Origin of the sequence: Amycolatopsis lurida, assembly GCF_900105055.1 — a bacterium.
Lineage (GTDB): Bacteria > Actinomycetota > Actinomycetes > Mycobacteriales > Pseudonocardiaceae > Amycolatopsis > Amycolatopsis lurida.
Genome location: NZ_FNTA01000004.1, coordinates 6028117 through 6489489 on the forward strand (window position 1 = coordinate 6028117; position 461373 = coordinate 6489489).

336 protein-coding genes and 29 pseudogenes (2 of these 365 cut by a window edge) are annotated in these 461373 nt (G+C 66.3%); 216 read left to right on the top strand and 149 right to left on the bottom strand.

The genetic code is table 11. From position 1 onward, the window contains the following. The 11 genes from BLW75_RS34085 to BLW75_RS34135 form a co-directional block, all read left to right on the top strand. Positions 1-559 carry the 3' portion of a hypothetical protein gene (locus BLW75_RS34085; protein WP_241783764.1) on the top strand. Its footprint begins 104 nt before the window's first position, so only the last 559 of its 663 coding nucleotides appear in the window; its start codon lies off the left edge, out of view; it ends in the stop codon at positions 557-559. An 83-nt stretch (positions 560-642) separates the two neighbouring features. Continuing rightward, on the top strand, positions 643-1197 hold the full coding sequence (locus BLW75_RS34090) for a flagellar biosynthesis protein FlgA (protein ID WP_241783762.1): 555 nt from the start codon (positions 643-645) through the stop codon (positions 1195-1197). Positions 1198-1204: 7 nt separating this feature from the next. Next, positions 1205-2110, top strand: a complete 906-nt coding sequence (locus BLW75_RS34095) for a CpaE/TadZ family protein (RefSeq protein ID WP_198935776.1) — start codon at positions 1205-1207, stop codon at positions 2108-2110. Continuing rightward, a complete protein-coding gene (locus BLW75_RS34100) occupies positions 2100-3440 on the top strand; it encodes a TadA family conjugal transfer-associated ATPase (protein ID WP_034315625.1) in 1341 nt (446 codons plus the stop codon). The genes BLW75_RS34095 and BLW75_RS34100 overlap by 11 nt, the downstream gene beginning before the upstream one ends. Further along, entirely contained in the window at positions 3433-4287 is an 855-nt protein-coding gene (locus tag BLW75_RS34105) for a type II secretion system F family protein (RefSeq protein ID WP_034315623.1), read from the top strand. Before BLW75_RS34100 ends, BLW75_RS34105 begins: the two co-directional genes overlap by 8 nt. Further along, a complete protein-coding gene (locus BLW75_RS34110) occupies positions 4284-5150 on the top strand; it encodes a hypothetical protein (RefSeq protein WP_034315621.1) in 867 nt (288 codons plus the stop codon). The genes BLW75_RS34105 and BLW75_RS34110 overlap by 4 nt, the downstream gene beginning before the upstream one ends. 17 nt (positions 5151-5167) lie before the next feature. Beyond that, positions 5168-5386 carry a hypothetical protein gene (locus BLW75_RS34115; protein ID WP_091598868.1) on the top strand — a complete coding sequence of 73 codons (219 nt, stop codon included), beginning with the start codon at positions 5168-5170 and terminating at the stop codon, positions 5384-5386. Then, positions 5383-5778 carry a hypothetical protein gene (locus BLW75_RS34120; RefSeq protein ID WP_034315620.1) on the top strand — a complete coding sequence of 132 codons (396 nt, stop codon included), beginning with the start codon at positions 5383-5385 and terminating at the stop codon, positions 5776-5778. The genes BLW75_RS34115 and BLW75_RS34120 overlap by 4 nt, the downstream gene beginning before the upstream one ends. Further along, positions 5775-6188 (top strand): hypothetical protein, encoded by a 414-nt coding sequence (locus tag BLW75_RS34125; protein WP_034315618.1) that lies wholly within the window; start codon positions 5775-5777, stop codon positions 6186-6188. The genes BLW75_RS34120 and BLW75_RS34125 overlap by 4 nt, the downstream gene beginning before the upstream one ends. Then, complete coding sequence (locus BLW75_RS34130) at positions 6185-6589, top strand: pilus assembly protein TadG-related protein (RefSeq protein WP_034315617.1); 405 nt, start codon at positions 6185-6187, stop codon at positions 6587-6589. Before BLW75_RS34125 ends, BLW75_RS34130 begins: the two co-directional genes overlap by 4 nt. 10 nt (positions 6590-6599) lie before the next feature. Beyond that, entirely contained in the window at positions 6600-9305 is a 2706-nt protein-coding gene (locus BLW75_RS34135) for an AfsR/SARP family transcriptional regulator (protein WP_091598871.1), read from the top strand. Positions 9306-9350: 45 nt separating this feature from the next. Here the strand turns inward: BLW75_RS34135 and BLW75_RS34140 are convergent. The 5 genes and pseudogenes from BLW75_RS34140 to BLW75_RS34160 all read right to left on the bottom strand — a co-directional run. After that, positions 9351-9794: pseudogene (locus BLW75_RS34140) on the bottom strand (transposase); the annotation flags it as partial. A 110-nt stretch (positions 9795-9904) separates the two neighbouring features. Next, positions 9905-11359 (bottom strand): group II intron reverse transcriptase/maturase, encoded by a 1455-nt coding sequence (gene ltrA / locus BLW75_RS34145; RefSeq protein ID WP_091600057.1) that lies wholly within the window; start codon positions 11357-11359, stop codon positions 9905-9907. A gap of 572 nt (positions 11360-11931) precedes the next feature. Beyond that, a pseudogene (locus BLW75_RS34150) lies at positions 11932-12798 on the bottom strand (IS256 family transposase); the annotation flags it as partial. Positions 12799-13206: 408 nt separating this feature from the next. Next, positions 13207-14751, bottom strand: coding sequence for a flavin-containing monooxygenase (locus BLW75_RS34155; RefSeq protein ID WP_241784223.1), 1545 nt, complete (start codon positions 14749-14751; stop codon positions 13207-13209). Continuing rightward, complete coding sequence (locus BLW75_RS34160; protein WP_091598874.1) at positions 14748-21695, bottom strand: type I polyketide synthase; 6948 nt, start codon at positions 21693-21695, stop codon at positions 14748-14750. The genes BLW75_RS34155 and BLW75_RS34160 overlap by 4 nt, the downstream gene beginning before the upstream one ends. 223 nt (positions 21696-21918) lie before the next feature. On the opposite strand from BLW75_RS34160, the gene BLW75_RS34165 reads away from it, so the two are divergent. Then, positions 21919-22143, top strand: a complete 225-nt coding sequence (locus BLW75_RS34165; protein ID WP_143055388.1) for a VOC family protein — start codon at positions 21919-21921, stop codon at positions 22141-22143. Positions 22144-22245: 102 nt separating this feature from the next. On the opposite strand, the pseudogene BLW75_RS34170 reads toward BLW75_RS34165, so the two are convergent. Then, a pseudogene (locus BLW75_RS34170) lies at positions 22246-23780 on the bottom strand (ISL3 family transposase). Between the two features lie 222 nt (positions 23781-24002). Here BLW75_RS34170 and BLW75_RS34175 point away from each other — a divergent pair. From BLW75_RS34175 to BLW75_RS34200, 6 genes are all read left to right on the top strand, one after another. Continuing rightward, positions 24003-24275 (top strand): pentapeptide repeat-containing protein, encoded by a 273-nt coding sequence (locus BLW75_RS34175; RefSeq protein ID WP_091598877.1) that lies wholly within the window; start codon positions 24003-24005, stop codon positions 24273-24275. Positions 24276-25061: 786 nt separating this feature from the next. Further along, a complete protein-coding gene (locus BLW75_RS43665; RefSeq protein ID WP_241784098.1) occupies positions 25062-25409 on the top strand; it encodes a helix-turn-helix domain-containing protein in 348 nt (115 codons plus the stop codon). Positions 25410-25540: 131 nt separating this feature from the next. Next, positions 25541-25732, top strand: a complete 192-nt coding sequence (locus BLW75_RS43670) for a hypothetical protein (protein ID WP_241784100.1) — start codon at positions 25541-25543, stop codon at positions 25730-25732. Then, positions 25729-26400 carry a Mu transposase domain-containing protein gene (locus BLW75_RS43675; protein ID WP_241784102.1) on the top strand — a complete coding sequence of 224 codons (672 nt, stop codon included), beginning with the start codon at positions 25729-25731 and terminating at the stop codon, positions 26398-26400. Before BLW75_RS43670 ends, BLW75_RS43675 begins: the two co-directional genes overlap by 4 nt. A 2341-nt stretch (positions 26401-28741) precedes the next feature. Next, positions 28742-29194: a histone-like nucleoid-structuring protein Lsr2 gene (locus BLW75_RS34195; protein ID WP_034323324.1), complete on the top strand. Its 453-nt coding sequence runs from the start codon at positions 28742-28744 to the stop codon at positions 29192-29194. 161 nt (positions 29195-29355) lie between these two features. Beyond that, positions 29356-29601 (top strand): hypothetical protein, encoded by a 246-nt coding sequence (locus tag BLW75_RS34200; protein WP_143055390.1) that lies wholly within the window; start codon positions 29356-29358, stop codon positions 29599-29601. 1018 nt (positions 29602-30619) lie between these two features. Here the strand turns inward: BLW75_RS34200 and BLW75_RS44000 are convergent. After that, positions 30620-31012 carry a sigma factor gene (locus BLW75_RS44000; RefSeq protein ID WP_091598880.1) on the bottom strand — a complete coding sequence of 131 codons (393 nt, stop codon included), beginning with the start codon at positions 31010-31012 and terminating at the stop codon, positions 30620-30622. A 526-nt stretch (positions 31013-31538) separates the two neighbouring features. On the opposite strand from BLW75_RS44000, the gene BLW75_RS34215 reads away from it, so the two are divergent. From BLW75_RS34215 to BLW75_RS34230, 5 genes are all read left to right on the top strand, one after another. Next, positions 31539-32324 (top strand): response regulator transcription factor, encoded by a 786-nt coding sequence (locus tag BLW75_RS34215; protein ID WP_091598883.1) that lies wholly within the window; start codon positions 31539-31541, stop codon positions 32322-32324. Positions 32325-34565: 2241 nt separating this feature from the next. Further along, a complete protein-coding gene (locus tag BLW75_RS43685) occupies positions 34566-34850 on the top strand; it encodes a reverse transcriptase domain-containing protein (RefSeq protein ID WP_241784106.1) in 285 nt (94 codons plus the stop codon). A 123-nt stretch (positions 34851-34973) separates the two neighbouring features. Then, positions 34974-35225, top strand: coding sequence for a hypothetical protein (locus BLW75_RS34225; protein WP_091598886.1), 252 nt, complete (start codon positions 34974-34976; stop codon positions 35223-35225). Between the two features lie 132 nt (positions 35226-35357). Continuing rightward, positions 35358-35510 (top strand): hypothetical protein, encoded by a 153-nt coding sequence (locus BLW75_RS42990; RefSeq protein WP_158005436.1) that lies wholly within the window; start codon positions 35358-35360, stop codon positions 35508-35510. Between the two features lie 247 nt (positions 35511-35757). Continuing rightward, complete coding sequence (locus tag BLW75_RS34230; protein WP_143055391.1) at positions 35758-36204, top strand: hypothetical protein; 447 nt, start codon at positions 35758-35760, stop codon at positions 36202-36204. A gap of 6 nt (positions 36205-36210) precedes the next feature. On the opposite strand, the gene BLW75_RS34235 is transcribed toward BLW75_RS34230, so the two are convergent. From BLW75_RS34235 to BLW75_RS44245, 5 genes are all read right to left on the bottom strand, one after another. Next, positions 36211-37398 (bottom strand): 5-methylcytosine restriction system specificity protein McrC, encoded by a 1188-nt coding sequence (locus BLW75_RS34235; RefSeq protein WP_034323328.1) that lies wholly within the window; start codon positions 37396-37398, stop codon positions 36211-36213. Then, the gene (locus BLW75_RS34240; RefSeq protein ID WP_034323331.1) at positions 37395-39578 is read right to left on the bottom strand and encodes an McrB family protein; all 2184 of its coding nucleotides are present in this window, start codon (positions 39576-39578) and stop codon (positions 37395-37397) included. The genes BLW75_RS34235 and BLW75_RS34240 overlap by 4 nt, the downstream gene beginning before the upstream one ends. 179 nt (positions 39579-39757) lie before the next feature. Beyond that, positions 39758-40591, bottom strand: a complete 834-nt coding sequence (locus tag BLW75_RS34245) for a Gfo/Idh/MocA family protein (protein WP_241784108.1) — start codon at positions 40589-40591, stop codon at positions 39758-39760. 53 nt (positions 40592-40644) lie between these two features. After that, positions 40645-41355 carry a sugar phosphate isomerase/epimerase family protein gene (locus BLW75_RS34250; protein WP_241784110.1) on the bottom strand — a complete coding sequence of 237 codons (711 nt, stop codon included), beginning with the start codon at positions 41353-41355 and terminating at the stop codon, positions 40645-40647. A gap of 21 nt (positions 41356-41376) precedes the next feature. Next, entirely contained in the window at positions 41377-41895 is a 519-nt protein-coding gene (locus BLW75_RS44245) for an SRPBCC family protein (protein ID WP_198935853.1), read from the bottom strand. A gap of 207 nt (positions 41896-42102) precedes the next feature. Between BLW75_RS44245 and BLW75_RS42995 the strand changes: the two genes are divergently transcribed. Beyond that, complete coding sequence (locus BLW75_RS42995; RefSeq protein ID WP_158005437.1) at positions 42103-42276, top strand: hypothetical protein; 174 nt, start codon at positions 42103-42105, stop codon at positions 42274-42276. A gap of 933 nt (positions 42277-43209) precedes the next feature. Here the strand turns inward: BLW75_RS42995 and BLW75_RS43000 are convergent. Next, the gene (locus BLW75_RS43000; RefSeq protein WP_158005438.1) at positions 43210-43494 is read right to left on the bottom strand and encodes a hypothetical protein; all 285 of its coding nucleotides are present in this window, start codon (positions 43492-43494) and stop codon (positions 43210-43212) included. A gap of 104 nt (positions 43495-43598) precedes the next feature. Here BLW75_RS43000 and BLW75_RS34265 point away from each other — a divergent pair. Both BLW75_RS34265 and BLW75_RS44005 read left to right on the top strand, forming a co-directional pair. Continuing rightward, positions 43599-44391 (top strand): annotated as a pseudogene (locus tag BLW75_RS34265) (hypothetical protein). 793 nt (positions 44392-45184) lie between these two features. After that, complete coding sequence (locus BLW75_RS44005) at positions 45185-45316, top strand: hypothetical protein (protein WP_277815022.1); 132 nt, start codon at positions 45185-45187, stop codon at positions 45314-45316. 330 nt (positions 45317-45646) lie between these two features. Here the strand turns inward: BLW75_RS44005 and BLW75_RS44010 are convergent, their stop codons facing one another. The 13 genes from BLW75_RS44010 to BLW75_RS43695 form a co-directional block, all read right to left on the bottom strand. Next, the gene (locus BLW75_RS44010; protein ID WP_277815023.1) at positions 45647-45769 is read right to left on the bottom strand and encodes a hypothetical protein; all 123 of its coding nucleotides are present in this window, start codon (positions 45767-45769) and stop codon (positions 45647-45649) included. A gap of 270 nt (positions 45770-46039) precedes the next feature. Then, positions 46040-46432 carry a response regulator gene (locus BLW75_RS44085; protein WP_091598901.1) on the bottom strand — a complete coding sequence of 131 codons (393 nt, stop codon included), beginning with the start codon at positions 46430-46432 and terminating at the stop codon, positions 46040-46042. Positions 46433-46445: 13 nt separating this feature from the next. Beyond that, entirely contained in the window at positions 46446-47237 is a 792-nt protein-coding gene (locus tag BLW75_RS34275; RefSeq protein WP_241784112.1) for a sensor histidine kinase, read from the bottom strand. Between the two features lie 1012 nt (positions 47238-48249). Next, positions 48250-48474 carry a hypothetical protein gene (locus BLW75_RS34280; protein ID WP_034323338.1) on the bottom strand — a complete coding sequence of 75 codons (225 nt, stop codon included), beginning with the start codon at positions 48472-48474 and terminating at the stop codon, positions 48250-48252. 180 nt (positions 48475-48654) lie between these two features. Then, complete coding sequence (locus BLW75_RS34285) at positions 48655-49386, bottom strand: class I SAM-dependent DNA methyltransferase (RefSeq protein ID WP_034323339.1); 732 nt, start codon at positions 49384-49386, stop codon at positions 48655-48657. 33 nt (positions 49387-49419) lie between these two features. Beyond that, positions 49420-50664 (bottom strand): cytochrome P450, encoded by a 1245-nt coding sequence (locus BLW75_RS34290; RefSeq protein WP_034323341.1) that lies wholly within the window; start codon positions 50662-50664, stop codon positions 49420-49422. Beyond that, positions 50661-51059 (bottom strand): YybH family protein, encoded by a 399-nt coding sequence (locus BLW75_RS34295; RefSeq protein WP_091598904.1) that lies wholly within the window; start codon positions 51057-51059, stop codon positions 50661-50663. Before BLW75_RS34295 ends, BLW75_RS34290 begins: the two co-directional genes overlap by 4 nt. Next, on the bottom strand, positions 51046-52326 hold the full coding sequence (locus BLW75_RS34300; RefSeq protein ID WP_034323344.1) for a flavin-dependent oxidoreductase: 1281 nt from the start codon (positions 52324-52326) through the stop codon (positions 51046-51048). The genes BLW75_RS34295 and BLW75_RS34300 overlap by 14 nt, the downstream gene beginning before the upstream one ends. After that, entirely contained in the window at positions 52323-53447 is a 1125-nt protein-coding gene (locus BLW75_RS34305) for a monodechloroaminopyrrolnitrin synthase PrnB family protein (RefSeq protein WP_198935854.1), read from the bottom strand. The genes BLW75_RS34300 and BLW75_RS34305 overlap by 4 nt, the downstream gene beginning before the upstream one ends. Next, a complete protein-coding gene (locus tag BLW75_RS34310; RefSeq protein WP_241784114.1) occupies positions 53440-55206 on the bottom strand; it encodes a type I polyketide synthase in 1767 nt (588 codons plus the stop codon). The genes BLW75_RS34305 and BLW75_RS34310 overlap by 8 nt, the downstream gene beginning before the upstream one ends. 1507 nt (positions 55207-56713) lie before the next feature. Continuing rightward, positions 56714-56890 carry a hypothetical protein gene (locus BLW75_RS43005; RefSeq protein WP_167373551.1) on the bottom strand — a complete coding sequence of 59 codons (177 nt, stop codon included), beginning with the start codon at positions 56888-56890 and terminating at the stop codon, positions 56714-56716. 1212 nt (positions 56891-58102) lie between these two features. After that, a complete protein-coding gene (locus BLW75_RS34315; RefSeq protein ID WP_241784116.1) occupies positions 58103-59167 on the bottom strand; it encodes a hypothetical protein in 1065 nt (354 codons plus the stop codon). Positions 59168-59173: 6 nt separating this feature from the next. Continuing rightward, positions 59174-59446, bottom strand: coding sequence for a transposase (locus tag BLW75_RS43695; RefSeq protein ID WP_422108509.1), 273 nt, complete (start codon positions 59444-59446; stop codon positions 59174-59176). Between BLW75_RS43695 and BLW75_RS34320 the strand changes: the two genes are divergently transcribed. Together BLW75_RS34320 and BLW75_RS43700 are read left to right on the top strand one after the other, a co-directional pair. Next, on the top strand, positions 59426-60418 hold the full coding sequence (locus BLW75_RS34320) for an ATP-binding protein (RefSeq protein ID WP_241784120.1): 993 nt from the start codon (positions 59426-59428) through the stop codon (positions 60416-60418). The genes BLW75_RS43695 and BLW75_RS34320 overlap by 21 nt on opposite strands. A gap of 15 nt (positions 60419-60433) precedes the next feature. Continuing rightward, the gene (locus BLW75_RS43700; RefSeq protein WP_241784122.1) at positions 60434-60580 is read left to right on the top strand and encodes a hypothetical protein; all 147 of its coding nucleotides are present in this window, start codon (positions 60434-60436) and stop codon (positions 60578-60580) included. 335 nt (positions 60581-60915) lie between these two features. On the opposite strand, the gene BLW75_RS34325 is transcribed toward BLW75_RS43700, so the two are convergent. Continuing rightward, positions 60916-61587 carry a GntR family transcriptional regulator gene (locus tag BLW75_RS34325; RefSeq protein ID WP_158005439.1) on the bottom strand — a complete coding sequence of 224 codons (672 nt, stop codon included), beginning with the start codon at positions 61585-61587 and terminating at the stop codon, positions 60916-60918. Positions 61588-62035: 448 nt separating this feature from the next. Here BLW75_RS34325 and BLW75_RS34330 point away from each other — a divergent pair, with 448 nt between their 5' ends. Further along, positions 62036-62923: a GntR family transcriptional regulator gene (locus tag BLW75_RS34330; protein WP_241784126.1), complete on the top strand. Its 888-nt coding sequence runs from the start codon at positions 62036-62038 to the stop codon at positions 62921-62923. Between the two features lie 413 nt (positions 62924-63336). Here the strand turns inward: BLW75_RS34330 and BLW75_RS44250 are convergent. Further along, positions 63337-63993 (bottom strand): annotated as a pseudogene (locus BLW75_RS44250) (transposase); the annotation flags it as partial. A gap of 332 nt (positions 63994-64325) precedes the next feature. Next, complete coding sequence (locus BLW75_RS34340; protein WP_091598910.1) at positions 64326-64748, bottom strand: transposase; 423 nt, start codon at positions 64746-64748, stop codon at positions 64326-64328. 369 nt (positions 64749-65117) lie between these two features. Here BLW75_RS34340 and BLW75_RS44255 point away from each other — a divergent pair. The 4 genes and pseudogenes from BLW75_RS44255 to BLW75_RS34350 all read left to right on the top strand — a co-directional run. Beyond that, positions 65118-65696 (top strand): annotated as a pseudogene (locus BLW75_RS44255) (SDR family NAD(P)-dependent oxidoreductase); the annotation flags it as partial. A 793-nt stretch (positions 65697-66489) separates the two neighbouring features. Then, positions 66490-66852 carry an alpha/beta hydrolase family protein gene (locus BLW75_RS44260; RefSeq protein ID WP_395766759.1) on the top strand — a complete coding sequence of 121 codons (363 nt, stop codon included), beginning with the start codon at positions 66490-66492 and terminating at the stop codon, positions 66850-66852. Positions 66853-67077: 225 nt separating this feature from the next. Next, positions 67078-67236, top strand: a complete 159-nt coding sequence (locus BLW75_RS43010) for a hypothetical protein (RefSeq protein ID WP_158005440.1) — start codon at positions 67078-67080, stop codon at positions 67234-67236. Continuing rightward, positions 67197-67610 (top strand): class I SAM-dependent methyltransferase, encoded by a 414-nt coding sequence (locus tag BLW75_RS34350; RefSeq protein ID WP_091598916.1) that lies wholly within the window; start codon positions 67197-67199, stop codon positions 67608-67610. Before BLW75_RS43010 ends, BLW75_RS34350 begins: the two co-directional genes overlap by 40 nt. Positions 67611-67714: 104 nt before the next feature. Here the strand turns inward: BLW75_RS34350 and BLW75_RS42490 are convergent, their stop codons facing one another. Continuing rightward, positions 67715-68092, bottom strand: a complete 378-nt coding sequence (locus BLW75_RS42490) for a hypothetical protein (protein WP_143055393.1) — start codon at positions 68090-68092, stop codon at positions 67715-67717. Positions 68093-68303: 211 nt separating this feature from the next. Between BLW75_RS42490 and BLW75_RS34355 the strand changes: the two genes are divergently transcribed. Then, entirely contained in the window at positions 68304-68885 is a 582-nt protein-coding gene (locus BLW75_RS34355; protein WP_198935856.1) for a helix-turn-helix transcriptional regulator, read from the top strand. A 5-nt stretch (positions 68886-68890) separates the two neighbouring features. Here the strand turns inward: BLW75_RS34355 and BLW75_RS34360 are convergent. After that, positions 68891-69700, bottom strand: a pseudogene (locus tag BLW75_RS34360) (IS5 family transposase). A 182-nt stretch (positions 69701-69882) separates the two neighbouring features. Between BLW75_RS34360 and BLW75_RS34365 the strand changes: the two are divergent. Together BLW75_RS34365 and BLW75_RS34370 are read left to right on the top strand one after the other, a co-directional pair. Further along, entirely contained in the window at positions 69883-70788 is a 906-nt protein-coding gene (locus BLW75_RS34365) for a hypothetical protein (RefSeq protein WP_091598919.1), read from the top strand. Between the two features lie 557 nt (positions 70789-71345). Then, a complete protein-coding gene (locus BLW75_RS34370) occupies positions 71346-71579 on the top strand; it encodes a hypothetical protein (RefSeq protein WP_034323353.1) in 234 nt (77 codons plus the stop codon). A gap of 36 nt (positions 71580-71615) precedes the next feature. Here the strand turns inward: BLW75_RS34370 and BLW75_RS34375 are convergent, their stop codons facing one another. Continuing rightward, a complete protein-coding gene (locus BLW75_RS34375; protein WP_241784124.1) occupies positions 71616-72686 on the bottom strand; it encodes a zinc-binding dehydrogenase in 1071 nt (356 codons plus the stop codon). 347 nt (positions 72687-73033) lie between these two features. Between BLW75_RS34375 and BLW75_RS34380 the strand changes: the two genes are divergently transcribed. Continuing rightward, entirely contained in the window at positions 73034-73486 is a 453-nt protein-coding gene (locus BLW75_RS34380) for an SsgA family sporulation/cell division regulator (RefSeq protein ID WP_091598922.1), read from the top strand. Between the two features lie 82 nt (positions 73487-73568). Further along, complete coding sequence (locus BLW75_RS34385) at positions 73569-74159, top strand: superoxide dismutase family protein (protein ID WP_158005441.1); 591 nt, start codon at positions 73569-73571, stop codon at positions 74157-74159. Between the two features lie 229 nt (positions 74160-74388). On the opposite strand, the gene BLW75_RS34390 is transcribed toward BLW75_RS34385, so the two are convergent. Beyond that, positions 74389-74946: a DUF6879 family protein gene (locus BLW75_RS34390; protein ID WP_091598925.1), complete on the bottom strand. Its 558-nt coding sequence runs from the start codon at positions 74944-74946 to the stop codon at positions 74389-74391. Positions 74947-75723: 777 nt separating this feature from the next. On the opposite strand from BLW75_RS34390, the gene BLW75_RS43235 reads away from it, so the two are divergent. The 19 genes from BLW75_RS43235 (at position 75724) to BLW75_RS34485 (ending at position 108877) form a co-directional block, all read left to right on the top strand. Continuing rightward, entirely contained in the window at positions 75724-76431 is a 708-nt protein-coding gene (locus BLW75_RS43235) for a helix-turn-helix domain-containing protein (RefSeq protein ID WP_244175790.1), read from the top strand. Positions 76432-76458: 27 nt separating this feature from the next. Next, positions 76459-76647, top strand: a complete 189-nt coding sequence (locus BLW75_RS43705) for a hypothetical protein (protein ID WP_034323952.1) — start codon at positions 76459-76461, stop codon at positions 76645-76647. 635 nt (positions 76648-77282) lie between these two features. Beyond that, positions 77283-78038 (top strand): thioesterase II family protein, encoded by a 756-nt coding sequence (locus BLW75_RS34405; RefSeq protein ID WP_241784153.1) that lies wholly within the window; start codon positions 77283-77285, stop codon positions 78036-78038. Then, the gene (locus BLW75_RS34410; RefSeq protein WP_034323917.1) at positions 78035-79372 is read left to right on the top strand and encodes a salicylate synthase; all 1338 of its coding nucleotides are present in this window, start codon (positions 78035-78037) and stop codon (positions 79370-79372) included. The genes BLW75_RS34405 and BLW75_RS34410 overlap by 4 nt, the downstream gene beginning before the upstream one ends. A gap of 11 nt (positions 79373-79383) precedes the next feature. Then, positions 79384-80439 carry a Gfo/Idh/MocA family oxidoreductase gene (locus BLW75_RS34415; RefSeq protein WP_241784155.1) on the top strand — a complete coding sequence of 352 codons (1056 nt, stop codon included), beginning with the start codon at positions 79384-79386 and terminating at the stop codon, positions 80437-80439. After that, positions 80436-81083: a VOC family protein gene (locus BLW75_RS34420; protein WP_034323923.1), complete on the top strand. Its 648-nt coding sequence runs from the start codon at positions 80436-80438 to the stop codon at positions 81081-81083. Before BLW75_RS34415 ends, BLW75_RS34420 begins: the two co-directional genes overlap by 4 nt. 18 nt (positions 81084-81101) lie before the next feature. Then, positions 81102-82655, top strand: coding sequence for an ABC transporter substrate-binding protein (locus BLW75_RS34425; RefSeq protein ID WP_034323926.1), 1554 nt, complete (start codon positions 81102-81104; stop codon positions 82653-82655). Further along, a complete protein-coding gene (locus BLW75_RS34430; protein WP_034323929.1) occupies positions 82652-83599 on the top strand; it encodes an ABC transporter permease in 948 nt (315 codons plus the stop codon). Before BLW75_RS34425 ends, BLW75_RS34430 begins: the two co-directional genes overlap by 4 nt. Then, positions 83596-84384 carry an ABC transporter permease gene (locus BLW75_RS34435; RefSeq protein WP_034323930.1) on the top strand — a complete coding sequence of 263 codons (789 nt, stop codon included), beginning with the start codon at positions 83596-83598 and terminating at the stop codon, positions 84382-84384. Before BLW75_RS34430 ends, BLW75_RS34435 begins: the two co-directional genes overlap by 4 nt. Continuing rightward, a complete protein-coding gene (locus BLW75_RS34440; RefSeq protein WP_034323932.1) occupies positions 84381-85904 on the top strand; it encodes an ABC transporter ATP-binding protein in 1524 nt (507 codons plus the stop codon). The genes BLW75_RS34435 and BLW75_RS34440 overlap by 4 nt, the downstream gene beginning before the upstream one ends. Further along, positions 85901-91099, top strand: a complete 5199-nt coding sequence (locus BLW75_RS34445) for a non-ribosomal peptide synthetase (RefSeq protein ID WP_034323933.1) — start codon at positions 85901-85903, stop codon at positions 91097-91099. The genes BLW75_RS34440 and BLW75_RS34445 overlap by 4 nt, the downstream gene beginning before the upstream one ends. Further along, a complete protein-coding gene (locus BLW75_RS34450; protein WP_241784157.1) occupies positions 91096-92895 on the top strand; it encodes an ABC transporter ATP-binding protein in 1800 nt (599 codons plus the stop codon). Before BLW75_RS34445 ends, BLW75_RS34450 begins: the two co-directional genes overlap by 4 nt. Next, a complete protein-coding gene (locus BLW75_RS34455; RefSeq protein WP_034323936.1) occupies positions 92892-94637 on the top strand; it encodes an ABC transporter ATP-binding protein in 1746 nt (581 codons plus the stop codon). The genes BLW75_RS34450 and BLW75_RS34455 overlap by 4 nt, the downstream gene beginning before the upstream one ends. Continuing rightward, positions 94634-95632 carry a saccharopine dehydrogenase family protein gene (locus tag BLW75_RS34460; protein ID WP_034323938.1) on the top strand — a complete coding sequence of 333 codons (999 nt, stop codon included), beginning with the start codon at positions 94634-94636 and terminating at the stop codon, positions 95630-95632. Before BLW75_RS34455 ends, BLW75_RS34460 begins: the two co-directional genes overlap by 4 nt. After that, positions 95629-97923 carry a class I SAM-dependent methyltransferase gene (locus tag BLW75_RS34465; RefSeq protein ID WP_091598931.1) on the top strand — a complete coding sequence of 765 codons (2295 nt, stop codon included), beginning with the start codon at positions 95629-95631 and terminating at the stop codon, positions 97921-97923. The genes BLW75_RS34460 and BLW75_RS34465 overlap by 4 nt, the downstream gene beginning before the upstream one ends. A gap of 11 nt (positions 97924-97934) precedes the next feature. Then, positions 97935-99776, top strand: coding sequence for an asparagine synthase (glutamine-hydrolyzing) (asnB, locus tag BLW75_RS34470; RefSeq protein WP_034323941.1), 1842 nt, complete (start codon positions 97935-97937; stop codon positions 99774-99776). A 25-nt stretch (positions 99777-99801) separates the two neighbouring features. Next, a complete protein-coding gene (locus BLW75_RS34475; protein WP_034323944.1) occupies positions 99802-101004 on the top strand; it encodes a cytochrome P450 family protein in 1203 nt (400 codons plus the stop codon). After that, positions 101001-102581 carry a (2,3-dihydroxybenzoyl)adenylate synthase gene (locus BLW75_RS34480; RefSeq protein WP_034323947.1) on the top strand — a complete coding sequence of 527 codons (1581 nt, stop codon included), beginning with the start codon at positions 101001-101003 and terminating at the stop codon, positions 102579-102581. Before BLW75_RS34475 ends, BLW75_RS34480 begins: the two co-directional genes overlap by 4 nt. After that, positions 102578-108877 carry a non-ribosomal peptide synthetase gene (locus tag BLW75_RS34485; RefSeq protein ID WP_241784159.1) on the top strand — a complete coding sequence of 2100 codons (6300 nt, stop codon included), beginning with the start codon at positions 102578-102580 and terminating at the stop codon, positions 108875-108877. Before BLW75_RS34480 ends, BLW75_RS34485 begins: the two co-directional genes overlap by 4 nt. A gap of 499 nt (positions 108878-109376) precedes the next feature. Here the strand turns inward: BLW75_RS34485 and BLW75_RS34490 are convergent, their stop codons facing one another. Together BLW75_RS34490 and BLW75_RS34495 are read right to left on the bottom strand one after the other, a co-directional pair. Continuing rightward, positions 109377-110573: an IS701 family transposase gene (locus BLW75_RS34490; protein ID WP_091598934.1), complete on the bottom strand. Its 1197-nt coding sequence runs from the start codon at positions 110571-110573 to the stop codon at positions 109377-109379. Between the two features lie 59 nt (positions 110574-110632). Continuing rightward, on the bottom strand, positions 110633-111589 hold the full coding sequence (locus BLW75_RS34495) for a restriction endonuclease (protein WP_158005453.1): 957 nt from the start codon (positions 111587-111589) through the stop codon (positions 110633-110635). A 393-nt stretch (positions 111590-111982) separates the two neighbouring features. On the opposite strand from BLW75_RS34495, the gene BLW75_RS34500 reads away from it, so the two are divergent. Continuing rightward, on the top strand, positions 111983-113413 hold the full coding sequence (locus tag BLW75_RS34500; RefSeq protein WP_198935869.1) for an ATP-binding protein: 1431 nt from the start codon (positions 111983-111985) through the stop codon (positions 113411-113413). A gap of 48 nt (positions 113414-113461) precedes the next feature. On the opposite strand, the gene BLW75_RS42495 is transcribed toward BLW75_RS34500, so the two are convergent. From BLW75_RS42495 to BLW75_RS42500, 3 genes are all read right to left on the bottom strand, one after another. After that, positions 113462-114109 (bottom strand): hypothetical protein, encoded by a 648-nt coding sequence (locus BLW75_RS42495; protein WP_143055394.1) that lies wholly within the window; start codon positions 114107-114109, stop codon positions 113462-113464. A 76-nt stretch (positions 114110-114185) separates the two neighbouring features. Continuing rightward, positions 114186-114773: a hypothetical protein gene (locus BLW75_RS34505; protein ID WP_034324656.1), complete on the bottom strand. Its 588-nt coding sequence runs from the start codon at positions 114771-114773 to the stop codon at positions 114186-114188. A gap of 54 nt (positions 114774-114827) precedes the next feature. Then, positions 114828-115187, bottom strand: coding sequence for a hypothetical protein (locus tag BLW75_RS42500; RefSeq protein WP_143055395.1), 360 nt, complete (start codon positions 115185-115187; stop codon positions 114828-114830). 155 nt (positions 115188-115342) lie between these two features. Between BLW75_RS42500 and BLW75_RS34515 the strand changes: the two genes are divergently transcribed. Together BLW75_RS34515 and BLW75_RS34520 are read left to right on the top strand one after the other, a co-directional pair. Further along, positions 115343-115930 carry a hypothetical protein gene (locus BLW75_RS34515; RefSeq protein ID WP_091598946.1) on the top strand — a complete coding sequence of 196 codons (588 nt, stop codon included), beginning with the start codon at positions 115343-115345 and terminating at the stop codon, positions 115928-115930. A 2-nt stretch (positions 115931-115932) separates the two neighbouring features. After that, the gene (locus tag BLW75_RS34520) at positions 115933-117465 is read left to right on the top strand and encodes a hypothetical protein (protein ID WP_034324665.1); all 1533 of its coding nucleotides are present in this window, start codon (positions 115933-115935) and stop codon (positions 117463-117465) included. A 109-nt stretch (positions 117466-117574) separates the two neighbouring features. On the opposite strand, the gene BLW75_RS34525 is transcribed toward BLW75_RS34520, so the two are convergent. The 4 genes from BLW75_RS34525 to BLW75_RS34540 all read right to left on the bottom strand — a co-directional run bounded on the left by BLW75_RS34525 (position 117575) and on the right by BLW75_RS34540 (position 125518). Beyond that, the gene (locus BLW75_RS34525; RefSeq protein WP_091598949.1) at positions 117575-118456 is read right to left on the bottom strand and encodes a DUF4145 domain-containing protein; all 882 of its coding nucleotides are present in this window, start codon (positions 118454-118456) and stop codon (positions 117575-117577) included. Further along, on the bottom strand, positions 118453-122994 hold the full coding sequence (locus tag BLW75_RS34530) for an AAA domain-containing protein (RefSeq protein ID WP_034324667.1): 4542 nt from the start codon (positions 122992-122994) through the stop codon (positions 118453-118455). The genes BLW75_RS34525 and BLW75_RS34530 overlap by 4 nt, the downstream gene beginning before the upstream one ends. A 420-nt stretch (positions 122995-123414) precedes the next feature. Then, the gene (locus BLW75_RS42505) at positions 123415-124353 is read right to left on the bottom strand and encodes a hypothetical protein (RefSeq protein ID WP_143055396.1); all 939 of its coding nucleotides are present in this window, start codon (positions 124351-124353) and stop codon (positions 123415-123417) included. A gap of 175 nt (positions 124354-124528) precedes the next feature. Further along, entirely contained in the window at positions 124529-125518 is a 990-nt protein-coding gene (locus tag BLW75_RS34540) for an IS481 family transposase (protein ID WP_091600074.1), read from the bottom strand. Positions 125519-125972: 454 nt separating this feature from the next. On the opposite strand from BLW75_RS34540, the gene BLW75_RS34545 reads away from it, so the two are divergent. Then, complete coding sequence (locus tag BLW75_RS34545; protein ID WP_158005451.1) at positions 125973-126710, top strand: peptidase inhibitor family I36 protein; 738 nt, start codon at positions 125973-125975, stop codon at positions 126708-126710. Positions 126711-126891: 181 nt separating this feature from the next. Here BLW75_RS34545 and BLW75_RS34550 read toward each other — a convergent pair whose 3' ends face one another. Further along, the gene (locus BLW75_RS34550; RefSeq protein ID WP_091598952.1) at positions 126892-127293 is read right to left on the bottom strand and encodes a hypothetical protein; all 402 of its coding nucleotides are present in this window, start codon (positions 127291-127293) and stop codon (positions 126892-126894) included. A gap of 407 nt (positions 127294-127700) precedes the next feature. Between BLW75_RS34550 and BLW75_RS34555 the strand changes: the two genes are divergently transcribed. Together BLW75_RS34555 and BLW75_RS34560 are read left to right on the top strand one after the other, a co-directional pair. Continuing rightward, the gene (locus BLW75_RS34555) at positions 127701-128066 is read left to right on the top strand and encodes a hypothetical protein (RefSeq protein WP_241784183.1); all 366 of its coding nucleotides are present in this window, start codon (positions 127701-127703) and stop codon (positions 128064-128066) included. A 190-nt stretch (positions 128067-128256) separates the two neighbouring features. Next, positions 128257-129072 carry a hypothetical protein gene (locus BLW75_RS34560; RefSeq protein ID WP_143055398.1) on the top strand — a complete coding sequence of 272 codons (816 nt, stop codon included), beginning with the start codon at positions 128257-128259 and terminating at the stop codon, positions 129070-129072. Positions 129073-129094: 22 nt separating this feature from the next. Here the strand turns inward: BLW75_RS34560 and BLW75_RS34565 are convergent, their stop codons facing one another. The 7 genes from BLW75_RS34565 to BLW75_RS34595 all read right to left on the bottom strand — a co-directional run bounded on the left by BLW75_RS34565 (position 129095) and on the right by BLW75_RS34595 (position 133817). Beyond that, on the bottom strand, positions 129095-129859 hold the full coding sequence (locus BLW75_RS34565) for a hypothetical protein (RefSeq protein WP_034324382.1): 765 nt from the start codon (positions 129857-129859) through the stop codon (positions 129095-129097). Positions 129860-130175: 316 nt separating this feature from the next. Beyond that, a complete protein-coding gene (locus tag BLW75_RS34570; RefSeq protein ID WP_143055399.1) occupies positions 130176-130463 on the bottom strand; it encodes a nucleotidyltransferase domain-containing protein in 288 nt (95 codons plus the stop codon). After that, positions 130454-131116, bottom strand: coding sequence for a hypothetical protein (locus tag BLW75_RS34575; protein ID WP_034324376.1), 663 nt, complete (start codon positions 131114-131116; stop codon positions 130454-130456). Before BLW75_RS34575 ends, BLW75_RS34570 begins: the two co-directional genes overlap by 10 nt. Beyond that, positions 131113-131817, bottom strand: a complete 705-nt coding sequence (locus tag BLW75_RS34580; protein ID WP_091598954.1) for an HNH endonuclease signature motif containing protein — start codon at positions 131815-131817, stop codon at positions 131113-131115. The genes BLW75_RS34575 and BLW75_RS34580 overlap by 4 nt, the downstream gene beginning before the upstream one ends. Before the next feature lie 317 nt (positions 131818-132134). Further along, positions 132135-132707 carry an LPD29 domain-containing protein gene (locus BLW75_RS34585; protein WP_091598957.1) on the bottom strand — a complete coding sequence of 191 codons (573 nt, stop codon included), beginning with the start codon at positions 132705-132707 and terminating at the stop codon, positions 132135-132137. A 346-nt stretch (positions 132708-133053) separates the two neighbouring features. Beyond that, a complete protein-coding gene (locus BLW75_RS43015) occupies positions 133054-133227 on the bottom strand; it encodes a hypothetical protein (RefSeq protein WP_158005450.1) in 174 nt (57 codons plus the stop codon). A 143-nt stretch (positions 133228-133370) separates the two neighbouring features. Beyond that, positions 133371-133817, bottom strand: coding sequence for a DUF6573 family protein (locus BLW75_RS34595; RefSeq protein WP_091598960.1), 447 nt, complete (start codon positions 133815-133817; stop codon positions 133371-133373). Between the two features lie 506 nt (positions 133818-134323). Between BLW75_RS34595 and BLW75_RS34600 the strand changes: the two genes are divergently transcribed. Further along, the gene (locus BLW75_RS34600) at positions 134324-135436 is read left to right on the top strand and encodes an AAA family ATPase (RefSeq protein ID WP_241784181.1); all 1113 of its coding nucleotides are present in this window, start codon (positions 134324-134326) and stop codon (positions 135434-135436) included. Between the two features lie 126 nt (positions 135437-135562). Here the strand turns inward: BLW75_RS34600 and BLW75_RS34605 are convergent, their stop codons facing one another. The 3 genes from BLW75_RS34605 to BLW75_RS34615 form a co-directional block, all read right to left on the bottom strand. After that, positions 135563-137098 carry a zinc-ribbon domain-containing protein gene (locus BLW75_RS34605; protein WP_198935865.1) on the bottom strand — a complete coding sequence of 512 codons (1536 nt, stop codon included), beginning with the start codon at positions 137096-137098 and terminating at the stop codon, positions 135563-135565. 540 nt (positions 137099-137638) lie between these two features. Beyond that, the gene (locus BLW75_RS34610) at positions 137639-138700 is read right to left on the bottom strand and encodes a hypothetical protein (RefSeq protein WP_034324369.1); all 1062 of its coding nucleotides are present in this window, start codon (positions 138698-138700) and stop codon (positions 137639-137641) included. A gap of 360 nt (positions 138701-139060) precedes the next feature. Further along, a complete protein-coding gene (locus tag BLW75_RS34615) occupies positions 139061-139495 on the bottom strand; it encodes a hypothetical protein (RefSeq protein WP_034324366.1) in 435 nt (144 codons plus the stop codon). Between the two features lie 877 nt (positions 139496-140372). Here BLW75_RS34615 and BLW75_RS34620 point away from each other — a divergent pair. The 8 genes and pseudogenes from BLW75_RS34620 to BLW75_RS34660 form a co-directional block, all read left to right on the top strand. Then, positions 140373-142127: an acetate and sugar kinases/Hsc70/actin family protein gene (locus BLW75_RS34620; protein ID WP_143055400.1), complete on the top strand. Its 1755-nt coding sequence runs from the start codon at positions 140373-140375 to the stop codon at positions 142125-142127. A gap of 245 nt (positions 142128-142372) precedes the next feature. Beyond that, on the top strand, positions 142373-142846 hold the full coding sequence (locus BLW75_RS34625) for a hypothetical protein (protein ID WP_143055401.1): 474 nt from the start codon (positions 142373-142375) through the stop codon (positions 142844-142846). A 415-nt stretch (positions 142847-143261) separates the two neighbouring features. Then, on the top strand, positions 143262-144356 hold the full coding sequence (locus tag BLW75_RS34630; RefSeq protein ID WP_395766772.1) for an IS701 family transposase: 1095 nt from the start codon (positions 143262-143264) through the stop codon (positions 144354-144356). Positions 144357-144580: 224 nt separating this feature from the next. Next, complete coding sequence (locus tag BLW75_RS34635) at positions 144581-145579, top strand: hypothetical protein (RefSeq protein ID WP_034324900.1); 999 nt, start codon at positions 144581-144583, stop codon at positions 145577-145579. A gap of 26 nt (positions 145580-145605) precedes the next feature. Beyond that, positions 145606-147354 carry an IS481 family transposase gene (locus tag BLW75_RS34640; RefSeq protein ID WP_395766768.1) on the top strand — a complete coding sequence of 583 codons (1749 nt, stop codon included), beginning with the start codon at positions 145606-145608 and terminating at the stop codon, positions 147352-147354. Positions 147355-148554: 1200 nt separating this feature from the next. Beyond that, the gene (locus BLW75_RS34645) at positions 148555-149463 is read left to right on the top strand and encodes a glycoside hydrolase family 26 protein (protein WP_241784242.1); all 909 of its coding nucleotides are present in this window, start codon (positions 148555-148557) and stop codon (positions 149461-149463) included. A gap of 701 nt (positions 149464-150164) precedes the next feature. Further along, positions 150165-151373: an IS256 family transposase gene (locus BLW75_RS34655; protein WP_091598972.1), complete on the top strand. Its 1209-nt coding sequence runs from the start codon at positions 150165-150167 to the stop codon at positions 151371-151373. Positions 151374-151430: 57 nt separating this feature from the next. Then, positions 151431-151819: pseudogene (locus BLW75_RS34660) on the top strand (transposase); the annotation flags it as partial. Between the two features lie 444 nt (positions 151820-152263). Here BLW75_RS34660 and BLW75_RS34665 read toward each other — a convergent pair. The 6 genes and pseudogenes from BLW75_RS34665 to BLW75_RS34695 form a co-directional block, all read right to left on the bottom strand. Continuing rightward, positions 152264-154606 (bottom strand): ATP-binding protein, encoded by a 2343-nt coding sequence (locus BLW75_RS34665; RefSeq protein ID WP_091598978.1) that lies wholly within the window; start codon positions 154604-154606, stop codon positions 152264-152266. Positions 154607-154883: 277 nt separating this feature from the next. Then, the gene (locus BLW75_RS43020; protein ID WP_158005456.1) at positions 154884-155450 is read right to left on the bottom strand and encodes an IS3 family transposase; all 567 of its coding nucleotides are present in this window, start codon (positions 155448-155450) and stop codon (positions 154884-154886) included. Positions 155451-155466: 16 nt separating this feature from the next. Then, positions 155467-155583 (bottom strand): annotated as a pseudogene (locus BLW75_RS42510) (IS481 family transposase); the annotation flags it as partial. A 171-nt stretch (positions 155584-155754) separates the two neighbouring features. After that, complete coding sequence (locus BLW75_RS34680; RefSeq protein WP_395766772.1) at positions 155755-156849, bottom strand: IS701 family transposase; 1095 nt, start codon at positions 156847-156849, stop codon at positions 155755-155757. Between the two features lie 293 nt (positions 156850-157142). Continuing rightward, positions 157143-158339, bottom strand: a complete 1197-nt coding sequence (locus BLW75_RS34685; RefSeq protein ID WP_091598934.1) for an IS701 family transposase — start codon at positions 158337-158339, stop codon at positions 157143-157145. A gap of 226 nt (positions 158340-158565) precedes the next feature. Continuing rightward, positions 158566-158853 (bottom strand): annotated as a pseudogene (locus BLW75_RS34695) (IS701 family transposase); the annotation flags it as partial. Positions 158854-158901: 48 nt separating this feature from the next. Here BLW75_RS34695 and BLW75_RS34700 point away from each other — a divergent pair. The 6 genes and pseudogenes from BLW75_RS34700 to BLW75_RS43710 all read left to right on the top strand — a co-directional run. Further along, positions 158902-161568 carry a DEAD/DEAH box helicase gene (locus tag BLW75_RS34700; RefSeq protein WP_091598990.1) on the top strand — a complete coding sequence of 889 codons (2667 nt, stop codon included), beginning with the start codon at positions 158902-158904 and terminating at the stop codon, positions 161566-161568. A 346-nt stretch (positions 161569-161914) separates the two neighbouring features. After that, positions 161915-162040, top strand: a complete 126-nt coding sequence (locus tag BLW75_RS34705) for a transposase (protein WP_091598993.1) — start codon at positions 161915-161917, stop codon at positions 162038-162040. Then, a complete protein-coding gene (locus BLW75_RS34710; protein WP_091598996.1) occupies positions 162034-162237 on the top strand; it encodes a hypothetical protein in 204 nt (67 codons plus the stop codon). The genes BLW75_RS34705 and BLW75_RS34710 overlap by 7 nt, the downstream gene beginning before the upstream one ends. Next, positions 162237-162710 (top strand): IS3 family transposase, encoded by a 474-nt coding sequence (locus tag BLW75_RS34715; protein WP_091598999.1) that lies wholly within the window; start codon positions 162237-162239, stop codon positions 162708-162710. Before BLW75_RS34710 ends, BLW75_RS34715 begins: the two co-directional genes overlap by 1 nt. Further along, positions 162601-163155 (top strand): IS3 family transposase, encoded by a 555-nt coding sequence (locus BLW75_RS34720; protein ID WP_167373475.1) that lies wholly within the window; start codon positions 162601-162603, stop codon positions 163153-163155. Before BLW75_RS34715 ends, BLW75_RS34720 begins: the two co-directional genes overlap by 110 nt. Positions 163156-163212: 57 nt before the next feature. Then, positions 163213-163608 (top strand): annotated as a pseudogene (locus BLW75_RS43710) (integrase core domain-containing protein); the annotation flags it as partial. A gap of 138 nt (positions 163609-163746) precedes the next feature. Here BLW75_RS43710 and BLW75_RS34725 read toward each other — a convergent pair. Beyond that, positions 163747-164211, bottom strand: a pseudogene (locus BLW75_RS34725) (TIGR03086 family metal-binding protein); the annotation flags it as partial. A 1344-nt stretch (positions 164212-165555) separates the two neighbouring features. Between BLW75_RS34725 and BLW75_RS34735 the strand changes: the two are divergent. Together BLW75_RS34735 and BLW75_RS42515 are read left to right on the top strand one after the other, a co-directional pair. Next, the gene (locus tag BLW75_RS34735) at positions 165556-166833 is read left to right on the top strand and encodes an SLC13 family permease (protein ID WP_091599005.1); all 1278 of its coding nucleotides are present in this window, start codon (positions 165556-165558) and stop codon (positions 166831-166833) included. Positions 166834-168107: 1274 nt separating this feature from the next. After that, positions 168108-168482, top strand: a complete 375-nt coding sequence (locus tag BLW75_RS42515; RefSeq protein ID WP_158005452.1) for a hypothetical protein — start codon at positions 168108-168110, stop codon at positions 168480-168482. On the opposite strand, the gene BLW75_RS43715 is transcribed toward BLW75_RS42515, so the two are convergent. From BLW75_RS43715 to BLW75_RS34755, 7 genes and pseudogenes are all read right to left on the bottom strand, one after another. Continuing rightward, on the bottom strand, positions 168477-169877 hold the full coding sequence (locus BLW75_RS43715; protein ID WP_241784212.1) for a polyketide synthase dehydratase domain-containing protein: 1401 nt from the start codon (positions 169875-169877) through the stop codon (positions 168477-168479). The two genes, BLW75_RS42515 and BLW75_RS43715, sit on opposite strands and share 6 nt — an antisense overlap. 99 nt (positions 169878-169976) lie before the next feature. Further along, on the bottom strand, positions 169977-170873 hold the full coding sequence (locus BLW75_RS43720; protein WP_241784211.1) for an acyltransferase domain-containing protein: 897 nt from the start codon (positions 170871-170873) through the stop codon (positions 169977-169979). After that, complete coding sequence (locus BLW75_RS43725; protein WP_241784210.1) at positions 170786-171664, bottom strand: ketoacyl-synthetase C-terminal extension domain-containing protein; 879 nt, start codon at positions 171662-171664, stop codon at positions 170786-170788. Before BLW75_RS43725 ends, BLW75_RS43720 begins: the two co-directional genes overlap by 88 nt. Further along, a pseudogene (locus BLW75_RS43730) lies at positions 171643-172340 on the bottom strand (beta-ketoacyl [acyl carrier protein] synthase domain-containing protein). The gene BLW75_RS43725 and the pseudogene BLW75_RS43730 overlap by 22 nt, the downstream one beginning before the upstream one ends. Positions 172341-172425: 85 nt before the next feature. Next, positions 172426-172539 (bottom strand): annotated as a pseudogene (locus BLW75_RS44015) (beta-ketoacyl synthase N-terminal-like domain-containing protein); the annotation flags it as partial. A 738-nt stretch (positions 172540-173277) separates the two neighbouring features. Then, positions 173278-176907 (bottom strand): ATP-binding protein, encoded by a 3630-nt coding sequence (locus tag BLW75_RS34750; RefSeq protein WP_034324567.1) that lies wholly within the window; start codon positions 176905-176907, stop codon positions 173278-173280. Next, positions 176904-180050 (bottom strand): ATP-binding protein, encoded by a 3147-nt coding sequence (locus tag BLW75_RS34755; RefSeq protein ID WP_241784208.1) that lies wholly within the window; start codon positions 180048-180050, stop codon positions 176904-176906. Before BLW75_RS34755 ends, BLW75_RS34750 begins: the two co-directional genes overlap by 4 nt. A 588-nt stretch (positions 180051-180638) precedes the next feature. On the opposite strand from BLW75_RS34755, the gene BLW75_RS34760 reads away from it, so the two are divergent. Continuing rightward, the gene (locus tag BLW75_RS34760; RefSeq protein ID WP_143055404.1) at positions 180639-181883 is read left to right on the top strand and encodes a helix-turn-helix transcriptional regulator; all 1245 of its coding nucleotides are present in this window, start codon (positions 180639-180641) and stop codon (positions 181881-181883) included. 556 nt (positions 181884-182439) lie between these two features. On the opposite strand, the gene BLW75_RS44020 is transcribed toward BLW75_RS34760, so the two are convergent. Both BLW75_RS44020 and BLW75_RS34770 read right to left on the bottom strand, forming a co-directional pair. Further along, positions 182440-182787 (bottom strand): transposase family protein, encoded by a 348-nt coding sequence (locus BLW75_RS44020; protein WP_143055405.1) that lies wholly within the window; start codon positions 182785-182787, stop codon positions 182440-182442. Between the two features lie 31 nt (positions 182788-182818). After that, positions 182819-184108 carry an IS256 family transposase gene (locus BLW75_RS34770; protein WP_143055441.1) on the bottom strand — a complete coding sequence of 430 codons (1290 nt, stop codon included), beginning with the start codon at positions 184106-184108 and terminating at the stop codon, positions 182819-182821. 53 nt (positions 184109-184161) lie between these two features. On the opposite strand from BLW75_RS34770, the gene BLW75_RS34775 reads away from it, so the two are divergent. The 21 genes and pseudogenes from BLW75_RS34775 to BLW75_RS34870 all read left to right on the top strand — a co-directional run bounded on the left by BLW75_RS34775 (position 184162) and on the right by BLW75_RS34870 (position 202600). Then, entirely contained in the window at positions 184162-184572 is a 411-nt protein-coding gene (locus tag BLW75_RS34775) for a transposase (RefSeq protein WP_279627456.1), read from the top strand. 401 nt (positions 184573-184973) lie between these two features. Beyond that, a complete protein-coding gene (locus tag BLW75_RS34780; protein ID WP_091599012.1) occupies positions 184974-185522 on the top strand; it encodes a hypothetical protein in 549 nt (182 codons plus the stop codon). 462 nt (positions 185523-185984) lie between these two features. Further along, positions 185985-186353 carry a hypothetical protein gene (locus BLW75_RS34785; protein ID WP_241784134.1) on the top strand — a complete coding sequence of 123 codons (369 nt, stop codon included), beginning with the start codon at positions 185985-185987 and terminating at the stop codon, positions 186351-186353. Beyond that, positions 186353-187453 carry a C40 family peptidase gene (locus tag BLW75_RS34790; protein ID WP_034323687.1) on the top strand — a complete coding sequence of 367 codons (1101 nt, stop codon included), beginning with the start codon at positions 186353-186355 and terminating at the stop codon, positions 187451-187453. Before BLW75_RS34785 ends, BLW75_RS34790 begins: the two co-directional genes overlap by 1 nt. Further along, entirely contained in the window at positions 187446-188198 is a 753-nt protein-coding gene (locus tag BLW75_RS34795; RefSeq protein ID WP_143055406.1) for a hypothetical protein, read from the top strand. Before BLW75_RS34790 ends, BLW75_RS34795 begins: the two co-directional genes overlap by 8 nt. Before the next feature lie 4 nt (positions 188199-188202). After that, on the top strand, positions 188203-188505 hold the full coding sequence (locus BLW75_RS34800; protein WP_034323725.1) for a hypothetical protein: 303 nt from the start codon (positions 188203-188205) through the stop codon (positions 188503-188505). A 7-nt stretch (positions 188506-188512) separates the two neighbouring features. Further along, complete coding sequence (locus BLW75_RS34805; protein ID WP_034323691.1) at positions 188513-189643, top strand: TrbL/VirB6 family protein; 1131 nt, start codon at positions 188513-188515, stop codon at positions 189641-189643. Then, positions 189643-191115, top strand: coding sequence for an SCO6880 family protein (locus BLW75_RS34810; protein WP_034323693.1), 1473 nt, complete (start codon positions 189643-189645; stop codon positions 191113-191115). The genes BLW75_RS34805 and BLW75_RS34810 overlap by 1 nt, the downstream gene beginning before the upstream one ends. Positions 191116-191330: 215 nt before the next feature. Then, positions 191331-192533: an ATP/GTP-binding protein gene (locus BLW75_RS34815; protein ID WP_241784136.1), complete on the top strand. Its 1203-nt coding sequence runs from the start codon at positions 191331-191333 to the stop codon at positions 192531-192533. Positions 192534-193043: 510 nt separating this feature from the next. Further along, entirely contained in the window at positions 193044-193772 is a 729-nt protein-coding gene (locus BLW75_RS34820) for a DUF4142 domain-containing protein (protein WP_241784142.1), read from the top strand. Beyond that, a complete protein-coding gene (locus BLW75_RS34825) occupies positions 193769-194620 on the top strand; it encodes a 4Fe-4S domain-containing protein (RefSeq protein ID WP_091599018.1) in 852 nt (283 codons plus the stop codon). Before BLW75_RS34820 ends, BLW75_RS34825 begins: the two co-directional genes overlap by 4 nt. Then, entirely contained in the window at positions 194613-195893 is a 1281-nt protein-coding gene (locus tag BLW75_RS34830; RefSeq protein ID WP_034323698.1) for an NAD(P)/FAD-dependent oxidoreductase, read from the top strand. Before BLW75_RS34825 ends, BLW75_RS34830 begins: the two co-directional genes overlap by 8 nt. A gap of 33 nt (positions 195894-195926) precedes the next feature. After that, a complete protein-coding gene (locus BLW75_RS42520) occupies positions 195927-196337 on the top strand; it encodes a hypothetical protein (RefSeq protein WP_143055408.1) in 411 nt (136 codons plus the stop codon). Positions 196338-196396: 59 nt separating this feature from the next. Then, a complete protein-coding gene (locus BLW75_RS34835; protein ID WP_158005448.1) occupies positions 196397-197011 on the top strand; it encodes a DUF742 domain-containing protein in 615 nt (204 codons plus the stop codon). 24 nt (positions 197012-197035) lie between these two features. Further along, positions 197036-198865 carry a sensor histidine kinase gene (locus BLW75_RS34840; protein ID WP_034323700.1) on the top strand — a complete coding sequence of 610 codons (1830 nt, stop codon included), beginning with the start codon at positions 197036-197038 and terminating at the stop codon, positions 198863-198865. A 27-nt stretch (positions 198866-198892) separates the two neighbouring features. Continuing rightward, complete coding sequence (locus tag BLW75_RS34845; protein WP_034323702.1) at positions 198893-199336, top strand: roadblock/LC7 domain-containing protein; 444 nt, start codon at positions 198893-198895, stop codon at positions 199334-199336. Positions 199337-199362: 26 nt separating this feature from the next. After that, entirely contained in the window at positions 199363-199974 is a 612-nt protein-coding gene (locus tag BLW75_RS34850; protein WP_034323704.1) for a GTP-binding protein, read from the top strand. Positions 199975-200025: 51 nt separating this feature from the next. Further along, positions 200026-200430 (top strand): thioredoxin family protein, encoded by a 405-nt coding sequence (locus BLW75_RS34855; RefSeq protein ID WP_091599024.1) that lies wholly within the window; start codon positions 200026-200028, stop codon positions 200428-200430. Positions 200431-200436: 6 nt separating this feature from the next. Beyond that, a pseudogene (locus tag BLW75_RS34860) lies at positions 200437-200892 on the top strand (peroxiredoxin); the annotation flags it as partial. Positions 200893-201264: 372 nt separating this feature from the next. After that, positions 201265-201900: a helix-turn-helix transcriptional regulator gene (locus BLW75_RS34865; RefSeq protein ID WP_034323705.1), complete on the top strand. Its 636-nt coding sequence runs from the start codon at positions 201265-201267 to the stop codon at positions 201898-201900. 79 nt (positions 201901-201979) lie between these two features. After that, a complete protein-coding gene (locus BLW75_RS34870) occupies positions 201980-202600 on the top strand; it encodes a helix-turn-helix transcriptional regulator (RefSeq protein WP_034323708.1) in 621 nt (206 codons plus the stop codon). On the opposite strand, the gene BLW75_RS42525 is transcribed toward BLW75_RS34870, so the two are convergent. Further along, complete coding sequence (locus BLW75_RS42525; RefSeq protein WP_143055409.1) at positions 202593-202853, bottom strand: hypothetical protein; 261 nt, start codon at positions 202851-202853, stop codon at positions 202593-202595. The two genes, BLW75_RS34870 and BLW75_RS42525, sit on opposite strands and share 8 nt — an antisense overlap. A gap of 132 nt (positions 202854-202985) precedes the next feature. Here BLW75_RS42525 and BLW75_RS34875 point away from each other — a divergent pair, with 132 nt between their 5' ends. The 3 genes from BLW75_RS34875 to BLW75_RS34885 all read left to right on the top strand — a co-directional run bounded on the left by BLW75_RS34875 (position 202986) and on the right by BLW75_RS34885 (position 208740). Then, positions 202986-205622 carry a helix-turn-helix transcriptional regulator gene (locus BLW75_RS34875; protein WP_091600084.1) on the top strand — a complete coding sequence of 879 codons (2637 nt, stop codon included), beginning with the start codon at positions 202986-202988 and terminating at the stop codon, positions 205620-205622. Between the two features lie 230 nt (positions 205623-205852). Beyond that, complete coding sequence (locus tag BLW75_RS34880; protein WP_241784138.1) at positions 205853-208186, top strand: hypothetical protein; 2334 nt, start codon at positions 205853-205855, stop codon at positions 208184-208186. A gap of 47 nt (positions 208187-208233) precedes the next feature. Further along, the gene (locus BLW75_RS34885; RefSeq protein ID WP_241784140.1) at positions 208234-208740 is read left to right on the top strand and encodes a type VII secretion system-associated protein; all 507 of its coding nucleotides are present in this window, start codon (positions 208234-208236) and stop codon (positions 208738-208740) included. Between the two features lie 8 nt (positions 208741-208748). On the opposite strand, the gene BLW75_RS34890 is transcribed toward BLW75_RS34885, so the two are convergent. Beyond that, positions 208749-211478 (bottom strand): ATP-binding protein, encoded by a 2730-nt coding sequence (locus tag BLW75_RS34890; RefSeq protein WP_034323713.1) that lies wholly within the window; start codon positions 211476-211478, stop codon positions 208749-208751. Between the two features lie 213 nt (positions 211479-211691). On the opposite strand from BLW75_RS34890, the gene BLW75_RS34895 reads away from it, so the two are divergent. From BLW75_RS34895 to BLW75_RS34950, 12 genes are all read left to right on the top strand, one after another. Continuing rightward, complete coding sequence (locus tag BLW75_RS34895) at positions 211692-214088, top strand: right-handed parallel beta-helix repeat-containing protein (protein ID WP_034323715.1); 2397 nt, start codon at positions 211692-211694, stop codon at positions 214086-214088. A 70-nt stretch (positions 214089-214158) separates the two neighbouring features. Beyond that, positions 214159-216648, top strand: a complete 2490-nt coding sequence (locus tag BLW75_RS34900; protein WP_034323718.1) for a hypothetical protein — start codon at positions 214159-214161, stop codon at positions 216646-216648. 25 nt (positions 216649-216673) lie between these two features. Next, positions 216674-217942 (top strand): type VII secretion-associated serine protease mycosin, encoded by a 1269-nt coding sequence (gene mycP, locus BLW75_RS34905; RefSeq protein ID WP_091599030.1) that lies wholly within the window; start codon positions 216674-216676, stop codon positions 217940-217942. A 119-nt stretch (positions 217943-218061) separates the two neighbouring features. Beyond that, entirely contained in the window at positions 218062-218493 is a 432-nt protein-coding gene (locus tag BLW75_RS34910; protein ID WP_034323746.1) for a YbaB/EbfC family nucleoid-associated protein, read from the top strand. After that, on the top strand, positions 218490-218846 hold the full coding sequence (locus tag BLW75_RS34915) for a WXG100 family type VII secretion target (RefSeq protein WP_034323720.1): 357 nt from the start codon (positions 218490-218492) through the stop codon (positions 218844-218846). Before BLW75_RS34910 ends, BLW75_RS34915 begins: the two co-directional genes overlap by 4 nt. Before the next feature lie 55 nt (positions 218847-218901). Next, positions 218902-269184, top strand: coding sequence for a protein-glutamine glutaminase family protein (locus BLW75_RS34920; protein ID WP_091599036.1), 50283 nt, complete (start codon positions 218902-218904; stop codon positions 269182-269184). Further along, positions 269181-270734, top strand: coding sequence for a hypothetical protein (locus BLW75_RS34925; protein ID WP_034324344.1), 1554 nt, complete (start codon positions 269181-269183; stop codon positions 270732-270734). The genes BLW75_RS34920 and BLW75_RS34925 overlap by 4 nt, the downstream gene beginning before the upstream one ends. Beyond that, entirely contained in the window at positions 270731-271966 is a 1236-nt protein-coding gene (locus tag BLW75_RS34930; protein ID WP_034324347.1) for a hypothetical protein, read from the top strand. The genes BLW75_RS34925 and BLW75_RS34930 overlap by 4 nt, the downstream gene beginning before the upstream one ends. Positions 271967-272285: 319 nt before the next feature. After that, positions 272286-272930, top strand: a complete 645-nt coding sequence (locus BLW75_RS34935) for a type VII secretion system-associated protein (RefSeq protein WP_395766763.1) — start codon at positions 272286-272288, stop codon at positions 272928-272930. A gap of 159 nt (positions 272931-273089) precedes the next feature. After that, entirely contained in the window at positions 273090-273512 is a 423-nt protein-coding gene (locus tag BLW75_RS34940) for a cold-shock protein (RefSeq protein WP_167373553.1), read from the top strand. 49 nt (positions 273513-273561) lie between these two features. Then, positions 273562-274191, top strand: a complete 630-nt coding sequence (locus tag BLW75_RS34945; protein WP_091599046.1) for a hypothetical protein — start codon at positions 273562-273564, stop codon at positions 274189-274191. Between the two features lie 251 nt (positions 274192-274442). Beyond that, positions 274443-275027 (top strand): helix-turn-helix transcriptional regulator, encoded by a 585-nt coding sequence (locus tag BLW75_RS34950; protein ID WP_167373555.1) that lies wholly within the window; start codon positions 274443-274445, stop codon positions 275025-275027. 117 nt (positions 275028-275144) lie between these two features. On the opposite strand, the pseudogene BLW75_RS34955 reads toward BLW75_RS34950, so the two are convergent. From BLW75_RS34955 to BLW75_RS34980, 8 genes and pseudogenes are all read right to left on the bottom strand, one after another. Beyond that, positions 275145-275591, bottom strand: a pseudogene (locus BLW75_RS34955) (transposase); the annotation flags it as partial. 110 nt (positions 275592-275701) lie between these two features. After that, the gene (gene ltrA / locus BLW75_RS34960; RefSeq protein ID WP_091600057.1) at positions 275702-277156 is read right to left on the bottom strand and encodes a group II intron reverse transcriptase/maturase; all 1455 of its coding nucleotides are present in this window, start codon (positions 277154-277156) and stop codon (positions 275702-275704) included. Positions 277157-277728: 572 nt separating this feature from the next. After that, positions 277729-278595, bottom strand: a pseudogene (locus BLW75_RS34965) (IS256 family transposase); the annotation flags it as partial. A 186-nt stretch (positions 278596-278781) separates the two neighbouring features. Further along, positions 278782-279216, bottom strand: a complete 435-nt coding sequence (locus BLW75_RS43740; RefSeq protein WP_244175792.1) for a transposase — start codon at positions 279214-279216, stop codon at positions 278782-278784. Beyond that, on the bottom strand, positions 279194-279349 hold the full coding sequence (locus tag BLW75_RS43745; RefSeq protein WP_341865846.1) for a transposase: 156 nt from the start codon (positions 279347-279349) through the stop codon (positions 279194-279196). The genes BLW75_RS43740 and BLW75_RS43745 overlap by 23 nt, the downstream gene beginning before the upstream one ends. An 18-nt stretch (positions 279350-279367) precedes the next feature. Further along, the gene (locus BLW75_RS43750; protein ID WP_244175793.1) at positions 279368-279796 is read right to left on the bottom strand and encodes a transposase; all 429 of its coding nucleotides are present in this window, start codon (positions 279794-279796) and stop codon (positions 279368-279370) included. 1311 nt (positions 279797-281107) lie between these two features. After that, positions 281108-281683: a DUF6069 family protein gene (locus BLW75_RS43755; protein ID WP_241784221.1), complete on the bottom strand. Its 576-nt coding sequence runs from the start codon at positions 281681-281683 to the stop codon at positions 281108-281110. A 69-nt stretch (positions 281684-281752) separates the two neighbouring features. Then, positions 281753-282436, bottom strand: a complete 684-nt coding sequence (locus BLW75_RS34980; protein ID WP_338400021.1) for a response regulator transcription factor — start codon at positions 282434-282436, stop codon at positions 281753-281755. Positions 282437-283426: 990 nt separating this feature from the next. On the opposite strand from BLW75_RS34980, the gene BLW75_RS43760 reads away from it, so the two are divergent. Further along, a complete protein-coding gene (locus tag BLW75_RS43760; protein ID WP_241784219.1) occupies positions 283427-284305 on the top strand; it encodes a helix-turn-helix transcriptional regulator in 879 nt (292 codons plus the stop codon). Between the two features lie 162 nt (positions 284306-284467). On the opposite strand, the gene BLW75_RS34990 is transcribed toward BLW75_RS43760, so the two are convergent. From BLW75_RS34990 to BLW75_RS35000, 3 genes are all read right to left on the bottom strand, one after another. Next, positions 284468-286393 (bottom strand): discoidin domain-containing protein, encoded by a 1926-nt coding sequence (locus BLW75_RS34990; protein ID WP_034324689.1) that lies wholly within the window; start codon positions 286391-286393, stop codon positions 284468-284470. Next, positions 286390-287610, bottom strand: a complete 1221-nt coding sequence (locus tag BLW75_RS34995; RefSeq protein ID WP_241784217.1) for a GDSL-type esterase/lipase family protein — start codon at positions 287608-287610, stop codon at positions 286390-286392. The genes BLW75_RS34990 and BLW75_RS34995 overlap by 4 nt, the downstream gene beginning before the upstream one ends. A gap of 469 nt (positions 287611-288079) precedes the next feature. Beyond that, a complete protein-coding gene (locus tag BLW75_RS35000) occupies positions 288080-288682 on the bottom strand; it encodes a TetR/AcrR family transcriptional regulator (protein WP_034324684.1) in 603 nt (200 codons plus the stop codon). A gap of 1108 nt (positions 288683-289790) precedes the next feature. Between BLW75_RS35000 and BLW75_RS35005 the strand changes: the two genes are divergently transcribed. Next, complete coding sequence (locus BLW75_RS35005) at positions 289791-292592, top strand: AfsR/SARP family transcriptional regulator (protein ID WP_091599055.1); 2802 nt, start codon at positions 289791-289793, stop codon at positions 292590-292592. A 326-nt stretch (positions 292593-292918) separates the two neighbouring features. Here the strand turns inward: BLW75_RS35005 and BLW75_RS35010 are convergent, their stop codons facing one another. After that, positions 292919-294208 (bottom strand): IS256 family transposase, encoded by a 1290-nt coding sequence (locus tag BLW75_RS35010; RefSeq protein WP_143055442.1) that lies wholly within the window; start codon positions 294206-294208, stop codon positions 292919-292921. A 111-nt stretch (positions 294209-294319) separates the two neighbouring features. On the opposite strand from BLW75_RS35010, the pseudogene BLW75_RS35015 reads away from it, so the two are divergent. After that, positions 294320-295210, top strand: a pseudogene (locus BLW75_RS35015) (transposase); the annotation flags it as partial. A gap of 52 nt (positions 295211-295262) precedes the next feature. Here the strand turns inward: BLW75_RS35015 and BLW75_RS35020 are convergent. Beyond that, a pseudogene (locus tag BLW75_RS35020) lies at positions 295263-296045 on the bottom strand (IS256 family transposase); the annotation flags it as partial. Positions 296046-296128: 83 nt separating this feature from the next. Here BLW75_RS35020 and BLW75_RS35025 point away from each other — a divergent pair. Beyond that, positions 296129-296671: a transposase gene (locus tag BLW75_RS35025; protein ID WP_091599057.1), complete on the top strand. Its 543-nt coding sequence runs from the start codon at positions 296129-296131 to the stop codon at positions 296669-296671. Between the two features lie 363 nt (positions 296672-297034). Here BLW75_RS35025 and eccCa (BLW75_RS35030) read toward each other — a convergent pair whose 3' ends face one another. Further along, a complete protein-coding gene (eccCa, locus tag BLW75_RS35030) occupies positions 297035-301072 on the bottom strand; it encodes a type VII secretion protein EccCa (protein WP_341865839.1) in 4038 nt (1345 codons plus the stop codon). An 83-nt stretch (positions 301073-301155) separates the two neighbouring features. Between eccCa (BLW75_RS35030) and eccD (BLW75_RS35035) the strand changes: the two genes are divergently transcribed. The 7 genes from eccD (BLW75_RS35035) (at position 301156) to BLW75_RS35065 (ending at position 309741) form a co-directional block, all read left to right on the top strand. Then, on the top strand, positions 301156-302556 hold the full coding sequence (gene eccD, locus BLW75_RS35035; RefSeq protein WP_034324520.1) for a type VII secretion integral membrane protein EccD: 1401 nt from the start codon (positions 301156-301158) through the stop codon (positions 302554-302556). Further along, positions 302556-303986, top strand: a complete 1431-nt coding sequence (gene eccB / locus BLW75_RS35040; protein WP_034324517.1) for a type VII secretion protein EccB — start codon at positions 302556-302558, stop codon at positions 303984-303986. Before eccD (BLW75_RS35035) ends, eccB (BLW75_RS35040) begins: the two co-directional genes overlap by 1 nt. A 160-nt stretch (positions 303987-304146) precedes the next feature. Beyond that, positions 304147-304476 (top strand): hypothetical protein, encoded by a 330-nt coding sequence (locus BLW75_RS35045; protein WP_034324515.1) that lies wholly within the window; start codon positions 304147-304149, stop codon positions 304474-304476. A 47-nt stretch (positions 304477-304523) separates the two neighbouring features. Then, on the top strand, positions 304524-304817 hold the full coding sequence (locus tag BLW75_RS35050) for a WXG100 family type VII secretion target (protein WP_034324512.1): 294 nt from the start codon (positions 304524-304526) through the stop codon (positions 304815-304817). An 88-nt stretch (positions 304818-304905) separates the two neighbouring features. Continuing rightward, entirely contained in the window at positions 304906-305364 is a 459-nt protein-coding gene (locus tag BLW75_RS35055; RefSeq protein WP_034324510.1) for a hypothetical protein, read from the top strand. An 87-nt stretch (positions 305365-305451) separates the two neighbouring features. Beyond that, positions 305452-308121 (top strand): cell envelope integrity TolA family protein, encoded by a 2670-nt coding sequence (locus BLW75_RS35060; protein WP_241784197.1) that lies wholly within the window; start codon positions 305452-305454, stop codon positions 308119-308121. Positions 308122-308124: 3 nt separating this feature from the next. Beyond that, complete coding sequence (locus BLW75_RS35065) at positions 308125-309741, top strand: hypothetical protein (RefSeq protein ID WP_034324508.1); 1617 nt, start codon at positions 308125-308127, stop codon at positions 309739-309741. 157 nt (positions 309742-309898) lie between these two features. Here BLW75_RS35065 and BLW75_RS35070 read toward each other — a convergent pair whose 3' ends face one another. Beyond that, complete coding sequence (locus BLW75_RS35070; protein ID WP_034324505.1) at positions 309899-312724, bottom strand: AfsR/SARP family transcriptional regulator; 2826 nt, start codon at positions 312722-312724, stop codon at positions 309899-309901. 169 nt (positions 312725-312893) lie between these two features. Between BLW75_RS35070 and BLW75_RS44025 the strand changes: the two genes are divergently transcribed. From BLW75_RS44025 to BLW75_RS35090, 6 genes and pseudogenes are all read left to right on the top strand, one after another. Then, positions 312894-313019: a hypothetical protein gene (locus BLW75_RS44025; protein WP_277815027.1), complete on the top strand. Its 126-nt coding sequence runs from the start codon at positions 312894-312896 to the stop codon at positions 313017-313019. A gap of 502 nt (positions 313020-313521) precedes the next feature. Beyond that, positions 313522-314013 (top strand): annotated as a pseudogene (locus BLW75_RS43765) (helix-turn-helix domain-containing protein); the annotation flags it as partial. A gap of 107 nt (positions 314014-314120) precedes the next feature. After that, positions 314121-314234, top strand: a pseudogene (locus tag BLW75_RS43770) (IS630 family transposase); the annotation flags it as partial. Between the two features lie 21 nt (positions 314235-314255). After that, entirely contained in the window at positions 314256-314444 is a 189-nt protein-coding gene (locus tag BLW75_RS43775) for a hypothetical protein (protein WP_034324922.1), read from the top strand. A 746-nt stretch (positions 314445-315190) separates the two neighbouring features. After that, positions 315191-316126, top strand: coding sequence for a lipoprotein (locus BLW75_RS35080; protein ID WP_034324924.1), 936 nt, complete (start codon positions 315191-315193; stop codon positions 316124-316126). A gap of 859 nt (positions 316127-316985) precedes the next feature. Next, positions 316986-318059 carry a hypothetical protein gene (locus BLW75_RS35090; protein WP_034324920.1) on the top strand — a complete coding sequence of 358 codons (1074 nt, stop codon included), beginning with the start codon at positions 316986-316988 and terminating at the stop codon, positions 318057-318059. 8 nt (positions 318060-318067) lie between these two features. Here BLW75_RS35090 and BLW75_RS35095 read toward each other — a convergent pair. Then, positions 318068-318389, bottom strand: a pseudogene (locus BLW75_RS35095) (transposase); the annotation flags it as partial. Positions 318390-318460: 71 nt separating this feature from the next. On the opposite strand from BLW75_RS35095, the pseudogene BLW75_RS35100 reads away from it, so the two are divergent. After that, positions 318461-319654, top strand: a pseudogene (locus BLW75_RS35100) (IS256 family transposase). Positions 319655-319705: 51 nt separating this feature from the next. Here BLW75_RS35100 and BLW75_RS44265 read toward each other — a convergent pair. The 6 genes and pseudogenes from BLW75_RS44265 to BLW75_RS43245 form a co-directional block, all read right to left on the bottom strand. Continuing rightward, a pseudogene (locus BLW75_RS44265) lies at positions 319706-319816 on the bottom strand (IS5/IS1182 family transposase); the annotation flags it as partial. Positions 319817-320284: 468 nt separating this feature from the next. Next, a pseudogene (locus tag BLW75_RS35105) lies at positions 320285-321483 on the bottom strand (cytochrome P450). Positions 321484-321769: 286 nt separating this feature from the next. Next, positions 321770-321895: pseudogene (locus BLW75_RS44270) on the bottom strand (IS30 family transposase); the annotation flags it as partial. A 490-nt stretch (positions 321896-322385) separates the two neighbouring features. Further along, complete coding sequence (locus BLW75_RS43780) at positions 322386-322727, bottom strand: alpha/beta fold hydrolase (protein WP_338400014.1); 342 nt, start codon at positions 322725-322727, stop codon at positions 322386-322388. A 196-nt stretch (positions 322728-322923) separates the two neighbouring features. Then, positions 322924-323388, bottom strand: a complete 465-nt coding sequence (locus BLW75_RS35115; RefSeq protein ID WP_241784088.1) for a hypothetical protein — start codon at positions 323386-323388, stop codon at positions 322924-322926. A 310-nt stretch (positions 323389-323698) separates the two neighbouring features. After that, positions 323699-324025: a TetR/AcrR family transcriptional regulator gene (locus BLW75_RS43245; RefSeq protein ID WP_198935847.1), complete on the bottom strand. Its 327-nt coding sequence runs from the start codon at positions 324023-324025 to the stop codon at positions 323699-323701. A 242-nt stretch (positions 324026-324267) separates the two neighbouring features. Here BLW75_RS43245 and BLW75_RS35125 point away from each other — a divergent pair, with 242 nt between their 5' ends. From BLW75_RS35125 to BLW75_RS35145, 7 genes and pseudogenes are all read left to right on the top strand, one after another. Continuing rightward, positions 324268-325377, top strand: a complete 1110-nt coding sequence (locus BLW75_RS35125) for an FAD-dependent monooxygenase (protein ID WP_241784090.1) — start codon at positions 324268-324270, stop codon at positions 325375-325377. 333 nt (positions 325378-325710) lie between these two features. Then, positions 325711-326947 (top strand): annotated as a pseudogene (locus BLW75_RS35130) (cytochrome P450). Then, positions 326944-327135 carry a ferredoxin gene (locus BLW75_RS35135; protein WP_034323196.1) on the top strand — a complete coding sequence of 64 codons (192 nt, stop codon included), beginning with the start codon at positions 326944-326946 and terminating at the stop codon, positions 327133-327135. The pseudogene BLW75_RS35130 and the gene BLW75_RS35135 overlap by 4 nt, the downstream one beginning before the upstream one ends. Positions 327136-327153: 18 nt before the next feature. After that, positions 327154-327507, top strand: a pseudogene (locus BLW75_RS44090) (FAD-dependent oxidoreductase); the annotation flags it as partial. A gap of 52 nt (positions 327508-327559) precedes the next feature. After that, entirely contained in the window at positions 327560-328102 is a 543-nt protein-coding gene (locus BLW75_RS44095) for an FAD-dependent oxidoreductase (RefSeq protein ID WP_338400010.1), read from the top strand. Continuing rightward, positions 328089-328268: a hypothetical protein gene (locus BLW75_RS44100; protein WP_338400011.1), complete on the top strand. Its 180-nt coding sequence runs from the start codon at positions 328089-328091 to the stop codon at positions 328266-328268. The genes BLW75_RS44095 and BLW75_RS44100 overlap by 14 nt, the downstream gene beginning before the upstream one ends. Positions 328269-328472: 204 nt before the next feature. Beyond that, on the top strand, positions 328473-330068 hold the full coding sequence (locus BLW75_RS35145; protein WP_241784092.1) for an MFS transporter: 1596 nt from the start codon (positions 328473-328475) through the stop codon (positions 330066-330068). On the opposite strand, the gene BLW75_RS35150 is transcribed toward BLW75_RS35145, so the two are convergent. Continuing rightward, positions 330056-330694 (bottom strand): TetR/AcrR family transcriptional regulator, encoded by a 639-nt coding sequence (locus BLW75_RS35150; RefSeq protein ID WP_034323199.1) that lies wholly within the window; start codon positions 330692-330694, stop codon positions 330056-330058. The two genes, BLW75_RS35145 and BLW75_RS35150, sit on opposite strands and share 13 nt — an antisense overlap. A gap of 69 nt (positions 330695-330763) precedes the next feature. Between BLW75_RS35150 and BLW75_RS35155 the strand changes: the two genes are divergently transcribed. Beyond that, the gene (locus BLW75_RS35155; protein ID WP_091599060.1) at positions 330764-331708 is read left to right on the top strand and encodes an ABC transporter ATP-binding protein; all 945 of its coding nucleotides are present in this window, start codon (positions 330764-330766) and stop codon (positions 331706-331708) included. Between the two features lie 50 nt (positions 331709-331758). Continuing rightward, a complete protein-coding gene (locus tag BLW75_RS35160; protein WP_158005435.1) occupies positions 331759-332511 on the top strand; it encodes an ABC transporter permease in 753 nt (250 codons plus the stop codon). Between the two features lie 406 nt (positions 332512-332917). On the opposite strand, the pseudogene BLW75_RS44275 reads toward BLW75_RS35160, so the two are convergent. Further along, a pseudogene (locus tag BLW75_RS44275) lies at positions 332918-333574 on the bottom strand (DUF2637 domain-containing protein); the annotation flags it as partial. A gap of 1114 nt (positions 333575-334688) precedes the next feature. After that, entirely contained in the window at positions 334689-336026 is a 1338-nt protein-coding gene (locus tag BLW75_RS35170; RefSeq protein WP_034323302.1) for an FAD-dependent oxidoreductase, read from the bottom strand. Between the two features lie 105 nt (positions 336027-336131). On the opposite strand from BLW75_RS35170, the gene BLW75_RS35175 reads away from it, so the two are divergent. Continuing rightward, positions 336132-336977 (top strand): helix-turn-helix domain-containing GNAT family N-acetyltransferase, encoded by an 846-nt coding sequence (locus BLW75_RS35175; RefSeq protein ID WP_034323207.1) that lies wholly within the window; start codon positions 336132-336134, stop codon positions 336975-336977. 29 nt (positions 336978-337006) lie between these two features. Here the strand turns inward: BLW75_RS35175 and BLW75_RS35180 are convergent, their stop codons facing one another. The 3 genes from BLW75_RS35180 to BLW75_RS35190 all read right to left on the bottom strand — a co-directional run bounded on the left by BLW75_RS35180 (position 337007) and on the right by BLW75_RS35190 (position 340182). After that, on the bottom strand, positions 337007-338395 hold the full coding sequence (locus tag BLW75_RS35180) for a DEAD/DEAH box helicase family protein (protein WP_034323209.1): 1389 nt from the start codon (positions 338393-338395) through the stop codon (positions 337007-337009). Between the two features lie 766 nt (positions 338396-339161). After that, positions 339162-339521 (bottom strand): STAS domain-containing protein, encoded by a 360-nt coding sequence (locus tag BLW75_RS35185; protein WP_241784093.1) that lies wholly within the window; start codon positions 339519-339521, stop codon positions 339162-339164. Positions 339522-339999: 478 nt separating this feature from the next. Beyond that, positions 340000-340182, bottom strand: a complete 183-nt coding sequence (locus tag BLW75_RS35190) for a hypothetical protein (protein WP_034323212.1) — start codon at positions 340180-340182, stop codon at positions 340000-340002. Between the two features lie 42 nt (positions 340183-340224). Here BLW75_RS35190 and BLW75_RS35195 point away from each other — a divergent pair, with 42 nt between their 5' ends. The 5 genes from BLW75_RS35195 to BLW75_RS35215 all read left to right on the top strand — a co-directional run bounded on the left by BLW75_RS35195 (position 340225) and on the right by BLW75_RS35215 (position 344290). Beyond that, positions 340225-340416 (top strand): hypothetical protein, encoded by a 192-nt coding sequence (locus BLW75_RS35195; protein WP_091599069.1) that lies wholly within the window; start codon positions 340225-340227, stop codon positions 340414-340416. 182 nt (positions 340417-340598) lie between these two features. Further along, positions 340599-341762: an AI-2E family transporter gene (locus BLW75_RS35200; protein ID WP_034323214.1), complete on the top strand. Its 1164-nt coding sequence runs from the start codon at positions 340599-340601 to the stop codon at positions 341760-341762. Continuing rightward, on the top strand, positions 341759-342811 hold the full coding sequence (locus BLW75_RS35205) for a fatty acid desaturase family protein (RefSeq protein WP_034323216.1): 1053 nt from the start codon (positions 341759-341761) through the stop codon (positions 342809-342811). Before BLW75_RS35200 ends, BLW75_RS35205 begins: the two co-directional genes overlap by 4 nt. Beyond that, positions 342808-343494, top strand: a complete 687-nt coding sequence (locus BLW75_RS35210) for a GAF and ANTAR domain-containing protein (RefSeq protein ID WP_034323220.1) — start codon at positions 342808-342810, stop codon at positions 343492-343494. Before BLW75_RS35205 ends, BLW75_RS35210 begins: the two co-directional genes overlap by 4 nt. Positions 343495-343498: 4 nt before the next feature. Further along, entirely contained in the window at positions 343499-344290 is a 792-nt protein-coding gene (locus tag BLW75_RS35215; RefSeq protein WP_091599071.1) for a GAF and ANTAR domain-containing protein, read from the top strand. On the opposite strand, the gene BLW75_RS35220 is transcribed toward BLW75_RS35215, so the two are convergent. Further along, positions 344266-344643: an HPF/RaiA family ribosome-associated protein gene (locus BLW75_RS35220; protein ID WP_034323225.1), complete on the bottom strand. Its 378-nt coding sequence runs from the start codon at positions 344641-344643 to the stop codon at positions 344266-344268. The genes BLW75_RS35215 and BLW75_RS35220 overlap by 25 nt on opposite strands. Before the next feature lie 186 nt (positions 344644-344829). On the opposite strand from BLW75_RS35220, the gene BLW75_RS35225 reads away from it, so the two are divergent. The 4 genes from BLW75_RS35225 (at position 344830) to BLW75_RS42535 (ending at position 346818) form a co-directional block, all read left to right on the top strand. Then, positions 344830-345330 carry a DUF5994 family protein gene (locus tag BLW75_RS35225; RefSeq protein WP_091599073.1) on the top strand — a complete coding sequence of 167 codons (501 nt, stop codon included), beginning with the start codon at positions 344830-344832 and terminating at the stop codon, positions 345328-345330. Between the two features lie 63 nt (positions 345331-345393). Next, positions 345394-345618 carry a universal stress protein gene (locus tag BLW75_RS44110; RefSeq protein ID WP_341865842.1) on the top strand — a complete coding sequence of 75 codons (225 nt, stop codon included), beginning with the start codon at positions 345394-345396 and terminating at the stop codon, positions 345616-345618. After that, positions 345615-346304 (top strand): universal stress protein, encoded by a 690-nt coding sequence (locus tag BLW75_RS44030; protein WP_341865843.1) that lies wholly within the window; start codon positions 345615-345617, stop codon positions 346302-346304. The genes BLW75_RS44110 and BLW75_RS44030 overlap by 4 nt, the downstream gene beginning before the upstream one ends. A 214-nt stretch (positions 346305-346518) precedes the next feature. Continuing rightward, complete coding sequence (locus tag BLW75_RS42535) at positions 346519-346818, top strand: hypothetical protein (RefSeq protein WP_143055410.1); 300 nt, start codon at positions 346519-346521, stop codon at positions 346816-346818. On the opposite strand, the gene BLW75_RS44115 is transcribed toward BLW75_RS42535, so the two are convergent. Next, entirely contained in the window at positions 346793-347071 is a 279-nt protein-coding gene (locus tag BLW75_RS44115) for a hypothetical protein (RefSeq protein WP_338400013.1), read from the bottom strand. The two genes, BLW75_RS42535 and BLW75_RS44115, sit on opposite strands and share 26 nt — an antisense overlap. Before the next feature lie 459 nt (positions 347072-347530). Between BLW75_RS44115 and BLW75_RS35235 the strand changes: the two genes are divergently transcribed. The 6 genes from BLW75_RS35235 (at position 347531) to BLW75_RS35260 (ending at position 352090) form a co-directional block, all read left to right on the top strand. After that, positions 347531-347881 carry a lactococcin 972 family bacteriocin gene (locus tag BLW75_RS35235; RefSeq protein WP_198935848.1) on the top strand — a complete coding sequence of 117 codons (351 nt, stop codon included), beginning with the start codon at positions 347531-347533 and terminating at the stop codon, positions 347879-347881. Positions 347882-348031: 150 nt separating this feature from the next. Next, positions 348032-349018 (top strand): hypothetical protein, encoded by a 987-nt coding sequence (locus BLW75_RS35240; protein WP_143055411.1) that lies wholly within the window; start codon positions 348032-348034, stop codon positions 349016-349018. After that, entirely contained in the window at positions 349015-350343 is a 1329-nt protein-coding gene (locus BLW75_RS35245; protein WP_143055412.1) for a hypothetical protein, read from the top strand. Before BLW75_RS35240 ends, BLW75_RS35245 begins: the two co-directional genes overlap by 4 nt. Before the next feature lie 2 nt (positions 350344-350345). Further along, a complete protein-coding gene (locus BLW75_RS35250; RefSeq protein WP_034323314.1) occupies positions 350346-351008 on the top strand; it encodes an ABC transporter ATP-binding protein in 663 nt (220 codons plus the stop codon). A gap of 85 nt (positions 351009-351093) precedes the next feature. Continuing rightward, positions 351094-351540, top strand: coding sequence for an anthrone oxygenase family protein (locus BLW75_RS35255; RefSeq protein ID WP_034323236.1), 447 nt, complete (start codon positions 351094-351096; stop codon positions 351538-351540). Between the two features lie 127 nt (positions 351541-351667). Further along, positions 351668-352090 (top strand): hypothetical protein, encoded by a 423-nt coding sequence (locus BLW75_RS35260; protein WP_034323238.1) that lies wholly within the window; start codon positions 351668-351670, stop codon positions 352088-352090. A 172-nt stretch (positions 352091-352262) separates the two neighbouring features. Here the strand turns inward: BLW75_RS35260 and BLW75_RS35265 are convergent, their stop codons facing one another. After that, the gene (locus BLW75_RS35265) at positions 352263-352613 is read right to left on the bottom strand and encodes an ArsR/SmtB family transcription factor (RefSeq protein ID WP_198935849.1); all 351 of its coding nucleotides are present in this window, start codon (positions 352611-352613) and stop codon (positions 352263-352265) included. A gap of 52 nt (positions 352614-352665) precedes the next feature. Between BLW75_RS35265 and BLW75_RS35270 the strand changes: the two genes are divergently transcribed. After that, complete coding sequence (locus BLW75_RS35270) at positions 352666-353433, top strand: SDR family NAD(P)-dependent oxidoreductase (protein WP_034323245.1); 768 nt, start codon at positions 352666-352668, stop codon at positions 353431-353433. A 3-nt stretch (positions 353434-353436) separates the two neighbouring features. Here BLW75_RS35270 and BLW75_RS43805 read toward each other — a convergent pair whose 3' ends face one another. Beyond that, a complete protein-coding gene (locus BLW75_RS43805) occupies positions 353437-353631 on the bottom strand; it encodes a DUF418 domain-containing protein (RefSeq protein WP_034323247.1) in 195 nt (64 codons plus the stop codon). Positions 353632-353722: 91 nt separating this feature from the next. On the opposite strand from BLW75_RS43805, the gene BLW75_RS35280 reads away from it, so the two are divergent. Beyond that, the gene (locus tag BLW75_RS35280; RefSeq protein WP_034323250.1) at positions 353723-354148 is read left to right on the top strand and encodes a GNAT family N-acetyltransferase; all 426 of its coding nucleotides are present in this window, start codon (positions 353723-353725) and stop codon (positions 354146-354148) included. 83 nt (positions 354149-354231) lie between these two features. Here the strand turns inward: BLW75_RS35280 and BLW75_RS35285 are convergent, their stop codons facing one another. After that, complete coding sequence (locus tag BLW75_RS35285; RefSeq protein WP_034323253.1) at positions 354232-354765, bottom strand: cysteine dioxygenase family protein; 534 nt, start codon at positions 354763-354765, stop codon at positions 354232-354234. 92 nt (positions 354766-354857) lie between these two features. Between BLW75_RS35285 and BLW75_RS35290 the strand changes: the two genes are divergently transcribed. After that, positions 354858-355724, top strand: a complete 867-nt coding sequence (locus BLW75_RS35290; protein ID WP_034323255.1) for a LysR family transcriptional regulator — start codon at positions 354858-354860, stop codon at positions 355722-355724. A 112-nt stretch (positions 355725-355836) separates the two neighbouring features. Here BLW75_RS35290 and BLW75_RS35295 read toward each other — a convergent pair whose 3' ends face one another. Further along, entirely contained in the window at positions 355837-357129 is a 1293-nt protein-coding gene (locus BLW75_RS35295) for an amidase family protein (protein WP_034323257.1), read from the bottom strand. Between the two features lie 101 nt (positions 357130-357230). Here BLW75_RS35295 and BLW75_RS35300 point away from each other — a divergent pair, with 101 nt between their 5' ends. Genes BLW75_RS35300 through BLW75_RS35315 form a run of 4 tightly spaced genes read left to right on the top strand, consistent with a single transcriptional unit; the run spans position 357231 to position 361985 of the window. Next, a complete protein-coding gene (locus BLW75_RS35300) occupies positions 357231-358214 on the top strand; it encodes an ornithine cyclodeaminase (RefSeq protein WP_034323260.1) in 984 nt (327 codons plus the stop codon). Then, the gene (locus tag BLW75_RS35305) at positions 358205-359551 is read left to right on the top strand and encodes a type III PLP-dependent enzyme domain-containing protein (protein ID WP_034323262.1); all 1347 of its coding nucleotides are present in this window, start codon (positions 358205-358207) and stop codon (positions 359549-359551) included. The genes BLW75_RS35300 and BLW75_RS35305 overlap by 10 nt, the downstream gene beginning before the upstream one ends. After that, entirely contained in the window at positions 359548-360606 is a 1059-nt protein-coding gene (locus BLW75_RS35310) for a PLP-dependent cysteine synthase family protein (RefSeq protein WP_034323265.1), read from the top strand. Before BLW75_RS35305 ends, BLW75_RS35310 begins: the two co-directional genes overlap by 4 nt. Continuing rightward, positions 360603-361985 carry an MATE family efflux transporter gene (locus BLW75_RS35315; RefSeq protein WP_034323267.1) on the top strand — a complete coding sequence of 461 codons (1383 nt, stop codon included), beginning with the start codon at positions 360603-360605 and terminating at the stop codon, positions 361983-361985. The genes BLW75_RS35310 and BLW75_RS35315 overlap by 4 nt, the downstream gene beginning before the upstream one ends. Here the strand turns inward: BLW75_RS35315 and BLW75_RS35320 are convergent. Beyond that, complete coding sequence (locus tag BLW75_RS35320) at positions 361961-362923, bottom strand: NsdA family TPR-like regulatory protein (protein ID WP_034323270.1); 963 nt, start codon at positions 362921-362923, stop codon at positions 361961-361963. The genes BLW75_RS35315 and BLW75_RS35320 overlap by 25 nt on opposite strands. Positions 362924-363049: 126 nt before the next feature. On the opposite strand from BLW75_RS35320, the gene BLW75_RS35325 reads away from it, so the two are divergent. Then, on the top strand, positions 363050-363475 hold the full coding sequence (locus tag BLW75_RS35325; protein WP_034323273.1) for a Fur family transcriptional regulator: 426 nt from the start codon (positions 363050-363052) through the stop codon (positions 363473-363475). A gap of 24 nt (positions 363476-363499) precedes the next feature. Then, positions 363500-365734 carry a catalase/peroxidase HPI gene (gene katG, locus BLW75_RS35330; RefSeq protein WP_034323277.1) on the top strand — a complete coding sequence of 745 codons (2235 nt, stop codon included), beginning with the start codon at positions 363500-363502 and terminating at the stop codon, positions 365732-365734. A gap of 142 nt (positions 365735-365876) precedes the next feature. Here the strand turns inward: katG and BLW75_RS35335 are convergent, their stop codons facing one another. Both BLW75_RS35335 and BLW75_RS35340 read right to left on the bottom strand, forming a co-directional pair. Beyond that, entirely contained in the window at positions 365877-366659 is a 783-nt protein-coding gene (locus tag BLW75_RS35335; RefSeq protein WP_034323279.1) for a GAF and ANTAR domain-containing protein, read from the bottom strand. An 84-nt stretch (positions 366660-366743) separates the two neighbouring features. After that, positions 366744-367121, bottom strand: a complete 378-nt coding sequence (locus tag BLW75_RS35340) for a VOC family protein (protein ID WP_034323282.1) — start codon at positions 367119-367121, stop codon at positions 366744-366746. 89 nt (positions 367122-367210) lie between these two features. On the opposite strand from BLW75_RS35340, the gene BLW75_RS35345 reads away from it, so the two are divergent. Both BLW75_RS35345 and BLW75_RS35350 read left to right on the top strand, forming a co-directional pair. Continuing rightward, entirely contained in the window at positions 367211-367762 is a 552-nt protein-coding gene (locus tag BLW75_RS35345) for a hemerythrin domain-containing protein (protein WP_034323284.1), read from the top strand. Positions 367763-367819: 57 nt separating this feature from the next. Next, a complete protein-coding gene (locus BLW75_RS35350) occupies positions 367820-368164 on the top strand; it encodes an STAS domain-containing protein (protein WP_091599077.1) in 345 nt (114 codons plus the stop codon). Here BLW75_RS35350 and BLW75_RS35355 read toward each other — a convergent pair. Beyond that, positions 368161-369603: an aminotransferase class I/II-fold pyridoxal phosphate-dependent enzyme gene (locus tag BLW75_RS35355; RefSeq protein WP_034323286.1), complete on the bottom strand. Its 1443-nt coding sequence runs from the start codon at positions 369601-369603 to the stop codon at positions 368161-368163. The two genes, BLW75_RS35350 and BLW75_RS35355, sit on opposite strands and share 4 nt — an antisense overlap. A gap of 10 nt (positions 369604-369613) precedes the next feature. Further along, a complete protein-coding gene (locus tag BLW75_RS35360; protein WP_034323288.1) occupies positions 369614-369946 on the bottom strand; it encodes a hypothetical protein in 333 nt (110 codons plus the stop codon). Positions 369947-370137: 191 nt separating this feature from the next. On the opposite strand from BLW75_RS35360, the gene BLW75_RS35365 reads away from it, so the two are divergent. Next, positions 370138-370962 carry an RNA polymerase sigma factor SigF gene (locus BLW75_RS35365; protein ID WP_395766758.1) on the top strand — a complete coding sequence of 275 codons (825 nt, stop codon included), beginning with the start codon at positions 370138-370140 and terminating at the stop codon, positions 370960-370962. Here BLW75_RS35365 and BLW75_RS35370 read toward each other — a convergent pair. The 3 genes from BLW75_RS35370 to BLW75_RS35380 all read right to left on the bottom strand — a co-directional run bounded on the left by BLW75_RS35370 (position 370952) and on the right by BLW75_RS35380 (position 372640). Further along, the gene (locus BLW75_RS35370) at positions 370952-371689 is read right to left on the bottom strand and encodes a maleate cis-trans isomerase family protein (RefSeq protein WP_034323290.1); all 738 of its coding nucleotides are present in this window, start codon (positions 371687-371689) and stop codon (positions 370952-370954) included. The two genes, BLW75_RS35365 and BLW75_RS35370, sit on opposite strands and share 11 nt — an antisense overlap. Positions 371690-371742: 53 nt before the next feature. After that, on the bottom strand, positions 371743-372123 hold the full coding sequence (locus tag BLW75_RS35375; RefSeq protein ID WP_034323291.1) for a DUF6292 family protein: 381 nt from the start codon (positions 372121-372123) through the stop codon (positions 371743-371745). A gap of 76 nt (positions 372124-372199) precedes the next feature. Continuing rightward, positions 372200-372640 carry an Hsp20/alpha crystallin family protein gene (locus BLW75_RS35380; RefSeq protein WP_034323292.1) on the bottom strand — a complete coding sequence of 147 codons (441 nt, stop codon included), beginning with the start codon at positions 372638-372640 and terminating at the stop codon, positions 372200-372202. Between the two features lie 105 nt (positions 372641-372745). On the opposite strand from BLW75_RS35380, the gene BLW75_RS35385 reads away from it, so the two are divergent. Continuing rightward, positions 372746-373360 carry an HSP18 transcriptional regulator gene (locus BLW75_RS35385; protein ID WP_091599080.1) on the top strand — a complete coding sequence of 205 codons (615 nt, stop codon included), beginning with the start codon at positions 372746-372748 and terminating at the stop codon, positions 373358-373360. A 66-nt stretch (positions 373361-373426) separates the two neighbouring features. After that, positions 373427-373615: a hypothetical protein gene (locus BLW75_RS35390; protein ID WP_034324794.1), complete on the top strand. Its 189-nt coding sequence runs from the start codon at positions 373427-373429 to the stop codon at positions 373613-373615. 180 nt (positions 373616-373795) lie between these two features. Here BLW75_RS35390 and BLW75_RS44035 read toward each other — a convergent pair whose 3' ends face one another. From BLW75_RS44035 to BLW75_RS35400, 3 genes are all read right to left on the bottom strand, one after another. Then, entirely contained in the window at positions 373796-373921 is a 126-nt protein-coding gene (locus BLW75_RS44035; protein ID WP_005159680.1) for a hypothetical protein, read from the bottom strand. 81 nt (positions 373922-374002) lie between these two features. Further along, positions 374003-374752 (bottom strand): nucleotidyltransferase domain-containing protein, encoded by a 750-nt coding sequence (locus tag BLW75_RS35395; protein WP_034324792.1) that lies wholly within the window; start codon positions 374750-374752, stop codon positions 374003-374005. 69 nt (positions 374753-374821) lie between these two features. Further along, positions 374822-376138 carry a type VII secretion protein EccE gene (locus BLW75_RS35400; protein WP_034324789.1) on the bottom strand — a complete coding sequence of 439 codons (1317 nt, stop codon included), beginning with the start codon at positions 376136-376138 and terminating at the stop codon, positions 374822-374824. Positions 376139-376266: 128 nt separating this feature from the next. Between BLW75_RS35400 and BLW75_RS35405 the strand changes: the two genes are divergently transcribed. From BLW75_RS35405 to BLW75_RS35425, 5 genes are all read left to right on the top strand, one after another. Then, positions 376267-378390, top strand: coding sequence for a fibronectin type III domain-containing protein (locus tag BLW75_RS35405; protein WP_034324787.1), 2124 nt, complete (start codon positions 376267-376269; stop codon positions 378388-378390). Next, on the top strand, positions 378387-379340 hold the full coding sequence (locus tag BLW75_RS35410; protein WP_034324784.1) for an AAA family ATPase: 954 nt from the start codon (positions 378387-378389) through the stop codon (positions 379338-379340). Before BLW75_RS35405 ends, BLW75_RS35410 begins: the two co-directional genes overlap by 4 nt. Positions 379341-379342: 2 nt before the next feature. Next, the gene (locus BLW75_RS35415) at positions 379343-380470 is read left to right on the top strand and encodes a DUF58 domain-containing protein (RefSeq protein ID WP_034324782.1); all 1128 of its coding nucleotides are present in this window, start codon (positions 379343-379345) and stop codon (positions 380468-380470) included. Continuing rightward, positions 380467-382638 carry a transglutaminase TgpA family protein gene (locus BLW75_RS35420; protein ID WP_034324779.1) on the top strand — a complete coding sequence of 724 codons (2172 nt, stop codon included), beginning with the start codon at positions 380467-380469 and terminating at the stop codon, positions 382636-382638. The genes BLW75_RS35415 and BLW75_RS35420 overlap by 4 nt, the downstream gene beginning before the upstream one ends. Before the next feature lie 87 nt (positions 382639-382725). Continuing rightward, a complete protein-coding gene (locus BLW75_RS35425) occupies positions 382726-383754 on the top strand; it encodes an IS30 family transposase (RefSeq protein ID WP_091597302.1) in 1029 nt (342 codons plus the stop codon). Between the two features lie 48 nt (positions 383755-383802). Here BLW75_RS35425 and BLW75_RS35430 read toward each other — a convergent pair whose 3' ends face one another. Beyond that, entirely contained in the window at positions 383803-385206 is a 1404-nt protein-coding gene (locus tag BLW75_RS35430; protein WP_091599083.1) for a serine/threonine protein kinase, read from the bottom strand. A 102-nt stretch (positions 385207-385308) separates the two neighbouring features. Between BLW75_RS35430 and eccD (BLW75_RS35435) the strand changes: the two genes are divergently transcribed. Both eccD (BLW75_RS35435) and eccB (BLW75_RS35440) read left to right on the top strand, forming a co-directional pair. After that, positions 385309-386691, top strand: coding sequence for a type VII secretion integral membrane protein EccD (eccD, locus tag BLW75_RS35435; protein ID WP_034320272.1), 1383 nt, complete (start codon positions 385309-385311; stop codon positions 386689-386691). A 4-nt stretch (positions 386692-386695) separates the two neighbouring features. Next, complete coding sequence (gene eccB, locus BLW75_RS35440) at positions 386696-388129, top strand: type VII secretion protein EccB (RefSeq protein WP_034320275.1); 1434 nt, start codon at positions 386696-386698, stop codon at positions 388127-388129. A 175-nt stretch (positions 388130-388304) separates the two neighbouring features. Here the strand turns inward: eccB (BLW75_RS35440) and BLW75_RS35445 are convergent, their stop codons facing one another. From BLW75_RS35445 to eccCa (BLW75_RS35465), 5 genes are all read right to left on the bottom strand, one after another. After that, positions 388305-389510 carry a hypothetical protein gene (locus BLW75_RS35445; RefSeq protein ID WP_034320277.1) on the bottom strand — a complete coding sequence of 402 codons (1206 nt, stop codon included), beginning with the start codon at positions 389508-389510 and terminating at the stop codon, positions 388305-388307. 11 nt (positions 389511-389521) lie between these two features. Then, complete coding sequence (locus BLW75_RS35450) at positions 389522-389932, bottom strand: hypothetical protein (protein WP_034320280.1); 411 nt, start codon at positions 389930-389932, stop codon at positions 389522-389524. 11 nt (positions 389933-389943) lie between these two features. Then, positions 389944-391320, bottom strand: coding sequence for a hypothetical protein (locus tag BLW75_RS35455; protein ID WP_034320284.1), 1377 nt, complete (start codon positions 391318-391320; stop codon positions 389944-389946). Positions 391321-391351: 31 nt separating this feature from the next. Beyond that, a complete protein-coding gene (locus BLW75_RS35460) occupies positions 391352-391762 on the bottom strand; it encodes a hypothetical protein (RefSeq protein WP_034320286.1) in 411 nt (136 codons plus the stop codon). Positions 391763-391859: 97 nt separating this feature from the next. Then, on the bottom strand, positions 391860-395837 hold the full coding sequence (gene eccCa, locus BLW75_RS35465; protein ID WP_034320290.1) for a type VII secretion protein EccCa: 3978 nt from the start codon (positions 395835-395837) through the stop codon (positions 391860-391862). A 131-nt stretch (positions 395838-395968) separates the two neighbouring features. Here eccCa (BLW75_RS35465) and BLW75_RS35470 point away from each other — a divergent pair, with 131 nt between their 5' ends. Together BLW75_RS35470 and BLW75_RS35475 are read left to right on the top strand one after the other, a co-directional pair. After that, positions 395969-396316, top strand: coding sequence for a hypothetical protein (locus BLW75_RS35470; RefSeq protein ID WP_034320293.1), 348 nt, complete (start codon positions 395969-395971; stop codon positions 396314-396316). Between the two features lie 16 nt (positions 396317-396332). Further along, positions 396333-396635 (top strand): hypothetical protein, encoded by a 303-nt coding sequence (locus BLW75_RS35475; RefSeq protein WP_034320296.1) that lies wholly within the window; start codon positions 396333-396335, stop codon positions 396633-396635. Positions 396636-396695: 60 nt separating this feature from the next. Here the strand turns inward: BLW75_RS35475 and mycP (BLW75_RS35480) are convergent, their stop codons facing one another. Next, complete coding sequence (gene mycP, locus BLW75_RS35480) at positions 396696-397982, bottom strand: type VII secretion-associated serine protease mycosin (protein WP_034320463.1); 1287 nt, start codon at positions 397980-397982, stop codon at positions 396696-396698. 115 nt (positions 397983-398097) lie between these two features. Here mycP (BLW75_RS35480) and BLW75_RS35485 point away from each other — a divergent pair, with 115 nt between their 5' ends. Genes BLW75_RS35485 through BLW75_RS35500 form a run of 4 tightly spaced genes read left to right on the top strand, consistent with a single transcriptional unit; the run spans position 398098 to position 405628 of the window. After that, on the top strand, positions 398098-398472 hold the full coding sequence (locus tag BLW75_RS35485) for a YbaB/EbfC family nucleoid-associated protein (protein ID WP_338400008.1): 375 nt from the start codon (positions 398098-398100) through the stop codon (positions 398470-398472). A 5-nt stretch (positions 398473-398477) separates the two neighbouring features. Continuing rightward, on the top strand, positions 398478-398801 hold the full coding sequence (locus tag BLW75_RS35490; protein WP_143055413.1) for a hypothetical protein: 324 nt from the start codon (positions 398478-398480) through the stop codon (positions 398799-398801). Between the two features lie 13 nt (positions 398802-398814). Then, entirely contained in the window at positions 398815-405165 is a 6351-nt protein-coding gene (locus BLW75_RS35495; protein ID WP_034320302.1) for a RelA/SpoT domain-containing protein, read from the top strand. Further along, positions 405158-405628: a hypothetical protein gene (locus BLW75_RS35500; protein WP_091599085.1), complete on the top strand. Its 471-nt coding sequence runs from the start codon at positions 405158-405160 to the stop codon at positions 405626-405628. The genes BLW75_RS35495 and BLW75_RS35500 overlap by 8 nt, the downstream gene beginning before the upstream one ends. Before the next feature lie 5 nt (positions 405629-405633). Here the strand turns inward: BLW75_RS35500 and BLW75_RS35505 are convergent, their stop codons facing one another. Together BLW75_RS35505 and BLW75_RS35510 are read right to left on the bottom strand one after the other, a co-directional pair. Next, positions 405634-406890 (bottom strand): sensor histidine kinase, encoded by a 1257-nt coding sequence (locus BLW75_RS35505; protein WP_034320305.1) that lies wholly within the window; start codon positions 406888-406890, stop codon positions 405634-405636. Further along, positions 406887-407552: a response regulator transcription factor gene (locus tag BLW75_RS35510; protein ID WP_198935814.1), complete on the bottom strand. Its 666-nt coding sequence runs from the start codon at positions 407550-407552 to the stop codon at positions 406887-406889. The genes BLW75_RS35505 and BLW75_RS35510 overlap by 4 nt, the downstream gene beginning before the upstream one ends. Positions 407553-407711: 159 nt before the next feature. Between BLW75_RS35510 and BLW75_RS35515 the strand changes: the two genes are divergently transcribed. From BLW75_RS35515 to BLW75_RS35530, 4 genes are all read left to right on the top strand, one after another. Next, complete coding sequence (locus BLW75_RS35515; RefSeq protein WP_034320308.1) at positions 407712-408365, top strand: helix-turn-helix transcriptional regulator; 654 nt, start codon at positions 407712-407714, stop codon at positions 408363-408365. Next, complete coding sequence (locus BLW75_RS35520) at positions 408365-410014, top strand: right-handed parallel beta-helix repeat-containing protein (RefSeq protein ID WP_034320311.1); 1650 nt, start codon at positions 408365-408367, stop codon at positions 410012-410014. Before BLW75_RS35515 ends, BLW75_RS35520 begins: the two co-directional genes overlap by 1 nt. A 9-nt stretch (positions 410015-410023) precedes the next feature. Beyond that, the gene (locus BLW75_RS35525; RefSeq protein ID WP_034320314.1) at positions 410024-410686 is read left to right on the top strand and encodes a winged helix-turn-helix domain-containing protein; all 663 of its coding nucleotides are present in this window, start codon (positions 410024-410026) and stop codon (positions 410684-410686) included. A gap of 103 nt (positions 410687-410789) precedes the next feature. After that, entirely contained in the window at positions 410790-411182 is a 393-nt protein-coding gene (locus BLW75_RS35530; RefSeq protein WP_034320317.1) for a hypothetical protein, read from the top strand. A 79-nt stretch (positions 411183-411261) separates the two neighbouring features. Here the strand turns inward: BLW75_RS35530 and BLW75_RS35535 are convergent, their stop codons facing one another. Then, positions 411262-411963, bottom strand: coding sequence for an IclR family transcriptional regulator (locus BLW75_RS35535; RefSeq protein ID WP_007031477.1), 702 nt, complete (start codon positions 411961-411963; stop codon positions 411262-411264). Between the two features lie 79 nt (positions 411964-412042). Between BLW75_RS35535 and leuC the strand changes: the two genes are divergently transcribed. The 3 genes from leuC to BLW75_RS35550 all read left to right on the top strand — a co-directional run bounded on the left by leuC (position 412043) and on the right by BLW75_RS35550 (position 415014). After that, positions 412043-413461: a 3-isopropylmalate dehydratase large subunit gene (gene leuC, locus BLW75_RS35540; protein WP_034320324.1), complete on the top strand. Its 1419-nt coding sequence runs from the start codon at positions 412043-412045 to the stop codon at positions 413459-413461. A gap of 31 nt (positions 413462-413492) precedes the next feature. Further along, entirely contained in the window at positions 413493-414095 is a 603-nt protein-coding gene (gene leuD / locus BLW75_RS35545) for a 3-isopropylmalate dehydratase small subunit (RefSeq protein ID WP_034320327.1), read from the top strand. Positions 414096-414348: 253 nt separating this feature from the next. Beyond that, positions 414349-415014, top strand: coding sequence for an HU family DNA-binding protein (locus BLW75_RS35550; RefSeq protein ID WP_034320330.1), 666 nt, complete (start codon positions 414349-414351; stop codon positions 415012-415014). Between the two features lie 548 nt (positions 415015-415562). Here the strand turns inward: BLW75_RS35550 and BLW75_RS35555 are convergent. Genes BLW75_RS35555 through cofC form a run of 3 tightly spaced genes read right to left on the bottom strand, consistent with a single transcriptional unit; the run spans position 415563 to position 419486 of the window. Then, positions 415563-416498: an NUDIX hydrolase gene (locus BLW75_RS35555; protein WP_034320333.1), complete on the bottom strand. Its 936-nt coding sequence runs from the start codon at positions 416496-416498 to the stop codon at positions 415563-415565. After that, complete coding sequence (locus BLW75_RS35560) at positions 416495-418798, bottom strand: RNA degradosome polyphosphate kinase (RefSeq protein ID WP_198935815.1); 2304 nt, start codon at positions 418796-418798, stop codon at positions 416495-416497. Before BLW75_RS35560 ends, BLW75_RS35555 begins: the two co-directional genes overlap by 4 nt. A gap of 58 nt (positions 418799-418856) precedes the next feature. Then, entirely contained in the window at positions 418857-419486 is a 630-nt protein-coding gene (cofC, locus tag BLW75_RS35565) for a 2-phospho-L-lactate guanylyltransferase (protein WP_034320336.1), read from the bottom strand. 63 nt (positions 419487-419549) lie between these two features. Between cofC and BLW75_RS35570 the strand changes: the two genes are divergently transcribed. The 3 genes from BLW75_RS35570 to BLW75_RS35580 all read left to right on the top strand — a co-directional run bounded on the left by BLW75_RS35570 (position 419550) and on the right by BLW75_RS35580 (position 421978). Then, the gene (locus tag BLW75_RS35570; RefSeq protein WP_034320339.1) at positions 419550-420293 is read left to right on the top strand and encodes a lysophospholipid acyltransferase family protein; all 744 of its coding nucleotides are present in this window, start codon (positions 419550-419552) and stop codon (positions 420291-420293) included. Beyond that, complete coding sequence (locus BLW75_RS35575) at positions 420293-421306, top strand: NAD(P)H-dependent glycerol-3-phosphate dehydrogenase (RefSeq protein WP_198935816.1); 1014 nt, start codon at positions 420293-420295, stop codon at positions 421304-421306. Before BLW75_RS35570 ends, BLW75_RS35575 begins: the two co-directional genes overlap by 1 nt. Before the next feature lie 192 nt (positions 421307-421498). Continuing rightward, positions 421499-421978 (top strand): cysteine dioxygenase, encoded by a 480-nt coding sequence (locus BLW75_RS35580; protein WP_034320344.1) that lies wholly within the window; start codon positions 421499-421501, stop codon positions 421976-421978. A gap of 31 nt (positions 421979-422009) precedes the next feature. On the opposite strand, the gene BLW75_RS35585 is transcribed toward BLW75_RS35580, so the two are convergent. The 6 genes from BLW75_RS35585 to BLW75_RS35610 form a co-directional block, all read right to left on the bottom strand. Next, a complete protein-coding gene (locus BLW75_RS35585) occupies positions 422010-423023 on the bottom strand; it encodes an asparaginase (RefSeq protein WP_034320347.1) in 1014 nt (337 codons plus the stop codon). A gap of 74 nt (positions 423024-423097) precedes the next feature. After that, positions 423098-423922 carry a class I SAM-dependent methyltransferase gene (locus tag BLW75_RS35590; protein WP_034320350.1) on the bottom strand — a complete coding sequence of 275 codons (825 nt, stop codon included), beginning with the start codon at positions 423920-423922 and terminating at the stop codon, positions 423098-423100. Further along, complete coding sequence (locus BLW75_RS35595; RefSeq protein ID WP_034320353.1) at positions 423919-424299, bottom strand: VOC family protein; 381 nt, start codon at positions 424297-424299, stop codon at positions 423919-423921. Before BLW75_RS35595 ends, BLW75_RS35590 begins: the two co-directional genes overlap by 4 nt. Before the next feature lie 42 nt (positions 424300-424341). Beyond that, positions 424342-425079, bottom strand: a complete 738-nt coding sequence (locus tag BLW75_RS35600) for an FAD:protein FMN transferase (RefSeq protein WP_091599091.1) — start codon at positions 425077-425079, stop codon at positions 424342-424344. Next, positions 425076-425486: an FMN-binding protein gene (locus tag BLW75_RS35605; protein WP_034320356.1), complete on the bottom strand. Its 411-nt coding sequence runs from the start codon at positions 425484-425486 to the stop codon at positions 425076-425078. The genes BLW75_RS35600 and BLW75_RS35605 overlap by 4 nt, the downstream gene beginning before the upstream one ends. Positions 425487-425503: 17 nt before the next feature. Then, positions 425504-426850: a ferredoxin reductase family protein gene (locus BLW75_RS35610; protein ID WP_198935817.1), complete on the bottom strand. Its 1347-nt coding sequence runs from the start codon at positions 426848-426850 to the stop codon at positions 425504-425506. 136 nt (positions 426851-426986) lie between these two features. Between BLW75_RS35610 and BLW75_RS35615 the strand changes: the two genes are divergently transcribed. Both BLW75_RS35615 and BLW75_RS35620 read left to right on the top strand, forming a co-directional pair. After that, positions 426987-427682, top strand: coding sequence for a response regulator transcription factor (locus tag BLW75_RS35615; RefSeq protein WP_034320359.1), 696 nt, complete (start codon positions 426987-426989; stop codon positions 427680-427682). After that, positions 427679-429115: a sensor histidine kinase gene (locus BLW75_RS35620; protein WP_034320362.1), complete on the top strand. Its 1437-nt coding sequence runs from the start codon at positions 427679-427681 to the stop codon at positions 429113-429115. The genes BLW75_RS35615 and BLW75_RS35620 overlap by 4 nt, the downstream gene beginning before the upstream one ends. A 44-nt stretch (positions 429116-429159) precedes the next feature. Here the strand turns inward: BLW75_RS35620 and BLW75_RS35625 are convergent, their stop codons facing one another. Then, positions 429160-429813, bottom strand: a complete 654-nt coding sequence (locus tag BLW75_RS35625) for a pyridoxamine 5'-phosphate oxidase family protein (protein WP_034320365.1) — start codon at positions 429811-429813, stop codon at positions 429160-429162. A gap of 89 nt (positions 429814-429902) precedes the next feature. On the opposite strand from BLW75_RS35625, the gene pdxR reads away from it, so the two are divergent. Further along, positions 429903-431261, top strand: a complete 1359-nt coding sequence (pdxR, locus tag BLW75_RS35630) for a MocR-like pyridoxine biosynthesis transcription factor PdxR (protein ID WP_034320367.1) — start codon at positions 429903-429905, stop codon at positions 431259-431261. 98 nt (positions 431262-431359) lie between these two features. Here the strand turns inward: pdxR and BLW75_RS35635 are convergent, their stop codons facing one another. Continuing rightward, entirely contained in the window at positions 431360-431902 is a 543-nt protein-coding gene (locus BLW75_RS35635) for a DUF3515 domain-containing protein (RefSeq protein ID WP_034320370.1), read from the bottom strand. A gap of 194 nt (positions 431903-432096) precedes the next feature. Continuing rightward, positions 432097-432330, bottom strand: a complete 234-nt coding sequence (locus BLW75_RS35640) for an Lrp/AsnC ligand binding domain-containing protein (RefSeq protein WP_005160289.1) — start codon at positions 432328-432330, stop codon at positions 432097-432099. Positions 432331-432463: 133 nt separating this feature from the next. Here BLW75_RS35640 and BLW75_RS35645 point away from each other — a divergent pair, with 133 nt between their 5' ends. Then, the gene (locus BLW75_RS35645; protein WP_034320373.1) at positions 432464-433420 is read left to right on the top strand and encodes a thiamine-phosphate kinase; all 957 of its coding nucleotides are present in this window, start codon (positions 432464-432466) and stop codon (positions 433418-433420) included. Here BLW75_RS35645 and BLW75_RS35650 read toward each other — a convergent pair. Beyond that, positions 433417-434139 carry a GNAT family N-acetyltransferase gene (locus BLW75_RS35650; RefSeq protein ID WP_034320376.1) on the bottom strand — a complete coding sequence of 241 codons (723 nt, stop codon included), beginning with the start codon at positions 434137-434139 and terminating at the stop codon, positions 433417-433419. The two genes, BLW75_RS35645 and BLW75_RS35650, sit on opposite strands and share 4 nt — an antisense overlap. A gap of 51 nt (positions 434140-434190) precedes the next feature. Between BLW75_RS35650 and BLW75_RS35655 the strand changes: the two genes are divergently transcribed. Genes BLW75_RS35655 through BLW75_RS35665 form a run of 3 tightly spaced genes read left to right on the top strand, consistent with a single transcriptional unit; the run spans position 434191 to position 435889 of the window. Next, positions 434191-434661 carry a GNAT family N-acetyltransferase gene (locus BLW75_RS35655; RefSeq protein WP_034320380.1) on the top strand — a complete coding sequence of 157 codons (471 nt, stop codon included), beginning with the start codon at positions 434191-434193 and terminating at the stop codon, positions 434659-434661. 8 nt (positions 434662-434669) lie between these two features. Then, positions 434670-435200 (top strand): gamma carbonic anhydrase family protein, encoded by a 531-nt coding sequence (locus tag BLW75_RS35660; protein ID WP_034320383.1) that lies wholly within the window; start codon positions 434670-434672, stop codon positions 435198-435200. An 11-nt stretch (positions 435201-435211) separates the two neighbouring features. After that, positions 435212-435889, top strand: coding sequence for a uracil-DNA glycosylase (locus BLW75_RS35665; protein WP_034320386.1), 678 nt, complete (start codon positions 435212-435214; stop codon positions 435887-435889). Between the two features lie 240 nt (positions 435890-436129). Here the strand turns inward: BLW75_RS35665 and rpmB are convergent, their stop codons facing one another. After that, the gene (gene rpmB / locus BLW75_RS35670) at positions 436130-436321 is read right to left on the bottom strand and encodes a 50S ribosomal protein L28 (RefSeq protein WP_007031450.1); all 192 of its coding nucleotides are present in this window, start codon (positions 436319-436321) and stop codon (positions 436130-436132) included. A 133-nt stretch (positions 436322-436454) separates the two neighbouring features. On the opposite strand from rpmB, the gene BLW75_RS35675 reads away from it, so the two are divergent. The 5 genes from BLW75_RS35675 (at position 436455) to BLW75_RS35695 (ending at position 443226) form a co-directional block, all read left to right on the top strand. Next, positions 436455-438041, top strand: coding sequence for a DAK2 domain-containing protein (locus BLW75_RS35675; protein ID WP_034320389.1), 1587 nt, complete (start codon positions 436455-436457; stop codon positions 438039-438041). Between the two features lie 4 nt (positions 438042-438045). Continuing rightward, positions 438046-440199, top strand: coding sequence for an ATP-dependent DNA helicase RecG (recG, locus tag BLW75_RS35680; protein ID WP_034320393.1), 2154 nt, complete (start codon positions 438046-438048; stop codon positions 440197-440199). 83 nt (positions 440200-440282) lie between these two features. After that, positions 440283-440663 (top strand): hypothetical protein, encoded by a 381-nt coding sequence (locus tag BLW75_RS35685; protein WP_034320395.1) that lies wholly within the window; start codon positions 440283-440285, stop codon positions 440661-440663. Next, the gene (locus BLW75_RS35690) at positions 440660-442720 is read left to right on the top strand and encodes a caspase, EACC1-associated type (RefSeq protein WP_034320397.1); all 2061 of its coding nucleotides are present in this window, start codon (positions 440660-440662) and stop codon (positions 442718-442720) included. The genes BLW75_RS35685 and BLW75_RS35690 overlap by 4 nt, the downstream gene beginning before the upstream one ends. Positions 442721-442722: 2 nt before the next feature. Beyond that, the gene (locus BLW75_RS35695) at positions 442723-443226 is read left to right on the top strand and encodes a GNAT family N-acetyltransferase (protein WP_034320401.1); all 504 of its coding nucleotides are present in this window, start codon (positions 442723-442725) and stop codon (positions 443224-443226) included. On the opposite strand, the gene BLW75_RS35700 is transcribed toward BLW75_RS35695, so the two are convergent. Next, entirely contained in the window at positions 443216-443623 is a 408-nt protein-coding gene (locus tag BLW75_RS35700) for a hypothetical protein (protein ID WP_034320403.1), read from the bottom strand. The two genes, BLW75_RS35695 and BLW75_RS35700, sit on opposite strands and share 11 nt — an antisense overlap. A 409-nt stretch (positions 443624-444032) precedes the next feature. On the opposite strand from BLW75_RS35700, the gene BLW75_RS35705 reads away from it, so the two are divergent. Continuing rightward, entirely contained in the window at positions 444033-445286 is a 1254-nt protein-coding gene (locus BLW75_RS35705) for an HNH endonuclease signature motif containing protein (RefSeq protein WP_034320405.1), read from the top strand. 497 nt (positions 445287-445783) lie between these two features. Here BLW75_RS35705 and BLW75_RS35710 read toward each other — a convergent pair whose 3' ends face one another. Next, a complete protein-coding gene (locus BLW75_RS35710; RefSeq protein WP_034320408.1) occupies positions 445784-446392 on the bottom strand; it encodes a TetR/AcrR family transcriptional regulator in 609 nt (202 codons plus the stop codon). Positions 446393-446423: 31 nt separating this feature from the next. Between BLW75_RS35710 and BLW75_RS35715 the strand changes: the two genes are divergently transcribed. The 5 genes from BLW75_RS35715 to BLW75_RS35735 all read left to right on the top strand — a co-directional run bounded on the left by BLW75_RS35715 (position 446424) and on the right by BLW75_RS35735 (position 454395). Next, positions 446424-447584: an erythromycin esterase family protein gene (locus BLW75_RS35715; protein ID WP_034320411.1), complete on the top strand. Its 1161-nt coding sequence runs from the start codon at positions 446424-446426 to the stop codon at positions 447582-447584. Between the two features lie 45 nt (positions 447585-447629). Then, positions 447630-448553, top strand: coding sequence for a S8 family peptidase (locus BLW75_RS35720; protein ID WP_198935818.1), 924 nt, complete (start codon positions 447630-447632; stop codon positions 448551-448553). 88 nt (positions 448554-448641) lie between these two features. Then, positions 448642-452019, top strand: a complete 3378-nt coding sequence (locus BLW75_RS35725; protein WP_034320414.1) for a pyruvate carboxylase — start codon at positions 448642-448644, stop codon at positions 452017-452019. Positions 452020-452108: 89 nt separating this feature from the next. Further along, positions 452109-452903 (top strand): arginase family protein, encoded by a 795-nt coding sequence (locus BLW75_RS35730; protein ID WP_034320416.1) that lies wholly within the window; start codon positions 452109-452111, stop codon positions 452901-452903. A gap of 220 nt (positions 452904-453123) precedes the next feature. Further along, positions 453124-454395 (top strand): PucR family transcriptional regulator, encoded by a 1272-nt coding sequence (locus BLW75_RS35735; RefSeq protein ID WP_034320418.1) that lies wholly within the window; start codon positions 453124-453126, stop codon positions 454393-454395. Positions 454396-454419: 24 nt separating this feature from the next. On the opposite strand, the gene BLW75_RS35740 is transcribed toward BLW75_RS35735, so the two are convergent. From BLW75_RS35740 to BLW75_RS44040, 3 genes are all read right to left on the bottom strand, one after another. Then, entirely contained in the window at positions 454420-455061 is a 642-nt protein-coding gene (locus BLW75_RS35740; protein WP_034320421.1) for a hypothetical protein, read from the bottom strand. Further along, positions 455025-456401 (bottom strand): DUF6801 domain-containing protein, encoded by a 1377-nt coding sequence (locus tag BLW75_RS35745; protein WP_034320424.1) that lies wholly within the window; start codon positions 456399-456401, stop codon positions 455025-455027. The genes BLW75_RS35740 and BLW75_RS35745 overlap by 37 nt, the downstream gene beginning before the upstream one ends. Positions 456402-456474: 73 nt before the next feature. After that, positions 456475-457080, bottom strand: a complete 606-nt coding sequence (locus BLW75_RS44040; RefSeq protein ID WP_277815019.1) for a DUF6801 domain-containing protein — start codon at positions 457078-457080, stop codon at positions 456475-456477. 365 nt (positions 457081-457445) lie between these two features. Here BLW75_RS44040 and BLW75_RS35755 point away from each other — a divergent pair, with 365 nt between their 5' ends. After that, complete coding sequence (locus BLW75_RS35755; RefSeq protein ID WP_034320430.1) at positions 457446-458360, top strand: RCC1 domain-containing protein; 915 nt, start codon at positions 457446-457448, stop codon at positions 458358-458360. Between the two features lie 64 nt (positions 458361-458424). Here the strand turns inward: BLW75_RS35755 and BLW75_RS35760 are convergent, their stop codons facing one another. The 4 genes in view from BLW75_RS35760 to BLW75_RS35775 are tightly spaced (at most 50 nt apart) and all read right to left on the bottom strand, a layout consistent with a single transcriptional unit that may run on beyond the window. Then, positions 458425-459084, bottom strand: coding sequence for a hypothetical protein (locus tag BLW75_RS35760; RefSeq protein ID WP_034320432.1), 660 nt, complete (start codon positions 459082-459084; stop codon positions 458425-458427). Between the two features lie 50 nt (positions 459085-459134). Then, entirely contained in the window at positions 459135-459713 is a 579-nt protein-coding gene (locus tag BLW75_RS35765) for a hypothetical protein (protein ID WP_034320435.1), read from the bottom strand. After that, complete coding sequence (locus BLW75_RS35770) at positions 459710-460213, bottom strand: hypothetical protein (RefSeq protein WP_034320437.1); 504 nt, start codon at positions 460211-460213, stop codon at positions 459710-459712. Before BLW75_RS35770 ends, BLW75_RS35765 begins: the two co-directional genes overlap by 4 nt. After that, positions 460198-461373, bottom strand: the 3' portion of a protein-coding gene (locus BLW75_RS35775) for an MCE family protein (protein WP_034320439.1). It continues 18 nt past the right edge of the window; only the last 1176 of its 1194 coding nucleotides appear in the window; the start codon falls outside the window, past its right edge; its stop codon occupies positions 460198-460200. Before BLW75_RS35775 ends, BLW75_RS35770 begins: the two co-directional genes overlap by 16 nt.

Genomic DNA, 461373 nt, shown 5'->3' on the forward strand with positions numbered 1-461373 from the left:
TGGATATCCCGGCGACGCGCGTGTGGCTTACGTGCCCAATGGAGTCGCGGCGCCGGCCGTCCCGCAGGTTTCGCCGGCCGAACTCGCGCGGCAGGCCATCGACCAGATGGAGCTTTCCGCGCCCGACATCAGGCTGGCGCCGTCCGCCGACTCCCCGCACGGAGCCACGATCGGCTTTCCCGTGTGGATGTGGAGCGCGCGAAGTGAGGCCACCACCGGCCCGGTCACTCGGACGGCCACCGCTGGGACCGTGAGCGTGACGGCTACCGCCAAGCTCGCTCGGGTCACGTGGTCGATGGGTGACGGAGCAACGAAAGCTTGCGCTGGACTGGGCACGCCGTTCACCGAAGACAGGGCTGGCCTCGCGTCTCCTGATTGCGGGCACGTCTACTTGACAAAGGCCCCGTCCGGTGCCTTCCCCATCGCGGCGACCGGGCACTGGGAGATCAGCTGGTCCGGCGGCGGGATGTCCGATTCCGAGGTGATGGATCTCACTTCGAATGCTCGGCTGCCCGTCCGCGAAATTCGCACGCTGAACTCCGGGGGAGGACGGCCATGAACGACTCGACTCAACCTGAAAGGCCGCCACTCGCACCGGAGGTTCGGCCACTTCGGCGGCGACCGTCAAAGCTTCTGATCCTCATGGGCCTTGTGCTGGCGGCGCCGTGCGCGACTGGGACGGTGTTCATCTACCGGAACGTCGACACGACGATCGCCGCGGTCGGTGTCGCCGCTCCGGTCCGGTACGGGCAGGTCGTGCTCGACAGCTCCGTGCGCGAGGTCCAGGTACGACCCGATCCCGGCGTCACGCCGGTGCTGTGGAAGGACCGTTCGCAGCTCATCGGCCGGAAGGCCACCACGAATCTCTGGCCTGGGAGCGTCTTGACCGCGCAGGTGGTCGGAGAAGAGCTCCCTCCCAGACCTGGAGAGCAGCTGCTGGGTATCGCGGTCAAGCCGGCTCAGCTGCCGGCGACGCCGCTGGAACCGCTGAAGCCGGTCCTACTCGTTCCTTCGGGCTTGGGCGGCACAGCCGTCGAAACCTGGGAACCGGTGCACGGGACGGTGATCCGCGTAGGGGAGCGAGATCAGACCGGGCTCCGCGTTGTCGATGTCGTCGTGGCTGAGCACCAGGGCCCGAAGCTCGCGACCAAGGGATCCGTGGGCACGGTCGCGATCGTTCTGTTGCCGGGGAGTTGAGCGAACCATGCTGATCACTTTTACTTCTCTACGTGGAAGTCCGGGAACGTCGGCCGCGACGCTGGCCTTGACGTGGTCCTGGCCGCGCCACGCCGTCGCTGCCGAGTGTGATCCGTCCGGCGGCCAGGCGCTCGCGGTGTTCGACCCGGGCAGTTCCATGGGGCACCGAGGGATGTTCGAGGCGATGCTGGCCGCGCGGACGATGCCGTTGCCGCAGGCGTTGTGGCAACAGGCGATCACGCTGCCGGACGGCACCGGACGACACTTTCTCCTGCCTGGGCCGCAGACGACCCGGATCGCGGAAAGCCTGCAATGGCAACGGCTGGCGCTGGCTTTCCGGACCTGGGAATCGGTCGACGTCCTGGCGGACTGCGGTCGACTTCGTTCCCGCGGCATGCCGCACGCTATCCTGGGGAACGCTGACTTGACGGTGCTGGTCGTACGCAACGACCGGCATTCGCTCCGGGCTCTGTCGTCCTCTGTGGACTTGATTCGCGAGGAGATCGGCCTACTCGGTAGCGCGGACGACGGCTTGGTGGTCGTTGTGGCGTCTACTCCCGCTGGGGCCCAACGTTTTCCGGTCAAGGAGGTCGAGAGGCAGTTCGCGAAGCTCGGTCTGCCGGTTATCGGTGAGATGCCGTGGGATCCCTCCGCTGCCACGCAGTTCACGGACACCTTCAAGCCGGGCAAACGCTTCGAGACCTCACCAATGCTTGAAGCCTCCCGGAAGCTCGGGTTCGAAATCGGGAAGCGAGCCTTCACCCGGTCGCGAAGGCTTCGAGGGCGGGCGATCCCAGAGCAGGCCCCTGCCAGACAAGAGAGGCCACGACGTGAACTTGTGAGGAGGCCGCCACCACCCTCGATTCCGCGGCCTGCCGCGTCTGCTGGGGGAGGGGACCGCCATGGTGGTTGAGCAGGATTTTGCAGGGGCTGACGAGCTCGTCGATCGTGTCCAACAGGCACTCGCGAAGCAGGTCGAGGAAGAGATGGCACGCTACAGCGAGCCGGAATGGCAAGGTGTCGAGCGCGCGCTGGCCGGAAAGCTGATTGACGAGGTCCTCTCGGCCGCGATCAAGGAGTGGGCTGGCCGGGGCAGGCCGTTCCTTGACCCTGGCAAGGAGTGGTTCGTCAAACAGGCCGTGATGGCCGAGATGTTCGGCTTGGGACGGTTGGAACCGCTGCTGGCGGACGAAGGCGTCGAAAACATCGACATCATCGGCAACGAGCCCGCCTGGCTGTCCTATGCGGACGGCACCGTCATGCGCGCACCCCGGATCGCACCAACCGATGAAGCCTTACTTCGTTGGCTGCAACGCCTGGCCGCCCGCCACGGCCGGACCGAGCGCTCCATCAACAGCACGTCACCGCTGCTCAACATGGAACTACCGGGAGGGGAGCGCCTGGCCGCGACCATCGAAGTCAGCGACCGCCCGCACGTTTCCATCCGACGGCACCGCTTGTCCAAGACAGGGCTGGCAGACCTCCGCGAACGGGGGATGATCTCGACCGCGCAGCTCGCGCTCTTCCGCGCGGCGGTGCGCGCGGAGAAGAACATAGTCGTCTGTGGCAGGCAACGGGCGGGAAAGACGACGCTCCTGCGTGCCCTCTGCTGGGAGATTCCCCCGGACGAACGATTCGCGACGTTGGAGACCGAGTTCGAACTCGGCCTGCATCGGCATCGCGATCGCTTTCCTGCCGTGGTCGCGTTCGAGGAACGGGTCGGCAATTCGGAGCGGTCTGGCAGCACCGTCACGGACCTGTCGCACTTGGTTTGGCAGTCGCTTCGCATGCACACCACGCGTACGATCGTCGGAGAGGTCCGCGGACGCGAGATCATTCCGATGCTGGACGCGCTTTCGACGGGCGGGTCGGGCTCGCTCTCCACCCTGCATGCCCGCAACGCGGGGGATGCCATCAATCGGATGGCCCGCCTCTGCCTTGAGGGGAACTCGGCGTGGACCCCTGAGCTGGCGCACGAAACCGTTGCGCACGCGATCGATCTCATCGTGCACGTCGAGCTCGTCACCGACGGAAGCAGTCTCGATCGCTACGTGGCCGAGATCGTCTCCGTCGAGGCCGGTGAGTACGGGCGACCCGCGCGGACCTACCTCTTCCAACGTGTTGCCGGTCGTCGCTCGGTGCCTACCGGCAACCTGCCGACCGACATCGAGGACTACGAGCGCGCCGGATTCGACCGGAACTGGCTGACCTGCGGCAACGATGGGGAGTGGGTCCATGCCTGAACTCGTCCTTGTTCTGCTCGGCGTCGGTCTCGTCGGCGGGCTGGCCCTCATCGTCGCCGGAGCGTTCGGTGTCGGTCGACGGCGAAAGCTCGTCTTCCAGCCGAAGGCACTTCGGCGGCATCGTGGCCTGCGCTGGCGAGGACCACTCGCGCTGTCAGCCGGCGCTCTGGTCTGGCTTGTCTCCGGCTGGCCGATCGCCGGAGTAGCCATCACGATCTTCATCGTCTTCCTACCGTGGCTCTTCTCAGCGGGAGCGATAGCCAAACAGCGGATCGAGCGACTGGAAGGCATGGAAACCTGGCTGCGACGACTCAGCGACGCCATGGTGGCGGGCAACACAGGGCTCGTCAGCGCCATACAGAGTTCCACCCGCGAAGCGCCTGCCTGTCTCGCCCGCGAGCTGACCACACTGGCGCACCGCCTGCGGACTTGGGATGTGCAGGAAGCCCTGCTCGAGTTCGCCGACGACATGGACGACCAGATCGGGGATGCCGCGGTGGCCGGCCTCTGCGTCGCGCACCGCCAAGGCTCAGGGGTCGCCGGCCTGCTGCGTACGCTCGCTCGCCAGGTTGCCGAGGACATCGTCGCTCGCCGGACCGCGGAATCCGAACGGGCCCGAAGGCGGTCTACCGCGCGGGTCTTGCTCGGCATCTGGGCGGCGATGTTCTTGGGGATCGCTCTCTTCGGTAGCTCGATGTACACCTCGGCCTACGCCACTCCAGTTGGGCAGGTTGTCCTGGCTGTGGTGCTCGGGTTGGTAGGTGCTTCCGCGGTATGGCTGCGCCAGTTGGGCCTCGAGCCGCCTGCCGCCCGATTCCTTTCCGCGCGGGTCCGGCGGCGGACATGAGCACGCTCGGTCAACTCATCCTGCTGGCGCTGGGAATCGCCGGAGGAACGACACTGGTCATCGCGGCCTACGTGCCGGGGCGCCTCAGGCTCAGCGATGTCCTGAACGGTCCGCGTGTCGTCTCGGGCAGCTCGTCGCTGAATCCAGCCTTGCGATCGGTGATCCGGTTCGCCGACCGGTGTGGGGCGAGGGCACCGACCACAGATCTCGAGCTTGTCGACAGGACACGCGAATCTTTCACGCTGAACCGCATCGGCTGTGCGTCTGCCGGCACCCTGGCGGTTCCGCTGACGGGCGCCGCACTCGCCGTCCTCGGTGCTGGGGCACCGGTCTTCCTGACGGGAGCGATGTCGCTGTGCGCGGCAGCATTCGGCTGGACGCTTCCGCGACTCCTGCTGCGCGCGAAGGCGCAGAAAGCACGGGCTGCGTTCCGAGAGGCACTGGTCGCCTACGCACACCTCGTCACTCTCGGGCGTCTCGGTGACCGCGGTCCGGTCGAGGCGATGCGGTATCCGGCGTCGTTGGGTGAAGGCTGGGCGTTTCATCGGATCCGGCTGGCGATGAACGAAGCGTCCTTGCGCGGCCGGATGCCGTGGGAAGGGCTTGAGCGCCTCGCTGATGAGCTGGGTGTTCGTGAACTCAGGGATCTCGGCCGCATCATCACCAGCGCGAGCGAGGGTGGAGCGAGCATCGCGGACACCCTGCGCTCGAAAGCGGCATCGATTTCCCAACAAGGCCTGGCGGATCAGAAGACCGGCTCGTCGATCCGTTCGGATCGGATGGACATGCCGATCGCGGTGATGGGCCTGGCGTTCATCGTCTTCCTAGCTTTCCCTGGCATCTTCACGATGCTCAGCACCTGAAATAGAGGAGAAAGCCCATGATCAAAACAGCGGTCGCCCGCCTGCAGTTCGCCGTACTCACGCTCGGATGTCTCTTGCAGAAGCGCGGATCACAGTTCGTGCGTGAGGGCGAGCGAGGCGACGAGAACATCACCAAAGCCATCTACGCCGTACTCGGTCTCGTGCTGGCCACCGCGATCGCCGGGGCGGTCACGGCCTTCGTGAACGGCAAGCTGCCGCTGATCGGAGGGCAATGAACCTCCGATGTCGCGCCACCCAGCTGACCGGCGAGCGCGGCGACGAAAACGTGTCGGCAATCCTCGGCCTGACCGTACTTCTCCTGGTCACCTGGGTCGTCTTGCAAGCCGTTGTGCTCTTCCTGGGGCGAAACGTGGCCTTGGAGGCGGCGCGAGATGGTCTCAACGCCGCACGCCTGCCTCCCGTCGACGTTGCGGCCGCTGAGCAGCACGCCCAGAACTACGTCAGCCGGGTGACTGGCAGCTGGCTGTCCAATGTGAACGCCGAAGCCACCAGCGACGGCCGGAACGTCACCGTCATTGTCACCGCTGAGGCCGCCTCGCTCGTACCGTTTGCGCGGTTCACGGTGAGCCAACTGGCTTCCGGGCCGATCGAGCAGCTGACGCCATGAAGCGCGGGGATCGCGGCGACGTGAACGTCGAAGTCGTGATCGGTGTGTCGGCGTTGATCGTCCTCTTCGGACTCGCGCTGGTCGGAATGCGGGTCATCACCGCGGAATCCGCGGTGAACGAGGCAGCCCGCTCCGCCGCACGCGCCGCTTCCATCGCCCGTGACGGCCATGCCGCGGCGTCGGCCGCCGAGGCACGGGCGCGAGCTGTCATCGCTCAACAGGGCTTGAACTGCGCCGAGCTCAACATCGCCGTCGATGCTCGTGACTTCGCCAAGCCGCTCGGCGAGACCGGCTACGTGATCGCCATCGTCAGCTGTGAGATCACGTTCGGCGATCTCATGATCCCGGGTTCGCGACTCGCCGCTTCCGAGTTCCGATCGCCGATCGATCGCTACGGAGCCCGTCGATGATCCGCTTGGGTGGTGAACGTGGCTCCGTCTCGGTGTGGCTGGTCGGGCTGAGCCTGGCCCTGATCATCGCCATCGGGTGGGCGGTCGACGGCAGTCGCAAAGCCCAAGCCCATTCGGAGGCGACGTCGGTCGCCGAAGAAGCCGCGCGCGCCGCCGGGCAGGCACTCCGCGTGCAGGCTGTTGCCTCGGGCCAGGTCGCAGAAGTCAACCCGCAGCAAGCCGTCGCTGAAGCGGAGCGTTACCTCGCGGCGACGGGCGTTGCCGGAAGCGCTGCCGTGCAGGGTAACCGGATCGTCGTCGACACCACGATCACCAGAACCACGATCTTCCTTAGCATCATCGGAGTTTCGGAATTCTCCGTGCACGGCCGTGGCGCCGCCGATCTGGTTTCCGACAGATAGGAGCGCCGCTATGAGAAGTCTTCCGCGAATCCTCCTCGGTATCTTGGGTCTGGTTCTGCTCGTCGTCGGGCCGCCGCTTCTCCTGTGGACGTTCAGGTCGGTGTTCCTGCCAGACCACGTGCCAGCCATCCACGAGGTCGTCGGCTGGATCACCGAGCGAGACAGCGGCCAGGTGTTCCTTCTAGTGGTGGCGGTCGCCGGAGTGATCGCCTGGTTGGAACTCGTCGTCGCCGTCGTACTCGAATGCGTCGCACTCGCGCGTGGCATGGCCGCGCCGCGACTGCCCGGATTCCGCTGGGCTCAACGACTCGTGGCCGGTGTCCTCTTCGGGCTGCTTGTCGGTACGACTGCTGCGGAGGCCTCGCAGCCTGCCGCCCCGCCTTCCATCATCGCCCCGCAGGTCTCCGATCAGAGAAGCCACCAGACCACGGATAAGGCTGAGCCTTCGCCCGTCGGCGGGTACACAGTCGTTCCCGGCGACTCGCTGATGAGGATCGCGGCGGAACAGCTCGGTGACGAGAGTCGCTACCAGGAGATCTTCGATCTGAATCAGGGCCGTCGTCAGGCTGACGGAGAGGTTCTCCGCAGCATCGACTTGATCAAGCCCGGGTGGCGCCTAGCGCTGCCTGCCGAACCACCACAGTGCGTCGAAGTCGTGGTCGATGCAGGTGACACGTTGACTCAGATTGCTCGGAAGCATCTGGGCTCGGCCGCTCGGTACGTCGAGATCTTCGAACTCAACCGAGGTCGGCCGCTGCCCGGAGGTCATATTCTGGCCAGCCCGGATCTGATCTATCCAGGCGATGTCCTCCAACTTCCCGCGGCGGCAACGCCTGGGCACGGCGGGGGAGCAGGGGCTGGAGGCCCGGTTTCCGCTGAGGTCGCGCCACCTGGCTGTGGCCCCGAGGCGGCGCCGCCAGCTGCCCGAGCACCGGAACCGAATACACCCCTGCCGGAGCAAGCGCCACCACCAACCCCTGCTCCTGCGCCCATCGAGGTCGCTTCCGACAGCAACGACAGCGTCGTACCCCTCGCCGCCATCGGGCTTGGAGGGCTTCTTGCCGCCGGTATTCTGACGGTCCTCGCCCGGCGCAGGATGCTCGCTCAACGACGTCGTCGTCCTAGACAGCGAATCCGCCGTCCACCACCCACGGATCTGGAGACCGCGCTCCGAAAGGCCGAGGAACCTGCCACCGCCGAAGCTCTTGACCTCGCGCTGCGCAGGCTCGCTTATCGCGTCCGAGAGAAGGGCACCTCGCTGCCGATAGTCCGGTCTGCGGTGGTAGGCGGCCGCGGCATGGTCCTGTATCCACAGGGACACAGAGAATCCTTCACCGATTCGCTCGAAGCCGATGAACTGGCCAGGATTCCAGCACCCTATCCGGCGCTTGTCACAGTCGGCCACGATTCTCGCCGTGACCTTGTCATGGTCAACCTCGCGGAGATCGGCACGATCACGCTCGACGGCACTGTGGACGAAGTCGAGCCAGTCCTGTTGGCCATCGCCTGGGAACTGATGACGTCGGCCTGGTCCATGCCGGTCCCTGTGACGCTGGTCGGCTTCGGGCGCTCAACCGCTGCGCACAACCCTGATCGCTTCCGTCACTTCACGTCTGTTGACGAGTTCTCCGAGGCAGAGACGTCACCAACGGGTGTAGTCCTGTCCACTGAAGCTTTCGACGTGGAACAGCATGCGTGCCTTGCCGCCGTGGTCGCTGCCGACGTGTCGGTCTCGGATGGTTGGCGGCTGGATGTTTCCGCGAAGTCCACGTTGGTCGACGACCTCGGGATCGAAGTCGAGCTCCAGCGCTTGACCGTCGAGCAAGCGGAGGAACTCATCGCGACGCTCATTGCCGAGGTCGACGCCGAGCAGGTACCTGCGGGTGAGTACCTGGATGTTCCGTTCGTGCCGCCGTCGACAACGGGGCCCGAGCTGAGACTGCTCGGCCCGGTTGGGCTACACAACGTCGACCCGGCAAATGTCGAAGGCAAGAAGATCAACCGGCTCACCGAACTCGCCGCGTTCCTGCTTCTCCATCCCGGCGCGACCGCTGACGAAATCTCCCGACAGCTCGGAACGGACACCCGTCCCTGGTCCCCGGCGACCCGACAGGGCTACATATCCCGCTTGCGGACCTGGCTTGGTCACGACGAGAACGGCGATCTCTACCTGCCGAACATCGAGGCGAATGGAGGCGGCTACAGCCTGTCGACGTCGATGAACAGCGATTGGCATCGGTTCCGGCAACTCGCCAGCCCCGGGCTGAACCATGATGACTCAGACCGGCGGGCTCGGCTCGAAGCCGCATTGGAGCTCGTCACCGGCATGCCCTTCAGCAACATCGGGTCTGGCCGATACGCCTGGAACTCCTGGCATCAGCGAGAAATGATCGACGCCATCGTCGATGTCGCTCACACCCTGGCCGAATCCTGCCAACAGTCCGGTGACCTACCAGCGGCACGTCGCGCTATCGTGCGAGGTCTCCTCGCCGAACCCGTCAGCGAACTTCTCTATCGAGACCTTCTCCGCGTGGAGCACCGGGCGGGAAACCCCGCCGCGGTGAAAGCCACCGCCGACAAGCTGGCCGACATCGCGGTCGCACTCGACGTCGACCTCGACGAAGAAACCGCCGTGCTGGTGGACACCCTGCTCGGTCCTGGTGAAGGCAGACTCACCAGGGATTTACCTTGCACTCAACCGAATACGCCGCGATAGGCATGGGGTCTGTCAAACGAGCGGTGTAACTCGGGTTGAAGGAAATTACTTGCGTCCGGCGGCGAGTCGGCCGTCGAAGGCGATGTCGAACGCGTTCAGGGCGGGTTTCCAGCGCATGGTCCAGCGTTTGCGGCCGGTGCCGGTCGGGTCCAGGCTCATGATCGCCATGTAGACGCACTTGAGCGCGGCCTGCTCGTTGGGGAAGTGGCCACGGGCCTTCACGGCGCGGCGGATGCGGGCGTTGACGCTCTCGATCGCGTTGGTCGAGCAGATCACCCGGCGGATCTCCGGATCGAACGCGAGGAACGGCACGAACTCAGCCCAGGCGTTGTCCCACAACCGCACGATCGCCGGATACCGGCCGCCCCAGGCCTCGGTGAACTCGGCGAACCGCTCGCGCGCGGCGGACTCGGTCGGCGCGGTGTAGACCGGTGTGAGGGCCTTGGCGATCGCGTCCCAGTGCTGGCGGCCGGCGTAGCGGAAACTGTGGGGTCGACCCGCAGCGCGGTGCCGGTGTTGCCACCGGTCCGTTTCTGCGGGCCGCCCGCCGAACCCGGCGTGCCCGTCTCCGTGCACCGGGCTCTCCACGAGTGCCGTTGTTATGCCTTCCGGGCCATCCACGGGTTCGGGATCCTCGTGCCCCGGAATCGGTAACGCTGGATGCTCACCGTTGCGGGCTGGAAGAGTCGAACTCCGTTGCTGGTGGGCCACCACTGGCCGGGGCCGTAGTAGTGGCGGATGATCCACTTCGCGTTCCGGTTTGGGTGCTTGTTGCGTAGCCAGCGCCAAACTCTCCACCACAGATGGTGGTTCAGAGCGCCGAACGCCCGGCTGGAAGCACCATGTCGAAAGTAGATGGCCCAGCCGCGAGTTATCTGTCCTAAACGGACGAACAACTTGTTCGCGGCAAGGCTGGTTGTCTGCCGACCGGTGGCTGTGGTGACCTTCCGCCGAATCGCCGCCAGGGACTTCTTCGATGGATAGGTGTAGATCAGTCGCCGGTCGCTCCCTTTCTGCCGGTGTCGCTGGATGCGAAACCCGAGAAAATCGAAGCCCTCGTCGATGCCGGTGACCCGGGTTTTGTCAGGCGCCAGCCGCAACCCGACTTGCCCGAGTACCGTTTCGATCTCGTCGTAGAGGCTCTCGGCGTGCTGCCGGGTGCCAAAGACCATCACCACGAAGTCGTCCGCGTAACGGACCAGGCGATAGGTCGCGGCTCCACGCCGGGTGGCTCGCCAGCGTTGGGTCTGGGTGCCCATCGCCTCCCACCGGGCGCGGAAATGCTCGTCGAGAACACTCAGCGCGAGATTGGCCAGCAGCGGCGAAAGAATGCCGCCCTGGGGAGTGCCAGTGGTGGTGTCCCGGAAGTCGCGCAACTCATCCAGCAGGCCCGCCTTCAGGAATGCCTTGATCAGCGCCAAGACACGCCGGTCTCCGACCCGGCCCCGCAGCCGGTCCATCAGGGCCGGATGCGAGATTTCGTCGAAGCAGGCGGCGATGTCACCCTCTAAGACCTGCTCATAGCCGCGTGCGGCATAGAAACGGATCTCCTCGATGGCGTCTTGGCATCGGCGTTGCGGGCGGAACCCGTAACTAGACGTGTCGAAGTCGGCTTCCAAGATAGGTTCCAGCACCAGTTTCAGGGACGCCTGGACGACGCGATCGCGCACTGTCGGGATCCCCAGGCGGCGGGTTTTACCGATTGCCTTGGGAATCTGTGCGGTGCGCACCGGGGTTGGCCGAAACGTTCGATCCTTCAACGAGGACCGCAGTTCGGTCAGGAACCCCGTCACGCCGCGACCGCTGTTCTCGATCGACCACGCGGTGGCCCCGTCGATCCCAGCTGTCCTGGCGCCCTTGTTCTCCCGGACCCTGGTCCACGCCATGACGAGGAACGCCGGGTCCGCCACGAGATTGAACAGATCATCAAAGCGACGGCCCCGGTCGGCCGTCGCCCAACGGTGCAGTTTGGTCTGAATCTCCAGTACCCGCTCTCGCACCAGCAAAGGGCGGTCGAGCAGAGCGCCGATATTCACTGGCGCGTCTTCCGGCATGACAGCATCCTTCCCGCTCACATCGCTGCCGCCCTTCGCCATGTGACCGGCTTTCCCGGCCTCGGACTACTACGGCGGCTCCGCCCCGTCCCGGCCCGATCGGCCGGCAGCGGACCCAGCCCCGCGCCACCACATAGGACACGCGGTCGCGCGAGGCGGAACCGGGACGGTTCCCGTGTTCACCTGTTACCGATCAACGAGTTAGGCGCCCAGCTATACCCCGGCGGCCCTCGGGATTACGCCGCAGACTTTCATCCCGAGCTGTCACAACCGACGGTTTCGATCATGACGGACGCTCCCATCGAAACAGTGAGAACGCGCACCGCGTCCCGGCCCTGATCCACCAGGTTCGAGCCGGTTCTTGCTAACGAGGCTTCACCGCTGGTTCCTCACGTACACCTTCTCGTCTCGCTCGCCGAACCCGCACCATCCGGTGGTACTGGCACGTCCCGGCTTTGTCAGGGCCGCTTCCACCCTCCCCGTCGCTCCACGAGTCAGGCTGCCCTCAGCTTCACCGAACCGCTGCGACGGCCCAGCGTCGAAGGTCTCCCACCCCCGATCGAAATAACAGGCGCCTCACGGCGCACGTTGCGCAGCAGGTGCACCACGCAGGTCTGCGTGATCGTCTGTGGCCAGACGGTGGTGATCGCATCGGACAGCCCGGTCAGGCCGTCGCAGACGACCATGAGCACGTCGGCCACGCCGCGGTTCTTCAACTCGGTAAGCACGTGCAGCCAGTACTTGGCACCCTCGCCACCGTCGCCGACCCACAAGCCAAGGATGTCGCGGCGGCCCTCACAGGTCACCGCCAAAGCGACATAGATCGGCCGGTTGGCGACCTTGCCGTCACGGATCTTCACGTGGATCGCATCGATGAAGATCACCGGATACACCGCGTCCAGCGGCCGATTCTGCCATTCGACCATGCCCTCGATCACCTTATCGGTGATGGTGGAAATGGTCTGCCGCGACACCTCGGCACCATAAACCTCGGCTAGATGCGCGGAGATCTCCCCGGTCGTCAATCCCTTGGCAGCCAAGGAAATCACCATCTCGTCGACACCAGTCAGGCGCTTCTGCCGCTTCGCGACGATCTTCGGCTCGAAGCTCGCGTCCCGGTCCCGCGGCACGTCGACCTGCACAGGCCCGACGTCAGTCAGGACAGTCTTGGAGCGGGTGCCGTTACGTGAGTTGCCGGTCCCGCGACCAGCTGGGTCGTGCTTGTCATAGCCCAGGTGATCAGCGATCTCGCCATCCAGCGCGGACTCCAGCAACCGCTTGGTCAGCTGCTGCAATACCCCGCCCTCGCCGGTCAGCTTCAGCCCACGGGCCTTGGCACGGTTCAGCAGCTGCTCGACGAGCTGCTCATCCAGGCCATCCAAACCCATCTCGGGCTTCGAGTCCTCAGCGTTCTCCACGCCAGACATCATCTCGGTCATCAGGTGCACTTCCATGATCGGGAGTTACACCGAACGTTTGTTTTACAGTCCCGCTAGCCACGCCGGTCGCGGAACTCGGACTCGGTCGAGCACTTTGTGTCCCGCAGGAACGGGTAAAGTGGATCTCCCGCCGCTGGTGGTTATTTCTTGACGCCGACGTTGCCGCCGCAGGCCCGCAATGCTTTGGAGAGGATGTTCGCGCAGTCGTTGTGGTACGGATTGTCGTTGTGGGCATAGTCGAGGTCCACCTACCGGTTGAGCGGAACCGAACGTAGTGGCCCGACGAAGTCCACCGCGCCGCACCAGGGCGGTTCGGGTTGAGGTCACTGGATCATGTCCCGGCATGATCGAGGTCGCCTGCCGGACGCAGACATACTTGATGGCGTAGAAGGTGAGCTGAGTCAGGTGTCAGGGAACGTGTCGCTCGCGATCGGGTACGTCAACCGGCGGTGAGCACGGTGAGTACGGTTCGTCTCCCCGCTGGAACGCATTCCGTGCGGGCAGGAATTCGTAGTCATCCCTGCGCAGGGTGCGCAGGCGCAGGCGATAGTGCAGGGTCGAGCCCGGCCAGAGGACCGTTCCGCTCGGCGAGTCGTTCTGGTACCAGTTGCGGCACTTGCCGGGGGCCCAGATCGTCCGGGCGAAGCGTGTCCGCATCTCGGCCAGGAAGCGGTCGGTCGCGTCGTGGCGCACGGTCAGGGCTCGGGCACCGGTCGACCGCGTCGTGCGGATGGCTTGGACCACGTAGCGCGCCTGTGCCTCGATGTTCGGCACGACGCTCGTGTACGGCGCGAATCCGTTCGGTCCCAGGAGCATGAACATGTTCGGGAAGTCCGGCACCGCGAGCCCGTGGTAGCCGTGCATGCCGTCCTGCCGCTTCTCCTTCAGCAGTCGGCCGCCGATGCCGGCGATTTCGATCCGGTCGAACGAGCCGGTTAGGTCGAATCCGGTGGCGTAGACGAGTACATCGGTCTGGTGTTCCCCTCCGACCGTGTCGACGATCGTGTCCGGACGGATCTCGGCCGGGCTGCCGGGCACGACGTGCACGTCCGGCCGGTTCAGCGTCGCGTAGTAGTCGGTGGAGAACAGGACTCGCTTGCAGCCCAGCGGGTAGTCCGGTGTCACGAGTGCGCGCAGCGACGGGTCCGCGATCTGCTCGGCGATCCGCCGCCGCACGATCGGCTCGGCGACGCGCAGCAGGTCCGGGCGGGTGTGGAAGCCGAAGCCGCGTTTCTCCCGTTGCAGGTAGATTCCCAGCCGGTGCAACAACTGCGCGGCGGGGAGCCAGGCGAAAAGCCGTTGCCGCCAGGCCGGGATTGCCGCGTCCGCCTTCGGCAGCACCCACGGCGGGGTGCGCTGGAAGATCGTCAGCGATGCGGCACGTTCGGCCAGGTGCGGCGCGACCTGGACCCCGGAGGCGCCGACGCCGACGAGCGTCACGTGCTTGCCCGCCAGGTCGATGTCGTGGTTCCAGCACGAGGTATGCCAGGCGCTGCCCCGGAACGTCGCCGCGCCAGGCACCTCGGGAATCCGGGGCACATGCAGGCCACCGACTCCGAGTACGAGGAACCGGCTGACGTAGGTGGTGCCGTCCGCGGTCTCGACGGTCCACTCCGCCGTGCCCTCGTCCCAGCGCGCGCTCACCACCCGGATGCCGAAGCGGATCCGCGGCAGCAGCCCGTGCCGCACCGTGACGCCGCGAAGGTACCCGAGGATTTCCTCCTGACCGGCGTAAGTCGAGCGCCAGTAGGGATTCTTGGTGTGCGAGTACGAATACAGGTGCGCTTCGACGTCGCAGGCCGCACCTGGATACGTGTTGGACTGCCAGGTGCCGCCGAGGTCCGGAGCCTTCTCCAGCACCACGAAATCGATCCCGGACCTCGCGAGTGCCACAGCCTGCCCGATCCCGGACAGCCCGGCGCCGATGATCAGTGCTTCCGTCCGGGTCGTCATCGCGTGCCTTTCCGGAGGAACTGGCCGATCTCGGGCCACAAACCGGTCCACACCTGATCTTCGTGTTCGCTGTCGTGTGCCAAGCCGGGCACGGTGATCATTTCCGCGCGCAGGCCCGCCTTCCGGACCTGGGCGGCGAGTTCTTCCGACTGTGCGAGGGGCACGATGGAGTCCGCGTCGCCGTGCACGATCAGCAGCGGTGCGTTGAGCGTGCTGACGCCGGCGAGCGGCTGCCGTTCCGGTGCGGTGAAGTAGCTTTCGACGTCGGCCGAGCTGAACCCGGAGTCCGCCGGGAGCAGCGTGCCGGGCTGGGCATGCTCGGCCGCGACCAGCACTGCCGGGTCGTACAGGCCCATCAGCAGTGCCGCGTGCAGCCACAAATCGGGACGGCGTTCCAGCGCCAGCACCGCGGTATAGGCACCGCGGCTGGTGCCTACGATGCTGATCCGTGTGCCATCGATCTCGGGCAGGTCGGCGAGATACCGGGTAGCCGCGATGACGTCGTCGACATCTCCGCCGCCCATTTCGGCCCTGGCGGTAAATTCGTGTCCGTGCCCTGGCGCGCCGCGCTGGTCCACGGTGAAAACGGCGAACCCTGCGGCGAGCAGGGGCGCGTGCTCGCTGAGGTGCGCGTAGTCACCGTCGGCATTCAACGCTCCGCCTTCGCCCGCCGTGCATACCACGACAGCCGGATGTGGTCCGGGATCCGGGGGAACGCTCAGGTGGCCGTAGATCACCAGCCCATCGGCCGAGGTGATCTCGTGTAGTGCAGCGGCCGTTTCGGGCTGTGTACGGTCCAGCTCGTCGACGAGAAGCTCGGCGAGCACGCCCACGCTGAGGCTGCGCTGCAGCCGCACCGCAGGTACCGCGACCCCGAGATGCCTCTGCAGCAGCACCCGTAGCTCGACCGCGGTGAGCGAGTCGACGTCGACCGCCTGCTCTTCGCCGAGTTGCTGCTCGGTGAGGCCCGTGGTCCGCTGCAACAACGGCGTGACGAGCGCGGGCAGCATCGACACACGATCGGCAGGGCTGGCCTCCCGCAGCCGCCTCCCGACGGACTCGTCCCCGCTATCCGTGGCGCCCACCGGGACTACGGTCGCGAACATCGGCAACGGTGCGAGCTGCGGATTCGCACGCGCCCACCGCGGCCAATCGATGTCGGCGACCGACACCTCCGCAGGCTGCGTGTGCAGCAACGCTCTCAGCTCGGCGACCAGCCGGGCGGGGGAAATACCAACATGACCGGTGCGGCGAAGGACATCGCCGACGTAGCCGTCACGGCTCACCGTGACCCCGACGTCGTCGATCATTCCCCAGCCGACGCTGGTCGCGGGAAGCCCCTGTGCGCGCCGGTAGCGGGCAAGGCCGTTGAGGAACTCATTAGCTGTGGCGTACGCGCCCGCGCCGACCGCACCCAGTTGCGCCGCGACTGACGAAAACAGCACGAAGAAGTCGAGGCTGTCGCCGAGAGTTTCCCGGTGCAGATGCCAAGCACCGTCCGCCTTCGGCCGGGTTGCCGTGAGCAGCCGGTCAGCGTCGGCGTCGGCAAGCACGACGTCGTCGAAATCGGCCGCGGCATGCAGGACACCGGCGAGCGGAGGCATTTGGGCGCGGACGTCCGCGACGAGTGCCCGCACCTGCGCGTGGTCGCCGACATCGGCCTTCTCGACCCGCACCTCAACGCCTTCGGCGGTCAAGTCCGTCACCAGCCGGTCGGCGACGTCCGTGGTGACCCCGCCGCGGCCGACGAGCACGAGGTGCCGCGCGCCTTGCTCGGCAAGCCAGCGCGCCACCGTCCGGCCGAGGCCACCGAGACCACCGGTGATGACGTAGGTCCGATCCGGCCGGACCGGCGTCTCGGGCATCGACGACGCCGGCACCAGCACCTCCTCATCGGCCATGCGCAGCACGATCTTCCCACGGTGCTCGGGACTCGCCATGGCCCGGAATGCCTCGGCGGCGTCCTTCGCCGGCCACTCGGCGACTGGCAACGGCGCGATCGCTTTCTGTTCGCAGAGTCCCGCGACCGCCTGCATGCATGCCCGGACGTCGCCGGGGCGCAGGGCCATCATCTGGTCGTAGTCGAAGGAGTGGAACGACAGTGCCCGCCGGGTCGAGGCGAGCCGCACCGCGTGGTCCGCGACGTCCCCCGGTTTGCCCAGCTCGACGAACCGCCCGAAGGTGCTCAGCGCACGGAGGCTGTGGTCGATCATGCTGCCGGGCAATGAGTTCACCACCACGTCGACGCCGGCGCCACCGGTCCAGCCCAGGACGTCGTCCGCGAACGACGACGACCGTGAATCGGCGACGTGAGCAAAGCCCTCCTGCCGCAGGAAATCGCGCCGCTGCGCACTGCCCGCGGTGACGAATACCTCCGCGCCGAGCCACTTCGCGATCCGCGCCGCCGCCAGCCCGACGGCCCCGGCGGCGGAATGGATGAGCACCCGCTCCCCGTCGCGGAGACCCGCGAGCCGGACTAGCGACAGGTGCGCGGTGACCACGGGCAGCAGTGACGCGGCCTCGGCGGCGGACAACGCGGCCGGTTTCTTGACCACGCGTACCGCGTCGAGCGTCACGTGCGAGACGTACAGGTCCCGGCTGTGCGCGAACACCTCATCCCCGATTTCGAGATCGGCCACGCCATCGCCCACCGCCACGACCTTGCCCGCGCATTCGAGCCCGAGCGACTCTCCGGAATGGCTGCCCTCGATCGCGTGCGGCGAGATCAGGCCGGTGTGCTTGAGGATGTCCTTGAAGTTGAGCCCCACGTGGGACACCCGGAGCTCGACCTCACCGGGGCCGGGCGGTCGGCGGGTGGTGGCGAGGAAACCGAGTTCACCACCGGACGACGCCAGCCGCATTGGGGTGAGGTCGGTGCGCGTGCGGACGTGGTCAAGTTCCGAGCCGTCCTCGGCCTGCTTCAACCGCCGCACATACCGGCCGTCGGGGCGGAGGGAGACTTCGTCGCCCTTGTCGTGAAGGACTTCGGCGAGCAGCGCCTCCCCGGACACGCCCAGGGCGAGATCCACTAGCCGGCATCGCAACTCTGGCCGTTCCGCGGCGACGACGCGGCCGAATCCCCACAACGAAGCCGCCGACGGGTTCACCGTGGAGATGCCCTGCGCACCTGTGGTCACGAGGAACAACGGCACGGCAGGCAGTTCCTGCACGAGCCGCAACGGTGCGGCGATCGGTGCGCACGCGGCCTCGGCGTCGATGCTGTCCACGTAAACCACGCCGCGGCAGGCCGAAGCCGCGGCGAGCACCCGATCGAGCCAGTCGTCACCGGCCGGATCCACAGCGAGGGCGCCTGCCCCGGCTGCGGCAAGGTCCCGGGTGAGCCCGGCTGCCGTGGCCGACGATCCGATGATGATCCACCGGCCGTCCGGCTGCCGCTCCGACGCCTGCGGTAGCGGTTCCGGCTGCCACACGTGCCCGTAGGCCAGCGTCGACGGCTCGTCCGCTGCTTCCGCGAGCCGCCTGGCCTGCAGCCCCCTGACCTCGGCGACGACTTCACCGTCGTCGGTCACCAGGGACAGATCGCACTCGATCCGGCCAGGCCCCGCAGCGGGGTGGCCCCGGCCATGCACCCACAGCCGGGTGGCCGGGCTGCAGAAGAACTGCAGCGCATCGATCCGGGCCGGGACATAGGTGCCGGATTCCACGCCATCGCCGAGCATCAGCGCACCGGCGATCACCGCCTGCAGTGCCGCGTCGAGCACCACGGGGTGCAGCCGGTGGCCCTTCTGCTCCAGGGTGTCCAGCCGCAGTTCGGCGAACACCTCGCGGCTCTCTTGCCGCCACCACAACCGCTCCACGGCACGGAACGCCGGACCGTAGTTCAGGCCGGTACCGCCGAGCCGCGAGTACACGTCCTCGTGCCCGAGTTCCGGCAGTCCTTCAGCGAGGACTGCGAGTTTTTCGGTACGACGTTCCGGCAGCCGGGCCTTGGCGAAGTGGCCGCGGCGCAGCTCGGCGTGCAACGTCCATACAGGATCGTCGGGCTGGGTGCGGCTGTGCAGCGTGAGCAGCTGCCGTGCCGGGTCGAAGCCTGCCCGCAGCGTCGGGATCGGCGAGGGCGCCAGCACGAGCGGCCGGTGGAACACGACGTCTTCGAGCAGGCACGGCTCGTCGTCCGGGAAGGCGGCCAGCGCGGCTTCCAGATAGCCGGAGCCGGGGAACACCACCGACTCGCCGATCCGGTGATCATCGAGGTAGGGCAGCGCCGAGGTCGACAGCTCGATGTCGTGGACCGGAGTGACCCCGGCGACCGGCCGTCCGCCGAGCAGAAGGTCAGTGGTGCCCAGCCGCTTTTCCCGCGACGCCACCGATTCCACCCAATGCCGCTCCCTCTGCCACGGATACCGCGGCAGATCGAGGTGCTCACGCGACCCCGGATGCACCCGGTCCCACGCCGGATCGGCACCGGCGGCATACCGGTGACCGAGCACGGTGAGCAGGTACTCGCGCTGGGGTTCCCCGCGGCGCAACGACGCCAGGCGGACGATGTCGTCGGCCCGGTCGGCCAGCGCCTCGTCGATCGCGGACGCGAGCACCGGGTGCGGCCCGATCTCCAGCACGGCACCGGGAGTCCAGGTGAGCACGCGCCGGAACGCGTCGGCGAACCGGACCGTCTCGCGGACGTTGCGCCACCAGTATCCCGCATCGAGTTCCGGCCCCTCGACCTGGTCACCGGTGACCGTCGAGAAAAGCGGGACTTCCGCACTGCGCGGGCGAATCTCCCGTAACGCGGCGAGCAGGGGTTCGCGGATCTCCTCCATCTGGTGGCTGTGGTACGCCACCTCGACGCGGAGTGGTTTCACCGACGCTCCCGCGTCTGTCAGCTCCCGGCTCATCGCTGCCAAGGCGTCGTGGTCGCCGGCGAGCGTTGTCGCGTACGTGCTGTTGACCGCCGCAACCGCGACGCCGGACCGCAAATACGCGGCGACCTCGTCCGCGGGCAGGTCCACGGCCGCCATCGCGCCGCGTCCGGCAAGGCGTGACTGAAGGTTCGCGCGGTGGAAGCTGATGGTGAGAGCGTCTTCGAGCGTGTACACGCCCGCTGCATAAGCGGCAGCAACCTCGCCAACACTGTGGCCCACGATGAAGGCCGGCTCGATTCCCCATGCCCGCCACAAAACGGTGAGCCCGGCCTGCACCACGAAATTCGCGACCTGCGCGTACAACGTCTCTGTGAGCCGCGACTCGGTTTCGTCGCGGCGGAACTCGTCCGCCATGCACACACCGAATTTCGCCAGCACCTCGTCGCAAGCCACGACAACCTCGGCGAAACTCGGCTCCGTCGCCAGGAGTTCACGGCCCATACCCCACCACTGCGGGCCCATTCCGGTGTACACAAAGGCATTTCCCGGCCGCGTCGCCCGCCTCGGCTCGACGGTCAGCTCCCGCAGCTTGGCCGCCGCCTCCACCGAGTCCCCAGCCACCACGAACGTCCGCAGCGGATGGTGCTCACGCTGCCGCGATGCCGCCCTGGCGACCCGCCGCAGGGACGGGCTTCCCGGACTTTCCAGCGCCGTCGCGTAGGAATCCACCAGCGCACGCAAGGCTTCCGGGCTTCGCGCCGACAGCGGCAGGAGAACCGGCCCGACCTCCGCCTCGGTCGCCGCGACCGGCTCGGATCCCGTCCACTGCTCCAGGATGGCGTGTGCGTTCGTCCCGCCGAAGCCGAACGAGTTCACCCCGGCCCGGCGCGGGCCCGCCGACTCCGGGAACGACACCATCTCCGTCGGCACGCGCAGCGGAAGCCGGTCGAATGGGATCTTCGGATTGGGCCGTTCGAAATGCAGGTTGGGCGGGATCAGCCCCTTGCCGAGGCACAGCACCGCCTTGATCACCCCGGCGATACCCGCCGCCGCCTCGGTGTGCCCGAAGTTCGATTTGACCGATCCGATCCAGTGCGTACTCGACGAAACACCCAGGACCTCACCGATCGCGGTGGCCTCGATCGGATCACCCACTGCAGTACCGGTGCCGTGGGCTTCGAAGTACCCGACGGACGCGGGCTCGACGTCCCCGACCTGGCAGGCTTGCTCGATCAGCGCGCGCTGGGCGTCCACGCTGGGCACGGTGATCCCCGGAGTGCGGCCGTCCTGGTTCACCGCCGTGCCACGCACGACTGCGTGGACGCGGTCACCGTCACGCACTGCCGCGGGCAACGGCTTCAGCAGCAGGACACCCGCGCCCTCGCCACGGGCGTAACCGTTGGCCCGGTGGTCGAACGACTTGCATCGGGCATCCGGCGAAAGGAATTGCCCCTTGGACATCAGAACCGTGGTGACCGGATTGACCATCACGTTCACCCCTGCGGCCACCGCGAGGTCGCAGTCCCCGCGGGCGAGCGCGCCCACCGCGTGGTGCAGCGCGACCAGCGACGACGAGCATGCGGTGTCGAGAGTCAACGCCGGACCGCGCCAGTCGAACGCATACGACAAGCGCGCGGCCAGCATCGTCATGCTCACACCGGTTGGCGTGGCCGAGCTGACCAGATGCCGGTTCGAGTCGGTCAGCTGCAGCGTCGCCGCGTCGAAGGTGAACCCGCCGACGTAGACACCGACATTGCCGGCTGCGGTCGACTTCGGCGGGATCCCGGCGTTCTCCAGCGATTCCCAGGTGACCTCCAGCAGCAGCCGCTGCTGCGGATCCAGCGCGGCCGCCTCGCGTGGCGATATCCCGAAGAAGCCCGCGTCGAACTCGTCGACCGGATTTCGCAGGAAACCACCCTGCCGCACGAACATCCGGCCCGGCGCAGTCGGATCCGCGTCGTAGTGGTCATCAATCCGCCACCGGCCGGCCGGGATATCACCGATCGCGTCGGTCCCGGACGCGACCAACTCCCAGAAACTCGGCATGTCCTCGATCCCGCCCGGAAAACGGCAGCCGATCCCGACGATCGCGATCGCTTCTTCCTCAACCCTTGACGCCATCAATCCGCCTCCCGACCGGCAATCCCATGCGGCGAGGATGCGCGCGCTTGGCCGCCTAAGCCGGTCTCAAGAACAGAATGCGTCCGGTCTACAGGCAATTGTGCGCGAAGAGGCAGACCATTGACGCGGTCAGATGATCTCTTACGATGCGGTGGGCGGGCGGCGGCAGCTTACCTACGACGCGCACAGGTAGCCGTACGCGCTCGTCTGCTGCGAGTGGCCAGTGGGACACCGAAGGCGCTACGGCTACCAAACCGGGGTGGTGCCGCTGAGCTGTGCTCCGTCGTGGGTGATCCGAAGATTGCTCCTGTTCGACAAGTTCACCGAGCAGCGAGTGGACATCGAAGCGGGCCCGGTCCGCCGTACCGGTGTACGCAGCACGATCTACAGTCTCCATCTGCGCGACCCTGACGGAAACCTGATCAAGCTGAGCAACTACTTCGACTGAACGGGGTTTATTCGTCATCGAGCGGACTGCTCCAGAGCATCCCCACATCTGTTGTCGCGGGACTGTCAAACGTTTGGCTCTGGCGCACTTTCGGTGGTGGTGTTAGCCGAGGAGGATGCGATGGCGCAGGAGGTTGATGCCTGCTCGTCCGTACATCTGCCGCTTGAGCAGCTTGGTCTTGGTGTTCACGCCTTCGGTGCGTCCGTTGTGGTGTTCGAGGGTGACCGCGGCGATGACGGCGTCGGTGTCCTGGTCGATTCCTCGGGTGAAGGAGCGCACGTGAGGTAGGTCTGCTTCGCGTGCGGCGGTAATCCATTCCTTCAACCGGGCGGGATTGTCCTTGTGGGGAGAGAGCAGAGCTGCGAAGGAGCGCACAACGCCTGCCAGCGCCGTCATTTCGGGGCAGGCCGCGGTCAGAGCTTGGAGTCGTTCGTGTTGCCGTTCGGTGAGATTCTCCGGCCGGGTCAGTAGCAGCCGACCGGCTCGTCGTGGTGAGAGCTGTGGGTGATCGTCGAGATGCCGTCCTTGGTTCAGGTAGCGCACGAGGAGGTTGTGGCTGCCGGTATAGCCCAGAGCGCGGATCTCGGCCAGCAGTGCGGTGGCCCCGACGGCTGGGTCTTGTTCACGGCGGGCGCGGAGGTGGTCCCGGTACGGGTCGACCATGCAGGCCCGGTACTTAGGAACCCGCTGAATACGGTCCGGGGTGGCGGCGCGGGCGTATCGCTTGACCGTGTTCAGCGCCAGACCCAGGCGGCGTGAGCAGTCCAGCAGCCCGACTCCAGCCTCGAGCAGGGTATGGATCTGCTGCCACCGCTGCAAAGTAGTCTCGGCCAGCTTTCCCTCACGTAATCCTGTGGCCGACGCCCAGCACGCGCTATGGGCGGCGACCTCCTTGCCCACGGCGTCACACAGGCCGTGCCAGAGATGCCATCGGTCGGCGACCTGGATCGCGTTGGGCAGCGCGTCCTTCACAGCCTGTGCATAGGCTGTCGAGCCGTCCCGGCACACGACCTCGACTCCTGGATGCGCCCGCAACCAACCGGCCACCACCTCGGCGCCTCGCCCGGGCAGCACGTCGATCCGGGCGCCGGTGTCGGCATTGATCACCACGGTGGCGTACTTGTGACGCCTGCGCAGGGCGAAGTCGTCGATTCCCAGCACCCGCGGCACCGCGTGATCCGGTAACGGGATGCCCATCAAGACCCGCACGGCGGTATCCCGCCCGACCGTGATCCCGAGCGCGCTGGCAGCAACCGGGCGGAGGCCCTGCCAGCCAGTTCGCGCACGACACTGCGGACCTGTTCACCGAGCCGGACGGTGCGTCGCTGGTATCGCTCGATCACGCCCGGTACCTGCTCCCGGAGGGTCTGACGCACGCATTCGGTGACAGGGCAACGCATCCGACGTATCCGCAACCTCACCAGTACCCGCCGTCCATCGACCGGCACATCCGCGGGGACCCGCTCATGGAACGCATGGACCCGGCCGGTCAGCGTCCCGCAGACAGGGCACGCCACCGCATCGCCCTTGGTCGATGCCCGCACCACGACTACATCGCCCACTTCCTCGACGCCCTCGACCGACAGCGCCGAAAGCCCCGAGAACACCACATCGACCAGCATCGTCATCTCAGACACAGATGATCATGACAGCCCAACAACCCGGCCCGGCCAGGGAACCACTGCACCACCACCGAAAGTGCGCCAGAGCCGAACGTTTGACAGACCTTCTCCAACGCGCTGATCGATAGCGGCGTCGACTTCACCGGTTCCAGTTTCGAAGAAGGCGAGATCTCGTTCGCCGGAGCGCGATTCGCCGGAAAAGCTTCCTTCGCCGAGAGTATGAGCTCAGGTGCTCGAGTGGACTTTTCCTCCGCCTCCCTCGATGGGGATGTGGATTTCTCGGGCAGCATTTTCGACGCTGACCTCGTGTCCTTCGCGGGCGCACAGTTCAGTGGTACCACGGACTTTACCGGGTCCGCGTTCATCGGCGCGACAGTCGATTTCAGTGACGCTTGCTTCCTGGGTGGAGGTGTAGATTTCACCGATTGCAGCTTCAGGGGCGGCGAGGTCACCTTTGCCGGTGCGCATTTCAAGGGTGGCACCGTGGACTTGCGCGCCCCCGGGTGGTGACGTCCATGTCGGTGTTCGACGACTGGCTGGATGGGCCACCGCCCGGCCTGCTGCTGCCCGGCGCTGCGTGACATCAGAAGACGCTTGACATCTTCTGCTCGGCCAACACACCCATGACGAACGGTGACAGGATGTCGCAGGCCGGAATGAACAGACGGCGGCCAGGGAGGGCGTGTGCCACAGTGACGTCATGGAGCACCCCTGGCGGCGGGTGATGCAACAACGCTAGTAGGTGAGTATCTTGACCCCGCTATCTCGACGGTGCCAAACGGTAAAGTCGACCACTTTGGCGACACTCTGGTTCATGTCGCGGCCAACAACCTGCACGGCTCGGTGCCTGTGCGGGGAGTGTCGACGGACAATGTTCGTATAGGCCACAATTGGGTCGATCCAGGTGAGCGCTACCGCAGCTTATTCTTGGAAGCGGCGCGAGACATGAACGAAATATTTCTCGACCTTGTACTTCGCGAGGCGGAACGCAGGAAGATTATTACACCAGAGCAATGTGAGGCTATCGGAGAAATTGAGTTCTAGAGTCGGGCTAGTGGCTCGCGTGATGAACAGTGCATGCCGCGACGGCTGGAACTGAGCCGGAGCGCTCCCCAACGGCGGTTGGTCCCGATTGGATATCGTCAGCGGACGATGATGGCGCTCTCTGAATAGGGCCAGTCCTGCTCTCTGAAATTCCCCAGTTGGGGTGTCCTATTGGCGCGTCGTTTGCGCTGGTCAGCGGCCTCGGGGTGACGGTTTCGGTGTTGATCACCGTGACCGTTGCCGGAGGCGTGGATGCTCACTCTGGAGGAAGACGTGGAGGCGCAGGCCCTGCGTGCTCAAGGCTGGTCAGTCTCGGCGATCGCCCGACATCTCGGACGCGACCGCAAGACCATCCGCCGCTACCTGGCCGGCGACGTCGTTCCAGGCAAACGCCGGTCGGCGGGGCAGGATCCGTTCGAACCATTCGTCGGCTACTGCCGCGCTCGGCTGGCCGACGACCTACATTTGTGGGCAGCGACGCTGCTGGACGAGATCGCCGAGCTCGGCTACCCAGGGCGGCTACTCGACGTTCACTCGCGCGCTGCGCCGCTATCAGCTGCGCCCGCATTGCGAGCCGTGTCAGATTTCCTGCGGCCGTGACGTCGCGATCATTGCCCACCCGCCGGGCGAGAAACCCAGTTTGACTGGCTCGAGCTGCCGGACCCACCGGCGAGTTGGGGCGCCAGGAAGCAGGCGCATCTGCTGGTCGGTGCGCTGGCGCACTCGAGCAAATGGCGCGGGTCCTGGCCGATGCCGAGGACTTCCCGCACCTGGTCGAGGCCCTCGACGCGGTGGTCCGCCTGCTCGGCGGGGTGACCCAGGTCTGGCGCTTCGACCGGATGGCCACGGTCTGCCATCCCTCGTCCGGCCGGATCACACCAGCGTTCGCGCAGGTCGCGAAGCATTATGGGTCCGGTCGATGACGTGTCCGTCGCGGCGCGGGAACCGCAAGGGCGTGGTCGAGAAGGCCAACCACTCGGCCGCGCAGCGCTGGTGGCGCACCCTCGGCGACGACGTCACGATCGCCGAGGCCCAAGCCGGGCTCGATCGACTCGCGGTCAAGCTCGACAGCCGTCGCCGGGTCCATGACGGCGAACGGACCATCGTCGCCGGGGTGGCCGCAGCCGAGCGGCTGCACGCCCCGGCGCTGATCGCGTTCCCGGCCGAGTTCGATCTCAGCCAGATCGTCACACGACAGGCACTGGTCGCTTTCCGCGGCAACTCCTACTCCGTCCCGCCCGGGTTGGGCGGTGCGCAGGTTCAAGTCCGCCACAGGGTCGGCGCGGACGTGCTGCGGATCGTCACCGACCGCGGCGCAACGGTCGCGGTCCACCACCGCGCCCCGGACGGCGCCGGGCGGGGCGTCCGCGACGACGGGCACGTGATCGGCGCTCGAACACGCCGCGATGGGCGCCTTCAGCACCGATCGGCCCTGCACTCACAAGACGCGCTGGCCGCCGTCGGCGGCGGCGTTGGCCGAAGCAGCACGACTGCGCGACCTGCCCGCGACGGGGCCCGCGGCCCACGTCGTGATCGACCTGGCCACCTACGCCGCCACCGCGGCGACGCTGGGCAGTGCACCCACCTATGAGCCCAAGGAGGACTGATCACTTGTCCGGAAACCGTTTAGGGCCACAGATGAGCGAGGCCCGCCGCTATCAGCAACTCCGCTCGCACTTCTCCTACCTGAAGCTGGACAACGCCGCCGAAGCCCTGCCCAGGATTCTGGACCAGGCCCGCGCCGAGAACCTGTCGATGACCGCGGCGCCCGACGGGAGGTCGAACGCACCGCGCCTGCATCCAGCACCGCCAGGCCCTGCGGGGCATCGCCTCCGGCAGCGGCCCCACCGGCGCCTGCGGCGCCGCTGCCGCACATCGCGGCCCCCGGGGACTGCCCGCACTGCGGCGGCCCGGTCACCATCGTCGCGCTGCTCACCACACCCGAAGCGGCACGGCCGCAGATGCCCCTCGCAGCACCCGACGGAGTGATCCCGCTCCGTCGCTGACACCGGTTACGCTGCACTCCTCAGCTAGCCCATTTCAGAGAGCGTGTCTGGCCCATCTCGGAGAGCGCCATCAACGATCGTTGGCCTGACGTGCGATGCCGCGTGGGGCGTGGTGTTCGAGACGATGGGTGGGTTGGTCGCGTTTACCGTCGGTCCGGGTGGGCCATGAGCATCGATATGCCGAAGCGGCCGTCTCGTTGATCATCGCCGGGTGGGTCGCACGGCGGTGCGTCCAGGGCAGGCGGCAGGGGGCTTTTGTCATGATTTTCTGCCCATATTGACGCCGGTAGTTGGGTTAGGTTGGTTGCTGCGTGGCGGTCATGGCCCCTGCACACCCACACTCGGGGTTGCCACGTGAGGAGATAAGGGAGGGCAGCGGTCCGTTCTCGCCGGAAGGCCCCGGCTGGTAGAGCGGGCCGCTGCCGCCCCCCGGCCCCGTGGCGGATATTTGTGGCTGTTGTGGACGGTGTTGCTTCGTCGGCGATGCGGCGCGAACTGAGTCCTCCGAGTTGACAGCCCTCTCGTTCCGATTGTTGTCCCGCTAGTCCCGGCCGGATCGCCGTGAGAGACGAGGGACTCTCGATGTGTCGCGTTCCGCCCTGTCGGGTGGAGTAACGGTCAGCTGCGGGCTGGGGCGACCACAGTCTGACAGGGGGTGCCAGTGCAAAGCGTTGATCACAATGGGCAGCCGGGCCGGTCTCCTCTTGACTTCGTCGTCCGTGGCGCCGGAGAGTGGCGGGTGAGGAAGCCCCCGCGTCGATCGGATAGGGAGTCGCTGCCCTAGTCGGGGGCTTCCTCATCCCACGCGGCACCGTCCTGCACACCTGTGGGTCCTTTATGGATAGATCCCCGGCGGGGACGTGGGCCAGGAGTGCGTATTCGTGGTGCGCCGGTGCTCCGGTGTGTTTCGGAACTGTCTCGAATGGATGCCCGAGGGGCCCCTGGTCTGGCGATGTGACGGCCCTGATTCTACCGTTGCGAGGGGCGTGGTAACCGGCGGAGCCGGGATGGGACGAACGGGCGCAGGGGCAGGTACTGGTGACGAGTTCACACGGCCGCCCTCCCCCTCGCTGACCGTGTGAGCGGGGATCGGGACCTGTGCCTGCCTCACCGTCGGGTGCCACGCCCACAAACATGCGCGTTACCGGATGTACTAGCGGGCGTCCAGGGATTTTCGTCCACATTGTCTGCCCGCGCGCCCCCGCCTCGGTGGCATAGGGTGGCTGTTGCGTGGCCCTCGGTTGCTCCAGTCGAGGCAGCGCCCATCCTGAGGCGCCGCGCGACAGTGAAGGAAAAGCGGTGGCCCGCTCCTAGCTTCGGACCCCGGCTGGCGGGAGCGGGCCACTGTTACACCCGATAGTTGAGGCCCATGGTGTGGAACTGCATCAGGCGTGTTCCGCTGTTAGCTTCTTGATGCGTGGCGTCCGGCGAGATGAAGAACTGGGTCACGGTCGGACTCAGAAGGTCCGGCACTCGACGGACGCCACGCGTCGGGTCTGGCCGGGACCTGTTCACACTGCTGCGTGAAATTCGGCGCCGTCGGCGGTGACACTTCGGCGGGCTCGCTCGGCGGCACCTGCTCGCAAGCGACCTCGGAGACCGTGCGACCGGAAACGATCACGCGGTGAGCAGCCTCGACCTCGTACTCGGCCGTGTACGAACGGCGCTTGCGAGGAGGCATGAGGACATCCTCGCAACAGGACAACTGGTCCTATCGACACAGCGGTTACGCGCGCTTGCTGTATCTGAAGGTCAGGGCCTGCCGTGCGACCGGATGGCTTCGTGGGGAGGTAGTCCTGACTAGGTGACCGTTCGTCGCCTGCTGGGTGTCGCAACTGTCGATCGGGATACAGGGTGGTTACGATCCGCGAGTTGCCCACCTCATGGTGGGCCCGTACCTATTGACCTGGTGAAAGGGCTTGTTGCATGGCGCAGAAGGTCAGTGTCGAGATCTTGGATGATCTCGACGGTAGCGAGGCAACTCAGACTGTGCCGTTCGCGTTGGATGGCGTGTCGTATGAGATCGACTTGTCGGATGAGAACGCTCAGGCGCTGCGGGAGGAGTTCGACCGCTTTGTGGCCGCGGGGCGCCGGATCGGTGGACGGCGTATCAGGGTCGCGGTTGGACAGTCGACAGGTGTCGGCGCTTCCTCGCGTAGTGCGGCGTCGGGGACTGACCGGGAATATAACCAGCAGGTGCGCGCGTGGGCTGCCGAGAATGGCTACGCGATCTCTGACCGGGGCAGGATCCCGAGCGAGATCACCGAGGCGTTCGAAGCTGGCGCTGCTGCCCCAGCGCCGGTTGTGGAGCCCGAACCCGAACCGGAGTCGGAGAAGCCGAAGCGTAAGCGGGCGCCGAGGAAGAAGGCCGACGCCTAGTTTCTGGCGTTGTCGCGGTTTCCGGCTTCATCAATTAGCTGGCGCCTCTCGTGCTGTGATTAGTGATTAGGTCCCGTTGATATGGGTAGGTGGGATCTCATTTTGTCATATCCGTTTTAGTGTTGCTCTATCGGATCTGACGAAAAGGGAGAGAAATAGCAATGACGGGCGCGGTGTCTGACGACGAAGCTGGTGATCAACGACGGGTGAGAGTGGCCGAAGCGCGTGACGGTGCGGCTCGGGACTTGCGTGAGGCGGCCGCGACCTTGCGGAAGGCGGTGGCGGACGGGAGCGCACCAGCGAACCTGCAGGAGTTGATCGACCGGCTCGAGAAGGCGGCCGGGCGCACCGCCGCCAGCGAGCAACCTCCGGATTCCGGTGATCGAGCGGCTAACGCTCAGGATTGAGTAGTCCTACCTACCTGGGTGTGGGTAGATCGACTCGAAACATTGTTTTCGCTGTTCACCGGTGGTGTGACAGGTTGAGTGGGTACGCGTCGCTGTCGTAGGGTGACCACTGGTTACCGACGACGGGGAGGCGTTTGTGACGGGTTATCAGGTGGTGGTCGACAAGCTCCGCGGCACCGGCCAGGCCGCCGGACGGGTCGTCGACGGGCTACGCAGTGCTGGCTGTCCGGCCGCGGTGCCAGCGGGTTGATCTTGGTATGCTGGAGTCGCGGGCGGCGTTGGCGATGGCGCGGGTCAAGCACGTGTTGGTGTCTCGGCAGGCGAGCTTCGAAGCCCGCCTCGATACCCATGCCGGGAACATGGCGAAGGCCGCGGACTTGTATTCGGGCTGGGACGCGGCTGCGGCGGCGGATATCACGGTGCCCGTGCCTGGGCCGGTGAATTACCTGATCTCGGAACCCGCTTCAGTGGGGAATTTCATGATCGCCGACACTGCCAGCGCTGCCTCGTGGCCCTGTGGTCTGCGGGCAGGAGGCCTCGACCCGGCTTGCTGGTGCGGCGGTTCTTCCGCGACTATCCTGACCGCGCGAAGCGGACCTTCGCCGAGCAAAGTCCCGGGCCTCACCCCGGCACGCCCGCCTGTAACGGACAGTTGACGGCACTCCGCTCGCGAGCAGCAGCCAGGTCCGCGCGTCCTGGCCAGCAAACCACACCCGAGGCACCCTATCAGGACCCCCGAACAAGCCGGGGATCGCCAAGGGCTATACAGCGTGCTGAGGCGCGGGTCTCCTACTGTCTCCGACGACGTCGAAAACGTGGAACACGACGCCGTCGAGGTGCTTCCGCTCATGTCACTCGCGTAGGCTGCGGCTGACGGAGGACGTCTTGTCCCGGCACACTGTCGTTGGCGTACCTTGGCCGCTCACGTTGCTCGGCGAGCCGGCTCCGCAGCGTGGACAGACCGCGATGTTGCATGACTCGGACCGAACTCGGGGTAGAACCGACTCGCTTGGCGGTCTCAGCGGCCGACAAGTCCTCGGGCGACGCGCAGCCACAGGACATGACGTTGCTTGTGGGGAAGGATCTCGAGCAGCTTGCCCAGGTAGGAACCCAGCTCGCCGGACACCAGGTGTTCCTCTGGCAGCACGGAACCGCTGGGGCCATCAGGCATCGACGCCACCGGGCTGCTCTGGTCACGCAAATTTTTTCGCCAGACGTCGATCAGCTTCCGTTCGGCGAGGACGTAGACGAAAGCCATGAAAGAGAAACCTCTGTCATCGTACGTCGGTATGGCTCGAAGCACGGCGATGGCGACGTCCTGGGCGAGATCCTCCGCGGATGGGGCTTGTGGCCAGACCTCAGAATTGCCTTGGCGGAGCAGGCCTGCCCTGCGGACGGTCGACCACGACAACTGCCCACCGCGTGCCTACGGCGGGGGGGACGAACGTGATGCCACCCACAGTGCAAGCGATGATCTTTTCAGCATGAGCCTCTTGCCTCTCATGAGTCGGAAGAATCATCGGTAGGGTCGTGAGCGAACAGGCTTGGTAACAACCGTCGCAAGCATTTGCTGTCCACCAGTTTCGCGATGACGCCGTCGTTTCCCGCAAGCATTCTGTCCTTTCCTCGACGTTTGATACCTGGATGGGCAAGATCGAAGGCCGCGAGTTCGCGGTTGTCATGCCATGCTGTCGATGGCCCACTGAGCGGAATCACTCTGTCGGAGGACTCCTCCGCGAGGATCCTCAGCGCCCAGGTGCTCGACGGCGGCCAAGGCGGGAACCGTCGGCCAGGATTTGGCCCATGTCGTTATTCGTTATCCGAAGTGCCCGAAAATGCGCTCCGTGGCGAAATATCGGGCAGATGTCAAGGGGGGTGTCGAACTGAGGCTTCCGATCACTTTCGTCGCGGGCTAAATTCGGCTCATAATCAGTCCCATGGATATGATTCTGGTCTTGAGCGATGGTGTTGAAGCGGGAAGCCGCGCGGCGACGATTCTTCAGAGAATCTACTTGATCGATCGTGTCATGTTGCTGAAGGACGCGAAGCTCGCGATCAGTGGCAGCAAGCACGTCGGTGTGATCTTGAATATGGAGTCTGCCGGCCGGGAACGGGTTGCGGCGACGGTCAAGGAGCTGGGCGCGGCTCGGTCGATACCGATTCTCGTTCTGACGGTTCACCAAGACGAGACTGACATCGTGCGAATATTTAATGCGGGCGCCGATGAATGTCTGCCGCCGACTGTGCCCGGACCCGAACTGCTGGCTAGGACCAGGGCGATGGTTCGCAGGCAAGCGGAACGTCCGCCGGCGGAGGCGGATATAGTTGTGGGTGCATTGAGGATCAAGCCTGCCGCCAGAGTGGCGACCTTGGACGGCTGCCTGCTGAAACTCGCCGGGCGTGAGTTCGACCTCCTGCTCGCGCTGGCCAGACGTCCTGGGCACACCTTCGATCGGGATGACCTCCAAAAGGTGTTGTGGGGGGCGCATAACTCCGGGAGGGCCAATGTCAACGCCTACGTCTCCAGGCTTCGTCGAAAATTGGGTGAGATAGCGGAAAGACCGCGTTTCCTGCACACCGTCTACGGCAGAGGCCTGAAGCTTCAGGTTTCCGGCGTCGGCCAAGGGGGGAAACTCGGTCGCAGTGGCGGGCAGAAGGGTCCCTTCGTCACATCTGAGTTCAGCGATGTGAACCTCCAGCCCAGGCCACCTGTGGGATCGTGAGTGGCAAGTCGGATTGCCGGGTGGCTGCGGGGCCGGTCGGAAGCCTGTGAAACGAACCCTGGGGCACCCGTTGAGGTCCATTCTGGACCCTCGGTGAACGTTGTCGAGGTACACCGAGCCACTTCCGCCGCCGACGACCTCAACGCGGTCGCCGGCGGCGGGATCGTGAGTTGTCGGCGTCCGGTCCAGGCGTCCCGGTACGGTGCGAGGAACTCGCTGACCAGGCGCGGCGGCCCACCGGGCGACCTGGAATCGTTACGAGGCGGGCCGTCATGATCGAGCAATGGTGCGTCCATTGGATGGGTTCAAGTTCGCCTGCGATGGCAGCGAGTTCGTCCTATGAATACCTGATAGGTCGGTTTCTTCGGGAAGGAACTGGCATCTCGCCCCCCTCCCAGGTGACGCTCCTTTTGAAAACGCCAGCAAGGTGTTCATCTTGGTTGCCAGCCGAGGGGCACATTCTCGGTCGTGCGATCATGAGGAATACACGCCGGCATGACAAATCGAGTGCGCCGAGCGACCAAGGCCGCGATCTGTGGCTGATTATTCGCGCCGACGGTCGGATCGCCTTCCCGGAAGCTCGGCACGGCACGATCCTCGGTCTCGGTCGGGCCGCTTGCTGCTCAGGGCCATGCGCCGCGGTCAGGAAGTCCGCGGTGGGCACGGTCGAGCGGAGTGACGGATCCGGCAGGTCACGAACGCAGGCTTGTCGGTGCACCGGGCTCGCGAACGAGCCGAAGCCGGGTGACACGAAAGGGTAGGGCGTCGGCTGTAGCTGGTTCGCAGTAACATCGAATGGCCAAAGGTGGCGGGCCGAGACGGCTCGTCCGGTGAGACCGCGACGCCGTCGGACCATCGCCGCTACCAGTGCCGTTCTGTTCGATGGCAAGAAGTTCAGTGACGACGAGTCTTCGCGGAAGTGGCCAGTACTGGCTGCGAGAACGTCGCACGCAAGGGTGTGCCCTCACCGATCACTGGCTACCGCTTCCTCCGGTGGGCGTGAATGCCGTTCGCGCGATGACGGAGTGTCTGCTGGACGGAACATCCGGCGGGCACGCCGTCGATACTTGTGGCCGATTCGGAAATACTCCGGCCGGGCGTCCGCCCTGTCCGACGGCATCGCTTCGATCACCGGCCGCGCCAAAAAGCGAGGGAAGAGCCGCCGGGATGAGCGAGCAAGCGAGATTTCTCTGCCGCGAGCAGGGCAGGACTGGGGTTCACGGTGGTTTCGGCCGCGGCCGCGTTCTCGTTTCGCGGCAGTGGCGCGCACTGGGGTTTCCCGGTCGGCGCGCGTGCCGCGCCAAGCGGATCCATTGACGGCGCAACGGTGTAGGTGATCATTCGGTGCCCTGGTTTCCGATGGTCGGCCATGGCTCACGGTGCGACGAGTGCACGGATAATGGTGTGCCACGAATGTCGAAGGGGATGGTTGCGGTGTAGAACGTCAACTAATGTCTTGAGGCAATGCTGTGCCGGTAATGGAGGTTGGTCCTCCGTGGCCGCCTTGCAGGAGGAGGTCAAAAACCATCGTGAGCTGCTGCGGTGAAGGAGTCGTGGTGGTGAGCGTCACGGAAAAGGTGCACATGATGCGTCAGGTGTGGATCGAGAAGGCGAACGAAAGTAAACCACCGATGAGGCGTCAAAATAGCATAGACGACATCGAAGCCGGGGTCCCGTTATTGCTCCGGGATGAGCCAGGCGGGTGCCTGTCTATTGGCCTGGCGGTGTCCAGCGTAGAGGTGGCGCGAGCCCGATCCAGGTGCCACTGTGGAACGTGGGAACGCCTCGCTCCCATGCGGCCGAGGGCATGCTGAGGCCGTCGGCGAAAGAGAGAGCCACGCAGCACACACTGCGAGGAGTTAAGTATCGCTGCGGAGCAGGCGGCCGGACCGCCCCGTAGTAGCGATGATACGCCTATAACCGGCGGGGAGCGAAGGGGGCGGGTTGTCCAGGTGTCGTTTGGTGGTCAACCAGGATCACTGGGAGGAGCCAGGCGAACGAACCAAGAACGCAGGCCGAGCCGAAGGCGAAGCCGTTTGAGATTTCCAAGTGGGTCGTGTGGGAGGCGTATCAACGGGTCAAGGTCAACAAGGGTGCGGCCGGGGTCGACGAGGTATCGATCGAGGAGTTCGAGGCCGGACGCGATAGGAACCTCTATCGCGTCCGGAACCGGATTTCCTCGGGAAGCTATTTCCCGCCTCCGGTCAAGGCCGTGGAGATCCCCAAATCGGGTGGCAAGGCGTGCGGGTCCTCGGGGTGCCGACGGTCGCGGACAGGGTCGCGCAAACCGTGGTCAAGATGTATCTGGAGCCGAAGGTCGAGCCGATCTTCCACCCGGACTCATATGGCTACCGGCCGAAGCGGTCGACCCTGGGCGCGGTAGAGGCGTGCCGGAAGCGTTGCTGGAGAATGGACTGGGTCGTTGACCTGGACATCAAGGCGTTCTTCGACAGCGTGCCGCACGACCTTGTTCTCAAGGCGGTGGCTCACCACACCGACCAGAAGTGGATCCTGCTGTATGTCTAGCGGTGGCTGCAAGCGCCGTTGCAGTGAGATGGGGGGTCTGGTCGATCGGGATCGCGGAACCCCACAGGGTTCGGCGACTTCCCCGTTGTTGGCGAATCTTTTTATGCACTAGCTGTCCAGCAGATGTTCGGCTGGGCCGGCCGGGTGGGGCACGGAGAGCGCGATGGCTGGGCTTTCTTGATCGTCACCGAACAAGAGCGGGAGCGCTGGCAGGCCAAACTCGTCGCCGGGAACACCGTGCGCTCGCGGATCGAAGCCAGCCTGCCGGATCATGTTCTCGCTGAGGTGGTCCAGCGCCGGATCCGGTCACTACGGGAGGCCGAAGACTGGTGGGTGGGCGCTTTGGCGTGCCATCAGGGCAGCCGTAGCCTGTAACCGCTGCGCGAGGCTGTCCGGTTCCTCGTCGAAGGTCAGTTCATCAACGGAGCCGGGGCGGCCGATGGGGAGTTCCTACTCGCGCCGACGGACCTGGGAAAGGTCACGGCGCGGCTGATGGTGCCCGCGGCGGTGGGACACGAGATCCGGGTGGCTCTCGCCGAGAGCGCGTTGCCGGATTCTCCGGACGAAGCGGAACACACGGTCATCGACCTGATCGCGGGTCTGGTGGCCAATCTCGCTCAAAGCGCGATCAATGAAGAACTGAAGGCCGTGGTCAACTGATTGCTGCGTCCGGATGGTTCCGGCACCTATCAACGAGGCGATCTGGCCAGGGCAGCGCTCGGTCTCGTCGCGAGTAGTCCGGAAGCGTTCCGCCGTAGCGCCAAGATGATCGCCGGGATCCCGTATCTGGCCCTGTATCCGGTACTGGAGGACGCTCCCCTGTATCTCCATTGGATCGGTTGCCAGGGGGCAGCTCGGGACCGTCCATCCGGGGAGCGCGGTCGTCGCGGCGGACCTGAGCCGCCGCGTGAAATGGCGACGGGGCCAGCCGGCCCGCAGCGCCGGGCGGCTGCTGTGGATGTGCGAGCAGATGGCGACTCCCGCGCACGCCGAAGACCTCGTTCCCGCGCTCTGGAAGGCCGCGCGAGCGCGAGGCATCACTGGTCCGGACTGGTCGGCCAGAGGCATGCCGAGTCAATGCCGTCTCGACGACGAGGCCTATCGAGCCTTGTTGAAGGAACGCGCGACCGGCGTCGTCCTTGAGAGAAGCGACGATCTGATCGCGGTCTCGGCACCGGACGCGAGTGTGGTCGTGACGTGGTCGGGCAGGCGGTTTTCTCGGGTTCTCCTGGCGCAAGGAAAGGCGTCGGTTCCGGTGTTCGACGACGACACGCAGGCGACCGTCTTCACCTGGCGAGGCGACCATCGTGCGACAGGCTGGCTCAGCCGGTACACGCGGACGGAACCGACCTGACCGAGACTACGGCGCTTCCCAAGCGGCCGCCGCGAGCTTGTCGATCTGGTCGAGAACCGCTGACGGTGCCGCGCTCAGGTCGATGGGGTACTCGACGATCTCGACATCAGTGTGCCTGACTCGGCGTGTTCGGACTCCGTGCAGCCCGTGCGCGTAGACAAGCCATGCGGTGGGCAAGTCCAAGGCCGTGCAATAGGCCAGCATCTGATAGTGGTCCGCGTTGGGGTACTGGCCGGTCGTGGACTCCAGCTTGTATTTGGCGTCGGCCACGATCCGCGGGACGCCGTCCACGGTGTGGACCACGTCGGCCTTCATGCGGATGGTTCCGTCATGATCAAGGCTGACCGGGTACTGAGTACGCGTACGGCCAGGACGGTACGCCCATGCCTCCCGTAACGCCGATCCGATGAAGTTCTCGAAGACCGTCGCCATGTTCGCCACGAAGGCGGCGACGGCGAGGTCGCCCGTACCGACTTCGAACGATTGATACCGCAGGACGAGTTCCGCTATCCGCATTGCGGGTACATAGCGATGGTTGAGCCGGGTCGCCTGCCAGGCCGGAATCGGCGCACCGGCCGTGAGTGGAGTAGCCGCTGCGAGTACGACATCGAAATGACGCAGACGAGCGCGAAGTGCGAGTGGGAGCCGCGGTGTGGCGAGCATTCGTTTGAGCGCCGTTCGAAGCAGGCGATTCTCTGGAATGTCCACGGTGAACGTGTCATAGCGGACTTCGACGGGAACGAGCATGCCGGGATGCCTGGCGATCTGCTTGCCGAGCAAGATCCGGCCTCGGACATGACGAAGGTCGTCTTCGACGGCGTTGTAACCCTGCAGCACGCCACGGGCCAAGGCTCGTTCGGTATGCCTGCACAACGTTTCGGCTACCGCCGACCACAGATCGTTCTCGTCCGTGCCTTGCACATCCTCGGGCCGGAACCCCGGGTCGTGGGCGTAGCCCAGTAGGAAAAGAAGCCGCGAAATGCCCACTTTGGGCGTCACGACGACATCCATCCCGCTCATTCTGACGGCTCCCACACGTCCACAGGGGGTCAGTCGCCAAGCACCATCGGCCGTCGGTGTGAGCCGGACCAGACCGCTCGCGGTGAGCGCTGTCGCAACCGGCGGCGGGCAAGAAACCTCGACACCGACGGTGTCGTTCTCGGTCAACCGGATCGTAGAGGATGCCTTAGTCACGACGACTCGCCTGCTCGGAGGCGGATGGCGTCAAGGCCGAACCGGGATCGTACCTCCTGCCTGTCGAGGCGGCCGTAATAGTGCTCTTCTAGTAACGGGAGAATCGAGAATTCCCAGATGCGGCGCAGCCCGTCGGCGCGTTCGGCGTCCGGTGTCATGAGATAGGCTGGCCCGATCTTGAAGTCTCGGTCTTCATCGCCGATTTCCGCGTTCAGGGCGGCGAGAAGCCCAGGACGGTCATCGCCGGTTTTGCCACGAACCGCGAGCCACCGTCGTAGCAGGTCACGCACCGGTATGTCGTCGGGATGGAGTTCTACGAAGGCGAACCGACGGCGAAGCGCGGTATCGACGAGCGCGATCGACCGATCTGCGGTGTTCATGGTGCCGATGAAGTACAGGTTGTGCGGCAGGCAAAAGGATTCCTGGGGCGAGTACTGAAGGCGTACGGTTTCGCCGCGATATTCGAGCAGATAGTAGAGCTCGCCGAATACCTTCGCCAGGTTCGCCCGGTTGATCTCGTCGACGATCAGGACGTAGGGCCGGTGCGGCTCAGTGAGCGCCTCGGCGACGATCTGCCGTAATGGCCCTGGCTGCAACTCGAATCCGACGAAGCCGTCTTGTGCTTTCGCCGGCCGATATCCCTCGAAAAAGTCTTCGTAGGCGTATGAGGGATGAAACTGGACGACCCGTACGGCATCGGCTCCGGTGAGGTGGTGAGCCAACTCGCGTGCGATGTAGGTCTTTCCCGTGCCTGGTGGACCGTAGAGCACGATCTGCCGTCGGTCTTCCAATAGCTCGATGACGTCTTGCAGCCAGCCGCGGTCGCCATGGACACGGCTGATGAGCCCGTCGGATGGCGGTGGCAGAGTACGAGACCTCGGAGACGTGGAGTGCTGATCACGTTCGGGTTCCTCCGAACCGACCAGCGAGCGGGTGTACTCCTTGATCGAATCAAGCGCCGCCGTGATGTCCACGACCACGCCTTGATGAGTCGCGTGCTTGCTGAACGGCTCTCCGCCTTCGAAGGTGATCCCGTCCTCCGACGGCCACGCGACCGGGCAGGTCAGCCGAGGGGTGGGCTCGTCGGAGTATCGAGCGCCGCCGGTGACGACTCCGAAATACACCCGGTCCCCATCGACGGCGATCACGTGGTCATCCGCTTTCAGCACGCGGAGGAACGAGTGGTAATCCGTGGTCAGCGAAAGTCGTTGAACATAATCCAGATGCTGGTAGTTCTCTTCGACGGCGGCGTGCACATCTGCTCGGGACGGCTCCCCGGCGAGTTCGCCGAATCGAGGTCCGGCGATGGAGACGAAGCCCGAATCAAGCCACTGCTCCAGCAGTTCGCGGCCACCGTCCCGGGGCCTGATCAACCATGCCCGCGCCCCGTTGCCCGCAAGCTTTCTCCACTGTGAAACATACGGCTCTCGGTAGTAGTTGGCGTTTTCGTCCTGCTTCGTGTGGATTTGGTGGATGGCGAAGAGATCACGGTCCACGGACAACGGGTCCTGCCCCGACGGAAGTCCGAGGAAGTGTGAAAACGCGTCTCGGATCGACCGTTTGTTGTCTTGGCTGACGATCGGGAGGAACGTGTCCGGAAAGGCAAGGTAGAGCAGAGAGTTCCGTATCCCGGGTTGGTCTGTGACCATCGAAGCGACCGCTGTCCGAAATTTCCACGGGTCACTGAACGCTTCAGTGCGCACGTCGTCTCGCAGGGCCCACCAGTGCTGCACGAACTCCAGCAGCCAGCCGATCTGGCGCCAGATCTGCACGTTGAATCCCGTGCCTCCGCTGAAGGCGCCGGGTGTGTCGAGGGCGAGGCGGAGCGGTTCGGGCAGTGGTGGCGGAGGCGTCAGCCAGGAGAGGACTTCGGTGATCCGATCCAGCTTGACCGCCGGCCGGACATTGGTGAGCGGCAGGACGTGCAGGTACATCAGCTCCGCGGCCAGGAGATGGGTGGCTCGCGACGTGCCGCGCAACTGCACCTTCAACTTTTCCCGGAAGGATCCGGCACCCGCGTCCGGCGGTCGGACGATGCGGACGTGGAGGTCACGGGCGACCTCCGGCAGCCACGCCTTGACCTCCGGATCGATCGCCGACGACCCGTCCGAGAGGGCCGGTTCGAGAATCGCTCGAGCCGCTTCCTTGATGAGCTCCAGTGACCGTTGCTCCGTGCCCATGCTGTAGCCAACACCACCTACAAGACCATCGAGGACCGACCACGACAGCCTCTCACGACGTGCTGGAACCGTGGTGGATACCCCGCTGGCAAGGCAGCTGTCGAAGGCGATGTCACGTTTCGGCGGTACTCACGCACCGTTCTCTCGCTGGTAGCACTCGTCCACCAAAGCCAAGGTCGTCAGACCGGTGTCGCGCCAGGACCCGCCCTGATGTACAGCTCTCGCGAAGTCGCGGAGCAGTTCGGAGTATTCGTGTCAGAGCGACCCCTTGAGCTTCGGCTAGCCGGCCAGCATGTCGGTGCGGAGGATGGTGCCGTCCGCCAGCCGTACCTCGATTCCTTGACCTCGCCGGGAAACGACCAGTCGAGGTCGATAGTCGCACGGTCGAGTTCGAGCGTCGCCCGCCGGTCGACACCGTTCGCGTCACGGGTGATCCGGACGTCGCGTAGCGCCACAGGGCCGAGGAACAGGTGGACGAGGTCGAGTGCGTTCGCCCCGTTGTTCGCCACACAGCCGCCACCGCGGCTTGCCGCGTCGAGGTACCAGGTGTCGTCGCCGGTTTGCTCTTCGATGTCCTCCCAGCACCGCACGATCATCGAGGTGATCGGTGCGGCATTCACGAGCTTGTCGTGCAGTGTGCGTACGTTGCGGTTGTACCTGCGGTGGAACGCGGTGAACATGGCGACATCCTGCGTCGCGGCCAGGTCGGCGAGCGCCTCACCGTCGACGAGCTTGATGGCGAGTGGCTTCTCGACACAGACCGGTAATCCGGCATCGAGGACATCTTTGCTCACCCTGGTATTGATGTCGTTGGGCGTGGTCACGATCACCGCGTCCAGGCCGCCGGCGGTGAGCATCGCACGATGATCGCGGTACCTCGGAGCAGCCACGTCGGCCAGCGAGGCAGGGTGGAGGTCGCAGACGGCGGCGAGCGCGAATTCCCGTGAGTGTTCGATCGCGTCGAGATAGAACCGCGAGATGACGCTCAGCCCTACGCCACCTACCAGGATCATCGGAGCAGTCCGGTCATCGCCTTGCCCGCAGTGAGTAACCGGGCGACAGTGTCCTAGTGTGGGACGATCGCGAGCCGCGGTTCCAGTGACCAAGTGCCGTCATACCCGTTGGCTTTCAGCAGTTCTACGCACTCCACGAGTCGTGCCGAGCCGTCACCTGGTATGGTGTAACCGTTCGGGTCGGCGTCTTTGACATGTACGTGCTCGACGTGGCCGATGATGTCGCTGAGCAGGTCGTAGCCGTGGACGACTTTGTTTCCGGTGTCGAAAAGTAGTTTCAACGCGGGGCTTCCGACCTCTTCGAGCAGGTCCAGCATTCGCTCAGCATTCGTGCCCGCCCAGCCAGAGCTGTTCTCATGCAGCAGGGTCACGCCTTGCCGCTCGGCTCGGTCGGCGAGCGCTCCGACCCTGGCGATCGCGTGGGCGCGCCAACTGGACTCGGCCAGCCCGTCGTTGGGATAGGACCTGATCCGTACATAACGCGTGCCGAGGAGGCGGGCCCGCTTGGCGAGCACTTCGAGGTCGTCGCGGAACGCCGAGGTGATCGGCCGGGCCTGGCCGACGATGCGGGAGGCAAGGCAGATCACGTGCAAACCGCTGTCGGACAGCGCGGTCGACACCGAAGGGAACTGTTCGTCCGTGATATCGGCGATGGCGGCCTTGTCAATGGTGCGCAACTCGATCGTCGGCCAACCCAGCTCCGTGAGCACCGAGATCTGCCCGTCGATGTCGTGCGCCGCGTCGTCGGGCAGCCCGCCGAGCACCGGTTCACTCGGCATACGTCGTCACCGGTTCCGCACTGACGAAAAACCTGCACACCACGATCCGGTGCCCTGAGTGTGGACGCCGGTCTGTGCTATGAGTCCGGAGTCATGACGTGACGGGCGAGCCCTGCGAGGGCGCGTTCGATGATGATTCATTCGGCCTGGCGGCGCAGAACGCCGAGTACCTTGACCTTCAGTACCAAGGTCAGCCGGTACGTCACCAACGTCCGGCGTAGTAGCCGTGAGGGTGTAGGAGCCGTCGAGGCTGTGCAGTATCCGGGAGGATTCCAGCGTCCACTGCACCGACCGGTCGCCATACCATCGGTAGCGCAGGGTCTGTTCGTCGCGGATCGTGGCGGTGTCGATGTGCATCCGTACCCGGTGTGCCCGGCCGTCGGTGCCGGGTTCGAGGATCTCGCTGTGGGTGCTCTCAGCCGCCCATCGTGGGTAAGACTCGAAGTCGGCGATCGCCGCCATCACCAGCGCCGGTACCGCGGCGATTGTGATACTCGACCGGGTCTGCTCCGCCGTCGTCACCATGTTGGCCCCTCTTCGTCGTTGCTCATCGTGTCCAGGTACGGCAGACGATCGTGGCGTACACAGGCGCCACGACGAGGTGGCCGACACGACGACCCGCCGTAAGATCACCCCAGCGTGTCGAAGCCAGGTTGAGCGCGCGGGGCGGGTAGAGGACGCAATCTGGCCCACGCTGGCTATTTGGCGCCGCAGGCCCCGTAGAGTCCGGGGATGGACGTATTCGCGACGGCGTTACGGAGCCGGATTGCCGACGCGGTGAACGCCGAAGCGACCGCGCGGCAAGCCGGTCGCCCCGACGAAGCAGAGCTGCATGCCGCCCGCCTGGCCGATCTCGCCGCCGAGCACGACATCACAGTGGAGCCCCGCGCCGACGCCGTTGGCTGAACTTTTCTTGGATGGTCAGGCCCCAGATCTTGTGTTCTGGTCCGGCTCATGTCCGCGATCCCAGCAGCAGGTTGGCATGTTTTCACAGGCGTGACGTTCACGGTCAACGCCCGTCCGGGCAGCGCCTGTCGGCGCCGCTCTGTTCCGTGCCGGGTGACCTTGTCGGGCAACGGATCCGGGCCCGCGCCGACGGCGCGACGGTCAAACCTGGCTGGCGGCTGCATCTGGGCTGCTCAGCGCGACCGTTGCAGGTTCCGGATACGCCGTGTGCCGACGGCGAGACTTTGACGCTGGCGGAGTTAGTTCTGTGGGACGCCATCGAGCGGGATTACCAACCCGAGCCGAGAGAATCGGAAACTGGAAATCATTCTGCGCGACCGCTCACGTCACCAACCTGTGCAGGATGTCGATCGCGGCCTCGAGCTGCATGTACGGGAGGTCGGAGGTGTCAGAGCCGCAATAGGTCAAGTCTCTTCGATCTCTACTGCGATCGGTGTGGTCAGCTCGGTGGCGATCGGAGTGTAGAGGTCTACGTCCTGCTTGGGCGTGCTACTGCGGGTTTGTCACCCATAACGGCGAAGAATACCCCGGCCGCCATACAGCCCTTGTCGACGAGCCATTGTTCGATCGTGTCCAGCGCGTTCTCGCGCTCCATGGTGGAGGCGATACCAGGGAACGTCGGCACTCACACTGGCTCAAGGGTTTGCTGTGGTGCTACCGCTGCAATCACCGCATGGTCATCATGCGAGGCAAGGGTAACGGCGGCACCTACTTCTCGTTTGACCTGTCTACCGAAGCAGGCCTACTTGAAACCGTTCTTTTGGGTCAGGGTTCAAGTAGGGCCGCTGTGGTGGAGCTTGGGGGCCTTACTCGAACATAAAAGCCCAGGTCAAAGCCCTGGAAGAGCTCCGAGAGAAGCTTCCCAGTCCCGCATCACCCGAGCTGACGTCGATCAAGCGCGGCAGACCTCGCCGTGTCCGGCAGCTCCGCACCAAGCAAGTCGAGCAGCTGATCGCCGGCTACATGGCAGGCGCGACGGTGTACGAACTCGGTGTCCAGTTCGGCATCGAGCGGCGAACCGTCAGCAACATCCTCCGCCGGAACGACGTACAGATGCGCCGCCGCGGCCTCTCGCCTGAGCAGGTCGACGAGGCCATTCACCTTTACAACCTCGGCTGGTCCCTGGCGCGCGTCGGCCGACACCTGGGAGTCGACCACGTCACTGTGCTGAACAAACTGCGCGAACGCGGTATCCCCACCAGGGACTCCCATGGTCGTCCGCGCGTCGAAGCAGGTGATGCTCGATGACTCGTCGTGCAGCTATGTCGACTCGGTCAGGTTCGGACGGGGCCGCTGTGGTCCAGGCGGTCACCGTGATCATGGGCGTCGTCGTTGGACTCACATTCTTTCGGCTTCGGCAATGTCCTCAACCTCGCCCTCCGGCTCGGAGTCCCGGTCTGGGTCGCGCCACTTGTCGCACCCGCGGTCGATCTGTCGATTCTTGGCCTGCTGCTGGGTACCCGGCATCTGGCGCTTGCTGGCGCGTCAGCGGACATACTGCGGCCTGCTCGTCGACTCCTGATCTTCGCAAGCGTGGTCACGTTGGCGTTGAACGTGGGCGACCCCGTAGTGGCAGGTGAGTATGGAAAGGCAGCCTTCGACGCCGTCGGGCCGCTCCTCTTGATCGGTTGGGCTGAAGTGGGCCCGAGCTTCTTGCAGGCGATCGGTGAATGCAAGTCTTCCAGGGTCACGCACGGTGCGGTTGCTGAAGAGCAGCCGGAGGTGCCAGTCCGGGAGAAGCCGGAGACCGGCCCGGCGGGCAGTGAGACCAAGTTGAACGAGGCAGCCGGCCAGGGCAAGCCCCACTTGACGCGGCAAAAGCGTTCGCCGGAGAAGCTCTTGGAGTTGGCGCGGGAAGCGGACGCTGCGCATCGTGCCGCGCACCAAAAGCCGATTCCGGCAGACACGCTTCGTGTTCAGTTGAGCGTAGGTGCGACTCAGGCGCGGTGGCTGGTCAAGGCCGTGCGCTCCGAGTTTCAAGCGCGGATCGAGAGCGATCAGCGGCTGAGCAGCGTGCCGCAAGACGCAGAACGGGACGATCCTGTTGTTGCCTGATGTACCGCACCGCCGGGATCCGTGAACGCGTCGCCCCAAACAACGGGCCCCGACTTTGGCCATGGTTGGCTGGTTCTCGGGTTGGGAGGGGCTGTGAGCTGGGGCGTTGCGTCGGGTGACACGCACTAAGCAGGCTCGTTCGATCGTGTCCGGTCGTAGCGTACGTGCGGACGGTGAAGCCACGACGGCTCCGCCATCCTCCGCCGACATGACCTGCCCACCGATCAGGTTAGCCGTCGTCCTCGCCGAACCCGGACCGAATGTTTTCGTGCCCGCATGACGGGCACACGATGTAGGCGTGCGGGTTGCTCCCATTTTCATAGGGCAGGTATGACGTGCCCCCAGATAGCGATGACTGACAGATCTCGCAACTGCCAGCGCCGCCGCCGCTCCTGAGACTCTTGGCGTCGAAGAGTTCCCCATCCACCGTCTTGAATAGACTCCCGCAACTCTCGCACCAGTATGACCCCGCTGTAAGGTCCTCGCCGTCCAGCGTCGCACCGCATGAGGGGCAGGGCGGCGCAGACCCACCACCCAGCCTGCCCAGCAACTTGCCGACTAGTCCCATCGCCCCGTTCCCTGCCTGCCAATGCTGCCAGTCGGACGCATTCTCTCAGCACCGCGCCCCCACCCGCTAGCGGCGCGCTGAGGCGGTCGGCGCCGGAACACGCGAATTTTCGGCGCCAGCTGCCAACCGGCAAGCTTCCAAGTTGATTGATGACAAGCTGCTTGAGCGAGGGAGGGAGGAAGATCTACGCAACGGGGATGCGCATCTCCGACCGATTCCGCAGACATGCATCGGAAGAAGCTGCGCATCGGTGCGCTCGCTCCCTGCTGTTCGCGGCGGCGTGAGTTACGCGGAAGCGGCGTGCGGCGGATACTGCTGAAGATGGGCAAGGACGTCGTGCACGCCGAGCTGGACTGAGCCTGAGCCGTGTTCCAGCAGCTCCGCGACTGCCCGAGCGCGGAGGACCTGCGCCAGCCGTCGAACGGTACTCACTGTAATACGGATGAGCCAGCCGGCACCGGGGTCTACTCTGGACGTTGGCAGCTCCGCCTGCCCGCTTCCGAGTCCCGGCGCCCACGCCGGCGGGACGACGAGGACAAGGGTCTCTGACTCGCGGAATTCAACGGACATCGGGCTTGATGGCGCCGGTGCGTGGGGACCGACCGCCGAAATGAGAACACGATGACCGAGAACAAGGCACGCAAGGCCGCCATCCGGGTGCGCATGGCCGAAACCGGTGAACCGTATTCAGAGGCCGCCCGCCGACCGGACGACCAGACCGCCACGGCTGACACCGCCGCGAGCCCTTTCGGCACAGCTCTCCAGCAGTTCGGCATTCCGCCGGACGTACTCGTTTTGGTCCTTCGCCACTGTGCGGAGACCGACCGCTACCCGTTGCTCGGTGCCGACGCGGCGGATCGGCTCAAGATCTCCCTCGACCTCAAGGACTGGGTCGCGTGGGCCAAGGCGAGGCTGGGCCGGCCGCAGTTCCCCCAGGACGCCCGCGCCTACGAAGCTCTGCGTTCGGCCACAGTGGCCGGCGAGGTGATCGTGCCTCTGACCGCGGCGACCTACATGGAGGTGGCCCGGATCTCCTCACTGCGGCAGCGCACCGATCTGGCCAACGTGATCGCTGAGATCTCAGGCTTTGTGGCTATCGCCAGTCGGTCGGTCGTCATGGAGCACCAGCTCCTGACCGCCCTCGCAGCGCAATTCGGTGGCCGGCCGCCCGCGCCGATCCCCGTGTTCGGCCTCGGCAACCCGTTCGGCGTTGGCGAGCAGAAGGCGTTCGTGCTGCGGCGGAAGGGCGGTGGGTCGCCCGACCTGCCAACTGAGTTGGTGCGCGAGATCGAGACCGCTGGCAGGGTGATGGCGCACGTCGACCACCACCGTGTCCGGCTTGTGCTCGTCCACGGCCGCGAGGAAACTTCCAGCCGCCTCGGTCACCGCTACCACGTCGAGCCCTTCGGCCCGCAGGAGGAGCGCCAGCCCCTCACGCAGCAAGGCGTCGTCCTCGACGATCACAATCCGCATGGCACCCTCACGATCAGCGTGGTCGGTCCGCCAGCGGGCTCGCCAGCGCGAAAGTTCCGTCGTGCGCCTCGACCCGAGCACGGATACCACCGATGCCCGAGCCGGTTCCTTCGGCCGCTCCCCCACGACCGTTGTCCGTGATCCGCAAGCACAGCAGGTCTTCCTCCCTGCGCAGCTCCACCTCCGCACGGGTCGCCCGGCTGTGCTTGGCGATATTGGTCAGCGTCTCGGCCACGATAAAGTACACCGTCGCCTCGACCGACGCCGCGTACCGGCCCGGCAGGTCCGCGTCGACCCGGCATGGCACGGGGCTCGTCGCGGCGAGCGCGTCGAGCGCGTCGGTCAGGCTGCGATCGGCGAGCACTGGCGGCAGGATGCTCCGCACCACGAGCCGCAGTTCCGCGAGCGCCTCCTCAGCCGCGTCCTGGACCCGCCCGAGGAACTCGTCGGCGTCGGCGGATCCCCGCCCGACGGCCCGGCGGGCGGCACCGGCCAGGACGTTCACCGCGACCAGGCGATTCTGCGCACCGTCATGGAGGGCGCGCTCGATCCTTCGCAGTTCGGTGGAATGCGCGTCCAGCGCGGCCGCGCGTGCGGCGGACAGGTACGCGATCCGCAGCGCGAGATCGGTGTCGGGTCCGGGTTCCAGCAGATGGCGGCCCGGCGCGCCCTGCAGCCTGCCGACTCCGAGCAGGCCAACGGAAAGCGCTCGGGGGAAGTCCCGGACCACCCAGAGGTCGAGGGTGGGCGCGGCCTCGCCTTCGGGCAGGAGGTGCCACCACAGCGGGGAAGTGCAGTCGCGCACGGAATGCCACCTCGGTGGCACCAAACTTGAGGAATGGGTCAGCACAGTCGAAAATGGGCAAGTCCGTAAACTACTTTCGTTCACCAGCGGCCTGCGCAAGGACTGGCACGCCGTCACGCCGGACTCACCCCGCCATCCAGCTCGGGCGCTGTCGAAGGCAACGTCAATGCACGTCGTTTCCCGGAATCTCCGTCACCCGGGCCAGGTTCTTGGAAACGACCGCCAAGGCATCGCCTCCTCGGGTACTGGCACGGGTGCCTGGATTCGGCGAGCGCCTGTGACGGGCTCGTGATGATCGGCCAAGCATGACCCGAGGACCGAGGGGCAGGTGTCCCTCGGTCGTCCGGCGTTCACCGGAGGCATCGAGACATGGCTGCCGTGGCCATCGCCGTCGGTGGCGGCATCGACCTGAATCGAGAGATCGTGCCGGGGCCGGATCGACAGCGGAGCCCGGCCGGCCCGTCGATGCGCGCGAGCTGGACGTGTCGGTCCTGTTCCTGACTGCGCTATTGGCAGGGCCCGCCGAGGATCGCACGAGTTGAGAGAGTGACCCGCAGATGTCGTCGAGGATGGAAAAGCGAGAGATCGAGGAGAAGTGGACCGGTGAAACCCGGAAGTGGATTCGACGGGGGCCGGGCTTTGATCACGGCCTGCCGGAATGCGAAGGGGTACCGACAGTTGGCGGCCCGAGTGGCTGCGGTCCTCCCCAGGAGGCGACCGTCTCAGACACCCCCATACTGTGGGCACTCCACCAGCCTGGGTGCAGGGGGGCGCCCCTCACGTCGCCAGACACTGCTCGCCGCAACCGGCATCACTGACGAGAGCGCAGCGTCTACAGAGGGTCGTACGCAGCGGTACAAACTCGCCGAACCGGTCGCAGCCGGTGATCATGGCCTCGGCGAAGGTGACGCAATATGAGAAAGGACCAGGTGCAGGTCGATGTCCAGGGCAAGGGCAGTCCGGGACGGGTGCCGGGACATTTGCTGATTCCCAGCACCCATCTCCTGAAGGATCAGCGGTTGGTCAAGAGTTCCACGGTGCCGGTCTGCGGGTTGGCAAGGCAATAGCGACAGCCGTCCCACCAGCCGTTCCGAATTCCCTCGTTGCACTTCGCAACCGCGGCGGAGTCGTTGTGATAGGTTCCCCGGGACACCCAGGCCGCAGCAGAGCTGTCGGGAGCGATGGCAAGCAAAGTCGCGGCGGCGAGAAAAAGGCCGGCAATGGACTTCACGATCATGCCTTCAATCACATCGTATGTTTGAAACCGTGGGCGCCAAGCTCACGGACTGTACATAGTTTGGCAGAAAACAACTGCCCTCTTGCCGAAAACTTCCCTCGGTGCGCACTTGCGGGAAGATCCCTCACGTGTAGTGGTCTGTAACGAGCGCCTCTTCGTCATCGGCCAGACCAGGAGGCGTTAAGGCTTTCGAGCGCTGACACTGTGAGCGAGCGGGTTGGCGTCCCATTCCTCCCAGAAATCACCGTTGTCCTCTTCATCGGCGGGCCGCCACGGGTGGAACTCGATCTCGGCCAGGCCGGCATTCCGCAACTGGGTCTCGTAGGTCTCGTCGAGCCAGCGCCGGGATTTGATCGTCAGTGGCGGGTCGAGGTGGGCGGTGAAGGAGAATTCGTCACCTTCCGCGATGGTGGGCGGCATACTGTAGGTCATGCCGTATTTGTCACTGAGCGGCCGGGTGGGGTCATACGAGCCGCGAGGGATGTCTCCGATGAACCTCCCGCCTGACCGGAGGTTGCCCGCGATCATCCTGCACATCGAGGACAACGCGTCGAGTGTGGGCGCGTAGTTGAGCAGAAAGGCTGCCACGACCACGTCGAATTTGCCGATAACGGACATGTTCGATACGTCATGGACTTCGTATTCGATTTCGAGTCCACCGAGTGTCGTTCGCTTCGCGAATTCGATCATGACGGGTGAGGAGTCGATGCCGACCACCCTCCGGGCTCCGAGAGCTTTGACCAGTCGCGAATACAGTCCTGTGCCGCATGCCAGGTCGAGCACCTCGAGATCGCGGACGTCGCCGAGTAGGTCGAGGATCGACGGGATCTCCATCTGTGCGCGAACGGGCAATTCCGCGGACCCCGCGAAGGATTCGGCTATGGCATCGTATTGCTGATCGGAAGTGGTCATCTCGTACTCCAGATTGAACAGAAAGTTTGGGCGTCAGTCGGCGACGACTCGCAGAGTTTCCTGCCCTCGATGTTGGCTGATCTTCCGGTACCGAGGCGGCGCGCTTGCGTCAGCCAAGCGCAGGCGGGGGTAACGATCCTTGAGAAGTTCGAGAACGAGCGAAAGCTCGAGCTTGGCCAGCGCCGCGCCGATGCAGTTGTGGATTCCGTGACCGAAGCCGAGGTGCTTCTTCGCGTTGGGCCTGTCGAGTTGGAACTCTTCCGGTAATGTGAAGTGACTTTCGTCGTGGTTGGCGGAAGCGTAGAACAGGAAGATCCTGTCGCCGCGATGGAACGTGAATGATCCGACTGTCGCCTCCTCCGCGACTGTGCGAAAGAGGCCTGGTACGGAAGTGTCGAAACGTAAACCTTCCGCGATGATCTGATCGATGTCCACCTCGCCTCGCACGAAGCTTTCCCATTGAGAGAGGTCTTCGAGGAGCGCACGGACGATATTGGTTATCGCGTTGCTGGTGTTCTCCCACCCCGCGGCGATCAGGCCGATGGTCTGCGCTGCGACTTCGTCGTCGGTGAGCATATCGCCGTGCTGATCACGACGAGTCATGATGGAGATGAGATCGTCACGTGGCTCTGCCCTGCGGAGCCGAACGAGTTTGCGAAGGTAGGTGATCGCATCGGCGTAGTTCCGGCCGTGATCGATGAGTTGTTGCTCGCTCAGCCAGGCGGTTCCGGCGAAAAACGCCACCTGATCCGCCATCCATCCCCTGAGGTTGTCGTTCTCGCTGAGGGGGAAACCCGTCACGTACATGCCCACCTCGAGTGGGATCGTGTGAGCGAATTCGCCTGCGAGGTCGAAGGTGCCTCGCAAGGGGAGAAGGTCGATGTGCTTGGCGATGATCTGCCGGATGTCGGGCTCGAATCTCGCTATGGTGCTGGGTTTGAACCCCTCGTGCAGGACGCGGCGGACCAGAGTGTGTCGCGGCGGGTCGCTGATCGTGACGATCGTGTTCGAGAAGATGAAGTCCGCGGCGAGTTGGGCCTCTGCGGGCAATCCGGTCGGCCTGGGAAATGAATTGCTCGACGAGAACGTGCTCGGGTCCGAAGCGATCCGCTTGATATCGTCGTAGCGGCTGACACACCACGCCTGCAACGGTTCCGAGAAGAAGATCGGCTCGGTCTCCCTGGCATGTTCCAGATATCGATAGATCGAGGCGACATGCGCGCCGAATGGGTCGAAGGAGCGCAGGTCGACGACTTCGACCGACTGGTGAGATGTCACGATTTGGCCTCCGATACGGATTCGTGCAGGAACTGGGGATCATCGATGAGGAAACGCCAGGTCCCGTCGGCCTGTCGACGCGCGACTTCGGCGGTCGTGCCTTCGGAGGTGACCGAGCTTCCCGCGGGTGTCGCGATGACGGCGCGCCAATTGCTCGATATCAAGGCGAGGTCCCCGGCGAGGATGACCTTGCGGGTCTGGCCTTCGAGACGTCGTGTCACGGACAGGAAGCCGCCGAGGAATTCGCGCATCGCGGCGCCGCCGTGCAGAGTGTTGCCGTCAAGGTCGACCCCGACCGGGTCGGGCTCGAAGAGAGCCATGACGGCATCGAGATCGTGTGCGTTGACGGCGTCGATGAAGAGACGGTGAAGATCGCCGGGATCATTGGCGGACATGTGTGCTCCAGTTCATGGCGTTGTAGGGTGATCGACGTGCGCAAGCGTCCGGGTCGAAGCCGGCGGTCCGTGCGTAGTCGGCTGAGATTTGTGCGAGTTCGTTCGCCGAGATCACGTCATTGATGTCGCCGAAGCCGCCTGGTGCCCTTTGGTGGGCGAGCGTGATGGCTCGCTCCGGTCCCATCGCGCGATTGCTGAGCTGTATGCGCCCCATCAGGTTCCGGCGTTGACGATCGTAGGCGTCCAGAGCTTGATCGACATCATCACAGGTTGCCAGCAGATAGGCGAGTGCGCGCGCGTCGATAATCGCCTGGGTCGCCCCGTTCGATCCGGCGGGGTACATCGGATGCGCGGCGTCACCGAGCAGGGTCACTCGCTGGAACGTCCACCTGGGCAGCGGGTCCCGATCGATCATTGGATACTCGAAGACCGCGGGGGCGCTGCGGATGATGGCGGGAATGTCGAGCCAGTCGAATCGCCACCGAAGAGCGTGCTCGATGACCCTGTCGACGCTCGTTCGGCGGTTCCAATCGCCGTGCTGTGGTTCGTCGCCACAGCGGCGTGCGATCACCCAGTTGACCAGGACGGTGTGTTCGCCGTTACTCCTCTCTCGAATCGGATACAGGACAATACGCTCGACGTCGTCTCCGGCCACGATCATGGATGCGCCGGTGAGATAGGGCATGGACCAAGCAACCCCGCGCCACAGGGTCAGGCCGTTCCACAGCGGCGGGCCCTCGCGCGGGTAGAGGGAACTTCGGACGGCCGAGTTGATGCCATCGGCCCCGATCAACAAGTCGGTGTCCAGGGTCGAAGAATTCGCGGTGGAGGGATGGTTCAGGCTAGTGCGAACGCGGCCGCCGGATAGCGGTGTGACGGCGGTGACGCGGGTGTCGGTGGCGATGGTGTGAGCGCCGAGCCGGTTTCTCACCGCGTCGGCGAGCACGGCTTGCAGGTGGCCTCGGTGGATCGACAGCTGCGGCCATTCGTTGCCTGCGTCAAGGCCTCGCGGCTCTCTCCAGACGAGTTGTCCGAAGCTATTGCAGAGAATCAGTTCACGAGTGGCCACCGCTTGGGACGCCACCGCACTGAGCAGTCCCAGCTCGGCAAGTTCGCGTACGGCGTTCGGCAGGAGGTTCAGCCCGACACCGAGTGGACGCAGTTCCTGTGCCGATTCGACGACTTGCACGTCGGTGAATCCCGCGGCGTGCAGGCTCAGTGCGGCGGTCAACCCGCCGATGCCGGCGCCGGAGATGAGAATCTTCATCCCGACCTCCGCACGACCGCGGTGAGCCCCTGAGAGTGACGCACGCCGACTTCGGCCGCGATGTCTCGCGTGAGGCGAAGGATCCGCGCCAGCAACTCCACAGTGCCTCCTCCGCTTCCTTCTTGATATAGGCCGACCTCCTCCTCGTATGCTCGGCGGGCGATCGTCACATGCTTTCCGCGGAACATGATCAGTACCCGGAGTGCGCGGCACAACGCCTCGGCCGCTGCCTGAGGTTGGCCGTCATCGTTGCCGTCGCGTGCGATGGCTGCGCTAATCACCTGAGCGAGCGACGGTCCGTATTGCCAGGCGGCGTAGAGCCTGCGCCAGGGTGGAAGGCTGTAGGCGATGCTTTCGCGATGGAAACAGTCGTAGGACTCGTCTCCACGATCCGACGCCCAAAGGGCGACGTCGATCAGTGCCAAGGGCATATTCGCCGCGGCGGGGCCAAGGTAGTCCGCGCCCGCGACCGTGATGGCGTCGAAGTAGGGACGGAGTCCGCGAGCGAAGTACACCGGCGACACATGCGCCATGACATCGCTGATCGAAGTCACCATCCCGTGAAGGTGATCGGCGAGTATGTCCAAGCTTTCCGCGAAGACAGGGGCTGCGGGATCGAGCCGCACAAGCCGGGCGCAGATCGTGACGGCCGCACCGAGCCGAGGCATCGCGTTACGAACCGAATCGATCAAATGAGTTTCTTGTGGGTCCCCGGTATACATTCGCTGCCGGACTCCGCGCGGGTTCCAGCAGGTGTAGTGGTGGACGGTATCCCGCGGGACCAAGTCGGTCCGCGACGCCAGCTCGAGCAGCACAGGCTCGATCTCGGGCACGGCGAAGACAGGCTGCGCGCCGTGGCGCCTCACGCTGCCGAGCAGGATGCCGATGTCTCGCATCGCGGCCAGACACTCGAGAGGGTTGAAGGCCGCGATCTGGTCGAGAGTGGGAATGATGGTGCGCAGAGCTGAGCACACAGCAGGCAGATCCGCCCGTTCGTTCATCGCGGGCAACCGGGCGCACACGGCATCGGCGTGGAGCGGATCGAGCTCGGCCACGGCGTCGTCCGGAATTCCGCTGTTATAGTCAGGAAAGTTCAGAATGCTCATGATCGGCTCACCCATGTGTCCCTTCCGGCTCGTCCTCGAGCCGGAACCGAGCGAGCTGCCACGGGTACCCAGGGATCGGCACGCAACGAGCGAAGGGTTCACAGAGCTGTTCCCACGCAGCGGCCCCGGTGGCTTCGTACCCCTGTGAGGCTCGCTCCATCAGCCGCCGAAGCCCTGTCCCGTCATCGGGACCATCTGTCGACGAGACTCGCGGTCCTAACGGATCACGTCGACCGCGCAGGGCAGCGAGGATTTCATCGTGAGTCGCGCCGACGACCGCCAGCCGGACCTCGTGATGTGCACGGCGAGGGCCTGCGGTGAAGCAGATGTCGCGCAACGAATGCGTTCGCCCCGGTCCTTCAGGGGCCAGGTAGACCAGGTAGGAGGTTATGAGGTCGTTCAGGGCGTTTTCGGTGCGCGCGGACAGCGCGAGCAGATGTGGCCTGCCGACGTCGGGATCTCGAAGCTCGTCGCGCTGAGCTTGGGCGAGAACCAGATGGACATTGGTCGAGGAGACGCCCTGACTGTTGACCCCCGCTATCCACGGCCGCTCTTGGCTCGGCAGTTCGTACATCCGCGTCGGGACGACCAGTGGCGCATTTTCCCAATCGAACTTCGGATGTGGTGTCTCGTAATGCAGATTCGGTGGGACCTGACCATGTTCGAGGCAGAGAACCGTCTTGATCAGGCCTGCCATTCCGGCGGCCGCCTCCGCATGGCCGATATTCGTCTTGACCGAGCCGACAAGGAGTGGCCGGTCCGCAGGCCTGCCCTTGCCGAGGACTTCCGCGAAGGCCGTCAACTCGATCAGGTCGATCCGGGTCCCGGTTCCGTGGGCCTCGAGATAGTCAACGTCCGCAGGCCGGATACCGGAGGCTTGATAGGCGGAAGCCAGCGTGTGCATGTGACCATTGAGCGACGGCGCAGCGATATGGGGCCGATCGCCGCCGTCATTCCCCGCCGCGCCACCACGGATGATTGCGCGAATCGGATCGCCGTCCTCCAGGGCCTGATCTAGTGTCTTCAGGATGACAACGGCGACTCCGTCGCTACGGACCAGACCGTCCGCCCGCGCGTCGGCGAACTTGCAATGGCCGTCGGGAGCCAGCATCCGCGCCTGCGAATACATGATGTTCGCGTTGGCGGTCAAGACAAGGTTCACACCGCCGGCGACAGCCATCGCCGATTCTCCGGAACGCACGCTCTGACACGCCTGGTGGACAGCCATCAAAGACGACGAACACGCCGTGTCCACCACCACGCTGGGACCACGGAGATCGAAGGTGAACGACAAGCGTCCGGCTGTCATACTCCGCTGATGGCTGCCCGTGAACGAATACAGGGTCAGGTCGGCCGGATCCCTGCGCAATTGCAGATCCCAATAATCCGAATTCATCTGCCCGATGAAGACGCCGGTCTGGCTCCCTCGGTAATGCTCCGGCGGCTGTCCGGCATCCTCGAAGGCCTCCCAGGCCGCCATCAAGAGGAGCCGCTGCTGCGGATCCAGCCGCCTGGCCTCAATCAAGCTGATTCCGAAGAACTCGGCATCGAACTTGTCCGCATCCGCCACCAGGCCACAACGGCGGCTGGCGACCTTTCCCGGCGATGCCGGCGATCGCTCGTACAACTCGTCAGCGTCGAAACGGCTCGGGGGCACCGATCGCGTCGCGTCGACACCGCCGCACAGCAATTCCCACAGCTCATCGGTGTTCCGCGCCCCCGGGAACCGGCAGGCAAGACCGATGATGGCGATCGGTCGATCCGCCCTGGGCATACTGGCACGATCCGATGAATGCGAATTCATGTCAGGCACCATCCCTTGGGCTGATCGATCAGATTTGTCGAGCGCGAATCCGTGGCACGATGACGAGATCTGCTCGGAGTATGTGGCTCTCTCGGGTCGCGAGACAGCCGGACGCCGCATCGGCTGTCTCGATTGGACAGCATGAGTGCCCAAAGAGGAACGTGTGCACTACCCGGGTGAGAAATGGCTGGTAGCGGGCCTGTGTCGGTGATGAAGAGTTGTAAGGTCTTCCTACCGAGTTGAGCCGCTGCCCGGAAGCACACGGGGGAGCCCGTTGCCGAGGCAGATGAAGGTGGTGCAGCGGGTCCCTGCTGACGGCCTCGGCCAACGCCTTGGCGATGGAGCGGGACTGCCTGAGCAAGTCGACGGACACCGCAGCAGCGGCGTGTTCACCGACTCGGTTGACGACCGTCGCCGAGCCTCCAGAGAGCAGCGCGCCGGCGAAACCGAGTTCGTGCTGCTCCAGCGCGGCCATGTTCGCGAGTTCGGCGCCGTCGAGGGCGTTCAGAACCTGGGCGCGGTCGCCTCCTGGCCGGTCAGCGTCCACGCCTCAGGATGGATACCGCAAAGGATGTCGAATGCGGCGACAGCCGAAGGAAGATGCGGACCGAAACCAGCACGATCGGCCCCGAGGCCGGGCGCAGGGCGACCTCTTCCGCGGCCAGCCAGGCCGTCGCCGAGGGCGCGACGGTGACGGCAGTCCCGCACAGGAGAGGAGCGATACCCAGTACACTGCGCGGAGGCCGCCGGTCGGCACGACGATCAGCGGCCGCTCGCCGGTCAACCGGATGATCGGCGACAGCAGCTCCCGGTCGAGTTGCTTCGCGGCCCGCGAAGCTGATTTCCTGACGACGTCGACGAGGGGTTGCGGGAGATCGTCCGGAGCCAGCGCGTCGAGATCGGCGTGCAGTCTTCGGGTCAGTTCATCCACTTCGGACGCGATGCCGAGCTGGACGAGGTGGGCGTCGCCGACGACCACGACGGCGGACCAGGTCTCACGGAGCGGGTGAAACTGACCAGGGCGCGACTTCCCAGCTGTGCGGAAATACCCGGCAGGCCGGCTATCGGACGTCGCCGGCCCCACTGGCCCGTATACCATCCGCGGCGCGTGAGGTCCTGCTGCAATCGGGAAAGCTTGGCCGTCAGCCGGGCGGGTCGGCCGCCCTTCCCACAGCGCGTCGTGCTGTGACCACGCCACCGAGCCCATCTTGTCGACCAGATCGCGCACGATCGGGTCACAGGACTCGGTGAGTGGGCGATAACGAGACGCCTGTATCTTGGTATGCTCCAGAGCACTGACCAGTGCGTACGGATCTCGCTGCCACAGGGACAGTTCGCCCAGCTCCTCTGCCGGACGCCACGTCGATCTCGCGGTGGCGGTCCTTGGTGGAGTTGAGTTTCGTCAGTCCGCGTTGTTCTTCGGCCTGGGCACGGCCGTGGCCAGTGGCGGCCGCCAGCTCGGCACGCGCCTGAGCACCTACTGCTCGACCGGAGCGTTCTTTCCAGGGAGGTGTACTCGTCGCAGTTGCGCCGACGCGGAATCCAGTTGTCCTTTGCGGACAGCCAAGCGCACGCAGAGCAGTCTCGCGGCGGTGGCTTCGGCGGCGAGGTCGAACGCGGTCAGGTGGTTGAGTTCGCCATGGCCGCATTGCAAGCCAGTTCGCGCTCCCTGTACCGTGTATCGTCGTGGCCGTCAGAATCAAGTCCACTCAAGGCTTTCAGGAACAGTTTCTCGAATGTCCGATTCAAGGTTTTCCATCGTCGCATACGTGGTTCTGTCCGTCAGAGACGGACACGCTCAGCTTTCCTTGATCCTCGCGCGTCCGTCGACAGCGGGCCACCGAGAGAACATGTTCCAGATCCACCGTGCGGACCGATCATGGCGGCGACAAGCGAAAGTCCGAACGGCGAGGCCGACGATGGACGGGCTGCGGGTGGCCGACAAGAGCGTCGAACTCCTCTGCGACTCGTGTCCTCCAGAAACCGACAGCACGATATGCGCGTGCTCTCAGCCAGGCGGTGTGGGCCTGCCCCGTTTTGAGCGACCAGCCTTGCGGAAGTCCGCCTGGTCCCTCGGCGCGGTACTCGGTGCTCGTGTTGCCTCCGAACAGCCGCAGCTCCCGCAATTGCCCTGCGCGCTCACGGTCAAGCACGGGGTCGGCTGCTCGCCGTGACCGGTGCTTCCACGAGGTGCGACAGACGCCGCGAGCCCTAAAGCCTTAGGGATCCTAGCAGAATGAATGAGTTTTAAGCCTGCTCCAGGAGATAATGGTGGAGCCAAGGGTGAGGGCCGAAGCTGTTCATGACGGCCACCTTTCAGATCTTTCCTGGCACACCCGCAGACTATTGCATGGCGATCACGTCGGCGCATGCGATCGGCCAGCATTGCCCGTATTTCGCACGAGAAAGGTATTACAGGGCAAGTCTTGCCACATGCAGAGGGCTTCGAGTTGGCTAGTCACGGATCAGGTCTGCATAAGTCTGCTTGGACAGTGAGGGCGATGGCTCATGATGGGACTCGAAGGTAGGGTTGCACGTTCATGGCTCGGTGGACGGCTTTCTTACCTAGTCCACGTTATTAGCACACAGATAACAGCATGATTGGCATGCATGAAGGAGATCCGTGACAACGGATCGCATCCTTTCGTTCACAGCTGAACAACCATGGGTCGGCGCGGTCCGTCGAACCCCATGGGGTGCGCTCCTGGTCCGGCCTTCGGCGGACGCGATGAACTTCGGTTCTCGGAGTTGGTCACTAGTCGGCGACTATCTGCAAAACTGGGCCAACCTGTACGACTGGGCGTTCACGTCCGCCGATCTCGACGATCGCGTCGGCGCGGATATCATCGGACTCACCGGCGGCGGCTCACTGTCTGAGGACGAAATTCGCGACTGGATCGAGCAGACAGGGGCCCTGGTACTGGAATCCTGGCCGCAGCGCCTGCTCGATCTCGGCTGCGGGACCGGGCTTCTGCTGAGGCATCTCCAAGGACACATCGGATGCTACGTCGGTGCCGACCTTTCCAGGTACGCCGTCAGCGATGAGCCGGTCCGGGCCTGCGGCCTCAATGTTGCCGGTCGAGTCGTAGCCCGCGTCGCCGATCATCACACCGACGGTGAGGTCGTCGCGGCCGGTACGGGCGGCGAGGCGGTCGGTGGTGGCGAGGATGTCATCTTTCGTGGGCACGAATTGCGCGAGGTCGTTGGCGTCCTGGGTGGCGCGGGCGCAGAGAAGGAATTCGTCGTCGCTGACCGCTGTCTGGCAGTTGTAACCCTGGACCCAGCCGTTCCGGGTCTTGCGCAGCCGTGATTGCGGGTCGGTCAGATTCGCCACGAACTTCTCCGCCTGCGCCTGGGATTTCGCGGTGGCAGCGACCTGTCCGGCGCGGACGAGCGCGGCCTCATAAGCGGCCCGGGCCCGCCGGACCTTGCTGTGATCTTCCGGCGGCACCGCCGCTTTCCCCGACGGGCGGCGCCCACCACCGGATCGCATCTGCTCGTACCACCGACCCCAACGGGCCTGCGCCGTGGCTCGCTCCCGGTCCAGGCGTGCCCTGGCCACCGCGACCCGGTCCGCGCCCCGGGGTGGAGCTCCGCTCCGGGTGACACCGGCGGAGACCGCGGCGTCATAGGCCCGGGCGATCTCCGCCTGCCCCTCGCCGGCCTGCGCGGCCGCGTCACGGCGCGCCTGTATCTGGGCCAGCGCGTCGGTGATCCGTCCGCCTCGGTTGGTGCGATCCGTTCCCGGCGGTGGTTCGTCCCCGCGCCGGTCGGCTCCGAAACGGGCGTCGTCGGCCGTGTCGGTCTCCGCGATCGTGGCGACGAACTGCTCGGCCAGTTTCCGCAGGTGAGCCTCGGTGTGGTTGGCGTCCTTGCCGGCGTTGGCGGCGATCTTGGTGCCGTCGAGCGCGACCACTCCCAGCAACACCATGCCCAGCTACGCGGCCAGCACCAGCGACTCGGTCAGCAGATCCGTCAGCGCAGCCTCGTGACGCTGACGGAACCGGGCCAGCACCGTGTGATCCGGGATGTCCTGCGCGCAGATGATCCGGAACGCCACATCGGTCAGGCACAGCCGTTCGATCCGCCGCGACGAGGACACCCCATGCGCCATCGCATACACGAACAACGTCAACAGCATGTCCGGGTAATACCCGCGCCGCCCGACCCCGCCACGCTTGGCCTTGACGTGAAACGCCGACGTGTCCAGCCGCCCGACCGCCGATCACGAACCACACCAGATAATCATCCGGCAGCCAGTCCGTCATCGACGGCGGCAGCAGAAACTCCTGCTCACGATCCACCGACCGATAATCCCTTGTCACACAAAAATCATCCCCAAGCAACACCCAACAACAAGATCATCAAGCGAGGTCGAGGCAGTTCAAAAAGCAACAGGCTCTTAAACGCCGAAAAGTCCCCTACACAAGGCCCTCTAGCACCAACCGACGTTCCACCGGTCGATCTGGTAGGCGGTCGTGCCGCCCCAGAGCGTTCCCCAGATCTGGAAGCCACCGAAGTCCCATACGTCATACAGGCCCTGCCCATCGACGCGCTCATCGACCAGGCCTGCCGCGGCCTGTCGCTGCCGACCATCCGCGACCGGTTCGACGAGATCGCCGACTCGTCGCTGCGGCAGCAGACCTCCTACAAGACGTTCCTGCTCGAACCGCTGGAAGCCGAGCTGGAGCACCGCGACGAACGCCGCCGCACCAGGCTGGTCCGCGAGGCGACGTTCCGGCGGCCGAAACGCATCGAAGACTTCAACTTCGCGGTCAACCCGAACATCCCGCACGAAGTGGTCAACACCCTCACCGAACCCTCCTGGGTCGCCGCCGGGCACCCGCTCTGCCTGGTCGGCGACTCCGGCACCGGCAAAACCCACCTGCTGATCGGGATCGGCACCGCGATCGCCGAAGCCGGGCTGAAAGTCCGCTACCCGACCACGGCGAACCTGGTCAACGAGCTCTCCGAAGCCGCCGGCGAGAAACAGCTGACCAGGGTCTATGCCCGCTACGACAAGGTCGACCTGCTCTGTTTGGACGAGTTCGGATACATGGAACTGGACAAGGTCGGCGCGAAACTGCTCTTCCAGCTGTTTACCGACCGCGAGGAACGCCGCGCGATCGCCATCGCGACCAACGCACCCTTCTCTGAATGGCCGAAAACCTTCACCGACTAGCGTCTCTGCCGCGCCGTGATCGACCGCATGACCTTCAACGGCACCATCATCGAGACCGGCAGCGAGTCCTACCGCGCCCAGAGCACCCAAGCCCGGCTGCAGGAACAGCAACTCGCCGCCGGCGAGAACGACGGCCTGATCGGCGCCCTCAACCGCCCCTGAAACGAATGGGGTCGGCTGCCCACGGCGGCTGTCTTGTCGGAGACAGGTCCGTGAGCACCCGGCCCCGCACAACCTAAACCGCGCCCGACCGACACACCCAGGTCGACGCCCGAAAACCCTGAACTTCACCCAACCGGGGGTGGGGCCAAAACACCCCGGATAACCGCCCGAGCGCGCACCCGCAACTCACCCCGCACACCCCGCCCTGGGGCCAAAAACCGGCGGACAAGTGGGGCCAAAACTAGGCGGCAAAGACAGACCGTCGTGTTAACGAGATACGCACCGTGAACACGCTGTGGTGTTCGGACCACATACGAGGTCGAGAGGTGCGATGGTCAGTGGCTTTCGGTGATCAGTCTGAAGCGATCGGCTCGGTATCGAGTCCGGATGTGAGCAGTTTTATTAACCGGTTCCAACATGTGAATGCGATCGACGATGAGTACTGGCTGGCCCACCGCGATTTTTAAGTACCGTGAATATCCTCCCGTGGCCAGTTCGCACGAGATGGTTGAACTACTGCATTCGGGGTCGCTGTCAAGGACATCGAAAAGAGCAATACTGTTCAGTTGCTGGCTTGCCGACTGGGCGATCATTAGGCTCTCTATAGCCATCGGATCGCCATCATGAGTGAACAGTCGTCGAAACTCTGTGATCCGCTCGCTGGCTTTAATCTGCATTAACCGGGCGGAGTCGTGGCTGGCGCGAATATTCCTGGTTGGCAATGTCAAGAACTCGAAGGGGTGACTTTTGTTTTCGGAGAAGAATCGATTCTTTCGGTCTCTCGCGTACACGGTTATCTTCGGTTCGGCGACGAACAGTCCTGCACCAAGTCTGCGCGTCAGGCGGCCGGCGGAAATCAGGTGCTGAATGTGGATTCGGACCGTGTTACGGGCAACGCCCAGTTGCTCCGCAAGGATTCGCTCGGAAGGGAACCGGGTACCCGGAGTTTGGCCTGACAACAGGCCGTCCAGATAACTTTCGACCTCGTCGCTGACGCTAACGGTCACAGTCGAACCTTCCTGTTCGTGAAGCATTATGAGCCGACGCGGCTGTGGCCCTGGATCGATGGGGATCAAGGCTGGCGTCTTCGGGGCTGGCCCATGCGGCATCGGTGGCGCTGGTGTCCTGAGCTCCTGGATCGTCGACCGTATTTTGGGCCTGGCTTACCCGCTAGGCGAGGGGGTGCAACAACGGCCGGCACCTATATGGCGTCACTGGAGATTGATGTTGTCTGTTGCGGCGAGGGCAGTACTTACGCGAAGGACTCAGTTTAAACCGCTTTTCTCATCAGGCGTCACTTGGGTGAGCGAACGTCACTCGATAGGATGGCAATCCTGCCCTAACTACTTCTGGTGTTGCCCTTTTGTGCCCCGGCTCCCTGCTTTTGATTTGCCTACGGGCGAGTAGGTCGCATTATTGGGTGAACGTTTTGCAGTATGGCTGATTGGGGTCTATGTGGCGCAGGGAAAGTACTGGGCGGGCTTGTCCCTGCCTAAGTCGATCGTCGCTGATATTCGCCTGCGCATTGAGACTGGCGAGTTGCGTCCGGGAGATCGGATTCCATCAACTCGGGAGATTTCGAGGCAGTGGGGCGTTGCTCATGCCACAGCGGCAAAAGTGTTGACGATGCTCCGGGAAGAGGGACTGGTCGAAGCGATTCCGAGCTCGCGAACCGTAGTCGCCGCAGAAGCAAGTGGTCATCCCGTGCAAGGGAACGCACGAGACCGAATCGTGAAGGCGGCCATTGAGATCGCAGATGCGGATGGATTGACCGGTATGTCCATGCGGGCCGTCGCCGCCCGGCTGGATGGTGCGACCATGTCTATCTATCACCATGTGCGGAGCAGGGAGGTACTTATTCGCTTGATGGCAGACGCTGCATTCGGTGAGGCTCTGCCGATTGAGCAATCGCACGGTTGGCGCGGCAAGCTCGAATCTGTGGCCACAACACTGTGGACAGTGTACAAGGGGCATCCGTGGCTAGCTCGGCTCGGACTGAGCAGTCCGAGCCAGGCTGCGTTGCCGAACCTGGTCGTATACGTGGAGTGCGCGCACCGTATCCTCGTTGACCAGGGTCTCGATTCCATGGCTGCGCTCCGCCAGTGTGTCTTGTTGCACAGCTTCGTGCATGGAGTAGCCGCGAACCTTTTGGGTGAGGTTTCCGCAGCGGGCGGCGGCGTGCGGTGTTCCGACGCGCCGGTGCCCGAGAGCGCCACTTGCGGTGACCTAGGCGAGCGAGGCTTGCGAAACCATGGTTTCCGAATCGATCTCGAAGAACTTTTTAAGCTGGGCCTCCGGCAGCTTCTTGATGGCGTCGAGAGATCAATCGGCAACCCATCTTGACGGTTGACAATCTGGATTGGTAGCGGGTCAAACGGGGAGGCTGTTCGCGGTTGCAACGGCTTGCGATGACCTCGAACTCTGTCGATGTTCGGTACGACTTCTGATCCGGCGGCCAGTCCTGCTCCTGGGCTGATGTGGGCACTGGCATGTTTTCCGTGTAAGCTATGGCTGATTTGTTCTCTGATTCTAGTGGAGTGGTGGTCGGTTGGGGAAGAGTGCGGCGAGGGTGTTGAGTTCTTGTTTCCATCCTCGGGTTCCGGTTCCTGATGGTCCGCCTCGGTTGCTGGTGATGTTGCGGAGTCCGAGGTAAAGTAGTTTTGTCGCGGCGGTGTCGCTGTCGAAATGGCCGCGTTTCTTGGTGATTTCCGGAGTTGGAAGTTGATGTTCTCGATCAGGTTTTTGGTGTAGACGATTCTGCGAAGTTCGGGTGGATAGTCGAGGAGTGGGGTGAAGTCGTTCCAGGCGTGTCGCCATACTTGGATCGCGGCCGGGTATTGCGCGCCGAAGTCTTTGTCGAAATGTGTGAGTGTGATCTCGGCCGCCTCGAGTGTCGGCACGGTATAGATTTCCCGCATGGCTGCGGCGACCTTCTGGTCACCGTAGGAAATGAACCGATTGTGCAGGCCGGCGATGACTTTGGTACAGAACTTGGCCGCTTCGGTGTCGGCGATCCAGAGGCCGAGGGCGTGTTTGCGGCCTTCCATGTCCACGTCGATGGCCAGGTAGGCGACCTTGGAGGTGGCCACGCCCTTGTCCTTGATTCGCAGCCGCAGGCCGTCGACATAGAGGATCGGGTACATTTCGTCCAGGGGCTGGGATTGCCGCAACGCGATTTCGTCGGTCACCACTTCGGTGACGTTGGAGATCAATTCCCGTGACACGTTCACGCCATATACTTCACGTAAATGGGATTCGATGTCCCGGGTGGTCATGCCAGGCGAATACAGTGAGAGGATCGCCTTGTCGATGTTGCCGAGCCTGCGTGCGCGTTTCGGCACGATCGCCGGTTCGAACGAGCCATTCCGGTCACGCGGCACCGCCACCTCGACCGGGCCATTCGAGGTGGACACGGTTTGGGGACCTATCGTTCCGGGAGTTCCCGGAACCGTTCCCGGCAGGGTCTCCTTTCTCGTATCCGAGATGATGGGTCATCTTGGCGTCCAGTGCTCGCTCGAGTGCCGCCTTGGTCATCTCGTTCAGCAATTCTTGCGCACCCAGTGCCCCGCCATTCGCGTACGCGTCTTCATCAACGCATCAAGCGTTTCCGGCGGCAACACACGAGCGAGTGCCTCGCCGGCCGCGGGACCCGCAGCCCGATCAGGCGATGTGTTCTCGGTCATGGATAGAGCCTTTCTGGGTCGCGTTCGACGACCCGATCCTGGTCCATTCACGGCTTACACGGTTATCCTGACACGGCCGCCGCCGGCGAGATCGGTCTCGAGCGCCACTCGTAGAAGCCGGAATGACTCACCTCCAGCAGCCGGCAGGCCATCTTGACCGGTAGCCCCCGGTCCGCGAGCCGGGCGACTACCGGGAACGCCCCTTTGGGGTCGCCCTTCAGCTCCTCGTAGACCTTCGAAGCCTCGCGCAGGACCTCCAGCTCGGTCTCCAGCTGGCGGATCCGTCGCTTCGCCGCCACGACATCGGCGTGCTCGGTGCTGCTCAGCCCTGGACGTTCACCGTGGTCGATGCGGTCCTGCTTGACCCAGTCGTGCAGGCATGACTCGCTGATCTCGAGCTCACGTGCGGTCTCTCTGACCGGCTTACCAGCCCGGACCAGGGCGACCGCCCGAGCCCGGAATTCAGCGGGATAAGCCTTCGGCATGATCGACAGCCTTCCAGACGACAAGCCATCTACTCCACAAACCCGAGTCCGTCATCTGGGGGCAACGCCAGTCGTCCTCGACTCGTTGCCGACGGACATGGTCCACCCCAGTCTGAGGTTGCTGCGCACTTTCGGGCGGTTCATCGAGCGGGCAAGCTCGCCGCCGGTGCCGACTCCGCCGTGCGGCTGGCCTCCACCAGGAAGGCGATGGCCTTCCATACCTTCGACTACGACCAGATGATGTCGTTGAACACTGCACAGGTTCGGGAATGTCTGCACGAGACGGTGGAACTCTTCGAGAAGGGAGTCATCGACCCGCTGCCGGTCACCGAGGTGCCAGCCGAGAAGGTCGACAAAGGGTTCATGACCATGGGCGGACCTGATCATTTCGGCAAGGTCGCCGTCCACATCGCCGGTGAACCGATCACCGTGCCCGCATCGTCGCTACCGGAGACGCCGATCCGGCGTGATGCGACCTACCTCGTCACTGGCGGCCTCGGCGGGCTGGGGCGGACGGTGGCCCGGTTGCTGGCGGACCGGGGTACCCGTCACCTCGCGCTCGTCAGCCGGAACGGTGTGCGGACGCAGGAGGCGGAGCGCACGGTCGTTGAATTGACCAGCCGAGGTGTGGAGGTCCGGGTCGAGAAGGCCGATGTGGCCGACCGGGATCAGGTCGCCGCACTGCTGTCTCGCGTTCGCGGGCGGCAGCCGGCGATCGCGGGCATCATCCATGCCGCGGCCGATTTCGACGACGTCGTGCTCGCGGACGCCGACGCGACGCGCCTGGTCAAAGCGACCAGGCCGAAGGCGGACGGTGCCTGGAGCCTCCATCTGGAGACCGAGCCGGACTCCCTCGACTTCTTCGTGCTCTTCTCCTCGGTGGGCGCGCAACTCGGTTCAGCCGCGCTTGGCGCTTACTCGACCGCCAACGAGTTCCTCGACGGCCTCGCCCGCTGCCGGGCCGCTCGTGGGCTGCCCGCAACCAGCATCGGCTGGGGATTGATCGAGGAAGTGGGCGTGGCGGTCAGCGGCAAGGGCGAAATCGGCACGTTCCTCCGACGCAACAGGCATGTCGGCTTGTCGCCCGCGCGGTTCGCGGCCGAACTGGACACCTTGCTGCGGACCAGGCCGGTGGAAACCAACGTGGCCGACATGGACTGGCCACGCTGGGGGAGGTCCAATCCCCAGCTCGCCTCGTTGCCTCAAGTCCGTTCGATCGTGCCTTCCGGCGCGTCGGATGGAGGCGGAGCCGGTTCGGGTGGGCCGCGGCTGCATACCATGAGCCCCGAAGAACGGGCCGCTCTGCTGCCTACGCTCGTGGCCCCCCTCTTGCAGCAGTCGACCGGGCTGACCGAAGGACAGCTGGACGACGACCAACCGGTCGATGTCGACTCGCTGACCGCAGTCGGACTGAGGGTCCTGGTGCAGAAGGAACTCAGGGTATCGATCCCGGCGGTCAAGCTGCAACGGGACCTGACCATGAGCGGGCTGATCGGTCTGCTCATCGACGAAGCTCGACCGGCCCGCCGCAGAGACATTCGAGCCGGCCGAAGAGCTCACCGTCCACGAATTCGCGTCGAGTGGTGGGCTGACCGTCTACGGCCACCTCAGCCTGCCTCCCGGTCCGGGGCCGCATCCAGCCGTCGTGGTGTGCACCGCAGGAAAAGGCGGAGCCTTGAACCGCGAGGGCGATTACGTCCAGACAGGCGAACATCGACCGCTGCAAGCGGCAGGGTTCGCGGTGTTCACCGTCGACCATCGAGGCACGCCGGGGCACGGCGTCGACTTCGACGTTCTGGCGGAAATGGACGGCCTGGAGATCGACGACATCGTCGCGGCGGCGACCTACCTGGCTGGGCTACCCGAAATCGACGACGCACGGATAAGTGTGTTGGGCACCAGCAGGGGCGGGTACACCGCCCTGTCGGCGCTCGTGCGAGAGCCATCATGTTGGCACTGCGCCGTCCTGATCACGGGCTTGTACGATCCGACGCTGCTGGTGGCGGCAGAGCGGACCGCGCCGGGTCCTTCCTGCCCGCCGATCCCGAATTCGAGCCGGAGGACCTCGCGACCTGGTTTTTCGCCCCGGAACGGCGACCGATGAATTCGCTCGGAAAGGCCACCACCCCCATGCTCGCTTTGCACGGCGATGCCGACGAGATCATTCCCGTCGAGCAGCCCGCGATCTCGTCGCCAAGGCGCAGGCGTCCGACGTCTCCGCGCGCTTGATCACCGTGCCGGGGCTCACGCAGGGCAACGGGTACGACGGTGATGATTAGGACGAGCTTTGGCCCGAAGTGGCCGAGTTCCTTGGGAAGGACCGGTGACCATGTCTGACGAATATGTGATGCCGCGCACCATGGCCGAGGCCGAACGGCTCCAGTTGCAGGCGAAGATCATGGACCCGTACAGCGCTCACCTGTCCGATTGGCCGGGTTGGGTTCGGGAATGCGGGTACTCGACGCCGGTTGTGGCATCGGCGACGTGAGCATGATGCTCGCCGAACGAGTCGGCCCCGCCGGCTCGGTGATCGGCGTGGACGTCAATCCGGCCGTCCTCGAAGTGGCCAGGGCCCGCGCGCACGAAGCCGGACTGACCAACCTGGTATTCTTTCAGGCGGACCTGAGCGAGCTGCGGCTGGAGGATCCGGTCGACGCGCTGGTCGGCCGCCTGATTCTGATGCGCCTGCCGGAGCCGGTCACGACCGTGCGGGAGCTGAGCCGCCAAGTCCGGCCAGGGGGGATCGTGTCCTTCCAGGACTACAACCTGTCCCGTTGCCGATCGGAGCCGCCGACTCCGCTGCTCACCAGGAGCACGCGATGGGTCATCGATGCCATGCGAGCAGGGGGCGCCAACCCCTGATTTGGGCGAGCAGCTCGCGCGCACCCTATTCGAAGCCGACCTCGACGTGCGAGGCGTCACCGCCGTCGAGCCGGCAGGGCTGGCCGATTCGCTCGTGACCGAGTTCATGGCGGCGACCGGCCCGAAGTGTTCTGCCGCTGGCGCTCGCACACGGCATTGTCGGCGAAGCCGAGGTGGACATCGACGGGATGGCCGATCGGCTGGCCGAGGAACTGAGGGCTGCGAGAGCGACCGTCTGGACCGTTGAGCTGGTCGGGGCCTGGGCCCGGGGCCCCGGTGAACCCTGAGCTGCGGAGCACGTCGAAAATTGAGGTTACCCGGCGATGCTGCCAGTGGCTGACGACCTCCGACCCGCAACGTGGTGACGGCTTCGGCGTAGGACGCCTGTCCACTGCCTGCTCGACGGCGACGTGATCGATCGCCCGCATCAGTGGTCCGGCGATCTTGGACGCATGGATTCCTTCTTCTTCCTTCTTCGCCATGCACCGCGTTAGCCGCTTGGCTTGACGCGCTGAGACCACAGAAGATGAAGTCGTGGTAACCCGCTGGGCGGTGTCCGTTCTGAAAACCGACCATTTGGAGCATTTAGAGATCGTGAAGTCGGCTGCCTCATGCTTGCTGTCAGAGCTACTCAAGCGGGAGGAACCCACGGTGGAACCAGTACGTGTTGCGGTGTGGACGACAGATCCGATCATGCACGCGGGCCTTACGAGTTTCTTGCGAACCCGTACTGAGCTGATGGTCGTCGAACCGGGAGAGCTGACCGGGGACGACGTATTGGTCGCCCACACCGACCGCTTGACGCCGCGAGTGGTCGCGGAGCTACGAGGCGACGGCGGTTCAACACTCGTTCCCAAGGTGCTGTTGGCAGGCGAATTGGGGGAGAACGACATACTGACCGCAGTCGAATGCCGGGTGGTCGCCGTGCTGTCGCGCGCGAGGACCTCAGGTGATCTCCTCGTTGAAGCAGTACTGTCCGTGGCGCCACGACGTGGCCTGCTTCCGACTGATCTGCTCGGACAGCTGCTCGACAGCATGCGGCGGCTGCAGGACGAACCGCTGGTTCGGGACGGCGCGGACTCCGCCAGCCTGACCGCGCGCGAAATCGACGTGCTCCGGTTGATGGCTCAGGGATGCGATACCGCCGAAATCGCGGCTAAGTTGTGCTACTCCGAACGTACGGTGAAGAACACGGTTTACGGGCTGACCAACCGCCTCCACCTCCGGAACCGGCCCCACGCGGTTGCCTATGCCATGCGCGCAGGCGTGATTTAGGGGTCCTAACAGAATGAGTGGGCTTTGAGGCGGCGCCAGGAGATGATCGCGCAGCCGAGGGTGAGGAAGGCTTGGTGGATGTCGTCGCGGACTTCCCAGCGGATGCGCAGGCGGCGGAACCAGTGCAGCAGGGCGAAGGCACCTTCGACGACCCGGCGGTGAACACCGAGGCTGGAGCCGTGGTGTTCACCGCAGCGGGCGATGGCCGGGGTGATTCCCATGTCGCCGACAAGGCGGCGGTATTTGTCGTGGTCGTAGGCCCGGTCGGCGTAGATCCGGCGCGGCCGGCCCGGGGCGGCCCCGGACCGGCGGGATCGCGTGGGTCAACGGCATCAGCTGAGTGACGTCGTGCCGGTTCCCGCCGGTCAGAGTAGCCGCCAGCGGGATCCCGATACCGTCGGTGATCACATGGTGTTTCGACCCGACACGGGCTCGATCGACCGGGCTCGGGCCGGTTTCCGGCCCCCTTTTAACGCCCGCACATGCGATCCCTCGACCGCCGCACGCGACCAGTCCAGCAGGTTCGCCCCATTCAGCTCCGCCAGCAGCAGCTCATGTAACTGCTGCCACACCCCGGCCTCGGTCCAATCCCGCAACCGCCGCCAGCACGTCATACCCGACCCATAACCCAGCTCCTGCGGCAGGAACTCCCACGGAATCGCCGTATAGAGCACGAACATGATCCCGCACAACGCCTTACGGTCATCCAACCGCTTACGCCCCGGATGCCGAAACCGACGCTCCACCCGCGGCAACAACGGCTCAATCCGTTCCCACAGACCGTCATCGACCTCCCACGGACGCCGCTGCCCCACCCAGTTCACCCCTCACACAACGATCACTGAGACACGGCATCAAGCCACACCCAAGACCATTCTGTTAGGACCCATAAGTCAAAGGACTGCGATTTGCACTGAACCGGTCCACCCCGGCATCCGTGTTGAGGGAGCAGGGGAATTCCAGAGGGCCTGGCGCCCAAGGCTGCAGGGAGCAGAACATGTCAAGTAAACGAGTTGTCTCAATCGCCGTACTCATCGCGGCAGGTGCGTTGTCACTTGCAGCTTGCGGCACAGAAGGCACCACGCCTACACCGGCACAACCAGCGATTGAGCAACCGGGCGCAGCCGCGAAAGTGTCTTTTGTTCCCGGGACGGCGAAGGCGGGCAATGCACAGCCAAATACGGGTGACTGGGCGACCGGGCCCGACGGAACGCCGAACAGCGCGAAGCAGGATGTCTACCGGAGGTGGGTCCAGCTCAAGGCATCCAAGGCTGGTGGGCTCGATACGGTCGTCGTCAACGGTGCCGGCCTGACGCTCTACCGCTTCGACAAGGACACCGCAAAGCCGTCGAAGTCCACGTGCAACGGCGACTGCGCCAAGACCTGGCCCCCCGTGACCATAGCGCCCGGAGGTAAGATCTTTCTCGCCGGCATCAAAAAGTCCGCTGTAGGCACCGTAAAACGGGAAGACGGATCGCTGCAGGTCACGGTTGGTGGTTGGCCCATCTACCGGTTCGCGAAGGACACTAAACCCGGCGAGACAGAAGGCCAGGGCATCGCAGGAACATGGTTCGGAGTCGCTCCGAATGGACAGAAGAGTGGTTCCTCCGAAGCAACCCCGCCACTGGAGGAGGCCGCTCCGCAGGACCAGCAGCCTTCGACCAGCGCGATTCTCTTCGATGGTAGCAACTTCAGGGACAACGAGCCATCCCAAGGAGTGTCGGGCAATGGTTGCAAAAACCTTGCGCGCCCGAACGTAACTTCGTCAATCTCGACGGCCGGTTCCCTGAAACTCTGGAGTGAGAAGAACTGCGAGGGTAAGTCGGTCGTCATCACTGGAGACGTCGCAGATCTTGGAAAGCTCGGTCTCGACAACTCGATTGCCTCAGTCTTCTTCGGCTGAGCGGTGGCAACCGGATGTCCCTGAGGTCCCGGTGATGTCCCGAACGTGACGTTCGGGTCATCACCGGTTCGACTGTCCGTTAACCTGGCCAGCAACTTCGCGCCTCTACATCGTCGGCGAGCACCGTTCGCATTCCCTCCACAAGGAGGTCGAGGCACTTTCCGGCGGCAATGCCCGGGTGGGCACCTCTTGGCCGCGGAACCCGGGACCCGATCGTCGGTCCATTCGTTGATTACACGGTTGTCATGACACGGCCACGCTTCGCCACCAGTCGGCGTGACTGGATTAGGGGCCACCGTCGACGGCCAATCGCACGTGTTCCGTGGAAGGGTGGTGTCTTCCACGTCGCCCAACCGGATCCAGCATTCTACCGGCCGCGCCCAGCCCGGCTGCCGAAACGCGGACCGTTGACTGGCATGCCTGCCAAGGCTGCCCCTTGATGCTCAGAATTTGTCTCGAAGGACCCCGTTCAGCGCTGACGGTCACGTGGTGACGAACCATGAGTATGTGACTCTTCCCTGCCAAAGCGGCCGCACGAGTTCAAGAAGGAGTACGTCATGGACGCCAGCACGCTGAATCACCGGGAATACGCTATCCTGATGGCTGTCGCCGCCGGCCGCGGCGAACTCCTCATCGGCTGCGCGCCGGGCCTGGTCATTGACGGGGGTTGGTGCGATCACGCAGCTGTCACCCGCCTCGTCTCGGGCGGCTGGATCCGGCCGTCACGCCCGGCGCCCGTCGGCGAGCACGTGCCCGCGCAGCTCACCGAGGCCGCAGCCGTATCACTCTGAATCGCCCCCCAACAGTCGGCTTGAAGCCGCCGCGGTTCACGGCCGCAACAACAGGCGGAGCAGATTGCCGTCGTATTCACGCATTCGTTGCAGTCCTTCGGCGACTCGAGCCAGTGGCAGGATTGAGCTGACTGACGCAGATAGGTCGAGGCGGCCGCGCTCCACCAACTCGACCACGTCTTCAAGATGCTTGACATGGTAACCTGTGTGGGCAAGGATAGTTTGTTTGTTGCGGATAAGGGTGAACTCTGGGCCGGTCTCGGCGACGTCCAGAGAGGTGCCCACCATGACGAGCCGTCCCCGATCGCCGAGCACCGCGCGCGCCTGGTCGAAAGACCGCGCGTTGCTGACGAAATCAAAGGCCACGTCCAGGTTTCGACCTTTGGTGATCGCCTTGATGTACGACACCAGTCGGGTGTTGGCGGGATCCAGGGCAACGTCAGCGCCACGCTTCAACGCCAATTCACGAGCAGCCGGCCTGACGTCGAGAGCTATGATCGGTGATGCGCCGCAAAGACGGGCCAGCTGGACGAGATGTGTGCCGAGCCCACCGAGCCCCCACACACCGACAGCTTCCGCAGGACGCAGTGCTGCGGTGTCGATCGCTCCAAAAGGAGTCGAAACTGCACCCGACATAACCGTGGCCTGCTCCAGTGGAATGGAATCCGGCACCGCGACCAGCGAGGTCGCAGACGTGACCGCGTATTCAGCCCACGCACCGTCATAGTGGATCGCCATCATCCGAAGATCGGTGCAGCCATCCGAACCGGCGCCTATTCGGCAAGCGGCGCACTCGCCGCACTGACGGCCGGCAGCCATGACGACGCGGTCGCCAACAGCCCAGCATTCCACGCGCGCTCCGACAGCCGCGACCACTCCGGCCGCCTCGTGCCCTGGCGTGTAGACCTGCATCCGGGGCTGGACGACTCCGTCGATCCGATACAGGTCAGACTTGCAAATGCCAGTGGCTGCGACCTTGACCACGACCTCATCGACATCCGGTGTCGGTGTCGGCACCTCGTCGAGAGTCAGGGTGCCGGCCGCCGAGTCGAACCGGACCGCCTGCATGGCGGCCGGCAGAACCACGTTGCCATCTGTCACCGCCATATCGAGCTCGTTTGCGGACAGCCAGCCGAACCATAGCGCCGATGCACCGGCTCTCCGAGGGACTGGCGGCGGCCATGAAGCTTTTTCTCCACTGGTTCCTCCAGTTCCGACGGTTCGAGAGAGCGCTTCTGTTCGCGGGAGAGCAGCACGAGCGCGGCAAACCCCCACAGCAGCCTACGAGCGGGATCAAACTCGGCAGCAAGGATCTGCCCAGATGGCCATATCTTCTACCCGAAGTACTTCTTCTGTCGAGTTACCCGCCACATGCCCTCGCGTGGTTGTGGCCTGACGCTGCGAGTGAGGCGCCAGTAGAGTAAAAACAAAGTTCGGCCGTCGATAGTCAATTCATGAGCGACGATGCGGACTTCCGTACCAGAAACGACATATCGGCGGGAGCCAACACCTACCGCTGCACCACTGTCTTGCAGTACTGGTTGGCGGATGGTCGATACTTTCCGACCGAGGTCGATCTCCAATACAATTCCGACGACCCTTTCGCGGTGAAATGTCACTTTGACGCCGGGACACCGGCCGAGGTCGTGTGGATGTTCAGCCGCGAGCTTCTGGCTGACGGACTTTTTGCCCCGACCGGAGAGGGCGACGTAAAAGTCCGCCCGTGCCCAGGCGACCCGTTATCCGTCGAGATCATACTGTGGGCACCGACCGGCCATACGAGGTACACCGCGGATGCGGCAGACCTCACCACCTTCCTGTTTCGCACGTACGAAATCGTTCAACCGGAAGATGAGGTCTCCTATGTCGACTTCGACCTCGAACTGTCCCGGCTCGAGCCCCGCTAGTGCGCCACCCGACGCGGCTGAGCAACACGTTGGTAAGCCGCGAGCTTCTGTCGGGATTGCGTCAGTCATCGCCGGGATTGTGATGTTGTCCGCGCTCAGCGCCTGTTCGAGCGGCACCGCGCAGACAACCGCCCCTGCCACCGTCGAAGGTGGTATCACCACCTGGACGACACACGGCAGTTTCACGACTCCGAGCCCCGGCCGCCCGCTTTCAAGCTTGCTTACCTACCAGCCGGACCTCGTTCCCGTCGGCGCGGAAGTCACCATGGTTCTGAGACGTCGTGGTAACAGCGCCAGTTTGACAGTCACACTGGGCGGGGCCGACCCCAACCGACGGTACACCGCTCACGTCCACACCCGGACCTGCGGGGTCGATCCGAACGGGTCCGGGCCGCATTACCAAGACAGGAAGGACGAACACCAGCCGTCCGTCGATCCCGCGTTCGCCAACCCCGCCAACGAAGTATGGCTCGACCTGACGACGGACTTAACCGGTCGCGGTACCACGACGGTCGAGACGGCCTGGTTCTTCCGTGAAGGCGAGGCGAATTCACTGGTTCTGCACGCGGGCAAGACACACACCGAGCATGGAATAGCCGGCACCGCGGGCGCCCGGATCGCCTGCGTAACTGAGCATTTCGGCAGCCAGCTGCAGCAGGGAAATGCGCCGTAAAATTCGGCTTCGCGACAACCGCCATCTCGGGACGTACATCTAAGCCTGACCGTGGGCGATTTGGCTTTACGCATTACAGATGAACCCCACACATCGCTTTTCGCGCACAGACGCAGGTGCTCCGGGGCCCGGCCAATATCGGCCGGGCCCGCTCGTTTAGCGAACCACACATCCGCATCTGTTTCGCCATGTCCTGAACACGATTGCGAGGACCGATGCGGTCTGTCGATTAGTTTGAAAGCCGAGCCACATATTCATCGAAGGGAATCGCCGCCTCCAGCGCACGGTCCCGGTATCCACGGAACTTCGCGACGTCGACGTTGACCAAAGGCTCGCGACTAGTGGGCTGCCCGTCCTCGCTTGAGTGACGGAGCTTGATTACTACCTCGTCATCGAGGAGCACGAAGTCGTGGTCGGGCAGCCCAATAGCCGAGTACCTCGAAGCTTCAAGGATTCGGATATCTTCGCCCGCCTCGGCGAAGTGGCGGAAGTAACCAAACGAGAACCGAAGATAATCGGATACCGGCGGAACCACCACCTGGACTCGTTGAAGCACCCGGCCGCCACAAAGGTGCTCCCGCTGCCGAGCCAGTCGAGGGTCGTCCAGCGGAACGTCATAGGTTCCCTCCCTTATGAACTGCTCGAACGCGGCCCGTTCGCTGCGGACACGGTATGTCTGAAGCAGTTGGAGGCGAAAGCTTGTGCGCTTGAACGACATCAGGTCCAGATACTCCGTGGGTGACGACAACTCGCTCCCGGCCTCTTCGCTCTCTTCAACCTGCTGCATGTTCTCCTCCGGGGCTTCGGACGGGCCCGTTGAGACTACCCGTCATCTATCCGATACTGCCAACGGGCAGTCGCAACGACCAGGTCCAAGCGGGCCATACCAGCCTATCATCGGGCACTTCTACTACCGGTTCGGGAAAATCGCACTGCTGCCGTGCATCAGCAGACATGTTGTCCATCCGAGTTGCCCGAAAGGCCATGACAAAGTCTCGCTTTCCGGCTGCTGCGCTGCCGGGTGCGCACGGTCGCGATGAGCGGCCAGCGAGGTGCCACTTTGGTGATAGCTGTCCCAGCGGTAGCCAGCGCGTCCCAGCGGCTGCTGACGCTAGATCCGGTGCTGCCCCCTGCCCGACGCGAGATGATGCTCCGGCGCGCAAAGGCGAATCTGCTTCTCAGTGCTGGCAACCCCATCAGCGCTGGCCGATGTGATCCGGAGCCGGGTTGTGGACGATCAGCGGCCCATCCGGCGCCGTTCTGCCGTGCGCTCCACGGGCCTCCCTCCTCAGTAGCGCCGCTACCAGAACATCTTCCTAGTGCCTCGGCAAGGAAGGTTGGCGTTGTAATCGTGTCGCGTGGACATCCGGGCTGGTGACCGCGAGGCTTGCCAGTGGAGGTGAGTCATGGCACGTACGCCTGAGGTGTTCGCGCGGTCGTTGGAGTCTGAAGAAGCGCAGCGGCTGGTCAAGATCACCAGGTCGACCCGGGATCGGGTGCGGCTGCGACGGTCCGGGATTGTGCTGCCTCGACCCAAGGCCGGTCCGCAGGTGAGATCGCCGCGATGTTCGCGGCGACGGAGGGGTATGTGCGCGAGGTGATCCACGCGTTCAACGACTCCGGGTTCGCGGCGTTGTCCCCAAAATGGAGGGGCAGCCGACCAGCTAAGTTTGGGCCGGCCGCCCGGGATCAGATCTGTCGCATCGCTGCCTGCAAACCGACCGAGCTGGGGTTGCCGTTCACGACCTGGAGCCTGGCCATGCTGGTTGACTACCTCGCCGAGCACGCCTGGATCAGGGCGAGCACCGAGACCGTCCGGAAGATCCTGCGCGAGGAGGGTGTGGCCTGGCAGTCGACGAAGACCTGGAAAGCGAGCAAGGACCCGGACTCCATACCGAAGAAGACCCGCATCCTCGACCTCTATGATCACCCGCCCGTCGACGGACGGGTGATCTATGTCGACGAGTTCGGGCCGCTGAACCTGCAGCCACGCCTCGGTAGCGGCTGGTCCCCTCGCGGCCGACCGGCCCGCCTGCGCGCGACCTACACCCGCACTGGCGGGGTCCGGCACATGTTCGCCGCGCTCGACCTCGCGTCCGGGCAGATATTCTACCGGTCCGTGACCGCAAGCGCCGGCCACGGTTTCTCGACTTCTGCAAGCAGCTGCGCCGCCGCCTCCCGGCTGGGAAGCTTTACCTGGTCTGTGACAACTACGGACCCCACGGCAAAGGCGAGGTCGTCACGTGGTGCGCGGCCAACGACATCGAGCTAGTTTACACGCCCACCAATACCTCTGTGGTTGAACTGGATCGAGTCCGAGTTCACCGCGGTCCGCTACTTCACTCTCGACGGCAGCGACTACCCCAGCCACGCTGCCCAGGAGACAGCGATCGCCGGCTACCTGCGCTGGCGCAACCGCCACCCCAAACGCCACTTCGCCGTCAACTCCAAGGTCCGCCGCCCGAATTACCTACCCAACGTTGCTTGATACGGCACTAGCAGGGGGCAAGTGGCTCCGGGGTGCGACCCACTTGAGTCAGACTGGTTTGGGTAAGCGGGTGGGGTATACCCGGAACTACGTTTCATGGCCGAGCGGTCCGGCAAATTTCGTCGCAGAACCTCGTCGAGGCACTCGATCAGGCCCTTGGCTCCTCAGGACGGCAGTGTGGGCTTTGGCGTGAGGTCAACGAGGAGCAATGGGCTCGCCGTCATCTGGGTCGAGCTACGAAGTTGAAGGCGCAGGGCTCAGTCGGCAGGCGGTTGTCGAGGACGTGTGCGATGTCGCGCGGACTGGCGGGTCGGCGGGGTGGACCTGATTAAGAGGCTTGCGGCGCTGCCCTAAAGTCATCCTATTTTTGCCCGAAAGTCTCTATTTCAGAGTGAACACTTTCGGGGATTTTTAGGTAAGGCCAGGCTAAGTTTGCACGCCTGGACGGTGTGCTCGAGCTGCCGTGTTGTCTGTGACTTGTTGATGTGCGGAGAAATTCTGTGCAAGGTCAGAGGCGAGCCGGCTCAAGGTGTTCATCGCCACATGACATGAAAATGAATGTCATTACATCTAAGGTGGCTTTGTCGGTGCTCGAAAGTCGACCACTGTGCGTGAGCCGCGAGGAGGGCTTTGTCGTGAGCGCCTGGGCCACTTGGTTGCGCTGTCGCGTGCCTCGGCCGGCAGCTGAGGCACGCGTGGTGTTGTTGCCGCATGCAGGGGGTGCGGCCAGTTTCTATGCGGACTGGGCGGCCGCCATGTCGCCTACCTTGGAAGCAGTGACGGTGCAATATCCAGGCAGGGAGGATCGATTGGCCGACCCGTTCGCGATGGGAATGGCGGCCCTTGCCGAAGACATCGCCTCTGCGCTGTCCGAACAGGACAGTCGACCGATCGTCCTGTTCGGACATAGCCTCGGCGCGCTTGTCGCCTATGAGGTGGCCAGAACCCTGGAATCTCGGTACTGCACGACACCGGTGCGGTTAGTGGTTTCCGGACGCCGAGCGCCATCGGATCCGCCGGGCGGGGCGGTGCACTTGATGTCGGATGACGCCATCGTCAAAGAACTGATCGAACTCGGAGGAACAAGCGGGGATCTCCTGGCTGACCCGGACACCCGGTCGGTCTTCTTGCCCGCGATTCGTGAGGATTTCCGGCTGGCCGAAACCTACCGGCACGTGGCCGGCGTGGAGCCCAACTGTCCCATCAGTTCAGTGATCGGAAGTGAGGATACCGAAGTGAACGCCGCGCAGGCGAAGCGCTGGGTCGAGCATTCCAGAGGGCCGTTCGACCTGAACATCCTGCCCGGTGGGCATTTCTATCTTTTGGAGCAGGCTGAGGCTGTGCTGGACATCCTCGCCCGCCCCGTTCCCATGAAGAAGGGCGAGCAGTGACAGTCGAGCGTCGGATTCCGTTCGAGTCGGACAGGGTGGAGGTCGCAGCCGTGCTGGCCGCCGGTTCGGTTGAGGCCCACGTGGTCTACGAGGGCAACGGCTCGTTGTGCTGGGCCGAAGGTGAGTCCGCTGTCGTCAGTGTGCGCGGATCAGGAACGACGCTGATCGAGGCAGGGAAGCGGACGGAGTTCCAGGCGCGGTCGTCACAGGCTGCCGCGGCCGAGGCGTTCGGGTGCATTGCGATGCCGGAGTGGCGGGCTTACGGTTGGGCCAGCTTCGAATGGAGCCACGTGCTCCACGGCGGTACTCCTTCGGATCCAAGCGAACCGCTGGTTTATCTGGCCGTTCCGTGTCGAGAGATCCGGTTCTCAGGGGACGTGGCGACGTTGCGCGCGGAAGATGAGTCCGAAGTGGACGAACTGCAAGGCCGGCTTACCCGAGCGATCGCGGCGGCTGGAACGACGACGCCGTCGGAACCGCTGGTGATCGACGATCGTGAGGATCTGTTCGGGTATCGGGATGCGGTTGCAAAAGCCGTGACCGAGATTCGGGCGGGTTCGCTGGACAAGGTGATCCTGTCTCGCGTCGTACCGGTCGAGAAGGACCTTGACTTTCCCGCGACTTATGTAGCCGGTCGCAGGGGGAACACTCCCGCACGTTCTTTCCTGTTGCGTCTTGGCGGTTGGGAGGCGGCCGGATTCAGTCCGGAGATTGTCGCGTCTGTGGGCTCGGATGGCGCGGTCAGCACCCAGCCGTTGGCGGGGACGCGGGCTTTCGACGGTGACTCGGTGTTTGATATATCGCGTCGTGAGGAGTTGTACCGCGACGCGAAGGAGGTTTTCGAACACGCCATCTCCGTGCGGCTCGCAACGATCGAGATGGCCAGGGTGTGCTTGGCGGGAACGGTGCACGTCGCGGATTTCATGTCGGTCAAGGAGAGGGGAAGCGTGCAGCATCTCGCTTCGGACGTTGCGGGCACGCTGAGGGAAGACCGGACGGCATGGGACGCGCTAGCCGCGATGTTCCCGGCGGTCACCGCGTCGGGGATCCCGAAAGCGTCGGCCTGTGAGGTCATCGGCCGTATCGAGCCCGGCAGCCGCGGCCTCTACAGCGGTGCCATCCTCACCCTCGACTCCGACGGCGGGCTGGATGCCGCTCTGGTGCTGCGTAGTGTCTTCCGCCGCGACGGCCACACGTGGCTGCGCGCGGGCGCAGGGATCGTGGCCCAATCCACTCCGGACCGGGAATTCGAAGAGACGGTGGAAAAGCTGCGCAGCGTGTCGCGGTTCCTCGTGCCGTCAGTGTCCTCGCGCGCCGCGACGGCCGTGCAGTGACCCGTGTGGTGGTGGCCGGTACTGCGTTCGGTCGAATCTACCTCGAAGCGGTGGCGGCGGCCCCGGACCTCACCCTCGCCGGAATCCTGGCGAACGGGAGCGCCTATTCGCGGGACTGTGCGGCGCGCTACGGGGTTCCCTTGTTCGGATCGGTGGACGACGTGCCCGGCGACGTGAGCACAGCTTGCGTGGTCGTCCGGTCCGGTGCGCTCGGCGGTCAGGGAACCGAACTGGCGCAAGCGTTCCTGCGCAGGGGCGTACACGTCCTGCAGGAGCATCCGGTGCATGCCGACGAAATCGCCGCGAACCTGCGGATCGCGCGGGCGAACGAGGTCGCGTACGCGGTCAACACCCTGTATCCGCGTCTCCGGCCGGTGCGCAGGTTCCTGGCCGCCGCGGATGTGCTGCGGAGAAGGCAAAGGCTCGACTTCATCGACGCAGCCTGCAACAGCCAGGTCGCCTATCCCCTGCTGGACGTGCTCGGCCGGATGACGGGCGGCCTGCGGCCGTGGGCGTTCGGTGAGGCGCACAGCGCGGAGCGGCAACCGTTCTCGAGCATGCACGCCGAAGTCGGCGGTGTGCCGGTCACCTTGAGAATCCAGAATCAGGTGCATCCTGGTGATCCGGACAACCATTCGTACCTCCTGCACCGGATCTCGGCCGGCTGTGAGGGTGGCGTGCTGTCCCTCGCCGACACGCACGGTCCGGTGCTGTGGAATCCGCGCCTGCACTCGGCCCGGGACGAAACCGGCCGGCTGATGATGGCCGGACCCGGCACCGAACGCCTGGACGTGCCCAGCACTGTCGTACTCGGCGAGGAGGCACCTGGCACCTACCACCAGGTGTTCGCGGAACTGTGGCCCGATGCGGTCGCGGAGAGCCTGCGCGCACTGCACAGGGCCGCCGCCGAGCCGAACCGGCGGATGACCGACGGCCAGTGGGCGCTGGGCGTGTCCCGGATGTGGAGCGCCCTCACCGCCCGGATCGGAATGCCGGCACTGGTGGAACCACCGGAGCCCGAACCGATCCCGCTCGCCGACCTCCTCGCTTTAAAGGGCACCGCATGAACTGCAGCCACGTTCTGCTGAAGGTCGACGACCTACACCAAGCCGTCCGGGATTTCCGGAAGCTCGGGTTCACCGTCGACTACGCCTCGGCCGGACGCAAGGCCCGGCAGGCCCACATCTGGTTCAGCTCGGGGCCGATCGTGGAACTGCTCTCCACTCCGCCTGGCGCGTCATTGATGACGGTGCCACTGAATCTGGCGTTCGGCCGGGGCGCGGGGGCGAGAATGACTCGCTGGGCTCGTGCCGGCGAAGGATTCTGCGACGCGGCGGTGCTCGCCGGCCGGGAGGAACTCCGGCGCGCGGGACGGGTGGTGAACTGGAAACGCACCAAACCCGACGGTTCCACGACGGCGTTCGCTTTCACCTACCCGCGGAACGACCGGACCCCGTTCCTGGTCACCCCGTACGACCCTCCGCAACATCCGGCGAACGTGGCGCACGCCAACGGTGCCGAGAGGGTGAGCCGTGTCCTCGTGGACGTCGCACCCACTGAACGCGCGGAGTTCGACCGGATCACCGCGGGCGGGGGAGATTTCGAGCTTCGCGACGCGGACGTGACCGAGATCCGCGCTGTCGTGTTGCCCGGCTTGAACCGCCCGCTCGACCCCGCTCTGCTGCACGGCGCGGTCTTTCTGCCTTGCTGAACCCCCCCGGAGGAGATCATGTCCATCAATCGTCGTGTCCTGTTCCGGACGGCCGGACTCGCGGCCGGCGTCGCCGGTGCGGGCGCGTTCCTCAATGCGTGTGGCACGTCGATCCCTGCCTCGGGGCCGGTGCGGCACACCGGTCCCTCCGTGGCGAGGTCAGGAGGCGTCCTGCGCGCGGTGTTCACCGGTGGCGGAGCGGTCGAAAGTCTCGACCCGTTCGGCAGTGGTTCGCCGGTCGACTTCGTGCGCGGTGATGTCGTGTTCGACTCGCTGTTCACGCTGAGCGGTGGTGAGGTCGTGCCCGCACTCGCGACCGGGATCGAGGTAGGACCAGGAGCTACGTCGTTCGTGCTGACGTTACGCGAAGGTGTGAAATGGCACGACGGATCGCCGTTCACCGCGGACGACGTCGCCTACAGTTTCCGGTTCATGAGTTCCCCGGAGCGGGCCTATCCGAGCCAGCTCTCCGCGTACTTCGATTTCGACAAGCTCCAGATCCACGACCCGTTCACGCTCGTGGTTCCCGCCCGTCGGCCGGTGGGCGACCCCGCATTGTTCCTGGCCGCCTTCCCCAGCAAGATGGTGAAGAACGGTGCGACGTTCACCGGGGCCAACGCGATCGGTACCGGCGCCTATCAGGTGACGGCGTTCGAGGCCGGCCGTGAGTCGCGGCTCAAGCGGTTCGACGGACATTGGTCGGGGAAGGCCCGGGCGGACGAACTGGTGCTGCTCAGCCTGTCCGATCCGCAGGCCAAGGTGAACGCGGTCGTCACAGGCCAGGCCGACTACGCGGGCGATATCCCTTTCACCACAGGCAAAGCCGGTGTTGCCGGCAACGACTTTGAAGTCCGCACCGCCGGCGAGGAGAACCGGACGGCCTACGGCTGGGTGCTCAATACGACCATCAAGCCGTTCGACGACCCGCGTGCCCGCAAGGCAGTGCGGCTGGCGATCTCCCGGCAGGCCTTGGTGGACACCGTCCTGCTGGGCTACGGCGTGCCCGGCAACGACCTGCTGTGCGCCGGGGCCAAGTACTTTACGCCGCGTGACGTTCCCGCGCGTGATCTCGACCAGGCGAGGAGACTGGTCAAGGACTCCGGTGCCGACGCGGCGGAGATCGCGATCCGCACCGCGGAGTGGGAGATCGGCTACAACGCCTCCACCCAGCTGCTGGTCGAGCAGCTCAAGGAAGCCGGGCTGAAGGTCCGCGCGGATATCGTGACCCCGCCGGAGTTCTTCGAGCCGAACGCTGTCGGTGCCGCGAACGCGGTCGCCTTCTCCAGCGGAGCAGTACCCCTGGCCGTGATCTACGGCAGGCTCGCCGCCTACCCGCCGCTCGCGCTCAAGGACGACGGGTTCACCGCGGCGGTCGGCCGGGCCATCGGCAGTGCCGACGAGGCCGAACGGGCCAAGGCCTGGAAAGACGCCCAGGAGATCATGTACGACCGGGGTAACACCGTGGTGTGGGGGCAGGCCGACGTGCTGAGCCTCGCCCGCAAGGCGGTGGCGGGCATCACGGTCCGTGACCAGGCCAAGTACCCCTACCTCGGCAAGGCCGGGCTCGCGTGATCCATTCTCTCCCGAGACGGCTCGCGGCAGGCGCTGTTCTGCTGGCACTCCTGACTTTCGTCGTCTACGTCGGGGTCGATCTACTGCCAGGGGATCCGGTCACCAGCAGGCTCGGCCCGAGCACTCCGCCCGAGCGGATCGCCGAACTCCGGCACCACCTCGGTCTCGATCGTCCGGTGCTCGCCCGGTACGGCGAATGGGTCGCCGGTCTGTTCCTCGGTGACCTGGGCATCTCGGCGTCCGGTCGGCCGGTCACCGAGATGCTGTCCGACCGGGTCGGCAACTCCGCGCTCCTGGCGGCCATGGCGGTGCTGCTGCTCGCGCCGCTGTCGCTCGTGCTCGGTCTGTGGGCGGCGTGGCGCCGAGGCAGGCCGGCAGATCGGGTCGTGTCGACGGGCGCGCTGCTCCTGGTGTCGGTGCCGGAGTTCGTCGTGGCGGGAGCGCTGGTGCTGCTGTTCGCGGTGAGCCTGCGGATTTTCCCCGCCGTGTCGCTGCTGCCGGTGGGCGCGAGTCCGCTGGCGTATCCGGAAGTACTCGTGCTGCCGGTGCTGAGCCTGCTGCTGGTCGGACTGGCTTACGCCGTGCGGGTCATCCGCGCGTCGGCGTGTGCCGTACTCGCGAGCCCGCACGTGGAGTTCCTGCGGCTCGGCGGCGCGTCCGGGAGGACGGTGCTGCGCCGGGCCGTCGTCCCGGCGGTGTTGCCGGTCGCGGCGCAGGTGTGGCTGGTGACCGGGGTCGCTTTCGTCGGCGGGGCGGTACTGGTGGAAAAGGTGTTCGGCTACCCGGGCATCGGGGAACTTCTGGTCGCGTCCGTACAGTCCGGCGATCTGCCGGTGGTGCAGGCACTAGTGCTGATCCTTGGCGCGGCGATGCTGGCCGCGCTCGTGCTCGCCGATCTCGCCGTGGTGCTGCTGACCCCGAGGCTGCGGACGGGAACACAGTGACCAGGCTCAAGTGGACCTTGTTCGGTCTTGCGGTACTGGCCGTCCTCTTCGGACCGCTTGTCGCGCCGCATCCGGCCACGGCCCCCATCGGTCCGCCGTTCGCCCCGCCGGGAACGGCCGGTCTGCTGGGCACCGACCAGCTCGGCCGCGACGTCTTTTCCCGGCTGTTGCACGGCGGCGCGCCGATGCTGCTCACCAGCGCGCTCGCCGCGCTGATCGGTTCTGGAGCCGGGGTGACGGCAGGGCTGTTCACGGCACTGGCCTCTTCCGGTAGGCGTTGGGTGGAAGCGATCTTCCTGCGCCCCTTGGACTTGCTCGCCGCCGTCCCGCCGATTCTGGTGCTGCTGCTGGTGCTCACGGCTTTGCCGAACCGGGCGGGGATCGTGCTGGCGGTGGCGCTTTCGAGTGCTCCGCTTTCGGCCCGGATCACCCGCGCGGCGGCGGAACAGGGGATCGGCCGAGCCCACGTCGAGGTGGCTCTCGCCCGCGGCGAGAGCTGGGCGTGGCTGCTGGGCCGCGAGGTTTTTCCCTTGGTGGCGAGCACCGTTTTGGCCGATCTCGGCGTCCGTTTCGCCACGGCCGTCTATCTGGTCGCGGCGGCGGGCTTCCTGGGACTCGGCACATCGGCTTCGGATTGGGGACTGCTGATCGTGGAAGCGTTGCCCGGAGCGGCTTTGCAGCCGTGGGCGCTGCTGGCCCCGGTGGCCGGGATCGCGCTGGTCGCGGTGACGGCCAACCTTGCTTCTGACGCGCTGGCCCGGCGGTCGAGGGGAGTGCTCGGATGACCGCGCTCGTGGAAGTGCGGGACCTGCGCCTGCTGGCCGGCGGCCGGCCGGTCCTGGACGGTGTCGATCTCGTGCTGGCCGAAGGGGAATCGGTCGGTTTGGTCGGCGCGTCGGGCTCCGGCAAGACGACTCTCGCGCTGGCGGTGCTCGGCCATCTGCGGTCCGGTGTCCGGCACGGCGGTGGAGGAGTTTCGGTGCGGGGAAAGGACATGCTGCCCACCCCGGCGCCGGGTGTCCGCGGTGACACGATCGGCTACGTCGGCCAAGACCCCGGCGCCTCCCTCAATCCCTACGCGCGGATCTCTTCGATACTGCTCGCCGCGACCGGCCCCACTCCGCGCGCCATCCGGGCCGGACGCGTGCGCGGCCTGCTGGAACGCGTCGGTCTGCCGGGGGAGGACGCTTTCGCGCGCCGCTACCCGCATCAGCTCTCCGGCGGTCAGCAACAGCGGGTGGTCCTCGCCGCCGCGCTGGCGCGTGAACCGCGGCTGCTCGTGCTCGACGAGCCGACGACCGCACTCGACCTCGTCGCCAAAGCCGAGGTCCTGCGTGAGATCCGGCGGCAGACCGAAACCGGCGTCGCTCTGCTCTGGGTCAGTCACGACCTGAGCACCGTGCGCGAACTGGTCGATCGGGTCGTGGTGCTGAACGCGGGCAAGGTCACCGAAGACCGCTCCGCCGTCGAGGTGACCGCCACCCCGGCGGTCCCGGTCACGCACGCGGCAGCCAGGGCGGAAGATCGCGCGATTGTCCTCAGTGGACGTTCGCTGGCCGCCTCCTTCGGCGAGCGGGAAATTCTGTCCGATGTGGACTTCGACCTCTACCGCGGCGGCTGTCTCGCTGTTCTCGGGGTGTCCGGAGTCGGGAAGAGCACCCTTGCCCGGTGCCTGGCCGGGCTGCATCGACCGAAGAGCGGGTCCGTCCTGCTGCACGGCACCGCGTTGGCGCCCGGAGTCCGCGGGCGTTCCACCGCCGAACGCGCCGCGATCGCCCTGGTGGCACAGAATCCGGCCGAGGCGCTACACCCGCGCCAGGACGTCCGCACCGCGCTCTCCAGGCCGCTGCGGAGGCTGCGGGGAATCACGTCGCGGACGGCCCAGGACATCGAAGTCACCCGGTTGCTCGAGGCCGTGCGGCTGCCGTCCGCAATGGCGCCACGGCTGCCCGGTGAACTCTCCGGTGGTCAGCGTCAGCGGGTCGCGCTGGCCCGTGCTCTCGCCGCCGACCCCGAGGTGCTGATCTGCGACGAAGCCACCTCCGCGCTGGACACGGCGACCCAGACCGGGGTGCTGGACCTGCTGGCCGGACTGCGCGCTCAGCTCGGCGTCGCGGTCCTGCTGATCACTCACGATCCGTGGGTCGCCGCATCGGCTTCGGACAGCGTCCTGGTGCTGGCTGATGGCCGCGCCGTTGCGTCTGGTCCGACCGCAGGCCTGCTCCCCCCGGTCGGTGAGGCCCCGGAGAAGGCCCTGACCCGTTTGCTCGTTTCCCCCATCACTGAAGGAGTTCTACCGGCATGAGCGCACCCGAGATCGTTGCCGAATTGCGGACTCTGGGGGTGGACCTCTGGCAGGACAGCGGTCAGATCCGCTTCCGTGCCCCTCGCGGGGTGCTCACCGACGAGTGGCGGACCGCGCTGCATGCGCACAAAGCCGAGATCGTGGAACTCCTCGCTCGCGACGGCGAACTCGCCGCCGTCACCCACGACGAGGAGGCACGCCACGAACCGTTTCCCTTGACCGACGTGCAGACGGCGTATCTGCTCGGCCGCCGCGAGTCGTTCGGCTTCGGGGGCGTGGCCTGCCACGGCTATCTCGAAGTGCGCTATCCGGAACTGGACCCGGCCCGGGTCGAGGACGCCTGGAACACGTTGGTGAAACGGCACGACATGCTGCGCGCGGTCGTGGAACGCGACGGCTACCAGCACGTCCTGCCCGAGGTGCCGCGATGCCCGGTCCCGGTGGCCGAATCGGTGGAGGCCGTCCGCGGCGAACTCGGGCACCGCCACTACGAGACCGATGTGTGGCCGCTGTTCGACCTGCGCGTCACCCACTGCCCGGATGGCGACGTCCTGCACATCTCGATGGATTCGCTGATCGCGGACTGGGCCAGCGCGGGCGTGCTGCTGGACGAACTGGACCAGCTGCTGGCGAACCCGGACGCGGCGCTGCCGCCGCTGGAGATCACCTTCCGCGACTACCTGCTTGCCGAACGCGGGCTGCGCGACACCACCCGGTACCGCGCGGACCGTGAGTACTGGCAGGCCCGCGTCCACGACCTGCCCCGCGCACCCGACCTGCCCTCGCTCAACAGCGTGGAATCCGGGCCGGTCAGCTTCCGCCGTCTCCACACCAGGCTCGCCGCGCCGCAGTGGGAGGGGCTGCGGGAGCGGGCCCGCCGGCACGGGATCACCCCGTCGACGGCGGTTCTCGCCGCCTACGCCGCCGTGCTGGGCCGCTGGTCCCGTCGCCCGCGGTTCAGCCTCAACCTCACCCTGCTCAACCGGCAGCCCCTGCATCCGCGGGTGAACGCGCTGGTCGGTGACTTCACGTCGGTCAGCTTGCTGGCCGTGGAGGACTCGGCCGGGCTTCCCTTCCACGAGTGGGCCGCCCGGACGGGCGCGCGGATGTTCGACGACCTCGACCACCGGCTGTTCTCCGGCGTCGAGGTCATGCGTGAGATCGCCCGCCGTCGCGACCGTGACGCCGCGCTGATGCCGATCGTGTTCACCAGCGCGATCGGCCTCGGTGGCCGGACCGGATCCGGCATCACCCAGACCCCGCAGGTCTTCCTCGACTGCCAGGTCACCGACGACGCCGACGGGCTCCAGGTCAACTGGGACGTCCGGCAGGGCATCTTCCCCGACGGTCTGGTCGAGGACATGTTCGCGGCGCTGGAAGCCGCTCTTCTCCGGTTGGCGGAGTCACCGGAAGCGTGGCTCACCACCGATCTGGTGCCGCTGCCGGCGTGGCAGGCCGTAGAACGTGCCCGGGTCAACGACACCGCCGCGCCGCTCACGTCCGCGTTGCTGCACGCCGGGGTGTTCGACCAGGCCGCCCGGACACCCGAAGCCATCGCCGTCACGGGCCCGGCGGGCACACTGACCTACGGCGAACTGGCTCGCCGCGCAGGAGGTGTCGCGGAAGCGTTGCGTGAGAAGGGGATCGTTCCGGGCGAACTGGTCGCGGTCAACCTGGACAAGGGGCCCGATCAGATCACCGCGGTGCTCGGGATCCTGCTCGCGGGCGGCGCCTATCTACCGGTGGACACCACACAGCCGCCGTTACGACGGGACAAGCTCGTCGCCGCCGCCGGTCACGTCGTGACCCAGGCGTGGTTCGAAGACCTATCACCGGTCGAGGACATTCCTGTGGCCGCCGGAGGAGACCCGGATTCGCTCGCCTACGTCATCTACACGTCGGGCTCGACCGGTGAGCCCAAGGGCGTCATGATCACCCACCGGGCCGCAGCCAACACCGTCGAGGACGTCAATCGCCGCTTCGGCGTCACCGCGGCCGACCGCGTGCTTGGCCTGGCGCAGCTGGGATTCGACCTCTCGGTCTACGACATCTTCGGTCTGCTTTCAGTGGGCGGGGCGCTCGTCCTGCCCGACCCTGCCCGGCCCGCCGACCCGTCGCACTGGGCCCGGCTCGCGGCCGACCACGGTGTCACGATGTGGAACTCGGTACCCGCGCAGCTGCACATGCTGGCGCATTATCTCCCCTCGGAGTCCCTGCCGATCCCGGCACTGCGGCTCGCGCTGCTCTCCGGCGACTGGATCCCGGTCACGCTGCCCGGCGAAATCCGCGCGTTCGCCCCGGGGTTGGAGATGATCGGCCTCGGTGGCGCCACCGAGGCCGCGATCTGGTCCATTCACCATCCCATCGACCACGTGCCCGGACACTGGACCTCCATCCCCTACGGCGTCCCGCTGACCAACCAGACATTCCGCGTGCTGGACCAGGCCCACCGCGACTGTCCGGTGTGGACGGCCGGCGAGCTGTACATCGGCGGCGCAGGGCTGGCGACGGGCTACCTCGGTGACGACGCGTTGACCGCGGCCCGGTTCGTCACGGTCGCGGGGGAGCGGCTCTACCGCACTGGTGACCTCGGCCGATACCTGCCCGGCGGGGAGATCGAGTTCCTCGGCCGCGAGGACGCCCAGGTCAAGATCCGGGGCCACCGGGTTGAACTGGGCGAGGTGGAAGCCGCGCTGCTGGCCCATGACGCCGTGGGCGGGGCGGCCGCGGTAGTGGCGGGTGAGCGCCACGGCGAGCGGGCGCTTCTCGGTTTCGTCGAACCGGCCCGCCTCCCCGCGCCGCCCCCGCCGCCGGAACTGGCGATGGCCGGCCGGTTCGCGGACCGGCAGGTCGCGGACTTCGACGCCGCACAGGTCGCCAGGCACGTCCGGCTGCTGCACCAAGCCGCACTCGCCTCGATGCGTGAGGCGCTCGCGTCTCACCCCCAAGTGCACGAACGGCACCGCTGGCTGGCCCGTCACTGGCGCGACCTGGTCGCCGACGCCCCGGAGATTAATGCCATGGGGATCAGCGCTGAAGAGGCGTGGGGGATGCTCGATGAAGACCCCCTGTGCACGCCGGAGTTCCTGGCGTTTCATCGTGCTCACGTCGAGCGGGTGCACGAACTGCTCGACGGCGAGCAGAACCCGTTCGAGCTGCTGTTCCCTCAGGGCGACATGGCCCCGGCGCGGGCGGTCTATCGGGACAATCCGATCTTCCGCTACCTCAATGCCGCCGCCGCAGCGGTGCTCAACCGGATCGCCGCCGCGCATACCGGCCGGCCGCTGCGGATCCTGGAGGTCGGCGCGGGAACCGGGTCGACCACCGACGCCGTGCTGCCGATGCTCGCGGGCCACGAGGTCGACTACCTGTTCACCGACGTCTCGCCGTTCTTCCTTTCGGAGGCACGGGAACGCTTCGGCGAGCACCCCGGAGTCCGCTTCGGGCTGTTCGACCTCGACCAGGACCACCGGTCACAGGGCTTGGCACCGAACTCATTCGACGTTGTGCTCTGCGCCGGCGTGCTGAACAGCGTGCGACGGCCGGAAACGGTACTGGATCTGGTGGCTCCCGGCGGGTGGCTCGTGTTCACCGAACCCGTCGTCGAGCATCCGCACATCATGCTGACGCAGGGCTTCATGATGGACGGCCCGGCGCTGCGGTCACGCCAGGACTGGCTCGACCTGATCGGCGGCGCCGAGCTGTGCCTGCCGGGCGACGACCATCCCCAAGCGGCTCAGGGGATCCAGCTGTTCGCGAAGCGGGTGAAGGCCGATCGCGCGTCCGTCACCCCCGAAGAGCTGACCTCGTTCCTCGCCCGGCGGCTGCCCGCGCACATGGTGCCGTCGCACCTTCAGGTGGTGGACGCACTCCCGTTCACCGGCAACGGCAAGATCGACCGTAAGACGCTGGTCGGCTGGCGCCCCGCCGCCACCGACGACGCGGGCGATCACGACGGCGACGCCGATGACGAGCTCGAGGGCAGGCTGTGCGCGCTGTGGGCGCGTGCGCTCGGGCTGGCCAGGATCGGACGGCACGACAGCTTCTACGACCGCGGCGCCGACTCCCTGATCCTCGCGAGGGTCGCCGGACAGCTGCGCGAACAGGTGCCTGAAGCGGCGGACGTCGCCTACGACATGCTGCTGCGGCAGATGCTCAACGAGCCGACGGTGGCGGCCTTGGCCGCGTCACTGCGTGCCCGAGACCGGCCCGCACCCATCGCGCGACGCGATGAGCGGGGCAACGCGCTGCTGGTGCCGTTCGGCGGCGGAGGCGACGGCCCGGCCCGGGTGCTGTTCCACGCGGCGCTCGGTACGATGGACTACTTCCACTCATTGGCAAACGCGTTGGTGGCACAGGACCTCGGGCCCGTGGTGGGTATCGCGGTCGCCGACATCGACGTGTACTTGGCCATCGATCCGAAGGACCTCATCGGTCGGGTCGCCGACGACTACACCGACCGGCTGCTGGCCGAGGGACACACCAGGTTCCAGCTCATCGGGTACTGCCTCGGCGGGCTGCTGGCGACCGAGGTGGCCCGGCGACTGCTCGAACGCGGTGCCGAGGTCGCGGACCTGACGCTCGTCGACAGCATCCCGATGTTCCTCGAAACCGACGAGGAGCTGGCGTTCGAGGCCATTTTCGTGCCCAATCTCAACCTCGACCCGGTCGCCACGGTGTTCGGTCCCGAGGTGGACGGCGCGGACGTCTACCGGGCGATCGACGGGCTGATGGCCGAGCATGACCGCAAGGTGCCCGCCGGGGCCATGGCTTCGCTGATCGGCGATCCCGGGCTGGAGGCGGTCGCCGCCGCCGTGCGCGCACAGCATGAGCGCACGCAGGCCGAGCGGCTCGCTTCCTACTCGGAGGCCGCCGCGAGCCAGGCCGGCATCCCGGTCGGCCCGGAACTGGTGCCCGCGTTGTTCGAGGTCTGCCGGCACAGCATGCGGGCCGCCCGGTTCGACCCCGAGCCTTACGCCGGTGACATGACCTTCCTGCGTGCCTCCGAACAGCAGTCGTTCGGTGTCACCGCAGGCGTCGGTCACCTCGTCGCACCGTTCTGGGCGGACCTCTGTCTCGGCGAGTTCACGGTGACTGACGTGCCCGGAAACCACTTCAGCGTTATCGAGCAACCACACGTCGAGGTGGTGGCCCGTCATCTGGGCGCGTCGATCAACCGGGGAGCACACTCGTGAGCACGGTGACCGAAGAATCCGCGCCGGCGGAGGCGGAGTCCCAGCAGAAGTCCACAATGGACCACAAGACCGCCGGTACCGCGTTGCGCGCCTTGCGCAAGCCGGTGGCTTCGCAGACCAGGCTGGGTGTCGCGCTCTCCGCGCTGGGCACCCTCGCGACCTTGGTGCCGTTCGTCGGCATCGCCGAACTGGGTCGCGTCCTGCTCGAACCCGGGCCGGTCGACGGTGCCGAAGTCTGGCCGATCGCCGGGGTCGTCGCCCTCGCGCTGGTGATCGGCTGGGCGGCCAACGGTGCCGCGCTGTCGGTGACGCATGCCGCCGACCATCGGCTTCAGGCGAGCCTGCGCCGCCGGATCGTGCATCGGCTCGGCCGGGTACCGCTCGGCTGGTACTCCGACACGAACTCCGGCCTGGTGCGCAAGGCCGCCCAGGACGACATCGACGATCTGCACCACCTGATCGCGCACCACGACGTCGAGATTACCGGGGCGATCGTCCTGCCGCTCGGCGGCGTCGCCTACCTGTGCTGGCTGGACTGGCGGCTCGCGTTGCTGGCCATCGCGACGCTACCGGTCTACCTGATGGCCTACGGATCGATGATGCGCGGATTCGTGCAGAAGATGGTCGAGATGGACGCCGGGGTGGCCAGGGTCAGTGCGGCGATCGTCGAGTTCGTGCACGGCATCACCGTGGTCAAGGTGTTCGGACAGGCCAAGCGCGCGCACCGCGCCTACGACGAGGCCGTCGGCGAGTTCGGTGACAAGTACGCGGGCTGGGTGCGGCCGATGCTCAAACTCGAAGCCCTCACCTCGATGGCGCTGTCCGCTCCCGTGGTCGCGCTGGTCAGCCTCGTGGGCGGGATCTGGTTCGTGGCCGAGGGCTGGGTGACGCCGATCGAGGCGCTCGCCGAGGTGCTCGTCGCGATGATCATCCCGACCACCCTGCTTGTGCTGAACCAGGGGATCACCGCGCAGCGCAAGGCGACCGCCGCAGCGGGCCGCATCGCGGCGCTCCTGGAGACCCCGCCTCTGCCGGTTCCCGAGCGGCCTCGGGAACCGGCGGGACACGACGTCGAGTTCGACGACGTGTCGTTCGCCTACGACGGAACCGACACCGTCGTGTCCGGGATCAGTCTGCACTGCCTGCCCGGCACGGTCACCGCGCTGGTGGGTGGTTCCGGCGCGGGCAAGTCGACCTTGGCCAAGCTGGTGCCCAGGTTCTACGACGTCACGTCCGGCGCCGTCCGCATCGGCGGCGTCGACGTGCGCCACATCGCGCCCGAAGTGCTCTACCGCAAGGTCGGTTTCGTCCTGCAGGACGTCCGGTTGCTGCACGGCACGGTGGTGGAGAATCTCCGCCTCGGCCGGCCGGACGCCACCGAAGACGAGGTGATCGCCGCCGCCATCGCCGCCCGTATCCACGACCGTGTTCTGGCCCTGCCCAGAGGTTACGACTCCGTCATCGGCGAGGACGCGATCTTCTCCGGTGGTGAGGCACAGCGGATCTCGATCGCGCGGGCCCTGCTCGCCGATACCCCGATCCTGGTGCTGGACGAGGCGACGGCTTATGCCGACCCGGAATCCGAGGCACAGATCCAGGACGCGCTGTCCGTGCTCGCCCGCGGCCGGACGGTCCTCGTCATCGCGCACCGGCTCGCCACGATCGCCGGCGTCGACAAGATCGTCGTCCTCGATGGCGGGGTCGTGGTGGAACAAGGGACGCAGGAAGAACTGATCGCCGCGGACGGCCGCTACGCCCGGATGTGGGACGCCTACACCGAGGGGAGCACTCGATGATTCGGGATCTGATGAAGATCCTCGGCCCGAAACATGATCGGGACGTGAAGATCTACCTGGCCTGGCTGGTGGCCTACTCCCTGTTGCAGGGCTTGGCGATGGTCTCCCTCGTGCCGGTGCTGCGAGCCGTGCTGACCGGGGAGGCCGGCGCGGCCTGGCGCTGGCTGGCCGTGGTACTCGCCGCCGTCGTCGCCACCTGCGTCGCCCGCTACCAGCAGGCGATGCACGGCTTCGCGCTCTCTCTGATCACCCTGACCAGCCTGCACCGCCGGCTCGGAGATCACGTGACCTCGCTGCCGCTGGGCTGGTTTTCCTCCGAGAAGGTGGGCAGGCTTTCCCGCAGTGCCACCAATGGCACGCTGATGGTGACCAACGTGACTGCGCACATGCTCACCCCGCTGGTCAGCGGCATCGTCACCCCGGCGACCGTCGCGACGGCCATGCTCGTGCTCGACTGGCGGCTAGGGGTGGCGACGTGGGTGTGCGCGCCGTTGCTGTGGCTCACACACCGGTGGGCGGTGAACTCCGTCGGCCGAGGCGAGGAACTCACCGACGCGGCGACCACGGCCGCGGGTAACCGGGTTGTGGAGTTCGCCCGTGATCAGCAGGTGTTGCGCGCGTTCGGACGCACCACCGAGGGCTACCGTCCCCTCGAGGACGCGATCGAGAACCAGAAGACGGCGGGCCGGACGCTGCTGTTGATGGCCGCGCCACGCCTGCTGGCCAATGGACTCGGCGTGCAACTCGCGTTCGCGGCGGTGATCGCGTTCGGACTGGCGCTGGTGGTGAACAGCGCCATCGACCCGGTGACGTTGATCGCGTTGATCGCGTTGACGGCACGCTTCACCGGCCCGCTGGCCGAGGTCGCGGCGCACAGCAGCATGACGCGGATGGCCGCGAACGCCCTGCGCCGCCTCGCTTCGATCGTCGACGAGAAGCCGTCGGCCGAACCCGTCGTCTCCCGGCCGGTGACCGAACCCGGCGAGATCGAGCTGACCGACGTACGGTTCGGCTACGAGCCGGGCCATCCGGTGCTAAACGGCATCTCGTTCCGGGTGCCCGCGCGCGGCATGACCGCGATCGTCGGGCCGTCCGGTTCCGGCAAGAGCACCATCACCCGGTTGATCATGCGGTTCTTCGACGTCGATTCGGGCACCGTCTCCGTCGGTGGCGTGGACGTGCGCGAACAGTCCACAAAGGACTTGATGGCGCAGCTCTCCGTCGTGATGCAGGACGTGTACCTGTTCGACGACACGCTGGAGGCGAACATCCGCGTGGGCAGGCCGGAGGCCACCGCCGAAGAGGTCCGTGAGGCCGCCCGGATCGCCGGCGTCGACGAAATCGTCGACCGGCTGCCCGGTGGCTGGGCCACCAGGGTGGGCGAAGGCGGGGCTTCGCTGTCCGGTGGGGAGCGACAGCGGGTCTCCGTGGCCAGGGCCGTGCTCAAGGACGCGCCGATCGTGCTCCTGGACGAGGCGACGGCCGCGCTCGATCCGGAAAACGAGCGGTACGTGCAGAGAGCACTCCGCACGCTGATGGACCACGCCACCCTGCTGGTCATCGCCCACAAGCTGCCGACCGTGGTGGCCGCGGACCAGATCCTGGTGCTCGACGGTGGCGGGATCGCCGAGTGCGGCACGCACGAGGAGCTACTGGCCTTGAACGGGCGCTACACCGCGTTCTGGAACGAACGCCGCCGCACCCAAGGCTGGCGGCTGGTGTCCAGTGAGGAGACGAAATGATCGGGGTCGTCGGAGCTACCGGCGAGGTCGGCTCGCACACCGTCCGGGTACTGCGCGCGCTCGACGTGGGACCGCTGCGGACCGGCGGAAGCCAGGACGTGGACGTCCTCGACGAGGCGTCACTGGACCGGTTCGCCCAGGGGTGCCAGATCCTGGTGAGCTGCGCCGGACCGGCCCACCTGGTCGGCGACCGGGTCGCGCGGGCGGCGGCCCGCGCCGGGGCCGGCCACGTGGACGCGTCGGATCCGGAAGGCGCCGCGGTGGGCGGCACGGCCGTGATCGGAGCGGGATTGCAGCCGGGGCTGACCGGACTGTTGCCACGCTGGCTCGCGCGGCGGGAGTTCGACACCGTGCACGGATTGGTCGCCCACCTCGGGGTGCTCGACAGGTTCACCCGCACCGCTGCCGACGACTATCTGGCGGGCGCCGAACACGGTGAGGCGCTGGCCGCTTGGCGGCGCGGACGCAGTTCGGGCGTGCTGACCCGGCGCACTGACGTCACCCTGCCGTTCTTCCCCGGCGAAGTGTCGCTGCTGCCGTACCTCACCGAGGAAAGCGCGAAGGTGGCCGAGCACTTGGGGCTCGACCGAGGTGATTGGTTCACCGCGGTGTCCGGTGAGCATGTCCGTGCCGCCTTCGACCGGGTCCGCTCATTGGACCGAGCCGACGCCGTGACGGCGTTGTGCCGCGCCAGCGAGCTGGACCTCGCCGGACGCGAGCCACACGTCGTCCTCCTGATGCGCATGGAGGGCGTGCGCGCCGGTCACCCGGTCACCAGGACCGCCGTCCTGCGTGGCCGAGGCAACGGCGCGCTGACCGGTGCGCTGACCGCGCTGGCCGTACTCGCGGTGCTCCGCCGGGAAGTGCCGCCCGGCAGGCATTTCGCGGCCGAGGTGCTCGATCCCGAGGTCACGATCGCCCGTCTCGGCGAGTGCGGCGTGGCGGCAACGTTCGTGGCCAAGGGCGAAGCGGCGCTCGAGGCGGGTGTGCTGTGAGCCTCCACGAGGCCGGGCTAGCGGCGCTCGGTGACCTGGACCCCGGCACCTTCCCCGCTGCGATGGAGGTACTGGAGCGCGTCAGCCTGAAGGCGATGGCGGCCGCGTCCGGCGACGTCACCCCTCGGCACCGCTGGCTGGCGGACCGATGGAAACAGGCGCTACGGGCGCGCACACCCGGTGCGTACAGCGAGCCGGGGGACGAATTCGAGGCCGCCTACGCCGCTCTCGGATTCCCGCCGGTGATGGCCCGCTTCCACCGAGAGACGCTGGCGTGGCTTCCGCACCTTCTCGACGACACAGTCTCGCTGCGGGATCTGCTGGTGCGTGCGGGTGACGTACAATCCGCCTACCAGGACAACGTGTTCACCGGATACCTCAACGCCGCGTGCGCCGAGGCCGTCCGGCAGGCGGGTCCGCGCGTGCTCGAACTCGGTGGCGGAGCGGGACTGAGCACCGCCGCCGTGCTGGCGGCGTTGCGCGGCAAGGATTACAGCTACACGTTCACCGACCTGGCACCGTTGGCAGTTCGCACGGCCGAGGCACGGTTCGGCGATGACCACAGGGTTTCCTGCCGGGTGCTCGACCTCGATGCCGATTTCGCCGGGCAGGGCTTCGCCGACGGCAGCGTGGATGTCGTACTGGCGGGCAACGTCCTCCACAACGCCACCGACATCGGCGCGGCGCTGCGCCGGATCCGCCGCGTGCTGGCTCCGGGCGGCCGGGTGGTGTTCACCGAGTCGGTCCGTGACACCGCGACGACCCTGACCTCCGTGCAGTTCCTGTTGTCCCGCGACGAACCCAGGGACCGCACTCCGTTCCTGGGTCTCGACGAGTGGCACGCGGCTCTGATGGTCGCGGGATTCGAACCAGCGACGACGCTGCCCGAGCCATCGTCACCGCTGGCGGCTGCGGGACAGCAGCTCTTCACGGCGACGGCGGCAGGCGTCCCCGGTGAGTGGCCGGCCGCCAAGGTGCTGGCCCACCTGGAAGGTTCCCGTGCCACCGAAGTGGTGCTGTCGGCAGCCATGGTGCGTGCGCTGGCCGACGAGCCTTCGCTCCTGCTCGCCGACCTGTCGGCGCTGAAGGTCATCCGCTATCACGGTGATGAGGTCGGTGACGCGGTGCGCGCCACGCTCGGCGTCGAACTCGCGCGGATCGAGCCGGTCGATGTCGGCGACGACTTCCTCGCCGGCATCGCCGACGAGGCCGACCTCGAACTGGACGGCGTCGACCTGCGGGCGGCGGTGGCTGCGGTGCACGAATTCGGCCGGACCGCGCTGATGTCGATGCTCAACGCGCTGCACCGGCGCGGCCTCTTCCGGGGAGGGGGCAACACCGAGCAGGAGGTACTGAAGGGGGTCGCTTATCCGCGGTTGCTCCGCCGGTGGCTCGAAGTCCTCACCGCCGAAGGGTTGCTGCTGGAGGAGGACGGACTCTTGATCCCGGTGCCCGACGCCGAGGACTACTCCGATGCCACGCTCGACCGGGCCTGGTCACAGGCGGCCCGGGCCTGGCAGGAGACGACAGGGTCCGCGGGCACCGTCGAGTACGCCCGTGCCAATGCCGAGCGGCTGCCGGATCTTCTCGGCGGTTCCTGCGACGCGGTCCCCCTGTTGTTCCCCGCGGGTCGCACCGATCTCGCCGAAGCGCTGTACCGGGAGAACGTGACCGGCCGCTACCAGCACCGTGCCGTCAGCGCGTTCATCGGCGGCCTCGCGCGGCGTTGGCCGGCCGACCGGCCGCTGCGCGTACTGGAGGTCGGCGCCGGCACCGGCGCGACCACCGAACGGGTGTTGCCCGTGCTCGCGACGGCCGGGATCGAGGTCGATTACCTCTACACGGACGTGTCGAAGCTTTTCCTCGACCAGGCGGCCGTCCGGTTGCGCGACTACCCGTGGGTGCGGTTCGGCCGGTTCGACATCGACGCCGATCCGGCTTTGCCACGCGGTTCGTTCGACGTGGTGATCGGTGGTGGTGTGCTCAACGCGGCCACCGACACCGACGCGTCGGTGCGGCGATTGGCGGGCCTGCTGGACACCGGTGGCTGGCTGGTGCTCACCGAACCGACCGTCGAGGAGTTCTGGATCCTGACCTCCCAGGCGTTCCTGATGGCCGAAGCTGACGACGGCCGCTCCACCACCGGCGCGACCTTCCTGACCTTGCCGCAATGGAACGCGGTGCTCGACGGCGCCGGACTGGAGCGGGTTCTCGGCCTGCCCGGCGAAGGTCATCCGCTCACCCCCCTCGGCCACCGCGTCTTCGTCACGCGCGTGCCGAACCGAACCTGAGGACAACGAGCATGTGTGGAATCACCGGCTGGGTCGCGTTCGACACCGACCTTACCGAGGAAGTGCCCGTCATCGATGCCATGACGAAGACCCTGAGCGACCGCGGTCCCGACGCGGGCGGAACCTGGATCCGTACCCATGTCGCGCTGGGGCATCGCCGGCTGGCGGTGATCGACCTGCCCGGCGGCGCACAGCCGATGGAGGCCCGGACACCGTCGGGAACCGTGGCACTGACGTTCTCGGGCGAGGTCTACAACTTCCTGGACCTGCGTGCCGCACTGGAAGGACGCGGCCACCGCTTCACCACCCGCAGCGACACCGAGGTGGTGCTGCGCGGCTACCTGGAGTGGGGTGAGGCGGTCGCCGAACGGCTCAACGGCATGTACGCCTTCGGTCTGTGGGACGAGCGCCACGGCAAACTGGTCCTGGTCCGCGACCGGGTCGGCGTGAAGCCGCTGTACTACCACCGCACGAGTGACGGACTGCTGTTCGGCTCCGAACCCAAGGCGATCCTGGCCAACCCCCGGTTCGCGCGGGTCGTGGACACCGGCTGTCTCCGCGAGCTGACCGGCTTCACCAAGGCTCCCGGCTGGTCGCTATGGAAGGAGATGCACGAGGTCGAGCCAGGCACCGTCGTGACGGTTTCCCGCGACGGGATACGGCACCACACTTACTGGCGCCTGGAAACCATGCCGCACACCGACGACCTCCCGGCCACCGTCGAGAAGGTCGGAGCGTTGTTCGGTGAGGCGGTGCGGCGGCAGACGGTGTCCGACGTGCCGCAGTGCGTGCTGCTGTCCGGAGGGCTGGATTCCAGCGCCGTCACCGCTGTCGCCACCCCGGAACTGCGCGCGCGTGGCGAGAAGACTCGCACGTTCTCGGTGGATTTCGCCGGGTACGAAGAGAACTTCCGCCCGGACGAACTACGCGAGACCCCGGACTCCCCGTTCGTACGCGAGGTCGCCGCGCACGTCGGCTCGGTGCACCGGGACATCGTGCTCAACTCCCGCGCGCTGGCCGATCCCGCGCTGCGCCGTGCCGTCGTGGCCGCGCGGGACATGCCGATCGGGCTCGGAGACATCGATTCTTCGATGTACCTGCTGTTCCAGGCGATCCGCGCCGAGTGCACGGTGGCGCTGTCGGGCGAGTTCGCGGACGAGCTGTTCGGTGGCTACGCCTGGTTCCACCATCCGGCGGCCCGTGACGCCGACACGTTCCCGTGGCTGGCGTTCAGCAACGCCTACACCGGTGACCGCACCGAGATGCTGAGTCCCGAGCTTCGCCAGGAGCTGGACATTGGCGCGTACGTCGCCGACGAGTACCGCACCGCCGTCGCCGCTGTCTACCATCTCGACACCGAGGATGAGCTGGAGCGCCGGATGCGCCGCAGCAGCCATCTGCACGTGACGCGGCTGGTCCGCGCCATGCTGGACCGGAAGGACCGGATGTCCATGGCCGTGGGCCTGGAGGTCCGGGTGCCCTTCGCCGACCACCGCCTCATCGAGTACGTCTACAACACGCCGTGGTCGATGAAAGCCGACGGCGGCAGGGAAAAGAGCCTGCTGCGCGGAGCTGTCGCCGGTCTGCTGCCCAGGTCGGTCACCGAGCGCGTCAAGAGCCCTTATCCCTCCACACAGGACACCGGCTACGCGGAAGCGTTGCAGGGACAGGCGAAGGACGTGCTCGCCGAGGCCGGACATCCCATGTTCGAGATCTTTGACGCCACCTGGGTGCGCGGCGCGGCCGCACAGGATCCCGACGTGGTCACCGGCAGGCTGCGCACTGGTCTGGAACGCGTACTGGACATGTACCACTGGTTCGACCTGTACCGGCCCGAGCTCCGGCTCGGCTGAACCGGTGCACCACAAGGAGAACACCATGACCACAACCGGATCGCTCGTCCTCGGCGAGGAATTCGTCCAGGACGCGCACCGCGTCGGAGCGAAGCTGCGTGAGAGCGCACCGATCCGCCATGTCGTACTGCCCAGCGGCCTGCCGGTCTGGCTCGTCACCGGCTACGAGGAGGCCAGGGCCGTCGCGACCGATCCCCGGTTCAGCAGCCAGCGCGTCTATGACCGGATGCACCGGATGGCCCTTGGCGAAGACGACGAGAGTCCTTTTTCCGAGGACTTCGCGATGAATCTGCTCAACCTGGATCCGCCGGATCACACCCGGCTGCGCAAGCTGGTCGCGAAGACGTTCACCGGCCGGGCCATCGCGCCCCTGCGGCCGCGGATCGAGCAGATCGCGGACGAGCTGCTAGACGCGATGACCGGCCGGGACTCGGTGGAACTGCTGGAGGCCTACGCCTACCCGCTGCCGATCCGGGTCATCACCGAGCTGCTCGGCGTGCCGTTCGACGACCGCGAACAGTTCACCGCGTGGTCGAAGACCATGGTCGACTGCGGGGCGAGCGAAGCCGCGGGCGCGGCGACCATGCAGATGGCGGACTACCTGCACGGGTTGATCGCGGCCAAACGCGAGATCCCCGAAGACGATCTGCTGTCCCAGCTCGTGCACGCCAGTGAAGACGGCGATCGCCTCTCGCCGTCGGAGCTGATCGCGGTTTCCGTCGTGCTGCTCATCGGCGGATTCGAGACCACGGTGAACCTGATCAGCGGCGGCGTCCTCAGCCTGTCCCGGCACACTGACCAGCTCGCCCTGCTGCGGGCAGACCGGAGCCTGATGCCGACCGCGATCGAGGAGTTTCTGCGGCACGAGACGCCGAACATCCTGTCCTCGCCGCGCTACACCACCGAAGAGGTCGAGATGGCAGGTGTGGTGATCCCGGCCGGGGACTTCGTCATGGTGTCGTGGCTGGCGGCGAACCGCGACCCCTCCCGCTTCACCGACCCCGACAGGCTCGACATCACCCGGCCGATGGGCGGTCACCTCGCCTTCGGCCACGGCCTGCACTTCTGCCTCGGAGCGCGGCTGGCCCGGCTGGAGGGGGAGATCGCCTTCGGCCGCTTGCTGGACCGGTTCACCGGTATCGAGGTCCTCTCCGCTGTGGACGATCTGCGCTGGCGCGACAGCACGGCCATGCACGGTCTCGAATCGTTGGTGCTGAGGCTGCGATGACCGCCGGTTTCGTCCCCTGGCCGGACGAGTTCGCCCGGTACTACCGCGAGCGCGGGTACTGGCGGGACCGTACCCTCGGCGCGTTGCTCGACGACGGCGCACGGAGGTGGCCGTCGCGGACCGCGGTGGTCGACGGAGCCCGGCGCTGGTCCTACGCCGAATTGAACTCGAGAGCGACTCGCCTGGCTTGCGGACTCCGGGCACGGGGAATCGGGCACGGCGACCGCGTCCTGGTACATCTGCCCAACGTCGCCGAGTTCCTGTCGCTGACCTTCGCGCTGTTCCGGATCGGTGCGGTGCCGGTGCTCGCACTGCTACCGCACCGCCGGACGGAAATCGTCCACCTGGCCCGGCTCGCGACCCCGGTGGCGTATGTCGTCGCCTCCGAATTACGGAACCTAGCCTACGCCGTCCCGGAGATTGAGCACGTGTTCGTCGTCGGCGATCCCGGCGAGTTCACAGCGATCGAGGACGTGGCGGCCGAGGGTGAGCCGGGAGAGGGGCCTGGTCCGGATGACATCGCCGTGCTGTTGCTGTCCGGCGGTACGACCGGGCTGCCCAAGCTGGTCCCGCGCACTCACAATGACTACGACTACAACATTCGGGCGAGCGCAAAGCTTTGCGGATTCAACGGCGACACACGTTACCTGGCGGTATTGCCGATGGCGCACAACTTCCCGCTCGCCTGCCCTGGCGTGCTGGGTACCTTGTCGACGGGCGGCACGGTCGTGCTGGGCGCCGGCGCGGACCCCGGGGCGGTGTTCCCGCTGATCAAGGCCGAGCGCGTCACTGCAACGGCGCTCGTGCCACCGCTGGTGCTGGTGTGGCTGGATGCCGCTGAGGAGCCCGAGGAGTCCACCGTGGATCTTTCAAGCCTGGGACTCCTTCAGGTAGGGGGTTCCAGGCTCAAAGCCGAAGCCGCTCGACGGGTTACCCCGCTGCTGGGCTGCGCGCTTCAGCAGGTTTACGGCATGGCCGAAGGCCTGCTGAACTTCACGCGCTTCGGTGATCCGGATGCCATCGTCAACGACACGCAGGGCAGACCGCTCTGCGCGGACGACGAGGTGCGGGTCGTAACCGATGGCGAGGAGCCGGTGCCACCGGGAGACGTCGGCGAACTGCTCGTCCGGGGGCCGTACACCATCCGTGGTTACTACCGGGCCGCCGAGCACAACGCTGGCGCGTTCACCTCCGACGGTTACTACCGCACCGGAGATCTCGTACGCCGTCTGCCGAGCGGAGAACTCGTCGTCGAGGGCCGGGTCAATGACGTGATTAACCGCGGCGGGGACAAGATCCCCGTCGAAGAGGTGGAGAACCTGTTGATGGCTCATCCCGCCGTGCACGACGTCGCGGTTGTCGGAATCCCCGACGACGTGCTGGGGGAGCGGAGTTGCGCCTACGTGGTAGCGCGCGGCACGCCTCCTACTCGCAAAGATCTCATCGCTCACCTTACCGAACTCGGCGTCGCGGCTTTCAAACAGCCGGACCGAGTCCGGTTCGTGAGGTCGTTCCCCCGTAACGGCCTCGGCAAGGTCGACCGCAAGGCCCTGTCCACTCTGGAGATTCGATCGTGACCACGAAACGCCCCTGTGCCCTCCCCGACCCCTTAGCGGAGCTGGTCGCCGATCTCCTCGACATGTCTGTCGAGGAGATCGGCGAGCACGAGAACCTCATCGAGCTCGGCCTGGACTCGATCACAATGATGCGGCTGGCCGGCGCATGGCGCAAAGCCGGTGTGGATGTCACCTTCGCCGACCTCGTCGCCACGCCAACCCTCGCCGCATGGCGTGCCGTTCTGGCTGTCGAGTTCGGAGAGACCGCCCAGCCCGATGTGAAGATCGACGAAGCCGCGCCATTCGCGTTGGCGCTCATGCAGCACGCCTACTGGGTCGGCCGCGCGCCGGGGCAGCGGCTGGGTGGCGTCGACGCGCATTTCTATCATGAGTTCGACGGCGCGGACGTCGATCCGGAGCAGCTGGAGACCGCCGTCCGGGCGCTGTTCGTCCGGCACGGGATGCTGCGCGCGGTAGTACTGGACGACGGAACCCAAAGAGTGCTCGCCGAGACCCCGTGGCCGGGCTTGCGTGTCCACCCCTGGGTCGATCAGTCCACACTGGACGAACGGCGCGCCTCGCTTTCCCACCGCAAAATGGATATCGGGTCGGGCGAAGTGTTCGACATCCAGCTTTCCCTGCTGCCGGAAGGCGGCACGCGAATGCACGTTAACCTGGATATGATCGTGGCCGACGCCTTAAGTCTGCGTGTGATCCTCGCCGACCTCGCCCGAAGCTACGCTGGGGAGACCCTTGCCCCACTGACGTACAGCTATCCTCGCTACCTGGCGGAACGGAGGAACAGCGGTAAGGAAGCGGCGCGGGAGCACTGGACGGCCCGGCTGCCGACGATGCCCGGAGCGCCCCAGCTCCCGGCCACCCACGTCGGCGGTGAGCCCGCCGTGGCGCGCCATCACCGTTGGCTCAGGCCGGAATCGGTACGGGCGGTCGAGCGCTCGGCCCGCCGCCACGGGCTGACTACGGCGATGGCACTGGCGGCCGTGTTCGCCGAGACCCTGACCGCGTGGAGCGCCGAGCCGCAGTTCATGCTCAACCTGCCCCTGTTCGATCGCCAACCGCTGCACGATGAGGTGGATTCGCTGGTCGGCGACTTCACCTCGTCGTTACTGCTGGAATGGGACGGTGCTGCGCCCGGTTCGTTCGCCGACCGGGCGTCGCTACTGCAACAGCGATTCCATGCCGACGTGGCGCATACCGGCTACTCCGGTGTCGAGGTGCTGCGTGACCTCACGCGCTTGCACGGCGAACAGATGCTCGCGCCCGTCGTCTACACGAGTGCGCTCGGTTTGGGTGAACTATTCGCGCCCGAGGTCACCGGCACTTTCGGCCAGGCCGCGTGGATCATCTCCCAAGGTCCACAGGTGTGGCTCGACGCGCAGGTGACCGAACTCGACGGCGGCCTGCTGGTGAACTGGGACTTGCGTGAAGACGTCTTCGTCCCGGGTGTGCCGGAGGCGATGTTCGCCGCTTACAGCGCGCTCCTCGATCGGCTCATCGAGGACGAGGACGCCTGGTCGGAGCCCCCCGATCTGGTCCCGGCCGCTCAGTTGCTCGCGCGTGCCGAGGTCAACGACACGAAGGTGGTACGGCGGGCACGGCGTCTGCACGACTCGTTCTTCTACCACGCTACCGTGTGCCCCGACGCGCTCGCGGTCATCTGCAACGGCCAGTCCGTTACCTACGGCGAACTGGCCGAACACGCTCTACGGATCGCAGGCCACTTGACCGCCGAGGGGGCGGGGCCCGGTCACCTGGTGGCCGTGTCGCTGCCCAAGGGGCCGGATCAGGTGGCTGCGGTGCTCGGTGTCCTCGCCGCAGGCGCGGCGTACCTGCCGCTGGGTGTGGACCAGCCGGCAGCGCGACGAGAGCGGATCTTGGCGACCGCTGGGGTGACACTGTTGCTGGACGACCTCGCCCCGGCGAGTGGGACGCAGCCGCTTGCGGAACCCATGAGCGGTGACGAATCCGCCCTCGCGTATGTCATTTACACCTCAGGTTCGACCGGTGAGCCCAAGGGCGTCGAGATCACCCATGCCGCGGCGGCCAACACTGTCGACGACCTCAATCACCGCTTCGGCATCGGGGCGGAGGACCGGACGCTTGCGTTGTCCGAGCTGGAGTTCGACCTGTCGGTCTACGACCTGTTCGGTCCGCTGTCGGCGGGCGGCGCGGTGGTGTGCGTCCGCGATTCCGGTCGTCGTGACGCTTTCGTGTGGGTCGATTCGCTGGTGCGGCACCGGGCCACCGTGCTCAACTGTGTCCCCGCGCTGCTCGACATGGTGCTTACCGTCGCGCAGGAGCCGTTGCCGTTGCGCGTGGTGCTGCTCGGCGGCGATCGCGTCACCACCGACCTGCCCGGCAGACTCGCCGAGTACGCGCCGGAGTGCCGCTTCGCCGGACTGGGTGGCACCACTGAGACCGCCATCCATTCGACAGTGTGTGAAGTCGCCACAGTCGATCCAGAATGGACTTGTGTGCCCTATGGCAAGCCATTGGACAATGTCAAGTGCCGCGTGGTCGATCCGCTCGGCCGTGACCGTCCGGACGGGGTCGCGGGGGAGTTATGGATCGGCGGCGCGGGCGTCGCGCGCGGCTATCGGGGTGATCCCGTCCGCACACGGGAGAAATTCTTGGAGTTCGCGGGGACTCGCTGGTATCGAACGGGTGATCGTGCGCGGTATCTGCCTGATGGTGGGCTGGAGTTCCTTGGCCGCGACGATCACCAGGTCAAGATTCGTGGTCACCGTGTCGAACTCGGCGAGGTCGAGGCGGCGCTGAATGCGCATCCTGGCGTGACTGGTGCCGCAGTGGTCGTAACGGTGAGCAGCAGGCTGGCCGCCGCCGTAACCGGGACAGCGGGCTCTGCGGCGCTGAAGGACTTCCTTATGGAGTGGTTGCCGGCGTCGATGCGGCCCGACGTCATCTCGGTGTTTCCGTCGCTGCCGCTGACCGCGAATGGTAAAATCGACCGCGGGCTGCTGTCGCAAAGACTGGACGACCATCGCGGCGAAGAGGTGGCGGTCACCGCGCCCGACGGCGAGGTCGAACGACTGGTCGCGGCTGCGTGGGCGGACGTGTTGCCGAACGCAGAAATCGGCCGTGAGCACGACTTCTTCGCCCTCGGCGGAGACTCTCTGCTGGCGACCAGGCTGATCGGAAAGCTGCGCGCGGCAGGCCTCTCCGGTATATCCCTGAGCGATCTCTTTGCCCGTCCGGTACTGGCCGAATTTGCCGCCGGACTCACGCTGTCCTCGGTGCAAGACGTCCCCTTCGCACTCGCCGCCGATCCAGCGAATCGGCATGAGCCGTTCCCTCCGACGGAAGTCCAGCGCGCGTACTGGCTAGGGCGCGACGAGGGCTTCACCCTCGGGGGTGTCGGTTGCCACTTCTATCGTGAATACGACGTGGACGACCTCGATCTGTCCCGGCTGGAGACCGCCGTCAACCGGCTCGTCCGTCGGCACGAGATGTTGCGCGCTGTCTTCGACGAAAGCGGCGATCAGCGGGTGCTGCCGGAGGTGCCGTGGTTCCGGGTGGAGCTGATCGACGGCGGGTTCGACGAACTCCGCGCGACCACCTCGCACACCCTGTTCGATCCAGCCGTCTGGCCACTGTTCACTGTGCGAGCGGCTCGGTCCGGTCGCCGCACCAGGCTCGCCGTCGGCATGGACAATTTGGTGCTCGACGCGTTGAGTATCCTGAACTTTTATGTCGAACTCGCGTCGCTGTATGAGAATCCGGACATCGAACTCCCCCCGATCGGGGTGTCGTTCCGCGACTATGTGCTAGGCGTCGAGCGAGCAGGCGCGGACCGGGCCGAAGCTTACTGGAGTGGGTTGTTGCCGGACTTGCCACCCGCGCCGCGGCTGCCGCTGGCGAAGGACCCTGACGCTGTGGTTGTCCCGTGGTTCGATCGGCGGTCCGCGACGGTCGAACCGGCGCGGTGGCGCGTGATCGTGGATCGGTCCAGGGAACACGGGCTGACGCCGTCCGCGGTTCTGATGACGGCGTTCGCGGAGGTGCTGGGTAGGTGGAGCGCCTGTTCGGATTTGACAATCAACGTCACGCTCTTCGACCGCAAGGAGGTTCACCCTGACATCGATCGCGTGCTGGGCGACTTCACCTCGCTGCTCCTGGTGGCGTGCCGTCCGACCCCTGACGGGACGTGGCTCGACCGGGTACGCCAGGTTCAGGAGGAGTTGTGGGGTGCGCTCGACCACCGTGACGTCTCGGCCGTGTGGGTATTGCGGGAGCTGGCCCGGACCACCGGGGACCCGAACACGACCATGCCGGTTGTGTTCACCAGCGCCCTGGGCGTCTCGGCGGATCCACCTCCGGGCAGTACTCTGTTTGCCGACAACGTATGGGGCGTCTCCCAGACGCCGCAGGTATGGCTCGACCACCAGGTCATCGAGGTCGATGGTGGTGTCCAGCTGAACTGGGACGCGGTCGAGGAACTGTTCCCTCCAGGCCTGCTGGACGACATGTTCGAGGCATACTTGACGCTGGTGGACCGACTGGCCACCGCTCCATGGCAGGAGCCGGTTCCCGACCTGCTACCCGCCCGGCAGCGCGAAGTGCGCGCCGCGGTGAATGCAACCGGCTGCCCGGTGCCTGAAGGTGCATTGCACACCGACTTTTTTCGGCTGGCGGCTGAGGAGCCGGACCGGATGGCGGTTGTCGGCGCGCTGACCTACGGCGAGCTCGCCGACCGGGCGCTGCGGCTGGCCGCCGCACTCGGGCAACGGGGTGCGGTGCCTGGCGGCACTGTCGCCATCACGTTGCCCAAGGGGCCCGATCAGCTGATCGCGGTGCTCGGTGTGCTCGCCGCGGGGTGCACCTACGTGCCGATCGGGGTCGATCAGCCGTCGGCGCGCCGGGCCCGCATGCTGGACCTCGCGGGGGTGGATCTCGTCGTAACCGCCGATCTGCTTGCGCAGCCTGCCGACCCGCTGCCCGCCTGCCGGCCCGCCGCCGAATTGGCGTACGTGATCTTCACGTCCGGTTCGACCGGCGAGCCCAAAGGAGTGGAGATCACACATCGGGCCGCGCTGAATACCATCGCCGACGTCAACGGGCGTTTCGCTGTCGGCCGCGAAGACCGGCTGCTGGCCGTGTCCGCGCTTGATTTCGACCTGTCCGTGTACGACATCTTCGGTCCGTTGTCGGTCGGCGGAGCAGTCGTCACGATCGGTGAGGACGATCGCCGCGACGCGCACCGCTGGAACGAGCTGGTCACCGCGCACGGCGTCACGATCTGGAACACAGTTCCCGCACTGCTCGACATGCTACTCGTCGCCGCTGTGGAAGAATTGCCGCTACGGATCGTGTTGGTTTCCGGCGACTGGGTCGGCCTGGATCTGCCCGGTCGGCTGTCCGCACGCGCTCCGGAGTGCCGGTTCATCGCGCTCGGCGGGGCGACCGAGGCGGCGATCTGGTCGAACTTCAACGAGGTTGTACTAGTGGACCCGGCATGGACCTCCATCCCTTATGGCACTCCGCTGCGTAACCAGCGATTCCGTGTTGTGGACAACATTGGCCGGGACTGCCCGGACTGGGTCACCGGCGAGCTCTGGATCGGTGGTGAGGGCGTGGCACAGGGCTATCGTGGTGCGTCTGAGCAGACCGCAGCCCACTTCGTCGAATACTCGACGCGCGATCGTTGGTATCGGACGGGGGACCTCGGCCGCTATTGGACGGATGGCACACTAGAATTCCTGGGGCGAGTCGACCAGCAGGTAAAGATCCGTGGTCACCGCATCGAGCTCGGCGAGATCGAAGCGGCATTCGAGGCCACACCGGGCGTTGTCCGCGCAGCGGCCTCCGTAACCACTGATCGCCGGCTTGTTGCGGCAGTGGTTACTCGAACATCGGTCGAGCTGGTCCAGTCTCACGTCGCGACGTTGCTGCCCGCGCACATGCACCCGGAAAAGGTTACCGCAGTGGACAGCCTGCCACTCACCGCCAACGGCAAGGTCGACCGAGCCGCGATCGCGACCATCGCCCGAGAGGCGGATCAGGCCGGTTCGCTGGCACCCGTCGGCGCCTTGGAGACAACGATCGCGGAGATCTGGACCAATTTGCTCGAACTCGACCACATCGGACGCGAGCAGAACTTCTTCACGCTCGGCGGAGATAGTCTTCGTGCCACTAGGCTCATAGCGGCAATGCGCACCAGACTCGGCTTCACTCTGTCACTTTCCACTCTGTATGCGGCGCCGACCGTCGAAGCCGTGGCGCGTGCCGTCTCGGCCCAGATCGCGCTCGGCGAGGAGATGGACGAAGGGATCGTATGAGGTCCCGCACCGGAGATACTTCTGCATGGCGCGAGTCGTCTGCCACGACGTTCCTTTCGGTGCAAGTTCTTGAGGAAGCGGAGGTACGTGCCGAAGAGGTGGCTGCGCTGTAGTCTCTTTGTGGTCAGCAGTCGCCGGGATGATCACAGATCATCGCCTAGCTCTGAGGACTCCGAGGACCGAGAGGATGAACGCCGCGGCAGCCGCCCTGGGGCAGCCGTGACGCCGCCAATTTTTGTCCAGCGGACGCTGCGGGATTCCGTGCGTCCGCTGGTCGACAGCGTCAACCGACATGGCGCCGACTCCGCTGGTGTTGCCGACGACAGCCATGTGAGCCGTACCTGCATGTCGACCGTGTCCGCCGAAACCTAGTACTCCAGCCGCACTTCGTGATTAGTGGTCTGTCTTCGCTGGTAGTGGGCTTGCCGGGCCCGGTGTTGATGGCGTCGGCGCCAGTGTGACCAGGCCCAGGTCGCGAGGCGGTCGAGCGGGGTGGTGATCAGGTGTGCCAGGAGACGCTTGACCTCGCCCAGTGTGATTGGGATGAGGCCGCTATCAGGGCTTTTGGGGCTATCGCGGCGGTGACGGCCAGGTAGGTATGGGCGAGCATGGCCAGGGTGATGTGCCGGTACCAGGCGTCGTAGCGGCGTACCTGGTACTGATCCAGGCCGATGTCGGTCTTAGCGGTCTGGAAGCAGTCCTCGATCGCCCAGCGTGCCCCAGCGACCCGGATTAGTTCCTGATCGATCGTTCCTGTTGGGGCGCAACACAAGTAGTAGGCGATCTCATACTTTCCTTTACTGTTGCGGGTCAACGAACGGCGGGCGAGTAACCAGCGGCCCCAGACGGGTGGAGTGGTGTCGGAATAGGTGGGTAGTTCGGCGACGGCCCAGTCGAACATCCGTGGTCCTTTGGCGCCGTCTCCACAGCTTCGGCGTTTCCACGCGTCAGCGGGTGCGTGGGCGACGAGCGCGTCGGCGCGGGACGTGCCGGCCACCGCGGGGATGGTCTGGCTGCTGGGCACGGCCACGACATAGCCGATCCGCTGATCTTCCAGCCAGCGACGGAATTTCGAGTCACCGCCGTAGGCTTCGTCGGCGGTGACCCAGGTGGCGGGCACGCCGGCGTCCAGAGCACGGGCGAGCATCCGCTGCGCGAGCACGGGTTTGGTCGCGAACTCGACCTCGTCGGGAACCGCTGCCTCGCGGCAGCGTTCCCTGTCGCTGGTCCAGGATTTCGGCACATACAGCTCGCGGTCGATCAAGGTGCGTCCTTTGCTTGTGGCATAAGCACAAAACACGCCGAGCTGGCAGTTCTCGATGCGTCCGGCAGTGCCGGAATACTGGCGTTGCACCCCAGCAGATTTGGTGCCCTTCTTGAGAAATCCGGTCTCGTCCACAATCAACACACCGTCACGCTCACCCAGGTGACTGATCGCGTAGTCGCGGACATCATCACGGACGCCGTCAGCGTCCCAGGCCGCCGCGTTGAGCAGACGTTGCATACCATCCGGGGTGATATCCCCGGCAGCCTCGGCCAGTGTCCACCCGTTCTTGCCGGCCAGCGGCGCAAGCAAGCCACGCACATAGGCACGGGCCCTGCGTCGAGGTTCAGCCCGATGAAACCGTCCCGCGACCTGCGCAAACAGGTCATCCAACCCGGTAACCCAGGCAGCCAGATCATCATCACTCAGCACAAGATCGACACACTACCCGACCATCATCACAAAGTGCGGCTGAAGTACTAGGCGTTGTTCTAGTCGTTGTTCAGCTCGACGAAGGTTGTCAGGCGTTCGAGTTGCAGGGGCCAGTTGGTGCCGAAGTGCTGGTTCAGCAGGAGTACGAGGTGTTGCCCATCGAGTAGCTCGAGGCGGGTGTCACGGCGCGCTTCGTCGCGTACGTCGGGGCTGAAACGTGAGTTCGTGACGAACACAGCCTTGGTGCACTTCTCCTCGCCGGCGACGTAGGCGTGTTTGTGGACGGGGTCAACGCCGATGGTCCGACGTGAGAGCTTGCACTGAATTGAGAGCTTTTCGTGTCGACCGGGTTCGTCGCTGGTGGCGAGGACGTCGATACCGCCGTCTTTTACTTCGCGGGTAAGGGTCACGGTGTAGTCCATGCGTTGGTAGAGGTTGGCCACCACATGCTCGAACTGGCGCGGGGTGAGTCCGGTGAGCAGGTCGATGCGTTCCTGGGTGTCTTCGGGTAGGCCGATGTAGTAGGCCCTGATCAGAGCGGCGGCGTCACACAGTGCGACGAGGCGGCCGTCTGGCAACACGGTCGCGTGGCAGTCGAGATAGGCGCTAATGACACGCAGTGCGCTGTCCGGTGAGGTGTTGAGCAGGTCGAGTACCCAGGTGATGCCCTCCCAGGGATAGGGCACGGTCCATTCGACGTCGGTGCCGTGCTCACGAATCTGCCGGACCCGGTGGTTGTCGAGCAGCTGGTAGTCGCGTAGCCGCCGCCAGTACTCGGTGTCAGGAGATGAGCTGTGCTCGCCTTGCTCTAGCCGGACGATATCGATCCCTAGTGGGCCGGAGTGCACAAGTAAACACCGCAGGACGTCGCGGATCTCCTCGTCATCCCACTCGCGGCATCGTGCGAGCATCTGCTCTAGCTCCGCTGGATGGAGCATGCCGCGTTCAACGATCTCGTGGACGTCAACGTCGCGGGTAGCGGGCTCATTGGAGTAACTGACAGTACGCGGTGTCATGCGGAGAGTGTAGTCGGCGAGCGTGACTGTCGCTGCTATTGCGGGAGGCACTTGCCTGCCCCCATGGGTGGGGCGACGATGTGACTTGAGCATAAAGGGTTGGGCTGCGGCGCTCTGAGTTCAAGCTCTCTAGCGTCCGCCGAGGTAGCAGTGTTGCGCTGTACGACAGCCTTTGGGTTAGGTCGTGCTTGCATCTTGGTGAGGTGCAGGGCGCCAGCTCACCACTTGATTGTCGCTGTCCGCTGCCTTCTGCTACGCAGCGCTACTAGTAACGTAACTAGAAAGGGGCGGTATAGCCCCTGACCTGCGGAAACTAGGTCTGCTAGGCGGCTACTATTAACTATGGTTAACCGTGTGCGCAGCGGCTGCTAGACGAGGTTTAGAGTACGCGCTGTGACTGCCAACGAGGTCGATCAGGCGCTGGTAGCTGGCCCTGAACAGGTCGGACCGCGGTTGATCGCTGCCGCCGAAGACCAGTGGTTTGACCGCAAATCGTCTCGGATGGCGGCCAAGGACCTAGCTCCTGCGCTGGTGGCGTTCGCTAACGCCGACGGCGGCACGGTCGTCGTTGGCCTGCACAGTGGCAAGGTGCAGGGGTTCGCAGCTAACCGTGCCAAGCTGAACGACTTTCGCCAAGCCCCCTTCGACTTCACCGCGCCGCCTGTGAGGGCAACGTTTGAAGAGGTCGCCTGCGTCAACGAGGCAGGCGACCCCGACGTGTTGCTAGTGATCCGGATCGACCCAAGCGAGCGGGTGCATGAGACCCAAGCCGGCGACTGCTACCTACGGATAGGTGACGAGAGCCGGAAGCTGACATTCGGCCAAAGACAAGAGCTGCAGTACGAGAAGGGGCAAAGCCATTACGACGGCGAAGTAGCAGAGGGCGTCGACCTGACCCATGTCGACGGCAACCTGCTCAACTTCTACCGAAGAGCCACGGGCGCCTCGACGGTCACGAAGATCCTGCAGGCTCGTAGCCTATTGACCCGCGACGGCAAGCTAACCAACGGCGGTTACTTGCTGTTCGGCCGAGCACCAGGCGACCTGTTTCCGCAGGCATACGTGCGTATCTTGCGATTCCTCGACATCGAGCGTGGTACCGGTGCCAGGCTGAACATCGAGGAAGGCATGGACCTGCGCATCGAGGGACCCATCCCTACTGTGGTGCAGCGGGCCAGTGACGAGATCGAGCGCTTGGTGCCGAAGAAGCGGGCCCTGCTGCCGGATGGAAAATTTGGTCCGACTCCGATCGTGCCGCGAGATGCGTGGTTGGAAGGGTTGGTGAACGCGGTCATCCACCGCTCCTACAGTCTCGCTGGTGATCACATTCGGGTGGAGATCTATCCGAATCGGATTGAGATCGAAAGCCCTGGCAGGTTTCCGGGGTTGGCGAGTCCGAATAACCCGTTGGAGATCAGTCGTTTTGCGCGTAACCCGCGGATTGCGCGGGTGTGTGCGGATCTGCGAATCGGGCAAGAGCTCGGTGAAGGTATTCGACGGATTTTCGCTGAGATGCGTCGAGTGGGGTTGACTGATCCGATCTATCGGCAGACCGCGGGCACGGTTCGGCTGATTCTGGTGAACCTGCCGAGTATTGATCCGCGGATCGCGGCTCAGCTGCCTCCGGACAGCCAGCGGGTGCTTGAAATCTTGAGGTCGGCCGGTGGGTCACTGGGTACCGGCGACATTGTGGACGAGTTAGGGATGAGCCGCCCCGCCACGATGACACGGCTGAAGGCGCTGCGGAAGTTTGGGTTGGTGCGCCGGGTTGGTAGGTCACCGCAAGACCCCCGAGCGGTGTGGGAGCTGCTCGACGGTTCGTAGCCCTCGCATCATTGACACGCATCTACGCGATGCTGGGTCTGTGGCTGGCTAACGCCGCCTTGCGCGGCGGAGTAGAGCTTGACGCGCCGTGCCCGCACGGCGAAATAGCGTCTGCCACTGGCGTCGTAACCAGCCAGGCCGGTGGAGCTGCTCGAGTGTGTCGTCGACAGTGCTGCGGAAATCGTGGATGCGGCTATCAAAGGTGATGTGATGCTTCCACTCCTTGGTATTTCCGACAGACGCGAGCAGGTCGGCAACGCCCTCACGAAGCTGATCGGCGGCACGCTGTAATGGCTGATCCCCGAGTAGTGAGACCGCTATTAACGCGCTCAGCAGGCGACTGGTCGGCGCGGCGAGCGCGATTTGTGCAGCGTGCTCGCGGTCGCGGTGAAAACTGTGGGCTGCACGGAGTGCGGTGGGGGCAGCTTTCCTCCAGTCTCGGCCGGCGACGATGAGTTCGGTTGCCGCAACTGCAATGGTCGGCAATGCCGTCGTGCGGCGGCCCCACTGCAACTGGTAGGTCGTGAGTGCTGTTTGCAGCTCGCCGACAGCCGCGAGGGCTTCGCCGGCCACCGTGGCGATGTGCCGCTGCCGCTCGAGCCGGATGGTGCGTTGCTGTACGCGCAGCGCGCCTCGGTAGCCGAGGTAGACGCCTGTGAGGGTTGCTGCTGCGGTGATGAGGGGTGGCCACTCCATCGGAGCATCTTGCCCGAACGGTGCCGGTACACGGCCTGCAGGTCATGGGGTGATCTGTGGCAATGAAGGGCGCTGGTTAGAAACGTCCGTGCAGGTATCGCTTCTTCGGAGTTTTCAGCAGGGCGAGTGTCGAGTCGTAGGTGACGCGGTAGCGGATGGTGTCATCGTCGATGGGGCCGGTGACCGTACGAGGGTTGGTTTCGTACTCGAGCTCGTTGGTGTCGAAGTTGCGTCCTGCGAGTGTGACGGGTGTGGCGACGACCTCCGCGTGCCAGATGGTCGCTACTCGTTCGTCCGCGCGAGAATCGCAGACAACGTAGAACCCGGAACGAGCGATGGCGCGACTGGTGAACACCTCGATATCGAGGGTGACGAGCGCTCGCACGTAGCGTCGCCACGCTGGGATCGGCGGCACCGGGCTGCTGGTCCAGTCCCGATATCGGGTGCCGAGGTTGTATATGGTGATCCATTCGGCCGAGCTGCGTCGGTCGATCCACTCGAACGTGACTTCGCCGCCTGCGGGCAGGATGGCATAGCTGAGTTGGACCTCGACGCCGTCGAGCAGGAACAGCGACTGGTTGCGGTAGCTGTACCACGTGGTGCGGCGAGACTGGGGGTGATCGTGCAGCGTGAGCAGCAGTTCGTTGTCGGTGTTGTTGACCAAGCGACCGCGGGCGACGATTTCGGCGCTCTCAGGTTCGTAGGTGGTGGCCCAGAGCTAGGCTTCGCTCTGCAGTAGACCACCTTCGAGTGCCGTAGGCGGGCGGAATTCAACTTCGGTCAGGGTCAATGTGGCTGCTGGGGTGTAGTTGGCGCGGGCGTTTTCGTAGTTGACTTGCCCCAGGACGCTGGCGACGTCGAGTGATTGCTTCCCGGTACGGGTGTTGCGCCTGTTGTAGAGCAGCGATCCGAGCGCGATCACCACCGATGCCGCGCTGAGCCACGTCGCGTACATACTTGCCCCCCGAGGTCTAGCGCGATTGATCTTGCATTCGAGGATGCCACGTGTCCGGCTGCAGGACGGGTGCTCACGGCACGGAGCAGCGCCCATGCCCTCGGCCGCGGCGAGCTGCTTCACGGCGGGGATTCTCTTGCTCTGCTCACCAGTACTTCCCTGTCGAACGTCCTGGTGTCACCCGCTTGGCGGTAGCGAGTAACGTGGCTGTGACCTGGAGATTTTGGTCTCGCTTGAGTGGCTGACGTGGTGAAGATCGGCTACTAGGCTCTGTGGTTATGCCTGCTGAAAAGTCGCAAGAGACTGGCCGGGAGGGCGTGTTCCGCGCGAAGCAGTACCTGGAGAGCACGACCTATCTTCGGCTGTCGTGGACGGCGTATGACCATGAGAAGATCTGTACGCGTCAGCGGCTTGATGGCAGCAAGAAGGTCTATGACTTAGCTGGCTACTTCCTGGGGAAGAGGCGGCACCCGCTGCTGGTTGAAGCGAAGAAGTATTCGGTGGTCGGCAGCCAGGGCTCGATGTACATCGAGTATCTGGCCGATATCTACAGCATCACCGCGCGGGCGTGCCGGGACGACATGGACGACGAGACGGAATTCATGTGGGTGACCTGGCATCCGTTTAGCCAGGGTAACTGGCCGAAGCTGACGCATCACGAGTATGTCCGGGCTGCTGTTCGCGAGCACGCGGAGCGGCTCAAGCTGCCAGCGACTGAGGACGGGTTTGAGATCGATGACGACCTGTGCCGGCTTGTGGCGCAGCGACTGTGGTTGTTGGTGCTGTCGGATCGTCAGCAGGACTTGGTGTTGAGCCCGGAGGAGTTGAAAGTGGCGATGATGCACTTGAAGAGGGAAGGCGCGTAGCTATGCCGGGCAACTCGTTGCAGGACGCCGTGGCTGCGGCGTTGAACTCGAGCGATCAGACGGATGTGATCGCGGGTATCAAGGGCGCTGTGATCAGCGAGATCGAGCGTCTGGATCCGGGCGTTGGCATCACTGACACTGAGTACTTCAATCACAGCTATGCCCCTGACCTGGTGTTGACGTGGCCGGGTACGAAGCAGGAGCGGGAGGTATATCTGCGCTACAACCTGCGTTCGGCGCGGGCGGCGCGGGATGTGGACCTGCTGGGTGGCTCCGCTCCGGTGTTTTTCTCACTGGATTCGCGTCACGACGATGCCGCTGTCGCCGACGACCTTGAAGACGATCTTGAGGCTGAGTCCGATACGTTAGTCACGAACGCGCCGGCGATCGACGGATTCACCTCCAGGCCAGCCACGGCAGACATCAGTTCAGTGTCGGATCCGCTGCTGAGTCTGTTTCGTCGCAATGTGGTGCGCGGCGGCCGAGGCTTGTTGATCAGTGGAACAGCGCAGCGGCTGCAAGATACCCCAGGTGCTGACGACTTCGAGGGTGATATCGCGTATTTGGATACGTTCGAGGTGACGGTCGGCCAGATGTTCCGGCCGGACGCAGCAACTCGGTTGCGGCGAGCTACCGACATCGTGCGCGCCGCTCGAACGGGTAACACCGCGTTGTTCGACCAGGACAGTGATCCTGATGAGCGACCGCGAGCGATCGGGGGGAAGCTTGAGCTTGACGAGCTTCGAATCTTGCTCCCGTACCTGCTGGAACGGGCTAATGCCCTCGATAGCACCGCGTTCTGGCGGTATGTCGGCGGCATGATCTCGCTCAAGCAGTTGGAGCAGCTCGCCGAAACGATTGACCTGCCTGATCTCAACCGCCTGGTCGTAGCGAATCTGAGGGAGTGGCGGGCGGCGCGCGCGATCGTGTCGTTTTCACCGGAGGCGCTAGAGCAAGAACGGCCGGATCCGTCGTGGACGGTGGCGGCGAAGATGCTGGCGGCGACGGCGGGTGTGTGGCGGGTGCATTTCACTGCGGATAAGCGTAAAGGCGGTAGCCGGGACGACTCAACGTTAGCGCGGTGGGAAGACGTGTGGCCGAATGTGTCGACCGCGACACTGTCGTCGGTCGATATGCAGGGTATGACCAGGCGGGTTCGGGTGTCGGCCGAGGATGGGTCGAACGTGTTCGCTGATGTTGACACGATCAGTTCGACGATCGAGGACGACTTTCGGGTGCGTTCACTGACGCTGCGGCCTACTGACGAGGTGTCCTCGGATTTGGAGGTCGACTTCAAGACTATGACGGTCGAAGCCCGGAACGCTGTGTTGGGTGACTTGGCGTCCGCGGCATTCGATGTATTGGGGTGGCGGTACCCGTTGTCAACGAGCGAGCGATCGCAGATTCTCGGCATCCCGATTACACCGCGCCAGGTGGTTGACCAGCCCGATAACAGTCGTGAGCGTTCGATTTCTCCGCCTGAGCGGCTGCAGCTGGAAGGGGCTGACACGAGCGATGGTGATGACGAGGACTAGTTAGACATCTCTATGGATGGTGAGGCCGTGGTGAGTTGGCGGGATAGTGCCGCCAACTCACCATGCGGCGTCTTTCGTCCAGGAATGTGTAAATTCGCTGATGTGGTGGCTAGTGGTCCTGTGTGTTCGTGGCGGGATCGGACTGGTCTGGTGAGGGGTTTTTCACGGCTGCGAGGTCGTTGAGGGTTGCCACGACGACGTTCCAGGCGATCCGGACGGTGCTGTCTTTCGGCGAGTAGCCCAGGGTGAACTGTTTTTTGGGGTGCACGAGGTTTCGGTGGTGGCGTAGGACGTGGGCGTAGTCGACGACGTCTTGGGGCAGCCAGCCCTTTGATCGTGCGAGGTTGATGAGACTTTCGAGATGGTCGTTAGGGGCGCGGCCGTCGCGGTGCTGACTTAGCGCGAGGTCGTAGAGCACTCCTTCCAGGAGGCTGCCGAGCATGATGATCGCGGCGGTGGGTGCCCCGTTTTTCCAGCAGGCATGTGCTTCGTCGAGTCGGGCTTTGAGTTGCTCGCCGAAGGCGGCATCGCTGACTACGTCGGCCAGACTGGCGGTGAGCTGGACGGGAGCCTGCATCGCGGGGCGATTCATCGTGGGAGTTTGAGTGATGAGCGCAGGGCGGCCGGTCTTGTAGATGACTTGGTATCCCTCTACCGCGAGCAGCTCGTTGAGTTCTTGGGTGACGGCGGCGCGCGTTTCGTCGTCGTCGAGATATTCGCGTGGGTCTGCCAGCCGTAGGAGCACCGCCTTGAGTGCGTCTGAGTCTCGTCGACGGCCGCGTAGTGTGTCGAGAACTGCGCTGTAACGTCCGCCGTCGAGGCCGTTGACGCGTCGCCAGCCGGCGGCGTTGAAGAATCGGGTGATCTCTTTGGCGGTGCGGTAGTGGCGGCTGCTGTCGTCGCCGCAGATCAGGAAAGCGAGACGGTCGAGGATGTTGTCGTCCAGTTCCACTGTGATGTCGTCGCTGTCGGTGTCGGCTGTGCTTGTCACAGGGGGTTCCCCTCGGAGGTGTCGGTGTCAGCGGTGTCGTCGGGCAGAGTGACGGGCGTCCAGCCGTCTGGCTGCCGTGTGTGTTCGGTGATGTCGTGGGGATGGATGCCGCGTTCGTCGAGGCGCTGCCAGAGCGGTTCGAGTTCGCGGTCAGGGTCGAATTCGAACTCGCTTTCGCGGATGCGGAGCACGTCCCAGCCCATGCGGCGTAGTTCACGGTCGCGGCGCGCGTCGGAGATTTGTTGTGCGGTGCTGGTGTGCCAGAGGTGGCCGTCGCATTCGACGGCGAGCCGGCCGCCGTCGCCGACGACGACCAGGTCCAGATGTCGGGTGCCGACCTCGTACTGGGGGACGACGAAGTAGCCGCGGCGTTTGATCTCGCGGAACACTTTTTGCTCGAAGAGGGATTCGAACGGCGCGGTGCTGGTGGTGTCGCTGACTTCCTCGAGGCTCGGGGAGGTGCCGAACACCGACGGCGGTGTGAGCATGTAGCCCATCAGCGACGCGCGCAGGTCGTCGGGTTTGAGGTCGCCGATGCCGACGGAGGTGTAGAGCCACATCTGGTCTTTAGCGCGGCTTGCCGCCACGTTGTAGGCCTGCTGGGCAAGTTGCGCGCGCTGGGCCCGTGGCGCGTCGGCGACCACCATGGACAGGAAGATCACGTCGCGTTCGTCGCCTTGGAAGTTGGCCGGGATGCCGACCCGGATCTTGCGCTGCTGGCGGTCCTCGGCGGAGATGGCGGCGTTGATTTCGTGTTCGAGCAGCTTGATTTGCCCTGTCCCTTGAAGGACGACTACGCCGAACGTTTTTCCGTCGTAGCGGGGGTCGTCAAGGCATTCGGCGAGCTGGGTGACGATGCGTTTTGCTTCGGTGGGGTTGCGGCGGCGGGTGTCGCGTCCTTCGACGTAGCCGCCTTCGACGGTCACGACTTTCAACGGTTCCAGGTCGGTGGCGGTGCGTTCGCGCAGTGGGATGAGCCCTGGGCGGTCGTCGTCGCCGTAGAACTGGGTCGAGGACCAGGTGATGATCTCGGGCATGCAGCGGAAGTGTTCCCGCAGTCGCACGACCGCGTCGCGGCCTGAGCGGGCCGACAGCAGCCCGTAGAGGTGGGATTTGGCGGTGAAGTTGAGCCGGATCTCTTCGTCGATCCCGGACAGGTGTTCGTGCATGCTCGCGAACAGCGCTTCGGTTTTGCCGAGCCGGTTGCCGCCGGGGGTGCATTGCTTGTCGTCGCCGACCACGATCACCCGCGGCGCCATCCACAGTAGGAATAGCTGTTCGACTCCGACCTGGCTGGCTTCGTCGACGATGACAACGTCGAACGAGTCCCGGACGGCGCTGATGTTTTCCAGCAGGTTCGGCAGGGGCACCACCCACGCGGGCACGGCGTCTTTGGCTTTTTCCATGGCTTGGCGGGCGGCTTTGCGGTATTCGCGTGCTTTGCTTCCGCCGCCGGCGCCGACGTGGCTCATGTGTTCGCGGTAGCTGCGCAGTGCCCGAGCGTGGGAGTCGGTCATCCGGTTCAGGCAGGCACTGAGCGCCTGCACCCCGGCGAGCTGGCTGGTGACCCGGTTGATCTGGTCTTCGACCATGTCGAATTCGGCGACCAAGCGGCGTTCGTCCTCGGCGTTGCGGGTGGCGAAGATGAACTGCTCGGCTTTGGACCATGCCCACGCCGCGGGCAGGTCGCCTATGCGCTGGTCCCACGTTGGGTCGTCGGCGGTGGCTTCGAGCAGTTCGAGCAGAGCGGGATGGTTGTTGCGGAGTGTGCGAGCGAGTTGGGCGCGGCGGTGTTCGGCGGCGCGGTCGTGCCGGGCGAGGTCGAGGGCGTCGAGGCCGGTGCGGTAGGCGTCGAGGTCGCGTTCGGCGACGGCTTTGACCAGGAGCGCGAGTTCGGAGCAGGCGTTGTCGGTGGCTGCCCACGCGGCGACTTTGTGTTGTAGGGCCGCGACTTGGTGGCGGGCTTGTTCCAGCGCCACGTAGTGCAGGGCGGCAGGGACTGCGTCGAGGGTGCGGACGAATGTGGCGATGGTCGAGAGGTCGATCGACTGGCCGGCGCGCAGCAGCGTGTCCCGGAACACGCCGTGGATCTGGGCTAGGGCGACGATGTGATCGAGCAGCTGCGCGTTGTCGGCGAGCTCGGACAGGGCGCGGGTGAGGGAGTCGCCGGTGATGGTCACGTCGGCCTCGGCCCACAATCCGACGAGCTGCACCGCGGCAACGTCGGCCTCGAGCCGGTAGAGAGCCGCGTCGATCTGCTGCAGGCTGTGTGGCGGGACCCCATCGACGGTGACCACGGCCAGGAACTCTTCGGCGTTCTTTTGCGCGGCCGATTTGCCGAACTTGCGGATCTTCCCTCCACCGGCGATGTGGTCGCGCAGTTGTCGGCCGCTGTTGAGCAGGGCACGGGTTTTGCCGATCCCGTAGTCGCGGACGGTGGGCAGTTCGACGGCAAACTGTAGGCCGAGGTCGCGTATCTGCTGCTGGAGTCGGTCGGCGGTGTCCCGCTCGGCGTGCAGGCGTTGCCACAGGCCGTGGTGTCGGCCGGCGAGGTGGTCGTCCACGGCGGCCCCGACCCAGCTGCGCGTTGGCGGCGTGACGCTGTCTTCGCCGTAGCCGAGGCGCTGCAATGTGGTGCGGGCCTGGTCGCCGAGCCCGCGCAGATACTGCAGCGCCTCCGCACCGAGTGAGGCGAGACGCGAGGTAAGGGCACTGGTGTCGGCGTGCGCGGTGTTGCGGGCGTGATGCTCGGAGGCGATGATGTCGGCCAGCTCGCCCGCGTCGGGCAGCTCACGGCGTTCGGGGATTTGCTGGCCGGCGCGGATGCGCCTGCCAGGGCTGTCTTGGCGGGTCAGGGTGAGCAGCTCGAGCATGTCCCCGGTGACCAGCGGCGGCTTATCGGGCCAGGCCAGGTCCACACTGGGGAGCCACCGGTAGGCGACGGCGCGCTCCTGTACTTCGCGCACGATGTTGGTGAGGGGCCCGGCGTAGAGGGTGGTGCTGTAGCCGGGGGCGACGGGCGGATGCTGGAGGTATTCGACTTCGCGCAGTTGCCGGATCCGGGTGTTGAGTTCGGCGCTGCGGGCGAGCAGGTTGTGGCGTTCCTCGGCGAGCTGCTGCGCACGGCGCGGCAGTCCCGCGGTTTCGGTCGAGCCGATCGCGGTCGAGAGCGCGTCGATGCCGCGTTCGAGTTCTTTGGCGGCGTCTTTGCTGCCTCCGGCGAGCAGCACACATAGGCTGCGCAGGTCGGTCGGGATTTTGTCGCGGAGGACTTTGAGGGCCTGGTCTTTCTGGCTGGTGACCAGGACCCGCATCCCGCGTGCCAGTAGCGCGCTGACAAGGTTGGCGATCGTGTGAGTTTTACCTGTTCCCGGCGGGCCTTGGACGACTACCCCGATTTCGCGTTTGAGCAGTTCGATGACGCGTTCCTGCTCGTCGTTGGTCGGCAGCGGGAACAGCGGGTCTTCGCCGAGCATGTCGCCGGTGGGCGCGTTCTGCTGAGTGAGCCAGCGGCCGCGGGTGTCGGCTTCGGTGTCGGTGACCAGCTGCGCGAGCGCAACCGGTACCTGCGCGTCGGGCTCGCGCAGCTGCTGCGCGATCTTGCGGTAGGTGTCGGCGAGCAATTCGCGGCTGCGCGGCCGCAGCAGCAGCGCCGGTGAGGGCGAAAGCTCCAGACGGCCAGGTAGTTCGCCGGCGGGGTCTTCGGGGCGGCGCAGCGAGGTGAAGGGGTCGGCGACAGTGAGCCCGAGCCAGCCCTCGATGTCGCTGAGCAGTGTGGGATCCAGCAGGCCGGTGTCGCTGTCGAGGATGGCTTGGCGGGTGGTGCGGCCACGGTCGGGCTGATAGCCCTCGACCTCGGTGAAGAGGGCCTTGTCTTCAAAGCGGCGTTTGCCACCGATGAACGAGACTGTCACTTCTGCGGTGTCGCGAGCCAGCTGCGGGCGGACTGGCTCGGTGATCAGGTGCCGGCGGATCTCCTCTCCGTCAGCGGTGTGCCAGCGGACGAGACCGGTGGCGAGCACGAATTCGTATTCGTCGTCCTGCTGTTCAAGGGTTTTCGCGGCTCGCTCAAGCGATTCGTAGAGGTCGCGGCGGGCGCGGGAGCGCAGCTGTTCCCGGCTCCACTCACGCCATTGCGTCAGCCACCGGTCGAACGCTTGCCGGACGCTGGCTGGCGGAGAAATCGCGTGTTCCTGCTCGACGTCGGCGGGGCCGGTAGCGAGCAGTCGTGGTGGTGGACTGTCGGGGCCGCGGGTTTCGGGCGAGTCGATCCAGCCGGCCAGAGCAGCGGGCGGGCGCGGCTCGAGAACGGTTTTGGGTGGTCGGACGCGCAGCAGCACGTCATCGGCTGTTTTCGGGGTCAGGTTCAGGCCGTCGGGAAGGTGGTCGAGCCAGATCAGCGGGTCCGGGGCGTCGGCTTCGTCGGCGGTGATGTCGCGGTTGGGGTCGCGGTTGGCGGCGTCGGTGACTTCGGCAAGGAAGTCCATGAGGCTGACGGTCTGGTCAAGTACGTCGCGGTCGCTGGGAGTTGCGGCCATGGTCACCTTCCCTGAGAGAGATCAACAGGACAGGATCCACAACCAAGACTGATGATGCAATCGGCAACTTTCGGTAGCGCCCAAATGGAGCAACGACCGCGCGATCTTTGTTCAGGGGCGCGGTGTTGACGCGGCTACGGTCTCGCCGGTACCGGACGTATCTCGTCGGGCGACGGGAGTAGCTGGCAGCAGCGGCGACGAGGCCGTGCGGTGTGGTTGTCCTTGTTGCGGGGTGCTGCCGGGCGGGTCCGGGGACCGGCCGCCAGGCCGCATGCCCCGGTGCCCGTCCCGGCAGCGCGGCCCGCAGGGCCGCGCCTTGAACAAGTAAAGAAACTCTCGACACAAGTCGGGCTCAGCAGCGTATCGGCTCAGCAGCGTGTCGAGGTTCACCTGATGCCTGCCACCAGCGTTTGGTGCGGCTCAGCTTGGGGTGTCGGAGTGGCGTTTGCTGCCGCGGCCACGGATCCGACTGGCTGCTTGCACACAGAACGGGAAGATCGCGGCGGCGACGCCGATGAGGACGCCGGAGAGAAACTGATAGTTCTGTCTGAGCGCTTCCTCAGTGAGCAGAACGTAGCTGACGTCGACTGCTTGGGCTCTGCCTTGGTCGGAATCCCACACGAGCTTTCCCGCGTCGGAGGCTGGTGGGGAGGTGAAGTCGATGCGAACTGGTTCGCGTTGAGCATCGACGCGGACGCGGACACCTGGCTGGTCAGCGACAGGGTCGGCGGTGACGCAGCTGCTATTGATGATAGCCATAGCTGGAGTGAACTCCAGGATTGCCTCGCGGTCCTCGATTCCTTTCGCTCCTGCTGGTCGAGCGCAGGCCAGCGGCCAGAACAGGGTGGGTAGTGATCCGGCGATTCTGGCTCGGTCTTTGACGAGCAGGTTTTCACGGAAGTGAAGACATACTGAGCGAGCCAGTCGGGTCCCCCAGTACTCGCTCCCGCAGTTGGAGGTGGTGGTGGTTGTCGTTGACCGCACTAGGTTGACCACGCCGACTTGCCGATCGATGGTGGAGGAAGGATCATGTTCGGTTTCGAAGTAATCGAAGCCGGTTGATTCGGCGTCGTTTTGAGTGATCAATGCCCGGTTGTAGAGGTTGACTTGCACCGCGATGGGTTCGTCGTTGCGTGGGTTGTCGGTCCAGACCGTCAAGGCGGCCTCGTTGAGGGCGTTGCCAGTGAAGGTGAGTGTGGCTGAGATGGGGATTCCAGCGGGACCAGACACGAAAATCAAGCCCCGTGAGGCTTCGTCGTCGTAGGCAGCAGGTACGGGCATGCCCGGACGGCCTTCCTGGTAAAGCCACCATGAGTTGACACCGATTGCCGCGGTCAACACGAACAGAACGACGGTCAATGTGGTCCAGCCTGCTGAGCTGGTCCGCGTGGCACGTTGAGCATCGGGTGCGCTGGCTCGGCGTGGTGTTGGCTTGCGGTGTATCCGCAGGTTGTCAGGTTGGATCCGTAAGGAACCCCGCCTGAGTGGCTGGTGGTGATCGTGGTGGCGCATGGCCTGACACCTTAAAGCGTGCCTAGGTGTATTGGCCTGAGAGGTTGGGGACGCGGCTGGCGGGTGGTTTGCCGTCGAGTGCGGTGTGGCCGCGGTGGTGATTGTAGGTGTGCAGCCGGTGTGGGTAGGCGTCGCGGCGTTCGGTTTCGGAGCGGTAGGGGCGGGCGTAGGCCCATTCCTCGAGCAGGGTGCGGTTGAACCGTTCGACTTTGCCGTTGGTCTGGGGCCGGTAAGGGCGGGTGCGTTTGTGGGTGATGTCCGCGTCGCGCAGCGTGTCGCGCCAGAGGCGGGATTTGTAGCAGGCCCCGTTGTCGGTGAGGACCCGTGTGACGGTGATGCCGTTGCTGGTGAAGAAGGTCTGGGCGCGTTGCCAGAACGCGACCGCGGTCTCTTTCTTCTCGTCGGCCAGGATTTCGCTGTAGGCCAGGCGGGAGTGGTCGTCGACGGCGTTGTGCAGGTAGCTGGACCCGATCCTGGGTTTCCCGTGCCGGTAGCGGGCGGTGGTGGTGGCCTTCTTGTGCCGCACGCCGGTGGCGCGATCGAGGACGCGGTGCCCGCCGCCGTCGGGGATGTTGCCCAGCTTCTTGATATCCACATGGACCAGGTCGCCGGGCGCGGCGTGTTCGTAGCGGCGGACCGGCCGGCCGGTGGCCCGGTCCAGATGGGAGAGCCGGGCCAGGCCGTAGCGGCGCAGGACCGCGTGCACCGTGGACGGGTTCAGCCCGAGCAGGTAGGCGATCCGGGCCGGTCCCCACCGGCGCAGGACCCGGACCTTGATGATCCGCCGCTCGGTCCGGCTCGGGGTCCGCGACGGACAGCGATGCGGGCGGGACGAGCGATCGACCATCCCGGCCGGACCCTCCTCGCGGTAGCGGCCGGCCCACCGTTTCGCCGTGGACACCGCGACCTGGAACCGTTCCGCCGCCCGCCGCAACGGCCAGCCCTCGTCCACGACACACCGGGCCAGACGCAACCTTCCGGCAGGGGTCAACGGTGCGTTAGCGTGAGTCACGAGGGCCTCCAGGCAGCCGGTGCAGATGTCGCAATCCACACCGAACCCGGAGGCCCTCCCTCACACCAAGATCATCCGATCACGTGTCGCCCCGTACCCAACCTCCATGGTCAATACACCTAGGGCAGGGTGCGGGGCTTGTGTGGAGGCGAGTAGAGCCTGGCTGAGTGCCGCAGTTGCTCCGACGAGCGGCCAGCGGTATCGAGCTATCCCGCCGAGTCGATCAGCGGGTGTATTCCTTGTGCGCCAGTTGCCTGTCTCGTTTGTGTGATGACACGCCGCGTGTCGCGGGTGCCCGTTGGGCCGGAGAGAGGACGCCAGGTCGTGCTTGCCCGACCCTTTGATCACAGCACGTGACTGACTGGTCGCACCATGGGTGGAAGTGTCTCGGGATGTCCTGGACAAACGTGACATGGTTCTACGCTGGTCAGAGGGCATCGACCGGGGAGGCGTGATGCTTGCTGACGATTTCCGTCCTGGTGATATCGAGACCGCGGATGAGTTCGGGATGTTCCTGCGGCGGCTGCGGGGACGGTTGACGCAAGAGGCTTTGGCGCGGCATTCGGTGCTCGGCCACGTGGCGCTGTCGCGGCGGCGCGTGTCCTATATCGAGAACGGGACGTTGCCGACGGCTGAGCAGTTGCGCTGTTATCTGGGTGGCTGCGGCCAGCCGGAGCTGTTCGACGAGCTCGAGGCGGTTCGCTCCGGGCTGGCATGCGCGGCGTTGGCTGGGCAGGCAGGCGAGACGACAACGCCGGCGGGCGACACCCTCACCGCTGAGCGGTCGCCGCGGTTGTTGCCGAAGTGGCAGATCACCGCCGCTGCGGTGGTGATCGTGGCGGTGGGACTGGTGGTCGCGCTGGTGGTGCGGTCTCCCGATCCGCTGGGGCCGGCGAATCTGGCCAGTGCCGATGGGCCGGTGTCCGGGAGTGGATCGCCGAGCTGCGCGCAGGGTTTCGTGTGTTTTTGGAGTGAGTCTGGGTTCACGGGAACGAAGATTCAGTTGGATCCGGATTGGGCGACCGGCAGTCACTGTATTCGGCTTCCGTTCGCGGCCCGCTCGTTGGTGAACAACAGTCGCGAGCGGCAGCGCGGATTTGCCAATAGTGATTGCACCGGCACGGGGACGGTGTTGCAGCATGGCGGGGGTGTTGAGCCGTCAGTTGAGGTGAACGCGTACAAGCATTCGTAGGCATCCTCGGCAATCGGCCGGGCAGCTCGCGGGGAAGGGCGCGATAGGTGCCTTCGGCCGTGTTAGTTGCCGGGTGTGTCGGGCACGGTGACCACCTGGCTTCCGGATCACCGTCGTTGTGGCCCTGGGCGCACGCAGGGAGGGGGTACCGGGGCATTGACCCCGGTACCCCGCTTGGCCGTCAGCGACAGACCAGTCCCTGGAGCATGACGATCTCGTCGGTCCGGAACTTGTACCGCTTTCCGCTGTTGACTAGCGTGTAGTTGTAGCTCGGGCCGAGCCCGTTGATGTATCGGACCGACGTGGCGCGGGCCGTGCAGTTTCCGGTGACCACGAAACCGTCGTAGTCGATGTTCGGATTGGTTCCGCGGCCGGCGGGCACGGTGGTGTTATGGAAACCGTTGTCCTCGATGTAGGCGATCTGTGGCCTGGAGGTCTTGTTCTGTAGCCCACCGCAGAGCTTTCCCTGCGGGTGTCGCCAACAGTCGTCGGCGGTCACCCCGGCTGACGCGGTTCCCGACACGGCCACCTGTCCGGCGAATGCCATGGCCAGCACCGCTGCCAGCCCCAGTACTTTCCGCATTGTCGTCCCCTTCGCTTGGTCGTACCTCTGGGCTGCAAGATTTACCGGGGATGGGCGTCCCGATACAGGTGAGGCAGTGTCCGGACATGTCACGACATGTCCGGACACCGTCGCCCCCTGCACGGGTTCACCTGCGGTCGAATGCGGCAGACCAGCGAATCGGCGTGGGTGATGGTTGTCGATCCCACCTATGTTTCGGTGACAGGCGTGCACGAGCGAGGCGCGTACTGTGCGGCCAGCCACAAGTACCGGAGGTAGCGGTGGCTCTACGTGATCCATGCCGGTGAGTCTTCATCGCGCGGAGTTTCTTTTAATGAAACGAATTGCAAATTTCGTAATATGTGATGATACTGATTCTTGTGACAAGGCGAGACATCATAGACGACTTAGTCGATATCGTGTACCCGATGCCTGATCTGCCGGCTGATGATGCAGGCGAGGCTGTACAAGACGGGCGTGACGGAGTGGAAGCCCGGCGGCGCGGGTTCGAGGAATCCTTGCGGCTGGCCGAGGAAAAGGCCGGCTACTGCTACGACCCGCTGCTGAGCGAGATCAGTCGGGCGCGCAAGGAGATGCGCGAGGCTGAGCAAAAGATGCGGCTGCTGGTGGCCTATGGCCGCGAGTTCATTAGCCCGCGACCTTACCAACTCAAAGACCTTGCCGCCGCGGCCGGCTATTCAGTCTCGGGTACCCGTAGTGCCTACAACGAGGATGAGATCAGCGATGTGGCGGCTCGCGTCGGTCGTCTGCCGCGCTCCCAGCGGGGAGCGTGACGGCATTGACTGGCCGCGATCAGGGGGTGATTGTCCATGACGCTGTTCGCGTCCCCGCTGTAGGACGAGTACATCGCTCCGCCGCGCGCGGGACATTGACCCTCTAAAGCGGGCCCGTGCGGACCGAGGTGAAGCTTGCCCACAACCGACAGTCCGTGTAGCGTGTACACGGAACACGAAGGTGGGGATCATGGACTTTACGACACTGCTGCCGACGCTCAGGCCGCGCGGTGAACAGCTCGACAGTGACGCTGAGCTTGCCAAGCTGATGGAACAGGATGAGCGCTGGGACGACGAGGGCGTCGAGGAGATTGAGTCCTATGAGGCGGGCGGTCTGGCGACGGCCGCTTTCCGTGCGCCGTCAGGGCTGGTGGTGGGTGTCCGGGAGTTCCGTCATACCGAGGAACAGAAAAAGCGCGGCGACGAGCTGGTTGAAAAGTACCGCGCCGAGGGCATCGAACTGGTGATGCCGTTGGCGAACATCGTCGGCCAGGGCGACGACGCGGAAACAGTGGCGGTGTATGGCGGTTACGACACGGAGGACTCGGCGGTCCAGGACGCTCGGCGCATCCTGCTGGAATCAGTGATCGACCGGGACGTGTTTTCTCAAGCAGCCGGATGGAACACCGAAGTCGTGGTCCTCGCCCGCGGCGTGGACGCGTTCACCATCTTTCGCACCCATGTCGACGAGCGAGTCGATGTGACGATGGTGGAGAACGTGCTGTGGGCGTACGCCCAGTACGCAGAGGCTGTTGATGCGCTGGCGACCGACCTCACGTCTCATAAGCGAATTCGGGATTTCCCTCCGATGACACCGAAAATCATCGACGCGTGGCTGCGGCGCGAGTCGGCGCAAGCCCTTGCCGGTCAGGCTCGTGTGTCCCTGGACGGCGCGCTGAGGGCCTTCAGCTATCAGCCGAGCATGTCTGTCGCGGACCTGGCGCGCAGCCTGCACACTGATCGCGGCAACCTCTCGCGCCTGATTTCCAAAGCAGCCAAGGGATAACGCGGTGCCCCGTCTGACCCTGTCAGGCGGAGACGCGGTGGAGGGACGTTCCGGCCCAGAGAGCGACACCGTCGTAGCGCGATTCGCGGCATCTGCTGCGGAACCAGTCGGCCGGTGGCCGATGCGCTCCGGCGTCCCAGTTGCGTTCGTGGGCAACAAAGTCGATTGTGCAGTCGATGAGCTGGAGGTAGACGGCGGCCAGCCCGCGGGCGAATCCGGCTGGTAGGCTCGGCTTGTGGGCGTCGGATTGCCATGGATACCAGCCTTCGCTGTCCATGTCCTGTGCGGCGGCGCTGGCGTTCTCGACGAGGGCGTAGTGCGCTGCGGCGTTTCGGGCTCGTCGGCTCGCGGTGATGTAGGCGAGGAGCTTGTCGCGGTCGGCCGCTGGCGACGTCTGTCGGACGGTGGTCCATCCGAGTGGGGTGATGCCTTTCCATCTGGCGGGGAAAGCGGCTTCCCACCGCGATGTGAGCGGCGCGGCGAGCAACTGATGGCTGATCATGTGTGCGTCGACGGCGGACGGCCAGTGCGCGCCGGTGGTCTTGTGGCCGCCAGGTCCGCGCCAGTTGGTTTGGCTCGCGGCGCTGGTGAGGTCGGCGATGAGCCGTTCCCACGCGCCGACTGCGGCGAGCACGGTGAACGGGTTGAGCGAGGATCGCGGTTGCGGTCCCCGGACTGGTTGTTCGGAGTGGATCGCTATGAGATCGAGCGCGGTGCGGATATTGCGCCGTGCCGCCTGGCTTACTTGCGAGAAGCGGTCCTCAGTCAGCTGCGTGTTCGGCGGCATGTGGCGAGGCTACCGACAGGCGGTGGGCGGTCTTCGCCGCCGTAGTGGCGGGAGACGGCGATTTTCGGCTCCCCGAAGGGTGCCCGGTTGTCGGGCATCGTCGATCTGGTGATCGAGATCGACGAACAGGGCGCCCAGCATCGACAAGCTGCGGTTCGCGCATCTGGCTGGTGGGGTGCCGATTTGGGTGTGCTGGCCTCCCCGCCCGGTACGCCGGATCTCGGGTGTGCACGTGATCGACTTAACCGAACTATTGCCGTTAACCACCCGTCTCGGGCTCGGCGGAAGAGACCGGGGGCGGAGTCCAGTCGGATGGTTACGGCGGTTGCAGTAGCACCGCCCCGGTGACCTCGATGAAGCGGTAGTCGCGTTCTTCGTCCGCGGTCATCGCGATGAAGTGCAGCGGCGGCAGCGTCGCTTCCCACAGGCGCATGCGGTACAGGTCGGTGACGTGCTGGGGGTCGGTGTAGATGATCAGCACGTCGAGGTCTCGAGGGTGTTCGGTGCGCAGCATGGATCCGAAGACCCAGAGTTGCAGGTCGGGCAACTGCGTCGCGCATGTGCACAGCTCGTCGAGGATCGGCCAACGCTGTTTTAAGTCCATGGCTCGCGCAGCGTGCGGACGAAATCGTTCATGGTGAGGAGCTTGATGCCAGCGTCGCGGGCTGTTGCCGACACACGATCGCTGAAGCCCTGGGCATTGGGGCTGGTGGCGATAAACGCGTCGGGCGCAAGGGTGGGGTGTTGGTCTAATGCGGTGGTGAAGTCGCGGTCGGTGACTTCGTATTCGTCGCTGGTGATGATCGTGAGTGGGCGGAGTCTGCCGAGGCGTTGGAGCAGCCAGGCTCGGTGTCCTTTGCGTAGTACGCGGGTGACTGCGCGTGACGTGCTCATGCGTGTACGCAGGTATTTCTCTTCGCGGTGTTGGTAGGTGCCGATGTCGTCGCGGTCGTGGAGCGCGCCGTTGAGGTCGCCGAAGGTGCCGATGTATATGCCGCGTTTGCTGGTCAGATCGTAGGCGTCGGGGTAGCTCAGTTGGCTACTGAGAAACGTGATGATCATCTGCGTTTGGGGTAGTTCGTGCAGCACGCGGAACACCACGTTCGCGTCAATATCCCTAATGGTGGACCGGTCGCAGCAGTAGGCGACGGCGTTGGGGCGTCCTGGACGTGTGACGACCAAGCCGTGGTCGCTGACGGGTGTTACGACGCGTTTGTCGTCGCGGAGCTTCTGGACCACCCAGTCGCGGCTGTTCACTGCTCGTCCACCAGGATTGTGGCCATCGCCGGCGGGAACCGGGTCGACCCGGCGGTCCAGTCGCCCTGGAGGTGACGCTCTTCAAATTCCTGCGCGTGGATCGCCCACGTGTGGAATGTGGTCTTCTCCTGCGTGGTGAGCAGATGGCGGTTGGCGTGCAGCACCCGCTGAAGCTGCTGGTTGTTGGGGATGATCGCGGCGGCGACGTGCCGCTGCCACTGATCGGCGCGGTCGTCGTCGAAGTCTCCGGAGCGGGGGCCGTAGCGGTCGAACACGGCCTTATTGGCTTCGAGCAGCGGTTCGATGTGGGCGCGGGCATCGACTCGTGTGTCGAATATGGGGGTGCCGAAGGCTTGGGCTCGGGCTTTCTGACTGCGCTGCTTCCACTCGTGCAGCAGGGTGGCTGGGTAGGCGTGTGAAGCCTTGTCGATCATGGTGTGGCAGGTTGGGCACAGTAGGAGAATGTTCTCTGGCTGTGCCCGGTCGGAGTCGGTGAGCTCGGGATCCTCGTCGGCTCGGGGACCACCGGTTTGCGCGGGGATGATGTGGGCGAGCTCGCCGAGGTGCAGCCGTTGCTGTTCGATGAGAACGTGCAGGTCGGCGCGGCATTGCGGGTTTTGGCAGTGTCCGCCGGATTCGGACCACAGCAGGTTCTTGGCCGGTGTGGACAGGTCCAGCCGTTTGGTCGTGCCGCCGGCCATGTCACCAGCCCTTCCAAAACGACGAACAGGTGTTTGCGCAGGTCGACGGAGGCGGGTGTTGGGTGTGGCGCACGTGTTCGGTTGCCTGCGTGGTGACCATGGATCGACGCTAGCACCCAGTGGAGGGGACGGCGGTAGTCGAGGCGAGGCCCGGAGGGGTTGGCCTGCCCGAATGCGGCGGGTTCGACGCCTGACGCGTTCGGTCCGCGGTGTGGGGCTTCGCGCTGGCAGTGGTGATCGGGATGCTGCCAAGAGCGCCCCGATCACCCGATGTCCGCAGGGTCAGCTGGGAGTGTCGATGGTGTAGCCGGTTGGTGCTAGTAGTCGGTGTCGTCGGCCAGTCGCCAGATGGCGTTGTAGACGGTCGAGTAGTCGCCGTAGTGCCAGCGGGTGCCTTCCGGGATGGGGTCGTCGAGGGGGCCCTCAGGCGCCATGCGGCAGTCTTTGCGAACTTTCGCGGCGAGTTCGGCGGTGAACTCGTCGGACAGCTGGCGGCTGGTGGAGACGTGAGTGGCGCAGAAGTGCACCAGCTCGGCCTGGTGGCAGCAGCGGGAGGCGTGGAGGCCGTTGTTGTCGTCGAGGTCGCAGCCGTAAGTGCGGGCTACGCGCGGCCCGTGTTCGGGGCAGTACCAGGAGTCGGCGGAGTAGGCGCAGTCGGTCATGCTCTCGAACCGGCCGCTTTGGAACGCGTAGACGACCTGGTCGACGTCCTTGGTGGTGGGGCCGTCAGTCCAGCCGACGTAGACCGACGAGCCGCCGGCGTAGCGGGAGATCCGGACTGAAAATTTGGTGTCTGGGAAGGTCTTTTTGAGTTCTTTGCGGACGAGTTTCGCGACGTCGGCGGTGTCGATAAACCGGGATTCGGTGATGGGAACGTCGTTGCTGTTCATGGGTTTCTCTCCTCACGTTGTTTCCCCTTGGTGGTGGGGGCCGGTTTTTCGCAGCTCGGCGCGAGAAAGGGATGTCCAGCGGTACTCTTGGCGCGAAAAGTTTTCGCCCGGCTCAACCGTCGACGGTGAGGAGAGAACAATGCGGTTGAGTCGGAACCAGCGAAAAGTTTCCGGGCCGCCGCTTGACATCTCGGCGCGCCGAGACACGCTGCGATGCCCCCACCGCCTTGGGGAAACAACGCCCGAAGGTCAGCAGTGTGGAGACCGCCCGCGGTCGGAACTCCGCACCGGCCGCGCAGCGGACGCGTTGACTGTGCTAGTCCGCTGGCGGGCGTGTCGACAAACGTCAGCAGCCCGATGGTGGGCCGGGTGTGAGGTAGTCGCAGTGGCCGCTGGCGGTCACGCGGTAGTCGGCGTCGCCGCCGGCATAGCGGACCCGGACGCGTTTGCAGCCGCCGGGCAGGTCGGTGATGGCGATGATGTGCCCTGAGGCGAGAGCGAGTGTGCCCCGATAGATCAAGCATGTGACCGGATCGCCAACCTGGTACGGGAATCGATGGGGCATAACGGTTTTCTCCTAACTTGTGGTGTTTGTGGGCGATGTCGCCAGGGGGTGGGGTGTGGCGATCGGGAGCCCGCGAGGGTGCGGGCTCCCGACCGTGGTCATAGTTCGGTGAGGCCGGACAGGACGGTGATCACGGGCTCGGCGTCGTCGCCGGGGCCGAAGTTCGCGTAGAGCGTGACGTGGTGGCTGCGGCCTTGGCCACGGCGCGGGGTGACACGGACGGTGAAGCTGAGGGTGTGGTCGTTGGGGTTGGTGTGGGCGCGGATGGCGGCGTGGAGCGCGAGTAAGACGCTGCGTTCGCGGTCGCGTCGGGTCTGGTGGATGTGCGCGCGGTCCTCGTCGGTCGTGTCCCAGTTGATGAAGCCTTCGAAGACTGAGCGGGTGTAGGCCAGAGGCCAGCGGAAGCCCGTCTGCTTCAGCAAATCGGTGTCGGCTTCGACGAGTTCGCCGTCGCGTAGGGCGTCGGCGCGGGTGTAGGCGTGGATGATCTCCCATCCGTTGAAGCCGGCCGGGTCCTGCTGCTGTTGGTCGTTGTTGTCGGTCATGTCATCTCTCCTCACGTTGTTTTCCCCTTGGTGGTGGGGGCCGGTTTTTCGCAGCTCGGCGCGAGAAAAGGATGTCAAGCGGTACTCGTGGCGTGGGAAGTTTTCGCCCGGCTCAACCGTCGACAGTGAGGAGAGAAACAGGGACGGTGGAGACGGGCATCAGCGAAAAGTTTCCGCGCAGCCGCTTGACATCTCGGCGCGCCGAGGCACGCTGCGATGCCCCCGCCGCCGAAGGGGAAACAACACCCAACGGGTGTGAGAGCGCGGTCTGGAGGCCGCTTGCGGTCGCCAGGCAGGATCGGACGCGCAGCGACCGCCGCAGTAGTCACATTCAAATAATCGCGTCGTCAATGACTTGACGGCAGTGCCGACGTGTTTAAAAGTCTATTTTTGTAGAATTTTGACGAATTGGCGGCTATAGTGACAATGTAAGCGATTGGGGTGCCATGCTAATTCGGTTTGAAGTATCGAACTTTCGATCGATACGTGACCGTGTTGAGTTCTCAATGGTCGCGGTCGATCGCGAACGAGCCGCGGCGCGGGCGGTGTCAGGGCTGGGTGAGAGTCTGCTGACGGTTGCGGGGATCTTCGGGCCTAACGCTTCAGGTAAGTCCAGTGTCCTCGGCGCGATGGCGCACCTTCGCCGCGCTGTAGCGGAGTCGTTTCCGGCGCGAGAGGAAGCGTCGCTGATGCAGCCGTTCACGTTGCCTCGGGACGGTGCACGCGTTGGCGAGTTCGTGGTCGAGATGACCGTGGCCGGTGTCCGGTTCGAGTATCGCGTGACGCTCGAGAGCGGGCAGGTGCAGTACGAGGGGCTGTTCCACTATCCCGAGAGGAAACGCCGTCGCCTGTTTGAGCGCCGTGGTAGCGAGCTCACCCTTGCCAGGGGACTGGGCACTCTGGCGGTCGCGCGAGACCTGCTGGCACCGCAGGTGTTGGTGTTGTCGATCGCGCGGCAGGTCGGTCCGTCGCTGGTCGGTGACTTCGCCGAGGAGCTGCTGTCGATCCAGGTGTGGAACGCCTCCGATGACGGCTACGCGGCGGAGTGCTGGCGCGAGGCCGGCGGCGCTGCTATCGCGCTTGCGTTGATGAAGCTGGTCGACCCGGACGTCGACGAGATACTCGTCGATCAGCCAGCTGCTGCGGAGGGATCAAGCGGTGTCGCGATAGTTCGCCGCGGTTCCGGCCGCAGCATGGTGTGTGAGGTGGTGGACGAGTCGGGTGGTGTGCGCCGCTGGTTCTCGGTTGTGCCGTCGGTGGTTGCAGCGCTCACGAGCGGTGCGGTGGTGGTGGCCGATGACCTGGATGCGGGTATCCATCCCCTGGTCGTGGCTGAGTTGGTTCGCGTGTTCGGTGATCGGGTGGCGAACCCTAAGGGTGCGCAGTTGGTGTTCGCTTCTGCTCGCACGGGTCTGTTGAACCAGCTCAATCGGGACGAAGTGTGGTTTACCGAGAAGTCCGAGGAAGGTGTAACGAGGCTGGGGTCGCTCGCGGAGTTCGCGGGCGAACGGGTCCGTAAGTCGGAGAACGTGGAGCGGAGTTATCTGGCCGGCCGGTTCGGCGCGCTTCCCGAAGTTGGTGGTATGGCCCGCGAACTCGGTTCGGTCGTCGATGTCTGAGGAAAGGCAACACTTGAAAGGGGTGTTGGCTCCTGTCCGCGCTATGCACGCTGTGACGCACTCACTGTCTGAAAGACAACAACCCGAAGTGACGCTAGAGTCTGGTGGCCGCGAGCGGGTACCAGATCAGGTTGGATGCTCCGTGGATATTGCCTGGGATCGTGCGTCAACTGGGGTACGCGATGGTGTCGTCCACGCTTTGAGGCGGGTCATTACTGCCACGGGATCGGGTGCGGTGGCGTAGACAACGATCTCGGTGTAGCGGGTGTCGTCGATGCGCAGCGGTGGCAGCGGGTGTTCACGTAGTCGGGCCACGAGATAGCCGGCGGCAAGCAGGTCGAGCGATTTCGCGGTGTCGATGTCGATTTTGTCGGCGTGCCAGTAGGAGCCGTCGTATTCGATGGCGATCATGCGGCCGTCGCCGAGGTCGGCGGTGATGTCGACGAGCCAGCGGGCGCGGCGGGTGAAGGCGTCGCTGGTGACGGGCTGTCCTGAGGCGGCGTTGCCGAACACGGCTTGGGCTGCGGCGTGATGCTCGATTTCGACTTTCGACTTGCCTGTTTCCCGACATTGCGGGCAGCCGGAGCCTGACGCGCGGGAGGCGAGTGTCGCTTGCCAGGTGTGGTCAGGGTTGGTCGAGCACACCCAGGTCGGGGTGAAGGCTGTTTGCCCGCTGGGGCGGACTTGCCACGCGGTGAGAGGGTTGGTCGGTGCCCATTCGGCGGCGATCTCGGGATAGTGGAACGCTAGCGAGTCGAGGATGCTGCGGCACCGCGGACATCGCAGTCGTTGGCCGCCGTCGCGGCGGGCGGGGCTTTCCTGCCACTCGTGGCCGCAGTCGGGGTCACGCCACCAGATGTTCTTGCGCGAGTTGGGTGACACCGTGGCCAGGCGGATCTTTCCGTTCTTTTCCGGATGCCACTGCGCGGCGAGCTCTCGGTTGATCCGGTACGCGGCTGGATCGACTTGGGCTTGGTCGCGCTGCTGCTGTCGGGTCTCGTTTCCCCGGCACACCGGGCAACCGGAGTCCAGGTAAGTCAGCGGGCTGACTCGTGGGTGGTGGCCTTGAGGGCAGCGGAATTTGCGCAGCCGGCCTCTGGCGACGGTGACGGTGGCGGGGTCGGCTTCGTCGTCCCACGCGGCCAGCAGTTCCGGAACCTCGGTGATCGGGGTGATCTGGTAGCGGGCGTATTGCGCTTTCCACTCGGCTCTGCGTTTGGCTTCGCAGTCCGGGCAGCGCGCTGCGGTGACCATGTCCCGGACTCGGCTGGTGAACTCGAGTTCGCAGTCGGGGCAGCGCCAGTGCGCGGTGCGGGTCGCGCGGATAGTGGCGGTGTCCCACGCGGATTGGTCGTTGCGGTCGTGGTCCCACCACTCGAGTACGCGGAGCCCGGAGTCTTTGAGCAGGTCTTTGGTTCTGGGGCCGGACACGTTGGTGGTTTGCCGTTCGCGCCGGGGGTTGGTTTGACAGGAGCAGCCGAACCCGATATCGCCCAGGCGTAGGGCTGAGATCCGGTCGCAGTAGACGCACTGCACGCGGTGCGGATCACCCGAGAGGGAGAGGCCATCGAGCTGCTCGAGGTAGCGGTAGCCGTGCTCGTGCGCATGCTGGCGCGCGTGCTCAGGTCCGGTGGGTGTGGGCAGCGCGTATGCGCTTTGCATGGCGCGGGATGATGTTGCCCAGCTTCGCCAGTAGCACGCCCGGCAGGTTGCTTCGCCGGTTCGGTTTTTCTCGAGTGTGTATTCGAGCCGGTAGTGGGCGATACATCCGCAAGTGAGGCATTGGGTGAGTCGCCACGCGGTGGGGGTGGTGAACGGTTCAAGCGGCTCCAGGCCACCGCGACGCAAGATCTCGGTGATGTGCGGATCACACCATGCCGGCTTGGATCTCGTTCTAAACGCCGCTGGCCTGGAGCAATCCGCCGCTGAGCACTGCTGGGAGATCGTGACCACCGGATGATCGTGCCACAGGGCTGTCCGGCTCGGGAGCAATGACGAGGGCAGGGTGACGGGCGTGAGCGAGCGAAGACCGGTGCGAACATAGGTTGCGTCACCTCATCGCGCTGCTCGCCATGCGCGAGGCGGCCAACGTGTGAACGCTTCGCAGCGCCTGGCGGCGTGATCTCATCGCATGGCAGCCGGAGCCATGCCGTAGACCGTCTCGGGTCTTGCTGCGAGTCAGGTCTGGGGCGGCGGCCGACATCAGGGGGTGGCGTCGGGTGGCCAGAGTTCCCATTTGTTGGCGTAGCCGCGGCGAACGATGGCGTCTGGGTGCTGTGCTTGAAGCTCGGCAAGATGGGCCATGACTTGGGAGAGGGGTAGCCCGGAGGAGATGACGGCGAGCGGCTTTGGCCGTGGCGCAGGGGGCTCGGCGGGTTTCTTGGTGAGTTCGAAGAACAGTTCACGGGCCTGTTGCCGGCCTTGGGCGTAGCGGGGCCAGGTGTGGCAGGGGCCTTTGGGCAGGATGAGTTGGTAGGGGTTGTCGTGCCAGCTCAGTGGTTTGGGGCATTGGGAGCACATGGCGGGCGCGTCGAGTTTGGGGATGGCTTCGAGTTGCTGGCGTGCGAGTTCCTTGCTGGCGAGCTGGCCGCGGAGTTGGCTGCGCTCAGCGTGACCGGGTTCGGCATCGAGTGTGCTGCGCAGTTGCGCAGTGAGGGCGCGGAGTTGGCGTACTTCGCGGATTCGCCAGCTGGTGAATTCCGCGAGGCCGAGGGTTCGCCGGTGGCTGGGGAGCCGCCCGTTCTTGTCGATGACGGTTTCGGGGTCTCCGACCTGCTCACGCAGCTGATCGACGCGGGCCTGCCAGTCTCGGATGCTGGCTTCGTAGTCGGCGATCTCGTCGACGCGTTTACGTGGGTCCATGAGTGGTGCCCAGGTTCCATCGCGTAGCGCGGCGAGATGCGCGGTGGCCGAACGCAGGCTCGCTTCGTCTTCCAGTAGCTCGAGGCTGGCGTGGTGTCGTTGTGCGTTGCAGAGAGGGATTCGTGCCTGCCGCTGCTGTTCTTCGAGTTTTCGCTTGTTCTGCCAGTCAATGCGTCGCCGCGCGAACCATGCCCGGCTTTCGGCTTCGGTCTCGCTGTGGTGGTCGGGTTCGGCTCGTTCCCACTGGTCGTGGATGAGGCCCGCCGCGTGGAGTTCGTGTTCGCGTTCTTCTCGGATCCACGGGTTCCAGGTGGTGTGATCGTAGAGTTCGAGCACGGTCGTGCGCGCGGCCACGAATTCGGTGAAGGTGACGGTGCTTCCTAGGCTGACTCGCCAGAGCATGCCGTCATGCTCGTGAACCTGACGGCCGGGCACGCGTGGTTCCGGCGGGGCACCGCCGACAGGTTCGTCAAAGAGAGACAGCTGGGGACTGAGGGTGATGGGGCGTCTCACGGGGTGAGCGTGTCAGCCGCCAGTGCTCGGGGGTGGGAGGCACGCCTCGGGCCGAGCGTGTCCACGACCGGGGCCGCGATGTCACTCGATTGCCACATCATGGCGCGGCTGGGCGCCGGTCACATCGTCGCGGACCGGCAGGTTCGACACCGGGCACCTGACTGGGCCTGGTGGTGGGGTGCGCATGCCGCTGTCATCCCCAGCGGCATGCGCACCCGTTCTGATTACTGTGTCTTCTCTAGCTGTGGGTTAGACAGCGATCGCGGGAGTGGACTCTGGCGGCTCGGTGTTCGGCGGGGTGCCGGTGGTGTGCCTTCGGTGCAGCCACCACAGTCCGGCCAGGCCGAGCGCGCCGGCCTGGAGCGCTGGGGTGGCGGCGAGTACGAGTGCGACGAGCGCACCGATGACGGCGAACCAGTAGAGCAAGGCTCGCCGGGCGTGGTCCCAGCTGCCGAACAGGGCGTGGTGGAGGAGGTTGAGCCAGTGAGGACCGCGCCGCAGGTGTCGGCAGGCCGGGTCGGTGATGATGCCGACGGGTTCGCTGGTCAGGTCGAGCAGTTCGTCGAGGCTGACTTCGGCCGGGTGACACTCGCGGTGGTGATTATGCGTGGCGGGCGGGTTGTTTTCCTGCTCGCGGGGTGTTTCTTCTGGCGTGTCGCCAGAAGCCAGCGGTACGCTGGTCATCGGTGATGCCTCCATGAAACTTTGCCGTTTGGTGGGTTGGTTGAACCTTTTTGAGCGGTTCCCCGTGCCTGGGGAACCGCTCTTCTTTTTGCGCTTGAGGTCCTGTCTGGTGGCTGCGGTGGTGTGAGCAGCGTGAACGGGGCCTCAGTGCCCATTGTGGACGAACCCGGTGGGTTTACGGGCTAGTAACCAGGAGGTTTCGCGGTTGCTGCGCTTAGCGGTCCATACGGCTTCACCGGGGGTGATCAGTAGGTGTGGTCTTCATGCTTTCGTGTGACGACTCGGGAGGGGTGGCGGGAAACTGATACCGAGGCGTGTTCTAAAAAAGCAATGAGTGTCCCTGTTCACTCGAACGCGCGCGGTGAATTCACTGTGGTGTAGCGCGCTGCGCGAGAAGTGTTCGGTACCGAACACTCGCAGATCGCATCCGCACATGCAGATGGGCATGCGGCCGGAAATGTGCCCATTCGTCGCCGGATTCGACCGCTCGTCGCATCCGTGTTGTCGCTGGTGAGAGCGATAAATATCGGTCGCGTGACCGATATTTGCATCGACGTCACGCGCTGTTTGACGAGGTTAAAACTCACGGGTAACTCATACGTCGGAGTACTTCTCGATTCTTGGTGCAAAAAATCCAGGGCTTCGTTGCTGAGGGCGCCAATTGGCATGGATCGCGTCGGGAAACAGCTGATGATTCGCGTGGGCATCTTGTGTGCTGGTCGCTGATCTCTGGGTGTCTGACTGGGTTTCGCATCAAGCGCGTTCCGTCAGGGTGACCTGTTGCGGCGAATTTGCGGCCTGTAACCCCTCGTACGTGATCAACTACGCATTGCTAGGTTAGCTCGCCTGTTCGACTGTGCTGAGAAATGAGAGGGACATGGCGGGCTATCGCGTTGTGTGTGGGGTTGACCTGGGCACGCATGGGACATCGCTCGGTTTCGTGCCGTGGATTCCCGGTAAGGAGCAGCCGGGCCGCATCTCGCTGTTCGAGACCTGGCCGGGTGGCCGGCCTGGGATCGACGTGAAGACGCCGACCGCGGTGCTGATGAACGGTGATCACGTGGTCGCCTGGGGTTTCCAGGCGCTTACCCAAGCGGTGCGGTCGCGCGCGAACCGGCCGGGCAGCGGCGTACGGCTGCTGCATGGCTTCAAGATGTCGCTGGCACCGAAGTCGCACGCCGACACCGAGCGCACCTCGGAGATCGGGTTGGCCGACAACGAGCCGCGGCCGGAGAAGCTGATCGAGGGGTTCCTCACGCACGTGTATGCCACAGCGTTGAGCGAACTTCGGGACCGCTTCCCTGGCTTGCGGGAAGACGAGGTCCGCTGGTGCATCACGGTGCCGGCGATGTGGGGCGACCGGGAGAAGCACCTGGTCCGGCAAGCCGCTCACCGAGCAGGGTTTCCCCGCGGTGAGAACGGCGACCAATTGTTGCTGGCGTTGGAGCCGGACGCTGTCGCGCACAACGCCCAGGTCTCCGGCGTCCAGTACGTGCTGGACGTGGACGGACAGACCCGCGGGAGCTTGGAGAGGAACTCGCGGTTCATGGTCGTGGACGCCGGTGGGGGCACGATCGACATCACCTGTTACCACACCGACGAGCACGGATACCTCGCCGAGGTCGACCGCGACGGGATCGCGCAGAGTTCGTTGTACGTCAACCGGGCGCTGACGGATCTTGTCCTAGTCGATCGCCTCGGCGGTCCGGACGAGTTCCGCCGGCTACGCAAGGATGCACCGCATGCGCTCGAGGAGCTGTTGCATGAGTGGGAGATCGCGAAACGCACCGTCACCGCGGACAGCACCGACACGATCTGGCTGAGCCTGAAAATGAGCCTGGCCAAGCACCTCACGGACGAGGTAATCGACCGGATCACGGACAGCCAGGACGGGGACAACGAGAACATCTGGATCTCGGCTGATGAAGCCCGCAGCGCCTTCGATGCGGTGATCCCGGACATCCTCGCGTTGATAGACCGGAAACTCGCGGACATGACTGCCCTGGCTGATGTCGAGGAGAAGCCGGTGCTGGTGCTGATGGCGGGTGGCTTCGCCGAATCGGCCTACCTTCGCCACCGCGTCGCACAGCATCTGCGGGGGCGGGCCGTGGTCGCGGTGACACCGCAGCCTCGGGTGGACGTGGTGGAAGGCGCGGTGCGGTTCGCGTACAACCCGAAGGTGCGGGCGCGACGCGCGCAATACACGTATGGAACCGATACGTGCATGGCGTTCGAGCACGGCGTGGATCCGATCGATTCGCTCTACCGCAGCCCGCTGAGCGGAGACAACTGCAATAAGCGGTTCGCGGTGTTCATCAACGCAGGTGACCTTGTCCCGGTGACGCATGAAGTGCGGCACCACTACTACCCGACCGAGCCAACTCAGGACGCGCTGGAATTTGACTTCTACCGCACGAAGGAGCGAAACCCGCGGTATGTGGACAACGAGGGCTGCGAGGAATTCAGCGGATGCAAACTCGTCGTGGACATCACCGAGGCGATGCACCTTGATATCGACAAGCGTGGCGTGACCCTCTACATCAAGTTCGGCGAGACAGAGCTCCACGTCCGCGCTGTCTTGGATTTCAACGGGAAAGAACACCCTGTTTCACTTCAGTTCAGCACCCGCTGACCTCTGACTGGTTCGGGAAAGGAAATAGTGTGGTCCGGGCAACTGTTGAGAGTGCGATGGCCCGCCTTCGGTGGCGTGAGATGGCGCGTCGTCGAAACCGGGAGCCTGTGTTTCTCGCGCCAGAGGGTCATGCTCAACCGCTGGTGGAGTCAGAGCCGGGCACCTGGGGATGCCCGAGCGAACCAGTACCAGGCGGCAACGTCGTCACGTCACGCCTGGAAGGAACCAGCAGCACGCGCGAGGTGATGGAGCGGCAGGTCACAGCGGACTTGTTTCACGAATTGAACCCGGTCACGGTAAGATTCGCTCGGGAACATCGGCGCTCGCTGGGGCTGGACCAGCGTAGTGAGCAGGTTGCTCACCTGATCGCTGTGATAGCGCGGGATCTTTTTGGCGGAACGTGGGACATCGGTGCGCAGGTCCGCGCTTCGCTCGGGCTCGACCCGTGGGCCGCGCACGATGGCCTCGACGATCTGGTGAATCGGGCACATGTTCTGCGGAAACGGATCAACCTGAGCAAGGATCTGGAGGTGGACCAGACGGCACAGTCCGGCGACCGGCTCGACGAGCAACGCCAGGAGCCGTGGAAGTCTTCGCTGCCCGACGCCCCGATCCGGTTCGTCGTGTTTCCAGGCATGGGCAGCCGCGGGCATGTCCTGGTCAAACAGCAGGTGTACACGGTGAGCTTGCAGGAGGCGCGAGCTCGCGCCCGGAACTAGCGCTGTCTGTGATCGGCTGGGTAGGCGTGTGGGCGGTGTTTCAGCTGGCCACGCGCCTACCCGCTAGACCCACATGGCGGGGGTGTCGAGAGTGTGGCGAGTAGGGGCGCCGCGATAGTCGCGAAGGCCTGCGGCCGATCTGAGCGATTGCCCGTCGATTGTGAAGGGCTGTTGATGAGAAGTGAACGCTGGCTCGGCGAGCCATGCTGGGAGGACTTCAGCATCTCGGCCTACTGAGAGTACATGCAACTAGTACGGCAGCCGCAGTGTGTGATCTGGCGGCGTGTCGTGGTCATGAGGACGGCCACCGCGTGATCGACTTCAAGGTGTGTTGGATCTCGAAGAGGACGCGGTGGCCGCGTCGTGGACTGTAGCTGGTGATCGTCTTGCTCGGTGGCGGGCCGGGTTTGATGACGTGTTTGCGCTGGTGGCGGGGCGTTTCGCGCAGGCGGACTCGCGGCGGCGGGCGCGGATGTATGTGCTGGGGCTGCTGTCCGGGGCGGAGCGGAAGAACTCCTGGACGCTGGCCGAAAAGGCCGGTGATCTGGCTCCTGACGGGATGCAGCGTCTGCTGAACTTCTACCGCTGGGACGCCGAGGCCGCCCGGGACGACGTTCGCTCCTACGTGCTGGCCCATCTTGGTGATCCCGGCGGTGTGGTGGTGGCCGACGAGACCGGTTTTCTCAAGAAGGGCATCAAATCCGCCGGGGTGCAGCGGCAATACTCGGGCACCGCGGGGCGGATCGAGAACTGCCAGCTCGGTGTGTTCCTGACCTACGTCTCGCCGCGGGGACGGGCGTTGATCGACCGCGAGCTCTACCTTCCCACGTCCTGGACCGACGATCGGAAACGCTGCGAGGAAGCCGGAATCGGCGATGCGGTCGGCTTCGCGACCAAACCCGAACTTGCCCAGCGGATGCTGGAACGGCTGCTCGACGCCGGCGCTGACGTCGAGTGGTTCACCGCCGATGAGGCCTACGGCGACAATCCTGGCCTGCGTTCCTGGTGCGAGCAGGCCGGGCTGAACTACGTTATGGCGATCTCCTGCGACCATCGGTTCGACACCCCGGCAGGAAAAGCGCGAGCCGACGAGCTGGCCCGCAGCGCGGGATCGAAGGGATGGCAACGACTTTCCGCCGGCGTGGGCAGCAAAGGACACCGGCTCTACGACTGGCTGCTGATCGATCCCGCCACCCCCGGTGGACAGCAGCTGCTGGTGCGCCGCTCGATCAGCAAGCCCAGCGAGTTGGCCTACTACATCTGTCACTCCACCTACCCGGCGCCGATCGCCGAGCTCGTCCGGGTCGCCGGAAGCCGGTGGGCGGTCGAGGAAACCTTCCAGTTCACCAAGAACGAGACTGGGCTGGACCACTATCAGGTCCGCAAATACGACGCCTGGTACCGGCACATCACCCTGTCCATGCTCGCCGCCGCGTTCCTCACCGCCACCGCCCACGCCGAGCGTCTCCGTGACGAAAAAGGGGCGGCGCAGCACAGGAAGAACAGCTAATTCCTTATCCTGCAATGAGATCAGACGACTCTGGTCCACTCTCACCGACCCCACCCACCCCGAAGCCCACACCGATCACTGGTCGCTGTGGCGACGACGCCACCAAACCCGCGCCCGCCACAGCCACTACCAGCGACAACGCGCCAAACATCCCACACTGCGGCTGCCGTACTAGACTCAGCCGCTCGTCCGCGACCGCTGTCATTCCCATCACCGCAGTCTTCATGGTGCTCGTTGTGCTCGCGTTCAGCGACGAGTTCCTGGGTGCGTTCGACGAGGAGATGGAACTGCGCCACAGGTGGGATTGGCTGCTGGCTCCGATCGACCTCGTCATTTTGGCCTTGGTACTGCTGACGAAGAATCTGTTCAGGCGACGGATCGGAGGCGCGAAGAGGCCCTCGGTCTTGGTCTGGTGGTTCGTCGGTGCCATATTAACGCTGGCGCTCGATCTTTTGACCACGGTGGTGATCGCTCCCAGGATCTTTCCCCGTGACTTGACGAGACTGTGGCTCGATCTGTTGACCCCGCTCCCGTACCTGGTGGCGTTGGCGCTCATCTTGTCGACCACCTTGGATGCCAGACCGGCCATGCTGGTGAGCCGGAGGGCTCGGGAGAGTGATCAGGGCGAGTGGGTCCGCCTTCGGACCTCCATCCCACTCCTGGCCGGCACGCTCGCCGCTTATTACGCGACCACATGGTGGGAGTACCAGCTGGGTGGTGATGTCGACAAAGAGTTTTTCGCACAGATGACCCAGGTCATCGTTCTGCTCATCGTTGCCTTGGGTCTCGAGGTGGGCTTCTTCCGGGAGGCCGCGACAGACCCCGGTCAGCGGCCGGTCGTCGTGTTCGCCGTGTTCATCCTGAGTCTTGGTGAGGTGATGGCGCTCTCCGCGCTTGTTCCTTCCGAACACATCTTCGGCTGGCATGTATACGCGGCGTTCGTCATCGTCGTCGAAGCATCCCTGGTCGCATTGGCGACCATGCTCTGGGTCCTCCTCTTTCGTACGCCGCGTCCCCTGGAACCGGCTCCACATCAGGTCATCACCGCCGGAACTGCGAAAGCCCCCACCACACAAGCTGCGGACAAGGTGAAACCCTTGGCTCTTGTAGGACTCGGGTTTGGTCTTTGTCAGTGTATTGGTCCAGGACATGCTGGACAGGTTGGATCCGGGACATACTTGACGGTTCGGGGAAGATGCTTGACAGCGCGTGATCGTCCATAGGCCATGATCTTCCGGTGACGGATGCGGTGGATGAGGACTTCGACGATCGGACGTGGCGGATCGAGCACCGCCGGCGGGCGGTGATGGAGGTTCTCGACGGTGTCCCGGTGGCGCAGGTGGCCCGGCAGTTCGGGACGTCGCGGCAGTCGGTGCATGCCTGGCTCAAGCGGTTCGAGACCGAGGGCGAGCAGGGGCTGGTGGAGCGGTCCGTGCGGCCGAAGACGTCTCCTACCAGGCTGTCCGCCGACGTGGAGGCGCTGGTGTGCGAGCTACGTCGATCGCATCCTCGGTGGGGTCCGCGGCGCATTGCCCATGAGCTGGGCAGGCGTGGGGTATCGCCGGCGCCGGGCCGGACCACGGTCTATCGCGTGCTGGTTCGCAACAACCTGGTCGAGCCGCAGGAACAGCAGCACCGGCGCAAGTACCAGCGTTGGCAGCGGGACGCGCCGATGCAGTTGTGGCAGCTGGACATCATGGGCGGGGTGTTCCTGGCCGATGGCCGGGAATGCAAGCTGGTGACCGGAATCGATGACCACTCCCGGTTCATCGTGATCACCCAGGTGGTCGTCGAGCCGTCCGGCCGGGCCGTGTGCCAGGCGTTCACCGACGCGATGGCACGCTACGGTGTCCCGTCGGAAGTGTTGACAGACAACGGAAAGCAGTTCACCGGACGGTTCACCAAGCCGTTCCCCGCGGAGGTGCTGTTCGAGCAGATCTGCCGGGAGAACGGCATCACGGCCCGGTTGACGAAACCCCGCTCGCCCACGACGACCGGGAAGATCGAGCGCTGGCACCAGAGCTTGCGTCGGGAGCTGCTGGATGAGTGCGGGCCGTTCGAGTCACTGCAAGCGGCCCAGGCCGCGATCGAGGCATGGGCCCACGGCTACAACTACGAGCGGCCGCACCAGTCCCTGGGCATGGTCACCCCTGCCTCGCTGTTCCGTCCGGCTCGCGCGCTCACCCGCGTGGCGGCACCGGAGCCGGAGCCCGTCGTGCCGCCGGACACGCGGCGAGCCTCGGCGCGCAGTGAGCCGGATGCCGCGGCGGTGGAGCTGGACATGGTCATCTCGCCGGGCGGCCGGTTGTGCTTGCCCGGCAACCAGCAGGTCAAGTTCAACCAGTCGCTGGCTGGGCGCGCGGTCATCGTCTGGGCCGATCACCGCAGCATCCACGTGATCCTGGACGGCGAGCTCATCCGCACGCGCTCGTCACGGCTGTCCACCGACGACCTGGCCATCCTGCGTCTGCGCAGCGCCCGGCCCGCCGGGCCGGAACCCGGCACCTCCGCGGGGAAGGTGGTCGGCGCGTCGGTGGTCGAGGTTGATCGGACCGTGGGCCGCGACGGCAACGTCAACATCGGCGGTCAGCGGGTCCTGCTGGCTGCGCACCTGGCCGGCCAGCAGGTCACCCTGCGCTTGGACGGGCACCTCATGCACGTCGTGGCCGCGGGCAAGCTCGCCAAGACGCTGCCGTCGCCGATCCCACCCGAGGCCCGCAGCAAGGTGAGCGGGGCACGCGCGGCCACCTCGCCACTCCCGCCACCGCCGGCACCTCCACTGCGCGCGCTGAGGAAAGTCCCGGCCGACGGAATCACCATGGTCGCAGGACAACGCCTGCGGGTCGGTCGGCCCCACGCGGGCAAGACCGTCACGGTCGTCATCGAGGACACCGTGTTCCGGGTGCTGCACAACGACATCGAGCTCTCAACCCACGCCCGCAAGACCACCAAGCCGATCGGCCGACTCCGCTCGCACGCCAACAGCGTCGCCACCTGAGGCCAGCCCGTCACGAAACCGCCGGAACTGTCAACCATGTCCCGGAGCCCGTCAAGCATCTCCTGGAGCCAACCCGTCAACGAACTCCTGGAACCACACACTGACACGAGGGATAGAACAGCACGCGAAGCTCCTGGTGACTCCTGGGTTGATCTTGGTCGACGATCCATCTACCAGGAGCTTCGCCACGTTCACAGCACCAACACGCCCACCCCATTCCGGGATGAAAAAGGCTCATTGCAAAGGTGCATGCCCGTGCCGACTTTTATTGACGTAAGCCGCTGGCCTGACCAGCAGGCGGGCAAGGGTCGGCTGGCTAGAATGGACACTCTGAGTGACCGAGAACGTGCTGGTGGACGCCTTGGACAGTCCCGAGATGGACGTCTCATGCAGGGGGAATTTGGGCGCGCTTGGTGACTGAAAGTCTCGCGGGCGGCGCATATGGCACCACTCGCCCTGTAGAGACGGCTACCTTCAAATTGGAGTCTCGATGAGTATCGAGACCCGAAGCGGGCGCCGATGGCAGGAGGGGTGGTACGCGACCGGCATGGCCGTTCACAATGTGCAGAAGATCGCGGGAGTTCTGTCCTCGGAGCAGCCGCTCTGCTGGGCGATCGCCGGTGTTCGACATCGTGCTGCACGCGGCGGATGGACTGTACCTCGCCTACCCGGGGGGCCAGGCTGTGGCGCGGCACGCGCAGGAGGGCGACGAGTCCTGGTGATGGCCGGGTGATGTCGCCCCAGTGCTCTTGTCTGACAGGCATGATGACGGTGCTGTGTAACCCCATGGGGGTGACCTTCTTCGGCAGTGTCCTCACTACACTGCGGCCGTCATCGGCGCCAATATCACTTCACACTGCCGCGACAGTAGCCATCGTTGTGTGCTATGGCCGGCTGAACCGGTGATGAATAGGGTTTTCGCAGCGGCGCTCATGGACTCAGCATCGCCGTCGTCGCAACCATCGCCTGATCTGCCCGGCCGGCGAGTCCGGTCAAGGGCAACTAGTCGAAATCCGTTAGTCTCGACTGTTGCCTTTCCGCTTTCGTTGGCCAGGGTGACCATGAGTTCTGTGTTGACGAATCAAATTCCAGAGTCAATCCCGGCAGTGGATAATGCTCGCGCAAACTGCTTGCGAACAAACCAGCCGATGGACTAAGGGGACAACGGGGATGGGTAAGATCCTACGAATGATGGGTGGTGTGGCACTCCTGTTGTCGACGACGCTGGCGTGTTCGAATGGCACGGACCTGCATCCCGGCCCTCTTTCGACGCAACTGGAGCAAAAGACAGACATTCTTGTCCCGGCCAGCGGAGCGCTCCTCGGACACTATTATGGCACAGGAACAATCGAGGGTACGGATGCGCGGATCGGCCGGAAACCGGCGATCCAACTCACGTACTATGCATGGTCGGACGACTGGGTGCCGCAGACCCGTGCTCAACTCGCCGACGGGCGCATACCAATGGTCAACTGGGAGCCTTTCGATGTCGAATTCGACAATATTATCAGCGGAAAGCACGACAAGACGATCGAAGCCAGGGCCGACGGTGCGAAAGCCCTTGGTTCGAAGTTTTTCCTCGATTTTGCCGCCGAGATGAACGAGGGAGAGGGTTGGGGAGGGCATGTTCCATCGAAATACATCGCCGCCTATCGGCACATCCATGACATCTTCGTCAGTCGCGGTGCGACCAACGTCGTGTGGGCGTGGTGTCCGAACAATACTGATAGTGCAAGCGCGCCGACGGCAATGGACTACTACCCGGGAGACGAGTATGTCGATTGGACCGGCGTCGACGGCTATAACTGGGGCACCTCTGACGACGACTTTCGCTGGCAGAGTTTTCGCGAGGTCTTCGCGGACATCTACGCAGACCTCGCCGAGAAGGGCAAACCGATCATTATCGGCGAAATGGCGTCCGACGAGGTGGGAGGTGACAAAGCCCAGTGGATCACCGAGATCGTGCCGACCTTGAAAAACGTCTTTCCGCTGGTCAAGGCGGTGGTGTGGTTCGATGTCGACAAGGAGCGACACTGGCAGATCAACTCGTCGCCTTCGTCACTCACCGCTTACACCGCGATGGCGACAGATCCGTACTTCTCCGGGTAACGCCACCTGGCGCCGGCGGCCCGGAAGTCATTTCTTGGCCTCCTGTCCGCCATCAAGCCCGGATAGCGAGCGGGTGCAACGCGCCTACATCGAGCAAGGACTCCGACTGGCCAGATTGCACAACTCACGGCTACAGCCACCAACAGATCGGCACCCTTCTGATCCGCAGCAGCGTCGGCCCACCAACGCCGTGTTAGGTTCTCCGTGCGCTCGACCCAGCTTGGCCGCGCGAGCAACACGAGAACCACTACCGCTCGCTCGCCGGCTTCGCTCCCGACTTGAGCATTCCACCATCCGATTTGGCTCGGCAAGCTCGGGTTCGCGATCCGTTAGAGGGGCTTCGCTCACAACAAGCGGCCGTGTCATGACAACCGTGTAAGTCGCGGATGGACCAGGATCGGGTCGTCGGACGCGCCCCAGAAAGGCTCTATCTGTGACTGAGGACACACCTGATCGGGATGCCGGTTCCGCGGCCGGCGAGGCGCTCGCGCGTGCACTGCCGCCGGACATGCTCGACGCGTTGGTGAAAGACGCGTACGCGAACGGCGGGCCGTGTCATGACAACCGTGTAAGCCACGGATGGACCAGGATCGGGTCGTCGGACGCGACCCAGAAAGGCTCCATCTGTGACCGAGAACACATCTGACCGGGAACCGGGCTCCGCGGCCGGCGAGGCGCTCGCTCGCGTGTTGCCACCGGACATGCTTGATGGGTTGGTGAAAGACGCGTATGCGAATGGCGGGGCGCTGGGTGCGCAAGAATTGCTGAACGAGATGACCAAGGCAGTGCTCGAACGGGCGCTGGATGCCGAAATGACCCATCATCTCGGATATGAGAAAGGTGACCCTGCCGGGAACGGTTCCGGGAATTCCCGGAACGGCAGGTCCCCGAAAACCGTGTCCACCTCGAATGGCCCGGTCGAGCTGGTGGTGCCGCGTGACCGGAATGGCTCGTTCGAACCGGCGATCGTGCCGAAACGTGCACGCAGGCTGGGTAATATCGATGAGGCGATCCTGTCGCTGTATTCGCGCGGCATGACCACCCGGGACATCGAATCCCATTTGCGTGAAGTATATGGCGTGAACGTGTCACGGGAATTGATCTCCAACGTGACCGAGGTGGTGGCCGACGAGATCGCGTTATGGCAATCCCGGCCTTTGGACGAGATGTACCCGATTCTTTATGTCGACGGTCTGCGGCTGCGGGTCAAGGACAAGGGCGTGGTCACCTCCAAGGTCGCCTACCTGGCCATCGGTGTGGACATGGAAGGGCGTAAACACGCCCTCGGCCTCTGGATCGCCGACACCGAAGCGGCGAAGTTCTGGGCCAAAGTCGTCACCGACCTGCGCAACCGTGGCGTAAAAGACATCCTGATCGCCTGCTGCGACGGTCTGACCGGACTGCCTGACGCGATCCGCGGCGCGTTTCCCGAGACCGTGGTCCAAACCTGCGTCGTGCACGTGATCCGCAACGCCATGCGCTTTATCGCCTATGGCGACAGGAAGAAGGTCGCCGCCGCCATGCGGGAAATCTATACCGCGCCGACACTCGAGGCAGCCGAGATCGCGCTCACGCGTTTCGACAAGGACTTCGGCACGCAATACCCGGCCGCTATCCAGGTGTGGCGGCACACCTGGAACGACTTTACGCCATTCCTTGACTATCCACCCGAACACCGCCGGATCGTCTACACCACAAACCTGATCGAGAACATCAACTTCCAGCTCCGAAAAATCACCAAGAACCGCGGCCATTTCGACAGCGACACCGCCGCGACAAAACTGCTCTACCTAGGACTCCGCAACATCACCAGCAACCGGGGCGGACCATCAGGAACAGGAACCCGAGGCTGGAAACAAGCACTCAACACCCTCGCCGCACTCTTCCCAGACCGACTGCCACTCCACTAAAATAAGAGAACAAATCGTCCGAGGCTTACACGGAAATCATGACAGAGCCCTGGTCCTATCGACAACAGTCAGAACACCGCCCTCGTCGTGAAGGCCTGGAGATGGCACTCACCAACCGGAATCCTAATCCTAGCGCCGTCTTTCACTCCGACCACGGCGTGCAATTCACGTCCTGGACCTTCACCAACCGAGTCAAGGCCGCCGGGCTGATGCCCTTGCCCGGAACCGTCGGTGACGGATACGACAACGCGATGATGGAGTCGTTCTGGTCGAAGATGCAGACCGAATTTCTCGACCGAAGAAAATGGAAAACCCGGACCGAACTTGCCAACGAGATCTTCCAGTACCTCGAGATCTTCCACAACCGGCAACGTCGCCATTCCAAACTCGGATACCTCACCCCAGTCGAATATGAAAGACTCCACGAACTACAACAACCCGTCTGACACTCCACAGACGACGGTCCGGAGACAGGGGGCAACGCCACCCTGTCCACCATTCGGGGTGAACCGCAGCCGAAGGGAGGCCGCAGCATCGAAGTGTGTAAAAGCCGCCCTATGTTCGCCTCTGCGCGCTGCAGCAGGATGCCGTGGCTGTGGTGCGCGAGGCTGTGAACAACCTTAGCCTCCAGCAGATCGCACCGAGGTTGGCTGGTCGCCGACCAACGCCGGTGCCCAAGGCGCCATGTCAACACCGTTATGGCGGCAACAATGACACGCGGTCAACGGCTTCGGCCCGGACCCGTGCACTTCGTGCCCCTGGCGACTGCGTAGTGTAGGCGGTGGTCGGCGACGACGTCACCGCGCCGCCGGTACTGGTCAACCACGGTTCTCCGCTGGCGGCACCGCATCCAGCGCTGGTCCAACTCGCCGGCTGGACTCACGATCCCCTCAGGCCAACTTGTTCCGTCGCTCGACGACCCACACCCCGATCTGCGTCCGCGACTCGAACCCGAGCTTGGCGAGGATGTGCTGGACATGGGCCTCGACGGTACGGCGGGAGATCGCCAAGTCGACCGCGATCGCCTTGTTCGTCTCTCCTCTCACGATCAGCTCCGCGATTTGTTCCTCACGCCTGGTCAGCACCGATTCACTAGCCGCAAGCGCCGCCTTCGGCGAAGCCGCACTCGTGGCGAGCACGAAAGTGACCGCGTGCCGGAGATCGATCGCCTGAGCGGCTCCCTCGGCGAAGGCCGCCTCGAACTGGACGGAGTCCAGAGACCTTCGCGCCGCCAGCTCGCAGTCTCTGTGCGGTGCCCGCCATGTCTCCGAGTCGAGCATCGTCGCACCGCCTGCGCGCAACCATAACCGGTGGGCGACACCGAGCAACTTCGCGCACACCAGTGCGTTTCCCATCGCCGACGCGATCCAAGCGCACAGTTCCACGATCATCACCTGGCCGAGAAGGTCGCCGAACTTCGACTTGAGCATCAGTCCTTGTCGCGCATCGCGCAGGGCGTCCGCGATTCTGCCAAGCTGCCACTCGGCAAGGGCGAGGGTGTAGAGCGCATTCGCCCGAATGCACTGCTCGCCGTGTTCGTCTGCGATGGCGATGGCCCTGCGTGCTAGGTCCTCGGTGAGGCCAAGCTGTCCAGAGAAACCAGCTACCATCCCCCGCGCCGCATACGCCAGGATCACATTGCAGTTCACAAGCCCGGCTCCCTCGTAGCAGGCCAAGCACTCGACATACGCCGCCTCGGCCAGTGAGTACTTGGTCCGCACCAGGGCGGAGCCGCCCTGCGCAAGGAGCGCGTTGCCCAGCGCCACCGGATCTTCAAGATCACGAGCCTGCGCCACGGCCTCGGCTGCCATGGCGGCGGTAGCCTCCGCGTCGCCCAGTGCCGTCGCGGCATAGACTCGGATCAGCATCGCGTGGATGCGTAAGTCCGCCGGCAGCTCGGGTAGCGCCAGCACGCGATCGATCCAATGCAACCCTTCTCCGAAGTACCCGCAGTGAACCCAGTAAAACTCCAGGTCTACCGCGATGCGCGCGCCGCGAACCGAGGCCTCCGGGATCCGCAGGTAGAACTCGAACGCGGCTCCCAGGTTGCCGCGTTCCTGTTGGACCTCTGCAATCACCTCGAGTTGATGCGGCCCCAGCCACGCCGCGCTCAGCCGATGCACCATGTCACCGAAGAACTCCGCGTGCCGACGCTGAACTGCGGCGCTCTCGCCGGCCTCGAGCAGTTTGTGCACACCGAACTGACGCAGTGTCTCCAGCATGCGATAGCGGGCTACGCCATGGTCGACATCACGGATGAGGATCGATTTGTCAGCGAGTCCGCTGAACAGATCCAGCAGATCAACATCCTCACAGGCCTCGACACACACTGCTTCGGCTGCATGGAGTGTGAATCCGTCGACGAAGACCGACAGCCGGGACCACAAGCGTGCTTCGGCAGGCGTGCACAGCTGATAACTCCAGTCAACTGCGGACGCAAAGGTGCGATGACGTAGTGGACCCGACCGATTGCTCTTCGCCAGCAGCCGAAAGCAGTCCTTCAACCGCTCAGCCATCTCAGCGAGTGTGATGACTCTCAGCCATGGGACGGCCAGCTCGATGGCAAGCGGTATGCCGTCGAGGGCATAACAGATCTTCGTCACGAGCTCTCGGTCCTGTGCGGAGCCGAAGGACTTGCCAACGCACGACTTGAGCCGCTCCTCGAACAGAGCAACGGCGTCGCCCCGGCTACCGCTGCGAGGCGCCCCGACTCCCTGCACCGCGAGCGGCTGCACCGACAACAACTGCTCACCGTTGACATCAAGCACTTGCCGGCTGGTGGCCAGCACACACACAGAGGCTGTGCTCTGCAACAACGTCTCTACGAATTCGGCACACGCATCAACCAGATGTTCGCAATTATCCATCAACAGCAGCATGGACCTGGACTGCAGGAAGTCGATGACCTGTACGACCGGATCTTTCGTCGCGCCGTTCAGGCCCAACTGCGCCGCCACCACCCGCGGCAACAGGCCAGCATCCTCCACCACGTCCAACCGCACCATACAGACACCGCCGGGGAAACGATCAGCGGCCTCGCGCGCCGCCCGGACTGCGAGTCGCGTTTTTCCGACACCAACTGGTCCGACCAGTGTCAGCAGGCGACCGGTCGACAGTAACCGGCTGAGCTCGGCGAGTTCGCTATCTCGACCGACGAAACTGGTGACTTCGATGGGCAGATTGCCGTGTATCGACAACGCCGAAGATGTACAGCCATCACCATTCGAAGGCATACTGATCCTACCGCTCGCATCGGTTGACGGTAAAACAAGCGAAACCGCAGGCCGCGGCGCTAGTGCTTGTCCGGCCCCCCTCCTTGAGATCGAACCGACCACTTCCCACTACATCGACGGGCCCGTAGCGTAAGCCACGTTGCCCCAAGAGCAGCAGCCAAGGACGTCGACCCGTTACGCGCTTCACTCAATCGGACCATTGTCGCCACGCAGCTTCGAACGTCAGTCATGAGTCAATGAGGTTCCCCCCGAATGGTGGACAGGGGCTTACGAGGATTCAGGCGGCCGTTCGGAGTGACTGCTCGAACTTGTCAGGGCTGAGCATTCCGATAGCGGAGTGCCGCCGCGTACTGTTATAGAAATTGATCCATTTGTCAATCGTGGCAACGAGTTCTGTCTTCGTGGTGTGGGTGTGCCGGTAGTAGTGCTCGTGTTTGAACGTCGACCAGAACGACTCCGCTGGGCTGTTGTCCCAGCAGATCCCGGTCGCGCCCATCGACCGGCGCAGGCTGTGCCGGAAGCACGCCTTCGCTGTCAGGTGCGCGGTGTACTCGCCACCGCGGTCGGAATGCAGGATGGCGCCACGGCATCTGCCGCCACGGACGGCCACGGCGGCATCGATCGCGTCGGTGACCATCTCGGCGCCGATGTGGTCGGATACGCTGTAGCCCAGCACTTTCCGGGAGCGTCCGTCCCGGATCGCGCATAGGAACATGTCACCCTGACCGCATGTCAGGTATGTGATGTCGGTCAGCCAGACCGCGTCGGGCCGGTCCTGGTCGAAGTGGCGGTCGACCAGATCCGGTGGGAACGACGCGGCCGGATCGGCGACTGTCGTCTTCACCCTGAACGTGCGCGGGCTAATTGTATGAGGCCATGATGTTGGTGACGCCGGTGTTGAGCCGGGATGCTGGTGGTTGATCTCCGGCGGCGGTGTGGGGTCGATGGTAGTTGTAGTGCACGTTCCAGGTGGCTAGTATGGCAGCCGCAGTGTGGGATGTTTGGCGCGTTGTCGCTGGTAGTGGCTGTGGCGGGCGCGGGTTTGGTGGCGTCGTCGCCACAGCGACCAGTGATCGGTGTGGGCTTCGGGGTGGGTGGGGTCGGTGAGAGTGGACCAGAGTCGTCTGATCTCATTGCAGGATAAGGAATTAGCTGTTCTTCCTGTGCTGCGCCGCCCCTTTTTCGTCACGGAGACGCTCGGCGTGGGCGGTGGCGGTGAGGAACGCGGCGGCGAGCATGGACAGGGTGATGTGCCGGTACCAGGCGTCGTATTTGCGGACCTGATAGTGGTCCAGCCCAGTCTCGTTCTTGGTGAACTGGAAGGTTTCCTCGACCGCCCACCGGCTTCCGGCGACCCGGACGAGCTCGGCGATCGGCGCCGGGTAGGTGGAGTGACAGATGTAGTAGGCCAACTCGCTGGGCTTGCTGATCGAGCGGCGCACCAGCAGCTGCTGTCCACCGGGGGTGGCGGGATCGATCAGCAGCCAGTCGTAGAGCCGGTGTCCTTTGCTGCCCACGCCGGCGGAAAGTCGTTGCCATCCCTTCGATCCCGCGCTGCGGGCCAGCTCGTCGGCTCGCGCTTTTCCTGCCGGGGTGTCGAACCGATGGTCGCAGGAGATCGCCATAACGTAGTTCAGCCCGGCCTGCTCGCACCAGGAACGCAGGCCAGGATTGTCGCCGTAGGCCTCATCGGCGGTGAACCACTCGACGTCAGCGCCGGCGTCGAGCAGCCGTTCCAGCATCCGCTGGGCAAGTTCGGGTTTGGTCGCGAAGCCGACCGCATCGCCGATTCCGGCTTCCTCGCAGCGTTTCCGATCGTCGGTCCAGGACGTGGGAAGGTAGAGCTCGCGGTCGATCAACGCCCGTCCCCGCGGCGAGACGTAGGTCAGGAACACACCGAGCTGGCAGTTCTCGATCCGCCCCGCGGTGCCCGAGTATTGCCGCTGCACCCCGGCGGATTTGATGCCCTTCTTGAGAAAACCGGTCTCGTCGGCCACCACCACACCGCCGGGATCACCAAGATGGGCCAGCACGTAGGAGCGAACGTCGTCCCGGGCGGCCTCGGCGTCCCAGCGGTAGAAGTTCAGCAGACGCTGCATCCCGTCAGGAGCCAGATCACCGGCCTTTTCGGCCAGCGTCCAGGAGTTCTTCCGCTCCGCCCCGGACAGCAGCCCCAGCACATACATCCGCGCCCGCCGCCGCGAGTCCGCCTGCGCGAAACGCCCCGCCACCAGCGCAAACACGTCATCAAACCCGGCCCGCCACCGAGCAAGACGATCACCAGCTACAGTCCACGACGCGGCCACCGCGTCCTCTTCGAGATCCAACACACCTTGAAGTCGATCACGCGGTGGCCGTCCTCATGACCACGACACGCCGCCAGATCACACACTGCGGCTGCCGTATTAGTACTCCAGCCGCACTTCGTGATTAGTGGTCTGTCTTCGCTGGTAGTGGGCTTGCCGGGCCCGGTGTTGATGGCGTCGGCGCCAGTGTGACCAGGCCCAGGTCGCGAGGCGGTCGAGCGGGGTGGTGATCAGGTGTGCCAGGAGACGCTTGACCTCGCCCAGTGTGATTGGGATGAGGCCGCTATCAGGGCTTTTGGGGCTATCGCGGCGGTGACGGCCAGGTAGGTATGGGCGAGCATGGCCAGGGTGATGTGCCGGTACCAGGCGTCGTAGCGGCGTACCTGGTACTGATCCAGGCCGATGTCGGTCTTAGCGGTCTGGAAGCAGTCCTCGATCGCCCAGCGTGCCCCAGCGACCCGGATTAGTTCCTGATCGATCGTTCCTGTTGGGGCGCAACACAAGTAGTAGGCGATCTCATACTTTCCTTTACTGTTGCGGGTCAACGAACGGCGGGCGAGTAACCAGCGGCCCCAGACGGGTGGAGTGGTGTCGGAATAGGTGGGTAGTTCGGCGACGGCCCAGTCGAACATCCGTGGTCCTTTGGCGCCGTCTCCACAGCTTCGGCGTTTCCACGCGTCAGCGGGTGCGTGGGCGACGAGCGCGTCGGCGCGGGACGTGCCGGCCACCGCGGGGATGGTCTGGCTGCTGGGCACGGCCACGACATAGCCGATCCGCTGATCTTCCAGCCAGCGACGGAATTTCGAGTCACCGCCGTAGGCTTCGTCGGCGGTGACCCAGGTGGCGGGCACGCCGGCGTCCAGAGCACGGGCGAGCATCCGCTGCGCGAGCACGGGTTTGGTCGCGAACTCGACCTCGTCGGGAACCGCTGCCTCGCGGCAGCGTTCCCTGTCGCTGGTCCAGGATTTCGGCACATACAGCTCGCGGTCGATCAAGGTGCGTCCTTTGCTTGTGGCATAAGCACAAAACACGCCGAGCTGGCAGTTCTCGATGCGTCCGGCAGTGCCGGAATACTGGCGTTGCACCCCAGCAGATTTGGTGCCCTTCTTGAGAAATCCGGTCTCGTCCACAATCAACACACCGTCACGCTCACCCAGGTGACTGATCGCGTAGTCGCGGACATCATCACGGACGCCGTCAGCGTCCCAGGCCGCCGCGTTGAGCAGACGTTGCATACCATCCGGGGTGATATCCCCGGCAGCCTCGGCCAGTGTCCACCCGTTCTTGCCGGCCAGCGGCGCAAGCAAGCCACGCACATAGGCACGGGCCCTGCGTCGAGGTTCAGCCCGATGAAACCGTCCCGCGACCTGCGCAAACAGGTCATCCAACCCGGTAACCCAGGCAGCCAGATCATCATCACTCAGCACAAGATCGACACACTACCCGACCATCATCACAAAGTGCGGCTGAAGTACTAGTCCTGCAACGGCACTCGGATGAGTGGGTAGCCTCGTCGTTTGTAGTGGCTGGGGCGGGCTTGGTGTTGTCGTCGGCGGCGGAAGCGTGACCAGGAGCAGACGTGGTCGGCGGCGTCGGCGACACGCAGGATGAGTTTGGTGAGCAGGCGCCGGATCTCCGGTAGCGTGAATCCGATCACGCCGGGCTCGCTGACACCGATTCCCCTTTTATGGCAAGGGGTCGTGACACTGCGAGCCAGGCGTGGACGAGCATCGACAGGGTGATGTGGGCAAACCAAGCTCGTCACGATCGGACCTGATATTGATCCAGACCGGCTTCGTTCGTGGCTTGGTGAAAACACTCCTCGATCCGCCACCGCGATCCAGCGATCCAGGCCAGGTCCAGCAGTGCCGAACGGCGGGGCCCGTAGCAGACGTAGTAGGCGATCTCGGTCGGATCAGAGATCGAACGGCGGGCAGGCAGCCCCGCCCGATCGTCAACGGTCGTTGGCGATCGGCTAACGTGCCTGGTGTGTCGTGGAACAGCGAGTCGGGTGACGAGCCGAGTTCCGGTGGTACGGATTCCTCACCGCCCCCGGAGCGGTTCTGGCTCAAGATCGCTGATCCGCGGACTGAGCTTCCAGTGTTCGCAACTGAAGCCGACGTTCGTGTACTCCTCCCCGAGTCCGGCGAGTTTCACGACCTGAGAGGCAAGCTGACAGCGAACGGGGTCGCCTGGCGTGCGGTGCGTTACCTGGTCGAGGACGAGGTTATTACCCATCGCGACTCTCGGACAGCGGAGTGCTACCTCGCGCGAGCCGCGCGTCGGCAGCCTTACCACACGACGGGCCCGGAAGCGGCCGTCGCCGGAGATGCCTTTGAAGTGCTCTGGAACAGTCACGCTGGCACGTACGAGACTGCGTCGCCGGTCCCCGCAGAAGAACTCGTTCCCCGCGATTGGCTTCGCTTCTTGCCTTACGCTTCCCTCAATCCGGCGCAAGCGGAAGCTGTTCCGCCGATCATGGGCGATACAACGCACGTCATCGTGGTCGCGCCGACCGGCGCGGGAAAGACCACCGTCGGCATGGTCGCGGCACTTCGAGCTGTGCTTGGCGAAGGCCGGAAGGCCGCGTGGTTGGTGCCGCAACGGTCATTGACTGACGAACTTGATCGAGAGCTCGACCACTGGCGACGAGAAGGACTCCGGGTCGAGCGGCTTTCCGGTGAGTACAGCGTTGACATCGGACGTGTCCGCGATGCGGATCTCTGGGTGGCGACGACGGAAAAATTCGAGGCGATGTGCCGAGGCTCGTCGCTGCGTGAAGCCCTCGCCGAAGTCTCTTGCTTGATTGTCGATGAAATCCACCTGCTCGGCGACGCTGAACGTGGTCCCGTGTTGGAAGCACTCCTTGCCAGGATGCGTGGCAATAACCAGGTGCGCATTGTCGGTCTGTCGGCAACGGTCGCCAATGCTGACGAGATCGCGGCATGGCTGGGTGCGCGGCTAGTAAGAGTGGCCTGGCGCCCAAGCACTCTGACTTGGCAGTTGCCGGTCATTGCCACTCACCGTGACTGGTCTCTGGTCGAGACGGCGCGCATCCGATTGGCGAGCGCTCTCACCGGACTGATCACCCGAGACGGCGGTAGTGCGCTGGTGTTCTGCGGCAGTAAGCGCGGAGTCCGGCGCACAGCTCTCGTGATTGCCGCTTCGCGCGGCGCACGCACCGATGGCGTGCACCCCGACGACCTTGACCGGCTATACGAGGTATGCCGCGAGGCCCGGGTAGGCCTTCACTACAAGGGCTGGGATCATAAGCGGGAGGCAGAGACGGCCTTTCGCGCCCGGGACATCGATGTTCTCGTCGCCACGTCGACGGTCGCCGCCGGAGTGAACCTTCCTGCTCGCGCGGTCATTGTGCAGGACACCGAGGTCGGCATGAATCCGATCGATGTGGCGACCGTCCAGCAGATGTTCGGCCGAGCCGGACGCGTCGGGCAAGGCGAGAGCGATGGCTGGGCGTTCTTGATCGTCACGGAGGAAGAGCGCCAGCGCTGGCAAGCCAAACTTGTGGCTGGAAACACCGTGCGTTCCCAAATCGAAGCGAGCCTGCCGGATCACATTCTCGCCGAGGTGGTTCAGCGGCGGATCCGGTCGTTACGGGAGGCCGAGGAGTGGTGGGACTGCACTCTAGCTTGTCATCAAGGCAGCCGTAGCCTGCAACCCCTGCGCGAGGCCATTGAGTTTCTCGTCGATGCTGACTTCATCAGCGGATCCGAGGCAGTCGACGGTCAGACGGTGCTCACTCCGACGGACTTGGGAAAGGTTACGGCGCGGCTCATGGTGCCTGCCGCCGTCGGACACGAGATCCGGGCGGCTCTCGCCGAAACCACGTTGCCGGATTCCCCGGATGAAGCAGAGCGCACGGTCATCGACCTGATCGCCGGTCTGGTGCCCAAACTCGCGCAAGCCGCCATCAACGAGGAACTGAAGACTGTTGTCAACCGGCTCATACACCCCGATGGCTCCGGCGCCTATCAACGGGGCGATCTGGCCAGGGTTGCTCTCGGTCTTGTCGCGAGTACCCCGGACGCGTTTCGCCGGGGTGCCAGGGTGATCGCCGGAATCCCTTACCCCGTTCTGTATCCTGTGCTGGAGGACGCTCCTCGGTATCTCCATTGGATTGGTTGCCAGGGATTGCTGGGGACCGTTCACCCGTGGAGTGCGATCGTTGCGGCGGACTTGAGCCGACGCGTCAAGTGGCGGCGGTGCCAGCCGCCGCGTGGCGCCGGTCGCCTGCTGTGGATGTGTGAACAAATGGCCACGTCCACGCACGCTGAGGATCTCGTGCCCGCGCTCTGGAACGCCTCGCGAGGCAGGAATATTACCGGTCCGGACTGGTCGGCCAGGGGCATTCCGAATCAATGCCGGCTGGATGACGAGGCGTATCGCGCCTTAATGCGGGAACGTGCGACCGGCATCAGTATTGTGCGGAGCGAGGACCTGCTCATCGTTGCGGCACCACCGGCGAGTGTCGTTGTAACTTGGACGGGTAGACGATTTCTCTCGGTTCCGCTGCCGCAAGGACGAGGTTCGATTCCAGCCTCAGGTACCGGCGCTGACACACAGGTAGCTGTCTTCACATGGCGCGGTGACTACCGAGCGACTGGATGGCTCAGCCGATACTCGCAGACGGAATAGTCATGATGGGCCGGGGATCGGTCCATGACCTCAGAGGAGCGGCCGTCGCTCGGTGGCGGCATCGCCCAACCCCGTAGCTATGGGGCTGTTGGTCGGCGGCGTGGTGGACGGTGGCCTGTCTCCGCATGCAGCAACGGCGCGATCCGCGCCCACGCCTTATCCGACAGCTCACCACGACCCACCACACACTTATTGTCTGCACACGATCATGAACAAGATCCGCAGGACACGCTCTAGCAGAAGATCGTCTGTTGGCACGCGTCGGTCAAGCGGGACGTCTGAAATTCACCCCGGGTAGTGGACACCGAGTTAGCAGGACCTGCTGTCCTGTTGAAAGGATGTCCTCATGCCTCCTCGCAAGCGCCGTTCGTACACGGCAGAGTACAAGGTCGAGGTTGCTCACCGCGTGATCGATTCCGGCCGCACGATCTCCGAGGTCGCCCGCGAGCTGGGAATCGACGCCGAATGTTGAGTGTCTGGGTCAAAGACGAACGCCGCCGACTCGCCGCGGCCGAGGTCCACGGGGACAAACCCCTGGAGTCGGCCGAGCGGGCCGAGCTGCTGCGCTTACGGAGGCAGGTGGCCGAGTTGGAGAAGGACAATGCGTTCCTGGTAAAAGCTTCGGCGTACTTTGCCGCGATGCAGAGGAACCGGCCCGGTTCGCTCTGATGGCCAAGTACGCCGGCCCCGACGAGTTCGCCGAGACTGCCGACTCCATCACTTCGCCGCAGCGCACGCGGTTCTCGGTCCGGCGCATGGCGCGGCTGCTGGGCGTGTCGACGTCCGGCTACTACGCGCACGTGAAACGCTTCGTTGCAACGATGTTGACTCCGCGGCAGCAACGGCGGGCCGACCTGGAGGTAAAGATCTCCCAGGCGCACAAGGACTCGCGCGGGACCTACGGGTCGCCGCGGATCACCGCCGAACTACGTGACCGAGGCGAGGTGGTCACGGCGAAGACCGTCGCCAAGATCATGGCCTCGATCGGGCTCGAGGGCATCAGCCCGCGCACATTCAAGGTTGAAGACGACGGTGGTCGATCCGACCGGGTCGTTCCCGCCGGATCTGGTCAATCGACACTTCGACCGGGACCGCCTCGACGCGGTCTGGCTGACCGACATCACGTACCTGACATGTGGTGAGGGCGAGATGTTCCTGTGCGCGATCCGGGACGGTCATTCGCGGAAAGTGTTGGGCTACAGCATATCCGAGCACATCGGCGCCGAGATGGTCACTGACGCCATCGACGCAGCAGCGGCCGCCCGTGGCGGCAGATGTCGTGGCACCATCCTGCATTCCGACCGTGGCGGGGAGTGCACGGCGCACCTGACAGCGAAGGCATGCTTCCGGCACGGGCTGCGCCGGTCGATGGGCGCGACCGGGATCTGCTGGGACAACAGCCCGGCGGAGTCGTTCTGGTCGACGTTCAAACACGAGCACTACTACCGACAAGTGTACGCCACGAAGGCAGAACTCGTTGCTGCGATTGACAAATGGATCCGCATCTACAACAGTGTGCGGCGGCACTCCGCGACTGGGATGCTCAGTCCCGACAACTTCGAGCAGTCACTCCGTGCGGCTGCCTGAACCCTTGTAAGCCCCTGTCCACCATTCGGGGTGAACCTCAGTCAAGCTGGTGGACGTGTGCCGTTGCGGATGGCGTTGTGGCGCCGCGCCCACGAAGGCAACCCGTAGAACGCGACGGGCTGATTTGTCACTCCGACGCCGGGTCGCAACATACGAGTGTGCGGTTCACCGAACACCTGCACATCGAAGGCGTCCGCCCGTCGATCGGCAGCGTCGGCGACGTCTACGACAACGCCCTGATGGAAAGCGTCAACGGGCTCTGTAAGGCCGAATGCATTCGCACGCAAGTGTTTCACGGCGGCCCCTGAAAAACGATCGCCGGACGTCGAGTACGCGACGGCGGAATAGGTCGCGTGTTACAACAATCGCCGGCTGCACTCAAGTCTGGGCATGATCAGCCCCACCGAGTTCGAGGAAGCCCACTACACTGACACAGAACGATCGGCCAGATGATCACTGGACAGCAGAACAACCGACAGAGTATCGCCGCCCAACGCCGCGAACGTGCCCGCGTCCGTAGTGAACACCGCCACCGCTGGAACCAGTCGAAGTAGGCCCCTGAAGAGAAGGCGACCCTTCAAGGCCAGCGCACTAGACGGCTCGGCCGGTGAGCGAGAGGAGTTGGCCTACAGGGTCGGTGCTGTCGGTGGGAATGGGTGGGTCGGTGATGCCCAGGCCGTCCCAGCGTGTGACGTTGGCGCGGGCGTAGGCCAAGCAGAACTCGACGGCGTCCGGGTCGAGCGAGCCGGGCTGGGCGATGCCGCGGACCAGGTCCCATTCGTGGACGGTCAGGTCGACGAGCATCTGGTCCGCGTAGGTAGTCAACTGAGCCTCGCCGAACGAGAAACAGTAAGTTCCCGACAGGTCGGGGCTGAGCCAGGCCTTCCGGAACCGCTGTGCCGCCTGCTCCCAGGCTTCTACCGGGTCGTCGCCGAGCAGATCGCCGTCGTAGCGGTCTCCGACCTGCTCCAAGGAGTCGCCAGCGAGGATGTGCGGTGCCCAGAGATGCTCGCCGACCAGGTGGTTGACCAGGTCCCGGACGCTCCATTCGGTGCACGGCGTCGGGTTGTTTCACGCACCGGCGGGCACCTCGAGCACCCGGGCGCCGAACCGGTCGATGGCGTCGGGAATGAGGTCCAGAGCATTGATCATGGCGGCACAATACCGCTTTCGACGGGCGTTCCAGACTGCTCACGCGCGGATCTTGCCCTCGTAGGCAGACAGACAGGTTGTCCAGGATGACGTAGTCCGGTTTCGTCGTCCGCCCGCACCAGCCGGGCGGTCGCCCGGCACGGTATTACCGCCAGCAGAGGCGAGCAAGGATTATGGGCCGCCGTGATCGGATCGGTGGCCCCGTGCCTCGACGGGTGATACGCAGCATCTGTAGACCTTCGGAGTCACTGAGCCGCCGCACGCCCACGGGATCTGCCACGACACAGCGTGACCGCCACAACGCCGCACGACCGACAAGCCGGACGGCGTGTCATCCGGTTCGCCGAAAACTCCGCCGCCGGCACCGGCGGCGGAGTTCCCGGATGTGGCCCCTGCGGCGGTGACGGGCCGATCCCGGCACCCCAAGCACGAGCAGCAGCCGTGGCGCGTCCCCCGCTCGCCCCGCAGCCCGGGCCAGCCACCGCTCGAACGGCGCTGGGACGCCAAGTGCCGAGGGCGCCCCAGTCGACATCTGCCGGAGTTCAGCGTGGCGGTGCCGAACGGCCTCCGTGGCCGCGCGCGTCCGGCTCCGTCATCACCGCTCACCACCGCATCGTGACCGATCCAGCCCCACCCGCAAAAGCAGCGCGTCTGTCAAACGAAATCATGACAGAGCCACCCGAAGCCGGCTGTCTTTGGCGGCGATGGGCTGACGACAGCCGTCCATCCAGCGTCGCAGCCCCTCCGCCGAGCTGATCCGGTCCTCCGCGCGGTCGAGAAGGAGGATGACCGCCGGAATCCATGCCGATATCCCTGCCAGCATGCGCCCGGCTCACGGGCGCCGTGCATCCCCACGATAGGCCTCCGCGACCCGCGCCGCACCGCCTCGATCACACACCCCGGTGTTTGCCCACAGGAACCTGCCCTTATCCCCAAGCGGTCCACAGCCCATGCGCCTGTTCATCACTCTGGAGAACCGGGCAGTCAGCAGCCGTCGGGCTTAACATGAGATGCGGGTTCGCGGGCTCCCGTACCCCTCCCCTGTGTAGCGGGAACCCGCGAACTCGCACAGCTTATGCGTTGCCCAATTGTCCAAATCGAGTGCCCGATCGACTTCAATAGCCGCCAACCGGCTTTCGCGACTGGCACACTTGTGCCTCATTTCCATAAAGCATGTCGGCATGGCCAAGAGGCACGAATGGCTAAGAAGAAATCGCCAAGGGGCTCCCGCCGTCAAGGAGGACGGTCATGTCCGCCCAGCTGATCTCGATCCTCGTTCTCGTGGTGATCTTCGTCCTCGCCACGACCCGCTCGATCAACATGGGGGCGCTCGCCTTCGCCGGCGCGTTCCTCGTCGGCACCCTCGCCGGTGGCCTGGACACCGACGGCATCTTCGCCGGCTTCCCCGGCGACATCTTCGTGGTGCTGGTGGGCGTCACCTATCTGTTCGCCATCGCCAGGGCCAACGGCACCACGGACTGGCTGGTCGCCGCGGCCGTCCGGCTGGTCGGCGGCCGGATCGCGCTCATCCCGTGGGTGATGTTCGTGGTCACCGGAGCGCTGACCGCGATCGGCGCGGTGAGCCCGGCGGCCTGCGCGATCGTCGCGCCGATCGCGCTCGGTTTCGCCGCCCGCTACAAGATCAGCCCGCTGCTCATGGGCGCGATGGTGGTGCACGGCGCGCAGGGCGGCGGGTTCTCGCCGATCAGCGTCTACGGCTCGATCGTCAACGGGATCGTCGAGCGCAACCACATCGCGGGCAACCCCGTGGTGTTGTTCTTCGCGAGCCTCGGCATGAATCTCGCCATCGCGGGTGTCCTTTTCGTCGCCCTCGGCGGGACCAAACTCCGGCGACGCCGGCTCGTGGCGGTGGGCGCCGGGGGAGTGGAGACCGACGAAGAACCGCTGCCGCACGAACAGCGCATTCCCTTGGACGGCCCCAAGATCGTGACGCTGACCGGTCTGGTCGCGCTCGTGGTGGGCACCCTCGTTTTCGATCTCGACCCGGGCCTGACCGCGATCACCGTCGCCGTCGTGCTGAGCGTCGCGTGGCCCAAGACCAGCCGGTCCGCCGTCTCCGAGATCACCTGGCCGACCGTGCTGCTGATCTGCGGTGTGCTGACCTACGTGGCGGTGCTGAAGGAGATCGGCACCATCGACTACGTGGGCAACGCGGTGACCACCGTCGGGATCCCGCTGCTCGCCGCACTGCTGCTCTGCTACATCGGCGGTCTCGTCTCCGCCTTCGCGTCGTCGGTCGGGCTGATGGGCGCGCTCATCCCGCTCGCCGTGCCGTTCCTGGCGCAGGGCACGATCGGGCCGGTCGGCATGATCGCCGCCCTCGCGGTCTCGGCGACGATGGTGGACGTCAGTCCCTTCTCCACCAACGGCGCGCTCGTCCTCGCCAACGCGAAGGACGTCGATCGCGACAAATTCTTCAAACAACTTCTGGTCTACGGGGCGCTCGTGGTGGCCATCGTGCCGCTGATCGCCTGGCTCGTGTTCGTCGTGCCCGACTGGGGCTGAGGAGGAGATCCATGCTGGTCGCCGGGAAGAGTGACCGGGTCGCCCTGCGGTTCGGGGCCGAATCCCTGACCTACGGCGAACTCGCGTTCGTCGCGGGCCCGATCGCCGCCGCGGGATGAACCAGCGGCCGGTCTCGAACCGTTCCGTGGGCAGCGGCTTGAGCTGCGGCTGCTCGAACTCGAAATGCTCGCCGATGGTGTGGCTGCGGGACCCGATCCGCCGCGACCGATCGTCGGCGTCCCCGTCGTCGACCATGGCGTTGAGCTCGGCCAGCGAGTCGACTTCGGGAAGGGGAACCAGGTGGATGCGGCGGAACCAGCCGATCTGGCCCTCGACGCCGCCCTTCTCGTGGGCGCCCTCGATCCCCGGCCGGCAGTAGATAGGGTTGCAGATCGAAATGCAAGCGGAACGCGGTCCAGCTTTCGGTCTCGACCCGTTGCCGGGAGAACCCAGCACCTTTGCGACCGCGGCCATGAGGTTGTCGCAGGGGACCGCTCCGGTCGGGACCCCGCACAGCCCGTTGTCAGCGCGTGCATGCGGCCTTCGAAGAACGCCTCCTGCCCGCCGATGGCGTAGATCTGATGCACCGCCCGGCCGGAGAACGACATCCGGAACGTGAACAGGAAACACGTCGCGTGCTCCCCTCGCAGCCGGACCGCGACCTCACCGAAATCGACCTCGGCTTCTGCTCCCAGACGATGTGACTGCGGGATGAACACGTTCACCGGACTCCGGCTGGCTTCGACACGGATCTGCGTCCGCCGGGTCGCGATGTAACCGCGGACCACCTGATACGACACGTCGACCATGCCGTGCTCGTCGACCAACCCCTCGAAGATCCGCTTCGCCGTGTGCCGTTGTTTCCGCGGCGCATCCAGGTCCGAGCGCAGAATTTTGTCGATCGCCGCCTTGTGAACGAGCCAGCTTCGACGGCCGCTTCGAATAAGTCTTCCGCGGCTGAGGCCACGTCGAGTCCAGCGCTCGCCGCACCGGACGCCAGCCGACACCGTGCTTACGCTCGACCGCCCGGCCGACATGCCCGCGCGCGCGTCACGCCGGAACGCGGCGTACCGCTCGACTTTCGACATGCCCGACATCGACGCTCCTCACACCAGGCACACCGATGCTGCCACCACAAGCCCCGAGTGACGTCAAAAATTTCGCTGACAGCGACCTGCCCCCTCACCGCCAGTGTCATCACAGACTACGGGCAAACGACGTCACATCACCCGTTCAAAACCATCCTGCCGCGGGAGCTGAGCTATGGGTCGGGCATGACATGCTGGCGCCGGTTGCGGGACTGGACCGAGGCTGGGGTGTGGCAGCAGCTGCACGAGCTGCTTTCGACGGAGCTGCACGGGCTGAACCTGCTGGCCTGGTCGCATATGGCGGCCGACGGATCGGCATGTGCGGGGAATGAAAGGGGGCCGGAGACCAGCCCCAGCCCCGTAGGCCGAGCCCGTACCGGATCGAAACATCACGTGATCACCGGCGGCACCGGCATCCCGTTGGCGGTGACCTCGACCGGCGGGATCCGGCATGACGTCACCCAGCTGATGCCGTTGATCCACACGATCCCGTCGGTGCGGGGCCGGCCCCCGCCACGGCGGCGACGGCCACGCCGGATTTTACGCCGACCGGGCCTATGACCACGACAAATACCGCCGTTGTGCGATATCACGAATCGTCATACCCCGCGAATATAGCTTGAGCAATGCGTCGAGCAATTTGTCGTCAAGACCACCCGGGGCGAGGTCGATCAGGCGGCATCGCAGTTCTGGCAGTTCGGCGGGGACGATCCGGCCGAAACCCCATACCGCGGCGCCGGAGGGACTGGTCGTGGGATCGTTGGCGGACACGCTCTGCGCGCCGGTGGTGACCAGGAAGAGTCGGCCCGAGGCACCTGCTAGCCCTTGTACGAGCTGGAGTGGATTTGCCGCCGGGGAGCACAGTGGCGAGGTGATCGCCGAGATTTCGTCGACGTAGATCACGCCGCGGCAGACCCCGTCATCGGCCGTGACGGAAACCACGGTCTCGATCCAGTTTCTGTCGGCCACCGCAGTTCGGACGACCTCGCCGCCGAGCGCGGAGAGAGCATCGGCGAGTCCTGTCGCGGTGGCCGACGAGCCCACGACGACCCACCGGCCCTGGCCGTCAGCTTCCTGTTCGAGTGGTTGTGCCTCCCATGAGTGCCGGTAAACGAGCTTCGGCACCTGCTCGGCGGCCTCGGAAAGCCTGGTCGCCCGCAGACCGCGGATCTCCGCGACCACCTTGCCGTTGTCGGTCACCAGGGTCAGATCGCATTCGACCATTCCCGGTTTGGTGAACTCCTTGCCCCGGCCGTGCACCCACAACCGGCCCGCCGGAGATCGGAAGAACTGGAACGACTCGACATGGGGCGGCACGTAGGTGCCCAGATCCGTCTCTTCGCCGAACATGTGCGCGCCGACGATGACCGCCTGCAGTGCGCCATCCAACCGGGCCGGATGCAGCCGGTGTCCTTCCCTCTCGACGGTGTCGAGCCTGAGCTCGGCGAAGATCTCCCGCGTGTCGGTCCGCCCCCACACGCGATCCACGACCTGGAACGACGGTCCGTAGTGCAACCCGGCCGCTGTGAGGCGCGAGTAGATCTCCTCGTGAATGAGGTTCGGGAGCCCGTCGACGAGCGCGTCCGGTGCCGCCGGGCGGCGCAAAGGAATCCGGGCGTTCGCCACGTGGGCACGGCGGAGCTCGGTGTGCAATGTCCAAGTCGCGTCATCGGGGTTCGCCCGGCTGTGCATGGTGACGTGCCGCCGATCCGGGTCGTAGCCCACGCGCAGCGTGGTGACCGAGGAGGACGGCAGAACCAGCGGACGGTGGAAGACGACGTCTTCCACCACACACGGGTCATCCTCGGCGAACGCAGCCAGGGCGGCATCGAGGCACCCGCAGCCGGGGAAGACGACGGCATCGGCCACCTCGTGGTCTTCGAGATAGGGGAAGGCGGAGGCGGACAGTTCCACGTCGTGGACCGGGGTGACGGCGGCGACGGCCCGTCCGGCCATCCGGGGTCCGTCGGCACCCAAGCGCCGGCGGCGTGCCGCGGGCGCTTCGACCTAGTGGCGGGTCGCGCTGCCAGGGGTAGGTCGGTAGTGCCAGATGTGTCAGGGGCCGGGATGGACACGCCGCCAGTCCGGATCGGCTCCGGCCTCATAAAGTCCTCCGAGTGTCTCCAGGAGCTGTTCACGCTGCGGTCGGTTACGGCGCAAGGAGGCGAACCGGATCGCGGCGTCCGATCGGTCGGGGAGGGCCTCGTCGATCGCCGAGGCCAGCACGGGGTGCGGCCCGACCCCCAGTACCGCGCCGATGCCCCGGGTAAGGACATTGCGGAACGCGTCGCCGAAACGCACCGGCCACCGGACGTTCCGCCACCAGTAGCCCGCGTCCAGCACGGTTCCCTCGACCTGATCGCCCAGGACCGTGGAGAACAAAGGGATCTCTGCCGAGCGCGGGTCGATTTCCGCCAGTGCTTGGAGCAGCGGCTCGCGAATTTCGTCCATCTGAGGGCTGTGGTAGGCCACTTCGACACTCAGCTCCTTCACCGAGGCCCCGGCCGCGGTCAGCGCGGCTGACGTGGCCGCGACAGCCAGGTGGTCACCGGTGATGGTCGTCGCGTATGTGCTGTTGATCGCCGCGACTGTCGCCCCTTCGACTAGATGGGGTTCCACCTCGCCCACCGGCAATGCGACCGCCGCCATCGCGCCGCGCCCCGCCAGCCTCGCTTGCAAGCTTGCCCGGTGGAAGCTCACCATAAGCGCGTCTTCGAGGGAGTACACCCCGGCCGCGTACGCCGCGGCCACCTCTCCCACGCTGTGACCCACGATAGCTGCGGGACGGATTCCCCAATGCTGCCATAACGCGGTGAGACCAGCCTGGACGACGAAGTTGGTAACCTGCGCATACAACGTCCGCGTCAGCCTCGACTCGGTTTCTGGCCGCCGTAGTTCGTCGGCGATCGACAGGCCATGGCGGGCGAGCAGGGTGTCGCAGGCGGTGACCACGTCCGCGAAGACCGGTTCCGTCTCGAGGAGTTCACGTCCCATCCCCACCACTGGGGACCCATTCCGGAGTAAACGAAGGCGATTTCGGGACGGGTGACCCTCGCCGGATCGGCGCTGAGGCTTCGCAGCTTTTCGACGGCCTCGGACACGTTCCCTGCGACCACGAACGTCCTCATCGGATGGTGATCGCGGTTGCGAGACGCGGCACGGCAGACCGCAGGGAGCGCGGGGGCATCCGGTTTCTCCAGCAGATCCGCGTAGGACTCGGCGAGGGAACGCAGTGCCTCGGCGTTCCGAGCGGAGAGCGGCAATAGCACCTGCCCTTCCTCGAAGACCGTCTCGTCGGTTTTGGGATCCGGCCCTTGTTCGAGGATCGCGTGTGCGTTGGTTCCGCCGAAGCCGAATGAGTTGACGCCCGCCCGCCTCGGGTTCTCCCGCTCTGGAAAGGGAACCGATTCAGTGGGCACTCGTATGGGCAGCTTGTCGAACTGGATCCGGGGATTCGGCTTCTCGAAGTGGAGGTTCGGCGGGATGAGACCCTGCTGCAGGCACAAGGTCGCCTTGATCACGCCGGCCACCCCCGCCGCCGCCTCGGTGTGCCCGAAACTGGATTTGACCGAACCCATCCATTGCGTCTCGGTGGATTCGCCGAGAACCTCGCCGATCGCGACGGCCTCGACCGGATCCCCAGCTGCGGTTCCGGTTCCGTGTGCCTCGAAGTAGCCGATGGACGACGGCGCGACGTCGCCCGCCCGGCAGGCCTGCTCGATCAGCATGCGCTGGGCTTCCATCCTCGGCACGGTGATGCCGGGGTGCGGCCGTCCTGGTTCACTGCGGCACCCCGCACGATCGCATGGACGCGGTCGCCGTCCCGCAATGCCGTGGAAAGTGGCTTCAGTACGAGGATTCCGGCGCCTTCGCCGCGCGCGTAGCCATTGGCCCGGTGGTCGAAAGCCTTGCAGCGGGCGTCCGGCGACAGGTACTGTCCCTTGGACATGAGGATCGTGGTAGCTGGGTTCACCATGACGTCCCCCCGCCTGTGACAGCGATGTCACAGTTACCGAGCGCGAGCGCGTTGCAGGCGTGGTGGAGCGCCACCAACGACGACGAACACGCGGTGTCGAGAGTGAAGGCCGGACCGCGCCAGTCGAACGCGTAGGACAACCGGGGCGCGAGCATGGTCATGCTCACCCCGGTCGCGGTGGTCGGGCTGAGGAGATGCTGGTTCGAATCGGTCAGCTGTAGCGTGGCCGCGTCGAATGTGAACGCGCCGACATAGACCCCGACGTTCGCGGCTACCATCGAACTCGGTGGAATACCAGCGTTCTCCAATGATTCCCAGGATACCTCGAGTAGCATCCGCTGTTGCGGATCCAGTGCGGCGGCCTCGCGGGGCGGCATTCCGAAGAACCCTGCGTCGAAGCTGTCGATCGGAGTGGTGACGAAACCGCCTTGGCGGACGAACATTCGCCCGGGAGAGCGGTCCGCGTCGAAGAAATCCCTTTGTGCGCCAACGATCTGCGGGAATGTCGCCGATAGCGTCGGTACCCGATCCGATTAGTTCCCAGAAGCTATCCGGCCCGGAGATTCCGCCGGGGAAGCGGCAGCCGATACCGACGATCGCGGCCGGCTCCGAAACCTTTAGCGACGATACGGGATTGTCCATAGGGCACCTCTAAGCGCTCGACTCTGTTGTTCCGCTTATGCTAGGGCCTGATTACCGGCCGGTAATCTCAAACGCGGGTCTTTGGTTACCCTCCCTACCCTGAACTCCCAAGATGGCACAGCGTTCCGGTTCGCAATCGAGGGTTAGCTAGGCGTCGGCGACACGGCCATCGAGTTGACCCTCACGATGTGCTTGCTCGGACTTGCCACAGGGCAGCCCGTCTGGCACATTGGGGCGGCGCGGACCGTTGCTCGTCGGCGCGGTGGTAAGCACACCACAGCAGCAGCGGTGTTGACGCAGCCGATGCTCGGTCACCACCGGGACGATCTCGGGCAGATCATACACCTGGCAGCGCACCACGCCCAACCGCATGACGCCGTAACCCACGCTCCGTAAGCCACACCCGCCATCAGAACTCGAATCAGCAACGGTATCGGGATTTTGGAACAGTTTCAGGCCTGAGCGCCTGCTTCCGCCCCATGACCCGCGACCGCGGCGTCGATCACATCACGATGCACCGCCGACACCTGCACACCCAACAAAACCTAATCCGGACAAGTCACCACGCCCGAGCTCATGACCGACGATCACAGCACCCCGACCGCACCAGCCACGCCGGAATCCACCACCACCATGATCAACTTAAGCTGCATGGCATTGGGCTATTGATAGAACCGTCAGTACCACTCATGACTACCGGCACTCAGGCCCGATTTGCGGTCGTTATCGGCAGACGACCTACTCGTCTTCGGCCCGGACCGCGAGCCCGCCGCGCGCGGAAAGACCGACCTTGGACAGCACGCGTGTGACATGGGCCTGTACCGTACGGCGCGGGATGGCCAGTGTGGCGGCGATCTCCGGGTTCGAGCGGCCTTGACTGAGTAGGTCCGCGATCTCCCGCTCCCTTGGGGACAATGAGGACCAGTCGCTCGTGGAACCCTTCCCATCGGACTCACTGCTCACGATGCCGAATCTCCGCATGCGGCTCCCGAGGTGCCGCACTTCCCAGGCAGCGCCAAGCCTGTCGAGATGTGTAAGGGCGTCGTCTGCCGCTCGTTGCGCGTCTTCGCCCTGCCCTGCCTCTGCCAGGAGTACGGCGACATCGGCGAGCGCTGACGCCAGCTCTGTCGGGCGCCCGACCTTGCCGTAGTGTGCAACCGCCTGTAGCAGCGGCTCCGGGTTTCCCGAGACGAGCGCCTCGCACCAATGCGCGGCGGCGGTGGCTCTTGCTGGCACGACCTCCTTGCTGGCTTCCTCTCGGCAGATGTCCACGGCGTGGGACGCGATGTCATCCCTTCCGTGCTCACGCGCCAAGCGGCACAGCCGCGGCAGCCACTGGTGGCGAAGCATCATCGGCGCGTAAGTCGGGGCCAAAACGGGGGACAAGACGTCGATAGCCTCCTCTAGCGCACCTTGCTGCTCGGCACGGAGGGATTGGGCGACAAGGAGGAAGTCACAGTTCTCTCGCTCGGCGCCAGTGACGGCGACGTGTTCTTCGGCGACGTGGAGGTGCGCAACCGCCTGTTCGGTCTCACCACGGCGGCCGTGGATGAGGCCGGCGAGGCCGTGAAGCAACAAGGCGGCGGGCCCGGGTTCACGAAGCCCGTGGAACGTGATCGCCGGACCGTCCTCGGTGACGCTGTCCAATTCTACCAACGCATCGTCCCAGCTGCCTGTCCAGTAGCAATATATGGCCGAGGAGACTTGAAGCCCATGAGGCCGCGAATAGTCTGCGGCCGCGTGCCAGGCGGTCCGGAGCGTTTCCTGTGCCTCATCCAGTCGGTCGAGATTCTGCAGAGTGAACATCCTATTGTCGAGCAGGTCGAAGTACAGGCCCGCTTGGTCGGAGCGACCTTCGATCGTTTCGAGAGCCCGGTCGATGTGGTGTAAGGCGCCGACGTGATCCCGTTCGATCGAGTTGATCAGCCAGAGCGTCTGCAGGGCGTGGGCAATCGGAAAAGGCTCCCCGGCTGCCTGCGCGGAGCGATAGTTGCGTCGAGCCTTTCGCTTGGCGCGGCCGAGATCGTCGAGGCTGCCGCGGCCGAAGCACGCCAGAAGGGCGCGCCCCCGTTCGCGCCACATCGGGGGAGTGGCCGGAGAACCGTTCTCTGCCAGTAAGGCGATCGCCCGATCGGTGTCACCCCGACTGTGCGCGATCGCCGCGGCGATGTGACGGATTTCCGCGGCCCGCGCCGGATCCCGGCTGAGAGCCATGGCTTCTTCTGCAAGCTCGAGCGGCTCCTGGCCTAGCCGGTACAGCACGATGACGTTCGCGGCCAGCAGCACGTCCCGGCGCGGGTCATCAGCACCGCATTCGTCCAGCACCCGCCGCAGCAGTACCGCGGCTATCGAAGGAGCTCGGGTTGAAAGGGAGGCATGGTGATCGGTCAGCCAGTCGATCACCCAATCGTCCACGGCCGCGGGGACGGCGACGAGCTGCTGGGCAACGTGTTCGACTCCGGCGCCTGTGTCCGCCAGTGCCTCGGCGGCACGGCGGTGCCATTCCGCACGCATGCTTACTGGGATTTCGTTGTACAGAGTCCACCTGAGCAAAGGGTGACGGAACGCGAGGTGCATACCGGAGTCGACGACGATCCCCATTTCCATTACTTCGTCGAATGTGCTGAGTAGCACGGAAGGTAACACGCCCATCGTCGCCGACACCTGCGCAAGCCCGAATTCCATGCCCAAAACTGCGGCCCGGCGTACTGCTTCTCGGGCGATGTCGCCCAGCTGGGTCAATGTGTGGGCTACCGCGTCGAGCAACGACTCCGGTACAGCCAGGGTCGCGCCGTCACGGACTTTCGCGACGCCGTCGATGATCTCGACGGAGTTATCACGCACTAGCGCCGCCGTCATTTCGCGAAGGTAGAGGGGATTTCCCGCGGCCTTGTCCACCAGTGACCGCAGGTTCTCGTCCGGTCGTCCTCCGATGAGGTCTTCGATCAAGTCTTCGACCTCGGCGGCGGGCAAGGGGGCCAGCGTGATCAGTTCCAGGCCACGTAGTTCGTTTGCGCGACGTACCTGGGCGAGGTCCTCTCGCCGATGTGCCGGTCGGGAGGCGGCAATCAGCAGCAGCGGGAGCTGACGTGCGGCGACGGAAAGTCGATTCCAGATCAGCACACTTGCCTCATCAGCCCACTGGAGGTCATCGATGACCATCACGAGCGCCGCGGAGGCGCAGAGCTGATCGACATGTCTGAGTACCCTGTCCGCGGTCAAGGCCACCGGGTCGACGTCGGCGGTCGCCAGCGGCAGCTCGTCCGGTCTGAGGCCGAGGCAGTCGATGATCACCTGCAGAGGAAATGTCTCTCCCAGCTCACTGGCAGCGGCCCACGCGACGTGGCATCCACGTTCGTCAATGTCCGCCAGCGCACCGGCGAGCAATTCCGACTTGCCGATACCGGGCTCGCCCTCGATCCAAACGGTCCGGCCGGCTCCCTGTAGGACGCCGTCGACTAACTGCCGGAGCCGGGCGATCTCAGGCTCGCGTCCACAGCAGGTGAAGGGCCCTCGGCGGTGGGCGATGGAGTGGACGATCCGCCCGGGAAGCACGTGGAGGAGCTGGTCGGCGGTTTCGTGGACGGGCCGGGCGAGGGCTGGATCGTTCGTCAGGATCTGCTGGTGCGTGCGTGTGAGCTCCGTGCCTGGGACGATTCCCAGCTCGCTGCGCAAGACCTCGCGGGCATCACGGAAGGTTTCCAGGGCCTCGGTAGTCCGGCCACTGTGGTGCAGGGCGATCATTAGCAGCCGCCACAACGGTTCGCGTAGCGGGTGCTCTCGCACCAGCACAGTCAACTCCGGGATGAGCCCTTCGTGAGAACCCTGACTCAGTAAAGCTTCCGCGCGCAGCTCGACGGCGAGAATTCGCCTCTCGGTCAACTTCATCCGCAGGGATTCGGCGTACGGTCCGGACACGCCGGAGACGGCTTCACCACGCCACAGGGCCAGAGCGCGGTCTAACAGCACCACCGTTGCGGCAGCGTCGCAGTCCTGCCAGCGCGACTCGGCTTGTTCGCAAAGATGGGTGAACACCTGCAGATCTAGGGCCTCGTCATCAAGCCGGAGACGGTAGCCTCCCGCGTCCGACAGCAGGAGTTCGCCGGTCGACCATCGGGTCCGGTGCGGCTCCAGGATCCTCCGCAGGCCGGAGATATAGGTGTGGACGCTGCCGTCCGCACTCGCGGGCGAGGTCTCGCCCCACACCATCTGGATCAATTCCGCCCGGCTGACCGGCCGCGTGACGGCCTGGGTCGCCAGTGCTACGAGGACCGCCCGCTGCCGGGCGGGCCCGAGCGCGAGCTCGTCCTCGTCGAGCCACGCACGCAGCGTGCCGAGCACTTCGATCCGTAGTCTGCCCTCGGTCATCGGCGCGCCCTGCGTCGCCCGTGCTCAACTCGCCGCTCAGCCCGTTCGGCATCCAGCAGGGCGCCCATTTCGTCGTAGGCGTTCAGCGCCGCGTGCAGGGCCGCTGCGGCCTCGGCCGGCTTCCCGCAGACTGCGAGGAGGCTCGCGGCGTCCTCCATCGCCTGTGCCTCCGCGAACCGATTGCCCGACTGTCGTGATTGAGCCGCAGCGCTGAGCGCCGCGATGGGATCGTCATCGAGCAGTGCCCTGCAACGGAGGGCAGTGATTTCCTGTCCGGTGATGCGCTCGCAAAGCAGCGTCGCCGTTTTGGCCTGATCGTGCTTCTCGAGATCGATCGCGAGACGGACCAGATCAGGCATCCATGGGCAGACCGTCGAGTCCTCGAACTCGAGCATGCTAGAAAGCAATCCGAAAGCGAGCTCCGGCTCGCCCCGCAGCTCGGCGAGTGATGCGTTCGCGGCGAGCAAGAAGTCCGTGCCATCCGCACCGAACTCCCCGGCGGGCGCCAAGGCCCAGACGGACATCAGATGTGCCCGGGCGTCGTCCGGCCTGCCACGATGAGCGGCGATCACCGCGGCGACGCCGCTGAGGCGGCGCAGAGCCATGGGGCGGCCAAGCATGTGTTTTGCGAGGCTTGGACCGCCGCGGAGCCTCGTGGCCAGCTCGGCGAGGCAGGCGTCCCACTGGCCGAGCCAAAAGGCGTCCACTGTGCTGCCTTCGCTGGTGGCCCACTGAGCGGAGACCGGCACCGTTCGTTCATCTGGGTTGGCCGTGCAGACAGGCCACCAGCCGACTCGAGTTCGCGACAACAGGGCCTCGTGCATGCGGCGCCAGTTCGCCGGGGTCGCGTGGTCGTGCAATGCCTCCTTGACCGCTTTCGCAGCCTGGTCCACACTGCCGCAAACCAGCCGCGAGTAGGCGACGAGCCAGCGCATCTCGGCGATCACGCCGACGTCTTTCGACCGCTTCGCGAGCATGCCGGCCCCGGCGGCGAGGTCACGCTCGAGCCAAAGCTTGGTTCGCGCCGTGGCGATCGCGAAGCTCTCCCGGAGTGCGGCCGGGATGGAGTTTGAGGTGTTGACCCGTTGGAGTAACCGCATGGCTGACAGGGGTGAGGCGGACGCCAGGGAGTAGATTTCCCGCGCCAGCCACTCGCATTGCCACTTGTCCACCGGGCCGGGCGTGGCGAGCAGCTGGAACGCCACACTTTCCACGGGCGCTCCTGCCTCGGAGAGTGCTTCGGCCAGTTGCCGGTGCAGAGCCAGGCGAATCGCTGCGGGCGTTCGGGCGTATAGCGCCTCGCGCACGATGGGATGCTTGAAAGTGAGTTTGCCACGGGCACGGACTACGAGGCCGAGAGCCACGACTTCGCTCAGGATGTCGTCCAACTCGGCTGTCGGGCGGCCCAGCGCCACGGCGAGGTCTTCGGCGGCGAAGAATTGCTCCAGCAAAGCTGCCCAGCGGAGGAGCTCCGAAGCGGCGGCGGAGAGAAACCCGAGTCGGCGGCTGATGGCATCGAGAGCAGCCCGAGGGATGACGGGCCGCGCTCCGGGGCCCGCCGGCTCAGGTGCTTCGTTCCCCGCAAGTGCGTGGATGATTTCGCGGACGAAGAGCGGGTTCCCGGCTGCGGCGCGCACGAGATCGAGCAGAGCTGGTCCGGGTTCGGTTTCGAGAAGGCCGCTGACGAGATCCCGGACCTCTTCCTCGGCGAGCGGGTTCAAAAGGTGGACGAGCGTGCCGCTTGCGGTGAGCGCATGGCGTAGATCGTTGAGGCGGTGATTGTCGGGTATCCGCCGGCTCACACCGATCAGCAGCAGAGGCGATCTGGCGCATTCGTCCGCGAGGCGGCTCCAAACCTCGAGGCTGGCAGAGTCCGCCCACTGCGCGTCGTCGAGCACCAGGACGAGCGGTTGTTCGCGGCAGAGTGTCCTGACGAGATCGGCGATCAACCCCACGGCTGTGTCAAGGCCTCGGCGGTTCTCGAGAGAAAGCCCTCGGATTTCCCGTGCGACCATGCTCTTGCGAGCGTCGGGAGAATTCGTTGTGACGTCCAAGCCTTCCAGCAGTACCCGCAGCGGGCTTTGCTGGCTGAGCTCGTCCGCCGCGGCAGTGGCGACCGTGCACCCGGTCGTGGTCGACAGGCCCGCCGAGATCAGCGCCGACTTGCCAATTCCGGATTCACCTTCGAGCCACACGGAGGTCCCAGCTCCGGTGGAAAGCCTGCCGATCGCTGTCCGGAGAGAGAGCAGTTCGCAGCTCCGGCCGACGAACGATTTGAAATCGCTGGCCTGCCGAGACGACTGCGTGGCGACCGACGCTCGCGGCGCGTTGGTAAGACGGTGCCATAGCGCCGGGTCATCGATCTTTATCTGCTCGTAGCGCAGGGTGAGCTCGCTGCCAGGTTCGATCCCGAGTGCGTCGACTGTTTTGGTGCGGAGGCGCTCGAACAGCTGCAGCGCTTCGTCGCGGCGCCCGCATCGATACAGCGCGAGCAAGCGGAGACTCTGCAGCCCTTCTCGCATCGGGTGGTCGGCGGCGATTGGGCTCAGCTCGGTCAGTATCGCCTGGTGCTTCCCGCCGTCGAGCATGATTTTGGCTCGCCGCTCTACGACTTCGAGATGCAGCTCCCGCAAGCGTTCACGTTGTGTCGCGGCATAGGGGCCGGGCAAGGTGGCCAGCGGCTCATCCCTGCTGAGGCTCAGGGCGCTCTCCAACGCGGCGAGCGCTCCGGGGAGGTCGTTCGCGCGTTGGCAAAGCCGGGCCCTTTCACGGAGATTCTCGAATCGGACGACATCGATCGATTCGGCATCCACCCGCAGGCAGTAGCCCGCCCCGCTGGAGGTCAACATTCCGGCGCCACCGTGCTTCCGGCCCGAGTCGAGGGCCGAGCGTAGCGACGACACGTAGGTATAGATGCTGCCGTTGGCGCTCGCCGGTGGCTTCTCACCCCAGATGGAGTCGATCAGTTCAGAGCGCGTGACGACCTGATTCGTCTTCAGGGCCAGGACGGCGACCAGCACCCTGCGTTGGGCCGAGCCAAGCGCAATCTCAATTCCGCCGCGCCAAGCGCGAACCGGGCCGAAGAGATCGAGTTGCATCCGCATCATCGCCTCCGCGGTGCTGCTGACGAACACATCCAACATGGTTACTCTGGGTAGTCAAGACGGAGCATTCGGTTAGCGCATCATCCGAAGTGGAGTGTGTTTGTGCTGCTAGATCATGGGTCGATTACGTGGGGTATGCGATATCCGCGACAAGATACTGTGGTTTACCCCTAGGAGAGCGGCGAAAGTGGCGGAATCCGCATCGTTGCACCTGTAGGCATACTGGGGTCTGCTGTGTTGACGATTGGTCAACGGTCGAATATAGGCTTCCGGGGGATTGACATGCCCCGAGGATGTGTTTTCTGGTGAAGTGGCGCGGAGGCTGTCCGGTCTTCCCTTTGCTGCGTCGGTTAGGCAACGAGTACGGTCCGGCGCACGTGTCCCGCCTCCGCTTCGTGGCCGGGCCGAGTTCCGAGGTCTGCACCTGTTACTCCTCGCCATGCTGCACGACGTGTCTCAATGGATTCTCAATGCGCTCGGCGGAGCTCAGCGTCAGCAATAACTACGGTGTGTGCTCCTGGGGTCACGTCAGTCACTCCGCTGCTCAGCCCGTGGTGACGGTGGGTCGGTCGTTGTACGGTGACGTGATCCTCAGAATCTTTGGGACTCGGGAGCAGGGTGAGGGTGGTGAACGTGAAGAACGGCCGGCCGTCGTGGGAAGGCGGCTGTATGCCCGATCTCGGGGCGGACTGGCCGGGACTCTCGGGAGCGCATGCAGGTGGCTGCCAGGCTGAGGAGGCCCTAACTCTGGTTGTGCACGGTACGGATCGCCTGGCCGCCGTTCAGCTTGCCGGCCAGGCACTCGCCGGTGGTGCCTGTTCGGCGCGCGCACGATGCCTTTGGCGTGCGATCACCGTGTTCCTCTGCGCAGGCGAACTGGTCGCTGCGGACGCCCAATTGCAACGACTGGAAGGTGCTTGTGATGATCGTGTCACTGACTTCGTGGCGGTACTGCGGGCACAGCACGCGAGGCTCATCGGAGACTTGAGTGGTGCCTTGACAGTACTCACTCGGTTGGTTTCGGCCGAAGTCTGCCCGTTCACGCGTCGCCTCGCGATGCCATTTCTTGCCGACGTGCTCGTCGCGGCGGGGAAGGTGGCAGACGCTGAAGCCATGTTCGCAGAACTCGATTTCGACGAAGTAGCGGGCATCGCTGGAATCCCGCGTCGGCTATTGCTTGCCGTCCGAGGATCGATACACCTCGCGATGGGGCAGCCCTGCGACGCCCTTGAGGATCTCCTTGCGTGTCTTCGCCTCCCGGCCACCGAGCCGTCGGCCCACTTCGCGGTGATGCATAGCCGAGGATTGGCAGCCCTGGCCGCCCGGGCTGCCGGCCGCGTCGAGTGCGCCACCGATCTGGCGGAACAAGAGCAGGAAGCCGCACTGGCTTGGGGCTCTCCAGCCTACGTCGGTTGGGCGCTCTATGTCCGCGCGGTCACCGCGGACACCGAAGGCGAGATTGGGTTGCTCGTCGACGCGATAGACCTGTTGGAAGTCGCTCAATCCCGCGTGGTGCTGACAGCGGCTGCGCATGAGCTGGGCCTGCGGTTGGTGCGTGCTGGCGACGGCGCGGGGGCGAGGCGCGAACTCGAGCGCGCCGGGCAGTGGGCTGTGCAGATTGGCAATGAACATCTCGCGACGAAAATCCATACCGCGTGGCGAGATGCGACGCAGTCCGACCCGTCGGGCTCGCTGACCTCGCAGGAGGCGAAGATAGCGGAGTTGGCGCGCGCCGGATACAGCAACAAACAGATCGCCGAAAGCCTGTATCTCACCGTGCGTACGATCGAATTTCATTTGTCCAACGTCTATCGGAAGCTGAAGATCGCTAGCAGGCGCGAGTTGATGAACGGCACAACGCGACAGTATTGACCATTGCGGCTGCCCTGTGTGATCGGTCCGCAGGGGAACGTCAAGGCCCGTTGCGCCGGTAGTGCGGCGATGAAGGAACGATTCGTCTTCGGTCGAGGTTGCCTGCGTTGGCCGTGACGTAAACCTTGTTTCAGCGTTGGCGCACTGGCAGGTCTTCGCGGTGGACGAAGCCTTGGACCCGCGATCCTTTGGCCGACTCGGCACGACTTACCAGTCCGTGGCCAGCGGATATCGTCGAACACCGGTGTGGCCTACGCGGAACAGGCCCTCTTCCCGGCATCCGCTCCGGCACAGCCAAGCTTCCATTCGTCGATACCCGACCCGCTGGGAAGAGAGCGAATCCCGCCAGATGCGACACTGACGATGGTGGTCTCGGGTGCTGCAACGATGCTGGTGCAGAAACTCGCATCATCGCAGGCCATAGGCCGTCCTCATGCTCAGACCGACTTCGCAGAAGATCACGAACCTTGACGTACCCCTAAAGGTTGTCCCGTAATGATCAAGTGTGTTGGTGGATTTGGGGTGAGGGCGGAGCTGTCCGTTGTTGACATGGCCGTCAGACCGTCATGGTCAGGTTGTGCATGAGGGCGATGCTGCGGGTGGCGTGCGAGACGCCGTCGCGTTTGCGGCGGCAGTTGCGCAGGATGTTCCAGGTCTTCATGTGTGCCGGGGCGTGCTCGGCACGGGCGCGGACGCTCGCGTGGACGGTGTTGAGGTCCTCTTTCCATTGCGGTAACGGTGATTGTCCCTTGCGGGGTTTGCGATACGGCATGATCACCTCCGCGTTGCCCTGGTAGCCGCCGTCGGCCATGACTTTCGCTCCCCCAGAATTGCTGGTCGACGCCGCGCGGATTTCCTGGCGTTCCTGAAACGAGCCGTCGCGCCGCACGCGGGGGCCTGTCAAGTTTTCTGTGTAAGTGATCGGAAATGGGGTTCTATTTGATGTAGTGGGCGATGCGTTCCGGGAAGGTCATGACGAGGGAGCCGAGGGCTTTCTTCCAGCCTTGGATGGTGGCGCCTTCGACGAGTTTGGCGGGGGCGCGGCGTTCGGCTGGTGGCAGGCCTTTCTCCTTGGCTCGTTGACGTGCTCGTTTGTCCTCGATGTCCCGGATCGCCAGCCAGAGCAGTTTGATGATCGCGTCGTCGTTGGGGAAGTGACCCCGGTTCTTGATGACCTTGCGGAGTTGGTAGTTCAGGGACTCGATCGCGTTGGTGGTGTAGATGATCTTGCGGACCTCCGGGGTGAACTCGAGGAACGGTATGAACCGTTCCCATGCGTTTTCCCAGGTCATGACCGCCGCGGGGTAGCGGTTTCCGAGGTCGGACGCGGCGAACGCGTCGAGCTCGAGGCGGGCGGCGTCGGCGGTGGGCGCGGTGTAGATCGGTTTCAGTGCGGCGGCGATCTTCCTGCGGTCGGTGTAGGACACAAACCGCATCGCCGCGCGGATCAGGTGGACGGTGCAGGTCTGCACGGTGGTCTGCGACCAGGTCGCCTCGATGGCCTCGGGAAATCCGGTGAGCCCGTCGCAGCACACGATCAGCACGTCCCGGATTCCGCGGTTGCGTAGCTCGGCGCAGACCCCGGCCCAGAACTTCGCCCCTTCGGTGGCCTGGACCCAGATCCCCAGCACGTGCTTCACGCCGTCAAGATCGACACTGACGGCGATGTGAGCGGCCTTGTTGCGCACGGCGTGGCCGTCGCGGACCTTCACGACCAGGGCGTCGAGGTAGATGATCGGGTAGATCTCGTCCAGCGGCCGCGATTGCCAGGCCTTGACCTCGTCGAGCACCGCGTCGGTGATCTTCGAGATCGTGTCGTGGGAGAGCTCCGTGCCCAGCGTCCGGGCCAGATGGTGGCTGATATCGCGGACCGTCATGCCACCGGCATAGAGCGAGATGATCATCTCGTCCAGGCCGCCGGCCCGGCGTGAGCCCTTCGGGACCAGCCGGGGCTCGAACGAGCCCGCCCGGTCCCGAGGAGTGGCCAGATCCACGTCACCGACCTCGGTGGACACCGTTTTCGGCGTCGATCCGTTACGGGAGTTACCGACCAGCCGACCGGCAGGATCACCCTTCTCATACCCCAAATGACCCGTCAGCTCGGCCTGCAAACCACGCTCCAGGACAGCTTTCACCAGCTCAGGCAGCAACCCGCCCTCCCCGGTCAACGCCACACCATCATCCACTTTGGACATCAGATGATCAAGAAGGCCGGCATCCACCATGTCGTTGACCGCCCGCCTGGCCGGCTCGACATCCTCATCAGTCACGAACAACTGTGTACTCCCTCAATCGACACGAAGTCGATCTCATACACAGAACATCAGACACGCCGCACGCCGCGGGTCAGCAGATCCACGTGGTGCTGGACAACCTGTCCACGCACACCACGCCGGATATTGTGGCCTGGCTGGAGAAAAACCCGCATGTGCACTTGCATTTCACCCCCATCGGATCCTCGTGGATCAACCAGATCGAGGCATGGTTCTCAATCATCACCCGCCGGTCGATCCGCCGGGGCACCTTCGCCTCGGTCAAGGTGCTCATCGCTCAAATCCGCGACTACATCACCACCTGGAACAGCAACCCCACACCGTTCGCCTGGACCGCCACCGCCGACGAGATCCTCGCCAAGGCCCACCTCGTTCAGATCAACATCAAGAAACTTGTCGACAACAACGCCAAGTAACGACACCAGAATCACGGAACACTAGCTCGTCCCGCTTAGTTTTGTGCGACCACGGGCGCACAATGATATTGACTAGTTTCAAGGCCTTCGTCGCCTGGTCGAACGAGTGATCCGGAGGTGGCGCAGCTCGATGATCTCGACCTTAAAGCCCGGCTGAATGAAGGCTTATCTCGAAACTACTTCCTGTTCCCGGCCCGCATTATGACGGCCTGATTTCAGGTTGTCAGTTCTGACGCCTTCTTGTGTCTTGTCGTCTGCGGATAACTCCAGTCACTGCCGTCATCATGGGCATCCTGAAGCGACTTGCCGTGTGCGGTTCTTTGGGCAGAAGATGATGACTGAAGTCCTCTTCTTGCGGCAAAGTGAGGAAGTGAGCACCGGTTTCTGGTAAAAAGCTGGCTATGCCTGCCAGTGAAGATGCAGTGACCTGCCCGGGTCGTACGGTGTGTGAGCTCGATGTCCGGCACCCGTTTTTCTACCTCGTGGAGAATACTTCTCTGATCAACCATCTGGTGTCGACGTGGTCAGGCATGGTGACGGCATCAGCTGGCAACCTCAAACTGCAGTTGCCATCGTATGCGAGCCTGGCGAGTGTTGCGATCGAGATACATCGCGAAGAACCGGTCGATGTCGTCGAACAGTTCCAAGATGTCATCGAATTTAGCTACCCGTCTGTGACGGGCAGACCGGCGGTGCTAGACTGGTCACGCACGCTGGTGTGCGAACTGAATCCACTCCCCGTAGGGGCAGGAGACTATCGCGTCCGTTATCACGTGCAAGCGTCGGCCGAAGTAGGTAACCACTTTGATCTTCGATCACCCGGAAGTGCAAAAGCGCTGGTCCAAATCTGGCCGGCATCACTCGAACAACTAAAAGAACTCAAGATCACGGGCGCCTTGGGGGAATTCTGGCATCCGGGTGAGCGGTTGCGTCGCGCTTGGGGTTTCTGAGCAGGCTGGACGAGCGAGGTCCCGAACTTGGCGAGCCGGTCTGCTGGGTCCCGTCAGGTCGGCCGACTGCCGGGCGGACACGCGACCGTCTGCCCTCGTGCACCCCGGCCGTTCGCAATTCGGACATATATTTCGAGCGGCGCTGGGCATCTTGGCGATCCGGGCCCAGACTGCGGAAGTCCGTTGGTCTGCTTTTCGGAGGTGAAGGCGATGCGGTTGGTTCTACTCTTTGTGCTGATCGCCGTCCCAGGCTTCGCTGGATGTGCTGGTCAGAAGCCGCCTGCTGCAACGACGGATGGACAGTCGTCGCGACCACCACCAACCGGATCGACGACACGGCTGCCAGTGATGACTGTGGGCCCTCGAACACCGTTGCAGCCCAATGTGTCTTCCGTTCCGCCGCTCTCGTCGTTGGCGGCGACGCGGCCCGATGATCCTGCGGTCTTCGCGAGCGCGTCAGCGGTGAGCGTCGAATGGTTGCGTCAGTGGTGCGTAGTCGACTGGCGTGAGCCGATGAATGCGAATCTCGATCGTGCTTCGCGCTTCCAGACAGCCGCTGCGATCCGAGCAGACCGCAAAAAGGGTGACGACGAAAACACCTATCGCGCCGCGCAAGCACAGCAGCTGAGCAGTGGATGCGACGAAATCTCCGCTACGCGTAGCCCGGAAGCACCGCACGGTGCCGACGTCAGCTACCTGGTGCTCTCGGCTCGCCGCGTCGACTCGGTGGCAGGCACCGCGTTTCAGAGCGAACGTGTCCAGTCGGTGCGGAGGATCGTCCGGCAGACGGATGGACGCTGGCTAGTCGACGAAGAGGTGGAGGCCGGCTGATGCGCTCGCGGACTCTTCTCATCGGCGCGATATCCGGTGTGGCGGTACTTGTTCTCCTTCTGCCGCAACCAGAACGGGCGCAAGCTTTGAACTGCGTGGGCACCCCCACGGGCCAGGCGGTCGATGTTCCGAATCTGACGTTGCCGCAACTCGACGTCGCCAAACGCATCGTTGCCACGGCGAAAGGGATGGCGATCACCAAGCGCGGGGCGATCATTGGCCTGCAGGTGGCGAGGCAAGAGTCCACTTTCGACGCTACGGTGGTCGTCGGCCGGGCGACCGGAGCCTTCCAGCAGATCGCCCCAGGACCGGCCAACGCGTACGTGGGGTATGACCGGACGGATCCCGGTATGTCGGCCAAGGGATTTTTTACCGTCCTCCTGTCCAGGGTGCCGGACTACGATTCAGATCCGCGGTCTAACGCGGATATCGGGCAGGTGGTGCAGGCCAGCGGGGCCGGAGCGGCGAAGTACGCGCCGTGGCAGCCACTGGCCGAGTCGCTGGCCGGAGTCCTGTACGACGGCACGGCCGCGATGACCTGCGCAGCGGGACAGAGTGGCCCAACCTCGATTCGTACCGACGGAGTCGACGTGGAATTGCCGCAGACGGCGGGCATCACCGGGTCCGTCAAAGCGCCGACGCCCGAGGCAGCGAAGGTGCTCGCTGCGGCCCTTTCCTGGCTCGGTACTCCGTACGCCTGGGGCGGAGGCACTACGGCGGGGCCGTCGAGGGGCATTCGTGACGGCGGCGTGGCCGACGCCCATGGGGACTTCGCGAAGGTGGGTTTCGACTGCAGCGGCTTGGTCTTGTACGCCTACGGGCAGGTGGGTGTCTCCTTGCCGCATAGTTCGCAAGTGCAGCGATCAGGTGGGGGGACAGTCGTCCCGTGGTCTGCGGCGCTCCCGGGGGACTTGCTCTTCTACGGCGCCGTTGTGCATCACGTCACGATATTTCTCGGTGTCGTCGGTGGCGTCCCCTACATGGTGGAGGCGCCGCAGAGTGGTGACGTTGTGAAGGTTTCCCCGGTCCGAACGGGTGGTGACTTCCGGTCGGAAGCCGTCCGGCCGATTCCAGGAGAAGGGCCTGACGAGCATGCATGAGAACCCTCCAGGTTATGAGGTCGAGCAGCCTATCGATCTGACCAAGCCGGTGGCCTTGGCCGCGCAAGAGGAAAAGGGTCCGCCTCGCCCAGAGCGATCTGCCGCGGCCCGCAAGCCGAAAAGCGCAGGTGATCCACTGCAGCCGGACCCGCCTGTACCGGCCGAGTCTGCAGTCTCCGGCATGATCGCGGTGATCAACCTTCAACCGGGATCCTGCAAGACCCTGGTGGCTCAGAGGCTCCACAGCGTCCTCGAGACCACCCACGCGAACGTTCGACTCGGGAACGGGAGCGGCAGTCCCAGGTCGGACCACCTCGTTATCGCCGATATGCCCTCCGACCTGAGCGGCGTCGACTGGCGACGGCAGACGGCGGCAGCCGACCAACTGGTAATATCGGTGCCCGACGATTCTCAGGCTGCGAATGCGGCCCAATGGTTACTGGACAAGCTGACCACTGAAGGGCGATCCGAACTGGCCGAGTCGGCCATCGTTGCGGCCATTCAAACCGGTCGGAATCGGAAGCTCGCTCGCAGGATCCTTCGGTACTTCAGGGCACGGAAGGCGAAGGTCGTGCGGATCAAGCTGCGCCGCGACAGCGTGCCGAACGATGACCACGCGCAGTGGAAGCCACTTGCCGAGGCAGTTTTGCGCTCGTTGCAGGGCTCCGTACCGCCCGGTGGCGACGTCGTCTCTCCCGCCAGCACATCGTTCCCCTTGATGTCCGTGACTACGGGAAGGCCATGAGTTGATGATCTCCCAATTACTCGCCCAGTCACCGAACCCGTTCGACGGCGTGGTCCCGAACTTCGATGTCTTCGGTGTCGATTTCAACGCCGCATGGAAGAAGCTCCTGGGCGGTGTCTGGGGCCTGGCGTTCGTCGTGTCCGCCTTCGGGACCATTCGGGCGACGCTGGAGCTGCAGTCGGCGAAACGTCACGGCTACCAGACGTCGGTCGCGGACCACTCCGCGTCGCTCAAGCGATCGGTGATCGGCCTCGGCGTGTTGACCAGCCTGGGCCTGATCTTCGGCGCCATCCTGGCTGTGTTCTGAGGGTTGGATGCCAGACTTCGGCGGTCACCTTCACGAGGCAGACTTCGTCACCGATCCGGCGACGCCCCTCGACGAGCTCGCAAACTCGGTACACTCGTCGGCGTTCGACCTGGTCAAGCAGGTGCTGAACGGTCTACGAGCGCAGGGCGACGTCACACCGTCGTCGCCTGGCTTTCTCACCCAGTACGCCGCGGCGGCCGGCATCGGCCTCGTGATCATGGCCTTTTCCTCTGTCTTCGCGGTCGTTCACAGCATGCGGCGCGGCGGACGAGACGACCTACGGGAATCGCTGTTCAAGTACTTGCCGTCGGCCGTCTTCCTGATCACCTTCTCTCCGGCGATCGGTGTACTCGTGCTCAACGTCGCGAACGCGATCACCAAGGGAATCGTTGACTGGGGCGCGACCACCATCGGGAAGAGCAGCTCCCGAGTGGACGCCCTTGCCGGCATCACCGCCGACAAGCTGCCCGGCGGCACATTCGTCGGCCTGCTCGTGGCCCTTCTGATCGTCGTCGGCGCGCTGGGCGTATTCATCGTCCTCGCCGTGGAGAAGATCGGACTACCGGTCGCCGGGATCATCGCCGGAATCGGTTGGGGGATGTTCGTGCATCCGCAGTGGCGGCTGAAGGCGTTGCGAGTGCCAGGGATCTGGCTCGGTCTCGTGTGCGCCAAACCACTCCTTTTCCTGTTACTAGCTGCGGCCTTCGGTGCGTTTGGGGCTGTTGGTGAGGAAGCGAACGGCGTAGCCGGACTGATCCAGTTGTGTCTATTGGCGGTCACGCTGGTTTTGTCGAGCGCCGGGCCTCTTCTGCTCGTGCGGAAGTTTCCGGTGATGGGCGGGGCGCGTGCGGTACGTCAGGAGTCGGCGGGTGCGGCGCCGGTCGGTCTCCGCGGGCCAGCGGTCGGCTCGCTGGACCGGGTGACGGTGGTTTCACCGCCGTCGGTCGGGCCGAACCCGGCTGATGGCGGCCTGGCACGCACGATCGAACAGGCCTATGAGCAAGGGCAACGGAATCGGAACATGCCGCAGCGAGACCGCGGTCAGCCGAAGGAACGTCCGGGGTCTACGGAACGAAGCTACTTGGACGAGTCCGTGCGCACTGAGGTGCTGACCCCGAAGAACCGGGGGACAACCTGATGCGCACCTCGATTCTGGGTGGTGAAATCGCTGGTCGCGGCCTTCTGGGCAAGGTGGATGGTCGCACCGGTGTCGCGCTGGGAGGGACCGCGCTGGTCGCCGTCTGGCTGTGGTTGGGAATCGGTGGTCTCGGCGGGACCATCTCAGGCATCGGCGTCTGCGCTCTCGGCGCAGCCGTTCTGTACCCGTGGAACGGGCAGCGTTCGCTGGCGGCGGGCTGGGTCCGTGGCTGGCGCTTCCTCGTGCGCCGGTGGCGGGGCGTCACGGTGTTTGCTGCGGGCCCAGGGGCGGCGGAGCCGGTACTGCCCCCGCCGGTCGGCAGGGTGGCGCCGCTGGACCTCGTCGGCACGCCGCACGCGGACATGTTCGTCCTCCGCCACGGCAATCCTGGTGAGACGCCGTACCTGTCGGTGATCATGGAGGTCGAAGGGCAGCCGCAGCGGCTGCGGACCGCCGCCGAGTTCGAAGCGGCTTCGGCGCGGTACGGGGTAATGCTGTCCCAGCTGGCCCGGGACGGTTCGTACATCCGCGGCCTGCAGCAGATCAACCGCATTCTGCCGCACGACCCCGCACGACATCGCACGTTCGTCGCGGCCCGAGTGGCCGATCGGCCGGGGATCGAGACCCTCGTTCGCTCCTACGAAGACCTGGTCGACCTCACCACGCACACTGCGGAGCAGCATCGGAACTACCTGGTGGCCAGATTTCCGCTGACTGGTGACTTCGCGGCCGCTGCCCGCCGCTACGGCCAAGGCGAAGCAGGGTGGGCCGGGTTGGTTCGGGAAGAACTGGCTCGGCTGGCCGAACTGGTGAGCCGGGCGGACCTAGTCCGACCGCGGGTGCTGGGAGAGCAGCGGTCCTGTGCGATCCTGCGGTCGATGCAGGATCCGAGTTACCCGGTGGACCAGCACGAGGGCGTCCGCTGGAGCAACTGCTGGCAGGATTACCATGCCGAGCGGGGTCACCTGGTGGTCGGCGGCCGCTGGCTGCACCGGGTCGCGACGGTTCCGCCGGACGCGGTCGCGGCCGTGCCGCTCGGCTCGCATTGGCTTGCGCCACTGCTGGTGGAGGTCAACCCCGCAGTGATCCGCACGCTGAGCGTGCGGATGGAGTTCGTCCCGGCGCGGATCGCCCGGGCTCGAGCGGTCCGTGACGTCGCGGTCGACGGCGCGAGCAGGCACAGCGCGGCCGCCAAGGGGCAGGTCGGAGACGGTACGGACGAGATGCTGCTGTCCGCGTCTCAGCGCAGGCTCGCCGACCTCGCGCCCGGCGGTGGCCACCACGGCGTCAACTGGACGATGTCGCTCTCGGTCACCGCGGCCGATACAGGGGAACTCGCCCGTGCCTCCACACGGGTGGCGAACGCGGCCGCGAACTGCGCGATCGGGAGGCTGGAATGGCAGGACACCTGGCACGACGCCGCCGCGATCGCCACCTACCCGCTGGCGCGGGGGATGGCGGTGACCGGATGACGGTTCGGCAGGCTACGGAAAAATCCCCGCTCGAGCCGGTGGCCAGCCCGCCCCGGCCCGACGCGAACCGGAAAGGCCGGCGTGAGCCAAGGCGCTCTCGCTGGTTGGATCGGGCCGGATGGTACGAGCCGCGGGAAGCCGGGGCGAGGTCAACCACGCGGCAGGCCGAAGCGTTGAACTTGGCCTTGTCGTCGCCACCGACGACGCACCGGGGCTTGATCCTCGGCACGGACCGGTTGTCGGGGCAGCTGGTGTGCCACGACCCCTTCATTGCATACGCCGACAAACTTGTTTCGGCGCCGAACGTCGCGGTAGTTGGTGATGTCGGCAAGGGGAAAAGCTCTCTGCTGAAGACGTGGGGCACCCTTCGGCAGCTGCTCCTCGCCGGCCGGCGCGTAGTCGTGCTCGACAAGAAGATGCAAGCCGGCCAGGGCGAGTACACATCTTTGGCACAGGCGGTCGGAGCGCCGTCTATCCGGTTCACCGTCGACGGAACCGGTAGCAGGCTCAACGTGCTCGACCCGGTCATCGCGCTGGGCGAGCCCGGAAGTCCGACCGGCGCGGCGGGGCGGCCGACCGGCCAGATGATGCTGCTGCGCGCAGTTCTGGCGGAGGCGCTCGGGCGAGGGGTTACCGAACGCGAGGGCAAAGCGCTGCGGATCGCCTTGCTCGCGGCGACCAGGGACGCGCAGGAGAGGAAGCGGGTCGCCGTCATCGGCGACGTGGTCCACCACCTCATCCACCCTGAAGACCATGCCGCAGAAACTATCGGCGTCACTCGACCAGAGTTGCGGGAATGGGGCTTCGACCCGGCTTTCGCCTTGGAACGAATGATCGAAGAAGATCTCGCTGGCCTGGTCGATGAGGAAACGTCGCCCGAAGTGCAGCTGGACCACTCCAGCGGGCTCGTCCACTTCGACCTCTCCAGTTTGCCGGTGGAGGGCCCCGCGCTGCGGATCGTGATGACCGTGATCAACACCTGGCAGACGAACATGCTCGCCCAACGGTCACAAAAGTTGATGCAGACGGTCAACGTCGTCGAAGAAGGGTGGCACGTCGCGCAAGGGGCGCTCGGCCGGGTGTTCCAGCGGAACACCAAGCTCGCGCGCGGCCTCGGCTTGGCCACGCTGGCGGGGTTTCACCACGTGTCCGATCTGCCGCCCGGTTCGGCTGCACGATCGTTGTTGCAGGAAGCCGAGACGGTGTTCATCTTCGGGCAGTCCCTCCGCAGTGACGCACTGGCGTGCGCCGAGCTCTACGACCTTCCTCCAGGGATCGAGGACACGATCATGGGGCTTGGGCGGGGCACATTCCTGGCGAAGATCGGCTCGGAGGCTCCCCTGCTGGTGCAGCACATCCGCTCGCCCGCCGAAGTCAGTCTCACGGAGACTGACGCCGCACTGACCGGTCGAAACTGACCTGCGGGGGCAGCGACCCTCGCGGACGGTTTTCCGGTCTACGTGGTGCGGCTGATCCCTGCACACCGAGGAAAGCGCAGTCGCTGCCTCGCTTAGGGGCCACCCGGTTCAACCTGATGCGGGGCCGGTTCTGATCGGAACGTAATCGGTGGCCAATCCTGAATCCGGACAGATCGACTTTCAGGAGCTCCTGTGCCTCGGCCTCGTGCCTTTGAGGGCATACCGACTGTACGAACTAGCTATCTGTGCACCGGTCCACTTCCGAGCAGCTAGCTCAGAGTGCGTAACTGATTGCACCAATTACGGGGCTTGTACCAGTTGAGCCAGAGCACACCGGAAGGGGGTTGCGCCGTGAAAAAGTGCCACCGCTCAGGAGTGCGCACTGGGTGCTCGTCCGGAACGTACGTGCAAACCGGTTGCCAACAAAAGCAGGCCCTCTTCGCTCTGGGCACGGACAAGTCGACCCCCCGCGCCGCGGACCGCTGGTTTCGAATCGTCCGGCTCTTGACCGTGGTCGCCCTGATGGCCGCACTGACTTCCTGTGGCATCTCGACGACGTCTGGGTACAATACAGAAGTCCCCGGTAAGGACGAGCAGAAGCGTACCAATATGGACGCTCCGTTCGGACCTCTGTACCCCGCGGACGTGGCGGTGCTCGTGGCGGTGGCCCAGGCAGGGTTCTGGGAGGCGCCAACCAGCGACCTGGTGGCGAAAGAGAGCAAGAATCCCGGAGTCAAGGCGGTCGGTGAACAGCTGGCTCGGGAACACCACGCGCTCAACACGTACAACGAACAAGCCGCCGCCCGTCTCAACGTCCAGCTTCCCGGTGCGGCAACGCCCCAGCAGGAGAGCTGGCGACGGCAGATCGAGGCAGCGAGCGGAGACGAACGCGACCGACTGTACGTCACGCTCACAAGAGCCGCGCACGGTTCGGTCTTCATGAAGGTCGCCACCGTACGGGCAACCACCCAGAACGACGTGGTCCGCTCGCTCGCCCAGGTTGCGACAGACTATGTCGCCCGGCACATGGCCTTGCTGGAAAGTACAGGTCTGGCGGATTCCGATTCGGTCGCCGTGCACGCCGGGACCGATGCGCCGTACCAACCCACGCCGACAATTGCCGAACTCGTGATGGGAATCGGGCTGGCACTTGCGGTGGCGTTCGGGACGTTGGTGGCCGTTCGGCTCGCCTCTCGCCGGGCTTCGGTGACAACTGAAGATGGAGTGTCGACCGAATGATCAGATCGGTTTTGAGCCTGACAGATACAGTCCTGGCTGCGGGGTACACGTCCAACGACGTCGGTGTGCGATCTGTAGTCGCATTGTCCGCCCGTATTGCCTACCTGGCCATGTGCCTAACCCTATGCTGGGGCATTCTGACCACCACTGGTTGGATCCAGCGCACAACCGGGCACCAAGCGTTGCGCACCGGGCATGTGATGCTGGCGTCGTTCGCCATCGCGACGGCGACCGTACATGGGTTCGGCATGCTCTTCCTCGACGAGCAGGTCCTTGTCGGCACCCAAGTGCTCATCCCGTTCTTGAACGGCTACGTGCGGCACGGTCTGGGCATCCTCTCGTTCGAGATGATGGTCGCCGTCGCCATCACGGCGGGGATGCACCGGTTCATCCGGTATCGAAATTGGCTTCGTCTACATCAGACGGCATACATCGCGATCGCCCTGGGTGTCGTTCACTCATGGTGGGGCGCATGGTCGAACGGCAACTTCCAGGTGATGTGGCTCGCCGGGATCACGGTCCTCGCTCCTGCGATCGCGCTGACCACGGTGAGGTTCCTGCCGGTATCGCTGCTCGTGAAAATCGGCCTTATCGCTGACAAGGCCGCCGCCGTCACGCAGAAGCAGGTCGGCAAGAGCGCGCCTTTGAAAATCAGTGTCGACAACCAGCGTTGTCATCGTTATGGCTTCTGCCAGGCCGAAGCACCGGACGTATTCCAGTTGCGCGAAGACGGCAGGCTTGCATACCGGCAGAATCCTGAGGTGACGCGCAATTTGGACGTCATTTCCGCAGCTCGATCATGTCCGATGAGAGCGATTCAGCTGGAAGGAACGAATCACCATGGCTGAGCTGCCGCGAATTGTGATCGTCGGAGCCGGGCTGGCGGGTATGTGCGCCGCCGAACGGTTGCGCGAACTGGGGTTTGACGGAGAAATCGTCATCATCGGCTCGGAATCGTCCATGCCGGTTTACCGGCCGGCACTGACAAAACAGTTCTTGACGGGCGAACTCGGCCTGAAGGACATCATCACTGCGCCGACACATGATCTCGATGCTCTGTGGCGTTTGAACACACTGGCTTCACAACTGGACGCCACGCGGCGCGTTGTGCACCTGCCCGGTGGTGAGGAACTCGAATACGACGGTCTGATCATCGCCAGCGGAGTCGAGGCCCGCCGCCTCCCCGGGGCAATGCGGGCGGGCTCCCGCGTCGCGGTGCTCCGCACGATTGCGGATAGCAAACGCCTGCGACAAGCCCTCACCGGCGCACGGGACCCGATCGCCGTTCTCGGTACCGGCTTCATCGGTTGTGAGGCGGCATCCAGCATCCGGTCCCTCGGACAGAACGTCGTCCTTATCGGGAATTCGAAGCTTTTGATGAGCAATCTACTTGATGCGGGACATGCGCAGCGGCTGACCGACTTACACCGCCGGCATCGTGTTCAGCTGCAGCTCGGTACGAGAATCGAGCAGTGGGCGTCCAGTGGATCGCGGGTCAATCTCAGGCTGTCCAACGGCAGGCAGCTCGACGCGGCTTTCGTGGTCGTCGCCGTGGGGTCGGTTCCTGCGGTCTCGTGGTTGCGCGATTCGGGCGCGCAGCTGGACAACGGCGTGGTGTGCGAAGCAACGTGCCATGTGGCTGGGCTGGAGGACGTCGTCGCGGCAGGGGACGTCGCCAGCTGGCCCAACTTACGGTTCGACACCAAACCGCGTCGTGTCGAGCACTGGACGAACGCGATCGAGATGGGACGAGCGGCGGCTGAGAACCTGCTGACTGGGCGCGGTTCCGCCACGCCTTTCATGCCGGTTCCTAGATTCTGGTCCGAACAACATGGTCTTCGCATCCAGGCCGCGGGCATGCCGGCTGTCGGCACGGAGCGCGAGCCGATGGATGCCGGCACACCGGGCGGGCATTCTGTGACCGGGTACTACCGGGACGGTTCCCTGGTCGGGGTCATCGGCTTCGACAACTCGACGGCGGTCTTGAACTACGCCAAGACCTTCGTGGACAGGGCGCCGCTGCTCCGGCCGGTGGAACTCGGACGAGTTCCGGAGACCGGCCAGGCCACAGAGGCTAGGACATCGAAACCTGATCGGCGTCCCGAATTCCTCCGGGTCTGACTCGCATGTCACTGAATTCGAAAGGACGACTGCATGCGACCGAACGTATTAGCGCTCTTCTCTGGCGTCGCGCTGGCCGCTGCTACCGCGCTCGCCATCCAGCAGTCACCGAACTTCACCTCGCAGATGACCGGTCTTACCATCCTCACCAGCGACGCTGAGGACTATCGATTCGTGGTTGTCCCGCTGCCGTATCGCGAGCACCCAAGGACCATCCGCGCTCCGGTGCCGGAGACGGAGATCGCCACGTCATGGTCGGACTCGAAACAACCTGGTCCGCAGGTCGCTTCCATGCCCGAGATGACCACGCAACCGCACGTGGAGCAGCACGCTGAGCCCGCTCCGGCAAGCAGCGCGCCCTCCGAAGCATCGAAAGCACCGGAGTCGTCAGTCGAACGAACTCCCGTACAGACGAGCTCCACCCGGCGGGCAGGAGATCGGTAATGGGTGACGATCGGGCGGTGATCGCAGTGGCTGCTGGACGACATCGTGGCGGACCCCCGATGGGCGAGGACGAACCGGTCCGCTTCGGAGGCTGGTCCGACTATGGTGAATGGGCCGATCATGATTTTCGGGAGCGCGATCCTGCGGAAGAGACCGCGGTCAATGGAAAGCGCCCTATCGTGGTCGAAGTCATGACCGCGGTGGTGCCGATCAAGCTGCCGGAAGACCCGCAGGACGACTCCGAACTCCGGGAAGTGTGCCGGATCGCGCCTCCTGAGGAGTACGAGCGTGCGTCCGGGGCAGATCTCATGCTCGAGGTCGGCCACTCGGCCGCACTGGTCCGGCCGTACCTGGCGATCGGAACGGCGAGCACGAGCCGGAACGATCTCGGGCTGGAAACCATCATCGAAACCGTGCAGCCCTACGGCACCTTGCCGCTCAAATCGCTGAGCACGGACCAGCGGATCGTCTACCGGACCTGTTCGCAGCCACAGTCAGTGGCGGAGATCGCCGTCGCTATCGAAGCACCGATCGGTCTTACGACGATGATTGTCAAGGACGGTATCGACCGCGGATTTCTGCGAGTACACAGCACAGTACTTCCCACAGTGGACGGTCTACCATCAATCGAGCTGCTCCGACGGGTCCACCGCGGCCTGTCACGGCTTGTCTGACATGGCTTGCCTGACGGAGGAACGATGAGCATCGATGCGGTACGAGGACACGGCGTCAAGCCGTTGCTGACGAGGTTCGTCGTCCTGTGCGCTCTTCAGATCATGTCCGCATCCCTGATGGCCGTCAGCTTGGTATGGCACTCCACCTGGCTGCCTCTCGGCGCCGTTTCACTGGCCGTCGTGGGGATCGGAATCGGCGCATTGATGTTCCGGGAGGCGTTGGGGCGGAGCCGCGCGCTGGAGGCGGTGTACGGCGAACTGGAGTTACTCGGAAGCCAACGAATGCCGGACATCGTGAAGGAGGTCGTGGCGAGCAAGCAGGCGGATGGGATCAAGCTTCGGCTGACGCCTGTGACGGACGCGAAGCTCGCCGCGTTGATCAACGATATCGAGCAAGTGTGCACCGATGCCGTTGGCGTGGCGTTGGAATACGAGGACATTCGGTCCGGCTATGCGGAAGTGTTCGTGAACATGTTCCGCCGTACCCAGACACTGCTGCTACGCCAGCTGCAAATCATCGAGGGTCTCGAGCAAGGCGATCGGTCTCCGTCGGATCTGAACCGTTTCTATCAGCTTGACCATCTCGTTATGCGCATGCGCCGTAACAATGAGAACATTTTGGTGCTCTCCGGAACAGAACTCGTCCGCAAGACGAAGGACCCAGTGTCGGTTGACGATCTACTACGTGCATCGATCTCAGAGATCGACAGCTATCAGCGGGTCCGTCTGCTCAGCACGCCGTCGGTGCGAGTGTCGAACACGGCGGCGGGTGACCTCATCCGCATCGTGGCCGAACTGCTGGACAACGCGACTTCTTTTTCCCCGCCGGACAAGCAGGTCACTGTGAAGGCCGAGCTGGCCCGGCATCAGGGCCTGTCCATCGGAGTGATCGACAACGGCATCGGAATGACTGACGCCGACATCCGCAAGGCGAACGAGCAGCTACGCAAGCTGGGGTCGGCGGAGATCGCCCGTTCTCGCAGGCTCGGTCTGCTCGTGGTCGGTAGGCTGGCCGGGAGGCATGGATTCAGGGTCGAACTATTCGGCGGCGACGGCGTTGACGGTGTCTCGGCGCTTGTGTCCGTGCCCAGTTCGGTATTGCAGAACGAAGACGAAGTCCGCGCCACGATGCCGGACGACGCGGCTCGAATCGCGGCCAAGGGGGTCAACGCCAATCGCGCCGGACGCGGCGACTCGGCGGTTCCGATGACCGTCACCGTTCGCCGGCAGGAACAGGCGGGCCACGACGGAACTCGCGCGCGACAGCCGTCGGCGTGGCACAACCGGACGAAGACGAAGGTCTCTCGCGCGAAGGACACCGGCCTTGCTGCCGACGTGGTGGCCCAGGCCCATTCCGATGTGCCCGGCGAACTGCCGGTCCGAGGCTCTAACAAGCGCGTCGGCCCCTCCGGGACCGAGCTGCCGGCTGCACCCCGGTCTACATCGCGCTGGTTTCAGGCGAAAAGCAGGGCCCGGCGCCAGGAATCGGCGTCGTCCAAGAACACGCGCGAACCTTCTCTGGCAACCGGTGGCAGTGTCGCAGCCGACTGGGAGTCGGACGTGGACCAAGCGTGGCAGATGGCAGAGCAATCCAACCATGCGCAGCAGTACACGTACACCGAAGACGGGCTTCCGCTGCGGCAGAAGGGCGCCCACCTGTTCGTCAGTAGAGCGGAAGGTGACTTCAAAACGCGTTCTGCGGAAACTCCGAAACCTATCGAACGTGATGCGAAACATACGCAACGGCGGCTGTCCAGCTACCAGCAGGGTGTCCAGAAAGCCAAAGAGCAGGAAGCTCGCCTTCGTGGTACGCCACATTCCGGTGGCTGGACAATCCTCGAAATCGATCGATAGCAACCAGTGAGATGGAGATGTATCGGTATGGTCAACAAAGATGATTCGCTGAATGAGTACGCGTGGCTCATCAATGACTTTGTCGAGCGGGTGCCCGGCGTGGCGCACGGTGTCGCGGTGTCGTCCGACGGGTTACTCATCGCTTCGTCGAGTACGCTGCCGCAAGACCGTGCCGATCAGCTGGCGGCGGTCGCCTGCGGGCTGGTCAGCCTGACCGAAGGTGCGGCGCGGTGCTTCGAGGCGGGGAATGTGAACGAGACCATCGTCGAGATGGACGCGGGAACTATGCTGCTGATGGCGATCAGCGACGGTTCGTGCCTGTCAATCCTCGCCGACCCGGGTTACGACATCGGCCAGATCGCTTACGAGATGGCGCTGCTGGTCGACAGGTTCGGTCACATGCTGACCCCAGAACTTCGGTCGCGGGAAAAAGAAGCCAGCACGGCGTCAACCGCTATCCCGACGAATTAGTTTTCCCGCTTCGGAAAGGGACGCAGATGGAAAAGCACAGGGCAGGTGTCGCCGACGACGCTTCGAAGAAGTCAGTGATTACTTCGAAGATCGTCGTCGCGGGCGGCTTCGGCGTGGGCAAGACGACGTTTGTCGGTGCGGTTTCGGACATCCAGCCACTGACCACTGAGGCCAGGATGACCGTCGCGAGCGGTAGATTGGACGATACCGAGCGCCTTCCTTACAAGGGGTCGACCACAGTCGCGATGGATTTCGGTCGGGTCTCTCTTGACGACGAGTTACTACTGTACCTGTTCGGCACCCCCGGGCAGGAGCGCTTCTGGTTCATGTGGGATAGCTTGGTGCGTGGATCGATCGGCGCTGTCGTACTGGCGGACACCCGGCGGCTTTCCGACTCGTTCTCGTCGGTTGACTTCTTTGAGAATCGCAACATCCCTTACGTCATTGGAGTAAACACGTTCGACGGTATCCTGCATCACCCACTCGAACATGTCCGGCGAGCCATGGCGGTCGACCCTTCGATCCCGATCTTTCGATGTGACGCGCGCCACCGAGACGAGGTCAAGGACACGCTACTCGGGCTCATCGAGCATGTGATGAAACGGGTCGAGCAGGTTGCCGAACCGTCCATGGCGTAGTAAGTGAATCGGAAAAATTCAGAATTACTCGGAATAGAATGGTTGACGGTAATGCCTGACGAAAAGCCGGAGATTGTCGCTCTTGACGTTGAGAAGTTCAACGAGATGACCAAGTTCGACGGCGTCGTCGTGATCCATCTCTCTGCAGCCTGGTGCACGCCCTGTAAGGCGTTTAACGCAGTTTTCGACAAGACGGCGGGAAATCACGATGACGTCGTGTTCGCCTCGCTCGATACTGACACGCAGCCCGAACTCGGCGCGGCCTTTAATGTCAAATCGATCCCGACGATCGCAGTGTTGCGTGGGGGTGCACTCATCTTCACGCACGAAGGGTCACTCAGTGAAAAAGCGCTCAGCGACGTGATCCGCCAAGCCGGGGAGGCCGACCTGGAGGCTATTCGCAAATCTGTTGCCGCTGCTGGCGTGGCAAAGCTGGGCAAGAGCGGTGGCAGGTGAAATGCGATGAATATCGAGATTGGCTCTCGAGCGCCGGACTTTACGCTTAACAGCAATCATCTGAAGCCTGTGACATTGTCTTCCTTTGCGGGAGACAAGAATGTCCTGCTCGTGTACTATCCGCGAGCATTCACGCCGATTTGCCGCGGTGAGCTGTGTCAGTTGCGCGATGAAGTGGAAATCTATCATAAATACGATGTCCAGGTGATCGGGGTGTCAGTGGACTCCCCGTTCTGTCTGAAAGCGTGGGCTGATACGCAGGGATACCCCTTTCCGTTGCTGTCCGATTTCTGGCCGCACGGTGAGGTGGCGGAGACTTATGGGAGTTTCGATGACGCGCTCGGCGTTGCTCGGCGAGGCACCTTCTTGATCGATACCGAAGGAATCATTCGCTTCGCCAAGGTGCAGGAAGAAGACGTGGCTCGAGATCAAAGTGAGTGGAAGAGTCAGGTCGCGAGTATGCTCGGGTCTCATGGCCGTGATCTGTCGGAAGTCGCGGTTCCTGCGGCGCCTGGCAACTGGATCACTCTACACGGAGAAGGCTGAGCATCGGCTCCGGAAGTGATGGTGCAATGGTGGAGCGAATGCTTCTCTTGGCCTCCTATTGCGCTTGGAGGCTTACTGAGAGGGTTGCCTCCCTTGTGGTTGATGATCGTTCAAACTGGATCGATCAGTCCAAAATCGGCGGCGAGCAAGCTCTCTTCAGGGTGCTGACCTGCGGAAACTGCAGTGTCCGGGGTGGTCGACCGGTGAGCGACTCTCAATTAAGGGTTTATGAAGGTGCTCGCGCGACGCTCTGCACTGGGTTGGAGCCAGTGCGAAGGGAGCGGGGGCGTGGAAGTTCAAAAGGTTTTGGTGCATGCGGCTGACGAGATCAGCGAGGCCGGGGTCAAGGCGATGCTGGGCGGCCACGAGAATCTGCAGATTGTGCCGGACGGGCTGGAGTGTCGTCCGGATGTCCTCGTCGTGGTCGTGGAAGGGCTCGTCGGAGCCAGTACGTTCGCCCTGCTCCGGCGTTTTCGGGCCGATGCTAGCCTCGGTGGTCCCCTCGTGGTGCTCGTAGCGGATGGCTTCAGGTCCGAAGACCTCCTGTTGGCAGTCGAGTGCGGCGTCGCGGCCCTGCTGGCCCGGCACGAGCTCAAGGATGGAACACTGGCTTCCGCTGTCGGTGCCGTCGGCCGAGGTGCCGCGCTCATTCCGTACCGGCTGCAGGGTGTCCTCCTGAGCCAGATCAGTCAGTTGCGTTCGCAAGTGCTAGCTCCGGCAGGTTTGACTCTTTCGGGGTTGGAAACGCGCGAGCGAGATGTTCTGCATTTGATCGCCGAAGGCTATCAAACTGACGAGATTGCGCAACGTCTCACCTACTCCGAGGGTACCGTCAAAAACGTTCTATACGGTCTCATGTCTCGGCTGCGGCTCAATTCTCGCTCTCACGCGGTCGCTTATGCGATGCGTGCCGGAGTCATCTGATAATGGCTTCGGCAAAAAGACAAGTCGTTCTGAACCGACGGGCCATCGGGGGCCGTCGTCGATATGGTGGAGGGCCGAGATGGAACCGGTGCGAGTAGGTGTCTTGGCGGCCGATTCGATTACTCAGCTCGGGCTGACCAGTTTTTTTCGCACCCGCCGGCAGGTTCAGGTCGTCGATCTCGATCACCTGACCGAGCATGATGTGCTAGTGGTGCAGGCTGACCGGATGATGCCACATATCGTCGCCGAACTCTGTGGCGAGGACCAGGTGCCGGTGCCCAAGGTGCTACTGATCGATGAGCTCAGGGACAATGATGTGCTGAGCGCGGTCGAGTGCGGGGTCGTCATCATCCTTCCGCGTGGTCGGACTTCGGGTGACGGATTGGTCGACGCCGTGGTCGCCGCCGCGTCGGGACGCGCCCTGCTCCCCCCGGATCTGCTGGGGCGGCTTCTCCGCATCATTCGGCGGCTGCAAGAGGACGTCCTTACTCCCCGTGGGCTCGGGGCCGCCGGATTGACCGCGCGCGAAGTCGATGTGCTCAGGCTCATGGCGGAGGGACTGGACACTGGTGAGATAGCCGGCGAGCTGTGCTATTCCGAGCGCACCGTCAAGAATGTGATCTCCGAGATGACCAGCAGGCTCAATCTGCGTAACCGGCCACACGCGGTGGCGTACGCCATGCAGGCGGGCGTCATCTGAGTGTGGCGGACGGGAGCTCATCTTTGAGCTCGATGACAGCAGCGGTCAATTCATCATAGATTGGCGTCGGCTCCGTGGGTGGAACCTCTGGGGGCACCACTCCTTTTTCGTCGACGCGAGCATCGGAAGCCATATTCCTAGCGTATCGATCGCCGCCATGGTCAAAAGGAAAACGCCAGTCGTCGGTACGCTGGTTCGCCGACCATGCCCTTTCGTCTGTTGATGTGCCGACACTCAGGGTTCTTTCGTCCACGGGCCTTGCTCGGATGCTCGGCGAGTGGGTGAAGGATTCGTTGAGTCGTCTCTGGTGACATTCGTTGAGTCGGCACGTACTGAGAGCTGACCGTGCCCAGGGCCCGGGAAGCTGAGATCGGAAGGAGGGATGATGGCGCGTCAGCGTGGTGGGCTCATCGGGCGGCGAAAGGAACTGGATGCCCTCGTCGGGCAAGGACACCCCGGGCCAGCTCTCGTTCGGGGTATTCCCGGCAGCGGGAAGACCGCGCTGCTCCAGAATGTTCGCCGTGTCCTCATGGATCGAGCCGCCCCCGTTCTGGACGTGTCCTTTCCCTCGAACGTTCCAGCGTGGGATCTGTTCGGCTTCCGGGCTGTTCTCCAGGCGGTGCGCGAACAGTACGATCTCTTCGACACCGACCTCCGGCTTCCGGATTCCATCGACGACGTGACCCGTCTGTGCACCGAGGATGGATACGCCGACCGATGGACGAGGTTCTGCCTACTTCATGCGATGAGTACGTTGTTCACTCGTCTGAACACGACGGCTCCGGTAGCGGTTCTCCTCGATGATCTCCACCGGCTTACGACGCCGATGTTGGCCGTGGCGCCGATGCATCGAGCCGGCCATGCGGTGATCGCTTCGTCCCGGATGACGCTTGCGGGAACTGTAGATCTGCTTGACGGCGCGTTTCTGCAGACGATCGAGCTCGAGCCCCTTTCGTCAGAAGAGTCCGTAGGCCTGCTCCGGCGAGTGGCGAGGGGGCGAGTCGCGCCCGCGACCGTACAGGCCGTCCGGGAAGCTCTTGGCCCGCTGTGGGGTAACCCTGCTGCGGTCGTCGCGACGATGACCGACTTGCGCGATCGCGGCAGGCTCAAGGCGGTCGACGGTGTTGCCTACCTTCAGAACCCACAAACTCCGGTCGCCCTTCCTGCCGCTCATCCCATCTTGGCTGAGCTCGCCCGGTTCGGTGCTATCGGCAAGCAGCTGCTGCTCCTCGCCGCGGGACCGAATGGCCTGTCCGTCGACGACCTTCCGTTCGTGACCGGTGGCGAAGAGGAAACGAAGGTCGCCGGCCAAGCGGTCGATGCGCTGATCCGCGACGGTATTCTCGAGTGCGAGGCCGCCGACACGGTCCGATGCCGAGTGCCCGGCGTCGGTGCGGCCTTGGCTGAAGAAGTAGGGCTTCGGGGACCAGGCCGCTTGCACCGTGAAATCGCCGAGCGCCTCTGGAACCGCAGTGGCGTGTCCCAGTCTCATTTGGACACTCTCGCCAGGCACGTGGCCTTGGCGGGACGCGAATTACCTAGTCGTCCGGAGCTCTCGAGTGTGCTCGAGGAAGCCGAAAGTCTGCAAGCAGTCGACGCTCCCACACGGACTCGCCACCTGTACGCGGCGTGGTGGCACGCCGGTCAGGAGACGGATCGCAGCGCGCGGCAGACCGAAATAGTCCGCCACCTAGTGCGAGTTGCCGACTACTCGACGATGGCCGAGTTCGTGGCCGAAGCATCGGACGATGCTCCGGACGCGGCGAGGGCTGAACTCGCGGTCGGAGCAGTTCTGGCCGCTCTTCACCTCGGCCGTCCGGTGCCGGGCGGCCTATGCGATCGGTTGAGCCGAAGTGACGCGGCTCGCGCGGTGCTGGGGTTGGCCGAGCGCTGGTTCGCCGGCGATCGACTCGAGCCGCACGACGTCAGCGCCTGCCTCACCCCGCTGTGGCGGCAGATCTGCATTGCCGCACCACAACTGAGCCGGCGCACCTGGCCTAGCCTACGTTGCGGCGGCCTGGTCGCTGATGCCACTGCCATGGGTGACCTCGCTCCGGTACTCCGGGCCGTCTTGGGCAGCGACTACCGGGTGCCCTCGTCCGGACCGCTTTCGGTCTACCACCGGGCTTGTACGGGATACGCCGAAGGACGGTGGGCCGATGCGCTCGGTGCGGTGGAAGAGTTGGGTACGCAGGACGCCGTGGACACACCCTTCCGAGAGCATGCCCGGCTGCTCGCAGCCGAGATGTGCGGGTGGCAGAGCGATGGTCGGCGGGCGTCCGAATGGCTCGCCACGGTGCCGCGATCCAGCCACCTTCGTTATCTGAGGGCTTGGGTGGAAGCCGGTTTGCATCATCACGCGGGAGAGAACGAGGAAGCGTTCGAAGCTGGCCTTCGCGCTTTCCGTGCCCGCCCGTTCTCCTACGACGATCTTGGTGCCTCGTGGCTGTTGACCCGGCTGGCTTGGCTTGCGGGAGTCACCGAGAAGACAGGCATGCGCCGCATTGTCGTCGATGTGGCCGAGACATACCACGAGTTCCGCCTCTCCGCGCGTTCGTTCGGAGCGCTCGCCCTGGTACGCGGTCTCGTCGAAGGCGCGGGGACGCGGATTCACGCAGCTGAACGGCTGGTCAGCAAGCGCGGCGACCATGAACTTGTCCTGCTCAATGAGCCAGCCGCCCAATTGTCCACTTTGCCACGCGGCTGGTTACGGGACGCGGCTGAGCACAGCCGTCCCCGTGGTGCTGCCCGCCCCGTAGGGAAGACGCGGGAAGCCATGAATCCGGGTGCCCGCATGGCGGTCGAGCGTTCGGAGGCCGAGATGCTGTCCGACACCGAGCTTGAAATTCTCCAGCTGATCCGGACAGGGCAGACCAATCGGCAGATCGCGCGCGTCGTCCGGCTGAGCGAAAAGACGGTCGAAAAACATCTATCGAGGCTCTTCCTGAAGGCGGGCTGTCGTACCAGGTACGGGTTGGCTACGTCTGCGCTGGCGCGTCCGCGCGACGTGATCGGCGCCTAGTAGGACGCAATCCGGTCGTCGTAAGTGGGTGATGGCAGTTAAAAAATTCACTACCAGTCACGACCACGGACTGTGGCGGGGCGTCTCTCGTGAGGGAACTCCGCCGGAAACGTACGTCGCGGATGTACCAGGGTGCGCTCGAAACGTTGACGCGTCACAGTGGTGTTCCGGACGGGTAGTGCGCCCCCGGACACCCTTCGATCTTTCCCCGGTAGCGGAAGGCGAAATCGATGTCGCTCCTGAAGATGCCACGCCTCGGCCGGCGCAAAGCGTGTGCGTCCTACCGGAGGGTCGGCGAGGCGCTGCTTGTTCACGGCCCCGCTGGGATGACTGCCGGAGCCGGAAAGCTGGCGGCCTCGTTGCAGGCCGACACTGACTACGTCCTCGTCGTCTTGGATCTTCCAGTGGGCTCGTCGCTGCGGGACTGGGATGCCGTCGCGGATGCCGTCGCGGAGGACGAGCGCGCAGTCCGGCTGTTGCCCGTCAAGGAAGCCTGTGAAATCACCATCGTGGCCGCGCAGTGGCTCGCCGACCGGATCGGCCGTCCGGTGTGCTATCCGGACGGCGTGATGCTTGTTGGATCGAGCGGCTTAATCTTCCTTCCCACGAAAGGGAGCGAAGGATGGACCGTATGCACCCCTGGCCAGGTCGCGGTCCGGCAAGGTCGGCGCTACCCCGTTCCGAATTGGGAGGCACCAGCCAATTCGAGTCTGCTTCGGGTCGGGCGGTCCGCGACAGCCGAACCGCTGCCTGCGGGGCTTTGGATTCGCTCCGACGGCCCTGAGTCCTGGCTGGAAGCTGGCCGTGCGAAGCTGACGCGCTGGCTCAGTGTCTCGAGCCAGGAGGTCACTGTCGTACTCGGGGCATATGGCGTGCCCCCTCTGCAGCCGGCGGATGTCGCACAATGGTGGGCCGCTCTTGAGCCGGCTACTCGGGCGAACGTGCGGTTCTTCTGCTTCGGACAGGTCTTCGAGGCGGCCAAGGTCGCGCCAGGGCAAATACTGGCGGACGTGCTTGGCGAGGAAGTCGTTTGTTACGGCGGACTTCCGGTCGGGCGTTCGGATGCGCCGGAGGTGTTCACCCTGCGACCGGACGGGTCACACGGCGTCCGCACCTTCGCCGAGCAATTGGTCTTCCTGCCCCGGCGAGCCCCACGATCTGAAAACGACCTCTTCGCGCCGCGGATCCGGCGCTCCCGCCCTCCGTTCGAGAGTCTCACGGAGAGCGAGCCTGGCCTCTACCTGCATGATTCCGGCGCCGTGGTCGAAGTGGTCCAGGCAGGTTTGTGGGTACGCCCACCGGAGGTGCCCGCTCAAGCGACTGCGATCAGGGCCACTCCGCCTGAGGCCGAATCGCTCCTCGTGTTTCACGACCCGGCAGACGAGAGACTCGTGGCGCGCGTGCTCGATCAGCTCGACGACAAGGCCCGTGCCGTGACCAAGACGGTGTCGGTCACCACACCGGTCGAACGGTCGCGAACGCACTTGAGCTCCGCGTCCGATCTCACGATGCCCTTGACGCCGCTGCCCAGGCTTTCCCAGCTCTTCCGCCGAGGACCGGGATCGGTGGCCGCACCCACAGGAGAGCAGGACGATCCCGGCCTCCTCGGGGGCCAGGAATCCCACGAAGAGATCGCCCAAGACTACGACAGGACCTTGGCCACCGAAAAGATCCGACACCCCGCCGCGAAGCCATCCGGCCAGCGCACCGAGTCGGCTCCGCTGGCCGAGCAGACGGAGGAACTGGACGACCATCCGCTCGCCCGGTCGGTCATGCAACAGCCGCCGGATCCCCGGCATCGGGTTTGGCCGGCGCCTCCCGGATTCAGTGCCGAACTGACGATGGTTCGGTCAGGCCGGGAGTCGGCTTTCGATGCACTGTCGGAGCGGGTCGGCGCCGTCATGCGCCGGTTTTCGCCGAACCGCCTCGCGCCCGAGAGCGTTCTCACGGCGGCCGTGGCCGCGGGTCTGTACCTGGCAGGGGAAGACCCGGACGTCGACGGAGGACTACGTGCCAGGACCGCGGGTCCCCATGTCGACTTCGGTAGGTGTGTGGCCGACGGCTTGCAGAAGCTACCCCTGCATCGGAAGGCCACGGCTAGCGTGGTCGCCCCCGGTCCGGAACTGTGGGAACTCCTTGAGACTGGGATCGTGCTGCTCGAGTGGGGTTTCTTGCACACGCGTACCGTGCTCGGTCCGGTGGAAATCGGATCCACCGACTTGGTCGTCTGGTCACTTACCGGGCGCCAGACTACGGTGATCGAACCGATGGAAGGCGGCGTCGCCGATCGGGTGGTCTTTTCACCCGGGACTGCTTTCAAGGTGCTCGAGGTGATCGAGCCGGAGGGGGAGAAGAGGGGCAGAATCCTGATGCGCGAGCTGGCAGACGCAGATACCGGTAAGGACGAGAAGTCATCAGGCCGCGACGGCCTCATTCGGGCTTCCCTGCAGAGGTTCGCCGACCGGGCAATTCGTGCAGTCGAGCCGGTGCCAACCGGGCAGGCGAGCAGGTTCGGCCGGGTGCCCGGTGTCGCCAACGCGATGATCCTGGAGGGACGACGGTGAGCGGGCAGGCCGTAGACGTCGAGACTGGAGAACCCGGTGGAGGTCGGTTGCTGCTGCTCCTCGATCCAGAGTTCGTCTCGAGCGACGAGCAGAAGGACGTTCCGGCGCACGTCATCCTCGGCGCGTGGCTCCTTGACGAATCGGGCATGCCGAGCCGATTCCAACCCAACCCGGAATATCGGCCCACTACGCCAGGGTCGCCGCTCGATCCTGTGGACGCTGTGCTCCGCGCGCTCGCCGACGGCAAGGACGTCGCCGACCAGCTCCCCGCTGTGCTGCGCGACACGGTCCTGGGGATCGCCACGGAAGACGACGGGACCGCGATTATCCAACCCGCCCCGGATGGAGTGCCATCGGTCCAGGTGGCCACTTCACACGGCCACCGCGCACGGGTCGCCGATGCTGTCCGGTGGCTGAACGTCACAGTCGAGGAACTGGCCGAGGCATTACCCTCGCAGGGCGTAGATGTGCTGCTCAACCCCGGCTCGCCGGCGTCGATGCGGGTGCTGGCAGGGACGATCCGAGCGGCGGCGGATCACACAGGCCAGGCCTGATCAGCGGGTCAGAAGCTCAGCTCGCCATTCGCGATGGCCACGGACAATTCGATGCGGGAGCGGTACCCACTCCGGGTGAACAGTCGGCTTAGCCTGCCTTCAACGCTCTTTTCGCTCGAGCTGAGCGCCGCGGCGATCTGCTTGTTGCTCAAACCTTCGGCCGCCAGCGTCGCCAGCAACCGCTCGTTCTCCTGGACCGTGTTCCGGCGGCCAGGGATGACGACGCCGTACTCTCGCATGAGCGTCCGAGCCTTCGCACGGTAAAGGAGCGCACCCATGCCGCCCATCAGCTCGTAGGCTTGGCTGAGTAGGGTCGGCTCCGCCAGCCCGTGACTTACCAGGCGCACGATCGTGAGTGAAAGCTCGAAAGGCTGGCCACGTTCACGAGCTACTCGCAGGCATTCTGCTGTCGCGGCCGGTTCCCGCGTGAGCACTGCGCGGATGAACCGCGCGTACAGCCTAGCGCGGCCGGTCACCAAGGTGCGGGCCATCCGTTCGGCCGCCACTAGGCAGTCCTCGGCCGTTTTACGGTCATTCAGGTCGAGAGCCAAGTCCGCCAACTCGGCGTAGGCGATGTCGCAGCCGACCACCAAACCGCGTTCGGCGGAGGTTTCCAGTGCGGCGGTGAGCCGTTCGGCCGCCAGCTGGTCGTTACCAAGCGCGCGGTCGACCCAAGCTTCCGTGAAGTCGAGCAGGTGCCCGAGTACCGGTGTGGTCTCCCGCGCCGAAGCCAGCAATTCCCGTGCGGTGGCAAGACGTCCCTGGCCTACCAGAGCAGAAACCGTGGCGTGGAACATCCCGGTCGTCGAGGAAGCGAAGCTGGGGGCTGCACGGCACGCCACGGTGCGGCACGCCAGGCCGGTCGCGGTCCGGAAGTCGCCGTGCAGGATAGCGGCCATCGCCCGGTTAGCGGGCCTTGCGTTCGTCCAGGAGAGGTCTTCGTCGTCCAGCAGCTTCTCGGCACGGTCGAGCTCTCCGATCAGGAGCAATCCGGTGAGATGTGCGTCGACCTGCGCCATGCGGTGGCGCGGGTCCTCGCGCAGCGGCCATTGCTCACGGTCGGAGAGGTTTCCTTCGAAGCATTCGGGGCGGCCCTGCCACAGGTTGCCGATCGCTTTGACCAGGCGGGCAACAATCGCCTGCGACTGTCGATTTTGGTCATTCGAGTCGGTGTCCGCCCACCGCTCTGCTTCCAACCAGCGGTCGAGGAGCCCGCAAGCGAGAGCGCGGAGCATGACTTGTGAGCCGGGATCGCCGGGCAGCCTTTGTTTCCCGTCCGCGATGTCGCGTAACGACGCGGTGTCGCCGAGGCCGCGAAGGCCCAGGACGACCAGTATCTGTGCCTCGAATGCGGCATCCGGGTTCAACCAGTCAACGAACTCACTCAAGATCCACCGTGCGGCGCGAAGGCTTCGTTCGTAGTCCCCGTCGTCGTGGTGGGTGGCGGCGAGCATCAGGAGTATTCGCGCCCGGTCCGACGGGGTGCCGGGGAGCCGGGTTGCGGCGTCGAGCCACCGGGCAGCAGATCCGGCGTCGGTGTCCCTGACCTTCGCGGCGCGGCCGACCAGTTCTTCCGCTGCTCGGGCTGGAGCGACTAAACGGCCGGCAGCAGCGACGAGGTCGGTCAGGTGGCCCGGGTCGGTGCACACTGCGGCTTCCGTCCAGAGGGCGCCGACGGCGGCCGCCGCCAACGCCCGGCGCTCATAGGGCCCACAGGATTCGGCTAATGCGGTGGCGAGGAGTGGGACGGAGAAGCGCCACGTTGCGCCGTGGCATCCGCGGTGGAGAACGCCGGCTGCCCGCAGGATTTCCCAGCGTTGCAGTACCTCTTGCTCGATTATGCCGATCACCTGACCGGCCAGCCCCGGCGCGGCGGGCCCTAGGGGAGAAAGAAATGCCAGTGCTCTTGCCGCTTCCTGCACAGCGGGGTCGAACTCGCTGATCAGCTTTGTGTACCCCCCGGCAAGGGGTAGGGATGCCAGAGCCACCTTTGCGGGAACGAGATAGGCGGACCGGTCCACGGTCCGGATCGCCCCACGCCGACAGAGGGACTCTGTCGCTTCATTCACCGCGGACCATACGCCGCGGCTCAGCGCATGCACGTGGTCGGAAAGCGCGGGGTCCGGAGTCGCTTGGAGGGTCGCCCGCAGGTGGTCCGTCAGCTGCTGCTTGGTCAGCGGCCGTAGTCGCAGGGTGTGTACCAGGTTCTCCTTGCGCAGCCGGGTGATCACTTCGCGACCGAACAGGGAGGCTGCGCCGCCGCTGGGAACACGCAGCGTTCCGACGCACTTCAGTCGCCGGCCGTCGGACATCGGGATCAGTGCTTGAAGCACCGCAAGGGAATCCCGGTCGATCCATTGCAGATCGTCGAGCAACAGAACAGTGCCGTCGCCGGCACGTCGCAGCGCGGCAGCCGCGGCGTGGGCCGCTCGTAACGCCACCACGGGCTTGTCGGCGGCGCCGGCGACCGGGCCGATGGTGGCCCACGCGGGTTCGCCGCGGACCGGCCCTCGCAGACCGGCGGCGGTCACGTTCCGCTCGTTGCTCGACACGGCGGTGAACCGGGCGGGGATGCCGTTTCCGCCCGAAGTGAATCTCATCGCCGAGACGTGTCGGCCCTCGGCTTCGTAGATTTCGCAGAGCCGCGCGAGCACGGTCGTGCGGCCTGTGCCAGCGAGTCCGGTGAGCAAGACCAGCGGGGCGTCAGTCTCACGGATTTCGCCGAGGATGTCCTCCATTTTGCCATCATCAGCGCGCCCTTCGAGCGGAAGAGGATAAGAAAGAGTATTCGTCTGACACCCATGCCCGAAAGTCTCTCATTGCGCCGTTTCTGCGCCACGCGTCCGGTAGCCACGTCTACCGGGTAGATAGAGATTTCGTTGAGTGTCACGTGGTCCCGTGGTGGTCGGATCGACCGCAGGTGAGCGTGACCGACTAAGGAGAACCGTAGCGTGAGCCAGAACGTCGTCATGGTCACCCAAACGCCGGGACAGGGATACCGGCGTATCGGTGAGGCGGTGGCAGGGGCACCGGAGGGCGCCCTGATCGTCGTCGCACCCGGGCGCTACATCGAGAACGTGACGGTTTCCAAGCCTGTGACCATCACCGCGGAGCATGGTGCCGGCACGGTGGTGATCATCGCCAAGGCCGGGGTCGCGGTGACCATGACCGCCGCTTCGGCCGCACTCACGGGAATCACGGCCGTGTCCACGGACGCTGACAATCCCGCTGTCCTCGTGACGCAAGGACAGTTGAGCCTCACCGAGTGTTCGCTGGAAGGGGCAGGCTGGTCCACAATCTACGCCTCGGGGGAAGGCACCGTCCTGATGCGCGGCTGTGAAGTACGCAACTACACAGGCGCGGGTGTCGTTGTCACGTCGCCGCAAGGTGGTGTCCTGGAATCCTGCCGATTCGCCGAAATAGGGACATCGGCGGTCGTCGTCGCCGACGATGGCACATTGGTGATCCGCGCCTGCACCGTGAGCGGGGCCGCCGGAAATGGCATCTGCCTCAATGGTCGCGGCCGTCTGACCGTCGAGGACACCACGATTTCCGGCACGTCGAAGCCCGCGGTCGCGGTCGAACAACAGGCCATGATCGCCGCGAAGCGGCTTTACGCGTCCGATCTGACCGGAATCGGCTTCTACCTTGCCAGCAGCGGAGAAGTCACGCTTGAAGAATGCACGGTGGAACGCGCGGGAGCCGAGGGCGTGTTTGTCGCCGAAGGCTGCAAGCCAGTGCTGCGCGGATGCCGGGTGCAGACCGCCGGTTCACGAGGCGTGCACTTTTCTGCGCGTTCGGGCGGCACCGTAACCCGGTGCGATGTTTCGGGCGTGACCGGGATCGGCGTAAATGTGACCGAACGCGCCGCGCCGGAGTTCCATCACCTCTCGATCTCCGGCTGCTCCGGCTCGGGGCTCAAGGTTTCCGACGCGGCAGATCCTTTCTTCCGTCGGCTGCATGTGCGCGGATCTGATGGTGTGGGGATAGAAATCGAGGACGGCGGCCGCGGCTTGATGGAGAACGTCGAGATCGATGGTGGCGGAGTGGGCTTGCGCGTTGTCGCTGGTTCACGGCTGGTGGTGAACGGACTGAGCATACGCAACACCGCCAACGCCGGCGTGGAAGTCGCCGAAGCCACTCTGTCGCTGGCGGACAGCGCGTTGGAAGGTACCGGCGGGGACGGAGTCCACGCCGGTACCGGGGCCACCCTGTCGTTGCTCCGCTGCCGTGTGCATAGCAGCGCCGGTGCGGGCTGCCGGTTCGGCGAAGGCTCGTCGGGGACCGTGACCGAGTCCGAATTCTCGAGCGGCAAGTCGGACGGCATCGTGCTGGAAACCGGAGAATCCGTGCGGGTGGCTTCCTGCACTGTGCGCGACAACCACGGTAGTGGAGTGCGCCAGCTCCGCCCGGGCACGGCGATCGAGGTGCTGGACCTGATCACGAGCGGCAACTTAAAACCGGACGCCTACGGGACGTCCGTATCCGTCGAGGCCGCGGAACCCGCGCCGTCGATTGCACCCGAGCGCCCCAGACTCGCCGGTGACCCCCTCGAGGAAATGCAGAAGCTGGTCGGACTGGCCGGGGTGAAGCGCGAAGTGACTTCGCTGATCAATATCAATAAGATGGCCAAGCGACGTCAGGACGCAGGGTTGTCGGCACCGCCAATGGCTCGGCATCTGGTGTTCGCCGGCGCGCCCGGCACGGGCAAGACGACGGTCGCGCGCCTTTACGGCCAGGTTCTCGCGCAGCTTGGCGTGCTACGGGAAGGCCACCTCATCGAGGTGGCCCGGGCGGACCTCGTCGCTCAGATCATCGGGGGTACGGCCATCAAGACGACGGAGGCGTTCAACACTGCGCTCGGTGGCGTTCTGTTCATCGATGAGGCGTACACGTTGAGCTCCGGCCAAGGCGGCAGCGGGCCCGACTTCGGTCGTGAGGCGATCGACACCCTGGTCAAGCTAATGGAGGACCACCGGGAGGACGTCGTGGTGATCGCCGCCGGCTACAGCAACGAGATGCAGGATTTCCTTTCGGCGAACCCCGGCATGGAGTCCCGGTTCAGCCGGACCATCGAATTCGCCAACTACACCGCGGACGAACTCGTCACGATCGTCCGGTCCCAGTGCGCCAAGCATGACTATCACCTCGAAGACGAGGCGGCCGCGGCGTTGTTCGAGCATTTCGAGAGGATCCCTAAAGACGGCACATTCGGCAACGGCCGGACCGCGCGCCGGGTGTTCGAGCGGATGACCGACCGGCAGGCTTCCCGACTGGCCGAATCACCGTCGATGAGCCCTGCGGACCTGACCCTTCTGACTGCCGAGGACCTCGATACCAGTGCCTGAGACGACGACGTTGCCCGCGCGCGGATGTCCGTCTCCGCCAGGAGGCCACACCGCAGGGGCAGGAGGCAACATGAACAGTTCCCTTCACCCACAGGCCGAAAGCATCGTCCTCGAGGGTCGAGGCCGGCACTTGCTGATCCGCAGGCACGACGAGGCTGAGCCCGGCGGCGCGATCGGGTGGCCGACGCCTGTGCCGGGACATGCTTTCGTGCTGGCGTCCACCGGCGCGCGACGGGACCCGTCGCTCACCACACTTCTCCCGTCGTTGTTGCATCGTCACATTGCTTCGCTCGGTGACGTCCGATCCGTGCGGATCGGCATACCGGGCTTGGGCGCCGACAGGCTGGTCTCGCAGGCCTTGGCCGATGCGTTGGACGTGGAGATTTTCGCGCCGGACGACGATTTCGTCACACACCCCGGGGGCGCCCTCTTCGCCGGCCGTAGCGGCTGGCTGCTGTTCCGCCCCGGCTCGGCGTGTGCGGTAGGAGGGTACAGGTACCCCGTGCCGCGCTGGGAAGCCTCGATGCCGGCCACGCCGCTGACCGTGGAAGGTGCAGTGATCGATGCGATCCCCGCGGGCGTGCTGATCCGGGAGGCCAACGGCCGGTCGGCGTTACCGGGCGACCCCGCCTACGCGGTGCCCGCTGACGCCGGGGTAATGCGGATCGTCGTGGGCGAAGGCGGCATGGTTCCGGCTCCTGCTGTGGTCGCTGTGGCGGCCGCCCGGTTACCGCGTATACCCGTGCAGCTCGTCGTGCTGCCTTCGCCAGCCCGCACGCATTCCTGGCTGCGGGACTTCGCCAGGGCGTTTGCGCGCGACATCGTCGTGGTCACCGGTCTCGCCGCGGGAAGCGGTATGGATTCCTTTCCGCCGTTCGCGTCGTCGTTCCGGCAACGCGTGGACGGTTCCCAAGAGGTGATCGACGGGGTTCCGCCTCCACGGGGCTGGCAACGTCGTCACCTCACCGGCTATCGGTTCGGGAATGTCCTTGCCGACATCGTGCCCTCCGGTTTAGCGCTGCGGACCGGGGCGGCAGACCCGGACGCGTGCCTGCCGCCGTTCGACCCGGACCGCTGGACGATGCACCTCGGAACGCCGGGTGAGCCCATCGGGCCCGAACTGCTCACTGCGGCAGAGGCCCTGCTCGCGGAACTCGAACCGGGGGTGCGCGACGCGTCGAGTCTGCGCCTGGCCGGGGTACTTGACGATCGGGCGCGCGAGCTGCTGAGCGAACCGTCGGCGCCAGCCGTCGGCGCGGCCCCTCCGACAGTGCCGCGAGCCGAGCCCGCGACGCAGGTACCAGGCCGCGAAAGATTACGCCCGCCCATCAGCGAAGAGCTGCGCCCGACATCCGTGTCCACTCGTGGTCCGGCTGTGCCCACTTCACTCTTGATGTCCGGGCCTCCGGTCCCGACCGTGTCGGGCGCACCGGGGAATTCGGAACGCATTCCGGCGAGCACCTCGGTGTCCTCAGCGGGCACTATCGCTTCTGCGCTCCAGAATGACCAAGTCGCACAGGAAGTCGGCGCGCCCGCGGCGGACGACCGCCCCAGTGCGCGACCGGCGGAGCCTGCCGCGGAGACTGGTGCCGATGCAGCCGGTCCTGGACTCACGCGCACGTCCAGCGTCGAGCCGGCACCGGAATCGCCCGGACTCGGCGAGCAGCTTGAATCCGAGGCCGGTGCCAAGCCTGCGGCTGAGCATCTGACATCCAGCGGCAAAGAACTCGATGTCGCCGATCGGCCGAGCACCTCTACGGAGAAAGCCCGGTTCACGGCGGCGGCCGGCGAAGCCTACAGCGAGGCGTTGGCGACAGTGAACGCGGCGCTGGCGACCTGGCCGTCGATGCGCCAGGCGGACGCCGGTGCCAAAGCGGACTTCGTGGCGGTTTGCCTTTATCTGGGACGTGGCGCGGGCAGCTTCGCCGAGCTGGATGCCGCTGTACGCACTGGGTACAGTGGTGTGCTTGATGCCCAGGTTCCTTGCCTTGTCTCGGGACTACGACGGATGCCCACTCATCGGCGTGCAGTGCTGCGGCAGAGCATCAGCGGTCGGATCGAAAGCGCGGTGGAACCAGGTGCAGTCCTGACCGAGTCAGGGTTTCTGGTCGGGAGCACCGATCTCGACGTGACTGTGCCGGACGCGGACCTCGACGTCCTCATCTGGCCTGTCTCCGCCCGGCGAACGTCGGAGCTGCGGATCGGCCAAGCGGTGAACGAAGTGGTGTTCTTCGCCGGCGCGCGGTTCAAGGCATTGGCCATCCGCAGCGCGGAGGCGGCCGAAGAACCGGCGGACGACGGCCCTGTCGCGCCGAGAACCGCAGCGCTGTTCCGCGAACTCGCCCCGGGCGAACATGTGGCGTCCACCGGTGAGCTCGACGAACAAGACCTCGCAGCGCTGACCAAACTCGACCAGGCACTCGAGCGCCGGCGCCGGTGCACCCTGCGGGTCGTCGACCAGCCCGAAGTGCAGGACAGGATGACGACCTCCTTGCGCGAGTGGCGTGAGGAGGCGGTCGCCCGAACCGCGGGGAACCGCACCACCACCCTGGCGTCGTGAGTGGCCACCGAAAGGACTTCGAACGATGAACGAAAACGCCGGTCGGCGGTTGCCACGGCAGTCGCCGGTGGCTGCCTGCCTGTTTGCTGTGGCTCTACTGTGGACGATCCTTTCCCCGGGTGTCGTTAGCGCAACGCAGGGGCCAGCTCCGTTGCCGACGAACCAGAAGGGTTGCTTGTCACAGCCGGTCGGTACGGAGGCCGGTGTTCCCTGGGCACAACAGCGGCTCGCGCCAGAACGCGTGTGGCCGCTGACCAAAGGATCCGGGGTCACGGTCGGTGTGGTCGACACCGGCGTTGACGCCAAGACGCCGCAATTGTCGGGCGGCCGCGTGCAGCGTGGGCTTGACGTGGCCAACCCTGGCGGGAAGCCCGCGGACGATGACTGCTATGGACACGGTACGTTCGTCGCCGGAATCATCGCCGCGGGCGGGCGGTCCGGCACTGGGTTTGCCGGGATCGCGCCGGATGCGAAAATTTTGCCGATCCGGTGCGCTACCGTCAGTCAGGACGGTTCTCCGCCGAGGCTGACCGCGGCCGAGATGGCGAAAGGTATCCGGGCCGCGGTCGATGGTGGCGCGGACGTGATCAACATCTCGGCCAGTACCAACACTCCCGACCTGGGCCTCGCTGACGCGGTCCGGTACGCCGCTGACCGGAATGTCGTCGTCGTGGCGTCCGCTGCGAACAGTGCGCAGCAAGGCGATCCGGTCACGTATCCGGCGTCGTATCCGTCGGTGATCGCGGTCGGCGCCGCCGACATCGACGGTAAGAAGGCGGATTTCTCCCAGACGGGGAAATTCCTGTCCCTCGTGGGTCCGGGTGTGGGTGTGACGAGCGTCGGTCCTCGGGGCGCCGGGCATTGGCTGGGCAGCGGTACCAGCTATTCGGCGCCCTTTGTGGCTGGCGCCGCCGCCCTTGTGCGCGCGTATCATCCCGAGCTGACCGCCAAGCAGGTCAAACGTCGTCTGGAGTTGACCGCTGATCATCCTGCGGCGGCGCTGCCGGATCCTGGTTTCGGTTGGGGTTTTGTAAACGTGATGGCGGCCGTGTCCACGGTGTTGCCGGAGGAGTCCGGTGCGCGGCTGCCCGTCGTCACTGCCGAGCAGGCGCCTCTCCCGCCGATACCGCCGGTTGCCGGGCATGGATCCGTCGTCGCGCTGGTCGCGGCGATTTCTGTTCCGGTCCTCGCGGCGCTGGCGGTGCTGCTGTCCGGGCTTCTGCGCGGTGCCCGAGAGCGCCGCTGGTTGCCCGCGAGGGTCGCCGAGGTCTCTCGCCGCGGTGAGGTCGGATAGGCAGGCAAGTGCGAAGGGGCAGGATGCCTCGACGAAATACTGCCCAGGCGCGATTTGCTTGGGGTGTGCGCCAGGATTTTGACAGCCTGGTGACGGACACTCGGAAGGAGCGGCAACTGATGTTTTCCGATGATATGTTCGGTGGCGACGCCGGAGTCGGAGAAGCGCTGGCGAATCTGCAGCGCGAGCGGGAGAAAATCGGAAAGCTGAGCGAACTGTGGCGCGACGGCCGGGTCACCGTCCGAGCGAAGGACCAATCGCTGTCGATGACGTTCGATGGGCGAGGTGAGTTGGTCGAACTCCTGTTCAACGAATCGAAGTACCGGCTGCTCGCGCCGGCGCAGTTGGCGAAGACGGTCGTGGACACCTTGCAGCGGGGCAAGGCGGAGTGTATGGCGAAGATGTCAGAAGTGATGGGCACCAGCGCGTCGGGCATCGACTACGGTGCGGCGGCTGCGGGCAAGCTCGATCCGCAGGAAATGATCGAATCCCTGATCGGGCCCATGCTGGGCAGCGTCGGTGTGGAGCGTCGGGACGGGAGGAGGTCATGACCGACGAGTTCCGCCTGGATCCTGACGGGATGCGGGACGTGATCAAGAGACTGGGTGCGTCGGGTGACGATTTCGCCGCCGCCCTGACAAACCTGACCGCTGCCATGGATCGGTACGACGGATGCTGGGGTGAGGACAAGGCAGGGGAGAAGTTCGCGGAAAGTTATGTGGAGAACGCGGACGGAACCCGGGACACGCTGAAGGACCTGCCTTCGAGCATGCGCGACGCGGCCAAAGGTATCCACGACGCGATGGTCCAGTTCCAGGGCCTGGACGAAGACAATGCGAAGCTGTTCGATCAGCAGCTGGCCGAGTCGATGCAGCAGCAGGAAAGTGATAGCCAGGACAGCTAATCCGGGCTTCCCGTCATGAGCTATGCAGTAACGGCTTTCCGGAGGGTGGTGGGCGGTGTTCGAGTCGGGGGACGGGCCGGTAAAGCTGCCCGCCGAACTCCAGCAGTTTTTCAAGGTCATTGCGGGAATGGAATGGCCGGAGGGCAATGTGCGCAGTATGCGCGCGTTGTCACAGGCGTGGGCAGACATGGTTGTGCCGTTGGATAATTTCTCGGCGGATGTGCGGGCGCGGGCGGTCGACCTTGATCGGTCGATGGATGGTGAATATGCGGACGCAATGGGGACGTGGCTCACCGGGACGTTAGCCCCGTCCCTGGATCAGCTCCAGACGTCGGCCAACGATCTGTCGGCGGCGCTGCGCAACTCCGCGGCGGATGTGGAAAAAGCGCAGATTATGATGATCGTGGCCGGCTTGATGGCGCTGGTCCAGATCGCACTCCTTATCGCCTCTCTGATTTTCGCGTGGATGGCGCCCGTGGTCCAGGCTGCGACCCAGCTGACCATGAGGATGATATTCCAACAGTTGTTGGCCAAGCTGGCTTCGTTCGGTATCGAGAAGGCCAGCTGGGCAGCGGTGCAGCAGGGCCTGAAGAACGCGATTCTGCGGATTGCGCCATATGCGCAGCAGGCAGCCATTGAAATCGGCGCTTCCGCGGCCATCGGCGCCGGGGTGATGACGTCGGTGGACTACTTCACTCAGCTGGGCCAGAAGCTCGATCACAAACGCGACCACATCGACGGCACGTCGGTGTGGCAGGCGGCCGTCGGAGGTGCGATCGGGGGTGCGGCGTCGGGGTTGGCGTCCGCGGGTTCGTCGGTGATCGTGCACGTGGTGAAGGACGCGGCCGCGCAGTTCGGAAAGAAAATCCCGGGCGGGCTGGTCGCGCTGGGACATCTCGGATTCGCGACGGGGCAGGTGCTTTCGGTCGCGATCAGTAACCCCATCATCAACACGGTGCTCAACAACCCTGACGCGTTCTGGGGTGGTCTGCTGGGCGCACTGTCGCCGCACGGCCGTCCCCAGTTGCCCGACCGCTCGGGCGGCGAGGGTGGGACCACCCTCAATCCCGGAGACGTCTCTTTTCCGGGAGGTTCGGACCAGCCGGGAGCGGCGGGCGAAAAGCCAGCTGAGGAAGGGCAAGGGTCATCGCCGGACGAGAAGCCGCCCGCTTATGACGAAGGGACGGCGGACACCGCCGAGAAGCCGCGGCTGGTCATTCCGCAGCAGAGCACCGTGACGGGCGGGGAGCAGAGTCCTGGGTCTCAGTCAGGTGATGGTCAGGCGGGGGCGGTCGGCGGTCAGGGTTCGGGTACTCAGGCGGGGGACGGCCGGGCGCAGGGTGTTGGGACGGTCGGTGGCCAGAGCCCGGGGTCTCAGTCGGGTGATGGCCGGGTTGGTTCGGTGGGGGGCAGGGGCGCGGGTTCTCAGACGGGCGATGGTGAGGCGCAGGGTGTCGAGACAGCGCAGGGCCAGATCCCCACTACTTCCGCGGCGGGCGGCCAGACCCAGGCCACGGTGACGACGGGTGCGCAGGCACCCGCCCACGAGACCACCGGAGAGCGCGGAGCAGTCATCGAGACCAGCGGTACGCAGACCCCGGCCAGCCAGGCGGCGCACGGCGAACAGTCCGCCGTGGCGCAGCAACCGGTTGTCAGTGGGGGGACTCAGCTGGGCCAGCTGTTCACTCCGGCCGGCACCCAGCCATCCGCGGGCACCGGTCAGCTGGGAACCGGCGGGGAAGGCGGCCTCGCGGGGAACTCGTCCGGGCAGACGTCGACGCAGTCGAGTACTGACAACCGTCCTGCCGCAACCCAGGGCGGCTCGTCGGAGCAGGCCGGGCGTCCGGCTACCAGTACGTCGGGTCAAACGTCGGCTGACAGTCGTCCCGCAGCCGGCACTGGCGGGTCGTCGTCGGAGCAGGCGGCGCGTCCGGCCACCGGCACGCCAGGGCAGCCGTCCTCGCAGACGGGTGGCCCGGGCCAGTCGAACGTGGCCGAGTCCGCGCGCCCGGGCTCAGCGGCGGCTCTGCCCGCCACGTCCACGGCGGGTGGCCCGCCCACCTCTACTTCGAGCGGCGACGTCCGGCCGGCTGCGGCGACGTCCGGCGGCCAGGCCCAACCGGCGAACCCCGTGGGTTCTGCTCAGCCGGGTGGTGTGGAGGGTGGACGGCCCGCGGTGGCCGGTCCGGCGGTGGGTCAGGGTGGGGCGGTTCAGCCAGGGGGAACGGTGAGCGGGCAGCCGTCTGGTTCTGGTGCGCAGCCGGCGGTGGGTCAGGGTGGGGCGGTTCAGCCAGGGGGAACGGTGAGCGGGCAGCCGTCTGGTTCTGGTGCGCAGCCGGCGGTGGGTCAGGGTGGGGCGGTTCAGCCAGGGGGAACGGTGAGCGGGCAGCCGTCTGGTTCTGGTGCGCAGCCGGCGGTGGGTCAGGGTGGGCGCTCGGATGCACCTGGTGTTGTGCCGGCAGGGGGGCATGAAGGTCTGCGGCCCGGGCTGTCCGCGTCGGGCAGCGGGAGCGGTGCGGGTAGCCGGCCGGGAGCCGAGACTTCCGGGACCGGCATGTCGGCGGCGCAGCAGTTTCTGCGCGGCGAGACCACTCCGGCGCAGCACGCGGCCGGTGGTCGTGACGGTGCCGCCCAGCCCGTCCGGACCGAGGGCGGCCGGTCTGGTCAGATGCCCGCAGGACCGCCGCCGAAGGGCGGGGGTGACGGACCACCGGTCACGTCTTCTTCTGCTCCGGGGACGGCGGGGAGGTCGGCGGGTGACGGCCCGGCCCGGCCCGGCGCCGACGGGACGCAGGGCAGCCGGGTGTCCTTGGAACCGGCGCACGCGGTGGAAAGCCGGATTCCGGACAAGGCCGGACGGCCGCAGGCCAAGCCGGGTGAAAACACCGGTTCCCGGGATGCCGCCGACCCGCAAGCGGCGGCGGTGGCGGCTCAGCTGGCGCTGAGTCGGCCGGACGTGCAGTCGGGGCCGGCTCACGACGGCCGCCCGGCGGGGTCCGGGGCGGGTCCGGTGGCTGTCGCCGAGTGGAACGCGGTGCGCGAGTCGGTGCCGCCGACACGGCACCGGGGGGAGCGGCTCGATGGGAACGGGATCGCGCAAACCCGTTTCGATGTGCGGCGTGGCGAGGTCGGGGAGGGCCAGTGGGTGCGTGAGCTGTCGGTGCCCGTGGATCTCGTGTCGGCATCGGGCAAGGTCGACGCGAAGACGCGTCGGGAGGTGGCGCGGAACGTACAGCGAACGCTGGACGAGCGCGTCAACGGACGGCACCGGTTCCCCAACGGGGACCAGCTGCACGTGGTGCTCGACGCCGGGACGCCCAACGGGCCGCGGCCGGGCTGGCAGCAGGATGCCTCCAGGCGCGTGCCGGTCGAGGTGGTCGCGGAGCGGGGCCGGATCGGTCAGCTGACCTGGCCATTGGGGAACACGGACGCGGTCGTGGGCAGTCTGCTGAAGTTCGTCGGGGTCGACGGGGCGGCGCGGAAAACGGTGCCTGGACGGCCGGGCAGCGGGCCGGGTGGCAGGCTGGGTGACGCGGATATCGCGGCGATCGACAAAACGATCCGCGACACTCCCACGGAGGCGCCCGATTCGCGCCCGCAAGAGGAGCCGAAGCCCCCTGCGGTTGTGGCGGGCCCGTCGGGTGAGGTGACGTGGCCGCAGCGGTTGCCGGGGCTGGGAACGTCGTGGTCGCGGGGCGCGGACGGGTGGTATCGGGCGGAGGGGCCCGGCGTGCTGGAGCGCGCCGGGGCAGAGCCGGTGGCGGTGCCTCCAGGGGCGCGTGCGGTGGTCGACGTGAGGGGCGACCTGCGGCACGTGGTGCTCGAGACCGGCGTCAGTTTTGAGCGCGGACTCGAGGGTTCGTGGTCGCCGCCACGGGCACAGGCGGGCGACGTTCGGGCACGGAAGACGGACGTTCGGCAAGAGTTGGCGCGCACGGACGGCTCGTTGCTGGCGGAGCTGCCGCCGGAGAGCGAAGTGGTGGTCGACCGCCATGGCGGTGGGGAAAAGGTGGTGGCGTATCGGCAGCTGAAGGATGAGCAGGGCAAGTGGTTGCCGAAGCCGCGGGTGTTTGTGCCCGAGGATGGTGGCGGCTGGGTGGAGCACGCGACCGATGCGGTGGCGTACGAGGCATGGCTGGCGAGCGCGAACAAGGCGCATGACGCGTCTTTGACGTTGTGGGACATCGCGGCGCGTTCAGGTTCGGACATCCCGGAAGAATTTCGGCTGACCGCCTTGAGCGACGCTAAGCTGAAGGATCTGTATTCGCGGGGGCCGGAAGCCGACGCGTTCGCCGCGGTGTTCGAGCTGATCCGGCGGAAGAAGGGGATCGCCCTGCGGTGGACGCAGGTGTCGGCGGTGCACGCGTTCGGCAAGGGGCAAGTGGTAAACATGGCGGCGGGTGAGGGAAAGTCGTGGCTTTTCTTCGCGCACGCGGCCGTGAACGCGATGCGGCCCGGCGTGGACGGCGTTCAGGTAACCACGACCCGGGGCAACCTGGCGGATCGGGAGCTGGCTCACTACAAGGAGATGCTGGGAGCACTGGGAGTCGACGTGCACCGGCTGGACCCGGACAAGCCGCCGCCGACACCGCAAGCGGGGCGGCCGACGGTGTACTTGGGTACGGCGGAGGACGTCGGGTTCACCTACCTGCGGCATGAGACGTTGCCGGGTCAGCAGAGCAAGAAAGACCCGATGGTGCTCTCGGTGAGCATCGATGAGATCGACGAAGCGCTGGTCTACTCGAACTCGCAGTACATCCTGAGCGAGGGAGTGCAGTCGGCGGCCGCGCCGGAAGTGAGTGCGCAGGTCGGCTGGGCGCACGACCTGGTGCGTGACGGGATGGACAGCGGCTGGTTGCAGGAGGCGGACTTCGGGCGCCGGCCAGGGCAGGCGGGTGGTGCGGCCAGGCTGACCGAGTCCGGCCGGGAAAAGGTGGAACTGCTGCTGGGCCGTTCGCTGTCCGATGAAGAAGTCTCCCGGGTCAACATGGCTGCTGCTGCCCGGTGGGAATACCGGGAAAATGTGCACTACGTCGAGCACGAAGGCAAGATCTACATCATCGATCAGACCACCCACAACGTTCTGTTCAACCCGGAGACCAGCTCGGAAAGCCGGTGGAACGGGGGGCTGGCGCAGGCGGTGGAGTTTAAGCACGGGCTGCAGATCCGCAGCGACTCGGCGAGCAGCAAGAGTGTAACCGCGCACGAGCTTTTGTCGATGAAGGAATACGGGCAGAAGACGGGGGCGTCGGGGACGGCGAACGGGCACGGCGCGAAGTTCGCCGAGAAGGGCATGTCGGCCGAAGTCGAGGACATGCCGCGCTACTACGAGTCACGATTGAGGAAGTCCGCCGACGTGGTGGCGGCCGACAGGGACGCGAAACTGGCCCAGATCGCCCAGGATGTCCAGGCCATGCAGGCTCCGGGCGGTTCGCAGCAGCCACAGCTGATCTTGGCCACCGCCAATGACGAGGTCCGCCAGTTGTCGGACATGTTCGCCGAGATGGGTGTCGCGCACGAGGCGATCGACGCCAAGTGGCAGGTGCAGCAGGGCAAGAACTTCGACGAGGAATTCAAGCGGGTCATCGACGCGGCCGGCGCGCCGGGCAAGGTCTTGGTGATCAACATGCAAGGCGCGCGCGGCGTCGACATCAGCACGACCAAGGAGGCGAAGGAGCGGGGGGACCTCTTCGTGCGGATCACCGCGCACTCCGAGATCTCGGCCGATATTGACGTGCAGGCCGAAAACCGGGCCGCCCGCAGCGGTGGCGGCGGCGAGGTCGCTTACTATTCTTCGCCGGAGGACCAGATCTACCGGCTCTCCGACAACCCGGATGTCCAGCTGGCGGTCATCAAGTACACCAACGCCGTCGAGGCCGACGACGCCAAGGCGTTGGCCACGGCCGAGCAGGACTTGCGTGACCTGGTCAAGCCGTTGCAGCCCAACTCCGGGCACCCCACCGTCGACACCACGACCGCCCAGCCCCACGCGCCGCCGGCCGGTCCTGCCCCGGCCACCCGTGCTCCGGGGGAGGAGGACCGTACCCGGCCACCCGACCGGCCGGCACCGACCGGGCAGTCCACCGAGCAGCCGGCCGTCGAGGGGCAAGATTCGAGGTTCGGCGGCGAGGCTTCAGGTCGGCCGGCGATGGGACTCACCTACGACGAGGCTGTCGCTGATGTGCTCGAGGCTGCTGATGAGGAGTTCGCCGGGCAGCTGATCGGCTGGCAGCAGGGCGGCCCGGGATTGACCCTGCCGGACTCGGTGGTCCAGCAATTACATGGTGAGTTCGTTGCGGCCCGTCACGCCGAGTTCGATGTCTTGATGGCTGCTCTGCGGGCCGGGACGGGGACTGGTTATGAGGTGGATGAGGCTTGGCTGAAGTGGCTGGACCACCTCACCGCGGCAACCGCAGGTTTGTACGACACGTTCACTCAGACGGCTGAGGCCCACGGTTCCGGCGCGAGTTCGGCCGAGCCTGCGCAGGGCCCGGTTGCGCCGCAAAGTGAACCGCCGTCCGAGCACTCGACCCCCCCGGCGGAGGCGCCCGGTGCTGTGGCTGGGAAGACCGACGTGCCGGCGTTCCCGTCGGCTCCGGCGGAGGCGCGCGAGTGGCTGAACGAAGAGGCCGCCCGGGCTTCGAAGCGCCTGGGCAAGCTGCCGCAAGATCGTGTGGAGAAGCTACTGGCGCAGGCAGCCTCGATCGTGTCGGGATTCCACCGCATCCCGCTGATGCAGGCGACCGCGCAGGACCGCGAACGGCGATCGGTCATCGACGCGGTGGAGTCGGTGGTGGCGCATCGGCTGGCCATGGGGCAGGGCGTCGAAGCGCGGGAGCTGGCCAAGGGGCTGGCCGGGCCGCTGGGGACGCGGCGTGCCTATGGCCTCCCCGGCGGTGCGCCTTCGTGGGCAAAACAGGATCGATCGGAGTCTGGGGATGAGCGGTCTGAAGGCGCCGCCGGACCCTCTGGCACCTCGCCAGCGGGGCAGGGAGCTGTTTTCCCGGATGCCCGTTCCGAGCCGTCGGCAACCGAAGAGAAAAGGGCTGCGTCGGGTGGTGTGGCGGAGCAGAGGCCGGAGTCGCTGGGGTCGCGTAAGCGTGGTGCGCCGGATGTTGCTGATGATGGTGGGGGTAAGCGGCAGCGGGTCGAGGGGGGTGGGTCGGGCTCGCCGGCGGGGCAGGGAGCTGTTTTCCCGGATGCCCGTTCCGAGCCGTCGGCAACCGAAGAGAAAAGGGCTGCGTCGGGTGGTGTGGCGGAGCAGAGGCCGGAGTCGCTGGGGTCGCGTAAGCGTGGTGCGCCGGATGTTGCTGATGATGGTGGGGGTAAGCGGCAGCGGGTCGAGGGGGGTGGGTCGGGCTCGCCGGCGGAGGTGGGCGGCGATGCCGATGTGGTGGTGCGGGAGGATCACAAGCGTTACGTTGCGCGGCTGAACGAGGTGCTCGCCGGCGAACCGCGGGTGGATTTCCGGGCGGTCCTGGATATCGTCCGGCAGGCTGCCCCCGGCCGGGACAGTAGCGCGCTCAGGGCCGCGTTCAAGCAGGTCGACGGGGTCGATCTGGCAGCTGTGGTCTACCTCGCAGGGAAGAGTGAACGGCTGGACGCGGTGCAAGCGCATCGGTTGCTGGAGCGGCTCGGGTTGATTTCGGCCAGCGAACTGCTCCCGACGGAAGAGCAGCTGCCGACACCGCGGGTGTACACGGACGTGCCCGCTATGCCGCACGATCAGGAGCCGGTGCGTGCTTTCGCCGCCGAGCTCAAGACGTGGGTCGATTCGGGGCTGGAGAGCGTGGCAGTGGATCTCTTCGCCCGACTTGACCGCAATATGCGCACTGTGTGGGCGGTCCGGGAAGCCTATCGCCGGCTGACCGCCGGGAGCGACACGCCGGGGCGAGAGCTACTAATAGATCTCGCGACGGCTTTGCCTGCCGAGCGCGAGTTCATCGAGCACCTTTTCGGATTGCCGGCGCCGGAGGTGACGGCGTGGCAGGACAACGCCGTACCCGCCGTCGTGGAATGGGAGACTGCGCTGGAGTGGATGCGGGCACTGCGAAATCTCACTATGGATTTCAAGTATGGCGATATCCCTGTCCCGCATGATTATGGTGACGATGGCTGCTACACGCGAGGACACCTCGCCGCTTTGAAGCTCATCCAGTTAGGTGCACACCCGCGTAAGATCTTCGTGGCTTCCGGGACGGGCTTGCGCGTGGAAACCACTGAACCGGACGGCTCGCCGCGTGAACTCGCGTGGAACTACCACACGGCGCCATTGGTGTACGTACGCGGCCCAAATGGTCCTGAGTGGATGGTGTTCGACAGTAGCCTGTCCGAACGTCCATTGCGACAGGTCGAATGGTTCACCCAGATGGGAATCAGCCTTGCGGTGGAGTCAGTTATTGAGGGCCCCCAGCAATATGTTAGGTCCGCCATGGATCATCTTCGAGGCGAGGAAATATTGTGGGCCGACTCAGGTTACATGATTGCACCGTATGCCGTTGTCACGGATCTTCACGTTCATAGCGATATCGTGCGAAAAGAGCCAGGTCCTCTGCTGTCATACTTAGAAGATCTCGACGAAATCCACATGAATTCAGTTGAGTTCAACCTTGTCTATTATTCAGGTATCGTTGGGCAGAGGAAGTTGTCCGCGCAAGTGCAGGAGCTTGTAAGGAATCGTAAGCAGGAGCTGCAAGCGGATGGTCCGCTCTCGGGTCACGACGAAGACGCCGTCTACGAGATGGTGTCCGGAGCGCTGAGCGGTAACCTCGGACTGCTGGAGTCTCAGCCGCGGCTCGCCGCCTATCTGCGCGACATACTGCCCCGCCGCTACTCCGAGCTGGAGGCCGCCAACTCGTTGCAGGGTCTGGCGGACATGCTGTCGGAGTTCGACCAATCGCCCGGTCCGCAGGCGGATGGCGTTACCGTCACGAAGTCCGCCTATGAGGCCGCGGTCGAGGCGCTGACGGGCTTCGGCGGTGATGACGCGATCACCCGCGACTGGGTCGAAGCCGGCTCGAGTACCGGATCGCACCCCGCTGGACCGGCTCCGAAGGCGTCGGAGGGCGAGGACGATCCGGATTGGAGGCCGCGGGAGCTGGTCGGGGACGGCGTGGTCCTGGCCGGCGACGGGGCGATCGCGGATGCCGATGGGACGAGCACGGGGCAACTGCTTCCCGGCGTGGCCGAGTCGCTGCCCGCCGACATCGTGCGGCAATGGCAGCAGGCCCGGAGTGCGCTGGCTGCGTCCAAACTGCCTGCGCACGTGGCAGACGCCTTGGCCGTCCGTGCCGGGCAGCTGTTGTCCGACGTTTACCAAACCCAGACTTTCATCGCACCTGTTTCCGCGGCTCAGCGTGGCCTGATCAGCCGGGACGGGGTGTTCAGAACGATCGTGACCGCCCGACGGACAACCGACTATGAGAACGGCTTGGACCTCCCCGCCGCCGAGCAACGCGTGGTGGACCTGGCACGCGCGCTTGCGGGACGCGTGGAGGCGCCACGAACTCGCGGTGCGCGAGGAGCCCGCAGCGAGGCAGGCGGAAGTTCCGACGGCGGCGCCGCGGCCGGGGCGGGTCGCGGCAGCTCTCGGTGGAAGGCGTCCGGTGAGCCGGAAGGCGACGTGCTGGACGAGCCGGATGCACTGGTACTGGACGGCGGTGGTCCTGCGCTGGAGGGGCTTGCCGCGGCAGGGCGTGGGCTGGCGAGTCCCGGTGGCACACGTGAAGGCGACGCGGTTCCGGCTGAGTCGCCGGATTCGGGCGCCGTCTATTTCGAGCCGGAGCAGCCAGTGCTGGGTGGTGGTCAGGAGAGATTTGATGCTGATGCGGTGATGGCGAGCCTTGGTCTGTCGTCGGCGATTGGTGCCGACGGGTTTTCGGGTGTGTCGTCGTTTGAGGTAGATGTGAGTGGTTTTGGCGCCATGGACCCGTTCTTTGGTGGTGAGGGGTTTGAGTTTGGGTCGGGGCTGGGTGATGTGGGTTTTGATGTGCCGGACTTCGCCGGGTGGGGTGATGGCGGGTTTGGTGTGGCGGAGTTTGGTGGGGTCTCGCCGGTTCGTCGGGGTGAGATGGAGATGGCGATGGGTCGGGGGCGGGAGCTGTCGCGGTTGGGTCGGGAGGGGGGTGAGGAGCCGCCGTTTGAGACGTTGCCGTCGGCGAGCGGGGTTGCGGTGAGGGGGGTGCGGTCGGGGGTGGTGGTGGGTGATGGTGGTCCGGCGCTGGCCAAGGTCGCGCGGTGGCTGCCGCGGGTGGTCGGTGAGTTCAATCTGGTGCTGGCCGGTCATGGGATGCGTGATGAGCAGGCGGCGGCGGAGGCGTTGCGGTCGGCGGAGTGGAACCGTGCAGACACGGTGCGGGTGTGGGCGGGCAACGCGGACTTTTTGCCGGAGTTTGCACGGGCACTGCGTGAGGCGACCCGGGTGCCGGTGCTACGGCCGGTGGATTATGTGTTTTTCGGTTTCGATGAGCCGGCAGGATTGTCGGGGCGCGCGGGCCGTGTGGGATCGGTGGTGTATGACGCGACCACCAGTGTGCCGTCGTTTGTTGAGACACCGGGCAGCGGCTGGGTGGAGGTTATGGAGGGAGGCACGGAACAGCCGTCGAACGTTAGCGTGCCGTTCCCGGATGATGCGCCGGCTCGTTATGGCTTGGATGATTTGGTGCATTTGGCTCCACCGTCGGATGTGACGGAGGGTTCTCATCCGGTTGTTCAGAAGTTGCTGGAGTGGCGGCCGGAGGATTGGAATTCGGGGAAGACGTTGCGGGATGAGTTGGAGCGGGTAAGTGGCCAGTTACCTGAGGGGTATGTGGTTCCGGCGCGGGGGGCGAAGCCCTCGGGCAAGATGGCGGAGCTGGTGAAGCAATGGGTGCTGGGGTTGGACGGCGTCACGGATCCACGCACAGGGCGGAACGTTACGGGTAAGGCTGCGGGGAAGCTGGCCGGTGACCGCATGGTCGGGGAGCGCATGCCAGCGATCTGGCGGATGCAAGCGAAGAACACCGCGGCGGAGGCGGGTGACCAGCGTGCGAGCGTCGCGGGCGACCGTAAGCAGTTGTGGGTCGGTCAATTCGAGCCGAAATCGGAGGCGATTGCACCTGCTGACCTGGCGAGGATTGCTGTCGAGGTCAGGCCGGACTTCGTGGAGCAGCAGCGGAAGAGGGTGGAGCAGCAGCGCATTGACGGTGACTTCCGGCTGATACTTCATACGGTTCACCCGCCCAGCGGGCACGGCCGCGCTCTCGGCAGGCTTGATGCAGCCCATCGCCAGCTGGTTGAAGTGCTGGGTGGTGGTGAAAGCGGAGCCGGTCAGCTTCCGAGGATCACCAAGGTGCTGGCGTCATATCTAAGGTCGGGTGCGGCCAGGTTGGAGTTGGTGCGGTATCTGGACGGCGAAGGTGTGCCGCTGGCTGACTACCGAGAGCGTAGGGCGCTCGATGTCACCTATCTGGTGCGTACGAATAAGCTGCCTTTGGTGCATGAGGATCAGGTCCGGTTGATGGCGACTGGGGCTGCGGAGCGGGCCTTTGTCGAGTCGGCAGAAATGCCGATGTTTCACGTTGAAATTAACCACAAGAAGAACATAACCGACGATCCTGTCCAGTATTTTGAGGAGCTTTTCGGCGAAGGCGTATCCAAATTCTTTGATGGCCTGGCATCGCAAGGTCTTACATTGCCGGATCGCGAGAAGTTCACGCCTCGGGTGACGGTGAGGTACAAAGGTTCGTCACAACTTGTGGAAGTTCCCGCGCGCGTGTTCGTGGTGGAGGAAGTCGGTGCGGGAGAACGAACGGAGGAAGTCGGTGCGGGAGAACGAACGGAGTGGCGTGCCGCCAAGGTGATCGCGAGCGACGATATCCCTCCTGCTGGTCGGGCCGATCTCGATGCCTGGGTGAAGGATTTGGTTCCGGCGGCTTTCAAAGGACATGACCGGCAGGGGCGTCCACTGGATCTGCGGCCTGCCTTCACCGTCTCGGGGCCAGTCGAAGAGGGTGGCGGTAAACCTGGAGCCAACCTGGCGGCGCATTTGAGGAAGTCTTTCACCGCCGCTATGGCCTCGGAGCGGGAGAAGAGGCAGGTTCCGGTGGACGTGGCCGAGCTTGGCCTGACGTTCCCGGTAGGCAGCTGGAGACTACGTTCAAAGGACGGAAAAGAGGGCGCGTCCACCGGTTTCTGGGTGACACTGCATCCGGATCCTCATCCTGACTGGACGGCTGCTGATTATCGCAGGCTTCGGGTGCTGGAGGGGGCGGAGTTCGTTCGAGGGCTTGCCCGGTTGGTGGACGCGGCGGTGTGGGATGTGCGGCAGGTGGTGTTCGGGGCGGTGGAACGTGCGGTCGCGCAGGCGAGGGAGGCTGGGAACCGGACTGCGGTGGTGGAGCCCATCACGGCGGAAATCCAGAAGATTTTCTCAGAGTCGACTAAATGGAGCGAAGGGCGGCGGACGTATCTTCGTGACCTGCTGAACGGGATCGTGGACGAGGCGCTGGCCCGGCAGAAGGAAACACTGCCCGCCGGAATGACGGTCATCCGTCCTAAGGTGAGCGTGGTGGTGGCTGCGCCGAGCCGGCAGCAGACAGTCGTGCGTCTGGAAGTCGGGCTCCGCTTGGTTGAGCCGTCTGCTGAGGCCGCGACGACGCTGGACGCTGCCGGGGAAGTGCGCGCCGCGGCCCGTGCTGGTCGGGGTGGGTCACCGAGCGAGGACGGGTTGGGTGTTGGTGTGGCCGGCCCGTCCCAGGACCGTGGGGCGGTAACGCCGGGTACGCGGGCCGGGTCCGAAGAGACCGAGGCCGCCTTCGAGGAGTTTGCGCCAGTCGAGCACTCGCCGTCGCCGTCGGCGAGGGCGGATGATCCGGTTGATGTGGTCATGGAGGATTTCCAGGCTCGCTTGGACGAGGGCGATTACAGCGGCGGCTTCTTCCCGGATGGGCTGGATAGTGTCGCTCCATACGACGAGCAGGCCGGTTTCGGTGATGTGCCGTCCTTTGCCGCGGGTGCGAATGATTTCGCCGCGCTGGGGGAGTTGTTTGGTGATGGGGTTGGGGTGGGGTTTGAGTTTGGGTCGGGGCTGGGTGATGTGGGTTTTGGTGTGCCGGACTTCGCTGGGTGGGGTGATGGCGGGTTTGGTGTGGCGGAGTTTGGTGGGGTCTCGCCGGGTCGTCGGGGTGCGATGGAGATGGCGATGGGTCGGGGGCGGGAGCTGTCGCGGTTGGGTCGGGAGGGGGGTGAGGAGCCGCCGTTTGAGACGTTGCCGTCGGCGAGCGGGGTTGCGGTGAGGGGGGTGCGGTCGGGGGTCGTGGTGGGTGATGGTGGTCCGGCGCTGGCCAAGGTCGCGCGGTGGCTGCCGCGGGTGGTCGGTGAGTTCAATCTGGTGCTGGCCGGTCATGGGATGCGTGATGAGCAGGCGGCGGCGGAGGCGTTGCGGTGGGCGGAGTGGAACCGTGCAGACACGGTGCGGGTGTGGGCGGGCAACGCGGACTTTTTGCCGGAGTTTGCACGGGCACTGCGTGAGGCGACCGGGGTGCCGGTGCTACGGCCGGTGGATTATGTGTTTTTCGGTTTCGATGAGCCGGCAGGATTGTCGGGGCGCGCGGGCCGTGTGGGATCGGTGGTGTATGACGCGACCACCAGTGTGCCGTCGTTTGTTGAGACACCGGGCAGCGGCTGGGTGGAGGTTATGGAGGGAGGCACGGAACAGCCGTCGAACGTTAGCGTGCCGTTCCCGGATGATGCGCCGGCTCGTTATGGCTTGGATGATTTGGTGCATTTGGCTCCACCGTCGGATGTGACGGAGGGTTCTCATCCGGTTGTTCAGAAGTTGCTGGAGTGGCGGCCGGAGGATTGGAATTCGGGGAAGACGTTGCGGGATGAGTTGGAGCGGGTAAGTGGCCAGTTACCTGAGGGGTATGTGGTTCCGGCGCGGGGGGCGAAGCCCTCGGGCAAGATGGCCCGACTGGTGAAGCAGTGGGTGCTGGGGTTGGACGGCGTCACGGATCCACGCACAGGGCGGAACGTTACGGGTAAGGCTGTGGTGAAGCTGGCCGGCGACCGCATGGTCGCGGTGGGCATGCCAGCGATCTGGCGGATGCAAGCGAAGAAGGCCGCGGCGGAGGCGGGTGACCAGCGTGCGAGCGTCGCGGGCGACCGTAAGCAGTTGTGGGTCGGTCAATTCGAGCCGAAATTGAAGAAGATTGCACCTGCTGACCTGGCGAGGATTGCTGTCGAGGTCAGGCCGGACTTCGTGGAGCAGCAGCGGAAGAGGGTGGAGCAGCAGCGCATTGACGGTGACTTCCGGCTGATACTTTATATGGTTCCCCCGCGCCGCGGGCATCTAGGCCTCGCTCTCGGCAGGCTTGATGCAGCCCATCGCCAGCTGGTTGAAGTGCTGGGTGGTGGTGAAAGCGGAGCCGGTCAGCTTCCGAGGATCACCAAGGTGCTGGCGTCATATCTAAAGTCGGGTGCGGCCAGGTTGGAGCTGGTGCGGTATCTGGACGGCGAAGGTGTGCCGCTGGCTGACTACCGAGAGCGTAGGGCGCTCGATGTCACCTATCTGGCGCGTACGAATAAGCTGCCTTTGGTGCATGAGGATCAGGTCCGGTTGATGGCGGCTGGGGCTGCGGAGCGGGCCTTTGTCGAGTCGGCAGAACTGCCGATGTTTCACGTTGAAATTAACCACAAGAAGAACACGGCCGACGATCCTGTCCCCCAGTATTTTGAGGAGCTTTTCGGCGAAGGCGTATCCGAATTCTTTGATGGCCTGGAATCGCAAGGTCTTACATTTCCGGATCGCCAGAAGTTCACGCCTCGGGTGACGGTGAGGTACAAAGGTTCGTCACAACTTGTGGAAGTCCCCGCGCGCGTGTTCGTGGTGGAGGAAGTCGGTGCGGGAGAACGAACGGAGTGGCGTGCCGCCAAGAAGTATGCGGGTGACGATATCCCTCCTGCTGGTCGGGCCGATCTCGATGCCTGGGTGAAGGATTTGGTTCCGGCGGCTTTCAAAGGACATGACCGGCAGGGGCGTCCACTGGATCTGCGGCCTGCCTTCATCGTCTCGGGGGGGACCCGAGTCGAAGAGGGTGGCGGTAAACCTGGAGCCAACCTGGCGGCGCATTTGAGGAAGTCTTTCACCGCCGCTATGGCCTCGGAGCGGGAGAAGAGGCAGGTTCCGGTGGACGTGGCCGAGCTTGGCCTGACGTTCCCGGTAGGCAGCTGGACACTGAACTCAACGGACAGAAAAGAGGGCGCGTCCACCGGTTTCTGGGTGACACTGCATCCGGATCCTCATCCTGACTGGACGGCTGCTGATTATCGCAGGCTTCGGGTGCTGGAGGGGGCGGAGTTCGTTCGAGGGCTTGCCCGGTTGGTGGACGCGGCGGTGTGGGATGTGCGGCAGGTGGTGTTCGGGGCGGTGGAACGTGCGGTCGCGCAGGCGAGGGAGGCTGGGAACCGGACTGCGGTGGTGGAGCCCATCACGGCGGAAATCCAGAAGATTTTCTCAGAGCCGACTAAATTGAGCGAAGGGCGGCGGACGTATCTTCGTGACCTGCTGAACGGGATCGTGGATGAGGCGCTGGCCCGGCAGAAGGAAACACTGCCGGCCGGAATGACGGTCATCCGTCCTAAGGTGAGCGTGGTGGCGGCGGCTACACAGCGCCGGCAGCGGACAGTCGTGCGTCTGGAAGTCGGGCTCCGCTTGGTTGAGCCGTCTGTTGAGGCCGCGACGACGCTGGACGCTGCCGGGGAAGTGCGCGCCGCGGCCCGTGCTGGTCGGGGTGGGTCACCGAGCGAGGACGGGTTGGGTGTTGGTGTGGCCGGCTCGTCCCAGGACCGTGGGGCGATAACGCCGGGTACGCGGGCCGGGTCCGAAGAGACCGAGGCCGCCTTCGAGGAGTTTGCGCCAGTCGAGCACTCACCGTCGCCGTCGGCGAGGGCGGATGATCCGGTTGATGTGGTCATGGAGGATTTCCAGGCTCGCTTGGACGAGGGCGATTACAGCGGCGGCTTCTTCCCGGATGGGCTGGATAGTGTCGCTCCATACGACGAGCAGGCCGGTTTCGGTGATGTGCCGTCCTTTGCCGCGGGTGCGAATGATTTCGCCGCGCTGGGGGAGTTGTTTGGTGATGAGGTTGGGGTGGGGTTTGAGTTTGGGTCGGGGCTGGGTGATGTGGGTTTTGGTGTGCCGGACTTCGCCGGGTGGGGTGATGGCGGGTTTGGTGTGGCGGAGTTTGGTGGGGTCTCGCCGGTTCGTCGGGGTGAGATGGAGATGGCGATGGGTCGGGGGCGGGAGCTGTCGCGGTTGGGTCGGGAGGGGGGTGAGGAGCCGCCGTTTGAGATGTTGCCGTCGGCGAGCGGGGTTGCGGTGAGGGGGGTGCGGTCGGGGGTGGTGGTGGGTGATGGTGGTCCGGCGCTGGCCAAGGTCGCGCGGTGGCTGCCGCGGGTGGTCGGTGAGTTCAATCTGGTGCTGGCCGGTCATGGGATGCGTGATGAGCAGGCGGCGGCGGAGGCGTTGCGGTCGGCGGAGTGGAACCGTGCAGACACGGTGCGGGTGTGGGCGTGCAACGCGGACTTTTTGCCGGAGTTTGCACGGGCACTGCGTGAGGCGACCCGGGTGCCGGTGCTACGGCCGGTGGATTATGTGTTTTTCGGTTTCGATGAGCCGGCAGGATTGTCGGGGCGCGCGGGCCGTGTGGGATCGGTGGTGTATGACGCGACCACCAGTGTGCCGTCGTTTGTTGAGACACCGGGCAGCGGCTGGGTGGAGGTTATGGAGGGAGGCACGGAACAGCCGTCGAACGTTAGCGTGCCGTTCCCGGATGATGCGCCGGCTCGTTATGGCTTGGATGATTTGGTGCATTTGGCTCCACCGTCGGATGTGACGGAGGGTTCTCATCCGGTTGTTCAGAAGTTGCTGGAGTGGCGGCCGGAGGATTGGAATTCGGGGAAGACGTTGCGGGATGAGTTGGAGCGGGTAAGTGGCCAGTTACCTGAGGGGTATGTGGTTCCGGCGCGGGGGGCGAAGCCCTCGGGCAAGATGGCGGAGCTGGTGAAGCAGTGGGTGCTGGGGTTGGACGGCGTCACGGATCCACGCACAGGGCGGAGCGTTACGGGTAAGGCTGTGGGGAAGCTGGCCGGTGACCGCATGGTCGGGGAGCGCATGCCGGCAAGGTGGCGGCTGCAAGCGGAGAACGCCGCGGCGGAGGCGGGTGACCAGCGTGCGAGCGTCGCGGGCGATCGTAAGCAGTTGTGGGTCGGTCAATTCGAGCCGAAATCGGAGGCGATTGCACCTGCTGACCTGGCGAGGATTGCTGTCGAGGTCAGGCCGGACTTCGTGGAGCAGCAGCGGAAGCGGGTGGAGCAGCAGCGCATTGACGGTGACTTCCGGCTGATACTTCATACGGTTCACCCGCCCAGTGGGCATCTGGGCCTCGCTCTCGGCAGGCTTGATGCAGCCCATCGCCAGCTGGTTGAAGTGCTGGGTGGTGGTGAAAGCGGAGCCGGTCAGCTTCCGAGGATCACCAAGGTGCTGGCGTCATATCTAAAGTCGGGTGCGGCCAGGTTGGAGCTGGTGCGGTATCTGGACGGCGAAGGTGTGCCGCTGGCTGACTACCGAGAGCGTAGGGCGCTCGATGTCACCTATCTGGCGCGTACGAATAAGCTGCCTTTGGTGCATGAGGATCAGGTCCGGTTGATGGCGGCTGGGGCTGCGGAGCGGGCCTTTGTCGAGTCGGCAGAAATGCCGATGTTTCACGTTGAAATTAACCACAAGAAGAACATAACCGACGATCCTGTCCAGTATTTTGAGGAGCTTTTCGGCGAAGGCGTATCCGAATTCTTTGATGGCCTGGAATCGCAAGGTCTTACATTGCCGGATCGCGAGAAGTTCACGCCTCGGGTGGCGGTGAGGTACAAAGGTTCGTCACAACTTGTGGAAGTCCCCGCGCGCGTGTTCGTGGTGGAGGAAGTCGGTGCGGGAGAACGAACGGAGTGGCGTGCCGCCAAGGTGATCGCGAGCGACGATATCCCTCCTGCTGGTCGGGCCGATCTCGATGCCTGGGTGAAGGATTTGGTTCCGGCGGCTTTCAAAGGACATGACCGGCAGGGGCGTCCACTGGATCTGCGGCCTGCCTTCACCGTCTCGGGGCCAGTCGAAGAGGGTGGCGGTAAACCTGGAGCCAACCTGGCGGCGCATTTGAGGAAGTCTTTCACCGCCGCTATGGCCTCGGAGCGGGAGAAGAGGCAGGTTCCGGTGGACGTGGCCGAGCTTGGCCTGACGTTCCCGGTAGGCAGCTGGAGACTACGTTCAAAGGACGGAAAAGAGGGCGCGTCCACCGGTTTCTGGGTGACACTGCATCCGGATCCTCATCCTGACTGGACGGCTGCTGATTATCGCAGGCTTCGGGTGCTGGAGGGGGCGGAGTTCGTTCGAGGGCTTGCCCGGTTGGTGGACGCGGCGGTGTGGGATGTGCGGCAGGTGGTGTTCGGGGCGGTGGAACGTGCGGTCGCGCAGGCGAGGGAGGCTGGGAACCGGACTGCGGTGGTGGAGCCCATCACGGCGGAAATCCAGAAGATTTTCTCAGAGCCGACTAAATGGAGCGAAGGGCGGCGGACGTATCTTCGTGACCTGCTGAACGGGATCGTGGACGAGGCGCTGGCCCGGCAGAAGGAAACACTGCCCGCCGGAATGACGGTCATCCGTCCTAAGGTGAGCGTGGTGGTGGCTGCGCGGAGCCGGCAGCAGACAGTCGTGCGTCTGGAAGTCGGGGCGGACATCCCTGCCCCCGCAGGGAAGCCGGTTCCGATTCGGGTTCGGGAGCGAACTCTGGTCGATCTAAGTGTACGGGCTTTGACACAGGGGATAGGGTCTCCGGGGTTGCAGTGGGTTGGCCGTTACCCGCTGGATGGAATTCCAGGCGAGGATTTGCAGTCGGCCTTCGACGAGTGGGTTGCCGAGTTCAAGCCGCTTGCGCGGAGCCGCGAGGAGAACGATCTCGAGCCGTTCGATCTCCATCTGATCCGCACAGTGCAGACCCTGCCGGGGGCTCCGGAGGGCGTTGCCCGGTTGAAGGACGAGACCCGGGATCTGGTCCTGGGTGCGCTGAAGGCTCCTGATGGGTCGAAGCGGTCGGTGGATCATCCGGGCGCGCTGGTGTCGGTGACGGTGAAGCAAGATCGTAATTTCGCGTTGGTGTTGTGGGTGCGGCCTGATGCGGGTGGTTCGGTTGCCGGGTATCGGGCGATGCGGATGATGAATGCGGTTTTTGAGCCGGGGGAGGCAGAGCTGCGGCAGACGGCGGAGTGGAAGCTGGGGTTGATGTTCGCGGATGCTGCGGAGCGGGCGAAGGTTGAACTGGATGAGGCGTTGGGTGCTGAGGCGCGGGGTGGTGAGGTGGTTGATCTGGTCACTCAGGTCGGGGTCTCGGTGGAGTTGGTGGCGGGGCGTGGTGAGGAAACGCTGAGTGGGCAGCGTGAGGAATACCTGACAGGGCTGGCGGGCCGGGTTTTCGCGGAGACGGTGGGTGACCGGATCGCGCCGCGGGTGGATGTGGTGGCGCGTGTGGACGAGTGGTGGCCGCAGGGGGCGGCGGCGGCTTCGGTGAGGGTGGGTGATGGGATGCCACATCCGGTGCCGGCGGGCGTGGTGGTGCCGGGGGTGTCGCCGTTGGTGGTGCCGTCGTGGACAGCTGATCTGGATGTGCGTCCGCGGCTTTTGGAGCCCAGGGAGACGTTGTTGCCTGCGCGGCGGGAGTGGAAGGAGGAGAGTTCGCCGGCTTCCGTGACGATCGATACACAAGACCAAAAACCGTTCGGGGAGTTCATCGCGCGGCTGGCGTCGCAGTGGAAGAATGTCACCGCTGGTGTGGTGACACCGAATATTCAGATCTGGGCGACCCTCGGTGTCACGGAATTCAAGCACGAGGAATATGTGCTGGACTTCGCGAAGAAGGCTGTGAAGCAGCGGCTGCGCGAAGCCGGGGTAGACGCTGAACAATGGGTATTCAGCGAAATTGTCACACGGACTAGAGGTCTTGATTCCAAGGTGACGGTGAGTGTGGCGCCGTCGCCGGTGCTGACTCCGGAGCAGGTGCGGACCGCCTCGTACTGGGAAGGAGGCTCCTTCCCAGTACGATCACGCCGCCAGCGTGAGATGGCCGTATTGCCGGAGGCGGTCGCGCAGGAGCTGGGTTGGCGTGTGCGCAGCTTCGCCGGCGAGGTTGCTTCCCAGGAAAAGGGCAGCTCTCAGCGAGTGAGCAAGGTGTTGGCGGTGGAGATTGCCAGCCGCCTGAATTCGCAGTATGTGTCTCGTCAGAAGGAGGTGCGGTCGGCTGTTCGTGACGCGTTGCCGGGACCGCTGCGTGAGCGCGAGGCATTCATCGACCGGTATGTGCGTTTTATTCCTGCGTCTCGGGTGTGGTGGAATCCGGAACGGCCCGGGATGGGGCTCCGCTTGGTTGAGCTGTCTGCTGAGGCCGCGACGACGCTGGACGCTGCCGGGGAAGTGCGCGCCGCGGCCCGTGCTGGTCGGGGTGGGTCACCGAGCGAGGACGGGTTGGGTGTTGGTGTGGCCGGCCCGTCCCAGGACCGTGGGGCGATAACGCCGGGTACGCGGGCCGGGTCCGAAGAGACCGAGGCCGCCTTCGAGGAGTTTGCGCCAGTCGAGCACTCGCCGTCGCCGTCGCCGTCGCCGTCGCCGTCGCCGTCGCCGTCGCCGTCGGCGAGGGCGGATGATCCGGTTGATGTGCTCATGGAGGATTTCCAGGCTCGCTTGGACGAGGGCGATTACAGCGGCGGCTTCTTCCCGGATGGGCTGGATAGTGTCGCTCCATACGACGAGCAGGCCGGTTTCGGTGATGTGCCGTCCTTTGCCGCGGGTGCGAATGATTTCGCCGCGCTGGGGGAGTTGTTTGGTGATGGGGTTGGGGTGGGGTTTGAGTTTGGGTCGGGGCTGGGTGATGTGGGTTTTGGTGTGCCGGACTTCGCTGGGTGGGGTGATGGCGGGTTTGGTGTGGCGGAGTTTGGTGGGGTCTCGCCGGTTCGTCGGGGTGAGATGGAGATGGCGATGGGTCGGGGGCGGGAGCTGTCGCGGTTGGGTCGGGAGGGGGATGAGGAGCCGCCGTTTGAGATGTTGCCGTCGGCGAGCGGGGTTGCGGTGAGGGGGGTGCGGTCGGGGGTGGTGGTGGGTGATGGTGGTCCGGCGCTGGCCAAGGTCGCGCGGTGGCTGCCGCGGGTGGTCGGTGAGTTCAATCTGGTGCTGGCCGGTCATGGGATGCGTGATGAGCAGGCGGCGGCGGAGGCGTTGCGGTCGGCGGAGTGGAACCGTGCAGACACGGTGCGGGTGTGGGCGGGCAACGCGGACTTTTTGCCGGAGTTTGCACGGGCACTGCGTGAGGCGACCCGGGTGCCGGTGCTACGGCCGGTGGATTATGTGTTTTTCGGTTTCGATGAGCCGGCAGGATTGTCGGGGCGCGCGGGCCGTGTGGGATCGGTGGTGTATGACGCGACCACCAGTGTGCCGTCGTTTGTTGAGACACCGGGCAGCGGCTGGGTGGAGGTTATGGAGGGAGGCACGGAACAGCCGTCGAACGTTAGCGTGCCGTTCCCGGATGATGCGCCGGCTCGTTATGGCTTGGATGATTTGGTGCATTTGGCTCCACCGTCGGATGTGACGGAGGGTTCTCATCCGGTTGTTCAGAAGTTGCTGGAGTGGCGGCCGGAGGATTGGAATTCGGGGAAGACGTTGCGGGATGAGTTGGAGCGGGTAAGTGGCCAGTTACCTGAGGGGTATGTGGTTCCGGCGCGGGGGGCGAAGCCCTCGGGCAAGATGGCGGAGCTGGTGAAGCAGTGGGTGCTGGGGTTGGACGGCGTCACGGATCCACGCACAGGGCGGAACGTTACGGGTAAGGCTGTGGGGAAGCTGGCCGGCGACCGCATGGTCGGGGAGCGCATGCCAGCGATCTGGCGGATGCAAGCGAAGAACGCCGCGGCGGAGGAGGGTGACCAGCGTGCGAGCGTCGCGGGCGACGGTAAGCAGTTGTGGGTCGGTCAATTCGAGCCGAAATCGGAGGCGATTGCACCTGCTGACCTGGCGAGGATTGCTGTCGAGGTCAGGCCGGACTTCGTGGAGCAGCAGCGGAAGAGGGTGGAGCAGCAGCGCATTGACGGTGACTTCCGGCTGATACTTCATACGTTTCCCCCGCACGGCGGGCATCTGGGCCTCGCTCTCGGCAGGCTTGATGCAGCCCATCGCCAGCTGGTTGAAGTGCTGGGTGGTGGTGAAAGCGGAGCCGGTCAGCTTCCGAGGATCACCAAGGTGCTGGGGTCATATCTAAGGTCGGGTGCGGCCAGGTTGGAGCTGGTGCGGTATCTGGACGGCGAAGGTGTGCCGCTGGCTGACTACCGAGAGCGTAGGGCGCTCGATGTCACCTATCTGGCGCGTATGAATGGGCTGCCTTTGGTGCATGAGGATCAGGTCCGGTTGATGGCGGCTGGGGCTGCGGAGCGGGCCTTTGTCGAGTCGGCAGAACTGCCGATGTTTCACGTTGAAATTAACCACAAGAAGAACACGGCCGACGATCCTGTCCAGTATTTTGAGGAGCTTTTCGGCGAAGGCGTATCCGAATTCTTTGATGGCCTGGAATCGCAAGGTCTTACATTGCCGGATCGCGAGAAGTTCACGCCTCGGGTGACGGTGAGGTACAAAGGTTCGTCACGCCTTGTGGAAGTTCCCGCGCGCGTGTTCGTGGTGGAGGAAGTCGGTGCGGGAGAACGAACGGAGTGGCGTGCCGCCAAGGTGATCGCGAGCGACGATATCCCTCCTGCTGGTCGGGCCGATCTCGATGCCTGGGTGAAGGATTTGGTTCCGGCGGCTTTCAAAGGACATGACCGGCAGGGGCGTCCACTGGATCTGCGGCCTGCCTTCACCGTCTCGGGGCCAGTCGAAGAGGGTGGCGGTAAACCTGGAGCCAACCTGGCGGCGCATTTGAGGAAGTCTTTCACCGCCGCTATGGCCTCGGAGCGGGAGAAGAGGCAGGTTCCGGTGGACGTGGCCGAGCTTGGCCTGACGTTCCCGGTAGGCAGCTGGAGACTACGTTCAAAGGACAGAAAAGAGGGCGCGTCCACCGGTTTCTGGGTGACACTGCATCCGGATCCTCATCCTGACTGGACGGCTGCTGATTATCGCAGGCTTCGGGTGCTGGAGGGGGCGGAGTTCGTTCGAGGGCTTGCCCGGTTGGTGGACGCGGCGGTGTGGGATGTGCGGCAGGTGGTGTTCGGGGCGGTGGAACGTGCGGTCGCGCAGGCGAGGGAGGCTGGGAACCGGACTGCGGTGGTGGAGCCCATCACGGCGGAAATCCAGAAGATTTTCTCAGAGCCGACTAAATGGAACGAAGGGCGGCGGACGTATCTTCGTGACCTGCTGAACGGGATCGTGGACGAGGCGCTGGCCCGGCAGAAGGAAACACTGCCCGCCGGAATGACGGTCATCCGCCCTAAGGTGAGCGTGGTGGTGGCTGCGCGGAGCCTGCAGCAGACAGTCGTGCGTCTGGAAGTCGGGCTCCGCTTGGTTGAGCTGTCTGCTGAGGCCGCGACGACGCTGGACGCTGCCGGGGAAGTGCGCGCCGCGGCCCGTGCTGGTCGGGGTGGGTCACCGAGCGAGGACGGGTTGGGTGTTGGTGTGGCCGGCCCGTCCCAGGACCGTGGGGCGGTAACGCCGGGTACGCGGGCCGGGTCCGAAGAGACCGAGGCCGCCTTCGAGGAGTTTGCGCCAGTCGAGCCCTCGCCGTCGCCGTCGCCGTCGGCGAGGGCGGATGATCCGGTTGATGTGGTCATGGAGGATTTCCAGGCTCGCTTGGACGAGGGCGATTACAGCGGCGGCTTCTTCCCGGATGGGCTGGATAGTGTCGCTCCATACGACGAGCAGGCCGGTTTCGGTGATGTGCCGTCCTTTGCCGCGGGTGCGAATGATTTCGCCGCGCTGGGGGAGTTGTTTGGTGATGGGGTTGGGGTGGGGTTTGAGTTTGGGTCGGGGCTGGGTGATGTGGGTTTTGGTGTGCCGGACTTCGCTGGGTGGGGTGATGGCGGGTTTGGTGTGGCGGAGTTTGGTGGGGTCTCGCCGGTTCGTCGGGGTGAGATGGAGATGGCGATGGGTCGGGGGCGGGAGCTGTCGCGGTTGGGTCGGGAGGGGGGTGAGGAGCCGCCGTTTGAGACGTTGCCGTCGGCGAGCGGGGTTGCGGTGAGGGGGGTGCGGTCGGGGGTGGTGGTGGGTGATGGTGGTCCGGCGCTGGCCAAGGTCGCGCGGTGGCTGCCGCGGGTGGTCGGTGAGTTCAATCTGGTGCTGGCCGGTCATGGGATGCGTGATGAGCAGGCGGCGGCGGAGGCGTTGCGGTGGGCGGAGTGGAACCGTGCAGACACGGTGCGGGTGTGGGCGGGCAACGCGGACTTTTTGCCGGAGTTTGCACGGGCACTGCGTGAGGCGACCGGGGTGCCGGTGCTACGGCCGGTGGATTATGTGTTTTTCGGTTTCGATGAGCCGGCAGGATTGTCGGGGCGCGCGGGCCGTGTGGGATCGGTGGTGTATGACGCGACCACCAGTGTGCCGTCGTTTGTTGAGACACCGGGCAGCGGCTGGGTGGAGGTTATGGAGGGAGGCACGGAACAGCCGTCGAACGTTAGCGTGCCGTTCCCGGATGATGCGCCGGCTCGTTATGGCTTGGATGATTTGGTGCATTTGGCTCCACCGTCGGATGTGACGGAGGGTTCTCATCCGGTTGTTCAGAAGTTGCTGGAGTGGCGGCCGGAGGATTGGAATTCGGGGAAGACGTTGCGGGATGAGTTGGAGCGGGTAAGTGGCCAGTTACCTGAGGGGTATGTGGTTCCGGCGCGGGGGGCGAAGCCCTCGGGCAAGATGGCCCGACTGGTGAAGCAGTGGGTGCTGGGGTTGGACGGCGTCACGGATCCACGCACAGGGCGGAACGTTACGGGTAAGGCTGTGGTGAAGCTGGCCGGCGACCGCATGGTCGCGGTGGGCATGCCAGCGATCTGGCGGATGCAAGCGAAGAACGCCGCAGCGGAGGCGGGTGACCAGCGTGCGAGCGTCGCGGGCGACCGTAAGCAGTTGTGGGTCGGTCAATTCGAGCCGAAATTGAAGAAGATTGCACCTGCTGACCTGGCGAGGATTGCTGTCGAGGTCAGGCCGGACTTCGTGGAGCAGCAGCGGAAGAGGGTGGAGCAGCAGCGCATTGACGGTGACTTCCGGCTGATACTTCATACGTTTCCCCCGAGCCGCGGGCATCTGGGCCGCGCTCTCGGCAGGCTTGATGCAGCCCATCGCCAGCTGGTTGAAGTGCTGGGTGGTGGTGAAAGCGGAGCCGGTCAGCTTCCGAGGATCACCAAGGTGCTGGGGTCATATCTAAAGTCGGGTGCGGGCAGGTTGGAGCTGGTGCGGTATCTGGACGGCGAAGGTGTGCCGCTGGCTGACTACCGAGAGCGTAGGGCGCTCGATGTCACCTATCTGGTGCGTACGAATAAGCTGCCTTTGGTGCATGAGGATCAGGTCCGGTTGATGGCGGCTGGGGCTGCGGAGCGGGCCTTTGTCGAGTCGGCAGAACTGCCGATGTTTCACGTTGAAATTAACCACAAGAAGAACATAACCGACGATCCTGTCCAGTATTTTGAGGAGCTTTTCGGCGAAGGCGTATCCGAATTCTTTGATGGCCTGGAATCGCAAGGTCTTACATTGCCGGATCGCCAGAAGTTCACGCCTCGGGTGACGGTGAGGTACAAAGGTTCGTCACAACTTGTGGAAGTCCCCGCGCGCGTGTTCGTGGTGGAGGAAGTCGGTGCGGGAGAACGAACGGAGTGGCGTGCCGCCAAGAAGTATGCGGGTGACGATATCCCTCCTGATGGTCGGGCCGATCTCGATGCCTGGGTGAAGGATTTGGTTCCGGCGGCTTTCAAAGGACATGACCGGCAGGGGCGTCCACTGGATCTGCGGCCTGCCTTCATCATCTCGGGGTGGACCCGAGTCGAAGAGGGTGGCGGTAAACCTGGAGCCAACCTGGCGGCGCATTTGAGGAAGTCTTTCACCGCCGCTATGGCCTCGGAGCGGGAGAAGAGGCAGGTTCCGGTGGACGTGGCCGAGCTTGGCCTGACGTTCCCGGTAGGCAGCTGGACACTGAACTCAAAGGACAGAAAAGAGGGCGCGTCCACCGGTTTCTGGGTGACACTGCATCCGGATCCTCATCCTGACTGGACGGCTGCTGATTATCGCAGGCTTCGGGTGCTGGAGGGGGCGGAGTTCGTTCGAGGGCTTGCCCGGTTGGTGGACGCGGCGGTGTGGGATGTGCGGCAGGTGGTGTTCGGGGCGGTGGAACGTGCGGTCGCGCAGGCGAGGGAGGCTGGGAACCGGACTGCGGTGGTGGAGCCCATCACGGCGGAAATCCAGAAGATTTTCTCAGAGTCGACTAAATGGAGCGAAGGGCGGCGGACGTATCTTCGTGACCTGCTGAACGGGATCGTGGATGAGGCGCTGGCCCGGCAGAAGGAAACACTGCCGGCCGGAATGACGGTCATCCGTCCTAAGGTGAGCGTGGTGGTGGCTGCGCCGAGCCGGCAGCAGACAGTCGTGCGTCTGGAAGTCGGGCTCCGCTTGGTTGAGCTGTCTGCTGAGGCCGCGACGACGCTGGACGCTGCCGGGGAAGTGCGCGCCGCGGCCCGTGCTGGTCGGGGTGGGTCACCGAGCGAGGACGGGTTGGGTGTTGGTGTGGCCGGCTCGTCCCAGGACCGTGGGGCGGTAACGCCGGGTACGCGGGCCGGGTCCGAAGAGACCGAGGCCGCCTTCGAGGAGTTTGCGCCAGTCGAGCACTCGCCGTCGCCGTCGCCGTCGCCGTCGCCGTCGCCGTCGCCGTCGCCGTCGCCGTCGGCGAGGGCGGATGATCCGGTTGATGTGGTCATGGAGGATTTCCAGGCTCGCTTGGACGAGGGCGATTACAGCGGCGGCTTCTTCCCGGATGGGCTGGATAGTGTCGCTCCATACGACGAGCAGGCCGGTTTCGGTGATGTGCCGTCCTTTGCCGCGGGTGCGAATGATTTCGCCGCGCTGGGGGAGTTGTTTGGTGATGGGGTTGGGGTGGGGTTTGAGTTTGGGTCGGGGCTGGGTGATGTGGGTTTTGGTGTGCCGGACTTCGCCGGGTGGGGTGATGGCGGGTTTGGTGTGGCGGAGTTTGGTGGGGTCTCGCCGGTTCGTCGGGGTGAGATGGAGATGGCGATGGGTCGGGGGCGGGAGCTGTCGCGGTTGGGTCGGGAGGGGGGTGAGGAGCCGCCGTTTGAGATGTTGCCGTCGGCGAGCGGGGTTGCGGTGAGGGGGGTGCGGTCGGGGGTGGTGGTGGGTGATGGTGGTCCGGCGCTGGCCAAGGTCGCGCGGTGGCTGCCGCGGGTGGTCGGTGAGTTCAATCTGGTGCTGGCCGGTCATGGGATGCGTGATGAGCAGGCGGCGGCGGAGGCGTTGCGGTCGGCGGAGTGGAACCGTGCAGACACGGTGCGGGTGTGGGCGTGCAACGCGGACTTTTTGCCGGAGTTTGCACGGGCACTGCGTGAGGCGACCCGGGTGCCGGTGCTACGGCCGGTGGATTATGTGTTTTTCGGTTTCGATGAGCCGGCAGGATTGTCGGGGCGCGCGGGCCGTGTGGGATCGGTGGTGTATGACGCGACCACCAGTGTGCCGTCGTTTGTTGAGACACCGGGCAGCGGCTGGGTGGAGGTTATGGAGGGAGGCACGGAACAGCCGTCGAACGTTAGCGTGCCGTTCCCGGATGATGCGCCGGCTCGTTATGGCTTGGATGATTTGGTGCATTTGGCTCCACCGTCGGATGTGACGGAGGGTTCTCATCCGGTTGTTCAGAAGTTGCTGGAGTGGCGGCCGGAGGATTGGAATTCGGGGAAGACGTTGCGGGATGAGTTGGAGCGGGTAAGTGGCCAGTTACCTGAGGGGTATGTGGTTCCGGCGCGGGGGGCGAAGCCCTCGGGCAAGATGGCCCGACTGGTGAAGCAATGGGTGCTGGGGTTGGACGGCGTCACGGATCCACGCACAGGGCGGAGCGTTACGGGTAAGGCTGTGGGGAAGCTGGCCGGTGACCGCATGGTCGGGGAGCGCATGCCGGCAAGGTGGCGGCTGCAAGCGAAGAACGCCGCGGCGGAGGCGGGTGACCAGCGTGCGAGCGTCGCGGGCGACCGTAAGCAGTTGTGGGTCGGTCAATTCGAGCCGAAATCGGAGGCGATTGCACCTGCTGACCTGGCGAGGATTGCTGTCGAGGTCAGGCCGGACTTCGTGGAGCAGCAGCGGAAGAGGGTGGAGCAGCAGCGCATTGACGGTGACTTCCGGCTGATACTTCATACGTTTCACCCGCACGGCGGGCATCTGGGCCTCGCTCTCGGCAGGCTTGATGCAGCCCATCGCCAGCTGGTTGAAGTGCTGGGTGGTGGTGAAAGCGGAGCCGGTCAGCTTCCGAGGATCACCAAGGTGCTGGGGTCATATCTAAAGTCGGGTGCGGCCAGGTTGGAGCTGGTGCGGTATCTGGACGGCGAAGGTGTGCCGCTGGCTGACTACCGAGAGCGTAGGGCGCTCGATGTCACCTATCTGGCGCGTACGAATAAGCTGCCTTTGGTGCATGAGGATCAGGTCCGGTTGATGGCGGCTGGGGCTGCGGAGCGGGCCTTTGTCGAGTCGGCAGAACTGCCGATGTTTCACGTTGAAATTAACCACAAGAAGAACACGGCCGACGATCCTGTCCCCCAGTATTTTGAGGAGCTTTTCGGCGAAGGCGTATCCGAATTCTTTGATGGCCTGGCATCGCAAGGTCTTACATTGCCGGATCGCGAGAAGTTCACGCCTCGGGTGGCGGTGAGGTACAAAGGTTCGTCACAACTTGTGGAAGTCCCCGCGCGCGTGTTCGTGGTGGAGGAAGTCGGTGCGGGAGAACGAACGGAGTGGCGTGCCGCCAAGGTGATCGCGAGCGACGATATCCCTCCTGCTGGTCGGGCCGATCTCGATGCCTGGGTGAAGGATTTGGTTCCGGCGGCTTTCAAAGGACATGACCGGCAGGGGCGTCCACTGGATCTGCGGCCTGCCTTCACCGTCTCGGGGCCAGTCGAAGAGGGTGGCGGTAAACCTGGAGCCAACCTGGCGGCGCATTTGAGGAAGTCTTTCACCGCCGCTATGGCCTCGGAGCGGGAGAAGAGGCAGGTTCCGGTGGACGTGGCCGAGCTTGGCCTGACGTTCCCGGTAGGCAGCTGGAGACTACGTTCAAAGGACGGAAAAGAGGGCGCGTCCACCGGTTTCTGGGTGACACTGCATCCGGATCCTCATCCTGACTGGACGGCTGCTGATTATCGCAGGCTTCGGGTGCTGGAGGGGGCGGAGTTCGTTCGAGGGCTTGCCCGGTTGGTGGACGCGGCGGTGTGGGATGTGCGGCAGGTGGTGTTCGGGGCGGTGGAACGTGCGGTCGCGCAGGCGAGGGAGGCTGGGAACCGGACTGCGGTGGTGGAGCCCATCACGGCGGAAATCCAGAAGATTTTCTCAGAGCCGACTAAATGGAGCGAAGGGCGGCGGACGTATCTTCGTGACCTGCTGAACGGGATCGTGGATGAGGCGCTGGCCCGGCAGAAGGAAACACTGCCGGCCGGAATGACGGTCATCCGTCCTAAGGTGAGCGTGGTGGTGGCTGCGCGGAGCCTGCAGCAGACAGTCGTGCGTCTGGAAGTCGGGGCGGACATCCCTGCCCCCGCCGGGAAGCCGGTTCCGATTCGGGTTCGGGAGCGAACTCTGGTCGATCTAAGTGTACGGGCTTTGACACAGGGGGTAGGGTCTCCGGGGTTGCAGTGGGTTGGCCGTTACCCGCTGGATGGAATTCCAGGCGAGGATTTGCAGTCGGCCTTCGACGAGTGGGTTGCCGAGTTCAAGCCGCTTGCGCGGAGCCGCGAGGAGAACGATCTCGAGCCGTTCGATCTCCATCTGATCCGCACAGTGCAGACCCTGCCGGGGGCTCCGGAGGGCGTTGCCCGGTTGAAGGACGAGACCCGGGATCTGGTCCTGGGTGCGCTGAAGGCTCCTGATGGGTCGAAGCGGTCGGTGGATCATCCGGGCGCGCTGGTGTCGGTGACGGTGAAGCAAGATCGTAATTTCGCGTTGGTGTTGTGGGTGCGGCCTGATGCGGGTGGTTCGGTTGCCGGGTATCGGGCGATGCGGATGATGAATGCGGTTTTTGAGCCGGGGGAGGCAGAGCTGCGGCAGACGGCGGAGTGGAAGCTGGGGTTGATGTTCGCGGATGCTGCGGAGCGGGCGAAGGTTGAACTGGATGAGGCGTTGGGTGCTGAGGCGCGGGGTGGTGAGGTGGTTGATCTGGTCACTCAGGTCGGGGTCTCGGTGGAGTTGGTGGCGGGGCGTGGTGAGGAAACGCTGAGTGGGCAGCGTGAGGAATACCTGACAGGGCTGGCGGGCCGGGTTTTCGCGGAGACGGTGGGTGACCGGATCGCGCCGCGGGTGGATGTGGTGGCGCGTGTGGACGAGTGGTGGCCGCAGGGGGCGGCGGCGGCTTCGGTGAGGGTGGGTGATGGGATGCCACATCCGGTGCCGGCGGGCGTGGTGGTGCCGGGGGTGTCGCCGTTGGTGGTGCCGTCGTGGACAGCTGATCTGGATGTGCGTCCGCGGCTTTTGGAGCCCAGGGAGACGTTGTTGCCTGCGCGGCGGGAGTGGAAGGAGGAGAGTTCGCCGGCTTCCGTGACGATCGATACACAAGACCAAAAACCGTTCGGGGAGTTCATCGCGCGGCTGGCGTCGCAGTGGAAGAATGTCACCGCTGGTGTGGTGACACCGAATATTCAGATCTGGGCGACCCTCGGTGTCACGGAATTCAAGCACGAGGAATATGTGCTGGACTTCGCGAAGAAGGCTGTGAAGCAGCGGCTGCGCGAAGCCGGGGTAGACGCTGAACAATGGGTATTCAGCGAAATTGTCACACGGACTAGAGGTCTTGATTCCAAGGTGACGGTGAGTGTGGCGCCGTCGCCGGTGCTGACTCCGGAGCAGGTGCGGACCGCCTCGTACTGGGAAGGAGGCTCCTTCCCAGTACGATCACGCCGCCAGCGTGAGATGGCCGTATTGCCGGAGGCGGTCGCGCAGGAGCTGGGTTGGCGTGTGCGCAGCTTCGCCGGCGAGGTTGCTTCCCAGGAAAAGGGCAGCTCTCAGCGAGTGAGCAAGGTGTTGGCGGTGGAGATTGTCAGCCGCCTGAATTCGCAGTATGTGTCTCGTCAGAAGGAGGTGCGGTCGGCTGTTCGTGACGCGTTGCCGGGACCGCTGCGTGAGCGCGAGGCATTCATCGACCGGTATGTGCGTTTTATTCCTGCGTCTCGGGTGTGGTGGAATCCGGAACGGCCCGGGATGGGGCTCCGCTTGGTTGAGCTGTCTGCTGAGGCCGCGACGACGCTGGACGCTGCCGGGGAAGTGCGCGCCGCGGCCCGTGCTGGTCGGGGTGGGTCACCGAGCGAGGACGGGTTGGGTGTTGGTGTGGCCGGCTCGTCCCAGGACCGTGGGGCGGTAACGCCGGGTACGCGGGCCGGGTCCGAAGAGACCGAGGCCGCCTTCGAGGAGTTTGCGCCAGTCGAGCACTCGCCGTCGCCGTCGCCGTCGCCGTCGCCGTCGCCGTCGCCGTCGCCGTCGGCGAGGGCGGATGATCCGGTTGATGTGGTCATGGAGGATTTCCAGGCTCGCTTGGACGAGGGCGATTACAGCGGCGGCTTCTTCCCGGATGGGCTGGATAGTGTCGCTCCATACGACGAGCAGGCCGGTTTCGGTGATGTGCCGTCCTTTGCCGCGGGTGCGAATGATTTCGCCGCGCTGGGGGAGTTGTTTGGTGATGGGGTTGGGGTGGGGTTTGAGTTTGGGTCGGGGCTGGGTGATGTGGGTTTTGGTGTGCCGGACTTCGCTGGGTGGGGTGATGGCGGGTTTGGTGTGGCGGAGTTTGGTGGGGTCTCGCCGGTTCGTCGGGGTGAGATGGAGATGGCGATGGGTCGGGGGCGGGAGCTGTCGCGGTTGGGTCGGGAGGGGGATGAGGAGCCGCCGTTTGAGATGTTGCCGTCGGCGAGCGGGGTTGCGGTGAGGGGGGTGCGGTCGGGGGTGGTGGTGGGTGATGGTGGTCCGGCGCTGGCCAAGGTCGCGCGGTGGCTGCCGCGGGTGGTCGGTGAGTTCAATCTGGTGCTGGCCGGTCATGGGATGCGTGATGAGCAGGCGGCGGCGGAGGCGTTGCGGTCGGCGGAGTGGAACCGTGCAGACACGGTGCGGGTGTGGGCGTGCAACGCGGACTTTTTGCCGGAGTTTGCACGGGCACTGCGTGAGGCGACCCGGGTGCCGGTGCTACGGCCGGTGGATTATGTGTTTTTCGGTTTCGATGAGCCGGCAGGATTGTCGGGGCGCGCGGGCCGTGTGGGATCGGTGGTGTATGACGCGACCACCAGTGTGCCGTCGTTTGTTGAGACACCGGGCAGCGGCTGGGTGGAGGTTATGGAGGGAGGCACGGAACAGCCGTCGAACGTTAGCGTGCCGTTCCCGGATGATGCGCCGGCTCGTTATGGCTTGGATGATTTGGTGCATTTGGCTCCACCGTCGGATGTGACGGAGGGTTCTCATCCGGTTGTTCAGAAGTTGCTGGAGTGGCGGCCGGAGGATTGGAATTCGGGGAAGACGTTGCGGGATGAGTTGGAGCGGGTAAGTGGCCAGTTACCTGAGGGGTATGTGGTTCCGGCGCGGGGGGCGAAGCCCTCGGGCAAGATGGCGGAGCTGGTGAAGCAATGGATGCTGGGGTTTGCCGAGGTCGTGGATCCGCGCACGAATCGCGACATTACAGGCGCGGCTCTGAAGAACCTGGCAGGTGACCGCATGGCCGGGACGAACACGGGCGCGGAACAGTTGCGGCTAGCGAGGGCCGCGGTGGCGTCGAGGGCAGGGACGGCGTATGCCGCCAGCGCGCGTACCGCTGGTCAGCGCGACACGTTGTGGACTGGTCGATTTGAGACGCGCTCGGGCGTGATTAGGCCGGAAGATCTGGCTAGGGTCCGTAGCGGGGTGATGCCGGATGTTGTGCGGCGGCAGGAGCAGTGGCGGGAGCAGGGGGTCACGGGGGAGGATGTCAGGTTGATCTTCTCGTGGCAGGTCACGAATTTGACCCGGAACGGCGCAAACGCCCTGCGTAGGCTGGCTGCGGCGTATAAGCAGGTGATGGCGGGGCAGGAGGGCGGCCGGAGTCTTGCCGCCGGTCGGAGGCCGATGGTGACGCAGGTGCTGTTGCTTGCCCAAAGTGCTGAGGCGGCCGGGTTGTCGCTGGTGCGGTATCCGGGTGGGGAAGGCGTGCCGCTGGAGAATTTCCGGCAGCGCACGTCGCTGGATGCGACATATTTGGTGCACACAAACCAGTTGCTGGCGGTGCACGAGGAGCAGGTTCGGGCGATGGTCGAGGGGGCCGCGGAGCGGGCTTGGACCCAGTCGGCGGAGCTGCCGCTGTTCCATTTTGAGATCAGCCGTAAGCACGAGGACAATGCAGTTGCTGTCGCAGAGCGTGAGCAGTATTTTACTGACTTAGTGCGCGAAGGCATTTCCGTTTTCATCGAACGTTCCGGTTTGCGGGATCACGAGTGGCTGGCTACTGGACAGTTCATGCCGCGGCTAAAGGTTGAGTATACGGGCTCTTCAAGGGGTGTCGAAGTGTCTGTGCACGCGTTGGTGCAGGAGCGGCCCGAACCAGAAGTACGCACAAAGTGGCATGCCAACTACGTGGGAGGGCGTAATGATATCCCAGCTGGCGATCAGGCGGAGCTCGATGCCTGGTTCAGGCAGTTGGCTCGAATGGCTCTCGTACGCCATGACTCGGACGAGCGTCCACCAGACCTTCGCCCTGAACTTGTCACCTCGGTCCTCGCGCGAATCAAAGAAGGCGGAGAGTGGTTTGAGGCGCAGCTGGGGAAGGCTTTTGCCGATGCTGTGGTGTCGGTGCAGGGGAACCAGTCGGCTCACGTTGAGCTGGCCGGGCTCGGGCTGACTTTCCCGGTGGGAAAGCGGAAGTTGACTAGTGAGGAGCGTAAGCGGGGTGACGGCACTGGGTGGTGGGTGAGGTTGCATCCGGATCCTCCCGTGCTGGCGGCCGCTGTATATCGCGACATGCGTGTGCTGGAGAGGCTGGAGTTCGTTCCGGGGCTTGGCCGATTGGTGGATGCGGCGGTGTGGGATGTGCGGCAGGTGGTGTCGGGGGCGGTGCGGCGTGCGATCGAGCAAGCGCAGGAGGCTGATGAACCTGCCGTGGTGGAACCGATCACAGTTGAAATAACAAAAAACAAAGTTGAACCGGTCGATCTGAGTCAGCGGCGGCTGCAGAATGTGCGAGATCTAGTGAACATGGTTGTCGATGAGGAGTTGGCGGAGGGAACGTTACCGGCTGAATTGATGGTCACACGGCCCCTGGTGAGGGTCGAGTTCGGCTCCGCATTTGTGAGTGGGCAGAAAACGGTTGCACGCCTGGTGATCGGGGGTGATGTTCCGCAGAGGACCGTCGCCCATAGGGTGCCCGGCACGTTGAAAAAACGGCGGCAGAAAGCCCTGCGTGAATCGATGTTGCCAGAGAATGCGGGTTCTCCAGGCTTGCAGGTGGTCGGTTATTACTCGCCAGCGGGGACTACAGGCGTAATCCCGAGTATGGGGTTGCAGTCGTCGCTCGACAAGTGGGCTGAAGAGTTCACGCCTCTTGCGCGCGGTCGTGAGGAAAACGATCTTGAGCCGTTTGATCTCCATCTGATCCGCTCCGTGCGGACACTGCCAGATGATCCGCAAGAAGTGGCCCGGCTAAAGGAACAGGCGCGGGATTGGATTTTGCGTTTGTTGGAGGCATCTGACGAGTCGAGGCGGCCGGTGGGGCATCCGGGTCCGCTGGTGTCGGTGACGCTGAAGTCGAGTGTTCTCGGGTCGGGGTTGGCGTTGTGGGTGCGGCCTGATGTGGGTGGTTCGGTTGCGGGGTATCGGGCGATGCGGATGTTGAATGTGGTTTTTGAGTCGGGGGAGGTGGAGTTAGGGGGGGTGGCGGAGTGGAAGCTGGGGTTGATGTTCGCGGATGCTGCGGAGCGGGCGAAGGTTGAGCTGGATGAGGCGTTGGGTGCCGAGGCGCGGGGTGGTGAGCTGGTTGATCTGGTCACTCAGGTCGGGGTCTCGGTGGAGTTGGTGGCGGGGCGTGGTGAGGAAACGCTGAGCGGGCAGCGTGGGGAATATCTGACGGGGTTGGCGGGTCGGGTTTTTGGTGAGCTGGTGGGTGATCGGATTGTGCCGCGGGTAGATGTGGTGGCGCGTGTGGACGAGTGGTGGCCGCGGGGGGTGGCGGCGGCTTCGGTGAGGGTGGGTGATGGGGTGCCACATCCGGTGCCGGCGGCCGTGGTGGTGCCGGGGGTGTCGCCGTTGGTGGTGCCGTCATGGACAGCTGATCTGAATGTGCGTACGCGGAAGCTGAAGAAAAGTGAGGTCTTGTTGCCTGCGCGGCGCGCAGAGGAGGAGGTTTCTGTGACGTTCGATCCGGAAGCGGAACCGGAATTGGTGACGTTCATCGAGCAGATAGTGGCACAGTGGAAGAACGTTAGCGTCGGTGCGGTGACGCCGAACATGCGGATCCGGCTGGTAATGCCAAGCAAAGAGTCCCGGCACAAGGACGATGTGCAGACCTTCGTGGAGAAGGTAGTGAAGCAGCGGCTGCGCGCGCTGAACGTGGATACGAAAGAATGGGTCTTCAGCGGGGCGTTGCGCATGTCTGCGGGGCTTGATTCGTCGGTGACGGTGAGTGTGATGCCGTCACCGGTGCTGACCGAAAAACAGGTACGGGAGGCTTCCTACTGGGAGGGCGATTTCCACGGAGATGGCAACCGGGACGAAAGTGGAAAAGCTGGTCGTTATGCCAACGAATTGCCGGTGGCGGTCACGCAGCAGCTGGGTTGGCGTGTGCATGCGTTCGCCGATGCGGTGTTGTCGCGGCGCGAAGACAAGGTGCTGGCTATAGAGATCCTGAGTCGTTTGGCTTCGCAGTTCTCGTCGCGACAGGGAGTAGTTCGGTCGGTTGTGCGTGAGGCGTTGCCGTTGCCGATGCGTGATCGGGACGCGTTCATTGAACGTTATGTGCGTTTCGTTCCGACGGCCACCGGGTGGGCTCTGGGGAGTGCTGGGGTGGGCCTGCGGGTGGCGGAGGTTTCTGCTGAGGCCGCGACGACGCTGGACGCTGCCGGGGAAGTGCGCGCCGCGGCCCGTGCTGGTCGGGGTGGGTCACCGAGCGAGGACGGGTTGGGTGTTGGTGTGGCCGGCTCGTCCCAGGACCGTGGGGCGGTAACGCCGGGTACGCGGGCCGGGTCCGAAGAGACCGAGGCCGCCTTCGAGGAGTTTGCGCCAGTCGAGCACTCGCCGTCGCCGTCGCCGTCGCCGTCGGCGAGGGCGGATGATCCGGTTGATGTGCTCATGGAGGATTTCCAGGCTCGCTTGGACGAGGGCGATTACAGCGGCGGCTTCTTCCCGGATGGGCTGGATAGTGTCGCTCCATACGACGAGCAGGCCGGTTTCGGTGATGTGCCGTCCTTTGCCGCGGGTGCGAATGATTTCGCCGCGCTGGGGGAGTTGTTTGGTGATGGGGTTGGGGTGGGGTTTGAGTTTGGGTCGGGGCTGGGTGATGTGGGTTTTGGTGTGCCGGACTTCGCCGGGTGGGGTGATGGCGGGTTTGGTGTGGCGGAGTTTGCTGGGGTCTCGCCGGTTCGTCGGGGTGAGATGGAGATGGCGATGGGTCGGGGGCGGGAGCTGTCGCGGTTGGGTCGGGAGGGGGGTGAGGAGCCGCCGTTTGAGACGTTGCCGTCGGCGAGCGGGGTTGCGGTGAGGGGGGTGCGGTCGGGGGTCGTGGTGGGTGATGGTGGTCCGGCGCTGGCCAAGGTCGCGCGGTGGCTGCCGCGGGTGGTCGGTGAGTTCAATCTGGTGCTGGCCGGTCATGGGATGCGTGATGAGCAGGCGGCGGCGGAGGCGTTGCGGTCGGCGGAGTGGAACCGTGCAGACACGGTGCGGGTGTGGGCGTGCAACGCGGACTTTTTGCCGGAGTTTGCACGGGCACTGCGTGAGACGACCCGGGTGCCGGTGCTACGGCCGGTGGATTATGTGTTTTTCGGTTTCGATGAGCCGGCAGGATTGTCGGGGCGCGCGGGCCGTGTGGGATCGGTGGTGTATGACGCGACCACCAGTGTGCCGTCGTTTGTTGAGACACCGGGCAGCGGCTGGGTGGAGGTTATGGAGGGAGGCACGGAACAGCCGTCGAACGTTAGCGTGCCGTTCCCGGATGATGCGCCGGCTCGTTATGGCTTGGATGATCTGGTGCATTTGGCTCCACCGTCGGCCGTCGGTCACGGCCGGTCGGGTTCGGAGTTCTTTCTGCATCCCGACGACGGACCTCGGCTGCGGCGAACGCGGGCACTGTCGGAAACGGCGGCGGGAGTGCCCGTCGGCGAGGCGGTCATATGGTCCGAGGCGGATCGAGGTTCAGCGGGTGCCGAGGTGCTGGCGGGTCTCGAGCGGGCTGAGCGGGCTCGTCTGGACCGTCCGGTGGTGCTGGGGGAGCCGGACTTCTCAGGCGTGCGGGAAGCAGTGCTGGCGCAGCTGGTCCTGGTCGGCGAGAGACGGGACGATTGGGAATCGTGGGTCGAGACGGCTTACCCAGACGATGCGCTGCGGCGTCTGGAGCGCACGCTGGAGACGGTCCATGACGCGCAACGAGCCATGGAAATCGAGGTTCAGGCGGTGCGGATCGGCGCGCCGATGGACGAGGTCGACGCCGTGAGCGAGATCAGTTACGAGTACGAGGGCGAGCGGCGGGTGAGCGATGTCACGGCGGAGGGAAGCCGGACACCGGTGAACCTGACCAACCAGAACATTCCGGCGGGACCGGTGACCGTCGGGCTCGGGCTCAAAGACCCGGGAGTCTCCTCGATGGGGCGGATGCGGTCCACGAGTGATGTTTCGGAGTCGAGCGAAGTTCGTGAGCGGGGCGCGGTGTCGCTTTCGGATCACGTGGTGATCCACCGGGTCCTGGTGCGTCCGCGGCCGGGCCGGTTGCTGCACCGGAACCGGCCGGGCGAGGTGCGGGAGGTGCCGGTGCCGATGCGGCTGGGGTGGCCACGCCATGACGTGGGCACGGGTCCCAGCGGCCGGATGGTGCCACTGGCGTACCCGCAGGCTCCTCGCACCGACCACGAGCGGGGCGTGTTGCAGGAGGCATTCGAGAATGGCGGCGGCACGCCGGGCGAGTTCGACGTAGCGATCCACCACGACGAGGCCGGTCACGGGGGGGACGTCAGGGGCCACGACGCGCGGGTCGAGGTGCGCCGGGACGGCACTGTCTGGCCTCTGCCGGACAGTGCCACGCCGACCGAGGGCGCCATCGTTTTGGGATCGTCCGGGCGAGTGGATGAAGTGGTGTCCGGCCACGCCGCTGGGGCGGGATTACTCGCCGCGGGCCGGGTCCGGCCGTCGGGTATCAGGGACGGCGGTCGGCCCGGGCACGCCGAGGTGACTCCGGCGCCTCTGCCGGCCGGGGGCCCGGCCCTCGCCCAGGTCACCTCCGGTGCCTCGCGGAGCCTCGCCGAGCAGCAGGCAGTAGCTGCCTACGACCGGGTCGCCGAGGGGCTGTCGCAGCTGGCGGTGCCCCGTTCCGAACTGATGGCCATGGTGGCTGAGTTCACCGCACTTGCGGGCGACGGCAGGCTCGAGCACCACGCTTTGCCTGATGGCACCCGGGAACAGCTGATCTCGCTCGACCGTTCGCTTGCCGCGTTTTCCGGCTCAGCGGTGAAGGAGCGGGTACGCGCGTTCGTCAACGACGCACTGTTGGCTGCTTGCCTGGTGCCGACCCGGGAACGGCCGCGCCGTCCGAAGCGGTCCGACGGTGGCGTCGAGGTGGACCGCCGGGCGATCCGGCCTATCACGTCCGCCAGGCTCACTCAGCTGCTCGACGACTTGAGCAGGCACATCGGGCGCGCTGAGGATCCATTTGCGGTGGCGCATTCGCCGATGTACGGCGTGGACGTTTCGACGGCCGCGGCGCTGCCGGTGCGGCTGACCGCGCTCGGTCTGGTGAACCTTGCCGCTCCGGCGCGCGCGGCGCTGGCCGGCGAACCGCTGATGACCGCTTTGCTGGACAACCCGGCAGCGCTGACGGAGGCACTGTTCGCGAGCGTCGGCCACGAGGAGCAGTACTTCCTCAACACGTGTGTCGCGGCTTCAGTCGACATCGGTGTCCGGAGCAGGGTGCCGTCCCTGGCCGGGCTCCTGCACGTCGGCCGCGCCGTGGCGGACAACACTGAAGGCGACCTCGGCAAGGTGCGCCCCGAGTCGCGGACCCGGCCGGACCGGACTTTCGGGCGTACGCGAGAGGAGATGGTCCGCAAGCGGGTCACCGACGCGCGGGCCGAGTTCACGGCGATCGAACAGCGGGCACTGCAACTGGTTGCCGCCGACCAGGCCGACCGCGCGGTGCGGCGGGAGTGGCGTGCCCTGAGCGAGCGCTGGGGCCGGTCGATGCAGAAGCTGGCCGCTGCCAACCTCAGGAGCGGGCGCGTGCCGGTGTTGACCCGGAAGGTCGTCCGTGGCGATTGGTGGACGAGCCTCGCGCTGACCGCACCGTTGGTGGTGGACCGCGGTCGTCGTCGGTTCACCGGTCTCGATCAGGCGTCCTATGCTGGGAAGTTCCAGGCGCACCTGGCGCTCGAGCCGGATGGCACTCTGTTCGGCGCCGACGAGCTGATCGACGACCGGCAGCCAGGGGTCGTACTGCCCCAGGTACTGCGGACGCCGGAGCAGCGAATTGCGTTCTGGCGGCAGGTGGCGGCCGACGGCGGGACGGTCGTGGGAACCCCGGACCATCGTGTTCAGCTTCAGGCGGTCACGGTGGATGGCCGCCCGGTGTTCGTCATGAACAACCCGATGAACTCCTATCCGGCGTTGCTGACGCCGGAGGAGTTCGCTGGCTGGGCAGGTTCCTGGGAAGCGAAGGTAAGTGCGACCTTCTTCCCCAGACGCGGTGGCGAAGCGAGTGCCGCTGGGGAAGATAACGGTCCGGCGTCCGACGAGTTCACCGCACCTGAGATGGAGGCGTCGCGCAGCGGTGAACACGCGGATGCCAGTTTCGCGGATGCGGAGCAGGTGCAGGACTCGAGGGCGGCTGGGGGTGCGGGGTCCAGGTCAGCGGGCGTGGATATCAAGCGGCGTGCCGTGCGGGAGTTGTCCCGTGCGGGATGGACGTCGATGCAGCCGACAGTGAGCTACTGGGCAGCTGTGGACATCGTCGCGCATGCCATGCTCGTTCACACTGAGCCTGAGAAGGTGGCCGGGCTTGCACGGCGGCTCGCGGCGCCGGCTCCCTCCGGCGCCGATGATGCCGGTATGGGCACCTCGTCCGATGTGCCCGATGCGTCCGCGCAATCGCACGGCGAACCGATGGTGGTTGCGCAGGCGTCAGCCGCGGTGGAGTCGCAGGTGGCTGCCGTCGGCGCCGCAGGGGACCGCCCGGCGCACGATCGCGCTTCGTCCTCGGCCAGCGGCAAGGGGGACGGCACCCCGCAGGGGATTCCGGGTGAGCTGTACCGCAGCAATAACATGGGGGTTGCTTCGCAGGTCAGCCGGACCGAGGGCGTCGATCAGGCAGTGGCCAAGGTCGTTTCGCTCGTCTCCAAGATTCCGGAGCCGTCGGAAATCGCCACGGTGCAGCATGAGCTCGGCGACAACATCGGCTCTTTCCTGGGTGAGGGCAGGGTCCTCGAAGTCGGTGGCGAGCTGGTTCGCGTGAAGGCCAAGTTCCGCTGGCCCGCGCGCACCACCGGGAACGGGACGGGGCCTGCCAAATCGATGACCGGGAAAACCGCTGACAGTGCCAAGGCACAGACGTCCACCCAACGAAGCCCGAAGACCCAATGGATCGTCTTTCTTCCCATGGTGCCGGGCCTGTTCGCCACTGGGAAGATCACCGTGCCGACCGCGGCGGCCAGCTCGCGTGAGCACAGCCACACGCTGGGCAAGACTGTGCAGACCAGTGTCTCGTTGCCGGAGCAGCCCAGCAATAGCGCCGGCGGCTACCTCGGTATGCGGTCGGTCAGGGTTCCGGTTTCATTGGAAATCAACCGTCTCGACCGGCGCGGTGCCGACACCGGACCGAAGATCCTGCTCGGCGCCGGCAAACCGGCAGCCGCGCCGATCGCGGTGACCTTGAGCGTCCCCGCAGGGCTGCGCCAGGAGGGTAAGCAGATCGCCCTTCCCCCGGCCCTGCCGCCGATGGCGACTGAGGGCACTGCGGTCAGGGCTGTCGTGGCCGGCCGCCATCGTGGCAAACTAATCGCGCTGAAGCCGGGTGCGAAACGCGGCATTTTCGAGCAAGTGATCGACAAGGTCGGCCGGCTCGGGAAGGAATCCCGGGAGTACCTTCGCGAATTCTTGACGATCGGCCTGGAGGCGCGGCTGCCGAAGATGGCGGTCACGCCGGAGCAAGCCGAGGCGGGACAAGGTTGGATCACGTCGGAGGCGTTGTATCGCGGGGGGAACCCGGCCAAACGCATTTTGTCGAGCCGCTCGCAGAAGGTGCAGATGCGGGCGGTGGCCCGGGAGATCGCGTACCTCGAGGCCATCGACGATGCCCAGTTCCGCGAGCACGCCACGGAAACCGGTTCGACGTCGTCGTCGAGCACGTCGGGGCGCGATTTTGATGCCGCCCTGGCCGGCGGGCCGGGTCTGGATGTCGGCGGGTTGTCGGTGGGTGCCGGCCCGGCCATGTCGGGCGGTTATGGCCGGAGCCGGACGTCGACTCACGCCGCTGAGTCGGCCAAATCCGTCACGCGTTCGTACAAGGGGACCGTGCTTCGCTACCGGGTGGTGTACGACCTGGAAGTCCGCCAGCTCGGACGAGGGGAACCGATCACTTTCGCGAAGGCCGTCAACGCGGTGCAGTGGGCCAAGGCCGACGACGCACGGCAAGTGGGGCTCGACCCGGCCGCTCAGCGCGTCGAGCCGGATGCAGCGGAGCACATCGAGGAGTCAGTCGGCGCCGCCGCGGGAAGCGCGGCACTCCGACTCGGTGAGGTCAGTGGCTTGCTCAGTTCGATTCTCCGCGACTCGGCGAAATCCCTGCCTGGGCCGGCGCGGAAACGCTGGGCGTGGCGGGATGCCGGCTTGGTGACCTCGTTCGACGACCCCAAGCTGCGGAAGGGGTTGACCGGCAAGCTGGAGCGGCAACTCGGCCGCGGCGAAGCGATCGACGACGCGGTGTCTCCGGAGAGGCTCGCCCTGCGGGCGGCGGACCTGGCGATGGAACGTCCGCTCGTCCTCGATCTGGAGCCGGAACCCGGCCGGGCGCACGACTACCATGTGGCGTTCCGGATCGACGCGCGCCTGTTGGGCCAGCTCGAAGACTTGGGCCCTGCGCCGGCAGGCACTTCGGAAGCGAAGTTCGCCGATTCGGAGAGCGGGGGAACCAGCACCAGCCGGCTCTGGGCGGTCGCCGGCGGCCTCCGGTACCGGGTCTACACCGCGCTGGCCGGCGGAATGGGTCTGGTGACCGGTACGAACAAGATCGAAAAGGCCAAGTCGGCCACGGCGGGGCGAGGCCAGGGCGCGGAAGTCACTGCCGGTGGTGTGCTCGGCCGTGAACTGGATGAGTCCGGTGCGGTCAAACCGGAGCCAGTGCATCGCTATGCGGCGAAGGTCGAACTGACTGTGTCGGGATCCTCCTGGTCCCGATACAACGAGCTGGTTCGCGGGTTGACGGTCGGGCGACGGGGGGAGCACACGCCGAAGGCCGAGCCGCTGCCGATCGTCGATACGGCGTCGCAGGCCGACGGCCGGCCCCCCGGAACGGTCATCCTCGATGTGATCGTGGAGCAGCACCCCTCCGAAGCGCTGCCCGTGCCGCTGCGGATAGCAGTGGCCAACGAAACAAGGCTGCCGGTGCAGCCGTTGAACGGCAGTTCCCAGCTGCGCGAAGGTGCCTCACAGGTACTGGACGGCATCCGTGTCCTGACGGCCCACGGCCTCGGCCATGTTCGCGACGCCGTCCGTGACGTGCTGAAGGGCGCATCCGGCGATGACATCTGGAAGTTCGAGGACGGGGACAACTCCGCACTGATCGATCAGGCGATCTCGATGGATTCGATGCGCATCGACCTGCGGGCGTTCAGCCGACCGACGCGCATCGACGGTCTGCGCTGGAAGCGTCGTCGAGCGGACACGACCGCAGCGGTGGCCGTCTCCTACCGGCTGCTTGATCCGCAGGTGATCGACAAGTTGTGGGAACAGCCCGAACACGCCGTGACCGGCACCAGCGAAACTTCGGCGGAGGCAGACAGCACGTGGACGCAGAGCAACGAGGTCGAACCCGCGGCGTTAATCGTCAGTGACGGTGCGCTGCACAGCTCGGGCATCAGCGCCCACGCTGCGAACCTGACGGTGGCCGAACTGGGTATGTGGAAAACCAGCTCCGGCACGAAGTCCGCCCGGAAGACGAAGATCTCGACCACGCGTTCGCTGACCGGCGAACCCCGCCGTCTTTACCTGATAGAGGCCACTCTGGAGGCGACCGTCGCGGCGGAGACGTTCCGGCAGGGCAACCTCGATCGGTGGCTGTTCCGCCGGCCACGGCCGGGTCGGCAAGCAGCCAAACGGCTCGAGCTGCCGAAGGCCGTCCGTGTCGTGGTGACCGAGAAACAGCTACACGAAATCCGGATCAGGCAGGCCGAGGTGGACGCCCTCCGGGCCGCGCGGCCCGCCGCGGTGCCGGCGCCGGTCGGCGACTTCGACGGCAGCCGGGCAGTGCCCGATGGGTATGCGCTCGGTGGCGCGAACTGGGCGGACGGGGTCACCGAGTCCATCGATCTCAGTGACCGGCTGGAGCTGCTTCACCGCCAGCTCGTGCGGCGGCTCGGGCAAAAGAAGGCCGATCAGATCCTGCCGCTGTCGTCGCGGTTGGGAGCCGAACACGACAACTACCGCGCGGCCGAACGGTTCCTGTCCCGACTCGAAGGGCCGTTGGCGGATCTCGCTAACGGAGGCGCCAGCACATCGATCCGAGCTGAAGACAGCCGGCTGACAGGAGAAACCTACGAACTGGTCGTCGGCGCACAGTTGCTCGGCTCGCCCGAAGCCGTGGGAATAGCTCACGGTGAGCTCGCCAAGGTTTCGGCGGCGTCGGCGGAGGAGAAATCGGGGCGTAATGTCAAGCGGGTTCTGGCTGAGTTAATGACCTTGTCGAACGCGGCTGTGAAGTTCGGGCCTGAATCCGAGCACGGCAGTTCGGGAGGCGAAGCCGGTGCTCACGGCGCACCGTACGGCCTCCTCGGGTACGGAGCCGTACACATCGTCGAATGGCTGAGCCAGTTCCGGAACCGCATGCGTAAGCAGACCAGCGAGTACGTGCAATCCGAGGTCGTCAGCGGCGCCTTGGCGGAACGTCGTGCCGAAGTCCTGTTCGACGTCCGCATCGAAAGGCACGGTGAACGCATCGCGGCCGCTCCGGACACCCGCACCGTGCTCACCCTCTCACCGGTCGAGGATCGCGACGCTGGCGGTGGGCACCGATCGGCCGGCGTCGTGGAGCGCCGCCCGCACACTGAAGCCGACGACGCTCCCACGCACCGCTGGCACGAGGCGCCGGGGGCAGAGCAGCTTCCCGAGGATCCGGCCCGCTACCGTGTGATCGGGTTCGACGGGAAGGTCGAGGCTCTGGTGGACGCAGCCGCATCGGCCCTCGAGCAGGCCACCGGGAAGAAACCGGATGCGGCGGCGCGAGCGATGCTGCGCGAGCACCTGCGACCCAGCAGGCTGGGTGCACTGGCCGGGCCACGATCCCGCACGGGGACCGAGCTGGAGCTTCCGGCGGAGCTGGGGGCCCGCTTGGTCGTGCATTCGCGGATCGAGGGGCCGGGCGCCCTGACCAGTGTGAGCGCGCGGATCAAGCTGGACGGGAGCACGAGTTCCGCCCGCGAGACCGAAGAGCAACGCGGCAGTGGCAGCGCCAATGTGGTCGCTTCTTTGCCGCTGGTGGGCGGAGGTGTGCCGCAGGCTCCTGGTCACGAGAGCGTTGAGGAGGGGCGGCAGCTGTTCGGAAACCTCGGCGACTTTTCGCTGCCGGTCGAAGTACACGGCGCCGCGGCCGGCGAAGACGAGTACGGCACTGTGCGGAAGTCGGCGGGTGGCTCGCTACCGGAGCCGGGCACCAAGCCGTCGCCGGATCCGATCACCAGTTCGTGGTCGTACCCGACCCAGTTCCGCTTCGTGGCCGAACCCACCACGAAGAGTTCCCGGCGGAAACCGGCTGTCGTCGACGTCGATTTCGCGCAGGGCTATCACATCCGCCGGGCGGATCGCAGTGATCGTCTGCCGGTTTCGCTGGTGCGGCGGGCGACCGAGCTGGCGCAGCGTGACCGTGAGTGGACGGCCGCGCGTGGAGGTGCGCGGGCGGGGTCGCGTCCCGGCAGCGCGAACGCCGCCGAACGGCGCGCGGCAGGGAAGTGGTGGCTCGCGAAACAGCGCTACGAAACCGCACTCGAAACCGCGCAAAACGACCCCGTGCTGACGGGCGGCCGACCGGCTGCCCGCATCGAGCTGCCGTCCGGGATGCCACGGTTGCCGAGCGCGCAACGAGCGGAACTGTTCCGTCTGGTCCGGCACCTCCTCGACGAGCGCGAACGGAACCGGACCCCGCGCGTGCGCTATCGCGTGCTCGGTGACCCGGCCACGGCCTCGCGCCGGATGTCGCTGGTCACTGACGAATGGGATGCACTGCTCCGCTTGGCCCAGGCTCCCACTCCGATGAATCGGCGACTGGGCCGGGTCGAGCTCGGGCTGGCGGGCACCCCGCATCTCGTAGCCACCCCCGGTCTTCCCGTCGTCGAAATCTGGATCGACGACGAGCGCGACAAGCGAGAAGGCCGTTCCACCGACCCCGAGGGGCCCGTGGCGGAAGGCAGTCGGCGCGAAGGAAAACAGATCGCGCCCGGCGGCCTGGACACGGTGTGGGAGGAAGGGGAAGATCCGCCGTCGGCCGATCAGAACGCGGACATGGAAAATGACGAAACCTTCCTGGACGCCGCGCCGCAGACGGAGCAGCGTCGGGCGTCGCAGGCCGGCCTGGCCGAGCTAGCCGCCGTGCCACGGGTCGGCGACGATATGGGGCCGGGAAGCCTCTCCTCCGGGGTCGGGACCGCTTCGCCGACCGGTCCGGCGAACGCGGAGTTCGCCCGACCCCACATCTACGTCGTCGACGACACGCAGCCACGTCTGGCCGAACCCGGCCGACGGGCGGACCTGAAGCGGCTGGCGGACGCTTTGAAGGCGTCGGTGCGGTCGCAGCGGGCTGTCGGCCTGCCGGCACCGCGTGTCGCTATCTCAGGCCCAGTGCGTGACACCCGGATCGTTGCCGCCTTGTTGCAGGGTGAACTGGGCAACGATCCCGGGCAGCCGTTGCCGGTCATCGTGACCGACCCTGGCCCCAAAGGCAGGGTCATCGTGATGATATCGATGCCCGATGCGCCAAAGGGCGCGCAACATGCTCCGAACGCGCACTCGGTCGGTGGGGTTAGCTTCGATTCTGGCCTCGCGTCAGAGCGGGCCTGGTGGCAACGGGTACATGACGCCTTACCCCCTCCGGCCGGCAGGGAGAAAACCTTCTTCGTCTATGTCACCGGTCACAAGGGGAAGTTCCTCGTCGGCGGCGCGCTGATCGACGGCGTCACCCTGGCGCGGTACGTCCGGAATTCGTCGGCGTTCCGGCAGCACGCAGCCAATCCCTCGGTGTCGGTCTGGCTGGTCGGTGCGGATCCCGCGCATCCCGATGAGTCGACACGTGCGGCCAAGGAGTTCGCAGAGGCGCTTCGCGGTGATGGACCGTACCGCCGGGTGTCCGCGGCGACCGAGCGGCTGGAACTGGACGACGCCGGTTATACGGTTCTGGAGAACGACGGCCTTTTCGAAGATGTCGCGGAAATCCGGCCGGATGACGTCAAGTGGAAGCAGTTATCGGGCGTCGACAGACGGCGGTTTGGTATGGGCTTCGCCCATTCGGCGATCCTTACTCGCGAGGAAGCCAGCACGTTGAGACTGACCAACGACCATAGCCTGCGGGCCGTGAACGAGACCTACACCGACGCCACGGGCAAAGAGTTCTCCAAAACGTCAATCCAAGCGTGGGCCAATCAGACTGATGGGCTCCGGACCCGTCCTGTGGAAATCTTCCTGCGGGTTATCGGCGACAAATTCTTCGTTCCTTTGACCGATGGCAGCGTCTGGCACCTTAGCCCCGAGGTATCCGCCGAGCTGGTGGCGAAGGCTTCCGCGTTTCGGGAGTTGACTGCGGGCCTGACTCGTCCGTCGTTGCTCGTGTTCAGTAAGACTAGTTCGTCGAAGGCCGCCACGGTGAGCGATGCGAACCGAAGGTTTTTGGCGAAGCTTCGCGCGGTGTCCGGGCCGTGGCAGACCTACGATTACACCGGCCGGTACTCCATCATCGATGGACGACCCATCCTGTCTGTCCCGGGGGGGAGCGAGTTCGTCGAAGGGCCGCCGCCAGCACTGGCGGAGGTGAGGCATGAGGCGTCGGACGGGGTGTTCGGCTTTCCCGTGCCCGGCACACTGCGCCATCCGGCGGGTGAGAGGGCGGCGCTGAGGGTCTTCATCGATGCGGTCCGGGAGGGCACCGCCGATCTGGGCGGGCCGTGGGCGCCGAAGAAGCCGTTAATCGTCTCGGTTGATTCGCCGGACGGGACCTTCGCCCGCATCGCCACCCAGACCGGGCACGTGCTCGAACTCGATGGCCGCCAGCTCGGCAGGATGCTGCTCGCCGACCCGGGCTTCCGGCAGCGGCTGGAAGCCGACCCGCAACGACCGGTGGTGTTGGTCGCACGCGATGGCAGCACCTTGGGGAACTTCGGTGGACTGGGTTTCGACTTCGCCGGAGCCCTGCGTGCGGAGGGTTTCTTCACCGACGTTTACGCGCCGAACGGTGCCGCGAGGATCGATCGGAATCGGATTCACACGAGTGAGCACACCGAGTTCCTGCCGGTGTCGGGTTTGCGGGCCGGAGATGTGCGGACCGAAGTGTTGAGGAACGGGGATGGAGAGCCGGTCGCGCTGTTCGTGCGGTACGCCGGCGACGACGACGCCTTCCATCTCGCGAAGGAGTGGGCTCGGAACGTGACGGCCGATCGTCTGCGGACGTACAAGGTCGGCGGCGGTTCAGCTGCGGCGGTGGCGGATTCGCCGTGGGGAGACCAGATGCCGGTGTTCCTGTTCGCGGGTGTCAGCGACCAGGGCTATGAGGTCATCCGGCAGGACGGCGTGATGGAACACCTCACCCCGGCGGAGCTGGCCTGGATCGTGCGCGGGGATCCCGTTTTGCGGAAGATGCTGGGCAGGGGCGATGGTCGTCCCTCGGATCGTGCACTCGTGTTCGCCGCACTGAAGGGGAACGCCAGGGGGGGGCGCGAATTCACGCAGGCGTTGCTCCGCGGTGGTTACTCGCGTTTGATCCATCACACGCGGGGCGACATCAAGCTGTCCCGGGGCGGCCGCATAACAACTCGAGACGCCTTTGAAACCGAGGCAGCGCCGCTACCCGGACCCGACGACGTCGTCACTTACGCCATGGCCAACGAACGGCTCGGTACCCACGGCCAGTTCTTGCCGCTGTCGGAGAATGACGCCACCGACATGTTCTTGCCCGCATTCTTGGATTCCGCCACACGACAGCAGTACTACTTCCGTGGCGAGGAGAAGCCGGCGGCGGACAACAGCAATGTCGAGTGCTTCGTTCCGGTCCTTGCATCTTGGGCGGGAAGCGCACTTCCGGTATGGTATATAGACGGGCACGGTGACAACGGTGGGTGGCTGAGTTTCGGGCTGAAGACCGACCTGCCGTTGCACATCGGGGATACGGTCAAATTAGACGGCGCTGCTGGCGCGCGAATCATTGCCGGTACCGAGGTGTACCGGCAAGCAGGTGTCGATCCGGCGGCTTCGATCGCCCTGGTGCAGTGCTCGACGACGGCGATCCCCACCGGCGAATCCGGCGTACCTGTTGCTGCGGCGCCCGCCGCGAATCTCCTCAAGGCCGAATGGCACCGGTTAGTAGGGCCCGCCCGGGTTTTCGGCGCAACCCACGACGTTGAGGTGACTAACCGCACGGCCCTGCGCCGAGTGGTGGACGGCGGCAAGTTCACCGAGGCCCTTCCGGACGGGGCCGCCGTCCCGGATGTCCCGCTAGCCGACCTCGCGGCGAGCCGGATCGAGGCGGTGGAGGTCGGCTTCCCGTCGAAGAGCAAGTCACTGCCGGGGTCGGAGGTCGCGGCGGTACGCAGGGTCGCGCGGCAGGTCGCCCGGGCCGCGGCCTGGCGCCGGCGGAATGATGTGGAGCTACCGGAGGTCACGATCCGGGGCTTCGGTCGGCCCGGCCTGCTGGGCGGTGAGAAGGCGGCCGAGAAGACGGGGCGGAAGCGGGCGGACGTGGTGGCTGCGATGTTCTGGGACGAGCTGGTCGCGGAGGCGTTGCAGCTGAGCAGACTGGGCCTGGACCTGCGGGCGGACCACGTTGCTGTCCGCGTGTCCGGTGCCCAGGCACCGGAAGGCGTAGGGCCGAGCGCGCGGATCGACGTCCGGCTCGTGGAGCACGATCTCGGCGAGCGGGCGGTCCGCCAGGTCATCGACGATTACATGTCGACGGACGCCGTCCGGAAGCTCAACAAGGCGTTCACATTACTGGTCCCCGATGCTGTCGGCGAATCCGCCGGCCCCTCCGGTGAGGCCGATCCGGTGGTGGCCCCTCACACCCGGGTAACTGGGCGCGGCGGCGCGGAGCGCTCCGGCTCGGGTGTGGAGACGGACCGAGCTGATGCGGACGTTCCGATGGTGGACGCGCCCGAATTTGACTCGGAGCTGGACGCGGAGGGTAAGAGCGATCCGGAATACGCTGCACCGGCCTCTGCTGACGTCCCGGGTCTCATCGGGCAGCTGTCCGATGAGATCGCGCAGATGGAACGGCATCTGGCGGTGCTTCCGGCCAGCTTCGCCCCGGAGCTGCGTGACCGAATAAAGGTGTGGTCAGCGTACGCGAAGTGGCTTTCGGGAAGGCATCTGTCCGAGCAGGACCTTGCAGGACTGTCGAAGCGGCTGGTGGATGCCCGGAATCTGACCGGTCGTCTGCGTGACCTGCGCCTGCAGCAGGTGGGCCGTGACTACGAGAGCGCCGTGCCCCTGGTCGAGGAGGACCTGTGAGTCCGCTGACCTTCCACCCCGCCGGCGTACCGAGCGGCTTGACTGGCCGACCGGACGCACAGTTCGGCTTCGAGCTCGAATTCCAGGTGATCGGCGAAGATTTCGTAGACGTGAATGCGGTGTTGCGCGCGAAGCTGGACGAGGCGGGCTTCGGCGATTGGGCGGTAGTGGAGGAAGGGGCTCACGACTACGGAGTGGAGGTGATCTCGCCGATCCTGCCCGGAGCGGCGAAGAGCTGGGCCAATCTGGCGGCGGTGCTCGAGATCATTTGCTCGTACCGCGGGGTCGACGGCGCGTCGGCGCAAGCCGACCACGTGGGCGGGCATGTCAACTTCAGCTTCGAGGAGCAACTGGAGCCGCCGGTGTACGGCCGGGTGGCTCAACTGAATATGGCGTTCGAGAGCCTGCTCTACCGGCTGGGTAACCATTACGGCGCTACCGCGCTCCAGCGGGATCTGTGGGCGGTCGGCCCTAATCCGATCCCGCCGCCGGCAAGGGAAATCGTCTCGATCGACGAGGTCCAGGCACTGAGTACCAGCAAGTACGACGCGATCAACTTCCAGTACGTGGACGGTGACGCGAGCGACTGGCTGGAATTCCGGTTCTGGGCGGGCAGCCTGGACCCGGCGGTGTGGCAGGTGCACGCCGAGATTTCGGCGGCCATGGTGCTGGCGGCGAAGGATCCTTCGCTCTACCGCCGGCTGGACGAGCTGATGGCCGATCCGCGGTTGCTGGGACACGAGCCGGAGACCGGGACGAACGAGACGGAACTCGGGCGGCTGCTCGACTTCCTGGCGTTGCTACCGTTGAGCCCGGCTGCCCAGAAGCTGGCTGTGGCACTGTATGCCTGGACGTCGCCGTGGACGGATCAGGGCGCCAACGACCACCAGCTCCGGGCCCAGACTGTCATCGGTCCCGGCGCGCGCGGGTGGATCTTCCCGACGCGGGGCGACAGCGTTCCTGACGTACTGCAGATCAGCGGAAAGCTGCAGGAGTACGCCGGAGCGGAGATCGTCGTCGCGACGGCGAGCCCCGGACGGCGCACCGTCGAGATGTGGCGGAGAGATCCCGTGCCGTTCGCCGGCTTCGCGAAGGTGCTGGCGGCACGCGGAGTGACGGGCAACGCGGCCGACGAGGCGAAGCACGCCGGCTTCGAAGCGAGACTGGTACTGGCGGTGTCCGGCGGCGCCGCTCGGTTGGGGCTGGCGGTCATGGCCGAGGTCTCGGTGCCGACCGTGGTGACTCACGGCCGGGTGCAGGTGACCGAGGACGGCCGCATCGAGTCCGACTCCGAGTGGATCGAACTGCGACCTGGCGGTGAGCAACCTCTGCGCACCGGCGTCACCGACCTGCGACAGGCATTGGACCAGGTGTGGGCGCACGCCGCTCCGAAACCGCAGGCCGCGGCGCCCGGTCCATCTGCGGCGTGGCCAGGGTTCGGCGGTACGCCGTTCCTCACGCTCGCCGGAGCCGGCGCACCGGCGTCACCCGGGGTAGCGGTGCCCTCGGACCAGGTCTCCTCCGACAATGTGAACTGGAGCTGGCGATGAAGGACGCGCAGGCCCACGAGAGCGGGGCGACGGACAGCGCAGGGAAAGGCCACATGAGCCAGACTCGCAATGCCGGCGGTGGGGGCTACGCTGCGGACCGGACCGGCGGCCGTGGACCGGTCCGCCTGTTCTTCCGTGCAGCGAGCGGCCGTTACCAGGTGCCGTTGAAGGACGGCCGGCATACGCTGCTCACCCCCGAGGAGCTGGCGGATCGGCTCGCCGCCACCCCCGAGTTCCAACGCATGGCCGCGAGTGCGATGCGTCCGCTCCTGGCCGTGACCACCTGCCAGGACTACGCGCACCCGGGTGATCGCTCACTCGACGAGGCCTTCGTGGCGAAGCTGATCGAGCTGACCGGCCCGTGGCAGGTCACGACGCCGCCGCCGCTGAACCCGGCCGACCTCCGCTACATCTGGGCCGACGATCGGGTAGCGTCCCACGACACGGCTCCGGCCCACTACGGCCACCAGGACTTTCTGGTCTTGGCGATGAAAGGAACCGAGACGTCGGCCAGGGTCGAGCGCCCGGACGGCAAGCTCATCGATCTGGACGGCACCGCTCTGGGCACGTTGCTGCTCGGCGACACGGAGTTCCGAAGTCAGCTCACGCAGAACCGGGCGGTGGTGCTCGACACCGGCGCAACCGACGTCCGGGTGGGCTATGGCGGACTCGGCTTCGACCTCGCCGGCGCCCTGCGCGCCGAGAACTTTTTCAACGACGTCCACGTGCGTGACGCGGGCGGCACGCTCACGCTGGTATCGGTGCCGCGGGCAGGTGACTTGCAGACCACTGTGATCACCGGTCCGGCAGGGGCGAGGATCGGCAAGTTCGTCCGATTTTCCGGGGACACCGATGCCCTCGCGCGGGTCCGGCGCTGGGCCGCCAAGGACCAAGGGGCCCCCGCCGCGTACCTCGCCGCGGACGGGCGATGGGCTGTTACTCCTTGGCCGCGGCGTCCGGTAATACTGTTCGCACGGCGGAGTGAAACCGGCTACCGCGCCATCCGCGGGGACGGTCAGGAGCTGGATCTTCTGCCGGAGGTGCTGGCCCATTCCCTCTGCAGCGGCCCGGGATTGCACGAGACGGGGGTGTTGAAGCCGACCGTCGGCGTCACGGCCCTCCGGTCTTGCTCGCGAGCATCGGCGGTCTGCCTGCCGGGCTGCGCGAGTTCGCCAACACATTCGTTCAGGCAGGCTGTCCACGGACCTTCTACGGTCCGCAGGGCCGGCTAGCCTTCGGCGAAGACGGCGTCCTCCAGCTGACCGGCCCCGGGTTCGAGCGGATTACCCCCAAGGCGCTGGAGTCGCATCACGAAGCCGGCTACGTGCAAGTGGACCCGAAGCTGCGCGCACCGGCAAATCCTTCCCAGCCGGGGAGCGTCCCTTGATGGCGTTCGGCGTCGGTGCACGGCACATCCGTGCACCGACGCGACCGGAGAAAGCGCGATACCGAATATGGAGCCACTGGCTCGGCCACTGCGACGACGAAACCGGTCGGCGAGATGGCCGCGCAGGGGAGCGAACTCGATGAATAAGGTGAAGGATGACTACCATGACCGATCCGGCTGGCGACTCGATTGAGAACTGGTTCCTGTTGATGGATCCCTCCTGGCGTCCGACCTCGGAGAACGAGCCACCGCCGATCGAGTCCGTCGTCGGCCTCTGGCCGGTGGAGGACGAGGGAAAACCCGGCAAATTCCGGGCCAACCCGGAGTACGTTCCGGCCGACGAAAACTCGCCGTCGGATCCTCTGGACGCGGTGCTGCGGCTGGTCCTGCAAGGACGTGCTGAGGCCGAGCACATCCAGTTGCTCCTGCGCGACTCGCTCTTCGACATCGCGATGAACGGCGACGGGCGTCCGTTGATCACGAAGTCGCCCGATGACATCAGGTGCGTCGTCGTGGCGACCGGTGAACCGCACCGACGGCGGATCGTGTCGCCCGACTGGCGGCGGATCGACCTCAGTGAGCTGATCGAGCTGCTCCCCGAAGAAGTAGATGTGCTGTTCAACCCTGCAGGCCCGGCGGCTGTGCGGCTCAACGGTGAGTTCATGCATGAGTCGCTGATGATGGAAGACGAGCAGGTGGCCGAGCTCTATGCGAACAGCGCCCGGGGCACGTCAGCGCTCCGGGTGACCACCTGGGAGCCAGGAGCGACGTCGAAACCCGGCACCAAGGCGACCGGATCCGGGGCGTAACTGAGCCACCCTTCCGGCCTGGCTGCAAGGAGGTTTGGATAGCTTTGATTGCCCGTTCATGCCGGTACCTGGCCGGCGGTATCACGTCGTGGTTACGATCTAGGTCGACGGGCGTTTAAGGCGGCCGTGGTGGCTTTCTAGGATGAATGAGGTGGCGGAATGTCTCCCGTGCTCACGGGCAAGGTGCTTCGATTCGACGATGTCCGCGGATACGGATTCGTGGCGCCGGACGATGGAAATGAAGACTTCTTCCTTCACGTCAACGACCTCGAGTGCGACAAGCGACTGATCGTGCCGGGCGTGCGTGTCCGGTTCGCTGCCGAAGAGGGCGACCGCGGTCTCAAAGCGTCGCGGGTGAACCTGGCCGAGCAGCAGGCCGAGGCGCCGCCTGCTGTCGCTCAACCTGCTGGGGTCGTGTACGAGGACGAGATGGCGTGCGACGTTCTCACAGCACAAGAACTGCGTGATGAGCTCACCGAGGCCCTGTTGACCTGCGTGCCAGGTCTGACCGGGCAGCAGATCCTCGCGGTGCGGGCGGGAATCGTCGAGCTGGCTCGCAAGTACTGCTGGATCGACGAATAGGGGTCCGTGCCGTTGGGTCTCGGCAGGCGAAAGATGAGGGGATGGTGCTGTGTACACGGCGCGGGCGACTCCTGACGAGGCGCTGGAACTGCGGAGCCTCGAATCCGAAATCACCGACATCCGGCGGTACATCCTCAGTCATCCGTCATCGTCGAATTCCGAAGAACTGTGGATGCAGCTGATCTGGAGTGATCTGTTGCTTGAGCGGTGGTCAGCCATCGGCAGAAGCAACGGGAAATGCGTATCGGCCGGGCGCGGCAGCAGGTACGTGGATGCGGGGCTCGGCCGTTCGGTTCGGGTTTTGCCGAACGCGGTCGAGCCCATCACGCTGGCCGGTCTGGGCGCCTGCTTGCAGGCAGCGCCCGGGCTGGTTGTTGTACCGAATTCGGGGAAACTGCGCCCTCGGGTCGATGTGTGCGTGCACGCGACCGACCAGGTGGACGCGGATTTCATGCAACTACTACAGGTTTCGGCACGACGGTTCGACGCGCCGGCCGTTCTGGTGACGAATCGGATCGAAAGAACCGACCTTGATGTCCTTGCCAGCTGCCGTGTGGCCGCTGTGCTCCCGCGGGTGGCGGCTTCGAGCGGCAGGCTGGGCGACACCGTTCGTGCCGTCGGGGCCGCGCGCTGTGTTCCAGGGCCGGATCTGCTGGCAGGCCTGCGGCAGCACGCCTGAATTTGCAACTGCCGGGGCCTCAAGGGCAAAGGTGTTCCCCATCCTTCTCTCAAGAATTGACGTTCAGACGCTCAAAAAGAAGAGTCGCGTTGCCAGCGCAACTCGATTGCGCCTGTTGAGCGTTTCAGGGAGTGATTGCTTCGGAATCCCACACTGGCCTGCCCCGTGGTCGGCAGGCTCGAGTCGACGTGCCCGATTCTTCGCCGGGGGGAAGCGCCTTTGGGGCATTGCGGGGGACGACATGCATCCGGGTGCTGCTGTTCGAGCACGAAGTGTCGCAAGGGGACGACGTGCAGAGTCGTCTGGCTGCCATGGGCGCGTTCGTGCAGTCCGTCCTCCTTCCGGCGAGCGAAGCCGCCGAGGTCAGCGGGGCCACCTTTCCCTGTGATGTCGCCGTCGTGCGCTCCGAAGACTCCGACGGGGCGGCTGTCGAGGCGGTGAATAGGTTACATGAGCGGGGATGGCCAAGGGTCATCGTCGTGGGTACGAATACCGGCCCGGCCGCCGTGGCCGACGCGATTGCGGCGGGAGCACGGGGGTACGTCGGCCTCGCGCCACCTTCGTTGGTTGTTCTGGCACCGGCTGACAACGACGTTGAGCCCGTCGAAACATCGTCGATCGTCTTTGTTGACGGTAAGGAGTGCCAGCTTTCGACTCGGGAGATCGGTGTCCTGGAGCACGTGGCCGACGGGAAGACCAACAAGGAGATCGGCCCAGCACTCGGTATTTCCGCTCTTACGGTGAAGAGTCACCTCGCGCGGATCGGTAAGAAGCTGGGTACCGGTGACCGGGCGCGGATGGTGCTGCTCGCTCTCCGATCCGGATGCATCCGGTGAGCATTCATCGCGACGAAGTATTGAGGAGAAGGCCAAACGCGTCGTGTTCGTGGGTTAGTTTAGGCCGGTGGCGCATGGTCGGGTCTATCCCATGATCGGTGTTTCCGGCGTTGTTGATCAGTAGGTTTCGGCTCCCGGCCAGCGGTCACCGAACGTGATGGCGAAGGCGTTGATCACTGGTTTCCAGCGCATCGTCCATCGGGCGCGGCCTGTGCCGGTGGGGTCCAGGCTGCGGGTCACAAGGTACAGGCACTTCATCGCGGCCTGCTCGGTCGGGAAATGTCCACGCGCGCGAATCGCCCGCCGATAGCGGGCGTTCAGCGACTCGATCGCGTTCGTGGAACAGATCATCGTCCGGATCTCGACGTCGTAGTCGAGAAACGGCGTGAACTCGTCCCAAGCGTTGCGCCACAAACGAATCACTGCTCCATGCTTCGCACCCCATTTCTCTTCGAATTCGTCGAGAGCGGCCACTGCGGCATCCGGGCTCGGTGCGGTGTAGATGGGTTTGATATCGCGTTTCACCGCGTCCCAGTCCCGGCGGGACACGAGCCGGAAGGTGTGGGGTCGACCCGCAGCGCGGTGCCGGTGTTGCCACCGGTCCGTTTCTGCGGGCCGCCCGCCGAACCCGGCGTGCCCGTCTCCGTGCACCGGGCTCTCCACGAGTGCCGTTGTTATGCCTTCCGGGCCATCCACGGGTTCGGGATCCTCGTGCCCCGGAATCGGTAACGCTGGATGCTCACCGTTGCGGGCTGGAAGAGTCGAACTCCGTTGCTGGTGGGCCACCACTGGCCGGGGCCGTAGTAGTGGCGGATGATCCACTTCGCGTTCCGGTTTGGGTGCTTGTTGCGTAGCCAGCGCCAAACTCTCCACCACAGATGGTGGTTCAGAGCGCCGAACGCCCGGCTGGAAGCACCATGTCGAAAGTAGATGGCCCAGCCGCGAGTTATCTGTCCTAAACGGACGAACAACTTGTTCGCGGCAAGGCTGGTTGTCTGCCGACCGGTGGCTGTGGTGACCTTCCGCCGAATCGCCGCCAGGGACTTCTTCGATGGATAGGTGTAGATCAGTCGCCGGTCGCTCCCTTTCTGCCGGTGTCGCTGGATGCGAAACCCGAGAAAATCGAAGCCCTCGTCGATGCCGGTGACCCGGGTTTTGTCAGGCGCCAGCCGCAACCCGACTTGCCCGAGTACCGTTTCGATCTCGTCGTAGAGGCTCTCGGCGTGCTGCCGGGTGCCAAAGACCATCACCACGAAGTCGTCCGCGTAACGGACCAGGCGATAGGTCGCGGCTCCACGCCGGGTGGCTCGCCAGCGTTGGGTCTGGGTGCCCATCGCCTCCCACCGGGCGCGGAAATGCTCGTCGAGAACACTCAGCGCGAGATTGGCCAGCAGCGGCGAAAGAATGCCGCCCTGGGGAGTGCCAGTGGTGGTGTCCCGGAAGTCGCGCAACTCATCCAGCAGGCCCGCCTTCAGGAATGCCTTGATCAGCGCCAAGACACGCCGGTCTCCGACCCGGCCCCGCAGCCGGTCCATCAGGGCCGGATGCGAGATTTCGTCGAAGCAGGCGGCGATGTCACCCTCTAAGACCTGCTCATAGCCGCGTGCGGCATAGAAACGGATCTCCTCGATGGCGTCTTGGCATCGGCGTTGCGGGCGGAACCCGTAACTAGACGTGTCGAAGTCGGCTTCCAAGATAGGTTCCAGCACCAGTTTCAGGGACGCCTGGACGACGCGATCGCGCACTGTCGGGATCCCCAGGCGGCGGGTTTTACCGATTGCCTTGGGAATCTGTGCGGTGCGCACCGGGGTTGGCCGAAACGTTCGATCCTTCAACGAGGACCGCAGTTCGGTCAGGAACCCCGTCACGCCGCGACCGCTGTTCTCGATCGACCACGCGGTGGCCCCGTCGATCCCAGCTGTCCTGGCGCCCTTGTTCTCCCGGACCCTGGTCCACGCCATGACGAGGAACGCCGGGTCCGCCACGAGATTGAACAGATCATCAAAGCGACGGCCCCGGTCGGCCGTCGCCCAACGGTGCAGTTTGGTCTGAATCTCCAGTACCCGCTCTCGCACCAGCAAAGGGCGGTCGAGCAGAGCGCCGATATTCACTGGCGCGTCTTCCGGCATGACAGCATCCTTCCCGCTCACATCGCTGCCGCCCTTCGCCATGTGACCGGCTTTCCCGGCCTCGGACTACTACGGCGGCTCCGCCCCGTCCCGGCCCGATCGGCCGGCAGCGGACCCAGCCCCGCGCCACCACATAGGACACGCGGTCGCGCGAGGCGGAACCGGGACGGTTCCCGTGTTCACCTGTTACCGATCAACGAGTTAGGCGCCCAGCTATACCCCGGCGGCCCTCGGGATTACGCCGCAGACTTTCATCCCGAGCTGTCACAACCGACGGTTTCGATCATGACGGACGCTCCCATCGAAACAGTGAGAACGCGCACCGCGTCCCGGCCCTGATCCACCAGGTTCGAGCCGGTTCTTGCTAACGAGGCTTCACCGCTGGTTCCTCACGTACACCTTCTCGTCTCGCTCGCCGAACCCGCACCATCCGGTGGTACTGGCACGTCCCGGCTTTGTCAGGGCCGCTTCCACCCTCCCCGTCGCTCCACGAGTCAGGCTGCCCTCAGCTTCACCGAACCGCTGCGACGGCCCAGCGTCGAAGGTCTCCCACCCCCGATCGAAATAACAGGCGCCTCACGGCGCACGTTGCGAATCAAGTGCACGATGCAGGTCTGCACGACAGTTTGCGGCCACACGTTCATCACGACGTCGGGCAGACCTTTGAGCCCGTCGCAGACGAGGAAGAACACGTCCCGCACGCCCCGATTCTTCAGGTCGATCAGCACGCTCATCCAGAACTTCGCCCCCTCGCCGCCGACGCCCATCCACAAGCCCAGGACGTCCTTGTGACCGTCCACGGTGACGCCGATCGCGGCATAGACGGGCCGGTTGGCGACCTGCCCGTGGCGGACCTTGACCTGGATCGCGTCGATGAACACGGCCACGTAGACCGAATCCAGTGGACGGCCGGCCCAGTCGTTCATTTCGGCGACGACCTTGTCGGTGATCCGCGAGATCGTTTCTTTGCTGACCGAGGACCCGGATATTTCGGCGAAATGCGCCGAGATATCGCCAGTCGTCATTCCCTTCGCATACAACGACAACACGATCTCATCCACCTCGGTAAGACGGCGTTGCCGTTTCTTCACGATCTGTGGCTCGAACGTGCTCTCCCGATCCCGAGGCACGTTGATCCCGACCTCGCCCGCAGCGTCCGAAACCACCGTTTTCGGCCGAGTGCCGTTCCGGACATTCGTCGAGTCACGGTCCGGCTCCGCCTGGTTCTTCTCATGCCCGAGGTGCTCGGTCATCTCCTCGTTCAGCGCGGTTTCCAGCACGTTCTTGGTGAACAGCTTCAGCAAGCCATCCGGGCTGGTCAACGCCAGCCCCCGCGCCTTCGCTTCGGCCACCATCGCCGCCGCAGCAGCCTGCTCCGGCGACAGCTCCCGCGCCGGCTTGGACTCACTCTTGCGTGGACTCACAAGGTCCGATGTCATCACTCACAGTGCCCATCCCGCCGGACCTCGGCCCGGCGTGTCGGGCCGGAAACACCGATCTTGGAACAGTCCCGCATGGTCAGGCGCTGGCGTCGTGAGTGCCTTCGGATTTTGACCAGAATTGCTGCGCACGACCCGGCTCTGTCATGATTTCCGTGTAAGCCACGGATGATTTGTTCTCTGATTCTAGTGGAGTGGCAGTCGGTCTGGAAAGAGTGCGGTGAGGGTGTTTAGTGCTTGTTTCCAGCCTCGGGTTCCGGTACCTGATGGTCCTCCGCGGTGGCTGGTGATGTTCCGGAGTCCGAGGTAGAGGAGTTTTATGGCGGCGGCGTCGCTGTCGAAGTGACCGCGGTTCTTGGTGAGTTTCCGGAGCTGGAAGTTGATGTTCTCGATCAGGTTTGTCGTGTAGACAACTCGGCGCAGCTCGGCTGGATAGTCCAGGAATGGGGTGAATTCGTTCCATGCGTGCTGCCAGACTTGGACTGCGGCGGGGTATTGGGTGCCGAATTCTTTGGCGAAGTTCTTGAGTGCGATCTCGGCGGCCTCGAGCGTGGGTGCGGTGTAAATGGATCGCATTCCGGCGGCGACTTTCTTGCGGTCACCGTAGGAGACGAACCGCATCGCGTTTTCTGATCACGTGGACCACGCACGTTTGGACCACGGTGTTGGGAAAGACGCCGCGGATCGCGTCAGGCAGTCCGGGCAGACCGTCGCAGCAGGCGATCAGGATGTTCCGCAGGCCCCGATTGCGCAGGTCAGTGACGACCTTGGCTCAGAACTTCGCGGCTTCGCTGTCGGCGATCCATAAGCCGAGGGCATGCTTACGACCTTCGACGTCCACGCCGACGGCCAGGTGGCGACCTTCGTGGTCACCACGCCCTTGTCCTTGATCCGCAGGCGGATGCCGTCGACGTAAGAGAATCGGGTAGACCTCGTCCAGCGGACGCGTCTGCCACAGTGCGATCTCGTCGGCAACCACCTCGGTGACGTTGGAAATCAGTTCCCGTGAGGCGTTCACGCCATAAACTTCATAAAGGTGTGATTCAATATCGCGGGTCGTCATGCCACGGGAATGCAGCGACAGGATCACCTCGTCGATATTACCCAGCCTGCGTGCGCGTTTCGGCACGATCGCCGGTTCGAACGAACCGTTCCGGTCGCGCGGCACCGCCAGCTCGACCAGCCCATTCGAGGTCGACACAGTTTTCGGGGACCTGCCGTTCCGGGATTCCCGGACCCGCTTCCGGCAGGGTCTCCTTTCTCGTATCCGAAACGATGGGTCATTTCCGCGTCCAGCGCCCGCTCGAGCACCGCCTTGGTCATCTCGTTCAGCAATTCGTGCGCACCCAGCGACCCGCCATGCGCATACGCGTCCTTCACCAACGCATCAAGCGTTTCCGGTGACAACACGCGAGCGAGTGCCTCGCCGGCCGCGGGACCCGTAGCCCGATCAGGCGATGTGTTCTCGGTCACAGATAGAGCCTTTCTGGGCCACGTCCAACGACCTGAACCTGGTCCATCCATGGCTTACACGGTGGTCATGACAAGGCCTCGTTCCACTGTGGCCTCCCTATCCATCCCAGCACCAGGAATCAGGAGTGACCCGCCCGACATGAGGGGAGGGTCCACGTCGCGATCCGACCCCTATCCATCAAGTTTGAGTCGGCGCGCTTCTTGACGAGTGTTACAACAGTGGTTTCTCGCGTAGGCCTTTCCGTGTCGCTTGCCGGACCCGAGACATTCGACAGTGCTGACCCGTCCCGGTTTTGTCAGGGCTGCGCACGCCCGGCTAAGCGCAGCCACCTTCAACCAGGAAAGATGGTCTCTCCCGCACGACGGCTCGGCCAACTACTCGCTTCGCATGATCTGTTAGCACGACTGCGTGTCCGCGGCGTCTCCAACTATGCGACCGCTGAAGGTCGTGTTACGGAACAGATGGTTCGCCGCTACAAGGAAATCGCGGAGGGCGAAACACCTGGTTTCGTCGAATCGCTTTCGTTGATCAGGATCGCTGGCATATCCTGGCCGCGTCAGGTCGCCGCCAATGAGACGACGACGTGGCAGGCCTGGCCAAGTTGGCTCAAGCGATCGATTCACGACGGAGGAGTCGTGCCCTGCAGCTTTGCCATGGCGGGCCACAGCGAACCCCGGCTGACGACCGGCGTCATTGGAACCCGTCGGCGTGCGGCCGCGGCGATTCAGTTTCCCCAATGGACGGGCCGAGATAGCGCAAGTAGCCGCCGCCTTCGCGCAGGCGGCGAGACGAACGCAAGCGGCGGGGTTTGATTTTCCGAGATCCACGCCGTGCGTGGATATCTTCTGTCTGACTTCGCTACGCCCGAAGAAGTGTACGCCGCGACGAATACGGTGGCACGGTCGGTCGGACCGCAGCGACTACCGCTGGAAGTGGTACGCGGCGTGGGCGGCAACGAACGGCCGGTAGCCCGTGGTCGTGCAGATCAAGAGCATGTCTTTTACCCTCGAGTGCGGTCATGACGCCACCGTCGAAGGATTAATCGTCGGCGTTGATTGGGGTTCGATTATGCCCGCGAAAGGCGAGTACCACCGCAGCTGCTACCACCAGGTGCATCAGCATGAGGCCGACAACGTTCACGATGGTCGCTCCCTGGTTGAGCAGCAGGACGTCAGGGATCCAGGAAAGCACAGTGGCTGGCACGACCACGCGCAGCGTCCGACGAGACATACGTTTCGCGATCAGCGTCCAGCCGAAGGCTCCCGCTAGGACACCGATCAAAGTAAGAGACAGGAAGGCGATGGGGGCAAGTCCCGTCTTAGTGCCCTGCGCATCGAGTAAGCTTGCGGCGATGGCGACAAGCGCATTCACCGCCATCGCCGCCACCGTGGCCAAGCCCAGCCGCATCGGGACGGAGCGGAGCGCGGTCGGATGCGGCTGGGCTTGGCCACGGTCCGCCGGAGCAGGAAGTACACTTTGTCGTTGCGTGGATCTCATAGTCCAGGTACCTCTCTTCGTCACCGATGGACTTCTTTGTGATGTTCGCACGTGAGGCGAGAAATCGATGCTGCTTTCAGGGCAGTCCGGCTGGATGAAAATCTCGATCTGCGTCATCTGCCCGGCTTTGCCCGTTTGCAGGTCGGTCTTGCCCGTTCGGCGATCTGGAAAGAGCCTGCGGCTGGATTATGTCCGGTGACTTGTGCGGGCAGTCGGAGCAAGCTTGTCGGCTAGCCTGTAGCCAACCCCATGAACTGTGACTATCATGTCGGGGCGCCCGACTTTGGCCCGAAGTGCTCCGACCTGGACATTGAGTGCGCGGCCAGCCCCTGGCCATGTTTTTCCCCATATTCCGCTGATCAATCGTTCGCGTTGGCAGACGGCTCCTTGTGCGGTGACGATCAATTCGAGCAGTCGGAACTCTTTGCCAGTGAGCGCCACGGCCACCTCGCCGACGACTACCTCGCGGCGCGAGAAGTCGATCAACACGTCGTCGATCCGGAATTGTTCCGGCGGTGCGCGCAGCTGGGTATGGTGTCGCCGACGCAAGATGGCCTCCATTCGCGCAATCAGCTCCTCAACGTTGAATGGTTTCACCAGGTAATCGTCCGCGCCGGATCTTAGCCCCGCCACGCGGTAGGAAGTCTCTCCTCTGGCGGAGACGATGACAATTGGGGTGTCGTATCCTTTTCGGATCGAACGGCATAAATCGAAGCCGTTCATGTCGGGAAGACCCAGGTCGAGTAAGATCACGTCAGAGAGGCCCAAATGCGCGAGTGCTTCACGGCCCTTGGTAACCCAGTGGACCAAGATGTCGTGCCGTGCCAGTGCAACCCGGAGAGCGGACGCGAGCCGGGTATCGTCTTCCACGAGTAAGACTCGCACTCGTCACCCTCCATGCTGTGTCGACCTGATCAAGGATGCTTTACTTTATGCTGGCGAAACAACGCGATCGAGCCTCCTCTGCCCTTTGGCTCCGTCTTTCTGACCGTTCACACCTAGGCTTATGGCCGCAGGCGGTCTTCATGTACTTGTAACACGGGCAAGGGCATGGGACTGAAAAGCGGAACGAATAGGCTTGAGCAACACTATCCGCCCTTCCGGTGTTTCTGTGTGTTGCAACGCCTGAAATGTCGGTTTGCGATCGGTTCGGCGCCGGTGGCCGGTAACAAGTATGGGGTGAAGCCATCGCCGTGGTTGTGAACGCCGCGCCCCCCCGTTTGGGTGAAGCTGCGCCCGGAGGTGACAGTTGTATGCGGGAGCCGGACCCGTGCGTGGCTAAGGTGGACTTCCGCTAGCCAAGACGCGACCGGGGGTGACATGCGAGAACCGGAGATATCCGAGGACGTGGCGAAAATCCGCCGAGCCCTGGACCTGGCGCGCACGGAACGCGCGCGGCTCGGTCGCCTTGGGCGGTGGAGTGAAGCTGACCAAGCGGTTTTGGCTACCCTCAATGATGTGCTCGCGGGGGCTTCGAGGAGCATCATCGGACCGGACCTCGGCGGGCTGGTTTATGTCGCGGGCAGCCCCCGGCCTGGAGATGTCCGCCCCCGGGGGAACTGGGGCCCCGTGCCGTACCATCGCTTGCACGCAACTTGTGCGATGCTGCTGGTTACGCGAGGTCGAGATCCACAAACCGTAACTGAACTGGCCCAGCGAGCCCTCGAAGACTTCGATTGGCGTGATCTGGGGAGTTTCTGGTACGCCGTGCTATCTCTCGTTTACGCGGACGAATTGGAAGAGGCACAGGGCCTTCTCGATCGCGCGATGGCGCGATCGGGCTGGTCTGGAACTCATCCTCACAGTTCGGCTCTTACGGTGCTCCGTGCGCGAGTCGCGGCCCTTGGAGGTGAACCGCGGGTGGCCTGGGAATTGCTCGACGGCGCCCTTCGTCAGGGTGTAGTCAGGCAGTTCACAGAGGTCGCGATCGCTTGGGGATCGGCTGCCTTGCTGGATCTCGGAGAACTTGAACGCGCCGACGGGTTCTTGCTCAAGCACGGTTTCGGCGAAAGCCTGGACGGTGTATTCGACCGCGCGGAGGTATTGGCCGCCCGTGGTGCCGTGCGAGAGGCCACCGGACGGTCACAGTTGGCGTACGAGGACTTCACCAGTTGCGGACGTGAGCTTGCCGCCTGGGGGGTCACGAATCCCGCCGTGATCCCTTGGCGGTCGTCGGCGGCATTGTGCGCCGCAGCGACTGATCGGCGCAGCCTCGCTCTGTCACTCGTGGACGAGGAGCTCTTCCACGCGCAGCAGTGGGGAACTGCGCATGGTGTGGGGGCCGCACTTCGAGCCGTTGCCTTGGTGTCCGAAGAGGGACGAGACATCAAGTTGTTCGAAGAAGCGATCGGATACTTGGCGCGTAGCCACGCTCGGGGTGCTTTGCTGCGGGCTCAATACGAGCTGGGTGTTAGACTGAGTCTAAGAGCCCGATATCAGGACGCCCATGCCGCTCTGACGGCCGCGCGGGCGACCGCAGAGTCGATGAACAGCGACGTCTGGGTGCGCCAGATAGACGAAGCTATACGCAGGTGGGGCGAGTCGGGGACCGACGGCAAGTTGACCGCCCAAGAACTCAAGGTCCTGAACTTCGCCAGGGCCGGCCTCGCGAACAAGGCGATCGCCGCTCGGCTGAGCCTGGGCACCGGCACGGTGGAATTCCACCTGTCAAACGTGTACCGCAAGCTTGGGATAACCGGTCGCAGTGAGTTGCCCGCGCTCATGATGCCCGTCTGGTGAACGGAAGCTCGAGATCGGAGTGGTCGCGAGTGGTAATGACGGTTCTAATCATCACCACCACTCACGACCCCCGGCGTCGGTGACGCCATCTTTGCCTTACCTTTCAACCACTTCGATACGCCGAGCGGCTATCTCCACGCGGCTGCGTGGCGGCCGATGCGCTCAGCGGTACAGAGCTATCTCGGCCAGACTCCACCAGTTACCCGCTGAAGCCGTGGTGGCGATCCGTAGGTATCGCGCTTGTGCAAGACGGACATCGATGACCGTCAGCTGGCCGGCGCCGGCGCCTCCAGCAAGCGGGTGCCAGTCGGCACCGTTGTCGCTGACGTAGACGTCGCAGTGGCGGGCGTAGTCGCCGAGATCGCCGCCGCTGTCCAAGGTCAGGCGCCGGAAAATCTGTGGCCGACCTAGGTCGATATCGATGTACTGACCCGGTTGCTGCGGCTGCTCGGTGGTCCAGCGAGTGGAGGCGTCGTCGTCGATCGCGGTCGCCGCTGGAGCGTGCGCCGGCATTCCGGTCGCGGTTGCTGCCGTGAGGGGGATGTACTCGAGCTTGTTCTCGAGCGCTTTGCTCGGCGGCCATAAGAAAGTAGCCAGTGCGCCTCCTGGCAGTGAGTACTCGAAGGTCTGGTCACCAGAGGTGACGGCGAAGCTGCGCGGATCGTCGTTCTCGTTGTGGACGATCACGGCGGTCGAGCCGTCAGGGTTTCGGAACGCGACGTCCATGATCTGGCCGTTCCAGCCGGTGGTACCGAAGGATGTACTGGCGATCCGGCGTGCTCCAGGTCGGACGAACTTGGCCATGTGCCCGATCGTGTAGTACTCGGCGCCGGGGGTCACGGTTCCGTCAGATCGCACGGTGATCAGGCCGGTGCAGGTGGCACAGCCGCCGTTGTGCGGACCGCCGGTGTGGTCCAAGGCGATATTCCAGTTGACGGCTGAACGCGCCCAATTCCGCGTAGCGCCTAGGATAACGTTGCGTGAGTGCCAAGCCAGCGTGTCGCGAAACACCTTCTCGGGCGGTTCACCGAGGCTGCTCGAACCGGAGCATTCGGTGAACCAGATACCCTTGTCCGGGAATTCGGTGTGGAGTGCGCTCTGAGCGCTCGGGTCACCGTAATAGCAGTGGAACGCCGTGCCATCGATCCATTTCGCGGCCGGGCTTCGCAGTACCTCGTACGGGTAGTCCGTTTCGGGTGGCGAACCCGGCGGTGTGGTGGCGATGTCGTCAGGATGGGTGGCCCAGTTGTGGTCGTAGGCGAGAATGCGCGTGCCTGGACTGGCTCGTCGTAGCTTGGGCCCGAGTGCTTCGATCACCCGCACTTGCTGGGCAACGGGCATATCGGTGCCCGGGTAGGCATCCGGAGCGCGATTCTGAGGTTCGTTCTGCACGGACAGAAAGTCGATCGGCACATCGGACGCGGCGTACGCGCGGACGAACTCGACCAGATAGCGGGCGTACGCGTCGTAGACGGAGGTGTCGTCCTTGAGCCTTCCTCCTACGAGCGAACCGGTGGTCTTCATCCAGGCGGGAGGGCTCCACGGGGTGCCCATGATCTTGAGTTCCGGGTTGAGCCGCTTTGCTTCCCGCAACAGGGGCAGGGGCGCCAGCCGATCGTGTGAAATGTCGAAATTGTGGAGGGGAAAGTCGGTCTGACCTGCGGGCATGTCATCGTAGGTGTAATGCTCGGACGCCGCGGTGAAGTCGGACGACCCGATCGGCTGGCGCAGGAAGCTGACACCAATCCCTGTGATGGGATCGAACAGCCGACGCATGGTGTCATCCCGCACGTTCGGCGCTAGCTTCTGCAGGGCAGCGGCCGCAGAGTCGGTAAGAGAGGCGCCGAAGCCGTCGATCGGCTGATAGGTGCGCCGCGAGTCGACGACGATCGTCGGCTGATCTGACGGTTTGGCGCCGAAGGTGACACTTGGGCGTTCGGTGAGCAGTTCGGTGCGGTCAGGCGTGGTAACCCACACTCGCGCTGAGACTGTCGCAGGTGATGACCAGACTTCCGGTGAGGTCGGAGGCGCACACCCCGAGGAGGCCAGTACCGCCGAGACCAGTGCGATGTGCAGCGCGACTTTCATCGATGTCCTTTCCGAACCGAGCCGAGCATCGCGAGAGGAACGTAGTCGGCGAGTGCTTGTTGACCGGCCATGTTGACGTGGATCCCGTCGCCGACGTCGTAGCCTGGGGCGATGCTGTTGGGCTTGAGCGGGTCTTTGAGAACCTGGTCGAAGTCGACGACGCCGTCACAGGTTCCAGCGCAACTATTCCACTGCTTGACGAACGTGCTCGTCGTGTATCGATCCTTGTTGTTCTGGTCGGAGTAGCCTGGGCGTGGCGTGATCGGTGTGACGTACACAGCGATGCCCGCTGCGTGCAGCCGCTCGAACGCTCGCCGGTAGCTGTCGAGAATGGGCGCCGCAGTGCAGCCAGACGCGAGGTCGTTCGTGCCGTAGTAGAAGATTACGTCGGTGACCCCATGCAGGGCGAGAACGTCGCGTTCGATGCGTGTGTTGGCGTCCAAGCCGCGGAACGCCGTCGGCGTCTGCGGGCAGTCGGCGGCGCTGGTCGTCCCGGCGATACCCGCGTTAGCCACGGCTAATTGCTTTGTGGGCGGGAGTTCCGCAGTGATTCGCCGGGCGAGAGCGTCGGTCCAACGCCGGTTGACTGGCTTAACCCCGCACCCAGGATTACAAATGGTGCTGCCCGTACCGTCGACGACGGAACTACCGTACGGCACGATTGTGCCCCGCAATGCCAGGTTGTGCACATCGACTGCGCTGACGAGGTAGGTCGCGGTCACTTTTTCGGTGAACGCACTCCCGGACGTGTCTGCGGTGTGGTCCGCCGCGCCGGGAGGGGTGAGGTAATTATTCCGCAACGCGTTGTCGTGCTGTCCGGGAACGACGCTGCCGGAGGCATACATGCTGACAGCCAGGTCCTCGTCAGGGCGGGTGACCAGTTCGGCCGGGTCGCTCCAGATGTCTTCGCCGGGAGGGACGGTCACTGAACGGCGGCCACCGAAGGTGACCGACCGTACGCCGGTCACGCCGGCCTGCCCGTCGCTGTGCCCGATGGTGGTCCGATCGACTACGAGCGGTGTGCTGCCGAAGGTGTTCTGAATCCGAATACGAACCGCGTCACCGCCTTGGCTCAGATGAGTGACAACGCGGACTGATTGATCTTTCAACGTCACCGAAGCCAGACGTTGCTGCGAAGCGGCCCACGATGTGAACCAGCCGCGTGCGTGAAGACCGACACCCGGTGACGAGCCGACGATCGAAACGGTAAGAAGCACTGAGGCTATCATGACGACGGCCGGGCGTCCGGAGTATCGCATGGGACTCCTGATAGGGATGGGTGCCGACCGGAGTCGGAGCGTGGACTAAGGAAGTCCGTGTGGCTTGTTCGCCGCAGGCCGGATCGGTGTGTTTCTGCTAGGCCGCAGACGGGCAGTGATCCGAACGCGTCGCCAATAAGTCCGATTACCGCCCGCCCGATCATCGGCAAATGCGCCTCCAGATGCGTGGTCCGTCTTCAGGCAGCAATGGATCTACGATGACGATGACAGGGCGGTTGCGGTCGTGGTGGGCGTCTCGGCGGCGAAGTTGCGGGTAATCCCTCAAGAACCGGTTCCGTTTGTCGCGGGCGCTTTGCCGTCGGATCGCTGAACCCGAGGCTCTCGACGATATGCCAGGACTCGCCTGTGCCTGCGGGACACTCCAGGGGATCTGCTCGCATTCTCAGCCGTGGCACGTGATGGTGGATCAAGAGCTCGCGAGGTCGCCGCCCTGGCTCGCAGTGGCTCTGATCCCCGCCAGTACGACATCTGTGATGCGCTCTGCTTCAAGGCGGCTGAACGTCAAGTCGGCACGGTTGCGGTAGAGGTGCACCGGCCCGGATATCATATGGGTGAAGAAGAGTGGATCGACAGGCGGCAGTTCACCCCGCAACGTGGCCCGTTCGAGCCGACTGCGGAGCGTGGCAAGGCGCCGGTCGAACACGCCGCGAATGGTCGAGGTGACCTCCTCGTATTCGCGGCTTTGTACTGCGTTTACGAGGGCGCGACCGAAGGGAGTCTCCAGCTCGGCGGCCAGTGCCAGTAGGAAGTCCGCGACGTCCGTGCGCAAGTCGCCGGTGTCGGCCAGTGGGATCTGCTGGTCGGCGTGCCGACTCAGTGCCTCGATCACGAGGTCGTTCCGGTCGGGCCAGTTGCGGTAGACGCTCGTCTTGTGTACACCCGCCCGATCGGCCACTTCTTCGTATTTGAAGGCCGAGACACCATCGCGTGCGAGCAGTTCGACCGTCGCGGTGAGTATCTTTGCGCGTACCCGCGCTGTACGGCCGCCCGGGCGCTTGGCCTGGGTCATCGACGACTCTTTGAGGCGGTGCTACTTCCGCTTTCCGAACCCTCGGATGGACTCACCTCGTGATGCTACAAGGTGTCGCCTTAGGGTGAGGTAGGGGGTACGTTGGAAGCCCCAACCCCTACGCAGGTGCGTGCGACTGCTGGCTACAGCCGCACACGGAATAGCAGGACGCCGCGAGTACTCGTCGCACTTTCCGGCGAGAGGGATCATCGGTTGACGTCCATGGGACGCGAGCGCAGATGTCGGACGGATGGGGCCCTGACTGTGCAAGCCGGCGTGGAGGAGGCGGCGGTCACTCGTCTGCTGGGATTACTGAAATGGAACAACGACACTCCATGGTTTCCCTCTCGATTGGATGGAAAACAGGACGTGACCCCTCCCAGCGGGTGACCGTCGGAGTGTTGAGTATTCGCGTATGCGAACGTTCGGCTGCGAATGCCCGCCCAGAGGCTATCGGTCGGTTGCGCGCTTTTGCTGGCCTCTGTTCAACTCGCTTCCGGTCGCAGGCCGGCGGCCACGTGGTCGACCCGGCCGCCGTAGGCCATTCAAGTGGCAATCGTGGCAGCTCGGTAGCGGAGTACCGGGGGTGGTCGCCCTCTACAGCCTTCAGTACTTCGGGCAGGAAGTGTCGATAGTCGGGCAAGGGTTGCCTGTAGAGGGTTCCATGGGGGTTATCAAGGAGGCTCCTGAGGTCTGTGGCGTTTGGCCGCACAGGAAGGCTGCTGGAGAGCGAAGCGGTGGTGCGAAGGCAAGTGGCTGCGGCCCACCTTGACGATCGAGAGCTAAGTTGGGGTCGGAGTCGCCATCAACTCGACCGATGGGCGAGTTCGTCGGCACCGGCCCGGCGGCGTCGCTCAGCTTGCAGAGCCGAGGTCGCTGCAATCGGCAGCCCACCCGGTGGGAGACCTCGCGATGGCGTCGGCCGGTGTCAGACGGCCGCGAAACGACGAAGGCGGGACGCATTATCAGAGCCTGCTACCGGCCACGGAGGTCAGTAACCCCATTTCGATGAGTTATCGACTGGATTGCTCTTTGTCGTTTCAGCGATGGCCTGGGCAAGGCTGGCGAGAACTTCGGGTTCGTCTGGTTTGTATGGAGGTAGGTTGGCATGGGTGATGCCGATCGAGATTTTCGGATCGATTTGCTGGGTGAGGTGCGGGTTAGTTTGGCAGGTCGCGAAGCGATGGTGGGGCCACCTCGGCAGCGCGCGGTGTTGGCGATTCTGGCGTTGCGAGTCAATCAGACGGTGTCGCGAGCGGAGTTGATCGACGGAGTGTGGGGTGAGTCGACTCCTGCGTCGGTGGAAGGGAGCGTGCACACCTACATTCACGGATTGCGGCGAGTGCTGTCACCTCTTGGCGGTGATGTCCTGATCCGCTCGGGCGGGGGGTATCGCTTGGTGGTGAATTCCGATGCGGTGGACGTGATGGTGGTGGAGTCACGGGTGCGGCGGGCGCGAGAGTTGGTATCGGCGGGGGACAAGGCTGCCGCGGCGGCCCTGTTGGGGGAGTGCCTGGGGTTGTGGCGGGGAGTGCCCCTGTTCGGCCTGCCAGGGCCACTTGCGGAGGTGGAGCGGGTGCGGCTGACCGAGTTGCGGACCGAGGTGGTGGAGGAACGGGCGGAGCTACTGTTGACGTTGGGCCGGCATCGTGCGGTGGTGGGTGAACTGGTGGAAGCCGTACGGGCGGAGCCGTTTCGTGAGCGGCTGCGCGGGTTGTTGATGCTCGCGTTGTACCGGAGTGGTCGGCGCGCGGACGCGCTGGCCGAATTCGATGCTGCGCGCCGGTTGTTCGCTGAGGAGTTGGGGCTGGACCTGAGCGGGGAACTTGCCGATCTGCAGATGCGGATACTGCGTTCGGAACCGGATTTGGTGTTGGAAACGGGGCCCGCGGTGGAGGTGCCGGCGCAGCTTCCGCGCGAGGTGCCGGGTTTCGTGGGGCGTATGGGTGAATTGGAGCAATTGGCTCGCTGGCGGGTGCCGGAGGGGCAAGGCAACGGCGCGTTGGTCATCTCGGCGTTAGACGGGGTGGGAGGCGTGGGGAAGACATCGTTGGCGGTTCGATTCGCTCGTGAGGTGGCGGAAAATTACCCGGATGGTCAGTTGTATGTCAACTTGCGAGGATTTGATCCACATCGAGTACCGTTGTCGGCGGAAGAGGCGATAGGGCAGTTGTTGTGGTCCCTTGGGGCAACGAGCCGACGGTATGAGATGGATGCGCAGGTGGTCTTGTATCGGACCCTGCTGGCGGACAAGCGGATGTTGATTCTCCTGGACAACGCCGTTTCAGTGGAGCAGGTTAGGGAGTTGTTGCCGGGAGAGTCCCGGAGTTTGGTATTGGTGACCAGCCGGAACCGGTTGACCGGGTTGGTGGTGCGCGATGGGGCGCGGCGGCTGACGTTGGGTGCCTTATCGGAAGAGGAGGCATTGGATTTGCTACGAGTGGCGGTGGGACGGCGACGGATAGATGCTGAGCCGGTCGCGGCGGCTGCGTTGGCTCGGCTGTGCGGATTTCTGCCGTTGGCACTGCGGATCGCGGCGGAGAAGGTATCGTCGGATCCGGCGGCGGGTCTCGGTGATCTGGTAGCCGCGCTGACAGCTGAGCGGAATCGGTTGGATGTGTTGGCTGCCGATGACGACGAGATGTCGTCCGTCCGAGGAGTGTTTTCCTGGTCCTATAATTCGTTAGAGACCAGTGCGGCACGCGCATTCCGGCTGCTGGGGGCCGTGCCGGGGCAGGATGTCGCCGTCGAGGCTATCGCGGCGCTGATTGACCAGCCAGTGAGTGAGACTGCCGTGTTATTGGCTGCGTTGACTGAGCAGAACCTCTTGGAATGCCACGACGGCCGTTATCGGTTTCATGACCTTGTCCGAGTTTATGCCACCGATCTGGTCGATCGAGACGAGCTCGCCGAGGAGCGAACAGCTGCACTTCGCAGGTTCTTGATCTGGTACCTGCACGCTATTCGGCGCAGTCATAGCTTGTTCGTACCTAATTTCCCCGTGTTTGCTGCAGCGGTCCCGGATACCCGACATGACCCGGTAGTGTTCGATACGCGTGAGTCGGCTTACGCTTGGTACAAGACCGAGGCTCCGAATATCCTGCCGCTCGCACAATGCGCGGCCGAGTTGGGAGAGCACAACATAGCGTGGCAGCTGGCTTGGTACATGTACAACTATTACTACTCGACCGGGCTGCTCAACGAGTGGATAGAGTTGTTGAACATCGGGCTCGAGTCTGCAGAATTGACTCACCTTCCCGAACCGCAGGCGCGAATTCTGACGATTCTCGGTGTCGCACACTCTCGTATCGGCCAGAACAAGGTCGCTGTTCGTCATCTGGAACGGGGACTATCGCTGGCCCGGGAGATAGGGAACCAAGACCTGCAGATCGCGTTACTGGCGAATCTTGCATCGACGTTGAGGGAAATGAAGCGGTACGACGAAGGAATCCGCCATGCGCAAGAGGCTGTCGAACTCGCGATGGTGCACGGAACAGAGTTTCGAAAAGCATCGTGCCTGGACTCCTTGTGTGAGCTTTACGTCGAGTCTGGGCGGCCGGAGGAAGCGCTCAGGTGCGGGGCGATCGGTCTGCGGGCAGCCAAGGCGAGCGACACTCGGTTGACCGAGATAAACATTCTCGTCAACATGGCACATGCTCGCCGCGATCTCGGTGACGTGGCGATAGCGCTGCACGACTACAAGGTGGTCTTGGAACTCTGCTCCGTGCTCGACGACCGCTATCACGAAGCTCTGGCTTTGCTGGGCATCGCTGAACTCGACCGCCGAGCCTCTCGGCTCGATAGTGCTCGGGAGCACGCGCAACGCGCTCTGGATATCCTTGTACGGCTCAACGGAGAAGAATCAGGTGTGGCCCGAGCCTTTCTAGTAACGTTGGATGAGGTGGCCTAACACTGCAACGACAGTTAGGTTAGTGGGTGGCCGCAGCGTTTGTAGTGGCTGAGCCGGGCTTGGTGTTGTCGTCGGCGCCGGAAACGAGACCAGGCCCAGATGTGGTCGACGGCGTCGGCGACACGCAACACCAGTTTGGCGAGCAGGCGCCGGATCTCCGGTAGCGTAAATCCGATCATGTCTGCCTCGGTGGCGCCGGTTCCCCTTTTATGACAAGGGATCGTGAGACGGCGAGCCAGGCATGAGCGAGCATCGACAGCGTGATGTGGGCATACCATGCCCGCCGGGCCTGTCAAGTTTTCTGTGTAAGTGATCGAAATGGGGTTCTATTTGATGTAGTGGGCGATGCGTTCCGGGAAGGTCATGACGAGGGAGCCGAGGGCTTTCTTCCAGCCTTGGATGGTGGCGCCTTCGACGAGTTTGGCGGGGGCGCGGCGTTCGGCTGGTGGCAGGCCTTTCTCCTTGGCTCGTTGACGTGCTCGTTTGTCCTCGATGTCCCGGATCGCCAGCCAGAGCAGTTTGATGATCGCGTCGTCGTTGGGGAAGTGACCCCGGTTCTTGATGACCTTGCGGAGTAGGTAGTTCAGGGACTCGATCGCGTTGGTGGTGTAGATGATCTTGCGGACCTCCGGGGTGAACTCGAGGAACGGTATGAACCGTTCCCATGCGTTTTCCCAGGTCATGACCGCCGCGGGGTAGCGGTTTCCGAGGTCGGACGCGGCGAACGCGTCGAGCTCGAGGCGGGCGGCGTCGGCGGTGGGCGCGGTGTAGATCGGTTTCAGTGCGGCGGCGATCTTCCTGCGGTCGGTGTAGGACACAAACCGCATCGCCGCGCGGATCAGGTGGACGGTGCAGGTCTGCACGGTGGTCTGCGACCAGGTCGCCTCGATGGCCTCGGGAAATCCGGTGAGCCCGTCGCAGCACACGATCAGCACGTCCCGGATTCCGCGATTGCGTAGCTCGGCGCAGACCCCGGCCCAGAACTTCGCCCCTTCGGTGGCCTGGACCCAGATCCCCAGCACGTGCTTCACGCCGTCAAGATCGACACTGACGGCGATGTGAGCGGCCTTGTTGCGCACGGCGTGGCCGTCGCGGACCTTCACGACCAGGGCGTCGAGGTAGATGATCGGGTAGATCTCGTCCAGCGGCCGCGATTGCCAGGCCTTGACCTCGTCGAGCACCGCGTCGGTGATCTTCGAGATCGTGTCGTGGGAGAGCTCCGTGCCCAGCGTCCGGGCCAGATGGTGGCTGATATCGCGGACCGTCATGCCACCGGCATAGAGCGAGATGATCATCTCGTCCAGGCCGCCGGCCCGGCGTGAGCCCTTCGGGACCAGCCGGGGCTCGAACGAGCCCGCCCGGTCCCGAGGAGTGGCCAGATCCACGTCACCGACCTCGGTGGACACCGTTTTCGGCGTCGATCCGTTACGGGAGTTACCGACCAGCCGACCGGCAGGATCACCCTTCTCATACCCCAAATGACCCGTCAGCTCGGCCTGCAAACCACGCTCCAGGACAGCTTTCACCAGCTCAGGCAGCAACCCGCCCTCCCCGGTCAACGCCACACCATCATCCACTTTGGACATCAGATGATCAAGAAGGCCGGCATCCACCATGTCGTTGACCGCCCGCCTGGCCGGCTCGACATCCTCATCAGTCACGAACAACTGTGTACTCCCTCAATCGACACGAAGTCGATCTCATACACAGAACATCAGACACGCCCCTCGACAGCCTATGCACAGGCTGTGAAGGACGCGCTGCCCAACGCGATCCAGGTCGCCGACCGATGGCATCTCTGGCACGGCCTGTGTGACGCCGTGGGCAAGGAGGTCGCCGCCCATAGCGCGTGCTGGGCGTCGGCCACAGGATTACGTGAGGGAAAGCTGGCCGAGACTACTTTGCAGCGGTGGCAGCAGATCCATACCCTGCTCGAGGCTGGAGTCGGGCTGCTGGACTGCTCACGCCGCCTGGGTCTGGCGCTGAACACGGTCAAGCGATACGCCCGCGCCGCCACCCCGGACCGTATTCAGCGGGTTCCCAAGTACCGGGCCTGCATGGTCGACCCGTACCGGGACCACCTCCGCGCCCGCCGTGAACAAGACCCAGCCGTCGGGGCCACCGCACTGCTGGCCGAGATCCGCGCTCTGGGCTATACCGGCAGCCACAACCTCCTCGTGCGCTACCTGAACCAAGGACGGCATCTCGACGATCACCCACAGCTCTCACCACGACGAGCCGGTCGGCTGCTACTGACCCGGCCGGAGAATCTCACCGAACGGCAACACGAACGACTCCAAGCTCTGACCGCGGCCTGCCCCGAAATGACGGCGCTGGCAGGCGTTGTGCGCTCCTTCGCAGCTCTGCTCTCTCCCCACAAGGACAATCCCGCCCGGTTGAAGGAATGGATTACCGCCGCACGCGAAGCAGACCTACCTCACGTGCGCTCCTTCACCCGAGGAATCGACCAGGACACCGACGCCGTCATCGCCGCGGTCACCCTCGAACACCACAACGGACGCACCGAAGGCGTGAACACCAAGACCAAGCTGCTCAAGCGGCAGATGTACGGACGAGCAGGCATCAACCTCCTGCGCCATCGCATCCTCCTCGGCTAACACCACCACCGAAAGTGCGCCAGAGCCAAACATCAGACACGCCCGGAAGAAGGTCGCCATAGGAAATAAAGCGCATGGCGTTGCGGATCACGTGCACGACACACGTTTGGACCACAGTGTCGGGAAACGCGCCGCGGATCGCGTCGGGCAGGCCGGTAAGGCCGTCACAGCAAGCGATCAGGATGTCTTTCACCCCACGGTTACGCAGGCCGGTGACGACTTTGGCCCAGAACTTCGCCGCCTCGGTAACGGCGACCCAGAGCCCGAGGGCGTGTTTGCGGCCCTCCATGTCCACGCCGATGGCCAGGTAGGCGACCTTGGAGGTGACCACACCCTTGTCCTTGACCCGCAGCCGCAGGCCGTCGACATAGAGGAGCGGATACACCTCGTCCGAAGGCCGGGACTGCCACAGAATTGATCTCCAATGTGACCGAAGTGGTGACCGACGAGATCGCGTCGATATTACCCAGCCTGCGTGCGCGTTTCGGCACGATCGCCGGTTCGAACGAACCGTTCCGGTCGCGCGGCACCGCCAGCTCGACCGGCCCATTCGAGGTCGACACAGTTTTCGGGGACCTGCCGTTCCGGGATTCCCGGACCCGCTTCCGGCAGGGTCTCCTTTCTCGTATCCGAAACGATGGGTCATTTCCGCGTCCAGCGCCCGCTCGAGCACCGCCTTGGTCATCTCGTCCAGCAATTCGTGCGCACCCAGCGACCCGCCATGCGCATACGCGTCCTTCACCAACGCATCAAGCGTTTCCGGTGACAACACGCGAGCGAGTGTCTCGCCGGCCGCGGGACCCGTAGCCCGATCAGGCGATGTGTTATCGGTCACAGATAGAGCCTTTCTGGGCCACGTCCAACGACCCGATCCTGGTCCATCCATGGCTTACACGGTTGTCATGACAAGGCCCCGGGTTGGTCGATCATCTGGCGCCACTGCTGACGCTCTCGCCGGTGACCCGCAAGCACGGCCCGGACATGGTCCTGATCGTGGACGGCACCCTGGCACCCACCCAGAGTTCGTGTCTGGAAGAGAGGATGTCCGTGTCTAAGAAGAGTCGTCGGTCGTTTACTCCTGAATTCAAGGAGGAGACGGCAAAATCGGTGGTCGAGTCGACACGTCCTGTCGCGGCGGTCGCTCGTGAAATCGGTGTCAGTGAGCAGACCCTGCGCAATTGGGTTAACGCGTACCGTCGCGACCACGCCGCCGATGAGCCACCATTGACGATCTCAGAACGTGCCTGGTTGCGAGAACTGGAAAAGGAAGTCCGGGAACTGCGCGCGGAACGCGAGTTTCTGGGAAAGCGCGGCGCCCGACACAGGAATGAGAACCTGGTTCCGCGCTCCGGCACACACATATCCCGTCCACCGGGCGATGGGCCGCTTCACTCTGACCGCATCCGCGCTCGAACCGCTGCCGTCGTTCGTCCAGCGTTGCCATCGCGCTTGAAACCGTAAGGAAGACCCATGCGCAAGAATCATGCATTCGCCACCGGCGTAGGCCTGGTCATCTGCGTGTCGGCAGCATGCTCGGCTGAGCCGAAGGCGGCTCCTTCTGAGGCGCCTGCCATCGCGCCGCTCGCTGAAGCCACGTTCATCGTCCCGGTCGGGCCCAAGACTCGCCCCGGAGCAGTCACCTATGACCCCAAGTTGGTCCCGGCCGGGGCCAGTGCCTAGGTGGCATCCACAGCCACCGACGGCAAGACAAATGTCACCTTGCTATCGGCTGTCGTCAGGCTGTTAGGCCTCTCATCCGATCACGTGTCGCCCCGTACCCAACCTCCACGGTCAATACACCTAGCTCCGGGGATACGATCGTGATCATCCTGCAGCTGGCGCCTCTCCGTCGTCGACCAACGGGGTTTGGACCAGCCGGACGGACCTACGTCGGTTGATGAACTGGGCGCGTCCGGGCGGCAATACCCGCGGTTTGAGATTCCCCAGGAAGGCGCCTTCGGTCTTCGGACAGGACAGCAGCAGAGCTGGCGTGCCGAGTTCCCACATGCGGCGGATAGCGGGGTTGCTCATCGAGCGGCCCGCTCCCGCAGTGCTGCGAGCCAGGATCACGTGCACTCCGACGTCGGCCGCCTGAGCGAGGACAGGCATCAGAGCCTGCAACGGCCCCGCGCTCCCGCTTGACTCGGACAACTCGAAGTCGTCGATGACGATGTAAAGCCGTCCCCCTTGCCACCAATCCCGCAGCGGCAGTCGGCTGGGACTGATCTCCGGCCCGGGAATACGCTTCTCGAAGACGGAGGCCGCGCCAGCGATCGACTTGGTGAGTGCTTCGGCGCCGACCGCGTATTCGAGCTGATACTCGGCGGGAATCGAGTCCCGTAGTTCGCGGCGGAAGTCGCCGAACATGATGCGGGCTTCGTCGGAGGTGTGATGGGCCACGATGGAGCGCGCGATGTGCCTGAGCAAGTTGGTCTTCCCCGTCTCGGCGTCACCGTAGATCAGCAGGTGGGGACTAGCGTCGAAGTCGTGCCATTCGGGCGCCAAGTGCTGGTCTTCGAGGCCGAGTGCCATGCGCATCTCCGCAGTGGGCGACGGTGCGCGTGGGCCCGGCAGCTCGCGCACCGACAGTTTCTGTGGCAAAAGCCGGACCTGAGGTGCGCGCGGCGCGTTGGTCTGTGCCAAGGCTTCGGCGAGTTCGACCGCCGCCTCGGCGAGGTCGTCGGTCCGGGAGTCGCCGTCGATCCGGGGCAGCGCGGCGAGGAAGTGCAGCCGTCCGGGTGTGATGCCGCGTCCGGGTATGGCGGGCACCGTGGCGGCGAACCGGCTGTTGATCTCCGAGTCGACCGGGTCGCCGAGCTTCAGCTCGAATCGGGTCCCGACCACGTCCCGCAACCACGGCCGCATCTCCGACCACCGGTTGGACGCGATGACGAGGTGGATGCCGAAGCTCAGCCCGCGGGCGGCCAGCTCGGTGAACTTCTCCTCCACGTCCTCGAAGTCCTGCCGGATCGTGTACCAGCCGTCGACCACGAGAAAGACATCGCCGTACGGATCGATGTCGCGGTACTTGCCTTGCGCGCGAGCGCGGCGGTAGCTGGCCATCGAGTCGATGTTGTGCTCGGCGAAGATGGCTTCGCGCCGCGCCATCAAGTTGGTCACCTCCAGCACGGTTCGCGTCACGCGGTCGCGGTCGAGTCGGTTGGCGATGCTGCCGATGTGCGGCATCGCCGCCAGGGCCGATAGTGTGCCGCCGAAATCCAGGCAGTAGAATTGTACTTGCTCGGCGGTGTGGGTGAGGGCGAGTGCGCAGATCAATGTGCGCAGGAGCGTGCTTTTGCCGCTCTGGGGTCCGCCGACCACCGCTGCGTTGCCCTGGCTGCCCGACAAATCGGCGACCAACAGCTCACGTCGCTGCTGTGCGGGCAAGTCGATCAAACCCACCGGAACGGACAGGTTCGCCGTATTCAGGTCGCCGACCGGGCGCGGGCCGTAGGTCGGGTGGTCGACGAGGGGCGGCAGGAGCTGGTCGAGGGTCGCCGCCGTCTTGAGCGGCGGCAGCCAGACCTGGTGCGCGCGAGGCCCGATGCCGCGCAATCGGCTGATCAGCACGTCGATCACGGTCTGGGTAGCTTCCTCGGAGGCCACCTCTTCGACGACAGGTTCCGGTTCCGGCATCGCTGTGGGTTCGATGTACTGGGGACTGAATGGGACGATGTGCTGTTCGACGGCGACGCCGAGTTGCTTCTGCTTCGCTCGGTAAGGTCCCGATGAGTAAGCCCCCTTGAATCTCACCAGCGTCTGCGTGTCCGGCCGGAGATAACCGTTGCCGGGGCTGTTCGGCAGTTCGTAGGCGTCCGGGACGCCGATGACACTGCGGCTCTCCATGGCGGAGAAGGTCCGGAGCCCGATCCGGTAAGAAAGGTGCGTTTCGACTTTGTGGATCCGTCCCTCATCGAGTCGTTGCGAAGCGAGGAGCAGGTGTACGCCGAGGCTGCGGCCGAGCCGGCCGATCATCGCGAACACATCGATGAATTCGGGTTTGCTCGACAGCATTTCGCTGAACTCGTCCACCACGATGAAAAGTGCGGGCATGGGCTCGAGCGGCACGCCCTGGGCACGGGCGGCTTCGTAGTCCCGTCGGGACGCGTAGTTGCCCGCCGCGCGCAGGTGCTCTTGTCGCCGGTTCATCTCGCCGGTCAGCGCGTCCTGCATCCGGTCGACGAGTTCGAGCTCCTCGGCCAGGTTGGTGATCACCGCTGAGGTGTGCGGTAGCTGGTCGAAGCCAAGGAAAGCGGCACCGCCCTTGAAGTCGACCAGGACGAAGTTCAGGTCGTCCGACGAATGGGTAGTCGCAAGGGCGATCACCAGGGTGCGTAGAAGCTCGCTCTTCCCGGAACCCGTCGCGCCGACGCACAGGCCGTGCGGCCCCATACCGTCTTCGGCCGCCTCCTTGATGTCGAGTTCGAGGGGCGACCCGGCACCGGCGATTCCGATCGGCACCCGTAGCCGCCGCTTACCGGTCATCCGGTCACGGCGATACCGCACCGGGTCGAAGGTGGCGACATCGCCGATGCCGAGCAGGGATGCAAGGTCGTAGTCACCGGCCAGGGGTTCGTCTTCCTCTACCGCCTCACCGATGCGGAACCGCGCCATGATCCGGGACAGTGCGTTCGCCGCAGTCTCGCTGAGCCGGTCGGGGCATCCCAAGGACGTGGTTTCCTGCTTGCCCACCCGGTCGAAGGACACGGTGCGAAGGTCATCCGTGTCAACTTCGAGGAACAAGACGCCCGGGCGTTGTTGCCACGGCAGGGAGCCGGAAAGGTCCAGGACGACCGTGTTGCGGTAGCCTTCATCGGCGATCCGGTGGTCGGCGGGTACCGGGACGCCGTCGAGGATGAGGATGACGAACGGCTCCGAAGCGGTGACCGGAGTGTCCTCCTCGAACCGAGGCCTTCCTGTGAAGGCCGGGCCCCCGAGCAGGAGCTCGGTCTGATTGATGGCATCGGTTGCGAGGCGTCGCGCGCCCGCCGCGTCCCGGCTGTTCGCATCCTGGTTATGAGGGAGCCACTTCAACCAATCCCACCGGTTCATCCGATCGCCGTCGGCGCAGACTGCGATGCGCAGGTCACCGGGGGCGTGAGCAGTTGCCATCTGGGCGATGATCGCCCGAGTAAGCCCCAGCACCGCCTCGTCGTCACCGCTGAACTGGATCTGGCCGAAGCCTCGCAGGTAGACCGCGATCGGTGCCTCCGGCATCGTGCTGTAGGCTCGTATGAAGCGGCGCAACGCATGCGCGGCGAGGGGCTCGAGGTCTTCGACGGGTTTGCTGTCCGGAGGAACCAACTGGAAGGTCGAGCGCTGGGTGCCCAGGCCCAGCCGAACTTCGCCGAAGTCGTCATGGGCGGGGCGTCGTTCCCACAGTCGGTAGCCGAGAGCGATAGACCATAGCGCGTGCGGATCCGGATGGATCCAGCGTGCCGCCTTCTGCTGAGCCTTCAGCGCGCCCCGGACCTGCTTCCGCAGCTGGCCGAGATAACGAATGTAGTCACGCCGGTGGCCGTTCAGCTTCTGCTTGTGGGTGACCGAGCTCCGCAGCATCTGGGTGATGACCATGCCGATGGCTGACACCACCATCAGGCCACCGCCGACGTACGCGAACGCGCCGGCGCCCGGCCGGACGAACATCATGACCATGGCGAGCGATCCGAGCCCCATGGGGGCGTACATCAGCACCGAGCTGATCCCGCCGCCGGTATTCTCCGGGACGTCCGGTGGCGACTGGAGCTCGACCTGGGTGTCGGGCGCGGGCGGTTTTGGCCGTCGCGCCCGCCGGGCGAACAAGGTGGTGCTCACAGGCTCTCCCTTGGTGAGTGGTCTTCCCCTGATTCGAGCCGGCCGCACTGAGCGTGCGTCGCAGTGGCGAGCGCGTCGTTACGGTCGGAGCGGTCTCAGGGCTGGACCTAGCAGGAAGGGCCTGACACTTGATGGAAGAACAGACACAGCATCGCACAACAAGTTCGACGAGGCTACGGTTCGTTCTGGGTGACCGGGCAAGAGATCTCGCCTTGCCGGCGGATGTGCCGATGGCGGATTTGCTGCCCGCGATCCTCACCCAGTTCGGGGCGGAAGCGATCGAGCAAGGAGCCGAACACGAAGGCTGGGTGGTGCAGCGAATCGGCGAACCCCCGCTCGATGAAGACCGCACCTTGGTCGAATTGAGCGTGGTCGACGGAGAAAGCCTGCACTTCCGTCCCCGCGCGGAGCAGCTCGCGGCGATAGATTACGACGACTTGGTCGACGGCCTCGCCGAACAGGTGCGTGAACATCCCGGTGCGCTGACGCCGACGCGGGTCCGGTGGATGTTCCAGTCCGGTGCCGTGGTGACCCTGCTGCTCGGTTACTGGTTGCTCCTAGCGAGCGGGGCTGCCGGGCCGGCTGCGTTGCTTTCGGGCGGGCTGGTGCTGGCGCTGCTGGTCGCAGGAGCGTTGGTGGCGCGCGGCGCGGCGAAGTCCGCGCCAGCCGTGGTCCTGACCGGAGGCGGTGTCGGCTATGCCGCGCTCGCCGGTCTGTTCTTGGTGACTCTGCTTGATCCGGCGGCGAGTTGGATGATGCGGCTCACCGGTGCGGCGGCGAGCGCTCTGCTCGCACTATTAGCCGGGCTCATCGTCGTCGCGGATGCCGCACTGCTGTTCGCCGGCGCGGCCGTCTTCACCGGTGTGCTGCTTATCACCGGACTCATCGGATCGGTCAGTCCTGCCACGCCTGCCGAGGCCACGGCCATCGGCTTGGTCTTGTCACTGATCCTCGGGCTGTTCATCCCGCCGGCGGCGTTCCGGTTGTCCGGGCTCAGCCTGCCGATGCTGCCCACAGGAGCCGAGGATCTGCACGAGGACATCGACCCGGTGCCGCACAAGGTGGTCGTGGACCGCGGCGCGACGACCTTCGGGTACTCGACGGCACTGCACACCGGGCTCGGGGCAGCGCAGTCGGTGCTGCTGCCGGTGCTCATCGTCGACGGTGACGTGTGGCACGTCGTGCTCTCGCTGGTCGTCGCGCTGCTCCTGTTTCTTCGGTCACGCCACCCGAACGGCGTACTCCAGCGGTGGGCGGTCCTCGCTCCCGCCGGGTTGGTGGTGCTGATGGTCCTGGCCTCCGTGGGGCTCAGCCGGTCGGATGACACGCCCTTCTTGGTCTTGGTCGTGGTCGCTCTCGCCCTGGTCGCTGGCCTATTTCTGCTCGGCGGCGAACGGCTGCCGGGCCAGAGGTTCCGGCCTTACTGGGGGCGTGCGGTGGAGATCTTCGAGCTGATCACCGCGATCGCGATACTGCCGATCCTTCTGCAGGTGCTGCACGTGTACACCTTCATGCGGAACCTGGCCGGCTGATGAAGTCACGTAAAGACCAGGTGCAGGCCTATTTCTTCGTTGTCGGACGGCTCGCCGCGGCGGTGACGCACGGCAAGCCGGACCTGCTGGAAGCACCGACGAAACGGATGACGACCGGCACCGTCTTAGGCTTCGTCCTCGCCGCGGTGATCATGGGCGTCTTCGGGATCCTCGGCATGTTCGTGCCCGCGACAGGGGATTCTTCCTGGCGGCAGGAAGGCGCGATCGTGATGGACAAGACTAGCGGTGCGCGCTATGTCTACCTCGGCGGCCAGTTGCGCCCGGTGCTCAACTACTCCTCCGCCAGGCTGGTGTCGGCCCAGTCCGGAGGAAAGCTCACCTCGGTCTCCCCTCAGGCGTTGGCCGGCACTCCGGTCGGACCGTCGATCGGGATCACTGGTGCGCCGGACTCGCTGCCCGCCGCCGACAAGGTGTCCACCCGTCGGTGGACGGTGTGCACGCGAATCGTCGGCTCCGCAGCGCCGTCAGAGAATTCAGCGGTGGCTCTCCTGCTGGGGCATCCGGCCGGCGCCGCACTCGCCGATGGCCAGGCGCTCTTCGTGTCTGCACCAGGCGGACAGCTCTACCTGATATCGCACGGGAAGCGGTTCCGCGTGCCGAGTCGCTCGGTCGCCGCCGCGCTCGGCTACGGCGCCGCGCGTTCTGTCGACGTGCCGTCGGCTTGGCTGAACACGATCCCCCAGGGACCGGACCTGGCCGCGCCGGCTACGCCCGGCATCGGCGGCCTCGGACCGGTCATCGCGGGGAAGCAGAGCCTGGTCGGCCAGATATACCAGGTGCGGAACTCCGCGCTCGGCACCGAGCAGAACTACCTGGTGAGGTCTAACGGCCTGGCTGTCCTCAGCCGGACCGGTGCTGCCCTCCTGCTAGCTGCGCCCGACACCCGGCAGGCTTATCCGGACGGGCGCATCGAGCCGATTCCGGTGGGGCCGGATGCGTTGAGCGGATTGTCTATCACAGCCAACACCGGCCTGCCGAGCGATCTGCCCCCGGTGCCACCGGAGCTCGTCGTACCCCCGCCAGGCACCCAACCGTGCGTACGGCAGGACGTTCAGTCCGACGGCAGACAGGTCCCGGTGGTCGAACTGCTTTCCGACAACCAGGTTACGCAGGCATCTGTACCGTTGGGAACGCACAAAACCGGCACCATCGCCGATCGTGTGGCGATCCCGGCAGGCGGCGGTGCACTCGCCCGAGCCCTTCCGACTCCGGGCGCGCAGGGGGGGGCGACGTACCTTGTGACCGAGGTCGGGAAGAAGTACCCAATGTCCAACGCCGAAGTGATCACGGCTCTCGGATACACCGCGTCCATGGCGACCCCAGTGCCGGCGCAGCTACTCAATCTACTTCCGACCGGGCCGGTGCTCAGCGTGAACGCCGCGCGACAGAGCCAAGCGGTGCGGCCGTGAAACCAGGACGGTTGCTCGTAAGGGGAATCCCTACTGTGGTTTCCACAGGCCCCGTAAGGCTCATTCGGACGGGCTTCTGTACCTAATCTTGAATAGTGGCCCTGCCACTGCAAATGAAGGGCTCGCTCGAGTCGCAGCACTTATCACAGGAGGAATTGAAGTGGCGCATTCCACTCAGCTCAACACGCAGACGATCAACCAGCAGGCTAGTCGGCACGAGGAAACGGCCGCCAACATCAGCCAGCAGCTCGACCAGCTGAAGGCTCAGGTCGAGGCAACCCTCGCCGCGAGCAGCAGTTCGGCCACCCGGGCGCTGAGCACGACGACCGACCGCTGGGTGGAATCGGTCCGCAAGTCGGTCCTCGAACACATGCACGCGATGGCCGAGAACATGCGGCGTGAGGCCAACAACCAGGACGCGATGGACTCCGACAGCATGCAGGCGATCCTCAACGTGCCTATGGAGACCGGCAATTTCCTCGGCGTCTAGTACGCGTTACCGCCTCTCGCAAGCAACTTATCTTGAAGGAGTTTTAAATGGCTGACGGTACGATTACATATGATTATGGTGTCATCGAAGAGTGTGTCTCGATGATGATCAACAAGGCCAACGAAATCGAGAACCAGGCCGGTGAGCTTGAGACCGACGTGAAGCGGATCATGGTCGATTGGCAGGGATCCACGGCTGATGCGTACAACCAGCTCGCCAATGACCTTCGGTCGGACATCGAATCGAACAAGGGCAACCTGGACAATCTTCGGAAGTCGCTGGAGCAGGCGGCCCAGAACATGCAGCAGGCCGACGCCAGTGGTTCCAGGAGCATGAACTAGATCGCACGGTGTGCCGGGCGACGTGCCTGGCACACCGTGGACCAACCGACCGCCATGGCGGTCGTCCTCATGAAGTGCAGGAGTAGTCATGGGTACCAAATTCGATGTCGAGGCGATCAAGAAATCCGCAGGGACCATCGGTGCGCTCATGAATGACATGAGCGCTTTCGAAGCGCTGGAGGGTCACTGGCCCAATGCCGGTAAATTCATGCTAGCCGTATGGCTCGAGCGTCTGGTCGATGATCGACGTAACGCGATCGTGGCGCACGCTGAGCACCTGAAGCTTGCGTTCGAAAAGATGGAAGAGAAGCTGAACTCGATCGCCAACGACTTCGAGAACGCTGATGGCGACAATGCTGACAAGATCAGCTCGAGCATGTCTGAGCTCGAGGGCGATGTGATCGGCGCGGTCAACTCTTTCGATACCACAACGGAGAGTGACCAACATAACTATACGCATGACGACGAGGCGACCAGTCCTCATGCCAACGACCCGCACGACAGTGATGGTTACAACGACAACCTGAACGACCAAGTCACGACCTGAGCCGAACGCTCAGTGGGGAACGGTTTGGTCCCGCGAATTCCGTCTCTGTCGGCTCGGTGCTGACGGTTTAACTAAGGAACTGTTGTCATGTCCGATTCTGATGGGACGCCGACGATGGTCGGGCAGTACTCCGCGTCCGCGCCGTCGCTCGACCCGTCTTTCTTCTCCGACCTCGATTCGATCGAGGCCGTTGTCAACGACATCGTCTACAACTCGGACGGTTCGAAGGCGACCTTGCATAGCAACACGACCGCCGAGACATGGTATCGACTCGAAACTGATGTCAAGGCGGCCGAGACGGCTCTCGCTGATATCAACGACCGGTTTGCAAAAGAGATCAAGGCCATGACGGATGCCTTGGAGGGTGATGCTGGCGATGCCTTCAACAAGTACGCCACGGCAATCCTGAATACCAGCGAAGAGATCTACTCGACATTGATGCAGAAGCAATTTGCCACGAATATGGGTGGCATTGGGCACTCCGAGCAGTCCTTCGCGAATAATTGGTGGCAACTTCACGACGCAGCCGACAGTTCGCTGACCACCATGGTGAATTCTCTTCAGGATGCAGCCGCGACTCAAATCCAAGCCGCCACTGAAGTAGAACAGCTCAGTCAAATCAGTGCGCAGCTGGCGACCGACGTCTTAGATGCGCGCTCCACGGTCAACGCTGCTCTCCTCAAAGATCTCCAGGACGCACTGGGGAACTTGGGAAAGAACTATAACGATATCGGGGGATATCTGGTACCGCTCTACATTTCCGACGGCGACACGACGACCGCGGCCCCGCCCGGCAGCTTCCAGCAGCAGGTGAACCAAGACACCGAGCAAAATCAACAGCAGCAGTTCTATACCTCCACGAAGCCGGAATTGGAGGATACGGAGTCCATCGAGGACGACCAGCAGTTCTACACTTCGTCGAAGCCGCAGTTGGACACGGAACTTAACCAGGGGGATGCCCAGGCGAACACCGAGGCCGGGACGGTTCCGAGCACGCAAGGCGAGGTCACGCCGCTGCAGACGACAGGGTTGCCGACGACCGAGTCGACGCCGCCGGACTTCAGCATGACCGGCATGCCGGCAGACACGACCGGGACGACCGGTTCGCCGGGCGAGTCGACCGGGACGTCGACTGAAGGGACGGCCGGCTCACAGGGTGGTGTGAGCCCGGAACAGCAGCAGGCACTGGCAGACGCAAAGGATGCGGCGGGCCAAGCGATTGATGGCTTGTCCGCCCAGACGGACGATCCGGTGCAGCAGCAGGCCCTCGACGACGCCAAAACGGCCGCGCAGGGTGCCATCGACGGCCTCACGAATCCATCGGGGCAGGGCATCGACGGTGGCACCGGCGGCGGTGCTGGCGGCACCGGAAGTATCGGCGATACCAGTGGTTCGGGGGAGGGACAGCAGCAATCCGGGGTGGCCGGGGGACTCAACCCAGCTGCGCAGCAAGCGCTTGCGGACGCGAAGAAAGCGGCCGGCAACGCCATCGACGGCCTGGCTGGACAGTCGAACGATCCGAAGCGCACCAAGGCACTGGAGGACGCGAAGCAGGCCGCAGAAGGCGCCATCGATGGACTCACCGACCCGACCGCGCTCCCGGCGGAGCAGCTCGCCGGCGGTCCGGCCGACGCGAGCCTAGAAGCGGCCAAGGATGCAGCGGGCAAGGCGATCGACGACCTCGCGAAGCCCGGAGATTCGGAGGCCAGGCAAAAGGCACTCGCCGACGCAAAGCAAGCGGCCATGAACGCGGTCGGTGATATCGGCGGCCAAGGAGGCGTAGCCGACGATGCCGGAGCTGATGGTAACGGCTCCGCCAGCCAGGCGGACCGCTCGTCCCTGTTGGACGCCAAGCACGAGGCGCAGAAGGCGATCGACGATCTCATCGGCAAGACAGATGACCCCGAGCGCAAGCACGCGCTCGAAGACGCGAAGGACGCAATGTCGGACGCGATCGACAAGACCGCTGCCCCGGAGCACTTCAGGCAGGTCGAGGATGCGAAACACGCGGCTGACAAGGCGATCGACGGACTTGGCGCGGCAGGCGACAACCCTCAGCAGCAGCAAGCGCTGGCTGCGGCCAAGGACGCTGCCGAGAAGGCGATCGGTGGTATCAACGATGCTTCCGAGCTCAGTGGCCCCGAACACGAACAAGCGCTAGAACGGGCGAAACAAGAGGCTGACAAGGCGATCGACGCGCTTTGCAAGCCCGACGACACCCCAGCAGAGCGACAGGCGCTCGCCCAAGCCAAGGAGGCCGTCAACAAGGCCATCGACGGGATCGGCGCGGACAGCGGCGACGCGATGCGCCAGTTCCTCACATCCTCCGGGCCAAAGGACTTCGAACCTCCGCGCGGCGGTCTGGACAGTGCCGGTGGCAGCGGCCCGGCCGTACATCAGACCGCGGGTGGTCCGTCGTCGGGAGGCGGGGCGGGTCCGTTGTCGGGCGGTGCCGGCTCAGGCGGAACGCCCAGCACCCAGGGCGGACTACCGCCCGGCCAGTTCGACACCCAGCCGTTCCAAGGCAGCCAGCAGGCCGCCGTCTCAAGTACTTCGGGAACGGCCGCACCCGGCCAACCTGCCACCGCTACGGGTGGTGCGCCGATGGGGCCCATGGGGGGCGGCGGCATGGGCGCGGGAGGCGGTAACCAGGGCGAGAAGGAGCGGGAGCCGCAGATCTGGATGCAGGCCGACAAGGGAGCCTGGGGCGACGAGGAGAGCGACGAACCACAGAGCCACGTGCTGGGCAGGAGCTGATCAGTGGGTGCGCTGGAACCGCCACCACCAGTCGCCGACCTGGACCTGCAGAACCTGACCTTAGACCAGCTCGCGCAGCTGGTCACCGAGGTGAGCCCGGATGTGTTTTACGAGCGCGCGCACGCGTTCGACGTCATCGCGGCCAGATACGAACAGGTGCAGGACGATCTCGAGCGCGAAACCCGGAACATGTGGGAAGCGTGGTCGGGACGGATCGCGGAGTCATTCGACGAGTTGGTGCGGCAGGTTTCCGGTCTCACAGCCGCTGTGCTGCAAGCTGTGTCGAACCCCGGTTACAGCGCGGCGATGCGCCGGGCGGGTGACGCGCTCGCGCAGGCCCAACAGCGGATGCGTGACCTTCAAGCGCAAAACCGGCGAGGCGATCCCGAGGCCGCACGGCAGGTGCTCGTCGACCTCGGGACCGCCTACTCGGACAGCGGAGCCATGATGTCGCCGATGCCCGACGTGGTGACCGGTTTGCCGGTCGCAGCGGGCAACCGGGCCGTTCCGAAGGTCTCGCCGGAGGCCGAAGAGCAGCTCGTGAAGAGTGGGCAGCAGCACAGCGTGGGGGGAGGTGAGGGCAGGGCGGGAGCGGATCTCGGCTCGGTCGCCTTCGCCTCCCTGGCAGGTCATCACCGGATCGGGTCGGGCGTGATAATACCGTTGGAGATATCGCCGGGAACTTCCGGGCACGAGGCGGTTTGCGCGGTGCCCGTCGTGCTGGGGCGCGGCGTTCCGGAAGCATCGCCGAAAGCTATGGAGCAGCACGGCGAGCAGCCGCGAACCGAGGCCGCCGTCGTGCTGGGGAGGTCACCGCGCATGGCGAGCCCGGTTGTGCACGCGGCGTCGGCGAAACCGAAGAAGGTCGGCACCGAACGCCTGGCGACGGCCGAGTGCGATCAGAATCAGCAGAGCAGGCGAGGTGGGGCGGACGAACAGACGATGGCGACTTCCAGTGGCCCTTCGAACCACGAAGCGCAAACAGTCGAACCGCTGCCCGTGACCAGCGCTGCACCGGCGGCCACGACCGCCGCTCCGTCACAAGCGGCCGCCGGTCCGGCGCCGCAGACACCCGTCGAACCGGCGGCGTTACAAACCGGCCACTCGGCACAGCTTCACAACGCTGGCCACTTCGCGACGGCACCATCCGCGGGACCGGCTTCCCCGGCGGCCGTCACGACGCACGGGACCGCCGCGACGGCGGGAGTGCTCGCCACCGAACGGGCGCTGCCGCCAGGCGCTGCAGTCCCACCGGCGGCCGGTCAACAGGACGCTGAACTCGCCGGAACGCCGCCTATATTCCCGGGCACGGTCGGGCCGTTGCGGCCCACCGGTGAGCACTCGGCGACTGGTGGATTCATGGGCGCGATGTTCCGCGGTCATCAGGGGCACGAGCACGCGAACGAGCGCAACCCGGCAGACTTCCTGGGCGATGAGACCGGAGCGTGGGATTCCGGAGATGCCGGGGCGCCGGTGCTCGGGCGGGCCGGCAACTCGCCGCAGCCGGTGGCCGAAAGCGAGCTGGAGGACATTGAAGAACTCAAAAAGATTAAGGATCCGGAGGTACTGCGGCTCGCGCTGGGCCGGATCAAGCAAGAACGTGAAGAAAGGGATCACTGAGGAAACGAAACTCCAGGCCGACTGTGGAACCCTTGGCCTCCTTAATCGGCGATCGACGCAGTCTGCGCGTAAATGGACAGTGGCACTCCAGTGGGCGGCGCATGTTGCGGCTCCTGTCCGCAACATGCGCCGCCAGACAGGACCCGGGGATTTCCGTTCAACTGGTATCGGAACGTGTCTCGGCGTCCAGCTTTGCGATGAACTCGCGGGCAGTATCTGTCTCTTCGCCGTCGAGGCTCACGAAGATCGACAGCGCACGTTGCGCGTGTTCCCGGCTGTCGGAGTAGCGGGACATTCGTCGGTGTAGCTCGGCCAGGCCCAGCAGAGCCAGAGCCTCGTGGTAGCGGTCGCGGAGTTTCGCGCACAGCTCCAAAGCCGTCTCGTATCTGCGTGTCGCCGCCGCCGTATCGCCGAGGTCTCGGTGGGCGTGCGCCACGTTCACGAGAAGATTGGCCTCGGGCAGGCCGATTTGGCTGGCTCGTGCCGCATCGAGGCCAGCTTTTCCGCATTCGAGGGCCTGCTTCGGTTGATTGGACTCGACATAAAGTTCACAAAGCGTGTCGAGGGTTCCGGCGATCTCGTAAGGGCGCCCTAATTCCACCGCCAGTCGCCAAGCCTCTTGCCCGTATACGATCCCTTCGTCGTAGCTCTTCATCTCACGCAACGTCGAGGCGAGGTTCGTCAGCAAGCGCAGCAGAATGTCGGGTTGGTTCATCTTCCTGGCTATGCCGATGCCCCGCTGAAGATGCCGTACCGCGAGATCATTTCTGCCGATGCGGGAAGAGGCGATACCGAGATCGTTGAGCAGCCTGGCCTGAGGTTCCGGACTCGGGAGCTGCTCGGCAGAGGAAAGCCCGACACGGAGCAGCTCTAGCCACTCGGTGAGCTGTCCCGTCGAATAGTAGTGATCGTGCATGCACCAGGGCAGCTGCCAGGCGACTTCGTGTTCGCCCAGCTCCGCGGCACGACGGGTCAGGGCCGCGATGTTCGAGGCTTCGGCTTCGTACCAGGCGTAAGCCGACTCCCGGGTGTCGAATTGCTGCAATGTGTGCCGAGGTTCCGGTACACTGGCAGGAAAGATCGGATAATCCGGAATCGTGCATAGCAATGCTGATCGCACGCTGTACAGGTACCACGCCAGCAGCCGGCGGATTGCCTCGGAGCGTTCCTCGGGGTTTTCTGTCCGGACGGCTAGTTCGCTGGCGTACAGCCTGACCAGGTCGTGGGACTTGAAGGAGCTCCCCGTGCTGTCGAGCAAGTGGAGATCGCACAAGGTGCTCAGCATCTCCTCCGTCTCGTGGGCCGGTCGATCAATCAACGCGGCCACGGCGGCCACGCCGATGTCCGCGGTGTTCAGCAAGCCGAGATAGCGGAAGGCGCGAGCAGCAGGGCCGGGAAGTGACGCGTACGACCAGGAAATGACCGTCCGGACGGACGACATCTCGTCGTCGGTGTGAAGAGCATCGAGGCGGTCTTTCTCCTCGGTCAGGTTCTCCACGAGCTCACGAAGGCTGGACCGCGGTCCTGAGGACGCTTTTTCGGCGGCGACTCGCAGTGCTAGCGGGAGGTAACCGCAAAGCCGGGCGAGTACGGCTGCATGCTCTGGCTCGGCATCCACGCGTTGTTGGCCGATCACCCTGCGTAACAAGTCCAGAGATTCAGTCTCCGTCAGCAGACCCAGGGTGAGACGACGCGCTCCATCCTGGGTGACCAGCCCGGTCAATCGGTTGCGACTCGTGACCAGCAGCAGGTTTTTCGATGGGCCAGGAAGCAGATCACGCACTTGTTCGGGTGAAACTGCGTTGTCCAGCAGAATAAGTACTTGTTTGGAGGACAGCAGAGCGCGATACGTTGATTTCTGCATCTCCAGATTGGTGGGTTGTCGGGTGCAGCCGAGCGACCACAGCAGCTGGCTGAGGGCTTCTGTCGTGGTCAATGGAGGACGCTTGGGATCGAATCCGCGCAAGTCCAGATACAACTGGCCGTCGGGGCAGCTGTCAGTCAACTGCCGGGCATACCGGACCGCCAACGAGGTCTTGCCGATTCCGCCGGCGCCGTCGATGGCCGAGATGACCAGCGGCCGCCCGTCCGTCGCCCCCGTCCTACGCCACTCGTCCAGCTGCTGCAGTTCCCTGACGCGTCCGACGAAGTCGGGCACCGCGTGCGGCATTTGCGCGGGGGTCAGCGAGTGCGCTCGGACGTGCGGTTCGGGCGCCAAATCAAGTGCGGGATCCGATCGAAGCATCCGTAAGTGGAGATCAGTGAGTTCGGCGCTGGGGTCGAGCCCAAGCTGGTCGGTGAGCAGCAGACGGGCGTTGTCGAACTCGGCCAAGGCATCCGCTCGCTGCCCGCTGCGGTACAAAGCCAGCATGAGCTGAGCGCGTAACCGCTCGCGAAAGGGCTCCTCCTCGGCAGCCTCTACCAGCTCGGCGATCACCTCCCGATGCCGGTCGGCTGCGAGCATCAGGTCGGCGCGCTCTTCGATGAGCTCAAAACGCCATTCGGTCAGGCGAGTTCTCTCGGCTGCGGCGAATGGACCTGGAATCCCGTGCAGTGGACTGCCCCGCCACTGTGCCAGGCACTCGGCGAGAATGTCGGCCGCCGCCGACTGGTGCCCCGAAGTCGCTACTTCCCGTGCCTTCTCGACCTGGGCTTCGGCAACTGACAGGTCGACCTGGCTGGGGGCGAGTAGAAGCCGGTACCCTGCAGCACTGCGGATCAGTACCTTCTCGCCCGCAGCCGAAAGAGCACGGCGTAGCCCGTGGACGTAGGTGTACACACTGCCCTCGACCGACGCCGGAGCCGCGTCACCCCACACCCCGTCGATCAGCTCTGCTCGCGCCACCGTCCCGCCGACGCGGACCGCGAGCATCGCCAACACGGCCCGCTGACGAGGGGAGCCCAGCACCAGGTCCCGCCCGTCCGCTCGGGCTCGCACCTCGCCGAGTAGCTCGACCCTCAGCCTCCTATCCCCGCTGGACATACGTGTTCACTCCTCTGCCGAGACAGGGGTCTCAGCGCCCCTTCGTCGTTCCTCGTGAGCCAGTCATCGTGGTCCGTCTTCGCCGGACACGACCGACACTACTGGGGGTGGGGGAAGGACCAGTTCGCGGCAGGGATGGAGGCGTCTCGCGGACGGCCCGGTGATGCCGATGCTGTGGAACATCGACAGGCTCACTATGAGCGCATCGATCTTCCAAGCGCTCGATGTGCAGGCAAAAGATGCAGGTAAAGGAGTGTCGGCGGCCGGTAAGCCCTGGCCGGAGAAGGCTGGCTGACCCATGGCGAGTTTGCCGCGGGACCGTCCTGGCTGTCCGCCGGCGACCGCGACGTGCACGACGTAGAGCCGCGCCCCACGCGTGGCGCGTCGGCATCCCTCCCGACTGGCGATCGAAGCCGTCTGGCATGTCGTTCAATCGTCGCTGTACGCGGACTGCTTGAGTCGACTCGGGCGTCGATGACTTAGCCCGGCCGTGTTCGTCGTCGGAGCCCCGGCCGCTGAACTTGGAGCCGACTCGCAGTTCCTGCTCAACTAGTGCCTCGGCAAGGAAGGTTGGCGTTGTAATCGTGTCGCGTGGACATCCGGGCTGGTGACCGCGAGGCTTGCCAGTGGAGGTGAGTCATGGCACGTACGCCTGAGGTGTTCGCGCGGTCGTTGGAGTCTGAAGAAGCGCAGCGGCTGGTCAAGATCACCAGGTCGACCCGGGATCGGGTGCGGCTGCGACGGTCCGGGATTGTGCTGCCTCGACCCAAGGCCGGTCCGCAGGTGAGATCGCCGCGATGTTCGCGGCGACGGAGGGGTATGTGCGCGAGGTGATCCACGCGTTCAACGACTCCGGGTTCGCGGCGTTGTCCCCAAAATGGAGGGGCAGCCGACCAGCTAAGTTTGGGCCGGCCGCCCGGGATCAGATCTGTCGCATCGCTGCCTGCAAACCGACCGAGCTGGGGTTGCCGTTCACGACCTGGAGCCTGGCCATGCTGGTTGACTACCTCGCCGAGCACGCCTGGATCAGGGCGAGCACCGAGACCGTCCGGAAGATCCTGCGCGAGGAGGGTGTGGCCTGGCAGTCGACGAAGACCTGGAAAGCGAGCAAGGACCCGGACTCCATACCGAAGAAGACCCGCATCCTCGACCTCTATGATCACCCGCCCGTCGACGGACGGGTGATCTATGTCGACGAGTTCGGGCCGCTGAACCTGCAGCCACGCCTCGGTAGCGGCTGGTCCCCTCGCGGCCGACCGGCCCGCCTGCGCGCGACCTACACCCGCACTGGCGGGGTCCGGCACATGTTCGCCGCGCTCGACCTCGCGTCCGGGCAGATATTCTACCGGTCCGTGACCGCAAGCGCCGGCCACGGTTTCTCGACTTCTGCAAGCAGCTGCGCCGCCGCCTCCCGGCTGGGAAGCTTTACCTGGTCTGTGACAACTACGGACCCCACGGCAAAGGCGAGGTCGTCACGTGGTGCGCGGCCAACGACATCGAGCTAGTTTACACGCCCACCAATACCTCGTGGTTGAACTGGATCGAGTCCGAGTTCACCGCGGTCCGCTACTTCACTCTCGACGGCAGCGACTACCCCAGCCACGCTGCCCAGGAGACAGCGATCGCCGGCTACCTGCGCTGGCGCAACCGCCACCCCAAACGCCACTTCGCCGTCAACTCCAAGTTCCGCCGCCCGAATTACCTACCCAACGTTGCTTGATACGGCACTAGCTGTAATCGCCAGGCCGCACTCTTGATGTCCGTGCTTTGGTCGGGCTGCTGATCCCTGAAGTGGGCGGTCGCAACTTGATACCCCTGCACCGGCAAAGCCGTCGATCATGAGGTCAAGCGGGATACCTTACCGATGCGCATCACTTTGCGCTCATGACCTCCGCGTCGGCTCGCTCACGGTGGGGCAGCCCGCAAGCTTCTACATACGATGAAGCCGAGTTCTTAATCCGTCAGTCGTAATCCTCCGGGTACGACTGAACCTGTTTGGTGAGGGAAGTCCCTCTTTTCAAGCGGCGATCGTATGCGAGTGATGTAACGACGCGGCGGCAGTGTACAGATAAGTGAGCCCCGACCTTTCACCCACGGTCTGGCCCCGGGTTTCCGATCCTTCGCGATGTGGGATAGCGGTTTCTTGGCAGTCGGCTGACCTTCTCATTATAGGGATGATTGGCTGGCTTGGTCGGCGGCCGGGATGCGTGCACCAAGCCCGCGATCGCAGATCGCGAGCACGCTCCCGGCCTTGCCGTGCGAGTGGTCCGGCCGAAGTGTGCTGCTGAACCCGGCGCACCGTGACACATGAATGGACAGTGTCAGTGCCGTTGAACGGACGACCTTTCGCGGTGGCATCTGCCCAAAAGTGCCGTTCTCGACCAATTCTGAACCGAACCATCCAAGCGACTGTTTCAATGGCAACGGGGGATTCGTGAAGGGTTTCGAGATTACATGGAGAAGAGCATGTTCAGAAAACAAGGGTTTTCCCTCGCTGCTATCGCAGTCATCGGAGTGCTGGCACTGACAGGTTGCGGGGCGAGCACACCGTCGCCTACCTCGGTCTCAGAGCAAGCCCGGGTCGAGAGTGGCGACTCGGAAGCTGGCAAGAAGATCACCCTTGTCTCGGGAACGGCCAAGGCGAACAACGCGCCGCCGAAGACGGGCGATTGGGCGACCGGCGCGGACGGGACACCCGATTCAGCGGACCAAAGGGTCGTGCAGCAATGGGTGCAGTTGAAGGCGGTCACGGCCGACGGGATCGGGCGAGTCGTCGTAAACGGTGCTGGGATGACCCTTTACCGTTTCGACAAGGACGCGCCCAAGTCGTCGAAATACGCGTGTGTCGGCCAATGCGCCCAATTCTTTCCGCCGGTGCTTGTGACTGCGGGAAGCAGAATTTTCGTCGCCGGTGTCCAGCGGTCCGAAGTGGGTACGGTCAAGCGCGATGATGGCACCCACCAAGTGGTGATCGGCGGTTGGCCCGTCTACCGGTTCGTGAAGGATTCGAAGCCCGGCGATGTCAACGGGCAGGGCTTGAGTGGTACATGGTTCGCTGTCACGCCGAACGGTCAGAAGGCGGGGGCACAGGACAGGGCATCAGCGGAGGCGCCGCGGTCCAAGCCAAGCCCTGCCGCGGCCAGTGCGATCTTGTTCGATGCCAAGAACTTTGCCGACGACGAGCCTTCACAAGGAATCGCGGGCATCGGTTGCCGGAACGTCGCGCGTCCGAGTGTGGCGTCGTCGATCGCCACTCCTGGTCATTTGACGCTCTGGAGCGAGAAAGACTGCCGCGGCAATTCCGTGGTCATCGACGGCGACATCGCTGATCTCACCTCAGCAGGGCTCGACAACACCGTGGCGTCGATCTTCTTTTGGCCTGGTGGGCGCCAGGCAAGCTAACCTGGGAAGGCCATGGTGGTCGAAGGCAAGTCGCCAATGCGACCGGATTCGACGACGGTCGGCTTGGGGGCTCCGGTAACTAAGCCACCGATCCGAGGTATGTGCTGTAGACCGGCAACCCACCGACTGAAGGAAGAGTGGTTTCGATGACGGAAGCTCAGCGGCTGAAGGCGCAGTGGCTTGCTCCGCTGGCGTCGGCGCTCATCTTCGGCTTGGGTGGGTGCGGTCCGACTGGCCTGGTCGGCCAGGGTGGGCCGGTCCCGGCCGGCCCGCAGGGAAGCAGCGCTGTTAGGTCCTCTCCTGCGCAATCGCGCCGCGGTACGGAAACCTACGAAATCGCGGTCCAGTAGTGGGTTGGCTGAATCCTCGAAGAGCGCTACACGGAAGCTTGCCTTTCCAGCGCTCATGTGCTTCCCGCAGACCAGGATGCCGAGGCACTCTGCAGGAGCCCTGAGGTGCTTAAGAGCGCTAAGTCGTTACACGAGGCATGGGTGAAGCCGGGCGTCAAGCTTCCTCCGGGGCAAAGGTCGATGTGACGGGGGTGGCTCCGGAGAGCGAGACGGTCGTCGTCCCGGATACGGCGGTCAGGGTCGACGGCCAAACCTTGCGCAGTCTCGAACTCATCGGTTCCACCGGTGACACCGAATCGTTCGGCCTCACTTCACCGTACGGAAGTACGAAGGATTTTGGTACGTCGAGGGCTTCGGCCTCCAGGCTTGGAACTCCCTCTCGCCTGTGCGTCAGGGAGTGAAAGCCAGCAGAAGTGGCCTTTCGGGCATTTATCGGCCGGTAGCCACACGTCATCGGATCGGTGAGGGCAAAATAGGCTGGCAGGCTGGTCAACTGCAGGGAGCAATGGATGAACAACGCCTTCACCGCCGAGCTGCATCAGGTCCTTCTTCGTCTCGCCGGCTGGCTGCCTGATGACGTGCTCGCCCGTGCTCGCAGCCTCCTCGCGCATGACCGCTGCGCCGAGGTCGCTCGCCTCCTGGCCTTTGCAGGGAGACGTAGCGTGTTACCGCTGGGTGAGGACGATCTTGACGCACTGGCTGAACTGCTGGAGTCCGAAGGACACGATCCCGCCGTGCTCGAAGCTATCGAACTCATTCCCGAAAACCCACCCTTGCCGTGGCAGTTCTCACCGGATTGGGGCGAGACCGGTGATGACGGAAACGACGAGGGTGCCGATAACGCAATGCTGATTTCGGCGCTGGCGGAGCAGGATTTCTTGGCCGAGCTGACCGAGAAACCCGGAGTCCGTGGAGTGTGGAGTACGGTGCGGCGACCTGACGGCGACGTGCCATTCCCGAAACCGCGGGTGATCTACGTCGTCGAGATCGACGACGAGGTCGACGATGTAGACGAGCCGGTAGCGCTGGCGGCGCAACTGCAGGATACACTGATCGCCGCGGGCGAACGGGATCCGCAGGTCGAAATCGTTTCCATGCACGTGGTGCGGCCCCGCTACCAGCGGACCGCGCAGATGCAAGGGAAACTGCTCTGGTCGCCCCATGGCGACGCCGAAATCAAGGTTGCGAGAGTCTTCGACGAGGTCGACCCCGAGAATGGGCCACGATTCGCATCGGACCACGAAACAATGGATGATGAGGACGAGCGCACCTGGATCCTCGAGTATCTGGATTCAGGTATCGAACTACTGGTCACAACCGGCACGATGGGCGACATCGTCGATCCGGCACAGGGATCGGTAGTGCCGATGAATTTCCGCACGGACGGTGTCTGGGTTTGGACGGATACGGTCACCTATTATCTCGAGACACACCACCTCGCGCCCGACTCTGAACTCCTCGAGCACATCCGCGCCGCAGGCGGGCTACCATCATCGCTGGACACCGTGACACTCGGCCGTGCGGTTGCGGCACTCTCTCCGGCCCAGGGCCGACAGCCGGTGTGGACGGCTTCTGGGTCTTAGAGGTTGTCTTATGTGGTGAGTTTACGGTGTTTTTTGTAGCAGGTGAGGGCTGCGCCGAGGAGGAGGAAGGCGAGGAAGTGTTCGGCTTTGCGTTCGTAACGCAAGGTGCGGCGCCGCAGGCCACGGCGGGAGCGGATCACCGGGATCGCCATCACCAGGGGCTTGAGCGCGGCCGAGTCGTTCGTGTTCGCGGCGGAGACCGCAACTGCCAGTGGCAGTCCGGCGCGGTCGGACAGGGCATGGATCTTCGACCCGGGCTTGCCACGGTCTACCGGGCTTGCCACGGTCTACCGGGCTGGGACCGGTCATGGATCCCCCTTTTTGGCCTTGTCATGACAACCGTGTAAGCCATGGATGGACCAGGATCGGGTCGTTGGACGTGGCCCAGAAAGGCTCTATCTGTGACCGAGAACACATCGCCTGATCGGGCTACGGGTCCCGCGGCCGGCGAGACACTCGCTCGCGTGTTGTCACCGGAAACGCTTGATGCGTTGGTGAAGGACGCGTATGCGCATGGCGGGTCGCTGGGTGCGCACGAATTGCTGAACGAGATGACCAAGGCGGTGCTCGAGCGGGCGCTGGACGCGGAAATGACCCATCGTTTCGGATACGAGAAAGGAGACCCTGCCGGAAGCGGGTCCGGGAATCCCGGAACGGCAGGTCCCCGAAAACTGTGTCGACCTCGAATGGGCCGGTCAAGCTGGCGGTGCCGCGCGACCGGAACGGTTCGTTCGAACCGGCGATCGTGCCGAAACGCGCACGCAGGCTGGGTAATATCGACGCGATCTCGTCGGTCACCACTTCGGTCACATTGGAGATCAATTCTGTGGCAGTCCCGGCCTTCGGACGAGGTGTATCCGCTCCTCTATGTCGACGGCCTGCGGCTGCGGGTCAAGGACAAGGGTGTGGTCACCTCCAAGGTCGCCTACCTGGCCATCGGCGTGGACATGGAGGGCCGCAAACACGCCCTCGGGCTCTGGGTCGCCGACACCGAGGCGGCGAAGTTCTGGGCCAAAGTCGTCACCGGCCTGCGTAACCGTGGGGTGAAAGACATCCTGATCGCTTGCTGTGACGGCCTTACCGGCCTGCCCGACGCGATCCGCGGCGCGTTTCCCGACACTGTGGTCCAAACGTGTGTCGTGCACGTGATCCGCAACGCCATGCGCTTTATTTCCTATGGCGACCGGAAGAAGGTCGCCGCCGCCATGCGGGAAATCTACATCGCGCTGACACTCGAGGCGGCCGAGATCGCACTCACCCGTTTCGACAAAAATTTCGGCACGCAATACCCGGCCTCGATCCAGGTCTGACGGCATGCCTGGAACGTCTTCACACCATTCCTCGACTACCCACCCGAACTCCGCAGAATCGTCTACACCACAAACCTGATCGAGAACATCAACTTCCAACTCCGAAAAATCACCAAGAACCGCGGACACTTCGGCAGTGGCACCGCCGCGACAAAACTGCTCTACCTCGGACTCTGCAACATCACCAGCAACCGGGGCGGACCATCGGGAACCGGCACCCGAGGCTGGAAACAGGTATTAAACACGCTCGCCGCACTCTTCCCAGACCGACTGCCACTCCACTAGAATCAGAGAACAAATCATCCGTGGCTTACACGGAAATCATGACAGAGCCCCCTCGGCCCGCACACAGGCACCATCCACGATCGCGCGACTCCAGTCGATGAGGCCCTGGCTGCCGACGAGTTCGTCCAGCAGCGCGTGATGCAACCGTCGCCACAGCCCGGCTAAACCGCGCCGTCCAGTTCGAGATTCCGCCGCCCGGCACCAACACCCCCAATCCGAACGCCCGTAAGTTCCTGCTCGACCGGCCGCACCATCCCCTCGCCGTCATCTGGCAGTAGGCACATCCACAAACGGTCGCTACGCCCGACGCCCTGTCAGGAAGAACCTTCGCATGACTCCGCCAGATGCCAACGGACCCAACGACGGAACGGTAGGCGCGGCAAGCCTTGCACGTGGGCACGACTTGAAGATCGCTGGTATTGATCATTCAGGCTTCAGATCCGCAGCCCGCGGTCGGACGAGCCGTGGTGGCAAGAGGACACGCGGGCGAAGCTGGACGGTCGACCTTGATGGGAGGATCGTCCTTCGCGCATGTACTACCGGGCAGGTATGGGCACAGAAGCCCTGAGACGACGACCACCGAGACGCTCGCTACCAGGTTCCGCTCTCTTGCTGGCCGCGGCCCGATCTCTACCAGATCACCGGGGGCCGGTACAGGCCGTAGATGTTCGCGTCGTCCTTGAACGGCAGGTCGTCGACGTTGGCTGCGAGCGAAAGGCTCGGCACCCGGCGGAACAGGGTGTCGAAGACGATCTGCAGTTCCGTCCGGGCCAGGTTCTGGCCGAGGCACTGGTGCGACCCGAAGCCGAACGCGACGTGGTGACGCGCGCCGCAGTCGATGTCGAACTCGTCGGGGTTGTCGAACGCCCGCGGGTCGCGGTTGGCGGAGTAGCCCAGGCCAGCACGCCTTCGCCCGCCTTGATGAGGTGCCCGCCGACCTCGATGTCTTCGACGCACAGCCGCGCGGTGACGTCGCCGATCGTCAAGTACCGCAGCATCTCCTCGACCGCGTCGAGCGTCTTGCCCGGATCGGCTTTGATAGCCGCGAGCTGCTCCGGATTCCGCAGGAACGCCACGGTCGACACCGAAATCATGCTCGCCGTCGTCTCGTGCCCGGCCCCGAGTAGCAGGAACCCGAGCGCGGCCAGCGAGGGACGCCGATAAGTACCCTCCTCGCGCAGCTTCACAATCTGCCGCCCGAGCAGGTCGTCCGGCGGGTTCTTCTCCTTCTCCGCGATCAGGTGGGCCATGTAGCCCTGCACGGTCTCGGACGCCGCCCACCGGTCCTCCGGGGACGTTCCACAGTTGATCAGCTTCGCGGTGTTCTCCTGGAAGAAGTCGTGGTCGGCATTGGGAACGCCGAGCATCTCGCAGATCACCAGCGACGGCACCGGCAGCGCCAGCGTCTTCACCAGATCGCCCGGCTTCGGGCCAGCCAGCAGCGCGTCGACCTGCTGATCAACGATCTCCTGGATCCGCGGCCGCAGCGACTCCATCCGGCGCACGGTAAACTCGCCGAGCACTGCCCTGCGGGCCGTCCCGTGATCAGGGGCGCCCATGGTGACCATGGTGCGCTCGTCGTCCGGTCGGCGCGCCGCCCCGCCCTTGACCCGTTGCGGGAAGTCAGGGTGCTGCCGGTCGGCGCTGAACCGGCGGTCGTTCAACACCGTCCGGACGTCCTCGTGCCTGCTGACCAGCCATGCCTGCCCGCCTTCGGGCAGCCGAACCCGTGAGACCCGTTCTTCTTCGAGGATCTTCTCATACACCGGCGGCGGCGCGAACGGGCACGTGCGGGCCATGGGGAACTCGTGCTTCCTGGCCGTAGCCATGTCTTTCCTTTCACATTCCCGACAGGGAGTAGAGGCGGGCGAGGGCCGTGCGTGAACGGCCGTTGCCGGGCGGCCCAGCTGTGTTCGGTTCCGCGATGTGGTGGACCCGCGGAGGATCATCCTCCGGTTTTGAATCCAAACTTGTGTCTCGTGTCGGTCCAGGACCCGCAACGAAAAACGACCGACCCGTAAGATCCGCAACTGAAAGAAACCCAGCGAAGTTTCACCGAACTCCTTCAGGCGAATGCTTCCACCGCCTAAATCTGCCGTCTTCATCGGTCCCGCGGCTGCCGCGTTCCCACGGCGAGTGCGGACGGGCGAAGTACACCGGCAGACCGGTGGCCGTGACATCTTTGTGTAGAGCCATTTCCGCTCCGCGGTCCCACGTCAGCGATCGTTTGACCGATGCTGGTGGCTTAACTCCCGCGCGGTGGCGGCGATTCTCACGAGTGCGGCACCCCCCGAGCAACGCCAGCCAGCCGGAACAGCTGTGCGTTGTGGGGCCGGGATGTTCGCCTGCGACTGGGGCCGTTCGGTCTCAGCCGTGTCGCGCGGCATTAGCGAACTGTCTGTCTTGGTCCGGCCCGCACGACTCGTGGCCGCATCGGCGGCCGGCCTCGGCGGCTGGTGCGTCACCGCGGTTGCGGGGCGGATGGTGCGGGCTGGGCGATCGGGTGTGTCAGGATGAACTCGCGGAGCAGGGCGGCCACCGGGTGCTTGCCTTCCAGCGTGACGCCGTGCCGGACGTGGGGGATGATGTGGAACAGGGCTCCGGGAATTCTCTCGGCTATCGCCCTTCCGCGTTCGGGGGTGGCGCCCGGGGTCGTCCTCGCCGTAGATCAGCAGGGTCGGCGCGGTGATCTCGGAGAGGCGGCTGGTCACGTCGAAACCGCGGATCGCGGCTAGTCGGCGGGCGTCTTCCTCCGGGGGGGCGGTGCACCAGGACCGCGAGGGGTCTCGGTGACCAGGTCGGCGGCCGCCTGTCCTTGCTCGGACAGCACGAAGTCGAGCATCTTGGCGGTGCGCTGGTCCGGGGGAAGTGCGGTGAGGTCGCCGGCCGCCGATCCGGCGCTCAACCTGACCTGGGCGACGGCCGCACCCAGGGTGAGTGTCTGCACGACTCCGGGGTCGCTGATCGCGAGCTGGAGTGCGATGGCGCCGCCGAACGAGGTGCCGAACACGTGAGCGCGTTCGTAGCCGAGTCCACGGATGAGGGCCGCGCAGTCAGCGGCGAGGTCCGCGATGCCGTAGGGCGCCGGGGGGCGGACTCACCGGTGTCGCGTTGGTCGTAGGCGATGGCCCGGATCCCGGCACCGAGCAGTGGAGCGAACGCCTCGTACTGGGTCCGGCCGCTCTCGCCGCCGTGGATGAGGACCATCGGCTCGCCGGAACCGGTGTCGGAGTAGGCGATGCTGACGTCGCCGGCGACCACGTGACGAGTCATGCCCGGTCCTGCCGTTCCGCGGTTCGCCGGTCGAGCAGACGTCCCCGGTCGTTGGTGACGCCCGGCAGCGGAACGGGACTCTGCGACGGCTGTCCGACCAGTTCAACGATGTAGTGCGTCATCGCGTGGTCCTCGAGGTTGCGGACGCGGTGCGGCGGGAGCGGGCCGCCGCGACCCACGGTCCTGAACATCACGAAACCCGGTGCTGCTTCCTGCGACAGCGACCACTCGGGGTCACCGAATTCCTGCGCCTGCGCTCGCCCGGCGTTCGGCCAGAGCGCGAAATAATCGTGGTGGTGCTGGTGGAAGTCGAACATCCCGCCCGGCTCCAGGGGCATCGACCAGACCCGGACCCAGTCGTTCTCGAAGACGAGCGTGTCACCCGGATTCGGGGGAAGTCGCTGTCCGTCATGGCTTCTCCTTAGGATCGACGGCGTGTGCAACGGCCTGGGTGCCTTCATACGCGAACACCCCCAGCCTTGCAGCGACCAGTTGCTTAAGGTGTCGCCGGACCGGTGCCCGGGCTCGCGGTGGCCCTGATTCCCGCCAGTACGACGTCGGCGATCCGCCCCGCTTCGGCGCGACCGAAGGCCAAGTCACCCCGGCTGTGCTGGAGGTGCACTGGTCCGGAAACCAGCTGGGCGAAGAAGAGGGGGTCGACCGGAGGCAGTTCGCCCCGCTCGGCGGCCCGTGCGAGCGGACGCGGACCATCTCCAGGCGACGGTCGAACACGCCGCGAACCGTCCGGCCGACCTCCTCGTGTCTGCGGCCCTATACGGCGTGCAGCAGGGCGCGGCCGACGGGAGTCTCCAGTTCACCCGCCAGGGTCAGCAGGAACTCCACGAGGTCGGCGCGCAGGTCGACGGTGTCGGCGAACGGGACCTGCCGGTCGGCGTGTCGGCTCAGCGCCTCGATGACGAGTTCGTCCCGCTCGGGCCAGTTGCGGTAGATGCTCGTCTTGTGCACCCCCGCCCGATCGGCCACTTCTTCGTACCTGAACCCCGAGACACCGTCGCGCGCGATCAGTTCGACTGTCGCGGCGAGTATCCGGGCTCGCACACGGGCGGTCCGCCCGCCTGGGCGCCTGGCATGGGTCATCGATCCCTCTTTGCTGTCGCCCTCCCGGTATCCCGTCTTCGGCTATGTTAGCTTAAAGCTACAAGATGTCGCTTCAAGCCTCGGGAAGGCGCGAATCCGGCCCAGCCTAAGGCGGTCAGCGCGACCGCACGGGGCCATCTCCGTGGTTTCGCCAGCGGCACTACCAGGCAAGCCATACCAGGGCCCACGGGTCGTCGATCCTGCGAACGACCGGCCAGTCCCAACAAGAAAGTAGGACCACCATGCACATCCTCATCTCCGGCGCCGGTGTGGCCGGGCTCTCGGCCGCGGTCACCCTCGGAGCGCGAGGCCACCGGGTGGAGCTCGTGGAACGCTCTTCGCACCTGCGGGTGAACGGGTCGCCGATCGACGTCCGCGGCGACGCGATCGCCATCACCGGCGCAATGGGGCTACTGGAACAGATTCGCAGCCGACGGCTGCGGATGTCGGAGCAGGCGGTCTTCGTCGACTCCGCCGGCGGCGTCGTCGCGGCGCTGCCGGTGGCGGAGACCAGCGACTCCGACGACGATATCGAGATCGCGCGTGAGGACCTCGCGACCGTGCTCGCCGGGGCATTGCCCGCGGACGCCACCCTGGTGTTCCAGGATTCCGTGGCCACCCTCACCGACGACGGAACCGGGGTCGACGTTCGCTTCGTTTCCGGCCGCGCCGAGCGGTTCGACCTGGTGGTCGGCGCCGACGGCCTCCACGGCGCGGTGCGGCGGCTGACCTTCGGGCTCGAAGCGGACTTCGTCAAGCACCTCGGTGTGTACGCCGCGATTGCCGATCTCCCCGCGGAGGCCGGCAAGGGCGGACCGAATGCCTACAACTTCCCCGGTCACATGGCCGGCATCATGCGCTACCGGGACCGCGCGCTCGCGGTGTTCCTGTTCCGCTCCGGCCCGATCGACTACGACTACCACGATCTGGACGCGCAGAAGAAGATCCTCACCGACGCGTTCGCGGGACACGACGAGTGGCGGATCCCCGAGCTCATTGCGGCGGCGCAGGCAGATCCCGAGTTGTACTTCGACTCGTCGGCCCAGATCCAGCTACCCACCTGGCATCGTGGTCGCGTAGTGCTCGTCGGCGACGCCGCACACGCCGCCTCCGGGCTCTCTGGCCGCGACACCTCGCGCTGCTTGGCGCCTCGTTTCTCGCCCAGGAACTCGACGAGAAGGACCTCGCCGCCGGTTTCCGGCGCTACGAAGCCCGCCAGTGCCCCTACGTGCACACTGCGCAAGCCAGCGTCGTCGGTGGCGCGGAACTGGTCGTGCCCGCCAGCCGGGAGGACATCGAGGCGCGTAATACCCCGCTTCGCGTGGACACCAACTGACGTTTCGCGAGACTGAGCCGGAGGACGCCGAAGTCCGCGGCCAGCCGAGTTCCTCGACGCGAGTGGGTGCTTGTCCGGTGTGCCCTCCCTGCGATCGCCCAAGCTGTGGGGCATCGAGCTGAACAACGTCGCACACTGCGGTCCGTCAGCCGCCGCGTGATCACGTCGGTGCCAGCAATCTGAGCGGCGCCTCCCGCGCTCCGCCGAAGTATGACTACACTGATGAGTGTAGTTACATCGGTCGGTGTAGTCCGGTGGAGAGGATGTTCGCGCGGCCGCAAGGGGCATGAGGATGCCGCCCCGCGCCAGCCGCTGCGGCCTTGCGAGCTCGAGAGCAAGGGAAGAACACATGACAGAGATCGCCGAATTCGAGGACCGGACATTCCCGTTCGTGCGGGAATGCCCGTTCTCGCCACCGAAGGAGTACAAGGAGTTCCGTGAGGCGTCGATCGCGAAGGTGAAGGTGCCCCACGGCGGCTACGCGTGGGCCATCTCGCGGTATGAGGACGTGCGGACCGTGCTGTCCGACCACCGGTTCAGTTCGGACCGGTCCCACCCGACCTACCCGAACCGAGCTCCGGATAACCCTCCGCCGGCAGCCGGCCCCGGCTTCGCGAAGCCACTGATCGCGATGGACGGGCCGGAGCACGCGGCCGCGCGCCGCGCGGTGCTCAGCGAGTTCACCGTCCGCCGGCTCGGGGGCCTGCGTCCGCGCATCCAGGAAATCGTGGACGAGCGGATCGATGCCATGCTCGCCGCGCCGGGCCCGGTCGACCTGGTGGCCGGGCTCTCCCTGCCGGTGCCGTCGCTGGTGATCAGCGAACTGCTGGGCGTGCCGTATGCCGATCACGACTTCTTCCAGCTTCGCGCCGCACAGATGCTGAACCGGGCGCTGCCTGGTGAGCAACGCGGGCGCGCGAACGCCGAGATCGTTTCGTACCTGCACGAGCTTGTCACGGAAAAGGAGGTGTCCCCCTCGGAGGAGGACCTGCTCGGGAGGCAGATCCGCAAGGCTCGTGCGGAAGGCGTGTACTCCCACGCCGCCATGGTCAGCCTGGCGTTCCTGTTGCTGATCGCCGGGCATGAGACCACGGCGAACATGATCTCGCTCAGCACTGTCGCGCTGCTGCGCGAACCGGGAGTGCTGGCGAAGATCAAGGACGATCCCGGCCGGACGCCGTCCGCGGTCGAGGAGCTGCTGCGCTACTTCAGCATCGTCGACCAGGGCACCGCCCGAGTCGCCCTCGCCGATGTCGAAATCGGTGGCGTCACGATCAGGAAGGGCGACGGCGTGCTCGCCCTCGGCTATGCGGCCAACAGCGACCCGGAGGCTTTCGACGACCCGGGCGACCTCGATATCGACCGCGGCACGCGCCGGCAATGTGGCGTTCGGCTACGGGCCGCACCAGTGCCTCGGGCAGAACCTCGCCCGGATGGAACTGCAGATCGTCATCGACACCCTGTTCCGCCGGATCCCGGGTCTCGAACTCGCGGTGCAGGAAGAGGAGCTGCGGTTTAAGGACGACGCCCTCATCTTCGGGCTGTACGAGCTGCCCGTCCACTGTCGGGAAAGGAAAGCGTCATGAAGATTAACGTCGACCGTGGCAGGTGCCTCGGCCTGGGCGTCTGCGAGTCCCTGGCCCCGGACGTGTTCGAAGTGAACGATGCCGGAGAGCTGGTGCTCAAGGCCAGCACCCTCCCGGAGGACCGGCTGTCCGACATGGACGCCGCGGTAGAGGGCGGCCCGGACGAGGCGTTGCGCATCGAGCGCTGAGCGGAAAGGCACAATCTGATGCGCACGAACAATCTTGTCGTGGTGGGAGCATCGCTCACGGGCCTGCGGAGCGTGGAAGTGGCACGCAAAGCCAGGTTCGAGGGCGCCATCACGCTCGTCGGTGCCGAAGCACACCCGCCCTGCGACCGTCCACCGTTGTCGAAGGCGTTTCTGGACAGGTCGGCGTCGGGTTCGGTCCCCGTGCCGCCCACCTTGCGGACGGAATCCGCGCTGCGTGACGAACTCGGCGTACGGCTCGTGCTCGGGAGCCCCGCGACCGCTCTCGACACGAAGGCACGAGAAATCGTCGTCGGTGACCGGCCTCTGCCGTATGACGCGATGGTCATCGCGACCGGTGCTCGGTCACGGACCTTGCCGGGGACCGAACACCTGGCCGGTGTCCTCACCCTGCGAACTCTCGAAGATGCGACCCCCCATACGCGAGGCGCTGGAACGCGGAGCGCGGACGGTGGTGATCGGAGCGGGCTTCATCGGCTCCGAAGTCGCTTCGGCCGCACGGAAACGTGGCCTCGACGTGACGGTGATCGACGCCACGCCCACACCGCTGGTACGGGCGGTTGGCGAGGCGATGGGCGCTCTCTGCGCTTCGCTGCACCGGCGCAACGGAACGGACCTCCGGTGCGGCACCGCCGTCAAAGCGATCGAGGGCCCCGGCCGCGTCGAGCAGGTGGTGCTGACCGACGGCACGGTTCTGCCCGCCGACCTGGTGGTGGTCGGCATCGGAGCCGATCCCTCGGTCGACTGGCTCGACGGCTCGGGCCTGCGGCTAGAGGACGGCGTCGTATGTGACGAATACCTGCACACGGGGATGGACGGGATCTACGCGGGCGGTGACGTCGCACAACGCGCTGTACCCGCGATCAGCCAAGACCTACGAGACCGTGCCGTACTTCTGGTCAGACTGGTACGACAGCCGGATCCAGTTCGCGGGAGTGCCCCAGGCTGACGAACTGCGGATGGTCGACGGTGACTTGGAGCGGGACGGATGGTGCGAGGCTCTCTACCGGGACGGGGATCGGCTCGTCGGGGCCCTCACCATCAACAGCCAGTCGGTCGTCATGAAGTACCGGCGGCAGATCGTGCAAGGCACGTCATGGCGCGACGCGCTGTAGTTCGCCGCCCATCACCGCCTGACCGCACTGGCCTGATCCCTCCAGCTCGACGGTCGGCCGGTCAAGGCGCGAATGCTGTTTCGCGCGGCCCGTGCCGCGCCGGTGATCAGCGTTCCAGTAGCGCTGCCATGGACAAAAGGCCCGCGACAGCGGGATGACCGTCCCAGCGGCAACGAAGGCAGCTCCGGTGATCGGGCGCCGCACGTGACGGACCTGGAGGGCGCACAGTTCCGCGGCGGCCTGTCCGACCTCCGGCGCGGCAGGCACCGCTCGCTGTTCGTGCGAGACCACGCCGCACCGATCATGTTCGACAACGCCAAACCCGATCAGGAGAGCACCGTGGGAGAGACCAGTATCACCCCAACAACATCTAGCCGGACGCGGCACGCGGGATGGAGCAGACTGCTCGTAGGCCGGACGGCCATCCTGCTGCTGGTGAACATCATGGTGGACACCGTGATCACGGCACCGATCATCGTACTGCCCAAGATGCTCGACCATTTCGGAACCGACGAACCGGCGTGGCTCAACTCCAGCGCGATGCTGGCGGGCGCGATAGGGTCACCGTTGCTCGGCAGGATCGCCGACCGGCACGGCAAACGCCGGATCCTGGTGCTGACCCTGGTCATCGCGGCGGTGGGAGCCCTCGTGTGCCTGCTCGCGCCCACCCTGTGGGTGTTCGTCGCCGGGCGGATGATTCAGGGCGCGGCCGTGGCATCGCTGTTCCTCACGGTCGGCATCGTCAAGGACATCTGCGAGCCGAGGCTCGGGATGGTCGTCACCGGTGTCGTGACGACCGGCAACGCGGTCTTCGGTATCGGTACCACGTTCCTGTTCGACTACCTCGGCGACGCGTACGGCTACCAGCTGGTGTTCGTCGTGGCCGGCTGCCTGGCCGTCGTCACGGCGGTCCTGGTGCGCTTCCTGCTGCCGGAGTCCTCGCAGCTGACCCCGAGCCGGATCGATGTCCGAGGGGCGTTGCTGCTCGGCGGTGGCCTGGCCCTGACGGTCGCCTACCTCAGTTTCGGGTCGGAGTACGGCTGGGGCAGCGCGCTGCCGCTCCTGCTGGCCGGTCTCGCGGCGCTCGGTGTCTGGTACGTGCTGTCGCGGCGGATTCCCGAGCCGGTGGTCGACCTCCACGACCGCGGTCGCCCGCTTATCCTGACGCTGCTGGTGGTCGTACTTGGAACCGGGGCGTACCAGAGCATGCTGCAGCTGTTCAGCCTGCTCAGTGACGTGTCGCCGGACCAGGGACTCGGCTACGGGCTCGCGGGCGGCGGTGGTGCGGCAATCGGCCTGCTGCTCGGCCTACCGTCGCTGGGGATCGTGCTCGGTGGCACGCTTTCGGGAGCGATCTCGGCCCGGACCGGGCCCGCTCCGACGATGGCCGCCGGGGTGGCACTCGGGACGGTGGCGACCCTCGGGTTGTTCGCCGGGGTGGACTCGCTGCCGATCGCGGTCGTCTGTTCCTTCCTGCTGAGCCTCACCGCCGGGACACTGGTGACGTCGGGCTTCAACATGGCGGGCGTCCTGGCGCCTCCGGAACGCCAGGCCACCGTATCCAGCCAGGTCATGGTCATGGTCGCGATCGGCTCGGTGTTCCTGAACTTCGTCGGTGCGGCCGTGCTCAAGTCCCACCAAGTGATCGTCGACGGAGCTTCGCTCAACTCGGCCAGGGGCGTGTTCACCTACATCGGAATCGGGCTGGCCGCGTTCGTGCTCGCCGGGGTACTGGCCGTACTGCTGGTGCGCGCCCAGCGAGTACCGGCGGACGGACGCCGCAGTGTTCAGCGTCGGTAGGCGCGGAGAAAGGCATCGACTCCATCCGCGATGATCGCCGGGATCTCCGCCTGCGCGGCTGGTTCCGTCGGGTCTTCCCGGAGCGCTTCCAGCGCCAGGAGAACCGTCAGGGCGGTGAAGTGCTTCGCTGCACGCCGCGGGTCGGGAACCCGCAGTTCGCCGGCAGCCGCGAGTAGCGCGAAGCGCTCTTCCAACAAGCGCTCGGGTCGCTCGTGCACGGCCTCGGGCAACCGCGGCGCCGAAGGGCCCTGCGAGGTCAGCCTCCGGTGTGCCACATAGCTCGAAGACGGAAAAGCCTCGGTGACCACGCGCATCGCGAAGGCCGTGAGTGCGTCGCCCAGGTCGCGGTCCTCGGTGAGTTCTTGGTCGACAGCGTCGCGCACGGTTGCCGTGACACTCTCGTGTACCCGGGCCAGGACGCTTCCGTACAGCGTCCGCTTGTCTCCGAAGTGGTCGTAGACGGTGCGTTTGGACACCTGCGCCCGCGCGGCGATGGCGTCGACGCTGGTGAGCTCGTAGCCGTCCGTGACGAAGAGCCATTCGGCGGCATCAAGGATGGCTGCCCGCTTGCTCTCGGTTCGCCGCCGCCGGCCAGGGGTCTGAGCTGTCGTTTTCGTCGTCGCCATCTTCTCATCATATTCTAAGGCGGGAAAAACTCTACTGTGTAGTGTGGTTTTTACTGGAAGGGAGAAGACATGGCTGAGACAACTACGGTGCCGAGAGGTGGCGCTGGTATTCGAGCGCGCGGTCTGACCAAGCGGTACGGGAGCAAGGTCGTGGTCGACGACCTGTCGTTCACCGCGGAGCCGGGCGCCATCACCGGGTTTCTCGGGCCGAACGGAGCCGGCAAGAGTACGACGATGCGGATGCTCCTGGGCCTGACCGAACCCACCGCGGGCACGATCACCATTGGCGGTTACCGGATCGCCGAGCTCGACGATCCGTCGCGCATCGTCGGCGCGCTCCTGGACGCACGTGCTGTTCATCCGCAGCGCACCGCGTTCGACCACCTCCTCGCGTTCGCCCAGGCCGCGGGCCTCGGCCGGCAACGGGTCGAGGAGGTGCTGGACCTCGTGGGGCTGGCCGATGCGGCCAAGCGTAGGGCGGGTGAGTTCTCGCTGGGGATGAACCAGCGTCTCGGCATCGCGACGGCCTTGCTCGGTGACCCGGATGTCCTGGTTTTCGACGAGCCGCTCAACGGTCTGGACCCCGAGGGTGTCCGGTGGGCACGCACCCTGCTGCGAAATCTGGCGGCGGAGGGTCGCACGATCCTCTTTTCCAGTCATCTGATGTCCGAAATGGAGCTGACCGCGGACAACCTCGTCGTGATCGGCCAGGGCAGGCTCGTCGCCGAATCGACGCTCGAGCACTTCGTCCTCGCGCACACGACGCGGACCGTCACGGTTTCCTCGCCGGCCCTCGACGACCTCGGGCGTGCGCTGAACCGGGCGGGTATCGCGTTCGAGCGGGGCGGGAGCGGGAACCTGCTGGTCACCGGCACCGATCCGGCCCTCGTCGGCAAGATCGCCGCGGCCGAGGGCATCGCGCTCGACGAGCTCACCCGGGTACGCGAGTCCCTGGAGGACGTGTTTCTCCGGCTCACCCACGACGTCACCGAGTACGAAAGCCGCGCGGCATGAAGACAATCACTTCGGACCGGGGGAGATCCAGCATCCCAGGAGGCATGAACATGATCCGCTCCGAATGGACCAAGCTCCGGAGTGTCCGCACCACGTGGATCATCGCGTTCAGCACCATCGCCTCGGGTGTCGCGCTCAGCGTGCTCGGCATATCCGACATGCTCGGTGGCTCGCCGTCGGAGGTGCCCGCCGACTGGGATCCGACCGCGGGGAGTCTGAAGGGGTTTCTGTTCGCGCAGCTCCTCATCGGAATGCTCGGAGTATTCAGCATCACGCCCGAATACAGCAGCGGGCTGATCGGCACCAGCGTCGCCATGGTGCCGAAGCGATCCCGCCTTCTCGCCGCGAAGACAGTCGTCGTGGCGGCGGTCGCGCTGGTCACCAGTCTGCTCACCACGTTCGTCAGCTTCGGTGTAGTCCAACTGATGCTGCACGGTTCGGGTCTGCCCGCCGCCGGGCTCGGTGATCCGGGGGTGCTGGGCGCACTGGGGGCGGCCACGCTATACCTGACGGAGGTCGCACTCGTCGGGGTAGCCGTCGGGGTGCTGACGCGATCGAGTACCGGCAGCCTCGCCGTGCTCGTCGGTGCCCTCCTCCTCGTGCCCGCCCTTGCGCCGGGCATTCCCGGAGCCATCGGTGAGGGGTTCGGGCGGTTGTGGCCTTTCACGGCGGGGCAGGCCGCGTACGCGGTGGTCCCGGTCGAGGGCGCGGTCACGCCAGGACTCGGGATCCTGATCTTGCTCGTGGCGACGGCAGCCGTCAGTGCCGCCAGTCACTGGGTGATCCGCATCCGGGATGTGTGACCGCCGTGCGTGTCGCGGCCCTGGTCCCTGGTTGCCGTCCGCCCCACAGCCGTCAGCGAAGGTTCCCCGCGGATGGCCAGGACCACAGCTTCGGGCGTGGACCGCACCAGGTAGGGGCGGTCTTGTGTTCCAGCTCATAGTCGAGCACGCACGGGCTTGGTGGACGTCGGCTCGGACGTGGCTTGCCGACCACGCCGCGGATCGGCGGATCGGCGGAACGGCATCGAGCAGTCGGATCGGCTGGGTGTCGGCGTCGCCGTGGACACCGGTCAGTCTCTGGGCGCCGACTCAGTGAGTTGTCGTTCAAGGGCGTTGGCGTGGGGGAGGGGTTCGGTGTCGTCGTTTGGAATTCGGGCTGTGTCCTGCGGGAGCGGGGTGCTTCGGGCTCGGCAGTGGTCGTGCGCGGGAGTGTGCCTTCGCGACGCCACTTTCGGAGGATGCGGCGGCCGTAGTTGTGGGTTCCGGCGACACGGTCCAGTTCGGCTCCGGTGGGTGTTCGGCCATGGGCATTTTCGTGTTGGTAGTGGCTCCACATCAGCTGTTCGGCGGTCGGCTTCGGTAAGCAATTTTCCTGCTCTGACGTGGTCGTCGGAAGAGGAGCGATCGAGGGCGGTGTCGCGGGAGCGGTCGTCTCGGGTTCGGCGGGAGGTCGCTCAGCGGGTATTAGCTCCGGAGCGGCGGGCTCGGTGCGGTGGCGTTTGAGTGCGCGGTTGAGGAGTTCGACGGCCAGCAGTAGAGCAAGGGGAGGGCAAGCAGCGACGGCGACGCCGAGCGGGCTGGTCACCGGCGCTGAGCCGATGTTCGCGCAGAGCGACAGCGAGATGCCGAAGAGAAAGGCGGCCCAGGCTGCCCACCGGCTGGAGCTGTCGCGGTTCGGTTTCCAGAGTTCGACGGTCGCGGTGGTGAGGAGGCCGTCGACGATGAGCGGCCAGATGGAGGCGGTAGTCGTGTCGGCGCCGAAGCGGAGCGCGAACTGGCGTCCGTGGACATAGGAGGCGTAGGCGGCGCCGAGGGCGACCAGCGCGGTACAGGCGCACTGGATCCGGAGGGAGAGGGCGCTCACTTGGCGCCTCCCGAACGGCGGCGGCCGCGTGGCAGCGCCACGGTCGCGGAAATCTGCAGGTCAGAGCCCTTGTTAGCCTGGGTGGAACCTGCTCGTACCTCGTCGGGGGTACGTACGGCTATCACGCAAAAAGCGTCGATCATTACGATCGGCGCTTTTTGCTATTTCAGTAGCCGACATGGCGTCTGTGATCCTTTTCTCCTGCTTCCGCTCTCGCCGAGACCGTTTCAACTGCTCGGGGAGCTGCGCCACCTCGAAGAGCGTCCGAAGCAGGGGCTTGCGGAGACCTGGCCAAGTTGGCCCGCAAGGAGGAAAACGGCGTCCAGCAGGCCCAGGTCCGTGGGTGGTGCTGGAGTCTCGATGTCTTTGCGTGCAGCTGAGCCGCCTCGGCTTGAACAGTGTTCTTGATTGCCGCCAGCTCGTTGTGGTTTTCCCTCAGCGGCTTCGCGAAGGGGTGTCGTCGTCACAGACGTTCTCGGTCTTCCACGCGTGCCTGTGCGGCGGTGTGTCGTCCACAGTGGCCAGGTCGGCTTCCGGAATGGACGTACGGTCAGGCTCGAAGATTCGAACGGCACGGCGAACCCGACCTGGTCTCCCGCCGCGTGGCCACCATCGAGGGCAAGGCCCTCATCGACGTCGCCACGCGCCGCCGCCAAGCGCTCCAGGCCGGGCAGGCCGAGATACCGCCGGGGTCGCCGGTTCGAGAGGCCCGTGACGCGGGGCTGCCGCGGCCGAGCGCGATGTTCGCGAGGCTGGCAGCGGTGGTCCTATGTGGACAGACGAAACCCGGCGGCATGCCGACGCGGTCATCTGGGGCACGCGGCGGTCGCCGGAACACTCTCGCTGGTGGTCCGTGTCCGGCGAAGGTGTCCAACCGGACAGTGCCGGTCGGTAGGGTTTCTCCGGCCGTGTGCACGGTGAAGGCGCCGTTGTCGCGGGTGACGGCGTCCACCCGTTGTCCGGTACGGATTCGGCGTCGAGGAAGCCGGCGTAGCGGCGGAGGTGGCCGACGACTTCGTCGCGGTGCGGGTAGTGCTCTGGGTCGCGGGGGGAGAAGAGGGGCAGCGAGTCGTAGTAGCGGGCCTCGCCGCGGCGGTCGCGATCGGCACAGCGGTCAGCGCACCGCGGCCGACGGCGCGGACAGCGTCAGGACCTCAGGCTCCGGTGCCGCGCAGCAGCCACCTGTGGCCGGTGCGTCGTCCGGTTCGTCGAACAGGCCCGCGCCGCCGCAGACGCCGGTCTCGGCCATGCGCAGTTCGACCCGCGCGGCCGCCTCATGGTCCCCGGCGAGCTGGGCGGCGATACTGCGGACCTGCTCGTAGCCGGTCATCGCCAGGAACGTCGGTGCCCGGCCGTAGCTCTTCATCCCGGCCAGGTAGAAGTCCTTCTCCGGATGCGCGAGTTCCTTGGCACCGTGGGGATACACGGTTCCGCACGAGTGGACGTTCGGATCGATCAGCGGCGCGAGCGCGACCGGTGCCTGCAAGGTCGGGTCCAGCTCCAGCCGGATCTCCGACAGCCAGGTCAGATCGGGTCGGAAACCGGACAAGGTCACGACCTCGTCGACCTGCTCGATCCGCTGCCCGCCCGAGGAGACGAGGGTCAGCCGTCCCTCGGTGTCGCGTTCGACCGCCTCGGTGCGGAACCCGGTCACCACCGTGACCAGTCCGGATTCCACCGCGTCCCGGGCACGCAGGCCGAGAGCGCCCCGCGCGGGAAGCTGATCGGCTTCGCCGCCGCCGAAAGTGTCGCCGACCGCGCCGCGCCGCAGTACCCAGCTGATCCGCGTGCCGTCCTTCGCGAGGCCGGACAAGGCGACCAGCGCGGTCAGTGCCGAATGCCCGCTGCCGGCGACCACCACGTGCTTGCCCGAGTACCGGGCCCGCACCGCCTCGTCGCCCAGATTCGGGACCCGATAAGCGATCCGCTCCGCCGACGCACGCTCACCGACGGCGGGAAGGCCTTCGCCGCCGAGCGGGTTGGGCGTCGACCACGTGCCGGACGCGTCGATCACGGCCCGCGCCGCGATCCGCTGCTCCGCGCCGTCGGCGGCGTGGACGTGCACGGTGAACGGCTCGTCGTCGCGGCCGCTGTCCACGACCCGGTCCCGCCCCCGGCGAGCGACGCCGATCACCTCGGCGCCGAAGCGGACCCGGTCACCTAGCGCCTCCGCCAGCGGTCGCAGATACCGGCCGGCCCAGTCCGCGCCCGTCGGATACGCCTCGCCGTCGGGCCGGGTCCAGCCGGTCGTCTCCAGCAGCCGTCCGGCCGCGGGAGCCACGAGTTCGGACCACGGCGAGAACAACCGCACGTGGTGCCACGCCGCCACGTCCGAACCCGCTTGCGCGCCGCGCTCCAGCACCAGCGGGTCAAAACCCCGCTCCACCAGCTCGGCGGCGGCCGCCAGCCCCACCGGCCCGGCCCCGATCACCACGACAGGCAGCTCGTTCATCCCCATGCCCCTTTCATCGATCCATCTCGATTGAGTGGATGCGGGGGGACTGTATCGACGAGCGTCGATTGACGCAACCATCGATTCTGGTCGATACTGGGTGGCATGACGACGGTTGTGCCCGCTTCCCTTGCCGGTCTCCTGCCCGAGCGCGAAGCCGCGACCTATGCCGGGTGGTTCGCTTGCCTGGCCGAGCCGATGCGGGTGAAACTGCTGCACGCGGTCGCGACCGCGCCGCGTGGCCTGACCGTGGGTGCGCTCACCGAAATCCTCGGAACCAGCCAGTCGACGTGCTCGCATCACGTCCGGAAGCTGGCCGATGTCGGTTTCGTTCATCTGCGCAAAGAGGGCACCGCGACGGTCGTGACGATCAATCAGGCTTGCTGCAGCGGTCTTCCGCACGCGGCCGACGCGGTGATGGGCCTGCTCGCGCCGCGACCCTGTTGCCCGGACAACGTGCCTGACGACGTGCTCATTCGCGCCCTGCGCGATGACGACTGGAACGCGGTGCGCCGGATCCACGCCGAAGGCATCGCCACCGGACTCGCCACCTTCGACACCGAAGTCCCGACTCGGAAAGCTCTCGACGCGAACTGGCTGACCGGTCACCGCTGGGTCGCCGAAGTCGACGGCGAGGTCGCCGGCTGGACCGCCGCCAATCCGGCCTCACCGCGCGAGTGCTATCGGGGAGTCGCCGAGACATCGGTCTACGTCGCCGAAAGCCACCGCGGCCGCGGCGTCGGGAAAGCGCTGCTGTTCAAGCAGGTCACCGAAGCCGACGCCGCCGGGATCTGGACGTTGCAGACCTCGATCCTCACCGACAACCGCGCCGGCATCGCCCTGCACCACAGCGCCGGCTACCGCACCGTCGGCATCCGCGAACGCATCGCCCAACGCGACGGCACCTGGCACGACACCGTCTTCCTCGAACGCCGCAGTCCCGTCGGCTAGCTCGCGCACTCGCGTCGGCCCGCTCCGTGCTAAGTCGCAAGTGCGCGGTACGGTCGCACGACGGTTTCGACGAACGCCGCGACCTGCTCGTCGATATGCGCCTTTCCCTCGGACTCGTTCTCGACGAGGAACAGCCGACCGGCGACGTTCTTCTGAGCCTTCAGCAGCGCGAAGTCGTCCCTGCTGTAAAGGGTGTCCGCGGCGTTGCTGGGCAGCCGGTGTTCGTCGGACACTTCGAGGGTGATCAGCTGCCCCGCCACCGAGATCTTCGGTGGCTCGCCCCGCCTGGCCAGCCGGGTCGCGCGCTCGGCGTCGGAGGCGCGGACGTGGACGATCTGCGACGCCGCCAGGACCTCGTCGCCGAACACCTGGAGCGCACCGGTCGTGTCGGCCCTGGCGAACTCGACGATCGTGATCGGGTTGCTCCGGCGGTTTTCCCACACACGATGGCCGAGCGTGTGAAGCGCAGGCCGGAGATCATCCTCGCGCTCCACCTGGAACGCGCCGCCCTGCTGGGCGCTGAAGCCCGCACCGCGACCGTCGCCGAGGAGCATCAAGGCGTGGAGGAATTCTTGGAATGCGTAGACGTAGTCGTTCAGCTCGTCGACCTGCATCCGCCACCGCCGAAGCTCTTCGGCGATGGCTCGCCGGACCAGTGACTTGCCGGCACCCGGGAGGCCGGTGACGAAGATGACCGGCGCGCGGTGGCGGAACGCCAGGTGCCGCAGGACCGCGTCTTCCGCCTTGGGCGACAGCTGGTAGGCGGCGCGCTGCTCCCGGATCCGGTCCGCGAGGCGGGACAGTCCATCGCCCGTCTTGCTCCCGGCCGGGATTTCCCCTGCCGAGAGGTCCCCGGCCAGGAGTTCCCCTGCCAGGAACGATTCGATGGGTTCGGATTCACTCCACATCTCGTCGAAGTGACTGCGGAACACCTTGGCGGCGGAGATCTCGTCCAGCCGTTCGGGTCGATCCTTCCCCCCGTTGCGCCGGTTGAGCACCGTGTGGTGCTCCGAACCGGAGAACACGTGGTACGACAGGTGACCCGCGGTCAGCGCGCGGGACACGCGAACCTCGATCCCGGCCCCGAGCAACTCGGCACCGGCGGTGAGGGCGGCCGGCTCCGTTCGGGTGATCACCCGAACCCCGCGGCGGCCGTTGATCTGCGACCACGCCTCCTGGATCTCGGCGAGCACGGGAGAGCATGCCGCCGGCAGCAGGTTCGGGACCAGTGCGTCGAGCCGCTCGACGTTGTCGTTCTTGGAGATGACCAGCATCTCCGCCAGGTAGTTCCGCCGGGTCATCCGCTGGGAGAGCCCGGTCGGCAGGCGGGTGCGACGCCACAAGAACCTGACGATCGCCACGATGAGAGCGACGGCCACGCCGCTGGTCACGGGCACGAGGAGCTGGCTCCAGTTCATCGGGATCCCCTGTCCGCCGTCGCCATTCGCCGGAGGTTCCTCGTTCGCGCCCCGGAATGCCCGTGGTGAACACCGGCGCTGGTGCCGGAGGCAGAGTTCCTGCGGGCGAGGAACGCCGCGTCGAGCAGGCACGATCCTGCCGCCGGTCTCAGCGGGACGGCCTCGGTCGTAGCCATGCAGCCTGCCTCTCGCAGGTGTGGGTGCGCCTAAGGCAAAGTTTAGGTACACCGAACTTTGTTTTCAAGTGTGGCATATTCTCCCTCGATGCCTGGGGCTGCCCCCGATCGAACTCGGCACCGTCCACGGTGTGGCCGGGGTCCTCGATATCGCCGTCCGTCTGCTTGATCTGTCGACGTTGTCGGGTCGGGACTCACCCCGAGCGTGTTCGTATGGTTCGTGCTGCCGGCGCCGAGGGCTACCCGAACAGCGCCTGCGCGGTGATCGGCTACACCAGGCAGCGCCACTGTGCGTGTCGGTGACTGGCCCGCGCGGGTCGGTGCCCGGTGCCACGGAACCAATCCTCCTGTTGTGTTTTATTGCTCAGTGACCGCTCGGGCTGCGACACGCGCACGTCGCGGAGGCGGCAGACCCGGACGTGCTCGCCGACCGTATCGTGGACACGCTTCTGCTGGCGTGGGCGCGAATCCGCGCTGAAGCCCCACGCTCGTCGAGTCCCGGCGGAAGTCGCCGAAGAGTGGCCGTCGATGTCCTTGCAGACGTCTTGGACGTTCTGCGGCGGTTCTTCTTCGTGCAGGGAGAATCCGGTTCATGACGGCGGGGAGCGGTCCTCTCCGCCGGTTCTGGCGGGTGAGGCGATGGCCGCCGAGCGTGAGGCGTGGATGACCAGGTGGTCGTGCAGCCGGGTGAGCTGCAAGGGCCGCCAGACGGCGCGCGTGGAGACGACCAGCCGGAGGTCGGTATGCGGGGCGGCTTGCCGGTGGGCGGTGAGCAGGACCTCCAGCCCGGCGGAGTTCAGGAACCGGACGAGACTCAAGTCCACGACCAGCCGTCGCGGCCGATGGCTCAACGCCGATTCGATCGCTTGGCGGGCCGTGGGTGCGGTGTGCAGGTCCAGGTCACCGTCCACGATGAGCACCAGTGTCCGGCCGAGTCGCTCCACGGTCACGGCCAACGGTGGGGAACGGTGCGCGGGAGGTTCGTGTCCGCCGGTGGAAACCTCGACGACCGCGCGGACGACGCCGAGCTCCGTCCCGTTTCGCGGGGGTGTGGCATCCGTTCGGGGACGTCGGGAACGGCGAAGATCGAGCGTTATGGGTTTCACGATCCGGCTCCAGACTGGCCGACACCGCTGAAGCTCACCGCTCGCGAGGACTGGCGAGCGGCCAAGGAACAGATGCGACCGGTTGACGGGCGATCGTCGCGAGGGCGGTGTCTGGGCACTCCGGCGCTATCCCGGCAGTCTACCGCGTGGAGAGAGGAAAGCGGCGTTTCCGGATCGGCTTCGGGTACCGGTCCCGCATCGGCGGGGCGGGCATCGGGATCAGGGGTCTACGGCGGTGGGTGTCACCCGATCGGCCGTCCTGAACCGGTGGAACGGATTGTGGTGTAGCGGCTCGAACCGCACGTGTTCAGCGGAGGACCTCTCATGTCCGAGCCTCGACGGCGGGTGTGCCGATGACCGGCCAGGCGGCGGGATGGCGCCACGCGTCGCGTTCCGAGAGGCGGAGAACGAGGATCACGGCGGAGCGCGAGCCGTTCGCCGACAGCGAGGACCGCGATCGACGGCGGTGGAGCCGGCGGCGGACGGTGTCGGTCTCCTGCGCCATCGTCAGAGTCCTTTGTGGACTGTTTGCGGCAGTGCTCGCGGGGTGGCCGAGTTCGTCCGAGGTTTCGCCGCCGGCGGTTCGCTGGGGTCCGACGGCCTGTTCACCCCGGCCGACGCGAAATTTCGAGTGCTGCTCAACAGCGGCCTCTCCGCGATCGTGTGGCTGGGCATCGGGTCGCTGGCGACGATGCTGATCCGCCGGTTCGCCCTGCCCCGAGCCGGGGAGTCGTACTGACCCTGCGTTCCGGGGTACAGGGGGCTATCGTCGAAGACAGCACATCGTTGCCTTCACGTGTGGGACGGCCATCGCCCGATGAGCTGAAGGACCGCTCCGGACCCGGCGGTGCACGTTCGGTGTCGTCGCAGTGACGACCTGACGCGCCGACGAGCCGTCCGCAGCGCACGAGAGGCCTGCTCATGGCCGATCCCCGGCACGAATCGAACGTTCCCGACGATGCCCGTCGGACGGTGCCGCGCCTGGTGCGGGTGACCGCGGAGCTGGGATGGCGCCTGCTCGTCATCGGCGCGACCCTGTACGTGCTCGGTCTGGTCGTCGGCTACCTGGCCGCGGTGGTCGTGCCGGTGGCGATCGCCCTGCTGCTGGCCGCGATGCTCGCTCCCGCGGTGACCTTCCTCGCCCGTCATCGGGTTCCCCGCGGCCTCGCCGTCGTGATGGTCCTGGTCGGCGGGCTCGCGGTGCTGGGCGGGCTGCTGACCTTCGTGGTGCTCACGTTCGTCAACGGCCTTCCGGCCTTGCGGGTCCAGCTCACGGCGAGCGTCGACACCATCGCGAACTGGCTCACCACCGGCCCGCTCCACCTCAGCGCCGCGCAACTCCGGGATTCGGTCAACGACCTGGTGTCCACGCTGACCAATTCCCGGACCGGCCTGACCTCCGGCGCGCTGAGCACGGCGGCGACGGTCGGCGGAGTGCTGGCGCAGGCGCTGCTCGTGTTGTTCGTCTTGATCTTCCTGCTCGCGGACGGGCCAGGGATCTGGGCGTTCCTGCTGCGCACGGTGCCCGCCGCGACGCGGACCCGGGCCGACGTCGCCGGGAGGCGGAGCCTGGCGGCGCTCGTCAGTTACGTGCGGGCGACGATCGCGGTCGCCACGGTGGACGCGGTCGGCATCGGTATCGGCATGGCCGTGCTGGGTGTGCCGCTGGCCGTGCCCTTGTCGGCGCTGGTGTTCCTCGGCGCGTTCGTGCCGATCATCGGCTCGGTGGTGGCGGGCACGGTCGCGGTCCTGATCGCGCTGGTCGCCAACGGGCTCGTCCCGGCGCTGATCCTGCTCGGCGTCGTGCTCGTCGTCCAGCAACTGGAAAGCCATCTGCTGCAACCATTCCTGCTCGGCAGGGCGGTGAAGCTCCATCCGCTCGCGGTGGTGCTCGCCATCGCGACCGGGCTGCTCGTCGGCGGTATCGCCGGTGCTCTGCTGGCGGTCCCGCTGCTGGCGGTGCTCAACTCCGCCATCCGGTCCTTGCGCAGCGAGGCCGACGAACACGTCGACCCGGCCGACGTCCACGCGAGCAGACCCGCGGAGTCCGGCCCACCCGAATCCGACCAAGGAGACGCCCCATGACCACGACGACCCGACTGGACCAGAGCCAGGTGGAGCTCATCGGCAAGGAACTGGATGCGCTGCGCCGGCGTGTGGTGGCGGATCTCGGCGCGGAGGACGCCGACTACATTCGCCGCGTCGTCGCGGTGCAACGGCTCAGCGAGGTGTCGGGCCGGATGCTGCTGTTCGCGGGGTGGTTCCCGCCGGCATGGATCGCCGGTGTGGGTGCGCTGTCGTTGTCGAAGATCTTGGACAACATGGAGATCGGGCACAACGTCCTGCACGGTCAGTACGACTGGATGAAGGATCCGACGCTGAACTCGCGGACCTTCGAATGGGACATGGTCTGCCCGAGTGACCAGTGGCGCCGTTCGCACAACTTCATGCACCACACCTACACCAACATCCTCGACAAGGACCGCGACGTCGGTTACGGCATCATTCGGATCACCGAAGACCAGAAGTGGAATCCGTACTACCTCGGCAATCCGCTCTACGCGGCGGCGCAGGCGCTGTTCTTCGAGTACGGGATCATGCTGCACGACCTCGAAGCGGACCGCATCGTGCAGGGCCGCCGGTCATGGGCCGACGTCCGCCCGCTGCTCGGCCCGATGCTGCGCAAAGTGGGGCGGCAGGCGAGCAAGGACTATCTGATCTTCCCGGCACTGACCGGCCCGCTGTTCGCGGTGACCCTGGCGGCGAACGTCAGCGCGAACCTGATCCGGAACCTGTGGGCGTTTTCGATCATCTTCTGCGGTCACTTCCCGGACGGCGCCGAGGTGTTCACCGAAGAGGAGAGCGAAAACGAGAGCAAGGGGCAGTGGTACCTGCGCCAGATGCTCGGCTCCGCGAACATCACCGGAAGCCCGCTCTTCCACCTGTTGTCCGGGAACCTCAGCCACCAGATCGAGCACCACCTGTTCCCGGACATCCCCTCCCGCCGTTACCCGCGGATCGCGGCCGAGGTGCGGCAGATCTGCGAGAAGCACGGCCTGCCCTACAATACCGGCTCGCTCTCGAAACAGCTCGGTTCGGTCATCCGCAAGATCTTCCGCCTCGCTTTGCCATGACCGACCGGCTTCTCGCGCTTCTCGGTGATGCCGACAGTGGCCTCGAACTGGTACGGCGCATCTGCGAACTGTGCGTCACCGAACTGGCCGTCTCCGGGGCCGGGATGAGCGTGATGACCGGCTCGTTGACCGACGGCACCCAGAACCTGGTGCACTCCACCGGAGGGGTGGGGAAACACCTCGAAGATCTGCAGCTGACGGTGGGGGAGGGGCCGAGCGTGGACGCGTTCGTTTCGGGCGGGGCGGTACTGGTACCGGATCTCGACGCCGAGCACGGCCGGTGGCCCGCGTACGCGCCAGGGGCGGCGGGACTCGGTGTGGCGGCGGTGTTCTCGTTCCCGTTACAGGTCGGTGCCGCGCGACTGGGCGTGCTGGACCTGTACCGCACCACCGCGGGCTCGCTCAGCGCGCCGCGGCTTTCCGGCGCCTTGACCTTGGCGGAGGCGGGGACGGTGGCCTTGCTGGACGATGCCGATGCGGCACAGGGCGCGAGGCTGCTGGGACAAGGCGAATCGCACAGCGTGGTGCATCAGGCCACCGGCATCGTGACCGTTCAACTCGGCGTGAGTCTTCAAGAAGCCTTCATCAGGATTCGTGCGTACGCCTATGCCCATCACCTGTCCTTGAACGAGGTGGGCGGGCGGATCGTGCGGCGCGAACTGGTTCTCGAGACGGGAGAATGAAATCATGACAGGAAAACCACAGGAAATCGCGTCCGATGGCACCGCGGCGGCCGTGGGACGGGAAAGGCTGCTCGCGCGCACCTTCGTCGAACTCGCCGACACCCTGGTGACCGAATTCGACGTAGCGGACTTCTTGCGCACACTCGTCGAACAGTGCGTGCGGCTGCTGGAGGTGTCCGCCGCCGGCGTCGTACTGGTCGATTCCCAGGGCAGGCTCCGGATGGCCGCCGCCTCGTCCGAACGGGCCGGGCTGTTGGAAACCTTGGCGGTACAGGCCGAAGACGGGCCGTGCATCGACTGTCTCCGTGCTGCCCGTCCGGTGCGCAGCACCGATCTCCGTGAGGACGCCATCCGCTGGCCTCAGTTCGCTGCCGCGGCGGCGGCAGCCGGCTTCCGCGCCGCGGAAGCCGTCCCGATGCGGTTGCGCCGGATGGTCATCGGCAGCCTCACCCTGCTTCACACCGAACCCGTGCGGGAAGACGCCGATCGCACCGCGCTCAGCCAGGCCCTCGCCGACGTCGCCACCATCGGGCTGCTGCAACAACGCGCCATCGTTCGCGGCGAACTCCTCACCGAGCAGCTGCAGACCGCACTGAACAGCCGGGTGATCATCGAACAGGCGAAGGGGGTCTTGTCCGCACACAGCCATGACCCGGACATGGAAAACGCCTTCACCGCCTTGCGCGGCTACGCCCGCGGCCACCACCTGCGCTTGGCGGACGTGTCCCGTGAGGTCGCCGACGGCACCGCCGACATCGACGCGATCCTCGCTTACGCCTCGCGGTCACGCTCCTGACGCAGCGCGCGGTTGTGCCGTGGTTCGGTGCGAGTCTTCGCGTGGTCCACCTGGCGGATCATGTCGGTGCGGACCTCGTTGAGCGCGACCGGCAGGTTCGGTGCCGAAGAACCGGCCACCAGGTGCAGGCCGGGAAAGCGATGGAGACGGCATTCGAGGGTGAGCTGCTGTCCCGCGCCGCGCCGGTCCTTGACGCTGATTTCGAGATCGACCTGTCCTTCGCTGAAGGAACGCAGCCTGGAACCGAGCGCGGCCAGCCGTTCGGCGACCCAATCGTGTTCGGAGGCGGAGAATCCGGCACCGAGATGGAGCCGCTCGATGATCAGGCTCAGGTCTTTCCGATCGGCGGTCATGACGCCTTCTTCCGGTTGCCCGCAAAAGATTGCGGGATACGCTCGACTCTACGCCTTTTTCGTGGCGACACGGTTTTCCCGTGTAGCATGGAAATACCGAAAGTATTTCGCGCGTCGGAGAACGACCGATGTCACCTTCGGCTCTTCATTAACGCCGGCCTTCCCGGCCGGAGACCGGACCCGGATATGCGCGCCGACTCCCTCGCCTGCGACGCAGGTGAACGGCTCAGCCTCAAGCCCCGCAACTCGGAGAGCGGCTTCGTCGACGGTGCCTGGTGGCCCCGGTCCCGTGACCTGACCGCCGAAGTGCCCGAACTCGCCATCGCGCTCAACGGCCCGATCGGCCCGGTGTGGCGGGTGGCGTTCCCGCCGTCGGCCTGGGGGATCACGGTTCGCGAGCTGATCTGCCATGGGCGGCTGGTCAAACTCGAGGGAATCGGCTCACAGAACGTCCATGTCGTGCATGTGACCGGAGGGAACATGCGACGGGTCACTCTCGTCGTGATACCGCCGGAGGCGGATTCGGTGGCTGCAGGGCGGGTGCTGGCGGCGGCCTCCGGGCAGAACAACGTGGCTTGCCCGGAGACCCTCCTCGACGGTTTCGGCATACCGCTCGCTCTGGAGAACGCCCTCTCCCGTTGGGAATCCGAAGGCGGTCGTGGCGACGTCGCCAGAGCAGGCGGGTGAATTTCCGGAGGCCACCGGACGGCAGGCCCATCGTCGCACTAAGCCAAAGCATGAGGAGTGAAAATGCCGGTCGGCACGGAGAGGTCCATCGTCACTGGGATCGACGGGTCACGGTCCGCCGGGAACGCCGCGATCTGGGCGTCGGACGAGGCCGCGAAACGCGGGCTTCCCTTGCGGCTCGTCCACGTGTTCACGATCCCGGTCGTGAAGATGCCGGGGTGGTCCCCTCGTTCGAAGGGGTCCGTGAGGGTTTCGAGAGCCGCGGTCGGGCATGGATTTCCGAGGTGAAGGAAGCAGTGCATGCCAGGCATGCGGATCTCGTCATCGAGACCGCGCTCCGTGAGTGGAACCCGGCGGCCGCCCTGATCCAGGAGTCGGCGAGGGCGACGGCGGTCGTGCTCGGATCGCGAGGACTCGGCGGTTTCACCGGGATGCTGGTGGGCTCCACCGCGGTCGCGCTCGCCCATCACGGCCATTGCCCGATCGTCGTGGCCAGGGATCGGCGACCGGACGGTGCCGCGCCGCAGCCGGGGCCGGTCGTCGTGGGCACGGACGGTTCGCCGGTCAGCGAGGCGGCACTCGGGTTCGCGTTCGACGAAGCGAGGTTGTGGAACGCTCACCTCACCGTCGTCCGGACCTGGTCTGAACTGGTCGACCACGGCGCGATCCGGCCGCATTTCCTCGCCGTCGATCCGGCCGAGATCGAGGCCGCCGACAGGAAGTCGACCGAGGAACAGGTGGCTCCTTGGCGGGAGAAGTACCCGGACGTTCCGGTCGAGATCGTCGTCCGCAAGGGAAGGCCTGTCCGCGCGTTGCTCGAAATCGGCACGGGGGCGCGGCTTCTCGTCGTCGGCAGCCGGGGGCGCGGTGGATTCGAGGGCATGCTCCTCGGGTCGACCAGCCAGGCGCTGATCGCCCACGCCGAGTGTCCCGTCGCCGTCATCCGGGGAGATCACTTCGACGCGGAACGGTGAAGCGGCAAGACTCCGGAATCCTCGCCCACGTACGGGTGACCTACCGCCGCTTGCCTTGCCAGGCCTGGTGAAACGGCGAAGGCTCGAACGAGCCGAGGGTGTTGGTCGATCCGGTGCCCTCAGCTACGCGGCACCGGGCGCCCCGGTCGTCCACACCACCTCGCAGGTCCGAGGCAGCAGTCCCGGAACCCCTTTCACAGGTGGAAGGTTGATCATGCGGCTGCGCAACGCCGATATCCTGTTCGGCCTGGAAGAACACGGCATCGATGTTCGCTCCGGTGACAGTGCTCCCGACCTGAGAGCCGGAAACCTTCTGCATCTGTGGCGTCGCCTGTGGGCGGACGGCATCGACACCAGCCCCGTCGGCTATCCGGACTGCCCGCCCAGTGGGCGGATCACCACTCGCGATCCCGACTCGCATGCCGTCTCCATCAGTCAGGCGGGGAGCCGCTCGAGGCAGCGCCGTGAATCCGGCGCTGCCTGGCGGTCTACTTGCCGCAGAACACCACGTTGACCAGTTTTTTCAGCTCTGCCGGGAATACTTGCGCCTGGTCGATCGCGGCGTCGCCCATGGTGATCGAGGCGGTCATGGTCTTGCTGCCGTCGGGCGTGCTGTACATGAGCGCGGCATCCGGCCCCTGTTGTTCGTGGTTCTCCTGATCATCTTCGAACTCCCCAGTCGAGGGCGCCAAGCATGGCCTTGTCATGAAACTCGGGGCACAGCTCCGAGCCGCGTGGTCCGAACTGATCACGACGATCACGATCACCGGCCGTGCTGACCCCGCGCAGTCAGGGCGCCGCCGCACGGCGGCCGATGCTCAGTACCGCGGTTGTCCCACCGGCACGCGGCGCATGGGCGTGTTTCCTCATTTTCGACGAGAGAACGCTGCGAATGTGGCAGGCGGCCCGCCGGGCACTCGTCGCCCGATCGGTGACCGGGATTGCGCCATCCCGGGGAACTTGCCGACGGCGACTTGCCTGAGCGTGATCGCTGGGAATACCTTGACTCAACGGGGGTGGAATCTGGGGATGTTTTCGTTGAATTCGCGGTGCGCTTATGGGGGCAACACCGAATATTTATGAGCGTACGCGATTCATGCTTCGCGTGTCTCTTCGGCCATTTCCTGGTAAGGCCGGGAATAATGGCGGATCCACTGCACAGGGTTGAATTGTGTGCACCCCGCGATGGGAATGTGCAAACAAGCAGAATGGGGTTGAAAATGTCAATGGTTTTCACGTCTGGAAAAGCCGCGAAGGTGGCGGCGGTCGCTTCGTTCGCATTGCTCATGTCCGTGGGCGCCGTCTCGACCGCGCAGGCCGCTCCGAGCCGGACGGCGTCCGTGGCGGCCGACTGCGTCAGCGCAGGTGGCGGCACCTGGTGCCGTGGCTCCGGGGTCAGCGGCGCCTCGAAGTCGTGCCATTCCAACTACGTTCACCCGAACAACTACCACAGCTCGACCGCGGCCCTCGGCGCCGCGAACGACAAGCGGTACGCCAACGCCGGTTCCTGGTCCAACGCCTATGTCACGAACGGCTTCAAGTGGACCTGCAACACCTGGTACAACCCGAACGCGTGATTCCGTTCTGACGCACTGGGAATGATCGCGTGAGCGGGTGCCGGGTTCGGCGATCGCCGGATTCGGCACCCGCGTTTCCGGCGGCGCCGGGAAACGTGATCCGATTCTTTTCGCGGTGCGCGTCGGCCCACTCGACGAGAGTGATCGCAGATGAGACTGACTTTGTGCCTCCTTTTCGCGGGAGTCATGCTCGCCATTCCGGTGGTGGTTCTCCTGGACAAGGCCCTCGAGCGGGAATCGGAAGGCGAAACCGCCGCGTATCGCGTCGGAGTCGCGTTCGTCTGGCCCGAGAGCCCACGGGCCGACGATCCCGGCGTGGCGCTGCGCATTCTCACCGAGGCGGCCACGGTGACCCGTTCCGCCGTTGTGCGCACCGCCGTGAACACGTCCTCGTCGGACAGGAAGCGCGTCACGCATTACGTACTTCTCGGTCAGGACCGGACGGCCCTGACCGACGAATTCACGTTGCGCGAGGGGCGCTGGCTGACCGCCGCCGAATCGCGCGGCGGTCCGGCGACCGTTTCCTCGGCACGCGCCGGAGAAGCGGGCAACGTGGGTGTGCCGTCGGTCCTCGGTGACCGATACGACCTCACGTTCGCACCACTGCTCCGGGCCTTCGACGCTTTGCCGACCGCCGGCCGGTACGTGGTCGAGGCCCCCGACCGTGCCGCCACGGACCGGTTCCTCGCCCTCGTCCACCAGGGGCTGGCCGAGGCGGGGGTCGCCGGCCTGACGACCGCGGACCTGACGCAGGATCCGAGCCGATCACCGGCCGAAGACCGGGCGAGCCTGGAAATCCTGACGGTCCTCCTCGCCGTCGCGGCGACCTTGATCATCCTCTTCGTCCTCCTGCGTGAGGGGAAGCGGATCGGCGTGCTGCGGTTGCTCGGCCACCCCGCGACGCGGATTTGGTTCGAGGTCGTGGGGCGAGTGCAGGCCGCATCGATCCTCGCCGGTCTGGTCGCCTGCGTGGCCATCGTCCTCGTGGTTCCCGGCGTCGACCCGTTGTTCCTGCGTTCCCTCGCCGTCGCGGTGATCCCGGTGACGGTGGCCGGATTCGCCGCGACGCTGGGTATCGGGCTGATCGTCATCCATCGTGTGCAAGTCTCGGACCTCGTCAAAGGAAGCCTGCAGTGAACGATCGAACGCGGCAAACCACTCCCCGGAGTCGTTCGTCCTCCGGGATGGCCATCACGACGCTCGCGGCCGTGAAAGCCGTGTGCGGGGCGGTGGTGGCCGTCCTGACCGTCTTGGTGTGGCAGCAATTCGCCGATCTGGAGACGCAGCGGGAACAGATCGCGCCGTGGGAGAAGGTCCAAGATTACGGAATCTTCTATCCCCGGCTCATCGGGGACGACCGGCAGGAGTTCGAGACCGGGGGCAATGCCTCGTCGGTCGCGGAGGCGCGTGACCTTTATCCCGTACTGGACCGTGCGGGAGCGATCTTCATCGACGCCGCGAACTACGAGCCCAGCGCGCCTCCGGACCCCACGGCACGCTGGCCGGTGCCGCCGATCCAGGTGAACACCAATTACCTCAAGCAGTACCCGATCCTGGACGAGTCCCGGAAAGTCGTCGACATCGACGACGGCGAACGGGCCTGGGTGGTCGCCGTGCCCGAGCAGTTCAAGCCGCGCGAAGCACAGATCAGGAAACTGCTGCAGGAAACGCGTACCGGGGCACCGGGGATCACGGGCGCGGTTCAGGCGGAAGAGCGGATAACCGGGGAACGGCCGCCGGAATGGTTCGCCGGCCAGCAGGTCCGGATCGTCTGGACGGCCTCCGGGCAGAAGGTGTTCAGTTTCGATCCCCGAGTCAACCCCGGGGACGGGAATCTGATCACGGATCCCGTCATCCAGATCATGACACCGTCGAACAGCCTGACGGTGGACCGGCTCAACTCGATCACCGGCGGGTTGAACACCGGGTTGAAGGTCCGCGTCGGCGAAGACCCCGCGGTCGTGCTGAACGGGCTCGCCCCGAAGTTGAAGGAACTCAAGCTCGCCGACAATCTTCAGCACCTCGTGAGCGTGCACGAGGCCCTGACCACGCAGGCCGCCGACGTTCGCAGTGGCATGACGGAGGCCACGGTGTTCGGGGGCGCGGCCTTGTTCGTCATGGTGGCGCTGATCGCGACGATCGCGATCATCGGCTCCGACCGGCTGCGCAGAAGGCTGGCCGTGCGCAGACTCCACGGCGTCGGTTTCGCTCGGACCTACCGGGAACTGCTTCTGGTTCTGGGCGGGAGCTGGCTCGGGCAAATCCTTCTCGCCGGTGTCGCACTGGTCGTCCTGGCGACGATCACCGACTCGATACCCGGCGATCAAGTGAGCTCGTTCGACCAGGCGCCCGCGCTGGCGGCCGTGGCCGCCGTGACCTTGGTCGTAGAGGCACTGCTCGTCGTCGTGACCGTACTCGCCGTGGAACGCCGGAACACGAGCAGGCGATTGAAGGAGCTGTGATCGTGGAATTTGCTTGTGAACTCCTGGAAGTCCGGAAAAGCCACGGCGACCGCCGGGTTTTGGAAGATCTCGATCTCCGGATCGAGAAGGGCGAATTCGTCGCCCTCACCGGCGCGAGCGGAACAGGGAAGTCCACCGTTCTGAACCTCATCGGACTGCTGGACGCTCCGGATGCCGGCAAGGTTCGGATCCTCGGCGAAAAAGCGCCGAAGCCGCGGACCAGGGCGGCGAATCTCCAGCGCCGGTATCGGCTGGGGTACCTGTTCCAGAACTTCGCTCTCATCGACAACGAAACGGTGGCGGACAATCTCCGTGTCGCACTCACCTACGCGGAGCGCGGAACCCCGAAGCGGGAACGTATCGCCCAGGCGCTCGCGCGGGTGGGGTTGCCGGGAGCGGAAGACCGGAAGATCTTCTCGTTGTCCGGTGGTGAGCAGCAGCGCGTCGCCGTGGCCCGGCTGTTGCTGAAGCCGTGTGACATCGTCCTGGCCGACGAGCCGACCGGCGCCCTCGACGCGGAGAACCGCGATGTCGTTCTCGACCTTCTGGGGGAGCTGAACGAGTCCGGCAAGACCATCGTCGTCGCGACGCACGATGACGCCGTGGCCGACCGTTGTTCCCGCGTAGTGGACCTTTCCGGGCATCTCACCGGTCTGCCCGTCTGAGAGCTAGCGCTGCTAGACAATCTAGCGACGCTAGTGCTAACGTCGCAGGACAACCTAGCAACGCTAGATTTCTGGAGGGGTAGTCATGCTCAACGCACTCGAGATCGTCACGACCGTGGTCGTCGGCGTGATGGTGGGGGTGGAGTTCGCCGTCGCTTTCGTCCTCAACCGGATCCTCGGCGCCCTCCCCGAGGACAGCATGGTGCGCGGCCGTGCCCACGGGGGCCGGATGCTCGGCGCCGTCATGCCGGTCTGGTACATCGGTTCGCTCGTCCTCGTCGCCGTTTGGGCCGTCGCCGGATGGAATCACTCCGCCGCCGGGCTCGTCGTCACGGCCGGTGCGCTGCTGATCGTCAGCGTGGTCATGTCGGTCCTGCTGCTCGTCCCGATCAACAACCGCGGCAAGACCTGGACCGCCGAGAACCGGCCCGCCGACTGGAAGGAGCAGATGAACCGCTGGGACCGTTTCCACTACGCCAGGGTCGCGGTCATCGTCGCCGCCTTCGCCCTGCTGGTGACCGCACTCGGCTGAGCTCGTGCTTCGCCGATCACCGGCAGGCGGCGGCGATGAAGGCCATCAGCCTGTGCCGCTGATGGGCGGCGGACCGCACGGGTCGCCGAGTTGACCTCGAGTTCGGTCGAGGTCCGACCATGAAGCCATGACGCTCGAACCAGACGAAATGCTCCTGTTCCGGAACACCCTGCGCATCACCGACGGTCACCTGGAGGAGTTCACCGCCGCCGTCCGGGAGGCCGTCGACTTCGTGGAGCGCAACGCGCCACAGGTCATGGTGCAGACGTTCGTGGACGCCGATCGCATGCTGGCCTACAGCTACCAGATGTACGCCGATTCGGACGCGGTCCTCGAACACTGGCGGATCTCCGAGAATCACATCAACGCCGTGTCGGCGCACGGCACGGTGGTGGACTTCCAGGTGCACGGCTCGCCGGACGAACGAGTGCTGGCGGGGATGCGCGGCATGCTCGACGACGGCATCGCTGTCGTCACACCGCGGATCGCGGGTTTCGTGCGCCCCCTGTCGAGTGATCGGGCAGCGGCTTGCTCTCGCGCGGAGCGGTGACCGTTTCACTGTCCACACCGGACTTGAGGGCGAGGGTGGAGTGGGCGGCGACGCGGTACTCGTACCCGTTCTGGGCGCTGGCGGTGATCCGGACGGCATGTTCGGCCTTGGCCGGTAGCGATGGCTTTCCGAACGGTTTCCCTCCGGGCGGCCCGTAAGGTGCCTCGCGTCGCTACCCGCCGTTGCCGGTTCCCAAGCCCACGTGCCGTCCGACGTGGTCGATGTCCGCCGCGGCCAGTACCGCGTTCAGCAGACCGGGGAACCGTCGCTCCAGGTCGTCTCGGCGCAGAGTGACGTAACAGCGGGTGCCTTCCTGGCGGGTCCGGGTGATCCCGGCGTCCCGCAATACGCGGAGGTGATGGCTGAGGGTCGACTTCGCCACCGGTGCGCGCAGCTCGCCCCAGCCCCGCTCGCGGCAATCGGACAGTGTCCGCACCAGGCCGATCCGGATGGGATCGCTCAGGGCCGCCATGACCGGGATGAGCGTGATCTCCGCGGTGTCCGGATGTGGCGCTTGATGCATGACGGGCATGCTACCTTGTTCGATGTTCTACGAACGTCGAACAAGGAGTGGTATGTCCCGCATCGACACAGAAGCCGCCTTCACCGGCAGGGTCGCGATCATCACGGGCGCGGGCTCGGGTATCGGACGGGCCGCGGCGCTGGCCTTCGCCAGGGCCGGCGCCCATGTCCTCGGCGTCGGCCGCCGCCGAGAAGCCCTGGACGCCACGGCCGTCCTGCACCCCGGCATAACGGTGGTCGCCGCCGACATCTGCGCCGATGACGCGCCGGACGCCGTCGTGCGGGCAGCCGTGGAGCGCTGGGGCGCGGTGGACGTCCTGGTGAACAATGCCGGTGCCACCGCGCTGATGCCCTTGGCCGAGGCCACCGGTCCCCGCATCGACGCCTTGTTCCGCCTCAATGTCACCGCCCCCAGCCTGCTCGCGCGCGCCGCGCTGCCGCAGCTGCGCCGAACGCGCGGGTCGATCGTGAACGTGTCCAGCACCTACGGTCACCGGCCCCTGCCCAACGCGGCTCACTACGCCGCCACCAAGAGCGCACTCGAACACCTCACGCGAAGCTGGGCACTGGAACTGGCGCCCGATCGGATCAGGGTCAACGCGCTGGCCCCGGGGCCCACCGAAAGCGAAGCCCTCGCGTCCGCCGGATTGACGGCGGACACGGTCGAGCAGATCAAGAACGACGAAGCCGGCCGTATCCCTCTCGGTCGCCGAGGCGAACCCGGCGAAGTGGCCACCTGGCTCCTGCGCCTCGCCGACCCGGCCTCCAGCTGGCTCACCGGCCAGGTCCTCACTCTCGATGGCGGGCTTGAACTGCTCTGAGCGTCATCGCGCGTAGAGGCGATGCATGAGAAGTTCGAGCGGGCCGCGATCGAAGCGCCGGAGCCACAGGGCGGCGAAGGCGACGTTCACCAGTCCGGCGAGCTTGCGCACGCTGAATGCCTCCGCGTCGCCGCCCTCCAGCAGTTTTCCTGCGGCGTCGAGGATGTCGTCGCTGGACCAGTGCCGTCGACCTGTCATCACCGGTGCTTCTTCAGTGACACAGTTTACGATCGCACGCGCCGGGTGCAACGCCGTCAGCGCGCCCGGTCCGGGAAAGGGGCAAGCAAGCATGGACGACTCGTACCGCCTGGAAGCGGGCTCACCGTCTGTCGACGACTACCTGAGGTTGCGTCGCGAGGCGGGCCTCTCCGAGCCGGCGAGGGAGCAGGCCGTGCGTGGGGTCGACGGCGCTTGGGCCTCGGTCAAGGTGATCCACCGGCCCACCGGGGAGATCGTCGGGATGGGCCGGGTGATCAGCGACGGCGGTTGGTACTTCCACATCGTCGACATGGCCGTTCTCCCCGCCCATCAGCGGCGCGGTATCGGGGACGCGGTCCTCGACGCCCTCCTCGCCGAGATCGACGCCGCGGCTCCGGGCGCGTACGTCAATCTTCTCGGCGACCCACCCGGATGGCGGCTTTATCAGCGGCACGGGTTCGTCGAGACCGCTCCCGGAACCATCGGTATGCGGCGCGCGCTGGAGACGAAATCCTGACAAAGTCCGCGCGGGGGATGCCCTTTCGTGAGGCCGCCGGGAATTGAGGCAATAGGCGGAATGGACCTAAATGTTTACGCCTTTTACTGTGAAGCGGCGCGCATCCGGTAATTTCGGCGCACGCTGGTCCCCTTGCCGAGGTCGGCGCCGTAGACGTGCAAGGTGATGGCGATGGTGTCGCCCTCGTTGTGCACCTGGTGGATGTCGTCGGGGGGCGCGACGCCGCTGACCGACCCGGCGGGGCGTTGCCGCTGCGCCGTCCGGACCAGCCGGTCGCCGTCGATGTCGAAGATGTTCTCGGTCTCGGTTCCTTGGAGGACAAGGAATGTGCACCACACCAGGTGATCGTGGATCTCGGTGAGCTGGCCGGGCCGCCAGACCAGCGCGACGATCGAGAAACCGGACTCGGTGTGCAGGGTGGTGCGGGTGTACCCCTCGGGGGACCCGGCTCGTTCCGCCGCGGTGAGCAGCGCCGGAGTCGGCCGGAGTTCGGTGAGAACGGCCGCCACGGCCTGTGCGGTGGCCAGCGGTCCCGAAGTCCTCGCGGTGCATTGGCGAAGACGTTTTATCAGCTCGGCGAGGCCGGGGCGGGCAGTGGTTTCGGGTGCGACGGTCATTTGTTCTCCTCTCGTCGCTTCTCAGCGTGGTCCGTTGTCCACCCGGCGTCCAATGACGACTTTCTTCCATTCACATAGGTATTCTCTATTCCATGCTGAACCTGGTGCAGCTCTCGGTGCTGGCGGCGGTCGCCAGGCACGGTTCGATGACCGCGGCGGCGAAGGAACTGCATTACACGCAGCCGGCGGTGAGCCACCATCTCGCGAGGCTGGAGGCCGCGACGGGGGCGAAGCTGGTCCAGCGGATCGGCCGCGGCATCCGGCTCACACCCGAGGGGAAACTGCTCGCCGCCCGCGCGGCCGAGATCGTCGGCCGGGTCGAAGGCGCCGAGGCCGAGCTGGCCGCGCAGGTGGGCTTGCGCGCCGGGCGGGTCCGGCTGGCGGGGTTCCAGTCGATCTTGAGCACCATCGTCCCCGGTGCGGCCACCGCGCTGGCCCGCGAGCATCCCGGACTGGAACTGGGGCTGGTCGACGAACATCCGGGCGAGGCCCTGCGCATGCTGCGGGAAGGCCGGATCGACGTCGCCCTGATCTTCCGGTACGCCGACACTCCGCGCGAGGAACGGGGGCTCCGGCTGGTGCACCTGCTGGAGGATCCGATCTACCTGCTCACCAGCGAACCGGGGCAGACCATCGCCGATCACCGCGAGTCGACCTGGATCGGCGGCTGCGCCCGGTGCCAGGACGAACTCGTCACGATCTGCGGGCGGGCCGGGTTCACTCCGCGGATCTCGATGGTGAGCGACGACATCGTCGTCATGCAGGCGCTGGTCGCCGCCCGGATGGGGGTGACGACGCTGCCGCGGCTCGCCCTCCGCGCCCACCGCATGCCGGGCGTCCACGCCACCGAACTGGCCGAAGACCCCCGTCAGATCTATGCCGTCACCTACGGCGACCCGCCCGACCCGCCCGCCGCGGTGGCGCTCATCGACGCGCTCCGGGCCAGCATCCGGGCTTGAGGCGGACGAGTGTCGAGACCCAGTACCGGCGATGTCACGTGACTGGATGGACGACACGCGTGATCCGGTGGACGACACGCGTGATCGGATGGACGACACGACCGCTGGACGGTCAAGGCCGCTCGAGGATCCGTTCGACGAAAGCGCCGGCGGCCAGCAGGTTCCGGTCATCGCCGACGGTGCCGTCGAGGGCGAGCCCGGCGGGCAGGCCGTCGCGGTCGCGCCCCATCGGGACGGTCAATCCCGGGAAGCCCGCGATACTGCCGGGCTGGCAGTTGCGGATGAAGGTCGAGAAGGTCGGGACCGCGCGCCCGCGATGGACGAACTCCTCGACGGCCGAGAAATCCCGGGCCGTCGCGGGTGTGGTGGGGAAGGCCAGCGCGTCGATCCCGCTGTCGGTGAAGATCTTCGCGTAGGCGTCACGCAAGGCCGAGCGGGTGGCGAGGGCCGCCTCGTAGACGGCGGGCGCGACGCCCGGCACGATCGCCTCGCTGAAGATCGCCCGGACGTCGGCCGCGGCGACCTCGGCGACGAGCCGCTCGAACGAGACGCCGGGCACGTATTCGGCGAGGTAGGACCGGAGCGCGACGCCCGCTTCATGGACCACCAGCGGCATTCCCTGGTCGGCGACGAGTTCGGCGAGGGGCGTGTCGTCGATCGGCACCAGGTCGACGCCTGCCGAACGCAACCGGGCGAGCGCGGCGTCCCACAGTTCTTCGACGTCCTCGGCCAGGTCGCCGGTCAAGAAGCCGTGCGGCACACCCAGCCGGGGGGATGAGTTCTCGAGCAGAGGTTCCGGCTCTTCTCCCGCGAGCACCGCGTCGAGAAGGGCGAGATCGGTGACCGAGCGGGCGATCGGCCCGGCCGTGTCCCGGGTGGTGCTCAACGGGGTCATGCCGCCGGGCGGATAGCGGCCCGAGGTCGGCCGGAAACCGCAAACCCCGTTGAGCGCGGCGGGAACCCGCACCGAACCGCCGGTGTCGGTGGCCAGGCCCGCCGGAACGATGCCCGCCGCGACGGCGACCGCGGTCCCGCCGCTGCTGCCGCCGGCGAACCGGGCCGGGTCGCAGGCGTTGCGCACCGGGCCCAGCGGGGTCGTGTCGCAGGTGATGCCGAACGCGAGTTCGTGCATGGCCGCCTTGCCGATGACCACGGCGCCCGCGTCGACCAGGCGCCGGACCACCTCCGCGTGCTCACGCGGAACGTGGTGCGCGAGAGCCGGGGTACCCGCGGTGCTCGGCATGCCCGCGACGTGGATGTTGTCCTTGACCACCACTGGGATACCGGTGAGCGGGCCACTGACCTCCGGCGCGCCGTCTTCCGGCGCGAGATGGCTGATCGCGTTGAGATGCCGGGCTTCTTCCGCGCGCGAGCGGCTTTCCGAAGCGCTCCAACGTCCGTCCACGAGCGCCAGCTTAGCGTGACAAGGACCACAGTCATCGAAAAAGACAATCATTTTCATTAAGCTGCGGCGCGCCACCTTCCCACGAGAAAGGTCGATCGTTCATGAGCTCCGGTCCCTCGCTGCACATTCTCACGCGCTCGGATCTGCGCAACCTCGAACTCACCCCGGACGAGGCGATCACCATGGTCGAAGACGGCTACCTGGCCTACGCGTCGGGAGCCTCGCGGAACCCGGCGAAGCTGATGGTGCCGATGCCGGATCCCGCGCGGGACGCCGTCGCGTACTCGATGCTCGGCTACGACGGCTCGCTCGAGCAGGCCGCGTTCAAGACGAGCTATCGCCAAGGCAGCACGTCGGCCGAGAAGTACTACACGACGATCACCCTCTACGACGACACCACGGGTCTGCCGTTCGCGCTCATGGACTGCCACCGCGTCGGCGCCACCCGCACGCCCGCCAGCACCGCGTTGATCGCGCGGTCCTGTGCCCGGCCGGGCGCGCGATCCGCGCTCATGGTCGGCACCGGAGCGCAGGGAATCCGGACGCTGCCGTACCTGCTCACCGCGCTGCCGGAACTGGAGCGGCTGCGGTTGTTCGGCACGCATCCCGACGGCCTGCGCGACAGCGTCGCCGCGGTTAAGGAGCGGTTCCCGGACCGCGAGGTCGAACTCGTCGACGACGTGGAGGCCGCGGCGCGCGAGTCCGACATCGTGGTCGCGGCGTCGGGCCGCGCGGCCCACCCGAAGATCCGCCTCGGCTGGCTGCCGCCGGGCGGGCTGCTGATCTCGGTCGCCAGCAAGGGGGTCCAGGAGGGCACGCTCACCGAGGCCGACTACACCGTGGCCACCAGCGGCGCTCAGGTCGAGGTGACCGGGCAGCGGATGGCCGGGCCGGACGGGGTGTTCCGGATCGACGCCGAACTGCCGGAGATCCTCGCCGGCCGCGCGCCCGGCCGTCGCGGCGACGAAGACCGGGTGTTCGCCTTCAGCAGCGGCATGATCATCACCGACATCCCGGTGGCACACGCGCTGGCCGCCCGCGCGATCGCGGCGGGCCGCGGCCGCGAGGTGGCCCTGTGGACCTGATCGACACCCTTTCCCCGCCCCTGCCCGCGCTCGAACGTCCTTGGGCGCCGCGCCTGCGTGCTTCGGAGACCCTGTGGGAGATCGCTCGCGCCGTCGGCGGCGGGCCGTTCCACGTGGTCCATCCGGCCACCTTCGCCGAGAACCTCGGGGGAATGGTCGCGGCGCTCGCGGCCGAGCGCGTCGAAGGCACCGTCTACTACGGGAAAAAGGCCAACAAGGCGGCGGCGTGGCTGCGGGAGTGCACCCGGCCCGGCGCGGGCGTCGACGTCGCGAGCGTGCCCGAACTGGTGCACGCCCTCGGCAACGGCCTGCGCGGGGAGACGATCGGGGTCACCGGCGCCGCCAAACCGGACGGCCTCCTCTGGCTCGCCCTGCGGCACCGCTGTCTCATCGCGGTGGACGCGGCCGACGAACTGGAACGCGTCGCGCGCCTGGCCGCCGAACTCGGGGAGACGGCCCAGGTGCTGCTGCGGGTAAGGCCGCCTTCCGCGCCGGAGAGCCGGTTCGGCTTCGCTCCCGACGCCTTGAAGACGGCCGTACGCCAGTGCGGCGGCCCGGTCGTCCTGCGCGGTTTCTCGTTCCATCTCGACGGCTACGACCCCGTGCCGCGCGCGGAGCTGGCCGCGTACCTGATCGATCTGTGCCAGGACGCCCGCGCCCTCGGGCAGCCCGCGTCGAAGATCAGTATCGGCGGCGGGATCGCCGTGTCCTATGTGGACTCCGGTGACTGGGCGCGGTTCGAGTCCGGCAGGCACGACGGCTGGTTCCACGCCGGCCGCAATCCGTCGAAGACCTACCCGTACCACCAGGCGCCTGTCGGGGCGGCCATGGTGACCACGATCCTGCGGCACGAGATCGCCGGGAAACCGCTCGCGGAACGCCTGCGCGCGGCCGGGATCGAGCTGCTGCTCGAACCGGGCCGGGCCCTCGTCGACGGCGCCGGGTTCTCGGTGTTCCCGGTGCTGGGCTGCAAACCGGCCGAGAACCACCTGATCACCACGGTCGCCGGTCTGTCCATGAGCCTGTCCGAACAGTGGAAGGGCAGCGAGTTCCTGCCTGATCCGGTTCTCGTGCGCCGGGAAGCCGGGGAAGGCACACCGGTGCGCACCGTCGTCGCCGGTTCGAGCTGTATGGAGTACGACGTGCTGACCTGGCGCGCGGTGGAACTGCCCGCTCGGCCGAGGACCGGCGATCTGCTCGTGTACCCCAGCACGGCCGGCTATCAGATGGACAAGAACGAGAGCGGCTTCCATCAGCTTCCCCTGCCCCCGAAGGTGGTGGTCGACGGCGACCGCTGGCACGTCGACACCGACTACCCGATCCAGGAGATCCGATGACGATCGTCCGGCGCGCGTCCGAGCTGATCGGGAACACGCCGCTGCTGGAGCTCGCGCGCACCGGTACCGGGACGCGCCTCCTGCTCAAACTCGACCACCTCAACCCGACCGGCTCGTGCAAGGTGCGCATGGCCAGGCAGATGATCGACGAGGCGGAACTCGAAGGACGGCTGCGGCCGGGCGGTCATATCGTCGAACCCACCTCCGGCAACACCGGTAACGGGCTCGCGCTGGTGGCGCTGGAACGCGGCTATCGGTTCACGGCCGTGGTCGACCACCACGCCGCCGGTGAGAAGCTCCGGATGCTGCGCGCGCTCGGCGCGGAACTCGTGTTCGTCGAAAACCCGCCGGACGGCGGGGTCGGCTCGGTCCAGCGGCGGCGGATCGCGGCCCGGATCGCCGCGGAAACCGGTGCCTACCATCCCGATCAGCACAACCATCCGGGCAACGGCAACGGGTACGCCGGGCTGGCGCGGGAACTCATCGGGCAGCTCGGCGACGTCGACGTGCTCGTCGCGGCGATCGGCACCGGCGGCTCCCTGTGCGGGACGGCGCGTTCCCTGCGTGCGGCGGGAGCGGGCACCCGCGCGGTCGCGGTCGAACCCGTCGGCTCGATCATCTTCGGTGGCGCGCCGGGGATCTACCACCAGACCGGAGCGGGCAGCCCGGCTGGTTTCCCGATCGGGGACAACGTGGACCGGTCGGTGATCGACGAAGCCCATCGGGTGTCCGACAGCGACGCTTTCGCCGGGGCCCGCGTCGTCGCCCGGCGCACGGGAGTCCTGGTCGGCGGGACCACCGGCGGCGCGATCCACGTCGCGCTCCGGCGGCTCTACGCGTATCCGGCCGGAAGTGTCGTCGTGGTGCTGTGCAACGACGCGGGGGAGAAATACCTCGACTCGGTCTACGACGACGAATGGCTGCGTGCCAGGGGAGTGCTCGACGAACTGGCCCACCGCCGGATGGAGCGCTGGTTCGCCACCTACGCCGCGTCCGTGCGAGCGGCCGCCCGCGACCGGACGGCTCGTCCGGCGCCGGTGGCGGTGGGCGTATGAGCACGGCGGTGGCGACCCGTGGATACCGCGAGCTCGTCGCGCTGGCCGCGCCGATCGCGGGAATCCAGCTGGCGCAGGTGGCGCTCACCAGCGTCGACCTGGCCATGCTCGGGCTGCTCGGCGTGACCGCGGTGGCGGCGGGCGGGCTGGCGATCCTGCTCTACAACCAGATCCGCACCATGTGCGTCGGCATGGTCACCGGCGTCGGGAATCTCGTGGCCACGGCGGCCGGGGCGGGAGAACTCCGCACCGGCACCGGGGAACTCGACGAGCGGGCACGCGACGAGATCCGGTCGCTCCTGCGGTCCGCGCTGCTCGTCGCGACCTTGACCGCGGCGGCCGGCGCGGCAGTCCTTTGTGGACTGGCGGGCGCCTTGCCGTTGCTCGGGCAGAAGCCGGAGATCGTGTCGCTCGCCAGGGCGATGATGTTCGCGCTGGCGGGCGGGCTGTTCCCCATGGTGTGGCTGAACGTGGTGCGCCAGTTCGCCGTCGGGCTGCGGCGTCCGGGTTCGCTCCTCACCGTGACGCTGGTGTCGATCGCGGTCAACGCCGCCCTCAACGCGGCCTTCATCTACGGCTGGGCGGGCCTGCCGGAGCTGGGGGTCGCCGGGATCGGCCTGGCGACGACTCTGGTCCAGCTCTTCACGTTCGCCGTGTTCGCCTCGGCCGTGCGGCGGGATCCCTTGCTGCGCCCCATGGTGTCGCTCGCGCTCTGGCGCGCGGATGCGGTGGTGGTCCGGCGGATCGTCCGGCACGGGACCCCGATCTGTTTCACCTACGGGTCGGAGGCCGCGATCACCTCGATCGCGACCATGCTGATGGGCGCCTTCGGCCCGGCGATGCTCGCCGCGTCGAACGTCGCGAACCAGCTCGCGTACATCGTCTACCAGGCCAATATCGGCCTATCGCAGGGATCGTCCATTGTGGTCAGTCGCGCGGTCGCCCACGGCGAGCACGGGCGGGCGCCGATGATCGCCCGCCAGGCGCTCACCCTTTCCTGGTCACTGATGGCGGTGGTGAGCCTGGCGTACCTGGTCGTGCCGGAGGTGCTGTTGTGGCCGTTCCTGCACGACGAGGCCGACGAGATGGTGCTCGGCACGGCGTCGGCCCTGCTGGTGTTCGCCATCGCGCAGCAGTACAGCAAGGGAACGCAGAACATCCTCGTCGGTCTGTTGCGCGGGCTCGGCGACACCGTCTCCGGGCTCCGCTGCACTCTCGTCGGGTACTGGGCGGTGGGCGTGCCTGCCATGTTCTTGTGCGCCTACGTGTTCGGCTGGGGCGGCTGGGGTGTCTGGACCGGCCTTTGCCTCGGCTTCGCGGCGACCGCGGTCCTGCTCGGACGGCGGTTCGCCGCTCACGGGCCCGGTTCGGCACGGTAACGGTCGATCCGGTGGAGCAGGTCGCGGGAGGCGGGGTCGGTCGCGTGCCGGCGCAGGAGCGCCGCCAGCGGCGCGAGCCGGTCCTTGGTGCGGGTGGAACCGAGGCCGCGAGCCAGGTCCACCGCTTCGGAGCCGGTGCGGACGGCTTCGTCGAAATCGCCCTGGAGCGCGTGGTTCTGCGCCAGCATGATCAGGGTGAGCGCCAGGCTGCGGGACATTTCCACCCCGTAACCGCCGACGGCGTCGCGTAGCCGGACGATCGCCTCTTCGCCGTGCCGCGAGGTGACCGTCCTGGCCAGCTCGGTCAGGACGGTCCCGTGCATCGCTGCCATGTCCGTGGTGCCGAAGAAGGCTTCCCAAGGGCGTGCGGGCGCCCAGGTGTCCGCGCCCTCGAACTGACCCTCCGCCCGCGCGAGGCACATGAGAGTGGCGCGTTCGTCACCGGTCTTGGCCAGCGCCCACGCCTCGTTGACGGTCAGGATCGCTCGCGCCCGCCCGCACCCGGCCCGGTCGGCCGCCGCCTGGCCCTGGCGGAGCTGGTTCAACCCGTCCTCGACGTCGTCATGGTGCAGCGCCAGCCTGCCGAGGCGGTAGCGGATGTTGGCGACGAGGTTGTCGTTTCCCGCTTCGGCGGCGAGACCGAGCGCGCGGTCGAACCGGATCCGCGCCGGGATCCGGCGGCCGATGTCGAATTCCGTCCACCCGAGCAGATTGTGCAGATCGGCGAGCACGGTCAGCAGCCGCGACCGGAGCGAGCCGGGAACCGTACCCCAATTGAGCAGCAGGCTGACCGATTTCACGACGTGCACCGCGTCGTGGGAAAAGGCGCCCCCCTGCCGGTGGTCCAGCGCGCGCAGGACGTCGACGGCGTTTTCGAGACATTCGACGTCGATGGTATCGATGCGACCCGGCGGTTCGCCTTTTCCCGTTGTTGTCATGAACTCACCTCACGCAAGTCATGGCCCGGTCTCCGGCTACCCGGAGCCGCCCCGCCCGAAACCGCCCGTCACTCCTCAGGGGTCTTGATTTGACCGATTCCAAAGACGCTCTTATCGTCCTTGGTGATGTCCGACTTCGAGGCACAGCTGCGAGCGGTTTCGCTGCGCGTGACTCGGCCCCGGCTGGCCGTGCTCGCGGCGTTGCGCGATCATCCGCACGTCGACACCGAAACCGTGATAGCGCTGGTGCGGGCCGACCTTCCCACGGTCTCTCACCAGACGATCTACGACGTATTGCGAGCGCTCACCGAAACCGGTCTGATCCGGCGTATCCAGCCCGCCGGCGCGCTCGCCCGCTACGAGACCCGGGTGGGGGACAACCACCACCATGTCGTGTGCCGTTCCTGTGGTGCGATCGCGGACGTCGACTGCGCCGTCGGTCCTGCCCCCTGTCTCACCGCCTCGGACGATCACGGGTTCGTGATCGACGAGGCGGAGGTCGTCTACTGGGGCCTGTGCCCCGGCTGCGCGGCCGACCCCGTCCAGCGATGAATTCGCCTGCCCGGAAGGAAAGAAATGAGTGACACCCCGGAGAAGGGCTGCCCCGTGGCCCACGACTCCGTGACCGCGCACGGTAGCGAGAGCGAGAACCCGGCGATCGATTCGCCGACGCCGAAGACGGGTGGCCGCCCGCGCACCAACAAGGACTGGTGGCCCAACCAGCTCGATCTGTCGGTGCTGCACGCCCACTCGCCCAAGGCCGACCCGCTCGGTGAGAACTTCAGCTACGCCGAGGAATTCGCCAAACTCGACGTCGAGGCCCTCAAACGCGACATCGTCGAGGTGCTCACCACCTCGCAGGACTGGTGGCCCGCCGACTTCGGCCACTACGGCGGCCTGATGATCCGGATGAGCTGGCACGCCGCGGGCACCTACCGCATCCACGACGGCCGCGGCGGGGCCGGTGACGGCGCGCAGCGGTTCGCTCCGCTCAACAGCTGGCCCGACAACGCCAACCTCGACAAGGCGCGGCGGCTGTTGTGGCCGGTCAAGGAGAAGTACGGCCAGCAGATCTCGTGGGCCGACCTGCTCGTGCTCGCCGGGAACGTCGCGCTGGAATCGATGGGGTTCAAGACGTTCGGCTTCGGGTTCGGCCGGGTGGACACCTGGGAGCCCGAGGAGATCTTCTGGGGGCCGGAAGACACCTGGCTGGGTGACGAGCGTTACGCCAGTGACTCCGAGATGGTGCCCGACGTCGGCGCGACCGAGATGGGCCTCATCTACGTCAACCCCGAGGGCCCCCGCGGCAGCGCGGACCCGGCCGCGGCGGCGCATTTCATCCGGGAGACCTTCGCCAGGATGGCGATGAACGACGAGGAGACCGTCGCGCTCATCGCCGGCGGCCACACCTTCGGCAAGACCCACGGCGCGGGTATCGCCGACGACCACGTCGGCCCGGAGCCCGAAGCCGCCCCGATCGAGACCCAGGGTCTCGGCTGGCTGAGCACCCACGGCAGCGGCAAGGGTGCCGACACGATCACCAGCGGTCTCGAAGTGACGTGGACCGACAAGCCGACGCAGTGGAGCAACCGGTTCTTCGAGATCCTCTTCGGCTACGAGTGGGAACTCACCACGAGCCCCGGCGGCGCGAAGCAGTACGTCGCCAAGGACGCCGAGGCGATCATCCCGGACGCGCACGACCCGGCCAAGAAGCACAAGCCGACCATGCTCACCACGGATCTGGCGCTGCGCGTCGACCCGGCGTACGAGAAGATCTCCCGCCGCTTCCTGGAGAACCCGGACGAGTTCGCCCTCGCCTTCGCCAAGGCCTGGTACAAGCTGCTGCACCGCGACATGGGACCGGTCAGCCGATTCCTGGGGCCGTGGGTCCCCGAGCCGCAGCTGTGGCAGGACCCGGTGCCGGACGTCGACCACGAACTCGTGGGGGACGCCGACATCGCCGCCCTCAAGACGAAGGTGCTCGAATCCGGGCTCACGGTCGGCCAGCTGGTCGGCACGGCGTGGGCGTCCGCGGCGAGCTTCCGGTCCACCGACAAACGCGGTGGCGCCAACGGCGCGCGGATCCGCCTGGAACCCCAGCGTGGCTGGGAGGTCAACCAGCCGGAGCAGCTCAGGACCGTCCTGGAGACGCTGGAAGGCATCCAGCGCGAGTTCAACGAGGCCGGCGGCGCCAAGATCTCGCTGGCCGACCTGATCGTGCTGGCGGGCTCCGCCGCCGTCGAGAAGGCCGCGCGCGATGCCGGCACCGAGGTGAGCGTGGCGTTCCGCCCCGGCCGCACCGACGCCACGCAGGAGGACACCGACGTCGAGTCGTTCAAGCTGCTCGAACCGCGTGCCGACGGGTTCCGCAACTACCTGCGTCCCGAGGAGAAGCTGCAGCCGGAGGTCCTGCTCGTCGAGCGCGCCTACATGCTCGACCTGACCGCCCCGGAGATGACCGTGCTCGTCGGCGGCCTGCGTTCGCTCGGGATCAACACCGGCGGCACCCGGCACGGTGTGTTCACCGACCGCCCTGGCGTGCTCACCAACGACTTCTTCACCAACCTGCTCTCGCCGGGCACCAAGTGGAAGGTGTCGGAGTCCGAGGAGAACGTGTACGAGATCCGCGACGTCACCACGGACGAGGTGAAGTGGACGGCCACCGCGGTCGACCTCGTCTTCGGCTCGAACTCGCAGCTGAGGGCGCTCTCCGAGGTCTACGCGGGACAGGCCGGGCGCGAGCGGTTCGCCGCCGACTTCGCCAAGGCCTGGACCAAGGTCATGGAGCTGGACCGGTTCGACCTCGACTGACGCGGGTCGCCGGGGCCGTGGGCGGTCCGCTCGCGCCGTTCAGGTGACCGTGTCGCGAAAGCCACTTTCGGGACGTCGCACGTCGCGAAAGTGGCTTTCGCGACGTGCGGCGGCCACTTTCGCACCATCGCCACCGGAGGCTTCACTGGGTGTCGAGCTCCGCGTGCCGGCCGGCCAGGGTGCGGGCGAGTTCGGCGAGTTTGACGTTGAGGTCCTGGGAGGTACGGCGCAGCAGGTCGAAGGCCTCGTCGGCGGTCAGGCCGCGTCGCTGCATGAGGATTCCTTTGGCCTGCCCGATGACGTCGCGCGATTCGACCGCACGCCGCAGATGGCTGGCTTCCAGCTCCGCCCGGCTCACGGCGCTGGTGGTCGCCAGCGCGAGTGAGCCGTGGGTCGCCAGCAGCAACGCGGTGTCCTGTGCCTGCGAATCGAGCGCCCCGGGGCGGCGGCTGTAGATGTTCAGCGCGCCGGGCAGCCTCGGTGGAGCCGCGTCGGGTACCAGCACGGTGGACAGGATCGCGGTGAAACCATGCCGCACGGCGGCCCGGGAAAAGTCCGGCCACCTCTTCTCCGCCCTCAGGTCTTCACTGCGGGTGTAACCGGGGCTTTCGCTGTCCGCGGTGTCGACGCACGGCCCCGTGCCCGCGCGGTACTGCACCTCGTCGAGTTCCAGCCCCACCTCGCCGGTCGAGACGGGGGTGTGGAAGCCCCCGTGCGGGGCACGCAGGGTGACCGACACCAGGTCCGCGCCCGGGACGACCCGGTACGCGGCGGCGACCACCTGTTCCAGTACCTGGGCGGGCGTCGAGGCGGCCAGCAGCAGCCGCGTGAGTCCGATGAACTGCTCGGCCAGCGGACCGTCCGACATGTTCTCGCCGGAGCCGAATCCGGCCTTGTCACGCTGCCACTGTCGTTCGTCCGCCATCGCTGACCATCCAGTCGTGTTCGGTGTTCTCCACCGGATACCCCACGGCGTCGTCGCCCAATCGAGTCCGATGTGGACAGTGCCTCAGGGCTCGACCCTGGCGCGGAGAAGGCAGAACACGTTTCCCTCGGGATCGGCGAGCACATGCCACGACTCTTCCCCCGTCTGGCCGACGTCGGCGGGCCGGGCCCCGGCGGCGAGCAGCCGCTCCAGCTCCGCGTCCTGATCGCGGTCGGTGGGGTTCACGTCGATGTGCAGCGGGAGCTTGCCCGGCTTCGGATCGTCGCTGCGGCTCAGGATCAACGTCGGCTGAGGTCCGCCGAAGCCGGCGCCGGGCGGCCCGATTTCGATGTCGTCGCCGTCCTTGCCGATTTCGACGTAGCCGAGCACTTCGCACCAGAAAGCCGCCATCCGGACCGGGTCGGCGCAGTCGAGGATGAGTTCGGTGATACGGCAGGCCATACGGCGAGGATAGCCGGGTTCCGGTGCATGGATCCGCTGCGAGTGGGTACCCGCAGGCGTCGAGTTGATCCCGAACCGAGGAGGCGGCCGTGGCCGGCGACGTCGTGGACTTGATCATGCAGGACCACCGTGAAGTAGAGCGGTTGTTCGGCGAACTCGAGCGGCATCCGGAGAAACGGCCGCTGCTCGTCCCGGTGCTCTCCGCGCTGCTCACCGCGCACAGTCGGGCCGAGGAGGCAGAGGTGTACCCGGCGGCGAAGAGCGAGGCGGACGAGGCCGACGACGTCGCGCACGGTCAGCAGGAGCACGCCGAAGCCGAGCAGCTGCTCGTGAAACTGAACGGAACCGAACCCGCGTCGAAGGAGTTCGACAAGGTGCTCTCCGACCTCGTCGAGGCGGTCACGCACCACGTGAAGGAAGAGGAATCCACCGTACTGCCGAAGATGCGGCGCGAACTGGACGAAGCACGGCGACGGGAACTGGGGGAGGCCTTCGTGACCAGCCGGGCTTCGCATCTCGGCGACCGCCCCGGTGAGGCCACCCGACGAGAACTGCTGACCCAGGCGCGCAACGCGGGCGTGACGGGTGCTTCGAAGATGGCCAAGGACGAGATCGCGCGCGAGGTGGCCAAGTCGTCCTGAGCGGACTGTCCTGTCGCGACGGTTGCGGTCCCGACCACAGGCTTCTACCTTCGATGGATGGCGATCGATACCGAAGCCGGGCAGGCCGCTCCTCTCGTCGTGGTACAGACGGCTCGCTCGGAAGAAGCGATCACCGTCGAAGTGGCGGGTGACATCGACATTGCGACCAGTCCTCGGCTTCGGGCCGAAGTCTTCAAATTGCTGGCCGACGCTCCCGGCGCCGCGATGATCGACATGACCGGCGTCGGCTTCTGTGATTCCTCGGGTCTCTCCGTGCTGGTGCAGCTGAATCGTCACTGCGAGGAAGCCGGGATCGAGCTGAGTTTCGTGCCGTCCAAAGTACTGCGGCGGGCCCTTGAGCTCACCGGGCTGCTGCCCACACTGAAAGTGGACACCGCCTAAGCGACGACGCGGACCGTGCCCAGCTCGGGATCGGCGGCGTCGTAGATGAACATGCCGGAGCGCACGCCGGTGTGGAGATAATCGATGATCGCGTCGGTGAACACTTCACCGGGAGCGATCGCCGGGATACCGGGCGGGTAGGGGCTGATCATCTCCGCGCTGACGCGTCCCTCGGCCTTGTCCAGCGGCACATGCTCGGCGTCGGCGAAGAACGCGTCGCGGGGCAGCATCCGCATTTCCAGGGTCAGTTCGGCGGCGGAGGGCAGGTCGACCGCCGGTCGCCGCTCGAAATCGTGGTCGGCCAGCCCGCGCAGGCCGCTCATGAGGGCGGACACCGTCTCCTCGTCGTCGGCGTGAGTGATCTGCACCGCGATCCGCCGGTGATCGGCCAGTCCGGTGTGCAGCCGGCGTTCGGCGAGATGGTCGGACGCCTGGTACCCGGTGATGCCGAGCCCGGAGACGTCGACCACGATCTTGAGGGGGTCGTGTTCGAAGGCGAGCGGGTGGAATTCCTCGGCCGGCGCGTGCAGCCCCGGGATGTCTTCGATCTCCGCTCGTACGCGGGCGGCCAGCGACAGTGCGTTGCCCAGTAGTTCTTCGCCGTGTTCGACCATCTGCCTGCGCCAGCCGTCGAGGGAGGCGAACAACAGCGCGGAAGTGCTCGTGGTGCCTAACAGGTCCTCCCTGGCCTTGAGCACGTCGGGGGAGACCCGGTCGCCTCGCAGGTGGAACACCGACGCCTGTTCGAGCCCGCCGCCCATCTTGTGCGTGCTCGTGACGCAGAGGTCGGCTTCGCCGTCCATCGCCCAGGTCGGCAGGTCGTCGTGGAACGGGTAGTGGGCACCCCACGCTTCGTCCACGATCAGCGCCTTGTCCGCGGCATGGCACGCTCGGGCGACACCGCGGATGTCGGCGCAGGTCCCGTAGTCGGTCGGGGTGATCAGCAGCATGCCTTTGACGTCGGGCGCGTCCGCCAGCGCGGCTTCGACCTCTTCCGGGCCGGGAGGATGCCCGAGATGGTGCTCCTCGTCGTACCGCGGGCGGACCCAGACCGGGTGCACCCCGCTGATCACCAGCCCGGCGACGACCGATTTGTGTGCATTGCGGGACACCAGGAGACGTTCCCCCGGCCCGGCGACGGCGAGCATGGCGCTCTTGACCGAGAGTGAACTCCCGCAGGTGGAGAAGAAAGTGTGCTCGGCGTCCACCGCGTCGGCCATCAGAGCCTGTGCCTGGCTGAGGATGCCGCGCGACATCCGGCGGTCGTCCAACCCGTTGAGGGTGAGCAGATCCGACGCGAACGCGTCACGGCCGAGCAGCTCGAGCACGCGCGGATCCGCACCGCGGCCCTGTTTGTGCCCCGGAGGGGTGAAGGCCAGCCCGCCACCGCGGCGGTAGGCCTCGATGGCTTCCAGCACCGGTGCGCGCGAGTGGTCCATCCTGCTCCGATCAGCGGCCGAGGGCGTTCTGCAGTTCCTTTTTGGTCATGCTGGACCGGCCCTTGATGTTGCGCTTCTTCGCTTCGTTGTAGAGCTGGTCCTTGGTCGGCCCGCCGGGGCCCTTCCGGTTGCCGGACCGTTCGCCGCCGCGTTTCTGCGGCGACTTGTCCTTGGTCGAACTCTTGCTCGCGGTCTTGGATTCACCGGACTGGGCGCGGTTCTTGTTCACCGTGCGTGCGGCGATCTCCTCGGCGCGGCCGCTGCTCGCGCCGCGTTTCTTCTGAGACGACTTGATGTGCTCGTACTGACGTTCGCGTTTGTCGCTCCAGCTCCGTTCAGGCACGGCTCCTCCTTCGTCTTGACCTGCGGATACCCGGCCGTCCCAGCGGTCAATCGAAAGATCACCCGTCCAGGGCAGGGACGCGGGGATGTTTACCGGCCCCGTTCGCCGGGTATCAAAACGGGGACGAGGGGAGCGTATTCATGTCGGTCCACATAGGACGAAGGTGACTTTTGGTGAACGCTACGTCGCTCATGGAAGACATCGATCACGTCGTCCTGCGCGAGGAGCCGGTCTCGGCCCCTCGCGATCGTCGCGCGCGGCGCAGGGACGACTACTCCCATTGCCGCCCCTGGTTCGACGAGATGGCCGTCCTGCCCGCCGGTCACCCGGAACGGGAGCGCCTGCGGGAGCGCCTGATCCTCGAACTGCTGCCGATCGCCGAGCACATCGCCGTCCGGTTCAGCGGACGGGGGCAGCCTCGGGAAGACCTGATCCAGGTCGCGCGGATCGGCTTGATGAAGGCCGTGGACCGGTTCGATCCGGGACAAGGCGGGGATTTCCTGGCGTACGCGGTACCCACGGTGATGGGCGAGGTGCGGCGGTTCTTCCGTGACACCGGCTGGGCGGTCCACGTCCCGCGCGGGATGCAGGAACTGCGCACCCGGCTCTCCCGCGCGACCACGGAACTCACCCAGACCCTCGGCCGCGCGCCGACCCCCACAGAACTCGCCGCGCACCTCGACGTGGACGTCGAAACCGTCCGCGAAGGCCTGCTCGCCGCGAACAGTTACCAGACGTCGTCCCTCGACCGGCCGGTCAACGACGGCGAGGGCTCGCTTCCGCTGTCCGACGTGGTGGGCGAGCAGGATTCCCGGTTCGAGCACATCGAGGACCGGCACACCGTGGTCCCGCTGCTCCAACGGCTCCCGGAGCGGGAGCGGGCGATCGTCACGATGCGGTTCTTCGAGGGGATGACCCAGTCCCAGATCGCCGAACGCATCGGTATCTCCCAGATGCACGTTTCCCGCCTGCTCACGAAAATCCTCCAGGATCTGCGCGGCAGGCTCAACGGCTGAACAACTCGCCGAGACCTGGCCGGACCGGCGGGGTGCCCAGCGCGCGCAGGGAATCCCAGAGGGTGACCGCGGTGGCCGTCAGCACGGGTTTGCCGAGGCTGCTTTCGAGCTCTTCGAGCAACGGCGTCGTGTGCAGGGCCGTTTCGGGGATCAGCAGCGCCTCGGCTTCCTCGTGGTCGGCCGCCGCGGCGAGTTCGGTGATGCGACGGCCGTCCCAGGCCGCGAGCGCCCGGTCCGAGGGCGCGTCGGCGGAGACCGAGTGAACGGTGGAGACGCCCGCCTCCGCGAGGAAGCCGGCGAAAGTCGCGGTCGTGTCGCGGTGGTAGACCGAGGCGAGCGCCACGCGCCCGGCGCCCAAGTGGGCGAGCGTGGTGAGGTAGGCGAGCGAAGTGCTGCGCGCGGGAACACCGAGGTGTTCGCCGAGCACGCGGGACTGTTCGAGCGCGCCGTCGAGGCCGCGTGTGAAGCTGCAACTGGAACAGGCCCAGCTGACGACGTCCGGCGCCGTGCCGAACCGCGCGGCGGCCACGAGCCTGCCCGGTTCGCCGAGCTCACGGACGGCTTCGTGTTTTCCGGCCGCGTCGAGGTCTTCGACCCGGCCGATGGTTTCGCCCCACGGGACATAGGCGAAGTCCACGGCGAGGTCTGGATCCAGTTTTCCCGCCAGTGCGAGGAAATCATCCTCACCGCAATCCCGCGTCGGGTACAGCAGGCCGATCCTGGGCACGGCTCACTCCTTCCGGGTCGAAGCCCTTCGGAGGTACCCGACGCGAGCCGCGGTCACGCGTGCGCGGCGGACAGGCCGCCGAAATCCGGCGGGGTGAGCTGTCCGACACTGTGGTCGTCCTCGCGGACGGCCCTGAGGAAACGCGCGACCTGCGCGGGGCGCGGGGTGGCGGTCTTCCCGCCCAGGTAGCGGAGAACGATGAGATCTTCGCCGGAGTGGGTCTCGATCGCCACGGCCCAGCCGTGGATCTCGTCCCACAGCAGGGCGACGTCGCGCTCGGGATGGGTGGGGAGCCGCTCGTCGAGCGCGACGTACGCCGAAACCGGGCTGTCGTGGTCGACGGTGCAGGATTCGAGGCCGACGCCGAGGACCTCGGTGACTTCGGCGAGATACCCCCACACGGCGTCGCGGGTGTGCGGGTGGCGGACAGGCATGGTGAGCAAACGAGGACTTCCCTTCTTCCCCGGCCTCGTCCGGTGCGGGATTCGAGGCCCGCACCGGACGGGACACTCAGGCCTGGATCTCCTTGCGGTCGGACGTGGAACCCGTGATTTCGATGCGCCGCGGCTTGGCCTTCTCGGCGATCGGGATGCGGAGGGTGAGCACGCCCGATTCGTAGCCGGCCGCGATGTTGTCGGTGTCGAGGGCCTCGCCGAGGAACAGCTGGCGGGAGAAGACGCCGAGCGGACGTTCGGAGACCTGCATCTGGACGTCTTTTCCGGCGAACGGCCGCCGCTCGGCCTTGATGGTCAGGACGTTGCGTTCGACGTCCAGCTCGATCGCGTCGGCGGAGACGCCGGGAAGGTCGAAGCAGACGACGAACTCGTCGCCCTCGCGGTACGCGTCCATCGGCATGGTGGCCGGCTTGGACCAGGTGCCCGGATTCGCGGCGCCGAACATCTGCTGGGTCAGCCTGTCCAGTTCGCGGAACGGGTCGGTGCGCATCAACATCGGGTTCCACCTCCTGGGTCGTTGTCACTGGTGTCAACACGCACTACTGTTCTAACATGTCATCGGAACGATGACAACCGCTGAGTCGTCGATGGGATGACAAACATGGACGAAGACCCCTCTCAGACCGTGCGCAGCGTTCGTGAGGTCGTGGCGGAGGCCCGTTCCGGTGTCTCGGAACCGGAGCGGGTCCTGGCGGCTCTGGTCGCGTTGAAGGCGGTCCGTGAGCAACTGGCCGCTTGGGAGCCGGAGCTGATCGCGGCCGCTCGCGCGGGCGGCACCAGTTGGACGGCGCTCGCCCCCGCGCTGGGGGTCGCGAGCCGTCAGGCGGCGGAGCGGCGGTTCCTGCGGTTGCGGCCGTCCACGGGCGGGGAGAGCACAGGGGAGGCGCGGGTCGACGCGGAACGAGACCGGCGGGCGGGTGATCGCGCGGTGGCCGAGTGGGCGCGGCGCAACTCGGCGATCCTGCGGCAACTGGCCGGTCAGGCGGGCGCGCTGGACGGGTTGAACGCCAAGGCCAGGGAAAGCGCCGACAGGCTGAGCGCCGTGCTCGGCGAGGACGACGTCACCGGTCTCCTGGCGCCGCTGGCCGACCTGCGCGCCCACCTGCCCCGCGAGCACACCGGTTTCGCCGAACGGCTCGGCGAGATCGGCATGCACACCGAGCAGGTCCGGCGGGACGCCGTCGACGATCGGCGGGATCGACACTCTTCTCGATGAGGTGGGTGTGAACACGGCGCGGGACGGGTACCCGGTGCCGTCCGCCGAGCGAGCCGGAGGTCTTCGATGCTGGTCCGACCCGATTCCCCGACAGCGGCCGACGTCGTCGAGCTGGCGCTGAAAGTGCTTGCGGCGGAAGGTTTGCACGGGCAGGCCGCCCATGCGGCCCTCGAGGCGATGGCGCGAGAACGAGGCCTGCCGGTCAAGCGGTGCGCCGAACTCATCGTGGCGGCCGTGGACGGGCGCGTGAACTGAAACCCCGGCGCGGTGAGGCGGTGGCGCCGCGGGTGACGTGTCGCGAAAGCCAGTTTCGCAACGTTGAAGGTTGCGAAACATGCTCCCTGGGCCGACTCGGTCCAGAAACGCCGTGAAGGCCGCCTTCCCTACCCTGGAGGTAGGCAAGGCGGCCTTCACGGACCTCACAACCGGCAAGCCCTACTGGCAGGCTTCGCAGTCCGGGTCGTCGATGCGGCAGGCTGCCCCATCGGTGAGCGGGAAGTCGAAGTCGTCGAGAGCGGGGACGGCCAGGGTGGTTTCTTCCGGCGTGGCGGTGGCGGACATGTCACTCCCTTGGTACGGAACGGGTCTTATCTCTCTGTAGCGCTGAAGATCGCCCGTCATTCCGTGACGCGCGCCACAGGTTCAGGCAGCCGCTCGGAACAGCGCCTCCGCGTCGCCCACCGCCTTGGCGAGGGCGTCCGGATCCGCGCGCAAACCCGCGACGACCGTGTCGATCTCGCGCAATCCCGCGCGCAGCAGCAGCCGTTTCTCGTTGGTGACCCACTCGCCGCGGACCGCGAGGACCGCGTGCGCGGTCTCCATCGCGGCGGTGGCCAGCGCGCCCGCGACCTCCGTGGCCTGCCCGCGCGGGACGAAGGCGCCGCGGGTGTACCGCAGGGTCAGGCCGGCGCGGCCTCGCCACATCGCCGGGGCCGTTTCCCGCAACGCTTCCGGGTAGTCCGGCCGCGGCAGGTCGCCGCGCAGCACGCGGTTGACCGCGAGTTCGGCGACGGGCAGGTAACTCGGGACGCCCGCGAGGTGGAACATCAACGGCTCCCAGTGGAACCGGCCTTCCCGGGCTTCGGCGAGATGGTGTTCGACGGAGCCGAGGTCGCGGTAGTGGACGTCGACCTGTCTGCCGTCGATCGTGAGCCAGGCGCCGCCGTTGAACACGCCGCCGCCCCACGCGCCGAGTTCGGAGACCTCGCCGTCCCAGCCGACGGCGCGCAGGTCCGTCGGCGCGAAGTCACCGCGGTAGTAGACGGCGAAATCCCAGTCGCTGCCGGGGTCGTGGGTGTCCTGCGCGCGTGATCCGCCGAGGGTGACGGCGTGCACGGCGGGGAGCGCGGCCAGGGTGTCCGCCACGTGGGCGAGGAAAGTGTCGTCGTTCATCGCGCGGACGAGTCTAGGGTCGCGCCCGCGCGGACGCGACGGGTTTGCTCACCGCCGCGATCATCGTGCTCAACTGACCCCGAGCGGCAGCGTGGCGGCCACTCCCTTGGCGTGCCTGCCGTCGAGCCGGTCCAGGGTGAGCCCGCCCCGGCGAGCCGCGAGTTCCAGGTCCCGCACCGCGTGTTCCACCGCCTGCGGTCCGGCGGCGGCGATCCGGATCGAGGCGCTGACGCGCGGTTCGGTCTCGGCGGTGCTCCGGCGCGCGGTCACGGCGAGTGTCACCGCGGAACCGGGGGCGGCGGCGAGCAGCCGTCGGGAGAGATCCGCCGTGAGCACCGGGGAAAGCGTGTCCCAGCCGTCGAGGCGGAAGGTCGCCTGGCAGATCGGCCCGCTGTGCCAGAACCGCCAGTCCTCGCGGATGCGCGCTCGCCCGGCCGTGACGTGCGCCAGCGAGGCGAGTACGCCGAGGACCTCGTTTTCGGCGAGCGCCCGCACCGGCAGTCCGTCGCGACGGAGTTGCCGGCGCACCCGCCGGACCGTGTTCCCGAGCGCCTGTCGCACGTCGCCGTCGCGGTGGACGTCGACGGTGCGCAGCGCCTGCAACGCGACCCAGCCCCGCGGCGGCCGTGAACGGTCGGCTCCGACGTGGTGGATGACCTGCGCGGCGACGTCCGACGTCTGTTCGCGGGCGGGCGGAAGCAACATCAGCGGCGACGGCATCGGCTGCTCGCGTGCGGCCGATTTCGGTTGCAGCACAGCGGTGATCCCGTCGGCGCGGCTGACCATGAACACCGTCTCGTCGCCGATCTCGCCCGCCGTCCCCGTCGCTTCCGGCGACAGCAGGCGCAGCAGCGCCCGGCCCGCCTCACCCGCGTTCCGGAGATCCCGGTCGCGGTCCCGCGTCAGATAGCCGGACGCCGAACCGAGCCAGGCGTAGAGCCAGCGTCCGCGGATCCGCACGGTGGTCAGCGCGAGGACCACGACGGCGGCGGTGACCACCACGGCCGCCAGCGGCCACGGCCGCCCCGCCACCAGGACGAGCGCGACGAGGACGAGTTGCCAGCAGACGATCTGCGGCACCCCGATCCCGCCGAACCGCCCGGATCGCCGCACCGGAACGGGCGCCGGTGGATTCGGCCGCGGCGTTCCGGGCACCGGAGCGGGGACGGGTACCGCCGCGAATCCCAGCGGTCGCTGCTCCGCCTGACGAGCGGCGGTGAGCGCCGCCAGCGCGGCCTCGCGGGCGGCGGCCCGGGCGGCGGGCGCGGCGTAGGCGAGCGGATCGGATACGGCCGCTGCCCGCGGTGCGGCCGGTGCGACTCGGGGAAGCGTCGGGGGCGGCGCGTGGTACCGCCCGCCCGTCCTGGCCGCGCCGGGTTCGGTCATCGTCCTGCCTCCTCAACCGTGTCGCCTCAGGCTGCCCCGGCCAACATGAGGTTTCGATGACACGGCGCCGCCGAGCCCGAGACAGGCTGTTTCATCGAAATTTCATGGTCGCTCTCTAGCTTGATCGCGTGAACACCGAGAAGCGGTTCAGCGCGGTGGCCAGGACGAGGACGGCCGTGGCGCTGGTGGTCGCGGGCTGCCTGGCGCTGGTCGGCCTCGCCGTGACCGGACAGGCGGCGACCCCGGAACGGCTGGAGTTCGTCCAGGTCGGCCACTGGGTCTACAACGACGCCGCCCAGTCCGCGTTCCACGTCGACGGTTCGACGAACCGCGTCGACGCGCGCGCGGATGTGCCAGGGGCGAACGGCAGCCAGGTCGTGCAGGGGGACGGTTCCGGCTACGTGGTCGAGCGGAACCGCATCACGGAGTTCGACAAGGCGACCTTGAGCGTGGCGGAGTCCGTGCCGCCGCCCGCGCCGGAAACCCCGTTCGTGATGGAGATCGCGGGTGGTCCGTACCTGGTCTACCGCAACGCGGGCCAAATCGTGCGCCTCGGGGACCCGGCCGCGACAGTGCCCGCAGGGGGGCCACTGTCCCGGCCGGTCGCCACGGCCGAGGGAACGGTGTGGACGCACCGCGTCGACAACGGCTCGGTCTGCGAACTGCCCAAGGGCGCCGCCGTCATGACCTGCCCCGCGCAGCTCCCGCCCGGGCACGGCGGCGGGCTCACACTCGTCGGCGACCGGCCGGTCGTGCTCGACACCACCGGCGACAACCTCCACCGCGTCGGCCCGGACGGGCTCGGCGACGGCCTTCCGCTCGGTATCAAGCTCTCGCCGTCGGCACAGGTCGCCAACAGCGCCGTCGGCGACCGGCTGGCCATCGCCGACCCGGAGCGCAACCAGCTCCACCTCATCGACGTCAGCGGCCTCGACCAGGATCGCCCGTCCGCGAAGCCGATTTCGGTCGACCTGTCCAAGGGCAGCCGGTTCAACGGCCCGCTCTCCTCGTCGAACGTCGTCGCCATGGTCGACGAGACCCGCGGCGAGGTGCTGACCTACGACGCCACCGGCAAGCTCAAGTCCACCACCAAGGTGCCGGGCCAGGGCACGGTGCCGAGGCTGGCCAAGGGCGAGGACAACCGGATCTACGTCGACAGCTCCGACGGTTCGCACGTCCTGGTCGTCAACGGAGACGACGGCACGGTGGTCGACGTCGACGTCGACAAGGCGGCCAACAGCCAGACGGCGGGCGCGCCGTCGGCCGAACCGGAACCGTCCGGCGACCAGCCCTCGCCGCCGCAGCAGCAGCAGCAACAGCAGCAGCCTCCGCCGAACACCCAGAAGCCGCCTCCGCCGGTGGCGAAGGCGACTCCGCCCGGCGCGCCGAGGAAGGTGAGCGCGTCGTCCGGGGACGGCTCGATCAAGGTCTCGTGGAGCCCGGCCGCGGAGAACGGCGCGCGGATCACCGGCTACCGGGTGACCTGGACCGGCGGGTCCACGCGAGTCGGGGGATCGGCACGGGGGACGACGATTTCCGGGCTGCGCAACGGAACGCCGTATGTGCTCACCGTGGTGGCGGAGAACTCCGCGGGGATCGGCCCCGGCGCCAGCGCCAAGGCGGTCGTCCCGGGACCCGCGAACCGGCCCGCCGGGGCGCCGGTCGTCACCGCGAACGCCACCGCGGCGGGCAACGTGTCGGTGAGCTGGACCCAGCCCGACCTCCGCGGCGGCACGCTGGTGCACTACCTGGTCAGCGTGACAGGCAAGGGCCAGCGCACGGTTTCGGGCACGTCCGCGGACTTCACCGGGGTCACCGGCGCCGCCACCGTCACGGTCCGCGCGGTGACGAAATTCGGTTCGGGATCGACGCTCACCGGCGCCACCGGCAGCAGGAAGGTCACCGTGCCGGTCGTTTCGGGGCCGCCGACGATCACCATCACTCAGGTGCGGGGCAAGGACGCCAAGCTGCTCGTCTCCGTGAAGGCCGACGGTAAGGGCGCCTCCGCGACCTGCACCGCCGAATTCTTCAGCGAGACCAAACCGCAGGCGTGTTCCGGAGCCACCACCCTGACCATCTCCGAGGTCAGCTGGATCGGCGCCATCACGATCACCGCCACCATCAAGACCTCCGCGGGTACCGCCTCGGACACCTGGCGAGGTGTGCCCACGGTGAACGGCGGCGCGCTCGTCTGGCTCGCCCCGATGGCACTGGTCGGCCTGCGCCGACGAAAGGACAAGGAAATTCTGTGACGCTCACACCCAGGGTCGCCTACGAGCAGATCGCCGAGAACGTGCAATCGGTGGTGCGCGGCAAACCGGAGGTCGTCCGGCTCACCGTGGCGGCGCTGTTCGCCGAGGGGCATCTGCTGATGGAGGACGTGCCCGGCGTCGGGAAGACGACGATCGCGCGCTGTGTCGCCGCCAGCATCGGCGGCCGGTGGAGCCGGATCCAGTTCACCCCCGACCTGTTGCCCGGCGACATCACCGGCGTGATGGTCTACCACCAGAACGCCGAACGCTTCCAGTTCCACCCCGGCGGCATCTTCGCCAACGTGGTGCTGGCGGACGAGATCAACCGGGGTACGCCGAAGACGCAGGCCGCGCTGCTGGAGGTGATGGCCGAACGCCGGGTCACCGTCGATTCGGTCGGCCAGGCGGTGCCGAGGCCGTTCCTCGTGGTGGCCACGCAGAACCCGATCGAACTGGAGGGCACCTACCGGCTGCCCGAGGCGCAGCTGGACCGGTTCCTCATGCGTATTTCGGTCGGCTACCCGGATCTGGAATCCGAGATGCGCGTGGTGATGGGCGACTGCGCCGGTGTGACGCCGGACGAACTGAAGCCGGTGCTGAGCATCGCCGACGTCCAGTCGGTCATCGACGAGGTCCGGAAGTCTCATCTGGCACCGGAAATCGTCAACTACGCGGTCCGGCTGGCCGCGTCGAGCCGGTCGCATCCGGACGTCCGCTACGGCGCGAGCCCGCGGGGCAGCATCGCGCTGATCCGGGCGGCGCAAGGGCTCGCCGCCACCTTCGGCCGCGACTTCGTCACCCCCGACGACGTCAAGGACGTCGCGCATCCGGTGCTCGACCACCGGCTCGTGCTGACCCCCGAAGCGGAACTCAACCAGCGGCGGACCGCCGACATCGTCGACGAACTCCTGGGCGCGACGGCCGCTCCCATGGCCGCGATGGGGAGGTAGGCGTGCGGCTCACCCGCCGCGGCGTCATCGTGCTGGCCTTCGCCGCCGGGTCCTACGCGCTCGGCGAACTGGCCGGGTACACGTTTTTCCGTGCCTTCGCGGGGATCGCGGCGGGCGCGGTGCTGATCGCGGTTGTCACCACGAGGTTCCGGCCGCAGGTGGAGATCGGCCGGACCGTCCAGCCGGACCGGGTCGAGCGGGGTAAACCCGCGCTGGCCTCGCTCGTCGTGCGCAACACCGGTTCGCGGCGGCACGGCGGTTTCGCCGCGGGGGACGGGATCGGGAACGAAACGCACCGCCTGCGGGTCCGTCCGCTCGCGCCCGGCGCCGAAGCGACGTACCACTACGAGCTTCCGACGACGACGCGCGGGAAACTGCGCGTCGGCCCGCTCGTGGTGCACCGGCCCGACCTCTTCGACCTCGCCCGCGGCGATCGGACCGTGGGGGACTCCGCGTGGTTGTGGGTGCACCCGCGGCGGCACGCGGTACGCGCGGCGCAGGCCGGGCACCCGAGACACCACCACGAAGGCCCGATCACCGACCCGCCACTGCGCGGTTCGGCGGATCTGCGCGCGGTACGGGAGTACGTGATCGGCGACGAGGTCCGGCATCTGCACTGGAAGGCGACGGCCAGGACCGGGCGGCTCATGGTCCGCGAGTACGCGGACCCCGCCCAGCCCCGGTTCACCACCGTGCTCGACACGCGGCCGGCGTCGATGACGCCCGCCGTTTTCGAAGAGGCCGTCGAGGTGGCGGCTTCGCTGTTCTACGCGTCGGCGTCGGCGGGGCAGCACTGCCGCCTGATCACTTCGGCCGGCGCGGACACGCTGACCGACAGCGGCGTGCGCGCGGCGAGGACGCTGCTGGACGAACTCGCGCTCGTCACACAGGACGCGACGGCCGGTGCGCCCTTGCTGCCCTCGGCCCTCGCCGCCGCCGAACGCCCCGGCGGGGTGCTCGTGGTGATCACCGGTCCGGACGCCGATCTGGGCCACGCGGCCCGCTGGCGGCCCGACACCGTGGTCCGGCTCGGTGACCTCCGGCCGTCGGCGGGCTCCGGCGGCGTGATCGTCGCGGTCGACGCCGCCGGTGCCGCGGCCCAATGGAACTCCTTGGCGGGGAAGGCATGAGCGCCCGGTTCGATCGGCTCGCCGTCGCCGGGCTGCTCGGCGCGACGGGGGTCGCCGGGTTGCTGTTCGCGCCCGTGTTCGGCTGGGCGGAACTGCTCGTGCCGGTGCTCGTGGTCGTCCTGCTCGCGTACGGCTGCGTCGAACTGACCGCGAAGTTCCCCAAACTGACTCCTTACCGGCCTCTGCTCGTCGCGGTGCTCGGTCTGCTCGGGCTGGTCGAGACGGTGCTGACATCGACCACGCTCGCCGCGCTGCCGACCGGCGCTTCGGTGCGCGGCCTGGCGCGCGGCTTCACCGAGGGCTGGCGGCTCACGTTGCAGTCCACCTGGCCCGCGCTGCCGGTTCCCGAACAGCTGCTGTTCGTCCCGCTGTCGGTGCTGCTCGCCGTCGTGCTCGGGCTGGAACTACTGCTGCGCTTGAAGAAGCCGCTGGTGGCGCTCGTGCCCGGCCTGGCCGTCGCCGGGTTGGCGCAGGCGTATCAGGCCTTGACGGGACTCGTCGCGGTGGCGGCGGCGCTGGGGTTCGCGTTGCCCGCCGGGCTGCTGCTGTGGTCGGGGCGCCGTGTCCGGTCCGTGAGCCGGGCACCCGGCGTGCCGCGGTCCTGGCGGGTGACGGGGTCGGCGATCTGGCCCGCACTGTCCACTGTGGTCGCCCTGGTCGCCGGGTCGGTCGCGTTCGCCGCGCTCGATCCCGTCGGCCGCGATCCGCTGACGCTCAAGGACACCCAGGCCGCGCCGCCCCCGCGAAGCAGGGTCGGCAATCCGCTGGACGAGATCGCCCAGCGGCTCATCCGGCCCGGCGAGGAGGTGTTCCGTTACCGCGGCGAAACCCCGGTCGACCAGTGGCGCCTGATCGTGCTCAACGGTTTCGACGGCGCGAACTGGCTGTCCGATTCCCGGCTCCATCGGCTCGGGGCGGGTCTGGACGGCGCTCCCGGTGGTTCGGGAGGCAGCGCCGAACTCAAGGTGCGCGGGCTTTCGGGACCCTGGCTGCCGAGCCATCCGGATCTGACCGGGGTGGACGGCCTGACCCCGCTGGTGGACCAGGCCGCGGGCACGCTGATGCTGGAATCGCCGTCGGCCGCCTCGGTGCGGGACTACCGGCTCAGCTGGTCCTCACCCGAGGTCGATCTCGGTTCCGGTGAAGTCGACGCGCGCGCACCGGGCGGGCTCGGCGGACTCGGCGCGGTGCCGCCTGAAGTCGAGCAGGTGGCGAAGGACGCCGTGCGCGGACTGCGCCCGACATTCCAGTCCGCGTTGCAGCTGGAACGGTTCCTCAGCACGAACTACCAGGTCGCGACAGGTACGGAGGAACTGCCGACCGGGCACGGCTGGCCACAGCTTCGGCATTTCCTGCTGGAAAGCAAGCGAGGGACGAGCGAGCAGTTCGCCGCCGCGTACGTGGTCTTGGCGCGGATGAACGGTATCCCGGCGCGACTCGTCGTCGGGTTCCGCGGTGCGGCCGAGAAGGACGGCGACATGCACGTCGTCCGGAACCGCGATGTCCTGGCGTGGCCCGAAGTCGCGGTCGCCGGGGCGGGCTGGGTCGCGCTCGACCCCACCGCCTCGGCAGTCGGGTCGAGCCGGAGCCAGGCGGGCCCCGGCAAGGCGGTCGCCAAGGCGAGGGCCCAGCTGCCCGCCGAGCAGCAACTGCGGTCGCCTCAGCTCCCGCCGGGCACGCAGCCCGACTCCGCCGAAGACCGGAGCGCGGAAGCGGGGGTGAGCTGGTGGTGGCCCGCCCTCGCCGGCGTGATCGTCCTTTTCGGACTCCTGTGGCTCGTGGGGGTTCCGGTGGCGAAGGCGGTCCGCGCAGGACGACGCCGCCGCCGGACCGGCGAGGAAGGGGTGCTCGGCGCCTGGGACGAAATCCGCGACCGGCTGCGCGCGCACGGCGTGCCGTTCCGGATCGGGATGACCCCGCGCGACCTCGCCGAAGCGGCCGGATCGCTTGCCGGGGCCGGGATCCGCGAGCCGGTCGCCAGGCTGGCCAAGGTGCTGGACGTGACGCTGTGGTCCGGCGTCCCGGTCGGCGACGGCGCGGTCCGGAAGGCGTGGCAGGAAGTCGGCGAGGTACGCCGGGGCCTGGCCGCCAGACCGTTCGCGGCTCGGGTGCTGGCGGCACTCGAGCCGCGAACCCTGGTGCCGGTCAAGGGGCGTAAAGAGGGCTGAAGGGCGCTTTCCCCGCATGCCATGGGGGGAAAGCGCGGCGGTCTCAATCGGTTGTTGCAAGTAGTGGCGGCTGATAGGGAGGTCGTCATGCCAGGAGCCCCGTTGACGCGCGAGGAGCGGGAGAAGATCCAGAATGGTCTGGATCAAGGTCTTACCCAGGACGCGGTGGCGAAGGTTCTGGGTAAGTCACCCTCGACGATTTCACGAGAAGTACGCCGCGGTGGTGGGCCGCGGTGTTCCAGGCCCGGAAGCAAGGTCAATGGCCGGCCTCGCCGTTATCGGGCCGACCGAGCCCAGCGCCTGGCCGTCGAACGCGGCCGGCGCCCGAAAGCCCATCTGCTGGCCGGTGAGTTGGCGGCGGTGGTGACCGGTCTGCTGGAAGCAGACTGGTCACCCCGGCTGATCTCCCTGATGTTGCCGACGCTGTTCCCCGACGATCAGGCTATGCGGGTGAGTCACGAGACGATCTACCTGTCACTGTTCATCCAGACTCGTGGTGAACTGCGCAACGAACTCACCGAGCACCTGCGGTCAGGCCGTGACCAGCGCCGGTCACGCACCAGCACCTCCAGCCGCCGCCAGGGCCGGATAACCGGGATGACCCCGATCAGTGAACGCCCCGCCGAGGCCGCCGACCGGGCAGTGCCCGGGCACTGGGAAGGCGATCTGATCCTCGGGGCAGTCGGCCAGGGCGCGGTCATCACCCTGGTCGAACGCCACTCCCGATTCGTGTTGCTGGCCCCCCTGCCCGACACACACAAGGCCGTCGAAGTCCGGGAACTGCTCACCAGCATGATCACTACCCTGCCCACCGAACTGAAACGGTCGCTGACCTGGGACCAGGGCAACGAAATGGCCCAGCACGCCCAGTTCACCCTGGACACCGGCCTGCAGGTCTACTTCTGCAACCCACACAGCCCCTGGGAACGCGGCAGCAACGAGAACACCAACGGCCTGCTACGCCAGTACTGGCCCAAAAGCTCAGACCTGCGCCACCTCACCCAAACCCACTGCGACGCGATCGCCCTACGCCTCAACACCCGACCACGCCCTACACTCGGCCTCCTCACACCAGCACAAGCACTCGACAAAGCACTACTTGCAACAACCAGTTGAAACCGCCCGCCCTTCACCGCGTCCTATGCAGGGAAAGTCCCCTTCAGCTCACGGGTTGCAGCGGGCGCCGCGGATCGAGACCGGTTCGGTGGTGTAGATGTGGCGGCCGTCGGTCGCCCTGAGCTGGAAGCAGTACCGGCGGGCCGGGTCGACGGGGACCTCGAGGCTGCGTTGGCGGTGGGCGACGAGTTGTTTCGTCTCGAGCCGCTCGCCCGCCATGATCACGACGAAGTCCAGTTCGCCTTCCGCGGTCCAGGTCAGCTGCACGTGATCGCTCTGGTCGCGCGGCGGGGCGAGCGCCAGTTTGACGTCCGGCGCCGGAGCGGAAACCGGTGCGGGCGGCGGGATCGCGGCCGCGACCGGGACGGCCTGCCCGCCGATCTCCGCCGGGCCGAGGATCAGCGGCACCACGGCCAGCCCGGCGGCGAGCACGCCGGCGCCCGCCAGCGCGACGGGCTTCCAGGGAAGCCGTCGCTCGGCTTTGAGCGGGCCGCTGAACTCGCGGATCAGGGTCCGGCCGCCTGAGGGCGGCGCCTGCACCACCTGGACCGGCGACGGGGCGGCGGGTGGCTGCTGGACCACGGCGAAGTCGTCGAACTCGACCTCGGCGTCGTCTTCGGCCGGAACGTCGACGGGTTCCCCGGTGACGACTTCGCCACCGGGCTGGCGCAGCTTCGTGAACAGCCGCGCCAGGGACGCGACGTCCTGCGGCCGATCGGCCGGTTCCTTGGCCAGCAACCGGAGGATCGTGGCGGAAAGCTCCCTCGGGACGCCAGGATCCTGGATCGGCGCGACCGGTTCCCGCAGCACCTGGAGGATCCGTTCGCCGGGCTGTTGCCCGGTGTGCCGGGGAAAGGGCGGTGTGCCGGTCAACGCGGCGTAGAGCACCGCACCGAGTCCATAAAGGTCGGACGCGGGGGAAAGCGTGTCGTCGCGCAGGGTTTCCGGCGCGGTGTACTCGACCGCGTACATCGGGTCGCGCGGGAAACGCCGCCGCAGGGCGACCCCGAAGTCGGCGAGCACGAACTCGCCGGAGGCGCGGTACAGCACGTTGTGCGGGCTCACCCCACCGTGCACGACGTCCGCGCCGTGTGCCGCGGCGAGCGCCGACGCGATCGAGGCACCGAGGGCGAGCACGTCGGGAACACCCAGCCTGGCACCGGAATCCAGCAGACCGGCGAGTGAACCAGGGCACAGTTCGCGGCGGACACCGGATCGGCCACCCGCGTCGGTCAGGACGTCTTCGATCTGCAGCAGCGAGCGCGTCGCGCGCACGGCGGCCAGCGCCTTCCGCTCGCGGTCCAGCCACGCGGCGGTCTCGCGGTCGAAGGCGCCGGGGAACATCTTGATCGCGAAGTCGTTGCCCGTGGCGGGATCCCGGCCCGCGTAGACGGTGGCGATGGGGCCCTGGGCGAGCAGCCTCGGTCCGCCGACTCCTGTCTCGATGCTCATGACCCCATTGTCGCGCAAGAAGACCGGATCCGGAGCACTTTCCCGGCGGCAGGTTCCTGCCGCGAGTGCCCGGCGGGCGGGTCGCTGGCCGACCCTTTTCCCATGCAGACTGCCGGCCTGGTCAGGGTCACCATCACCACTCCGCACCGGCGCATCGACATGGCGCTGCCGGAACACGCGTCCGTCGCCGAAATCCTCCCCGGCCTGCTCGCGCGGGCGGGCGAGGGAATGGCGGACGACGGGGTCGCCGGCGGCGGCTGGCAGTTGCGCCGCGCCGACGGGACACCCTTCGATCTGGACCGGACGCTGGGCGCGCACCGCGTCCGGGACGGGGAGATCCTCCATCTGACACCGCGCCGCGCCGAATGGCCGGAGCCCGAGTACGACGACCTGGTGGACGCGATCGCCACCGGTTCCGGCCGCACCGGCAAGGCCTGGGGGCCGCGGCACACGCGGCAGGCCGGACTCGCCGTCGGCGGGGTGGCGCTGTCCTTCGGTCTGCTCGCCGTACTGCGCGCCGGTCCGCCGTGGACGTCACCGGCGTCCTGGGCGCTGGCGGTCTCCGCGCTGCTCCTGGCCGCGGGTGTCCTGCTCGCACGGGCGCTGCGCGACGCCGGTGCCGGGGCGGTGCTCGCCGCCGTCGCGCTTCCGTTCGCCTTCACCGGCGGCGGTCTCCTGCTGGCGGGCGACGACCCGATCGGCGCGCTGTCGGCCGGTCATCTGCTGCTCGCGAGCGCGGCGTTGCTGCTCGCGGCCGTCATCGGCCACCTCGGAGTGATCGCCGCGCCCGAACTGTTCGCCGGCGCCGCCACCGTCGGCGTGCTCGGTGTACTCGGCGGCTGGCTGGCCACCTTCGACGACCTGGCGGGGTACCGGTCGGCGGCCGTGCTCGGTGGCGGGGTCCTCGTGCTCTCGACCACGTTCGCGCCGCTGGCGCTGCGACTCGGCCGGGTACCGATGCCGGTGCTGCCGCGGTCCACCGCGGACCTGGTCCGCGATGATCCCCAGCCGCCGCTCGATCTCGTGCACGCCGCCGTCGCCAGGGCGGACGCGCTGCTCACCGGGATGCTGGGCGGCGCGGCGATCGTCGTCATGTACTGCCAGCTGCAGCTGATCCGCAGCGACAGCGAGGCCGCGGTCGTGCTCGTCGCCCTGCTCGCGGCCGGTTTCCTGGTGCGGGCGCGGTTGTACCCGATCCTGCGGCAGCGGCTGCTGGTGCTGGTGACCGGGATCTTCGGCGCCGGCTGCCTGCTGGCCGGCCCGCTCATGGCGGACCGTTCGCTGCTGCTCGTCCTGGCCGGACCGCTGTCCTTGGCGGTGGCGGCGGGCGTGATCGCTTCCGGTGTCGTGCTGAGCACCCGCGCCGCCAATCCGTATCTCGGCCGGATCGCCGAATACTTCGAGATCCTGCTGACGATCGCCGTCGTCCCGGTGGCTTGTTCGGTGCTCGGGCTGTACGGCTACGTGCGCGGGCTGGGGGGCTGAAACCATGGCGTCCAAACGGGATCAACTGCAGGCGTACCAATTCCTGGTGCAGCGCGCCATCTCCGCGCTCGTGACGAGGGAGACCGACCCGGAGCAGCCGCCGTTCCGGCGGCCGTCCGGTGCCGCGTTCGCCAGTGTCGCGTTGGCGATCGTGGCGCTGGCGTGCGTCGGGGTCTACGGGATGATCGTGCCCGGCGGGAACAACGCCTGGCGCAAGAACGCGGCCGTCATCGTGGAGAAGGAGAGCGGGACGCGGTACGTCTACCTGGACGAACGGCTGCACCCCGTCGCGAACTACGCGTCCGCGCTGTTGCTGCTCGGCGAACACGGCACCACGGAAAGGGTTTCGCGCGACTCGCTCGCCGGAGTCCCGCGAGGACCCCGGATCGGCATCGCCGACGCGCCGGACGGCCTGCCCGGCCCCGAAAAGCTGCTCACCGGATCGTGGTCGCTGTGCTCGGCGCCCGCGAGCGACCTGGCGGGCAGCCGGATCGAGGAATCGGTCCTGCTGGCTGGCGCGTCGCCGTCGGGCGGCGCGGAACTGGGAGACCAGGCGCTGCTGGTGGAATCGACGTCGACCGGTGACCGGTTCGTCGTGTGGCGCGGGCACCGGCACCGGATCACCGACTACGGCGCCGTCGGCACCGGGCTCGCGCTGACCGCCGAGCCGTGGGCGCGGGTGGGCCGGGCGTGGCTCGACGTGCTCCCGGAAGGCACGCCGATCGGCCCGCTGCCGGTGGCGGCCGCGGGCGAGGTGTCCACCGCGGTGCCCGGCCGGACCGACATCCGGAACGGGATGCTGCTGATGGTGCAGACCTCCGGCGGCGGGCAGCAGCACTACCTCGCCGAGCGGGATGCCTTGCGCCCCATCACCGAACTGCAGTACGACGTCCAGCGCGCGAGCGCCCAGATGCTCGCCGCCTATCCCGGTGCCGAACCGAAGACCGTGCCGTTGCCGCCTTCGCTGGCGACCATGTCCCGGCAGCTGGACCCGGTCCGCGCCGACGCGGGCACCGCGCCCGCGACCCGTCCGGCCATCGCGCGCCTGCGCGACCAGGACGCCACCGTGTGCGCCACCTTCGGCGACGGCTCCGCGGCCCCCGCGCTGACCGTCGACCCCGCCATGCCCGCCGCGGACCCGATGTCCACCACCGCCCGCCGGACCGCCACCGGGACCCCGCTCGCGGACCGCGTCCACGTGCCGCCCGGCAGCGCGATCGTCGTCGAGGCGATGCCTTCCGCGCAGGCTCCGGCCGGGACGCTGACCGTCGTGACCGACATGGGGCGCCGCTACCCGCTGGCTTCACCCGACGTGCTGAAGATGCTCGGCTACCCGTCGGCGCGCCCGGTGCGCCTTCCTGCCGGTTTGGTCGCGCGGCTGCCCGAAGGCCCGAGCCTCGACCCGGCCGCCGCGCGGCGCCAGACCCTGGGCGGCTGACCGGCATTCGCGTGTCCCTGGGCGTAACTCGCGTGTTCGGAGGCGTAACTCACGAGTTACGCCTCCAAACACGCGAGTTACGCCTTCAAGCACGCCATCGCAAGGCGTCGAAACGACGTGAAGGCCCCCTTCACTGCGTCCAGCGCAGTGAAGGGGGCCTTCACGTACAAGCGGTTCAGCGGGAGGTCGGCCGCCAGAGGTCTTCGTCGAGCATCTGCACCGAACCCGACTCCGACTCACCCGGCCGGCGACCGCGCGCCAGTGTGAACCCGGCGTCGGGATTGCCGTTGGCGGCCCGGCCGCGCAGCTTCGCCGGGACGCCGTCGCTACCGCCGGAGGACGTCCTGCGCGACGCACCGTTCCGTCCCGTCGGCTGGTCGCTCGCGCCGGGGCGCAGCGTGCCCGCCGTGGACTGCCCACCCGCGCTGGGCGGCATCATCGGCGACATCGGGCTGGCGCTCGCCTTCGCGCCGGACGACGCGGCGGTGCCCGGAAGGACCTCGGACGCGAGACTGGGTGCCTTCTTCGCCCCGACCGGCTTGGCCGCCACCGGTAGCCCGGCCATACCGCCCGCGACGCCGAAACCACCCAGCAATCCCGCCGAGACCGGCGCGGAGCCGGAACCACCGGGTAACCCTCCGAGCGGGGAGAGCGCGTTCGCCGAAGGCGGCAGCGGAGCGAGGCCGGCGAGCGAAACACCGGAGGAGCCGTCGTAGCCGGGAATTTCCGGGAGGGAGACGTCCGGGCTGCCGCCGCCGGCACCCAGTGACTCGCCCAGCCCTTGGAATTCATTCAGCGTGTCCATGCCGGCCTGGGCGGCCGCGATGAAATCGGCCGGGGTGTTGCCTTCGGCGGAAGGGGCGGCCGTCGGCACCATATGGTCGGGCGACTTGATCCCGGACGCTTCGACCACCTGCAGCATCGACAGGTCGAACTCCCCGCCGAGCTGGGTCATCTTGCTCCCGGCGGCCTGCTGGATGGCCAGGGCTTCCATGGCGGCGAACGGATTGAGGAGCGACGCCGCGACGGCCGCCGAGTACGCGGCCTCCATCCCCAGCATCGTCGCGTGCGTCTCCGTGATCCCGGACGCCAGCGTCGTCAAGGTCTCCGCGGGTTTGGCCAGGTCGATGCGGTCTCCCCAGAATTTCAGCTCGGCGGCCGAGCGCTCCATCTTCTCCTGCAGCTGGCGGCCGTTGTTGTCCGTCCATTCAGGAGTGAGCTCGCTGATCCTGCTGTTGAGCTGTACCTGCGCTTCCTCGATCCACGCCCGTGCTTCGGTCCACATCCTCGCCGCGTCGTGAAGGGCGGAAACGTTCGCGAACTCGGCCCGGATCATCCCCATGAGAACTTCCATGGGGAACGCGTTGTAAACGGCGGTCATGGTTCGGCTCCTCAGACGGAGGCCGGCGGGGTTTCGCCGGAGGGTTCGGTGGTGGACGGTTTCTCTTCGCCGGGCTGGGCGGCCGAGGACTGTTTCACGAAGTCCACGCCCTGCTTGATGACCTTGGTCGCCTTGTTGGCCAGTTCCAGTGCGCTGGCCACGTCGGCGGCGCTGTAGGTGATCGCGGCCGTCCTGGTCTTGCCGGAGAAGGTCGCGATGTCCTCGGTCACCTTCCCCATGAACGCGCTCATGCTGGCGGTCGCGGCCTTGTCCAGTACGGACATCGCGATGCCCTCGAACAGCCCGGCGAGGCTGGGCATGGTGCCGAGCCTCGCCAGTGAAGGTGGCAGGTCCGGTGCGCTGAGTTGCTGGGACACCGCGCTCATCGCGGTGATGTTGCCGTTGATCTCGGTTCCGGGCATATGCCCCCTCCTCAGTGTCCGGCGCGGTACTTCGCCGGTTTGCCGTGCGAATCGGTCGTTTCCTGCACTTGCCACAGCTCGTCGTCGAGCAACTGGACGGTGTCGTTCTCGGTGTCCCACCGGCGTCGCGCCGTGGCCGGCCGTGTGCCGCCGCCTCGCGACCGGCCGAGGAGCGTGACACCGGGCGTGCCACCGCCCTTCGGCCCGCGCTGCCTGCTCGAGCCGGTGTGTTCCGCGTCGCCCGGTTTGATGCCCGACGGCGAGTTCTTCCCGCCACCGTTGGGTGGCACCATCGGTGGCGGCATTCCTCCGGCGCCCGAGGTGGAGCCGGAGCTTCCCGCCGTTCCCGCGGAAGCGATCCCGGGCATCGAGCCGACGCCTGCCGCCGCGCCTCCCGGTGAACCGTTCAGGTCCGAGATGGCGGGCATGCCGCCGAGGCCGCCCATCCCACCGCCGGAACCCGGCAAGCCGCCGCCACCCGCCAGGCTCGGCATACCCGAACCACCCGACGCGCCGAGAGGGTCTTCGAGCCCCGGATAGGCGGAGCCGTCGTAAGGCGGAAGCGTCCAATCCCCGGGATCGATCGCGTTCGGGTCGGGCAGGTTCACGGAGGAGCCGTTGCCCAGCAACTGCTGTGCGGACTCCGCGGCCTGGCTCAACGCGCTCAGCGCGTTCGTGGCCTGTTCGAGCGCGCTGGGGTCGTCTTGCGGATTCTGCGGGCTCGGCTCGCCCGGAACCTCGGGCGTACCGGGGTCTACCGGCGCGCCGTTTTGGTTCGGACCGCCCGCACCGGGCGCCGACGGCACCGCGCCGTTGTAGGGGAGGCCGGAACCGGCTTCGGCACTCGGGCCGTCCCAGGGGCGACCGCGGGCAGCGAGCATCGCCTGGGCGGTCACCCGATATTGGGTCGCGATTTCGTCCAGTTTCCTGCCGAGGTTCGCCTGGGCCTGAGGCTTGTAATCGGCGTTCTGCTCGACCTTGGAGATCTCACCCGCCGCGACGAAGGCGCCGACCACGAGCTGAGCGTCGGTCATGTCCAGCTGGGTGACCACACCCGATGCCGTGATGCCGCCGTCGACCGGCTGACCGAACAGCGTGCCCGCGAACGAGGGGAGTTTGGTGTCCTTCGACCCTTCCAAGCCTCCCCACGATCCGAAGGAGTAGATGCAGTTGGCCCTCAGCCGATCCACGAACTCTTCTCCTGGCCGGTCGAGCCAGCCCGAAGATACGACGTCCGCCGCGTCCCGGAGCATCATGTGCGTGCGGTCGATCCATCTTTCGGCGTCCGTCCACATCTTCTTGGCGGCATGGAGCCGGGGCCGGGTGTGCGCGATTTCGGCCCGAAGAATTCTCACCTGGTCTTCGAACGGGGTCTGGCAATAGCTCATCGAAAGTCCCGGATTGCTCGGCGCGGAGGAATCAATGCGGCAGGAGGTCGATCAGGGTGCCCGTGGTCGGCTGCACTGGCGTGACGGGCGCCAGCGGGCTCGGTCCCAGCGTGGTGGGTGCCAGTCCCTCGACAGGGACACGGGATTCGTCCGGCCGTGACCTCTTCGTCAGCTCCCAAACGGCGGCCTCGCTGGCGTTCTGGTAGGTGCTCAGGCTTTGCCGTGCGATGGAGATGTACCCGCGGACACCTTTTTCGGCGGCGGTCAGGAAATTCCGCAGAGCTTCGGTGCTGTCGCGGTCGGCGGCGGCGAGAAGCCCGCATTCCGCCATTTCACCGCAGCCGTCGTTCAATGGCCGGTCGATACTCGGCGGGCTCGACGCCTGCTGCGAGACGGTGTCGGCGAAGTCCTGGATGGCAGGCAGATAAGCGTTGATTCCCATGTTCCCTCCCGGAATTGCGGCGAAAACCCAGTCATTCACCGAAAGCCAAACACCACCACGAGCTCCGGTGGGCCCTCCGGCAGCTTCCGGCCATACGTCAGGGATGCCGGGGCGGAAGCCACGCGATCTGGACCAGGCCCTTGTGCCCACGACGGTCGATCAGCCAGCCGCGGCCGGGCGGCAGTACCTGGGCGCGCATCCCGCCGAGCAGCGGACCTTCGTCGCGGTCGCCGGACATCATCAAGCCGGGGGTCCCGACTTCCCTCAGCCGGGTGAGGAAGGGTTCGAACAGCCCGCGGCCGGCGCCACCGGAACGACGGGCGAGCACGACGTGCAAGCCGATGTCCGAGCCTTGCGCGACCAGCGGCAGGAGGGGCATCAGCGGGTGGTTCTCGTGGGTGGCCACCATGTCGTAGTCGTCAACGAGAACGAAGATCTCCGGCCCACGCCACCAGTTCCTGGCCCGCAATTGCTCCGGTGTGACGTCCGGCCCCGGAAGCCGCTTGGAAAGCGAGGCGGCGACCTCGGTCATGAGCCCGGCACTGTGCGAGTCGTTGGTGCCGTAACCGAGAAGGTATTCGTCGCCGATCTCGCCAAGGAGCCCGCGCCGATGGTCCACCAGCACGATCCGGGCTTCCGAGGGCTGGTAGGTGGTCTCGATCCGGCGGGCCAGCGTCCGCAGGAAGGAGGTCTTTCCGCATTGGGTGTCGGCGAGCAGGAAGAAGTGCGGGTCCGCGGCGAAGTCGTGCCGCATCGGGGAGAGGTCGTGCTCGTGGATGCCGACCGCGAGCCCCGCCTCCGTCCCGGTGGTCTCGTCCTTCGCGGGGAGTTCCTCGTACGGGAACACACCGGGCAGTAGCCGCACCGAAGGCGCGGGAGCGCCTGGCCACGCGGCCTTGACCGCCTCGACGAGTTCGTTCACACCCCTGGACAGATCGTCCGTTTCCGTCACCCCGTCGATCCTGGGCAGGGCGACCAGCATCTGATGCCCGCTCATCGCGATTCCGCGGCCCGGAGCGTCGGGCGGGACGCTCATCGCCGCGCGCCGGTCGATGACGGAGTCGATGGGATCACCGATCTTCAGTTCCAGCCTGCTGGCGAACAGATCCCGGACGTTCATCCGCAGATCGAACGAACGCGAACAGGCCGCCACCACGTGCACGCCATAGGACAGACCGCGTGCGGCGATGTCGCCGACCGTCTCCTCCAGATCGGGGAAGTCGTTCCGCAGCGTCTGCCAGCCGTCGACCACCAGGAAGACGTCGCCGTGCTGCTGTTCGGCGAAGCGCCCTTCGGCTCGCAGCCTCCGGTAGGTGACGATGCCGTCGATCTGGTGCTCGGCGAACATCCGCTCGCGTTGTGCCAGCAGGGTCGCCACTTCGGCGACGGTCCGCCGCACGGCACCGGTGTCGAGCCTGCCGCAGACACCGGCGACATGCGGCAGCCCCGCGATCGAAGCCAGGGTGCCGCCGCCGAAGTCGAGGCAGTAGAACTGTGTCTCGCGGGGAGTGTGCGTGAGCGCCAGGCTGGTGATCAGCGTGCGCACAACGGTGCTCTTCCCGGTCTGCGGGGCGCCGATGACCAGGACATGCCCGGCGGCGCCGGAGAGATCCAGCACCAGCGGGTCGCGACGTTGTTCGAAGGGCCGGTCCACCGTGCCGAGCACCGGCCGGAGCGATCCCGCCATCGTGGTCGAGCCGGTGGTGAGACCTCGTTGCGGATGAGCGACCAGTTCGGGCAGCAAACCGTCCAAGGTCGGCGATTCCGCCAGTGGCGGCAACCAGACCTGATGCGCGGGCACGCCCCGGCCTGCCAACCGGTCGACCAGGATGTCCAGGAGGGTTTCGCCGACCGCGGCGTCGTTATCCGCCGCTTGGTCGTCCGTCTCCTCTTCTTCCGTGTCGATCTCGGCGCCGAGATAGCTCGTCGTGTATTCCTGCAGCACCAGTTGCTCCCCGGTGGAAGCGGTGACACCGCCGCCGGTGGCGCGCTGGTACACGCCGGAGACGTAGGCGGAACGGAATCGGTCCATCTGGTCGGTGCCGACCTTGAGGAATCCGTGCCCGGGTGCCCGCGGCAGCTTGAACGCGTCGGTGACGCCCAGCACCGCCCTGCTCTCCATCTCGGAGAAGGTCCGCAGCCCGATCCGGTACGAGAGGTGGGTTTCCAGACCTCGGAGCCGGCCCTCTTCGAGCCGTTGCGAGGCCAGCAGCAGATGAACGCCCAGCGAACGGCCGACTCGTCCGATCTGGACGAACATGTCGATGAAGTCCGGCTTGGCGGACAGAAGCTCCGAGAACTCGTCACAGATCACCAGAAGGGTCGGCACCTCGGGAAGCGGGGCTCCCGCGGCGCGCGCTTTCTCGTAGTCACGCAGCGAGGAGAAATTGCCCGCCGCGCGCAGCAGTTCCTGGCGGCGGATCAGCTCGCCGTTGATCGCGTCGGTCATCCGGTCGACGAGGTGCAGCTCGTCGGCGAGGTTGGTGATCACCGCGCTGGTGTGCGGGAGGGTGTCTAGGCGGGTGAAGGTCGCACCGCCCTTGAAGTCCACCAGCGCGAAATTCAGCGAACTGGGCGGATGTGTCACGGCGAGGGCGAGTACGAGGGTCCGCAGCAACTCGGACTTGCCGGAACCGGTGGCGCCGATCAGCAGCCCGTGCGGCCCCATCCCGTCCTGCGCGGACTCCTTGAGATCGATTTCGATCGGGACGCCGTCGGCCTGGATGCCCAGTTTCACCCGCAGCCGGTCCCGGTTCGGCCGCGGCTCCCAGGTGTCGGCGGGGTCGAATTCGTACGGGTCACCCAGATCCAGAAGCTCGGCGAGTCCCAGCTCGGTGCTCATCGGGGTGTCACCTCGCAGCCCGGCCGTCAACCGTAACGGGGCCAGCTGCCGGGCCAACCCCTCGGCCGCGACCACGCCAAGGAAATCGGCGCGCCCGAGCGGGGCTTCGCCGTCGCTGGTCTCACTGACCAGGTCACCGTCGGCGTCCACGTCGAGCACGACCGTGGTCCGGTCCAAGGCCCTCGGCGGCATGGTGGTCAGGTCCACGATGGACACTCCCTCGACTCCGCCGCCGGTCATCAGGTGATCGGAGCCGGCGATGGCGCCACCGTCGAGCACGACCACCAGATGCGGGCCGGGTACGCGGATGTCGGCCTCCGGATCGAACCGCGGTCGTTTGGAGAGTTCCTCCTCCAGCATCGATTCCAGCGCCTGGACCGACGGCGCCACCAGCCGTAGCGCGCCGAGCGCGTCGGTCCGCTCGGGATGCAACGCGTGCGGCAGCCACTTGACCCATTCCCAGTCCGGACGGCGGTCTTCGCTCACGCAGATGGCGATCCGTACGTCGTCGGGTGACTGGAGGGTGACCAGCTGGGCGATCACCGCGCGAAGCAGACCCAGCGTGGCGGCGCGATCGCCGCGCAGGTGGATCCGGCTGAAACCGTTGACCGCGATGGCGATCGGCAGCCTTCCGACGGTGGAATAGGTGGCGATGAACCGGCGCAGCGCGAGCGCGGACAGCGGTTCGAGTTCCTCCAGCGGTTTGGTGTCAGGGGCGACGAGCGTGGCGGCCGGGGCCTGCGGTCCGGTCCCGATCCGGGCGATGGCGAAGTCCTGGTCGTCCTTGCGCCGTTCCCACAGCCGGTAGCTCGCGGCCAGCGACCACAAGGACGCCGGATCCGGGTGCAGGTACTCCATCGTGCGGCGCTGCCCACGCACCGAACGGCGCAGCCGCAGGCGATGCTGGGCGAGGTGCCGCAGGTACTTGCGGCGGGCGTGGCCCATTTCCCGTTTGCTGGGGCCGCCGCCCTGCAGGAAGCTCATGGCGACCATGCCGAGCATGCCGACGCCCATCATCCCGAAGATGACGAACCGCATCGAGCCTGCCATGCTGCCGGAGTACATCAGCAGCATCGCGGCCATCATGGCCACCATCGGCAGCACCGTGAGCACCTGGGTCCATTGCCGCCCCGGCGGGGGCGGGATCTCCGGTGGAGCCTGCAGGAGCAGTTCACCGGCCGGCATCTCCGGCGCCGGTTTACGGGCCGGCCTCTTCACCACGACTGTCGCCATACTCGCCGATCGTTCGCGAACAACGGCTTCCGCCGGGGGCGATGGCAGGAACGTGCCGCACCGGTCGAATCCACCCGTTCCGGGGGTTAGCTGATCGATGTCAGCTACGCGACCAAGGAAACGGAGGGGTGATGGGCAACGGCGGACTGGTCGATTTCGAATTCGGAATCGTGCAGAACATGTTCAACCACACCGACAGCAGCCAGCAGGACCAGCTCAACGCGCACCAGACCCACCAGGGGCGGGACCAGGACCACATCGACTTGGGCCTCGCGGGCATCGTCAAGAACGCGGCACTGTCGGAGAACCAGGGGCGCTCCGAGATCTTCGGCCACGTGCACGCCTTCGCGCAGTCACTGGTCGAGAAGGGCAGCTCGGTGGTGAACGTCACCAGTGGTTTCCAAGGTGACGCGGCGCAGACGTTCGCCAAGCAGAACTTCGCGGGCGGCGGCGCCATCGACAGCGGTATCAACCCCTAGTCTGAAAGGACGGGCTATGAACGGCGGAGATCACTTCAAGATCGTCTACGAGGCCATGAACACGGCCGGCCGGGACATTCAGAACACCGCGGCGCAGATCGGGCAGGCCGCCGAAGACCAGGTCGCCAGGATGCGCAACACCATCGGCGCGGGCTGGGGCGGGAACAACGCCGAGGAAATGGGTCAGCAGTTCGCCCTGATGCAGAAGCGGACCGGCTACCACGTCGACGGCATGAACCAGAGCGGCCGCGACTACGACAGCGTCTCCCACATCGGCCAGACCTGTGAAAGCCGGGTAAGCAACATCGTCAACTCCTAGCGGCGACCGGTAGAACCGAAGCCCCGGCGCGGATCTCGCGCCGGGGCTTCGGTCTTCCGGTCATCTCCCGGAGATCAGGAAGATCTGTTCCGGCGGTTCGTCCACCTTCGGTTCGGCGGAGACGGGGGCCGCCAGGCCGGGCCGCCAGCCACGACGGCGACCACGCGGAAGCACCAGTGCCACGAGTGCGGCGAGTACGATCGCGCCGCATACCGCGGCGGTGAGCCATTTCGCCACGGTGCCGGTCTCTTCCCGCGCGGCGATCAGATCGAGTTGTGCCTGGTCCGGTGGCGCGGGGACGAACGCCGGCAAAGCGGCCGGGTTCGCCGTGTCCAGCCCATCGGTGACCGCCCGGTAGGGATCGACCAGGCCGGCGCCGAACGCCGGGCTGCCGAGGCCGCCGCGCGCCGGGTTCGCGGTCGCCATCAGACGGCGCGCCACCTCCGGGGCGGACAGCCGCGGCCAGGCCGATCTGACCAGGGCGGCGGTGCCGGAAACGAACGGCGCGGCATAGCTCGTGCCGTCGGCGTACGCGTGCCCGCCCGCTCGTGTCGGCGCCAGCACCTTGGCGCCAGGCGCGACGAGGTCCACGTACCGGCCGATCTGGGAGCCGGACATCCTCGCCCCGTCGATGTCGACGGCACCGACACCGAGCACCCCGTCGTAGGCGGCGGGAAAGGAGGGGATCTCGGAAGCCGTGTCGCGCTGCGTGTTGCCCGCGGCGGCGACCACGAGCGCGTCCCTGGCCACGGCGTGCGCGACCGCGTCCCGGATGACGGCGAAATCCTCGTGTCCGGCGAGGGACAGGTTGATCACCTTGGCGCCCTGGTCGGCGGCGTAGCGGATTCCGTTGGCGACCACCTGGGGATCGATCCGCAAGGACTCGCCCTGGCTGCCGATGTCACGGTCGCTGATCCGCACCGGCAGGATCTCCGCGTCCGGTGCGATCCCATGGAAACCGATACCGGTTGCCGGATCGGCGGCGATGATCCCCGCGACCCCGGTGCCGTGCGACACACAGTCGAACGCTCCCGGCAGCGAACCGGCGAGGTAGAAATCCCGGCCCGCGCGCACCTTGCCCGGCCTGGCCAACTGCGGATGGTCGGCGTCGACCCCGGAGTCGACCACCGCCACCAGCACTCCCGCCCCGCGGTTGTACGGCCAAACCCGTTGGGGAGCAAGAGATTGCTGAGCCCACGGCTGGACGGGAACCGCCGCTCGCGCGGGTTCCGGGTCCCGGCAGGCGCCGGGCGGCGGCGCCGCGTGCGCGGTCCCCGCGCCGGCGAAGGTCTGAACGGCCGTCGCGGCCACCACGGCGGCGACGGCGGACATCCGGAGTCGTCTCATTCCGCCATCGTCGATCCGGTCATGACCCGGGACGGAGCGGTGGCCGCAAGCGGCCATCGCGTCGTTCGCGCCCGTTTCGGACGCGAGACTGGCCATAAGCGATCTAGGAGGGGCCGTGGAAGCGCTGTTTCCGGGGGCGGACATGTACGCCGACTACGAACGGCTTGCCGAGGACGTCCGGACGATGCAGGAACGGATGGCCGGGATCCGCGCCACCGCCGATTCCGGCGACGGATTGATCAGTGTGACGGTCGGCGGCGCGGGAGAGCTGATCGAGCTCTGGCTGGACCCTCGTGTCTACCGGACCTTGGATTCGGCCGCGCTGGCCGAGAGCATCACCGAGACCATGCACCGGGCGGCGGCCGAGTCCCAGGAGAAGGGGCTGGCCATCGCCGCGGGCTTCCTGCCGGAGGGGGCGACTCCGGAGGGAACGGACCTGCGGTTCGGCCCGTTGCTGCACCGGCTCGACGAGCGCGCCGGCGGGCGGTGAGCGGCGTGGCGACGGACCGCAACGGTGATGGCCGGATCGACATCTACCTCGAGGAGACAAGGCGGGAACTGGACGCGCTGAGTGCCGCGGGGTCCGGCTTCCAGACCAAGTGGGCGCCCTTGCGCGGGACGATCGAAGAGCTCACGAAGCAACTGGGCGGCGGGAAGATGGGGGAGATGTTCCAGGACTGCAAGACCAATACCCCTCTCCTGCTCAAGAGCGCCGATTCCGTGGCGGTGAACTACGGGAACGTGGCGACCAACGGAAGAACCGGCGCGAACGTCTACGAGGACGGTCAGACCGAGGCGACCAGGGTCCTCGGAACCTGAGCGGGCGAAGGCGATGTCCTATCGGGCCGTGAATCTCCCGTTCTCGGGCGTCGGCGAGGCGGCCGCCGGTGTCGGCGGCACTCTGTGGGATTGGACCGTCAGCGCGTGGAACGCGGCGGGCGGCGTCATCGACGACATCTGGCCGCCCGACGATCCGGACACGGCCAAAGCGCTGGGTGACGCCTGGATCGCGGGGGCGGACGCCCTCGACTTGGCGGTGGGGGCCGCCGCCCGGGCGGGTGAGCGGATCAAGGAGACCTGGCCGGACGCCAACGGCTTCGACATGTACTTCCTCATCCGTGAGGTCAACAAGGGCCAGTACGGAGGCGGCAGCGAGGGCTACGAGGACCTCGCCGTCAGCATGCGCCGGATCGGGGAGTTCTGCCACCAGTACGGGGAGCAGGTCGCGCGGACGCGGAATCAGATCCGATCGGAACTGATCCACGCGGCGGTGGACTTCGCCCTGATGTTCGCCATTCCCGGCGGCCCGTGGTTGTTCGCGTCCAGGATGGCGCTCAGGCTGGCGAGCCTGGTCAAGATCGCGAGCCTGGGTGGCCGCCTCGGCAACTGGGCGGCCAAGGCCGGGAAGGTCGTGATGATCCCGATCAAGGAGGCGGGCGACGAGGTCGTCACGAACGGTATCGAGCAGGGTCTCAACATCTCCCAGGGGTATCAGGACGGCTTCAACGCCAAGGAAAGCTTCACCAACGCCGTCGCGGGCGCGGTCGGCGCACCGGTGAGCGCGGTGGTCGGAACGCCCGGAGCGTTGCTCGGCAAGGGGATCCGCAAGACCGACGCCGGCAAGAACGCGCTGGACAACCCGGTCGGCAAGCACGTTTCGACCGCTGTGAGCTCCTTCACCACGAACGCGATCTCCTCACCGATCTCCAGCTACGCGGCGGAGAACATGGTGAACGGGAACTGGGGCGCGCTGGACGACGTGTCCGGCTACCAGAAGTCGATCAAGGAGAACTGGCTCACGTCGGGAGCGATCGGTCCCATTCGAGGGAACGCCCACCTCGCCGGTGTGCAGGCGCACAACGCGGTCTTCGGTCAGGACGTGTCCACCGGACCGGGAGAAGTGGCGAAGTCCGGGAACCCGCCCGGTGGTCCGACTCCACCTTCGGCCATGGCCCCGGAAACCGCCGCGGTCGGTGCGGGACACGGTGCCTCCGCCGCGGGCGCGGGGGAAACCGGTTCACCGCAGTCGACCGGCGCGACCCAAGAGACCGGTGCGGCCCAAGAGACCGGTGCCGCTCATCCGGGTTCCTCGACTTCTTCCACCGGAGCGGCGGCGGGACCCGGCCGGGGCGCCGATGCCTTCGGCGGCGGTGAAAGCCGGGCGGCCACCGACACTTCCGCGAGCGATCGGAGCGCCAGTACGGCGGCGTCGAGCCAGTCGTCCTCGGCTTCCGCCGCGGAGCACACGTCCCGAAGCGGCCCGAATACCCCGGCGCAGCAGACATCGGTGTCGTCGACGACGCCTGGTTCGGCACAATCCGGTCCGGGGCAAGCGGCGCCCGAACAGGGTTCCTCTTCGACGTCGACTTCCGCCCAGGGGACGGCACAACCCGGTCATGCCCAGGTTTCGGCCGCCACCGCTCAACCGGGTCCGGCCCAGGGCGGATCGAGCCAGAGCACTTCCGCACCGGCCAACCCGGCGCAGCCGGGCCCTGCCAACGTTCCGGGTAGGACTCCGCACGCGAAACCGACGGAAGGTGAACCGAACCGGTCCGAGCCGGGGGCGGATCCCGGCCAGGACGGGGAGACCACGCCGTCGGAAGCCCCGTCCGAGCCCGCGCCCGACGTACCCGTACTGCCCGCCGAGATTCCCGATGAACAGGGGCCACCGGACGGCCCTGACGGTCCCGCCGAAGGTGATCCGGCGGAACCGGCGACTCCGGGGGAAGAGCCTGTCCTTCCCTCGGCACCGGTTTTCGTCCCGGCGTCGTCCCCGGGAGCTTCCGGTGAGAAAAACGGCCCGTTGCGGAACGAAAACGAGGAAACGCCACCGGACCATCCCGATGACCTGTCGCCCGAGGTGGAGGAGGTCTGGGACGCTCTGCCGCCGGACGTCCAGGAAGCCGTCCGCGAGGCGGGCCCGGCCGTCGCGGGCAGGAAACTGGAAGGCCTGCTCAAGAGTGTTCTCGCGCAACTGATTCCTCGCGACCGGACCAGCCGTCCGCTCGAAGAACAGCTCAAGGCCCTGTATGCCGAACAGATCCGGGCCATGCTGGCGAACCGGGCGGCCGGGATGTCGCGGGTGACACCACTGGAGGTGTTCACCGCCCGGGCCGGCGCCGCGATCCGCGAAGTGGCCGCGAAGAAACCGCGTCCGTACGGCCGGGCGGTGGCCGAAACCGAGCTGCGGAAGCTCGGTGGGCTCAGCGCCGAGCTGACGGAGGCCGCCGAAGCCGAAGGCAAGAACGCCGAATTGCCGCTGACGCTGGAAACCCATCTCCGCAAGATCCTCGATCATCTGGCCGTCAACGGGGTTCCGGGTCTCGACAAGATCGGCGAAAGCGTCCGCAAGCATCTGAAGCGTGCCCTCGGCATGCTGGCCGACGGTGACCCGGCGACCCGGGAACAGCTGAACGGTGACCAAGCGAATCTCACCGGCCTCGAGGGCGAGCTCCGGGTCGCTCTCGCCCTCACCGAGCTCACCCCGGACCAGCTCGCCGAATTGGGCTTGACCGGCCTGCGGGTCACCGGGCTCGGCATCAAGACCAGTGACACCGACATCGATGTCCACGGAGTGCTGGCGGACAGCGGTGTAGAGGTCCGGTTCGAGGTCAAGAACGTCGGGGCGAACAGCGAAACGTCGATCGTCAAACAGATCGAAAAGCACCGGCGCGACGCGGGCCCCGGCGCGCTGGTCATCGCCGTGTTCAGCAACGAACTGACCAGCGAGGTCGACGGCGCGATCGCCGCCGGTGCCGACGCCGTCCTCCAGTGGAACGGCCTGCGGTTCACCGTCGTCGCCCGGCGGGATCCGGACGGACCGTCCGCCGCGGCGTCCCCGAATCCGCCAGGTCCCCAGGGGTTGCCACCCGCCGCTTCAGGGAATCCGCTGCCCGATGAAACCCGTGCCGGGCAAGAGGATCCGGAGGCCATCCGCCGGGCGATGGAGGCGGAGACCGCCGGCGCGATCTCGCTCCGGCGGCGGTTCCTCATGGGCGTGCTCATCGCCGTCCGGCTCCTCGGCCTGCCCAACACGATCGACAGCGCGATGGAGACCAAACCGCCCAAGAGCGGCCCGGTGGAACTGATCCGCAAACGTCATGAAGAAGAGGCGGCCCCGGACGAGTCCGGTAAGCCGGGCCCGCCGCCGGACGATCCCGAGGGCCCACCGTGGCGAGGCCGAGCGCGGTTCACCCCGGGAACCGGCGAAGTGGACGTCGACATGTCGCCACCCGCGGGGCCGCCAGGCAACCCGCCCGGACCACCGCCGGGGCCGCCGGTACCACCCTCGTCGCACGCGGAACGGTTCTACCACCCGGACAATCCGGCCCGGCACGAGCACTCGTTGCCGCAGCACGGCTTCACGCGGAGCCGGTTGCTCCTCAGTCTCCGCAGCGAGACCGCGCTCCGCACGCTGATGGCCGAGGCGGGCTTGGCATGGAACGACCTCCGGCTGATCCTGCTCGAACAAGGTTTGCTGCCCGCCGATTCGCGGCCGGTCCGGGTCCGTGACGTCGCGAGGATCCTGGAAGCCCACTGGGTCCGCTCGCGAATCCGGTCCGCGTTGCAGGAGACCGCCGACCACGCCGCCCGCGAATTCGCGAAGCTCGCGGAAGGACTCGTTCCCGCCGAGTCCGAGCGGGCCCGCAAGATCGTCGAACACATCGGGAACGGCACGATGACCCCCGCGCTGAGGGGGATCTTCATCCAGCAGATCTTCGCCGAGGAGGTCATCGCCAGGGAACGGGAGATCCTCGGCGACCACTTCGGACGGTTCCGGCTGCGCACCTCGCCGTCGTATTCCCTCGACGGACAGGGCCGCGCACCGGGTGGGCCGTCGCACTACTCCGGGTGGGTGGTCCCGAACCTCACGCTCGATTTCGTCGTGGACGGGCGGCCGGTGGTCGTGCACGACTACGACCTCAGCACCGGGAGCCGCGCCCCCGGCCGGGACCGGGTCCATCGCGGCAACACTTTCACCCGCGGTCTCTTCGAGACGGAGACACTGCGTCCGGGGGATCCGGCCGCGCCGCCGGGAGCCCGCCCGAGTCCGTTGCCGGGGCCTCCGGGTGAGATTCCCGCGAGCCCGAACGAACCCGGCGCGATCGAGCGGGCGATGGAAGCGGCCAACGCCCCCGTGCTGTCCTCGGGGCGCCGGATCCTCATGGGGATCCTCCTCGCCGTGCGGCTCCTCGGGGTTCCCAACACGATCGACAGCGCCCTCGAGCTGAAACCGCCCAAGAGCGGGCCCTCCGACGTGATCCGGCCGCGGAACACCGACGAACAGGGTCCCCGCCGTCGTCGTCCGCAAGGCCTGCCACCGCGTGATCCGAACGGCCGGTTCACGACCGCCCGGATCGATCCGGATACCGGGGAGATCACCTTCGGCGAGTCACCCGGCCCCGCCACGATGGGCGCGTCACGGCACGACGAAGTCGGCGGCTCGCGATGGATCGAAGCCCGGCGGAAGGTGGCCCCTGGGCCATGGGACGGAGCCGTGGTCACCGGCGAGGGTGTTCTCTACGCGCCTGGCGGGATGTCGATCGGTGACGACATGACCACCCGTAACGCCCATATGCGGGTGATGATCGCCCAGCGCCCGGATGGCGCGCGAGCCTACGTGGTCACTTTGCACGGAAGCGGGAACGGTCACCCGATCCCCGGCCTCAGCTTGACCGTGGACAGCCGCCTGACCCAAGAGCAGATGCGGGCCATCGAAGAGATCTTCATGCTCAGCCCCGAGCAGGTGGCCGAGGCGACGCTGGCCAGTCCGTACTACACACCTGGGCGTCCGGTCCAGTTGAACTCCTGCCATTCCGGATCGTCCGGCTGGGCGCAGCGGTACGCCGACGCGCTGGGTGCCGAGGTGATCGCGCCGCTGGCCAGGCTGGACGTGATGCCGGACGGATCGCTTCGGGTGCACGGATTCCCCAGAGGCAAGGGCTGGGCCAGGTTCACGCCCGGTGCGTCGGCGCCGGTCGAGGTTCCGGCACCGGGCAACCTGCCGCCGGCGGAGCCCGGGCCGGAGAGCGCGGGTACGCCCAGTTCCCTGGACGCGGTGATCAACCCCGGCCGGGACGAAACGGCGGAGTTCCTCGGTCGCGCCGACGTCCAAGACGCGCTGCGGCGGGGAAACGAGATCAGCGGGCGGGATCCGGATTCGCGGATCAAGGTCGACGGTGTCCCATTCCATATCGGCGACGCGATCGCCAAGCTGCTGCCGCGGCATCCGGAGTTCGTCGAAACGCTTCTCCAGACACCGTTCCTGCTGAACTCCCTGCTGGCCAGGCCACAGACGCTGGGAAACGTGCTCCAATATCCCGAGGCGGTCGAGATCGTCCTGGAATCGCTGGCCGAACTGGAAACCAGGGGCGCGGAGGACATTCTCCGCGAACACCGGGAGACACCGCGGCCAGGTCCGATCGAACTGACCGACTTCCAGCGCCAGGCCGTCGAGGACGCGGTGTCCGGGATTCCCGAGCAGGACCGGCGGGTACAGCCTGGCCAGTTCGGCTACGCCCCACCCGCCGGTTCGACGCCGGAGCAGCTTCGGGCCTATCAGAACGAGTTCCTGTCCGGGCTGGAGGCATCGTGGCGCTCGAACCAGGACGAGCTGAACGAACTGGCGGACTGGCTGGCGGCGGAGGCGGGCGGGATCGCCAAGTACCGGGACAAGGTCAAGAGCCGGGTGCGCGCGTTGGACAAACTGGCGAAGGACGACGGCACGGGCTCCGTGCTGACCGACGTGGTCGGTGCCCTCGTGCGGTTCGACACCGTCGCCGACGTCTACCGGGCGCTGGCGATCCTGCACGCCCGGCTGGCCTCGGAGGGGTCGCCGATCAGCATCGTGTACCTCGAAGACCGCTTCGCCGGACCACAGAAGAGCGGCTACCGGGACATCCAGATGTCCGTTCGCCTGTCGAGCGGGCATATCGCCGAATTCAGGCTGCATCTGAAGTCCATCGACGAGGTGGCACGCTACGAACACAGCCTCTACGAGGTGCGGCGGGACTTCGCGGCCGTGAGCAGGGAACAGGACCGCGCGGTGACTCTGGAGGAGACGGCGATCGAAGCACTGATACTCAGGCGTGAACGGGAACTGTTCCAGGAGGCGACGAACCGGGGCATGACCGCGGACGACGAAGACGGCCGCGAAGACGACGAAGGGAAAGACCGTGAGTGAGAACCCGCTGGCGGACGAACTGCCGATGTTCTTCCGCTACCACGGCTTGACCTACCGGGTCGACGGAACTCCGGAGGGTGGCCTGACCGGTCATCTTCTCAACCTGAGGACCGGACGGATCGACGAGGACGCCTCGCACGTCCACGAGGTGCTGTTCGCCATGGGAGAGGACGTCACAGTGCTGGACGAGGCCGGCTACGTCGAACTCACCGAGATCAAGCGTTCACGGGCACTTCGCGGCGACGGGCCGATCTTCGCGCTCTACGACGCCATCCAGGCCGTCTACGACAAGGCGAGGGAGGAGTCGCGGCGCCTCGAACCGGAGGAGCACGCCCTCCTCCGCTCGATGTGGACGCGGACCTTCGCCCTGTGGGCGCAGGAGTTCGCGCGTCGCGACGCGGGAGAACCGCCCTCATTCGAGTTCCGGTCGCTGCTGGGAGGTACCGCCGTCGAGCCGGGTTAGCGCGGTCAGTTCGGGCTGACCGGGAACCGCAGTTCGAAGATCGCGCCGCCCTCGTCCGCGTTGTACACCGCGAGCGTGCCGCCGTGCGCCTGCGCGACCCACCGCACGATCGACAGCCCGAGCCCGGAGGATCCGCCGGTGCTGGCGAACCGGTCGAAGGCGTCGCCCGCCAGCGTCGTGTCGATACCCGGGCCGTGGTCCGCGACGGTCACGGTGCCGCCGGCGACGGTCAGGTGCACGAACGCCTTCGAGCCGGGGTGGCGGCCGTAGCGCATGGCGTTGTCGAGGAGGTTGCCGATCGCCCGTTGCAGCAGCGCGGGATCGGCGTTGACCTTGGTGGGCGCGGCGGTGACGGTGACTTCGGCGCCGTCGGTCGCGGTGTCCTCGACGATGCCCACCACCAGCTGATCGAGCCAGATCGGCTGGATGCTCAGCTGTTCCACGCCGGCGGCGAGCCGGGCGCGGACGAGGAGGTCGTCGATGATCCCGCCCATCCTCGCGGCGAGGCGGACGGTGCGCGGCAGGAGTTCCGCCGACTGCGCGGGATTGGCCATCGCGGTTTCGGCGAGCGCGCGCAGGGCGGCGACCGGGGTGCGGAGGTCGTGCGCGGTTTCGGCGAGCAGGACCTCTTGCTGCTGCAGGGCCGCGGCCGCGGGGCGGATCGAGCGCCCGGACAGCAGGTGGCCCGCGAAGCCCAGGATCGCGACCAGCAGCACGGTGCCGCCGATCACCAGCAGCGTGAACGTGGTGTGCGCGGAATCCTCGGCCTCGGTGGACTGCACCGCGACGACGGCCGCGAAGGTCTTGCCGTCACCGTCTCGCAGCGGTTCGGCACGGACCTTGACCATGTCGCCGTTCGACGCCTTTTGATGCCCCTGCACCAGCTTGCCGGTCTTCACCGCCTCGGTGGCGAGCCCGTTCAGCAGGTGCATGCTCATCGGGACGCAGTTCGCCCGCGAAAAGTGCGGCTGGAACGCGGGCGCCCCACCGGGCAGGATCGCGAACTGGGGGCAGCGGTCGTCCAGCACGTCGGTGTTGACCAGCCCGAAGCCGACGGTGCCGTCGTCGTAGGCGACCAGCCTGCTGACCGACGACGTGACCTGGGTCAGCGCGGCGTCGATCCGTTCCTCGCCCTGGTCACCGTCCTCGCTGATGAGCAGCCACGCGAAGACGACCAGCCCGAGGGTGTTCATCACGGTGAACAACGCGGTCAGCGTCCAGCGCAGCCTGCGCAGCCGATCGGCCGAGGAGTGGGTGTTCACCGCGTGCCCAGCCGGTAGCCGAGGCCTCGGACGGCGTGGATCAGTTCGGGTTCCTTCAGCTTGCGGCGCAACCGCTTCACCACCACATCGACCACATTGGACATCGGATCGGCCTGCGCGTCCCAGCAGTGCTCGATCAGGTCGGCCCGCTGCACCGGCAAGCCCGCCCTGGTCAGGAGGTATTCGAGCACCGCGTACTCCTTGTTGGTCAAGGTGAGCAGCACGCCCGCCCGGCGCACCTCGCGCCGCGCGCAGTCCATCACCAGGTCTTCGTGGTGCAGCACCGAGGGCCGGTCGAAGGCCGATCGGTGACACAGGTTGGCCACCCGCTCGGTCAGCTCGGCCATCACGAAGGGCTTCACGAGGTAGTCGTCGCCGCCGTGCTCGAACCCGGCCACCCGGTCGGCGAGCGCGTCGCGGGCGGTGAGGAACAGCACCGGCGCCCGCCAGCCCAGCTGCCGTCGCATGTGGACGTACTCGATGGCGTCGCCGTCCGGCAGCATCCGGTCCAGCACCACGCAGTCGTGGTGGGTCCCGCGCAGCAGCCGGTCCGCGGTGGCGATGTCACCCGCCTCGTCGACGACGTAGCCGGCCGCGCGGAGCTGCGTGACCAGCGCGAGCCGCAGATTCTCGTCGTCTTCGACGACCATCACCCGTGTCATCAAAACCTCATGTTCGGACAGCGAAAGTAGACGCGTGCAGTTCCCGGTGCCCCTGAACGCTAACGCGTCGGGTGCCCGCGGCCGCCCCGGTGGCGGGGAACTGGCATGAACAGGACGTCGTCGGCGGCACCGCGCCGGGGGAAGAGGGAGGTACCTGCGATGACCGTGCAGACCGGCCAGCTCAGCCTGGTCACGGGAACGGGCCAGGGCGGCGACCGGGCGGGGCTCGGCGAGCTTCTCGCGGAAGCGACCGGCGAAGTGCTCGTCATGAGCACGGGAACGGACACCGCGTTCCAGCGGATCGCGCTCGGAGGCGTGCGCCCCGGCGTGCGGCACAAGGTGCTCTTCCCCGACTCCGCGCGGATGTCCGGTGCGCTCAACCGCATGTCGCGGGCGGGCGCCGAGGTGCGGACCGACGCCGAAGTGCCGATGGACGCGCTGGTGATCGACCGGACCTCGGTCGTCCTCCCGGCGGAAGGCAGGCAGGCCGGTTCCGCCGTGTTCCGGCTGCCCGGCGTGGTCACCGCGACGGTCGGGCTGTTCGAGCGGATCTGGCAGGCCTCCGCCCCGCTCGTCCCGCTGGATCTCCCGGACACCGGGAACGCCTCGATCCTGACCTGCCGCGAACAGGAGCTGCTGACGCTGCTGTTCTCCGGCACCACCGACGAATCCGCCGCCGCGCGTCTCGGTGTCTCCGTGCGCACGGTGCGCCGGATGGTCGCCGACATCATGAACCGGCTCGGCGCCCGCAGCCGGTTCCAGGCGGGCGCCAAGGCCGTCGACCGCGGCTGGCTGATGGCGAAGGCGGGCTGATGACGACTTCGACTTCCGGCCGTGTCCTCCTGGTGGCCCAGCGGCCAGGCGCGTACCCGACCATCGGCGACGCTCTGGCGGAAGCGTCCGACGGCGCCGTCATCACCATCGCGGGCGGTGAATACGCGGAGACCGTCGAACTGACCGGCCTCCGGGTGACGCTGGCCGCGGCGGACGGGGCCACCGTCGTCATCGACGGCCGAGGAGCGGACCGGCCCGTTTTCCGCGGCATCGGCGGGGCGCTCGTCCTCGAAGGGATCGAAGTCCTGGCGGGTGACGCGTCCGCGATCCAGGCCGACGACACGGAACTCGCGATCCGGAACTGCACCGTCTCCGGCGGACGCGGCCCGGCGATCGCGATCCGCGGCACGACGGCGTTCACCGTGAGCGGTTGCGTGATCTCGGGAGCGGAACAGGGGATCGTCGTCGACGGTTCGCCAGGGCGGATCGAGGACACCACCGTCGAAGACGTGACGGGGGACGGCATCACCCTCGGGCAGGGCGCCGATCCGGTCGTGCTCCGCTGCACGGTCACCGGTTGCGGGCTGAGGGGGATCTACGTCTACCAGTACGCCCGGCCGGTCGTCGAAGGCTGCACCGTTTCGCACACCGGGCACGAAGGCATCGCCGTCGCGCACCACGGGGTGCCGGTCCTCAAGCGGTGCACGGTCACCGACACCCGGGGCCCGGGGATCTCGTTCGCTTCCGGGTGCGGCGGCGAGATCTCCGGATGCCGGGTCTCGAACACCGCGGAACCGGGGATCGCGATCGCCGAAGGGGCGACGCCGACGATCGGTGAGGTCGCGGACCCCGGCGCCGTGGGGGACAACGCGTTGGACGAGATGCTCGCCGAACTCGACGCGATGATCGGCCTTCCCGGGGTCAAGGAAGAGGTCCGCTCGCTGGTCGACGAGTTGCAGGTCAACGAATGGCGCCGCCGGGCCGGGCTGCCCGTCGGCGCGGCCGGGCACCATCTGATCTTCGCGGGCGCGCCCGGCACCGGGAAGACCACGGTCGCGCGGATCTACGGCAAACTCTTGAAGGCGCTGGGAGTCCTGCCGGTCGGCCAGTTCCGGGAGGTGTCGCGCCGGGATCTCGTCGGGCAGTACATCGGGCACACCGCGGAGAAGACCGCGACGGTGTTCGAGGAGGCCAAGGGCGGCGTCCTGTTCATCGACGAGGCGTACACGCTGACGCGGCTCGCCGGCTCCGGCGGCGATTTCGGCCAGGAGGCGATCGACACCCTGGTGCCGTTGATGGAGGAACATCGCGACGAAGTGGCCGTGATCGTGGCCGGGTACACCGGTGAGATGGTCGATTTCCTCGCCGCCAACCCCGGTCTCGCGTCGCGCTTCGGCAAGACGATCGAGTTCGAGAACTACAGCCCGGCCGAACTGCTCGCCATCTTCGGGCGGATGGCGTCGGCAGGCGACTACGAAGTCGATCCCGCCGCCGGTCCGGTGCTCACCAGCCACTTCCAGCGTGTCTCCGGCGACGTCAACTTCGGCAACGCGCGGGACGCGCGCCTGCTGTTCGAGAAGGCGCGCACGGCTCAGTCACAACGCTTGCGGCTGCTGGGCCGGATGCCCGCGATCGAAGAACTGCGCGGGCTGCACGTGGCCGACGTGGAGGCGGCCATCGCACGATAACGTTCCAGTGTGCGGGTGCTGGTGACCGAGGACGACGAAAACTTGCGGGTGGCGCTGGAATTCGCGCTGCGCGGGGACGGGTTCGCGGTGGACACCGCCGCCGACCTCCCCGGCGCGGACGAGGCGCTGACGGTGAACGCCTACGACTGCGCGGTGTTCGACCGGATGCTGCCTTCGGGCGACGCGCTGGCCTATGTGCGCCACCGGCGCAGCGCCGGATGGCCGATGCCCGTGCTGTTCCTGACCGCGCGCGACAGCGTCGCCGACCGGATCGACGGCCTGCGCGTCGGCGGCGGTGACTACCTGGTCAAACCCTTCGCGATGCCGGAACTGATCGCGCGGGTGCGCAGCCTGTGCCGCCGCGACATGGCCGGGCAGGCGGTGGTCCTGCGGTGCGCCGACGTCGAACTCGACACCGGCAGGCATCAGATCTCCCGGGCGGGTGTACTGCTCACCGTGACGCGCAAGGAGTATCTCGTCATGGAGCGGCTGATGGCCGCGACCGGGCGGCCGGTCTCGCGGCGGGAACTGATCCGGTACGCGTGGGACGAGATGGCGGATCCGGCGTCGAACGTGCTGGACGTCGTGATCGCGCGGCTGCGGCGGAAGCTCAAGGACCCGCCGCTGATCCACACCGTGCGGGGGTCGGGTTACCGGATGGCGCCGCTCTAGGCCTGGCTCGGACCGCCCCGGAAAGAGACCGTCGACACTCCATCCGTCCCGGATGTGCCATGCTCGACAGCGCACGAGGCGGCGAAACCGAGAGGTGACGAGGGTGTCCATCTGGGCAGGCGTGATCAATTTCGTCCGGGCGCGGTACGAGGTGCTCGAAGAGCGGGGAGACTGGCTCCGGTTCCGGGTCGACACCGGCGACGGCCGCGGGCAGCAGGTCTCCTTGCACCACCTGCCCGACCACGACGGCGCGGAGTGGGTGGAGATCTCGTCCCCGGTCGGCTGGGCCGACAAGATCGATCTGCGGCGCCTGCTCGAACTGGCCGGCGGCGATTCGGTCGGCGGCGCGGCGGTGGTGGACGGTGTCGCGCTGCTCAAGCACACGATCCCGCTGGTCGACTTGAACCTGGTCAACGAGTTCGAGCACCCGCTGAAGGCTCTCGTCACGCGTGCCGACACCTTCGAACACGAGCTCACCAAGGCCGACGAGTTCTGATAGGACCCTTCGGAAGTACGTGAAGGCCCCCTTCGCTGCGCTAGACGCAGTGAAGGGGGCCTTCACTCGTTTCGAGGGCTCAGAGACGCTCTTGAAGCGCGTCCGCGGCGGCGAGGAGGTCCGCGGCCCAGCGCGCCCCTGGTTTACGCCCTATGCGTTCGATGGGCCCGGAAACCGACACCGCGGCGACGACGGTGCCCGTCGAATCCCGGACGGGCGCCGAGACACTCGCCACACCGGGTTCCCGCTCCGCCACGCTCTGGGCCCAGCCGCGGCGGCGGACTTCGAGCAGGGTGCGCTCCCCGTACACGGCCTCGGTGAGGATCGTGCGCTGGGTGTGCGGATCCGACCACGCGGCGAGCACCTTCGCGCCGGAGCCCGCGGTCATCGGCAGCCGTGAACCGATCGGCACCGTGTCACGGAGCCCGCTCGGCGGCTCCGCGGTCGAAACACACACGCGCTGGACGCCGTCGCGTCGGTACAGCTGCACGCTTTCGCCGGTGATGTCGCGCAATTTCGGCAGCACCGAACTCGCCGCGTCGAGCAGCGGGTCGGTCGAACCGCCCGCCAGCTCCGCGAGCGCGGTACCCGGGCGCCAGCGCCCGTCGGGGCCGCGGCGCAACAGGCGATGCACTTCGAGGCCGACCGCGAGCCGATGCGCCGTCGCGCGCGGCAAACCGGTCCGCGTGCACAGTTCCGCCAGGCCACAAGGATCTTCGGCCACGGCCTGAAGCACGGCCACGGCCTTGTCGAGTACTCCGATACCGCTATGCTGTCCCACAAGCCGATACTATCTTCCCGAAGTTTGAGATGTCCAGATGGTGGGAAGTACCGATTTCACCGCATGTGAGGAGCCGGAAATGCCCCGGACACTGGCCGAGAAAGTGTGGGAGTCGCACCTGGTGCGGCGCGGCGAGGGGGCCGAGCCCGATCTGCTCTACATCGATCTCCACCTGCTGCACGAGGTCACCAGCCCCCAGGCGTTCGACGGACTCCGCCTGGCCGGCCGGAAACTGCGCCGCCCCGACCTCACCATCGCGACCGAGGACCACAACGTCCCGACGATCGACATCGAGCTGCCCATCGCGGATCCCGTGTCCCGCACCCAGGTCGACACCCTTCGCGCCAACTGCAAGGAGTTCGGCGTCCGGCTGCACCCGATGGGCGACGCCGAGCAGGGCATCGTGCACGTCATCGGCCCGCAGCTGGGCCTGACGCAGCCGGGGATGACCGTGGTGTGCGGCGACAGTCACACCTCGACGCACGGGGCCTTCGGCGCGATGGCGTTCGGCATCGGTACCTCCGAGGTCGAACATGTGATGGCCACCCAGACCCTGCCGCTCCGTCCATTCAAGACGATGGCGATCACGGTCGATGGCGCCCTGCGCCCCGGCGTCACGGCGAAGGACGTCATCCTCGCGGTGATCGCGAAGATCGGCACCGGCGGCGGGCAGGGCTACGTCCTCGAGTACCGCGGTGAGGCCATCGAAAAGCTGTCGATGGAAGCCCGGATGACGGTGTGCAACATGTCCATCGAAGCGGGCGCGCGCGCCGGGCTCATCGCGCCGGACGAGACGACGTTCGCGTATCTGAAGGGCCGCCCGCACGCTCCGCAGGGCGCCGACTGGGACGCCGCCGTCGAAAATTGGCGCGAACTCCGCACCGACGACGACGCCGTCTTCGACGCCGAGGTGCGCCTGAACGCCGACGAGCTCACGCCTTTCGTGACCTGGGGCACGAACCCGGGCCAGGGGCTCCCGCTGGGCGCCGAGGTGCCCGACCCGGAGCGGATCGGCGACGAGAACGAGCGCATCGCCGCTGAGAAGGCCCTGTCCTATATGGACCTGAAGCCGGGCACGCCGCTGCGTGAGATCGCGGTGGACACCGTCTTCCTCGGCTCGTGCACGAATGGCCGTATCGAGGATCTGAGGGCCGCCGCGGACGTCCTGCGCGGGCACAAGGTCGCCGACTCGGTCCGGATGCTCGTCGTCCCCGGCTCGATGCGCGTCCGCCAGGCGGCGGAAGCCGAAGGGCTGGACCGGGTCTTCACCGAAGCGGGCGCGGAATGGCGTCAGGCCGGCTGCTCGATGTGCCTCGGCATGAACCCGGATCAGCTCAAGCCGGGCGAGCGGAGCGCGTCGACCTCGAACCGCAACTTCGAAGGCAGGCAGGGCAAGGGCGGCCGCACGCACCTGGTCTCACCGCTCGTCGCGGCCGCCACGGCCGTGCGGGGCACGCTGTCCAGCCCCGAAGACCTGCAGCCCGCCGTCGCTCGCTGACATCGCTGACATCCGCGAAGGAGTTCCCAACATGGACGCGTTCACCCACCACACCGGCGTCGGGGTCCCGCTGCGCAGGTCCAACGTGGACACTGACCAGATCATCCCGGCGGTCTACCTCAAGCGCGTGAGCCGCACCGGCTTCGAGGACGGGCTCTTCGCCGCCTGGCGTTCCGACGAGTCGTTCATCCTCAACCAAGAGCCCTTCAAGAGCGGGTCGGTCCTGGTCGCGGGCCCGGACTTCGGCACCGGTTCCTCCCGTGAGCACGCCGTGTGGGCCTTGATGGACTACGGATTCCGGGTCGTGATCTCCTCCCGGTTCGCGGACATCTTCCGCGGCAACTCGGGCAAGCAGGGCCTCGTCGCCGCTCAGGTCGAGCAGGCGGACGTCGAACTGCTGTGGAAGCTGCTCGAAAACGAGCCCGGGACGGAGGTCACGGTGGACCTCGAGTCGAAGACGGTACGAGCCAAGGACTTCACCGCGCCCTTCCAGATCGACGACTACACCCGCTGGCGGCTCCTCGAAGGGCTCGACGACATCGCCCTGACACTCCGCCACGCGGAGGAGATCGACACTTTCGAGACCCGGCGCCCCTCCTGGAAGCCGGTGACCCTCCCGGCGGCCTCCTCCTAAGGCCGGTCGAAGGGGGCGGATTCCCTTGCTGAGCAGGGAATCCGCACCCTGGCCGGGGTCCTCCACGACCGCCCCGAAACCACACCGAACGGCACCTCGAGAGGCCCTGAAGGGGTCCCTCGGGAGGCGGAACAGCCCCCGAGACAAGGGAAATTTCCGCGCGTCGTTTGGAATTTGTGCTGCATTGGTAATACCGTGTGCGCTAAGTCGGCCGACGGGGCCGTGTACAAGTAGTTCTTCTTGGAGGACTGGAATGGCCAACAAGGCCCAGCTGATCGAGGCGCTGTCGGAGCGCCTGGGCGACAAGAAGGTCGCGTCGGAGGCCGTCGATGGCCTTGTCGACATCATCATCCGGACGGTCAACAAGGGCGAGAAGGTGAACATCACCGGCTTCGGTGTGTTCGAGAAGCGCGCCCGCGCCGCCCGCACCGCGCGGAACCCGCGCACCGGTGAGACCGTTCGCGTCAAGAAGACCAACGTGCCCGCGTTCCGCGCCGGCACGACCTTCAAGGACGTCATCAGTGGTTCGAAGAAGCTGCCGAAGGCCACCGCTGTGAAGCGCGCGACCACCGGCACCGCCACTCGCGCCACCACCACCCGCGCGACGACGACCCGGACGGCCGCCAGCCGCCCGGCCGCGACGCGTTCCACCACCACGCGGACCCGCGCCGCCGCCACGACGACGCGTGCCGCCGCGAAGCCGGCCGCCAAGGCGACCGCGACCAAGGCAGCGGCCAAGACGACCGCCACCAAGGCCGCGCCGAAGACCGCTGCCAAGGCCACGACTCGCGCCACCACGGCCAAGAAGGCGACCGCCACCAAGGCCGCCGCGAAGCCGGCCGCCAAGGCGACCGCTGCCAAGGCTCCCGCGAAGAAGGCTCCGGCCAAGCGGACTTCGGCTGCCGCGAAGAAGAAGTAAGCTCCCTCTTCAGGAGAGAGCCAACGGCAGGGCCCCGCGCACGGCGCGGGGCCCTGCCGCATTTTCAGGACACCAAGGAAGCCCCTGTCTTGCCCTGACACGCTCGCGTGCGGTCTCCGGGGATCTTGGGAGTCGCTACGGATCCGCGGCCGCCCAGTGGTGTATGTGACGCGATTCTCCTGCCGGTGGGCGAAGTTCCGGAAAAGAATCCGCTTCGGCTGGGATTTCCCTGTCACTCCGATGGATGCGCCTTCCCGGTGGGTGGCTCCACAGTGGAGCGATGAGTGCGGGTCCGCATCGACACAGCCGGAGTAGGCGCGTCACCCACGTGGGGGAGCGGCGCTTCGGATTTCCTTGAGCGGCTAAGCCTGACGTGAGGGGGGGTCGCGAAAGCCACTTTCGCAACCGTGAAGGGGCGCCGGGTCCGTGTGCGCGCCGTGGCGCGCGGGCGGATACGCCCAGCCAGTCCTCAAACGGCCCTGTAGCGCGTGAAGGCCCCCTTCCCTCGGCTCAGCCGAGGGAAGGGGGCCTTCACGCGTGACAAAGCCTCAGGGATGCGCGGGAGCGGGTGTGGGCAAAGGCGACGCGAAATAGTCCGCGGCCACCAGCACCGGCCCGTCCTGATCGGTCGCGGGCCGGAACGACAGCACCCAGAACGAACCCTTCTTCGACGGCACCACACCGCCGCGCGCCGCGGTCAGGTCGACGCCGTCACGGTCGGCCAGCGCACTGACGACGTCCGGGATCACCCCGCCCTGGCTGGAGATCACCGGCGTGCCACCGTCACCGGCGATGGCCAGCAGCCGCGCGACACCGAGCACCGGGTCCGGCCAGTAGCCCTCTTCCGACAGCAGCGGCTCGTGCCGGATCTCGACCCCGAGGTCTTCGGCGAGCCCGTTCACCGTCTGGACACAGCGAAGGCGCGGCGCCGAGAGCACCCTGCCGGGCGCGTAGTGCCGCAGCAGCGAACGCAGCGCTTCGGCCTGGCGCTGGCCCGCGTCCGACAGCGGACGCAGGTCGTCGTCGCCGTTCCACTCGTCGCGTTTACCCGCTTTGGCGTGCCGCACCAGGATCACCGTGGTGAGTTCGGGCGGCAGCGCGGAGAACTCGCGCAGCACCCGGACGTCCTCGGGCCGCGTCAGCAGTTTTTCCGCCGCCTCCGCGTCGAGCCAGCGCAACTCGTCGACTTCCTCGTTCGGCGCGAAAGCACCGGAAACGGCGTGCGCGGAGAAGTAGTCGACGGTCTTCGGCGTGCCCGCCACGGTGTATTCGGTCCGGACCAGATAGCGGCCGAGCACCGCGTCGAATCCGGTCTCCTCTTCGATCTCCCGGACCGCCGCGCCCGCGATGGTCTCGCCCGGATCCAGCTTTCCCTTCGGCAGCGACCAATCGTCGTAGCGCGGCCGGTGGACCAGCGCGACCTCGATCCGGTCCCCGCCACGACGCCAGAGGACGGCTCCCGCCGCCCGGATGACCCCGCTCATCCCGCTGCCCCGTGCCGCTTCGCGAGCTCGACCTGGTGGTCGCGGACGTCGTCGCCGGAGGCGGGGGACGGGGCCCACTCGCCGGTCGAGTTCAGCACCCAGCACCGGGTCGAGGGGTGCAGCGCGGATTCGAAGATGTAGTCCAGCTGCGCCGTCAGCTTCGGATCCTTGACCCGCACCAGCGCCTCGATCCGGCGGTCCAGGTTGCGGTGCATCATGTCCGCACTGCCGATCCACCGCGTGCCGCCCGCGCGGAAGGTGAAGACGCGCGAGTGCTCCAGGAAGCGGCCGAGGATGGACCGCACGTGGATGTTCTCGCTCAGCCCCTCCACACCCGGCTTCAGCGAGCAGATCCCGCGCACCACGATGTCGACCGGCACTCCGGCCTGCGAGGCGTGGTACAGCGCGTCGATCACCTGCTCGTCGACGAGCGAGTTGCACTTGATCCGGATCCCGGCGGTCTGGCCGGCGCGGGCGAGTTCGATCTCCTCGCCGATCGCGCGCACGATGCCGCGGCGGATCCCGTGCGGCGAAGTGAGGATGTTGCGGTAGGTGTCCTGACGGGAGTACCCGGTCAGCACGTTGAACAGATCCGTCAGGTCCGCGCCGATCGTCGGGTCGGCGGTCAGGATGCCGAGGTCCTCGTACAGGCGCGCGGTCTTCGGGTTGTAGTTGCCGGTGCCGATGTGGCAGTAGCGGCGGATGGTCGAACCCTCCTGGCGCACCACCATCGACACCTTGCAGTGCGTCTTCAGCCCGACGAGCCCGTAGACCACGTGCACGCCCGCGCGTTCCAGCGTGCGGGCCCAGGTGATGTTGGCCTGTTCGTCGAACCGCGCCTTGATCTCGACCAGCGCGACGACCTGTTTGCCCGCCTCGGCGGCGTCGATCAGCGCGTCGACGATCGGGGAGTCGCCGGAGGTGCGGTACAGCGTCTGCTTGATCGCCAGCACCTTGTCGTCCGCGGCGGCCTGTTCGATGAACCGCTGGACGCTGGTGGAGAACGAGTCGTACGGGTGGTGCACGAGGACGTCGCCCTCGCGCAGCGTCGCGAACACCGACTTCGGCGTCTCGCGCTCACCGAACGCCGGATGCGTGGCGGGAACGAAAGGGCGGTCCTTGAGTTCCTTCCGGTCGACCCCGGACAACTGGTGCAGACAGGTGAGATCCAGCAGACCGGGGACCTCGACGACGTCGCGCGGGTCGACCTCCAGTTCGCGCAGCAGCAGTTCGAGCATGTGCTCGCTCATGTCCTGCGCCACTTCGAGCCGCACCGGCGGGCCGAACCGGCGCTGGGCCAGTTCGCGTTCCAGCGCCTGGAGAAGATCCTCGTCCCGGTCCTCTTCTACCTCGAAGTCCGCGTTGCGGGTGACCCGGAACGCGTGGTGCTCGGTGACCTCCATGCCGGTGAACAGCTCGCCGAGGTGGGCGGCGATCAGTTCCTCCAGCGGAAGGAACGTCGCGGTGCGGCTCTCCCGCGGCTGCTGCTCGATCCGCATCAGGCGCGGCACGTTGCTCGGTACCTTGACCCGCGCGAACCGCTCCGTGCCCGCTTCGGGGTCCCGGACGGTGATGGCCAGGTTGAGCGAAAGGCCGGAAATGTAGGGGAACGGGTGCGCGGGATCCACGGCCAGCGGTGTGAGCACCGGGAAGATCTGCTCGCTGAAGTAGTTGGAGAGCCGGAGCTGGTCGGCGCCGGTCAGGTCGTTCCAGCCGACGATGCGGATGTCCTCTTCCGCCAGCCGCGGCCGCAAGTGCAGTTCGAAGGCGTTCGTGTGCCGCTCGACCAGGTCCTGGTTGCGTTTGGCGATGTACGCCAGCTGCTCGCGCGGGGTGAGCCCGTCCGCGCTGCGGACCGGGAGCCCGGTCTCGTCGCGGCGTTTCAGCCCGGCGACCCGCACCATGTAGAACTCGTCCAAATTGGACGCGAAGATCGCCAGGAACTTGGCGCGTTCGAGCAGCGGCTGCGACTCGTCCTCGGCCAGCGCGAGCACGCGCGCGTTGAAGTCCTGCCATGACAGCTCGCGGTTGAAGTACCGGTCGTCGGGCAGGGTTTCGACGGCCGTGGGCGCTGACGTCACCGCGGGCGGCGCGGCGGGCAGCGCGCGGAACTCCTGCGCGGGACGGCTCGCCGAACCGCCGCGGGTCGCGCGGACGGCCGTGCGGGGCGCCGGGCTGCTGTTCTTTTTCGGCCTGGCGGGTTTCGCCGTGCCGCTGTCCGGTTCCGGTTTCGCGGCGGAGGTCTTCCGCCTCCTTGCCGAGTTCGGGGTGCCGCCGTCATTTGTGCTCACGGGCTTCATTGTTCACCACTCGGGGCGATTATGTGCGCCGCGCGCGGGTCGCCAGGGTGAACTCTCGTCACATCGCCACGCAGGGTGTTCCCAACAGCGTTGAAGTGCGCTTTCCGGCGCCCAGGGTGCGAACGTGAGCGAGATCATCCGCGGTGTCCACGTCGGCCCTGAGCGATTCCGCGGCGATCGTGAGCGGGGTCGCACCGGACGCGGTGTGCGCCCGCGCGGAACCGGCGCCGAACCGGGGCGCCAGCGCGCGGCCCGCCCCCGCGAGCAACAGGGTCGTGCCCGTTCCCTGCCGGTCCGCGACGAACGCCCGCTTTCCGGCGGCTTCGGCGAGGGCGGCGGTGAGGTCCTCGGTCCGCAGCGCGGGCAGGTCGGCCTGCAGCGCGCCGACGAGACCGGAGGGCGTGTCCCGGCGCAGCAGCTCTTCGCCGTGGCGCAGGGCCGCGTTCAATCCGCCACGCGACGGTTCGGTGACGATCTCGACGCCCAGCTCGGTGAGTTCCGCCACCGCCGCCGGGTCGGCGGCGACCACCAGCACCCGCCGGACCCCGTCCGCCGAGATCGCCGCGGACAGCGTGTCGTAGGCCAGCGCCAGCACCAGTTCGGCGTGCCGCTCGGGCACGACCGCGCCGCGAAGCCGCGACTTGCCCTCCGCCGGGCGTTTCATCGGCACGATCAGGTCCACATCCACATCCACATCTCACTTCTTACCCGACCCTCCCTGGACCGCGCTCGGATGCGCGCGGCAGGATCAGTGGCCTGGGACGACACGTGTGACTTCGAGGAGGACGAATTGGCCCGGCGTGAGAAGGGCGGCATCTGGGTGGGCATCGCCGCCGCACTGTTCTACCCGGCGACGGCCATCGGCAAGCGGGTCTACCGCAACGCCGAGCGGATCCCCCGCGAAGGCGGCGCGCTGCTCCTGCTCAACCACGTGTCCCACATGGACCCGGCGGTGGACGCGGTCTTCGTGCACCGCCAGAAGCGGGTGCCGCGGTTCCTCGGCAAGGAGAGCCTGACCAGGACACCGCTCTTCGGCAAGGTCTTCGTCGGCGCCGGCCAGATCCCGGTCTCGCGCGGTTCGGCCGCCGCCGGCGACAGCCTCAAGGCCGCCCACCAGGCGTTGCGGGACGGCAAGGTCGTCGTGATCTATCCGGAGGGGACGATCAGCAAGGATCCGGACGGCTGGCCGAAGAAGCCGTTCACCGGTGCCGCGCGGCTGGCGCTGGAGACCGACGTGCCGGTGATCCCGATCGCGCGCTGGGGCACGAACCACATCTTCAACGGCTACACGAAGAAGTTCACGCCCTTCCCGCGCAAGACGATCACGCACCTGGTCGGCGAGCCGCTGGATCTTTCCGCCTACAAGAACGGTTCGACCCGCAGCGCGTCCAAGCTGCGCGAGGTCACCGAGCTGATGATGACCGAGATCACCGCCCTGCTCGCGGAGATCCGCCAGGAGGAACCGCCCGCGAAGAAACCGGAGGACGACGCCTGATGGCCGAGGTCCAGCGGGTGACCGTGCTCGGCGCCGGATCGTGGGGGACGGCGTTCGCGAAGGTGCTCGGCGACGCCGGGCGGGACGTGACCATCTGGGCCCGGCGGCCCGAGGTCGCGGCCGACATCCGGGAACGGCATCGCAATTCGTCCTATTTGCCCGATATCGACCTGCCGGAGCGCATCACCGCGACGGCGGACCCGGCCGAGGCCCTCGACGGCGCGCAGGCCGTGGTGCTCGCGGTGCCGAGCCAGACGTTGCGGACCAATCTGTCGGAGTGGTCCGGTCTGCTGCCGTCCGACGCGATCCTGGTGAGCCTCGCGAAGGGTGTCGAGCTGGGCACGCTCAAGCGGATGAGCGAGGTGATCGCCGAGATCGCCCGCGTCGACGCCGGGCAGATCGTGGTCGTATCCGGGCCGAACCTGGCGAAGGAGATCGCACTGGGGCAGCCGGCGGCGGCGGTGCTGGCCTGCACCGACCACGACAACGCCAAAGCGATCCAGCAGGCGAGCTTCAACCAGTACTTCCGGCCGTACACCAACACCGACGTCGTCGGCTGCGAGCTGGGCGGGGCGTGCAAGAACGTCATCGCGCTCAGCTGCGGGATGGCGGCCGGGCTCGGGCTCGGCGCGAACACCGTGGCCACCCTGATCACCCGCGGGCTGGCCGAGATGGCCCGCCTCGGCGCGAAACTGGGCGCCGACCCGCTGACCTTCGCCGGGCTCGCCGGCGTCGGCGACCTGGTGGCGACCTGCTCGTCGCCGTTGTCGCGGAACCGGACCTTCGGCGAGCGGCTCGGCCGGGGCGAGACGCTGGAGCAGGCGCTCGCGGCCACCGGCGGTCAGGTCGCCGAGGGCGTCAAATCGTGCACGTCGATCCGGGAACTCGCGATGGGGCTCGGTGTCGACATGCCGATCACCGACGCGATGCACCGCGTGTGCCATGAAGGGGTCGACCCGCGGCGCGCGGGAGCCGAGCTGCTCGGACGTTCGCAGAAGCACGAGTGGTCCTGACCGGTCCACGGTATGGGATGGGTTGACCGCCGGGCTCCGTGCTGGTTCGCTGAGCGCATGTTCGCACGTGGGATGACTGTGTCGCGGGGCCTCTCCGGTCTTGGCGCCGTCTCGTGTGCGTCGTGTCGCTGTTGTCGGTGAACTCAGCCCCGGCCCAGCTCGACACCCACTTCCTTCTGCGAGGACCCCTTCATGTTCGCCGTCCCGGACAACACGCTCGTCATTCCCGAAAACCCCGCCCTGCGCCACCCGGTGCGCGTCGCGCTCGAATTCGCCGCGGACCGTGACCGCTGGCGGCACCTGCTGCGTTACGACCCCGAGGAGCGTTTCTCCGCGCTCGTCGACGCGGACGAACTGCAGGAGATCTGGCTCATGAGCTGGCTTCCCGGTCAGCGCACCGACCTGCACGACCACGAATTCGCCGCGGGCGCGTTCACCGTGGTCAGCGGGAAGCTGAGCGAGACCGTCGCCCGGCGCGCCGTCGACGGCCGGGCCGTGACCGAGCTGCACTCGCTGTCCGAAGGCCAGTCTCGCGTCTTCGGCCCCGGCTACGTCCACGAAGTGCGCAACGACGGCCCGGATCCCGCCGTCAGCGTGCACGTCTACCGGCACCGGCCCCGCGCGATGCGGCCGTATCACCTGGACCCCGTCTCGGGCCCGGTCCGGGACTGACACCTCCCGCATTCAGAGGACGAAACGCGGCCTAGGCGAGGTCGCCCCGGAGCCGGAATTCGGCCTCGACGCGGTCTCGCGAAGCGCCGGTGGCGAGCAGGGTGTGCAGCAGGAGCCGGGATTTGCGCGGGTCCAGCCAGCCCGCCATCGTCGCGCCCATCGCGATCAGATCCGATTCGGACCCGCGGAAGCCGTAGGTGCCGCGGAACGTCGGCCCGGCGCCGGTGCGGCCGGCGACCACGATCGGCACCTCCGGCAGGACCCGCTCGATCACTTCGGCGGACCCCGCCGAAACGTGCCCGGCGCCGTTCGCGGCGAGCACCACACCCTTCACCCCGGCCTTGACCAGCGTTTCCAGGAGCTCGCCGGTGTCCTCGACACCGCTCTCGACGATCGGCACCAGCCCGGAGAAGTCCGCGTTCGCCAAGGGCAACGCCGCCGGGCGGGCGGCGGCCGGGTGGAAGTAGTGCACCAAGCCTTCGCTGAGCAGCGCGAGCGGTCCGGCGGGATTCGACGAGAACGCCTCGACATGGCTCGAATGCGTTTTGCGCACCCAGCGCGCGGCGTGGACGTCGTCGTTGAACGCGACCAGCGAGCCGCGGCCCCGGCTGCGGGGATCGGCGGCGACGGTCAGCGCGGCCAGCAGGTTTCCCGCACCGTCGGGGCTGGGCAGGCTGGGATTGCGCATCGCGCCGGTGATCACGATCGGCGCCTCGGAAGCCCACGTCAATTCGAAGAAGTACGCGGTCTCTTCGAGCGTGTCCGTGCCTTGGACCACGACGACACCTTCAGCGCCTTCGTCGACTGCCCTGGCCGCCCAATCCCGTGTCCTGATCAGGGTCGCGAAATCCATCGAGGCGCTGGAAATCCCCGCGAGCGTCTCCGCGCGGACGTCCATCTCGAGGTTCTCGCCCAGGTCGCCGAGCAGGTCGGCGGCGGTGAGCCGGGGGACGGCGTGGTCTTCACCGTCGCCGGGGACCATCGAGATGGTGCCGCCCAAGGCGGCGACGGCGACAAGGGGCCGTTTCTCAGGAGAGACGCTCATGAGGACATTCTTCCAAAGACTCGTGAGTGGTAAGGACGGTTCTAACCGTCCTTACCACTCACGAGACCCGACGCTCAGGCCCGCTTCACGGCTTCGATCGTGAAACTGGCCGCCAGCCGCCGCGGCTCCTCCGTCAGCCGCCATTCCTCGGTCGCCTCGTTCAGGGTCATGAACCCGGGGAGCGCATTCCACGGCACGCTGTCGTGCTCCACCAGCCGCGTCAGGGTCAGCCCCGCGTCGAGCAGCGAAGTGACGATCTCGCCGAGCCCGTGGTTCCATTCGTGCGTCCGGTTGTGCTGGAACGAAACGTCGGTGTCCACATAGGTCCCCGGTTCGTCGAACACCAGCGGTTCGGCCTGCTCGAAGTACGGGTAGCGCGGCGTGATGACCGGCTGCGTCTCGTCGAGGGTGCCCAGCATCGGGTGCATGTCCCGGATGAACAGCCGTCCGCCCGGCTTCAGCAACTTCCCGACGACCTGTCCCCAGCGGGCGATGTCCGGCAGCCAGCAGATCGCGCCGATCCCCGTGTAGACGAGGTCGAATTCCCCCGCGCCCAGCACGTCGGCGGCACTGTACACATCGGACTCGTGGTAGTCGATCTCCGCGCCGGTCTCGGCGGCCAGCCCTCGCGCGATCTCCAGCGCGGGCGCGGAAAAGTCGAGGCCGGTCATCCGTGCGCCGAGGCGGGACAGCGAAAGCGTGTCCGTGCCGATATGGCACTGCAGGTGCACTCCCCGGGCGTCGGAGACGTCGCCGAGCAGCGGCCGGTCGAAGGTGACCACGCCGCTGAGGTGTGCCGGGTCCGCGACGAACTTCTTGTAGCCGTAGTCCGCCGAAGCGGCGTGTGCCGGAGCGCGTTCGTCCCAGTTCGCCCGGTTGACGGTCAGGTAGTCCGTCATGCGGTGGCGGCCTTCTCGGCGGCGCTGCGCAGCACACAGAATTCGTTGCCCTCGGGGTCGGCGAGGACCGCCCAGCCGGTGCCGTCCGGGTTGCGCCGGTCGTGCAGGAGGGTCGCGCCGAGCTTCAGCAGGCGCTCCACCTCCTCGTCGCGCGGGATGTCCGGCGTGAGGCAGAGATGCATCCGGTTCTTCAACGTCTTCGGCTCCGGGACCTGCCCGAAGAACAGTGTGACTCCGTTGTCCATCTCGATGATCGCTTCGGGATCGCCCGGCACGTCGTCGTCGGCCATCGGTTTGCCGACGACGCCGCTCCAGAACCGGCCCAGTTCGTAGGCGTCGGCGCAGTCGAAGAAGAAGTTCTGTACGACAGAGGTCATGACGCCGCAGTCTGCCTGAGCGCGCGAAGCCCGGCCAACGGTTTAAGCGAGCCGCAGCCCAGGCGACCGGTGCACCTGCCGTTCCGCGTCGATGACCAGCACCTGGCAGCCCGGTTGCGAGGCGACCCAGGCGATCCCCTCGGTCCCCATCGCGAAAGCGGCCGTGGCGAGGGAATCCGCGGTGACAAGGTCGTCGGCCACGACCGTGACGCTCAGCAGACCGACGGGCGGGCGCCCGGTCCTGCCGTCCAGGATGTGCGCGCCGCGTTCGTATTCCGCCGAGGTCGCGACCGCGCCACCGGACGATTCGACCACGGCGCAGATCGCGTCGGGGCGCTCGGGATGCCGGATACCGACCCGCCAGGCACGGCCGGGTTCCGGTTCGCCGGAGGTGACCACGTCCCCGCCGGCGTTGAGACAGAACACGTCCAAGCCCTCGGCCAGCAACAGGGACGCCGCCCGCTGCACCGCCCAGCCCTTCACCACCGCGTTCGGATCGAGCCGCCTCCCGGGGAGCCGGGCGGTGAACGCCCCGCCGGACAACCGTTCGTAGTGATCGCACAGCGACAGAACTTCCAGGAGGTCGTCGCTCAGCTCCGAAGGCGCGAGTTCGCCGCGGTCGTAACGACACACCTCACTGCCGGCCTTGAACGGGCTGAACCGCGCGTCGACCTCCCGCAGCCAGCCGAAGACGCCCTCGATCGCGTGGTCGACGAGGTCACCGCCCGCCCGGACGTCGACCGAAACCGGCAGCCCCATCACCTGTTCGACGCGGTTCACCTGGCGTCCAGCGCCGCCTGCAGCGATTTGACGTACGACTCGCTCGTCGACGTGGCCCCGGAGACGGTGTCGATGTCGGCGCTCTGCGCGGTCAGCGTCTCCTCCTGCAGGATCGGGATCGCGGCGACCCCGCGGCCGCTGGTCGGCCGTTGCAGCAGGCGGACTTCCGAGATCCGGTCCTCGGCCGAGAGCACCAGCCGAACCTGGACGGTGCCGTACCGGTTGCTCTCCACCGAACCGTCGATGGTGCGTTCGGCGCCTTCGGACGCTCCACCGTCCGAAATGGACGTGTTCGGCGCCGCGACCGCGACGGTTTCCGAGCCGAGCGGGCCCGGTTCGTACAGCCAGACACCGAGGAAGCCGATGGCCGAAAGGGCGACCGTGGCGGCGACGATGGTCTTCTTCATGATCGGGACTCCCTGAATCAGGCGGCGAGGCTGAAGCGTTCGGCGTGGACCTGCTGGGACGGCACCCGCAGCTCCCGCAGGCTGCGCAGCGTCGCCGACGTCATCCCCGGCGGGCCGCAGACGAAGACGTCCCGGTCCGTGATGTCCGGCACCATCCGTCGCAGGTTGGGTGCGCCGAGGACCGGACCGGCCTGATCGGACGGTCCACTGAGGACCCGGACGACCGCGCCGCGTGCCCGCGCCAGCCCGATCAGCTCGGGCAGGAAGACGGCGTCGCGTTCGTCGCGGACGCGGTAGAGCACCACGACGTGTCCGGAGATCTCCTCCAGCAGCGCGCGGATCGGGGTGATCCCGACGCCGCCCGCGACGAGCAACGCGTCCGGTTTCCGTTGGTGCATCGTGGTGAACGCGCCGTACGGGCCTTCGGCGAACACCCGGGTGCCGACCTTCAGCGACCGCAGGGACGCGCTGCCGTCACCGGCGGCCTTCGCGGTCAGCCGCAGGGTACGGCCGTCCGGCGCTGCCGACAGCGAGAACGGGTTCGCCTGCCACCAGCGGTCCCGGGTCATGAAGCGCCACAGGAAGAACTGGCCGGCCCGCGCGGGCATCCGGTCGAGGTGCTTGCCGGAGATGTACACCGAGACGACGTCGCGGGATTCGGGGACGACGGCGACGACCTTCAACCGGTGACGCAGATTACGCGCCAGCGGCAGCACCACCCGGCCGGCGACGACCGAGCCGAGCGCGACACCCCACACCGACCACCAGTAGACCCGCGCCCCCGGCGACGACGCGAACGATCCGCCCAGCGCGATCTGATGGCTGAACGCCAGCACGACCGCGGCGTAGGTGTAGAGGTGGAGGAAATGCCAGGTCTCGTACGCCAGACGACGCCGGGCGAACCGGGCGGAAACGGCGCCGACGAGCAGGATCAGCGCGAACGCGACGACCGCGCGCAGGATCCCCTCCAGTTCGGTCACCATCGTGACGAACTCGCCGGCCACGCCGGTGTCCTCGACCTGCGCGTAGCCGAAGACGATGAACACGAAGTGGGCGAGCAGCGTCCACAGCAGGCTGAACCCGGTCCAGCGGTGCCAGCCGGTGAGCCGGTCCATGCCGAGACGGCGGTCGAACCACGGCAGCCTGGCGACCAGCAGCAGCTGGAACGCCATCGCCAGCGCCCCGTACAGCCCGGCGAGCCTGCCGACGCCGATGAGCACGTTGTCCGACGGCCCGGCGGCGAAGAAGAGCATGGTCACGGCGGCCACGTTGGCGCCGAGGAAGAGGAAGAGCCCGGCGCGCGCGGCGATCCTGGGACGGATCGCCGGGCGCGGTCTCGCGGCGGTCTGCGTCATGGTGGTCACACGTGGTTCCTTCCGGTCCGGTTCAAGTACCGAGCCTGCGGTGCCAACCTGTGACCTTTCTTGGCGGAAGCTGTCGGCTTCCTGTCGTGTGCGCTCCCGCCTCGCCCTCGCGCGCGCGTTCACGGAGGATGGCGTTGTGAACACCGAGAACCCCGTCCGCCTGCTGGTGGTGGACGACGAGCCGCATATCGCCGACCTGGTGGCCACCGTCGCCCGCTACGAGGGCTGGCAGGCCGTCACCGCCGGATCGGGGGAGGCCGCGCTCGAACGCGCCGCCGAATTCGGGCCCGACATCGTCGTGCTCGACCTGATGCTGCCCGGGATCGACGGATTCACCGTGCTGGACAAGCTCCGCGAGTCCGGGACCGCGGTGCCGGTGGTCTTCCTCACCGCGAAGGACGCGACCGCGGACCGGGTCGCCGGACTCACCCGCGGTGGCGACGACTACCTCGTGAAGCCGTTCTCCGTCGAGGAGCTGATGGCACGGCTGCGCGCCGTCTTGCGGCGGAGCACCAACCAGACCAAGGCGGCGGTCCTGCGGGTCGGCGATCTGACCCTCAACGAGGACACTCGCGAGGTCGCCCGCGGCGGCGAACCCGCCGAGCTGACCCCGACCGAGTACGAACTGCTGCGCTACCTCATGCGGCGTTCGCCTTCGGTGCTGACCAAGGCGCAGATCCTCGACCACGTCTGGGAATACGACTTCGGCGGCCGGTCCAATGTGGTCGAACTCGTCATCTCGCATCTGCGCCGCAAACTCGACGCGGGCGACGAACCGCTGATCCACACCGTGCGCGGCGTCGGCTACGTCGTCCGGCAGGCGGCGAGATGAAAATACTGCGCCGGTGGTTCGGCGCCTGGCGCCGATCCAGGCTCGGCACGCGGCTGGCGCTCGGGCTCGGCGCGCTGGCGCTGGTCGTGTTCGCCGTCGTCGGGACCGTGATGGTCGGCATCATGAAGGGCTACCTGAACGATCGGCTCGACGAACAGCTCGCCAAGACCCAGATCAGCCAGGTGCCGTCGCTGCGCACCACGCACGGCGGGAAACCGCAGCAGGCCTACGGCTGGTTCTCCGCCGTTTTCGCGGTGCGGGACGGCGACGCGCTGCCGCAGGCGGGCGGTTCCCTGCCGCCGGACACGAAGGCGCTCGAAAAGGTCGCCGAGGACGCGACGCGGACCGAGGTCCTGCGCACCGTCTACATCGAGGACAAGGGCACCTACCGCGTCCGGGCCTGCCCGATCGAACCGGCGCGGAACATCGTGCTGGTCAGCGCCGCGCCCCAGGCCGATCTGGACCGGACGGTCAGCCAGCTGATCATGGTCGAGGTCGTCGCGTTCCTGCTGGCGCTGGCGGTGCTGGTGATCGCGGGGCGGCTGGTGCTGCGGCGCGGGCTGCGGCCGCTGAGCGACATGGCCGGGACCGCGCACGACATCGCTTCGCACGACCTCACCACGAACGCCGATCTCCCGGTGCGCGCGCAGGCGAGCGGCGGCGGTGCCGAGGTCGAGGAACTGCGGACGGCGTTCAACGTGATGCTGGCGCACCTCGATTCCTCGCTGGTCGCGCGCCGGGAGGCGAACGAGCGGCTCCGGCGCTTCATCGCCGACGCTTCCCACGAATTGCGCACGCCGCTGACGTCGATCCGGGGCTACGCCGAGCTTTTCCGCTACGCCGCGGCGAACGAACCCGCCGAACGCGACGCGCACCTGTCGAAGATCCGGGAAGAGACGCAGCGGATGAGCGTGCTCGTCGACGACCTCCTGCTCCTCGCGCGCCTCGACGCGCCGGAGACCGAGGCGCCGCTGCGGCTGGTCGGCGTCGATGTCGCCGAGCTGATCACCGACGCGGGGGAGGCCTTCGCCGCCGGCCGTCCGGAGCATCCGCTGAGTGTCGGCGCGCTCCCGGAAGGTGTTGTCCTGCAAGCGGATCCGGTGCGCCTGCGGCAGGTGCTGGACAATCTGCTCGCCAACGCCGCGGTGCACACGCCGCCCGGGACGCCGGTCACGTTGTCGGCTACGGCTTCGGCCTCGGAGGTCGTCCTGCGGGTGAGCGACGCCGGACCCGGGATCCCGCCGGAAGCGCGGGAGCGGATCTTCGACCGGTTCTACCGGGTCGACACCGCCCGCACGCGCGGCAACGGCGGGACCGGGCTCGGGCTTTCGGTGGTGCTCTCGCTGGTTTCGGCGCACGGCGGGACGATCGAGGTCGAGAGCGTGCCGGGGGCGACGACGTTCACCGTGCGGCTGCCGCGCCACCGCTCGTGAGTGGTGAGGACGGTTAGAACCGTCCTTACCACTCACGAGGCCAACTACCCGACCCTCCGCTTCACGTGGTCCGGCACCGTCCACTCACCGACGAGATCCGCCGACGGCTCCGGCTCACCGAACACGGTCCGCACCGGCAGCACCCCGGCCCACGACAGATCGGCCGCGACCTCGTCCTCGGGATCGTCGGGGCCTTCGCCGCGCATCTTCACCGAAGCCTCGGTGAGGTCCAGCTCCAGCACCGAAACGGACGCGAACTCCTTCGCGTTGATATCCCTCGCGTGCTCCCACGAACCGGGCGCGAGGTGGTCGGTCAGCACGTGGAGGCCGTGCATCTTGCGTTCGCGATCGGTCACCGCGGCCGCCCTGCCCAGGATCACCGCGCTGCGGTAGTTCATCGAGTGGTTGTTGACCGAGCGCGCGTAGACGATGCCGTCGAGCAGGGTCACCGTGACACAGACCTCGACGCCGTCGGAGTCGCGCATACTCCTCGCGCCGGTCGATCCGTGCAGGTAGAGCGTGTCGCCGTCGCGTCCGTAGCCGGTCGGGATGACCAGCGGGACGCCGTCGCGCACGACCCCGAGATGGCACACCAGGCCTTCGTCGAGCACCGAATACAGCGCCGAGCGGTCGGTGAGGGCGCGGTTCTTCTTGCGGCCGAGGGTGGTCCGGTCGGTGGGAGAGAGCGGCGTGGACATGCGAGTAGTCTCACCCAGGAGAGTGGCCTGTAATAATGTCCAATTCTCCTATACTTGGGAAGGCCACTTCGGGAAGTGCGGAGTACACCATGTCCGACACCGCTCTGCCGGTCAGTCTCGACCGCGATTCGCTCGTCCCGCTCGCGGTCCAGCTGGCCGACGCGTTGCGCGCGGCCGCGGGCGACGGACATCTGCGCGGCGGTGACAGGCTGCCTTCGACCAGGGCGCTCGCGAGCCGTCTCGGCGTCAGCCGCACGGTGACGTCGGCCGCGTACGAGCAGCTTCACGCGGAGGGCTGGATCGCCGGCCGCCACGGCTCCGGCACGTACGTCACCACAACGCCGCCCGCGGACCGCCCTTCGAAAGGGCCCGCGCCGGGTATCCCCGCCAAGCCGCCCACGCTGGTCGACCTCACGCCGGGCGTCCCGTGGGCCGACGGCATCGAGAAGGCCGCCTGGCGCCGTGCGTGGCGGGCCGCCGCCGACCCGCGCCCGACCTATCGCGAGGACAGGGCCGGTCTGCCCGCGTACCGGGACGCCGTGTCCGAGCATCTGCTGCGGCACCGCGGCCTCGCGGCCGGAACGGTGCTCGCGACCGGCGGGACGACGGCCGCGGTGATCGAACTCGCGGGTGCGATGCTCTCGCGCGGCGACCGGGTCGCGATCGAGGAGCCGGGCTATCAGCGCGCGGTGCAGGCCTTCCGGCGTGCGGGGATGGAGGTCGTGCCCGTCCCGGTCGACGAAGAGGGTCTGCGCCCGGACGCCGTCCCCGCCGACGTGCGCGCGGTGTACTGCTCGCCCGCGCACCAGTACCCGCTCGGCAGCCGGATGAGCGCTTCCCGCCGCGTCGAGCTGGTCGAACTCGCCCGCGCCAACGGCATGCTGGTGATCGAGGACGACTACGACGGTGAGCTGCGGTTCGACGTCGCGCCGCTGCCGCTGCTGGCCGCGCTCGCGCCCGACGTCGTCGCGCATCTCGGGACCACGAGCAAGATCCTCACGCCTGCGCTGGGCGCGGGCTGGATGGTCGCGCCGTCCCAGGTCGCGGCCGCGGTATTGGAGTACCGCGAAGCGACCGGGACGCGTCCTTCGCCCGCCGGGCAACGGGTGCTCGCAGAACTGGCACGGCACGGCGATCTGGGGCGGCATCTCCGGAAGCTCCGGCGGGAACTGTCCGAGCGCCGGTCCCTGGTTTCGGCCGCGCTGACCTCGGCGGGAATCCCGGTGCTCGGCGACGACGCGGGCGCGCATCTGGTCGTCCCGTGCGGATCGGCGGCCGACGAGGCGGCGCGGATGGCGGCGGCGGAACGCGCCGGGATCCGGCTCGACGGGCTCGCCCGGCATTTCGCCGGGACGCCGACGGTGTTCGGGAACCTCATCGGCTACGCGGGCTGCTCGCGCGAGGCGTTGCACTCCGCGCTCGAACCGCTGATCGCCGTGCTCGCTTGACCTTCAGCGAACTGGAGTCACAGCTTGCGACCATGCGTGAGATCAGTGTGTCCCGGCGCGGCGATACATCGGCAAGAGCCTGCTCCTGCCCTGAGCGCTCAGAACCGCAGCGGCACCGCGGGGAGATTGGCGGCGACGACCTCGGAAACGGTCTGGAGCGGCCCGGTCCCCGCGGTGACCGGCACGGTGAGCGCCGTGTAGACGGGGCGGTCCACCACGAACCACGTCGCGGTGCCCTCTCCCTCGACCTGCAGCCACTGGACGCCGTTGATCGTCCGCAGCTGCGAGGTCCGGGTGAGTTCCGGTGGTTTGCCGAGGCCGCACCGCAGGACCACGGGGTCGCCGGTGCCCCAGCCGATCGTCGCCTCGGGGGCGGGATCGGCCAGCTTCCGCCGGACCAGCGTGTTCCCGGACGACGTGAGCTCGTGCGGGAGCGCGCCGATGAGTTTCGCGCATTCGGGTGACCCCGACTGAGGCGCCGGGACCGGGACGAGCGGAAGCGGGCCGTCGGCGGCCGGGGCGTCGGATTCCGCGCCGCGGGTCAGCCCGAAGACGGCCACGCCCGCGACGAGCAGGATCGCCAGGCAGGCGGCCGCGATCAGCAGAGGTTTCGGCGGTGCGCCGGTGTCCGTGTCAGCCACCGGACAACTACACCACTCCGGAATTTCGGTGGTGAACCCGCGTCCGCGATCGACGTCGGCGGAACGCTGCCCGGTGGTTCTCGTCGCCGATGCGGAGACGGCGTCCTGCCACCGCGATAGCGGGGCCTTCGGCCAGGGCGGGTTCACGCGTAAGGGCACTTCCGGAGTACATCCTCAGCTCCGCCGACAGGCACTCACAGATGCACGACCGGGCAGGTCAGTGTCCGCGTGATGCCCTCCACGTTCTGCACCTTGGCGACCACGAGCTGACCCAGCTGGTCGACGGTGTCGGCCGCGGCCTTGACGATGACGTCGTACGGGCCGGTGACATCCTCCGAACTGGTGACACCGGAGATGGTGGAGATCTCCGCGGCGACCGCGGCGGCTTTGCCGACCTCGGTCTGGATGAGGATGTATGCGTGGACCACGGCGCGCCCCTTCGTAAAAGTCGGCTCAAGGTAGGAACGTTGTAGCAACGTATCGCCAGCCCCGGGAAAAACCTAGGGCATCCGACTATCGGTGATCGCTCTTTGTCCGGACAAGGGAAAGTGGAGGTGACGGGTGTCACCGAACGACGGCACGGTCGCCGGGACCGGTGAATTCCGGTTGATCGAGGCGGTGACCGCCGGCCGGAAACAGCCGGAGACGACACTGCTCGGACCGGGGGACGACGCGGCCGTCGTGGCCAGCCCGGACGGGCGGACGGTGGCGTCCACCGACGTCCTCGTGCAGGGCGTCCATTTCCGGCTCGACTGGTCCAGCGCCGAGCAGGTGGGGCGCAAGGCGGTCGCGGTGAACCTCACCGACATCGCCGCCATGGGCGCGCGCCCGACGTCCGTCCTCATGGGATTCGCGTGTCCCTCGGACACGCCGACGTCGCTCGTCACCGAACTCACCCAGGGCATGTGGCTCGAAGCCGACCGCGCGGGGATCGGGATCGTCGGCGGCGACATGGTGCGCGCCGATCAGATCGTGATCAGTGTCACCGCCCTCGGCGACCTCGGCGGCCGGGAACCGGTGACCCGGTCCGGCGCGCGTCCCGGCGACGTCGTCGCGGTCTGCGGGCGGCTCGGCTGGGCGGCCGCCGGGCTCGCCGTGCTCGGGCGGGGGTTCCGCTCACCGGTCAGCGTGGTCAACGCGCAGCGCTGCCCCGAACCGGACTACGAGGCGGGTATCCGCGCGGCCGACGGCGGCGCGACGTCGATGATCGACGTGTCCGACGGGCTCCTGTCCGACCTCGGCCACATCGCCGAAGCCTCCGGCGTCGGGATCGACGTGCGGACGGCGGACCTCGACGTGTCGAGCAGGCTGACCGAGGTCGGCACCGCGCTCGGCGCCGACCCGCTGAAATGGGTCCTCACCGGCGGCGAGGACCACGCGTTCGCGGCCACCTTCCCCTCCTTCGCGGAGTTGCCGGAGGGCTGGACCGAGATCGGCGTCGTCACCATGCCGGATTCGGGGGTGACGGTGGACGGGAAGCGGTACGGGCACGACAGCGGCTGGCAGCACTGGCGCTAGGAGCGTGAGGCCCACCAGGTCGAGGGTGCGGCGACGGCGAAACCGAGGGATTCGTACAGCGGCCTGCCGAGCCGGGACGCGGTGAGGGTGACGGGCAGATCCGCGAGCGGGGCGAGGGAGCCGAGCATCACGGCTCGTCCCACGCCGCGCGAGCGGAAGGCGTCCGGCGTGCCGACCCAGTAGTGGCTGCCGAAGCCGTCTTCGACGACCGTGACGCACGCCCCGGCGACCTCGCCGTCGAGCCGCGCGACGAACACGGCGACGCCCGGCTGATCGAGGATGGCCATGGGGAACATCTCACCTGGCCGGAACCGCGTGAGTGCGAAACCTTCGATCACCGCGCGTTCGGCCGCCCGCAGGTCGGCTTCCTCGCGCACCCGGACCACCTCCATCGCGGGTTCGGCGACCGGGGCGGGCGGGCGCAGCATGACGGGCATCTGCCAGCTGCGCATGTCCCCGAGATGGTTCAGATCGGTGACGCTGAAGGGATCCTCGGCCTCCACCGGCCCTCTCGCCAGCGCCGCGAGCTCGGTGATTTCCGCCAGCTCGCCGTCGGTGAGGCCGGGCTCCTGGAGCAGGACGCGCAGCCCCGCCCGCTCGTCACCGGCGACGGCGAGAAAGCCGCGACGGCGGATCACCTCGTGGCCGCGGGAGCGGCCGGTCGCGGCCCAGAACGCGGCGGAATTCCGTGCCTGGCGCACGGACGTCTCGATCGACATGGACGCAATCTACTTTGGGGAATGGCAAGTCTTCTCGCTAATCTCGCGCTCATGGACCTTCGTGTGCTGGCCTACGACCACCCCGACGCGGTGAAGCTGCTGGCCGAAGCGCAGCTCGAACTGGCCGCCCGGTACGGCAGCGAAGACGAGACGCCGATGGACGCGGCGCAGTTCGCCCCGCCGAGGGGGCTGTTCATGGCCGCCTACCTCGACGACGCCCCGGTCGCGTGCGGTGCCTGGCGGGCGCACGACGGGCCGGACCCCTTGCTGCCCGGCGACGCCGAGATCAAGCGCATGTTCGTGATGGCTTCGGCGCGGGGCCGAGGATTCGCGCGGGCGATCCTCGCCGACCTGGAGCGGACGGCCGCCGAGGCCGGGCGGCTGCGTATGGTGCTGGAGACCGGGGACAAGCAGCCGGAAGCCATCGCGCTGTACCTGTCGGCGGGGTACCGGGAAATCCCGGGTTTCGGGTACTACAAGGACGAACCGGAGAGCATCTGCTTCGGCAAGCCGCTGGTCTAGGAGAACGCATGCCGATCTACGCGCTGGGCGACCTCGAACCGTCGATCCATCCGGACGCCTACGTCCACCCCGACGCGACGGTGGTCGGTGATGTCCGGATCGCGGCGTTCGCGTCGGTGTGGCCGCAGACCGTGCTGCGCGGCGACCACGGCCACATCGAGATCGGCGAGCGGTCCAACGTCCAGGACGGCTGCGTGCTGCACTGCACCCGCAAGGAGCCGACGATCATCGGGAAGTCCTCCGCCGTCGGGCATTCGGTGCACATCGAAGGCGCGCGGATCGGCGATGGCTGCCTGATCGCGTCGGGATCGGTGGTGCTGAACGGAACCGTCGTCGAGGACGGCGGCATGGTCGGCGCGGGCGCGGTCCTCTCCTATGGGTCCTATGTGGACAGTGGGCGGATCGCGCTCGGTGTCCCGGCCAAGACGCGGCCGAACACTTCGTTCGGGCCGGACAAGATCAAGCTCGTCGTCGACGGTTACGTCGAGCGTGCCGCGAGGTTCCGGGTCGAACTCCGGCGACTCGACGGACGTGAGTAAGCTCGCACGCCGTGACCGCACGACCGCTGCAGGACATCGTCGAAGCAGGCTGGGCGCAGGCCCTCGAACCGGTGGCGCCGCAGGTCGCCGCGATGGGGGAATTCCTCCGCGCGGAGATCGCCGCGGGCCGGACCTATCTCCCGGCGGGTGAACACGTGCTGCGGGCGTTCCAGCAGCCGTTCCACGACGTGCGGGTGCTGATCGTCGGCCAGGACCCGTACCCGACGCCCGGGCACGCCGTCGGGCTGAGCTTTTCGGTGGCGCCGGACGTCCGGCCGATCCCGAAGAGCCTGATCAACATCTACAAGGAGTACTGCGAGGACCTCGGGCACCCGCTGCCGTCGAACGGCGACCTCACGCCGTGGGCCGACCAGGGTGTCCTGCTGCTCAACAGGTCGCTGACGGTGCAGCCCGGCAAGTCGAACTCGCACCAGGGCAAGGGCTGGGAAGCGGTCACCGAGCAGGCCATCAAGGCCCTCGCCGCCCGGGACGAGCCGATGGTGGCGATCCTGTGGGGCCGCAACGCTCGGAACCTGAAGCCGATGCTGGGGAAGGTGCCGTGCATCGAGTCGGCGCACCCGAGCCCGCTTTCGGCGCACGCCGGCTTCTTCGGCTCCCGGCCCTTCAGCCGGGCGAACCAGCTGCTGGAGCAGCAGGGTGCCGGCCCCGTGGACTGGAAGCTCCCCTGAGGATTCGCCGCAATTAGTCACCTACTTGCGGCGTTTCCAGTGACCGAAGTGGCCGGTGTGGCTCCTGAGGTGGCCTCGCAATCCGGCCCTCAGTACGTGAAGGCCCCCTTCACTGCGCTAGACGCAGTGAAGGGGGCCTTCACGTACTTGCGCCTGGGGGCGCGAGGCTCACGCGGCGACCCGGGCCATAAAAAATGGCGGGTGCTCCGAAGAGCACCCGCCATTCCCCAAAAACCCGGCTCAGCCGCGAACGACCTTGCCCGCCTTGATGCACGAGGTGCAGGCGTTCAGGCGCTTGCGCTGGGACAGACCGATCTTGGCGTGAACGGTCTGGATGTTCGGGTTCCACCGGCGGTTGGTACGCCGGTGGGAGTGCGAGACCGACTTGCCAAAGCCCGGTCCCTTGCCACAGACGTCGCACACGGCAGCCACGTCGAACTCCTCTGGATCTGGGACAAAGAATGACGCGCCCAGCATGCTGGGCAACTCGACCATAGTAACCAGTGGCTCAGAGCCCTCCGGCACCGGGTCGATACCCTCGCTGGAACAGCTAGGAGGTTACGGGGTGCGGGTGCTGGACGTGGCGGCGGTGTCGGCCTGGTCGGCGGCCTGTGTGCACAGCTTGGCGGTGCTCCGGCCGGCGATCGACGGCATCAACGTCTACCCGGTCGCCGACTCCGACACCGGCTCCAACCTGCTGTTCACCATGACCGCGGCCCGCGACGCGCTGGCGGAGGCCGAGCCCGCGACGGCCGCCGAGGCGCTGTCGGTGTTCGCCAGGGGAGCGGTCGCGGCGGCCAAGGGCAACTCGGGCGTGATCATGTCGCAGGTCGTGCGCGGGATCGCCGAGTCGGCGGCCGCCAGGGAAATCGACGGGCCCGGGCTCGCGGAGGCGCTCGGGTGCGCCGACAGGGCCGCCACGGGTGCGGTGAGCCGTCCGGTGGCGGGGACCATCCTGACCGTCCTCCACACCGTCGCCGCCGCTGTCCGTGACGCGACAGGGTCACTCGAAGAGGTGGCCGCCGCGGCGGCGAGCGTCGCCGCCGAAGCACTCGAAGAGACCCCGAAGCAGCTGCCGGTTCTGGCGATGGCCGGGGTGGTCGACGCGGGTGCCCGCGGTCTGGTCGCGGTCCTCGACGCTCTTTCCGGCGTGGTCTCCGGCGGTCTCACCGAGCCGGAACACCCGCTCGAGGCACATCATCACCAGCACACGGTCGACTCGCCGACGGCCTGGGAGGTCATGTACCTGCTCGACGGCGTCGACGAGACCAGCCTTCCCGGGCTGCGCAAGACCCTCAGCGGCCTCGGTGACAGCGTCACGGTCGCGGGCGACGGCGCTGGCGCGTATGCCGTCCACGTCCATTGCGCGGACATCGGCGCGGCGCTGGAGGCCGGGATCGAGCTCGGCCGCCCGCGCCGGGTCCGGATCGAGCCGCTGATCACGCCCACTCCGGTCGAGGTCGGTGGCGGGATCGACCGTTCGGTGGTCGCGGTGGTCCACGGTGGGCCGCTGGCCGAACTCCTCCGCGCGGAGGGGGTCGCGGTCCTGTCGGTCCCGCACGGGGTCCAGCCGACGGTCGAGGAGATGCTGGGCCTGATCAACGAGGCCGCCGGGCATCACGTCACCGTCCTTCCCGGCGGCCATGAGCTCACCGCGGCGGCCGACGCGGCCGCGGGGCACGCGATGGCCGCGGACCGCGACGTCGTCGTCATCCCGTGCGTTTCCCCCGTCCAGGTGCTCGCCGCGCTGGCCGTCCACGACCAGGACCGCCGCACCAACGACGACGTGGTCGCGATGGCCGAAGCGGCCGCCGCCACGAGGCGTGGCGAACTGAGGATCGCGCAGGAGGAGTCGCTAACCTGGGTGGGCCGGGCGCAGGCCGGTGACGTCGTCGGCCTCGTCGACGGCGAGGTCGTGCTGATCGAGCCCGCGCCCGCCTCGGAGACGAGCCTGGTCGCGGCGGCGGTCGGCGTGCTGAACCGGATGCTGGCCCTCGGCGGCGAGCTGGTCACCGTGCTGACCGGGCTGGACGCGCCGGTCCGGTTGCCCGGTGAGCTGGCCGATCAGCTGCGCCTGGAGCATCCCGAGGTCGAAGTGACGAGTTACGCGGGCGGTCAGACCGACGCCGTGCTGCTGATGGGGGTGGAGTGACCGCATGACCAACCTGCGCGCGGACCTCAAGCTGGTCGTCGGCGCGGCGACGGCGAAGGCGCTCGCCAAGGGCCTCAAGATCGAGACGGTCAGCGACCTCCTGCGGCACTACCCGCGCCGGTACGCCGAACGCGGGCAGCTCACCGACATCGCCGGGCTCGAACTCGGCGAGCACGCCACCGTGATGGCGCGCATCGAGCGCGTCAACAAGCGCCGGATGAAGGCGCGCAGCGGCACCCTGCTCGAAATGGTGATCACCGACGGCAAACGCCGCCTGCAGTGCACCTTCTTCAACCAGGCCTGGCGCGAGAAGGAACTCGTGCCCGGCAAGAACGGCCTCTTCGCGGGCAAGGTCACCGCCTTCCGCGACGTCCTGCAGCTGGCGAACCCCGAGTACGAACTGTTCGACGCCGAGCGCCAGGCCGAGGCTATGGACGACTTCCTCGCCGAGATCATCCCGGTGTACCCGGCGGCGCAAGGGATCCCGACCTGGGTGATCGCCAAGGCCGTGCGGCAGGTGCTGGACGTGCTGGAGGTCGACGAGGACCCGATGCCGATCGAGCTGCTCGCCCGGTACGGCCTGCCCAGCCTGGAAAGCGCGCTGCGCGGCATCCACCGCCCGTCGAGCTGGCAGGCGCTGAACTCCGCGCGGGACAGGCTCAAATGGGACGAAGCGATGGCCGTGCAGCTGATCTTCGCGCAGCGACGGCATTCCCTGGTCTCGCGGCCCGCGAAAGCCTGTCCGCACATCGAGGGCGGCATCCTCGACGCCTTCGACAAACGGCTCCCGTTCGCGCTGACGGCGGGCCAGCAGGAGATCGGCGAGGAGATCGCCGGGGATCTGTCCACCGAGCATCCGATGAACCGCTTGCTGCAGGGCGAGGTCGGTTCCGGAAAGACCGTGGTCGCGTTGCGCGCCATGCTGCAGGTCGTCGATTCCGGGCGGCAGGCGGCGATGCTCGCGCCGACGGAGGTCCTCGCCGCGCAGCACGCCCGGTCGCTGCGCGAGATGCTCGGCGACCTCGGGCAGGCGGGCGAGCTCGGCGGCGCGGAGAACGCGACGCGCGTGACCCTGCTGACCGGGTCGATGGGCGCCAAGGAACGCAAGAAGGCGTTGCTGGAGACGGTCAGCGGCGAGGCCGGGATCGTCGTCGGCACGCACGCGCTCATCCAGGACACGGTGTCGTTCGCGGATCTCGGCTTGGTCGTGGTCGACGAACAGCACCGCTTCGGGGTGGAGCAGCGGGACGCGCTGCGTTCCCGCGGCTCCGACGAGACCAGCCCGCACGTGCTCGTCATGACGGCGACGCCCATCCCGCGCACGGTCGCGATGACCGTCTACGGCGACCTGGAGATCTCCGCGCTGCGCGAGATGCCGGTCGGCCGGTCGCCGATCAAGACGTCGGTGGTGCCGGTCGCGGAGCGGCCCGCCTGGCTGGACAGGGCGTGGCAGCGGGTCCGCGAGGAATGCGGCAAGGGCCACCAGGCGTACATCGTCTGCCCGCGTATCGGCGACGAACCGGCCTCGGACAAGGGTGACAAGCGGCCCGCGCTCGCGGTCCTCGACGTGGCGCCCGAGCTGGCCAAGGGACCGTTGAAGGGGCTGAAGATCGGCGTCCTGCACGGCCGGATGCCCGCCGACGACAAGGACGCCGTGATGCAGGCGTTCTCCAGGGGCGATGTGGACGTGCTCGTCGCCACCACCGTCATCGAGGTCGGCGTGAACGTGCCGAACGCGACCGCGATGGTGATCATGGACGCCGACCGGTTCGGCATCAGCCAGCTGCACCAGCTGCGCGGGCGGGTCGGCCGGGGCAGCGTGCCGGGGCTTTGCCTGCTGGTCACCGAAACCCTCGACGGGACGACCACCCGCGAGCGGCTGGCCGCCGTCGAGTCCACGACGGACGGTTTCGAACTGTCCAGAATGGACCTGGAGCTGCGCCGCGAGGGCGACATCCTCGGCGCCGCGCAGTCGGGGAAGAAGTCCACCTTGAAACTGCTGTCGCTGCTGCGCGACGAGGACGTCATCGCCGAGGCGAGGGCCCGCGCGTTGGAAATCGTCGAAAAGGACCCGGCCTTGGGTAATTACTTGGGGCTGGCGCACATGATCGCCGACGTCGTCGACGAAGATCGCGTGGAGTACCTGGAAAAAAGCTGACGTGAACATCTCTGCCCGTTCGGACCTTGCCGCCGCGCGGGCCGCGGGGTTTCCTCGTTCCGTACGGGCGAGGGAGGCCGGGGATGACGTCAGCGGTTCGTGTCCAGCTCGGTGAGGACGGGGCCGACGCCGAGCGCGTCGACCAGCTCACCGGGTACCTCCGAAGCGAACTGATCGATCGCGGGGTCGCCGAGGTCAAGGCGCTGCCCGCCGGTCCGGCGCCACCCGGTTCGCGGGGGTTCGACGTCGCGACGGTGGGCGGACTGCTGGTCACGCTCGGCCAGTCCGCCGAGGGACTGCGTTCGGTCGTCGCGGCCGTGCGGGAATGGCTTTCGCGCGGCGGACGGGTGAAGCGCACGGTGCGGCTGGAGATCGACGGCGACGTGCTGGAGCTGTCCGAAGCGACGCTCACCGATCAGGACAAGCTCGTCGATCTCTTCGTGAGCAGGCATTCGGCGTCATGAGCGGCGAGCGGCGTGCCTTGATCATCGCCAACGGGGAGTACGACAACCCCGGGTTGAGCGCGCTGCGGTCCCCGGCCGCGGACGCGGAGGCGCTCGCCGAGGTCCTCGCCGATCGCACCATCAGCGAATTCGACGTCCAGGTGGTGCGCGACGAGACCGCGCACGTGATCGCCGGCCGGGTCGAGGACCTGTTCGCCGACAGCGCGCCGGACGACGTCCTGCTGGTGCATTTCTCTTGCCACGGCCTGAAAAGCGAGTCGGGCGAGCTGTTCTTCGCCGCCCGCAACACCAGGCCGGAGCGGCTCGCGTCGACCGCCGTCCCCGCCGATTTCGTCCAGCGCTGTATGCGGATGAGCCGGTCGCGGAGCATCGTCCTCCTGCTGGATTGCTGCTACGGCGGCGCGTTCAGCCAAGGGGTCGCCGTACGTGCCACCGGTGAGGCCAACGTGCTCGACGCGTTCCCGGCCGGAGGGTTCGGCGGACGCGGCCGTGCGGTGATCACCGCGTCGAACTCCATCGAGTACGCCTTCGAAGGCGATCACCTCGCCGACGATCACGTCCGCCCGTCGGTGTTCACGTCGGCACTGGTCGACGGGCTCCGGACCGGCGACGCGGACCGCGACGAGGACGGCTGGGTCGCGCTCGGTGAACTGTACGACTACCTGTTCGACAGCGTCCGTGAGCGGAACCCGAACCAGACGCCCAGCCGCGACATCGAGATGCAGGGCGAGCTTTACCTGGCCAGGAGCAGGCGCCGCCGGATCAAACCGTCGCCGGTCCCGGCCGATCTGCGCGCCGCGAGCGAGGACCAGAACATGTTCACCCGCCTCGGCGCGGTGACGGAACTCCAGCGTCGGCTGGCGAGCGACAACCTCTCCGTCGCCATCGGCGCGCACGAGGTGCTCACCACGATGGCGCAGACCGACATCCGGCACGTCGCCGAGGCCGCCGACCTGGCGCGGCGGGACGCGCGGGTGCGGGCCGAGTCCGAGGTGGTCCGGTTCGGTGAGGTCGTCCGGGGATCCCGGCCGGTGGCGCGCATCCGGCTGGAGGGCCCGCCGATCGCGCGGGCATGCCGGTTCGCGTCTTCACATTCCTGGCTGCGGGTGACCGAAGACGGCGACGGGGCCGAGATCGTGCTGGACCAAGCGGAGTTCGGGGCGTTCGAGGCGCGGGTGACCGTGACCGGGCCGACCGGCGAGGTGGTGGTGCGAGTCGAAGGGCAGGTCGTCCAAGAACCCGAGCCGGTGCCGGAACCGCGGCCGGTGCATACGCCCGCGCCGACCCCGGAACCCTCCAGGAACCCTGATCCACCTGTACTTCCGAAGCCTGAACCGGCACGGCCGAAGCTCGACCCTTTCGCGGTCGCCGCCGGCCTGCTCGCCTTCACGGCGGCGGTTTACCTGGTGGTCATCGCCTTCGCGCTCAGCAGCAGCGTGGAGGACTTCTTCGAGGACGGCGGCTGGACCGTCCTGCCGCTCGTCCTCTTCGCGATCGGGGCGGGGATCGCGATGTTCTCGCCGAAGACGCGCCGGATGGCGGGCCCGGGAACGCTGTGCGGGCTGACGCTGCTCTCGGCGATACCGTCCGGCCCGGTCCTTCTCGTCCTCGCCGACGGCTGCCTGGTCGCCGCGGCCGTCTGTGCGCTGGTCTCGGTGCGGCGTGACCGGAGTTTCCGGCTCGGGCTGGGGAAACCGCGGGGCGCCCTGGCCGGTGCGGCCATCGCGTCGGCGCTCCTCGGCGCGCTCGGCCTCGTCATGGAGGCCGTCGAGATCACGGGCTACTCGTCGAGCCGGGCCGACGAAGGGGCGATCTATGTCATGGTCTCGATCATTCTCCTCGTCGGCACGATGCTCGGCGTGCTTCTGCGGCCGGCGGCGTTCGGAATCGCGTTTCTCGGCGGCGTGGCGGGAGGCGGCATCGTCATGGTGTGCATGCTTTTCTACGCGATGCCGAGCAGTTCGAGCGTGACCGGCGCGGGCTGGGGGATCGCGCTGTCGATGGTGCTCGCGCTCGCCGTCGTGACCGGTTTCGCCGCCCGCAAAGAGAACGGCTGACGATGGCCACGATCCGACCCGCGACCGTCGAGGACGCCTGGCCGATCGCCGAAGTGAACGTGCGATCATGGCAGGCGGCGTACCAGGGCCTGCTGCCCGAGCTCTACCTACGCGATCTTTCCGTCGAGGGCCGGGCCGCCCGCTGGCAGCGGACCCTCGCCGATCCCGCCAACCGGGGCGACATCCTGGTCCTGGTCGAAGACGGGTCGCTCCTCGGCTTCACCGCCGTCGACCGGATCCGTGGCGAACTGCGCGCGATCTACCTCGACCCGGAGCGCTGGGGCACGGGATTGGGCAGGCAGTTGCTCGACACCGCCGTCACCGCGCTGCGGGATTCGGGACACCGCCAGGCGACGCTCTGGGTGCTCGACACCAACAAGCGCGCCCGGCGTTTCTACGCGGCCGGGGGATGGGTGCCGGACGGGGCGACCAAGACCGACACCATGCCCGGCGAGGACGTCCCGCTTTCCGAAGTGCGCTACCGGATCGACCTCGTCAGCGCCTGAACCAGGCGCTTTCCTCGGGTTTGTTGAGGACGACGATGACGCCGATGGCGATGCCCATCCCGATCAGCTGGGTGATCGCCCCGCCGTTGACCAGGCTGATCAGCCCCATGACCACCACCAGTCCCTCCACGCCGATGACCGTCGGCCGCACCCACGGCGAACCACGGGAAATCCTTATCGCGCAAGCGATCAACGCGACCGCGACCACGAAGCCGAGGAGTCCCAGCGCCAAGGCGAGCCCCGCCTCCTCGTTGCCGTGGTCGAGTTCGTTGATCGCGAGTGCGGTCACGAGCGCGCTCGCGAGAACGTTGAGGACCGCTTGCACCCAAAGGAAACCGCGGACGATCTTGAGCCTGCCCGGCATCTCCACGGGCCGGTTCCGGACTTCCTCGGTCATGACGGTCCCCTCTCTTGGCACGGAGAGACCAGTCTGGGGCCTGGAAGGTGTTGGCGTTGACGGTAAAACTGTCCTCATCCCGCGGCGGTCTCCCGGGGTGTGGAGTTCCGGGGTGTTGCGGCCCATTCGGGCTCGATCACCCCGCTGGCCCGTGTCCCTGTGAGTCTGTTCGATGGGCTTCGTGATCCAGGTGGTCCCTGACAGTGCGGGCGGCCTCGTACCGGGTTCACCCAGGTCGTCAGGGGGCAATCTGGGCGCGAAGCCCGCGAAGGGGAGTTACCGGATAGCGCCTAGTTGTTTGGCGTAGTCATCGTTTCGCACTCAAATCACCCGCCAGTGGTAAATGCGCCAATTAATAGTTACCCAAAATTACGAACACATGTTCGATGAATTGCGGTATTCTGGGGGTGTGTCCGAGACCTTCCTTCCCGAGTTGCCGCAGGAGCTGTGGCGCGCTGGCAAGCTGGAGCTTGCCCATGGCGTGCAGCAGTCCTTGCGGGTGATTCGGATGGCCACCGCCGGACTGGGGAAATTCCTGGCGGAGATCGAGTCTCGGGGCGTCAAAGACTTGTACGGGTATGGCCGCACGGCTGCATGGTTCGCGGATGTGGCGGGGTTGTCGGTCGGTGAGGCGGGTGCGGTGGTGAAGCGGGCCATCGCGTTGAACCCGTCCCGTGCGTTGGACGGCACTGAGGTTCCCGCCGCGCTGCCCACGACCGCTGCGGTGGCGGCCGAGGGGTTGGTCGGTGATGAGCGGATCGATCAGATCCTGGAGATCTTGAAGAGACTTCCGGCCGAGATCTCGGCCGAGGACCGGGCGAACGCGGAGAAGATTCTCGCCACCCTCGCCCGCGATGCCGGTCCTCGCCAGTTGGCGGACGCCGAAGCGAACCTCCTGGCGTTACTGGACCCGGACGGGAACGAGCCGAAAGAGCCTGAACCCAAGGAGCCGCGCCGGGAAATCACCTTGGAGCGCCGTAAGGACGGGTTCTGGAAGCTCACCGGTCTCCTGGATGACGAGACCGGTGCCCGCACCGCCGCCGCGCTGGAGGCCTACGCCCAGCCCCGGCCGGTGGACGAGTTCGGCCAGGCGGACCTGCGGATGAAATGCGAGCGCATGGGTGACGCCTGGGTCGACCTTCTCGACCTGGCCATCGCCTGCCCGGACCAGCCCGGCACCAGCGGCTACCGCACCCTCGTGAACGTCACCATCGGCCTCGAGGAACTCAAATCCGGCCTCGGGACCGCGTGCCTGGATTTCGTCGGGACGATGACCGCGAGGGAAGCCCGGCTCGCTGCCTGCGACTGCCTGATGCTGCCGGTCGTGCTGAGCGCCGCCGGAGAACCCCTCGACGTCGGACGACTCAGACGGTTCGTCACCCCAGGCCAGAGACGGGCACTGAACATCCGCGACGGCGGCTGCGCCTTCCCCGGCTGCCACCGGAAACCCAAGAACTGCCACGCCCACCACATCCATCACTGGGCAGACGGCGGACCCACCGATCTTCGGAATCTGGTGCTGCTCTGCGGCTTCCATCACCGGCTGATCCACCACGGCGACTGGGAAGTACGCATGGCCCCCGACGGGCTACCGGAATTCATCCCACCCCAATACCGAGACCCGCTCCGACATCCCCGCCGCAACACCCTGCACCACGTCTGAACCCGAGGAGCCCGCCCGCCATACCGGCGACGGGCCCCTCGCCATGCCCAATGCTCCGTGAAGGCCTCCTTCCCCACCCTGAGAGTAGGGAAGGAGGCCTTTACTACCTGCCGATCCCTCGCGGCGGACTGAAGTGCATGACGACCCAGGCGCAAGGAAAAAGAGGCCTTCGCTCGTTTCATTGCGGCTGGTGGGTGTGCCTGAGAGTTCCGCACCGTAAGGGGAACTTTGAGTCCCTCAAGGAGTCCTTCACGGACCGGCGACCAGGACCCCACCCGCATCGAGAGGACCAAATGCGTAGCCACCGCGGTCCAAGCGAACCTCCCCGGGGACTAGGCGCTGTCCCTGCCAGTCGTGTTCGCGGTCTTCGCGCCCAGGCGGCCCCTGACGGCACGGGCGGACGCGGCCGAGAACGACCCGGTACGAGGCCGATCCGCCCGCACCGCCAGAAACCACCTGGATCACGAAGCCCATCGAACAGACTTATAGGACACCGTCTAATCCTGTGGCCGCACAAAAGCACCTTCACGCGCCGCGACGGCCACCGCCCGCGCCGTGACCCGCGCCTCCGCCACCGTGACCCTTTCGCGTGACAGGAACAGCCGGTAGAAGATCGGCCCGCACGTCGCCCGCACCAGCTCGTCGCCGTCCGTGCCGGAAGGGATCTCGCCCCGCGCGACGGCCCGCTCCGCGATCGGCGCCATACGTACGTGCCGGTCGGCGTAGAAGTCGTGCAGGGCCTCGGCCGCTTGCGGCGACTGGAACGCCGCCAGCACCGACGCCGTGGGCAGCTCCTTCAGCGCGGGCTCGGTGAAGTACCGCACGACCTCCGCGGCCACTTCGTACAGATCGTCCTCGAGCGAGCCGGTGTCGGGCGCCGTCCAGTCGTCCTCCGCGCCCATCTGCAGCGCGGCGGCGACGAGGCCGTCCGGCGACGACCAGCGCCGGTACACCGTGGTCTTGTGCACCCCCGACCGCTCGGCGACCGCGTCCACGGTCAGTTCGCCGAACCCGCGTTCGGCCAGCAGGTCGAGGGTGGCGTGCAGGACGGCCTGGCGGGTCCGTTCGGTCCGGCCGCCGGGCCGCTGGGTGCCGGAGGTTGCCAATTGCTACTCCTGTTGCGTTAGTGTGGGCAGTATGTCAGATCCAGCGAAGATCGCCGAACTCATCGGGGACGCGAAGATCGTCGCCATCGGTGAGAACAACCACCACATCCACGAATTCGGCGACCTCCGCAATCGTTTGCTCCGGCATCTCGTCGAGGAGCACGGATTCCGGATCGTGGCCTTCGAATCCGGCTTCGCCGAGGGAAAACTCGTCGAAGACTGGCTGAAGGGCGCCCCGGGCGACGTCGCCGACATCGGCCGCGACGGCTTCACCTTCTCGCTCGGGGAGTCGCCGGAGGCCCACGAAATGCTCACGTGGCTCCGCGAGCGGGGTGACGTCCGGTACTACGGCCTTGACGTGCCGAGTTCCGCGGGTTCGCCGATGCCGTCGCTCGACGCGGTCCGCGCCTATCTGTCCACTGTGGACGAGGCCGCCACGCGCTTGGTCGACGCGGCGATCGAGGCGACCAAGGGGTACGCGTCGGTCAGCAGCGCGGAGGCGCCCGCCAGGTACGCCGCCCTCGACGCGGCCGCGAAAGACAAGGCGACCGCGGCGCTCACCCGGCTCAAGACACATCTCACGTCGCTGCGTCCCGTCTACGGGGTCACCGCCGTCGCGGAGCACCACGTCGAAGGCGCACTGCGCGTCGACGCGTACCTCGCCGAAGTCGCCGCGATGATGTCCGGCGACGCGCCCGCCCTGCAGAGCGGTTCGCGTGACGCGTACATGGCGGAGACCGTCCGGCTGATCCGGCGGCTGCACGGCGATGACACGAAGATCGTCGTGATGCTCCACAACGGACACCTCCAGCGCGTCCCGTTCTCGCCGTTCCCCGGGCTCACCTCGCCATCGGCGGGCACGCATCTGGCCGCCGAGTTCGGCGACGACTATTTCGCGCTCGGGCTCACCGCCGTCGAAGGCGAGACCACCGGGCTCAAGCCGGATCCGGCCGCGCGGCTCGGCTTCACCGTGTACCGCCAAGAACTGGAAGCCCCCGCGGACGGCAGCGTCGAAGCGGAAGGCCCCGGGCTGGTCGACCTCCGCGCACGACGGGGAACCACGGGACCCCAGAGCATCCGGCACGCGCATCTGTTCAACCCCGTCGACGTCGTCGACGCCTTCGACGCGCTGGTCTGCTTCCCGAAGTCGACGGTCAGCGGGCATATCGGCCAAGACAAGCCGAACGGGTGACACTCCGGGGTTGCCGCCCCCGGTGCGGAGGCGTAGAGCCAAGGCATGATCATTCGACTGGTACGGGTCTTGGCCGCGCTGGCGCTCCTGGTGCTGGTGGCGCCGCCCGCCTCCGCGACGGAAGTCCAGCAGAACCCGCCGAACTGGGGGCTGGACCGGATCGACCGGCGAACGGGTCTCGACCAGCTCTACCACTACGAGACCGACGCGAAGGACGTCACGGTCTACGTGATCGACAGCGGGGTCGACGCGGCGCATCCGGACTTCGGCGGCCGGGTGAAGCCCGGTAAGGACTTCCTCAACGGTGGCACGGACACCGCCGACACCAATGGCCACGGCACGTACCTGGCCGGTGTCGCCGCGTCGAGGACTTTCGGGGTCGCGAAGGGGGCGCAGATCGTCCCGGTCCGGGTGATCGACGCGCAGGGCGGCGGAGCCACGGACAAGATCATCGCGGGTATCGACTGGGTGACGCAGAACGCACAGCAACCCGCCGTCGCCGTCCTCGGTATCGGCGGCGCGGCCAACGACCAGCTCGACGCCGCCGTCCGCGCGCTGGCAGCGGTCGTCCCGGTCGCCCTCCCGGCGGGCGGCGAGGCCACCGACGCGGGCAAGTCCTCACCCGGCCGGGTCACCGAAGCGCTCACCGTCGGCTCGACCGACGCGAGCGATCAGGTCGGGTCGACATCCAACTACGGCGAGGTCGTCGACCTGTTCGCACCCGGCGTGGACGTGCCGGGACCCAACGCGGGAGGCAACGGCGGCAGGGTGCTCAGCGGCACGTCGTCGGCAGCCGCGCACGTCGCCGGGGTGGCGGCGCTGTACCGGTCCCTGCACCCCGCGGTCTCCGCGCCGGACGTCGCGAAGGCGCTCGTGGACCTCGCCGCGGTCGACGTGCTGACCGGTGTCCACGAGGGCACCGCGAACCGGGTGCTGCAGAGCCCGGGCGCGCAACTCGGCCAGGGATGATGTCCATCACCTGGGCAACAGCTCCCGCCCTGCGGGAGCGAACAGGTAACGTGCCTCACCTACCGATCCGATGATGGGAAGGACCGGCATGTTCCGCAAGGTACTGGTCGCCAACCGGGGTGAGATCGCCATCCGCGCGTTCCGCGCCGGATTCGAGCTCGGCGCGGGCACGGTGGCTGTGTTCCCGCACGAAGACCGCAATTCGCTCCACCGGCTGAAGGCCGACGAGGCCTACGAGATCGGCGAACCCGGTCACCCGGTGCGGGCCTATCTGTCGGTCGAGGAGATCGTCGCGGCCGCCAAGAAGGCGGGCGCGGACGCCGTTTACCCCGGCTACGGCTTCCTCTCCGAGAACCCGGACCTCGCGCGCGCGTGCGAGGACGAAGGCATCACCTTCGTCGGACCGAGCGCGGACATCCTCGAGCTCACCGGCAACAAGGCCCGCGCGGTCAAGGCCGCGCGCGACGCCGGGGTGCCGGTGCTGGGCTCTTCCGAACCGTCCTCCGACGTCGACGCGCTGATCGCCGCCGCCGAGGAGATCGGCTTCCCGGTCTTCGTGAAGGCCGTCGCCGGTGGTGGCGGGCGCGGTATGCGCCGCGTCCAGGACCCCGCGCAGCTGCGCGAGTCCATCGAGGCCGCCGCGCGCGAGGCCGAGTCGGCCTTCGGCGACCCGACGGTGTTCATCGAGAAGGCCGTCGTCGAGCCGCGCCACATCGAGGTCCAGATCCTCGCCGACGGCGAGGGCAACGTGATCCACCTCTACGAGCGCGACTGCTCGGTCCAGCGGCGCCACCAGAAGGTCATCGAGCTGGCCCCCGCGCCGAACCTGCCGTCCGAGCTGCGCGACCGGATCTGCTCCGACGCGGTGAAGTTCGCCCGCCAGATCGGCTACCGCAACGCCGGCACCGTCGAGTTCCTGCTCGACCGGGACGGCAACCACGTCTTCATCGAGATGAACCCGCGGATCCAGGTCGAGCACACGGTGACCGAGGAGGTCACCGACGTCGACCTCGTCCAGTCGCAGCTGCGCATCGCCTCCGGCGAGACGCTCGAAGACCTGGGGCTGTCGCAGGACAAGGTGTACCTGCGCGGCGCCGCCCTGCAGTGCCGCATCACCACCGAGGATCCCGCCAACGGCTTCCGCCCGGACACCGGGATGATCAGCGCGTACCGCTCGCCCGGCGGCTCCGGTATCCGCCTCGACGGCGGGACGGCGTTCGCCGGCACCGAGATCAGCGCGCACTTCGATTCGCTCCTGGTGAAGCTCAGCTGCCGCGGCCGCGACTTCAAGACCGCCGTCGGCCGTGCGAGGCGCGCCGTCGCCGAGTTCCGGATCCGCGGTGTGGCCACGAACATCCCGTTCCTGCAGGCCGTCCTCGACGATCCGGACTTCCGCGAAGGCCGCGTCACGACGTCGTTCATCGAGGAACGCCCGCATCTGCTCACCGCGCGCCATTCGGCCGACCGCGGGACCAGGCTGCTGACCTACCTCGCCGACAAGACGGTCAACAAACCGCACGGCGAGCGTCCGCGCACCCTCGACCCGCAGCTCAAGCTGCCGAAGCTGCCGAAGGATCTCGAACCGGCGCCCGGGTCGAAGCAGAAGCTGACCGAACTCGGTCCGGCCGGGTTCGCCCGCTGGCTGCGGGAGTCGCCGACCATCGGCGTCACCGACACCACCTTCCGTGACGCGCATCAGTCGCTGCTCGCCACCCGCGTGCGGACGAAGGACCTGCTCGCGGTCGCGCCGGTCGTCGCGCGGACCACGCCGCAGCTGCTTTCGCTGGAATGCTGGGGCGGCGCGACCTACGACGTCGCGCTGAGGTTCCTGGCGGAGGACCCGTGGGAGCGGCTGGCGAAGCTGCGGGAAGCGGTGCCGAACATCTGCCTGCAGATGCTGCTGCGCGGCCGCAACACGGTCGGGTACACGCCGTACCCCACCGAGGTGACCAACGCCTTCGTCGAGGAGGCCACGGCGACCGGGATCGACATCTTCCGGATCTTCGACGCCCTCAACGACGTCGAGCAGATGCGCCCGGCGATCGAAGCCGTCCGCGAGACCGGGACCGCCGTCGCCGAGGTCGCGCTCTGCTACACCTCGGATCTGTCGGACCCGTCGGAGAAGCTGTACACGCTGGACTACTACCTCAAGCTGGCGGAGCAGATCGTCGGGGCGGGGGCGCACGTCCTGGCCATCAAGGACATGGCGGGCCTGCTCCGGGCGCCGGCGGCGGTGCGGCTGGTTTCCGCGCTGCGCAAGGAATTCGACCTCCCGGTGCACATCCACACGCACGACACCGCGGGTGGTCAGCTGGCGACGTACCTCGCCGCGATCCAGGCCGGGGCGGACGCCGTCGACGGTGCCGTCGCGTCCATGGCGGGCACGACGTCGCAGCCGTCGCTTTCCGCGCTCGTCGCGGCCACCGATCACTCGGACCGGCCGACCGGGCTCGACCTGCAGGCGATCGGTGACCTGGAACCGTACTGGGAGAGCGTGCGCAAGATCTACGCGCCGTTCGAGGCGGGGCTCTCCTCGCCGACCGGGCGGGTGTACCACCACGAGATCCCGGGCGGTCAGCTGTCGAACCTGCGCACCCAGGCGATTTCGCTCGGCCTCGGGGAGCGGTTCGAGGACATCGAGGCGATGTACGCGGCCGCGGACAAGATCCTCGGGCATCTGGTCAAGGTCACGCCTTCGTCCAAAGTGGTCGGTGACCTCGCGCTGCACCTCGTCGGCGCGGGCGTCTCGCCGTCCGACTTCGAGGCGGAGCCGAACAAGTTCGACATCCCCGACTCGGTGATCGGCTTCCTGCGCGGCGAACTGGGTGACCCGCCCGGGGGCTGGCCGGAGCCGTTCCGCACCAAGGCCCTCGAAGGCCGGGCGCAGCCGAAGCCGGTGCAGGAACTGTCCGAAGAGGACCACAAGGGGCTGGCCGAGAACCGGCGCGCGACGCTGAACCGGCTGCTGTTCCCCGGGCCCACGAAGGACTTCGAGGCGCACCGCGAGCAGTACGGCGACACCTCCGTCCTGCCGTCCAAGGACTTCTTCTACGGCCTGCGGCCGGGCGAGGAGTACTCGGTCGACCTGGAACAGGGTGTCCGGCTGCTGATCGAGCTGGAGGCCATCGGCGAGGCCGACGAGCGCGGGCTGCGCACGGTGATGTCCACGCTCAACGGCCAGCTGCGCCCGATCCAGGTCCGCGACACCTCGATCGCGTCGGACATCCCGGCGACGGAGAAGGCCGCCAAGGGCGACCCGAAACAGATCGCCGCGCCGTTCGCGGGGGTGGTCACGCTGCAGGTGTCCGAGGGCGACGAGGTCGAGGCCGGCGCGACGGTCGCGACCATCGAGGCGATGAAGATGGAGGCCTCGATCACCGCGGCGACCGGCGGCAAGGTGGCGCGGCGCGCGATCAACGCCGTCCAGCAGGTGGAAGGCGGGGACCTGCTCCTCGTCCTGGAGTAGCCCGTACCGGTCCGTGAAGGCCTCCTCCCAACCCTGACGGTAGGGAAGGAGGCCTTCACGGACTTGCGGCCGCCGCTAACCTGGACCGGGTGCTGATCAACGCCGTACCCCAGTTCCAAGGCGCTCTGACCGAGCGCGCGCCGGAGTTGCCCGAAGGCTGCGTCGCGCTCGCCGAGCTGGCGGGCCACGTGCTGGGCGTGCCGGTGCACCACATCCGGCAGACCCGTGAAACGTCGCCCGCGGTCGACGGCATCGCCAACCGCGCCGTGCTCACCGGCGCGAACCGGGCCGCGCAGCTCGCCGCCCTCGAGGCGCCGGGCGGGCCGGTGCTCACCATCGGCGGGGACTGCGGCGTCGAGCTGATCCCGATCGGGGTCGCGCGCCACCGCTTCGGGCCGGGCCTCGGTGTCGCCTGGTTCGACGCGCATTCCGACCTCAACACCGCGGAGACGTCGCCGTCGGGTGCGTTCCACGGCATGGTGCTGCGGTCGCTGCTCGGCGAGGGCGACCCGGAGTTCGCCGCGAACCCGCCGGTCGAACCCGGACGCGTCGTCCTCGCGGGAACGAGGGCGTTCGACGACGCCGAGCGGGCCGTGGTCGGCCGCGGGCTCGTCGTCGAGACGGCCGACGTCGCCGCCGGGCTGGCCGGCGCGGACAAGGTCTACGTCCATCTCGACCTCGACGTGCTCGACCCGGCGGAGTTCGACGGGCTGAACTATCCGGAGCCCGGTGGCTTGACGATCGAGCGCCTGGTGGTGATGCTTCGCGGGCTGAGCGGGTTCGACGTCGTCGGCGCGGGGATCACCGAATGCGCCGGTACGGAGGTCCGCGTGCTGGAGCCGGTGCTCGAAGCACTCGGGGAATTGCTCACCGGAAAGCAGTGACGCTCCGTATTCATCGGCCGTTCGTACGTACCGCGCGAGGCGTTTGCCGGGCACTTGTCATCAAAATTCAGGGATGACGCGTGATTTTGTCACGATGGTGACAAGAAATCGGTTTCTTCTGCGAAAGGTGACACATTCACGAGCGACTTCGCGATGTGTTCGTTGTCACCCCACGACGATCGTGGGATGTCAGGACGCTGGGCGGAGCAAAGGAGCTGCGATGTCGGTGGAGCGCGGAATCGAACACGCTGCGCAGCCCCCTGCGGCACTTCCCCGCAAGCTCGCCGACATTTTGCGACCGGAACTGGGCAGCCTCGCCAACGAGATCGTCGACGAGATCCGGGCGACCATCCCCGCGTACGCGCGCCCGCTCGACGGGCCGTACGGGAAGTCGATCCGCGCGGGCGTCGAGTACGCGATCACGTTGTTCGTCGCCCAGATCGCGGATCCGAGTGTGTCGAAGGAACAGTCGCACGAGGTCCACCATCGCCTCGGGCAGAACGAGATGCGGGAAGGCCGCAGCCTCGACACCCTTCAGTCGGCGTACCGGGTCGGCGCCAGGGTTTCGTGGCGGCGCATCATGCGGGTCGGCCGCCGCAGCGGCCTGTCGTCCGCGGTGATGTCGCAACTGGCCGACGCGATGCTCGCGTTCATGGACGAACTCGCGTCCGTCGCGCTGGACGGGTACCTCGAAGCGAAGGCGCGCACCGCGGGGGCCCTGGACACCTGGCGCCGCAAACTGCTGCACCTGGTGCTGGAAACCCCGCCCGCGCCGTCGAAGGCGATCGCGGAACTCGCGCAGCTGACCGGCTGGACGGTGCCCGAGCGCGCGACGCCGGTGGTGCTGCACCCGATCGGCGACACCGTCAGACCCCGGCGGCACAACGCGGTGGATTCGGACGTCCTCGCCGAACTCGACTGTGCCGAGCCGCGTGTGCTCGTCCCCGGCGAGCTCTCCGTCGCCCGCCTGGCCACCTTACAGGCCGCGCTGCCGGACTACCGGCTCTCGATCGGCCCGTGCCGCCCGCTGGACTCCGTCGCCGATTCCCTCCGCTGGGCGCGCGAGGCTCTGCACCTGTCCGAACGCGGCATCATCCAGGCCCGCCGGGTGATCCGCGCCGAAGAACACCTCGCCACCCTGCTCGTGAACGCCGACGCCGCGCTGACCTGCCAGCTGCGCGACCGCCTGTTCGCGCCGCTCGCGGAGATGACCGGGAAACAGCGGGAACGGCTGCTCGAAACCCTGCGAGCCTGGCTGGACAGCCAGGGCAACGTCGTCGACATCGCCGAGCGCCTCCAGGTGCACCCGCAGACCGTGCGGTACCGCATGCGGCAGCTGCAGGCGACCTTCGGCGAACACCTGCGTGACCCGGGGGCACGGTTCGAAATGGAACTCGCGCTGCGGGCCGGGGTCGCGCCCGCCGGTTACGCTTTGCCCGAGGTGCTTCCGGCGCCGCGCAAGAGTCCACAGTGGACGCCGAGCGGCTCGTAGCGACGGGTCTTCAGATCCGGGCTCTCACAGCGTTTTCCATTGCTCGTAGCGCCCCTTTTCCGCGGACGGGGGCAAGAGGTGGTCGATCCGCCGGAGCTGCTCGAGCAGGCTCAGTCGTCCGACGATCGCGCGGGCTTCAGGTCCTGGCGACGGACCCGCCAGGAGTTCGCGTGCCGTTTCGACCGGCGGCGAGTCGTGCAGGAACTCGTGGAGGAGCCGCATCGGGTCGAGGAGAGCGATGTCCGTCCTGGGGCCGATGGCGAGGATCAGCGTGGCGGACAGATGGAACCTGTCGCCCGTCGCGGATTGCCTGCTGTATCCGCCGTAGGGCACCAGCCAGGAAAAGAACGTTTCGGCGATCTCGGCGCAGTGCCGCAACCGATCGTCGGTGAGTTCCCGGCAGTGCTTGATGAACCCGCCCCGGAGGTTCTCGTCGATCAACACCCAGGGCGCCTCCAGCAGGTCGATCGGATTCGCCTTCGCCAGCCGCGCGGGATCGACGGCCGCCAGCATGTCGATGAGTTCCCGGAAGGTCATCGACCTGACCTCCGCGAACGCCGGCAGGACCGTCCGGTTTCCGTTCATGAGATTGAAGCACCCCAAGACTTCGAGCGCGTCCTCGCCGATCCTCAGCGGCGCGCCACCGGCGGATCGACGTTCGGGCACTTGCGCTCCAGGTCCCAGGGCAGCCCGACCTGGTTGACCCCGACGCAAGCCTGGTTCCCCGGCCCCGACGCCATCCCGGTCAACAGCGAGTCGAGATCTTCCTTCACACCACAGCCCGAGAACGGGGGCAGGGTGAAGTCCCGATAGGCGGGATCCGTCCACTTCGGATCGGTGCGCACGACGCCACCGGTGAACATCCCGTACTTCTCCCCGCGGAGATTGATCTTGATCGGCTCGGCGGTGAGGCAGTTGTCGCCGACGTCGAGGCCGACCCCGTTGATGGTGACCCCGCTCAGTTTCCCGTAGACCTTGAGCGGGGTGAGGACGGTCGAGCTGCCCTCCGGTTCCGGGATCGATACGCCGTCGACGTCGATGATGTGATTGCCGGTCGCGTAGTCCTCCGGCAACAGTTCCATGGTCGCGGTGATCGGGACGAAGCCGAAACCGAGGAAGGTGATCGAGCTCGGCGGCATCATGACCGAGCCGGTGATCTTGCCGGGCCCTTCGGTGTTCTCCAGGTCGACGTGCCACACCGCGTTGACCATGAACGCGGGCTTCAACCGGGCGAAGGCGCCGAGTTTCGTGATCGTCGACGTGCCCTGCAGTTCGAACGGCTGCAACGCGATGGGGTAGAGAGCGCCGGCGTGGACATCGTCCGCGGATCGCGCGCCGGCTCCGGGCTTCTTCGGTTCACCGGGCTTGCCGGGCCCCGGTTCGGGCTTCCCGAGGGGCAGGAGCGTGACACTGCCGAGCAGCGTTTTCTGGTCCGGTGCCTGGACGCAGGTGATCGGTTTGAGCGGCGTCTCGGCGGCGGTCAGCGCGAGCGACGGCGCGCCCGTGCTCAGCCGCAGCTCGGACGGCACGTTCAGCACGATGTCGGGGACGGTGCCCGTCGCGACCAGCTTCAGTTCGCCGGTGGCCGGCACCTTCGCCGCCGGGATCGTCAGTGACACGGGGACCGGGGTCTTCTTGTCCCCGTTCGCGGCCATGAGTTCGACCGTCGCACCACCCGCAACCTCGGTGACTGCGCCGAGCGACCCTTCCGCGATCGTGAATGTCAGCGAAAAGTCCTTGATCTGTACGGGCTTTCCGGTCTGGACGACCTTCGGCAGCGTCGCCTGGACGTCCATCGTGACCGGTCGTTCCCCGGCCGGATCCGGGAAGACACAAGCGTTCGCGAGACTCTGGTGCGCGGACGTGGCGCCTTGCAGCGGTGCCGGCGGCGGGGTGGCCGGATCGGTCGCGGCCGAAGAGGACAGTGCGCCGCTAACCCCCACGAGCAGGATGACGCCCGCCAGAACGGGAAACCTCCCGAGTGCCCGGCGAACCTGCTGTGTCATGGGTGTTCCTCTCCTGCCTCGCGTGGATGGAGACCGTGCGGGGCGGGCGTCCCCGCCCCGCACGGATGGTTCATCAGGTGATCGGGATCGCCGGGCTGAACGCGCGGTTCTGCGCCGGGTTGGTGTTCTTCACCGTGCAGTTGAAGTTCCAGGTGGTCCAGGTGCCGTCCTTCTTGTGGAAGTCCAGCGGCGCGTTGATCGTGGTGCCGAGTGACGCGGTGGCCGAGCCGGGCGTACCGGCGGTGAACGTGGGAACACCGGTGCCCGCGTCCTGGACGATGTTGAACGTCCGCGGCCCCGGCACGTACGGGTTGATCTGCGTCGGAACGTCCAGGTTCGTCACCGTCGCCGAAGCCGGGGAGGCGTTGGTGACCGTGACCGGCATGTTCGCCTTGCCGCGCACGCCGTCGTAGTTGGCGGCGTTGAGCAGCGCGTTGATGGTGGCGTTGATGGTGGCGGAGCCCCCGACGGACGCCGGGGTGAAGGTACCGCCGGCGGCGACCGAGTCCGGTCCGGTGAAGTTCGCCTTCACGTCCAGCTGCTGCTGGCCGATGCCGGGGAAGTTGCACATGTAGGCGACGGTGCCGGTGGCGTAGGTGGTCGCGGCCGCGGCCGTGCCGGCGGTGAGCACGGCGACGGCGCCGAACACGATGCCGGTGGTGGCGACGCCGGCTGACAACTTGCCAAGTCTACGGGACATACCTGTCATCTCCTTTGATCCAGTTTACGTCTCGGTCGGCTTTCCCCATGCGCCTTTCGGCGGATTTTCTGATCAAATATGCTCAACTAGAGCGGCTTTCTCGGTGGTGGGGTAAACCGAGGTTACCCGCGAGTTATGTACGTAACAAGGATTCATGTCGACATGTTTCGAAGTGGGTGAGGGACCTGTTCTTTCTTGTCAGCGTGCGCTGAATTCGATTATGAAGTTTGTCCGTGGATGACAAAGAGGCGGCCGGTCGGCGGAACCGGGTTAACATTCGGCGCATGTCTTCCGAGAATCGACGCATCCGATCACGACGGGTGGCGGGCATCGCGATTACCGTAATGATCGCAACGGTTTCCCTTTCCGGTACGGCGAGCGCCGCGCCGACCGGCGAAGCGCGGCCATGGGGGAGCAACGACTACGGGCAGGGGACCATCCCGGCCGCGGCGCTCGGCGCCAGCGCGGTCTCCGCGGGCGCGATCACCCACCTCGCGCTCAAGGACGGCGGGGTGATCGCCTGGGGAAACGACAGCTATGGCCAGCTGGCCGTTCCGTCCGCGGCCACGTCCGGGGTCTCGGCGATCGCCGCCGGCTGGGCGCACGAACTCGCGCTGAAGAACGGCGGCGTCATCGCCTGGGGCAACGGTTTCTACGGTCAGAACGTGGTACCGGCGACTGCGACGTCAGGGGTCACGGCCATCTCCACCAGCGCGTACTTCAACCTGGCGCTCAAAGCGAACGGCAGCGTGCTGAGCTGGGGTTCGAGGACGGCCGTGCCCGCGACGGTTTCGTCCGGGGTCACCGCGATCTCAGCGGGCGGCGACCACGGGCTGGCGCTGAAGAACGGCGGCGTCGTCGCCTGGGGCAGCAACGGGAAAGGCCAGATCACCGTGCCCGCGGCGGCCACCTCCGGGGTTTCGGCGATCTCGGCCGGCTTCCGGCACAGCATCGCGCTGAAGAACGGCGGCGTCATCGCGTGGGGTGACGACTTCTACGGCCAGGCCACGGTTCCGCCGGAGGCGCAGTCCGGCGTGGTCGCCATCGACGCGGGCTTCAACCACAACGTCGCGCTGAAAGCCGACGGGAGCGTCTTCGCCTGGGGCAGCAACGTGAAGTCGGAAAGCCGTGACACCAGCACTGAACCGCCGACGGACTTCTGGAAGTTCTCCGGCGTGTGCGCTCCGGTCCACGCCGTTTCCGCAGGTGACAGCACCGGCGTCGCCTTGGTCGACCCGGCGGCGCCGTATTTCTGCTGACTTTCCGTGAAGGCCTCCTTCCCTACCTTGAGGGTAGGCAAGGAGGCCTTCACGGACTTGGGCGTCAGGACAGGTTCGACTTCATGCTCAGGTTGATCGTGTTGTCCGGCCCCGAGATCAACGCCCCCAGTGCGAGGTCGTTGATGAAGCAGTCCTTGAACTCCGGGATGGTGAACGTCCCCGAGGACGGGATGGTCGGCGCGAACAGGTCGACGTTCTTCGACACCAGGGTCAGGTCGAGCGGCTTGACCGTCTTGCAGGCGTTCGGCACCGTCGGGAGCGGGACGACCGGCCAGAACAGGCCGACCACGATGTTGTCGATCAGCATGTTCGCCTGCGAGCGGGTGGTCAGATCGCCGTTGGCGAGCGTGCCGGTGACCGGGCCGGTCGGCTCGATCCGCACGCGGGCCTTGATCTTGAAGACGCCCGAGACCAGCGAGATGTTCGCCGTCGAGGGCGGCAGGGCCAGATCGCCGCGGATACCGACGTTGTCACCGTCGATGACGAGGGCACCATTGAGCTGGCCGGGGCCGAGAGCGAGGGTGCCGCCGGTCTTCTTCACCGTGGTCGTCCCGGTGACGGTGTAGGACACCGGGATCTCCACCGGGTCGTCCGCCAGCGCCGGGGTCGCGGCGAGGCTGCCGGCCATGGCGAGCGCGGAGGTGAGTGCGACGACCGTGCCGAGACGGCGGCGGGCTGTTTTAGGGCGCGTTCGACCGAACATGGGTTTCTCCTCGTTTTCTCTCCTGGTTTACAAAGCGGACGAATGAGGGATCATCGGGGGACGAGATCGGTGATGACCCAGTTGTCGCCTTCGCGTTCCGCGGTGATCGAAAGCTGGGCGGCGGCCGTTGTCGAAGAATTGTTGTCGGCCCGGGTGGCCGCTTGATCGAGGAATACCAGCAGCCTCGCTTTACCGTCGCCGAGTTCCTGGACGGCGGATGAGGAGACGCGGGTGGTGAGTACCAGTTTCTGCGCCGGGGCCTTTTCCCGGACTTGGGCGAACAACTGGTTGTACGACTCCAGTGCCTTGCCTCTGAGCACCGACGCGGCCGCCTTTTCGGTGGCGTCGGTCCGGTCGTAGGAATAGGAGAAGATCTTGTCGAGCGCCACGGTCACCGCGGAGTTCACCTCGGCGGTCGCGCCGACGTCGGTGAGCGCGGTGTTGGCCGCCGACGGCGCCGCCGAGATCGACCTCGCCTCCAGCGTGAACCACACCGCGGCCGCCACCAGCACGGCGGCCGCGACCAGCAGGATCAACGGCAGCTTCGATCGGCGTGATGGCGTCTCGGTGACCTCTTCTTCGACGACTTCGACTTCGGCTTCGGTCTCGGTGTCGGCCGTGGCGGTCATCGCGCACCCACCGGAAGCTGGTCGAGCGCGCTGAGCTTCCAGCCCTCGTCCGTCCTGGTCAGCCCGGCGGCGAACCGGTTGCGCTTCGTCGTCGGCGCGGCGCCCTCCTTCGCCATGGTGATCTCCACCGACGCCAGCATCTTGGCGGTTCCCGCGTGGTCGTCGAGTTCGCTGATCGCCGCGTCGAGCACCTTGCCCGTCGAGACCGTCGCGTCCTTGGTGAGCGTCTGCTTCGTCGCGTCGTCGGTCTTGCCCAGCTGATCGCGCAGCGGACCGGTGGACGCGGCGAGCCAGTCGGCGATGCCCTGGTCGACGCGGTGGTGGTCGAGGGTGGTCAACCGGGCGACGAGTTCACGCCCGGTCTTCAGTGCTTCGTCGCGCGAGTTCCCGTAGGCCACGGCGTCGGAACCCGTCGCGGTGAACCAGGTGTACCCGGCCCATCCCGCGAACGCGCATGCCGCGGCGAGCACGGCGATCGCGATCTTCAGTTGCGCAGCCACAACATCTCCTCGAGGCTGGTGGACGTCGGCTGGCCGTCGGCGCCGAAGCCGCCGGGGATCGCGGCGGGCGGGACCCCGCCCTTCGGCGCGTTCTGTGAGCCGCGGACCGAACTCGCGTTGCCCTTGTCGAGCGTGCACGCGGCACCGGTGTTGAACGGCAGCGGCGAGAGTTCCGTGCTGCTGCGGATCCTCGTGCCCTCGTAGCCCTTGGTGCAGGGCATGGGGTCGAAGAAGGTCAGGACCAGCTCGGTCCTCACGGACCCCCCGTCGACGGCGGCGTCGACCGCGGACACCGCCTTCGGGGTGTTGATCAGCAACTGCCGGAGGCCGTCGGTGCGGGCGGAGAACACCTGCGACGTGGTGAGCAGGTTCGCCAGCAGGATCGGCAGGCCCGGCTCGTTGTCCCGCAGCAGCCCGGAGAGCTGGGTCGCCGCGTCGGGCGCGGTCGCGATCAGCCGCCGCAGGTCACCGTCCGAACGGGACAGCTGCTCGGCGAACTGCTTGGCGTTGCCGCTGAACTGCCGCCACGCCTGCGACGAGTCGACCTGCGTCTTCAACACGGTCGAGCCGTCGGTGATCAGTTTCTCCGTCTGCGGCAGGTGGTTCGCGGCCTGTTTCGTGAAGTCGGTGGTGGAGTCCAGCAGCACCTGCAGGTTCGCGCCGGACCCGCGCAGGGCGTTGTCGAGTTCGTCGACCACGGTCCGCAGATCCTCGGTCGGCACGGACGCGGTCAGCGAGTCGAGGTCGGTCAGCAGATGCTGCACCGGCAGCGGAACGGCCGTCGCCTCGCGCGGGATGACCGAACCTTCGGCGAGGTACGGCCCGTCGCCGGTCCGCGGCTGGAGGTCGACGAACTGCTCACCCACCGCGGACCGGTTCGCCACGACGGCCCGCGAGTTCGCCGGGATCGGGGGCGCGTCGTCGTCGATCAGCAGATCCGCTTCCATCCCGCCGTCGGTGAGCCGCAGTTCGCCGACCCGGCCGACGGCGACGCCGCGATAGGTCACCTCGCCGTTGGTGAACAGGCCCCCGCCGTCGGTCAGGGCGAGCTTCACGGTGTACCCGCCCGCCCCGAAGAGCCGGTCGAGCCCCGCGTAGCTGGCCCCGACGAACGCCGTCGTCGCCAGCGCGAGGATGACGAACGCGATCACCTGGATCCG

Excerpts from the sequence above, each read along its gene's own strand:
- BLW75_RS34560 (WP_143055398.1), top strand. The coding sequence starts at position 128,257 with ATGGACTTTACGACACTGCTGCCGACGCTCAGGCCGCGCGGTGAACAG.
- BLW75_RS34990 (WP_034324689.1), bottom strand. The coding sequence starts at position 286,393 with ATGAAAGTCGCGCTGCACATCGCACTGGTCTCGGCGGTACTGGCCTCC.
- BLW75_RS34795 (WP_143055406.1), top strand. The coding sequence starts at position 187,446 with ATGCATGAGAACCCTCCAGGTTATGAGGTCGAGCAGCCTATCGATCTG.
- BLW75_RS35460 (WP_034320286.1), bottom strand. The coding sequence starts at position 391,762 with ATGGGAATCAACGCTTATCTGCCTGCCATCCAGGACTTCGCCGACACC.
- BLW75_RS34340 (WP_091598910.1), bottom strand. The coding sequence starts at position 64,748 with ATGCCGAAGGCTTATCCCGCTGAATTCCGGGCTCGGGCGGTCGCCCTG.
- katG (WP_034323277.1), top strand. The coding sequence starts at position 363,500 with ATGAGTGACACCCCGGAGAAGGGCTGCCCCGTGGCCCACGACTCCGTG.
- BLW75_RS35315 (WP_034323267.1), top strand. The coding sequence starts at position 360,603 with ATGAGCACGGCGGTGGCGACCCGTGGATACCGCGAGCTCGTCGCGCTG.
- BLW75_RS35725 (WP_034320414.1), top strand. The coding sequence starts at position 448,642 with ATGTTCCGCAAGGTACTGGTCGCCAACCGGGGTGAGATCGCCATCCGC.
- BLW75_RS35215 (WP_091599071.1), top strand. The coding sequence starts at position 343,499 with ATGACAGGAAAACCACAGGAAATCGCGTCCGATGGCACCGCGGCGGCC.
- BLW75_RS34855 (WP_091599024.1), top strand. The coding sequence starts at position 200,026 with ATGCCTGACGAAAAGCCGGAGATTGTCGCTCTTGACGTTGAGAAGTTC.
- BLW75_RS34155 (WP_241784223.1), bottom strand. The coding sequence starts at position 14,751 with ATGACGACCCGGACGGAAGCACTGATCATCGGCGCCGGGCTGTCCGGG.
- BLW75_RS34755 (WP_241784208.1), bottom strand. The coding sequence starts at position 180,050 with ATGTTGGATGTGTTCGTCAGCAGCACCGCGGAGGCGATGATGCGGATG.
- BLW75_RS35685 (WP_034320395.1), top strand. The coding sequence starts at position 440,283 with ATGACGTCAGCGGTTCGTGTCCAGCTCGGTGAGGACGGGGCCGACGCC.
- BLW75_RS44085 (WP_091598901.1), bottom strand. The coding sequence starts at position 46,432 with ATGCGGATTGTGATCGTCGAGGACGACGCCTTGCTGCGTGAGGGGCTG.
- BLW75_RS34790 (WP_034323687.1), top strand. The coding sequence starts at position 186,353 with ATGCGCTCGCGGACTCTTCTCATCGGCGCGATATCCGGTGTGGCGGTA.
- BLW75_RS35080 (WP_034324924.1), top strand. The coding sequence starts at position 315,191 with ATGTTCAGAAAACAAGGGTTTTCCCTCGCTGCTATCGCAGTCATCGGA.
- BLW75_RS34655 (WP_091598972.1), top strand. The coding sequence starts at position 150,165 with ATGCTTGATGGGTTGGTGAAAGACGCGTATGCGAATGGCGGGGCGCTG.
- BLW75_RS35620 (WP_034320362.1), top strand. The coding sequence starts at position 427,679 with ATGAAAATACTGCGCCGGTGGTTCGGCGCCTGGCGCCGATCCAGGCTC.
- BLW75_RS35335 (WP_034323279.1), bottom strand. The coding sequence starts at position 366,659 with ATGGCGGACGAACGACAGTGGCAGCGTGACAAGGCCGGATTCGGCTCC.
- BLW75_RS35265 (WP_198935849.1), bottom strand. The coding sequence starts at position 352,613 with ATGCATCAAGCGCCACATCCGGACACCGCGGAGATCACGCTCATCCCG.
- BLW75_RS34605 (WP_198935865.1), bottom strand. The coding sequence starts at position 137,098 with ATGCAAAGCGCATACGCGCTGCCCACACCCACCGGACCTGAGCACGCG.
- BLW75_RS34935 (WP_395766763.1), top strand. The coding sequence starts at position 272,286 with ATGACCGATCCGGCTGGCGACTCGATTGAGAACTGGTTCCTGTTGATG.
- BLW75_RS35150 (WP_034323199.1), bottom strand. The coding sequence starts at position 330,694 with ATGGCGACGACGAAAACGACAGCTCAGACCCCTGGCCGGCGGCGGCGA.
- BLW75_RS34570 (WP_143055399.1), bottom strand. The coding sequence starts at position 130,463 with ATGGACTTAAAACAGCGTTGGCCGATCCTCGACGAGCTGTGCACATGC.
- BLW75_RS35115 (WP_241784088.1), bottom strand. The coding sequence starts at position 323,388 with ATGAAGGCACCCAGGCCGTTGCACACGCCGTCGATCCTAAGGAGAAGC.
- BLW75_RS35765 (WP_034320435.1), bottom strand. The coding sequence starts at position 459,713 with ATGACCGCCACGGCCGACACCGAGACCGAAGCCGAAGTCGAAGTCGTC.
- BLW75_RS34475 (WP_034323944.1), top strand. The coding sequence starts at position 99,802 with ATGACCACAACCGGATCGCTCGTCCTCGGCGAGGAATTCGTCCAGGAC.
- BLW75_RS34350 (WP_091598916.1), top strand. The coding sequence starts at position 67,197 with ATGCGGGTACTCGACGCCGGTTGTGGCATCGGCGACGTGAGCATGATG.
- BLW75_RS35495 (WP_034320302.1), top strand. The coding sequence starts at position 398,815 with ATGTCCTATCGGGCCGTGAATCTCCCGTTCTCGGGCGTCGGCGAGGCG.
- BLW75_RS34715 (WP_091598999.1), top strand. The coding sequence starts at position 162,237 with ATGGCCAAGTACGCCGGCCCCGACGAGTTCGCCGAGACTGCCGACTCC.
- BLW75_RS35400 (WP_034324789.1), bottom strand. The coding sequence starts at position 376,138 with ATGACCGAACCCGGCGCGGCCAGGACGGGCGGGCGGTACCACGCGCCG.
- BLW75_RS34780 (WP_091599012.1), top strand. The coding sequence starts at position 184,974 with ATGCCTGCCAGTGAAGATGCAGTGACCTGCCCGGGTCGTACGGTGTGT.
- BLW75_RS35175 (WP_034323207.1), top strand. The coding sequence starts at position 336,132 with ATGACGACGGTTGTGCCCGCTTCCCTTGCCGGTCTCCTGCCCGAGCGC.
- BLW75_RS35650 (WP_034320376.1), bottom strand. The coding sequence starts at position 434,139 with ATGTCGATCGAGACGTCCGTGCGCCAGGCACGGAATTCCGCCGCGTTC.
- BLW75_RS35320 (WP_034323270.1), bottom strand. The coding sequence starts at position 362,923 with ATGACAACAACGGGAAAAGGCGAACCGCCGGGTCGCATCGATACCATC.
- BLW75_RS35385 (WP_091599080.1), top strand. The coding sequence starts at position 372,746 with ATGGACGAAGACCCCTCTCAGACCGTGCGCAGCGTTCGTGAGGTCGTG.
- BLW75_RS34090 (WP_241783762.1), top strand. The coding sequence starts at position 643 with ATGGGCCTTGTGCTGGCGGCGCCGTGCGCGACTGGGACGGTGTTCATC.
- BLW75_RS35225 (WP_091599073.1), top strand. The coding sequence starts at position 344,830 with ATGCGCGCCGACTCCCTCGCCTGCGACGCAGGTGAACGGCTCAGCCTC.
- BLW75_RS35380 (WP_034323292.1), bottom strand. The coding sequence starts at position 372,640 with ATGTTGATGCGCACCGACCCGTTCCGCGAACTGGACAGGCTGACCCAG.
- BLW75_RS34705 (WP_091598993.1), top strand. The coding sequence starts at position 161,915 with ATGCCTCCTCGCAAGCGCCGTTCGTACACGGCAGAGTACAAGGTCGAG.
- BLW75_RS34635 (WP_034324900.1), top strand. The coding sequence starts at position 144,581 with ATGGTGCTCGTTGTGCTCGCGTTCAGCGACGAGTTCCTGGGTGCGTTC.
- BLW75_RS35690 (WP_034320397.1), top strand. The coding sequence starts at position 440,660 with ATGAGCGGCGAGCGGCGTGCCTTGATCATCGCCAACGGGGAGTACGAC.
- BLW75_RS42995 (WP_158005437.1), top strand. The coding sequence starts at position 42,103 with ATGGACGTATTCGCGACGGCGTTACGGAGCCGGATTGCCGACGCGGTG.
- BLW75_RS35160 (WP_158005435.1), top strand. The coding sequence starts at position 331,759 with ATGATCCGCTCCGAATGGACCAAGCTCCGGAGTGTCCGCACCACGTGG.
- eccD (WP_034320272.1), top strand. The coding sequence starts at position 385,309 with ATGCAGACTGCCGGCCTGGTCAGGGTCACCATCACCACTCCGCACCGG.
- eccB (WP_034320275.1), top strand. The coding sequence starts at position 386,696 with ATGGCGTCCAAACGGGATCAACTGCAGGCGTACCAATTCCTGGTGCAG.
- BLW75_RS35240 (WP_143055411.1), top strand. The coding sequence starts at position 348,032 with ATGAGACTGACTTTGTGCCTCCTTTTCGCGGGAGTCATGCTCGCCATT.
- BLW75_RS34625 (WP_143055401.1), top strand. The coding sequence starts at position 142,373 with ATGGAGCGGCAGGTCACAGCGGACTTGTTTCACGAATTGAACCCGGTC.
- BLW75_RS34840 (WP_034323700.1), top strand. The coding sequence starts at position 197,036 with ATGAGCATCGATGCGGTACGAGGACACGGCGTCAAGCCGTTGCTGACG.
- BLW75_RS35450 (WP_034320280.1), bottom strand. The coding sequence starts at position 389,932 with ATGCCCGGAACCGAGATCAACGGCAACATCACCGCGATGAGCGCGGTG.
- BLW75_RS43725 (WP_241784210.1), bottom strand. The coding sequence starts at position 171,664 with ATGGAAGCCCAGCGCATGCTGATCGAGCAGGCCTGCCGGGCGGGCGAC.
- BLW75_RS34835 (WP_158005448.1), top strand. The coding sequence starts at position 196,397 with ATGGGCGAGGACGAACCGGTCCGCTTCGGAGGCTGGTCCGACTATGGT.
- BLW75_RS35395 (WP_034324792.1), bottom strand. The coding sequence starts at position 374,752 with ATGAACGACGACACTTTCCTCGCCCACGTGGCGGACACCCTGGCCGCG.
- BLW75_RS35575 (WP_198935816.1), top strand. The coding sequence starts at position 420,293 with ATGGCCGAGGTCCAGCGGGTGACCGTGCTCGGCGCCGGATCGTGGGGG.
- BLW75_RS35135 (WP_034323196.1), top strand. The coding sequence starts at position 326,944 with ATGAAGATTAACGTCGACCGTGGCAGGTGCCTCGGCCTGGGCGTCTGC.
- BLW75_RS34385 (WP_158005441.1), top strand. The coding sequence starts at position 73,569 with ATGTTGTCCGCGCTCAGCGCCTGTTCGAGCGGCACCGCGCAGACAACC.
- BLW75_RS34520 (WP_034324665.1), top strand. The coding sequence starts at position 115,933 with ATGCCGGGCAACTCGTTGCAGGACGCCGTGGCTGCGGCGTTGAACTCG.
- BLW75_RS35090 (WP_034324920.1), top strand. The coding sequence starts at position 316,986 with ATGAACAACGCCTTCACCGCCGAGCTGCATCAGGTCCTTCTTCGTCTC.
- BLW75_RS35200 (WP_034323214.1), top strand. The coding sequence starts at position 340,599 with ATGGCCGATCCCCGGCACGAATCGAACGTTCCCGACGATGCCCGTCGG.
- BLW75_RS35005 (WP_091599055.1), top strand. The coding sequence starts at position 289,791 with ATGGGTGATGCCGATCGAGATTTTCGGATCGATTTGCTGGGTGAGGTG.
- asnB (WP_034323941.1), top strand. The coding sequence starts at position 97,935 with ATGTGTGGAATCACCGGCTGGGTCGCGTTCGACACCGACCTTACCGAG.
- BLW75_RS34110 (WP_034315621.1), top strand. The coding sequence starts at position 4,284 with ATGAGCACGCTCGGTCAACTCATCCTGCTGGCGCTGGGAATCGCCGGA.
- BLW75_RS34195 (WP_034323324.1), top strand. The coding sequence starts at position 28,742 with ATGGCGCAGAAGGTCAGTGTCGAGATCTTGGATGATCTCGACGGTAGC.
- BLW75_RS34305 (WP_198935854.1), bottom strand. The coding sequence starts at position 53,447 with ATGGGTGAGCCGATCATGAGCATTCTGAACTTTCCTGACTATAACAGC.
- BLW75_RS34530 (WP_034324667.1), bottom strand. The coding sequence starts at position 122,994 with ATGGCCGCAACTCCCAGCGACCGCGACGTACTTGACCAGACCGTCAGC.
- BLW75_RS34805 (WP_034323691.1), top strand. The coding sequence starts at position 188,513 with ATGCCAGACTTCGGCGGTCACCTTCACGAGGCAGACTTCGTCACCGAT.
- BLW75_RS34850 (WP_034323704.1), top strand. The coding sequence starts at position 199,363 with ATGGAAAAGCACAGGGCAGGTGTCGCCGACGACGCTTCGAAGAAGTCA.
- BLW75_RS34115 (WP_091598868.1), top strand. The coding sequence starts at position 5,168 with ATGATCAAAACAGCGGTCGCCCGCCTGCAGTTCGCCGTACTCACGCTC.
- BLW75_RS35560 (WP_198935815.1), bottom strand. The coding sequence starts at position 418,798 with ATGAAGCCCGTGAGCACAAATGACGGCGGCACCCCGAACTCGGCAAGG.
- BLW75_RS34545 (WP_158005451.1), top strand. The coding sequence starts at position 125,973 with ATGCTTGCTGACGATTTCCGTCCTGGTGATATCGAGACCGCGGATGAG.
- BLW75_RS34930 (WP_034324347.1), top strand. The coding sequence starts at position 270,731 with ATGAAGGACGCGCAGGCCCACGAGAGCGGGGCGACGGACAGCGCAGGG.
- BLW75_RS35425 (WP_091597302.1), top strand. The coding sequence starts at position 382,726 with ATGCCAGGAGCCCCGTTGACGCGCGAGGAGCGGGAGAAGATCCAGAAT.
- BLW75_RS43010 (WP_158005440.1), top strand. The coding sequence starts at position 67,078 with ATGTCTGACGAATATGTGATGCCGCGCACCATGGCCGAGGCCGAACGG.
- BLW75_RS34845 (WP_034323702.1), top strand. The coding sequence starts at position 198,893 with ATGGTCAACAAAGATGATTCGCTGAATGAGTACGCGTGGCTCATCAAT.
- BLW75_RS42495 (WP_143055394.1), bottom strand. The coding sequence starts at position 114,109 with ATGGAGTGGCCACCCCTCATCACCGCAGCAGCAACCCTCACAGGCGTC.
- BLW75_RS43805 (WP_034323247.1), bottom strand. The coding sequence starts at position 353,631 with ATGACAGGTCGACGGCACTGGTCCAGCGACGACATCCTCGACGCCGCA.
- BLW75_RS34900 (WP_034323718.1), top strand. The coding sequence starts at position 214,159 with ATGAACAGTTCCCTTCACCCACAGGCCGAAAGCATCGTCCTCGAGGGT.
- BLW75_RS34300 (WP_034323344.1), bottom strand. The coding sequence starts at position 52,326 with ATGAAGATTCTCATCTCCGGCGCCGGCATCGGCGGGTTGACCGCCGCA.
- BLW75_RS34750 (WP_034324567.1), bottom strand. The coding sequence starts at position 176,907 with ATGACCGAGGGCAGACTACGGATCGAAGTGCTCGGCACGCTGCGTGCG.
- BLW75_RS35550 (WP_034320330.1), top strand. The coding sequence starts at position 414,349 with ATGGCCAACAAGGCCCAGCTGATCGAGGCGCTGTCGGAGCGCCTGGGC.
- BLW75_RS34910 (WP_034323746.1), top strand. The coding sequence starts at position 218,062 with ATGTTTTCCGATGATATGTTCGGTGGCGACGCCGGAGTCGGAGAAGCG.
- BLW75_RS34245 (WP_241784108.1), bottom strand. The coding sequence starts at position 40,591 with ATGATCCTGGTAGGTGGCGTAGGGCTGAGCGTCATCTCGCGGTTCTAT.
- BLW75_RS42535 (WP_143055410.1), top strand. The coding sequence starts at position 346,519 with ATGCGGCTGCGCAACGCCGATATCCTGTTCGGCCTGGAAGAACACGGC.
- BLW75_RS34665 (WP_091598978.1), bottom strand. The coding sequence starts at position 154,606 with ATGCCTTCGAATGGTGATGGCTGTACATCTTCGGCGTTGTCGATACAC.
- BLW75_RS43675 (WP_241784102.1), top strand. The coding sequence starts at position 25,729 with ATGACGTGTCCGTCGCGGCGCGGGAACCGCAAGGGCGTGGTCGAGAAG.
- BLW75_RS35000 (WP_034324684.1), bottom strand. The coding sequence starts at position 288,682 with ATGACCCAGGCCAAGCGCCCGGGCGGCCGTACAGCGCGGGTACGCGCA.
- BLW75_RS34365 (WP_091598919.1), top strand. The coding sequence starts at position 69,883 with ATGTCAAGTAAACGAGTTGTCTCAATCGCCGTACTCATCGCGGCAGGT.
- BLW75_RS35300 (WP_034323260.1), top strand. The coding sequence starts at position 357,231 with ATGAGCTCCGGTCCCTCGCTGCACATTCTCACGCGCTCGGATCTGCGC.
- BLW75_RS34100 (WP_034315625.1), top strand. The coding sequence starts at position 2,100 with ATGGTGGTTGAGCAGGATTTTGCAGGGGCTGACGAGCTCGTCGATCGT.
- BLW75_RS34595 (WP_091598960.1), bottom strand. The coding sequence starts at position 133,817 with ATGACCGACAACAACGACCAACAGCAGCAGGACCCGGCCGGCTTCAAC.
- BLW75_RS34370 (WP_034323353.1), top strand. The coding sequence starts at position 71,346 with ATGGACGCCAGCACGCTGAATCACCGGGAATACGCTATCCTGATGGCT.
- BLW75_RS34565 (WP_034324382.1), bottom strand. The coding sequence starts at position 129,859 with ATGCCGCCGAACACGCAGCTGACTGAGGACCGCTTCTCGCAAGTAAGC.
- BLW75_RS35510 (WP_198935814.1), bottom strand. The coding sequence starts at position 407,552 with ATGACACGGGTGATGGTCGTCGAAGACGACGAGAATCTGCGGCTCGCG.
- ltrA (WP_091600057.1), bottom strand. The coding sequence starts at position 11,359 with ATGCCGGAAGACGCGCCAGTGAATATCGGCGCTCTGCTCGACCGCCCT.
- BLW75_RS44025 (WP_277815027.1), top strand. The coding sequence starts at position 312,894 with ATGCTGTGGAACATCGACAGGCTCACTATGAGCGCATCGATCTTCCAA.
- BLW75_RS43755 (WP_241784221.1), bottom strand. The coding sequence starts at position 281,683 with ATGACGCAGATCGAGATTTTCATCCAGCCGGACTGCCCTGAAAGCAGC.
- BLW75_RS34355 (WP_198935856.1), top strand. The coding sequence starts at position 68,304 with ATGCACGCGGGCCTTACGAGTTTCTTGCGAACCCGTACTGAGCTGATG.
- recG (WP_034320393.1), top strand. The coding sequence starts at position 438,046 with ATGACCAACCTGCGCGCGGACCTCAAGCTGGTCGTCGGCGCGGCGACG.
- BLW75_RS35760 (WP_034320432.1), bottom strand. The coding sequence starts at position 459,084 with ATGTTCGGTCGAACGCGCCCTAAAACAGCCCGCCGCCGTCTCGGCACG.
- BLW75_RS35555 (WP_034320333.1), bottom strand. The coding sequence starts at position 416,498 with ATGAGCGGGGTCATCCGGGCGGCGGGAGCCGTCCTCTGGCGTCGTGGC.
- BLW75_RS35755 (WP_034320430.1), top strand. The coding sequence starts at position 457,446 with ATGATCGCAACGGTTTCCCTTTCCGGTACGGCGAGCGCCGCGCCGACC.
- BLW75_RS34585 (WP_091598957.1), bottom strand. The coding sequence starts at position 132,707 with ATGAACAGCAACGACGTTCCCATCACCGAATCCCGGTTTATCGACACC.
- BLW75_RS35660 (WP_034320383.1), top strand. The coding sequence starts at position 434,670 with ATGCCGATCTACGCGCTGGGCGACCTCGAACCGTCGATCCATCCGGAC.
- BLW75_RS35745 (WP_034320424.1), bottom strand. The coding sequence starts at position 456,401 with ATGACACAGCAGGTTCGCCGGGCACTCGGGAGGTTTCCCGTTCTGGCG.
- BLW75_RS35325 (WP_034323273.1), top strand. The coding sequence starts at position 363,050 with ATGTCCGACTTCGAGGCACAGCTGCGAGCGGTTTCGCTGCGCGTGACT.
- BLW75_RS35210 (WP_034323220.1), top strand. The coding sequence starts at position 342,808 with ATGACCGACCGGCTTCTCGCGCTTCTCGGTGATGCCGACAGTGGCCTC.
- BLW75_RS35350 (WP_091599077.1), top strand. The coding sequence starts at position 367,820 with ATGGCGATCGATACCGAAGCCGGGCAGGCCGCTCCTCTCGTCGTGGTA.
- BLW75_RS34915 (WP_034323720.1), top strand. The coding sequence starts at position 218,490 with ATGACCGACGAGTTCCGCCTGGATCCTGACGGGATGCGGGACGTGATC.
- BLW75_RS44095 (WP_338400010.1), top strand. The coding sequence starts at position 327,560 with ATGCGACCCCCCATACGCGAGGCGCTGGAACGCGGAGCGCGGACGGTG.
- BLW75_RS35255 (WP_034323236.1), top strand. The coding sequence starts at position 351,094 with ATGCTCAACGCACTCGAGATCGTCACGACCGTGGTCGTCGGCGTGATG.
- BLW75_RS34425 (WP_034323926.1), top strand. The coding sequence starts at position 81,102 with ATGTCCATCAATCGTCGTGTCCTGTTCCGGACGGCCGGACTCGCGGCC.
- BLW75_RS34620 (WP_143055400.1), top strand. The coding sequence starts at position 140,373 with ATGGCGGGCTATCGCGTTGTGTGTGGGGTTGACCTGGGCACGCATGGG.
- BLW75_RS34455 (WP_034323936.1), top strand. The coding sequence starts at position 92,892 with ATGATTCGGGATCTGATGAAGATCCTCGGCCCGAAACATGATCGGGAC.
- BLW75_RS35455 (WP_034320284.1), bottom strand. The coding sequence starts at position 391,320 with ATGAGCTATTGCCAGACCCCGTTCGAAGACCAGGTGAGAATTCTTCGG.
- BLW75_RS34710 (WP_091598996.1), top strand. The coding sequence starts at position 162,034 with ATGTTGAGTGTCTGGGTCAAAGACGAACGCCGCCGACTCGCCGCGGCC.
- BLW75_RS34160 (WP_091598874.1), bottom strand. The coding sequence starts at position 21,695 with ATGGCGTCAAGGGTTGAGGAAGAAGCGATCGCGATCGTCGGGATCGGC.
- BLW75_RS34215 (WP_091598883.1), top strand. The coding sequence starts at position 31,539 with ATGGATATGATTCTGGTCTTGAGCGATGGTGTTGAAGCGGGAAGCCGC.
- mycP (WP_091599030.1), top strand. The coding sequence starts at position 216,674 with ATGAACGAAAACGCCGGTCGGCGGTTGCCACGGCAGTCGCCGGTGGCT.
- BLW75_RS34375 (WP_241784124.1), bottom strand. The coding sequence starts at position 72,686 with ATGGCGGTGACAGATGGCAACGTGGTTCTGCCGGCCGCCATGCAGGCG.
- BLW75_RS35580 (WP_034320344.1), top strand. The coding sequence starts at position 421,499 with ATGTTCGCCGTCCCGGACAACACGCTCGTCATTCCCGAAAACCCCGCC.
- BLW75_RS34295 (WP_091598904.1), bottom strand. The coding sequence starts at position 51,059 with ATGTCCGCCAATGATCCCGGCGATCTTCACCGTCTCTTCATCGACGCC.
- BLW75_RS35700 (WP_034320403.1), bottom strand. The coding sequence starts at position 443,623 with ATGACCGAGGAAGTCCGGAACCGGCCCGTGGAGATGCCGGGCAGGCTC.
- BLW75_RS34555 (WP_241784183.1), top strand. The coding sequence starts at position 127,701 with ATGCCTGATCTGCCGGCTGATGATGCAGGCGAGGCTGTACAAGACGGG.
- leuD (WP_034320327.1), top strand. The coding sequence starts at position 413,493 with ATGGACGCGTTCACCCACCACACCGGCGTCGGGGTCCCGCTGCGCAGG.
- BLW75_RS35375 (WP_034323291.1), bottom strand. The coding sequence starts at position 372,123 with ATGCCTGTCCGCCACCCGCACACCCGCGACGCCGTGTGGGGGTATCTC.
- BLW75_RS42515 (WP_158005452.1), top strand. The coding sequence starts at position 168,108 with ATGACATGCTGGCGCCGGTTGCGGGACTGGACCGAGGCTGGGGTGTGG.
- pdxR (WP_034320367.1), top strand. The coding sequence starts at position 429,903 with ATGTCCGACACCGCTCTGCCGGTCAGTCTCGACCGCGATTCGCTCGTC.
- BLW75_RS34800 (WP_034323725.1), top strand. The coding sequence starts at position 188,203 with ATGATCTCCCAATTACTCGCCCAGTCACCGAACCCGTTCGACGGCGTG.
- BLW75_RS34550 (WP_091598952.1), bottom strand. The coding sequence starts at position 127,293 with ATGCGGAAAGTACTGGGGCTGGCAGCGGTGCTGGCCATGGCATTCGCC.
- BLW75_RS42490 (WP_143055393.1), bottom strand. The coding sequence starts at position 68,092 with ATGGCGAAGAAGGAAGAAGAAGGAATCCATGCGTCCAAGATCGCCGGA.
- BLW75_RS35365 (WP_395766758.1), top strand. The coding sequence starts at position 370,138 with ATGGAAGACATCGATCACGTCGTCCTGCGCGAGGAGCCGGTCTCGGCC.
- BLW75_RS34515 (WP_091598946.1), top strand. The coding sequence starts at position 115,343 with ATGCCTGCTGAAAAGTCGCAAGAGACTGGCCGGGAGGGCGTGTTCCGC.
- BLW75_RS34200 (WP_143055390.1), top strand. The coding sequence starts at position 29,356 with ATGACGGGCGCGGTGTCTGACGACGAAGCTGGTGATCAACGACGGGTG.
- BLW75_RS35605 (WP_034320356.1), bottom strand. The coding sequence starts at position 425,486 with ATGAAGAAGACCATCGTCGCCGCCACGGTCGCCCTTTCGGCCATCGGC.
- BLW75_RS35475 (WP_034320296.1), top strand. The coding sequence starts at position 396,333 with ATGAACGGCGGAGATCACTTCAAGATCGTCTACGAGGCCATGAACACG.
- BLW75_RS34315 (WP_241784116.1), bottom strand. The coding sequence starts at position 59,167 with ATGGTGTTGCTGGGAGTGGTCGCGCTCGACGGCACCAAGATCGCCGCC.
- BLW75_RS34125 (WP_034315618.1), top strand. The coding sequence starts at position 5,775 with ATGAAGCGCGGGGATCGCGGCGACGTGAACGTCGAAGTCGTGATCGGT.
- BLW75_RS35270 (WP_034323245.1), top strand. The coding sequence starts at position 352,666 with ATGTCCCGCATCGACACAGAAGCCGCCTTCACCGGCAGGGTCGCGATC.
- BLW75_RS35590 (WP_034320350.1), bottom strand. The coding sequence starts at position 423,922 with ATGACGGACTACCTGACCGTCAACCGGGCGAACTGGGACGAACGCGCT.
- BLW75_RS34825 (WP_091599018.1), top strand. The coding sequence starts at position 193,769 with ATGATCAGATCGGTTTTGAGCCTGACAGATACAGTCCTGGCTGCGGGG.
- BLW75_RS44245 (WP_198935853.1), bottom strand. The coding sequence starts at position 41,895 with ATGGTGACGACGGCGGAGCAGACCCGGTCGAGTATCACAATCGCCGCG.
- BLW75_RS34875 (WP_091600084.1), top strand. The coding sequence starts at position 202,986 with ATGGCGCGTCAGCGTGGTGGGCTCATCGGGCGGCGAAAGGAACTGGAT.
- BLW75_RS35070 (WP_034324505.1), bottom strand. The coding sequence starts at position 312,724 with ATGTCCAGCGGGGATAGGAGGCTGAGGGTCGAGCTACTCGGCGAGGTG.
- BLW75_RS35235 (WP_198935848.1), top strand. The coding sequence starts at position 347,531 with ATGGTTTTCACGTCTGGAAAAGCCGCGAAGGTGGCGGCGGTCGCTTCG.
- BLW75_RS34735 (WP_091599005.1), top strand. The coding sequence starts at position 165,556 with ATGTCCGCCCAGCTGATCTCGATCCTCGTTCTCGTGGTGATCTTCGTC.
- BLW75_RS35310 (WP_034323265.1), top strand. The coding sequence starts at position 359,548 with ATGACGATCGTCCGGCGCGCGTCCGAGCTGATCGGGAACACGCCGCTG.
- BLW75_RS35055 (WP_034324510.1), top strand. The coding sequence starts at position 304,906 with ATGGGTACCAAATTCGATGTCGAGGCGATCAAGAAATCCGCAGGGACC.
- BLW75_RS35060 (WP_241784197.1), top strand. The coding sequence starts at position 305,452 with ATGTCCGATTCTGATGGGACGCCGACGATGGTCGGGCAGTACTCCGCG.
- BLW75_RS34890 (WP_034323713.1), bottom strand. The coding sequence starts at position 211,478 with ATGGAGGACATCCTCGGCGAAATCCGTGAGACTGACGCCCCGCTGGTC.
- BLW75_RS34380 (WP_091598922.1), top strand. The coding sequence starts at position 73,034 with ATGAGCGACGATGCGGACTTCCGTACCAGAAACGACATATCGGCGGGA.
- BLW75_RS35420 (WP_034324779.1), top strand. The coding sequence starts at position 380,467 with ATGAGCGCCCGGTTCGATCGGCTCGCCGTCGCCGGGCTGCTCGGCGCG.
- BLW75_RS35390 (WP_034324794.1), top strand. The coding sequence starts at position 373,427 with ATGCTGGTCCGACCCGATTCCCCGACAGCGGCCGACGTCGTCGAGCTG.
- BLW75_RS34310 (WP_241784114.1), bottom strand. The coding sequence starts at position 55,206 with ATGCCCAGGGCGGATCGACCGATCGCCATCATCGGTCTTGCCTGCCGG.
- eccB (WP_034324517.1), top strand. The coding sequence starts at position 302,556 with ATGAAGTCACGTAAAGACCAGGTGCAGGCCTATTTCTTCGTTGTCGGA.
- BLW75_RS35010 (WP_143055442.1), bottom strand. The coding sequence starts at position 294,208 with ATGGTGGATGCCGGCCTTCTTGATCATCTGATGTCCAAAGTGGATGAT.
- ltrA (WP_091600057.1), bottom strand. The coding sequence starts at position 277,156 with ATGCCGGAAGACGCGCCAGTGAATATCGGCGCTCTGCTCGACCGCCCT.
- BLW75_RS35290 (WP_034323255.1), top strand. The coding sequence starts at position 354,858 with ATGCTGAACCTGGTGCAGCTCTCGGTGCTGGCGGCGGTCGCCAGGCAC.
- BLW75_RS35205 (WP_034323216.1), top strand. The coding sequence starts at position 341,759 with ATGACCACGACGACCCGACTGGACCAGAGCCAGGTGGAGCTCATCGGC.
- BLW75_RS35695 (WP_034320401.1), top strand. The coding sequence starts at position 442,723 with ATGGCCACGATCCGACCCGCGACCGTCGAGGACGCCTGGCCGATCGCC.
- BLW75_RS34135 (WP_091598871.1), top strand. The coding sequence starts at position 6,600 with ATGAGAAGTCTTCCGCGAATCCTCCTCGGTATCTTGGGTCTGGTTCTG.
- eccD (WP_034324520.1), top strand. The coding sequence starts at position 301,156 with ATGGAAGAACAGACACAGCATCGCACAACAAGTTCGACGAGGCTACGG.
- BLW75_RS35715 (WP_034320411.1), top strand. The coding sequence starts at position 446,424 with ATGTCAGATCCAGCGAAGATCGCCGAACTCATCGGGGACGCGAAGATC.
- BLW75_RS35655 (WP_034320380.1), top strand. The coding sequence starts at position 434,191 with ATGGACCTTCGTGTGCTGGCCTACGACCACCCCGACGCGGTGAAGCTG.
- BLW75_RS43665 (WP_241784098.1), top strand. The coding sequence starts at position 25,062 with ATGCTCACTCTGGAGGAAGACGTGGAGGCGCAGGCCCTGCGTGCTCAA.
- BLW75_RS35515 (WP_034320308.1), top strand. The coding sequence starts at position 407,712 with ATGACCGTGCAGACCGGCCAGCTCAGCCTGGTCACGGGAACGGGCCAG.
- BLW75_RS43235 (WP_244175790.1), top strand. The coding sequence starts at position 75,724 with ATGTTCGCGGCGACGGAGGGGTATGTGCGCGAGGTGATCCACGCGTTC.
- BLW75_RS34225 (WP_091598886.1), top strand. The coding sequence starts at position 34,974 with ATGTTCGGCTGGGCCGGCCGGGTGGGGCACGGAGAGCGCGATGGCTGG.
- BLW75_RS34105 (WP_034315623.1), top strand. The coding sequence starts at position 3,433 with ATGCCTGAACTCGTCCTTGTTCTGCTCGGCGTCGGTCTCGTCGGCGGG.
- eccCa (WP_034320290.1), bottom strand. The coding sequence starts at position 395,837 with ATGGCGACAGTCGTGGTGAAGAGGCCGGCCCGTAAACCGGCGCCGGAG.
- BLW75_RS34880 (WP_241784138.1), top strand. The coding sequence starts at position 205,853 with ATGTCGCTCCTGAAGATGCCACGCCTCGGCCGGCGCAAAGCGTGTGCG.
- BLW75_RS35585 (WP_034320347.1), bottom strand. The coding sequence starts at position 423,023 with ATGAGCGTCTCTCCTGAGAAACGGCCCCTTGTCGCCGTCGCCGCCTTG.
- BLW75_RS35355 (WP_034323286.1), bottom strand. The coding sequence starts at position 369,603 with ATGGACCACTCGCGCGCACCGGTGCTGGAAGCCATCGAGGCCTACCGC.
- BLW75_RS44110 (WP_341865842.1), top strand. The coding sequence starts at position 345,394 with ATGCCGGTCGGCACGGAGAGGTCCATCGTCACTGGGATCGACGGGTCA.
- BLW75_RS34940 (WP_167373553.1), top strand. The coding sequence starts at position 273,090 with ATGTCTCCCGTGCTCACGGGCAAGGTGCTTCGATTCGACGATGTCCGC.
- BLW75_RS43670 (WP_241784100.1), top strand. The coding sequence starts at position 25,541 with ATGGCGCGGGTCCTGGCCGATGCCGAGGACTTCCCGCACCTGGTCGAG.
- BLW75_RS34600 (WP_241784181.1), top strand. The coding sequence starts at position 134,324 with ATGGTCGCGGTCGATCGCGAACGAGCCGCGGCGCGGGCGGTGTCAGGG.
- BLW75_RS34580 (WP_091598954.1), bottom strand. The coding sequence starts at position 131,817 with ATGGCCGGCGGCACGACCAAACGGCTGGACCTGTCCACACCGGCCAAG.
- BLW75_RS43715 (WP_241784212.1), bottom strand. The coding sequence starts at position 169,877 with ATGGCCGGACGGGCCGTCGCCGCCGTCACCCCGGTCCACGACGTGGAA.
- BLW75_RS34870 (WP_034323708.1), top strand. The coding sequence starts at position 201,980 with ATGGAACCGGTGCGAGTAGGTGTCTTGGCGGCCGATTCGATTACTCAG.
- BLW75_RS35280 (WP_034323250.1), top strand. The coding sequence starts at position 353,723 with ATGGACGACTCGTACCGCCTGGAAGCGGGCTCACCGTCTGTCGACGAC.
- BLW75_RS35340 (WP_034323282.1), bottom strand. The coding sequence starts at position 367,121 with ATGGCCTGCCGTATCACCGAACTCATCCTCGACTGCGCCGACCCGGTC.
- BLW75_RS34460 (WP_034323938.1), top strand. The coding sequence starts at position 94,634 with ATGATCGGGGTCGTCGGAGCTACCGGCGAGGTCGGCTCGCACACCGTC.
- leuC (WP_034320324.1), top strand. The coding sequence starts at position 412,043 with ATGCCCCGGACACTGGCCGAGAAAGTGTGGGAGTCGCACCTGGTGCGG.
- BLW75_RS34285 (WP_034323339.1), bottom strand. The coding sequence starts at position 49,386 with ATGACCACTTCCGATCAGCAATACGATGCCATAGCCGAATCCTTCGCG.
- BLW75_RS34120 (WP_034315620.1), top strand. The coding sequence starts at position 5,383 with ATGAACCTCCGATGTCGCGCCACCCAGCTGACCGGCGAGCGCGGCGAC.
- BLW75_RS34830 (WP_034323698.1), top strand. The coding sequence starts at position 194,613 with ATGGCTGAGCTGCCGCGAATTGTGATCGTCGGAGCCGGGCTGGCGGGT.
- BLW75_RS34770 (WP_143055441.1), bottom strand. The coding sequence starts at position 184,108 with ATGGTGGATGCCGGCCTTCTTGATCATCTGATGTCCAAAGTGGATGAT.
- BLW75_RS35720 (WP_198935818.1), top strand. The coding sequence starts at position 447,630 with ATGATCATTCGACTGGTACGGGTCTTGGCCGCGCTGGCGCTCCTGGTG.
- BLW75_RS44035 (WP_005159680.1), bottom strand. The coding sequence starts at position 373,921 with ATGTCCGCCACCGCCACGCCGGAAGAAACCACCCTGGCCGTCCCCGCT.
- BLW75_RS34495 (WP_158005453.1), bottom strand. The coding sequence starts at position 111,589 with ATGACACCGCGTACTGTCAGTTACTCCAATGAGCCCGCTACCCGCGAC.
- BLW75_RS35445 (WP_034320277.1), bottom strand. The coding sequence starts at position 389,510 with ATGACCGCCGTTTACAACGCGTTCCCCATGGAAGTTCTCATGGGGATG.
- BLW75_RS34480 (WP_034323947.1), top strand. The coding sequence starts at position 101,001 with ATGACCGCCGGTTTCGTCCCCTGGCCGGACGAGTTCGCCCGGTACTAC.
- BLW75_RS43245 (WP_198935847.1), bottom strand. The coding sequence starts at position 324,025 with ATGACCCATGCCAGGCGCCCAGGCGGGCGGACCGCCCGTGTGCGAGCC.
- BLW75_RS35260 (WP_034323238.1), top strand. The coding sequence starts at position 351,668 with ATGACGCTCGAACCAGACGAAATGCTCCTGTTCCGGAACACCCTGCGC.
- BLW75_RS35520 (WP_034320311.1), top strand. The coding sequence starts at position 408,365 with ATGACGACTTCGACTTCCGGCCGTGTCCTCCTGGTGGCCCAGCGGCCA.
- BLW75_RS34240 (WP_034323331.1), bottom strand. The coding sequence starts at position 39,578 with ATGGGCACGGAGCAACGGTCACTGGAGCTCATCAAGGAAGCGGCTCGA.
- BLW75_RS35595 (WP_034320353.1), bottom strand. The coding sequence starts at position 424,299 with ATGACCTCTGTCGTACAGAACTTCTTCTTCGACTGCGCCGACGCCTAC.
- BLW75_RS35190 (WP_034323212.1), bottom strand. The coding sequence starts at position 340,182 with ATGGCGCAGGAGACCGACACCGTCCGCCGCCGGCTCCACCGCCGTCGA.
- BLW75_RS34615 (WP_034324366.1), bottom strand. The coding sequence starts at position 139,495 with ATGACCAGCGTACCGCTGGCTTCTGGCGACACGCCAGAAGAAACACCC.
- BLW75_RS34810 (WP_034323693.1), top strand. The coding sequence starts at position 189,643 with ATGCGCACCTCGATTCTGGGTGGTGAAATCGCTGGTCGCGGCCTTCTG.
- BLW75_RS34390 (WP_091598925.1), bottom strand. The coding sequence starts at position 74,946 with ATGCAGCAGGTTGAAGAGAGCGAAGAGGCCGGGAGCGAGTTGTCGTCA.
- BLW75_RS35430 (WP_091599083.1), bottom strand. The coding sequence starts at position 385,206 with ATGAGCATCGAGACAGGAGTCGGCGGACCGAGGCTGCTCGCCCAGGGC.
- BLW75_RS34130 (WP_034315617.1), top strand. The coding sequence starts at position 6,185 with ATGATCCGCTTGGGTGGTGAACGTGGCTCCGTCTCGGTGTGGCTGGTC.
- BLW75_RS44005 (WP_277815022.1), top strand. The coding sequence starts at position 45,185 with ATGCATCGGAAGAAGCTGCGCATCGGTGCGCTCGCTCCCTGCTGTTCG.
- BLW75_RS34610 (WP_034324369.1), bottom strand. The coding sequence starts at position 138,700 with ATGCTCTGGCGAGTCAGCCTAGGAAGCACCGTCACCTTCACCGAATTC.
- BLW75_RS35180 (WP_034323209.1), bottom strand. The coding sequence starts at position 338,395 with ATGAACTGGAGCCAGCTCCTCGTGCCCGTGACCAGCGGCGTGGCCGTC.
- BLW75_RS34445 (WP_034323933.1), top strand. The coding sequence starts at position 85,901 with ATGAGCGCACCCGAGATCGTTGCCGAATTGCGGACTCTGGGGGTGGAC.
- BLW75_RS35735 (WP_034320418.1), top strand. The coding sequence starts at position 453,124 with ATGTCGGTGGAGCGCGGAATCGAACACGCTGCGCAGCCCCCTGCGGCA.
- BLW75_RS34095 (WP_198935776.1), top strand. The coding sequence starts at position 1,205 with ATGCTGATCACTTTTACTTCTCTACGTGGAAGTCCGGGAACGTCGGCC.
- BLW75_RS35470 (WP_034320293.1), top strand. The coding sequence starts at position 395,969 with ATGGGCAACGGCGGACTGGTCGATTTCGAATTCGGAATCGTGCAGAAC.
- BLW75_RS35050 (WP_034324512.1), top strand. The coding sequence starts at position 304,524 with ATGGCTGACGGTACGATTACATATGATTATGGTGTCATCGAAGAGTGT.
- BLW75_RS35285 (WP_034323253.1), bottom strand. The coding sequence starts at position 354,765 with ATGACCGTCGCACCCGAAACCACTGCCCGCCCCGGCCTCGCCGAGCTG.
- BLW75_RS34280 (WP_034323338.1), bottom strand. The coding sequence starts at position 48,474 with ATGATCGTGAAGTCCATTGCCGGCCTTTTTCTCGCCGCCGCGACTTTG.
- BLW75_RS35125 (WP_241784090.1), top strand. The coding sequence starts at position 324,268 with ATGCACATCCTCATCTCCGGCGCCGGTGTGGCCGGGCTCTCGGCCGCG.
- BLW75_RS35625 (WP_034320365.1), bottom strand. The coding sequence starts at position 429,813 with ATGTCCACGCCGCTCTCTCCCACCGACCGGACCACCCTCGGCCGCAAG.
- BLW75_RS34420 (WP_034323923.1), top strand. The coding sequence starts at position 80,436 with ATGAACTGCAGCCACGTTCTGCTGAAGGTCGACGACCTACACCAAGCC.
- BLW75_RS43740 (WP_244175792.1), bottom strand. The coding sequence starts at position 279,216 with ATGCGGTTCGTCTCCTACGGTGACCGCAAGAAAGTCGCCGCCGGAATG.
- BLW75_RS34440 (WP_034323932.1), top strand. The coding sequence starts at position 84,381 with ATGACCGCGCTCGTGGAAGTGCGGGACCTGCGCCTGCTGGCCGGCGGC.
- BLW75_RS35155 (WP_091599060.1), top strand. The coding sequence starts at position 330,764 with ATGGCTGAGACAACTACGGTGCCGAGAGGTGGCGCTGGTATTCGAGCG.
- mycP (WP_034320463.1), bottom strand. The coding sequence starts at position 397,982 with ATGAGACGACTCCGGATGTCCGCCGTCGCCGCCGTGGTGGCCGCGACG.
- BLW75_RS35170 (WP_034323302.1), bottom strand. The coding sequence starts at position 336,026 with ATGAACGAGCTGCCTGTCGTGGTGATCGGGGCCGGGCCGGTGGGGCTG.
- BLW75_RS35220 (WP_034323225.1), bottom strand. The coding sequence starts at position 344,643 with ATGACCGCCGATCGGAAAGACCTGAGCCTGATCATCGAGCGGCTCCAT.
- BLW75_RS42520 (WP_143055408.1), top strand. The coding sequence starts at position 195,927 with ATGCGACCGAACGTATTAGCGCTCTTCTCTGGCGTCGCGCTGGCCGCT.